The 461373-nt window shown below is 62.1% G+C and carries 393 protein-coding genes and 4 pseudogenes (2 of these 397 only partly in view); 203 read left to right on the forward strand and 194 right to left on the reverse strand.

The window, feature by feature from the left end; all coding sequences use genetic code 11:
• The 5 genes in view from FHX11_RS14290 to hydA are tightly spaced (at most 35 nt apart) and all read left to right on the forward strand, a layout consistent with a single transcriptional unit that may run on beyond the window.
• Positions 1-375, forward strand: the 3' portion of a protein-coding gene (locus FHX11_RS14290) for an NAD(P)/FAD-dependent oxidoreductase (RefSeq protein ID WP_184358307.1). Its footprint begins 1053 nt before the window's first position; 375 of the gene's 1428 nt are visible here — the last part of the coding sequence; the start codon falls outside the window, past its left edge; its stop codon occupies positions 373-375.
• Positions 376-410: 35 nt separating this feature from the next.
• Positions 411-1508 (forward strand): FAD-binding oxidoreductase, encoded by a 1098-nt coding sequence (locus FHX11_RS14295; protein WP_348649708.1) that lies wholly within the window; start codon positions 411-413, stop codon positions 1506-1508.
• On the forward strand, positions 1505-2446 hold the full coding sequence (locus FHX11_RS14300; RefSeq protein WP_184358309.1) for a dihydrodipicolinate synthase family protein: 942 nt from the start codon (positions 1505-1507) through the stop codon (positions 2444-2446). The genes FHX11_RS14295 and FHX11_RS14300 overlap by 4 nt, the downstream gene beginning before the upstream one ends.
• Positions 2443-3132 carry a GntR family transcriptional regulator gene (locus tag FHX11_RS14305; protein ID WP_184358310.1) on the forward strand — a complete coding sequence of 230 codons (690 nt, stop codon included), beginning with the start codon at positions 2443-2445 and terminating at the stop codon, positions 3130-3132. The genes FHX11_RS14300 and FHX11_RS14305 overlap by 4 nt, the downstream gene beginning before the upstream one ends.
• Before the next feature lie 2 nt (positions 3133-3134).
• A complete protein-coding gene (hydA, locus tag FHX11_RS14310) occupies positions 3135-4517 on the forward strand; it encodes a dihydropyrimidinase (RefSeq protein WP_184358311.1) in 1383 nt (460 codons plus the stop codon).
• Positions 4518-4726: 209 nt separating this feature from the next.
• Here the strand turns inward: hydA and FHX11_RS14315 are convergent, their stop codons facing one another.
• The 4 genes from FHX11_RS14315 to FHX11_RS14330 all read right to left on the reverse strand — a co-directional run bounded on the left by FHX11_RS14315 (position 4727) and on the right by FHX11_RS14330 (position 7648).
• The gene (locus tag FHX11_RS14315; protein WP_184358312.1) at positions 4727-5518 is read right to left on the reverse strand and encodes a transporter substrate-binding domain-containing protein; all 792 of its coding nucleotides are present in this window, start codon (positions 5516-5518) and stop codon (positions 4727-4729) included.
• Between the two features lie 92 nt (positions 5519-5610).
• Positions 5611-6270, reverse strand: a complete 660-nt coding sequence (locus tag FHX11_RS14320) for an amino acid ABC transporter permease (protein ID WP_184358313.1) — start codon at positions 6268-6270, stop codon at positions 5611-5613.
• Complete coding sequence (locus FHX11_RS14325) at positions 6267-7076, reverse strand: amino acid ABC transporter ATP-binding protein (RefSeq protein ID WP_184358314.1); 810 nt, start codon at positions 7074-7076, stop codon at positions 6267-6269. Before FHX11_RS14325 ends, FHX11_RS14320 begins: the two co-directional genes overlap by 4 nt.
• Positions 7076-7648 (reverse strand): urea carboxylase-associated family protein, encoded by a 573-nt coding sequence (locus FHX11_RS14330; protein ID WP_246781003.1) that lies wholly within the window; start codon positions 7646-7648, stop codon positions 7076-7078. Before FHX11_RS14330 ends, FHX11_RS14325 begins: the two co-directional genes overlap by 1 nt.
• Before the next feature lie 397 nt (positions 7649-8045).
• Between FHX11_RS14330 and FHX11_RS14335 the strand changes: the two genes are divergently transcribed.
• Positions 8046-9224 carry a M24 family metallopeptidase gene (locus tag FHX11_RS14335; protein WP_184358316.1) on the forward strand — a complete coding sequence of 393 codons (1179 nt, stop codon included), beginning with the start codon at positions 8046-8048 and terminating at the stop codon, positions 9222-9224.
• 132 nt (positions 9225-9356) lie between these two features.
• Here the strand turns inward: FHX11_RS14335 and FHX11_RS14340 are convergent, their stop codons facing one another.
• Genes FHX11_RS14340 through pxpB form a run of 7 tightly spaced genes read right to left on the reverse strand, consistent with a single transcriptional unit; the run spans position 9357 to position 15711 of the window.
• On the reverse strand, positions 9357-10523 hold the full coding sequence (locus FHX11_RS14340) for a Xaa-Pro peptidase family protein (RefSeq protein WP_184358317.1): 1167 nt from the start codon (positions 10521-10523) through the stop codon (positions 9357-9359).
• Positions 10524-10547: 24 nt separating this feature from the next.
• Positions 10548-11186 (reverse strand): GntR family transcriptional regulator, encoded by a 639-nt coding sequence (locus tag FHX11_RS14345; RefSeq protein ID WP_184358318.1) that lies wholly within the window; start codon positions 11184-11186, stop codon positions 10548-10550.
• Entirely contained in the window at positions 11183-12436 is a 1254-nt protein-coding gene (locus FHX11_RS14350) for a Zn-dependent hydrolase (protein ID WP_184358319.1), read from the reverse strand. Before FHX11_RS14350 ends, FHX11_RS14345 begins: the two co-directional genes overlap by 4 nt.
• A complete protein-coding gene (locus tag FHX11_RS14355) occupies positions 12433-13380 on the reverse strand; it encodes an NAD(P)-dependent oxidoreductase (protein ID WP_184358320.1) in 948 nt (315 codons plus the stop codon). The genes FHX11_RS14350 and FHX11_RS14355 overlap by 4 nt, the downstream gene beginning before the upstream one ends.
• Positions 13377-14021 (reverse strand): GntR family transcriptional regulator, encoded by a 645-nt coding sequence (locus FHX11_RS14360; protein WP_184358321.1) that lies wholly within the window; start codon positions 14019-14021, stop codon positions 13377-13379. Before FHX11_RS14360 ends, FHX11_RS14355 begins: the two co-directional genes overlap by 4 nt.
• Positions 14018-14989, reverse strand: coding sequence for a biotin-dependent carboxyltransferase family protein (locus FHX11_RS14365; protein WP_184358322.1), 972 nt, complete (start codon positions 14987-14989; stop codon positions 14018-14020). The genes FHX11_RS14360 and FHX11_RS14365 overlap by 4 nt, the downstream gene beginning before the upstream one ends.
• The gene (gene pxpB, locus FHX11_RS14370) at positions 14986-15711 is read right to left on the reverse strand and encodes a 5-oxoprolinase subunit PxpB (protein WP_184358323.1); all 726 of its coding nucleotides are present in this window, start codon (positions 15709-15711) and stop codon (positions 14986-14988) included. The genes FHX11_RS14365 and pxpB overlap by 4 nt, the downstream gene beginning before the upstream one ends.
• A 219-nt stretch (positions 15712-15930) precedes the next feature.
• Here pxpB and FHX11_RS14375 point away from each other — a divergent pair, with 219 nt between their 5' ends.
• The 5 genes from FHX11_RS14375 to FHX11_RS14395 all read left to right on the forward strand — a co-directional run bounded on the left by FHX11_RS14375 (position 15931) and on the right by FHX11_RS14395 (position 23238).
• Positions 15931-16707, forward strand: coding sequence for a 5-oxoprolinase subunit PxpA (locus tag FHX11_RS14375; RefSeq protein WP_184358324.1), 777 nt, complete (start codon positions 15931-15933; stop codon positions 16705-16707).
• Positions 16708-16712: 5 nt separating this feature from the next.
• A complete protein-coding gene (locus FHX11_RS14380) occupies positions 16713-17573 on the forward strand; it encodes a D-amino-acid transaminase (RefSeq protein ID WP_210292454.1) in 861 nt (286 codons plus the stop codon).
• Positions 17574-17886: 313 nt separating this feature from the next.
• Positions 17887-18813 carry a dihydrodipicolinate synthase family protein gene (locus tag FHX11_RS14385; RefSeq protein WP_184358326.1) on the forward strand — a complete coding sequence of 309 codons (927 nt, stop codon included), beginning with the start codon at positions 17887-17889 and terminating at the stop codon, positions 18811-18813.
• Between the two features lie 364 nt (positions 18814-19177).
• Positions 19178-19684 (forward strand): (2Fe-2S)-binding protein, encoded by a 507-nt coding sequence (locus FHX11_RS14390; RefSeq protein WP_184358327.1) that lies wholly within the window; start codon positions 19178-19180, stop codon positions 19682-19684.
• Positions 19681-23238 (forward strand): molybdopterin cofactor-binding domain-containing protein, encoded by a 3558-nt coding sequence (locus tag FHX11_RS14395; RefSeq protein WP_184358328.1) that lies wholly within the window; start codon positions 19681-19683, stop codon positions 23236-23238. Before FHX11_RS14390 ends, FHX11_RS14395 begins: the two co-directional genes overlap by 4 nt.
• A gap of 43 nt (positions 23239-23281) precedes the next feature.
• Here FHX11_RS14395 and FHX11_RS14400 read toward each other — a convergent pair whose 3' ends face one another.
• The gene (locus FHX11_RS14400; protein ID WP_246781005.1) at positions 23282-24124 is read right to left on the reverse strand and encodes a ferredoxin--NADP reductase; all 843 of its coding nucleotides are present in this window, start codon (positions 24122-24124) and stop codon (positions 23282-23284) included.
• Positions 24125-24270: 146 nt separating this feature from the next.
• Entirely contained in the window at positions 24271-24717 is a 447-nt protein-coding gene (locus FHX11_RS14405) for a MarR family transcriptional regulator (RefSeq protein ID WP_184358329.1), read from the reverse strand.
• 366 nt (positions 24718-25083) lie between these two features.
• Between FHX11_RS14405 and FHX11_RS14410 the strand changes: the two genes are divergently transcribed.
• From FHX11_RS14410 to FHX11_RS14435, 6 genes are read left to right on the forward strand one after another with little or no spacing between them, the layout of a single operon-like run.
• Positions 25084-26577, forward strand: a complete 1494-nt coding sequence (locus FHX11_RS14410; RefSeq protein ID WP_184358330.1) for a 6-hydroxynicotinate reductase — start codon at positions 25084-25086, stop codon at positions 26575-26577.
• A gap of 19 nt (positions 26578-26596) precedes the next feature.
• Complete coding sequence (locus tag FHX11_RS14415) at positions 26597-27538, forward strand: UPF0280 family protein (protein WP_184358331.1); 942 nt, start codon at positions 26597-26599, stop codon at positions 27536-27538.
• The gene (locus FHX11_RS14420; protein WP_184358332.1) at positions 27531-28115 is read left to right on the forward strand and encodes an amino acid synthesis family protein; all 585 of its coding nucleotides are present in this window, start codon (positions 27531-27533) and stop codon (positions 28113-28115) included. Before FHX11_RS14415 ends, FHX11_RS14420 begins: the two co-directional genes overlap by 8 nt.
• Entirely contained in the window at positions 28112-28696 is a 585-nt protein-coding gene (locus FHX11_RS14425) for an amino acid synthesis family protein (RefSeq protein ID WP_184358333.1), read from the forward strand. Before FHX11_RS14420 ends, FHX11_RS14425 begins: the two co-directional genes overlap by 4 nt.
• Before the next feature lie 50 nt (positions 28697-28746).
• Positions 28747-30846, forward strand: coding sequence for a hydantoinase/oxoprolinase family protein (locus FHX11_RS14430; protein ID WP_184358334.1), 2100 nt, complete (start codon positions 28747-28749; stop codon positions 30844-30846).
• Complete coding sequence (locus FHX11_RS14435) at positions 30843-32582, forward strand: hydantoinase B/oxoprolinase family protein (protein WP_184358335.1); 1740 nt, start codon at positions 30843-30845, stop codon at positions 32580-32582. Before FHX11_RS14430 ends, FHX11_RS14435 begins: the two co-directional genes overlap by 4 nt.
• 199 nt (positions 32583-32781) lie before the next feature.
• Here the strand turns inward: FHX11_RS14435 and FHX11_RS14440 are convergent, their stop codons facing one another.
• Positions 32782-33267: a MarR family winged helix-turn-helix transcriptional regulator gene (locus FHX11_RS14440; RefSeq protein WP_184358336.1), complete on the reverse strand. Its 486-nt coding sequence runs from the start codon at positions 33265-33267 to the stop codon at positions 32782-32784.
• A 274-nt stretch (positions 33268-33541) separates the two neighbouring features.
• Between FHX11_RS14440 and FHX11_RS14445 the strand changes: the two genes are divergently transcribed.
• The 4 genes from FHX11_RS14445 (at position 33542) to FHX11_RS14460 (ending at position 38221) form a co-directional block, all read left to right on the forward strand.
• On the forward strand, positions 33542-34708 hold the full coding sequence (locus FHX11_RS14445) for an ABC transporter substrate-binding protein (protein ID WP_246781038.1): 1167 nt from the start codon (positions 33542-33544) through the stop codon (positions 34706-34708).
• Positions 34709-34845: 137 nt separating this feature from the next.
• Positions 34846-36741, forward strand: a complete 1896-nt coding sequence (locus FHX11_RS14450) for an ABC transporter permease (protein WP_210292456.1) — start codon at positions 34846-34848, stop codon at positions 36739-36741.
• A complete protein-coding gene (locus tag FHX11_RS14455; RefSeq protein ID WP_184358339.1) occupies positions 36738-37520 on the forward strand; it encodes an ABC transporter ATP-binding protein in 783 nt (260 codons plus the stop codon). Before FHX11_RS14450 ends, FHX11_RS14455 begins: the two co-directional genes overlap by 4 nt.
• Entirely contained in the window at positions 37520-38221 is a 702-nt protein-coding gene (locus tag FHX11_RS14460; RefSeq protein WP_184358340.1) for an ABC transporter ATP-binding protein, read from the forward strand. Before FHX11_RS14455 ends, FHX11_RS14460 begins: the two co-directional genes overlap by 1 nt.
• 14 nt (positions 38222-38235) lie before the next feature.
• Here the strand turns inward: FHX11_RS14460 and FHX11_RS14465 are convergent, their stop codons facing one another.
• Positions 38236-39138 (reverse strand): LysR substrate-binding domain-containing protein, encoded by a 903-nt coding sequence (locus tag FHX11_RS14465; protein WP_184358341.1) that lies wholly within the window; start codon positions 39136-39138, stop codon positions 38236-38238.
• Positions 39139-39332: 194 nt separating this feature from the next.
• Here FHX11_RS14465 and argH point away from each other — a divergent pair, with 194 nt between their 5' ends.
• From argH to FHX11_RS14500, 7 genes are all read left to right on the forward strand, one after another.
• A complete protein-coding gene (gene argH / locus FHX11_RS14470; RefSeq protein WP_184358342.1) occupies positions 39333-40799 on the forward strand; it encodes an argininosuccinate lyase in 1467 nt (488 codons plus the stop codon).
• On the forward strand, positions 40796-41668 hold the full coding sequence (locus FHX11_RS14475) for an amino acid ABC transporter permease (protein ID WP_184358343.1): 873 nt from the start codon (positions 40796-40798) through the stop codon (positions 41666-41668). The genes argH and FHX11_RS14475 overlap by 4 nt, the downstream gene beginning before the upstream one ends.
• Before the next feature lie 9 nt (positions 41669-41677).
• A complete protein-coding gene (locus FHX11_RS14480) occupies positions 41678-42448 on the forward strand; it encodes an amino acid ABC transporter ATP-binding protein (protein ID WP_184358344.1) in 771 nt (256 codons plus the stop codon).
• Positions 42449-42528: 80 nt separating this feature from the next.
• Positions 42529-43359 carry an ABC transporter substrate-binding protein gene (locus tag FHX11_RS14485; RefSeq protein ID WP_246781006.1) on the forward strand — a complete coding sequence of 277 codons (831 nt, stop codon included), beginning with the start codon at positions 42529-42531 and terminating at the stop codon, positions 43357-43359.
• Between the two features lie 105 nt (positions 43360-43464).
• Positions 43465-44856 (forward strand): MmgE/PrpD family protein, encoded by a 1392-nt coding sequence (locus FHX11_RS14490; RefSeq protein WP_184358346.1) that lies wholly within the window; start codon positions 43465-43467, stop codon positions 44854-44856.
• A 10-nt stretch (positions 44857-44866) separates the two neighbouring features.
• On the forward strand, positions 44867-45751 hold the full coding sequence (locus FHX11_RS14495) for a polysaccharide deacetylase (RefSeq protein ID WP_184358347.1): 885 nt from the start codon (positions 44867-44869) through the stop codon (positions 45749-45751).
• Positions 45752-45919: 168 nt separating this feature from the next.
• A complete protein-coding gene (locus FHX11_RS14500) occupies positions 45920-47392 on the forward strand; it encodes an FAD-binding oxidoreductase (protein WP_184358348.1) in 1473 nt (490 codons plus the stop codon).
• Between the two features lie 254 nt (positions 47393-47646).
• On the opposite strand, the gene FHX11_RS14505 is transcribed toward FHX11_RS14500, so the two are convergent.
• On the reverse strand, positions 47647-48471 hold the full coding sequence (locus FHX11_RS14505; protein ID WP_184358349.1) for a bifunctional allantoicase/(S)-ureidoglycine aminohydrolase: 825 nt from the start codon (positions 48469-48471) through the stop codon (positions 47647-47649).
• A 366-nt stretch (positions 48472-48837) separates the two neighbouring features.
• On the opposite strand from FHX11_RS14505, the gene FHX11_RS14510 reads away from it, so the two are divergent.
• From FHX11_RS14510 to FHX11_RS29840, 8 genes and pseudogenes are all read left to right on the forward strand, one after another.
• Entirely contained in the window at positions 48838-50493 is a 1656-nt protein-coding gene (locus tag FHX11_RS14510) for an ABC transporter substrate-binding protein (protein ID WP_210292457.1), read from the forward strand.
• A 73-nt stretch (positions 50494-50566) separates the two neighbouring features.
• On the forward strand, positions 50567-51520 hold the full coding sequence (locus FHX11_RS14515; protein WP_184358350.1) for an ABC transporter permease: 954 nt from the start codon (positions 50567-50569) through the stop codon (positions 51518-51520).
• A gap of 4 nt (positions 51521-51524) precedes the next feature.
• Positions 51525-52415 carry an ABC transporter permease gene (locus tag FHX11_RS14520; RefSeq protein ID WP_184358351.1) on the forward strand — a complete coding sequence of 297 codons (891 nt, stop codon included), beginning with the start codon at positions 51525-51527 and terminating at the stop codon, positions 52413-52415.
• Positions 52412-53470, forward strand: coding sequence for an oligopeptide/dipeptide ABC transporter ATP-binding protein (locus tag FHX11_RS14525; RefSeq protein WP_184358352.1), 1059 nt, complete (start codon positions 52412-52414; stop codon positions 53468-53470). Before FHX11_RS14520 ends, FHX11_RS14525 begins: the two co-directional genes overlap by 4 nt.
• 19 nt (positions 53471-53489) lie before the next feature.
• Positions 53490-54440: an ABC transporter ATP-binding protein gene (locus tag FHX11_RS14530; RefSeq protein WP_246781007.1), complete on the forward strand. Its 951-nt coding sequence runs from the start codon at positions 53490-53492 to the stop codon at positions 54438-54440.
• 76 nt (positions 54441-54516) lie between these two features.
• Complete coding sequence (locus FHX11_RS14535) at positions 54517-55197, forward strand: aspartate/glutamate racemase family protein (RefSeq protein WP_184358354.1); 681 nt, start codon at positions 54517-54519, stop codon at positions 55195-55197.
• Between the two features lie 98 nt (positions 55198-55295).
• Positions 55296-56135: a MurR/RpiR family transcriptional regulator gene (locus FHX11_RS14540; RefSeq protein ID WP_348649710.1), complete on the forward strand. Its 840-nt coding sequence runs from the start codon at positions 55296-55298 to the stop codon at positions 56133-56135.
• A 43-nt stretch (positions 56136-56178) separates the two neighbouring features.
• A pseudogene (locus FHX11_RS29840) lies at positions 56179-56291 on the forward strand (IS3 family transposase); the annotation flags it as partial.
• A 113-nt stretch (positions 56292-56404) separates the two neighbouring features.
• On the opposite strand, the gene FHX11_RS14545 reads toward FHX11_RS29840, so the two are convergent.
• The 7 genes from FHX11_RS14545 to FHX11_RS14575 all read right to left on the reverse strand — a co-directional run bounded on the left by FHX11_RS14545 (position 56405) and on the right by FHX11_RS14575 (position 63811).
• Positions 56405-56821 carry a DUF3830 family protein gene (locus FHX11_RS14545; RefSeq protein ID WP_184358355.1) on the reverse strand — a complete coding sequence of 139 codons (417 nt, stop codon included), beginning with the start codon at positions 56819-56821 and terminating at the stop codon, positions 56405-56407.
• 74 nt (positions 56822-56895) lie between these two features.
• Entirely contained in the window at positions 56896-57624 is a 729-nt protein-coding gene (locus tag FHX11_RS14550) for an amino acid ABC transporter ATP-binding protein (RefSeq protein WP_184358356.1), read from the reverse strand.
• The gene (locus tag FHX11_RS14555) at positions 57621-60542 is read right to left on the reverse strand and encodes an FAD-dependent oxidoreductase (RefSeq protein WP_184358357.1); all 2922 of its coding nucleotides are present in this window, start codon (positions 60540-60542) and stop codon (positions 57621-57623) included. The genes FHX11_RS14550 and FHX11_RS14555 overlap by 4 nt, the downstream gene beginning before the upstream one ends.
• Positions 60543-60552: 10 nt before the next feature.
• On the reverse strand, positions 60553-61440 hold the full coding sequence (gene dapA / locus FHX11_RS14560) for a 4-hydroxy-tetrahydrodipicolinate synthase (RefSeq protein WP_184358358.1): 888 nt from the start codon (positions 61438-61440) through the stop codon (positions 60553-60555).
• A 16-nt stretch (positions 61441-61456) separates the two neighbouring features.
• Entirely contained in the window at positions 61457-62149 is a 693-nt protein-coding gene (locus FHX11_RS14565) for an amino acid ABC transporter permease (RefSeq protein ID WP_184358359.1), read from the reverse strand.
• Positions 62150-62221: 72 nt separating this feature from the next.
• Entirely contained in the window at positions 62222-63058 is an 837-nt protein-coding gene (locus FHX11_RS14570; RefSeq protein WP_184358360.1) for an ABC transporter substrate-binding protein, read from the reverse strand.
• 105 nt (positions 63059-63163) lie between these two features.
• Positions 63164-63811 carry a GntR family transcriptional regulator gene (locus tag FHX11_RS14575; protein ID WP_184358361.1) on the reverse strand — a complete coding sequence of 216 codons (648 nt, stop codon included), beginning with the start codon at positions 63809-63811 and terminating at the stop codon, positions 63164-63166.
• A gap of 127 nt (positions 63812-63938) precedes the next feature.
• Here FHX11_RS14575 and FHX11_RS14580 point away from each other — a divergent pair, with 127 nt between their 5' ends.
• Positions 63939-64592 (forward strand): GntR family transcriptional regulator, encoded by a 654-nt coding sequence (locus FHX11_RS14580; protein WP_184358752.1) that lies wholly within the window; start codon positions 63939-63941, stop codon positions 64590-64592.
• Between the two features lie 120 nt (positions 64593-64712).
• On the opposite strand, the gene FHX11_RS14585 is transcribed toward FHX11_RS14580, so the two are convergent.
• From FHX11_RS14585 to FHX11_RS14630, 10 genes are all read right to left on the reverse strand, one after another.
• The gene (locus FHX11_RS14585; RefSeq protein ID WP_246781008.1) at positions 64713-66212 is read right to left on the reverse strand and encodes an amidohydrolase family protein; all 1500 of its coding nucleotides are present in this window, start codon (positions 66210-66212) and stop codon (positions 64713-64715) included.
• Between the two features lie 77 nt (positions 66213-66289).
• Positions 66290-67345: a questin oxidase family protein gene (locus FHX11_RS14590; RefSeq protein WP_246781009.1), complete on the reverse strand. Its 1056-nt coding sequence runs from the start codon at positions 67343-67345 to the stop codon at positions 66290-66292.
• Positions 67326-69020 carry a CocE/NonD family hydrolase gene (locus tag FHX11_RS14595; RefSeq protein WP_184358362.1) on the reverse strand — a complete coding sequence of 565 codons (1695 nt, stop codon included), beginning with the start codon at positions 69018-69020 and terminating at the stop codon, positions 67326-67328. Before FHX11_RS14595 ends, FHX11_RS14590 begins: the two co-directional genes overlap by 20 nt.
• Before the next feature lie 8 nt (positions 69021-69028).
• Positions 69029-69841, reverse strand: a complete 813-nt coding sequence (locus FHX11_RS14600) for a creatininase family protein (RefSeq protein ID WP_184358363.1) — start codon at positions 69839-69841, stop codon at positions 69029-69031.
• Positions 69842-69850: 9 nt separating this feature from the next.
• A complete protein-coding gene (locus FHX11_RS14605; protein WP_184358364.1) occupies positions 69851-71350 on the reverse strand; it encodes an NAD(P)/FAD-dependent oxidoreductase in 1500 nt (499 codons plus the stop codon).
• Positions 71347-72144, reverse strand: a complete 798-nt coding sequence (locus FHX11_RS14610) for an ABC transporter permease (RefSeq protein WP_184358365.1) — start codon at positions 72142-72144, stop codon at positions 71347-71349. Before FHX11_RS14610 ends, FHX11_RS14605 begins: the two co-directional genes overlap by 4 nt.
• Positions 72141-73019 (reverse strand): ABC transporter permease, encoded by an 879-nt coding sequence (locus tag FHX11_RS14615; RefSeq protein ID WP_184358366.1) that lies wholly within the window; start codon positions 73017-73019, stop codon positions 72141-72143. The genes FHX11_RS14610 and FHX11_RS14615 overlap by 4 nt, the downstream gene beginning before the upstream one ends.
• The gene (locus FHX11_RS14620; RefSeq protein WP_184358367.1) at positions 73019-74101 is read right to left on the reverse strand and encodes an ABC transporter ATP-binding protein; all 1083 of its coding nucleotides are present in this window, start codon (positions 74099-74101) and stop codon (positions 73019-73021) included. The genes FHX11_RS14615 and FHX11_RS14620 overlap by 1 nt, the downstream gene beginning before the upstream one ends.
• Positions 74102-74112: 11 nt before the next feature.
• Positions 74113-75198, reverse strand: a complete 1086-nt coding sequence (locus tag FHX11_RS14625) for an extracellular solute-binding protein (protein WP_246781010.1) — start codon at positions 75196-75198, stop codon at positions 74113-74115.
• Positions 75199-75334: 136 nt separating this feature from the next.
• On the reverse strand, positions 75335-76327 hold the full coding sequence (locus FHX11_RS14630) for a LysR family transcriptional regulator (protein WP_184358368.1): 993 nt from the start codon (positions 76325-76327) through the stop codon (positions 75335-75337).
• Between the two features lie 443 nt (positions 76328-76770).
• Between FHX11_RS14630 and FHX11_RS14635 the strand changes: the two genes are divergently transcribed.
• Complete coding sequence (locus FHX11_RS14635; protein ID WP_184358369.1) at positions 76771-77358, forward strand: class I SAM-dependent methyltransferase; 588 nt, start codon at positions 76771-76773, stop codon at positions 77356-77358.
• A gap of 369 nt (positions 77359-77727) precedes the next feature.
• Here the strand turns inward: FHX11_RS14635 and FHX11_RS14640 are convergent, their stop codons facing one another.
• From FHX11_RS14640 to FHX11_RS14680, 9 genes are all read right to left on the reverse strand, one after another.
• Positions 77728-78762: an AraC family transcriptional regulator gene (locus tag FHX11_RS14640; protein WP_184358370.1), complete on the reverse strand. Its 1035-nt coding sequence runs from the start codon at positions 78760-78762 to the stop codon at positions 77728-77730.
• A gap of 59 nt (positions 78763-78821) precedes the next feature.
• Complete coding sequence (locus tag FHX11_RS14645; RefSeq protein ID WP_184358371.1) at positions 78822-79652, reverse strand: oxidoreductase; 831 nt, start codon at positions 79650-79652, stop codon at positions 78822-78824.
• An 82-nt stretch (positions 79653-79734) separates the two neighbouring features.
• Positions 79735-80331, reverse strand: coding sequence for a VTT domain-containing protein (locus tag FHX11_RS14650; protein ID WP_184358372.1), 597 nt, complete (start codon positions 80329-80331; stop codon positions 79735-79737).
• Between the two features lie 155 nt (positions 80332-80486).
• Positions 80487-80960, reverse strand: coding sequence for a DUF2147 domain-containing protein (locus FHX11_RS14655; protein ID WP_184358373.1), 474 nt, complete (start codon positions 80958-80960; stop codon positions 80487-80489).
• 649 nt (positions 80961-81609) lie between these two features.
• Positions 81610-82794, reverse strand: coding sequence for a family 16 glycosylhydrolase (locus FHX11_RS14660; protein WP_184358374.1), 1185 nt, complete (start codon positions 82792-82794; stop codon positions 81610-81612).
• Between the two features lie 184 nt (positions 82795-82978).
• On the reverse strand, positions 82979-84268 hold the full coding sequence (locus FHX11_RS14665; RefSeq protein WP_184358375.1) for a calcium-binding protein: 1290 nt from the start codon (positions 84266-84268) through the stop codon (positions 82979-82981).
• A gap of 155 nt (positions 84269-84423) precedes the next feature.
• On the reverse strand, positions 84424-85734 hold the full coding sequence (locus tag FHX11_RS14670; RefSeq protein ID WP_184358376.1) for an HlyD family type I secretion periplasmic adaptor subunit: 1311 nt from the start codon (positions 85732-85734) through the stop codon (positions 84424-84426).
• A complete protein-coding gene (locus tag FHX11_RS14675) occupies positions 85731-87479 on the reverse strand; it encodes a type I secretion system permease/ATPase (protein WP_184358377.1) in 1749 nt (582 codons plus the stop codon). The genes FHX11_RS14670 and FHX11_RS14675 overlap by 4 nt, the downstream gene beginning before the upstream one ends.
• Positions 87480-87935: 456 nt before the next feature.
• On the reverse strand, positions 87936-88658 hold the full coding sequence (locus FHX11_RS14680; RefSeq protein WP_184358378.1) for a GntR family transcriptional regulator: 723 nt from the start codon (positions 88656-88658) through the stop codon (positions 87936-87938).
• A gap of 182 nt (positions 88659-88840) precedes the next feature.
• Here FHX11_RS14680 and FHX11_RS14685 point away from each other — a divergent pair, with 182 nt between their 5' ends.
• The 5 genes from FHX11_RS14685 to FHX11_RS14705 all read left to right on the forward strand — a co-directional run bounded on the left by FHX11_RS14685 (position 88841) and on the right by FHX11_RS14705 (position 93747).
• Positions 88841-89827 carry an ABC transporter substrate-binding protein gene (locus FHX11_RS14685; protein ID WP_184358379.1) on the forward strand — a complete coding sequence of 329 codons (987 nt, stop codon included), beginning with the start codon at positions 88841-88843 and terminating at the stop codon, positions 89825-89827.
• An 86-nt stretch (positions 89828-89913) separates the two neighbouring features.
• Complete coding sequence (locus FHX11_RS14690; protein WP_184358380.1) at positions 89914-90693, forward strand: ABC transporter ATP-binding protein; 780 nt, start codon at positions 89914-89916, stop codon at positions 90691-90693.
• A gap of 4 nt (positions 90694-90697) precedes the next feature.
• Positions 90698-91621 carry an ABC transporter permease gene (locus FHX11_RS14695; RefSeq protein WP_184358381.1) on the forward strand — a complete coding sequence of 308 codons (924 nt, stop codon included), beginning with the start codon at positions 90698-90700 and terminating at the stop codon, positions 91619-91621.
• A gap of 13 nt (positions 91622-91634) precedes the next feature.
• Positions 91635-92882 (forward strand): kynureninase, encoded by a 1248-nt coding sequence (gene kynU / locus FHX11_RS14700; protein WP_184358382.1) that lies wholly within the window; start codon positions 91635-91637, stop codon positions 92880-92882.
• Between the two features lie 34 nt (positions 92883-92916).
• Complete coding sequence (locus FHX11_RS14705; protein WP_184358383.1) at positions 92917-93747, forward strand: alpha/beta hydrolase; 831 nt, start codon at positions 92917-92919, stop codon at positions 93745-93747.
• Positions 93748-93762: 15 nt separating this feature from the next.
• On the opposite strand, the gene FHX11_RS14710 is transcribed toward FHX11_RS14705, so the two are convergent.
• A complete protein-coding gene (locus FHX11_RS14710; RefSeq protein WP_184358384.1) occupies positions 93763-94185 on the reverse strand; it encodes a glyoxalase/bleomycin resistance/extradiol dioxygenase family protein in 423 nt (140 codons plus the stop codon).
• Between the two features lie 157 nt (positions 94186-94342).
• Between FHX11_RS14710 and FHX11_RS14715 the strand changes: the two genes are divergently transcribed.
• The gene (locus FHX11_RS14715) at positions 94343-94720 is read left to right on the forward strand and encodes a hypothetical protein (RefSeq protein ID WP_246781011.1); all 378 of its coding nucleotides are present in this window, start codon (positions 94343-94345) and stop codon (positions 94718-94720) included.
• On the opposite strand, the gene FHX11_RS14720 is transcribed toward FHX11_RS14715, so the two are convergent.
• Positions 94709-96784 (reverse strand): EAL domain-containing protein, encoded by a 2076-nt coding sequence (locus tag FHX11_RS14720; RefSeq protein WP_184358385.1) that lies wholly within the window; start codon positions 96782-96784, stop codon positions 94709-94711. The two genes, FHX11_RS14715 and FHX11_RS14720, sit on opposite strands and share 12 nt — an antisense overlap.
• A gap of 182 nt (positions 96785-96966) precedes the next feature.
• Positions 96967-98157, reverse strand: coding sequence for a mannonate dehydratase (gene uxuA, locus FHX11_RS14725; RefSeq protein WP_184358386.1), 1191 nt, complete (start codon positions 98155-98157; stop codon positions 96967-96969).
• A gap of 127 nt (positions 98158-98284) precedes the next feature.
• Here uxuA and FHX11_RS14730 point away from each other — a divergent pair, with 127 nt between their 5' ends.
• The 3 genes from FHX11_RS14730 (at position 98285) to FHX11_RS14740 (ending at position 104879) form a co-directional block, all read left to right on the forward strand.
• On the forward strand, positions 98285-98998 hold the full coding sequence (locus FHX11_RS14730; RefSeq protein WP_184358387.1) for an FCD domain-containing protein: 714 nt from the start codon (positions 98285-98287) through the stop codon (positions 98996-98998).
• Positions 98999-99029: 31 nt separating this feature from the next.
• Positions 99030-101501, forward strand: coding sequence for a glycoside hydrolase family 2 protein (locus tag FHX11_RS14735; protein WP_184358388.1), 2472 nt, complete (start codon positions 99030-99032; stop codon positions 101499-101501).
• Positions 101502-101618: 117 nt separating this feature from the next.
• Positions 101619-104879 (forward strand): cellobiose phosphorylase, encoded by a 3261-nt coding sequence (locus FHX11_RS14740; RefSeq protein ID WP_184358389.1) that lies wholly within the window; start codon positions 101619-101621, stop codon positions 104877-104879.
• 43 nt (positions 104880-104922) lie between these two features.
• Here the strand turns inward: FHX11_RS14740 and FHX11_RS14745 are convergent, their stop codons facing one another.
• Positions 104923-105753, reverse strand: coding sequence for an aldo/keto reductase (locus tag FHX11_RS14745; RefSeq protein ID WP_184358390.1), 831 nt, complete (start codon positions 105751-105753; stop codon positions 104923-104925).
• A gap of 26 nt (positions 105754-105779) precedes the next feature.
• Complete coding sequence (locus FHX11_RS14750) at positions 105780-106973, reverse strand: MFS transporter (RefSeq protein ID WP_184358391.1); 1194 nt, start codon at positions 106971-106973, stop codon at positions 105780-105782.
• A 145-nt stretch (positions 106974-107118) separates the two neighbouring features.
• Between FHX11_RS14750 and FHX11_RS14755 the strand changes: the two genes are divergently transcribed.
• The 7 genes from FHX11_RS14755 to FHX11_RS14785 all read left to right on the forward strand — a co-directional run bounded on the left by FHX11_RS14755 (position 107119) and on the right by FHX11_RS14785 (position 114771).
• Positions 107119-108015 carry a LysR family transcriptional regulator gene (locus FHX11_RS14755; RefSeq protein WP_184358392.1) on the forward strand — a complete coding sequence of 299 codons (897 nt, stop codon included), beginning with the start codon at positions 107119-107121 and terminating at the stop codon, positions 108013-108015.
• Between the two features lie 34 nt (positions 108016-108049).
• Entirely contained in the window at positions 108050-108706 is a 657-nt protein-coding gene (locus FHX11_RS14760; protein ID WP_184358393.1) for a DUF2161 family putative PD-(D/E)XK-type phosphodiesterase, read from the forward strand.
• A 264-nt stretch (positions 108707-108970) separates the two neighbouring features.
• Positions 108971-110473, forward strand: coding sequence for a DegQ family serine endoprotease (locus FHX11_RS14765; protein ID WP_184358394.1), 1503 nt, complete (start codon positions 108971-108973; stop codon positions 110471-110473).
• A 277-nt stretch (positions 110474-110750) separates the two neighbouring features.
• Positions 110751-111389 carry a DnaJ domain-containing protein gene (locus tag FHX11_RS14770; RefSeq protein ID WP_184358395.1) on the forward strand — a complete coding sequence of 213 codons (639 nt, stop codon included), beginning with the start codon at positions 110751-110753 and terminating at the stop codon, positions 111387-111389.
• 130 nt (positions 111390-111519) lie between these two features.
• Positions 111520-112233, forward strand: coding sequence for a DUF899 family protein (locus tag FHX11_RS14775; protein ID WP_184358396.1), 714 nt, complete (start codon positions 111520-111522; stop codon positions 112231-112233).
• A gap of 300 nt (positions 112234-112533) precedes the next feature.
• On the forward strand, positions 112534-114255 hold the full coding sequence (locus tag FHX11_RS14780; protein WP_184358397.1) for an ABC transporter ATP-binding protein: 1722 nt from the start codon (positions 112534-112536) through the stop codon (positions 114253-114255).
• A 132-nt stretch (positions 114256-114387) separates the two neighbouring features.
• Entirely contained in the window at positions 114388-114771 is a 384-nt protein-coding gene (locus FHX11_RS14785) for a GFA family protein (protein WP_184358398.1), read from the forward strand.
• A 14-nt stretch (positions 114772-114785) separates the two neighbouring features.
• On the opposite strand, the gene FHX11_RS14790 is transcribed toward FHX11_RS14785, so the two are convergent.
• The 11 genes from FHX11_RS14790 to FHX11_RS14840 all read right to left on the reverse strand — a co-directional run bounded on the left by FHX11_RS14790 (position 114786) and on the right by FHX11_RS14840 (position 125909).
• Positions 114786-115523, reverse strand: a complete 738-nt coding sequence (locus FHX11_RS14790; protein WP_184358399.1) for an ABC transporter ATP-binding protein — start codon at positions 115521-115523, stop codon at positions 114786-114788.
• A 4-nt stretch (positions 115524-115527) separates the two neighbouring features.
• Positions 115528-116370 (reverse strand): ABC transporter permease, encoded by an 843-nt coding sequence (locus FHX11_RS14795; protein WP_184358400.1) that lies wholly within the window; start codon positions 116368-116370, stop codon positions 115528-115530.
• Between the two features lie 19 nt (positions 116371-116389).
• Positions 116390-117358: an aliphatic sulfonate ABC transporter substrate-binding protein gene (locus tag FHX11_RS14800; RefSeq protein WP_184358401.1), complete on the reverse strand. Its 969-nt coding sequence runs from the start codon at positions 117356-117358 to the stop codon at positions 116390-116392.
• A 262-nt stretch (positions 117359-117620) separates the two neighbouring features.
• Complete coding sequence (locus FHX11_RS14805) at positions 117621-119147, reverse strand: SulP family inorganic anion transporter (RefSeq protein WP_184358402.1); 1527 nt, start codon at positions 119145-119147, stop codon at positions 117621-117623.
• Positions 119148-119151: 4 nt separating this feature from the next.
• Complete coding sequence (locus FHX11_RS14810) at positions 119152-119856, reverse strand: carbonic anhydrase (RefSeq protein ID WP_184358403.1); 705 nt, start codon at positions 119854-119856, stop codon at positions 119152-119154.
• A gap of 635 nt (positions 119857-120491) precedes the next feature.
• The gene (locus FHX11_RS14815) at positions 120492-121217 is read right to left on the reverse strand and encodes an aspartate/glutamate racemase family protein (RefSeq protein WP_184358404.1); all 726 of its coding nucleotides are present in this window, start codon (positions 121215-121217) and stop codon (positions 120492-120494) included.
• A 107-nt stretch (positions 121218-121324) separates the two neighbouring features.
• A complete protein-coding gene (locus tag FHX11_RS14820) occupies positions 121325-122596 on the reverse strand; it encodes an FAD-binding oxidoreductase (protein WP_184358405.1) in 1272 nt (423 codons plus the stop codon).
• Positions 122597-122796: 200 nt separating this feature from the next.
• Entirely contained in the window at positions 122797-123573 is a 777-nt protein-coding gene (locus tag FHX11_RS14825; protein WP_281411601.1) for an amino acid ABC transporter ATP-binding protein, read from the reverse strand.
• Between the two features lie 15 nt (positions 123574-123588).
• The gene (locus FHX11_RS14830; protein ID WP_184358406.1) at positions 123589-124248 is read right to left on the reverse strand and encodes an amino acid ABC transporter permease; all 660 of its coding nucleotides are present in this window, start codon (positions 124246-124248) and stop codon (positions 123589-123591) included.
• A gap of 17 nt (positions 124249-124265) precedes the next feature.
• Positions 124266-124976 (reverse strand): aspartate/glutamate racemase family protein, encoded by a 711-nt coding sequence (locus FHX11_RS14835; protein WP_184358407.1) that lies wholly within the window; start codon positions 124974-124976, stop codon positions 124266-124268.
• Between the two features lie 84 nt (positions 124977-125060).
• On the reverse strand, positions 125061-125909 hold the full coding sequence (locus tag FHX11_RS14840; protein WP_184358408.1) for a transporter substrate-binding domain-containing protein: 849 nt from the start codon (positions 125907-125909) through the stop codon (positions 125061-125063).
• 268 nt (positions 125910-126177) lie between these two features.
• Here FHX11_RS14840 and FHX11_RS14845 point away from each other — a divergent pair, with 268 nt between their 5' ends.
• Both FHX11_RS14845 and FHX11_RS14850 read left to right on the forward strand, forming a co-directional pair.
• The gene (locus tag FHX11_RS14845) at positions 126178-127089 is read left to right on the forward strand and encodes a LysR substrate-binding domain-containing protein (RefSeq protein ID WP_184358409.1); all 912 of its coding nucleotides are present in this window, start codon (positions 126178-126180) and stop codon (positions 127087-127089) included.
• A 103-nt stretch (positions 127090-127192) separates the two neighbouring features.
• Positions 127193-128017: an inositol monophosphatase family protein gene (locus FHX11_RS14850; protein WP_184358410.1), complete on the forward strand. Its 825-nt coding sequence runs from the start codon at positions 127193-127195 to the stop codon at positions 128015-128017.
• Between the two features lie 46 nt (positions 128018-128063).
• On the opposite strand, the gene FHX11_RS14855 is transcribed toward FHX11_RS14850, so the two are convergent.
• The 6 genes from FHX11_RS14855 to FHX11_RS14880 all read right to left on the reverse strand — a co-directional run bounded on the left by FHX11_RS14855 (position 128064) and on the right by FHX11_RS14880 (position 134047).
• Positions 128064-128912 (reverse strand): glycerophosphodiester phosphodiesterase family protein, encoded by an 849-nt coding sequence (locus FHX11_RS14855; protein WP_184358411.1) that lies wholly within the window; start codon positions 128910-128912, stop codon positions 128064-128066.
• Complete coding sequence (locus FHX11_RS14860; protein WP_184358412.1) at positions 128905-129984, reverse strand: ABC transporter ATP-binding protein; 1080 nt, start codon at positions 129982-129984, stop codon at positions 128905-128907. Before FHX11_RS14860 ends, FHX11_RS14855 begins: the two co-directional genes overlap by 8 nt.
• A gap of 51 nt (positions 129985-130035) precedes the next feature.
• Positions 130036-130878 carry an ABC transporter permease subunit gene (locus FHX11_RS14865; protein ID WP_184358413.1) on the reverse strand — a complete coding sequence of 281 codons (843 nt, stop codon included), beginning with the start codon at positions 130876-130878 and terminating at the stop codon, positions 130036-130038.
• Positions 130875-131768 (reverse strand): ABC transporter permease subunit, encoded by an 894-nt coding sequence (locus FHX11_RS14870; RefSeq protein WP_184358414.1) that lies wholly within the window; start codon positions 131766-131768, stop codon positions 130875-130877. Before FHX11_RS14870 ends, FHX11_RS14865 begins: the two co-directional genes overlap by 4 nt.
• Positions 131768-132913, reverse strand: a complete 1146-nt coding sequence (locus tag FHX11_RS14875; RefSeq protein ID WP_184358415.1) for an extracellular solute-binding protein — start codon at positions 132911-132913, stop codon at positions 131768-131770. Before FHX11_RS14875 ends, FHX11_RS14870 begins: the two co-directional genes overlap by 1 nt.
• 195 nt (positions 132914-133108) lie before the next feature.
• Positions 133109-134047 (reverse strand): hydrogen peroxide-inducible genes activator, encoded by a 939-nt coding sequence (locus FHX11_RS14880; protein ID WP_184358416.1) that lies wholly within the window; start codon positions 134045-134047, stop codon positions 133109-133111.
• A gap of 235 nt (positions 134048-134282) precedes the next feature.
• Between FHX11_RS14880 and katG the strand changes: the two genes are divergently transcribed.
• Complete coding sequence (katG, locus tag FHX11_RS14885; protein WP_184358417.1) at positions 134283-136481, forward strand: catalase/peroxidase HPI; 2199 nt, start codon at positions 134283-134285, stop codon at positions 136479-136481.
• A gap of 136 nt (positions 136482-136617) precedes the next feature.
• On the opposite strand, the gene FHX11_RS14890 is transcribed toward katG, so the two are convergent.
• Both FHX11_RS14890 and FHX11_RS14895 read right to left on the reverse strand, forming a co-directional pair.
• A complete protein-coding gene (locus FHX11_RS14890) occupies positions 136618-139644 on the reverse strand; it encodes a glycoside hydrolase family 38 C-terminal domain-containing protein (protein ID WP_184358418.1) in 3027 nt (1008 codons plus the stop codon).
• A gap of 384 nt (positions 139645-140028) precedes the next feature.
• A complete protein-coding gene (locus tag FHX11_RS14895) occupies positions 140029-141225 on the reverse strand; it encodes an MFS transporter (RefSeq protein ID WP_184358419.1) in 1197 nt (398 codons plus the stop codon).
• A 119-nt stretch (positions 141226-141344) separates the two neighbouring features.
• Here FHX11_RS14895 and FHX11_RS14900 point away from each other — a divergent pair, with 119 nt between their 5' ends.
• The 6 genes from FHX11_RS14900 to FHX11_RS14925 all read left to right on the forward strand — a co-directional run bounded on the left by FHX11_RS14900 (position 141345) and on the right by FHX11_RS14925 (position 146670).
• Positions 141345-142175, forward strand: a complete 831-nt coding sequence (locus tag FHX11_RS14900) for a helix-turn-helix transcriptional regulator (protein ID WP_184358420.1) — start codon at positions 141345-141347, stop codon at positions 142173-142175.
• 107 nt (positions 142176-142282) lie between these two features.
• The gene (gene cobF / locus FHX11_RS14905; protein ID WP_184358421.1) at positions 142283-143053 is read left to right on the forward strand and encodes a precorrin-6A synthase (deacetylating); all 771 of its coding nucleotides are present in this window, start codon (positions 142283-142285) and stop codon (positions 143051-143053) included.
• 74 nt (positions 143054-143127) lie between these two features.
• On the forward strand, positions 143128-144540 hold the full coding sequence (gene cobG, locus FHX11_RS14910; protein ID WP_184358422.1) for a precorrin-3B synthase: 1413 nt from the start codon (positions 143128-143130) through the stop codon (positions 144538-144540).
• 2 nt (positions 144541-144542) lie between these two features.
• Positions 144543-145175, forward strand: a complete 633-nt coding sequence (locus FHX11_RS14915; RefSeq protein WP_184358423.1) for a precorrin-8X methylmutase — start codon at positions 144543-144545, stop codon at positions 145173-145175.
• Positions 145172-145909 carry a precorrin-2 C(20)-methyltransferase gene (locus FHX11_RS14920; protein WP_184358424.1) on the forward strand — a complete coding sequence of 246 codons (738 nt, stop codon included), beginning with the start codon at positions 145172-145174 and terminating at the stop codon, positions 145907-145909. The genes FHX11_RS14915 and FHX11_RS14920 overlap by 4 nt, the downstream gene beginning before the upstream one ends.
• Positions 145906-146670, forward strand: a complete 765-nt coding sequence (locus tag FHX11_RS14925; protein ID WP_184358425.1) for a precorrin-3B C(17)-methyltransferase — start codon at positions 145906-145908, stop codon at positions 146668-146670. Before FHX11_RS14920 ends, FHX11_RS14925 begins: the two co-directional genes overlap by 4 nt.
• On the opposite strand, the gene FHX11_RS14930 is transcribed toward FHX11_RS14925, so the two are convergent.
• A complete protein-coding gene (locus FHX11_RS14930; RefSeq protein ID WP_184358426.1) occupies positions 146634-147404 on the reverse strand; it encodes a cobalt-precorrin-6A reductase in 771 nt (256 codons plus the stop codon). The two genes, FHX11_RS14925 and FHX11_RS14930, sit on opposite strands and share 37 nt — an antisense overlap.
• Here FHX11_RS14930 and cbiE point away from each other — a divergent pair.
• The 3 genes from cbiE (at position 147388) to nikR (ending at position 149934) form a co-directional block, all read left to right on the forward strand.
• The gene (gene cbiE, locus FHX11_RS14935) at positions 147388-148629 is read left to right on the forward strand and encodes a precorrin-6y C5,15-methyltransferase (decarboxylating) subunit CbiE (protein ID WP_184358427.1); all 1242 of its coding nucleotides are present in this window, start codon (positions 147388-147390) and stop codon (positions 148627-148629) included. The genes FHX11_RS14930 and cbiE overlap by 17 nt on opposite strands.
• 40 nt (positions 148630-148669) lie before the next feature.
• A complete protein-coding gene (gene cobM, locus FHX11_RS14940) occupies positions 148670-149428 on the forward strand; it encodes a precorrin-4 C(11)-methyltransferase (RefSeq protein ID WP_184358428.1) in 759 nt (252 codons plus the stop codon).
• Positions 149429-149499: 71 nt separating this feature from the next.
• Entirely contained in the window at positions 149500-149934 is a 435-nt protein-coding gene (gene nikR, locus FHX11_RS14945) for a nickel-responsive transcriptional regulator NikR (protein ID WP_184358429.1), read from the forward strand.
• Between the two features lie 23 nt (positions 149935-149957).
• On the opposite strand, the gene FHX11_RS14950 is transcribed toward nikR, so the two are convergent.
• Together FHX11_RS14950 and FHX11_RS14955 are read right to left on the reverse strand one after the other, a co-directional pair.
• Complete coding sequence (locus FHX11_RS14950; protein WP_184358430.1) at positions 149958-150344, reverse strand: type II toxin-antitoxin system VapC family toxin; 387 nt, start codon at positions 150342-150344, stop codon at positions 149958-149960.
• Positions 150344-150598 carry a type II toxin-antitoxin system VapB family antitoxin gene (locus FHX11_RS14955; RefSeq protein WP_184358431.1) on the reverse strand — a complete coding sequence of 85 codons (255 nt, stop codon included), beginning with the start codon at positions 150596-150598 and terminating at the stop codon, positions 150344-150346. The genes FHX11_RS14950 and FHX11_RS14955 overlap by 1 nt, the downstream gene beginning before the upstream one ends.
• A gap of 229 nt (positions 150599-150827) precedes the next feature.
• On the opposite strand from FHX11_RS14955, the gene FHX11_RS14960 reads away from it, so the two are divergent.
• On the forward strand, positions 150828-151388 hold the full coding sequence (locus FHX11_RS14960; RefSeq protein ID WP_184358432.1) for an NADPH-dependent FMN reductase: 561 nt from the start codon (positions 150828-150830) through the stop codon (positions 151386-151388).
• 131 nt (positions 151389-151519) lie between these two features.
• Positions 151520-152407, forward strand: a complete 888-nt coding sequence (locus FHX11_RS14965; protein ID WP_184358433.1) for a DMT family transporter — start codon at positions 151520-151522, stop codon at positions 152405-152407.
• Positions 152408-152419: 12 nt separating this feature from the next.
• Here FHX11_RS14965 and FHX11_RS14970 read toward each other — a convergent pair whose 3' ends face one another.
• From FHX11_RS14970 to FHX11_RS15010, 9 genes are all read right to left on the reverse strand, one after another.
• Positions 152420-154774 (reverse strand): polysaccharide biosynthesis tyrosine autokinase, encoded by a 2355-nt coding sequence (locus FHX11_RS14970; RefSeq protein ID WP_184358434.1) that lies wholly within the window; start codon positions 154772-154774, stop codon positions 152420-152422.
• A gap of 82 nt (positions 154775-154856) precedes the next feature.
• On the reverse strand, positions 154857-155762 hold the full coding sequence (locus tag FHX11_RS14975; protein ID WP_184358435.1) for a UTP--glucose-1-phosphate uridylyltransferase: 906 nt from the start codon (positions 155760-155762) through the stop codon (positions 154857-154859).
• Between the two features lie 4 nt (positions 155763-155766).
• Positions 155767-156816: a glycosyltransferase family 2 protein gene (locus tag FHX11_RS14980; RefSeq protein WP_184358436.1), complete on the reverse strand. Its 1050-nt coding sequence runs from the start codon at positions 156814-156816 to the stop codon at positions 155767-155769.
• On the reverse strand, positions 156813-157784 hold the full coding sequence (locus FHX11_RS14985; RefSeq protein ID WP_184358437.1) for a glycosyltransferase family 2 protein: 972 nt from the start codon (positions 157782-157784) through the stop codon (positions 156813-156815). The genes FHX11_RS14980 and FHX11_RS14985 overlap by 4 nt, the downstream gene beginning before the upstream one ends.
• Positions 157781-158779: a glycosyltransferase family 2 protein gene (locus FHX11_RS14990; RefSeq protein ID WP_184358438.1), complete on the reverse strand. Its 999-nt coding sequence runs from the start codon at positions 158777-158779 to the stop codon at positions 157781-157783. The genes FHX11_RS14985 and FHX11_RS14990 overlap by 4 nt, the downstream gene beginning before the upstream one ends.
• The gene (locus FHX11_RS14995; protein ID WP_184358439.1) at positions 158776-159984 is read right to left on the reverse strand and encodes a glycosyl transferase family 1; all 1209 of its coding nucleotides are present in this window, start codon (positions 159982-159984) and stop codon (positions 158776-158778) included. Before FHX11_RS14995 ends, FHX11_RS14990 begins: the two co-directional genes overlap by 4 nt.
• Positions 159985-160089: 105 nt before the next feature.
• Positions 160090-160893, reverse strand: coding sequence for a family 16 glycosylhydrolase (locus tag FHX11_RS15000; protein ID WP_184358440.1), 804 nt, complete (start codon positions 160891-160893; stop codon positions 160090-160092).
• Complete coding sequence (locus FHX11_RS15005) at positions 160890-161972, reverse strand: acyltransferase (RefSeq protein ID WP_210292458.1); 1083 nt, start codon at positions 161970-161972, stop codon at positions 160890-160892. The genes FHX11_RS15000 and FHX11_RS15005 overlap by 4 nt, the downstream gene beginning before the upstream one ends.
• A 432-nt stretch (positions 161973-162404) precedes the next feature.
• Positions 162405-163892, reverse strand: coding sequence for a lipopolysaccharide biosynthesis protein (locus tag FHX11_RS15010; protein WP_184358441.1), 1488 nt, complete (start codon positions 163890-163892; stop codon positions 162405-162407).
• Between the two features lie 120 nt (positions 163893-164012).
• Between FHX11_RS15010 and FHX11_RS15015 the strand changes: the two genes are divergently transcribed.
• Both FHX11_RS15015 and FHX11_RS15020 read left to right on the forward strand, forming a co-directional pair.
• The gene (locus tag FHX11_RS15015; protein ID WP_184358442.1) at positions 164013-164972 is read left to right on the forward strand and encodes a glycosyltransferase family 2 protein; all 960 of its coding nucleotides are present in this window, start codon (positions 164013-164015) and stop codon (positions 164970-164972) included.
• Positions 164973-165057: 85 nt separating this feature from the next.
• Entirely contained in the window at positions 165058-165999 is a 942-nt protein-coding gene (locus FHX11_RS15020) for a polysaccharide pyruvyl transferase family protein (RefSeq protein ID WP_184358443.1), read from the forward strand.
• A 23-nt stretch (positions 166000-166022) separates the two neighbouring features.
• On the opposite strand, the gene FHX11_RS15025 is transcribed toward FHX11_RS15020, so the two are convergent.
• Together FHX11_RS15025 and FHX11_RS15030 are read right to left on the reverse strand one after the other, a co-directional pair.
• The gene (locus FHX11_RS15025) at positions 166023-167033 is read right to left on the reverse strand and encodes a glycosyltransferase family 2 protein (RefSeq protein ID WP_184358444.1); all 1011 of its coding nucleotides are present in this window, start codon (positions 167031-167033) and stop codon (positions 166023-166025) included.
• An 89-nt stretch (positions 167034-167122) separates the two neighbouring features.
• Complete coding sequence (locus FHX11_RS15030; RefSeq protein ID WP_184358445.1) at positions 167123-167413, reverse strand: exopolysaccharide production repressor protein; 291 nt, start codon at positions 167411-167413, stop codon at positions 167123-167125.
• A gap of 740 nt (positions 167414-168153) precedes the next feature.
• Between FHX11_RS15030 and FHX11_RS15035 the strand changes: the two genes are divergently transcribed.
• From FHX11_RS15035 to FHX11_RS15050, 4 genes are all read left to right on the forward strand, one after another.
• Positions 168154-168834 (forward strand): sugar transferase, encoded by a 681-nt coding sequence (locus FHX11_RS15035; RefSeq protein ID WP_184358446.1) that lies wholly within the window; start codon positions 168154-168156, stop codon positions 168832-168834.
• Between the two features lie 82 nt (positions 168835-168916).
• Positions 168917-170191, forward strand: a complete 1275-nt coding sequence (locus tag FHX11_RS15040) for a polysaccharide biosynthesis/export family protein (RefSeq protein WP_184358447.1) — start codon at positions 168917-168919, stop codon at positions 170189-170191.
• A gap of 9 nt (positions 170192-170200) precedes the next feature.
• The gene (locus FHX11_RS15045; RefSeq protein WP_184358448.1) at positions 170201-171493 is read left to right on the forward strand and encodes an O-antigen ligase; all 1293 of its coding nucleotides are present in this window, start codon (positions 170201-170203) and stop codon (positions 171491-171493) included.
• Complete coding sequence (locus FHX11_RS15050; RefSeq protein WP_184358449.1) at positions 171490-172491, forward strand: acyltransferase; 1002 nt, start codon at positions 171490-171492, stop codon at positions 172489-172491. Before FHX11_RS15045 ends, FHX11_RS15050 begins: the two co-directional genes overlap by 4 nt.
• A gap of 332 nt (positions 172492-172823) precedes the next feature.
• On the opposite strand, the gene FHX11_RS15055 is transcribed toward FHX11_RS15050, so the two are convergent.
• The 6 genes from FHX11_RS15055 to FHX11_RS15080 form a co-directional block, all read right to left on the reverse strand.
• Positions 172824-173093 (reverse strand): hypothetical protein, encoded by a 270-nt coding sequence (locus tag FHX11_RS15055; protein ID WP_184358450.1) that lies wholly within the window; start codon positions 173091-173093, stop codon positions 172824-172826.
• Positions 173094-173220: 127 nt separating this feature from the next.
• The gene (locus FHX11_RS15060; RefSeq protein ID WP_184358451.1) at positions 173221-174192 is read right to left on the reverse strand and encodes an ABC transporter permease; all 972 of its coding nucleotides are present in this window, start codon (positions 174190-174192) and stop codon (positions 173221-173223) included.
• A gap of 88 nt (positions 174193-174280) precedes the next feature.
• Positions 174281-175831, reverse strand: a complete 1551-nt coding sequence (locus tag FHX11_RS15065) for a sugar ABC transporter ATP-binding protein (RefSeq protein WP_184358452.1) — start codon at positions 175829-175831, stop codon at positions 174281-174283.
• Positions 175832-175934: 103 nt separating this feature from the next.
• The gene (locus FHX11_RS15070) at positions 175935-176924 is read right to left on the reverse strand and encodes an ABC transporter substrate-binding protein (protein ID WP_184358453.1); all 990 of its coding nucleotides are present in this window, start codon (positions 176922-176924) and stop codon (positions 175935-175937) included.
• Positions 176925-177173: 249 nt separating this feature from the next.
• Positions 177174-178193 carry an aldo/keto reductase gene (locus FHX11_RS15075; RefSeq protein ID WP_184358454.1) on the reverse strand — a complete coding sequence of 340 codons (1020 nt, stop codon included), beginning with the start codon at positions 178191-178193 and terminating at the stop codon, positions 177174-177176.
• 83 nt (positions 178194-178276) lie between these two features.
• Positions 178277-179782, reverse strand: a complete 1506-nt coding sequence (locus FHX11_RS15080) for an altronate dehydratase family protein (protein WP_184358455.1) — start codon at positions 179780-179782, stop codon at positions 178277-178279.
• A gap of 229 nt (positions 179783-180011) precedes the next feature.
• Here FHX11_RS15080 and FHX11_RS15085 point away from each other — a divergent pair, with 229 nt between their 5' ends.
• Positions 180012-180923 carry a GntR family transcriptional regulator gene (locus tag FHX11_RS15085; RefSeq protein ID WP_184358456.1) on the forward strand — a complete coding sequence of 304 codons (912 nt, stop codon included), beginning with the start codon at positions 180012-180014 and terminating at the stop codon, positions 180921-180923.
• Between the two features lie 74 nt (positions 180924-180997).
• Here FHX11_RS15085 and FHX11_RS15090 read toward each other — a convergent pair whose 3' ends face one another.
• Both FHX11_RS15090 and FHX11_RS15095 read right to left on the reverse strand, forming a co-directional pair.
• The gene (locus FHX11_RS15090; protein ID WP_184358457.1) at positions 180998-183241 is read right to left on the reverse strand and encodes a glycoside hydrolase family 2 protein; all 2244 of its coding nucleotides are present in this window, start codon (positions 183239-183241) and stop codon (positions 180998-181000) included.
• Positions 183242-183530: 289 nt separating this feature from the next.
• Positions 183531-184433 (reverse strand): AraC family transcriptional regulator, encoded by a 903-nt coding sequence (locus tag FHX11_RS15095; RefSeq protein ID WP_184358458.1) that lies wholly within the window; start codon positions 184431-184433, stop codon positions 183531-183533.
• A gap of 214 nt (positions 184434-184647) precedes the next feature.
• Here FHX11_RS15095 and FHX11_RS15100 point away from each other — a divergent pair, with 214 nt between their 5' ends.
• From FHX11_RS15100 to FHX11_RS15165, 14 genes are all read left to right on the forward strand, one after another.
• Entirely contained in the window at positions 184648-186114 is a 1467-nt protein-coding gene (locus tag FHX11_RS15100) for an alpha-glucosidase/alpha-galactosidase (RefSeq protein WP_184358459.1), read from the forward strand.
• A gap of 139 nt (positions 186115-186253) precedes the next feature.
• A complete protein-coding gene (locus FHX11_RS15105; RefSeq protein WP_184358460.1) occupies positions 186254-188344 on the forward strand; it encodes an ABC transporter substrate-binding protein in 2091 nt (696 codons plus the stop codon).
• Between the two features lie 148 nt (positions 188345-188492).
• A complete protein-coding gene (locus tag FHX11_RS15110) occupies positions 188493-189503 on the forward strand; it encodes an ABC transporter permease (protein ID WP_184358461.1) in 1011 nt (336 codons plus the stop codon).
• On the forward strand, positions 189503-190630 hold the full coding sequence (locus FHX11_RS15115) for an ABC transporter permease (RefSeq protein WP_184358462.1): 1128 nt from the start codon (positions 189503-189505) through the stop codon (positions 190628-190630). Before FHX11_RS15110 ends, FHX11_RS15115 begins: the two co-directional genes overlap by 1 nt.
• A gap of 13 nt (positions 190631-190643) precedes the next feature.
• On the forward strand, positions 190644-192314 hold the full coding sequence (locus FHX11_RS15120; protein ID WP_184358463.1) for an ABC transporter ATP-binding protein: 1671 nt from the start codon (positions 190644-190646) through the stop codon (positions 192312-192314).
• Between the two features lie 19 nt (positions 192315-192333).
• Positions 192334-193704, forward strand: coding sequence for an alpha-glucosidase/alpha-galactosidase (locus FHX11_RS15125; RefSeq protein WP_184358464.1), 1371 nt, complete (start codon positions 192334-192336; stop codon positions 193702-193704).
• Positions 193705-193888: 184 nt separating this feature from the next.
• Complete coding sequence (locus FHX11_RS15130; protein ID WP_184358465.1) at positions 193889-195031, forward strand: fumarylacetoacetate hydrolase family protein; 1143 nt, start codon at positions 193889-193891, stop codon at positions 195029-195031.
• 370 nt (positions 195032-195401) lie between these two features.
• Positions 195402-197399, forward strand: coding sequence for a methyl-accepting chemotaxis protein (locus FHX11_RS15135; protein WP_184358466.1), 1998 nt, complete (start codon positions 195402-195404; stop codon positions 197397-197399).
• A gap of 775 nt (positions 197400-198174) precedes the next feature.
• Positions 198175-199164, forward strand: a complete 990-nt coding sequence (bcsN, locus tag FHX11_RS15140) for a cellulose biosynthesis protein BcsN (protein WP_184358467.1) — start codon at positions 198175-198177, stop codon at positions 199162-199164.
• 57 nt (positions 199165-199221) lie between these two features.
• The gene (bcsA, locus tag FHX11_RS15145) at positions 199222-201414 is read left to right on the forward strand and encodes a UDP-forming cellulose synthase catalytic subunit (protein ID WP_184358759.1); all 2193 of its coding nucleotides are present in this window, start codon (positions 199222-199224) and stop codon (positions 201412-201414) included.
• Entirely contained in the window at positions 201411-203735 is a 2325-nt protein-coding gene (locus FHX11_RS15150) for a cellulose biosynthesis cyclic di-GMP-binding regulatory protein BcsB (RefSeq protein ID WP_184358468.1), read from the forward strand. The genes bcsA and FHX11_RS15150 overlap by 4 nt, the downstream gene beginning before the upstream one ends.
• On the forward strand, positions 203732-204781 hold the full coding sequence (locus tag FHX11_RS15155) for a glycosyl hydrolase family 8 (RefSeq protein ID WP_184358469.1): 1050 nt from the start codon (positions 203732-203734) through the stop codon (positions 204779-204781). Before FHX11_RS15150 ends, FHX11_RS15155 begins: the two co-directional genes overlap by 4 nt.
• Entirely contained in the window at positions 204778-207069 is a 2292-nt protein-coding gene (locus tag FHX11_RS15160) for a cellulose synthase (RefSeq protein WP_184358760.1), read from the forward strand. Before FHX11_RS15155 ends, FHX11_RS15160 begins: the two co-directional genes overlap by 4 nt.
• 103 nt (positions 207070-207172) lie before the next feature.
• Positions 207173-208939, forward strand: a complete 1767-nt coding sequence (locus FHX11_RS15165) for a sensor domain-containing diguanylate cyclase (protein ID WP_184358470.1) — start codon at positions 207173-207175, stop codon at positions 208937-208939.
• A gap of 48 nt (positions 208940-208987) precedes the next feature.
• Here the strand turns inward: FHX11_RS15165 and FHX11_RS15170 are convergent, their stop codons facing one another.
• The 10 genes from FHX11_RS15170 to tssH form a co-directional block, all read right to left on the reverse strand.
• Positions 208988-210241, reverse strand: a complete 1254-nt coding sequence (locus FHX11_RS15170; protein WP_184358471.1) for a sensor domain-containing diguanylate cyclase — start codon at positions 210239-210241, stop codon at positions 208988-208990.
• Positions 210242-210636: 395 nt separating this feature from the next.
• Complete coding sequence (locus FHX11_RS15175; RefSeq protein WP_184358472.1) at positions 210637-211395, reverse strand: GAD-like domain-containing protein; 759 nt, start codon at positions 211393-211395, stop codon at positions 210637-210639.
• Between the two features lie 67 nt (positions 211396-211462).
• On the reverse strand, positions 211463-211762 hold the full coding sequence (locus FHX11_RS15180; RefSeq protein WP_184358473.1) for a PAAR domain-containing protein: 300 nt from the start codon (positions 211760-211762) through the stop codon (positions 211463-211465).
• 41 nt (positions 211763-211803) lie between these two features.
• Positions 211804-212364, reverse strand: coding sequence for a GNAT family N-acetyltransferase (locus tag FHX11_RS15185; RefSeq protein WP_184358474.1), 561 nt, complete (start codon positions 212362-212364; stop codon positions 211804-211806).
• A gap of 45 nt (positions 212365-212409) precedes the next feature.
• Entirely contained in the window at positions 212410-212916 is a 507-nt protein-coding gene (gene comJ / locus FHX11_RS15190) for a competence protein ComJ (protein ID WP_184358475.1), read from the reverse strand.
• A 625-nt stretch (positions 212917-213541) separates the two neighbouring features.
• Positions 213542-214480 (reverse strand): DUF4123 domain-containing protein, encoded by a 939-nt coding sequence (locus FHX11_RS15200; RefSeq protein WP_184358477.1) that lies wholly within the window; start codon positions 214478-214480, stop codon positions 213542-213544.
• 2 nt (positions 214481-214482) lie between these two features.
• Complete coding sequence (tssI, locus tag FHX11_RS15205; RefSeq protein WP_184358478.1) at positions 214483-216885, reverse strand: type VI secretion system tip protein TssI/VgrG; 2403 nt, start codon at positions 216883-216885, stop codon at positions 214483-214485.
• A gap of 6 nt (positions 216886-216891) precedes the next feature.
• Complete coding sequence (locus FHX11_RS15210) at positions 216892-217440, reverse strand: hypothetical protein (RefSeq protein WP_184358479.1); 549 nt, start codon at positions 217438-217440, stop codon at positions 216892-216894.
• Between the two features lie 114 nt (positions 217441-217554).
• On the reverse strand, positions 217555-218031 hold the full coding sequence (locus tag FHX11_RS15215) for a type VI secretion system tube protein Hcp (RefSeq protein WP_168842975.1): 477 nt from the start codon (positions 218029-218031) through the stop codon (positions 217555-217557).
• A 64-nt stretch (positions 218032-218095) separates the two neighbouring features.
• Positions 218096-220843, reverse strand: coding sequence for a type VI secretion system ATPase TssH (tssH, locus tag FHX11_RS15220; RefSeq protein WP_184358480.1), 2748 nt, complete (start codon positions 220841-220843; stop codon positions 218096-218098).
• Between the two features lie 229 nt (positions 220844-221072).
• Between tssH and tssA the strand changes: the two genes are divergently transcribed.
• The 14 genes from tssA (at position 221073) to FHX11_RS15290 (ending at position 239739) form a co-directional block, all read left to right on the forward strand.
• Positions 221073-222134 carry a type VI secretion system protein TssA gene (gene tssA / locus FHX11_RS15225; RefSeq protein WP_184358481.1) on the forward strand — a complete coding sequence of 354 codons (1062 nt, stop codon included), beginning with the start codon at positions 221073-221075 and terminating at the stop codon, positions 222132-222134.
• Positions 222135-222234: 100 nt separating this feature from the next.
• Complete coding sequence (tssB, locus tag FHX11_RS15230; protein WP_184358482.1) at positions 222235-222747, forward strand: type VI secretion system contractile sheath small subunit; 513 nt, start codon at positions 222235-222237, stop codon at positions 222745-222747.
• A 109-nt stretch (positions 222748-222856) separates the two neighbouring features.
• Positions 222857-224335 (forward strand): type VI secretion system contractile sheath large subunit, encoded by a 1479-nt coding sequence (gene tssC, locus FHX11_RS15235; RefSeq protein ID WP_184358483.1) that lies wholly within the window; start codon positions 222857-222859, stop codon positions 224333-224335.
• 66 nt (positions 224336-224401) lie between these two features.
• Positions 224402-225787 (forward strand): type VI secretion system contractile sheath large subunit, encoded by a 1386-nt coding sequence (gene tssC, locus FHX11_RS15240; protein ID WP_184358484.1) that lies wholly within the window; start codon positions 224402-224404, stop codon positions 225785-225787.
• Positions 225784-226614, forward strand: coding sequence for a type VI secretion system accessory protein TagJ (locus tag FHX11_RS15245; protein WP_184358485.1), 831 nt, complete (start codon positions 225784-225786; stop codon positions 226612-226614). The genes tssC (FHX11_RS15240) and FHX11_RS15245 overlap by 4 nt, the downstream gene beginning before the upstream one ends.
• Positions 226607-227116, forward strand: a complete 510-nt coding sequence (tssE, locus tag FHX11_RS15250) for a type VI secretion system baseplate subunit TssE (RefSeq protein ID WP_184358486.1) — start codon at positions 226607-226609, stop codon at positions 227114-227116. Before FHX11_RS15245 ends, tssE begins: the two co-directional genes overlap by 8 nt.
• The gene (tssF, locus tag FHX11_RS15255) at positions 227109-228890 is read left to right on the forward strand and encodes a type VI secretion system baseplate subunit TssF (RefSeq protein ID WP_184358487.1); all 1782 of its coding nucleotides are present in this window, start codon (positions 227109-227111) and stop codon (positions 228888-228890) included. The genes tssE and tssF overlap by 8 nt, the downstream gene beginning before the upstream one ends.
• 17 nt (positions 228891-228907) lie before the next feature.
• On the forward strand, positions 228908-229912 hold the full coding sequence (gene tssG, locus FHX11_RS15260; protein ID WP_184358488.1) for a type VI secretion system baseplate subunit TssG: 1005 nt from the start codon (positions 228908-228910) through the stop codon (positions 229910-229912).
• Positions 229913-229922: 10 nt separating this feature from the next.
• Complete coding sequence (locus tag FHX11_RS15265) at positions 229923-231113, forward strand: FHA domain-containing protein (RefSeq protein ID WP_184358489.1); 1191 nt, start codon at positions 229923-229925, stop codon at positions 231111-231113.
• Complete coding sequence (tssK, locus tag FHX11_RS15270; RefSeq protein ID WP_184358490.1) at positions 231110-232450, forward strand: type VI secretion system baseplate subunit TssK; 1341 nt, start codon at positions 231110-231112, stop codon at positions 232448-232450. The genes FHX11_RS15265 and tssK overlap by 4 nt, the downstream gene beginning before the upstream one ends.
• Complete coding sequence (tssL, locus tag FHX11_RS15275) at positions 232447-233913, forward strand: type VI secretion system protein TssL, long form (RefSeq protein ID WP_184358491.1); 1467 nt, start codon at positions 232447-232449, stop codon at positions 233911-233913. Before tssK ends, tssL begins: the two co-directional genes overlap by 4 nt.
• Entirely contained in the window at positions 233910-237413 is a 3504-nt protein-coding gene (gene tssM / locus FHX11_RS15280) for a type VI secretion system membrane subunit TssM (RefSeq protein WP_184358492.1), read from the forward strand. The genes tssL and tssM overlap by 4 nt, the downstream gene beginning before the upstream one ends.
• Positions 237414-237424: 11 nt before the next feature.
• Entirely contained in the window at positions 237425-238810 is a 1386-nt protein-coding gene (gene tagF, locus FHX11_RS15285) for a type VI secretion system-associated protein TagF (RefSeq protein ID WP_184358493.1), read from the forward strand.
• Entirely contained in the window at positions 238807-239739 is a 933-nt protein-coding gene (locus FHX11_RS15290) for a protein kinase (protein WP_184358494.1), read from the forward strand. Before tagF ends, FHX11_RS15290 begins: the two co-directional genes overlap by 4 nt.
• 18 nt (positions 239740-239757) lie before the next feature.
• Here FHX11_RS15290 and FHX11_RS15295 read toward each other — a convergent pair whose 3' ends face one another.
• Entirely contained in the window at positions 239758-240900 is a 1143-nt protein-coding gene (locus FHX11_RS15295; protein WP_184358495.1) for a polysaccharide biosynthesis/export family protein, read from the reverse strand.
• Positions 240901-241078: 178 nt separating this feature from the next.
• Between FHX11_RS15295 and FHX11_RS15300 the strand changes: the two are divergent.
• A pseudogene (locus FHX11_RS15300) lies at positions 241079-241240 on the forward strand (ion transporter); the annotation flags it as partial.
• A 230-nt stretch (positions 241241-241470) separates the two neighbouring features.
• Here the strand turns inward: FHX11_RS15300 and FHX11_RS15305 are convergent.
• The 5 genes from FHX11_RS15305 to FHX11_RS15325 all read right to left on the reverse strand — a co-directional run bounded on the left by FHX11_RS15305 (position 241471) and on the right by FHX11_RS15325 (position 248546).
• The gene (locus FHX11_RS15305; protein ID WP_184358761.1) at positions 241471-243615 is read right to left on the reverse strand and encodes a methyl-accepting chemotaxis protein; all 2145 of its coding nucleotides are present in this window, start codon (positions 243613-243615) and stop codon (positions 241471-241473) included.
• A 15-nt stretch (positions 243616-243630) separates the two neighbouring features.
• Positions 243631-244560, reverse strand: coding sequence for a substrate-binding domain-containing protein (locus FHX11_RS15310; protein WP_184358496.1), 930 nt, complete (start codon positions 244558-244560; stop codon positions 243631-243633).
• A 296-nt stretch (positions 244561-244856) separates the two neighbouring features.
• Positions 244857-245879: an ABC transporter permease gene (locus FHX11_RS15315; RefSeq protein WP_184358497.1), complete on the reverse strand. Its 1023-nt coding sequence runs from the start codon at positions 245877-245879 to the stop codon at positions 244857-244859.
• Positions 245863-247383, reverse strand: a complete 1521-nt coding sequence (locus tag FHX11_RS15320; protein WP_184358498.1) for a sugar ABC transporter ATP-binding protein — start codon at positions 247381-247383, stop codon at positions 245863-245865. The genes FHX11_RS15315 and FHX11_RS15320 overlap by 17 nt, the downstream gene beginning before the upstream one ends.
• Before the next feature lie 176 nt (positions 247384-247559).
• On the reverse strand, positions 247560-248546 hold the full coding sequence (locus FHX11_RS15325; RefSeq protein WP_184358499.1) for a sugar ABC transporter substrate-binding protein: 987 nt from the start codon (positions 248544-248546) through the stop codon (positions 247560-247562).
• 335 nt (positions 248547-248881) lie between these two features.
• On the opposite strand from FHX11_RS15325, the gene FHX11_RS15330 reads away from it, so the two are divergent.
• Positions 248882-249931, forward strand: coding sequence for a LacI family DNA-binding transcriptional regulator (locus FHX11_RS15330; RefSeq protein ID WP_184358500.1), 1050 nt, complete (start codon positions 248882-248884; stop codon positions 249929-249931).
• 52 nt (positions 249932-249983) lie between these two features.
• Here FHX11_RS15330 and FHX11_RS15335 read toward each other — a convergent pair whose 3' ends face one another.
• Positions 249984-250889, reverse strand: a complete 906-nt coding sequence (locus FHX11_RS15335) for a LysR family transcriptional regulator (protein WP_184358501.1) — start codon at positions 250887-250889, stop codon at positions 249984-249986.
• 114 nt (positions 250890-251003) lie between these two features.
• On the opposite strand from FHX11_RS15335, the gene FHX11_RS15340 reads away from it, so the two are divergent.
• Positions 251004-252215, forward strand: coding sequence for an acyl-CoA dehydrogenase (locus FHX11_RS15340; protein ID WP_184358502.1), 1212 nt, complete (start codon positions 251004-251006; stop codon positions 252213-252215).
• Positions 252216-252248: 33 nt separating this feature from the next.
• Here FHX11_RS15340 and FHX11_RS15345 read toward each other — a convergent pair whose 3' ends face one another.
• Complete coding sequence (locus FHX11_RS15345) at positions 252249-253013, reverse strand: GntR family transcriptional regulator (RefSeq protein ID WP_184358503.1); 765 nt, start codon at positions 253011-253013, stop codon at positions 252249-252251.
• 121 nt (positions 253014-253134) lie between these two features.
• Between FHX11_RS15345 and FHX11_RS15350 the strand changes: the two genes are divergently transcribed.
• The 7 genes from FHX11_RS15350 to FHX11_RS15380 all read left to right on the forward strand — a co-directional run bounded on the left by FHX11_RS15350 (position 253135) and on the right by FHX11_RS15380 (position 261932).
• Positions 253135-254454 (forward strand): M20/M25/M40 family metallo-hydrolase, encoded by a 1320-nt coding sequence (locus FHX11_RS15350; protein ID WP_348649709.1) that lies wholly within the window; start codon positions 253135-253137, stop codon positions 254452-254454.
• A gap of 14 nt (positions 254455-254468) precedes the next feature.
• Positions 254469-256019, forward strand: coding sequence for an ABC transporter substrate-binding protein (locus tag FHX11_RS15355; protein WP_184358504.1), 1551 nt, complete (start codon positions 254469-254471; stop codon positions 256017-256019).
• Positions 256020-256156: 137 nt separating this feature from the next.
• Entirely contained in the window at positions 256157-257104 is a 948-nt protein-coding gene (locus FHX11_RS15360) for an ABC transporter permease (RefSeq protein ID WP_184358505.1), read from the forward strand.
• Positions 257097-257927 carry an ABC transporter permease gene (locus tag FHX11_RS15365; RefSeq protein ID WP_184358506.1) on the forward strand — a complete coding sequence of 277 codons (831 nt, stop codon included), beginning with the start codon at positions 257097-257099 and terminating at the stop codon, positions 257925-257927. The genes FHX11_RS15360 and FHX11_RS15365 overlap by 8 nt, the downstream gene beginning before the upstream one ends.
• Position 257928: 1 nt before the next feature.
• Entirely contained in the window at positions 257929-259560 is a 1632-nt protein-coding gene (locus tag FHX11_RS15370; protein ID WP_184358507.1) for an ABC transporter ATP-binding protein, read from the forward strand.
• Between the two features lie 23 nt (positions 259561-259583).
• Positions 259584-260804, forward strand: coding sequence for a M20/M25/M40 family metallo-hydrolase (locus tag FHX11_RS15375; RefSeq protein WP_184358508.1), 1221 nt, complete (start codon positions 259584-259586; stop codon positions 260802-260804).
• A gap of 6 nt (positions 260805-260810) precedes the next feature.
• Complete coding sequence (locus tag FHX11_RS15380; protein ID WP_184358509.1) at positions 260811-261932, forward strand: Xaa-Pro peptidase family protein; 1122 nt, start codon at positions 260811-260813, stop codon at positions 261930-261932.
• 62 nt (positions 261933-261994) lie between these two features.
• Here the strand turns inward: FHX11_RS15380 and FHX11_RS15385 are convergent, their stop codons facing one another.
• Complete coding sequence (locus FHX11_RS15385; RefSeq protein WP_184358510.1) at positions 261995-262456, reverse strand: Lrp/AsnC family transcriptional regulator; 462 nt, start codon at positions 262454-262456, stop codon at positions 261995-261997.
• A 123-nt stretch (positions 262457-262579) separates the two neighbouring features.
• On the opposite strand from FHX11_RS15385, the gene FHX11_RS15390 reads away from it, so the two are divergent.
• On the forward strand, positions 262580-263371 hold the full coding sequence (locus tag FHX11_RS15390; RefSeq protein ID WP_184358511.1) for a phenylalanine 4-monooxygenase: 792 nt from the start codon (positions 262580-262582) through the stop codon (positions 263369-263371).
• 19 nt (positions 263372-263390) lie between these two features.
• Here the strand turns inward: FHX11_RS15390 and FHX11_RS15395 are convergent, their stop codons facing one another.
• From FHX11_RS15395 to FHX11_RS15445, 11 genes are all read right to left on the reverse strand, one after another.
• The gene (locus tag FHX11_RS15395; protein ID WP_184358512.1) at positions 263391-263867 is read right to left on the reverse strand and encodes a cyclic nucleotide-binding domain-containing protein; all 477 of its coding nucleotides are present in this window, start codon (positions 263865-263867) and stop codon (positions 263391-263393) included.
• Positions 263868-263919: 52 nt separating this feature from the next.
• The gene (locus FHX11_RS15400; RefSeq protein ID WP_184358513.1) at positions 263920-266634 is read right to left on the reverse strand and encodes an ABC transporter ATP-binding protein; all 2715 of its coding nucleotides are present in this window, start codon (positions 266632-266634) and stop codon (positions 263920-263922) included.
• A gap of 221 nt (positions 266635-266855) precedes the next feature.
• On the reverse strand, positions 266856-268013 hold the full coding sequence (locus FHX11_RS15405; protein ID WP_184358514.1) for a glycosyltransferase: 1158 nt from the start codon (positions 268011-268013) through the stop codon (positions 266856-266858).
• On the reverse strand, positions 268010-269275 hold the full coding sequence (locus FHX11_RS15410; RefSeq protein ID WP_184358763.1) for a glycosyltransferase family 4 protein: 1266 nt from the start codon (positions 269273-269275) through the stop codon (positions 268010-268012). The genes FHX11_RS15405 and FHX11_RS15410 overlap by 4 nt, the downstream gene beginning before the upstream one ends.
• Before the next feature lie 11 nt (positions 269276-269286).
• Positions 269287-270501: a glycosyltransferase family protein gene (locus FHX11_RS15415; protein WP_184358515.1), complete on the reverse strand. Its 1215-nt coding sequence runs from the start codon at positions 270499-270501 to the stop codon at positions 269287-269289.
• 102 nt (positions 270502-270603) lie between these two features.
• Positions 270604-271779 (reverse strand): ABC transporter permease, encoded by a 1176-nt coding sequence (locus FHX11_RS15420; RefSeq protein ID WP_184358516.1) that lies wholly within the window; start codon positions 271777-271779, stop codon positions 270604-270606.
• Positions 271776-272774 (reverse strand): ABC transporter permease, encoded by a 999-nt coding sequence (locus tag FHX11_RS15425; RefSeq protein ID WP_184358517.1) that lies wholly within the window; start codon positions 272772-272774, stop codon positions 271776-271778. Before FHX11_RS15425 ends, FHX11_RS15420 begins: the two co-directional genes overlap by 4 nt.
• Positions 272767-274683 carry an ABC transporter substrate-binding protein gene (locus FHX11_RS15430; protein ID WP_184358518.1) on the reverse strand — a complete coding sequence of 639 codons (1917 nt, stop codon included), beginning with the start codon at positions 274681-274683 and terminating at the stop codon, positions 272767-272769. The genes FHX11_RS15425 and FHX11_RS15430 overlap by 8 nt, the downstream gene beginning before the upstream one ends.
• On the reverse strand, positions 274677-276575 hold the full coding sequence (locus FHX11_RS15435) for an ABC transporter ATP-binding protein (RefSeq protein WP_184358519.1): 1899 nt from the start codon (positions 276573-276575) through the stop codon (positions 274677-274679). Before FHX11_RS15435 ends, FHX11_RS15430 begins: the two co-directional genes overlap by 7 nt.
• 162 nt (positions 276576-276737) lie before the next feature.
• On the reverse strand, positions 276738-278078 hold the full coding sequence (locus FHX11_RS15440; protein ID WP_184358520.1) for an adenylate/guanylate cyclase domain-containing protein: 1341 nt from the start codon (positions 278076-278078) through the stop codon (positions 276738-276740).
• A 327-nt stretch (positions 278079-278405) separates the two neighbouring features.
• Positions 278406-279605, reverse strand: a complete 1200-nt coding sequence (locus FHX11_RS15445; protein WP_184358521.1) for a DUF3095 domain-containing protein — start codon at positions 279603-279605, stop codon at positions 278406-278408.
• Between the two features lie 148 nt (positions 279606-279753).
• Between FHX11_RS15445 and FHX11_RS15450 the strand changes: the two genes are divergently transcribed.
• Positions 279754-280233, forward strand: coding sequence for a class I SAM-dependent methyltransferase (locus tag FHX11_RS15450; RefSeq protein WP_184358522.1), 480 nt, complete (start codon positions 279754-279756; stop codon positions 280231-280233).
• Between the two features lie 66 nt (positions 280234-280299).
• Here FHX11_RS15450 and FHX11_RS15455 read toward each other — a convergent pair whose 3' ends face one another.
• Both FHX11_RS15455 and FHX11_RS15460 read right to left on the reverse strand, forming a co-directional pair.
• A complete protein-coding gene (locus FHX11_RS15455) occupies positions 280300-281178 on the reverse strand; it encodes an FkbM family methyltransferase (RefSeq protein WP_184358523.1) in 879 nt (292 codons plus the stop codon).
• Positions 281179-281207: 29 nt separating this feature from the next.
• Positions 281208-282932 (reverse strand): adenylate/guanylate cyclase domain-containing protein, encoded by a 1725-nt coding sequence (locus tag FHX11_RS15460; protein WP_184358764.1) that lies wholly within the window; start codon positions 282930-282932, stop codon positions 281208-281210.
• Between the two features lie 200 nt (positions 282933-283132).
• On the opposite strand from FHX11_RS15460, the gene FHX11_RS15465 reads away from it, so the two are divergent.
• A complete protein-coding gene (locus FHX11_RS15465) occupies positions 283133-284236 on the forward strand; it encodes a glycosyltransferase family 4 protein (RefSeq protein ID WP_184358524.1) in 1104 nt (367 codons plus the stop codon).
• Complete coding sequence (locus FHX11_RS15470; protein WP_184358525.1) at positions 284226-284972, forward strand: polysaccharide deacetylase family protein; 747 nt, start codon at positions 284226-284228, stop codon at positions 284970-284972. Before FHX11_RS15465 ends, FHX11_RS15470 begins: the two co-directional genes overlap by 11 nt.
• Positions 284973-284994: 22 nt before the next feature.
• Here FHX11_RS15470 and FHX11_RS15475 read toward each other — a convergent pair whose 3' ends face one another.
• The 7 genes from FHX11_RS15475 to FHX11_RS15505 form a co-directional block, all read right to left on the reverse strand.
• Positions 284995-285825 (reverse strand): MBL fold metallo-hydrolase, encoded by an 831-nt coding sequence (locus FHX11_RS15475; RefSeq protein WP_184358526.1) that lies wholly within the window; start codon positions 285823-285825, stop codon positions 284995-284997.
• A 296-nt stretch (positions 285826-286121) separates the two neighbouring features.
• A complete protein-coding gene (locus tag FHX11_RS15480) occupies positions 286122-287681 on the reverse strand; it encodes a radical SAM protein (protein ID WP_184358527.1) in 1560 nt (519 codons plus the stop codon).
• 197 nt (positions 287682-287878) lie between these two features.
• Positions 287879-288595, reverse strand: a complete 717-nt coding sequence (locus FHX11_RS15485; protein ID WP_184358528.1) for an ABC transporter ATP-binding protein — start codon at positions 288593-288595, stop codon at positions 287879-287881.
• Entirely contained in the window at positions 288576-289340 is a 765-nt protein-coding gene (locus FHX11_RS15490) for an ABC transporter ATP-binding protein (protein WP_184358529.1), read from the reverse strand. Before FHX11_RS15490 ends, FHX11_RS15485 begins: the two co-directional genes overlap by 20 nt.
• Positions 289337-290341, reverse strand: a complete 1005-nt coding sequence (locus FHX11_RS15495; protein ID WP_184358530.1) for a branched-chain amino acid ABC transporter permease — start codon at positions 290339-290341, stop codon at positions 289337-289339. Before FHX11_RS15495 ends, FHX11_RS15490 begins: the two co-directional genes overlap by 4 nt.
• Before the next feature lies 1 nt (position 290342).
• Positions 290343-291206 carry a branched-chain amino acid ABC transporter permease gene (locus tag FHX11_RS15500; protein ID WP_184358531.1) on the reverse strand — a complete coding sequence of 288 codons (864 nt, stop codon included), beginning with the start codon at positions 291204-291206 and terminating at the stop codon, positions 290343-290345.
• A gap of 104 nt (positions 291207-291310) precedes the next feature.
• Positions 291311-292483 (reverse strand): ABC transporter substrate-binding protein, encoded by a 1173-nt coding sequence (locus FHX11_RS15505; RefSeq protein ID WP_184358532.1) that lies wholly within the window; start codon positions 292481-292483, stop codon positions 291311-291313.
• Between the two features lie 229 nt (positions 292484-292712).
• Between FHX11_RS15505 and FHX11_RS15510 the strand changes: the two genes are divergently transcribed.
• Both FHX11_RS15510 and FHX11_RS15515 read left to right on the forward strand, forming a co-directional pair.
• Entirely contained in the window at positions 292713-293078 is a 366-nt protein-coding gene (locus FHX11_RS15510) for a type II toxin-antitoxin system RelE/ParE family toxin (protein WP_184358533.1), read from the forward strand.
• The gene (locus FHX11_RS15515) at positions 293062-293385 is read left to right on the forward strand and encodes a DNA-binding transcriptional regulator (protein ID WP_184358534.1); all 324 of its coding nucleotides are present in this window, start codon (positions 293062-293064) and stop codon (positions 293383-293385) included. The genes FHX11_RS15510 and FHX11_RS15515 overlap by 17 nt, the downstream gene beginning before the upstream one ends.
• Before the next feature lie 14 nt (positions 293386-293399).
• On the opposite strand, the gene FHX11_RS15520 is transcribed toward FHX11_RS15515, so the two are convergent.
• The 5 genes from FHX11_RS15520 to pcaD are packed head-to-tail and all read right to left on the reverse strand — an operon-like array spanning position 293400 to position 297039.
• On the reverse strand, positions 293400-294449 hold the full coding sequence (locus FHX11_RS15520; protein WP_184358535.1) for a 3-carboxy-cis,cis-muconate cycloisomerase: 1050 nt from the start codon (positions 294447-294449) through the stop codon (positions 293400-293402).
• Positions 294450-294452: 3 nt separating this feature from the next.
• Positions 294453-295064: a protocatechuate 3,4-dioxygenase subunit alpha gene (gene pcaG / locus FHX11_RS15525; protein ID WP_184358765.1), complete on the reverse strand. Its 612-nt coding sequence runs from the start codon at positions 295062-295064 to the stop codon at positions 294453-294455.
• Positions 295065-295066: 2 nt separating this feature from the next.
• Complete coding sequence (pcaH, locus tag FHX11_RS15530; RefSeq protein ID WP_184358536.1) at positions 295067-295816, reverse strand: protocatechuate 3,4-dioxygenase subunit beta; 750 nt, start codon at positions 295814-295816, stop codon at positions 295067-295069.
• A gap of 12 nt (positions 295817-295828) precedes the next feature.
• Positions 295829-296233, reverse strand: a complete 405-nt coding sequence (pcaC, locus tag FHX11_RS15535; RefSeq protein ID WP_184358537.1) for a 4-carboxymuconolactone decarboxylase — start codon at positions 296231-296233, stop codon at positions 295829-295831.
• Positions 296230-297039 carry a 3-oxoadipate enol-lactonase gene (gene pcaD / locus FHX11_RS15540; RefSeq protein ID WP_184358538.1) on the reverse strand — a complete coding sequence of 270 codons (810 nt, stop codon included), beginning with the start codon at positions 297037-297039 and terminating at the stop codon, positions 296230-296232. The genes pcaC and pcaD overlap by 4 nt, the downstream gene beginning before the upstream one ends.
• 93 nt (positions 297040-297132) lie before the next feature.
• On the opposite strand from pcaD, the gene pcaQ reads away from it, so the two are divergent.
• Complete coding sequence (gene pcaQ / locus FHX11_RS15545; RefSeq protein WP_184358539.1) at positions 297133-298059, forward strand: pca operon transcription factor PcaQ; 927 nt, start codon at positions 297133-297135, stop codon at positions 298057-298059.
• Positions 298060-298065: 6 nt separating this feature from the next.
• On the opposite strand, the gene pobA is transcribed toward pcaQ, so the two are convergent.
• Positions 298066-299238, reverse strand: coding sequence for a 4-hydroxybenzoate 3-monooxygenase (gene pobA, locus FHX11_RS15550; protein WP_184358540.1), 1173 nt, complete (start codon positions 299236-299238; stop codon positions 298066-298068).
• Between the two features lie 113 nt (positions 299239-299351).
• Between pobA and FHX11_RS15555 the strand changes: the two genes are divergently transcribed.
• Positions 299352-300239 carry a helix-turn-helix domain-containing protein gene (locus FHX11_RS15555; RefSeq protein WP_184358541.1) on the forward strand — a complete coding sequence of 296 codons (888 nt, stop codon included), beginning with the start codon at positions 299352-299354 and terminating at the stop codon, positions 300237-300239.
• Between the two features lie 191 nt (positions 300240-300430).
• Here the strand turns inward: FHX11_RS15555 and FHX11_RS15560 are convergent, their stop codons facing one another.
• Positions 300431-301186, reverse strand: a complete 756-nt coding sequence (locus FHX11_RS15560; protein ID WP_184358542.1) for an IclR family transcriptional regulator C-terminal domain-containing protein — start codon at positions 301184-301186, stop codon at positions 300431-300433.
• Between the two features lie 147 nt (positions 301187-301333).
• Between FHX11_RS15560 and FHX11_RS15565 the strand changes: the two genes are divergently transcribed.
• The 5 genes from FHX11_RS15565 (at position 301334) to ligD (ending at position 305980) form a co-directional block, all read left to right on the forward strand.
• On the forward strand, positions 301334-302041 hold the full coding sequence (locus tag FHX11_RS15565) for a 3-oxoacid CoA-transferase subunit A (protein WP_184358543.1): 708 nt from the start codon (positions 301334-301336) through the stop codon (positions 302039-302041).
• Positions 302038-302727, forward strand: a complete 690-nt coding sequence (locus FHX11_RS15570) for a CoA transferase subunit B (protein ID WP_184358544.1) — start codon at positions 302038-302040, stop codon at positions 302725-302727. Before FHX11_RS15565 ends, FHX11_RS15570 begins: the two co-directional genes overlap by 4 nt.
• Before the next feature lie 112 nt (positions 302728-302839).
• Positions 302840-304045 (forward strand): 3-oxoadipyl-CoA thiolase, encoded by a 1206-nt coding sequence (gene pcaF, locus FHX11_RS15575; RefSeq protein ID WP_184358545.1) that lies wholly within the window; start codon positions 302840-302842, stop codon positions 304043-304045.
• A gap of 152 nt (positions 304046-304197) precedes the next feature.
• The gene (locus tag FHX11_RS15580) at positions 304198-304992 is read left to right on the forward strand and encodes an SDR family NAD(P)-dependent oxidoreductase (protein ID WP_184358546.1); all 795 of its coding nucleotides are present in this window, start codon (positions 304198-304200) and stop codon (positions 304990-304992) included.
• 100 nt (positions 304993-305092) lie between these two features.
• Positions 305093-305980 (forward strand): non-homologous end-joining DNA ligase, encoded by an 888-nt coding sequence (gene ligD, locus FHX11_RS15585; protein WP_184358547.1) that lies wholly within the window; start codon positions 305093-305095, stop codon positions 305978-305980.
• A gap of 2 nt (positions 305981-305982) precedes the next feature.
• Here ligD and FHX11_RS15590 read toward each other — a convergent pair whose 3' ends face one another.
• The 6 genes and pseudogenes from FHX11_RS15590 to FHX11_RS15615 all read right to left on the reverse strand — a co-directional run bounded on the left by FHX11_RS15590 (position 305983) and on the right by FHX11_RS15615 (position 308535).
• Positions 305983-306549 (reverse strand): isoprenylcysteine carboxylmethyltransferase family protein, encoded by a 567-nt coding sequence (locus FHX11_RS15590; RefSeq protein ID WP_184358548.1) that lies wholly within the window; start codon positions 306547-306549, stop codon positions 305983-305985.
• A 5-nt stretch (positions 306550-306554) separates the two neighbouring features.
• Positions 306555-307292 carry a glutathione S-transferase gene (locus FHX11_RS15595; protein ID WP_184358549.1) on the reverse strand — a complete coding sequence of 246 codons (738 nt, stop codon included), beginning with the start codon at positions 307290-307292 and terminating at the stop codon, positions 306555-306557.
• Between the two features lie 25 nt (positions 307293-307317).
• Positions 307318-307479, reverse strand: a pseudogene (locus tag FHX11_RS15600) (DUF3175 domain-containing protein); the annotation flags it as partial.
• Between the two features lie 103 nt (positions 307480-307582).
• A pseudogene (locus FHX11_RS15605) lies at positions 307583-307789 on the reverse strand (plasmid stabilization protein); the annotation flags it as partial.
• A gap of 60 nt (positions 307790-307849) precedes the next feature.
• Positions 307850-308020 (reverse strand): hypothetical protein, encoded by a 171-nt coding sequence (locus FHX11_RS15610; RefSeq protein ID WP_184358552.1) that lies wholly within the window; start codon positions 308018-308020, stop codon positions 307850-307852.
• A 242-nt stretch (positions 308021-308262) separates the two neighbouring features.
• A complete protein-coding gene (locus FHX11_RS15615) occupies positions 308263-308535 on the reverse strand; it encodes a DUF2934 domain-containing protein (RefSeq protein WP_184358553.1) in 273 nt (90 codons plus the stop codon).
• A gap of 326 nt (positions 308536-308861) precedes the next feature.
• Here FHX11_RS15615 and FHX11_RS15620 point away from each other — a divergent pair, with 326 nt between their 5' ends.
• From FHX11_RS15620 to FHX11_RS15640, 5 genes are all read left to right on the forward strand, one after another.
• Positions 308862-310325 (forward strand): phospholipase D-like domain-containing protein, encoded by a 1464-nt coding sequence (locus tag FHX11_RS15620; RefSeq protein ID WP_184358766.1) that lies wholly within the window; start codon positions 308862-308864, stop codon positions 310323-310325.
• Positions 310326-310448: 123 nt separating this feature from the next.
• Entirely contained in the window at positions 310449-311288 is an 840-nt protein-coding gene (locus FHX11_RS15625) for an endonuclease/exonuclease/phosphatase family protein (protein WP_184358767.1), read from the forward strand.
• A gap of 77 nt (positions 311289-311365) precedes the next feature.
• Entirely contained in the window at positions 311366-312112 is a 747-nt protein-coding gene (locus FHX11_RS15630; protein ID WP_184358554.1) for a phosphoglycerate mutase family protein, read from the forward strand.
• Positions 312109-312705 carry a hypothetical protein gene (locus FHX11_RS15635; RefSeq protein ID WP_184358555.1) on the forward strand — a complete coding sequence of 199 codons (597 nt, stop codon included), beginning with the start codon at positions 312109-312111 and terminating at the stop codon, positions 312703-312705. Before FHX11_RS15630 ends, FHX11_RS15635 begins: the two co-directional genes overlap by 4 nt.
• 132 nt (positions 312706-312837) lie before the next feature.
• A complete protein-coding gene (locus tag FHX11_RS15640; protein WP_184358556.1) occupies positions 312838-313635 on the forward strand; it encodes an NAD(P)-dependent oxidoreductase in 798 nt (265 codons plus the stop codon).
• A gap of 35 nt (positions 313636-313670) precedes the next feature.
• Here FHX11_RS15640 and FHX11_RS15645 read toward each other — a convergent pair whose 3' ends face one another.
• From FHX11_RS15645 to repA, 18 genes are all read right to left on the reverse strand, one after another.
• A complete protein-coding gene (locus tag FHX11_RS15645) occupies positions 313671-314927 on the reverse strand; it encodes a Zn-dependent hydrolase (RefSeq protein ID WP_184358557.1) in 1257 nt (418 codons plus the stop codon).
• Between the two features lie 228 nt (positions 314928-315155).
• A complete protein-coding gene (locus tag FHX11_RS15650) occupies positions 315156-315584 on the reverse strand; it encodes a CopD family protein (RefSeq protein ID WP_184358558.1) in 429 nt (142 codons plus the stop codon).
• Positions 315585-315640: 56 nt separating this feature from the next.
• Positions 315641-316687, reverse strand: a complete 1047-nt coding sequence (locus FHX11_RS15655) for a sulfate/molybdate ABC transporter ATP-binding protein (RefSeq protein ID WP_184358559.1) — start codon at positions 316685-316687, stop codon at positions 315641-315643.
• 11 nt (positions 316688-316698) lie between these two features.
• The gene (cysW, locus tag FHX11_RS15660) at positions 316699-317571 is read right to left on the reverse strand and encodes a sulfate ABC transporter permease subunit CysW (protein ID WP_184358560.1); all 873 of its coding nucleotides are present in this window, start codon (positions 317569-317571) and stop codon (positions 316699-316701) included.
• Entirely contained in the window at positions 317561-318418 is an 858-nt protein-coding gene (gene cysT, locus FHX11_RS15665) for a sulfate ABC transporter permease subunit CysT (protein WP_184358561.1), read from the reverse strand. The genes cysW and cysT overlap by 11 nt, the downstream gene beginning before the upstream one ends.
• 6 nt (positions 318419-318424) lie before the next feature.
• Positions 318425-319456 (reverse strand): sulfate ABC transporter substrate-binding protein, encoded by a 1032-nt coding sequence (locus tag FHX11_RS15670; protein WP_007691787.1) that lies wholly within the window; start codon positions 319454-319456, stop codon positions 318425-318427.
• Between the two features lie 159 nt (positions 319457-319615).
• Positions 319616-320071 carry a PTS sugar transporter subunit IIA gene (locus FHX11_RS15675; protein ID WP_184358562.1) on the reverse strand — a complete coding sequence of 152 codons (456 nt, stop codon included), beginning with the start codon at positions 320069-320071 and terminating at the stop codon, positions 319616-319618.
• 100 nt (positions 320072-320171) lie between these two features.
• Positions 320172-320864, reverse strand: coding sequence for a response regulator transcription factor (locus FHX11_RS15680; protein WP_184358563.1), 693 nt, complete (start codon positions 320862-320864; stop codon positions 320172-320174).
• Positions 320861-323572 (reverse strand): sensor histidine kinase KdpD, encoded by a 2712-nt coding sequence (locus tag FHX11_RS15685; protein ID WP_184358564.1) that lies wholly within the window; start codon positions 323570-323572, stop codon positions 320861-320863. Before FHX11_RS15685 ends, FHX11_RS15680 begins: the two co-directional genes overlap by 4 nt.
• A 61-nt stretch (positions 323573-323633) precedes the next feature.
• On the reverse strand, positions 323634-324206 hold the full coding sequence (gene kdpC, locus FHX11_RS15690) for a potassium-transporting ATPase subunit KdpC (protein WP_184358565.1): 573 nt from the start codon (positions 324204-324206) through the stop codon (positions 323634-323636).
• Positions 324207-324217: 11 nt separating this feature from the next.
• Positions 324218-326308, reverse strand: a complete 2091-nt coding sequence (gene kdpB, locus FHX11_RS15695; protein ID WP_184358566.1) for a potassium-transporting ATPase subunit KdpB — start codon at positions 326306-326308, stop codon at positions 324218-324220.
• 47 nt (positions 326309-326355) lie between these two features.
• Positions 326356-326517, reverse strand: a complete 162-nt coding sequence (locus FHX11_RS15700; protein WP_184358567.1) for a hypothetical protein — start codon at positions 326515-326517, stop codon at positions 326356-326358.
• Positions 326518-326529: 12 nt separating this feature from the next.
• Positions 326530-328233: a potassium-transporting ATPase subunit KdpA gene (gene kdpA, locus FHX11_RS15705; protein WP_184358568.1), complete on the reverse strand. Its 1704-nt coding sequence runs from the start codon at positions 328231-328233 to the stop codon at positions 326530-326532.
• Positions 328234-328263: 30 nt separating this feature from the next.
• Entirely contained in the window at positions 328264-328353 is a 90-nt protein-coding gene (gene kdpF / locus FHX11_RS15710) for a K(+)-transporting ATPase subunit F (protein WP_034509905.1), read from the reverse strand.
• 615 nt (positions 328354-328968) lie between these two features.
• Entirely contained in the window at positions 328969-329598 is a 630-nt protein-coding gene (locus FHX11_RS15715; RefSeq protein WP_184358569.1) for a hypothetical protein, read from the reverse strand.
• Positions 329595-330812, reverse strand: a complete 1218-nt coding sequence (gene repC / locus FHX11_RS15720) for a plasmid replication protein RepC (protein ID WP_184358570.1) — start codon at positions 330810-330812, stop codon at positions 329595-329597. Before repC ends, FHX11_RS15715 begins: the two co-directional genes overlap by 4 nt.
• Positions 330813-330976: 164 nt before the next feature.
• Positions 330977-331999, reverse strand: a complete 1023-nt coding sequence (gene repB / locus FHX11_RS15725) for a plasmid partitioning protein RepB (protein WP_184358571.1) — start codon at positions 331997-331999, stop codon at positions 330977-330979.
• Positions 331996-333171: a plasmid partitioning protein RepA gene (gene repA / locus FHX11_RS15730; RefSeq protein ID WP_184358572.1), complete on the reverse strand. Its 1176-nt coding sequence runs from the start codon at positions 333169-333171 to the stop codon at positions 331996-331998. Before repA ends, repB begins: the two co-directional genes overlap by 4 nt.
• Before the next feature lie 621 nt (positions 333172-333792).
• Between repA and FHX11_RS15735 the strand changes: the two genes are divergently transcribed.
• The 5 genes from FHX11_RS15735 (at position 333793) to FHX11_RS15755 (ending at position 339474) form a co-directional block, all read left to right on the forward strand.
• Positions 333793-334845 (forward strand): alpha/beta hydrolase, encoded by a 1053-nt coding sequence (locus FHX11_RS15735; protein ID WP_184358573.1) that lies wholly within the window; start codon positions 333793-333795, stop codon positions 334843-334845.
• A 229-nt stretch (positions 334846-335074) separates the two neighbouring features.
• Positions 335075-335815 (forward strand): response regulator, encoded by a 741-nt coding sequence (locus FHX11_RS15740; RefSeq protein ID WP_184358574.1) that lies wholly within the window; start codon positions 335075-335077, stop codon positions 335813-335815.
• On the forward strand, positions 335812-337134 hold the full coding sequence (locus tag FHX11_RS15745; protein ID WP_184358575.1) for an ATP-binding protein: 1323 nt from the start codon (positions 335812-335814) through the stop codon (positions 337132-337134). Before FHX11_RS15740 ends, FHX11_RS15745 begins: the two co-directional genes overlap by 4 nt.
• A 244-nt stretch (positions 337135-337378) precedes the next feature.
• Positions 337379-339118: a cytochrome c biogenesis protein DipZ gene (locus FHX11_RS15750; protein ID WP_184358576.1), complete on the forward strand. Its 1740-nt coding sequence runs from the start codon at positions 337379-337381 to the stop codon at positions 339116-339118.
• Positions 339119-339123: 5 nt separating this feature from the next.
• Positions 339124-339474 carry a hypothetical protein gene (locus FHX11_RS15755; protein WP_184358577.1) on the forward strand — a complete coding sequence of 117 codons (351 nt, stop codon included), beginning with the start codon at positions 339124-339126 and terminating at the stop codon, positions 339472-339474.
• A gap of 518 nt (positions 339475-339992) precedes the next feature.
• Here the strand turns inward: FHX11_RS15755 and FHX11_RS15760 are convergent.
• From FHX11_RS15760 to tam, 3 genes are all read right to left on the reverse strand, one after another.
• Positions 339993-341045: a lactonase family protein gene (locus tag FHX11_RS15760; protein WP_184358578.1), complete on the reverse strand. Its 1053-nt coding sequence runs from the start codon at positions 341043-341045 to the stop codon at positions 339993-339995.
• Entirely contained in the window at positions 341042-342358 is a 1317-nt protein-coding gene (dctA, locus tag FHX11_RS15765) for a C4-dicarboxylate transporter DctA (RefSeq protein WP_184358579.1), read from the reverse strand. Before dctA ends, FHX11_RS15760 begins: the two co-directional genes overlap by 4 nt.
• A 267-nt stretch (positions 342359-342625) precedes the next feature.
• A complete protein-coding gene (gene tam / locus FHX11_RS15770; RefSeq protein WP_184358580.1) occupies positions 342626-343399 on the reverse strand; it encodes a trans-aconitate 2-methyltransferase in 774 nt (257 codons plus the stop codon).
• An 88-nt stretch (positions 343400-343487) separates the two neighbouring features.
• Here tam and FHX11_RS15775 point away from each other — a divergent pair, with 88 nt between their 5' ends.
• The gene (locus tag FHX11_RS15775) at positions 343488-344234 is read left to right on the forward strand and encodes a transporter substrate-binding domain-containing protein (protein ID WP_184358581.1); all 747 of its coding nucleotides are present in this window, start codon (positions 343488-343490) and stop codon (positions 344232-344234) included.
• Between the two features lie 105 nt (positions 344235-344339).
• Positions 344340-345263 carry a GntR family transcriptional regulator gene (locus FHX11_RS15780; protein WP_184358582.1) on the forward strand — a complete coding sequence of 308 codons (924 nt, stop codon included), beginning with the start codon at positions 344340-344342 and terminating at the stop codon, positions 345261-345263.
• A 55-nt stretch (positions 345264-345318) separates the two neighbouring features.
• Here FHX11_RS15780 and FHX11_RS15785 read toward each other — a convergent pair whose 3' ends face one another.
• On the reverse strand, positions 345319-345603 hold the full coding sequence (locus tag FHX11_RS15785; RefSeq protein ID WP_184358583.1) for an acylphosphatase: 285 nt from the start codon (positions 345601-345603) through the stop codon (positions 345319-345321).
• 365 nt (positions 345604-345968) lie between these two features.
• On the opposite strand from FHX11_RS15785, the gene FHX11_RS15790 reads away from it, so the two are divergent.
• The 11 genes from FHX11_RS15790 (at position 345969) to FHX11_RS15840 (ending at position 357794) form a co-directional block, all read left to right on the forward strand.
• Positions 345969-347063 carry an isocitrate/isopropylmalate dehydrogenase family protein gene (locus FHX11_RS15790; RefSeq protein ID WP_184358584.1) on the forward strand — a complete coding sequence of 365 codons (1095 nt, stop codon included), beginning with the start codon at positions 345969-345971 and terminating at the stop codon, positions 347061-347063.
• 121 nt (positions 347064-347184) lie between these two features.
• On the forward strand, positions 347185-348285 hold the full coding sequence (locus FHX11_RS15795; RefSeq protein ID WP_184358585.1) for an ABC transporter substrate-binding protein: 1101 nt from the start codon (positions 347185-347187) through the stop codon (positions 348283-348285).
• Between the two features lie 41 nt (positions 348286-348326).
• Positions 348327-350054 carry an iron ABC transporter permease gene (locus FHX11_RS15800; RefSeq protein ID WP_246781016.1) on the forward strand — a complete coding sequence of 576 codons (1728 nt, stop codon included), beginning with the start codon at positions 348327-348329 and terminating at the stop codon, positions 350052-350054.
• Positions 350047-351123 carry an ABC transporter ATP-binding protein gene (locus tag FHX11_RS15805; protein ID WP_184358586.1) on the forward strand — a complete coding sequence of 359 codons (1077 nt, stop codon included), beginning with the start codon at positions 350047-350049 and terminating at the stop codon, positions 351121-351123. The genes FHX11_RS15800 and FHX11_RS15805 overlap by 8 nt, the downstream gene beginning before the upstream one ends.
• 93 nt (positions 351124-351216) lie before the next feature.
• Entirely contained in the window at positions 351217-351876 is a 660-nt protein-coding gene (locus FHX11_RS15810) for an arylsulfatase (RefSeq protein ID WP_184358587.1), read from the forward strand.
• 45 nt (positions 351877-351921) lie between these two features.
• Positions 351922-352854: an amidohydrolase family protein gene (locus FHX11_RS15815; RefSeq protein ID WP_246781017.1), complete on the forward strand. Its 933-nt coding sequence runs from the start codon at positions 351922-351924 to the stop codon at positions 352852-352854.
• A gap of 24 nt (positions 352855-352878) precedes the next feature.
• Positions 352879-354141 carry a 3-oxo-tetronate kinase gene (gene otnK / locus FHX11_RS15820; protein ID WP_184358589.1) on the forward strand — a complete coding sequence of 421 codons (1263 nt, stop codon included), beginning with the start codon at positions 352879-352881 and terminating at the stop codon, positions 354139-354141.
• A complete protein-coding gene (gene otnC, locus FHX11_RS15825) occupies positions 354138-354776 on the forward strand; it encodes a 3-oxo-tetronate 4-phosphate decarboxylase (RefSeq protein WP_184358590.1) in 639 nt (212 codons plus the stop codon). Before otnK ends, otnC begins: the two co-directional genes overlap by 4 nt.
• Before the next feature lie 44 nt (positions 354777-354820).
• Positions 354821-355276 (forward strand): cupin domain-containing protein, encoded by a 456-nt coding sequence (locus FHX11_RS15830; protein WP_184358591.1) that lies wholly within the window; start codon positions 354821-354823, stop codon positions 355274-355276.
• Positions 355277-355815: 539 nt separating this feature from the next.
• Positions 355816-356826 carry an ABC transporter substrate-binding protein gene (locus FHX11_RS15835; protein WP_246781018.1) on the forward strand — a complete coding sequence of 337 codons (1011 nt, stop codon included), beginning with the start codon at positions 355816-355818 and terminating at the stop codon, positions 356824-356826.
• A gap of 83 nt (positions 356827-356909) precedes the next feature.
• Positions 356910-357794, forward strand: coding sequence for a GntR family transcriptional regulator (locus FHX11_RS15840; protein WP_184358593.1), 885 nt, complete (start codon positions 356910-356912; stop codon positions 357792-357794).
• On the opposite strand, the gene FHX11_RS15845 is transcribed toward FHX11_RS15840, so the two are convergent.
• Positions 357785-358924, reverse strand: coding sequence for a lactonase family protein (locus tag FHX11_RS15845; RefSeq protein ID WP_246781019.1), 1140 nt, complete (start codon positions 358922-358924; stop codon positions 357785-357787). The two genes, FHX11_RS15840 and FHX11_RS15845, sit on opposite strands and share 10 nt — an antisense overlap.
• A 79-nt stretch (positions 358925-359003) precedes the next feature.
• Between FHX11_RS15845 and FHX11_RS15850 the strand changes: the two genes are divergently transcribed.
• Positions 359004-360356: an MFS transporter gene (locus FHX11_RS15850; protein ID WP_184358594.1), complete on the forward strand. Its 1353-nt coding sequence runs from the start codon at positions 359004-359006 to the stop codon at positions 360354-360356.
• A 16-nt stretch (positions 360357-360372) separates the two neighbouring features.
• Positions 360373-362982, forward strand: coding sequence for an aconitate hydratase AcnA (acnA, locus tag FHX11_RS15855; RefSeq protein ID WP_184358595.1), 2610 nt, complete (start codon positions 360373-360375; stop codon positions 362980-362982).
• 421 nt (positions 362983-363403) lie between these two features.
• Here acnA and FHX11_RS15860 read toward each other — a convergent pair whose 3' ends face one another.
• From FHX11_RS15860 to FHX11_RS15875, 4 genes are all read right to left on the reverse strand, one after another.
• The gene (locus tag FHX11_RS15860; RefSeq protein WP_246781020.1) at positions 363404-364372 is read right to left on the reverse strand and encodes an alpha/beta hydrolase; all 969 of its coding nucleotides are present in this window, start codon (positions 364370-364372) and stop codon (positions 363404-363406) included.
• Positions 364373-364556: 184 nt separating this feature from the next.
• Complete coding sequence (mhpT, locus tag FHX11_RS15865) at positions 364557-365765, reverse strand: 3-(3-hydroxy-phenyl)propionate transporter MhpT (RefSeq protein ID WP_184358596.1); 1209 nt, start codon at positions 365763-365765, stop codon at positions 364557-364559.
• Positions 365766-365810: 45 nt separating this feature from the next.
• Positions 365811-366293, reverse strand: coding sequence for a MarR family winged helix-turn-helix transcriptional regulator (locus FHX11_RS15870; protein ID WP_184358597.1), 483 nt, complete (start codon positions 366291-366293; stop codon positions 365811-365813).
• 170 nt (positions 366294-366463) lie between these two features.
• Complete coding sequence (locus FHX11_RS15875) at positions 366464-366949, reverse strand: transposase (protein ID WP_246781021.1); 486 nt, start codon at positions 366947-366949, stop codon at positions 366464-366466.
• A gap of 856 nt (positions 366950-367805) precedes the next feature.
• Between FHX11_RS15875 and FHX11_RS15880 the strand changes: the two genes are divergently transcribed.
• Positions 367806-370145: a methyl-accepting chemotaxis protein gene (locus tag FHX11_RS15880; protein ID WP_184358598.1), complete on the forward strand. Its 2340-nt coding sequence runs from the start codon at positions 367806-367808 to the stop codon at positions 370143-370145.
• Between the two features lie 495 nt (positions 370146-370640).
• On the opposite strand, the gene FHX11_RS15885 is transcribed toward FHX11_RS15880, so the two are convergent.
• The gene (locus FHX11_RS15885; protein ID WP_184358599.1) at positions 370641-371129 is read right to left on the reverse strand and encodes a GNAT family N-acetyltransferase; all 489 of its coding nucleotides are present in this window, start codon (positions 371127-371129) and stop codon (positions 370641-370643) included.
• 271 nt (positions 371130-371400) lie between these two features.
• Here FHX11_RS15885 and FHX11_RS15890 point away from each other — a divergent pair, with 271 nt between their 5' ends.
• The gene (locus tag FHX11_RS15890) at positions 371401-372093 is read left to right on the forward strand and encodes a hypothetical protein (RefSeq protein ID WP_184358600.1); all 693 of its coding nucleotides are present in this window, start codon (positions 371401-371403) and stop codon (positions 372091-372093) included.
• A 101-nt stretch (positions 372094-372194) separates the two neighbouring features.
• Here the strand turns inward: FHX11_RS15890 and FHX11_RS15895 are convergent, their stop codons facing one another.
• Positions 372195-373070 (reverse strand): LysR substrate-binding domain-containing protein, encoded by an 876-nt coding sequence (locus FHX11_RS15895; protein WP_246781022.1) that lies wholly within the window; start codon positions 373068-373070, stop codon positions 372195-372197.
• A gap of 307 nt (positions 373071-373377) precedes the next feature.
• Here FHX11_RS15895 and FHX11_RS15900 point away from each other — a divergent pair, with 307 nt between their 5' ends.
• A complete protein-coding gene (locus tag FHX11_RS15900) occupies positions 373378-374697 on the forward strand; it encodes an MFS transporter (protein WP_246781023.1) in 1320 nt (439 codons plus the stop codon).
• Positions 374698-374916: 219 nt separating this feature from the next.
• On the forward strand, positions 374917-376095 hold the full coding sequence (locus tag FHX11_RS15905; protein ID WP_184358601.1) for an MFS transporter: 1179 nt from the start codon (positions 374917-374919) through the stop codon (positions 376093-376095).
• A gap of 31 nt (positions 376096-376126) precedes the next feature.
• On the opposite strand, the gene FHX11_RS15910 is transcribed toward FHX11_RS15905, so the two are convergent.
• From FHX11_RS15910 to FHX11_RS15920, 3 genes are all read right to left on the reverse strand, one after another.
• Complete coding sequence (locus FHX11_RS15910; protein WP_184358602.1) at positions 376127-376921, reverse strand: aldolase; 795 nt, start codon at positions 376919-376921, stop codon at positions 376127-376129.
• A 71-nt stretch (positions 376922-376992) separates the two neighbouring features.
• Positions 376993-378162: a M20 aminoacylase family protein gene (locus FHX11_RS15915; RefSeq protein ID WP_184358603.1), complete on the reverse strand. Its 1170-nt coding sequence runs from the start codon at positions 378160-378162 to the stop codon at positions 376993-376995.
• Complete coding sequence (locus tag FHX11_RS15920) at positions 378159-379370, reverse strand: diaminopropionate ammonia-lyase (protein WP_184358604.1); 1212 nt, start codon at positions 379368-379370, stop codon at positions 378159-378161. The genes FHX11_RS15915 and FHX11_RS15920 overlap by 4 nt, the downstream gene beginning before the upstream one ends.
• A 102-nt stretch (positions 379371-379472) precedes the next feature.
• Here FHX11_RS15920 and FHX11_RS15925 point away from each other — a divergent pair, with 102 nt between their 5' ends.
• Entirely contained in the window at positions 379473-379955 is a 483-nt protein-coding gene (locus FHX11_RS15925) for an Lrp/AsnC family transcriptional regulator (RefSeq protein ID WP_184358605.1), read from the forward strand.
• Between the two features lie 50 nt (positions 379956-380005).
• Here FHX11_RS15925 and FHX11_RS15930 read toward each other — a convergent pair whose 3' ends face one another.
• Entirely contained in the window at positions 380006-380149 is a 144-nt protein-coding gene (locus tag FHX11_RS15930) for a hypothetical protein (protein ID WP_184358606.1), read from the reverse strand.
• Positions 380150-380213: 64 nt separating this feature from the next.
• On the opposite strand from FHX11_RS15930, the gene FHX11_RS15935 reads away from it, so the two are divergent.
• The 18 genes from FHX11_RS15935 to FHX11_RS16020 all read left to right on the forward strand — a co-directional run bounded on the left by FHX11_RS15935 (position 380214) and on the right by FHX11_RS16020 (position 403305).
• Positions 380214-382835, forward strand: coding sequence for a LuxR C-terminal-related transcriptional regulator (locus FHX11_RS15935; RefSeq protein ID WP_246781024.1), 2622 nt, complete (start codon positions 380214-380216; stop codon positions 382833-382835).
• Between the two features lie 123 nt (positions 382836-382958).
• Positions 382959-384653: a hydantoinase B/oxoprolinase family protein gene (locus FHX11_RS15940; protein ID WP_184358772.1), complete on the forward strand. Its 1695-nt coding sequence runs from the start codon at positions 382959-382961 to the stop codon at positions 384651-384653.
• On the forward strand, positions 384650-386713 hold the full coding sequence (locus FHX11_RS15945) for a hydantoinase/oxoprolinase family protein (RefSeq protein WP_184358608.1): 2064 nt from the start codon (positions 384650-384652) through the stop codon (positions 386711-386713). The genes FHX11_RS15940 and FHX11_RS15945 overlap by 4 nt, the downstream gene beginning before the upstream one ends.
• Positions 386713-387798 (forward strand): ABC transporter ATP-binding protein, encoded by a 1086-nt coding sequence (locus tag FHX11_RS30130; RefSeq protein WP_184358609.1) that lies wholly within the window; start codon positions 386713-386715, stop codon positions 387796-387798. Before FHX11_RS15945 ends, FHX11_RS30130 begins: the two co-directional genes overlap by 1 nt.
• A 54-nt stretch (positions 387799-387852) precedes the next feature.
• A complete protein-coding gene (locus FHX11_RS15955) occupies positions 387853-389031 on the forward strand; it encodes a substrate-binding domain-containing protein (protein ID WP_184358610.1) in 1179 nt (392 codons plus the stop codon).
• A gap of 66 nt (positions 389032-389097) precedes the next feature.
• Positions 389098-389967: an ABC transporter permease gene (locus tag FHX11_RS15960; RefSeq protein WP_184358611.1), complete on the forward strand. Its 870-nt coding sequence runs from the start codon at positions 389098-389100 to the stop codon at positions 389965-389967.
• Positions 389964-390782 carry an ABC transporter permease gene (locus FHX11_RS15965; RefSeq protein ID WP_184358612.1) on the forward strand — a complete coding sequence of 273 codons (819 nt, stop codon included), beginning with the start codon at positions 389964-389966 and terminating at the stop codon, positions 390780-390782. Before FHX11_RS15960 ends, FHX11_RS15965 begins: the two co-directional genes overlap by 4 nt.
• A gap of 623 nt (positions 390783-391405) precedes the next feature.
• Positions 391406-392596, forward strand: coding sequence for an MFS transporter (locus tag FHX11_RS15970; RefSeq protein WP_246781025.1), 1191 nt, complete (start codon positions 391406-391408; stop codon positions 392594-392596).
• A 337-nt stretch (positions 392597-392933) separates the two neighbouring features.
• Positions 392934-393650 (forward strand): GntR family transcriptional regulator, encoded by a 717-nt coding sequence (locus tag FHX11_RS15975; protein ID WP_184358613.1) that lies wholly within the window; start codon positions 392934-392936, stop codon positions 393648-393650.
• Positions 393647-394558, forward strand: coding sequence for a dihydrodipicolinate synthase family protein (locus FHX11_RS15980; protein WP_184358614.1), 912 nt, complete (start codon positions 393647-393649; stop codon positions 394556-394558). Before FHX11_RS15975 ends, FHX11_RS15980 begins: the two co-directional genes overlap by 4 nt.
• Complete coding sequence (locus FHX11_RS15985) at positions 394551-396068, forward strand: aldehyde dehydrogenase (protein ID WP_184358615.1); 1518 nt, start codon at positions 394551-394553, stop codon at positions 396066-396068. The genes FHX11_RS15980 and FHX11_RS15985 overlap by 8 nt, the downstream gene beginning before the upstream one ends.
• Entirely contained in the window at positions 396065-397411 is a 1347-nt protein-coding gene (locus FHX11_RS15990; RefSeq protein ID WP_184358616.1) for an FAD-binding oxidoreductase, read from the forward strand. Before FHX11_RS15985 ends, FHX11_RS15990 begins: the two co-directional genes overlap by 4 nt.
• A 79-nt stretch (positions 397412-397490) precedes the next feature.
• Positions 397491-398342 (forward strand): glycine betaine ABC transporter substrate-binding protein, encoded by an 852-nt coding sequence (locus FHX11_RS15995; RefSeq protein WP_184358617.1) that lies wholly within the window; start codon positions 397491-397493, stop codon positions 398340-398342.
• Between the two features lie 87 nt (positions 398343-398429).
• Positions 398430-399521: a glycine betaine/L-proline ABC transporter ATP-binding protein gene (locus FHX11_RS16000; protein WP_184358618.1), complete on the forward strand. Its 1092-nt coding sequence runs from the start codon at positions 398430-398432 to the stop codon at positions 399519-399521.
• A gap of 22 nt (positions 399522-399543) precedes the next feature.
• Positions 399544-400392 (forward strand): ABC transporter permease subunit, encoded by an 849-nt coding sequence (locus FHX11_RS16005; RefSeq protein ID WP_184358619.1) that lies wholly within the window; start codon positions 399544-399546, stop codon positions 400390-400392.
• The gene (locus FHX11_RS16010; RefSeq protein ID WP_184358620.1) at positions 400389-401240 is read left to right on the forward strand and encodes an ABC transporter permease subunit; all 852 of its coding nucleotides are present in this window, start codon (positions 400389-400391) and stop codon (positions 401238-401240) included. Before FHX11_RS16005 ends, FHX11_RS16010 begins: the two co-directional genes overlap by 4 nt.
• 13 nt (positions 401241-401253) lie before the next feature.
• Positions 401254-402252, forward strand: a complete 999-nt coding sequence (locus FHX11_RS16015; protein ID WP_184358621.1) for a 4-hydroxyproline epimerase — start codon at positions 401254-401256, stop codon at positions 402250-402252.
• A gap of 42 nt (positions 402253-402294) precedes the next feature.
• Entirely contained in the window at positions 402295-403305 is a 1011-nt protein-coding gene (locus FHX11_RS16020) for a GlxA family transcriptional regulator (RefSeq protein ID WP_184358622.1), read from the forward strand.
• A gap of 83 nt (positions 403306-403388) precedes the next feature.
• Here the strand turns inward: FHX11_RS16020 and FHX11_RS16025 are convergent, their stop codons facing one another.
• Both FHX11_RS16025 and FHX11_RS16030 read right to left on the reverse strand, forming a co-directional pair.
• Positions 403389-404480 (reverse strand): FAD-binding oxidoreductase, encoded by a 1092-nt coding sequence (locus FHX11_RS16025; protein ID WP_184358623.1) that lies wholly within the window; start codon positions 404478-404480, stop codon positions 403389-403391.
• A complete protein-coding gene (locus FHX11_RS16030; protein ID WP_184358624.1) occupies positions 404470-405723 on the reverse strand; it encodes an aromatic ring-hydroxylating dioxygenase subunit alpha in 1254 nt (417 codons plus the stop codon). Before FHX11_RS16030 ends, FHX11_RS16025 begins: the two co-directional genes overlap by 11 nt.
• A gap of 112 nt (positions 405724-405835) precedes the next feature.
• Here FHX11_RS16030 and FHX11_RS16035 point away from each other — a divergent pair, with 112 nt between their 5' ends.
• From FHX11_RS16035 to ubiA, 8 genes are all read left to right on the forward strand, one after another.
• Positions 405836-406723, forward strand: coding sequence for a LysR substrate-binding domain-containing protein (locus FHX11_RS16035; protein WP_184358625.1), 888 nt, complete (start codon positions 405836-405838; stop codon positions 406721-406723).
• Positions 406724-406833: 110 nt separating this feature from the next.
• Positions 406834-407553 carry a LuxR family transcriptional regulator gene (locus tag FHX11_RS16040; protein WP_184358626.1) on the forward strand — a complete coding sequence of 240 codons (720 nt, stop codon included), beginning with the start codon at positions 406834-406836 and terminating at the stop codon, positions 407551-407553.
• 386 nt (positions 407554-407939) lie between these two features.
• Complete coding sequence (locus tag FHX11_RS16045) at positions 407940-409925, forward strand: methyl-accepting chemotaxis protein (RefSeq protein WP_184358627.1); 1986 nt, start codon at positions 407940-407942, stop codon at positions 409923-409925.
• 171 nt (positions 409926-410096) lie between these two features.
• Positions 410097-410438 (forward strand): metalloregulator ArsR/SmtB family transcription factor, encoded by a 342-nt coding sequence (locus tag FHX11_RS16050; protein ID WP_184358628.1) that lies wholly within the window; start codon positions 410097-410099, stop codon positions 410436-410438.
• Positions 410425-410853: an SRPBCC domain-containing protein gene (locus FHX11_RS16055; protein ID WP_184358629.1), complete on the forward strand. Its 429-nt coding sequence runs from the start codon at positions 410425-410427 to the stop codon at positions 410851-410853. Before FHX11_RS16050 ends, FHX11_RS16055 begins: the two co-directional genes overlap by 14 nt.
• A gap of 116 nt (positions 410854-410969) precedes the next feature.
• Positions 410970-411446 carry a nucleoside deaminase gene (locus FHX11_RS16060; protein WP_184358630.1) on the forward strand — a complete coding sequence of 159 codons (477 nt, stop codon included), beginning with the start codon at positions 410970-410972 and terminating at the stop codon, positions 411444-411446.
• A gap of 192 nt (positions 411447-411638) precedes the next feature.
• Positions 411639-413135, forward strand: coding sequence for an MDR family MFS transporter (locus FHX11_RS16065; protein ID WP_184358631.1), 1497 nt, complete (start codon positions 411639-411641; stop codon positions 413133-413135).
• 165 nt (positions 413136-413300) lie between these two features.
• Entirely contained in the window at positions 413301-414215 is a 915-nt protein-coding gene (gene ubiA / locus FHX11_RS16070) for a 4-hydroxybenzoate octaprenyltransferase (protein ID WP_184358632.1), read from the forward strand.
• Between the two features lie 66 nt (positions 414216-414281).
• Here ubiA and FHX11_RS16075 read toward each other — a convergent pair whose 3' ends face one another.
• Positions 414282-415076, reverse strand: a complete 795-nt coding sequence (locus FHX11_RS16075; protein WP_184358633.1) for a FadR/GntR family transcriptional regulator — start codon at positions 415074-415076, stop codon at positions 414282-414284.
• Between the two features lie 406 nt (positions 415077-415482).
• Here FHX11_RS16075 and FHX11_RS16080 point away from each other — a divergent pair, with 406 nt between their 5' ends.
• Positions 415483-416943, forward strand: coding sequence for an MFS transporter (locus FHX11_RS16080; protein WP_184358634.1), 1461 nt, complete (start codon positions 415483-415485; stop codon positions 416941-416943).
• A 51-nt stretch (positions 416944-416994) separates the two neighbouring features.
• On the opposite strand, the gene FHX11_RS16085 is transcribed toward FHX11_RS16080, so the two are convergent.
• Entirely contained in the window at positions 416995-417132 is a 138-nt protein-coding gene (locus FHX11_RS16085) for a hypothetical protein (RefSeq protein ID WP_184358635.1), read from the reverse strand.
• A gap of 276 nt (positions 417133-417408) precedes the next feature.
• On the opposite strand from FHX11_RS16085, the gene FHX11_RS16090 reads away from it, so the two are divergent.
• Both FHX11_RS16090 and FHX11_RS16095 read left to right on the forward strand, forming a co-directional pair.
• Positions 417409-418455, forward strand: coding sequence for an NAD(P)-dependent alcohol dehydrogenase (locus FHX11_RS16090; RefSeq protein ID WP_184358636.1), 1047 nt, complete (start codon positions 417409-417411; stop codon positions 418453-418455).
• Between the two features lie 143 nt (positions 418456-418598).
• Complete coding sequence (locus tag FHX11_RS16095; RefSeq protein WP_184358637.1) at positions 418599-420344, forward strand: cation:proton antiporter; 1746 nt, start codon at positions 418599-418601, stop codon at positions 420342-420344.
• Positions 420345-420371: 27 nt separating this feature from the next.
• Here the strand turns inward: FHX11_RS16095 and FHX11_RS16100 are convergent, their stop codons facing one another.
• Both FHX11_RS16100 and FHX11_RS16105 read right to left on the reverse strand, forming a co-directional pair.
• A complete protein-coding gene (locus FHX11_RS16100) occupies positions 420372-421283 on the reverse strand; it encodes an acetamidase/formamidase family protein (protein ID WP_184358638.1) in 912 nt (303 codons plus the stop codon).
• 84 nt (positions 421284-421367) lie between these two features.
• Entirely contained in the window at positions 421368-423065 is a 1698-nt protein-coding gene (locus tag FHX11_RS16105) for a phospholipase D-like domain-containing protein (RefSeq protein ID WP_184358639.1), read from the reverse strand.
• 523 nt (positions 423066-423588) lie between these two features.
• On the opposite strand from FHX11_RS16105, the gene FHX11_RS16110 reads away from it, so the two are divergent.
• From FHX11_RS16110 to FHX11_RS16135, 6 genes are read left to right on the forward strand one after another with little or no spacing between them, the layout of a single operon-like run.
• On the forward strand, positions 423589-424392 hold the full coding sequence (locus tag FHX11_RS16110; RefSeq protein ID WP_184358640.1) for a MetQ/NlpA family ABC transporter substrate-binding protein: 804 nt from the start codon (positions 423589-423591) through the stop codon (positions 424390-424392).
• Positions 424380-425522 carry an ATP-binding cassette domain-containing protein gene (locus FHX11_RS16115; RefSeq protein WP_184358641.1) on the forward strand — a complete coding sequence of 381 codons (1143 nt, stop codon included), beginning with the start codon at positions 424380-424382 and terminating at the stop codon, positions 425520-425522. Before FHX11_RS16110 ends, FHX11_RS16115 begins: the two co-directional genes overlap by 13 nt.
• On the forward strand, positions 425503-426156 hold the full coding sequence (locus tag FHX11_RS16120; protein ID WP_184358642.1) for a methionine ABC transporter permease: 654 nt from the start codon (positions 425503-425505) through the stop codon (positions 426154-426156). The genes FHX11_RS16115 and FHX11_RS16120 overlap by 20 nt, the downstream gene beginning before the upstream one ends.
• 21 nt (positions 426157-426177) lie before the next feature.
• Positions 426178-427437 (forward strand): SfnB family sulfur acquisition oxidoreductase, encoded by a 1260-nt coding sequence (locus FHX11_RS16125; RefSeq protein ID WP_184358643.1) that lies wholly within the window; start codon positions 426178-426180, stop codon positions 427435-427437.
• 14 nt (positions 427438-427451) lie between these two features.
• Positions 427452-428690 (forward strand): SfnB family sulfur acquisition oxidoreductase, encoded by a 1239-nt coding sequence (locus FHX11_RS16130; RefSeq protein WP_184358644.1) that lies wholly within the window; start codon positions 427452-427454, stop codon positions 428688-428690.
• Between the two features lie 12 nt (positions 428691-428702).
• Positions 428703-430061 carry an LLM class flavin-dependent oxidoreductase gene (locus tag FHX11_RS16135; protein ID WP_184358645.1) on the forward strand — a complete coding sequence of 453 codons (1359 nt, stop codon included), beginning with the start codon at positions 428703-428705 and terminating at the stop codon, positions 430059-430061.
• A gap of 38 nt (positions 430062-430099) precedes the next feature.
• Here FHX11_RS16135 and FHX11_RS16140 read toward each other — a convergent pair whose 3' ends face one another.
• Both FHX11_RS16140 and alr read right to left on the reverse strand, forming a co-directional pair.
• Positions 430100-431350 carry a D-amino acid dehydrogenase gene (locus FHX11_RS16140; RefSeq protein WP_184358646.1) on the reverse strand — a complete coding sequence of 417 codons (1251 nt, stop codon included), beginning with the start codon at positions 431348-431350 and terminating at the stop codon, positions 430100-430102.
• 33 nt (positions 431351-431383) lie between these two features.
• On the reverse strand, positions 431384-432517 hold the full coding sequence (alr, locus tag FHX11_RS16145; RefSeq protein ID WP_184358647.1) for an alanine racemase: 1134 nt from the start codon (positions 432515-432517) through the stop codon (positions 431384-431386).
• A 126-nt stretch (positions 432518-432643) separates the two neighbouring features.
• On the opposite strand from alr, the gene FHX11_RS16150 reads away from it, so the two are divergent.
• Positions 432644-433108, forward strand: coding sequence for an Lrp/AsnC family transcriptional regulator (locus FHX11_RS16150; protein ID WP_184358648.1), 465 nt, complete (start codon positions 432644-432646; stop codon positions 433106-433108).
• Between the two features lie 25 nt (positions 433109-433133).
• On the opposite strand, the gene FHX11_RS16155 is transcribed toward FHX11_RS16150, so the two are convergent.
• The 9 genes from FHX11_RS16155 to FHX11_RS16195 all read right to left on the reverse strand — a co-directional run bounded on the left by FHX11_RS16155 (position 433134) and on the right by FHX11_RS16195 (position 441273).
• Positions 433134-434165, reverse strand: coding sequence for an NADP-dependent oxidoreductase (locus tag FHX11_RS16155; protein WP_184358649.1), 1032 nt, complete (start codon positions 434163-434165; stop codon positions 433134-433136).
• Between the two features lie 31 nt (positions 434166-434196).
• Positions 434197-434406 (reverse strand): hypothetical protein, encoded by a 210-nt coding sequence (locus FHX11_RS16160; protein WP_184358650.1) that lies wholly within the window; start codon positions 434404-434406, stop codon positions 434197-434199.
• A 135-nt stretch (positions 434407-434541) separates the two neighbouring features.
• Positions 434542-434724, reverse strand: a complete 183-nt coding sequence (locus FHX11_RS16165; RefSeq protein WP_184358651.1) for a hypothetical protein — start codon at positions 434722-434724, stop codon at positions 434542-434544.
• 163 nt (positions 434725-434887) lie between these two features.
• The gene (locus FHX11_RS16170; RefSeq protein ID WP_184358652.1) at positions 434888-435358 is read right to left on the reverse strand and encodes a hypothetical protein; all 471 of its coding nucleotides are present in this window, start codon (positions 435356-435358) and stop codon (positions 434888-434890) included.
• A gap of 567 nt (positions 435359-435925) precedes the next feature.
• Positions 435926-436405, reverse strand: a complete 480-nt coding sequence (locus FHX11_RS16175; protein WP_246781027.1) for a helix-turn-helix transcriptional regulator — start codon at positions 436403-436405, stop codon at positions 435926-435928.
• A 432-nt stretch (positions 436406-436837) separates the two neighbouring features.
• Positions 436838-437254, reverse strand: a complete 417-nt coding sequence (locus FHX11_RS16180; protein ID WP_246781028.1) for a hypothetical protein — start codon at positions 437252-437254, stop codon at positions 436838-436840.
• Positions 437255-437512: 258 nt separating this feature from the next.
• On the reverse strand, positions 437513-438880 hold the full coding sequence (locus FHX11_RS16185) for a polysaccharide biosynthesis/export family protein (protein WP_184358653.1): 1368 nt from the start codon (positions 438878-438880) through the stop codon (positions 437513-437515).
• 12 nt (positions 438881-438892) lie between these two features.
• The gene (locus tag FHX11_RS16190) at positions 438893-440056 is read right to left on the reverse strand and encodes a glycosyltransferase (RefSeq protein WP_184358654.1); all 1164 of its coding nucleotides are present in this window, start codon (positions 440054-440056) and stop codon (positions 438893-438895) included.
• 92 nt (positions 440057-440148) lie between these two features.
• Positions 440149-441273 carry an IS630 family transposase gene (locus FHX11_RS16195; protein WP_184358655.1) on the reverse strand — a complete coding sequence of 375 codons (1125 nt, stop codon included), beginning with the start codon at positions 441271-441273 and terminating at the stop codon, positions 440149-440151.
• Positions 441274-441549: 276 nt separating this feature from the next.
• On the opposite strand from FHX11_RS16195, the gene FHX11_RS16200 reads away from it, so the two are divergent.
• The 6 genes from FHX11_RS16200 to FHX11_RS16225 all read left to right on the forward strand — a co-directional run bounded on the left by FHX11_RS16200 (position 441550) and on the right by FHX11_RS16225 (position 449441).
• On the forward strand, positions 441550-442275 hold the full coding sequence (locus tag FHX11_RS16200; RefSeq protein ID WP_184358656.1) for a sugar transferase: 726 nt from the start codon (positions 441550-441552) through the stop codon (positions 442273-442275).
• A 156-nt stretch (positions 442276-442431) separates the two neighbouring features.
• Positions 442432-443124: a class I SAM-dependent methyltransferase gene (locus tag FHX11_RS16205; RefSeq protein WP_184358657.1), complete on the forward strand. Its 693-nt coding sequence runs from the start codon at positions 442432-442434 to the stop codon at positions 443122-443124.
• Positions 443125-443222: 98 nt separating this feature from the next.
• Positions 443223-444626 carry a hypothetical protein gene (locus tag FHX11_RS16210; protein ID WP_184358658.1) on the forward strand — a complete coding sequence of 468 codons (1404 nt, stop codon included), beginning with the start codon at positions 443223-443225 and terminating at the stop codon, positions 444624-444626.
• Positions 444623-446662, forward strand: a complete 2040-nt coding sequence (locus FHX11_RS16215; protein WP_184358659.1) for a glycosyltransferase — start codon at positions 444623-444625, stop codon at positions 446660-446662. The genes FHX11_RS16210 and FHX11_RS16215 overlap by 4 nt, the downstream gene beginning before the upstream one ends.
• Positions 446659-448386: a Wzz/FepE/Etk N-terminal domain-containing protein gene (locus tag FHX11_RS16220; RefSeq protein WP_184358660.1), complete on the forward strand. Its 1728-nt coding sequence runs from the start codon at positions 446659-446661 to the stop codon at positions 448384-448386. Before FHX11_RS16215 ends, FHX11_RS16220 begins: the two co-directional genes overlap by 4 nt.
• Positions 448387-448436: 50 nt before the next feature.
• Positions 448437-449441, forward strand: a complete 1005-nt coding sequence (locus FHX11_RS16225) for a glycosyltransferase family 2 protein (RefSeq protein ID WP_184358661.1) — start codon at positions 448437-448439, stop codon at positions 449439-449441.
• A gap of 13 nt (positions 449442-449454) precedes the next feature.
• On the opposite strand, the gene FHX11_RS16230 is transcribed toward FHX11_RS16225, so the two are convergent.
• Entirely contained in the window at positions 449455-450897 is a 1443-nt protein-coding gene (locus FHX11_RS16230; RefSeq protein ID WP_184358662.1) for an oligosaccharide flippase family protein, read from the reverse strand.
• 91 nt (positions 450898-450988) lie between these two features.
• Positions 450989-452956 (reverse strand): HAD hydrolase-like protein, encoded by a 1968-nt coding sequence (locus FHX11_RS16235; protein ID WP_184358663.1) that lies wholly within the window; start codon positions 452954-452956, stop codon positions 450989-450991.
• A gap of 305 nt (positions 452957-453261) precedes the next feature.
• Between FHX11_RS16235 and FHX11_RS16240 the strand changes: the two genes are divergently transcribed.
• The 3 genes from FHX11_RS16240 (at position 453262) to FHX11_RS16250 (ending at position 456871) form a co-directional block, all read left to right on the forward strand.
• Positions 453262-454602 (forward strand): NAD(P)-binding protein, encoded by a 1341-nt coding sequence (locus tag FHX11_RS16240; protein WP_184358664.1) that lies wholly within the window; start codon positions 453262-453264, stop codon positions 454600-454602.
• A gap of 198 nt (positions 454603-454800) precedes the next feature.
• Positions 454801-455883 carry a glycosyltransferase family 4 protein gene (locus FHX11_RS16245; protein ID WP_184358665.1) on the forward strand — a complete coding sequence of 361 codons (1083 nt, stop codon included), beginning with the start codon at positions 454801-454803 and terminating at the stop codon, positions 455881-455883.
• 55 nt (positions 455884-455938) lie between these two features.
• On the forward strand, positions 455939-456871 hold the full coding sequence (locus tag FHX11_RS16250; RefSeq protein ID WP_184358666.1) for a 1,3-beta-glucanase: 933 nt from the start codon (positions 455939-455941) through the stop codon (positions 456869-456871).
• A gap of 51 nt (positions 456872-456922) precedes the next feature.
• Here the strand turns inward: FHX11_RS16250 and FHX11_RS16255 are convergent, their stop codons facing one another.
• Positions 456923-458089, reverse strand: a complete 1167-nt coding sequence (locus tag FHX11_RS16255; protein WP_184358667.1) for a glycosyltransferase — start codon at positions 458087-458089, stop codon at positions 456923-456925.
• Positions 458090-458309: 220 nt separating this feature from the next.
• Between FHX11_RS16255 and FHX11_RS16260 the strand changes: the two genes are divergently transcribed.
• A complete protein-coding gene (locus FHX11_RS16260; RefSeq protein WP_184358668.1) occupies positions 458310-458756 on the forward strand; it encodes an SRPBCC family protein in 447 nt (148 codons plus the stop codon).
• A 75-nt stretch (positions 458757-458831) separates the two neighbouring features.
• Positions 458832-459890, forward strand: coding sequence for an adenylate/guanylate cyclase domain-containing protein (locus tag FHX11_RS16265; protein WP_184358669.1), 1059 nt, complete (start codon positions 458832-458834; stop codon positions 459888-459890).
• Between the two features lie 28 nt (positions 459891-459918).
• On the opposite strand, the gene FHX11_RS16270 is transcribed toward FHX11_RS16265, so the two are convergent.
• Positions 459919-461373: the 3' portion of a biotin carboxylase N-terminal domain-containing protein gene (locus FHX11_RS16270; protein ID WP_184358670.1), read on the reverse strand. 279 nt of this gene lie beyond the right edge of the window; the window shows 1455 of its 1734 coding nt (coding positions 280-1734); its start codon lies off the right edge, out of view; the stop codon is at positions 459919-459921.

Consider the following 461373-nt stretch of genomic DNA (forward strand, 5'->3'; position numbering starts at 1 on the left):
GCCAAACAGGCGCTCGCAATCGGCAGCGCCATGGCTGGGCTGATGGCCCTCAGGCCAGGACAAATCCAGAGTATTGCCGAAGATGCCGTCGTCTGCCGCTGCGAGGATGTCACGCGGCGAGACATCGATGCGGCCTTTGCCGACGGCGCACGCAGCGCGAACCAGCTCAAGGCCTGGACGCGCTGCGGCATGGGTCCGTGCCAGGGGCGCATCTGCGGCGACATCGCCAGCGCCCTCCTCGCCCAGGCGACAGGGCAGCATCCAAGATCAGGCATGTTCACCGGCCGGACGCCGTTTCGTCCGCTCCCGCTCGCCCAGCTTCTGGAGCCGGTCGATTATTCCGAGCTGAAGCTCCCACCGCCCGCGCCGCTATGATGTCAAAAAATCCTTCACAAGCATTCGATATCGCCGTGGTCGGCGCAGGCGCGATGGGGGCAACGGCGGCCCTTCACCTCGCACGTTCCGGCATGCGCGTCGCCTTGATCGACCGCGGGGAGATTTGCCGCGAGGCCTCCGGCGTCAATGCCGGCACGCTGACGCTCCATATGACGCGCACCGCCCTGATCCCCTACGCCATGAAGGGACGCGAACTCTGGCTCGACGCGCCGAACTGGCTCGGCATGGATATCGGCGCTCGCTCGGCTCCAGGATTGTCACTCGCCTTCACGGCGGCGGAACGGGAGATGCTGGAGAAAAGAGCACAGGCGCGCGCCGCGATGGGCGCACCAATCCGGCTGATCACGCCCGCCGAGGCTCTCCGGATAGAACCGGGTCTCAATCCTTCCCTCATCGCCGCCGCCTATTGCGAACTCGACGGCCACGTTACGGCTTACATGACGGGCCGCGCCTATCGAAAGGCACTCGTCTCGGCAAACGTCACCATTCTCGAAAACGCCTCCGTCAGCGGAATAGAGCTGGACGGCGGCCGTTACATCATTCTGCACGAGGACGGTGCAAGAACCACGACCAAGCGGCTGGTTCTCGCCGGAGGCGTCTGGCTCGAGACGATGCTCGCCTGGCTCGGATTCCGCGTGCCGATCAAATGCCTGATCAATCAGCTCGTCGTCACCGAGCGCATGCGGCCGGTGATGCGGACCGTGGTCGGGATCGCCAACGGGCTGCTGTCGCTCAAGCAGTTCGAAAACGGCAGCGTGCTGATCGGCGGCGGCTGGCAGGGCATCGGCGATCCGATCCGCGGCGGCGTCGAAACGATTCCGGAAAACCTCATCGGCAACGTCCAGCTCGCCCGTCATGCCATACCGGCCCTCGGCGACACCCGCATCTTGCGCATCTGGCTCGGCCTCGAATCCGAGACCGCCGATGCCATGCCAATCATCGGAGCGCTGCCCGGACTGGACGAGGCCTATGTGATCGGCTGCGCCCATTCCGGCTATACCAGCGCCCCTTATATGGGACGGCTCCTCTCCGACCGGATTCTCGGGCGGGAGCCCGAAATGCCGCTCTTCGACCCCGCCCGACTGATCAAGAACCCGGAGGAAACAGCTTGATACCCGCCATAGACCACCCCTTCCGCGGCATCTACGTGGCTACACTCACCCCATTTCGCGACGATGGCACCATCGACGAGGAGGCACTCGCCGATCACTTCCGCTCCGTGACGGCCGAACCGGGCATCGTCGGCGTTCTTTGCAATGGCCATGCGGGCGAGAACATCCTGCTCACCCGCGAGGAACGCCGCCGGGTGACGGAAATCGCTGTCGAAGCGATCGGCCGCACTCATATCGTCGTCTGCGGGATCCTGTGCGAGGCAACGGCGGAAGCCGTCTGCCATGCCGAAGACGCGGCCAATGCCGGCGCTGATTCCATTCTCGTCTTCCCGCCATTTTCCTGGGCGCTGTCGCAGGACGCCGAGATGGCCGTGACGCACCATCGCGCGATCGCCGAAGCCGTCGATACACCGATGATGCTCTATCAGGCTGGCGTCGCTTCCGCGCTTGCCTACCGGCCGGAGGTGCTCTCCAGGCTGGTCCTGCTGCCGACAGTCGTGGGGATCAAGGAGGGGAGCTGGGAGAGCAACGCCTATGATCGCAATCGCCGCCTCGTCAAAAGCACAGCGCCCCATGTAGAGGTCATGGCATCCGGGGATGAGCATCTGCTCTCTTGTTTTGCGATCGGCAGTGAAGGTAGTCTCGTGAGTCTGGCGGTGATCATGCCGGGAGAGATCGTGGCGCTGGATCGCGCAGTGCAAGGGGGGGATTTGGAACTGGCACGCGCCTTGAGCGAACGCATTCAACCGCTCGCGAACGCGATCTACGGCACACATCCCGTCGGCTGGGCCACGGCACGCCTGAAGGCCTGCATGGTTCTGCTTGGACATTGGCGCAACGGCAGTCCGCGCGCTCCCATAACCGATCTGCCATCCTCCGAAATCCTCCGGCTGCGGCATGCCCTTGCCGGGGCCGGATTGCTAGGCTCTGATGCATGAACGACGATAGCCTTTTGTCCGCCATCAACGGCGAAGCAAGCCTCAGCGAGCGCGCCTATGACGAGCTCAGCCGTCTCATCCTGACCCGCAAGCTGCCGGGCGGCAGCCTTGTGGTGGAGGGACGTCTCGCCCAACAGCTCGATGTTTCCCGCACCCCGATGCGCGAGGCAATCCTGCGGCTTGCGGCAGAGGGACTTCTCATCAAACAGGGCTCGCGCTCCTATGCGGTGCGCCGGGTGCAGCCGGTGGAGTTCTTCCAGGCGCTCAAGGTTCGCGAGCTGCTCGAAGGCGAGGCCGTGGAGCTCGCGATCGGCCGCGTCAAACCGGAAACGATCGAGGCGCTGCGCAGCGATATTCTCAGGCTGGGCGCACTGGAGGCACAGGCCGCCGAGCATTGGGACACGGACGACCGTCTTCACCTCCTTTTCCCGGAAGCACTCGGCAACGGCGTACTGGTGCGAATGGTTCGGCAGTTGCGCGTCATCACGCGCCTGTTCGAACTGACCAGCCCATCGGGTCGCGTGGCGGCGGATGCCGCCGAGCACATCGCGATCTTGGACGCTTTCGCCAAGGGCGACGGCCGGCGGGCGCGCGCGGCGATGGTAACCCATCTACGCAATGTGGCATCTGAGATTTTGGATATTGTAAGCGGCCGGGACACGACACCGGCGCGTCGGAGACCATGAACATGAGTGAATTTGATCTGGTCGTTCGCGGCGGCACTGTTGTCACGGCATCGGACGTCTTCAAAGCCGATATCGGCATCATTGGCGGACGCATTGCGGCGCTCGGACTGGACCTCACGGGTCAAGACGTCATCGAGGCGGAGGGCAAGCTGGTGCTGCCCGGCGGCGTTGACAGCCACTGTCATATCGAGCAACTGGAGGCCGATGGAAGCATCCACGAAGAGACCTTCGAGACTGCCGGCATCTCCGCCATCGCCGGCGGCACGACGACCGTCATTCCCTTCTCGGCGCAGTTCAAAGGCGAGCCGATCTCGGCTCATCTCGACGACTATCGGGCGCGCGCGGGGCGTTCGCCGATCGACTACGCCCTCCACCAGATCATTACGGACCCGACGGATTGCGTACTCGACAAGGAGATCCCGCAGCTGATCGAGGCAGGCATACGCAGTCTCAAGGTGTTCCTGACCTACGATCCGCTACACATCGACGACCGCCAGTTTCTGCGCGTTCTCGAGGCTGCAAAGCAGCTCGGTGCGACGGTATGCGTCCATTGCGAAAACTATGAAGCGATCCGCTGGCGCTCTGAGGCTCTCCTGGCTGAAGGGCGTATCGAACCAGCGTCTCACGCACTCACCCGGCCGAAAGTCGTGGAGCGCGAAGCAACCTACCGGGCGATCGCGCTCGCTGAGCTCGTTGGCCAGCCGATCCACATCTTTCATGTCTCATGCGGCGAAGTGGCGGAGGAAATCGCCCGAGCTCAGCGTCGCGGCGTCAAGGTAACCGCTGAAACCTGCCCGCAATATCTGGTCCTCACCGCCGCGGACATGGATCGTCCCAATGGTGAAGGCGCCAAATTCATGTGCAGTCCAAGCCCGCGCGATGCCGGAGATGCCGAGGGCCTATGGGCAGCGATCCGCGCCGGCACGCTCGATGTGATCTCCTCTGACCATTGCGGCTACAGTTTTGCCGGCACGCGCGGCAAATGGATCAACGGACTGGGAGCCGACTTTACCCGGATCCCAAATGGCATTCCTGGACTGGCTGCCCGAATGGCGATCATCTTCAGCGAAGGCGTCGTCAAGGGCCGGATCGACCTCAACCACTTCGTGCGGCTGACGGCAACAAACCCCGCAAAGCGTTTCGGCCTCTATCCGCGCAAAGGCACAATCGCGCCCGGGACAGATGCCGATCTCGTCATCTGGGATGCCGAGAAGCGGGTAACGCTGACCAACAGCCTGATGCAGCACGCAATAGACTACACACCCTACGAGGGGTTCGATGTTACGGGCTGGCCCGTTGCGACCATCGCCCGCGGTCGCTTGGTGATGACGGAGGGCAAGGTCGTCGCCACGCCGGGATCGGGCAGCTTCCTGAAGGCGTCTTGATCATCCCCCCAACACGATGCCTCGCACTTTGCGACGACGGCGCATGAGACGGACGATCTCCGTCGCCAGCCCGAACAGCGGCCGGAAATGGGGTTCCGATCGACGTCGACCGGAACCCCGTAAATTTGCGATCCCGCAAAGACGAGACCGGATTTGCCGCAACCTTGTCCGCCGTCAAACTCGACGGGCAAGGCATCCCTATGCGGCAGCTATTCGACCGATTTGATCGGATCCTTGGGCGCCGGATCGAAGCCAACCAGATCGGTGGTCAGCTTTGCGTAGGTACCGTCGGCCACCATGTCAGTGAGAGCCTTGTTGATCGCCTTCACCAGCTCCGGCTTGCCTTTCTTGATAGCGAAACCCTTCTGGATATGGCTGACATAATCATCCGTCATCTCCAGCGGCATGTGTGAGTTCTTGATCGCATAGGCTCCAGCGATCGAGTCGGTAATCGTCGCATCGATATTTCCGTTGACGAGATCCTGCATGGCGTCGGCCTCAGCCTTATAGCCCTTGACGACGGCTCCCTTTTCCTCGGCTATCTTGGCAAAGGTGGACGAGACGAGCGCGCCGACCGTCTTGCCTTTCAGATCGGCAGCGCTCTTGATCGGGGATCCTTTCGAAACGATGATGCGGCCACCCGATTCCAGCCAGCCGTTTGCGAAGGTAACCTTCTTCTGACGCTCGGCCGTGATATCCATGGATGCGCTGATGATGTCATACTGATCGGCCTGCAGGCCAACGAGGAGCGAATCCCATTTGATGAGGATAGGCGTGTAGGTAAGCCCCAAACGCTTGGCCACTTCCTTCATCACGCGGATTTCCAAGCCGTCCAGCGAGCCGTCAGGAGCGCGCATGCTAAAAGGCGCAAATGTGCCTTCGGTCGCGACCTGCAGCTTGCCGGGTTCCAGGAGCTCCAGGCCAGTTGCCGACGCCGGCATCTTACCAAAGACGGCGGCCGCAAGCATGGTGGCGGCGAATGCAAACAGTTTGAATTTCATATCCATTGTTCCCTTTTATTGATCTAGTTGAGGTATCGTCTTCGCCTCGCGGCGCATAAATCGTCCCGGTGCGATGGCCCAGACCATTGCCTTTAGGTCTGGGCCGCATAATGCCGCTCCAGCCAACCTGAAAGCTGGGTGAGAATGGTGGTCAGGACGAGATAGATGATCGCAACCGTGATGTAGAATTCGAACGGGCGGAACGTCGCGGCAATCAGCGTCTGTGCATAGAGAGTGAGTTCCACGACCGTAATTGTCGACAGCAGCGACGTATTCTTCAGCGTCGAAATCGCCTCGTTGGTGATGGATGGCAGGATGATGCGAAAGACCTGCGGCAGAATGATGCTGCGCATGGTCTCTACAGGGCTGAAGCCGAGCGCGAGCGCTGACTCTGTCTGGCCGCGCGGAATGGCCGAAAGACCGCCACGAATGATCTCCGCGACATAAGCGCCACTGTTGATCCCCAACGACAGGACGCCGGCGACAAAGGGAGAAAGCTTGATGCCAAATGCCGGCAATCCGAAATAAATGATGAAAACTTGGATCAGGGTCGGCGTTCCGCGGACGAACCAGACATAGAAAGCCGATCCCATGCGCGCGGCGCGCCATTTCGATCCGTTCGCCAAGGCTGCCGCGAGACCGCAGATCCAGCTGAAGACGATCGTTGCCACCGTCAGCCAGAGCACCGTCCAAGCAGCCTCGACAAAGCCCGGCCCATAAAGCTTGATCTCTTCGAAAAATGCTTCGTTCATGAAAGCACCTCCCCGTTGGATGCATCCATGCCAAGCGAACCAAGCTGGTCATGCAGAATGCGATGCAGGAATTGCTGCAACCGCTCGCTTTGCGGATTGCGCAGGATGTCCGGTGCTCCGGATTCGGCAACGATACCCTTGTCGAAGAAGAGAACGCGCGAAGACACGTCTCGGGCAAAGGCGATCTCATGCGTGACGAGAAGCATGGTCATGCCTTCCGCCGCGAGCGAGGCCATCAATACCAGCACCTCGTGAACCAGTTCCGGATCGAGTGCCGATGTCACCTCGTCGAATAGCATCAGTCGGGGTTTCATCGCCAAAGCGCGGACAATGGCGACACGTTGCTGCTGGCCGCCGGACAGTCGGGAGGGATAGCTGTGCCGCTTTTCATGAAGCCCGATGCGCGACAGCAGCGCCTCGGCCTCCTCGACCGCCTGGGAGCGCGGCATCTTCAGGAGCTTCACTGGCGCATGGATGACATTTTCCAGAACGGTCATGTGTGGCCAGAGATTATAGCTCTGAAACACCATGCCGACCCGGCGCCGCAGCGCCTGCAATTGCGCCGGCATTGGGAACTGACGGGACTCCGGCCGGAAATCGAACGAAAGCTCCTCGAAATCCATGAAGCCGGATTGCGGCATTTCCAGAGCATTGATGGAGCGCAGGAAGGTACTTTTGCCCGAACCGCTGGCGCCGATGATCGAGACGACCTCGCCCGCCGTGACGGTCAACGAAATTCCCTTCAAGACCTCATTGTTCCCGAAACTCTTTCGGATATCCCGCAAGGTCAGAATTGGCTCAGGCATCATTCCCCTCCAGACGGCAATTGGTCGAGGATATCAATCGCGACATCCTTCGGCGTGCGAGCAACCCCGTTGATAATGGTGATGTCCTGCGGGCATGCGGACAGAACCAGAAAAAGATCCATCTCGGCGCGCAGCACGACCCAGTCGCCTGGCTGCGATGCGGGAGGCAAGCGCTCGACGGCGCCGTCGCCCCGGATGGGCACATTCATGAAAAGATTGAGCGATGCCGGGGTGAACGACTGGACAATGCCTTTCTCGGCAAGCGCCTCGTGAAAATTGCCCGAACAGCTGCGATGCCCCTCCTCGCAACCGAGCTCGCGATAGAGGGCGGAATTGCAGGGGCAAAGAAGCGTGTCGTGCGCCAGCGCCGCGCTGTCTTCGACCAAGGTCAACATCTTGAGACGACTGGTGCCAACCGCCGACATGCCCTGTCTGAAGAAGATGTTGCTGTTGACCGATCGGGTGTGGTCCATCGACATGACATCGCTCGGATCATCAGCCGATATGGCCCAGGTGTCGACGACCTGGTTGCCATGACTGTTGGTGATGACGGCAAACTCGCCGGCATGCATCGCAAAGGCACGCCCATGGCCGGCCGGCACGATTTCGGAACATTCGGTCATGATGCAAAACTCGCGTTTCGACGGGTACGGGCCTCATTGGATCTCGAGGCATCCGTGGTCCATTCGCCCGACCATTGACTTTCGAATTCAGCCTATTCGGTATACCAATGGAATTCAAGATTGTTTTTCAATGATTTACTGCAAAAATGATTGGCGTTCTGCGCAAAAAATCAGCCCTCCTGCGCAAAAGATAGTCAATAAGGACTGGAAGGAACGACCAGACATATTCGATGGATCACCCTATCCGTTGACCAGCGAATACAGTTGGTGTACCGAAATTTGAAAGGCTTTCCTGCCGTCAACTGACCAGCGTCAAGAGACGCTTGCCCGTCAAAGGAACCATGCCATGGCCAGATATTTTCCGCTCGATGAATATGAGGCGCGCTGGACCCGAGTTTTCGCCGAGATGGAGAAGCGCGGCTTCGAGACGGCCGTGGTCTTCGGACGCGGCGGCGGGACGACGGACAATTGCGGCGACATTCTCTATCTGTCCAATCATTATGCGATCAGCGGCGGCATGGATTCGCTGATCTGGTCGGCACGCTCTTTCTCCGGCATCATCCTCCAACAGGGCAAAGCGCCGGAACTGCACATCGATGAACCGGAAGTGCGCAGCGATCTCGTCTCCATCGCCGATGTGCGCTCTTCGAACCATCCCTTTGCCAGTATTGCCAAGGCGCTGGTCGAACGGGGCATCAAGGGTCGCGTCGCTCTGGTCGGCACGAATTTCATCCCGGTCAAATATTACAGCCAGCTCGTTGACGGCGCTCCGCAGGTGGAATGGATCGAGGCCGATGATCTCGTCCGCAGCGTCAGACGCATCAAAAGCCCGCGCGAGCTCGACTGTTTCCGGATTGCCGGCGAGACCGCGACCATCGGGCTGAACCGGCTCATGGAAGGGCTGACAGGCGGACTATCCGAACGAGACGCTGCCGGGGAAGCGGCCCGCGAGGTGGTACGCCTCGGCGGGCGCCTCCAAATGATCGGCTGCAATCACGGCGATACGCTCGGTTTCGATCAGCGCTTTCCATTGACCGGCTACAGCGCCGATACGCCGCAACCGGGCGACATTGTCACCGGTACGCTCCATGCGGCCTTCTATCAGGGCTATTATCTCGATCCCGGCCGCACGGGCGTTCGCGGCAAACCCAATGACGACCAGCGCCGGCTGATCGAAGCCACCGCGGGCATCGTGCACGCCCTGACCGACATGATGCGACCAGAGGTGAAGCTTCTCGACGTGGCAGCGGAGGGCGATCGCATGACGGCAGCTTTCGGCGGCGCCATCTCACCGATCATGAAGAACTTCCCCTTCTTCGGCCACAGTATCGGGCTCGGCTTCGAACTGCCGCGTATCTCCACCAGCATGTCACTGCCGCAGGACCGCGTCGAGAAAAATATGGTCTTCGGCGTGGAAGCCTTTCTCTCGCTCGAGGGTGTGGGCGCTGCCTTCTTCGAAGATATCGTCATCATTGGCGAAGACGGCAACGAACTCCTCACCAAATCGCCGAGCTTCTGGTGGTAGCGCTTGCGCCTGTAGTTCAGCTGGACCCGGCGGATCCTGTATCCGTCCGGCCTTTCGATAGGAGGGCACGCGGGTAGCGCCCTGCAGCCCTTGCCTTTAAAGTATCGGCAAAGGGATCAGACCCCCGCCTTTCTATCGAACGATGAGGTCGCGCGGCAAGGTCGAGAGCGGCTCGACCCCGGTTTCGGTTACGATCACGGTTTCGGAAGCACCGACGGTCCAGACACCAAAATTTCGCAAGGTGGCGGGCAGATGGAAGACCATGCCCGGCTCGATCAATTGCGATACGCCGCTGAAGAGACTGAGAATTCCGCCCTCGCCCCAGTCGGGCGCGAAGGCGACCCCCATCGAATATCCGATGCGCTTGCGAAAGGCGGCATGATAGCCTTTCGCGTCGATCACCCTCTGTGCCGCCTCATGCGGCACGCTGCAGGGCACGCCGGGTCGGATCGCCTCAAGGGCCGCTTCGAGGGCGGCAAGCGCGCAATCCATCATCCGACGTGCTTCATCGGGCGGACGACCAATCCAGACCGTGCGCATCAAGCCGGCGTGATAACGCGCATGGCTTGCAGCCAGCTCAAGAAAGACAGGATCGCCCGCCATCAACCGTCGCCGGCGCCATGTCATATGCGGCAGCCCGCTGCGCGGTCCTGACGAAACCAGGGGCTCCATCGCCATGGTCTCCGATCCGGCTTCGGTCGTCGCAGCCAGCATGGCAGCGGCAACTGCGTTCTCGTCCACGCCGGCGTCACAGGCACCGATCCCGGCGGCAAGGCCCGCTTGAGCATAGCCTGCCGCAGCCCTGATCGCATCCAGCTCGACTTGCGACTTCACCATTCTGAGCGGGGACAGGATTGCGGAGCCATCCATCAATTCACCGTGCCCGATCTCCTGGGCAATCCTGTCGGCCATTACCGGTGAGACGAACCAGCCTCCCAATTCAATGGCCGGTCGACGGATACCCAGTGTCTTCAGAAGTCCTGCCAACGCCGCGGCCGGATCCTCGCCGTCCTGGTAAATGCGGATATCCCGCAGCCATGTGTTGACGACCGATCCGGCCAATTCCAGTTCTCGCACAAGGAGGCAGGGATTGCCCTCGACAGGCAGGACCAGCGCCTGGAATGCGAAATAACCAGCTGTCTGACGACCGGTCAGCCAGTAGATGTTTTCCGGTCCGGTAACGACAAGTGCCTCGTAACCAGCCGCCCGTATGGCGGCTCGGGCCCGCGACTGCCTTTCGGCGAATTCCGTTTCGGCGAAAGCGGCTTCGCGGCCGCGCAGTTCTGCGAATTCATGCATCTGGTGCGATCACGGTTTTCATCATCAGCGTCGATCGAGCCAGCCCAAAAATCGGCTGCGGACACTGTCGAAATGGGTTTGCATGGCGGCGCAGGCACGCTCGGCATCCTGCGCCTCGATCGCGTCGATAACGGCGAGATGCTCACGGGCCTGCTGGTCGAAGCGATCATGGGTGCGGGTGATCGTGCAGCGCCGGGCAATGCCGCGCATTTCCGTGATCATGGCCGGCAGCAGGCTCAGACCCGCAGCTTCCGCGACGGCCAGATGAAAGACGTCGTCATCGAGCCAGAACTGATCGAAGGCGACGTCACCTCCCTGCGCATAGGCGCGCATCGTCTCGCGGGACCGCTCAAGTGCCGGCGTCATGGGTCGCCCGGCCGCCCTGGCCGCGGCAGCGCCCTCGAGCAGACGCCGTATCTGGACGATTTCAAGCAGTTGCTCCACCGTGACGGGTCGCACCATCAACGCGCCGTTGGTGAGCCGCGAAATGACGCCTTCCTTTTCCAATCGGGAGATGGCCGCGCGCAACGGCGTGCGCGAAATGCCGGATTCCTGGGCAAGGGCTCTTTCAGTCAGGACATCGCCTGCAGGGAGGGTGCCGGAAAGGATACGTTGCTTGACGTCGCGATAGGCCTGCTGGGCCAATGTTTCCTTTTCGCTCATAGGCTCTCCTGGCCGTTCTTCGTCCATGCCGCATGCAGCACCCGAACGGCGATGGCAAGATCGGCGGGATCCATGCCTTCGGCGGGATTATGGCTGCCATTCCAGTTGCGCAGGAAGACCATGACCGACTCCCAGCCCGCCTGGGCGAAGGCAGCGGCGTCATGGCCGCCGCCGGACAGCATCCTGCGCGGCGAAAAGCCAAGCCGGCGCGCGGCTTCGTGGATCTCATCGCCAAGTTGCGCCGAAAGCCGCGTCGGCTGGCTGCGTGATTGGACGCCAAGCTCGAAGGAAACGCTTCGCGCTTGCTCGATCAACGCAATGTCAGCCTTCACCAGCCGATCCATCCGCTCCAGAACGGCTGGGTCGTCGCTGCGCAGGTCGAGGCAGAAATCGAGCCGGCCAGGCACCTTGGCAAAGGCATGTTCGGAACTGGCCGCATCGACACGGCCGACCGTCACGGCAAGATCGTGCTTTTCTTCGAGGATTGCGCCCCATCTTCGATCCATGGCGACCACCAGATCCGCGAGGGCAAAAACGGCGTCGGAACGCGCGGCGCGCGGTGCGCCACCGGAATGAGCCCAAACACCATTGATGCGGGCGTCGCGATAGCGCAATCCGCCACGCACGCCATTGACGATGGCGAAGGCCTCGCCGGCCTCATCGAGAACGGGCCCTTGCTCGATATGCAGCTCCACGAAGCGGGCGGGCGCAAGCCCCGGCCCGGAGACAACAGCCTCCGGATCGCCGCCCTCCTCGCGCATGTGATCGGCCAACGTCCGGCCGGTATCGAACCTGACCGCCTTCATGTCTTCCGCGGAAAGCCGCGCGAGTGCCGCACGCGAGCCGATATAGGAAACCGGGAACCAGACGCTCTCTTCCGCCCGCGTCACGGTCACCACCAGATCGACGGGCGGTGGCGAGCCGCTATCGACGAAGGCAGCGGCTAGAGCCATGGCGCCGGCAACGCCTGCCGGCCCGTCATAGGCGCCGCCCATCGGCACAGTGTCGAGATGCGAGCCGATATAGAGGGGAGCGGCCGTGCGGTCCCTGCCCGGCAGCCGGGCGAACAGATTGCCCGCAGCATCCCGCGTCACCTTCAGGCCGAGAGCTTCCGCCTCCTCGGCGATGACATGATGGGCAGCGGTTTCCAGCGCACTGTAGGATGGTCGCGTATAGCCTGGCCCCGGCGCCGAAATGGCGTTGATGCGATGGAGCAGCCGATCGATGGTATCGTCAATAATGCGGCTCATGCGTGGCTCCATACGGGATCGTTGAGCGCCGTCACCGGCCGTTCACCGGAAAGGGCCATGAGCACATTGCGAGCTGCGCCGATGGCCACGCGACGCAGGGCCTCAAGCGTTGCACCACCGAGATGCGGCGTAAAGATCACCCGGTTCGACTGGCCGAGTGGCCCGGATACCGCTTCGTGGGAATAGACATCAAGTCCAGCACCGGCGACCCGTCCGGAAGCGATGGCCTCGGCAAGGGCGGCTTCATCCACCAGGCCTGCCCGTGCGGTATTGACGAGAATGGCCCCAGGCTTGATATGCGAAAGCGCTCCTGCATCGATCAGCCCGCGCGTCTCCGGCCGTAGTGGCGTGTGCAGAGAGACCAGATCCGCCCGCGCCAGGCCATCCTCGAGGCTTTCCACCCGTTCGAAGCCCTCCACCTTGGCCGCCCGAGGCGAATAGACCAGAACGCGCGCATCAAACGCCGCCTTCAGCATGTGGCCGAGCCCCGCGCCGGTTGCGCCCCAGCCGACGATTAGAGCCGTCTTGCCGGACAATTCCGTGAAGGTCTCCATCTCGCGAAAACCCCTTATGCCGGCCCGTTCACTCCGGTCCGCCGCCGGGATACGCCGCGCGACCGCCAGCGCAAGACCCAGAGCAAGCTCCGACACCGAACGCGCATTGGCACCGGGCGTATTGCAGACAAGTACGCCGCGTTCGCTTGCCGCTTCCTTGTCGACCGCATCGTGACCGGCACCGTGCACGACGATGACGCGCAACGCATCGGCAGCGTCGATCGCGGCTGCGGAAAGGCCGGCATCCCTGGTGATCACCGCTTCGCAGCCGGGGATCATGCGGGCAACCGTTGCCATATCCGCAGAAGGACACATGACCGGTTCGATGCCCGCCTGCCTGAGCAAAACAATGCCGTCGGCATGAACCGGTTGAACAATCAGACATCTCATCGATCGGATCCTTCGTCGGACGATTTCAAACGCGCCAAAATCGCGTCGCGCGCGTTGGCAACATGCATGGCCATCAGCCGGCCTGCCGTTTCACCGTCGCCGGCTTTTAGCGCGGCGATAATCTCGAGGTGTTCGGCGCACCCCTTGAGAAAGCGCTCCGGAACCTGCGTGTGGTCGAACATGCAGGTGCGACGGCGGAGATCGTCGATGGTGGCGACGATCATGCTGCTGCCCGTTGCCGCGGCCAGCATGCGATGAAAGTCGTCGTCGACACGACGCTGTTCATCCTCTTCCCCAGGTCCCTCCAGTTGCAGACGGCGGACACGCGCCTCCATCTCGTCCAGCTGACGGGCCGGAAGCCCCGTTGCGGCACTAGCAGAATGGGCCTCCAGCGTCTGGCGCAGGAAGAATATTTCCTCCACCTCCTCGCCGGAAAGCTGCCGCACCTTAAGGAAGCGTCCCTCCTGAATAGCCAGCCCCTCCGCTTCGATGCGCTTGATCGCCTCGCGAACGGGTGTGCGCGACATATCCAGTGCTGAGCCCAGCTTGGCCTCCTGCAAGGCATCCCCCGGCATGAGCGCCCCCGACAGGATCATCTCGATGATCTTGGTGTAGGCCTGCTTGGCAAGCGGTTGTGTCATTGCGCTACCTCTTCTGCGACGCTTCGCGGCGTGATCTTTTGGGAGAAATCCGCAATCACATCCCGCAGGGCTTGCCGCTCTGCGATCAGCAATGCCTCTGCCGCAGCTTGGGAAATCAAGCGAAAGCGGATCGCCATGCCGCTTGGGGTCTGCGCCAACCGCGGCACATCGACGGAGGCGACAGTTGCTATTTTCGGATAGCCGCCGGTCGTCTGGCGTTCGGCCATCAAAACGATCGGCTTGCCGGAGCCGGGAACCTGGATCGACCCGAGCGTGGTGCCGTCCGAGACGATATCGTTGCCTCTGCAGGCCGCTATCGCTGGCCCATCCAGCATTTGCGCCATGCGATCGCGACTGGCGGACACGACGAATGAACTCCCGAGGAAAATACGCCAGGCGGACGCGTCGAAATAATCATCCTGCGGCCCCGCCACGACATTGATGGGGCGATTGGATCGGCGCCACGGCTTTGTAAGCGCAAGATGCGGCATGGGATCGGGGCGGCCGATCGGCAAGAGATCGCCGGCCCGCAGGCAGCGCCCCTCATGGCCACCGAGGCCCGTGCGCAGATGCGTGGCGCGGGAACCCAAGATCAAGGGCGTGTCGATGCCGCCGGAAAACGCCAGATATCCCCATACCGCCGATCGCAGACCGCCGATGACGAGCGTAGATCCGGGAAAGAGATCGTGGCTCTCCCATGGGCGCACGGCGGAGCCGTCGATCCGGATATCCACATCGCCGCCAGTGACGGCAAAGCGAACCGGCTCGGTAACCTCGAACGTGCCGCCCGCGACGGCAAACTCAAGAGATGCCATATCCTGACGGTTGCCCACCAATGCGTTGGCGATGCGGAAGGATGGCGCATCCATCGGCCCAGAACCGGAGACGCCGGAATGCTGCAGCCCCTTGCGGCCGAGATCCTGAACCGTCACCATGGGTCCCGCTTGACGAATCCGCAAATCCATCATGCTACCTCTGGCTGCAGAACGGTCTGGCCGGCAGCGACCATCGCATCGAGACGTGCAGCCTCCGCCTCGCCGATCGGATGAAAGCGGATGCGATCTCCGGCCTTGAGAAGAAAAGGCGGCGTCCGATGAGGATCAAAAAGCCTGACCGGCGTACGGCCGATAAAACGCCAACCGCTCGGCCCGGGCACCGAATTGATGCTGGCCTGTTTGCCGCCTATGCCAATAGCACTCGCCTCGATCCGTTGGCGCGGCGTGGCCAGACGTGGCGTATGCAACGCATCCGGAAGGCCGCCGAGATAGGCGAAACCAGGCGCAAAACCGATCATATGAACGCGATACTCCGCACTGGCATGCAGATTGACGAGTTCCGTCGTGGTCATGTCTTTCATGCGCGCAAGCTCATCGAGATCAATCCCGACGGCGCCACCATAGACGACGGGTACGCTATAGCGGCACGAGGATGTATCTATCGCGGACAAAGCCCGCAGTCGCTTTTGCAGCACATCGGCAAGCGCTCCACCGCGGATAATAGCGGGATCGTATATGACGCTCAGCGAACGATAGGTCGGGGCCATTTCTTCGATACCCGCAACGGGACTGCGGCTCAGATCGTCGAAGAGCGCGATGATGCGCCTGTTGACCGCATCGTCGATATGATCGGCGAGCTCGACCGATAGCATGCTGTCGCCGCAAGCGCGAATGCGCGGGAACATTTCGGCCATAGCGCCGACACCTCTCCTTCCGTCGATCTGGCAAATCGGAAATAGAGCGCCGCTCGTCAAAACCGGTACGTTTCCATCTTCGCCTCACTTGCTATTTCAGTATACCAACTGTATGTCAACTGCAGCCGGATGATATGAACAAAGTTCGCGCAATGCAACAGAACGGTAAAGAAATATGCTGCCGTATCAGGCCCGAATCGTCGATTGGGAACAAGCTTCATGGCAATGATTGATTTGAACTGCGACATGGGAGAAGGCTTCGGCGCCTATACGATCGGCGACGACAAGGCCATGCTCGAACTGATCACAACAGCCAATATTGCCTGCGGCTTCCATGCCGGCGATCCGGTGGTGATGCGCGACACGATCCTTGCCGCCAAGGCTTCGGGCGTTGCAGTCGGCGCGCATCCCTCGTTCATGGATCTCTACGGCTTCGGCCGACGCCGCATCTCAGGCGAACGTCCCGAGGATATCGAAGCACAGCTGATCTACCAGATCGCGGCGATCCAGGGCATGGCAAGCGCGCTCGGCTGGCCGATCAGCCACATGAAGACACACGGCTCGCTCGGCAACATGGCAGCCGAGGATCCTGTCCTGGCGGACGTCTGCGTCCGCGCCATCAAGGCTGTCGATTCCTCCCTCACCTTTCTCACCCTTCCCTATTCGGAAACCATGAAGGCCGCCGAAAGGGCCGGCCTGAAAATCGCGTGCGAGGTCTATGCCGACCGGACCTATGACGACAACGGCATGCTGACATCCCGGCAGCGGGACGGCGCGGTCATTCATGATCTGCAAAAGAGCCTGGACCAGGTTTTATCCCTGGTTCGCGACGGAGAAATCCCAACCATCGGTGGCCACAAGCTGCCGGTCCAGGCGGCGAGCATCTGCGTCCATGGCGATACTCCCGGCGCCGTGGCAATGGCACGGTCGCTGCGCAACGCACTTGCCGCGGAAGGGGTGGAATTCGCCCCCTTCGCCCGCCCGCTCATTCCATAAAGGTGATGCCCGTGAACCGCACCGTCTATCTGAATGGCAGCTGGCTTCCTGAAGCCGATGCCAAGATCTCCATCTTCGACCGGGGATTTCTCTTCGCCGACGCAATCTACGAAGTCACGGCCGTGGTCGGTGGCAAGCTTGTCGACTATGCTGGCCATGCCGCCAGGCTGCAGCGCTCCCTGAAGGAGCTCGCAATCACCTGTCCCCTTAGTCCTGAAGCTCTTCTGGACGTGCATCGCGAGATCGTGGCCCGCAACGAGGTGACGGAAGGGCTGATCTACCTTCAGGTCTCCCGCGGCGCAGCCGACAGGGACTTTGCTTATCCCGCCCACGCAACCCCGACGCTGGTTCTGTTGACACAAACCAAAGCCGTGCTGGACAATCCGCGCGCAAAAACCGGAATTTCGGTTGCAACGATACCCGATCTGCGCTGGGGCCGGCGGGATATCAAAACCGTGCAACTTCTCTTCCCCTCCATGGCCAAGATGGAGGCGATGCGGCAGGGTGCGGACGACGCCTGGCTGGTCGAAGATGGGTTCATCACGGAGGGAAGTTCGGCCACGGCCCATATCGTCACCAAGGACGGTGTACTCGTCACGCGTGGTCTTTCAAATGCCATCCTTCACGGCATCACGCGCGCCAGCATCATCGATATTGCCCGCTCGGCCGGCATCGCGGTGGAAGAACGCGCGTTTACGCCCGATGAGGCGCTGGCCGCCGCCGAAGCCTTCATCACCTCCGCCACAAGTTTCGTGATGCCGGTCGTTCGCATCGACGGCAAAACGATCGGCACGGGCGTGCCTGGTCCAATTTCGAAGCAATTGCGCGAGCTTTATGTCGAATCCCGGCTTGCAGCCGCCATTTGACGAAGAAACCACCTATTGCTTCGATGGCATTGGGCGCTTGCATGCACCTCAGCTATCGAAGCGATGAGCCTCTTATCGATACCAACCGACCCGTTTCTTCAGTCGGTCTTCAGTTCCAGCCGAATGGTGTCGGCCTGCGGGAAATCGCTCCGGGCAGCACTTGTGCCTTAGAAGCTGGACGTGCCTTCATACCTATGCGCCGCCTGCAGTTTCCGCATGTCCGAGACGAGAACCGCCCGCACCGGGGCCTTGGTGTGTACCATCACCGATCGCACGCGCTCATTCACGTGACTTACCAGAATTGGAGCAGAAGATGCCGCTAATCACATCCGACACGCAAGGCGTTTTCGTCATCGCCGTCACGCCCTTCGAGGAGAATGGTACGATCGACCATGCCAGCATCGATCGCATGATCGACTTCTATTATGACAAGGGCGCCGATGGCCTGACGATTCTCGGCATGATGGGCGAAGCCCCGAAGCTGACGCAGAATGAAGCGATCGATGTCACCCGACGAGCGCTCCGCCGCTCTGAGGGCAAACCCGTCATCGTCGGCGTTTCCGCTCCTGGCCTTGCCGCCATCCGCGAATTGACCGAAGCAGTCATGGATATGGGCGCTGCCGGCGTGATGGTCGCACCGCCCTCATCGCTCAAGACCGACAATCAGATCGTGGCCTATTATCGAAACGTGGTCGAAACCATTGGTACCGATGTACCAATGGTGCTGCAGGATTTCCCGCTTTCGACGGGCGTACAAATGACCGCCGAAACGCTCAGGGCGATTTTCGAAGCACATCCGAGCATCGTCATGCTCAAGCACGAAGACTGGCCCGGCCTGCAGAAGATCACGGATCTGCGCGAAGGCGAAGCCAAGGGCTGCCGCCGTGTCTCGATTCTGTGCGGCAATGGCGGCATGTTCCTGACGGAAGAACTGCGGCGTGGCGCCGACGGTGCGATGACCGGCTTTGGCTACCCGGAAATGATGGTCGATTTTTGCCGTCTCAACGCAGAGGGAAAGCTGGAAGCGGCGCAAGACCTGTTCGATGCCTATTTGCCGCTGATGCGCTACGAACAGCAGCCGGGCCTGGGGCTTGCCGTCCGCAAATATGTGCTCGCCAGACGTGGCGCCATCGCCAGCGCTACCCAGCGCCGTCCCGCCGTCTCACTGAACGCGACGTCCGTTCAAGACGTGGAACGCCTGATTGCGCGCCAGCAACGCAAGCTCGAAGAACTGAACTGACGGATCTGCGGACGTCAGCTAAAAAATCCCGCCCTCCCGTTTGCCGTGCGGGGCCGTTGTCCGGCTTCGTCGGCGAGGTGGCCCGCCCCACACTGGAGTGCGCCCAAAATAACGCGACATCGCGGTCATACAGTTTTCAAGCTCGGCCCATTGACAGATGGCCAACCCGCGGCAATCATTCGTACACAAACGAAGGGCGATTAAGACCCTTGGGAACAGAGCCTATGACGATCTTGACAGAGCGCGGTAGCAACCGCTCGGCTTTTCATGGCGTCTTGTCATCCTTGGTGATTGGCGGGATTGTCGCACCATTCCGGGCGGCGGCGAGCCATTGCATTGCCGTCGTGACGAAAAGGGAGCTGCGGTGAAGACTCGTCCGATAGCTCTCGACGTCAATGGGCATCGCCACACGCTCGATCTGCCTCCCGAAACACCCCTTCTTTACATTTTACGAAACGATCTCGGTCTGAACGGACCGAAATTCGGATGCGGCCTTGGCGAATGCGGTGCCTGCGCGGTGCTGATCGACAAGCGAGCGGTGCGCGCCTGCACGATATCGGCCGCCGCCGCGGAAGGACGCGCCATTGTTACCCTCGAGGGTCTCGGCACCGCGGATCGATTGCACCCCGTGCAACAGGCCTTCATTGAAGAACAGGCCGCACAATGCGGCTATTGCCTGAACGGCATGATCATCGCAACGACAGCCCTGCTTCTGCGCGACACGCGGCCGGACGATGCCGCCGTCCGTGCAGCCCTCAGTCGCCATCTCTGTCGCTGCGGCACGCATGTCGAGATCCTTGCCGCCGTCCGTCGCGCCGGTGAGCTGATGGCCGCCCTTCCCTCCTCGACGATCGCGGAGAAGGCGTCATGACCGCACCGCAAGAAATACCCCGCGCCCGCTATCTCGAAGCGGACGAAATCCTGCTGGTGATCAGGCCTGGCGATGGAGGCGATCCCGAAATCTTCCTCGCCCTTCATCCCGATGGAACCGTCAGCGCCTTCAATGGTCACGTCGACCTTGGCACCGGCATCCGGACCGCCCTGGCGCAGATCGTCGCGGAAGAGCTTGACCTGCCTTTCGAACGGGTCCGGATGGTACTCGGCAGCACGACGGCCGCGCCCGATCAAGGTGCGACGATCGCCAGCGAAACCATTCAGATAACGGCGATCCCACTGCGCCAGGCTGCGGCAACAGCGCGCCGCTGGCTTCTCGAGCAGGTGGCCCTTCGCTACGGCGTCATGCCGCAAACGCTTTCGGTCGAAGAAGGCGTCGTTCATCCGGAGGCACCGGCCAACTGGTCGATCGCCTTCGGCGAATTGATCGCCGGGCGCCACGAGCGGATCGCCATCGACACCTCGGCGCCGACAAAACCGGTGGAAAGCTATCGGATCGTTGGCAAGCCGCAGCCACGCAACGATATCGCCGCCAAGGCGACGGGGCAATGGACCTATGTCCATGATGTTCGTGTGCCGGACATGCTGCATGGCCGTGTGGTCCGACCGCCCTATGTCGGCTTCGACCACGGTCCGCATGTCGGCCACAGCCTGATCTCCGTCAACGAGGCCTCGATCGCCGACATTCCCGGCCTGGTCGGGGTGGTGACAATCGGCGATTTCGTCGGCGTCATCGCCACGCGCGAGGAAAACGCCGCCGAAGCGGCACGCCGGCTCGACGTCGTCTGGCGCGATCCCCCGCTCCTGCCCGATCTCAACAATCCGGAACAGGCGCTACGCGACAATCCGGCCACGAAACGCATTCTTGCCGATCAGGGCGATGTCGAACGTGCGCTCGACGGGGCTTCGCCGCGTTTCGACCGCAGCTACGTCTGGCCTTATCAGATGCATGGCTCCATCGGCCCGTCCTGCGCCGTGGCGGATTGGCGCCCGGAGCGGCTGATCGTCTGGTCAGGCACGCAAAACCCCTATCCGATGCGCCGCGATCTGGCGCTTCTCCTCGACATGCCGGAAGAGACCGTGCTCGTCGAGCGGCTGGAGGCGGCCGGCTGCTACGGGCGCAATTGCGCCGACGACGTGACGGCCGACGCCGCCCTTTTGTCGCGCGCCGTCGGGCGGCCGGTGCGCGTGCAGCTCACCCGCGAACAGGAGCATGGCTGGGAGCCGAAGGGGGCCGCACAGGTGATCGACGTGCGTGGCGGCCTCGACCTCGACGGTGGGCCGGCGGCCTATGATTTCGAGACGCGCTATCCGTCGAACCTGTCGCCGACGCTTGCCCTGATCCTGACCGGCAAGGCCTCGAATGTGGCGACGGTGGCGGAGATGGGCGACCGCACGGCCATCCCGCCCTATGCCTTCAGCAATATGCGCATCGCCGTGCAGGACATGCCGCCCATCGCGCGAGCCTCGTGGTTTCGTGGCGTCTCGGCCATGCCGAACAGCTTCGCGCATGAAAGCTATATCGACGAACTCGCTTTCGCGGCCAAGGTCGATCCGGTCGAATACCGGCTGCGCTACCTGAAGGACCCAAGGGCGGTCGATCTGGTCCATGCCGTCACCGAACGCGCCGGCTGGACGCCGCGCACCGCGCCGGGAACGATGGGCGGCGAAGGCGACCTGCTGTATGGCCGGGGTTTTGCCTACGCGCTCTATGTCCACGGCAAGTTCCCCGGAACGCCGGCCGCCTGGTCGGCTTGGGTTGCCGATGTCGCCGTCAACCGCAAGACTGGCGAGATCGCCGTCACGCGCGTGACGGTCGGCCAGGATTCCGGCATGATGATCAATCCGGATGGCGTGCGCCACCAGATCCACGGCAACGTCATCCAGTCCACCAGCCGCGTGCTGAAGGAGAAGGTGGATTTCTCGAGCACGGCCGTCGAAAGCGCCGAATGGGGCGGCTATCCCATCATCACCTTCCCGGAGGTGCCTGAGATCGATGTGCTGATGCTGTTGCGGCAGGACGAAGAGCCACGCGGCGCCGGCGAATCCGCCTCGGTGCCGTCAGCCGCTGCCATCGTCAATGCCGTCTTCGACGCCACCGGCATCCGGTTCCGCGAGCTGCCGCTGACACCGGAACGCGTGCTCGCCGCCCTTGGCGAGGCGCGTCCGGCGCTCGTTCCTCCGCCGCCGGGCAAGAAACCATGGTGGCGGCGAGGGTCGATGTTTGCAGGAGCGGGCGGTATCGTCGCCGGCGTGCTGGCCGGCGGCATTCTCGCCGCTTCGCCCTGGCGTGGCGCTTACCCCGAAATCACACAGCCGGACCCCGGCACCTACAGCGCCGCCACGATCGAACGCGGACGGCTCGCGGCGGCGATCGGCGCCTGCAATGCCTGTCATACCGGACCGGACGGGACACTCTTTGCCGGTGGCCGCGCCTTCGACACGCCGTTCGGCGTGGTCCATGCCACCAATATCACGCCGGATGCCGAAAACGGCATCGGCGCCTGGTCCTATCCGGCCTTCGAGCGGGCGATGCGCCAGGGCGTGCGCCGGGACGGCGCGCATCTCTACCCCATCCATCCCTACCCCTCCTTTGCCGGCGCCACCGATGCGGATCTGCAGGCGCTCTATGCCTTCCTGATGACACAGACACCTTCCGCCGCAAAGAACGCCGATAACGCCTTACGCTTTCCCTTCAACATCCGGCCATTGCTGGCCGGTTGGAACATGCTCTTTACGGGCGGGTCGAGGGTACCGACGGATGCTGCGAAGAGCGAGACATGGAACCGCGGCGCCTATCTCGTGGAAACGCTCGGCCATTGCGGTGCGTGTCATACGCCGCGCAATGCGCTCGGTGCGGAACGGAAAGGCGAGCTCCATCTTGCGGGCGGCGTGGCGGAGGGTTGGGATGCACCGGCACTGAACGGCACCGGTCTTGCCCCCATCGGCTGGAGCCAGAGCGCTCTCTACGACTATCTGCGCACCGGCACCGCCAAGGGCCACGGCAGTGCCGGCGGCCCGATGGGCGTGGTCGTCAAGGCGCTCGCTCCCCTTCCGGATAGCGATATCCAGGCCATCGCGACCTATCTCGCAAGCTTCTCCGGTCAAACCGAAGAAAATGCGGCCGCGCAGGAAACAACCGCACTCGTCAACACGAAAGCGGCAGAGGCGACGGCGGCACGGATCGCGCCGGTGGGAGCAAGGCTGTTCGAGGGTGCCTGTTCAGCCTGTCATACCGAGACCTCACCCCTCGGATCGCTCACCTTCAACAGCAACCTGCACGCCGACAGGCCCGACAACATCCTGCTGACGATGATGCACGGCACGGAGGCGCCGGCGCTGCTTGCCCAGAAAGCAGGGGCCGAGGCCGCTGAGATCATGTCCATGCCAGCTTATGGCGAAAGCTTGAGCGATCGCCAGCTCATCGAGCTCGCCGCCTATCTGCGCGCCCGGTTTGCGCCCGACAAGCCTGCCTGGCAGGATATTGACAAAGCGGTCGAGCGCGTCCGCACCGCTCAGCCGATGGACTAAGTTCCGCACGAATTTCGAACTGTAATCGAACCGGTCGAGGCGTTTACCCGACGAAGGCGCGCTCGATGACGAAGGTGGCCGGCGCATTGTTGGCGCCTTCGATGAGGCCGAAGGATTCCAGAACGGCCTTGGTATCCTTCAGCATTGCCGCCGAACCGCAAATCATGCCGCGATCCTCGTCCGGATTGATACGCGGCAGACCCGTTTCCTCGAAAAACTTGCCGCTGGTCAAGAGGTCGGTGATCCGGCCCATGCGCGCAAAAGGCTCGCGCGTCGTCGTCGTATGAAGGCGAAGGCGATCGCCGACGAGTTCGCCGATCAGCGGATCGTCCTTCAGCGCTTCGACCATCTCCGTGATATAGGTGAGTTCGTCCACGTCGCGGCAGGTCTGGACAAGGACGATTTCCTCGAATTTTTCGTAGGTTTCCGGATCCCGGATCAGGCTTGCGAAAGGCGCGACGCCGGTGCCGGTCGACAGGAGATAGAGCCGCTTGCCCGGGATCAGTGCATCGAGCACCAGCGTGCCGGTCGGCTTCTTGCGCATCAGCACCGTGTCGCCGGGCACGATCTTCTGCAGGTGCTCCGTCAGTGGACCGCCGGGAACCTTGATGGAGTAGAATTCGATCTCCTCGTCCCAGAAGGGGCTGGCGATCGAATAGGCGCGGAAGACGGGCCGCTCGGCATTCGGCAGGCCGATCATGATGAACTCGCCGGAGCGGAAGCGGAATTCCGCCGGCCGGGTGATGCGGAACTTGAACAGCCGATCGGTGAAGTGCCGTACTTCGGTCACTGTCTCGACAAAGACATTTGCGGGTATCGGAAAGGCCGGCGCGGAGCCTGCCTGCTGCCCATCGATGATAACTGCATCTTCTGTTGACAAGCTCATCTGCCATCCCCTGCCTTGATCGTTCATATTCATTTGTACACGAATGAATTATGCCGTGCAATCCTCCCATTTCATTGGGCCGACAATAGAATGTTTCGTCCTCACCCCAGACAGAAGACATGGAATCGAGCGCTGAAAGCTACGGCTCAGCAGATTTTCTGCAGCAGTTCCAGGAACATCATCCGCTCGCCGGAGGTGAGCGGCGCCAATGTTTCCTCGGTCGCCGAGACCGCCGCGCCGACATTCACGGCAATGACGGCAAGACCATCTTCGGTCAGCGAGAGAACGACCCGGCGTCCATCATTCCGGTCCGGCGCCGTTGCGACGAAGCCGCGCTTGACCAGGCGATCGACCACGCCCTTGATGGTCGCGACATCCATCGCGGTTTCACGCCCGAGCTGGTTCTGCGAGCAGGGCTGGATTTCCTTGAGCTTCGAAAGCGCCGACCATTGCGTTGTCGTCAGCTTGTCGCCGATGGCATTGGCGAAGATCGCCACATGCCGCTGATTGGCCTGCCGGAGAAAGAACCCGACTTGCCGGTCGACATGATATTCGGGCGCGGCGGCTTGTCTGTCTTCACGCGATTTCTGCATTTGTCCCGCCCCGGTTCCGCGCATATGGTTGCGACGTCGATAAGCTGTTCTAGATTCAAAAGATTAGAGCGCCATTGTGTGTCGATGTAAACGCTCAGGGTCCCCAGCGTCTACTTCGAAGGCGGCATTTGTCAACGCTGCAACCTCGCAGGGAACCGGGCCGATCGAACGCAGCGACGGCACACATCCGCCCCGGCGACCGCATTTTTATCCAGGCCCTTCGCCCTCGCTTGACAGGATCGAAAGACCGGCTGATACTCATTCGCATACAAACGAAAAAATGGGAACAATGACGGTCAAATATCCGTCCATGGGCTGATGGCAGCACCACAGGACGGGCGGCCGCGTCAAAATGGAGAGAGCGCCATGGTCAAGCAGCGCGTGGAAAGCGTCGCGAACGGCAAGATACGCTGCGATGCCTGTCCCGTCATGTGCTACATCTCCGATGGCCGCGCCGGCGCCTGCGATCGCTACGCCAATGTCGGCGGCGAGCTGATCCGGGTCGATCCGCTAACGATCATCGAAAACACCATCTCCGAGGGCGGCAATGTCGTGCCGTTCCTCGCGCAGCCGGATGAGGGCGAATGGGACGGAGACATCGTCCACGCCACCCGAAGCTTCGTGACGGCCGTCGGCGCCGGAACGACCTATCCCGATTACAAGCCGGCGCCCTTCATCGTCTCGCAAAAGGAAAACGGCATCGACATGGTGACCGTCGTCACCGAAGGCATCTTCAGCTACTGCGGCGCCAAGGTGAAGATCGACACAGACCGCTTTCTCGGCCCGGAAACGGCCACCGTTCTGGTCGACGGCGAGCCTATCGGCCATGTCACAACCGGTGAATACGGCTCGCAGATGCTGTCGCTCGGCGGCGTGCATCATCTGACCGGCGGTTCGAAGAAAGAAGGCCGCGTCACCTGCGACGCGCTGTTGAAACTCTGTAATGGCGAAGCCGTCGACATGCAGGTCGACGGCGGGGTCAGCCTGACCATAAAGGCAGGCGCTGCACCAGTGATCAACGACGTCGAGGAAAGCCGCATGCGCGTCGGCTGCGGCTCGGCCACCATCGGCATGTTCGCCAAACAGTGGATGGGCCATGTCGATGAGGTTGTCGTCGTCGACGATCATATTACCGGCGTGCTCTCCGAGCACCAGGCCGGACGCCTGCTCGACGTGCCGGCCACCGGCATTCGCATCAAGGGCCGGCGCTCCACGCCGGGCCGCTATTTCCAGGTGGCCGAACCCGGCACCGGCTGGGGTGGCACCAACATTTCCGATCCCCTGACCATCCTCGGCGATTTCGATGCCAAGACCGCATGGCCGGGCATGCGCATGCTGATGGTGTCGACCACCGGCGAGCAATATGGCTACTATATTCTCGGCGACGATCTGCGGCCGGAACTGCAGACCATCCTTCCCGCAGCCTTGCAGGAATCGGTCGAGATCATCGCGGAAAATTGCGAGCCGGCCCTCACCTCGGTCCTGTTCATCGGCGGCGCCGGCGGCAGCCTGCGTGCCGGCGTCACCACGAACCCCGTCCGCCTGACGCGTTCCGTCAAGGAAGCGCTGACCCATGTTTCCTGCGGCGGCGTGCCAGCCTATGTCTGGCCCGGCGGCGGCATCACCGTCATGGCCGACGTGACGCAGATGCCGAGCAAGGCCTTCGGCTACGTGCCGACACCGGCACTCGTCGCGCCGATCGAATTCACCATGCGGCTCGATGACTACCGCGCGCTCGGCGGCCACATGGAGACCGTCATGCCGATCGAGCAGGCGCTGGAAGTGGCAGAGCGCAAGGTCACACCGATCGGCCGTGGCCCCTGGCCGACGGAAAGCCGGAATTTCCGGTGGGGCGCCTGACGACAGGAGGAGCAATAGCATGTCGCGGCCCGTTGCCCGATATCTCGATGGCGATCCGAACGGCCGGCTGCACCTGCAGCACGGGCCGATCGATCTCGTCATCGGTGTCGATGACGGCCCCACGGCCCGCAGGGGCGAAACCAAACGTCGCGCCGGTGCCTTTTCAGCTGCTATTGCGCGTTTTCAGACTATCCTCGACGAGCTGGTGAGCGAACTGCCGCTGCTCCGCACTCCCGCCGGAATTGGCGGTCCAGTGCCTGCGGGCGTGGTCGCCCGACGCATGCTCGCCGCGGTCCGGCCCTTTGCCACTGACCATTTCATCACGCCGATGGCAGCCGTTGCCGGTGCCGTCGCCGACGAAATCCTGGCGGCGATGCTGGCGGTATTCGACGAGGGCGATTGCCCACATCGGGCCTATGTCAACAATGGCGGCGACATTGCCGTCCATCTAGATGGCGACGCGGAGTTTCATGTCCGCATGGCGCGCGAGGACGGCGTCTCGCTTGGCGATTTCGCGCTCCGCGCTTCCGGCCCCACGCGCGGCATCGCCACCAGTGGACGTGGCGGGCGCAGCCTGTCGATGGGGATCGCCGATTCCGTGACCGTATTGGCGGCAAATGCGGCTGCCGCCGACGCGGCGGTCACGCTTGTTGCCAATGCCGTCGACCTCCCCGGTCATGCCGCCATCCACCGGGCGCGCGCCATCGACGTCGTCGACGACAGCGATCTCGGCGAGCGCCTTGTGGTCACCGGCTGCGGCCCCCTGACGGATGCGGAGATCGACATGGCCCTTTCCCGTGGCCTTGCCAGAGCGGAACATTTCATCGCGATCGGCCTTATCGATCGCGCTGGTCTCTTTCTCAAGAACCGGGGCCTGCTCGCCATGCCGGCCGCAGCCCAACCACGTGCAGCCTCACCTCTTTCAATCGATCAATCCACGGAGCGGTTTTCCAATGCCTGACGTCAAGATCCGCAAGTTCCTCACTATCATCGAGGAAATTTACCACGAAGGCGGCAAGCCGGTCGCAACGCCGCTGAAGCGGGGAGCGATCGTTGCCGTCATCGAAAATCCGTTTGCGGGCAGCTATCACGAGGAAATCACCGGCTTCATGAAGGATCTGGAGCCGCTCGGCCTCGATATGGCAAACCGTCTGGTCGCAGCACTCGGCGGCGACGCCTCCGTCGTTGAGGGATACGGCAAGGGCATCATCGTCGGTCAGGCCGGCGAGTTGGAACATGGCGCGCTTTGGCATGCGCCGGGCGGCTACGCCATGCGCGAAGTGCTGGGCGGCGCCAAGGCGATCGTACCCTCCTCGAAGAAGGTCGGCGGACCCGGCACGCGGCTGGACGTGCCGGTCACCCATATCAACGCCTCCTATGTGCGCAGCCATTTCGACGCGATGGAAGTCGGCGTACCGGACGGTCCGCGCGCCAACGAGATGGCGGTCGTGCTTGTCATGACAACCGGCCCGCGCGTCCATGCCCGCAGCGGCGGCCTGAAGGCCGAGGACATCAAGGGCGAGGACGGCCTGCGTTGATCGCCGAGATCCGCAAGATCACCGTCTTCGTCGAGGAGACACTCAGCGAGATGGGTCAGGCCATCTCGCCGCCGACGCGCAAGGCTGCGGCCGTCGCCGTCATCGCCAATCCTTTCGCCGGCCGTTATGTCGAGGATCTGACACCGCTGATCGACATCGGCGCCGAACTCGGCGGCCTGCTTGGCCGCAAATGCGTCGAAGCGCTCGGGATTTCGCCGGCGCAGGCCGAAAGCTATGGCAAGGCGGCGCTGGTCGGCGAGGACGGCGAGCTGGAACATGCGGCCGCCCTGCTGCATCCCTCGCTCGGAAAGCCGCTGCGCGAGGCCGTGGAAAAAGGAGCGGCACTGGTACCGTCCTCGAAAAAGCGCGGCGGCCCCGGCCGGCCCCTCGATATCCCGCTCGGGCACAAGGATGCCGCCTATGTGCGATCACATTTCGACGGGATGGAGGTGAGCCTTGCCGATGCGCCGCGTCCGGCGGAAATCATGGTGGCCGTCGCCGTGACCGATAGCGGCAGGCCGCTTGCCCGCGTCGGCGGGCTGAAGGCATCCGACGTCGAAGGCAAGGACGGCCTGCGCTAGGGCATGCTCCAGGATCGTGGCGCCGTTTATTCATTTGCATGCAAACAATAATGGGAACAGTCGTGACTCAGTCTCCTTCGAATGAACCATCGGCCCCGACGCCTGAACAATCGCAGGTCGCGGGTATCGATGTCGGCGGCACATTTACCGATCTCGTGCTCTTCGACACGATCTCCGGCAAGGTCCGTCTCGCCAAGACGCCGACGACGCTCGACAATCAGGCTTTCGGCGTCCTCAATGCGCTCGATGCGGCAGAAGCCGATGTCGCAGCGCTCGACCTCATCGTTCACGGCACCACCACCACCACCAATGCCGTTCTCGAGCGCAATCTCTGCCGCACGGGCCTGATCACCACACGCGGTTTTCGCGACGTGCTGGAGCTCGGCCGGCGCACGCGCCCGAACCCCTATGGCATGAAGGGCGAATTCCGTCCGATCATTCCGCGCGATCTTCGGCTGCAAGTTCCCGAGCGCATGGATGCCGCCGGCAACGTGCTGATCACGCTCGATGAGGAGGCGCTCCGCACTGCGCTCAAAGCCCTGGTGGACGCAGGTTGCGAGTCGCTGGTCATCCATTTCCTGCATGCCTACGCCAATCCGGCACATGAGCTGCGCGCCGGCGAGATCGCCGCCGAGATCTGGCCGAACGGCAATATCACGCTCGGCCATGCGCTTCTGTCTGAAAGCCGTGAGTTCGAGCGCGGCGTCACGGCCGCCGTCAATGCGTCGGTGCAGCCGCTGCTCGCGCGCTATATCGAGCGCCTCGCCGAACAGCTCGCGACCAAGGGCTACAGACACGATGTTCTCGTCATGAACGGCAATGGCGGCATGGTCTCCGCACATCACGTCGCCAAGGAAGCCGCAAAGACGGTGATGTCCGGCCCCGCCTCCGGCGTCATGGCGGCCGCCTATACCGGCCGCCGCGCCGGCATTCCGAACCTCATCACCTACGACATGGGCGGCACGTCGACCGACGTTGCGCTGATCCGCAACGCTGAACCGGCGGTCTCCAACGAGATCGAGATCGAATATGCGATGCCGATCCATGTGCCGATGGTCGATGTCCGCACCGTTGGCGCCGGCGGCGGTTCGATCGCCAAGGTTACGGCCGCCGGCCTGCTGCAGGTCGGCCCGGAAAGCGCCGGCGCCATGCCGGGGCCGATCTGCTATGGCCGTGGCGGCACGACACCGACCATCTCCGACGCCAACCTGCTGCTCGGTCGCCTCAATCCCTCCAAGCTCAACTCGGTTCCTGGCGGTATTTCCATCGACGGCATTCGCGACCTGTTCGAGGAAAAGCTCGGCCGGCCGCTCGGACTTGACGCCACGGCGGCGGCGGCCGCCGTCATCCGCATCGCCAACGCCCGCATGGCCGATGCGGTGCGCATGGTCTCGGTCAGTCTCGGCGAGGATCCGCGCGATTTCGCGCTGTTTTCCTTCGGCGGCGCCGGCCCGCTGCATGCGACCGCGATCGCGCGGGAACTCGGCATTCCAAGGGTACTGACGCCGTCTCGTCCGGGGATCACCAATGCGCTCGGCTGCGTCGTTGCCGATCTCCGGCATGATTTCGTCAACACGGTCAACCGTCCGCTCGATGTCGCCGATATGGACCTCGTGCATACGCTCTTCGAAAAGCAGTCGGCCGAAGGACGCCGCCTGATCGGCAAGGAGGCGGTCGCCATTCGCGAGATCCGCGAGATTTGCTCCGTCGATATGCAGTTCATCGGCCAGACGCATCTGCTGCGCGTGCCGCTACCGAGCGCAATGCCGACCAGGGCCGAATTGCAGGCACGCTTCGAGGAGGCCTATTTCAACCGCTTCCATGTCGAGCTTCCGGAAATCCGCGCCAGTCTCGTCAACGTCAACACCTCGGTCATCGGCCGGCGCACGGAGATCGATCTGTCCATGCTGATCGATGCGGCGGGTCGCAAGGCAACGCTTACCGAAGCGCAGACCGGCACACGCCCGGTCTGGTTCGATGGCTGGCGGGAAACGCCAATCTACTGGCGCGATCACCTGCCGCTTGAGGCAACCATATCGGGGCCGGCGATCATCGAGCAGATGGATACGACCATCATCCTCGAGCCCGGCGACGTCGCCACCCAGGACGACGACGGCAATATCATCATCTCGATCGGAGCCGGCCAATGAGCATCGACCCCATTACGCTGAGCGTCATCCAGTCCGGCCTGCAACAGGTCTGCGATGAAATGGACCTGACCTTTTCCCGCGCGGCTTTCTCGCCGGTCATCGCCGAAGCCAACGACCGCTCGGACGGCATCTATTCGGCCGAGGACGGCTCGCTGATCGCGCAAGGCGCCGGCGGCCTGCCGGTCTTCGTCGGCACCATGCAATATTCGACGCGCACGCTGATCGAGATGATCGCCTCCGGCAGGGCCGCCGCGCCGAAGCCGGGCGACATCTATATCGTCAACGACCCTTATCTCGGCGGCACGCATCTGATGGACGTGCGCTTTGCCATGCCGGTCTATCGCAACGGCGAGATCTTTTGCTGGCTATCGAACACCGGTCATTGGCCGGACACGGGCGGTGCCGTCCCCGGCGGCTTCTCGGCCTCGGCCACCTCAGTCGAACAGGAGGGCCTGCGCCTGCCGCCAGTGCGGCTCTTCAAGGAAGGCAAGCTCGACACAGAGATCTACGCGATCATCTGCTCGAACATCCGCGTCTCCGAGCAACGCATCGGCGATGTGAAGGCACAGGCAGCCGCCCTTCTGGTCGGCCAGGAAAGGCTGGTGCGCATTCTCGAACGATATGGCGACGATACGGTCGCCCAAGCGATCGGCGAATTGCGCCGCCGCGCCGCCGAACAGATGCGCGCCAATATCCGGCTGATCCCGAAAGGCACCTATCGTTCCGTCGCCTATATCGACAGCGATGGTGTGGTCGACGAGCCGCTCGAAATCCGCCTTTCGATCACCGCGACGGGCGATGAACTCTCCTTTGATTTCGAGGGATCGTCGAAGCCCTGCGCCGGGCCGATGAATTCGGTTCTGGCAACGACACTATCCTCCGTCTACCTCGCCATGCGCCATATCTTCCCGGATGTTCCGATCAGCGCCGGCGCCTTCGAACCGTTGAAGGTGAAAACGCCGGAAGGAACCTTCCTCGACGCCCATTATCCGCGCCCCGTCTCGGGCTGCGCCGCGGAAGTCAGCCAGCGTATCGCCGAGGCGGTGTTCGCAGCTCTGGTCGAGGCACTGCCGGACCGGGTGACGGCCTCACCGGCCGGAAGTTCGGGCAATTTCGCGCTCGGCGGCCACGATCCGGAACGCGGACGCGGCTACGTCATGTACCAGATTTCCGGTGGCGGCTACGGCGGCAACAGCGATCATGACGGGCTTGCCAATGGCTGCTCGACCATCGGCATTTCCAAGGCGCCGCCGGTCGAGATCATGGAGCAGCAATTCCCCGTGCTTTATCATCGCTATGCCCTCCGCGAAGGGTCCGGTGGTGCCGGCAAGCATCGTGGCGGTTTCGGTCTCGACTACGAGATCGAGCTCCGGCGCGGTGCCGCGACAGCGAGCTTCGTCATGGATCACGGTCGTTTCGGACCGCAGGGCGCGCTTGGCGGCAGCGACGGACAGACCAACAGCGTCACGGTCTGGCGCAGCGGTGAAGCGATGACGCCGGAGCATCTCTCGAAAGCGCAGGATATCGCACTGAAACCCGGCGACCGCGTCCGCGTCGGCACCCCGGGCGGCGGCGGCTACGGCGACCCGCTGACACGCGATCCACGGGCCGTCGTGGAAGACGTGCGGCTCGGTCGTTATACATCGGCCGAGGCGCTCGATCTGTTCGGTGTCGTCGTAACAGTGGATTGCCATGCGGATATGAACGCCACCGAACGAGCCCGTGCCAGCCGCTAGGCATAGATTGGCCGTCATTGCGAAAAGAAAGAATTCAGAGACGAGACGACGAACGCGTGGCGCAAGCCTCGGCTAAGTCGCCTGTGGCCTGATCGCCCGCAAGGTCCAGCGCTTCGACAATGGTGAGCGATGCCTTTCGGACGGAGACCGGATGGCTCGAAAAGGGAGCTGCTGTCGAAGGCTAGCAGCTCTCGCCAGTCTATTTCTCCGGCGCGCTCGATGATCTCTCATCATGATAGTTCAGAATACGGCGCAGCAGATAAAGCAGGGCCACGCGTTCGGCAGGATTGAGGTCCCCCATCGTCAGCTCACTGATGAGACGCGCCGCCGGTATCATCTCCTCCAGCAAGTGCTCCGCAGCCGGCGTCAGGGACATGATGATCTTGCGGCCGTCCTGCTCATCCCCGGAGGTGGTGATCAGGCCGCGTGCGGAAAGACGTTCGATGATGCCGCGGATCGTACCCTGATCGACAGCCGTGGCCTTGACCAACTCGGTCTGGGAACTCGGCCCATGATCGCGAAGCGCGCAAAGGGTGACGAACTGGACGGAGGTCAGATTGGGATCGGAGGCGTTTTCCTGGAAGATCGACAGATGCCGTTGATACACCCTGCGCAGCAGATGGCCCACTTGCTGCGTGACATCATAGTCGTCCGTATCCGGCCTATCGTGCTTCACATCAGCCATCCATCGCCAAGATTAGTGTGTACACGCGAACTTCCATCTTCTCCTTGCGGTTGGCAAGCGGGAAATGCTGGATTTCTGGGTGGTTTCGCTTAAAATTTATGCACAGAAAGACCTTGCATTTATAGTGAACACACCAGATCATACCCTCAGGCGACAAGCTATGGATCGCGATTGCACGCGCTCGAAATTCGATGCCGCCGATGACGTGCCGCAAGAACAAGAATCAAAACAGATCAATCCAGAGAGGACGAAAATGAGAGGACTTTTTGCGATTATGGGTACGGCCCTTTGTCTGGCGGCCGGAACACAAGCGATGGCCGGCGAGATCAAGGTGGGCGAGATCAACAGCTACTCCGCGCTACCCGCCTTCACCGATCCCTATAAGAAGGGCTGGCAGCTGGCGCTTGACGAAGTCAATGCGGCCGGCGGCATCAACGGCGATACCCTGGTGATCATTTCCAAGGATGATGGCGGCAAGCCCGGCGACGCGCTGACGGCGGCAAACGAGCTGGTCGCAAAGGAAGGGGTGGTGATGATCTCCGGCTCCTTCTTCTCGAATGTCGGCATGGCTGTTGCCGATTTCGCCAAGCAGAAGAAGGTCTTTTATCTGGCGGGAGAACCCCTGACCGACGCGATGATCTGGTCGAAGGGGAACGACTATACCTTCCGCCTGCGCCCGCCGAACTACGTACAGGCCGCCATGCTGGCGCAGGAAGCCGCCAAGCTGCCGGCGAAGCGCTGGGCAACCATCGCACCGAACTACGAATACGGACAAAGCGCCGTTGCGGTGTTCAAGGAACTGCTGCAGAAGGCCCGGCCCGACGTGGAATTCGTCGCCGAGCAATGGCCGCCGCAGGGCAAGATCGACGCCGGCTCCGTGGCGCAGGCTATCGAGGCGGCCAAACCGGATGCGATCCTCAACGTCGAGTTCGGCGCCGACCTGGTGAAGCTGGTGCGCGAAGGCACGACACGCGACCTCTTCAAGGGCCGCTCGGTGGTTTCCTTCCTGACCGGAGAGCCTGAATATCTCGATCCGCTGAAGACCGACACGCCGGAAGGATGGATCGTCACCGGCTACCCCTGGTATTCCGTCGACACGCCGGCACACAAGGCCTTTGTCGATGCCTACCAGAAGCGCTACAACGACTATCCCCGCCTCGGCTCGGTGGTCGGTTATGCGCTGGTCAAGTCGATGGCCGCCATCCTGACCAAGGCCAAGTCGACCGATACGGACGCGCTGATTGCCGCCGCCAAGGGTGTCTCTGTCGACACCCCCTTCGGCCCGATCACCTATCGCGCTGCGGATCATCAATCGACGCTCGGCGCCTTCATCGGCAAGACTGCCCTCAAGGATGGAAAGGGCGTGATGGTCGATTTCCAGTACCATAGCGGCAGCGAATTCCTGCCGAGCGAGGCCGACGCCGCCAAGCTGCGTCCCTGACGGAACCATCGACAGCCGGCGGTCGCACCTTGGGTTCCTCCGCCGGCAAGACCGGCATGCATTCCATCATAACGCACTGCGCCGGTATTCGCATCCCAGGCGAATGCCACCCTTGTTAAATGGGCAGGGAGCCTCCGTTGGACCTTTATATTCTGCAGTTCCTGACCGGGCTCTCGAATGCCGCCTCGCTGTTCCTGGTCGCGTCCGGACTATCGTTGATCTTCGGCGTGACGCGCATCGTCAATTTCGCCCATGGCGCCTTCTACATGTTGGGCGCCTATCTGGCCTATAGCCTGACGACCCGCTGGGAGAGCGCCTTCGGCTTCTGGGTTGCCCTGCTTGTCTCCGCCGCCGTCGTCGCGGTCTGCGGCAGCCTGCTGGAAATCCTGCTGCTGCGCCGCATCTACCGCGCTCCCGAGCTCCTGCAGCTTCTGGCCACCTTCGGCGTCACGCTCGTGGTCGAGGACGGCGTGCGGCTGATCTGGGGACCGGAAGATCTGGTCGGGCCACGAGCGCCGGGCCTCTCCGGCGCCGTCGAAATCCTCGGCCGGCCCTTTCCCGCCTATGATCTCGTGCTCATCGCTCTCGGACCCGCCGTCCTCGGCTTGCTCTGGCTGCTGCTGCATCGCTCGCGCTGGGGCATTCTCGTGCGCGCGGCGACCCAGGACCGCGACATGGTCAGCGCGCTTGGCGTGAACCAGAAATGGCTTTTCACCGGTGTCTTCGCGCTCGGCGTCTTCCTCGCCGCCTTTGGCGGCGGCCTGCAAATCCCGCGCGATGCCGTAACCCATTTCATGGATCTGTCGATCATCACCGAGGTTTTCGTGGTGGTGGTGATCGGCGGGCTCGGCAGCATCGGCGGCGCCTTTCTGGCCGCCATCGTCGTCTCCGAGCTGAACGCCTTCGGCATCCTGGTGTTTCCGGGCATCTCCCTCGTGCTGATGTTCGTGGTCATGGCGGTCGTCCTTGTCCTGCGCCCCTGGGGCTTCTTCGGCAAGCCGCTGCCGGCGTCGCGCGCCGGCTATGCGGCAAGGACGACATGGCGGCCGCTCGATCCGCGCAGCCGTGTCGCCACCGGCATGCTGATCCTCGCTGCTGTCCTGCTGCCGATGGTGCTCGGCAATTACGGCCTCGGCGTCGCGAGCGAAGTCCTGATCGCCGTGATCTTCGCCACCAGTCTTCAATTCATGATGTCGGTCGGCGGGCTGGATTCCTTCGGCCACGCGGCAAGCCTCGGCCTCGGCGCCTATGGGGCAGCCCTGTCGATCCAGTGGCTCGGCGTGCCGATGGAACTTGCCCTCGTCATCGGGCCTGTCGTTGCAGCTGCCATATCCCTCGTCTCGGGATGGTTCTGCGTCCGGCTGTCCAACATCTATTTCGCCATGCTCACTCTGGCCTTCGCGCAGATCTTCTGGTCGATCGCTTACCAGTGGGTCGACGTCACCGGCGGCGACAACGGCATCGTCGGCGTCTGGCCGTCCGACTGGGCGAGCGGGGCTAGGGCCTTCTATTGGCTCACGCTTGCGGCGGCCGTCCTCTCGGTTGGCTGCATCCGCTATCTGACCTTTGCGCCATTCGGCCATGCCCTGAGAGCACTCAGGGATTCGCCGCAGCGCGCGGCGGCAACCGGCATCCCGCGCCGTGCGGTCCAGCATACGGCCTTTGTCGTATCCGCCTTCTTTGCCGGCCTTGCCGGCTCGCTTCTGGCATTTCAGAAAGGAAGCATCTTTCCCGAAGTACTCGGCATTCCGATGTCGATCGACGGCCTCGTCATGGTTCTGCTTGGCGGTTTCGGCACGGTATCGGGCGGCATTGTCGGCGCGATCATCTACAAGACCGCCTCCATCTGGCTGATGAGCAACACCGATCTCTCCCGCATGATCCTTGGCGGCCTCATCATCCTGCTGGTCGTGGCCTTTCCGGAAGGAATTGTCGGAACGCTGGGCCGCATATTAGGCGCTCGCAAACAGCAACAGGCAATCCTTCCGCAAACGCTTTCGCAGCCGCTCGCCAAGATGGGGGATGCGCCATGAACCAGCCGCTTCTGTCGGTATCGCATCTGAGCAAGAGCTATCAGGGCGTCAAGGCGGTCACCGACGTCTCCTTTTCGCTTGTCCGTGGCGAGTTGCTGGCGCTCATCGGCCCGAACGGCGCCGGAAAAAGCACCTGCTTCAACATGCTGAACGGACAGATCACGCCCGATGCAGGGGCCGTGGTCCTCGACGGGGTCAGCACATCGGGCCTTTCACCCGCCCGGATCTTCCGCCTCGGCGTCGGCCGGACGTTCCAGATTGCGGAAGTCTATCTGTCGATGACGGTTCGGGAGAATGTGCAGGTGGCGATCCTGTCCCATGCCGAAGATCTCTCGGGATGGACCGGCTTCTTCGGGCGGCTGGATCGAAAATTCCGCCATAGGGCCGAAGAACTGATCGGACTGATCGGTCTCGGCGACCAGGCCGATCGTCCCTGTCGCGAACTTCCCTATGGCGATGTCAAGCGGCTCGAGCTTGCCATCGCGCTGGCGGGCGATCCGAAACTCCTGCTGATGGACGAACCCGCCGCCGGCATGGCCCCGCGGGAACGCATCGAACTGATGAGGCTGACCGCCCGGATTGTCGAGGAAAGACAGATCGGCGTTCTCTTCACCGAGCATGACATGGACATCGTCTTCGAACATGCGTCGCGGATCCTCGTGCTCAATCGCGGCACGATCATCGCCGAAGGATCTCCCGAAACAATCCGGACCAATCCCGACGTCCAGGCCGTCTATCTCGGCTCCGGCCTGCTTTATGCCAACAGATCGGAGGGCTGATGCTGGAAGTATCCCGTCTCAATAGCTGGTACGGACCCGCTCATATCCTGTTCGACGTGGAATTGCAGGTCGCCGAGGGCGAGGTGGTCGCTTTGCTGGGCCGCAACGGCGCCGGCAAATCCACGACCTTCAAGTCGATCATGAGCCTGCTCACCTCGAAACAGGGGGAGATCCGGTTTCGCGGCGAGGATGTTTCCAGGTTTGCGCCGTTCGACATCGCCCGCAGGGGGCTCGGCTACGTGCCGGAAGACCGGCGCATCTTCACCGCACTCACCGTGGAGGAAAATCTCGAAGTCGGACGGCAGGCGGGGCGCGATCAACGTGCACTATGGACGCCGCAGCGTATCTACGAGATCTTCCCGAACCTCGGCGGCATGCGCAAAAGACCGGCCGGCAACATGAGCGGCGGCGAGCAGCAGATGCTGACCATAGGCCGCACGCTCATGGGCAATCCCCATCTGATCCTGCTCGACGAACCATCCGAGGGGCTGGCGCCCAAGATCGTCGAGCAGATGGTGGACGCGATCGTCACCATGAAGCGCGAGGGGCTGTCGATCCTTTTGTCGGAACAAAACCTGCATTTCGCGCGGCTGATATCCGATCGTGCCTATATTCTCGAAAAGGGCGCAATCCAATATTCCGGCACCATTGCCGAACTTGAAAGCCGCGAGGATATTCGCCAAGCCTATCTCACCATGTGATGAGTGATTTGGGATCAATCCCGCATTTCCTGCGCCTGCGCCATTAGCCATGTCCTGAAGGATTCCATGGACGAGTTCGGCTTCACCCCATGCGGCATCGCGAACCAATAGCCATAGCTGCTGCGGTACCCGAAGCCACGAGGATTGACCAGCTTTCCGGCCGCGAGCTCGTCCAGCATCAGGCCGCGCGGGATCAGCGCCATGCCCTGCCCCGCAAGTGCCGCGCGGATCACCATGGTATAATATCCGAAGCGCGTGATATGCCGTACTTCGAGATCGGCCTTGCCATTGCTCTCGGCGAAGTATCGCCAGTGCAGCGGGGTCTGCGGATGCTCCAGCATCTCTCCCCTGGCCAGATCCGCAATCGTTTCCGGCAGGCCGTTCTTTTCCCAATAGGATGGCGCGCTCACCAGAAGCACCTCGTGGCCGAAAAGATAATGCATGTCCTTCTCTTGTCGGGGTTCCGGGAGAAAATGGAATATCCCGTCCGGCGCTTCGGATTGGGTCGGCGACACGAAGGTCGTGAACTGCACCTCGATCTCCGGATGCGTCTCCGCAAATTGCGCAAAGCGTGGCAGCAGCCAACGATCGCCGAAGATCGGCAGCACCTGCAGCCGCAGGACGCGCGGGCCCGGCTTCAGCCGGGCGACGCGCAGTGCCGCGTCCTCCATCGCCTTCACCACCACCCGCGCATGCTCGATGTAGATGGCGCCGACCTCTGTGGGGACCATGCCGCGCGGCGTGCGGATGAAAGCGGGACTGCCAATCAGATTTTCCAATGCCAGCAATTGCTTGCTGACGGCGCTCTGCGATAGCGACGTGCTCTCGGCCGCAGCGCTGGTCGATCCTCTTTCGGCCACCGCCAGCAGCACCTGCAGCGCGGTTGTGGAAGGCAGACGCTGTCGACCGGATGCCATGCGAACCCCGCTCCATTGCCAATCGGCCATATCGCGCCTCAGCGGCATGGCCGAAATTTTCGCACCAATATCGGTAAACCCAATGCGATATCCGAGCTAGTCGTTTTTGTCATAGCGGGGTGAAATAACTTCGCTTGCCCATGAAACGAGCACGTGGGAGCCTTGCCGAAAGTTTAAACAGCAGGGGAATGCCAATGCCTGAACCCACTCAGCTTTGGGGTGGACGCTTCAAGTCCGGACCGTCCGAAGCTCTGGCCAATCTCTCGCGCGCGCCGAAATCCTACTTCCGCCTGTATCGCGAGGATATCGCCGGCTCCCGCGCCCATGCCTCCGAATTGACGCGCGCCGGGGTGCTGGTCGAAAGCGAGTTCCTGGCCATTCGCGCAACGCTCGATGCCATCGAGACGGACGTCGGTTCCGGCATCGAGGCGCCGATCCCCGGAGACGAGGATGTTCACACTTTCCTCGAACGGCTGCTGATGGCGCGGCTCGGCACGCTCGGCGGGAAACTGCGCGCCGGACGGTCCCGCAACGACCAGACGGCCAACAATACCCGTCTTTATCTGCGCCGCATGGCGCGCGAACTTTCGCGGGAGATCATCGCGGTCCAGGAAGCGCTGATGGATCAGGCGTCGCGGCACACCGAGACGGTCATGCCCGGTTTTACCCATCTCCAGCCCGCCCAGCCGATCGTTCTCGGTCATCACCTGATGGCGCACGCGCAGTCACTGTTGCGCGACCTGCAGCGCTTCGAGGACTGGGATCGCCGCTTCGACCGCTCGCCGCTTGGCGCCGCCGCTCTCGCGGGATCGGGTATTGCCTGCCGGCCCGACCAGTCGGCCATCGAGCTCGGCTACTCCGCCGCCTGCGAAAACTCGATCGACGCGGTTGCGGCCCGCGACCATGTCGCCGAGTTCCTCTTCATATGCTCGCTGGTCGCCGTCGATCTGTCGCGGCTTTCCGAGGAGATCTGCATCTGGAGCTCCAAGCAGTTCAGCTGGGTCAGGCTGCACGATTCCTATTCCACCGGCTCCTCCATCATGCCGCAGAAGAAGAACCCGGATATTGCCGAGCTGACGCGCGGCATGTCGGGAACGCTGATTGGCAACGTCACGGGCTTCCTGGCGACGATGAAGGCCATGCCGCTCGCCTATAATCGCGACCTGGCGGAAGACAAGCGCAGCCTGTTCGAAACCATCGACATTCTCGAACTCGTCCTGCCCGCCTTTGCCGGCATGGTCGCGACGCTGGAATTCGACGTCGCGAAACTGCGGGAAGAAGCGCCCAAGGGCTTCACGCTGGCAACCGAGGTCGCAGACTGGCTGGTCGGCCAGAACGTGCCCTTCGCGGAGGCGCACGAGATCACCGGCGCGGTCGTTCGTTACTGCGAGGAACGCGGCCATGATCTTGCCGGACTGACCGCGGACGATCTGCCGAAGATCGACCCGCGGCTGAACAAGGGCGTGCTGGCCGCCATCACGTTGGACAATGCACTCGCGAGCCGCACCGGTTACGGCGCCACGGCCCCGGCTCGTGTCCGCGAGCAGATTGCCCGCTTCGAAACGGCGATCGATGCCTGCCGCGCTTTTGCCGATGCGCCGGGAACGGCGACCAAGGCCATACGTGGAGACAACGCCTCCCAGGAGCCCCGAAGCCGATGACCGCCGCAAGCACCACCCCGTCCCCCACCGATGACAAATACGAGATCGCCCATCTGCGCCTGGTGCCGAAGCCGCATATCGGCCGCATGGTCGCCGCCGCCATCGTCCTCGTCCTGCTCGCGGGGCTGGTGCGTGCTTTCAGCGTCGGGCAGATAGAGTGGAGCTACGTTCGCGACTTCCTTTTCGCGCCCGCCATACTCGACGGCCTGACGAACACGCTGCTGATGACCGTGGCCGCCATGGCGCTCGGCATCGTGCTCGGCGTCCTTATCGCCATCATGCGCATTTCCGGCAATCCGGTGCTGTCCTCCATCGCCATCGGCTATGTCTGGATCTTTCGCGGTGCCCCGGCACTGCTGCAGCTGATGCTATGGTTCAACCTGGCACTGATCTTTCCGACCTTGGGCATCCACGGCCTGATCGAATTCCGCACCGTCGACGTGATGACGCCCTTCGTCGCCGCCATGCTCGGCCTCGGCATTTCCCAGGGCGCCTATACGTCCGAGGTCGTCAGGAGCGGCCTGCTCTCGGTCGATAGCGGCCAGTACGAGGCAGCCAAGACCATCGGCATGACGCAGATGAAGATGCTGCGCCGCATCGTGCTGCCGCAGGCCATGCGCGTCATGGTCCCGCCGATCGGCAACGAAGTGATCGGCATGGTGAAACTCACATCGCTGGCAAGCGTCATCCAGTATTCCGAGATCCTGCACAATGCGCAGATCATCTACTTCGCCAACACCCGCGTTCTCGAGCTGCTGATCGTCGCAAGCTTTTGGTATCTCGCCGTCGTCTCCGTCCTGTCGGTCGGGCAGCATTATATCGAGCGTTATTTCGCACGCGGCTCGAAATCGATCAAAGCGTCCATGTGAGGGTCGGCCATGAAACAGGATATTCTCGTCAAGGCCGTCGATGTCACCAAGAACTACGGCGACTTCCGCGCGCTCGACAAGGTCAGCTTGGAGGTCATGCGCGGCGAGGTCAACTGCATCATCGGCCCTTCCGGCTCCGGCAAGAGCACGTTTCTGAGATGCATCAACCTCCTGGAGCGGATGGACGGCGGCGCCATCTGGGTCAATGACGAGCTGGTCGGCTACCGCCGCGAGGGCAACAACCTGCATCAGATCAGCGATGCCGACATCTCCCGTCAGCGGCGGCGCATCGGCATGGTCTTCCAGCGCTTCAACCTGTTTCCGCACAAGACCGCCCTGGAGAACATCATCGAGGGGCCGGTGCATGTACTTGGACAATCCGTTGAGCAGGCCCGCGAACGAGCCTCCCTCCTTCTCGAGCGCGTCGGTCTCGCTGCGAAGGCGAACCATTATCCGGCAGAGCTTTCGGGCGGCCAGCAGCAGCGCGTCGCCATTGCCCGTGCCATGGGCATGCAGCCGGATCTCATTCTCTTCGACGAACCCACATCCGCGCTCGATCCGGAACTCGTCTCGGAAGTGCTCGACGTCATGAAGGACCTCGCGGCATCCGGAATGACCATGATCGTCGTCACCCACGAACTCGGCTTCGCCCGCAACGTGGCCAACACAGTCACCTTCATGGAGGCTGGGAAAGTCGTCGAAACAGGCTTGGCATCGGAGGTCCTCAGTGCCCCGAAAAGCGCCAGGACGGCGGAATTCATCAAGGCCGTCCACAGCTGAGAAAAAGATTGGCGAACCACCAGGCCCGCCAGTGCCATCAAGATCAAAAAGTGCCATCAGCATCAAAAATGGGGAACACTATGAAAAAACATTTCGCAATGCTCGCCGTCGCCTGCATCGCGGCCACATCGGTCAGCGCCGCAGGCTTGCCGGAACGCATCAAATCGGCCGGCAAGGTGGTCGTCGCCAACCAGCCGAACTATCCGCCGATGGAATACAAGGACCCGGCGACCAACACGCTGATGGGCGTCGACATCGACCTCGGCCTGGCGCTGGCCAAGCAGCTCGGCACCACGGTGGAATGGGCCGACATCGGTTTCGAACAGATGATCTCGTCGCTGACGACCGGCCGTGTCGATCTGATCCACAGCGGCATGAGCGATCTGCCGAAGCGTCGCGACACACTCGACTTTGTCGACTACATGAAGTCCGGCGCGCAGTTCTACACCACCGCGGCCCGCAAGGACGAATTCAAGAAGCCGACAGATTTCTGCGGCAAGACCATCGGCATGAGCCGCCGCACCTCCTTCCCGGATGAGACCGCGAAGTGGAGCGCCACCAATTGCGAAGCCGCTGGACTGCCGGCCGTCAAGGTCGTCGGCACGGAAGGCTCTGCGGATGCTCGCGCCCAGCTGAAGCAGGGTCGCGTCGACGGCGCGGTGCAGGGGTCCGAGACGCTTCCCTATCTGCTGACCCTCGAGAAAGACACCTATACCGTCGTCGGCGAGCCCTTCACCGCCGTCTATCAGGGCATCGGTTTCGCCAAGAAGGATACCGAACTGCGCGATGCCTATGCTGCCGCGCTGAAGGCACTGATGGCCAGTGGCGAGTACAAGAAGATCTTCGCGGAGCACGGCCTCGAAGGCACGATGCTGGATGGCATCTACATCAATGGCGAAGCCGCCAAGTAAGGCTTGCGACCGGCAGCCGGGCAAATGCCCGGCTGCCGGTCGACCATGAAATTCCGTCATGCCGCCAGAGGTCTGACGAACCGAGACATGAAAGAGAAAAACCGAATGTCCCGTCCACTTGACGACGCTCCGGTCGACAGGCTTGCGTCCTTCGTTGCAAACCTTCGGTTTGAGACGCTTCCGGCCGACGTGATCGACAAGGCGAAGATACACATCGCCGACACGCTCGGCGCAGCGCTCGCCGGTGCCCGCTCCAACGAATTCCGGATCACGCGCCGTGTTGTCGGATCGAGCGGAGCGGCGCGCATCTGGGGTACGGGGGATCATACCGGCGCGCGCGACGCAGCGCTGATCAACGGCGTTTCCGCCCATGCCTTCGAGCTGGACGATGCCGGCGGCTGCGACCATTCGGGTGCCGTGGTCATGCCGGCCCTGCTGGCTGCGATGGCGGAGATACCACGCGCCGTCTCCGGCAGGGAGCTGATCGCGGCAGTCGTTGCCGGATATGATGTCGGCCGGCGGATCTTGGAAGCGACGGGCGGCTACGACAGCCACAATAGCCTCGGCTGGCACTCGACAGGCACCTGCGGCACGCTTGCCGCCGCCGCCGCCGTTGCCAATATCCGTGGCCTCGATGCCCCCGCCACCCGCGATGCCATCACCCTTGCGACCAGCTTTTCCTCCGGCCTCTGGGCCTTCATTCATGATGGGTCGCAGGCCAAGAAGATCCATGCCGGACGCGCAGCCGAAGGCGGCCTGCTCGCGGCGCAACTCGCTGCCGAGGGATTTGCCGGACCGTCGAAGGTTTTCGATGACGTATGGGGCGGCTTCTTCCGCTCCTTCAACAAATCCGCCTGTGATGCGGACAAGCTGAGCGAGGGGCTGGGAGAGGTCTGGAAGGTGAAGCGGGCGGTGCTGAAGCCCTACGCGTCCTGCCGTGGCGCGCATTCGGCGGTCGACGCCCTGGACGACCTGTTGAAACAAACGATGCGGACGGCCTCGGAGATCGAGACGATCGAAGTGCGGCTAAGCCCGATGCTGATGGGCATGTGCGGCGCCAGGGCAAGCGGCGCGATGGCGCCGACCCAGATGAGCCTGCCCTATGCGATAGCGGCGCGCTGTGTCTTCGGAACCGCCGGCCTCCAGGCTTACGCGGCTGAGCGCCGCACGGATGCACGGGTCCACGCCATCATGGAGCGTATGCAACTAACCGTCGATGATCGCATGCAGCCGCTCGACGAACCATTCCTCACCCTGACATTCAAGGATGGTCTGCGCGCGACCCATATGGTGCCCCGCGCCACAGGCTCCGCCGAACGGCCGATGCCTCTTGCGGACGTCGCCGGCAAGTTCAAGGAACTCGCCCTGATGAGTTTGAGCACCGAGCAGGCGGACCACCTGTGGAGCACGCTGACCAGGCTTGAGGAACTGGATGATTGCCGCAAGATCGAGAATCTGCTGGTCGGGGATGCAGACAATCGACCCGTCTTTTGCTGAGGATATTCGCATGAGTTTCGACCTGACACCGCGCCCTCTCAACCCGGCGCCGAACACCCCGAACATGATCTGGCCGAACGGCGCCAAGAGCGCCCTGTTCATCGGCTTCGACGTCGATGCCGAGACCGCCTGGATCGGCAACAATCCGTCGAATGTCGATCGCATGGTCACCACCTCGCATGGCGGTTACGACCGGCGCGTCGGGATAGCAAAGATCCTCGAACTGATGGACGAGCTCACCCTGAAGGGCACGTTCTTCACGCCGGGATGGACGGCGCTCGCGCATCGCGAGATCTGCGAGGCGATCCTGAAAGCCGGCCATGAGATCGGGCATCACGGCTATCTGCACAAGATGCCCGAGCGCGAAAAACTGGACGAGGCATTCGAGGAAATCGATCGCGGTTTCGAGGCGCTGCAGCAGGCGCTCGGCGTCCGGCCGGTCGGCTATCGGGCACCTTCGGGAGAGAACTTCCCTGAACTTCTGGCCTATCTTGCCAAATCCGGCATCCGCTATTCCAGCTCTTTCCGCGACGACATTCTGCCATACCGCCACGCCGCGGCCGATGGCATGGACGGCCCCGTAGAAATCCCCGTCAACTTCGCATTCGACGACTGGAATTTCGGCATGTCGAGCCGGACGAGCCCCCGCGCCCTTTTCGGCCGCGACGCCGTCCTGCCGCTCTGGATCGAGGAATTCGAGGCAACCCATGCCTGGGGCGGTGTCACCACTCTGGTTCTGCACCCGCAGGTCTCCGGCCGGCCGATGCGCTGGTTCATCCTGCGCGATTTCCTGCGTCACGTGCAGTCGAAGGGCGATGTCTGGATCGCAACCGGCGCGCAGATAACGGATCATTTCGAGGCGCTCGAGGCAGAGCGCAATACTCTGCCGGCATGAGATTGGATGCGAATGATGGCAATGGACGGAGACAGACTGTGGCAGCTGCGCGAAAAATTCGAAGAGGGCCACGGCGGCAGCATCCATGATCCAGAGCTTCATCCGCGTCAGCCCGTCACTGACGCCATGATGCATGTCCAATCGGCTTGAACTGGAAGGAGTTGCCCGATGGCGGTGAACGGAAAGGGGCACAAGCCTCCGGAACCTGCACAGCTGGCTGAAGCAATCGAGGTGCTGAAGCGAACCGTAGGTTCATATGGCTGGAGCATGCATCCCGGCCTCATCGAGCCGCATGCGGTCGATTGGACGGGATCCATCCGCGGTGACTCCCCTCTGTTGCTGAAGCCGGCAACCACGCAAGAGGTCGTCAAGATCGTCGGTATCTGCAGGCAATACGGCCTGAAGATTGTCCCGCAAGGTGGAAACACCTCACTGGCGGGCGGCTCCGTGCCCTCCGGCGATCATGTCGAAATCATCGTCAATCTCGCGCGGATGAACAAGGTTAGGGCCATCGATACGATCAACGATACCATCACCGTCGACGCGGGATGCCTGCTTGCCTCGATACAGGCCGAAGCCGCAAACGCAGGGCGTTTCTTCCCATTGCGCCTCGCTTCCGAGGGCAGCTGCCAGATCGGCGGCAATCTTGCCACCAATGCCGGCGGCAGCAACGTCATCCGCTACGGCAATACCCGCGATCTGGTTCTCGGCCTCGAAGTCGTGCTTTCGGACGGACGGATATGGAACGGGTTGCGCGCGCTGCGCAAGGACAATATGGGCTACGATATGAAGCAGCTCTTCATTGGCAGCGAAGGCACGCTCGGTATCATCACCGGTGCCGTGCTGAAGCTTTTTCCAAGACCCGCTTCGATCGCCACCGCCGTCTGCGCCGTGCCGTCACTCCAGGCGGCGCTGGAGCTGCTGGCCCTGTCGAAGCAGCGGACCGGCGGGCAGGTGACGGCTTTCGAACTCATGCCGCGCAACGGCCTGGAGCTTGTCTTCAAGCATTTCCCGGCCTGCCGCATGCCGTTGGACAAGCTGTACGACTGGCAAGTGCTCATCGAATTCTCCTCGATCGACGAAGCGGTCTCCCAGCACGAGCGGATCGAAGCCACGCTCTCCGAGGCCTATGCATCCGGCCTGATCGTCGATGCCGCGATCGCCGCCTCCATCGAACAGGGCAGGAGCTTCTGGGCCATTCGCGAAGCATTGGCGGAGGCCGATATGAAGGAGGGGGCAACGATCCAGGGGGATATTTCCGTTCCGATCTCGGCGATACCCGACTTTCTGGACAGTTGCTCAAGCGCGATCGCAAATGCGGTCGACGGAGCCCGGATCATCGCCTTCGGCCATCTTGGCGACGGCAATATCCATTTCGGGGTCATTGAACCGGAAGCAGCTTCGACAGAGGACTTTCTGGCGAGATCCAACGAAATTGAGGAGATCATCTGCGATCATGCCCACCGATTTGGCGGTTCGGTCGCCGCTGAACACGGCCTTGGAGCCATGAAGACCAATGCGGTCCTCAAATATCGTGGTGATGTCGAGCATGATCTCATGCTTGCGATCAAACACAGCCTCGATCCTCAAGACATGATGAACCCTGGTAAGCTTCTGCAGGCGAGCCGCCCGCTGCTTTAGCCCCTTACATCTGCTCTCCGGGACCCTGACGGGGCGGATGCCTCCTTCAAATGGTGATCCACGTCTCCATTCCGGCACATCGATGCCGTTGGGCGCGTGCATCCCATTGGGGCCCCGGGAGGTAGCTTGCCGATCTTCCCGCAAGAGTAGCCAGTAACGCAACCTCATAGTCGCCAGATAGTCGCGCAGTGCCCAACTGCCCCAGTGGGGTCACGCGGGCACTGCGAAAAATGGCAGCCGCTACGAGTTGAAAGCTACCATAGCTTCATATGGCGGTTCACATCCTTGTAAAGCAGGTAACGAAACCGGCCGGGACCACCAGCGTAACATGCCTGCGGGCAGAACGACCGCAGCCACATGAAATCGCCGGCCTCCACTTCGACCCAATCCTGATTGAGGCGGTAAACGGCCTTGCCTTCAAGAACATACAGACCGTGTTCCATGACATGCGTTTCCATAAAGGGGATCGTGCCGCCCGGCTCGAAGGTGACGATGTTCAAATGCATGTCATAGCGGACATCCTCCGGATCGATGAACCGCGTCGTGCCCCAGCGTTCATCGGTATCGGGCATCCAGGAGATGGAGTGCTCGTCCTCATGCGTGAAGATCGCCGGTGGAGGCGCAAGTCCGTCAACCTCCTCAAACGCCTTGCGGACCCAGTGGAATTTTACGGACGTCGTTCCCTCGTTGTGAATACGCCAAGGCGCGCCTGCCGGAATGTATGCGAAGGAGCCCGGCCGCAATTTATTGGCCACTCCGTCGAACTCGATCGTCATTTCACCATCGACGACGAACAAGGCGGCTTCGGCGCGTTTGTCCGGCTCCGGCCGTTCGCTTCCACCGCCGGGCGCCACCTCCATTAGATACTGCGAAAACGTCTCGGAGAAGCCGGAAAGCGGACGGGAAAGAACCCATGCCCGCGCTCCCGTCCAGTGTGGAAGAACGCTCGTGACAATATCGGTCATTACGCTTCGCGGGATAACTGCATAGGCTGTCGTGAAAACCGCCTTGCTGGAAAGCAGCTCGGTCTGTGACGGCAATCCACCCAGTTTGGAGTGATAGTTCGCAATACTACTCATCGACTAATGCTTTCTGTCCTGATTTGCGTTCGATACGCACATTCGCCACCTCATGCCGCATTGTTGCTGGTCAACGTCTCAGATCGCTGGATTTGCGACCACTTCACCGGCAAGTGGGAACTTGGTTCGGAACGAGCTTCTTTATGCAATATCTCGCGGCGTGAGATTGTGCATCTGCTTTAAACGCAGCACACGCTTTAAGCAACAGAACAGTCGCGGCTTCATAGTGGAAGTCCGGCAAGGAACTAAATAACTATTTGTTTATATACATGAAATTCTAGTTTCATACTATTTGGCATGAAACGTGCCTCTCATTTCCTGACTGGGCACATGCTCGGCGCAGCTCGAAACAAAAGAGGGGATAGCATGAGGCGGACATTCAGACATGCCTTGCATAAGACGTCGATCCTGAGCGGCTTTCGCAAATCCGTTCTGGTCGGAGCAGCAGCTCTAGCGCTTGCCGCCTCAAGCACTGGCGCCGTACTTGCAGCGGGAACGTTGCGTATCGGCATGACGGCCTCGGATATTCCATTGACCACCGGCCAGACGGACCAAGGTGGCGAGGGCCAACGGTTCATGGGCTACACGGTCTACGATTCCCTGATCGAATGGGATCTGTCGCGTTCGGACAAACCCTCGTCTCTCGTGCCCGGCCTTGCCCTTTCCTGGACAGTCGACAACGCTGACAAGACCAAATGGACGTTCAAACTGCGCGATGGCGTGAAGTTTCACGACGGCAGCGCCTTCAACGCCGATGCCGTCGTCTGGAACCTCGACAAGCTCCTCAAACAGGATGCTCCGCAATTCGACAAGCGTCAGGCCGCCCAGGGCAAGTCCCGCATGCCCGCGGTTGCCAGCTATAAGGCCATCGATCCGCTGACGCTCGAAGTGACCACGAAGACCCCTGACGCTACCCTGCCCTATCAGATGAGCTGGATACTCATGTCTTCGCCGGCAAACTGGGAAGCACAGGGCAAGAGCTGGGACGCCGTCGCCCAGAAGCCTTCCGGCACCGGGCCATGGAAGATCGAAAACGGATTTACGCCGCGCGAGCGCGTCGAGCTGACACCGAACAAGGATTATTGGAATGGCAAGCGCGTGCCGAAGCTCGACAAGCTCGTGCTGATCCCCCTGCCGGAACCGAACACCCGCGTCGCCGCTCTGCGGTCAGGTCAAGTCGACTGGATCGAGGCGCCCGCGCCTGATTCCGTCGCGTCGCTGAAGGATGCCGGTTTCACCATCGTCACCAATTCCTATCCGCATAACTGGACATGGCATTTCTCGCGCGTCGAGGGGTCGCCGTGGAACGATATCCGGGTTCGCAAGGCTGCCAACCTTGCCGTGGACCGCGATGGCCTGAACGAGCTGCTCGGCGGGCTGTCGATCCCGGCCCAGGGCTTCATGCCGCCCGGACACCAGTGGTTCGGCAACCCGACCTTCAAGCTGAGCTACAATATCGAGGAGGCCAAGAAGCTGATGGCGGAAGCCGGGTACGGTCCGGACAAACGCATCAAGACGAAGGTGATCATCTCATCGTCTGGCTCCGGGCAGATGCTGCCATTGGCAATGAACGAATATATCCAGCAGACGCTTGCCGAAATCGGCATCGATATCGAATACGAGGTCGCGGACTGGAACACCGTCATCAATATCTGGCGCGCCGGGGCAAAAGATCCGAGTGCGAAGGGCGCGACCGCCATCAACTATTCCTACTTCATCCAGGACCCGTTTACCGGCCTGATCCGCCATCTGCAGTGCAATCTGGCGCCGCCGGCCGGCACCAATTGGGGCTATTATTGCGACCCTGAGATGGACGCCCTGTTCGACAAGGTGCGCAACACCTTCGACCCCGCCGAACAGGACAAGGTCCTGCAGCAGATCCACGAAAAATATGTCAACGAAGCCCTGTTCCTGATGGTGACGCATGACGTCAATCCGCGCGCCATGAGCAGCAAGGTCAAGGGCTTCGTGCAGGCGCAGAACTGGTTCCAGGACTTCTCGGCCATCAGCATGGACCCATAATCCGGCTGCGGGGGCGCGCCGGAAACAGCGCGCCCGTCTTGACGCCGGTCTGCTTTGCGAAAGAGGACGCCTGATGCTGACCTATGGCTTGAAACGGCTCATGCATGTCATTCCGGTTGCCATCGGCGTGAGCATCGTCTGCTTCCTTCTCATTCACATCGCCCCGGGAGATCCTCTGGCCGCCATTCTTCCGACCGACGCGTCACCGGAGATGCAGGCGCAGATGCGCAGCCTCTACGGCCTCGATCAACCGCTGCCAATTCAGTACGCAATGTGGGCCTGGCGGGCGCTGCATGGCGATCTCGGTGTCTCCATCGCATCGGGGCGTCCCGTACTGGGGGAGATCGCCGCTGCCGCCGTCAACTCGATCATTCTTGCCGTCGCGGCGACGCTGATCGGCTTCACGCTCGGGGCTGGCCTCGGCTTTCTTGCGGGTGTCTTCCGCCGCAGCTGGATCGACCGTGCTGCGTCGGCGATAGCAATGCTTGGCGTGAGCGTGCCGCATTATTGGCTCGGAATGGTGCTCGTGATCGCCTTCTCGGTAAAGCTCGGCTGGCTACCTGCGATGGGAGGCGGCCCCGGCGGTTCGGAGGGCAAGACCGCCGGCTGGGAGTATGTGCGATATCTGATCCTGCCCGCGGTGACGATGTCGGTCATTCCGATGGGCATCATTGCCCGGACGATCCGTTCACTGGTCGCGGATATTCTGGCCCAGGACTTCATCCAGGCACTCTCCGCAAAGGGCCTGATGACGCGGCAGATCCTCCGGCACGTCGTTCGCAACGCGGCGCCGACGGCGATCTCCGTCATGGGCCTTCAGCTCGGATATCTGCTCGGCGGCTCCATCCTGATCGAGACGGTATTCTCGTGGCCGGGCACGGGCTTTCTCCTGAACGGAGCAATCTTCACCCGGGATCTGCCCGTCCTTCAGGGCACGATCCTCATGCTCGCCATGTTCTTCGTTCTCGTCAACCTCGTGGTCGACGTGCTTCAGAGTGCAATCGATCCACGCATTCAGAGGAGCTGAGCCCATGGCTGTCACCACCGCCGACGCCGTCGCACCGGCACCCGCCATCAGTCGCTCCCCCGGCTTCTGGCACGGTGTTGCCCGCCGTCTTGGCCGGGATCCCGTCGCGCTTGCCGCGCTCGCCGTCATCGCGGCGCTTGTCCTGCTGGCAATCCTCGCTCCATATATCGCGCCCTACGATCCGGCGAAAACAAGCGTTATCCGCCGACTGAAGCCGATCGGCACGCCCGGCTATATTCTCGGAACCGACGAACTCGGTCGCGACATGCTGTCCCGCCTTGTCTATGGCGCGCGGCTGTCCCTGCTGATGGGCGTCATCCCGGTTCCCATCGCCTTCGTGATCGGCTCGGCCATCGGCATCGTCGCGGGATATGCCGGCGGCATCACGAACACGTTGATGATGCGCACCATCGATGTTTTCTATGCGTTTCCGTCCGTGCTGCTCGCGGTCGCGCTGTCCGGCGCCCTCGGGTCCGGCCTGACGAACGCCCTCGTGTCGCTGACGGTCGTGTTCATTCCGCAGATCGCCCGCGTCGCCGAGAGCGTCACGACGCAGATCCGGCAGCTCGACTACGTCGATGCGGCGCGCGCCTCCGGGGCGCGAGCCTCGACGATCATTAGCGTCCATATTCTGGGCAATGTGCTCGGACCGATCTTCGTATTCGCAACCAGTCTCGTTTCCGTTTCGATGATCCTGGCGTCCGGCCTGTCGTTTCTCGGCCTCGGGGTCCGCCCGCCGGAGGCCGAGTGGGGCTTGATGCTCAACACGCTTCGCACCGCGATCTACGTCAACCCTTACGTCGCGGCTCTTCCAGGCGTGATGATCTTCATCACCTCGATCTGCTTCAACCTTTTCTCGGACGGCCTGCGCGCGGCCATGGACGTGAAATCATGACGGACACCCTACCCAGTTCCAGCGGCGATCTCGATCCGCGCGACCGCGGCGGGCCGGCGCAGCCGCTCATATCCGCCAGGGGCCTTCTGAAGCATTTTCCTGTCCGGAACGGCAGCCTGTTCCAACCCCGGAAGGTCGTTCGCGCCGTCGACGGCGTCGACTTCGACATTCTCAAGGGCGAAACGCTCGGCGTGGTCGGCGAAAGCGGCTGCGGCAAGTCCACCACGGCAAGGCTCCTGATGCAGCTCATCAGGCCGGACCGGGGAGAATTGCTCTTCGATGGCGAGACCGTCGGAGACACGCTCCCGCTGACGGATTATCGCCGCCAGGTGCAGATGGTGTTCCAGGATAGCTACGCGTCGCTGAACCCGCGCCTGACGATCGAGGAGTCGATCTCGTTCGGTCCACGCGTTCACGGCGTTCCGGCACAAAAAGCGATCGCCCGCGGCCACGACCTTCTTTGGCGGGTGGGTCTGGAGCCCGGCCGATTTGCCGGACGCTATCCGCACGAGCTTTCCGGCGGACAACGGCAGCGCGTCAACATCGCCCGCGCCCTGGCTCTGGAACCGCGCCTCGTCATCCTCGACGAAGCCGTTTCGGCGCTCGACAAATCCGTCGAGGCGCAGGTCCTCAATCTTCTCCTCGATCTCAAGCGTGATTTCGGGCTGACCTATCTCTTCATCTCGCACGACCTCAATGTCGTGCGCTTCATGTGCGACCGCGTCATCGTCATGTATCTCGGAAAAGTAGCGGAAATCGGCAGTTGCGACGCGATTTTCACCAATGCCAGGCATCCCTATTCAGCCGCGCTGCTTGCCTCGATGCCGAAAATGGATCCGAATGCGCGAACGTCGCAGCCGCCCCTTGCGGGCGATCCTCCGAACCCGATCGATCCGCCTCCAGGCTGTCGTTTTCACCCGCGCTGCGACTTTGCCGAGGGCGTCTGCGGCCAAAGGATGCCGCCGCTCTCGACTGTTTCCCTGGGGCAGGAGACGGCTTGCCTGATGTCGCTGGCCGGATCAGGCCATAGTCGCGCCGCTCCGATGGAAGGCTGAGAAGATGGACACCACCCCGATGATCGATATCAAAGACCTGTCGGTGACCTTCAACCGCGGGCGCAAGCCCGTCAAGGCGGTCAATGGCGTCAGCCTGCGGGTCCGTCCGGGTGAGGTCGTCGCACTGCTCGGGGAGTCCGGCTCCGGAAAGAGCGTGACCATGCGCTCGCTCCTTCGCCTGCACCCGGCGGGAACGACCGTCGATGGTTCGATGACGGTCGACGGACGCGACGTGATGAAGCTGTCGAAGAAGGAACTGGGCAATCTGCGCGGGCCGATCGTCTCGATGATCTTCCAGGAGCCCCGTCTGGCGCTTGATCCCGTCTACACGCTCGGACGTCAGATCGAGGAAGCGATCATGCGGCACGCAAAGGTATCGCGCGCCGAGGCCGCCGCTCGGGCCTTCGCCCTCTTCGAAAAAGTCCGCATCCCGTCTCCCGAGCGCCGTCTCAGGAACTATCCGCATGAAATGTCGGGAGGAATGCTCCAGCGTTCGATGATCGCGATGGCACTCGCCTGCAATCCGAAAGTTCTCCTCGCCGACGAACCGACAACAGCTCTCGACGCAACGGTGCAGATACAAATCCTCCTTCTGATCCGCGAGCTGCAGAAGGAATATGGCCTCTCCGTCATCTTCGTCACGCACGATATCGGCGTCGCCGCCGAGGTCGCCGACCGCATCGCCATCATGTATGCCGGCCGGATCGTCGAGGAAGGCATGGTTTCGGACATCATAGAAAGACCGAAACATCCCTATACGAAGGGGCTTCTCGGCGCGCGCGTCGAGCTGGCCCATGGTCGGGATCGGCTGATTACCATTCCAGGTGCTCCACCGGATCTTGCAGACATGCCACCGGGGTGCGCCTTTGCGCCACGATGCCCGCAGGCTTCGGACCCTTGCCGCTCCCGCGTGCCCGACCTCGTCCGTCAGGCCGGAGACGGACAGGTGGCCTGTCTTCAATATTCCTGAGTTTCGCGCTAACGTCGCTGAAAACAACAATGATCTAGGGAGACGGGCCCTCGGCTGCCGGGGTGCCCGATACCGAATGAAGCGTATCGCTCTTATCAACCCCAACACGTCCAGGGTAACGACGTCCATGATGACCGACATCGCGCAGCACGCCCTTCCGGCCGATGTCGCGATAGAGGGCATCACCGCGGCGCGCGGTGTCCCGATGATCCTTGATGATGGACAACTGGCCGCGTCGGCAGCGGAGGTTGTCGAGATGGGAATGGCGGCGTCCCATCTGTTCGACGGGATCGTGATCGGCGCCTTTGGCGATCCGGGCATCGAACAGCTCAGAAAGGTGACCGATGTGCCGGTCATCGGCATCTGCGAGGCAAGCATGATCGAAGCCTCGGCCGGCGGGCGCCGGTTCGGCATTGCGACCGTGACGCCGAAGCTGATCGTGAGCTTTGCCAGCAAGGCGGAAGCGCTGGGGCTCAACCATCTCTTCACTGGAACGCGCTTGACGAAAGGCGATCCGGAGATGCTGGCAAGCGATCCTGTGTCGCTTGCAAATGAATTGGCCATCGCAGTCGAAGCATCATTCACGCTTGACGGTGCCGAAGCGGTCATCATCGGCGGCGGACCGCTAGGACGAGCGGCGGCGGAACTTGGACAGCGCTTTTCCGCTCCGATCGTGGCGCCGCTCACTGCAGCCATTCGTCTCCTTCTTCTCCGAATGGAAAACCGTTTGGCTCCCGGCGGCGGTGCACATCTTTGACAGACATGTCGGAACAATGGAGGCAGAAAGCCTTTTCGATTGCAAATTCAGTGCCCGCGACCGAGAATCTGCCCGTGGACAATCAGGTGGAGCCCAGCGTGCCCAGAGAGAAATCGTTTCTGTTTCGCGTACGGCAAGCCCTTCCCGATCTTCACCCTGCCGAAAAACGGCTGGGCGAGTTCGTCTGCGATTTTCCTGGTGAACTTGCGAGTTATTCTGCCCAGGAACTGGCGGCACTGGCCCATGTTTCCAAGGCAACGGTGTCGCGCTTCATCCAGCGGCTAGGCTACGAGAACTACGAGGAGGCTCGCAGGCATGCCCGTGCCGAGAGGGAGACAGGGTCGCGGCTGTTTCTCTCCACCTCTACCGATGCGTCTGCGACGCAGTCGGTCAAGGCGCATATCGCGCAAGGGGTCGCCAATATCGAGGCGACTTTCCTCGCAATCACCGACACGCAGATCGATGCTGTCGCCGACGCAATGTTGAAAGCGCGGAAAGTATGGGTGATCGGCTTCAGAAGCAGCCACCCTTTTGCCTCCTATCTACAATGGCAACTGACCCAGGTCATCGAGAATATCGTCGCCATTCCCGGATCGGGAGAGACGCTCGGAGAACATCTGACAAGCCTTCACGAGGAAGACGTCGTTGTGATGTTCGGACTCCGCAGGCGCATCGCCCGAATGGATCTTTTGCTCGAGCAGATCGAAAAATCGCATGCAAAACTGCTCTACATTACCGATGAAGGTGCCCCTTTTCTGACAAGTGCGGCCTGGCATTGCCATTGCCAGACGCTTGCGCCTGGACCGCTGTTCAACCACACATCGGTAATGGCGCTCTGCCACCTGCTGATAACTCGCTGCCTTGAAAAGGCTGGTGTGGCGGGCCGGATACGACTTCGCAACATCGAGGCGTTGAACGACAGTTTGGAGGAACTCTAAGCTGAATGTGATTAAGGCCCTATTTGGAGGATATGAACCCGCCGAACTGGACCGTCTTTGGTGAGAGTTTTCCGGTGGATTTTCCTGACCGGGAAAGGAACGGAAGACGCCTTCATCGAGGCGTTCAACGGCCGGTTTCGGGCAGAATGCCTGAACCGGCCATTGCGTCGGCGGCGGCGTGATTTTCGAAACTCTCGGATCGCACTCCGCCCCTCCGCCCAAACGGCAATGTGCTCCGCCAGAGCATTTCTGCTTTTCCCGGAATTGCTCTAAGCGGAAACCAGTTCAAATTTGATGTTCTGCGCGCCTTCCCAAAGGGTCAGCCGGCCAAGCTCGGCCAGCTTGTCGAGATTGGAGATCACGGTGATGAAGTGATTGCCGGCGAGCTGGCCCATTTTCGAGGAGAAATCGACGCCGCCATAGGCCAGCAGGATTTCCGTCTCGCTGATCCCGCCGGGATAAAGAATGATATGGCCCGGCGCGGGATGGCTCGTATGGTTCTCGTAGCCGACGCCGAAGTCGCGGTCCCCCAGCGGAATCCAGACGCCCTCGCCCGACCAGCGCACATGCACGATCTGACCTTCGAAGGGCATCTGCTTCAGGAAGGCCTCGCAGGTCTTCGGCGCCTTGGCGGTTTCGAGAACGGCATCGAACTCGAAAGGACCGGCGGTGATCTTCAATTTCATCGAATTTCTTTCCTTGTGTTGGATATTGGGTTGGTCGATCCCGTCGCGGGGCGATGGCTGCCCCAGAGATTTCGTCAATGCTGCAGGATCTTTCCGAGAAAGGCTTCCGTCCTCGCACTGTGCCTGCCGGCGAAAAACTCCTCGCTCGGACGATCCTCGACGATCTCGCCCTGATCGATGAAGATCACGCGGGTCGCCACGCGACGGGCAAAGCCCATTTCATGGGTCACGACCATCATCGTCATGCCGTCCTTCGCAAGGCTGGTCATGACATCGAGCACCTCCGAAATCATTTCCGGATCGAGCGCGGAGGTCGGTTCGTCGAACAGCATGGCGAGCGGATCCATGGCGAGAGCTCGCGCGATGGCGACACGCTGCTGCTGTCCGCCGGAGAGCTGGCTCGGAAACTTCCTGGCGTGGTCGGCCAGGCCGACGCGATCGAGAAGCTGCATCGCCTTGGTCTTCGCCATCGCCTCGCTGCGTCCCAGCACGATCTTCTGCGCCAGCATGATATTGTCGAGGATGGACAGATGCGCGAACAGCTCGAAATTCTGGAAGACCATGCCGACGCGGGTACGCAGATTCGGGAGATCCGTCTTCGGATCGCCCACTTCGATCCCATGGACGCGGATCGATCCCTTCTGGAAGGGTTCCAGCCCGTTCACGCATTTGATCAGCGTCGATTTGCCGGAGCCCGACGGCCCGCATACGACGACGACCTCACCGCGCTCGACCTTGGCCGTGCAGCCTTTCAGGACTTCGAACTTGCCGTAATATTTGCTGACGCCACTGATCTCGATCATGAGCGGCCCTTCCCGAAACGAGTGATGGAAAATGGTTGCAGCGCTCTGCCGGTTTCCCGGCCAAGAATGAGTTGCGCCGTGAGCTGGCCGACGATCGGCCCGAGCGTATAGCCGTTGGATGTCACCGCGCTGAAATAACCGGGCTGCGACGGATGCTCGCCGAGGATGGGGGCGCCGTCGATGTTGATGTTCATCGCTGCCCAGCTGCGGATGACATGAAGCTTGCGCAATGCCGGAACCACATGCTGCGCAACCCAGAGATTGCCCTCCAGGCTCGACAGCAACGGCCTGGGATGCTGATGCACGGGATCGAGACCGGCGGTCCAGCCGCCGCCGATGATGAAATTGCCGTTGGCTGCCTGTTTCAGCGTCAGGTGACGATCGGCATGGGCGACCAGGCGGGAAATCAGTGGAGCGGCGGCCTCGGTCACGACCATCTGCAAAGGGGCGCCGAAAACGGGTATGTCGAGCCCGAGCATGGCACCGATGCGCGACGAGAAGGCGCCGGCGGCATTGACCAGCCGCTTTGCCCTGATAGTGCCCCGCGATGTCGCAACCTCGAAGCCGGCCGGACCGGATGCGATGCCGACCACCTCGCATGTCTCGAATATCCGCACGCCCTTTGCCCGCGCCGCCTCGAGAATATGCTGGGTGGCGACCAGCGGGTTGATCTTTCCTTCCTGCGAACAATAGGCCGCGCCCACGAAGAGGGGGGACAAAGCCGGCTCCAGTGCCCGCAGTTCCTCTTGGCCGATCAGCCGGCAATCGATGCCGGCGCGTTGCTCGACGCCGACCTTTTCGGCGAGGAAACGCATGTGAGCCTCGGTCTCGGCAACCATCAGGCCGCCCGTCACCTTCATTTCGAAATCGCGATCCAGTTCGTCCTGCAACGCGCCCCACAGAGCGATGGAATCACGCTGCAACGGCAATGTTTGTGCGGCCGGTCCACCGCCGCCTTCAGCGCGGGCGCCATGGTCGAAGGAAAGAAGCTGCGCGTGCAGGCTGCCGGCATTGCCGCCGGAGGCCAGCGAATTCGGAAAGGCACGCTCCAATACGGTGACCTCCTCGCCTTCACGGGCGAGAAAGAGAGCCGTCGAAAGTCCGGCGATCCCTGCGCCGATGACGAGCGTCGATGTCTGCGACAAAGGCAATGGTTCGCGATTGTCCAAAACTGGCTTTTTCGGCAGCAGCGCCCGCTTGTGCCCGCCCCATTCCGGCTTCTCGACTGCCAGTGCGGCGAGCGGCACCGGCCGCAGCGGCATTTGCGGCGCCAGGAATCCGCTTGTCTCCCCCGATGCGCGGGTTCCGCCGGCGACGCTTGCGATTGCGTGACCGCAATAGCGGCTCTGGCAACGTCCCATTCCGGCGCGGGACAGGCGCTTCAGCGTTGCAATGTCTTTGGCGCTGTGCTCGCCAAGCGCCTTCAGCGTACCGTAGGTGACACCTTCGCAGCGGCAGATGACCGTATCATCCGAGGGTGAACCGTCGATAGCCGGCCGATCCGGCTTGAAGACGGCCCAAAGCGCGGCCTGAAAGCGCCCATGCCGCGCGAGCCTGCGTTCGGCTTCGGGATCGGACACTGCCTTAAAACCCAATTTGCGTGCCACGGCGATGCCGGCAAGCCGGCCCTGCGCCATGGCAATATGCGCACCGCCGAAGCGGGCGGCTTCGCCGATGACATGAATGCGCGGAATCGTCGTCTCGCCATCATCCCCGCGGATAACGGCAAGACCTTCGCCGACGACCTCATGGCCACAACCGAGCAGTCGCGAAAGTTCGTTGGCGGAGGCAAAATCGCCACCCATGAGCACGGTATCGGCTTCGATCCTCCTCTCGCCATCCCGTCCCGCGACGATGATCGCCTCGACGCCGGCCGCCCCTTCTATGGAGGTCACGCGGCTCCCCCACTGGATCGGGATGCCGGCTGCGCGCAGGGCCGCGACCTGCCTGGCGCCATGCAAGGCAAGCGCCCTGTCCGCCGTCAGAAGCCGGAGCGCCGCCTGCGGCTGGCTCCAGGGAGCCGGAGCAGCCTCCACCAGTGCCGTCACCCGGCCGCCGGCCTTGCGGATCTCGTTCGCGACCTGAATGTCGAGAGGACCGTTGCCGGCGATGACAATCCGGCCGCTGGGCACCGTGGCGTAACTTCTGAGGAGCGTCTGCGCCGCGCCCGTGGTCATCACGCCCGGTTTCGTCCAACCGGGAATGGCGGGTGGCCGTTCGTAGGCTCCGGTCGCGATCACCAGCATCCGTGGCTTGCAGTAGAAGGCGCCCGTTGCGCCGTAACAGGCGATGACGATCCCGTTCTCGGTATTCTCGGCGCCCCAGACCAGCGTCCCGCCGATCGCCGAGACACCAGCATCCTGCGCGCGGCGGATCAGATCGGCGCCGGCCAGCGCCTGTTCGTCGCCGGCAAGACGCATCGCCGCCTGCGATGTCGAAGGCTGCTTGAAATATTGGCCGCCGGCCGCGCCGCGCTCATCGATCAGGGTCACGCTCGCGCCGGCATTGGCGGCCGCCTCGGCGGCCGCCAGACCGCCCGGTCCCGCCCCGATAACCAGCACGTCCATATCGATGCTGGGAATGGATCCGGGAACCGCGCAAAGATCGGCAAGGTCGTCCGCCGCAACCGCTGGCCTCGAATATGGCCGGCTGACCCGCATGCCCTCTTCGACGGTGGTCATGCATGCGCGCTGACTGATCTTTCCGTCAACCGTGACAAGACAATCGTGGCAGGCACCCATACCGCAAAAAAGGCCGCGTGCTTCGCCCTTCAGACCCCGTGAGACATCGTGCCGCCCGCTCGCCGCCATCGCCGCGGCGATCGTCATCCCACGCTCGGCCCGCAGCACGGCGCCGTCGACGAAGAACGCGACACGCGTTTCCGATCGGGAATGCGGATTGGCCGGGGAAGCGGGCATCGGTCTATCCTCAGCCGAATGTCAGACCGAAGTCCAGCACCAGCTTTTTCATGGCGGCATCCTGCGCCGCCGGCAGCGGCAGGCGCGGCGGCCGCGGAACGCCGGCGCCGAAGCCCATATGCGTCAGCAGCGACTTCGAACCGGCCACATAGGCCTGTCCGCCGACCGCCTGGATGACCGGCAGCCACTTCAGATAGAGCGCGCGGGCCTCGTCGATCTTCTTTTCATTCGCGACAAGCTCGAAAATGCGGGCCATGGGTCCAGGTGCGACGTTCGAAGCGACGGCGACCCAGCCTTCTGCTCCCATCACGAAGGATTCAAAGCCGAGAATGCCGCCGAAGACGGTCATATTCTCTCCCGCCAGACGGACGATGTCACGCACGCGCGTTACTTCGAGAGTCGATTCCTTGATGTAGTCGCAGCCTTCGATCTCGGCGATGCGCTGCACCAGTTCCGGCTTCAGATCCACATTGGCCGTTGCCGGATTGTTGTAGACCATGATCGGAATGGAAATTGCGGCGGCGACGGTACGATAATGCTGCACGAGCTCGTCATCCGTCGGTGTGGAATAGAAGGGCGGAATGATCATCACGCCATCGGCACCCATGGCCTCGGCCTTGCGGCTGAGGCGGACGCATTCGCGCGTATCTTCGGCGCCGGTGCCGATCAGGACGGGAACGCGGCCGGCGACGGTTTCGAGCACGGTCCGTGCGACACCGTCGCGCTCCTCCTCGCTGAGCGACAGGAATTCTCCCGTCGACCCCAGGGGAATGAGGCCGTGAATGCCTTCGCGCACCTGCCAGTCGGTGAAGGCGGCCAGCGCCTTCAGATCGACGGCGCCCTCCGCATCCAACGGCGTGATCATCACGGTATAGACACCGCGGAATTTCCTGGTCATGTCGATTGTCCTGGTTCTAGCGCCTGTCCGTCACCGACAGGCGGGAGTCCGCCTGACCGAAGCGCTTCTCGATATGGCTCTGGAACAGATCCCAGAGCGTGGTCAAAAGGAGGTAGTAGATGGCCGCGACGGCAAAGAGCTCCAGCACCATGAAGCGTTCCTGGATCAGGACTTGGGTGCGCCTCAACAGCTCCTCCATCGAAATGACCGAGGTCACGGACGTCGTCTTCAACAGGCCGTTGACGGAGTTTCCGAGCGGCGGAATGATCACCTTGAAAGCCTGCGGCATCACGATATGGCGCATGATCTGCCGTTCCGTCATGCCGAGTGCCCGCGCCGCCCGCGCCTGACCCGCCGGAACGGCTTCGATGCCGGCGCGAATGATTTCCGCAAGATAGGCAGCCTCGTTGAGCGCGAGGCCCAGCAAGGCCGCTTCTATCACGGAGAAACGGATGCCGAATTGCGGCAACGCCGTGTAGATGGCGATGAGCTGCACCAGAAGCGGTGTTCCGCGAAACAGCCAGATATAGGCCTTGGCGACGATTTGAACCGAGCGGAAGGACGAGCGCCGCATCAAAGCCAGGGCAAACCCCAGGATCAGGCCCGCAATCAGCGAGACGACGGTCAACCAGATGGTGGTAAAGACCCCACCGAGGATGAAGGGATTGAACAGGTATCCGAAGAAACCCGACCAGCTCCAAAGCGACATGGACGTAACCTTCTGCTCAGGGCGGGCGCGGAAAATCCGCGCCTCGCCATTCGGATGGACCGATCGATCCGATCAGCGGCCGGGGCCCTTCACGGAATAATCGCCGGCTACCATAGGCAATCCATATTTATCGAACAGCGCCTTCAGCGATCCATCCGCCTTCATCTCCTTCAGGGTCGCCGAGACAGCGTCGGCAAGCGCCGGGCTCTTGAAGGCAACGGAAACCGGCGCGGGATATAGCCCGTTCAATGCCCGCTTGAAGTCGCCGCGCGCATCATATTCCTTGGCGACGGCATCGATCGAGACGACGCCGTCGACCTGACCGGCACGCAGTGCCTGATAGGCAAGCGCGAAATTGTCGAAGGTCCGGATGGTGAGACCCTGCTTGCCGGCGTCACGCAGCTCCTTGTCGAGCAGACGGGTTTTCGTTTCCTCGAAGCCGCCGATCTCGACCCCGATGGTCATGCCGGCGAGATCGTCCTTGCCGGCGATCTTCTTGTCGGAACCGGGCGCCACCGATACGCTGATCGCCTGATCCTCATAGGGGATCATCTGCATGATCTTGGCGCGCTCCTCGGTGAAGAAGATGCCGGTATTGATCATGTCCCAGCGGCCGGACTGCAAGCCTGGCACCATCGCGGAAAACTCGATGCGGACATATTCGGGCTCAAGGCAAAGACGCTTGGCGATCTCCTTGCCGAGATCGATGCGCATGCCCTTCAGCTCGCCGCTGGAATCGATGAACTGCAGGGGCGGCAGCGTCGGATTGGTCGACATGACGAGCTTGCCGGGCGTGATCAGATCGCCCGCGGCCACCTTCGGCGTACAGGACTGCGCCAAAGCGAGGGATGTCGAGAGGGAGAGCAGTGATGCGGCGATCAGGCCGCGGGACAATGAAAATCGGAACATGATGACCTCTGGAGCTATTTTTATTGGCATCCCGTTTTTGCATTCATATGGGATCCCACTTTTATACAAAACTTTTCCGCCATTGCAAGCATCATGCGATGGCGGTCAGTAATTTGCCAAAACGCCCTGTCGAACCGCGTCGAGATGGCGGACCATCGCCTGACGCGCCGCCTCGGGATTGCGCGCCGACAATGCCGCCAGGATCGCACGATGCTCGGCCACGCCCGGCTTTGCCCGGACCACGGCCATCTGCCTCTCGAAGATCGTGGTATAGCGGCGCATTTCGCCGATCGTGGCCGCCATGAAGGAATTGCCGCTGCCGTTGGCGAGCGACATATGCAGCGCATCGTCGAACTGCCATACGATTTCGGGATCCGGATCCGGATCGGCCTCGATACCGTCGAGAGCAGCCGAAAGCACGCTCACCTTTTCAGCCGGGATATTGAGAACCGCCGCCGCCGCCGCACTTGGCTCCAACAGCATTCTCATCGACAGGCTGTCGAGATAGTCCTTCAACGTGATGATCCGGACGCACAGAACCCCCTTGTCGTTGCGCACGAGCAGCCCCTCGCCTTCCAGCCGGCTCAGCGCGTGGCGCATCGGCGAGCGGGAGACGGCATGCTGGCTCGCAAGCCGCCGCTGCTGCACCACCGATCCGCCGGCAAGCCGGGCCGAAAGAATATCGGCCAGCAGCAACCGATAGGTCTCGGCCGCAAGACTTTCGTCCTCCGCCTCATTCATGCGATCGTCCATGTTCCCTCTTTTTCGTTCTTTGCGAGATCGGCTAACATATGTAACACCTGCTTGCACGAGGGAAGTGCGCGGCCGCCAAATGCGTCGGCGACAGGAAGATGAGGTCGAGGTGACAGATATTTCAATCATGCCGGATGCGCAGCCGTCCGCGGGCGGACAGCACAATCTCGCCTCACTGACCTACAAGGCCGTTTCCGACATGATTCGCCACCGCCGCCTGAAAGGCGGCCAGGTCATCGTCGAGGCCAGGCTTGCCGAAGCGCTCGGCATTTCCCGCACGCCGCTGCGCGAAGCCCTGCAGCGGCTGGAGGGTGAAGGCCTAGTGCGCAAGGGCGGCGGTCGCAATTACATCGTGCGCCAGGTGGATATCGGCGAATATCTGCAGAGTCTGCGGCTGCGGCTGCTGATCGAGCCGGAGGCGGCCGTGCTGGCGATCCCCAACATTCCGCGCCGGCAATTGATCGCCGTCCGGCGCGAAATTCACGAGCTTCTCGACGCAACCGCCTATCATACCGACGCCCATTGGGTCTCCGATGACAATTTGCACAATCTGATCATCGACCATTGCGCCAACGCAGTCATGGCCAAGGTGCTTCGAGAACTGCGCGCCACCACCCGCCTGTTCGAAATCGATCGGCTGAAGGATCGCCTAAGGCCTGACTCAAGCGAGCACCTCGTCATCATCGAGGCTCTGGAGCATGGCGATGCACAACAAACGCGGTTCGCCGTTGCGGCGCACGTCGAGAGCTTGATTGCCTTCGCGAGAGAGCAATTGGAGTGATACTCCGGCAGGCCTTGAATTCTCCTGAACGGAACATCCGGCAATATCATTGCCGGATGGCAGCATTTGTCAGTAGTTTCGCGGCTGTTTTGCTTAACTGGCTGGGGTCGTTGCACCAGCTTATTCCCCGTCCTGATTGTCCGCCATCGAATTATACCGATACGCACGCTGCGCGGCCGTCGAGGTGAATTTTCGGTGATACGCCTCCAAATGCGGAAGAAGGGTGCCGATGGCATTCCATGCCTGCGTTTCGGCCTGCGTTTCCGGAACTTTCAATATATCTGCAATTTCGAGCAGCACGGCTTCGCGATCGATCGTGGTCACTCTGCCGTTGTCGACGACCAGGCATCCGCCGATAAACACCTGATGGACGGCATGCCGACCCCCGCGATGCAGAACGGCATCCACCGCAGGTGTCCTCATATTGAGATGCGGGCGGCCAATCTTTCGCTGATCCATCAACACGATATCAGCTTGCAGACCGGGCTCCAGCCGGCCGGTGAAGCCTGCGAAGCCAACGGATTTGGCGCCATGTTCCGTGGCCATCTGCAGCACGGCACCGGCATCGGGCCGGTCATTCCACAGTCCGGTTTCGCGATGCAGCGACCAGACAAGCTTCATTTCAAGCGTCATATCGCGATCATCGGCGATGTTCGACTGGTCAATGCCGAGCGCCACCGGAATGCCGCGACGCCGCATCTCGTTGACAGGGGCGATGCCGCTACCAAGTCGGAGTCCCGAAGAGGCATTGTGGCATACGGTGCAGCCGCAGTCGGCGATGATGTCGAGATCGGCGCGGCTCATCCAATTGCCATGGCCAAGCGTCACATTCGAACCGAGGCACTCGAGTGCCTTTAGATGCTGCACGGCGCTGTGGCCGAACTTATTATGGGCAAAGCTTGATTGCCGCTCGGTTTCCAGAAGGTGCATATGCACCTGTGCACCGGAGGTACGTGCCGTCTCGAAGATGGTCTGGAGGCATTCATCGGTGCACCAGTGAAGGTTCGCAGGCGCGAGATTGATGCGGACATGATCGGGCTGCGCCGCCGACCAACGCTCGCTAAGCGTTCGATAAAACGCCATCAGTTCTGCGACGGGCACCGCGGCGGCGTTGAGTTTTGGGGCAATCCATGCGCGCACGGGCTCGGGAAGAGTGGCAAGAACGTTTGCGTCGTCATCATATGTGAGGATATTGCGGTCGCGGATCATAAAAGAAAAGCCCGCCCGCATGCCGATCTCGGCATAGGCTTTGAGCGTCGCATCGGCCGTGGCCATCCAGCCATCCGGTGCGCCGGCAAATCCGCTGTTGATATGCTGTACCATCGTGGTGCCACTTTCCAGCATCTCGATCGCCGAATAGAGCGTGTCGAGCCGGACATCGATGTGGCGCATCGCCCGGAATTGCGGCAGCCATAATTCCAGCGGCGCGAAAGGCACGCCCTGCATCAGGGGCGTTATCCCGAAATGGTGGTGGCTGTTGACCAGTCCCGGCATGGCAATCATGTCGCGGGAGCCAAACCGGGGAAGATGGTCGTTGCCATAGGCAACCGCCGGCATCGGGCCGATCTGAGCGATCATGCCCCCGTCGACACGGATGCCGACATCATGGCGCATCGCCATGGTGCCGTCGGGCGCAAGGCCGCAAAGCACCGTACCGGCTTCGATAATGCAATCGGCGATTCTCGATGTCGCTGCCATCATTTCATGTAGTCTCCGATGAGACCGAGACGGCGAGCAACCACAACGTGATAGAGCGGGTCGCCATAGACCTTCATTTCCTCGCTTGCGGAAAAGGCAAGGCTGATGTCGTGCTCATCGTAACTCCGCGCGGCGATCGCATGTATCTCGGGCCAATCAGGAGTCCGGATGTTACGCCAGCGTTCAACCGCGACCTTGTCCGGCATCTCGGGAAAGCCAAGCTCGCCCATCAGTGCGGCAATGCCCTGCCAGAACACGCGCAACATCCGATAGAGCGTTTCCTCGTCGCAATGAGGTGCAAGCAGACGGATCCAGTGCAGTCCGGTGATGACATGCAAGGCTGCAAAATGCTGGGTTGCGGCAAACAACGAAAGGGCAGCGGATGCCATCTGCTCCATGGTCTCCGGCCCAATTTCGAGCCAATCGACGACGGGAGCGAACGCCGGCACATTGCCGGCGTCTCGCATATTCTGCCACAGCAGGTCGTGCAGCTTCATGCCATGCAGTGGCGCGATCCTCGCCGTCATCGCAAGCACTTCGGCCGGATCGCGCGTAATCGGCGGCTCCCCCTTAGCGGATGGCAGCGGCAGATAGGTGGCAGCCCAATAGGCAAGCGCAATGGCGACATCGGCCTCACTGCCGCGAAGAACGCCATAGGCCGTTCGCATCAGTGCATGAAAAGCGCTGGCTGCAACGCCGGCCGCAAGATCGGGGAGGTAGAGCTGCAACGCATCATGGATTCCCAGCCTCGTCAGCTCGCCGGTGAAGAATATGCGCAGGTCAGGTTCGCGGTCGCGCTGTCCGATTGCCGCCTTCCAGCCATTGCCATCAAGTGGCGCGATCGGTTGAGCGAAGGGTATGAGCTGCTTTGCATCCCTGTAGTAATCAAAGAAGCGCCGAAGTTGAGAGGGCGTGCCACCGATACGGTCGAGCGCCACGAGAACCATTGGGGCATGGTTGGCGAATGTACGTGAAAATTCCGAGCCCCATCCCGGCATGTCGGTCAGAATTGCTTCGAGGCCTTCGGCGGTTTCTTCATTGGAGATCGCTGGCATATTGAGCCTTTCTAAGAGTGGCGGCGCCGCCTTCGGCCTCGTTCTCCGCCAGGATCCGCAAGCGGATGGCGGAGGGGTGGGCGTCACCGGATCGAAGCACCAGCGTCGTGACGAGCCCGTCGATAAAAGTTGCGTCCTGGGGGCGGGCGCCGGTGCCCGGATTGACCGGGAAAGCTGGAAACGATGCCGCCTGGATGGAAAGACGCAGACAATGACCCGCCGGCACCGTCATGCACATCGGACGCATCCTGACGATAATCACCGATGCATTGTCATGCGTCATTACGGTTTTATGACCTGCGGTGACCGTGACGGCCGCCCCATTCGGGTTGAGTACACTTAAGATGCAATCAAGATCGAAGCTCGGCCGGTCGCAGGCCAAGAAGAGCTCGACGTCCGGTGCTCCAACCAGAAAGAGCGGGCTGTCGAGAGGTCTCGACGTATAGACGGCCACGTCGGCCCGGTCGTCGATCGCTGCCCTGTCGGCAAAATCCGCAGGCGTCCCCAGATGCAGACCGACGCTTGGAGCTGGCCGCCATGGATCGTGCACCAGATAATCGGCGCTCCAGGAGCCTGCCTTGTCGTCAAGCTTGCCATCGACACTCGTCGGCGCCGCCCGACCGCCCGACTTGAGATGGAGCGGCAACTCGTCGGTCTGCGGCAGATTTTCGAAACCGACCCAGGCCTTCCTGCTCACATCGAACAACCGAATTCTCGGATAGCGGTTTTCGCGGCCTTTCAGGACCTCATCGAAGAACGCTATTATCTCCGGGTCGATCCCGCCTGCAGCTTTAGGCCCGACATCCAGCACACCGGCCCGTCGGCCCCAAGGAAGGTGCGACCAGGGGCCGACGGATAGCCGCTGCAGGCAGGGACCGGACGAAAAAGCGTCAAAGGCCGCGAAAGTGCCCTCGAGCATGATATCATTCCATCCGCCGACATGTAGGACCGGAACGTCCAGCGTTACGCCCTCAAGCACCGTCTTTGGCGACCTTGCCCGCCAATAGGCCGGGTCGTCAGCGAGCCAGTCATGATAATGCGTGTATCGCGCCGCATGCTCCAACGCTTCCGGCCTTGCCGAAATCATGCCGGAATGCAGCGATGGCAAGGCGGCGCGCAATGCGTCGACAGCGGCGATGTCGCCGGCCAGCCGGGCATTTTCAACCGCCATTTGGCAGGCCCAAACCTGGTTTGACTGCAAACGGAACCCGTCGCCTTCGAAGGCCCAATGATTGCGCACGTCGAAGGCCGCCATTGCGATTGCCATGGCATCGGGTACTTTCCCGCCCGATCGTTTCGCGCCGGCAAGCGCCATGTACTGGTTCATGCCATGGTAGCTGAACCCATAGCTCGCCACCGCACCATTGCCGCCGGCAAGATCGGCTGCCAACGAAAGTGTGAGTGCGCCATCGGCGATATCATCCTCGAGAATCCTGAATACGCCCTGCGATCCACCCCTGCCTCGAACGTCCTGCACCAGCACAATATAGCCTTGGGCTGCGTACCAGGCCGGATGCGCGAGAACGACCGTCGAGGCCACCTTCCGTCCGTAGGGCAGCCGCATCACCAGAACCGGATATGTTTCCGATCCGACGGGGCGATAGACATCGGCGGCCAAAAGCACTCCATCCGCCATGCGCATATGAAGAGTTTCGACGTCGCGGATCGCCAGCATGACCTATCTCATTGCCGAAAGCGGGTTTCGGAGGTGAGCTGGCCCATATCAAAGCCACGAACGGCTTCGATGAGACGGACCAATGCAGCCGCGGCACGGTTAAGGACGACCGCACCCTTGTCGGCATCGGCATTGGCGGCATTGCCGCAAACTCCGGCCGGATGAAGGTCCTGCGCCTGCCAGCCGAAGCCCACCGCGCCCTCTGCCGTTAAAAGGCTGCCGGACTGTTCGATGCCGACCGTCAGCGACACAAAGTCTTCGGCCTTGTCCATGACGACCAACTCTGGCGCAATGGCAAGCATCATGCTGGTTTCGATATCGCCGCCGTGAATGCCGTGAAGAATTTCCGTCGAAGAAAACAGATCGTCGACGGGCGCAATCCGGAACCATGAGCAGGCGACCGCGAGCATATCGAGCTCCACGCGGATATCACGGCAGGCCATGTCCATGAGCGAAATCTGCCCGCCATGCGAATTGAAAAGAATGAGCTTTCGGACACCGGCGCGCTTGACGCTTCTGGCGATGTCGAGCCAGACCAGACGCAGTGTTTGCCCGGAGATGGTGAGCGTGCCCGGATAGGCCAGATGCTCATCCGACTTGCCAATGCTGAGCGCGGGCAGGATCAGGACGTCGGCGCCGGCGTCGAGCAAGAGCGTCATCCGATCAAGGATGCCGGCATTGATCGCCGCGTCCACCTTCACGGGAAGATGGGGACCATGCTGCTCGATGGCCGCGATTGGCAATATGACGACCGTCTCGCTCAAATCACGGGAAGCGAAATCGGCGGTCGAATAATCCGTCCAATAAAAAGAGGTCGTCATGACATGTCCTCAAACGCGATCGTCGAATTGGTCAGGGCCGGTCGGACGCGGATTTTCCGCAGCCACACGATCCTCAAAATCGTCGGAAACCGGCAGATCGGGCGAGGCATAGGCCGCCAATGCCGGCAGGATCGTTTCTTCCTGATCGAGAAGAAGCCGGCGCAAAACACCGCGCACGAGGCGAGGAACACCATGCTTATGTCCGCTGATCGAGGTCGAGTGCGGGCCGTGGCTGATGAAACTGCTGCTGTTGAAGGCAAATACACGGCTGAGCCATGTGTCGGCAGCGTCTTTGGCAACGAAGCCGTAGAATGCATCGAGATACGGAAGCTGGGCGAGACGAGCGTCCTTGTCAGGGGCCCGCGGCGTGTAGCGCTCTCCCCAGAGCGCAACCTTGTCATGAATGCTTGTAAGTTCCGGTCGGGCAGCGAGGTCGATCTGCATGCCAGTCGCGAGCAGGAGATGGTCGAACTCCAAAATACCATCTGGCGTATCGACACGAATTGCGTCCGCTTGCTCGGAAACCGCAAGCCACGGTGTGGCCGGCCGCAGTCGAAACCCCGCAAGGCCCATGGCGGTTTCAAAACTCCGCACCGGCGGCGGCTGATCGGCGCTGCGGAAGAAACGCGAAATATTCCAGCGCGTACTGTCGGAGAGATCCGGATAATGCGTCATCATCCCAGGTGTCTCAATCGCACGATGCGGGTTTGTGCGCGGCAGCTTCGCACGGCGAAAACAGAGATCGACGGAGACAGCACCTGCTTCGAGAGCCTTGATCGCGTTGTCGAACGCGGACGCGCCATGCCCGAGCATGCCGATGCGCAAACCTTTCAAAGCCTCAAAATCAATGGGACCATTTGTGTGGTTGAACCTGTTTGGCGGCAGTCCTTCGGAGACGAAATCTGGAACCCGCCATGCACCCGCACCATCATATCCAGTGGCCAGGACCACGGTGCGCGCCAGAGATTTTCCCACCACGCCGCGGACATTGGTGGTGACGGCTATGACGTCGCCTGCAGGGGCCACGTCGATAACCTCGCAGTGATTTGTAATCGCGATTTCGAAGACGTCGGCATACCAATCGAGATAGGCCTTCCAGTCCCTTCTTGGAATACGGGGCAGCTCCTCCCAAGCGTGACGCCCGTAAACTGTCTCGAACCAGCGTCGTACGGACAGATTGACGACATTGAATTCGTTGCCGACCTGCGTTTTCGGGGTGCGCAATTCCTCCATGCGTGCAAAGGTCAGCCATGGTCCCTCGGCCCCTGGCGCGGCGCTGTCGAGAACGCGCACGTTCCTCACCCCGTCCCACTTTAGGGCTGCCGCGATCGTGATGCCGGACTGTCCAGCCCCAACGATAATGACATCGGCGATCTCTATCGCATCTGACCGTTGCAGATCGGCGATCCAGGATGGGTTCGGATAGCCAAGGGCGGCGAGGTCGGCGCGGGCGGCTTGTTTCAAGTCGTCAACCGTCATCCGCGGCACGTCAGCGGGGGAGAATGTCATGTTTGATCTCGCAAATGAGCCGTGCGTCCGCGTAGACGGCGTCGGCGATTGATCTCTGTCAGCGCCACGATCAGGGCCGTTAACAAGAGGACGACCATCTGCATCGCATTCAGGTCGGGCTTGAGTTCGCGCCGAAACTCCGATGCGACGATGAGGGAAAGCGGCTGTGTGCGGCCGGCCAAAAACATGGAGATCGTCAAATCCGCCAACGACAGAATGACCCCGATGGAATAGGCAGCGCTGAGCGCGACATTGAGCTGTGGAAGCAGAACGCGCCGGAAACTCTGCCACGGTGTCGCACCTAGATCCCGAGCCGCCTCCTCCAGCCGCGGATCGAGCCGAATTAACACGGCAGCGATGATTGTTGTGGTGAAGGGGATGGCAACAATCGTTTGCGCGAGAATGAGAGCGGTTGCTCCGCGTCCCAGTCCCACCCAGCTCATCAGCATTGCCTGCGCGATGGAAAGGACGGTCTTTGGGACGAGAAAGGGTACGAGGATCAAGACGGCGAATGCGCCCCGGAACGGCATTCGCGGCGACGTCAGGGCCAAGGCGGCGATAAGGCCGATGAACGCAGCCAAAAGTCCGACAGGTTGGGCAATCAGAAAGCTGGTTACGAAGCCACCCTGAAACGCCGCGTTGCCAACAAGATCGGCGTACCAGGCCAAGGTGAAGCCGCTTAGGGGAAAAGCCATCGTACTTGACGCGTTGAAGGAAAAAATCCCGAGGACGACTATCGGCAGGTAGAAAAAGCAAACCGCAAAACCAAGTGTGACGATCACAAATCGGGTCATTTCAACCCCCGCCGGAATACTGCCCTTGCGCCATCGAGCCGCAGAAGGACGGTGGCAAACCCGCTGGCAAATGCGAACAGGACGACAAGAAGGCTAAGGGCCAAGGCGGAGGCCAGCGGCCAATCGAAGGCGGTGCCGAACAGATTGTCGATCATCGCCATCGGCGTCGCGCCCGACGTTCCGCCCAGTAGGCTGGGAGTCATCATATCGCCGGCAGCCAGAGCGAAGACCGTAAAGACGCCGACGGCCAGCCCGGGGGTGGTCAAAGGCAGGACAACCTTCAAGAACGCATCCAATGGCCGGGCACCGAGATCCCGGGCGGCCTCGATCAGCCTTTTGTCAATCAACTCGGCCGAAATCCATATCGCCAGAACCATGAACGGCAGATTGTTATAGAGCAGCACGAGATGCGTGGTGAACGGCGAAAATAACAGGAATTTCAAGGGCTCGTCGACAAGGTGGAGCCATTGCAGGACGGCGTTGATCAACCCTTCGGAGCCAAGAACGACACGCCAGGCATAAATTCGCACGATCTCGCCGGTATAGAGCGGCGTCAGCAGGACGATACTTGCGACCCCTTTCCAAAGAGCAGGCAGGCGCGTCATCGAAATCGCAATCGGATACCCGACGAGAGTCGCCAGCGCCGCTGTCCCCGCACCGGAGACAACGGCCTTGCCGATCAGAAAGGCGAAGACCGGATTGGTAAAAATCTGCGACCAGCTCTGTCCCGAAAATGCCGGAACCATCGTGAAGGCGTCGAGATCCACCTCAAAGAAGCTGAACACCAGGAGCAACGCGAGCGGCAGAACGCAACCCACCGATAAAAGACAGGCGACGGGCAAGGCAAAATACGCGCGATGGAATGCCAGGGCCATCACTCGACCCTCGTGATGAAGGCACGATCGGGATCCAATGCCAGGCCGACATCCGTTCCTGGGGCAAGCGGATGATCCGCCATGAACCGCAAGGTGATGCCCCTCACCCCGGCCTCGATGAGATATCTGTCGCCCTTGAACACGACATGCTGGATCGTCGCGTTTATCACGCCCGCGCCGGTGGCAACGCGAAGATTTTCCGGTCGAATGGCGAGCACCGCCTTGTCCCCACGCGACAATCCCTCCACAGCCGGGCACTGGACGATGCCGATTGCCGTCTCGATCGCCGCCGATCCGGGGACCGCGCCGCTGCCGGCAATCTCGCCGGGAATGAGGGTCGCCGCGCCGATGAAATCAGCAACGAAGGCATTGGCGGGACGCGCATAGATCGTCAAAGGGTCGCCCTTTTGCACGATACGCCCCTTGTTCATGACGACGACGATGTCGGAGAGCGCGAAGGCTTCGTCCTGATCGTGGGTCACGTAGACGAAGGCGATACCGAGACGCCGCTGCAAATCCTTCAATTCGATCTGCAGGTGCCCGCGCATCTTTTTGTCCAATGCGGACAGGGGTTCGTCGAGCAGGAGAAGATGTGGCTCCGCGATGATCGCGCGCGCCACCGCGACCCGTTGCTGCTGGCCACCCGAGAGCTGGTGCGGATATCGTTCGCCGAATTCCGCCATATGCACGGCATCCAGCGCCCTTTTGACGCGTGCCGCCACATCGACATTGCTGTGGCGCCGCAATGTCAACGAGAACGCGACATTTCCGAACACGGTGAGGTGCGGAAACAACGCGTAGCTCTGGAACACGGTGTTGACCGGACGGCGCTCCGGCGGAACGCCGGAAAGCGAGCGCCCGTCAAGCACGATCGATCCGGCGTCCGGCGTCTCGAAGCCGGCAATCATGCGCAGTATCGTGGTCTTGCCGCAGCCGGAGGGCCCGAGAAAAGTGGTGAAAGCCCTTTCGGGAATGTCGAGATCGACGCCGTCGACCGCGCGGTCCTTGCCATAATTCTTGGTCAGGCCACGGGCCGACAGCAAAAGCCCGGACCTTGACGGATCGGACACCATGTCAGGCATGTCGACCTTCATCAGCTTGCCTTGACTTCATTCCAAACCTTCAGCCACTCCGAGTAATTCTCCGGGGCGACCGGCCACATGAAGGATTTCATCACATCCATGTCGTCGACGAAGATTGTTTCCTGCTCCTCCTTCGACAGCTTGTCGCGAATGATGGACGAGGTGGTCGCGTAGTTGCCGATCTTGGCAATCTGGGTCGCGAAGTCCGCGCCGAGCAGATAATCGACGAATTTATAACCGATTTCAGTCTTTTCCGGAGACAACGTTGCCGGCATGGCAAAGCAGTCGCACCAGCCCATGATCCCGGCTTTCGGCTTCGCCATTCCCATGTTCAGCTTGTCTTTGAGCGCGTCGTAGGGAACCCGCCACGAAAACGCGCACGAGACCTCGCCCGTGGCAAACAGGTTTGTGAGATCGCCGATCGTCTGCCAATAGGTACGCAACAACGGCTTTTGCGCGACCAGCAGCTTTTTGGCTTCCGCCAGCTCCTTGGTCTCCATGAGGAAAACCTTGTCGCGCGATATACCGGCGACCAGACCGGCTATGGCGATAGACTCCAGCGCATAGTCGCGCATGGCGAGCTGGCCCTTGTATTTCTCGTTGAACAGCGTCGTGTAGTCAGGTTCGCTTTCGAACCTGTCCTTGCGATAGACGATCGGGTTCAGCCCCCAGAGATAGGGGACCGCAAAATGCTTGCCCGAGGCATCCAGAACCTTGGGCGTCGTCTTGAAGACATCGTACATTTTCGCGGCATTTGGGATTTTACCCATGTCGATTTCTTGAAGCAGCCCTGCCTTGATATAACGCCAGCTTCCGTTGAGGGACGGGTTGATCATATCCCAGTCAGAGGCCGTCCCGGTTTTCAGAGCTGCGAACTGTGCGTCCTCGCTGGAGAGATAGGACAGCTTGACCTTGACGCCGGTCTGCGCCTCGAAGGCGGCAATATATTCAGGATGGCCATTGGAATCCCAGGTCGCCCAGACCATTTCGGAAACGGCTGCTCTGGCGCTGTTCAATGAGCCGAACATCCCTGCCGCCGTACCGGCGGCAATCCCTGCAAGCACTTCACGTCGGGTAATTCCTGAACCGGCCATCATGCCCTCATCTGGTTGGTATTGGACTGCAACCAGTGTGGGCCGTTTAAAAAGAAACGGCCATAACCGAACATAAATAGACTATATTGCACTGCGAAGAAGATCGGCAGTCGGCATGCTGACAGCAAGCCAACTCGGCTCAACCGAATGCGGCCGCTTTGGTCCGCACAGCCTTGAGCGGCTCCGACGCCGTCGCATCGCTGGCGCGAACGTCGGCCGCCACTGATTTTATCATTTGTCGCAACCAGACATGGTCAGGCGACTGATGCTTGCACTCGTGCCAGAGCATATAGAACTGCATCTGCCCAAGTTCGCGAGGCGCCTCCAGAACGACAAAGGGAAACGCCTGGGCGATCTGCTCGGCGAAAATTCGCCCGGTCGTGAAAACGAGGTCCGATTGGGCGAGGACATAGGGCGCGATCGCGTATTCCGGGACCGATGTGGCTATATTGCGTTTAAGGCCGAGCTCGATCAGCCGCCCATCGATCGGGCTCAGGTGAGCGCGTTTATCCGACGTCGGAGAAAGGTGCTTTTCTGTGAGGAACTCTTCCATCCGAATGGGTTCGCTACGGCTCGCCAATCTGTGGCTCGGGCGGACGACGCAGACAATATCGGTGGTCAATAAAGGGGATATCCTCAGATATTCCGGCGGATGCGGCCAGTTCCCAATCACCGCATCAATGGACCCGTCCGCCAGCTGGCTGAGGAGATCATCGTAGCTCGGCATGTGGGATGCATCAACGCCGACATTCGGCGCCTTCTGCGCAATCTTCCCGACAAGCTGCGGCAGAAACACTGCGCCGAGGCAATTGTCGGCAATGATGCGGAAGGTTCGCCTGGCATTCTTGGGGTCAAAGGTAGGATCGGGAGCAAGGTGCGTGTTGATCTGGCCGAGTATATCGCGCAACGTCTCCTTCAATGCCAGTCCGCGTTCCGTTGGCACCAGCACGCCGCCAGACCGCACCAACAACGGATCGTCCAGCATTTCGCGCAGCCTTTTTAGCGTGAGACTGACTGTCGGCTGGGCCTGACCCAAGAGGTCGGCGGTTCGCGAAACACTGCATTCTGTCAGTAAGGTCAGCAACGTGCGCATCAACCGCACATCCAACGTGCCATTTGCCTGCCTTGTCATCGTCCGCCGTCTCCATCATCGTGGGTCGCGATCGCCGACGGAACACGCATTTTTCGTGCCAATCTGGAATTGGAAGCGTCTTTCCCTTTCCATAATCCGTCATCCCGGCTTGGCGGCGGTCGAGGCAAGGCGTACGGGATATATCCACGGTTTGACGTCGATCAACCCGCCTGGACGCCAGCGTGAAATTACAACGGTGGTGAACATGATAGCCACGACAAATCATAGCCATTGATAGCTTGGGTACTTCCCTCAATTTGCGGGGAGTTCGCTATCCACTATTGCAGACATGCCGGTGCCTGCCGGAGACAACCAATGCCCGGAGTCATGCTCAACGACTTTGGCGCAACCGACCATCATCTTGGCAGCTGAGGCCACTGCCGGGAGGCCAACGTTGTGCAATTGCCATCATATTCCCGGCGACCTGCAGCATCGGGTAGTTGATGGCCGATAAGAAATGGAATGAGGTTATCGCATACACGATGCTCGATCTTCCTTCGCTCATTCCGATGATCATGGCGGTATCGCTGTGTCTTTCGATCCTCCTGTTTCACGGTCTCACTGGTGTTCCGCCAGTACCGTCCAGCTCGGCTGAAATTGCCGATGTTGTCGAATTGCTGCGGAATGCGGATTTGCCGAAGCGCGCGATCATTTACGAGCTCGGAAGCGGCTGGGGTTCCATGGCCATCGCACTTGCTCGCGCGTTTCCGGATGCGGAAATCCGCGGGATCGAAATCTCCCCCGCACCCTACTTGCTCTCAAAGTTGAGGGTGCGTCGCTTCGAAAACGTGACCATCCGCTGGGGGAATTTCTTCGACCATGATGTAAGTGATGCCGACGCCGTGACGTGCTATCTCATGATCAAGCCAATGCCAAAGGTCAGCAGCTTCCTCGACCATATGCTCAAGGACGGAACGCCGGTGGTGTCGCTGACATTCTGGTTTCGCGACCGCCGGGTCGATGCGTCGCGGGAAGGACCGGGACTGCGGGGTGGTGCCGCACTTTATTACTGGCCTGCGCGCAAAGTTTAGGGATGCCCCGGCGGCGACCTGTTTCAAGCCACCGCGAGGATCGCGCGTGAGACGCGAACAAAGAAGGGATCCGAGACCCATGGGGGCATTCATGGAGCGGCGATTTCCACGTCTTCGGCTCGCCCTGAGCCGCGTTCGACATACTTTCCCATGCTTCGCAGCTTGCCGACCGTGCCGCATTGGCCGAGCGCGCAATCGGAAGCCCCTCGGTGCCGAGAAACAATCACAACGGCGGAGCGTCCATACCGACACAATGGCAGGCAATGCCAATCGCGTTGCGGCGGGCACCAAAAGAGTCCGTCTTCGATAGCTGGAAAATAGTCCCCGCAGCTCACTGCCATGGTTGGAGCGGGCGGGATCCGATCTGCGTCAGTGCAGAAAATGCAATTGCGACGCGCCTCGCCCGTTCAGTTCGCGCCACTGCAGTGGCGTCAGCCCTTCCCAGTCGCGAAACGCACGGTAGAAGGAGCTGCGATCCTGATACCCCAGAAGACACGCGACCTCATCGATATCGGTGGACGGATTGGACAGGAGTTGCCGTCCGAGTTCCTGACGCGCTTCCGACAGAAGCTCGCGGAAGGTCTTGCCCTCATCGGTGATGCGCCGTTGGAGCGTTCGCTCGCTCATATTGAGATCCTGTGCTATCTGCGACAGCTCCGGGCGACCGCTTGCAAGCGATCGTTTCAGGACGACTTTCACCTGGTCGCCAATGGAACTGCGTGCCTGCAGCTCACCCATGGCGGCGGCAAGCGCAGGTGTAAGGATTTCCAGGAGCTCGGGATTGTGCCCCGGAAACGGGCGATCAAGATCGGTGGATTTCAGGACAAGCTTGTTTCGCTGAGCACCGTACTTGATAGGGCACCCGAAAAAGAGCTGGTACAGATCGCTCTTTGGATCGGCGCGCATGAACTCGACCCGCACCGGTGTCAGGGATTGGCCGGTTCCACGGCGACCCAGCTCGACCAGGAAGGCGAAGGCGACGTCGGTGGCGATGCCGGGTTCAAGCTCGGTCGCGTAAATCCAGTTGCTCGTGATCGAGACTTCGCCTTTCTCCTCATGCAAATTCAACTGCTCGGGCGTGCAGAGCCGCTTGAAACGCGCAACCCGGTGCAGTGCGTCGCGATAGTCCCTGGCGTGAAAGGCGGCCAAGGTCGATGGTGGATGGACCGCCGTATCCGCCTCACGAACGAGCCGAAGTCCGAGTGCAGGCTCCGGCACCAATTCCTCAAGCGCCCTGAAGATCGCGAAATACTGCGACGTCGTCACCATCCCATCCTCGCCGAGGTGCAGCGTGGCAGGCAGACGGGCCTGACGCAGAACCGCAGACGGTGGCAGGCCGATCCGCTCAACCGCACGCCAGAAGGCCTGCGGCACCTTGCATTTGTCTGCTGGCATGACACTCATCTCAGTCGACCCTTCAAGCCCGGTCTCGCAGAAGCATGTTTCGCCTGTCTCCGGGAATGTTAGCGCATCTGGCTCATGATGATACGATCGAACATCCGATCGCCGAACCATTTGCGGATTGCAATCATCGGCTTGGCATATTTGCCGGCAACGTAGCGCGTACGCGGCCTTCTCGCATGCGCAGCGGCCGAGACGACATCCGCGATCACTTTTGGATCCGTACCGCGCCCGTGGCCATAGGTCGCCCTCGTGATCTTGGCGACGGCCTGCGAGACCTTGGCATAGGGACCTGCTCCGGCGCGCTTCACGAGACCGTCGGCGACCACGTCACCAAATCCCGTCTCGATCAAGCCTGGTTCGACGACAACGACATTGATGCCAAACGGGGCCAGCTCCAGCCGCAAGCTGTCCGACCAGCCCTCGAGCGCATGCTTGGTGGCGTGGTACCAGGCGCCGAGCAATGTATAGATCTTGCCGCCCATGGACGTGATATTGACGATGGTTCCGGACCCCCGCTGGCGCATCGCCGGCAACAAAAGCTGGGTCAGGCGAGCCGGGCCGAAGACATTGACTTCGAACTGATATCTCGCCTCGTCCATCGCGATATCTTCGACAGGCCCATAAAGTCCGAAGCCTGCATTGTTGACAAGGACGTCGACGCCACCGGCCTCCGCGAGGATGATCCCTACGGCCGCCTTGATCTCGTCGTCGTCGGAAACGTCCATCTGCAAGGCGCGTGCACCAAGGCGCTCGAGATCAAGCATCTTATCGACGCCACGCGCCGCCACATAAACCCTGAAGCCATCGCTGATGAGACGCTTGGCGATTTCCTTGCCCATGCCGGAGGATGCGCCGGTCACGAGCGCTGTTTTCTTGCGTGTATTGCTCATATCTGCCTCTCTGTTCGCAAGATCACAAATATAAGCTCGCCAGCGACTGATCATTGACGGAAGATGCCATCGCTGTTGCAGATTACGCCAATCGCCGAAGATGCCTAAAAAGAAGAACCAGCAGCAATTCCAGGCCCATCATTGACAGACCGACGACAATGCCCGCCATGCCGGGGTCCCAGCCGCTTCCCCGCAACAGGTAGCCGATCGTGACCAGAGGAGCATTCCAGGCGAATGTGCCAATCGCCGTCGCCAGCAGAAAGGGACCGAGGGGCAGTCCGAGAATACCCGCCGGCAGAGCAAGATAAATGCGAACCGTCGGGACCGCTTGACCGATCGCGGTCACCAAAAACTGATTGCGCCGGTAAGCCGCCGTCAGTCGCCGATAAAGCGCGGGTTTGAGAAAGACAAACCTGCCGAAACGATCGACCAGCCGCTGACATCTCGTGTCGCCCAGGAGATGCCCGATAGCATACCAGGCAAGCGCGCCTGCGATCGAACCGGAACAGGTCGCCAGCACGGTCCAGGTCAGATCGTCCATGTTTTGGACTGTCATCACGCCGACAAGAACAAACAGGAAATAGGAAGGCAGAACGGGAAGGAATTTCTCGAGCAAGCTCATTGCGGCGACGCCAGCCAGTCCGAAATCAAGCAACCAGGCTAGGGGCAGGCTGTTCATGGCCGACGGTCTCCAAGGTCGCTGCAAGGCGAAAATCGGGCGAGCACAGCCTCATGCTGCACTCGCCCGACGCCAAACCACCTGGCCGAGACCGATGTGGGGGCATCTCGGTTGGCGAAAAACGGTGGCTTGTCCGAGTAATCGATGATTGTGGGCTATGCGCCGACGCGATGGAAAGTTCTGGTCTGGCCGAGTGCGGAAATGCCGATATAGCCTCTCAGGTTCATTTTACCGCCCTGCATCGTGATCTGGCAATTATAGGTGCGGCCCGACGAGCCGTCGTAAAGTGAGCCACCTGTCCAGCTACCATCGCTCCAACGCAGACCAGTGATGAATACGACGTTTTTCATCGACCGGGAACGTAGGGCAGGATCGGGATTTTTCGCATCCTTTTTGAAGGTGACATTGTCGGCCTCCACCAGCTGATTGCCATAGAGCAGTCGCGCACGAAACTCCGTTCCGGCCTTGAACATATCGAGTTTTACACTGCCGTCGTCCGCCTGCCACACGCCGACAATGGCGTCAGCTGGTGAAGCCTGCTGAGCTTGCGCTGCAGGCGTGATTGCCAGTCCGATTGTTGCCAATGCAAGGAACATGGCCGATCGCCTTGAGATTTTTGACGTGCTCATGGATTAAACCTCTTCATCAATTCGATATTGCGCAGCCTGAAATGGCGCGGGTCCACGCACCGGTCGCGAGTTAGCGTCTGTGGCAGACCACAGGAACTTAGATATCGACGTCGGAACAGGCATTGACAGAACACGTCAATTGAGTTGCCTGACCCGCCAATCGGCCTCAATCCCCTCAAGGAAACTGACGGCAAATGACGGACCGCATGGCTCTGGCCGTGAAAGGATGCTCCCGGCCTCGTCGCGCACATGCCGACCGCAGAAGTCGGTGAGCCGGAAGCGGGCGGCCTTTCGGGATGGATGTCACTTTCAACGCGCTATTTTGAATCCGGCTTTGAACGATGTCGGACCCAAAAGGAGACTGCGCCAAAACCAGCCGCCGTGTCTTTGGCGCTCGCAATTTCCAAGCGGATAAAGCAACGGTTCCGCAATCGACGTTGGTCCTGGTCTGCCGTTGATCCGGCAAGACACCGCAAGGGAGGCAGGAAGGCGTTAGCAGCTTCCCACAAAGCGACAGATGCTGGATCGGCGGGACGAAATTAGCTCTGCCGAGAGAATGGATATCTCAGTTCGGAAGATGTGTGAAATATCCGAGACCGCCAATGAAATGAATGGCCTGAGCGCAACAACGGTGATCGTTCCGGACCTCTCAGATATCAAAGATATGAAAGTGGAATGCGCTGACGCCCATCAAGGCATGCTGCGCGCCGGACACATCCGCGCCATCATAGGTAGCGCCATCCAAATACAGATTTCGGTCGGTCGTGGGCGTCCCGGCCCAGGCGTCATTCAGGAATGTCACGCTGACATCATGGCTACCTTTGTCCCAATCGCCCAGCACCAATAGATGGTCCGATTGACCGGAACCGTGATGAGTGTGCGCCGTCTGAGTTCCGCCGATTTGTTTTCCATCGACCGTGACCCTGTACATGGCGTCGCCGAGATAGGCGTCTTCGCTGATCAGCAAAACGAGTTTGTCCGCTCCAGCCCCGATAGTTGCGGTGGTTGTGGATGCACCGCCGGCTGGCGTCGTCACGGTGGCGGGAGGGGTCGTGGTGGTGGTGGCAGGAAGGTGAGAATAGACCCGGATATAATCGATCTGCTCCGAAATCGGCGCTTTGGTAATGTCCGCATTGTTGTGGGGGTCGTTCTGCGTGGCCAGATTGGCCAAGAGATACATTGGCCCATGCATGTCGCTGGGCGTGGGCTTCGTTCCCATAAGCTGACCGTCGACGTAGAAGCCTATGGTATCCGCGTTCCAATCCAGTCCATAGGTGTGAAAACCGCTTGGGTTGGCAAGTTCACTATAGACCTGCAAATTTTGCTGCCAGTTGAGGTTCGGCGCCGCATCGGTCGTGTGAATGCCGCTATATATGCCCTTCTCGAAACTCCCATAGTTTTCGACGACATCGAGTTCCTGCCAGTGCCCGGCCTTGTTCGGATCGGCGATCACATGGTCCGGTAGAAGCCAGAACGCGCCCCATGCTCCCGCAAGGTTCGAGAAGTCGGCCCGCATCTCGAAGTAGCCGTATGTTTGCGAAAAATGGCCTTGCGTGGTGATCAGGCCGGATTCCCAGCTGCCGGGTATCCCCGAAGCCGTGCGGTCGGGCACGGCCGTAATCGTCAGCACGCCATTGCTCACCTTGAAGGGATCATAGCCCGACGAAGGATCGACGAACGAGGAATGACCAAAGCCGATATCGGAATTGGCGTCATAACGCCATTGCGGGCGGATATCGGCCCAGGTCGTGCCGTTGCCCGTCTGAGAAATGCTGCGCGTGTTGAACTCGTCGTCGAACGTCAGACGGTACTTGGTAAGATCAATCGTAGACATTTCCACCTCCACGACAAATTCATCCGCTCTGGCTTCCACAATGACATGGACCGCGAACATCTAACGCCAACAAAATGCAAACACACGACGGCGCATGGGATAGGATATCCCCGCCACCTGACGGCATCTTCATCAAATTGAAGCTGCCTCGCGGTCAATCAGCGCAGGGAGCCAACTCCACTGCTTACGCGAACAAAAAGTCTTGCGCCCCCAGCGAATGCTGACTGTGCACGACCACGTCACCCGTATCGAATGAAATCGTACTGTCGTGGGTGGTTGGATCGAAGGCTGAAATAGTCAGCTCGCTGAAGTCGCTGATCCCCAGTGCGGAAACGTCGATATAATCGGTTCCCCAATTCGACCCCATGCCACAAGCGCCCTGACCAAAATCTTCGATTCTGTCATGGCCGTTATTGAATTTGAACAGGAACGTATCGTTTCCGCCTTTGGCATGGTCGACCATGACCTGTGCGTCACCCCACATGTCGTCGTTGCCGTTGCCGCTGATCAGCGTGTCGTTGCCACCACGAGAATGACCCGACATCCTTTGAGCGTCACCAATAAGGGTAATGGACCCTTCCGTATGGCGAACGGCATCGACACCAAGCACGTCGTCGCCGCCACGCGCATGGCCCGACATGGTTTGCGCATCGCCCACAATCATATCATTCGCGGATTGCTGCGCCCTGACGAGAAGGCTGTCGTTACCACCATGGGCGTGACCCGACATGCTTTTGGCATCGCCATAGGCCAGAACCGCCCCGACAGACGCGACGTTCATCGTATCGTCGCCGCCAATGGCATGATCGCCGAGATTGCCACCGGCATCGCCATAGAAAGTTACGCTGTCTTCAAGACCCGTATTGAGAACGTCATGACCGCCACGCGCATGACCGGATATATTTGCGCCCGCATCGCCGTAGAATGTCACAAACCCTTCAGAGCTGCTGTCCGTGGCTGTGTCGTTGCCACCAACGGCATGATCCTTCATGTCGCCGCCAGCGTCGCCGTAGATTGTGAACGTGTTCTGAAAGGCGGAAAGGTTGAAGGCATCATCGCCTCCCGCGGCGTGCCCCGATATATCCTTTCCGGCATCGCCATACATGGCGACTGTGATGTGGGTCGGACTCGGAGCCACGCTGAGAACATCATTGCCGCCCTTCGCACCGTCGGAGATGCTTCCTCCCACATCCCCATACAAATTGATTGGGGAAGCGACAGGCCCGGTGATCTGCGCGAACAGGATATCATCGCCGCCGGCCGCGTGGTCGGCAATGTTTTTGACGGCATCGCCATAGAAGCTGCCCGAGCCGTGTATGGTCAGATTATCGTTGCCGCCGGTGGCGTGATCCAGCAGGCTTTTTCCGGCATCTCCGTAAAGAATGCTGGTCGAATCTGGCGCAATCAGGACATCGTCCGTGCCGATTTGATGATCGATTAAATTCGCTGCCGTTATGGGAACTCGCTTAACCATTTCGGACCCCTCCGAGCTAAACGATGTCTTAGCTTGCAATTGAACCCCCCTAAAATCAAGGGTCAAATTGGGCGCGCGCTCTATCCCATTGATCCGACAGACTAGCTTTTTCCCGCGGCAGCCAATTGGCGGAAGCGATTTGCGGGGATGATGCGCTATTCTTCACGAAAGGCCCGGGCCATCTGATCCGCCATCGGCTTCGTCAGATAGGCAAGGACCGTTCTGTCACCGGTCTGCAAGAAGGCCTCGACCGGCATGCCGGAGACGGCGGTCAGCTGCCCGAGCCGGCCCCACTCCTCTTTCGATACGCGAGCGCGCAGGACATAGTAGCTTGCGCCGGAATGCTGGTCGGTGGTCAGTTCGGCCGAGATCTTGGTGATTTTCGCGTTGAGTTGAGGCGTGTCCCGCTGGTTGAACGCTGAAAACCTCAGCATGACAGGCTGCCCGACAGTCACCTGGTCGATGTCCTGCGGCGACAGTTTAAGTTCGGCGACGAGCGCATCCTTATCCGGGACGATCTGCATGATGGTTTCGCCGGGCGATATCACGGCGCCCGCGGCATGCACACTCAAATGGTCGATGATGCCGGCCTGCGGCGCTCTTATATCGATCCGCTTCAGATCGTCCTGCGCGGCGATCAATCGCTCCATAAATTGCCCGGTGTCGCTCTGCGCCTGACGCAGTTGGTCCGACACCTCGGCGCTGTGATCGTCATCGACCTGCGTGATCTGCAGTTCCGTCTCCGTCATCTTGCCTTTGGCCTGCGCGATGCTCGAAACGAGATTGCCGAGCTCTCCCGTCAGGCTGGCGCTCTCACGCCGCAGCGCGTAAACCTTCGCCGCCGGGACGATGCCCTTGTCGAACAACCGCTGAAGGCTGGAAAGCTCTTTGGCGATCAGATCGATCTCGGTGCGCTTGCCGTTCTCCTGGGCAACCAGACCCTCCACTTCCTGCCGCAACTGCTGGATACGTTCGACGAGCTGCGATTTGCGGCTTTGCCTGGATGCCAATCGATCGTCGAACAGCCGTCTCTCGCCGGCGATCGTCCGCGCGATTTCATCTTCCCCGGCCCGCGAAAGCAGATCCGCCGGAAAAGCGATCGCTGACGCACCGTCGCGTTCCGAAACAAGCCGCGCGGTCCTCGCGGAGAGTTCGTCCAAACGTTTGCGGATGATCGCGAGATTGGCGCTCGTTTGCGTGTCATCGAGACGGATCAGAAGCTGGCCGGCATCGACGCGGTCACCGTTCTTGATCTGAATGTCGCGGACAATCCCCCCTTTGAGATGCTGGACCGGCTTGACATAGCTGTCGACCGCAAGCGCTCCGGGGGCGATGACCGCGCCCGAAATCCGCGTCGTCGCGGCGAGGCCGCCCATCACGCCGACGAGCAAGATGATCGTCCCGAGCATCACGACGGAAAGCCGGCGTATCGACCCCTCGCTGGTTGAAAGCCTGTCTCCGCTCATGATCCGGTATCCTCGCCGGCGACCATCAGCCGGACCGCGCCCTGCTTGATCGGTTGCCTTGCCGGCTTCCCGAGAACCGTGTCCTTGGGTCCAAAAGCCTGCAGCCGTCCGCCGGCGATGACCATCAACATGTCAGCCGCCACCAAAGCGCTCGGCCGGTGGGCGATGACCATTGCAATGCCGCCGCGCGCACCGACGTCGAGCAGAGCCTGGGTCAGCGCGGCCTCGCCTTCCGCGTCCAAATTGGAATTGGGTTCGTCCAGCACCACCAAAAACGGCTCCCCGTAAAGCGCTCGCGCCAGCGCGATGCGCTGTCGCTGCCCCGCGGAAAGCCGCGAACCGCCCTCCCCGATCATGGTATCGAAGCCCTGCGGAAGCTGTACGATCATGTCATAGACGCCGGCAGACTTTGCCGCGGCAACGACCAATTTCGATGAGGGCTGCTTTTCAAAGCGGGCAATATTATCGGCGATCGAACCATCGAAGAGGCTGACATCCTGGGGAAGATATCCGATGTGGCGCCCAAGATCCGAGGGGTCCCATTGCGAGAGAGCGGCGTGATCGAGGCGTATCGAACCAACGGTGGCTGGCCAGAGGCCGGTAACCGCACGCGCGAGCGACGATTTTCCCGAGGCGCTGGGACCAATCACTCCCAAAATGGTCCCGGCCGATATGTCAAAGGAGATGTTGCGAAGGATGAGCTCACGGCTGCCCGGAGGCGCGAGGCTCAGATTGTCCACCGTCAATCTTGATCGCGGTGTCGGCAAGCTGACGCTCCAGTCTCCGGCGGGCAGGATCTCCAGCAGCCGGACAAGGCGCGACCAGCTTTGCCGGGCGGCAACGAAAGTCTTCCATTGGCCGATGGCAAGTTCCACCGGCGCGAGCGCCCGGCTGACCAGGATCGAGCTGGCGATCATGATGCCCCCGGTCGCTTCCTGTCGGATGACGAGAACCGCGCCGACCGCGAGCACGGCGGACTGAAGCATCATGCGAAGGATGCGGGACGTGGTCGTCAGGATGCCGGTCACGTTGGCAGCCGCCAGTTGATTTTCCAGATAGGCGCCGTTGAGATCGGTCCATCGCTCCGCTATCCGGCCGACGAACCCCATTGCGACAACCGCTTCCCAGTTTCGCCGCGCACCTTCCGCAAAGGCAAGGCGCGCTGCAGAATGCTTAGCCGCCTCAGCCGCCGGGCGTTGCGACAGGATTTCGGCAAGGACCGCCAGCACGATGAGGACGATGGCGCCGCAAGTGGCCGTCAGCCCGATCCAGAAATGGAAAAGAAAACACAGTCCAAGATACAGCGGTATCCATGGCAGGTCGAACAGGGCGATCGGACCGGTACTGGAGAGAAAAGACCGCACTTTGTCCAGATCGCGAACCGACTGCATTCCATCGCCTGGCACCTGCATTACTTGGGGCTGAAGGACCAGCGACGTAAAGACCTTAGCGTTCATCCGCTCGTCAAGCGCCACGCCAACACGGGCCAGCAGCATCGAACGCAACAGTTCAAGAACGCCCTGAAATACGAAAAGGGTCGCGGCGATGATCGCAATGCCGACAAGCGTTGGTAGACTGTGGCCGGGAATGACCCGGTCATAGACCTGAAGCATGAAAAACGAACCGGTCAGCGCCAGCACGCTGACCACTGCGCTGGCGATCGCGATGCTGAGGAAGGCCTGCCGCAGGGACGACAGCACCGCCATCAGGAATGTTCGAGGCAGCTTTTTTGACGGAAGAGCCACGCAGCTTCAATCCTTCACTTGTCGGCGCCGTCAGGCAGATCCCGGTAGTGACGATTATTATTACGAATCCGCAGGTATATCTATTAAAAATTACATTATCACAGGGACTTATTCTTTATATATACATCCGCATCTCGAAGTTCTCCCTGGACATGACGCGACTCGATCCCCTACCCCCCGTTGCCATTGCAGGGAGCCATCCGGAATTTTCCGGTGGGCTCGTCGCTTGGTCAGAGTTCGCCTGCTACGCGCGGATTGCGTCGCCCAGCGCACCCGTTGGCAAGCGTTCAGACCTGTATATTGATTGGTTTACGGGAGAACTTGTTGCAGGGGCACAGCAATTCCCCATGCCTGCAATCGCCGTAGCTCCGCGATGGGGGCGCTACCGCCCAGGAATAGACGCCGTCACAGAGATGAGCGACAGCTCTATTTCGGCCGATCCAAGCCTCGGATTGCTCATTCGTCCTCGGAGCGGATATAGACCTGCAGCGTGTAGCCGATATGCTCCGTCATCAGCACCCTCGCGCGCTCGATATCGCGATCGAGGGCCGCCTCCATCAGCGCCGTATGATGCTCGATCGCCATTGCGTCGCGCAGTGCCGCCACCGCCGTCTCGTAGCCGATCGTCAGGCCCGCGGCGGCGCGCTGCGTCGGCGCCAGGCCCAGGAAGCGATGATGACGGCGAAGCTGGTCGGTGATGGTGGCCTGAAACCGCAGGAGCCAGTTCGACGACGACGCACTGATCAGCGCGGCGTGAAAGGCCGCATGCTTTTCGTCCCATTCGTCGGCCATTTCCTCGGAGGCCGCATCGGGCACGATCTTGCAGCGCGACAGGCGATAATGCGCCGTCACGACGGCGGATTCCCAGTCAGGCCCGCCCTTTTCGATCGATTCCAGCAGCAACGGCAGCTCGACGACCATCCGCGCCCGCATCAGGTCTTCCAGCTCGGCGCGCGACACCGGCGCGACGGCAAAGCCGCGATTGGTGACGGCCGTCACCAGCTTTTCGGCTTCCAGCCGCGACAGGGCCTCGCGCAGCGGCGTCCAGCCGAGACCGTAGGCGTCGCGCAGCGCACTGAGCTTCAGTGATGCGCCGGGCCTGAGCCTGGTGCTGAGAATATCGCGCCGCAGCAGCCAATAGGCCGCCTCCGTCTTGGTCGAGGTGTCCTTGTCCTGCATGGTATTCATCCCGGTCATCGCAGCTGACGGATTATATATAAAATGGTCGTAGAGCAAAAATATATATCAAATGCGCTGATGGCGCATATCATATATCGCAAATTGACAGAAACACGCCAGCCGCTATGATCCGTCTCCACAAGGCCGGAGAACCCGGCCCATAACGAATACGGGAGGAAATCATGCTGAAATCCACATCCAAATGGCTGTCGGGCCTGGTTGTCGCCGGCGCTTTCATGGCGAGTGTCGCCACGGCGTCCGCCGAGCCGATCAAGATCGCCATCGCCAATTTCGGCGAGCATCCGCAGCTCAACGCCTCGATCGCCGGGTTCAAGAAGGCGCTAGCCGACAACGGCTTCGTCGAAGGCAAGGATGTCGTCTACAGCGAGAGCAACACCAGCTTCGACGCGTCGCTGGTGCCGCAGATGATCGCCAAGCTGCAGTCGGAACATCCGAAGCTGATGTATACGGTGACCACGCCGGTCTCGCAGATCGCCAAGAAGGCGCTCGCCGGCTCCGGTATCCCGATCGTCTTTTCGGCCGTCACCGATCCGGTCGCCGCCAAGCTCACGCCCTCCTGGGACGCTGGCGACGAAGGCATTACCGGCGCGTCCGACCTGCAGGACATCGCCGCCATTATGACCTTCGCCAAGAAGCTGCTGCCGAATGCCAAGCGCTTCGGCGTGCCCTACAATCCGGGCGAGGCCAATGACGTCGCCCTGTTCGAGAAGGTCAAGGAAGCAGCGCCCGCCGCCGGTTTTGAAGTCGTGGGCGTCGGCGTCGACAGCGTCAACGACATCCAGCAGCGCATCGCCTCCTTCGCCGGCAAGGTCGACGTGATCTACACGCCCGCCTCCAACCTGTTGCAGCCGGCTATCCCCGCGGTTGCCGCCGCCGCCCGCCAGGCGCAGATCCCGATCGTCAACTCCGACGATGCCGCCGTGCGCAATGGCGTCGTGCCGGCAAGCTTTGCCGTCAACTACGAACAGGTCGGCGAAAATGCCGGCAAGATCGCCGCGCAGATCCTGAAGGGTGCCGATCCCAAGACGATCAAGCCGTCGCGCCCAGCCTATGAAGATCATGCGCCGCTGATCAACAGGACGGTTCTGAAAGCCTTTGGCGCCGAAGTGCCGGCATCGCTTGCCGATTGCAATTGCTTCGTGAACTGACAAGCGGCATCTTCAATACACAATTCGGATACATGGCGGCGTCGCCAACGCCGCCATTTTGCAAGTTATTCCGCAGGGAGGCACGGATGCTGGACATCAAATCCGCGCGCAAGGTTTTCTACAAGGGACAGCCGGACGAGAAGGTGGCGCTTGATGGCCTCACCCTCTCGCTCAAATCAGGCGAATTCGGCGTGGTCATCGGCTCGAACGGCGCCGGCAAGAGCAGCATGCTCAACGCCATTTCCGGCGCGCTCAGCCTCGATTCCGGCCAGATCGTCATCAATGGCGACGATGTTACCGGCATGCCGGTGCACAAGCGCGCCGCCCGCCTCGCCCGTGTCTTCCAGGACCCGATGAAGGGCACCGCCGCTAGCATGACGGTCGCCGAAAACATGCTGCTGGCCGAGCTGCGGGGCAAGAAGCGCGGCCTGCGCCAGGGCCTGAACGCGACGCGGCTCGCCGGCTACAGGGAGCGGCTTGCCGTCCTCGGCCTCGGCCTGGAAAACCGGCTGGACACCAAGGTCGAGCTCTTGTCCGGCGGCCAGCGGCAATCGCTGTCGCTGATCATGGCCGTCGGCGGTTCGCCTGATGTCCTCCTGCTCGACGAACACACGGCCGCACTCGACCCGCGCACCGCCGATATCGTCATGCAGGCGACGGTGCGCACCGTCGAGGCGCTGAAGCTGACGACCCTCATGGTGACGCATAACATGCAGCACGCCGTCGATTTCGGCGACAGCATCATCATGCTCGATGCCGGCCGCGTGCATCTCGAAATCACCGGCGAAGGCAAGCAGCGCATCACCGTGCCCGAACTGATCGGTCATTTCGCCGTCAAGACCGACCGCATGCTGCTGGTGAGCTGATATCATGGATTTCCTTCAGACAACCATTTCGAGCTTCGTCTCGCTGATCCCGGTCACGCTGGCCCAGAGCTTCATCCTGAGCTTCGTCGTGCTCGGCATCATGATCCCGTTCCGCATGCTGAGCTTTCCGGACCTGACGAGCGAGGGCGCCTTCCCGCTCGGCGGCTGCGTCTGCGGCATCCTGCTTGCGGCCGGTGTCACGCCGCCGCTGGCGATCGTAGCCGCCTTCGCCGTCGGCCTTGCGGCCGGCTGCTGCACGGCCTTCATCCACCTGCGCTTCCGCATTCATACGCTGCTCGCCGGCATCCTGATGTCGACCATGCTCTACAGCATCAATCTCGGCATCATGGGCAAATCGAACCTCTCCGTCTTCGGCTCGCCGACCGTGTTCGACTGGGTGCCGTTCGCCCAAGCCGGCTTCCCGGTGAGCAAGATCGTCGTTGCCGGCCTGCTCGCACTCATCGTCCTGATCGGGCTGAACCTCTATTTCAAGACCGAGAAGGGCACCGCCATGCGCGCCGTCGGCGCCAATCCGGACATGGCCGAGGCGCAGGGCATCAATGTCTGGGCCGCCACCATCGGCGGCGTCGGCATCGCCAGTGCCTTTTCGGCCGGCAGCGGCGCGCTGATGGTGCAGTCGCAGGGCTTTGCCGACGTCAACATGGGCATCGGCATCCTGATCAACGGCCTGGCGGCGCTGATGATCGGCGAGGCCTTCACCGGCAAGCAGACTGTGCTGCGGCAGCTGCTCGCACCCTTCATCGGCTCGATCATCTATTACCAGCTCGTATCGCTGTGCCTTGCCGCCGGCATGCCGCCGCCGAACCTCAAGCTCGCAACCGGCCTGTTCGTGCTCGCCATGCTGGCGCTGCCGAGCATCCGCCGCAGCCGCGGCGGCGCACCCGCCAGAGAAGCCATGCGCGAATAAAAGGGCCAATCTTATGGACAGCCTTCCCGATCTTGCCGCCATCGAGGCCATGGACGAGGCCGATCCGCTGCGCGTCTTCCGCAGCCGCTTCGCCCTGCCGCATGGCGCCATCTATCTCGACGGCAACTCCCTCGGCGCCGCATCGCACGATGTCTTCGCCGAGCTCAAGCAGGCGATGATGGAGGAGTGGGGCAACGGCCTGATCCGCAGCTGGAACAGCGCCGGGTGGTTCAACCTGCCGGTCGAACTCGGCGACCGCATCGGCCGGCTGATCGGCGCGGCATCGGGTCAGACGGTGGTCGCCGACTCCACGTCGATCAATATCTACAAGGCCTTGCATGCGGCGCTCGCCATGCGCCCCGACCGCACCATCATCGTCGCCGAGGGCGACAGTTTTCCAACCGACCTCTATATGGCCGAAGGCGTGGCCTCGACACGGCCGGGCACCGAGCTTCGGCTTGAGGGCCGGGATGGCGACGACATCGAAAGCCTGATCGACGGCCAGACCGCCGTCGTGCTCGTCAATCACGTCAACTACAAGACCGGCGCGCTGCGGGACATGGCCGGGCTGACGCGAAAGATCCAGGCGGCCGGGGCTCTGGTCATCTGGGATCTCTGCCATAGCGCCGGCGCCCTGCCGGTCGATCTCGATGGATCAGGGGCAGATTTCGCCGTCGGCTGCACCTATAAATATCTGAACGGCGGCCCCGGCGCGCCGGCCTTCATCTATGCCGCGCGCCGTCATCATGGCTCGATCGTCCAGCCGCTCAGCGGCTGGTGGAGCCATGCCCGGCCCTTCGCCTTCGAGCAGGGCTTCGCCCAGGGCGAAGGCATCAAGCGCTTCCTGTGCGGCACGCCGCCGGTCCTGTCGCTCAGAGCCCTGAAGGGCGCGCTGGGTGTCTGGGACGAGGTCGATCTTGCTACCTTGCGCCGCAAAAGCATCGCGCTCGGCGATCTCTTCATCCGGCTGGTCGAGGCCAAGTGCGGTCCTTATGGCGTCGTGCTGGACACGACCCGCGACAGCGAAAAACGCGGCAGCCAGGTCTCCTTCACGCATGAGAACGGCTATGAAATCATGCAGGCCCTGATCGAGCGCGGCGTCATCGGCGATTTCCGCGCACCGTTTACCCTGCGCTTCGGCTTCACGCCGCTCTATGTCAGCTATCGCGATGTCTGGCAGGCGGCCGGCGTGCTGGAGGATATTCTGAGCAGCGGCTCATGGAAGGATGCACGCTTTGCCGTGCGCTCCGCCGTGACCTGAGACCGCGACGATCGGGCAAGAGGCAATAGAGATCATGGGCTATTTCAGGATTACCGACTGGGACAGCGCCTACACGAATGGCGCCTATATCGTCGATGGCGATCGATGGCCGGCTGCCTGGGTGGAGCCGGCGCGGCATTTCCGCGACGCCATGGCGACGGACGGTCGGGCCAGGCTGGATCTCGCCTATGGCCCGCGCCCGCGCAACCGTTTCGATCTCTTCCTGCCGTCCGGACTGCCGAAAGGATTGGTCGTCTTCATCCATGGCGGCTACTGGCTGCAGCTGGACAAGAGCTATTGGTCGCATCTGGCCGCCGGCGCCGTTTCCGGCGGTTACGCCGTTGCCATCCCCTCCTATACGCTCTGCCCGGATATCCGCATCGGCGGCATCGGGCAGGAGATCGCGGCGGCGATCGAGGCTGCCGCCGGCATGATCGATGGGCCGCTGATCCTCACCGGACATTCGGCCGGCGGCCAGCTCGCCGCCCGCATGGTGACGACTACCTCGCCGCTTGCGGCTTCCGTCCGGGAGCGCATCCGGCATGTGCTGCCCATTTCCGGCCTGCATGACCTGCGCCCGATCATGAAGAGAAGCATGAATGCGCAATTGCGCATCGACGTGGCCGAAGCCTTGGCGGAAAGCCCGGCGCTGCTGGAGCCGATGAGCGATACTCGCCTCACCTGCTGGGTCGGCGGTGCGGAACGGTCGGAATTCATCCGCCAGAACGCGCTTCTCGCCAATATCTGGACCGGCCTCGGCGCGGCGACCGCAACGGTCGTCGAGCCGGACCGGAACCATTACACCATATTGGACGGTCTTGCCGATCCCGAGCATCCACTGACGCGGAGCCTGCTCGGCGACTGATCGCAGACGGCAGCCTCAGGCCTTGACCGGCGCATTGATCGCCCAGGTGATACCGAAGGGATCGCGCAGCTGCCCCCAGCGGTCACCCCAGAACATCACCTGCGGCGCCATCAGAACCTCGGCTCCGGCGTCGACGGCGCGCTTCCACCAGGGATCGAGATCGTCGACAAGCAGTTGCAGCGAGAAGGCCTGCGGCTTTTCCACGCCGTAGCCATGTTCGGGATAGAAATCGCCGAGCATCAGCGAGCTACCGTTGACATAGAGGTGGACATGCATCGTTCGGCCCTGTTCGTCGGCCGGATACATGAAGGCGAGTTCGGCGCCGAAGGCACGCTTGTAGAATTCGGCCGCCTTCACGGCGCCCTCCACCATCACATAGGCCACCAGCCCACCCTTGGCCGGGATTTTCGGCTGGGATGATTGTTCTGCATCGGTCATGATCGTTTCCTCGAAACAGGTTTGAAGGTTGCGCCCGTCGGCGGGCTGCTCCAAGGACGATGGCCGGTCACGTTTCCCGACAGGCAAGGCTAAAGATTTTTGCCTATGATCATTTCATGGCAAAACATCTTGCATCCGAACGAAAGGCGAGAGGCATATGGATCGACGACCGATACTGCTGCTCTGCCTCGGTGTGCTCGCCACGACGGCCCATCATTGTTCGGCATCCGAAGCCGCCTATCGTAGCATAGAGGACGACAGGACGAATGGCGTGAAGCACGGCCTCTTCGAGATCCGGGAAGAGGCGAGACGGTTCATCGCCAGGGAAAATCTGTCCCGCGGCACCGATTGGAAAGTGCTTGACCCGAACCTGAAGATTCAGGTGCCGCGATGTGCCGTTCCGCTGACGGTCAAGTGGGTTCCCAAAACCTATGGCCTATCCGCGCCGAATGTCGCCGTCACCTGCGCCGGGACCGTTGGCGGCAGCTGGGAAAGGCACTGGAACGTCTTCGTTCCCGTCACCTCAGAACGATGAGACCCGCTTCATCGGGCGCCTTTCCCTGGAGATCAGCGCCTCGGCTTCCTGTCGCGGCATGGGTCGTCCGAGCAGAAAGCCCTGAACCTCGCCATAGCCCTCCGCCCGCAGCTTATCCAGCTGCGCCTCGGTCTCGATGCCTTCCGCCAGCGTCACGGCATTGAAGCCCGAAGCGATACCGACGACGGCGCGGACGATGGCGAGATTGCCGGGATCGGTCTCGATGCCGGCGACGAAACTGCGATCGAGCTTGATCTTGTCGAAGGCGAAGGAGCGCAGATAGCTCAGCGACGAATAGCCGGTGCCGAAATCGTCGATGGCGATGCGGATGCCGAGTTCCTTCAGAGCGCGCAGCAATTGCAGGCTCTGCTCGACCTCGGAGAGCAGCACGGATTCGGTGATTTCGACTTCCAGCCGTTCGGGGCGCAGCCCGGTCTCATCCAGCACCGAGACGACGGTAGCCAGCAGGCTTGCATGCCGGAATTGATAAACGGACAGATTGACGGCGATCTTCAGATGGCTCGGCCATCGCGCCGCGGTACGGCAGGCTTCGCGCAGCACCCATTCCCCGATCGGCACGATCATGCCGGTTTCCTCGGCAACGGCGATGAATTCCGCCGGAGCGATCAACCCGCGCACCGGATGGCGCCAGCGGATGAGCGCTTCGAAGCCCGACAAACCGTCATTGTCCAGCCGAATGATCGGCTGATAGTGAAGCTCGAACTCGCTGTTTTGCAGTGCCTCGCGAAGCTCGACGGTGAGCTGGTGACGCCGCTCCGCCTCAAGCCGCATGTCCGTCTGGTAGAAGCGATAGGTGGAGCGCCCGCTGCCCTTGGCCGCATAGAGCGCGAGGTCCGCGTCGCGCATCAACACATCGGCATCATTCCCATGGTCCGGCGCAAGCGCTATGCCGATGCTGCAGGTCACATGTTCGCGAACGCCGTCGAGATCGAAGGGGGCTGCGAGCGACATCAGCAGCAGATCGGCGAAACGTTGCGCCCTGCCGGCATCCGTCATGTTGAGCACCAGCGCGAACTCATCGCCGCCAAGGCGGGCGACGAGATCGTTCTTCTCGGCAAGCCGCAAAAGCCGCTGCGCGACCTGGCACAGCAGCATGTCGCCGGCGGCGTGGCCCTTGCTGTCATTGATATGCTTGAAATGATCGACATCGATGTAGAGCAGCGCCATCGGCCGGTCTGTCGTTGCGGCCGCCACCTTCCGGACGATGATGTCGGAAAAATAGGCGCGGTTCGGAAGGCCGGTCAGGGAATCGTGCATGGCAAGATGCGCAAGCTTTGCCTCGACGCCACGCTCCTCCGTGACATCCTGGGAAATGCCGAGCAGATAACGCGGTGCCTCGCCCTTTGGCGCGGGCAGCGCTCGCTTGGCCGTTCTCAGGATGCGCGTGAGGCCATCCATGCCCCGGATCGTTTCCTCGAAATGGACGGTCGACGTCGTCGCGAAGGCCCGCTCGTCCTGCTGACGAAAGGCCGCCGTCTGTTCTTCCTCGAAAACTCCCTCGTCGTTCTGGCCGATAACGGACTTCGCCGGGCGGCCCGTGGCGGCAGCGCAGGCCTCGTTGAACAGGATATAGCGGCCATCCTGCGCCATGTCCTTGACGAAGACGCCGACGGGCAGGTTGTCGACGATGCTGTCGAGCAGCGAGCGGGTATCGCTGACCTGACGGCGGGCGGCATTGACCTCGGTGCGATCCTGAACGATCGCCAGAATAGCCTCCCTGCCGTCGAAACGGATCTCCCGGCCATAGGTCAGCACCTCGAATGTCTCGCCATCGGCCTTCAAATGCGTCCAGCGCTCCGCCCTCTCCACATCCGTCCGGCGCTGGATGGCATTGCGCATCCGCTCGCGCTCTTTCTGCGGGCGAATGTCGAGAACGGTCATGCCGGCATACTCCTCATGGCTATAGCCATAGAGCTGGCGCGCGGCATCGTTGACGATCAAGAATTTCAGCGTGCTGGGATCATAGACCCACATCGGCGAGGGATGCGTCTCGAACAGCGATCGAAAGTCATCGTTCGGAGCGTCGGGCCAAACGGAATTCATATGCGGATCGACCTAGCCAATTTGCGTTGAAACGATACGGAACACGATAGTCATAATAAAAAAAGTTAAACAAAATCAAAATAATAGACTAGCACAAGCTTTAGGCAAAAGCTCACCAAATATGCAACCGGACACCTTGTTCGACCAACGACCGACCAATCTCCCGATATCCCGAAGCCTCTCTACCGTCGCAAAACCTCATCCATTTTGCCGATAGCATGGATCACGCCATGCAGCTCGGCCAGCCCTTTCAGCCGTCCGATCAACGAATAGCCAGGATTGGTCGGCTTATCGACATCGTCGCCGATCAGGTGCCCGTGGTCGGGACGCATCGGGATCAGGTGATCCGGCCGTCCCTCCGCGCGGCGCCGCGCTTCCTCCGCCAGCAGCGTGCGCAAAATGGCGTACATATCGCTGCGCCCTTCCAGATGCGATGCCTCCACGAAGGAACCATCCACTTCGATCGCCACGTCGCGCAGATGGGCGAAGTTGATGCGCGGCGCAAGCTCACGGGCGATGGCAAGCACATCATTGTCGGCGCGCGAGCCGAGGGAGCCGACGCAAAGCGTCAACCCGTTGGCCGGATCATCGACGCTGGCAACGATGCGGCGCAGATCCTCGGTGGTAGACACCACGCGCGGCAGGCCGAACAGCGAAATCGGCGGGTCGTCGGGATGGATGGCAAGCCTTGCGCCAACCTCGGCGGCAACCGGCACGACCTCACACAGGAAACTGTCAAGGTTCGCCCGCAGATCCTCGGCCGTCACTCCGTCGAAAGCGGCAATCTCGGCGCGAACGGCCTCCCGGCCATAGCTGTCCTCGCCGCCAGGCAAGCCGGCGATGATATTGCTTTCCAACCGTTGAATCGCGTCTTCGGAGAGCCCCTTCAGCCGCGTCTCAGCCCGCTGCACAAGCTCCGGCGCGTAACTCGTTTCAGCACCTTTCCGCCGCAGCACGAAGACATCGTAGGCGACGAATTCCACCATGTCGAAACGCAGGGCCAGCGCCGTCGTCGGCATCTCGAAACGCAGGTCCGTGCGCGTCCAGTCGACCACCGGCATGAAATTGTAGCAGATCGTCCTGATATCGGAGCGGGCGAGATTGACCAGCGTGTCCTTCCAGACGCCGATCGCCTTCGCAGCGGCAGCGCCGCCGAGCTTGATGGCGCTCGGGATCGGGATGGACTCGCAGACGCTCCAGCGCATGCCGGCCGCCTCCACCAGCGCCTTGCGCGCCTCGATCTCCTCCGGCGTCCAGACGCGGGAATAGGAGATCTCGTGCAATGCGGTAACGATGCCCGTCGCGCCGCCCTGACGCGCGTGAGCGAGCGGAACGAGATCGCGAGGCCCGAACCAACGCCAGCAACTCTCCATGCCATGCCTCCCTTAATTTGTTGGTCAACATACCGTCGAATCTGCGAATGTCCATGCCTTACGCCCCCACATACATGCTTGACATCTCTTATTGACCAACAATAAGATTCCAGAAAATGGAGGACGCATGACGACGGAAACCGCTGGGATCGAAGACAGGGGATCGGCGGTGGACCAAGTGGTCGATGCGATCCGGCGGCTGATCCGCGAGCGTAATCTCGGGATCGGCGATGCCCTGCCCTCGGAAATCGAGCTGGCGGCGATGTTCGACACCAGCCGCAACACCGTGCGCGAAGCGATCCGCATGCTGAAGGCCTACGGCATCATCGAAAGCCGGCAGAAGGTCGGCGCCGTCATCACCGATCGGCGGCAGCAGGCGCTGATGGAGCTTTTCTCCTTCGCCATCGACATCTCCGCCGAAAACTTTCTCGACATCCAGGGATTTCGCCGGCTGGTCGAGGTCAACCTCTCCGATCTGCTGTTCCAGGCCATCGACGCGGCAGCCCTTGCGCGGCTGGAAGCGATCAACGAGGCCATGCGGCTGGCGCCAGACCTGCCGGAGGCGGCACGGCTCGACTTCGAGTTCCACGCAGCCCTGGTCGGATCGGCCGGCAATCAGACGCTGTCACAAGTCTATGGCATTCTGCGGCCATTGTTGCAGCGGCTGATGGAGGCCGGCAAGGCATCGCGCATCGCCATCGACAGCGCCTATGACGACCATGGCGACATCATCGCCGCGCTGCGGCAGCGCGACCGCATCGCCTATGCCTATCACATGAACCGTCATCTCCACGCCGGGCTGCAGTTCATCCAGACGCCCAAAGAACCGGGGCAGATTTGACACGAACCATTTCCATGACGGACCCATAAGCATGAAGACGCTGCCCCTCGACACCGGCTGGACCCTCTCCCGCCTTCACGCGCCCTCCACCGCCCCCTCCCTGCCCGCGGCGATCCCGGCCGTGGTGCCGGGAAACGTGCATGTCGATCTCCTGTCGGCCCGGCTGATCACCGATCCCTATCTCGACGTCAACGAGATCTCCCAGGACTGGATCGGCCGCTCGGTCTGGCGCTACCGGCTGGCCTTCGACTGGGACGGCGATGGCGCGGACCGCGTCGATCTTTCCTGCCTTGGCCTCGACACCGCCGCACGCCTGGAGCTGAACGGCATGCTCGTCGGCGAAACGCGCAACATGCACCGCAGCTACCGTTTCGATATTCGCGAAAAGCTCAAGGCCGGCCGCAACGAGCTGATCGTCGATTTCGACAGCGCCTATGCCCATGGCGAGGCGGTGCGCACCGCCCTCGGCAGCGCTGCCGACATTCCCGCCAACTATCCCGGCCCCGGCAACCTCATCCGCAAGATGGCCTGCAATTTCGGCTGGGATTGGGGTCCGACCGTCGTCACGGCGGGCATCTGGAAACCGATCCTCATCGAAAGCTGGTCGAAGGCGAGGCTCGGCACAGTCCGCCCGGAGATCACCCTGCAGGGCGGCGTCGGCGTCGCGCGCATCAGGGCTGAGATCGACTGGGCCGGCGCAGGCACCGACAGCGCCGCCCTCATGCTCTCGCTCGGCGGCAAGCGCGCGGAGGTGCGGATCGCCGAGGGCGAAACCCATACGCAGATTGAATGCCGGATCGACAATCCGCAGGTCTGGTGGCCGCATGGGCTCGGCGACCAGCCGCTCTACGATCTCGATCTGAAGCTCGTGGCCTCCGACGGCACGGAGCTGGACCGCTGGCAGCGGCGCGTCGGTTTCCGTTCCGTCCGCCTCGACACCGCGCCGGACGAGATCGGCTCCGCCTTCACGCTCGTCATCAACGACGTGCCGGTCTTTGCCCGCGGCGCCAACTGGATTCCGGACGATTGCTTCCTGCCGCGCGTGACGCGGGAGCGCTATCGCGAGCGCATCGCCCAGGCCCGCGACGCCAACATGAATATCCTGCGCGTCTGGGGCGGCGGCATTTACGAGACCGATGCCTTCTACGAGGAATGCGACGCCGCCGGCATCATGGTCTGGCAGGATTTCCTCTTCGCCTGCGCCGCCTATCCGGAAGAGGAGCCGGTCTATGGCGAGGTCGAGGCGGAAGCGCGCGAGGCCATCACCCGGCTGATGCCCTATGCCTCGCTGGTGCCCTGGAACGGCAACAACGAGAATATCTGGGGCTATTTCGACTGGGGCTGGCAGGATGTTCTCGCCAACCGGCCCTGGGGCGCCGGCTATTATCTCGACCTCCTGCCGAAACTCGTCGCCGAGATCGATCCGACACGGCCCTATTGGCCCGGCAGTCCCTATTCCGGCTCCATGGATATCCCGCCGAACGCCGACGAGCATGGCTGCAAGCACATATGGGATGTCTGGAACGAGGTGGGTTACGAAACCTACCGCAACTATATCCCGCGCTTCTGCTCCGAATTCGGCTGGCAGGCGCCGCCGACCTACGGCACGCTTGCCGAATCCGTACGCGAGAAGGATCGTGCCCCCGCCTCGCCCGGCGTGCTGCATCACCAAAAGGCGACGCTGGGCAACGACAAGCTCATCAAGGGGCTGGAGGGCTGGTTTCCGCCGCCGCAGAGCTTCGACGACTGGCTGTTCGTCACCCAACTCAACCAGGCGCGCGCCATCGGCTTCGGCATCGATCACATGCGCTCGCATCGCCCTACCTGCATGGGCGCGATCGTCTGGCAGCTTAACGATTGCTGGCCGGTCACCTCCTGGGCGGCAGTCGACGGCGGCGGGCGGAAGAAGCCGCTCTGGTATGCGCTGCGCAACAGCTACGCCCCGCATCTCCTCACCATCCAGCCGCGCGGCGCCGGCCTTGCCGCCATCGCCGTCAACGACGCGACCCTGTTCTGGCGGGTGCCCTTCACCGTCGAGCGCTTCGATGTCAACGGCACGCTGCTTGCCCGCCATTCCGTCTGGCGCATCCTCTGCGACCGTTTCGAGAATGCGGAGATCGCCATTCCCCAAGATGTGGCCACGCCCGGCGATCCGCAGCGGGAATTTTTGCGCGCCCGGCTTGGCGATTCAGAGGCCTGGTGGTTCTTCGAAAAGGACATGAAGCTGCACTATCCGCAGCCGCGCTTCGACGTCGAGAGTGCCCAGACCGCCGAGGGCGTCGCCGTCACCATCACGGCGCAGAGCTTCCTGCGCGACCTCTGCCTGTTTGCCGACCGGATCGGCCCGAATGCCGAGGTCGACGACATGCTGGTCAATCTGATGCCGGGCGAGAGCAAGATTTTCCATATCAAGGGCCTGTCGAAAGAGGCCTGGGACGATGCCGATCTCTCCCCGGTCATCCGCACCGCCAATGAGGTCGCGGGCGCCGGCCGGCATCCGTAAGACACAAGCCTCGTCACGAAAGATTGCGGTCGCGGAGGGCAAATTGCCTCCTATGATCGCGCGGTCGCTTGTGATCTAGTGCGGCTGACCCGACCCATGATTCAGCGAGACCCGACCATGCCTTCGGAATACAATCGCAGCTTTCAAACGCCCCGGCGCGAAGAACTCGGTCTTTCCACGCTTACCAACAATGCCGGCCTTTCGGCGTCCGTCCTGCCGAACGGCACGCTGTTTTCCATCGATTTTTCCGATCAGCAGGGCGGCGTGATGATCAATCAGGTGCTGGGATCGCCGGCTTACGGCGGCATCGGCCGGATTTACCTGCGCATCGGCGGCGCACAGCCCGCCGTCGCCGAAATCGTCGGCCCAAAGGCGGCCGTATCCTTCGGCCATGACGAAACGGCTTTCGCATGGAGCGGCGAAACCGCCGGCATAAGCCATACGGCGCGGCTGCAGTTTCACCCCAGCGACAGCGTCTGGTTCTGGCAGGTCTCATTAGAAAATAAGGGACAGGAAACCGTCCCGCTTGATCTCGTGCTGATCCAGGATATCGGCCTCGGCGACCGGGGCTTCCTGATGAACAGCGAGGCCTATGCCTCGCAATATATCGACCATCACATCGCCAAGCATCCGACCTTCGGGCCTGTCGTGATGAACCGGCAAAATCTGAAGCAGGGCGGCGGACGCAATCCCTGGTTGGCGCAGGGTTGCCTTGACGGCGCGGCCGGCTATGCCACGGATGCGATCCAGTTGCTGGTGCCGGCGCATGTCGACGACACCCCCATCGTGCCGGGTTTCGGCGAAAACCTGCCGAGCATACGCCGGCAACATGAGGTCGCCTGCCCGGCGATCCAGTCGAAGCCGTTGACTCTCGCTGCAAAGGCCGTCCAGGCTACGACCTTCTTCGGCCTGTTCGTGGCCGACCACCCCGCCGCCTCCGGCGATGCCGACCTCGCGCGTCTCGATGCCCTTCCCAAGGCGCTCGGCCAATTGGTCGAGACGGAGATTGCCGGCGCCGCACCGCTGCGCAGTCTGGTGCAGGATGCCCCACTGCTTCCGACCGAGCCGCTGGACCCGGCGGCGATCGACCGGCTCTATCCCGAGCGCCTGCTGGAAGAGCGCGTGGGCGGCGAGCTCTATTCCTTCTTCGTACCGGACGGTACGCTCAACCGTCACATCGTGCTCCCGGAAAAGGAACGCGCGGTGGCACGGCGTCATGGCGCCATCGTCCGCAGCGGCCAGAACATGCTGCTCGACGACCGGACGCTGGCGGCGACCTGCTGGATGCAGGGCATTTTTGCGGCACAGCTCACCATCGGCAACACCTCCTTCCACAAGCTGTTCTCGGTCTCGCGCGATCCCTACAATCTGACGCGGGCGAGCGGGTTGCGCATGCTCGTGGATGTCGGCGACGGCTGGCGCCTGCTCGGCGTGCCCTCGGTATTCGACATGGGCTTGAGCGATGTCAGGTGGATCTACAGGCTCCCCGGCCGCACCATCACGGTGACGGCGGCCGCCTCCGGTGACGATCCCGCCATGCAATGGGATGTCACCGTCGAGGGCGAGGCCTGCCGCTTCCTGGTCTTCGGCCATATCGTACTCGGCGAGCGCGATTATGAAGCGGTGACGAACATCACCATCGACACGGTGGCCAAGCGGATATCCTTCCGGCCGCAGCCCTCCTGGCTGTGGGACCGCTACCCGCAGGCCGCCTATCATCTCGTCACTTCGACGCCCGACGCATTCGAAGCGATCGGCGGCGACGAACTGCTCTATGATGACGGCATCGCGCGCAACGGCCCCTTCATCGCGTTGCGGTCTCGCCCGACCCAGGGCTTCCGCTTCGCCGTTACCGGCTCGATGGCCGATGCGGCAGCGGGCGAAACGCTTGCGGCACGCTATCAGACAGGCGTCGACAGCCAAGAGATGCTCGCACCCGCGCAGCACTTCTGGAACCATGTGACGCGCGGGCTGCGCATCGAGGGCGATGGTCCCGATGTCGCCGCGCAAGCCGTCATGCTGCCTTGGCTGGCGCATGACGCCATCGTGCATCTGAGCGTACCGCACGGGCTGGAGCAATATACGGGTGCGGCCTGGGGAACGCGCGATGTCTGCCAGGGACCGGTGGAATTCCTGCTGGCCTATGAGCATGACACCGAGGTGAAAGAGGTCCTACTCTCGGTCTTTTCCGAGCAATATCGTGACCGGGGCGACTGGCCGCAATGGTTCATGCTCGATCCCTATGCCAATATCCGCGCCGGCGAGAGCCATGGCGATATCGTCGTCTGGCCGCTGAAGGCGCTCTGCGATTATATCGAGGCGACCGGCGATATCGCTTTCCTCGCCGAAACCGTGCCCTGGCGAGCCGACGACACCGTGGAGCGGACCGCCGAGAAGGCGACGATTTCCGAGCATGTCGAAAAGCTGCTCGCCACCGTCCGCAGCCGCTTCGTGCCCGGCACCAGCCTCATCCGCTACGGCGAAGGCGACTGGAACGACAGCCTGCAGCCGGCCGATCCGCATCTGCGCGACTGGATGGTCAGCAGCTGGACCGTGTCACTGCTCTACGAGCAATTGCTGCGCTACGCCGCGATCCTAACGCTCGCGAGCCGGGACGAGGAGGCGCAGTCGCTGAAGCAGACCGCCGCCGCCATGCGCGACGATTTCAATCGCCTCCTGATGCGCGACGGCGTCGTCGCCGGCTATGGCGTCTTCGATCCGAGCCATGACGGCGTGGAGCTGCTGCTGCACCCGAGCGATACCCGCACCGGCCTGCATTATTCGCTGATCGCGATGACGCAGCCGATGCTAGGCGGCCTGTTCACGCCGGAACAGCGGCACGATCACATGAGACTGATCAAGGAAAACCTGCTCTTCCCGGACGGTGTACGGCTGATGGAAAAGCCGGCGACCTATGCGGGCGGGCCGGAAACGCTGTTCCGCCGCGCCGAATCCTCCTCCTTCTTCGGCCGTGAGATCGGGCTGATGTATGTGCACGCGCATCTGCGCTACTGTGAGGCGCTGGCTCTGGAGGACGACGCGGAGGGCGTGTGGGCGGCACTGGCGCTCGCCAACCCGATCGCCGTCAGCGACAGGCTCGACCACGCGTCGCCACGCCAGCGCAACACTTATTTCAGCAGTAGCGACGCGGCCTTCGACGACCGCTATCACGCATCGTCCGACTGGGATCGCGTCAAGGCCGGCGATATCGCCGTCGACGGTGGCTGGCGCATCTATTCGAGTGGTCCGGGCCTCTTTACCAAGAGCCTCGTCGGCAATGTCCTTGGCTTCAAGCGCCATTTCGGCCAGCGCATCCGCAAACCGCTCTTGCCGGCATCGGTTACCGTTTCCAAGGTCGACCTGGATTTCGAAGCATGATTGCAAAGGGGAGCCGTTTCAGCGGCTCCCCTCGCATGCTCAACTAGGCGGCCGCGTCCCAGACCGGCGCGAGGCCATCGGGGCTGACGATCCGCCCGCTGGGCTCAGCCAGCCAATGGATCGCCGCCATTTCTTCCGCCGTCAGCTCGAAGTCGAAGATCGCCGCATTTTCCTGGGCGCGGGTCTCGGAGACCGTCTTCGACAGCACGGCCAGCCCCTGCTGCACGATCCAGCGCAGGACGATCTGCGCGACTGATTTGCCATGCTGGCCGGCGATCGCCTTCAACACCGGATCATTCAGCACCTTGCCATCCGCCATGGCATAATAGGCGGTGACGGACATGCCGAGGTCCCTGGCCATCTCGATCACCGGCGACTGATCGAGATAGGGGTGATACTCGACCTGATTGGTGACGAGCGGCAGCTCGCTGAGTTCCGCCGCCTCCGTCATCAAAGCCCGATTGAAGTTGGAAACGCCGATATGGCGGACCTTGCCGGCCTTCGCGACCTCGTTCAGAGCGCCGATCTGTTCGGCGAGCGGCACGGCATCGTTCGGCCAATGGAGAAGGAGCAGGTCGACATAGTCGGTCTTCAGCTTCTTCAGGCTGTCCTCGACCGAAGCGATGAAAGCATCGTGCCGATAGTGCTCGACCCAGACCTTGGTGGTGAGAAACAGATCGGCGCGGGCAAGGCCGGAGCGCCGGATGCCGTCGCCGACCTCGGCCTCGTTGCCGTAGATCTGGGCGGTGTCGATATGGCGATAGCCGTTATCGAGCACATACGAGACCATGCGTTCGGTATCGGGACCCGGCATGCGGAAGGTGCCGAAACCGAGGGTGGGAATGGAGGCGCCGTTGGCGCTGACGAATTGCATGGGATTTCCTTTCGGTAGCAAGATGATCAGGCGGCGCAGGAAGCGGCCTGGCCCGCCGGAGCCGAGCGTCGGTCGAGCGCGCCGCTCCAGAGGGTGAGGACGAGCGCGGCGGCAACCAGGATCGCACCGACCCAGGGTGTGGCGCCGAGACCGAGCGAGGATTCGACCACCAGCCCGCCGATCCAGGCGCCAGCGGCGATACCGAGATTGAAGGCGGCGATGTTGAGTGCCGAAGCGACGTCGACGGCGGCGGGGCGAACCTGGCGCGCGAGCTGGACGACATAGAGCTGCAGGCCCGGCACGTTGGCGAAGGACAGGAAGCCGAGGGCGGCCAGCGTCGGAATGGCGAGCCAGGGCGAGACGGCCGTGAAACTGAACAGCACGAGCACGATCGCCTGGGCGACGAAGAGCCCCGTCAATGCCTTCACAGGATTGGCATTGGCAAGCCGCCCACCGACGACATTGCCGATGGCGATGGCAACGCCGTAAAGCACCAGGATCAGGCTGACGGCGGAGGCGGCGAAGCCGGTGACTTCCTGCAGGATGGAGGCGAGGAAGGTGAAGGCGACGAAGGTGCCCCCGTAGCCGAGCGCCGTCATGGCGAAGACGATCAGCAGACGGCCGCTGCCGAGGACGCGAACCTGCTCGCCAATGCCGGCCGGCGGTGCCTTTTTCAGGCTGGACGGCAGCAAGAGGGCGATACCGGCAAAGGCGATGACACCGAGCACGGCGACGGCGGCGAAGGTGGCGCGCCAGCCGAAGGTCTGGCCGATGAAAGTGCCGAGCGGCACGCCGGTGACGATCGCGACCGTCAGGCCCATGAACATCATGGCGATCGCCGAGGCGCGGCGGTTTTCCGGCACGAGATCGGCCGCAATCGTCGATCCGACGGAGAAGAAGACGCCATGAGCGAAGGCCGAAAGCACCCGGGCGACGAGCAGCGGTGCGTAGCCGGGGCTCAAGGCCGCCATGCCGTTGCCGACGACGAAGAGCGCCATCAGACCGAGCAGCAACGGTTTGCGCTCGATGCGGCCGGTCAGCGCGGTGAGGATCGGCGCGCCGAAGGTGACGCCGAGGGCATAGACGCTGACGATGAGGCCGGCGAGCGGCAGGGTGATGTGAAGATCGCTCGCCACCGTCGGCAACAGGCCGACAATGACGAATTCGGTGGTGCCGATCGCATAGGCCGCGATCGTCAGGGCAAAAAGAGCGAGTGGCATGGGATGACCCGTTCGAAAAAGGCAGCCGGACTACGGGCTGCGCTGGTTCTTGTTCGGGCAGAATATGGGGCCAAGACATTCATTCGATAATCGTCTATATAAACTCAACACTTGTGAATTGAATTCAAAGCAGTGAGGCGAGCGGATGGACAATCGCGCCGGTGAGATGGATGTCTTCGTCCGGGTGGCGGAGCTTCGCAGCTTTTCGGCTGCCGGACGGAAATTGCGCCTGTCGCCCTCCGCCGTCAGCAAGCTCGTCACCCGGCTGGAGGACCGGCTCGGCACGCGCCTCCTCGTTCGCACCACGCGCTCGCTGCAATTGACGCCGGAAGGCGAAGTCTATCTCGAACGGGCGCAGGCGATCCTCGCCGATATCCAGGAGACCGAGCGCATGGTTGCCGCCGGCGGAGCGGCGGTGCCCCGCGGCCGGCTGCGCGTCAGCGCCTCCGTCGCCTTCGGCGTCCGTTGCCTCGTCCCGCTCATTCCCGATTTCCTGATGCGCTATCCCGAGATCGAACTCGATATCTCGCTGACCGACAGCGTCATCGATATCGTCGGCGAACGCGCCGATGTCGCCATTCGGGTCGGCGCGCTGCGCGACAGTTCGCTCAAGGCCCGCAAGCTGCTGGACAGCCGCCGCGTCATCGTCGCCTCGCCGGCCTATATCGAAAGGATGGGTCTGCCGGCAACGCCGGAAGAACTCGACCGTCACAATTGCCTGACCTTCAATTTCCGGCCGACCGCCGAGGGTTGGCCGTTTCGCGATCCGCGCACCGGCTCCCAATTCGTGAAACCTGTCTACGGCAACCTGCAGGCCAATAACGGGCCGACGGTGCGCAGTCTCTGCCTTGAAGGCATGGGTCTTACCCGTGTCGGCCGGTTTCATGTGCAGCCCGATATCGATGCCGGGCTACTGGTGCCGGTGCTCGAAGATTTCAATCCGGACGATATCGAGCATATTCACGCCGTTTATGCCGGCCACGACCATCTCGCCACCCGCATCCGCGCCTTTATCGACTTCCTGGTGGCGCGAATCGGATAGAACCTCCCTGAAACCGCCAGCCCGAGAACAAGATTTGGAAACCGCGCTTTACTTGCCCATCAAGACCTTCCTGGAGACGGCCGGCTATGCCGTGAAGGGCGAGATCGGCGGCTGCGATCTCGTCGGGCTCAGCGATGGCGAGCCGCCGGTCGTCGTCATTTGCGAGCTCAAGCTGAGCTTCAATCTCGAACTTATCCTGCAGGCCGTCGACCGGGCCCAGGCGAGCGACGAAGTCTGGATCGCCGCCCGCGTCTCTGCAAAAGGCAAGGGACGGGAAGGCGACCGGCGTTTCCGCGATCTCTGCCGCAGGCTCGGCTTCGGCATGCTGTCGGTTTCCGACAGCGGCGCGGTCGATGTCATCGTCAGCCCGGTGGCGCCGATGCCGCGCAAGAACCTTCGCAAGCGCGTCCGTCTTGTCGACGAACACCGGCGGCGCAAGGGCGACCCGGCGCTCGGCGGCAGCACGCGCGCGCCGATCATGACCGCCTATCGCCAGCAGGCACTCGCCTGCGCCGCCGCCATCGTGGCCGGCCAGCAGCGCCCCAAGGATATGCGCGCCCAGGCGCCCAAAGCGCCGCAAATTCTGCGGGACAATGTCTACGGATGGTTCGAACGCCTCGATCGCGGCATTTACGGCCTGACCGAACTCGGCGCGGAAGCATTGAAAAGATGGCCGGCGCCTGAACAATAAATATGGAAAAATTCCGGCGAATTACCATTAAATTTCGGTAATATTCTTAAATTTACGCAATAAAAACATGATCAATATTTAATTTGTAAAAATCGATCGGCGTATCATATTAACAACCAGCGCCAATCGATCTTTATACTTTGCATTCATCGTCAAGAGACTGAAGCAGAGCTCCCGCAAAGAGTTGGCGCCCATTCATTCGACGCCTGTCCCGGACATGGACAAGACGCCATATCGCCAACGATCTCGCAAGGGACTTTTGCCATGTCATCTCTTCTTCGCAAACATCGAACCGCAGCCATCGTCGGAGCGGCCATTGTCGTCGGCGCCGGCGCGCTGCCCTTCGCCTTCAACACGCCCGCGGCCGTCGCCTCGGCCGCCGAACCGGCCGGCATCGTCGCGCCGGGCGGCTCCTTCGCCCCCATCGTCGACGCCGACAAGCCGGCGGTCGTGACCGTCACCACCACCATGAAGGCCACCGACACCAGCGCGGACGCCGGCGACTCGCCGATGGACGAGCAGTTCCGCCAATTCTTCGAAAACCAGGGAATTCCCTTCCCGCACCAAGCGCCGCAGCATCGCGACAGCCAGCGCGCCATGGCGCTCGGTTCCGGCTTCATCATCAGCCCGGACGGCGTCATTGTCACCAACAATCACGTCATCCAGAATGCCACGGACATCAAGGTCACGCTCGATGACGGCACCGAACTGCCGGCCAAGCTTCTCGGCGCCGATGCCAAATCCGACCTCGCCGTCCTGAAGATCAAGGCGCCGAAGCCGCTGGCGACCATTGCCTGGGGCGATTCCGACAAGCTGAAGCTCGGCGACCAGATTCTCGCGATCGGCAATCCCTTCGGCATCGGCACGACCGTCACCGCCGGCATCGTCTCGGCCCGCGGCCGCGACCTGCACAGCGGACCCTATGACGACTTCATCCAGATCGACGCGCCGATCAACCACGGCAATTCCGGCGGCCCGCTGGTCGACCGCGAGGGCAATGTGGTCGGCATCAACACCGCCATCTATTCGCCGAACGGCGGCAGCGTCGGCGTCGGTTTCGCCATCCCCTCGGATCAGGCCAAGGAGATCGTCGCCAAGCTCGAAAAGAACGGCTCGATCGACCACGGCTATCTCGGCGTCGCCATCCAGCCCGTCACCGCCGATGTCGCCAATGCTATGGGCCTCGCGCAGCCGCAGGGCGCGCTCGTCGCCAATGTCAACGACGACACGCCGGCCGCCCGCGCCGGCATCAAGACCGGCGACGTCGTCACCGCCGTCGGCAACGAGACCGTCAAGACGCCGAAGGACCTGTCGCGCCTGGTCGCCGATCTCTCGCCGGGCGACAAGCGCTCGCTCACCCTCTGGCGCGACGGCAAGAGCATGGATGTCAACGTCACCATCGGCGGCAATGACGACGGCAAGCAGGCCGCCAACGACAGCGGCGACGGCAAGGTCCAGCCCTCCAGCCAGCCGAGCCTCGGTGTCGGCCTCGCCAACCTGACGCCGGATCTACGCCAGCAGTTGAACCTGCCGCGCGGCGCCGAGGGCGCTGTCGTCGCCAGTGTCAACCCGGACAAGCCGGCCGCCGCCGCCGGCATCCAGACCGGCGACATCATCGTCTCGGTCAACGACCAGCCGGTCCATAGCGCCCACGATGTCCAGACCGCGGTCGCGCAGGCCGGCAAGGCGGGCCGCAAGTCCGTGCTGCTGCTGATCGAACGCGGCGGCGACAAGACCTTCGTCGCCGTGCCTTTCTCGGCCGCGTGACATCGAGCAGATTACTGACAACCCCGCTTCCGGCGACGGAAGCGGGGTCAACTATTTTCCAACACCTCCCTGCCCCGCTTCAAAACTTACCATTTCCACAGAAGACACGTTTCCGCCTCGGTAATGATCTTTTTGTCCAAACTCTGCCGCGGTGATGATAAAGAAGAAGGGCGGCGGCGGATGCGAACTGTCCGCCCGGCGGGCCGAACGCCCGCCGATCATGGTAACGACAGGGCTTCAGGACTTTGGACGGGGCTGAGCGGCGGCAGGAGTTGGAGTGACCGATCCATACGACATTCTCGGCATCGGGCGCGATGCGAGCGACGAACAGATCAAGGCGGCCTATCGCAAGCGGGCGAAGGCGGCACATCCCGATTCCGGCGGCGATACCGAAGCCTTCGGGCGGCTGCAGAAAGCCTATGAACTGCTGCTCGACCCCGTGCGCCGCAAGCTCTTCGACGATACCGGCTATGATGTCGAGCTGACCGACGCCGTCGACCTGCAGGCGCTGGTCGCCATCGAGAAGCTGATCACCGACATGGTTCTGGACGAGCGCGAGCCCGGAACCTTCGATCCGGTCGCCCATATGCGTGCCAGCCTGGCCGAGGAAATCCGCAAGGCGAATTTCAGCAAGAGCGAGCTGGAGCGTCATTCCGACCGCATCCGCCTGCACCTGGACCGGCTGGGAGAGCGTCCGAGCAAGGATGTCGTCGGCCATATGCTGCGCGCCCGCATCAAGGCGATCGCCACCGCGATCAGTGAAACGGAAGCCAAGATCGACGCCACGGAACGCGCCTGCGACATGCTCAACGGCTATCTCTATGTTGTTGATGTGCACGAGGACTCCGACGAGGAAGACGACGCGCTGGAGCTGGAGTGGGACGAGGCAGCCGGGGCGCGCGCCGCCGCCCAGTAAATCCCGCCAGACAGCGTGATCCGACGCCGGAACTTTCCATCGGCAACCGGGTTGTCCTTCCGCCACGATGTCGAAATCCGAGGCCGTCGTTCGACCAGTACCGGCCCACGGAACGATCAGGGAGGATATCATGATCAACGAGGATGGTTATGTGCCGGCCGCCGAGCTGGCGCAACGCAACGGCGCACGTTTTCCCAACGAGAGCGTCGAATACAGGCAGGCGCGGGACGCCCTGCTGGCCGAGGAGATCGAACTTCGCCGCCATATCGAGCGCGTCGCCGTCATGCGGCGCGCGCTGCCGTCGGGCGGCAAGATCAAGAAGAACTATCAGTTCATCAGCCCGGACGGCCCGGTCGAATTCGCCGATCTGTTCGACGACAAGGAAAGCCTGCTGATCTACAGCTACATGTTCGGCCCGGAACGACCACGCCCCTGCCCGATGTGCACATGCCTGCTGTCGGCGCTCGACGGAGAAGTGCTCGATATCGAACAGCGCATGGCGATCGCCGTCGTGGCACGCTCGCCGATCGAACGGCTGATGGATTTCCAGCGCGAGCGCAGCTGGCGCAGCCTGCCGCTCTACTCCGATCCGACCGGCGACTACAGTCGTGACTATCGCGCCCTGGGGCCGGGCGGCAGCGACGATGCGGCCATCAATGTCTTCACCCGCAGGGATGGCACCATTCGGCATTTCTGGAGCGAGGAGATGGGGCCCGTGACCGCCGATCCCGGACAGGACCCACGCGGAGCACCCGACCTCATGCCGCTCTGGACCATCCTTGACATGACGCCGGAAGGACGGGCGAGGGATTGGTATCCGAAGCTTTCCTACGGGCGGAACTGACCGAGCGGGCAGAGGAAAAGACCGATCACGACACTCCTGCGGCAGGCACGACGAGACCGCCAGGATAGCCGGCTGCCTGTCAATCCGCTCCAGCCGCGGCCCGCTTGTCTCGCCCTTTCGCAGCACCCGCGGGGATGACAGCAACCTGCTCGTCAGCTATAAGGACCATGCGACTCGTGAGGGAGGTTCGTCAGATGAGAGATTTCGGCATCCATCAACGCTGAGCAGCGCTGCCGATGCGGGCTGCTTTGGCCCATCCTTGTCTGATCATGACTTCTTCCATGCCCACGGAGGGCATCCATGTTACGTCGCTTCTTCTCCTATTACGCGCGTTATAAGACGCTGTTTTTCCTCGACTTCGGCTGCGCGGTCTTCGCCGGCCTGCTGGAGCTGGGCTTTCCGCTGGCGGTCAAGCTCTTCGTCGATCAATTGCTGCCGAGCCGCGACTGGGGGCTGATCGCCGCCACCGCCGCGCTGTTGCTTGCGGTCTACGCGCTGACGACCGGCCTGACGGCGATCGTCAACTATTGGGGTCATGCGCTCGGCATCTCCATCGAAACCGACATGCGGCGCCAGGCTTTCGAGCACATTCAGAAACTCTCCTTCCGCTATTTCGACAATAACAGGACGGGGCATCTGATCACCCATGTCACCAAGGACCTCGAGGAGGTGGGCGAGATCGCCCATCACGGCCCCGAGGACCTGTTCATCGCCATCATGACCTTCATCGGCGCCTTCCTGCTGATGTTTTCGGTGCATTGGAAACTGGCGCTGCTGACGACGACCATCGTGCCCTTCATGACCTGGCTGGTCAGCCGCTATGGCGCGAGAATGACCCTGAATTCGCGCAGCCTGTTTCGTAAGGTCGGCGATTTCAACACGCGCATGCAGGAAACCGTCGGCGGTATCCGCGTGGTCAAGGCTTTCGCCAACGAAGGATACGAAAGCCAGCTCTTCGCCAACCACAACGAGGACTACAAGGCCACCAAGCTCGACGGTTACGCCTACATGACCGCGAGCATAGCCTTGAGCTATTTCAGCACGCGCCTGGTGCAGCTCCTCGTCATGATGGCTGGAACCTGGTTCGTCATATCGGGCGAATTGAGCTATGGCGGCTTCGTCAGCTTCCTGCTGCTGATCAATGTCTTCTTCCGTCCGATCGACAAGATCACGTCGGTGATCGAGACCTACCCGAAGGGCATTGCCGGCTTCAAGCGCTTCCTGTCGCTGATCGATACGGAACCCGACCTTGCCGACCGCCCGCACGCGATCGCCGTCGATCGTCTCAAGGGCGATATCGTCTATGACGACGTCAGCTTCGGCTATTCCGATCAGGACAGGATCTTCGAAGACCTGAACCTGACGATATCCGCCGGTGAAACGGTGGCCTTTGTCGGCGCGTCGGGAACGGGCAAGACGACGATCTGCTCGTTGCTCCCGCGTTTCTACGACGTGACCGCCGGCAGCATCAGCATCGACGGCATCGACGTTCGCGACATGACACAGGCTTCGTTGCGCAGCCAGATCGGCATCGTGCAGCAGGACGTCTTCCTGTTCGGATCGACCATTCGCGAGAACATCGCCTATGGCCGCCTCGGGGCATCCGATCAGGAGATCATGGAAGCGTTGCGGCGCGCCTCGCTCGACGAATTCGTCTCGTCCCTGCCCGATGGCCTCGATACGCCCACGGGCGAACGCGGCGTCAAACTATCCGGCGGGCAGAAGCAGCGCCTCGCCATCGCCCGCATCTTCCTCAAGAACCCGCCGATCCTCATCCTCGACGAAGCGACATCGGCGCTGGACACGGCGACGGAATACGCCATCCAGCAAGCGTTGGCCGATCTGTCGAAGGGGCGCACGACCCTGGTGGTGGCGCACCGGCTGACCACCATCCGCAACGCCGACCGCATCATCGTCATGGGCACGAACGGCATTGTCGAGCAAGGCACCCATGCCGAACTGCTGGCGCGCGGCGGCGCCTATGCCCGGCTTCACAATGCCCAGTTCAGCGCCTTCGCATGAAGCGGTGACGAGGAAGACGCTGGGGGAATGACGGATACCCGGATGTCTGCCGGCGCGGTTGCCGGAAGCGCATCTGGTGCCGATTTCCCGTGGCATCTCAAGCATCGTCGTTACGGCAAGGGGAGAAGGGGAATGAAGAGAGTTGCATCCTGTTCCTGCGGCGCGCTGTCGATCACCGCGCAGGGAGAGCCCGTGAAAATCGCCGTATGCCATTGCCTGTCGTGTCAGCGCAGGACCGGCTCCAGCTTTGGCGTCGCGGTGTTCTATCCCATCGACAGGGTCGAGCATTCCGGCAGATCGAGCCTCTACGAGCGGCTTGGCGACAGCGGCAAGCCGCTGACCTTCCATTTCTGCCCGAACTGCGGCTCCACCGTTTTCTGGTTCCCTGCCTTCCGTCCCGGCCTTGTCGCGATCGCACTCGGAACCTTCGAGGACAAGCAGGGGCTGGCGCCCTCCCTCAGCGTCTACGAGGATCACCGCAGCCCCTGGGTCGCCGTCGAGATCGAGCGGGATTGAGCCCGGCCGCCAGATCAGGACGGCTGCAATGATCGATTGAGCGACGCTAGCAATTGCCGTTTGGCGGCCTCGAAGGACGCGGCCGCCCGGTCGCGCTTCCTCGGCAGGTCGATCCTGATCTCATCGAGGATGCGGCCCGGCCATGGCCGCATGACGATGATCCGGTCCGCAAGCACGAGCGCCTCGTCGATATCATGCGTCACCAGCACCAGCGTCGGGCGGGTCTCCGACCAGATGTCGAGCAGGTGATCCTGCAGATCGGCGCGCGTGAAGGCATCCAGCGCCGAAAAAGGTTCGTCGAGAAGCAGCACCTCCGGCCGGGTGACCAGCGCGCGGGCAATCGCCACCCGCTGGGCCTGACCGCCCGACAGCTCCTTCGGCCAGCGTCCGCCGAATTGTTCAAGACCGACCTTTTGCAGCGCGGCCTCCACCCGCCGCCGGCGGTCGTCACCGTCGAGTTCGGCAAGGCCGAAACCGACATTGTTGGCAACGCTCAACCAGGGAAGCAGGCGCGGCTCCTGAAAGATCAGATTGATCAACGGATGCGGCTTGGTGACCCGTTCTCCGTCGAGTTCGACCGTTCCGTGGCTGGGACTTTCCAAACCGCTGATCAGCCGCAGCAGCGTGCTCTTGCCGCAGCCGGAGCCGCCGATCACGGCGACGATCTCGCCCGGAGCGAGGCTAAGTGAAAAGCCCTCCAGCGCGCGTACGCCGTTCGCATAGGTCTTTGCCAGGTTTCGCAGCGTCAGCATCGGCTCATCCCTCGCGCCTGTAACTGTCCTGCCAGGTCAGAAACGGTGTCGTTGCCGCCAGCAGCAGGCTGTCCGTCAACTTGCCGATGACGGCGAAGGTGATGATGGCGGCCATGATCTGGTCCGGCTTGCCCAATTGCTGGCCGTCGACGAGAAGATAGCCGAGCCCCTCCGAAGCGCCCATGAACTCCGCCGCCACGACGAACATCCAGCCGAGGCCGAGACCGGACCGCAACGCCGTCACATAGGCCGGAAAGACCGCGGGCAGCATGACCCGCCGCACCAGCGCGAAGCCGGACAGGCGAAAGATGCGCCCGACCTCGACGATCTTGCGATCGACCGACAGGATGGCGCCCGACACGCCGAGATAGACCGGAAAGAAGACGCCGACCGCGATCAATGCCACTTTCGACGCCTCGAAAATCCCGAACCAGAGAATGAACAGCGGCACCCAGGCGATCGATGGGATAGAGCGCAGCGCCTGCAGCGACGGATCGATCAGGCGGCGTGCCAGCCCGAAATAGCCGGTCACGGCCCCGGCAATGGTCGCGGTTGCGGCGCCGATGACGAAACCGAGGAAGACCCGGATGCTAGTGATCACGATATGATTGGGCAATTCGCCGGATTTCCAGAGCGCCCACAGGGTCGCGGCGACCCTGGATGGCGGCGGCATGAGGCGGCCGGAAAACCAGCCGGCCGCAACGGCGATCTCCCAAAATACAAGGCCCAACGCCGGCAGCAGGATAGCCACCGCCATCCTGGCGCCCAACCCATAAAAGGTCGACGCCGCGACCGGGCGCGGCGTTTCCGTTTCCGTCTTGATGCCAGTCTCGGCCAAGTCCGTCATGGCGATGACAAGCGCTCTCTTACTGCGTTTTGCCGACCGCGAAACGATCGTCGATCAGCTCGTTGGTGACCTTCTGGATATCGACGTCGGCGGGCAGGACACCGGCGCTCTGCAGCGCGAGGCCTGCTTTCGAAATCGTGTCGCGCTGCTGGTCGCCGATGGTGGATTGCGAGATATCGGTGCGCTCGAGCTGCTTGGCGATGACCGCGCCCGGCAGCTTCGCCGCTTCCACCAGCGCCGCCTTTAGTGCCTCGGGATTGGCGATCGCATCGGCACGTGCCTGCTCGTAGGCGGCGATGACCCGCTTGACGATATCGGGATGCTGGGCGGCAAATGTCTCGGTGGTGTTGAGCACGCCCCATGTGTTGTTCTCCGGCTTGCGATAGAAGAGCTTCGCCTTGTCTTCCACCTCGGCCGCCGCCATCAGCGGATCGAGACCGGCCCAGGCGTCGACATCGCCGCGCAGAAGCGCCAGCTTGCCGTCGGCATGCTGCAGGAGAACCAGTTTCACATCCGACTGTTTCAGCCCGGCATCGGCCAGGGCGCGGACGAGGAAGATATGCGGATCGGTGCCGCGGGTGACCGCGATCGTCTTGCCCTTCAGGTCCTGGACGGTGGAAATTGGGCTGTCGGCGCGGGTGACGAGCGCCGTCCATTCCGGGCGCGAGTAAACATAGATCGACTTGACCGGATTGCCGTTGACCCGCGCGATCAGCGCCGCCGCGCCCGCCGTCGAGCCGAAATCGATCGAGCCGGCGCTCAGGAATTCCAGCGCCTTGTTCGAGCCGGCGGACTGCACCCAGCGGATGCTGATCTTGTCCTTGGCGAATTCCTTTTCCAGCAGGCCTTCCTTCTTCAGAAGAAGGCCGACCGGATTATAAGTCGCCCAATCGATCCGGATCTCCGAAAGATCGGCGGCGTGAGCCGATGCAAGTCCCAACCCCAAGACAACGGCGACACCCACCATCGCCGAACGAAACAAACCCATATCGATCCCCAATTCTTTGGCATTGCCAATTGACATTGGAGGCAGCCTACGGACCGGGTGGCGGCACGTGAAAGCTATAATGTCTATTTCTATGGAATTTGTAGAAATATTTTTCTCAATACCAGCGGTGACGATGCCGCCGGCGACAACCGAAATCCGACGCTCAACATGGATTGCCTGCGATCTCAGCCGGGAAATGCCGGGAAACGCTCCCGTCATTTCCCGGCAAGCTACATCGGCTCGGAGAGTTACCTGACCGAGATCACGCGACTTCCGCGGACAGGCGCTCGAAAATCGGCCTCAGCCGCGGATGGCGGCCGCTGGGTGGATGCTGGATCTCGACGGTACGGCCGATCTTCTTCTGCCGCTTCAGCCATTCGCGCAGCGTTTCCGCGCAGGTATGATCGAGATAATGCAGATTCTCGCCGGCGATACGCACCTTGTGGCTGGCGGGAAGCGTCTCGAGCATGTTGAGGAGCACCGGCACATCCTTGCAGGTCGCGACCCCACCGAGCGTCAGATGCACCGTTTCGGCATCTTCCAATCGGTCGATGGCGAGCTTGCGCCGCAGATAGGGCAGGATCTCCAGGATCGACAAGGCCAGGCCGAGCGCCACGCCGACGAGCAGATCCTGTAGCACCACCATGGCAACGGTGGCCGCCCAGATCCCGACCGGAACCCAGCCGTGATGATCGAAGAGATGGCGGACGTGATGAAGGCTGATCAGCCGCCATCCGGTCACGAGAAGGACCGCTGCGAGCGCCGTCAGCGGCACCAGGCTCAGCAATTGCGGCAGGAGCGCCACCAGCCCCAGGATCCAGACACCGTGCAGAACGGCCGATGCCCGCGTGCGCGCCCCCGCCTGGATATTGGCCGAGGAGCGCACGATGACGCCGGTGATCGGCAGGCCACCAAGGAAGCCGCACAGGGCATTGCCGATCCCTTGCGCGAACAGTTCCTTGTTGAAGCGCGTCCTGACGCCGTCATGCATGCGATCCACCGCAGCCGACGACAGCAGCGTCTCGGCACTGGCGATGACGGCAATGACCAGGGTGGTGATGATGATGCCGGGCTGCAGCATCTGCCCGAAGCTTGCCAGCGTCGGCGACGAAATGCTGTCGATCAGCGAGGCGGGAACCTCGACCCTTGCGATCGGCAGCTGCATGGCGGCGGTCAATACCGTTCCCGTGGCAACGCCGATGAGCGCGCCGGGCACCAGCGCCAACGATTGCGGCCGGAATTTTTCCCAGCCGATCATCGCCAGCAGGGAGATCAGGCCCACCAGCAGGGCGACCGCCTCCTTGGTCAGGCCGCTCCCCCAGATGCGCCCGAGCGTCCTCTCCATGGCGGTGACATTCTCGATGCCGCCGGCCGCCGGCTGGGCGCCCATCAGCACATGCACCTGCCCGAGAATGATGAGGATGCCGATGCCGGCGAGCATGCCGTGAACGACGGCGGGCGAGATCGCCCGGAACCACGAGCCGATCCTCAGGAAACCCGCGAGGATCTGCAGCAGCCCGGCGACGACCAGGACCGGGCCGAGCATGACAACGCCATACTGCGCGACAAAACCGAAGACGATCACGGCAAGACCGGCGGCGGGGCCGGACACCTGCAGGGGCGAGCCGGCGAGCAGGCCGACGACGATCCCGCCGACGATGCCGGAGATCAGCCCCATGGCGACGGGCACCCCGGACGCGACGGCGATGCCGAGGCAAAGAGGGATGGCGACAAGAAAGACGACCAGCGACGAAGCGACGTCACGCGATAGCGTGGAATTGTTGTTCATGGCGCTACTCCCCCGCGATGGCGGCGGCCGCCTGCGGCACGACCTGCCGATGACCGCGACCGGTCACCGCAACCGGCAAGGGCCTGTCCTCGTCTATCTGGGTAAAACTCGCGGCAACGCCGTCATAGACCTGCACCTCCCCGGTTTCGATATCGAAGAACCAGCCGTGCAAGGTCACATCGTTGGTCGCAAGCTTGGCCGCGACGGACGGATGGGTGCGTAGATGGTCGAGCTGGACGACGACGTTTTCCATGGCCACGGCCCGTATCTTCTGGCGCTCGGGCAAATCGCCCGGATAGGCCTCGCAGACGATCGAATGGGCGGCATAGCTGTGCTTCAGCCAGGCGGCGACGTTCGGCATCGGCTTCAGCAATTCCGGGCAGCAAAGCCCCTTCATGGCGCCGCAATCGGAATGGCCGCAGACGATGATGTCGCGAACCCCGAGTGCCACGACGGCATATTCGATAGCCGAGGAGACGCCGCCATTGGCGGTGGAAAAGGGCGGGACGATGTTGCCGGCGTTGCGGCATACGAACAATTCGCCCGGTCCGGACTGGGTGATCGTCTCCGGCATGACCCGGCTGTCGGCGCAGGAAATCATCAACGCCTGCGGCTGCTGCCCCTCCTGTGCCAGCCGGCGATAGAGAGCGGAATGGTTCGGAAAGACAGCGCCACGAAAACTCGAAATACGCTTCAGCAAATCATTCATTGTCTGGTCCTTGTGTTGGGAGCCGGACAAAAGGCTGGGGGTGCACCCTAGCCCGGCAAATTAGCACATGCATATTTGTGCAAGTGCGAGATAGGAAAGCTTGCCGGGAAGAAAATGACTGGACCGTTCATTAGACGGCGCTAAGGAGTCAAAAGAATGTGAGCATATTGTGAGATAATTTCGCTTGATCCGCAGAACCCCGTTCTACGGCGCGGCAAATGGCGGTTGGCTGCCGGAGCAAGGGCGGTGCGATGCGGATTCTTGCCGCGATCCTGAAATTTTTCAATGATTGCAATGCGTTGATTCAATAACAACTATACAGAGTATCAAGCAACACTTCACGCAATGGACGAATGAGCCGATCATTCCGTATCCACCTGCCCCAGGCATGGCGACGAGAAAAGCTATCCTGGCCATGTCCGTCGATCATCGCCGGGACATCGGCTTCGGGCCCGGATGCCGATGCTGCAATTGCGTTTAGGAAACTCGCCACCGAGGCTGCAACGGCTCGATCGACGTCCTTATTGGTAAGATATACCTTACTTAACGAGACAGCAGGCCGGTGGCATCGATGGTAGATGCCAATCGGCCTCGGCATATCGCCGAGGCCGCTCGAAACACATTTTGCAAGTGTCTCAAAGATACCGCCGGGGATTGGCGGCGCGGTAGAAGGTGTTGATGAGGGTATTGATGTCGAAGACCGGCAGGCCGGATTCTTCCGCCACGAAGGAGGTGAACGGGCACATATTCGTGCATTCGAACAGGATGGCTCCGGGATTGGGACATGTCTCCATGAACTCCCGCGTCATGGCAAGCATCTCGTCCTTCAATATGTCCGTGTCCAATTCCGTTCGTCCGCCGATATAGGTGGCCGGGAACTGCGCGTCCGGCTTCATGCCCTGGATCTGCGTCGGAATGGTTTCCATCGACCAGCCCACGCCCTGGAAATGCCTGTCATTCATGTGATGGGCGCGCTCGGTGAAGACGCCGATGATCTTGCCTGGCGGCAGCATTGCGTGGATGAGCGGAGCTTGCAGCAGGGCGGAAGTGAAGACCGGGATATCGACCGCCGCCGCGATCTGCTTCTGGAACGGCGCCAGAAAGCCGCAGCTCGTGGTGATCGCCTTCACGCCCTCGGCCTCGAGTTCCCGCGCCGCCTCGATGAAGGGAGCGATCAGCGCCGCGTCGGGGTGGTCGCCCATGATCCTCTTTGCAAACGCGCCCTTGACGGTCTTGTATCTCACCGGAAAATCATAGGAACAGGCATTGCCGATATCGCCGGGCGGACGGGGAAAGACCGTATCGAGCATGAGAATGCCGATGTCCTGACCGTAATTGGTGAATCCGCCTTTCATAAGCATGGTCGTCTCCATTGTCCGTTGTGGTCGTTTCGCCGAGGCGGACATTCACTCGACGAAACCGAGCAGCTGCCCCCTCCGCGCATTTGCCCGATGCCGCTCAAACCGCCCTATCGGAAGCGGGCGGCGGCGAAGGGCGTGGGATCGAAAGGCGGCGCCTTGCCGGTGATGAGACTGGTGACCAGCTCCGCCGTGATAGGCCCGGCGGAGAGGCCGATATGACCGTGTCCGAAGGCATGGACGACATCGTCGCTCGCGGAGGAACGCGAAATGACGGGCAGGCCGTCCGGCGTCGACGGGCGATGACCGTACCAGCGCGAAATCCTGACATCCGCCTTTCCTCCGGCAAGACCAGGATAGGTGCGCAGCAGGTGCTCGCACAGAATGTCGGCCCGCCTCCAGTCTGGGCCGGCGTCGGTGCTTGCCAGTTCGACCTGGCCGGACGCGCGCAAGCCGCCGGTCGTCATGACATTTGCCATCCTGCCGTCGGAAGGCATCACCGGACGGCGCAGCACGATGGCCGGGCTTGAAAGTTCGACGTGATAGCCGCGCTCGCTTTCCAGCGGCACCCGGTCGCCGGCACGTTTCGCCAGCACCCGCGAATGAATGCCGGCGGCGATAACGGCTGCGTCGCAGGCAATCGTTCCGGTATCGGTCAGGACGGCCTTCAGCCGGCGATCGGCAAATGCGAAATCCCTTGCCTCGGCCCTCATGACGGCAACACCCTCGCGCTTCGCCTGCGTGACGATCTCCGCGACATAAGCGCCGGGATCGGTGCAATGGCCCCCAGCCTCGACGAAGGCCGCGAAGGCATAGGAAGCGTCCAGCGCCGGCTCCATCTCATGCAGTTCGCTTGCGCAAAGCTCGCGCCAGGAAACCCCGTTTTCACGCCGCAGCCGCCATGCCAGGCCGTCCGCCTCGAAGGCGGCGCGATCGGGATAGGCGTAGATCAGCCCGTCACGCCGGATTCGTTCCGGATGTCCGCAGCTGGCCGCAAGCGCGGCGTGGCGAAGCGGGGAATCGCCGACGAGCTCGCGGAGCACGGAGGCGGTGCGCCTTACTTTTCCGAGCGAATGGCCAGACTGGATAAAGCGCAGGAGCCACGGCGTCAGCCGCGCGAGATGGCGCCAGCGGATCGTCAGCGGACCGTTGGGATCGAGAAGATAGCCCGGCACCTTCCTCCAAAGACCCGGCATGGACATGGGGATGATCGAGGCCGGGCTCAGGAAGGCGCCATTACCATAGCTCGCCGCCTGCATGCCGCCCGGCTCGCCCGGTTCCAGCAGGGTGACGCGCTGCCCGGCCCTTGCCAGAGCGAGCGCGCTGCAAGCGCCGACGATCCCCCCTCCGATGACGGCGATATGCTTCGGTTCCGACGTCATCGGGTACCGTCCTTCGCTTTCATCCTGCCTATTTCCATTCGCATTTTTCATTCCACCTCCGGCAAAGCCGAAACTCGAAAACCGGGCTCTTCATGATCATTCTTCATGGGACATCCATGCTTTTCGCAGGGCGCAACGCGACCCGTTCCGCGCCGCGAATTGCGGGCAGGTCATCGTTTTCGGCTGAACTGCATTCGTTTTTAGGGGAGGCCAAGCCCCCCGTGAAAATGACTGAGGAAGCTCTGCGTCGCCGGATGCGAAGGATTTTCGATCACCTGCCGCGCCGGGCCTTCTTCCACCACGCAACCGTCGCGCATGAAGATCACGCGGTCGGCGACGTCGCGCGCAAATGCCATCTCATGGGTGACGAGCAGCATGGTCATGCCCTCGGCCGCTAGAGAGCGCACCACCGCCAGGACTTCACCCACCAGCTCCGGGTCCAGGGCCGAGGTGGCCTCGTCGAAAAGCATCACTTCCGGCTTCATCGCCAGCGCCCGCGCAATCGCGACGCGCTGCTTCTGCCCACCGGACAGGCTGTCGGGCCTTGCCTGCGCCTTGTCGGCGAGCCCCACCTTGGCCAGCAGCTCGCGCGCCTGGATGCGCGCTTCCGCCTTGGCAACCCCCAGAACCGTCACGGGGCCTTCCATCACATTCTCCTCCACGCTCATATGCGGAAAGAGATTGAAACTCTGGAAGACCATGCCGGTGCGCGCGCGAAAAGCCGCCAGCTCGCGGTCGCGCGGAACGGAATAGGGCTTGGAAAAATCCTTGGCGTGATCGCCGACCCGGATGAAGCCCTCATCCGGCACGGTCAGCAGATTGATGCTGCGCAACAGCGTCGATTTTCCCGATCCGCTCGGCCCGATCAGCGCAACGACGCTGCCCTTGTCGACGCTCAGCGTGATGTCTTTCAGAACTTCGAGGTGGCCGAAGGACTTCTTCACGCCGACAAGCTCGATCATCTTGGTCTCTGACATGCGATCCTTCCTAGCCTATCCGGCCACCCTGGCCTCGAGAAGACGGGCCAGTCGCGTGAGCGGAAAGAGAATGACGAAATAGATGACCGCGATCATCGTATAGGTTTCCAGAGGCCGGTAGCTCGCCGAGGTGATGAGCTGGCCCTGATAGAGAAGATCGGGAACGGCGAGGACCGAAAGCAGCGAGGTATTCTTGAGCTGCAATACGGTCTGATTGACCAATGGCGGCACCATGCGCTTCAGCGCCTGCGGCATGATGATCCGCTTCATGAGCTGGTGGCGGCGCATTCCCAGCGCCCGCCCCGCATCCCACTGGCCGAGATCGACGGAGATGATGCCGCCGCGAATGATCTCGCCATAGAAGGATGCCCCGTAGAGCGTAAGCGTGATGAAGGCGGCAACGGCGGGGGACAGCTCGATACCGGTCAGCATCGGAAGCGCGTAGTAGCACCAGACGAGCTGGACGAGCACCGGCGTGCAGCGGAATATCTCGATGAAGCCGGTTATGATCGCGTTTATGATCCGCGCCCGCGACAGGTTGGCGAGTGCGACCACGCAACCCACGGCGAGACCCGAAACGGCGGTGCAGATCGTGAAGCCGATCGTGTAGAGCGCGCCGACCCAGATCAGCCCTTTATACTGCAGCAGGAAGCCGAAATCCCAATCGTAATGCATCTATGCGCCAACCCCTTTTATCTTTCTTGTGCCGCCGGTGATCCGAACGGGCAAACACTCGCATATAGCCATCTTCCAAGCGTCAGGATGTCGAATACGGGCCGGCCGAAGCGCTGGGAGATGCTGTGCGAGAACGGCGGCAGATTGGTGCATTCCAGCACGATCGCGCCGATATCCAGTTCACGCAGGATCAGCGTCTCCACGATCTCCAGCAGCTCCGTCTCGAGCTCACCCCTCTCATAGGGCCTGCCGCCCTCGATGACGCTGTGAAACGCCCCGCCCTTCGGCAGGCCGGCGACCGGAACGGGCTCGGTCACGCCCGCCTGCTCGAAATGCTTCGCCGTCAGCGCATCGCGATCATAGGTTATGACGCCGACCCGCTGCTTTCCCGGCAGCAGGCGCTGCACGCTCGGGATCTGCATCAGGCTCGAGGTTGCCAGAGGCAGGGACAGGCGGGCGGCCAGGCGGGATTGCCGCAGGACGAGAAAACCGCATGATGTCGTCAGCGCCACGGCACCCTGCCGTTTCAGTTCCTCGCCGGCCTCCACGAACGCATCGAGAAGCGCCTCTTCCCGGCCCTCGACCACCGCACGCGCCATCGCGCCTCTGACCGTCCGGTAGAGCACGGGGAACGGCCAGCTCGCGGCATTGCCGACATCTCCGGGCGGACGCTCGAAACTGGTATCGAGCATGATGATCCCCAGAGGGGGCATACCGCTGACCTGCATGTTCGTCCATCCGGAATTCGGCCGATCGGCCCACAATGCCTCGGGAAGAGATGCCCGCCAATTCCGGCGGGCGACGGTCCCGGCTTAGAACGTCAGGCTGGAGGGGATATCCTCCGGTTTGATGTTCGCAAGATCGAGGCTCGACAAGATCCAGCCCTTCAGCGCGCCGAGAGCGCGGTTATATTCGAGCCAGTTGTCGACGAAGCGCAGGAAGCGCCCGTCCGGATCGGGACGCACGCCGGCACAGGTCGGCTGTGCGCTGATCGGCGAGGGAACGATGATCGAACCGATCTTCGGGTTCTTCTTGACGGTCGCAAGCGAGTTCATCGCCACCTGGACGGAAACGTCCGCGCGTCCCGACACGAGCGCCATCGTCACCTCGTCGAAGGTCTTCAGCGCGACCAGCGTCGCCTTGGGCAGCGCGCGCCGGGCAAAGAGATCCTGCGACGAGCCGATATCGACGGCGACGCGAACCTCCGGCTTGTCGAAATCTTCCCAGGTCTTTCCCTCGACACCCGGACGGGCAACCAGGGTGAAGGTATTGTTCATGATCGGGCGGGTGAATTCCACGACCAGGGCGCGGCTCGGCGTCGGGCTGAGACCGAACATGATGTCGATCTTGTTGGCCTGCAGGTCCAGCACGGCATTGCCCCAGGTCGTCTCGCTGATCTCGACCTCGGCCTCCAGGACCTTGGCCAGATCCTGGGCCATGCTGATGCAGAAACCCGACCACTGACCGGTGGCCAGGTCCTTGTGATAATAGGGTTCGGTACCGGGAATGCCGGCAACGCGAAGTTTCTTCGTGCGGCGAACCTTGTCGAAGGTGGATTCATAGGCGGCAGTCTGCGCGGCCGCCGGCGTGGCCAGCGCGACCGCGGCCGCCCCGGTTGCCGCAAGGCCCATCAGACCGGCAAAATCTCGTCTGTTCATCATTCTTGTTCCCCTTATTATGCTCGACATCACGCATGTTGCTTCAACGCAGGCGCCAAAGCCTTCGAGCCGCCGTTCCGTTGACTCCCAGATCGTCAAGACGGAGCGGACACCAGCCCGTTGGGCATTCGCATGGACCGTTTCATGCTTTGACTATTTTATGTGCACGCGCGGCGAAGGCACAATTTGTGGATCGAAACGCGGCAAAAGGCAAAACTTGAAAAGTCAGTTCGTCATGAGTAATCGTTATGACGAATATCGGAAAACCTTGATGCGGCGCTTTCTTCCCTCCTTGTCTGCACTCCAGGCTTTCGAAGCCGCCGCCCGCCACCGCAGCTTCACGAAAGCAGGCGAAGAGCTCGCCATGACCCAGAGCGGCATCAGCCGGCAGGTCCAGAATCTCGAGACGCTGCTCGGCATACGGCTGTTCGAACGCGTGGGCTCGCGCCTGACACTGACCAGCATCGGCAGCAAATATTTCCTGGAAATCACCCAGAGCCTCGATCGGTTGGAGGAAGTCTCGATCGATGCCGTGCGCGGCCGCAAGGTCGATACATCGCTCATGGTGGGAGCGCCGCCGACCTTGGAAACCCGATGGCTCATCCCGCGATTGGGCCGGTTCCTGACGGATCACCCCGAGATTCCGATCGAGGTCACGACCATCGGCGGCGAAGTCGATTTCGAGACCGACCGCATCGACATCGCGATCATGCGCGGTTTCGGCACATGGCCTGACGCGCGCGCCAACCTCCTCTTCGACGAAGAACTCGTCGTCGTCGCCTCGCCAAGCGTCGTCGCCCCCGAAGCCAACCATGACCCGCTGGATTTTGCCCGATATCCGATATTGCAGAATGCCAGCCGGCCCAGTCTCTGGCTTCTCTGGCTGCGTGCCTCCAAGCTCAGCTACAGCGGACAGATTCAGGGCGCGAGGTTCAATTCGAGCGAACTGCTGATCCAGGCGGCCGTCAACGGCATCGGCCTGGCGGTCGTGCCGCCGCAATTTGTCAAACGCGAAATCGAGCGCGGAGAGCTGCACACCCCTTTCGGTCCACCGGTGCGCTCCGGCGAAGCCTATTGGATCGTGCAGTCCGAACGCGAGACGCAGAGCGAGAACGCCGCCGCCTTTCGCAACTGGTTCCTGCGCGAGACCGCCAGGGAGCGCGCAAATAACCTCGCCGGCTGACCGCCCATCCCGGTGAGGCGGAGATCCACGGCGGTGTCATATGAACATCATGGGAAGCTGCCTATTGTCCCGCGTTTCTCATTCCTCGCTTTCACAGGCCCACATGTCCGATATCTCCGCCACCGCTTATCTCTCCCCCTCCGCCTCCTCCCGCCTGCGCCTCCTTGCCGAAGCAGCACTTGAAGGCGGCCGTCTGGCGCGTGACGGCATCCGCCGCCGCAAGGATGACGATCTCGTTGCAAAGGCTCCACGCGACTACCAGACCGAAATGGATGTCGCGGTCGAGCGTGCGATCGTCTCCAGACTGGCAAGGGCCTTCCCCGATTATGCCATCCAGGGCGAGGAGCAGGTGGGGGACCGCAAGGCTGCCGGCGAGGCCCCCATCATCGTCATCGATCCGATCGATGGGACGACCAACTATGCCTGGGGCATACCGCATTTCGGCCTGACCATTTCGATCGTCGAGCTGGGCAAGGTGGTCGTCGGCGTCGTCTACGATGCCATGCTGGATGAACTTTTCAGCGCCGAGGCCGGCCTTGGTGCCTATCTGAACGGCGAGCAAATCCGCTGCGTCGACAATGGCGATGTTCCAAACACGCTGATCGGCGCGGGCCTGCCCATTCCGGGCCAGGTCAAATCCGTGGATGAGGAGACCTATTTCGCCGCATTGCGGCGACTGATGGCCAACACGGCCGGCGTGCGCCGCCTGGGATCGGCGGCGCTGTCCATCGCCTATGTCGCCTGCGGCCGCCTCGACGGTTTCTTCGAGGACGGGCTCTCGCTGCATGACTACGGCGCTTCGGTGCTGCTGGTCGAGGAAGCCGGCGGGATCACGACCTCCTTTGCAGGCGGGCCGGTTCGCAGCAATGGCGACATATTGACAGCCAACAAGGCCATTCATCCCTGGCTGCTTGCCGGCCTGCGATGAGACCAGGAAAAGGGGCATGACAGCCCCTTTTTCACCTTCGCGACGATTATTCGCCCGCCAGCACCAGGGCTTCCAGCCCGACCGGATCGTCCGTGGTGATCTGATCCACCTTGAGCGCGAGCAACCGCATCACCTTCGGCAATATGGTGCTCGTCGCCTCGCGGATCGTGTAGGCATCGACCTGCCGGTCATGGGCGTGGAATGCACCGATCAGGTCATATCCTTCCGCATCGGCGAACAGCACCAGATCGTGCTCCAGATAGATCATCCGCGCCCGCGGCGAGGCCGCGACGGCACCGGCGACGAAACCGGCAAAATCCCGGCTTGCATGCAGCCGCCCGATCGCGCCATCATGGCAGGGATCATAGCCGATCGGCATGTCGGGAACGGCGCGCGACAACCGCTCGACGGCCTCGGCATCTCCCGCCGACAGGATCACCGACGATGCGACCGGCGCGATCGCCCTGGCGAAAGCGGCAATATCGCTGTCGCGGATGCCGGACGACGGCACCTTCATGTCCAGTTGCAGCACGGCCTCCGGCAAGGTCTCGCCGTCGCGGATCAGCGCCGCAAGATCCTCGATCGAAAGTACGGGATGCACCGTCTCGCTTCCGTCCCTGTCGCGTAGATGCAGACGGCCGAGTTCTGCGCACGTGGCGGCGATGACCGGTCCGTTGCCGGTGGTCGCCGGATAGAGATCCTCGTCATGCAGCACCACGAAACCGTCGTCGCCATAGCGCTGCAGATCGATTTCCGCGCTGGCACCGATCGCCATCGCTTCGGCGATCCGCTGCCGGGTGAAGGCGATATCGCCGGCGAAGCGGCGTCCGCGATGCCATTTCAGCAGGCATCGATGCCCATCCAGTTCAAGAAAGAGACCGCGGCGGTCAGACATTATGGAGCCGTCTTTCGTCATTCTGTTCCAACTCTGCGCTTGTTCGAAACACAAGCCTGTTATCACGGAACAGGAAGTGAGCGGCAACTTTTGCGTCCACCCGCATGCCCCTGGTCCAGCTCTGATCCGGCGGGGTCATCGCCTTCAGCCGCGATCCATCGGAGAAATCGACATCGACGATCTGATGCGTGCCGAAATCGATGCTGCGATGGACGATGGGCGCACCCACGCGCTCCGAGCGGCAAAGAGACAGGGCCTCCGGCCGGAAGGCAAGGACGGCTTCACCATCGTCAGCCGCAAGATCGAGCGGAAAATCCGCATGCTGGAAACGTCCGCCGACGACGGCGCCACGGACGAAATTCATCGAGCCGATGAAACCCGCGACGAATTCCGTCTGCGGCACGCGGTAGATTTCGGCCGGCGGGGCGACCTGCTCGGTCTTGCCGTCGCGCATGACGACGATGCGATCGGCCAGCGCCAAGGCCTCATCCTGCCCGTGGGTCACGAAAAGCGTGGTGATGCCGAGCCGCTGCTGGATTTCCTTCACCTCCTCGCGCAGGCGTTCGCGCAGATGCTGGTCGAGGCTGGCGAAGGGCTCGTCGAGCAGCAGGATCTTCGGCTCGAGGACCAGCGAGCGGGCAAGCGCGACGCGCTGCTGCTGCCCGCCGGAAAGCTGCGTCGTGTGACGCGTGCCGTAGCCAGACAGGCCGATCATCGCGAGGGCATCTTCGACCTTCTCGCGAATCTCGGCCTTCGGCAGATGCCGCAGCTTCAACCCGAATGCGATATTGTCGAACACAGTCATATGCGTCCAGAGGGCATGGCTCTGGAACACCATGCCGGTCGGACGCTTCTCCGGCGGCAGCGAGGTGACATCCCTGGCATCGATCAGGATCGAGCCGCCGCTCGGGCGCTCGAAACCGCCGATCATACGCAACAGCGTGGATTTTCCCGAGCCGGAAGGACCGAGCAGGCAGACCAGCTCCCCGTCCTCCACATCGAGCGAGAAATCGTGGACCGCGAAGGAAGCGCCGAAGCTCTTCGAGACACCCTTGATGGTCAGACGCGACATGTCATTCCCTTCCCGGACCCTGGAGGCCCGTATTCGAGTGCCACCGAGGTCTCATGCGCCGAATCCCCTTGCAAAGGCACCGGTTCCGATCACGCGGCGGGCAAACATCAGGGCGATGAAGGACGGCACCCACAGCATCACCGACAGGACGGCGCCATATTGCACGACGATCTGGCTGTTGATGAAATTGATCATCAGCACGGGCATGGTCTTGATTTGCGGCGCGCCGATCAGCCATGCGCCTTCGGTTTCGTAGAAGGTGCTGACGAAGGTCAGCAGCAATGCGGCGGCGATCGTTGGGGCCGCCTGCGGCAGGGTGATCGACCAGAAGACACGCACAGGCCCGGCCCCGGCATCGCGCGCCGCCTCTTCCATATGCTTGTCGACATTCTGGAAGGCGGCGACCGGAATCCAGATCATCAGCATCAGCGTGCCGACGAGCTGGATCAGCACGACGCCCCAGAAGGTGCTGATCAACCCAAGCTTCAGGAAGATACCGGCGATGGCGACCAGCAGGCCGAATTTCGGGAAGGCATGCGAGGCGAGAAAAGACAGGAAAAGGACATCGCGCCCCGGAAATCGCATGCGGGCAAAGGCATAGGCGGCCGGTAGGCAGATGACCGCGGATAGAAAGGTGACGGTGGCCGTCAGCCTGAGGCTGAGAAAAAGGGCATCCCAGACGTCGGTGCGCGAAAGGGTCTGGTGCCAGAAACGAAGGCCGAATTGCTGCGGGACAAGCGCGGGGTAGCGCCAGACCTCGCTGAATGCCCAGACGCCGACGACGAGAAGCGGCAGGACGATGATCACGGTCAGGACGACCGCGAAGACAATGCCGGGCCAATCCATGCGGGATGCAAACGGCCGGCGGAGGGGCAGCAGTCCGGATGCGCTCATCGGCTCCCTCCCCGGTTCCTGGCGATCGAACGCACGTAGAAAATCCCGAAGGCCAAGCAGAAGCCGAAGGTCACGACGGCCTGGGTCAGCGCATTCAGCGGATCGTTGTTGTCGCCGAAGGTGCGCTGCATGAAGGGACCCATCATTTCCGGCGAAGCCCGCCCGAGCATGTAGGGCAGGGTAAACGCCGAGAAAATGCCGAGGACGGCGAAGGAACCCGTCACCAGCAGCGAATTGCCCATGCGCGGCAGGATGATCGAGACGAAGACGCGCAAGGGCGAGGCACCGACATCGCGCGCCGCCTCCACCGAACTGTTGGAGATGGTGCCGAGCCCCGCCGTCAGCATCAGCACCGTCAGCGGCAGATTATCCCATACGAGACCGATCACCGGTCCCCAGGGTGTCAGATAGGGTGTGGGAAGCTTCGGCAGGCCGACGGCGTTGAGAATCAGATCGACGGCGCCATTCGGGCCGATGGTGCGGATCAGCGCATAGGACAGGATGATCGACGGCACGAACATCGGAAAAATCGCCAGGGCCTGCACATAGGCGGCCAGCCGCCCGCGCGAAAAGCGCAGGTAAAGCGCAATCGGCAGGCCGATCGCGATCAGCAGCGCGCCGCAAACCGCCGTGGTCCATAAAGTCAGCAACAGATTGGCAAGACTGTAACCATCGGTGAAGAAGAAGCGGTAGGAGGCGACGGAAAGAGTGAGGTCGCCGTCCGCTCCGCGCACGAGAAGCGTCGTCAGCACGGCCGCGACGATCGGATAGATGATCAGCCAGACCACCAGCAGGACCGGCACGGCGACCAGCGCCAGCCCCACGAGCTTTCCGCTCCATTCCGACGCATGTACACGCGCCGGCGCTGCCCTTGCCGCGACGTCGGACATCAGGTGCGGCTGATGTTCGGCGCGACGTTGCGATACCAGCCGTCATTGACGGCCTTTTCCCAATCTCCGCTCGGGAAAGTGGGGATGCTGGCGGGAATGACGTCGGCATATTTCTGGCGCAGCTCATCGGAAAGATGATCCCAGGAAATGCCAGGGAAACCACCGATCTCGGTGATGATGGCTTCCTGCATCTCCTTGGTGAGCATGAAGGCCGCGAGCTTCAGCGCCGCATCCCTGTGGGCACCGTTCGAGAAGACCGTCATGCGGGAAAAATCGCCGCACAGCGCCAGATCGGTGAGCTGCACGAGACCTGTCGTCTCCGGCAAGACGCCCTGCGAAATCGCCTGCAACACCTGATCCGACCAGACCGGCGTCATCGTGACCACGCCCTGGGCAAGCAACTGGATCGACTGGGTGTTGCCGGCCGTATAGGCGCCGTGGTCGTAGAGCGAGGGAGCAAGGTCGGCGAGAAGTTTCCATGCCGGCGTCAGCATCGCCTCGCCGGCCGCGGCCGAATAATTGTCGACGGTGAATTTCTTCAGGTCGCGGCCATTGACCTCATGGATGGCGCGGCGGACGAAATTGCCGCCCGAACCGCCCTTGTCGGGGCGGTTATAGATGAATTGACCCGGATTGGCCTTGATCCAGGCGACGAGCGCCTCCCAGCTCTTCGGCGCCTGCGCCGGATCGAGCCTGGTCTTGTCATAGGCGAGCAGGACCTGCGATCCGCGATAGGGCAGAGAAAACTCGCTGTCTTTGGCCAGCGGATTGACAGTATCGAAGCCGGGAATGTTTGCCGCCGACAGCTTTACCCAAAGCCCGGCATCGGCGCCGCCCGTCGGCAGACGCGGATTGAAATGCTCGAACATGTCGGCCTGCGGATCGGTCTTGGTCTGGAGAGCCGCGAGAGCCCGGTCGGCGATGGCGCGAAGGCCGTTATTGTCGCCGGCATCGGTGACCTTGACGCCGAGATCCGGATAGGCCTTCGCAAAGGCCGGCAGCACGATGTTGCTCCAGAAGTCGATGATGTTCTGATCCGAGCCGCTGTAGAGGTTGATGACCTCGCCGGTGGCAAAAGCCAGGCGCGGCACCGCCAGGGCACCTGCGGCCGCGGAAAACGTGATGAGAAATTCGCGCCTGTTCATGGGCCTTCTCCATCTCTTGACTTGCGCGCGACTGCGCTGGATGGGCCCTGCTAACGCCGGCGCATGACAGCCCTGTGACAGAGCGGGCAGGATCGGCACCTTGCCCCGGCGGACGGCGTAATATGGCTAATTCGACCACTCTTCGACCAAAAATGGATAGTCGCGGCGCCGCAAACCCGATCGCGGCGACGGCGATCAGCCTTGGACGGAATCGCCGGTCAGGATGATGGAATCATGCGCCTCACGCATCGCATTGGCCGAGTTGCGCACCACTTCGGCGATCTCGAGAAACTGCTTGGCCAGCGGGCTTGTCTTGCGCCAGATCATGCCGATCGTGCGCGAGGGCTGCAGGTTCTGAAAGCGGGCGACGGACACCGAGGCCGAGCGTGTCTCCACCGCCACCGCCATTTCCGGAATGAGGGTGACGCCGATCCCGGCGCTGACCATCTGTACCAGCGTCGACAGCGAACTGCCGTCCATCAATTCGCGCGGTGCCGACGGCACGTTGCAGAAGGACAGCGCCTGCTCGCGGAAACAATGGCCCTCCTCCAGCAAAAGCAGCCGCATTTCGCGCAGCGCCTCGCGATTGGGCACCGGCTTGCCCTCGTCCTCGCTCGGCCGGACCAGCACGAAATTCTCCGAAAACAGCGCGACCTCGGTGAGGGCCGGCTCGGAGACCGGCAGCGCGACGATAGCCGCGTCGAGCCGGCCCTCCGCCAGTTCCTGCACGAGCTTCGAGGTCAAGGTCTCGCGGACATGGATGTCGAGCCCGTCATGCATGCGGGTGAGGTTGCCGATGATGGCGGGCAGCAGATAGGGAGCGATCGTCGGGATGACGCCGATCCGCAGCCTCCCCACCAGCCTGTCCTGCGAGGCGCGCGCCAGGTCCTCCAGCTCGTCGACGGAGCGCAGGATGCCGCGAACACGCAGCGCGAAGGCCTCTCCGAAACTGGTGAGCCGGACCTGGCGCGCGCCTCTTTCGAAGAGCTCCGTGCCCAGCGATTCCTCCAGTTCCTTGATCTGCATCGACAAAGCAGGCTGCGAGATCGCGCAGACATCCGCCGCGCGTCCGAAGTGACCGTGCCGTGCCAAAGCCTCGAAATAGCGAAGCTGCTTGAGTGTAAGGTTCATCATAACCTTATCTTATCGCGGCAATCAGTAAATCCAACTTAAATTAATGGAAAGGCTTGGCTATGGTGTTCGAAGCAGAGATGAGAAGCGTCACTGTCATATCCGGTCGCTACCATGGCCGATGACGGTGCGCGAACTATCTATGTCCAGACCATCCCGAACGCCGAAGCCCAAGTTCGTTCGTTTCGGGACGGTCACTCCAGGCCAGTTCAATCAAAGAATCCCAAGGGAGAGAACTATGAATTCGAAAGTCGAGACAACGGGCAAGTGTCCAGTGGCACATACGCACACGGCCCATGGCGGCCGGTCGAACCGGGACTGGTGGCCGAACCAGCTCAACCTGAAGATTCTCCACCAGCATTCCTCGCTGTCGACGCCGCTGGGTGCGGCCTTCAATTATGCCGAAGAATTCAAGAAGCTCGACCTGCAGGCACTGAAGCAGGACCTGCATGCCCTGATGACGGATTCGCAGGACTGGTGGCCGGCCGATTTCGGCCATTACGGTCCGCTCTTCATCCGCATGGCCTGGCACAGCGCCGGCACCTACCGCACCGGCGACGGCCGTGGCGGCGCCGGTGCCGGACAGCAGCGTTTCGCGCCGCTGAACAGCTGGCCGGATAACGTCAACCTCGACAAGGCCCGCCGCCTGCTCTGGCCGATCAAGCAGAAATACGGCAACCGCATCTCCTGGGCCGATCTGATGATCCTCACCGGCAACGTCGCCCTCGAATCGATGGGCTTCAAGACCTTCGGCTTCGCCGGCGGCCGTCCCGACGTCTGGGAGCCGGAAGAGGACGTCTACTGGGGTGCGGAAGACACCTGGCTCGCCGACAAGCGCTATTCGGGCGAACGCGACCTCGAAAAGCCGCTGGCTGCCGTGCAGATGGGCCTGATCTACGTCAATCCGGAAGGCCCGAACGGTAATCCCGATCCGCTCGCCGCCGCTCGCGACATCCGCGAGACCTTCGCGCGCATGGCCATGAACGACGAGGAGACCGTCGCTCTGATCGCCGGCGGCCACACCTTCGGCAAGACGCATGGCGCCGGCGACGCCGCCCATGTCGGCGTCGAGCCGGAAGGCGCCGGCATCGAGGAACAGGGTCTCGGCTGGACCAGTACCTTCAAAACCGGCAAGGGCGGCGACGCCATCGGCAGCGGCCTGGAAGTCATCTGGACGACGACGCCGACCAAATGGAGCAACAACTTCTTCTGGAACCTGTTCGGCTACGAATGGGAACTGACGAAGAGCCCGGCCGGCGCGCATCAGTGGACCCCGAAGCATGGCGCCGGCGCCGGCACGGTGCCGGACGCGCACGACACCTCCAAGCGTCATGCGCCCGCCATGCTGACCACCGACCTCGCGCTGCGCTTCGATCCGGCCTATGAGAAGATCGCCCGCCGCTTCTTCGAAAATCCGGATCAGTTCGCCGACGCCTTCGCACGCGCCTGGTTCAAGCTCACCCACCGCGACATGGGGCCGCGCGTTCGCTACCTTGGCCCGGAAGTGCCGGCGGAAGAGCTGATCTGGCAGGATCCGATCCCGGCGGTCGACCATCCGCTGATCGACGCGAAGGACATCGCCGAACTCAAGGGCAAGATCCTCGCATCGGGCCTCAGCATCCCGCAGCTGGTCTCGACCGCCTGGGCCTCGGCCTCGACCTTCCGCGGCTCCGACAAGCGCGGCGGCGCCAATGGCGCACGCATTCGCCTCGCGCCGCAGAAGGACTGGGAGGTCAACCAGCCGGCCCAGCTCGCCACCGTACTGGAGACGCTGGAAGGCATCCAGAAGGCCTTCAACGATGCGCAGTCCGGCGGCAAGAAAGTGTCGCTCGCCGACCTGATCGTGCTGGGCGGCGCTGCCGCGATCGAAAAGGCCGCCAAGAATGCCGGTCACGAGATCGAGGTTCCCTTCACGCCGGGCCGCACCGACGCGACGCAGGAACAGACGGATGTGGACTCCTTCGCCGTTCTCGAGCCGATCGCCGACGGCTTCCGCAACTACCAGAAGGGTGAATATGCGATCTCGCCCGAGGAACTGCTGATCGACAAGGCGCAGCTGCTGACGCTGACCGCGCCGGAATTGACCGTGCTGGTCGGCGGCCTGCGCGTGCTGAACGCCAATGCCGGCCAGTCCCAGCACGGCGTCTTCACGACGCGCCCGGAAACGCTGACCAACGACTTCTTCGTCAACCTGCTCGACATGGGCACGGCGTGGAAGGCGTCGGCGGACTCGAAGTACGTCTTCGAGGGACGCGACCGCAATACGGGCGACATCAAGTGGACCGGCACCCGCGCCGACCTCGTCTTTGGCTCGAACTCGCAACTGCGCGCTCTTGCCGAAGTCTATGGCCAGAGCGACACCCAGGAAAAGTTCGTGCGCGACTTCGTGGCGGCCTGGACCAAGGTGACGAACGCCGATCGTTTCGATCTCGTCTGATCCCGATCAAGACCGTTGGGGGCGCGGCTGGAAATCAGCCGCGCCCCCAAATGATTCCACGGGAACAGTTCAGCATTTCACGGAACGCTTGAACCCGTCATGTCCGAGCAGCTCCGGACCGAAAGCCTCTCATCCGTCAGGCCCGCTTCAGCCTCCAGCTTCTGACCTCGAAGGGCAGGATATCCGGCCCGGCCGCGCGCTCGGCCGTCTCTTCCATCAGGTTGACGGTTTCGGCAATCCGCCAGCCGCTTGCGGGTGCGATCTCCAGCCCGCCGCGCCGGCCGGCCGGTTCGTAGACGCGCAGGACCAGCCCATCGCCATCCTCCGCCGGCTTGATGGCCGACAGCGCGACCGGCGTGCCGGTCACGGCGAGCGGCGCAAAGCTGGCGGACGCGAGACCAGCAGCGGTTGCGACGGCGAGCGGCTGGTTCAGGTCGTCCGCCTCCTCGCGCACGCCGCCGGAATGCCATTCGCCGGCATGCGGCAACAGCGCATAAGTGAAACGCTGTTCGCCCTCATCGGCCAGAGGATCGGGATAAACAGGCCCGCGCACCAGGCTGATGCCGAGCACGTTCTCACGGACGCTGTGGCCATATTTGGCATCATTCAGCAGGGCGACGCCGAAATCCGGTTCGCTCAGATCGATGAAGCGATGGGCGGCGGCCTCGAACATCGCCGCGTCCCAGCTCGTATTGGTGTGGGTGGGGCGGCTGACGATGCCATAGGCGCATTCGAATGTCGCCGTGCGCGAGCGCACCGCGACCGGGCTCAGCGACCGCAATAGGGTACGGCGGTCGTGCCAGTCGATATGGGTCTCGATATCGAGACGCCGGGCATTGGCGGTCAGCACATAAAGCTGCGTGACAGTGGAATCGCGATAGCGATGGACCACCTTGATCGCGGCGCGGTGCGGTCCGTTCTCGACCAACGCGATGCTCTCGGGCCGGTCGAGCCGGACGCCTTTCTCCGCATAGTCGGCATCGATATCCCATGCATCCCAGTTGCGCGGCTTGTCGACGGGATAGACCCAGAGCTGGTTGGCGGGTCCAGCGAGCGCCTCGCGGCCGGTGGCCTTGTGCACGAGGCTCCGGACCGCGCCATCGGCGCCGATGATCGCCAGCAGATGCTCATTTTCCAGCCTGTCGGCCCCCGCCCGCAATCCTTCGGATGGTTTCAATGCAGTGCGGTCCAGCACCTGAACGGACAACGGCGCGATGATGTCGCCGGTCGAAAGAACCGTGCCGTCGGCCAGGGTGGCGCGAAGCGGCCGGGCATCCAGCGACGGATTGGCAACGACCAGCGCATCGGCGATATCGCCCTTGGCAAGCGTCGCCACGATCATGCTCATCGCGCTTTTCTGCGCGGCGCCGGCATGCGCGATCACCTCGGAAAGCTCGCGCTCGGCATCCTGATAGACCTCGCGGATGCTCGATCCCGGCAGGATGTCGTGGAATTCGTTCTTCAGCGTCACGCGCCAGTCCGCTTCCAGGCTTTGCGGCGCGGCGGCACCCGCGACATGGGCGATGGAGGCCAGGGTTTCCGCTGTTATCAGAGCCCGCTCGGCCCGGCGATGCAGCCGCTTGACGCCGCTCTGGCTGGTGAGCGTCGCCCGGTGCAGTTCGAGATAGATCTCGCCCGACCAGATCGGCAGGTGTTTTTCCCCGGCCGTCCGATGGGCGCCCTCGAAGAAATCGGCGACCTTGCCCCAGCGCGTCTTCGGAATGGCCGGGAAGTCGCGCAGCTGCGCCTCGCGCTCCACCATTTCCGGCGTCACGCCGCCGCCGCCGTCGCCATAACCGACGGCCAGAAGCGATGTGTCGTGCAGCGTCTTTGCGCGGAAATTCTTCCAGGTCGGCAGGAAGCAGTCCGGGCGGACGAAGCCGTTATAGCCCTCCATCGGATTGTTGAAGACATGCGCCAGCACGCGGCTGCCGTCGAGCCCTTCCCACCAGAAGAGATCGTAGGGGAAGCGGTTGGTCTCGCTCCAATTGACCTTGATCGTAAAGAAGCTCTCGATCCCGCCCTGGCGCAGCAATTGCGGCAGCGCGCCGGAAAAACCGAAGCAATCCGGCAGCCAGCAGACCTTGTGCCGCGCGCCGAAAGTCTTCTCGAAATAGCGCTGGCCATAGAGGATCTGCCGCACCAGGCTTTCGCCGGTCGGCATGTTCGTATCCGGCTCCACCCACATGCCGCCGATCACCTCCCAGCTGCCGTCGACGACCTTCTGCTTGATGCGGGCAAGCAGCGCCGGATCATCCGCCTCCATCTGCGCGTAATAATGCGCCGTCGACTGGTTGAAGCGGAAATCGGGCGAGCGCTCCATCAGCGACAGTGCCGTATGGAAGGTACGGCGCATCTTGCGGCGCGTTTCGTCATAGGGCCACAGCCAGGCGAGATCGATATGGGCATGGCCGGTGAGCAGCAGCTCGCCATTCTGAGGATAGCGCTGTTGCAGCGTTCTCAGACGGGCAAGAAGTTCGTCATGGGCGCCGACCACCGTCGCCCGGTCGCCCTCGGACAGGGGCGCGGGGTTTTCGATCAGCTCCGGCAATTGCCAGATCTTCTGCTGCAGTTCGGCATTGGCCGTGCGGGCGACGTAAGGGAGCGTCGCGGACGGCCAGTCGAGGCCGAGCAGCGCCGCCTCGGCGGCATCCATCATATGCGGCACGGCCTCATGATCGCCGAGCGCCTCGATGGCTTCCACGATCTGGCGCAGCAGCAGGTGCAGCCGATGCACGGGAAGATCCAGCCAGGCAAGCCGCGCCCGGTTGAGCTTCGGCTGCCGGTTCGGTTCGCCGAAGGGGAAGCGGGCGACGCTGTCGGTCGCGACCGAGAAGCTGCGGCTCTTGAGCGGGAATTCCTGGTGATAGGGATCAAGGCCGAAGCTCTCGCTTTCCCCTTCGGCGAAAGTCAGCGTGATCAGGCTCTCACCACCGAGATCGAGCTGCAGCCGCGTCTCCTCCAGCGGCCAATCGGCCGGCACCGCCGCCTTCGCGGCAAAATGCACCACGCCCTTGCGATACGGCCAGGCCTGGCCGATGCCGATGGCCTCTCCGTCGAATGTCCAGCCGTCGACCGGTGTGACGGCACGCTCGCGCCAATGGCTGAGTTCTGCGGTACGTACCTTGAGACGGTCCAGTCGCTGGGCAATGGTAAGCTGCATGACATGTCCTACAGGGTTGATGTCGAGCCAGGCGATCGGCCGCCATGGCATCGAGAATGAGACAGACAAGACAAGGAGTTGGGACGCTGGCCTCGAGAAGGGCTCAGGCGATTACGGCCGGCGCAGCTGGCAGGAACAGGCTATCGCAACTGCGTCCCATGGCCGGAATCTCGATGGTGGCGCTCATTCGACAGTCTCCTCCTCTGCGTGACGCAGATAGAGAGTATGGTGAAGAGCGGCCGGATGACCAGTCAAAATGGAAACAAAATTTCAGGCTTGGCGCCGCACCCCCCGCCCGGCGGCGGGCTGCGTCGAAGCGACGCATGACCTTCGTTACGCGCGGGAATGCGGGGCGGGGCAGGCAAGATGCCCCGCCTTGGTTACTCAATGCCGCGGTATGCGCGGCAGGAAGATCGTGAACAGGCCGAGCAGCGGCAGGTAGGAGCAGACCGTATAGACGAAGGCAATGCCGTGCGTGTCGGCGAAATCGCCGAGGGCCGCGGCGCCGAGGCCACCGGCTCCGAAGGCGAAGCCGAAGAAGATGCCGCCGATCAGGCCGACGCGGCCAGGGATCAGTTCCTGCGCGAAGACCACGATCGCCGGGAAGGCGGAGGCAAAAACCAGCCCGATGACGACGGTCAGGACGCAGGTCCAGAAGAGATCCGCATAGGGCATCATCAGCGCGAAGGGGATGACGCCGAGGATCGAGAACCAGATGACGAAGCGCGCGCCCAGCCGGTCTCCGACCGGGCCGCCGAGGATCGTGCCCGCCGCAACCGAGCCGAGGAACAGGAACAGCATCAGCTGCGCGTCGCGCACGCCGAGATGGAACTTGTCGATGACGTAGAAGGTGAAATAGCTGGATATGCTGGCCATGTAGACGTTCTTCGTCGCCGTCAGCAGGATCAGGATCGCCAATGCCCAGATGGCCTTGTTGCGCGCGATCGGCAGGGCGCGGCTGGGGGCCGGACGCGCCGCCTGCTGGCGGCGATGGTTGACGTACCAGGTGCCGACCCAGCTCAGGACGATGAAACCGATAACCGCCAGGACGGAGAGCCAGGCGACGCTCGACTGCCCATGCTGGAGCACGAAGAAGGCGGCGATCAGCGGCCCGATGGCGGAGCCGGCATTGCCGCCGAGCTGGAAGAGCGACTGCGCCAGGCCATGGCGTCCGCCGGAGGCGAGCCGCGCCACGCGTGACGCCTCCGGATGGAACACCGCCGAGCCGAAGCCGATGAGGCTCGCGGCAACCAGCAGCATGCCGAAACTGCCGGCGTGACCGAGCATGATCAGCCCCAGGAAGGTGCTGATCATGCCCACGGGCAACGAATAGGGCATCGGCCATTTGTCGGTGACGATGCCGACCACCGGCTGCAGCAGCGACGCCGTGATCTGGAACATCATCGTCAAGAGCCCGATCTGGACGAAATCGAGCGCATAATTTTCCCGGAACATCGGATAGAGCGAGGTCAGCAGCGACTGCATGATGTCGTTCAACAGATGACAGCCGCTGACCGCCACCACGATCGATATTGTCGTCTTCTCAAATCGGGCCTGCGTGCCCGAAAATGCCGCAACCATTGGGGATTCCTTCCTGAGCCGGCCGATTTTTTCAGCCGTGCCGTTTGACTAGCCTTTTACACGGCTTGCGGGTGACCTTCTTTCGTGTTTTGGTCCTATTCTTTCGCGATCGGGCCAAAATGGAAAAATTCTCCCGACAGTTGCTGGCAACCCTCGATAAGGACCATGTGCAGAATATGCGCTGGATGGAGGGATCGAATGCCGACGTGCTCGTTAACAGCTCCGAGCCGCCGCAAGGCTATACCGTGCCGTGGCATCATCACCGCCGCGCGCAGCTGCTCTGCGTCTTCGCCGGCGTCGTCCTGATCCTGACGACCCGCGGCCGGTGGATGGTACCGCCCGGCCATGCGCTCTTCATTCCCGTGGGCCTGGAACATTCGGTGGAGATGCTGAGCGACGTCAGCATGAAATCGGTCTATGTCGCGCCCCGTGAACCGTCCCCGCCGGACGAAGCGCCGCGTGTCGTCGAGGTGACAGATCTTGCCCGCAGCCTGCTGCTGGAGGCCATCCGGCTGCGGGAGGCGCCGATCGGCAACCGCAAGGCCGAACTCGTGCTGTCCCTTCTGATCGAGGAGATTGCCACGCTTGAGGAGCGCCCGCTCGGCCTGCCCTTCCCCGCCGACCGGCGGCTGGCGGCGCTCTGCCGCGACTATCTGGCCAATCCGACGCCGAACGCGCGGCTGGACGACTGGGCCGAGAGACTGGCGATGAGCCGGCGCACCTTCACCCGGCAGTTCCGCAAGGAGACGGGCATCAGCTTCACCACATGGCGGCAGCAGGCCAGCGTCTTCGCATGCCTGCCGCAGCTCGCCGAGGGACAGCCGGTGACCAATGTCGCGCTGGAAGCCGGATACGAGAGCGTCGCCGCCTTCACCACCATGTTCCGCCGCATGCTCGGAACCTCGCCGCGCAGCTATATGGTGAGCCGCTGGTCCTTCGACCGGCCTTGAGGATCGTCAATTCGCCCACATCCATGTCGCGGAAGGCACGGCCTCCGCCCTGCACTTGAATTAGCCTCCCGCTTCCGGCAAACAGCCTGTGCAACGAGGGCATGCGCATGAGGAACATCTATATTGTCGGCATCGGCACGGGAAATCCCGAGCATTTGACCGTGCAGGCGATCAACCGGCTGAACAAGGTCGATGTCATCTTCATTCCGAGCAAAGGCACGGCCAAGGCCGAGCTTGCCGAGGTGCGCAGGGATATCTGCCAGCGCTATGTCACGACCGAAGGCGTCCGCTTCATCGATTACGCCGTGCCGGTGCGCCAGACGGCGGATCGCAGCTATGTGCAGAGCGTCGACGACTGGCATGCGGAGCTCTCGGCGACCTATGAGCAGCTGTTCGAGGATCATATCGCCGAAGGCGGCAGCGCCGCCTTCCTCGTCTGGGGCGATCCCAGCCTCTATGACAGCACGATCCGCATCATCGAGCGTGTCGTGGCGCGGCGACGTGTCGTCCTCGATTATAGCGTCATTCCCGGCATCACCAGCATCCAGGCGCTGACCGCGAGCCATCGCATCCCTCTCAATCTCGTCGGCAAGCCGGTGCAGGTCACCACCGGCCGGCGGCTGATGGAGAGCTTTCCGGGCCTCGTCGAGACCGCCGTCGTCATGCTCGACGGCGAACAGGCCTTCAGCAAGATCGACGATCCCGATGCCTATATCTATTGGGGCGCCTATCTCGGCACCGACGACGAGATCACCATCGCCGGCCGGCTAGCCGACGTATCGGACCGCATCCTGGCGACGCGGGCCGAAGCGCGGGCGCGGCATGGGTGGATCATGGATATCTACCTGCTGCGCAAGGGCCGGGATTTCGACGACTGAACAGGGTGCGGCGCCAAATTATTTGCCCGGCGAATAGGATTATGTCAGGACAAGTCCTTCGGAAGGAAGGTCTCATGGCGGCAGCCGACAGGCAGATGACGGAAGAGCGCAATGTCCCCGCGCAAGCGGCGATCAGCGCCGTCGGCTGCGCCGCGCAAACGTCAGCAATGGCGCGCGGCGCCTGCCCGTCGCTCAGCGCCCCCATGGCGACCGGCGACGGCCTGCTGGTGCGCCTACGGCCGACGACGCCGGGCCTGACCATTCCCCAGTTCCGGGCGCTTGCCGACGCCGCCGGCCGACACGGCAACGGCCTGATCGAGATCACCGCGCGCGGCAACCTGCAACTGCGCGGCCTCACGGCAGACAGCGTGCCCGGCCTCGCCGCCGATATCGACTGCGCCGGCATCGTCCCGGAAACCGGCGTCACCATCGAGGTTCCGCCGCTAAGCGGGTTGGACCTGCTTGAACTTGCCAATGCGCGCGACGTAGCCGCGCGGCTGCGCCGGCAGATCGCCGAACTCGACCCGCAGCCGATCCTGGCGCCCAAGATGACGATCATCATCGATGGCGGCGGACGGCTGACGCTGGATGCGCTCAGCGCCGATATCCGGCTGAGGGCCGCAAGAGCCGGCGACGGCTCCATCCTCTGGACCCTCGCGACCGGCGGTACGGCGAGGACCGCCAAACGTGTCGCATCCCTGCCGGCCGAGCGCGCCGTATCGGCCATCATCGACCTCCTCGGGATGCTCGCGCAACGCGGCCCGCGCGCCCGCGGCCGCGATCTCGATGCGGCGGAGCTGCGTCAGCGATTTCACATTAGCCGCAGCGACGGCGGCGATACCGATGAACAGGCCCTGTCGCCGGTCGGCATTCACCGCCTGCCAGACACAGGCCTGATCCTTGGCCTGCGCCCGCGCTTCGGGCAGATCCATGCAAACGATATGCTGCGCTTCCTGGATATCGCGGAGCATCGCGGCGCAAATGAGATCCGCACTGCGCCGGATCATGCGCTGTTGCTGCTCGGCCTCGACGAGGTATCCGTCGGGATGCTTCAGTCGACCGCAGCCGATCTTGGCTTCCAGACGCGTGCCGACGATCCGGCGAACCATCTGCAGCTCTGCTCCGGCGCGGGAGCCTGTGCTTCCGCCTTTTATGCGACGAGGGCCGTGGCGTCACAGGCAATCGATCTCGCACCGGAGCTGCTCGACGGCTCGCTTGCCATGCATCTGTCCGGCTGCCGCAAGGGCTGCGCCCATCCGGGCAAGGCCGGGCTGGTTCTTGTCGGTGCGCCTATGGGCTATGGGATTGTCGTAAATGGGTCCGCATCCGACGAACCGCTGGCCTACATCGGAAAAGACGAACTGAAATCGGCATTGGCGCGCATGGGCGGGCTGGTGCGCAACAACAAAGCCGCTGGCGAATCGGCTGAAGAGTGTCTTACACGGCTCGGCACAGACGCGATCGTGACAGCGCTACGACAGGGGTAGGAATGCCTGACTATGACTATATCCGCGACGGGAATGCGATCTATGAGCGTTCCTTCGCGATCATCCGCGGCGAGGCAGACCTGTCGCGTTTTTCGGAAGCGGAGGCCGACGTCGCCGTCCGCATGATCCATGCCTGCGGCCTGGTCGAAGCATCCGGGCATTTCGTCTTCTCCGCCGATTTCGTCGCCGAAGCGCGCAAGGCGCTCGTAAACGGCGCGCCGATCTTCTGCGACGCCGAGATGGTCGCCCACGGCGTCACCCGCGCGCGCCTGCCGGCCGCCAACGAGGTCATCTGCACGCTGCATGATCCGCGCACGCCGGAGCTCGCCAAGGCAAGCGGCAATACCCGCTCGGCGGCGGCGATGCATCTCTGGCAAGAGCGCCTTGCCGGCGCCGTCGTCGCCATCGGCAACGCGCCGACGGCTCTGTTCCATCTCCTGGAAATGCTGCGCGACGGCGCGCCCAAGCCGGCCGCCATCATCGGCATGCCGGTCGGCTTCGTGGGGGCGGCCGAATCCAAGGATGCGCTGGCGGAAAATTCCTACGGCGTGCCCTATGCCATCGTGCGCGGGCGGCTCGGCGGCAGCGCCATCACCGCGGCGGCGATCAACGCATTGGCGAGGCCGGGACTATGAGCACGCAATCCAACGGCCGGCTGATCGGCGTCGGGACCGGCCCCGGCGATCCCGAACTCCTGACGGTCAAGGCCGTCAAGGCGCTGGAGAAGGCTGAGGTCGTCGCCTATTTCGCCAAGCAGGGCAAAGGCGGCAATGGCCGCGCCATTGTCGAGGAACTGCTCAGAGGCGACACGATCCTCCTGCCGCTCTACTATCCGGTGACGACGGAAATCGACAAGGATGCACCGGAATACGCCCGCCGGATCACCGCCTTCTACGATGCCTCGGCGGAAATGGTCGCCGCGCATCTGAAGGAAGGCAAGACCGTCGCCGTGCTCAGCGAAGGCGATCCGCTGTTTTATGGCTCCTACATGCATCTGCATGTACGCCTTGCCGACCGTTTCCCGACGGAAGTCATCCCGGGTGTGACGGCCATGTCCGGCTGCTGGTCGCTCGCCGGCCTGCCGATGGTGCAGGGCGACGACGTTCTCTCCGTCCTGCCGGGAACCATGGCGGAAGGCGAACTCGCGCGCCGCCTCGGCGACACGCAGGCCGCCGTGATCATGAAGGTCGGCCGAAACTTACCGAAGATCCGCCGCGCCCTCGAGACGGCGGGGCGCCTCGGCGAGGCGATTTATGTCGAGCGCGGCACCATGACCAATGGCGCAATGACGCCGCTCGCGAGCCGGGAGAATATCGAGGCGCCCTATTTCTCGCTGATCCTCGTCCCCGGTTGGGAAGGCAAGCCATGAGCGGACGTCTTTCCATCATCGGCACTGGCCCCGGAAATCCCGCGCAGATGACGCCGGAGGCGCTCGCCGCCGTGGCCGAAGCCGGCGAATTCTTCGGCTATGGTCCCTATCTCGACCGCTTGTCGCTACGCCCCGATCAGATCCGCCATGCCTCCGACAATCGCGAGGAGCTGGACCGGGCCAAGGCCGCGCTGGAGCGGGCTGTTGCCGGCGCCCATGTCTGTGTCGTCTCCGGCGGCGATCCCGGCGTCTTCGCCATGGCGGCGGCCGTCTGCGAGGCGATCGACAACGGCCCGCAGGCCTGGCGCGATGTCGATCTCGTCGTCGTGCCGGGGATTACCGCCATGCTCGCGGTTGCCGCGCGTATCGGCGCGCCGCTCGGGCACGATTTCTGCGCCATCTCGCTGTCCGACAATCTGAAGCCCTGGCCGATCATCGAAAACCGGCTTCGCGCGGTCGCGCGCGCCGGGCTGGTGATTGCCCTTTACAATCCGATCAGCAAGGCGCGTCCCTGGCAGCTCGGCAAGGCCTTCGAGATATTGCGCGAGGAATTGCCCGACCAGACGCCGGTCGTTTTCGGCCGCGCCGCCGGCCGGCCCGACGAGCGCATCGCGATCGCGCGGCTCAGCCAGGCCGAGGCATCGCAAGCCGACATGGCGACCTGCGTCATCATCGGCTCGGCCGAGACGCGCGTCATCGCGCGCGACGGCAAGACCGATCTCGTCTACACGCCACGCTTCATCAGAGACGAGGCAAGATGATCGATACGATGCAGCGCAGCCTCGACCGTTTCGACGACCGCCAGCCCGGCGGCTTGGGCGCGCTCGATCATGATCACCTCTATGCCGAGCTGCCGCGCCGCCTCGATCTTGGCATAGGTGGCGCTGCCGCCGCTGTTCTTGGCGACGATGACCTCGATCGCAGATTGCCGCAGCATCTCCAGTTCGTCCTCCACGCGGAACGGGCCTTTGGCGTGGATATAGGCGACATCGGGCACCGTCAGCGCCGGCTCGACCGGGTCGACGCTGCGCACCCAATAATGGTGGAACGGCGCCGCATTGGCATAATGCGCCTCCTGCCGTCCGATGGCCAGGAAGACCCGGCGCGGGGACGGGCCGAGCGCTGCGATCGCCTCCGGCACATTGCGCACGGCATGCCATCGATCTCCCGGCACGGGCTGCCAGGCGGGACGGCGCAACGCGAAGGCGGCAACACCGCAGCGGCTGACGGCATCCGCGGCATTGGCGGAGATGCGCGCCGCGAAGGGATGGGTCGCGTCGACAAGCAGATCGAAGGCCTCGTCGGTCAGATATCGCGCCAGACCCTCGCCGCCGCCGAAACCGCCGCTGCGAACCGGAACCGCCTGCGGAGCCGGATCACTGGTCCGGCCCGCCAGCGACAGGACGATATCGAGATCGGCGCGGCCGGCCAGCGCCTCCGCCAGACGGCGGGCCTCCGTCGTTCCCCCCAGAATCAGAATGCGGGCCTTGCCCATGTCTGACACACCTTTCATGCAACGCTGGCTCACTCTTATCGGCATTGGCGAGGACGGTCCAGCCGGGCTCGGCGACGAGGCCAAGCGGCTTATCGCCTCCGCCCCCGTCGTCTTCGGCGGCGCACGCCATATCGAACTCATGCAGCCATTGATCGAGGGGCAGCAGCAACTCTGGTCGAGCCCGTTTGAAAAATCCATCGCGGCGGTGCTGGCGCGGCGCGGCATGCCGACCGTTGTCCTCGCCTCAGGCGATCCGTTTTTCTACGGTGTCGGCGCGACGCTGTCGCGGCATGTGCCCATATCGGAAATGGCCGTCATTCCCGCCCCCTCCTCTTTCAGCCTTGCCGCTTCACGGCTCGGCTGGCCGCTGCAGGAGGTCACAGTGCTCTCCCTGCATGGACGACCGCTCGACCTGATCCGTCCGCATCTGCATCCCGGCCGCAAAATCCTCGCCCTGACATCGGACGGCCAGGGACCGACCGAGCTTGCCCAGCTGCTGCGGGACGCCGGATTTGGTCAGTCAACACTTACCATACTGGAGGCTCTCGGCGGAGCGAAAGAGCGCGTCTCCACCCAGCAGGCCGTCGACCTCGCGCCGACCGGCATCAACGACCTCAATCTCTGCGGCATCGAGGTCGTGGCCGCGCAGGATGCCCGCATCCTGCCGCTGAGCGCCGGCCTGGACGACAGCCTGTTCGAGCATGACGGCCAGATCACCAAGCGGGAGATCCGGGCGCTGACCCTCTCGGCACTGGCACTGCGCCGGGGCGAACTGCTCTGGGATATCGGCGCCGGCTCCGGCTCGATCGGCATTGAATGGATGCTCGCCGATCCCTCGATGCGCGCCATTGCCATCGAAGCCTCGGGGGAGCGCGCCGCTCGCATCCGCCGCAATGCCGCAAGCTTCGGCGTGCCCGGACTTACGATCATCGAGGGAACCGCTCCGCAGGCGCTGGACGGCCTGCCGACCCCCGACGCCATCTTCATCGGCGGCGGCGGCAGCGATGCGGGCGTGCTGGAGGCTGCGATCGACCGCTTAAAGCAGGGAGGCCGGCTCGTCGCCAATGCGGTGACGACGGAGATGGAGGCGCTGCTGCTCGCCGAACATGCCCGCCGCGGCGGATCGCTGATTCGCATCGACATCGCCCGCGCCGCGCCCATCGGCGGCATGACCGGCTGGCGGCCGGCCATGCCGGTGACGCAATGGTCGTGGGTCAAACCGTGAGCCTGAACCGGACCAAAAGAATGAGAAACGAGGAAACGGAATGACGGTGCATTTCATCGGAGCGGGGCCGGGAGCGGCTGACCTGATCACCGTGCGCGGCAGGGACCTGATCGGCAAATGCTCCGTCTGCCTCTATGCCGGGTCGATCGTTTCTCCGGACCTGCTGCAATATTGCCCGCCCGGCGCCCGCATCGTCGATACCGCGCCGATGTCGCTGGATGAGATCGAGGCCGAATATGTCAAGGCCGCTGCCGCCGGCGAGGATGTCGCGCGCCTGCATTCCGGCGATCTCTCCGTCTGGAGCGCGGTTGCCGAACAGATCCGCCGCCTGGACAGACATGGCATCGCCTACACGCTGACCCCGGGTGTCCCCGCCTTCGCGGCCGCCGCTTCGGCCCTCGGACGCGAACTGACCATACCGGCCGTCGCGCAGAGCCTCGTCCTCACGCGCGTTTCCGGCCGCGCGTCGCCGATGCCCAACAATGAAACGCTGGAGAAATTCGGCGCCACCGGCGCGACGCTTGCCATTCATCTGGCGATCCACGCGCTCGAACAGGTGGTGGAGGAACTGACGCCACTTTATGGCGCGGACTGCCCGGTCGCCATCGTCGTCAAGGCCTCCTGGCCGGATGAGCGTATCCTACGCGGCACGCTCGGCACGATCGAGGCCAAGGTCGCCGCAGAGCCGATCGAGCGCACCGCGCTGATCTTCGTCGGCCCATCGCTTGCCGCGAGCGACTTCCGCGAAAGCTCGCTCTACGATCCCGCCTACCAGCGCCGTTTTCGCGGCCGGGAATGATCGGTCGCGCACGGGATTGTCATTCCCGTGGAAATTTCCTCTAATCAGTGCCTTCGCGTGAGGGGAGAGACATGCAGCGCATCACGATTACGATCGATGACGATCTACTGGAGACGATCGACAAGATCAGCGAGCAGCGCGGCTATGCCAGCCGCTCCGAGACGCTGCGCGATCTGGTGCGCGACGCCGTTACCCGCGAACAGGCCGCAGTTGGCGGCGATACGCAATGTTACGCAGCACTTACTTATGTCTACGAGCACGAAACCCGCGACCTTTCCCGCCGCCTGACGACGACACAGCATCATCACCACGATCTCTCAATCTCGACGCTGCATGTCCATGTCGACGGGCACGATTGCCTGGAGGTGGCCGTGCTGAAAGGCACGGTCGAGGAAGTCAAATCCTTCGCCGACAGCGTCACAACCCAACGCGGCGTCCGCTTCGGCAATCTGCATATCATCCCGTCGGAACATGGCGGCGATGAGAGCGTGCATAAGCATTCCTGACGCCACTCGACCTGCGGTACTGTCTATACCGTCGGAACGCCTGTCTGAGAGAAATCATTGCCCTTGAATAGCAGGGGTTCACGACGCGTGATGGCGAGTGCATAGGAAAAGCAGTCACCGAAATTCAATGCCGCCGGATGGCGACCTTTGCCATAACGACGCCATGCGCTTCTCGCGACATCGGCAAGCTCCGCATCAACCGGCACGATATCCGCATCAATCTGTGAGAGAAACACATCCAGTTCTTTGCCGGCTTCAGCACCGTGACGAGCTTCGATAACCATGGAAGCCTCGAATACATTGGCTGCAGAAACCAGTCTTACGGGATCGTCAGCAATCCGATCGATAAATTGATCGGCCTCTACTTCCCCCAACAAAATAGCGAGAATCGCAGAGGTATCGATCACCATCAATGCGGCAGTCCGCTGTCGTCATAACCGATGATTTCATCGGCGCTGCGACCATCCAGCACCGGAAGCGCCTGAACGCGGGCCTGGATATCCTGGATATTCCGCAACAGATCCTCTTTCCGTTTGCGGTTGGCGATGCGCAACAGCCGCTCCTCCAGCGCATGCCGCATCGCCGTCGTAACATTCTCGCCGGTTTTCTCGGCGAGTTCATGGGCGAGTTTTTCGGTGATGGGGTCTTTGATGCTGAGAGCCATTGCATATTCCTACGCATCCGATCATCAACTTCTAGCGAAATTGACACTTTCTTTCAATTCGCAAACGTGCCTTCGCAGAACCGAACGCCTGTCCAGAACTTTAGTGTTCCATCGGCGTTTTGTCAGCGATTGGCTACCGCCGCGCAATCTGCCCGCGCGGCCCTTGACGAGCGGCATCGAACGGTAAATCTCTCCGTCTCAACTCCGTTCGGATAAACAGGAGAACACGATGAAAATTCTTGGCATATCGGGCAGCCTCCGCAAGGGCTCCTTCAACACGGCCCTTCTGCGCGCCGCGGCCGAGCTTGCGCCTGAAGGTGTCGAGTTCACGGCCGCGACCATCCATGGGGTGCCGCTCTATGACGCCGATGTCGAAGCCGACGAGGGCATTCCGGCGAAGGTGAGAGAACTGAAGGATCTGACGGCGGCCGCCGATGGCCTGATCCTCTTCACGCCGGAATACAACAACTCCCTGCCGGGCGTCTTCAAGAATGCCATCGACTGGATGAGCCGGCCGTCGGACGATATTGCCCGCGTCTTCGGCGGCAAACCGGTCGCCATTCTCGGCGCGTCGCCGGGCAATTTCGGCACGATCCTCAGCCAGAATGCCTGGCTGCCCGTGCTGCGCACGCTGGGCACCAACCCCTGGTTCGGCGGCCGGCTGATGGTCTCACGCGCCGGCGGCGTCTTCGATGCCGACGGCCGGATCGTGGATGAGAAGGTGAAGCACAATCTCACCGCCTTCCTCCAGGGCTTTGCCGCTTTCGCCGATGGCACGCGCGGGGGCTGACCGACGCGTTTTGCGCGTCCGGATCTCGTTCAAAGCCTATGATTGAAAGATCGAATGACCTATGCTGACGGATAGCGCCCGAGTCGATGGGCGCGTCCGGGGCCCCGCATACGATCTTCCTTCGAGACGCAATGAAATCCAATACCGCCGGTTATGTCTTCACGCTTTTGGCGATCAGCATTTTCGCCCTGCAGGACGGCATTTCGAAACATCTTGTCAGCGCCTATCCGCCGCTCCTGGTGGCGATGATCCGCTATTGGGGCTTCATGCTGTTTGCCATTGCGCTCGCATCGCGCGCGCCCGGCGGATTGCAGGTGGCCGTCCGGACCAGCCGGCCCGGCCTGCAGGTCGCTCGCGGACTGCTGCTGGCCGTGCAGATCGTCATTGCCATTTCGTCCTTCGTCATGGTCGGGCTTGCGCATTCGCAGGCGATTTTCTCTTCCGGTCCGCTGATCGTGGCGATGCTGTCCGTGCCGATCCTCGGGGAAAAGGTCGGCTGGCGGCGCTGGCTGGCGATTTGCGTTGGTTTTGTCGGCGTGCTGCTGATCCTGAAGCCGGACAGCGGCGTCTTCGACATCCGCTTTCTGGTTCCGCTCGCCGGCGCCTTCATCTTTTCGCTTTATGTCGTCATCACCCGCTATGTCAGCCGCGAGGATTCGGCGATGACGAGCTTTCTCTATACGGGCGTTGTCGGCGCCATCGCGATGAGCGCCGTCGGGCCTTTCTTCTGGATGCCGCTTCTGCCGCAGGACTGGATCTTCATGGGCCTGCTCTGCGTGACCAGCGTGACGAGCCATTATTGCCTCATCCGCGCCTATGATCTTCTCGACGCGGTGGTGATCCAGCCGCTCACCTACCTGCAGCTCGTCTTCTCCGCGATCATCGGCGTTGCGATCTTTGGCGAAACGCTCGGCCTCAACATGATTGCCGGTGCCGTCATCGTCGTGGGCGCGGGCATCTTCACGATCTGGCGTGAACATGCCCTGGCCCGCGCCCGGTCGAAAGCCGCCGGGCGGTGACGGTGGAGGCTGTTACGCCTCCACCTCGGTGCGGGGGTGATCTTCGGTGTAGTAGCTGACATATTTCTGCCGGTAGCGTTCGGTGCCGCCGAAATCGCTATAGCGCGACAGCTCGGACATATCCGTCTTGTTGAGGATGACGCCGAGAACACGCGAATTGATCTGCGGCTCCTGCTCCAGCAGATCCCGCACCAGATTGGTCGGGGTCGCACCCCATTCGGCAACCAGCAGGAAGGCATCGACCTGCGGCGCGAAGGCCTTGGCATCGATGACCGGCCCGAGCGGTGCCAGGTCGACCACGATATAGTCGAACATCTTCCGGGCATTCTCCATCAGGGTCATCATGCCCTGCGAGGAGAGAAGCTCGCTGGTATGCAGCAGGTGGTCACGCAGCACCACCGGCAGGATGGCAAGCTTGGTGCGCGGGTCGACCTTGACGGCACTGGCCCAGGGCACTTCACCGAGCGCGGCCTCGATGAGACCGACCTGCGGCGGCGTTCTCAGCGTCCGGCTGAGACCGGGATTGCGCAAGTCGGCGTCGATCAGCAGCGTGCGCTTGCCGCTGCTGGCAAGCAGGGCGGCGAAATTGGCGGCGGTTGTCGACTTGCCCTCGCCGGGCAGCGCCGAGACGACGCCGATCACCCGGTCGGCACGCCCTTGCAGCATGACGTCGCTGGCAAGCTTGGCGTTGCGCAGGGTCTCGGCGAAGATCGACCGGGGCGCCTCGACGGAAACGCGCATGATACGCTCGAAAGCAACACCGTTCTCGCCCTCCTCCGCAGCTGCCGTCGCCGTCGCGGGTTCCGGCCCGAGCTTGCGCTTGCGGCCTTTCTTCTTGGCAAAGCCCTGTTGGCCGAGCAATGGCAGATAGCCCAGGAATTTGAGCCCGAGCGCCGCGCGCACATCGCCCTCGACGCGGAAGTAGCGGTCGCGGAACTCCTGGAACGCGGCAAAGGCACCGCCGGCCATCAGACCGAGAATGATCGAAAGCGCCAGTACCAGCGTCTTCTTCGGGCTCGACGGCGCCGTCGGAACGCCAGCCGCCGAGATGACGCGCGCCTTGGCGATCGGGAAGGAGCGCTGCTGCGCCGCCTGCTCGTAACGACCCAGATAGGCTTCATAGAGCGTCTTCAGCGCCGTTGCCCTCTGGTTGAGTTCGTTCAGGTGAACGAGGGATTTGTTGGCCTCGGAATTCTTGCCGACGACGCCCTCGATGCTTTCGCGCAGCGACACGGCACGCGATTGCGCCACGTCATATTCATTCTTGTAGCTCGCGGTGAGCTGCTGGAGCTCCTCGTAGATCTGACGCGTGATGTCCTGGCGCTCGGCCTTCAGCGCTATCGCCTGGGGATGGTCGGCGCCGAAGTTCTGCGTTACGTCCTGCTCGCGCTTCTGGACGGCGAGATAGCGCGTCTTCAGATCCTGCAAGACCGAATTGTCAGTCTGGCTGGAGGAGATCGTCGCGTTCTTCACCGCATTGTCCGGTCCCTGGTCGATGATCGACTTGTACTGGTTGTAGCGGGCCGAAGCGCTGGCCGTATCGGCCTGGGCAATGATCAGCTGCTTGTTGAGATCGGAAATCTGCTGTTCCGACATCAGTTCGCCGCCGGTCGAGGTCAGGCCGTTGTCAGCCTTGTATTTCTCGACTTCCAGCGATGCTTCCTGCGCACGCTGGCGCAGGTCGTTCAGCCGCTCCTGCAGCCAGACGGAGGCCCGCTCCGTGGCATCGAAATTGGCATTGAGCTGGTCGGTCAGATAGGCGTCGGCATAGGCGCGGGTCACCTTTGCGGCGAGCTGCGGATCGGTCGAGCTGAACGAGACGGACACGACCGACGAGCGCGTGACGCGCTCCACCTTGAGAGCATCCTGCAACATGGCCGCCACCATCTGCCGCTGCGCCTCCCGCGCTTCCTCGGGCGACAGGGGCGGACGGGCCGGCTTGAAGGCGCTGACCACCAGCTTGATGCCGGATTTGATCAGGGCCACCGGCGATTGCGGCGGATTGAGAATGGTGTCGTTGTCGACGAGACCGGCCGAATCGACGACGCGCAGCGCCATCTCGTTGGACTTCAAAATCTCGACGGCGCTGGCGATATCCATGTCGGCCTGCTGGCTGCTGGCCGGCGGCGGCTGGTCCTCCGCATATTTGGTCATGTTTTCGTCGAGCAATATCTGCGTCATCGACGTATAGCTCGAGGTCGCGGTCAAGAGATAGGCGACCGCCAAAGCGACGAGAATGATCACGCCCGTCATGATGGTACGGATGCGACGGATCACGACCGCCATCAGGCGATCGAGGTCGATAAAGCCATCCTGCTCCTCCGGCTTGGGGACGGCGCTGTGGAACGTAAAGTTTTTCTGGTGCATGGCGACCACCTTGTCGGAGAAGCCTAATTGAATAACGGCTCTGGCCTGCGGCCGCCAGGGCCGCAGGCGGAAGTGTGTTGGTTTAAGCTGCGGTCATCTGCGCTTCGTGCGAGAGAACCAGGCTTCGGATCGAGTCATAGACGAGACCGCCGATGTCGGCACGCGCGAGCGCAAAGGCGACGTTCGCCTCGATGAAGCCCTGCTTCGATCCGCAATCGTAAGTCCGTCCATTATAGGCCTGAGCATGGAAACCCTGTGTTTCGGACAGGCGACGCATGCCGTCGGTGAGCTGGATCTCATTACCGGCGCCGCGTTCCTGCCGCGCCAGAATATCGAAGATTTCGGGCTGCAGAATATAACGACCATTAAGGTAAAAGTTGGAAGGCGCCTCCGAAGGATGCGGCTTTTCAACCATTTTGGTCACGCCGAAGCCATGGCGAACCGGCGCTCCCCTGCCGATAATACCATAGCTCGACGTTTCTTCCGGCGCGCATTCCTCGACGCCGACGACATTGCCGCCGACTTCGTTGTAGAGATCCATCAGCCCGGCCGTGCAGCCGCGCAGGCCGTGGCAGACCATGTCGGGCAGCAGCAGCGCGAAGGGTTCGTTGCCGATCAGGTCGCGGGCGCACCAGACGGCGTGGCCGAGGCCGAGCGGCGCCTGCTGGCGGGTGAAGCTGACGGAGCCGGCGCGCGGCAGAAGGCGCTCCAGTTCGGAAACCTGCTTGGTCTTGCCCGCCCGGTTCAGCGAGGAAATCAGCTCCGGCGTGTCGTCGAAATGATCCTCGATCGACGTCTTGTTGCGGCTGGTGACGAAGACGATGTGCTCGATGCCGGCCTCGATGGCTTCATCGACGGCATATTGCACCACCGGACGATCGACGATCGTCAGCATTTCCTTCGGCATTGCCTTTGTGGCAGGCAGGAAACGGGTTCCGTTGCCGGCAACCGGAATGACTGCTTTTCTCACAGGAAGCTTACGGTCCATGGCTCTATCCTTTGTTAGAGTGAGGGCCTGCGCCCAGACTGGGGAGGGAGGAGGAGATTTGCGAGGCCGCAGCCACTTCGCCGCCCGCAAGGACGGGTGTTCCGCCGCCACCGCGAAGGGAGGCGGCAAGACGACGAAGGCGAGCTGCAATCGGCATGCGCAGGTGGCGAACCGCGCGTGGATTGCGGCATGCAATCTTCAGCGCGGCCGGTAGGGCGCCATCCTTGAGGCTGTCGATCAGCATCAGGAAGGACAGTACGTCCTTCAGGTTCCGCGTCCGTCGTCGCTGTGCGGCAAGGGCGGCGGCACCGAAAGGATGTTCGGCAAAAAACTTGGCATCGGCGGCGATCATCGCTTCGACGTGATGCTGCTTCAGCACCCGCGAGATCGAGCCGTCGCGGATATAATAGAGATAGCCTGCCATCGGCTCGACCGCGCAGACGCCGCCTCTGGCCAGCGCGGATGCGAGAAAGATGTAGTCCTCGCCGATCCTGAGGGCTTCGTCGAAGCGCAGGCGGTGCTTTTCGAGAAAGGCCCGTTCGAAGACCGGCTTGGTGTAGCCGAGATTGTGCTCGGACTGGAAAATCATGTTCGACGAGATGAATTTCGCGAGCGTCAGGATCGGCATGCGCGCCAGCATGGCATCCGGGAACATGGTGCCGGCCGCCTCGCTCTCGCCGCGGATGACGTCGAGATTGTCGATGACGATCTGTGCCTCGGCCTTCTCGGCCCGCGCCAGCAGCCGCGCCATGCGGTCGGGCCGCAACGCGTCGTCGGAATCGAGCACCGAGACCCAGCGGCCCCGCGCCGCGTCCAGCCCGGCATTGCGCGCCGCACCCGGCCCGCCATTGCGTGGCATGGCCACCAGCCGCACGCGCGGATCGGGATGATTGCCGACGATGTCGCGGGTGCCATCGCTGGAGCAATCGTCGACGACGATCACCTCCATGCTGACCGCGCCCTGCGCCAGCGCGCTGTCGATGGCGCGCTCCAGCGTCTCCTCGGCATTGTAGGCGGCGATGACGAAGCTGACATCAGGCACGAATTCCGTCATTGCGGCGCTTTCTCCAGATTTCCGTATTGTTCGATTTCGCGGACGCCGAACAGGCCGCTGACCACGCCGGCATGCATGATGCCGCGCAGGCCGTAGCGATGACGCTGCACCGGCAGGGGAGAGAGAAGCACGGCGGCACCAAAGCAATAGGCCGACTTGGCGCCGGCAACCGCGACCGCCTTCAGGCGTCCAAGGCCGGCCGCTCCCTCCAGCAGCATCCGTCCATGCGTCTGCCCCATGCGGTAGCGCCGCTTGGAAAGCCAGGCGAGCTTGGCGCGCCCGCTCGGCACCGGCTCGTAGACGAGAGCGTCCTCGGCAAAGGCGATGCGACCGCCCGCCTGGTGCATGTGGGTGAAGAATTCCGTGTCCTCGCCGCCGCTGCGGCCGAGCGCGAGGTTGAAGCGCCGCCCAGCCAGCGACGGCGCCTTGCGCCGGAGCAGCACGTTGCAGGTATAGCCCGTGCGGATGTCACCGGCGACCCAGACCGGCAGGGTCGAATGGAAATCGCCGCGCCGCATCCATCCGGGGGCCACGTTCGGATAGACGGCGCGCACCGGTCCCAGAACCGCGTCGGCGCCGGTCGTATCCGCCGTCACCAGCAATTCCGCAAGCCAATCCTCCGAAGCGGTCTCGTCGTCATCGATGAAAGCGACGAAATCGCCGGTAGCGTGCTCGAGGCAGGCATTGCGGGCAATGGAGATATTCGAGGCCGGGCAATGCACATAGGCGATCTCGAAGGGCACCGCCGACCGCATCGCCTCGACGCGGCCGCGCGCGCTCGGCGTCACGTCATTGTCGGCAACGATGATGCGGACAGCCGCGCCGGCCGGCACCGTCAGAACCGCCAGCGACAGCAGGGTCTGATCCAGTTCGGCGCGTCGATAGGTGCAGATGGCGATGTCGATCTTCACGCCCCGGCTTTCATGCGCCCGGCTTTCATGCGCCCGGCTTTCATGCGTCTGTGTCATGACACCACCTTGCGGCTGCGGAACTTCAGCACTTCCAGCCAGAAGCCCATCGACCAGGCGAAGTGCATGACCATCGCCGAAATCGCGGCAAGCGGCCCATAGGGGTTGCGCTGGCCGAGCGCGATCCAGAATCCATAGGCGATGCAGGCAAAGGCCCAGAGGCTGACGGGGATGACGGCAATCCAGTTGAGGATGGCGAGGAAGGCGCCGATGAAGATCGGCACGACGGCCAGCGGCAGCATCTGGCGCAGGCTCGGCATGCTGCGGTGCTTCAGGATATTGCGCGCCCGGCCACGGCCATAGCCGAGATACTGCCGGAACAGCGTCGGGATGCTGGAGCGCGGATAATAGGTCATCGTCGTCTTGTCGGTCAGCCAGATGCGATAGCCCGCCTGGCGCAGCCGGTAGTCCAGCTCGGCATCCTCGTTGTGGCTGAAGGTCTCGTCATAACCGCCGACCGATCGGAAGGCCGCAACACGCATGAGGGCATGATGGCCATGATCGGCCCAATGGCCCTTGGCACCCTCGCGATGCTTGGAGCCGCCATTGCCGAGCTTGGAATTCTGCGCCACCGCCGTCGCCTTCTGGAAGGCGCTGAAGCCCATGGTTCGCATGGCGACGACAACGGAATCCGCGCCCGTGGCATCGGCTTCCTCCACCAGTCTCTGGCAGTAATCGGCGGGGTAATCGCCATGGGCATCGATGCGGATCATATAATCGTAATCGTCGCCGAAGGTTTCGATGGTCAGGTTGATCGCGGCGCTCTGCAGCCGCTTGGGATTGTCGAGCAGCAGCACGCGCGGGTCGGCCTCGGCGATCTGCCTGACGATATCCCGTGTCCTGTCCGTGCTGCCGCCATCGGCCACCACGATCCTGGCGTCGAGCTCGTCCAAGGCGCTGCCCAGCTTGGCGATCAGCGGCTCGATGTGCTTTTCCTCGTTGAGGCAGGGGATCACGATCAGGCAACGCATATGCTTGGAAACTCCAGTCTTCATTGCAATCCACCTCTATTGCGATGCAATTGTGGGAGGGTTTGTAACTCGGCGGTCTGACCGTTGGCGCGGGTGAGCGACGCCAGCCGCTGCACGAGGCCCTGACAGTCGGCGCGATCGGTCATCCATTGCCGGCGATCCTGCAACGCCACGGCGTCGAAAGCGGCGAGATAGCGCTCCTCGCTCATGTCGCCGAGACGCGAAACGAGATCGGCCACATCGGCCTTTTCGAGCGTCAGGCCGATCTTCCGGCTGGACAGGAACCGCCCGGTTTCGGTACCGTCCATGGCGATCGGCACGGCGCCGTGGAGACCGCCTTCGTAAAGCCGGTTCGGCAGCAGCCAGCTCGAATTCAGCCCTTCCTCGAAGAAATCGATCGCCCAGGAAAATTGCACCTCGCCGTAGATCGCGGACAGATCCTCCGGGTTCTTGTAGGGACCGGCAAAGCGCAGATGCGGCGCGGCGCGCACGCTGCCGTCGAAATCGCCAAATTCCGAATAGGCAGGCCGGCCGCGCAGGATGATTTCGAAGCGTCCGTCCATGCGGCGCGCGAAATCAGACAGCAGCTGCAGGGACTTGCGGCAGCGAAGCGCACCGAACCAGCCGATCCTCCAGGGCTCGCCCTTGGCCGGCGGCCGTGGCGCGAGCACCGGCTGTTCGACCGTGCCGTCGAGCGCCAGAACCTTGTTTTCCAACAGGACGATCGGCAGATCGAGGCCGGAGCGCGGCCGGAAATAGCGCTCGACGAAGGCGGGAGAACTGGTCAGAAGCAGGGCGGCATCCGCGCCGAAATGACGCTCGATCCCGCGAAGCGCGCCGCCAAACATATCCGGGCGCAGCAGCAGGCGATGAATATCCAGACATTCGTAAACGACCGGCATGTCGCCGCCGAAAATCGCGCGCGCCCGGTTGGCGACGGCGAGCATCTCGAGATTGCGGCCGATGATCACGTCGGGCCTGTCGACGCCGCGCAATGAACCGCGCAGCTTCAGCGCCGACTTGGCAACGGCGGCGATACGTTGCGCGAACTGCGCGTCGCGCGTGCGTCCGAGTTCGATCGGTTCGATGCCGTGAACGGCCGCGAGCGCATTGTCGTCACGCCGGAAGCCCGCCAGCGTCACCCGTGCTCCGCCCGCCTGCAGCATGAGCACCCGCCTGCGGACGGCAGGGTCGGCAAGATCATGGACGAAGTAGAGAATATGCAGCATAAAACTTCCGTTTTCGTGTCTGGCCGCGGCCAGGCGTTTCGTTTCTTTTGTGTTGCATCACGGCAGAGCGTCCGGCCGGAAAACCCGTTTCCCGGCCGGCATGGATCAGTTCAGTTTGCAGGCGATCGACTCCGGGAACTGGCACTTGTCACCCTCGGCGGTGAAGGCGACGCGCTGGATCTGCATGACCGCCGGGCTGCCGCCATAGGCAAAGTTGCCCATCCAGCCCTTGAGCGTGTCGGTGCCCCAGAGGCTGAAGAAGATCTTCTGGGCGTGCGAGGGGATCTTCGAGGGATCGGTGACCTCCTGGACCAGCTGGCCGTTCACATAATAGCGAAGCCGGTCCTTCTGCCAGACGAAGGCATAGTCGTTGAAGCCCTGGTCGGCGCCGCCGGGGACGGCGACCAGTTTCTCGTTGCCGCCCTTGGCGGAGATGTATTGATTGACCTGCACCTGCCCGGCATTCTTGCCGAGGACTTCGAAATCGATCTCGTCATGCGGCTTCTTGTCGGTCGGGCCGATATAGGTGAAGAACGCCGAATTGAGACCGGAGCCGGTCGCTGTGCGATAGCGCGCTTCGTAGGTGCCGAAGCCATAGCGCTTGGTCGTCTGGATCTCGCCGCAGGCATAATCGCGCGCGCCGGTCTTGCCCTGCGTGAAGCGCAGCTGCAGCGCGCCATCCTCGATGCCGACCTGCTTCTTCGACCAGGTGCAATTCTGATGCGGACCATTGTTCCAGCCGTCGGAAATGTACCAGCGGCTGTTGTCGATCTTCTGGAACGTATCGACGAAGGATGTTCCGTTCGGCTGGTCCTCCTGCGCGGCGACGGCGCCGGGAAGCAGACCGGCGCTGACGATGGCCAGGGAGACAAGGCTTAATCTGCGCGCGTGGGCGATCGGTTTCGTCATGAATTCACCTTTTGCTTGGAAGCCGACTGCGGGCATTCGGCGACGACCTTGGTCTCGATGCGCGCGCGTGTCCGGCTGCCGGTCAGCAGGTTGTAGAAGGACGGCAGGGCGGAACGCGCCATGCCATTGGTCAGCGGCAGCACCATCAGGGTGATGGCGGCGGCGAACAGATAGAAGATCGGATAGGTGTCGCTGCCGCCGCGGTTCCACAGGACCCAGAGGCAGAAGAGCAGCGGATAATGGGCGCAGAAGACCCAGAAGCTCAGGCCGCCGGTTCCCGCCAGGCCCCGGCCGAGCCGGCTCCTGATGAAGATCGCCGACAAAGCCCAGAAGCCGGGAATACCGACAAGCACCATCGTGTTGCGGGTGATCTCGAGCCAGAGCGGCAGCTCGGGCCCGGTGAGATAGGCACCCGTCGCCATCAGCGCGGCAAGCGCGAGGAAGGCCGGGCCGATCAGCTCCGCATAACGATCGATGATCGTCAGGTCGACGCGGTAAAGGCTCAGATAGATGCCGAAGCTGAAGCTGAAGAGGATCGAATTCCTGAGCACGAGACCGAGCGAGACCGGCACGGCGGCGAGCAGCAGCAGCACCGTCAGTGTCGACAGCGGGAAGCGGCTGATCAGGAAGGCCAGCACCGGCGACAAAAGGATGCAGACGAAGAGATCGCGCAGGAAATAGAGCGGCAGATTGATCGGCGCGCCGTCGATCGCAAACAGCATCGTCGTCAGCGTGCGCGGGCTGGCGTTCGAAAGGTCGGGCAGGTAGCCGTCGCCGATACCACGGCTCTGCAGCACCAGCACAAACAGGAAGAAGGCGCCGTTCCACAACAGGAAAGGCAGAAGAACGGTCTTCGCCTTGCGGCGAACGGTCTTGCCGTAATCGAGCTTTGTCGTGCCGTGACGGAAGAGCAGATAGCCGGAAATGGCGCTGAGGCACGGGACACCGACGCGAAACAGGCTGTCGCGCAGGAAGACCCGTAGCCAGTCGAACAGGCCATAGGTGCCGATGAACGGGCTGGAATCCGTATCGAACGGGATATGTACAAATACGATGCCCGAGATGAGCACGATGCGCATGAGATTTATCCGCGAGGACACGTTGGCAGTCACATTCACGATGTCTGTCACCCCTTTTCCAGGCCGCTCCCCCGTGCGGCCGTTTCAACCAGAGCAGACGAGAGCCCGCGGAGCTAACCTAGGGCGATCTAGGGAAAGGAAATATGGCAGTGCAGCAAAAAACAAGAGCGCACTGCCGGTGATTTCAATCGATTCAAGGGGAAAAAGGGCCATAAATCAGAGATACAAAACCGCCCGAACCCTATGAAACTCCGTGTTATTAAAAGGATTTAAGTGCCGCGTAATATTTTGTGAACGAAAAAGGCAGCTTCCGACCACCCTACGAAATTTTCCGATTCGGTGAACATTTTTTTGCACCGCCACAAAAATTGTGATCGAAAGAGGATCAAAATGCTGCAGCGATGCAAGCTGGCTGCGAAAGTTACGGCGGCGTCATTCTGCCGCCGGTTGCGGCTCCGCCTTCGGCGCCCGGCGCGACCGCACGAGTTCGACGAGTTTGCGCACCAGTGCCTTCTCCGTCAGAAGCACGAAGACGAGGTAGATCGCGCCGCCCACGACCGAACCGACGATGACCTGCAGGATGGCGCTCGGCATTGCCAGCTTCAGATGATCGAGCATGAAACGGACGATGAGCGCCATGACGAGGGCGGTGATCATCGGCCGGTTGCTGACGTAGAATCCCTGCAGGAACGGCGTGCCGTCGGCGCGGAAGACCGCCCAGGAATAGAAGACCAGCGTGACGACGCTGACGATGCAGAGCCAGACCATGGCATTGATCAGGTCGCCCGTGATCGCGCCATAGGCAACCGCGGCCGTGGTGATGATGGCGCGGATGACCGCCGACCAGAACAGGACATTGCCGCGGCCGACGCCCTTGAGATAGGGGATGAAGGTGCTGCACGGCGTCAGGATGGCCTTGGACAGCGCCAAAAGCCCGAGCACCGGCCAGGCATAGGCCCATTTCTGCCCGAAGAGGACCAGCATGGCCGGCTCGGCGATCGCCCACAGCCCGAACATCATCGGCGCCAGCAGCACGGTCGTGACCTGCGTGCTCAGCATCAGCGCATCCGAGCGGCGCTTGCGGTCGTGCATCATGTGGCTGAAGGCCGGAAACAGCACGCCCATGACGGCGGAAAGCACGACCTGGTTGGGAATGCTGGCAAAGCGGTTGCCGGCGGAATAGGCGCCGGCATCGGCAAGACCCAGATAGCGGGCGATGATCACCATCGGTGACTGGAAGGTGACGAAATTGGCGATTTCCGAGCCCATCATCCCGAAGGAGAATTTCGTCAATCCGCGGACGCGGCTGAAGGAAAAGACCGGCCGGGGGAAATAGCGGGCGACGGTGTAGAGCCCGACGAGGCGCACGGTGGCCGAGACGAAAAGCTGTGCCACCAGCGACCAGACGCCATAACCGAACCAGGCGAGCGCGACCGCGATCAGCGCCCCAGACGTCTCGGAAATCATGCTCCAGACCGCATCCTTGCTGAAATTCATCCGCCGCGCCAGGATGGAATAGGCCACATCGGCGGCGAGCTGGATGGGAATCATGAAGGCCATGATACGCAAAAGATAGGCTGCCTCACTTGCGCCCAGCAATGTTGCGAAGAAGTCGGCGAAGACGTAAAGACCCGTCGCCATCAACAGCGACACCGCCAGATTGACCCAGAAGACGGAGTGAATGGTGAGCATGTCCTCCTTTTCCTGGATGACGAGAGACGAGGTGAGCCCCGCGCCGCCGATCATTGCGAGGAACTGCACCACCGTCAGCGCCACGGCGACGACGCCGAATTCCTCCGGGGTCAGAATGCGCGCCAGGATCGGCACGGTGACAAATTTCAATCCGAACGTACTTGTCTTCGATAAAACGCTCCATCCGACATTGTTCGTTATCGAACGGACGCTAACTGTTGAGGTCATGACGACATCCTATCTCTTGGGGGGCGGCTGGAGATCAGCGATGAAGATTGTCGAAAAATGCATGTCCGCGACCCTGGGAGGGGGGCGCAAACTCTTTGTTGAAAAACGTAAGGCGAAAAAATGGCGTCAATTACGATTGTTATCCCCTTCTACCAGAAACAGACAGGCATTCTGCAGCGCGCATTGAGGTCGATATCTAGGCAAGAGTTTCAGGATTTCGATATCCTCATCATCGATGATGAATCGCCGCTCCCCGCCGAAAGCGAACTTCAATCTCTCTCGGACGAGGAACGTCGGCGCATCACGGTCATCCGTCAACCCAATGCCGGCCCCGGCGGCGCGCGCAATGCCGGCCTCGACAATGTGCCGGCGACAAGCCGCTTCGTCGCCTTCCTCGATTCCGACGACGAATGGACGCCACAGCATCTCGGCAATGCCTTCGCGGCGCTGACGCGCCACGATGCCGACTGCTATTGGGACTCGATCGAGGGCGGCGAGGAGTTTTCCTATCACTTCGGCATGGACGAGCTGGCAAAGGCCCCCGATGCCGTGCGCCTTTCCGACAGGCCGTCGCTGATCGAAATTCCCGACATCGCCAGCGTGATGCTGAAGGACTGGGGCTTTCTGCACCTCTCCTGCATGGTCATCGGCCGGCCGCTGTTCGAGAAGATCCGCTTTGAAGCGGCGCTGCGGCTGGCGGCCGAGGACGTGCTGTTCTTCTGCGATTGCATCCTGGCGGCCAAGCGCGTGCTGCTCTGCGAAGATGCCGGCGCCCTGCGCGGCGAAGGCATGAACATCTTCCACAGCATCGACAATGATTCCCCACAATTCCTGCGCCAGCAGTTCAACACCTGGACGGCGCTCGACACGCTGGAACAGCGTTTTTCGCGCCGGCCACAGGATATCGCCACCATTCGCGACTGCAAGAACCGCGCCCGCAAGCAGGCTCTCTGGAGCCAGATGCGGCAGCTCCGGCGGCTGCGCGTGCCGCAGGTCGGGCTGCTGGCAAAATGGGCCTGGCGCGACCCCGGCATATTGCAGAGCGCGATGCAGCTTGCCGCCGGCAAGTTGGCGCCCTAGTTTGTGCACCGCAGCAAAGCTGTTCATGCCCCATGCTAGAGCCAATGCATGTTCAGCTCGTCTCTAGATTAGCAAGGAGTCCTGTATGAAGCCGTTCCACTGGGAATCCACCCATGGCAATTTCGGTGACGATCTCAATCTCTGGCTCTGGGATTTTCTCCTCCCCGGCCTGCGCAACGTTCATGAAGAAACATTGCTGGTCGGTGTCGGCACCGTCCTCAACACCCTGATCCTGCCGCTCGAGGGCCGCAAGCTGGTGATCGGCAGCGGCTTCGGCTATGGCTCGCTTCCCGACATGAGCGACCGGAACCTATGGGATATCCGCAGCGTGCGCGGCCCGCTGACGGCCGAAAAGGTCGGCCTGCCCCAGGACATGGGCATCATCGACCCGGCCGTCATGGTGACCGAGATGCCGGAATTCAAAAACCTGCCGAAGAGCGGCCGCCGCACCTTCGTGCCGCATTGGGAATCCGCCGCTGCGGGCCTCTGGCCGGAGATCTGCAAGACCGTCGGCCTCTCCTATCTCGACCCGCGCGGCGAGGCGAAGGCCGTGATCCGCGAGATCGCCACCTCCGAGCTGATCGTCGCCGAATCCATGCACGGCGCCATCCTCGCCGACGCCTTCCGCGTGCCGTGGATCGCCGTCAGCACCTCGCGGTCGATCAACAGCTTCAAATGGAACGACTGGGCCCGCTCGCTCGGCGTCACCTATGCGCCGAAACATGTTCCCGTCTCCACGCGCGCCGAAGCGATCGCCAAGGGCGCCCGTTTCTGGGGCGTCGGCTTCGAACGCAACGAACAGGCGGCCGAGGAATTGGAGAAGCGGCGCGAGGGCGAAACCGTGGTTGCCGATCCGGAACAGACGACGCTTCGCGTCATGGCCAAGCAGGCGCTCGCCGTGCCGTCGGCCCTGGCGCTGTGGCAGGCCAGCAAGGGCAAGCCGCAATTGAGCAGCGATGCCGCCCTTGCCGCGCGCAAGGAGCGTTTCATGGCGGTGATCGACGGCGTCCGCCGCGATTACTTCTGACCCGAAAGCCAGTTCGATAACCCTTATTCGGGGACGGCCTGCAGCAGATAGCGCAGGCCGTTCGTTCCCGAATGGGCGATCGGCGCGCCGCCACCCTTGCGGAAACGCTCGGTCTTGTCGGCGAGAATGCCGCCGGCGATGGCCGGGATAGCTGCCGGCTTGCCCAAGGCATAGGAGGCTGCGGCCGCAAGGCCGGACTGCGACTTCACATCGAGAAAATGCCGCAGTTCGTAGCGGCCGCGAATATGCTCCTCATGGCGGCGTATGGCGGCCGCGTCGCTGTGCGACAACCCGCCGGCGGCAAGGATCGCCCGGTCCGCCTCGTAGAGACGGCGCAGATCCTCGGTGCGATGCCGGCCGCTGAGCGAATTGCTGCGCACGACGGCGCCGTAGCCGCAGCTATGGATGATCTTGTAGCGCGCACCCTTGGCGAGCGCCCGCACATAGAGATCGTAATCCTCGCCGAGCCGCAGCGCCTCGTCGTAGCGCAAGCCGTGCCTGTCGAGGAACGAGCGCCGCATCAGCGGCTTCAGAAAGCCGATCTCGCCGCGCCGCACGCCGCGCTTGGAGATATTGCCTTCGACAAAGGCCACCAGATCGAGAAAACGCGGTTTGGGATCAAAACGGTCGAGCATCGTATAGGCGTTCGGAACCGTATCGGCATCGACGAAGGCGATATTGTCGGCGGCGAAATCCCAGTCGTTGTCGGCAAGCAACGGCCTGAAGCGGCCCGGAAAGAAGAAATCGTCAGCATCGAGGATGCCGATAAGCGGTGCCCGCGATATCTCGATGGCGCGATTGCGCGCGGCCGATGGACCGCGATTCCTCTCGAATTCCTCGATGATCAACCGTCCGGTGCCATCATCCGCCTGTCTTGCCGCCGCCGCCGTGCCATCAGTCGAACCATCGTCGATGACGACGACCTCGGCCACTTCCGGCTCGCGCAACGCCGAAGCGACGGCCAGCCCAATGGTGTCGCTGGCATTCTTCGCGGCAATGATTACGCAGACATTGTTTTCGGCACTGTCGGTCAAGTCAGCCTCCATCGTTCTGTCGGAGACTTAGGACGACAACAGCAATCCGGCAACCGTATGGTCACCAAAAGATACGCCAGAGACCGGCGTCAGGGATTGAAGGGTTCGGAACGATTGAGGTTGGCCGCGGGCAGGCCGCCGACCTTGTCACCGTCGCGCGCCGGCGTTCCGGCCATGCCTTCGTTCAGCAAGGCATGGCGCGCATTGCGTTCCTTCCAGACCAGGAAAACAACACCCGCGAAATAACCGATCTGCAGCAGGATGGCGCAAATCAACGTTTCGATCAGCGTAACCGAAAGCGAATGCGTCAGGAAATAAGTCGCGACGGCGAAAACGGCTAGCGTGCCCGCCATGCTGATGAAGACACGTGGCGCGTACATAAGATTTACCTCGCGCGCACGAATATCTGAAGAAAAGTAATCAAGGTCTTTCCTCCCTCAGTAGACCCAGAACTTAAATATATTTTATGATTCATTGAGATTCAACCAATCCAGAGCAATCCGTTACAAATTGATACGACCCTAGCGCCGACCTCGTTAAAACTACTCCTCTGGAATAAGTACAATTGCATTTATTGTGTTTTTTCCTCTGACGGCACTCCATCAAAGGTTGTTCGCAAAATTTTCACATACAATTTTCATGCTGCTAATCGATTAGTGCCGCGATCGGGAATTCAAACAATTCAATCAACTTTTATTACAAAGTCCCGCGACAGGGGCCGTCAATATGTGCACTGCAATATGTTATTGCATCGCAATATTTTTCACCCAATATCAAGTCCAGTCATGAACGATCACAAGCCGTCAAAGCCTATCCCCGCTAAAACCCATGAAAAAATCCGGCGACATGATCTTTAAATCCCTCCTAGACTATTGCCACCCACGTAAGAAATACATCTGTTCGGCATTCTTACAACGTACATACTGCAAGAACTATTACTCGATAAGCAAATGAACTTGGCTCTTCCAGCGCGCTGGCGGTAAAAGCGTACCACGAATTCGCGTCGCCATAAAAATTTGGCTTAAAAAAACCAAATCCCGACCTACACTCCTCGCTGCATAGCACTAACTACGCGACCGACATTCCCGACCAATTCGCCAACATGAATGGAGTGATCTCTATGAAGTCTGCGACGAGATCGGCCACATCGGCTTTTTTCAGCGCTGCGGAAAACGACGTTTTTCCGCCAACAGGTGGAGTACTAAAGAGGGCGTTCGACGTGAGCGCCGCCCTGGCGGCGCTGATCCTGATCAGCCCTCTCTTCCTTATGCTTATGCTCCTGGTGAAGTTTTCGGACCGGGGGCCTATCTTCTACGGTCATCGCCGCATCGGTCACAATGGCAAGACCTTCCGTTGCATGAAGTTTCGCACCATGGTCGTCGACGGCGACAGGGTTCTGCAGGCCTATCTGCAAAACAATCCGCGGGCCATGGAAGAATGGCGTGAAACGCGCAAGCTGCAGAATGACCCCCGCGTCACTCTTGTCGGCGCCGTTCTCCGCAAGTTGAGCCTCGACGAACTGCCGCAGCTCATCAATATCATTCGCGGCGAAATGAGCGTCGTCGGCCCCCGTCCGGTCGTCGAGGACGAACTCGAGCGTTACGACGCCTCCGCCATCTACTATCTCCAGTCGCGCCCCGGCCTGACGGGCCTGTGGCAGGTCAGCGGCCGCAACGACGTCTCCTACGAGAGCCGCGTCGCCTTCGATACGCATTACGTCAAGAACTGGTCGCTTGGCAGCGACATGATGATCATTGCCAAAACCATTCCTGCGGTCTGCCTTTCGCGCGGCAGCTACTGACGACGAACGCAGCGACCGCAGGAGGCTCCTGCGGTTTTCCCCGTGCTTGCGGGGCTGCAATCCAATAACAGGGAAGTCCTGCATGATTGAAATTCAGCCTTCTGGTAGGCTCGTTGGCGCAACCACATCTTTTCGTTGCGCAGCTCTCCTTTTCCTCAGCCTGTGCACGGTAACAGGCAGCGCCCGCGCCGACAGCCTTCCAGGCTATCACCTGGGCGTCATGGACAAGCTCCGCATTCGTGTTGCAGAATGGCAGACGGCAGAGGGCACGATCCGCGACTGGTCGGTGATTTCGGGCGACTACACGGTCGGTCCCTCCGGTGCTGTTTCCATTCCCTTCATCGGCGACATGCCGGCCAGCGGCAAAACGACGGATGAGATCGCCGAGGCGATCGGCCTCGGGCTGCAGAAGCAATTCGGCCTGCGCGACCGGCCGTCAGCCTCCGTCGAGCTGTCGCAGTTCCGGCCGATCTATCTGTCCGGCGAAGTCCAGAATCCCGGCGAATATCCCTTTGCACCGAACCTTTCCGTCCTGAAGGCGATCAGCCTGGGCGGCGGCATGCGCCGCGCCGATGCGGGCCAGCGCTTTGCCCGCGACTTCATCAACGCCAAGGGTGATGCCGTCGTCCTCATGGCCGAACGCGGACGTCTCCTGATGCGCAAGGCCCGCCTGCTGGCGGAGCTTGCCGGCAAGGAACAGATCGACGTTCCCTCGGATCTGCAGAAATTGCCGCAATCCGCCGATTTGCTCGCCAGCGAAGAAGCGCTGATGAAGACGCGCAGCCAGCGCATGAAAACGCAATTGCAGGCGCTGGCGGACCTGAAGGTGCTGCTGCAAGGCGAGGTCGAGGCGCTGGCCAAGAAGACCGACACGCTGAACCGCCAGCTGGATCTCGCCAAGGCAGACCGCGACAAGGTCGAGAGCCTGGCCGAAAGAGGCCTGGAACTTGCCTCGCGCAGGATCTCGGCCGAGCAGCGCGCCTCCGACGTGGAAACCAACCTGCTGGATACCGACACGGCATCGCTGAACGCCAAGCAGAGCATCAGCAAGGCCAATCAAGACGAGAATACCGTGCGCAACGACTGGCAGAACTCGCTTGCGCAGGATCTGCAGGACACCGATACCCAGCTGGAAACCCTGCAGCTCAAGCTTTCGACCAGCCAGTCGCTGATGCAGGAGGCGGTCGCGCAATCGGCCGACGCCGGCAATATCGACCCCGGCGGACAGGGCGTGCAGGTGGTCTACACGATCGTTCGGGAGGAAAATGGCCAGGCGAAGGAGATTCCCGCTCAGGAGAATACCCAGGTCCTGCCAGGCGACCTCATCAAGGTGAGCGCCGGTCTCGCCATGCGCTAAGGAGAGTCGATGCGGATTCCCAAATCGACCTTTATCCGTCCCGGCCGCAACGCCACCTACGGCATGGTGGCGATTGCGCTTTCCTTTTTCGTCTTCGCCTATTCCTCGCGGTTCGGGCAAGCCTCCATCCTTGCCTATTATGCGCTGTGGTTTCCGCTGGTCTTGCTCGATTACCGCAGCGTGCTCGGCAACTACCGCAAGCATCTCTGGATCTTCGCCTTCGGCGTTTTCACCTGCCTGTCGATCTTCTGGTCGGTGGTGCCGTCGATTTCGGCCCGCGCCGGTATCCAGTACATGACGCATATCGTCTGCGCGCTGATCGCCATGCGCACGCTCGATATCCGCACGCTCACACGTGGCGCGATCGCCGGCGCCGGCATGGTGCTGATCTATTCGATCCTGTTCGGCTACTATGCCTTCGATCCCTTTGACGGCACCTACAGCTTTGTCGGTGCCTTCGATTCCAAGAACCAGCTCGGCTTCTATGCCTCGCTCGGCATTTATTTCGCCTTTGCCGCGGTCTTCATCCTCGGCGAACGCCGCATCTGGATGCTCGGTGCCGGCATTCTCGGCCTGCTGTCGGCCTACTGTCTGCACGCCTCGGCGTCGGCGACCTCAATGCTGACCACCGGCCTGGTCGTATGCCTCTGCATCGGCTTGCGCGTTATCCTGTTTCTATCGCCGAGACAGCGCCAGAGGCTGTTCGTCGCCGCCGCCATATCCGGTGTCGTGCTCGCCGTTGCCGGCGTCTATCTCGGCGCCGTCGATCTCGTGCTCGGCGCCTTCGGCAAGGATTCGACCCTGACCGGCCGCACCTATCTTTGGCAACAGGGCATAGCGGCCGCGCAGCTCAATCCTTTCTTCGGCGTCGGATATCAGGCCTATTGGGTACAGGGTTTTTCGGAGCCAGAACGCCTTTGGGACGAGTTCTACATCGGCTCCCGCGCCGGCTTCCACTTCCACAATACCTATATCGAAACCACGGTGGAAACCGGTCTGATCGGTGTCTTCCTGCTTGCCTCAATCCTGCTTTCCACCATCATCGGTCACCTCAAGCGGTTTCTCGGCGATATCCGAAACGACGAATCCTATGTTCTGTTCGGCCTCACCACGCTGCTTCTGATCCGTTCCTTCGTTGAGATCGATATTCTCAATCCCTACCAGGTCGGTTCCTTCCTGTTCTATTTCGCGGCAGGAAAGCTGGCGATGAGAACCCGCACGTCGCCGATCGCTCCGCTTGCCGGCGATGACCGGATGGAGCTTGCGCCACCGGCAAACTGGGAGCCGCGGATCAGCAGATGAAGACCCTCTACGGCATCCAGTATCTTCGCGCCCTGGCCGCCCTCGCCGTCGTGGTTTTCCATGCGGCGGAACGCTCCGACAGCCATTTCGTCATCGGCGCCGCCGGCGTCGATGTCTTCTTCGTCATCAGCGGCTTCATCATGTGGACGATGAGCGAGCGCCGGCCGGTGACGCCGTTGCGCTTCCTTGCCGATCGGCTGCAGCGCATCGCGCCGTCCTACTGGATCGTCACCGCCATCATGATAGCCGGCGCCGTCGCCGGCCTGTTTCCGAACATGAGGCTGACGGCCGACCATATTCTCGGCTCGCTGTTCTTCATCCCGGTGCGCTCTCCGAGCAACGGCGAGATCTGGCCGATCCTGGTGCAGGGCTGGACGCTGAATTTCGAGATGTTCTTCTACGTCATCTTCGCCGCGACGCTGCTTCTGCCGCGCCGCATCCAGCTTGCCGGCATGGCCGCCGTCTTCTTCGCCTTCGTCATTGCCGGCGCCATCATCCATCCGCAAACGCCGCTGCTCGTGACCTATACGCGGCCGATCATCCTGGAATTCGTCGCCGGCGCCATCCTGGGGCAGCTCTGGCTGTCCGGACGGGTTCCGGGCGCCGGCCTCGGCCTTTCGCTGATCCTGGTTGCATTGGCGGGCTTTACCGCCATCCAGCTTCTCCGACTGGATTTCAACGAATTGACCTGCGGACCGCTCGCCGTAGCGCTGGTGCTCGGCACGGTGTCGGTCGAACGCAGCGGCAGGCTGCCTGCCATTCCCCTGCTTGCCTATCTCGGCAACGGCTCCTATTCGATCTACCTTTGGCACACATTGGCAATCTCGGTGGTCGTCAAGCTGATGGCATCGATGCAAATGCCCTCCGATGTCATAACCTTCATCGGTGTCATCTCCGGCACGCTTCTCGGCGTCTGCGCCTATGAGATCGTCGAAAAGCCGCTGCGCAATCTGTTGAAGGGCCTGAGCTGGCAAAGGTCGCGTCCTTCGCCGGTCTGAGCGGCAACCAAACATCGTCGCTGATAGCACATCAACCGGCGGGGGACACGGCCGGCATCAATTGCGTGCAGGCGGTGCGGCCATCGGCGATGTCATAAGCCGGCTCCTTGCGACAACCGCAATCCTGGAACGGCGATGTCAACGGCCATGCAGATAGCCGAGCCGAGCTCTCATATTTTTTTAAAAACCAGTAAAATTCATGGGTTGATATTATATTAGATATATCTAATTAACGAGTGCTTCCGCAATGGAAGCACATTGATCCAACGTCTTTTTCAACTCGATATGGAGGAAATACCATGCCCCGTTATTTTGCCTTTGCACAAGACTCGTCACCAGGTCTGGAATTCATCATCGAGTTGACGGATGAAAATCGGATCAATGAGGCATTGGATATCATTTCCGGCAAGGAGAAGAGCCGGATTCATGTCCATGGCAGGATCATCAAGAGAACTCAGCCATACAATCCGAGATTCAGCTTCTATCTGGATCCGCAAACAATCAACTTCTTCGACATGGCCATCGAGGTCTGCGACGCAGACATGCTCTATGTCGAAGAGCATCTCGACGAAGCCGGCGGCGCCTTCCTGCCCGGCGGCCATTGGTGCCCCTGGAACTCCAAAGTCGTCCGCGAGGTAACCCTTCGATAAGACGGAATGGGCGGCAATTCAGGTGAGACGATCCCGCCCGATTGCCGCCCTTCTCAATGACACCGGGTGTCGAATATTTCTAACCGCGCCGGCGGCGCAACTGGTCGAAATAGACGATCACGATGATCAGCAGGCCGGTGATGATGCGCTGCCAGAAGGAATTGAGGTTCAGCAGATTGGCGCCGTTGTTGATGGTGGCGAGGATGAAGGCGCCGATCAGCGGGCCATAGACCGAACCGACCGCGCCGAACAGGCTGGTGCCGCCGATGACCGAGGAGGCGATCGCCTGCAATTCCCAGCCATCCGCCTGCGTCGCATTGCCGATGGCGATGCGTGAGGCCAGCAGGACGCCGACGAAGGCGGCGCAGGTGCCGGACAGAATATAGGCGAGATAGATCATCCAGGTCACGTTGACGCCGGACAGGCGCGCGGCTTCGCGGTTCGAACCGACGGCGAAGAGATAGCGGCCCCAGCGGCTCAGATGCAGGAAGATGAAGGCCGGCACCGCCACCACGATCACCATCCAGAACAGACTCGGAATCCCGAGGAAGTCGGAGACGGCGAAGTTGGTGAAATCGTCATTGACGATATTGATGGTCGAGCCGTTGGTGATCAGCAGGCCGATGCCGCGCAATGACGTCAGCGTCGCCAACGTGATGATGAAGGGCGGCAGGCCCATGCGGACGATGCCGAAGCCGTGGAAGGCGCCGATCAGCACGCCGAAGGCAAGCGTGATCAGGACCGCCGCCCAGACCGGGAAGCCCGCCTGCAACAGCCAGGCGATGATCACCGTGCAGAAGCCGACGATGGCGCCGACCGACAGGTCGATACCGGCGGTGATGATGACGAAGGTCTGCCCGAGGGCCAGGATTGCCGTCATCGACCCCTGTCGCATCAGGTTGGTGATGTTGAGCGGCGTCCAGAATTTATCCGTCCAGAAACCCAAAAGCACCCAGAGAGCGAGCAGCAGCAAGATCAGCGTCAGGCTGAAGAAGATGTTCATCTTGCGCCGCGGCGCTATGGCGGGGCCGTCTGTGGTATTCGTGGCCATTCCTGTCCCTCTCTATTCTCGTTTTTATCTGTTGTTCGGAACGATCTCGCCTTTCCATGAAACGCGGAACCGTTCCTGCTCTTTGCATTTACGTGCCGATCGCTTCGCCGAGGACTTCCTCATGCGTGGCGGCGTGAAAATCATGACTGGCGACGAGTTGGCCGCGGCGGAAGACATGCAGGCGGTCGGCGAGCTCATAGACTTCCGGCAGATAGGAGGAGATGACGATGATCCCCGCCCCTTCCTTCAGCAGCATCGCGAACAGCCGGTAGATTTCCGCCTTGGTGCCAACATCGACACCGACGGTCGGCTCGTCGAAGATGAAGAGCTTGGCGCCATGGCTCAGCCATTTGCCGATGACGACCTTCTGCTGGTTGCCGCCCGACATGGCGGAAACCAGAACACGCCGGCTCGGCGTCTTGATGCTCAAGTCGCGGATCTGCCTATCGGCATTGGCCGCCTCGCCATGCGCGCTGATGACCGGGCCGCGGCTCAGCCGCTTGAAGACCGGCAGGTTGATATTGAGCCCGATCGGCAGGTTGAGGCAAAGCCCCTGGTCGCGACGGCTTTCCGGCGCAAGCGCAATGCCGAGATCCATGGCATCACGCTCGCTGCGGATATCGACCTTGCGGCCCTGCCAGTAGATCTCGCCCGCAGACAAAGGCTGGCGGCCGTAGAGACCGAGCGCGAATTCGCTGCGACCAGCGCCGATCAGTCCGTAGAGACCGACGATCTCTCCGGCCCTGACACTCAGCGAGATATCCTCGAAACCGGGGCCGGACAGGCCGCGCGTTTCCAGAATGGTCTCGCCGATCGGGATCTCTTCCTTGTGATAGATCTGCTCGATCGAGCGGTTGATCATCAGCTTGATCAGCTCGTCCTCGTTGGTTTCGCCGATCGAGCGGGTGCCGACATGGGTGCCGTCGCGCAGCACCGAGACGCGGTCGGCGAGTTCGAAGACCTCTTCCATGCGGTGGCTGATATAGACGATGGTGACGCCTTCGCCCTGCAGGCGGCGGATCAGCTTGAACAGCTGCGCCGATTCCTTGCGGGTGAGATAGGCGGTCGGTTCGTCGAAGATCAAAAATTGCGTGCCGCGCATAGCCGCGCGGGCGGTCGCGACAAGCTGCTGCTGGCCGATGGTGAGCGAGCTCAGCGGCACGCCGGCCGGCAGGCCGAAACCGAGATCGTCCAGCACGGCCTGCGCCATCTTCTCCATCTGCTTCTTGCGCATCAGCCCGAAGCGGTTGACCTCGTCGCCGAGAAAGAGATTGGCGGCAACCGTCAGATGCGGGCAGAGCACGACCTCCTGATGCACCGCGTTGATGCCGCGGGCGATCGCCTCGTTCGGATTGGCGAGGGCGACCGGATGGCCGCACCAGAGGATTTCACCCGCCGTGCGGGTGATGACGCCGGTGAGCAGCTTGATGAGGGTCGATTTGCCGGCACCGTTTTCGCCGACGATGGCATGAACCTCGCCCGCCAGAAAGGTGACGGTCGCCGGCTTCAATGCCTCGACATAGCCATAGCGCTTATGCAGCCCCTTGAGCTCGAGAATGGGCGAGCCGGTCGGAACGCGATTGGCTTCCGTCCGCACGCTGTCATCGTGGCGATGACTGATCTCTTCGAGGCTCGTCATGGGCTCTCCTCCCTTTGGCCGGTCATGATCCCCGTTCGCCTCCACGCGAACCGGGCCGAAATGGCAGGGGCCGCGCCAGGTCTCCCGGCGCGGCCCGCAAGCGTTACTTGACCTTCGGGTTCAGCAGAGCGTCGATCTTCGGATCGCTCATGTTCGCCTTGGTCACGAGGTTGGCGCCGGTATCGACATTGGCCGCAACCTTTTCCTTCTTCGAGGCGGCTAGCGCCGTCTTGATGCCGTCATAGCCCATGCGATAGGGGTCCTGAACGACGAGGCCGGCGAGAACGCCCGACTTCAGGAAGCCGACGGTCTTGTCGTCATTGTCGAAGCCGATGACCTTGATCTTGTCGCCGAGCTTGTTTTCGGCGATCGCCTGGCCAACGCCCTGCGCCATGATCAGGTTGGAGGCGAAGACGCCGACGAGCTTCGGATTGGCGGTGATCAGGTCGGTCATGATGTTGAGGCCGGTGGTCGCCTGGCCGTCGGCATATTTGTCGGCCACGACCTTCAGGCCCGGATACTTGGCCTTGATCTCTTCCAGGAAGCCCTGGCGGCGCTGATCGAGCGAGCCGACGCCGGGCAGGCTGGTGATGATGGCGATTTCGCCCTCTTCCTTGCCGGTCATGCCCTTGATCGCAGCGGCAAGACCGTCGGCGGCAATGCGGCCGCCCTGGGTATTGTCGGTGGTCAGGAACGAGATGAAGGACTTGGAATCGGCGCCGGAATCGATGCCCACCACCGGCACGGACTTGGCTGCTTCATCGACCGGCTTGCCGAGTGCCTTGAACTCGGTCGGCGAGATGACGACGGCAGCCGGCTTGCCGGCCACGGCATTTTCAAGAATGCTGATCTGGCCGTTGACGTCGGATTCCGACTGGGCGCCGAGCTCCGGCACGTTGACGCCGAGATCCTTGCCGGCCTTGCGGGCGCCGGCGAGAACGATCTGCCAATAGAAGGATGTCGTGTCCTTGACGATAATCGGGATCGTCACTTCGGCCGCAAAGGATTGCGCCGGCATGGCGACGGCAATCATGGCCGCACCGGCGAGACCGGCAAAGGCGCGGCGGGACAGAAGGGATTTGGCGATGGTCATTGATTTCTCCTCTCAACGCGCTCTTATCCTGCACACCGGCCGTTGAACGCTTGCGGCTCGGTATCGTGAACTCGATATGAGCTCACGCATTGCGGAGCGGCAGATAACCGACCCCGCCAAAACAGGCTTTCCTCCTCGTCGCACCGTCTCCTCGACGGTGCGATAGCTCTTTAATTTGCGTTGCATGATCTTATCCGAAAACCGCTTCACGCTTTTCGCTTCGCGGTCCTGCGGTTCGAGATCATGCTGTCAGACCCGGACGGCCTCGTCTCCCAAGGGTGGCGCGACCAGGGTCAATCCTTCGAATTCCGCATAAAGGCTCGCCGGAAGCTTCGGCTCGACGAGCTGCATGTTGCGGATCAAACTTGCCGCCTTCGCCGTGCCGATCAGCACAGAGGCGACCGACGGATTGGCGAGCGGAAACTGCAGCGCCGGCGCCGCAAGCGGGAGGCCATGGCGGCGGGCGACTTCCTCCATCGCGCCGACCTTGGCCAGGATGTCCGGCGTGGCCGGAAGATAATCGAAATGCGCGCCCGGCACCGGCCCGGTCGCGAGAATGCCGGAGTTGAAGACACCGCCGACCACGAGCGAGGTCCCCTTCTTCTCGCAGAGCGGCAGCAGGTCGGCGACGGCCGAACGGTCGAGCAGCGTGTAGCGGCCGGCAAGCAGGATGCAGTCGATATCGGCCTCGCGCATGACGTCGAGGCAGACCGGCACCTCGTTGACGCCGAGGCCATAGGCCTTGATCGCGCCCGAGGACTTCAGCTCCTCCAGCGCCTTCAGGCCGGAGCCGAGAAGCTGGCCGAGATAGTGGTCGTTCAGCGCCTTGCCGTGGGTATAGCCGCCGATATCGTGGACATAGAGGATATCGATGCGGTTGAGACCGAGGCGGGCATAGCTGAATTCCACCGACCGCATGATACCGTCATAGGAATAGTCGTAATCCGCATCGAAGGGCAGAGGATCGACATAGCCGTAATTCGGCACCTTGTCGCTGGCAACCGGGCGCATCAGCCGTCCGACCTTGGTGGAAAGCACATAGCTGTCTTCCGGCTGGTCGCGCAGGAAATCGCCGACGCGGCGTTCGCCGAGACCGAAACCATACCAGGGCGCCACGTCGAAATAGCGGATGCCGCTATCCCATGCCGCCTGCAGGGTTTCGATGGCCTGATCGCGGGGGCAGGCGCGGTAAAGACCGCCAAGAGCCGCGGCACCGAAGCTGATCTCGGTGACCTCCAGATCCGTCCTGCCGATTCTTCTCGTTTTCATCACCTCTCCCTTGTGATGACTGCTCGATCGGTTTCCCCATGCCCGGCGTTCAGAGCCGGCCGCGGGGACATGCATATGCTGCCCTAGAGCGTCGCTCCGAGATGCCAGGGCACGAACTCGTTGTCGCCGTAGCCAAAGGCTTCGCTCTTCGTCTTCTTGCCCGATGCGATCTCGATGATCAGCTCAAATATCTCGCGGCCCTTGCCCGATATCGTCGCTTCGCCGGTGGCGATCGTGCCGCAGTCGATATCCATATCCTCCTCCATCGCGTGATAGAGCGCCGAATTGCTCGACAGCTTGAAGGACGGCGCCGGCCGCGAGCCGAAACAGCTGCCTCGGCCGGTGGTGAAGGCGATCATGTTCGCGCCGCCCGCGACCTGGCCAGTTGCCGAAACCGGATCATAGCCCGGCGTATCCATGAAGACGAGCCCATGCTCCGTGACCCGCTCGGCATAGCCATAGACGGCGGTCAGCGGCGAGCGGCCGCCCTTGGCGACGGCGCCGAGCGATTTTTCCAGAATGGTGGTCAGGCCGCCGCGCTTGTTGCCGGGCGAAGGGTTGTTGTCGAGCGAAGCGCCATGCATGGCGACATATTTTTCCCACCAGTCGATCTTCGCGTCGAGCTTGGCGGCGACCGCCTCGCTGACGGCGCGGCTGCGCAGCAGATGCTCGGCACCGTAGATTTCCGAGGTTTCCGACAGGATCGCCGTGCCGCCGGCTGCGGCGAGCAAATCGGCGGCCGCACCCAGCGCCGGATTGGCGGTGATGCCGGAAAAGCCGTCGGAACCACCACATTGCAGGCCGACGATGATCTCGCTGATCGGGATCGGCTCGCGGCGGGCGCGGCCGACCTCTTCGGCGATCTCCTTCAACACGCCCATGGCGAGCGCCACGGCGCGGCGCGAGCCGCCGGCATCCTGAATGTTGAAATGGCGCTTGCTGGCGCCGGCGCCGCTCTGGCCGTAGAGCATCAGCTGGTTGACCTCGCAGCCGAGGCCGATCATCAGCACGCCGCCGAAATTCACATGGCGCGTATAGCCGGCGAGCGTCCGGTGCAGCGTCTGCATGCCGTCGCCGGTCGAACTCATGCCGCAGCCCTGGTCGTGCACGATCGGCACGAAACCGTCGATGCCCTCATAGTGCGGAAGGAGCGTCCGGTTTGCCTCTTCCGCGATGGCGCGGCAAACCGTGGTGGAACAGTTCACGCTGGCGATGATGCCGATATAATTGCGGGTCGCGGCCCGGCCGTCGGCGCGGCGATAGCCCAGGAAGCTGCGGGCCTTGTCGGCCTCTGTCGCTGCCTCCGGCTCCGCATTGGCGGTGGCTGCCAGACGGTCGTTCTCGAAATGCAGATTATGGCTATGGACATGCTCGCCGGCCTTGACCTCGGCCGTCGTGCGGCCGATCGCCTGGCCGTATTTGACGACCGGCGTGCCGAGCGCGATGTCACGGATCGCGAATTTGTGGCCGGGATCGATCCTATCGCGCGTCACCACGCCGCCCACGACAGAAATACCGGGCTCGATCGCCGCCGTCGCCACGGCGACATTGTCGCCCTCCGACAAAAGGACCCAAGGCTGCTTGCTCACTATCCTCTCCCAGAACAATCTTGTTCTTCGGCAGGCCCCTCCTCGGGCTGTTGCCGATTGATTTTGTTTTTTATCTACAATAAACATTTTGGTGTCAACGAGGAAATCGTCTGCCGGCCTCAACCGACGTCGGACGCATGCAGCGACGCTCCTCGCACTTGACCGCCATTCCGGAATGGCAAAGACATCACCGCCGGCAAAGAGCGGTGAATGATAAGCGAGGGAGGAAATGGCGAGACAAAAGACGCTCTTCAAGGATGCGTATAATCGCTACGCGGCCGGACTGAAGCCGGATACGGCATTGCCGACCGAGCCCGAGATCGCCGCCGAACTCGGCGTGAGCCGCAGCACGGCGCGCGCCATCCTGATGCGTCTTAGTGACGCTGGCATCATCCTGTGGAACAAGCGCCAGAAGATCGTGCTGCGCCAGCCGACGGCTGCGGATTTCTTTCCGCAGGAGGAAACCAATTCGCTGCACGACATCATCGAACGCAGCTTCATGCTGCGCATCCTTTCCGACGAGGCTCAGCCCGGCATGCAGATCAACGAGCTGGAACTGGCGCGCGAGATCGGTACGGGAACCTCGGTGGTGCGCGAGTTCCTCATCCGTTTCAGCCGATTCGGGCTGATCGAGAAACGACCGAACAGCCATTGGATCCTGAAGGGCTTCACCAGCGAATTCGCGCTGGAACTTGCCGACGTGCGCGAAATGTTCGAGCTGCATTCGGCGGCCGAGTTCGGGCGCATGCCGGTGGATCATCCGGCCTGGACCGATCTGGCGGTCATCAAGCGGGAGCACTATGATCTCCTGGAGAATTTCGACGAGCGCTACCGCGATTTCTCGCAGCTCGACGAGAAATTCCATCTTCTCATTCACCGTGCCTCGAAGAACCGTTTCATCGCCGATTTCTACGACGCGATCGCCATCGTCTTTCACTACCACTATCAGTGGAACAAGGCCTTTGCCCGCGAGCGCAATTCACGCGCCATCGTCGAGCACCTCGACTATATAGAAGCCTTGGAGGCACGCGATCCGCAATGGATCGACCGAGCCTGCCGCACCCACCTCGCCTCGGCGCGGCAGACCCTGCTGCAATCGATCCCGCAGAATACGAACGAGGCCATCGAACCGGCGGGCTGAAAGGGACGACAAGCCTGGAAAGGCTGGCAACGCGCGAACAACGCCCGCAATCGCCAGCCGCCCTTTTCGATCTGTCACTCCGCCTTGAGCGTCACCGTCCGGCTGGCAAAACGGGACGAGGAGACCTCGACCGTGATCGCGCCGGCCACGCCGGTCGCCTGCAGCCAGAAACCGGTCGTACCACCCTGGAAAGCCACCACATCCGGCCCGATCAGCTTGGCCGGACCGCTGACCTTGATCCTTACGACATCGTTGAGGAATGCCAGGCGTCCGCCCACCTGATCGAGCGCGCGGACGATGACGCGTGTGGTGTCGCGCTCGGCGGCGCGCAGCGTCTGGCTGTCGGGCTGCACATCCAGCGTCGTCGGCAGCGGATTGGCGACCATATCCAGGGTTGCGACCGCCTTGCCGCCGATGAAGCCGGTGAAATGCACGTCTTGCCATTCCATGCCCCAGACGCCGAGCTCGTCCGGGGTGAAATTGCGATGGTCGAAGACGACGGGCGCATGCGGCAGATGCGGGAAAGTCTCGCAGTCGGGACCGAGACGCTTGGTCAGCGAACCGTAACGCAGCTCCACCTCGTCGCAATTGGTCAGCACGATCAGCGGCAGCGCGCCGCCGATATTGCGCTCGCCGCGTGCCCAGATCGTCACCGGCTTCATGATGACCTCGTCGGAGGGCGCGCATTGGCTGGCATAGACGTAAGCGGCGAATTTCGGCTCGCGGAACATGTCCATGACGCCGTGGTAGCAGATACGGTCGCCGGAGCCGAAGTCGCTATGGGTATTGTAGTCGAACATGCACCAGCCGATGGCGCCGGAGATCGAGGGATCGCCATAGGCCGCGTTCAGCACCTCCAGATGCCGGCGCACATGCTCGGCCTGGCGCTGCTCCTGATCGTAGATCTTCGTCGGATACATATGCCCGCCGAATTCGGTGATCATGTAGGGCACGGTCTTCGACAGGCCGGTATTTTCCTGCTGCGGCCTCAGCGGCGTGCGCGGCCGGTTGACGCCCGGCAATTCCTCGTTGCCGAGGATGAAATCGTTCATCGTGTAGACGTCTTCGAGCAACTCGCTATCGGTGATATAGCGCACGCCGCCGGTCTGGCGGGTCGGATCGAGTTCGCGGGCCAGCCGATTGGTCTCGGCGTAGAAATCATGCGAATCCTGCGATTCATTGATGCGCACGCCCCAGATGATGATGGACGGATGGTTCCAGTCGCGCTCGATCATGCGGCGGACGTTGCGGATCGATTCCTGCTGCCATTCCTTGCCGCCGATATGTTGCCAGCCAGGAATTTCCTCGAAGACCAGGAGACCGATGCGGTCGCAATGATCGAGGAACCATTTCGACTGCGGATAATGCGAGGTGCGCACGATGTTGCACTTCAACGTGTGCTTCATGATCTCGGCGTCGCGCTCCTGCGCCGACCGACCCATGGCATAGCCGACATAGGGAAAGGCCTGGTGGCGGTTGAGACCGCGCAGCTTCAGCGTCTTGCCGTTCAACAGGAAGCCTTCGGTGGTGAATTCGGCGGTGCGGAAGCCGAATGTCGTTGAATATCGATCCGTCCCGCGATCGGTCTTCAGTTCGGCTTCCAGCGTGTAAAGCACGGGATTGTCGAGATCCCAGAGCGCGATGCCGGACAGGTCCTCGAAAGCGAAGTCAACACTGCCGCCGGAGGTTTCGGCAACGGCCGTGGCCAGCACCTTGCCGTCGGGCGCACGCAGGCTTGCGGTGACCGAGCCATGGAAGGCGAGGCCCTGCGGATTGGCGATGTCGCAGCGAACCCTGGCGGATTTGCGATCCTCCAGCACCTTGCCGGTCTCGACCTTGATATTGGCAATGGAGACGGTCGCGGCAAGCTTCAGCCAGACGTCGCGGTAGATGCCGGCATAGGTCAGATAGTCGATGCGGCCGCCGAAAGGCGGGATTTCCGGGTTCTCGCTGCCGTCGATCTTGACGGTGATCAGGTTGTCGCCTTGCTTCAGACGGCCCGTCAGCCGCGCCTCGAAGGGCGTGTAGCCATCCTGATGCGCGACAATTTCCTCGCCGTTCAAATAAACCACGGCATCGGCCATGGCGGCATCGAACACCAGCGATACCTCGCGCCCGGCAAAATCGTCGCTCCAGGGCAGGATCTTCTGGTAGATGAAGGCGCGCTGATAGGATTTCTCGTCGAAATAGTTGAAAGGAAGTTCGACCGCCGTATGCGGCAATGCGATCGGCTGCCCTTCCTGAGGCCGGCCGGCATCGGCGGCCGAAAAGCCCTCGCGAAAAGTCCAGGATTCGTTGAAAGCGACAACTGAACGCATAGTCAATCCTATCAAAAGAGCCCGTCCCACCCCGGACGAACAGACGTTGCTTAGACAAAGAGGCGCGGCAACAAGGCGACCATGGCCACGGCGGGCGATATCTATACAGGCCTCCGGCCATGGCGCAACGCAATCGGAGGCAGGATCGGCAATTCCGCCGAAAACGTTTTCGTCCGGCCTTGCCCGAGCTTACTTCTGCGGCCGTTATGTCAGAAAAGTTAGGCTTTTAGCGCCGATCGGCGGACGAGCTGCGTCGGCATGCCGCAGGGTTCCGCGGCAGGTGATTCGGCTATTTGCCGCGCGCGGCCCTGCCGTCGTCCCCTGGACTGCGAACCGCCGCATACATGCCGGTGGTGCGGAACTCGGTGGGATTGATGCCGTAGATGCGGCGAAAGGCCTTCGAGAAATAATTGGCGTCGTCGAAGCCCGACATGATCGCCACCTCCTTGACCGGAATGAAGGCGGCCTTGGTCAGAAGCTTGGCGGCGCGCTGCATGCGTTGCTGCAGCACGAATTCGGCCGGCGGCAGCCCCTCGCTGTCGGCGAAGACGCGGGAGAAATGCGCCCGGCTGAGCCCGCTGACCCTGGCGAGCTCGCCGACCGGCAGCGGCTTGTCGAGATTGGCGTTGATATGGTCGATGACCACCTGCATGGCGGACCGATCGGCGGCGACACCATGCGAACCGAAGACGTCGTCGTAAAGCGCCATGGCCGCTTCATAGGCGACGGCGGAAGCCGAGGCGGGCGTCGTCGCGCCCCTGACCAGCCGCAGGCTGCAATCGGCCAGATGATCGATGGTGGCCGGCTGCAGCCTGAGCAAGGGGCCTGCGGCGGTCAGGATGAGGCGATGGATGCGCAGTGCCTCTTCACCGTTCATCGATATCCAGAAATATTCCCAGCGTTCGTTCTTCTCCAGCCAGTAGCGATGATTGTGCGGCACCAGCACCAGCAAGGTATCGCCGGCGCCCAGGCGATAATTGCGGTTTTCGTAGCGCAGCCGGCCGCTGCCGCTGATCGTATGCTGCAGCACGGTGAACGGCGTCTGGCCGCGCCGGCGGCCATCCCAATCATAGTGCTCGTTGTCCCGGATTTCATAGCCGGCGCTGGTCGGCATGGCATGCAGCCGATGCCGGCCGCGCGGCAGTGAAACGGTTCGCATCGTCTGGCCGTTGGCGATCAAATCCTGCAGCACAAAATTACCCTTGATAGCATAATAGTTCTCTGGTCGGCCCGGTGATTATAGGCATAATCCGCCCGGAAAACAGCATGCAACTGCCGATGAGGACCGGCAGGAGGAGGAGAAATGCTGATTTCGCAGCCTTGTGCCGCGCTGGGCGCGACCATGGGACGAAAACACCGCTCTCTTCTCCGTTGCTGATTGTTCGATCGACTTCAAGGTGAGGATCATGAGTTTCAAAATCGCCATTATCGGCGCCGGCAGCGTCGGCTTCACGAAAAAACTGTTCACCGACATTCTCTGCGTGCCGGAGTTCCGGGACGTCGAATTCGCGCTGACCGATCTCAGCGAGCACAATCTTACGATGATCAAGGCGATCCTCGACCGGATCGTCGAGGCGAACAAGCTGCCGACGCGCGTCACCGCCACGACCGAACGCCGCAAGGCGCTGGAGGGCGCCCGCTACGTCATCAGCTGCGTGCGTGTCGGCGGGCTGGAAGCCTATGCCGAGGATATCCGCATTCCCTTGAAATACGGCATCGACCAATGCGTCGGCGACACGATCTGCGCCGGCGGCATTCTCTACGGCCAGCGCAACATCCCCGTCATTCTCGATTTCTGCAAGGACATCCGCGAGGTCGCGGAACCTGGCGCGAAATTCCTCAACTATGCCAACCCGATGGCCATGAATACCTGGGCGGCGATCGAATACGGCAAGGTCGACACGATCGGCCTCTGCCACGGCGTCCAGCATGGCGCCGAACAGATCGCCGAGGTGCTGGGCGCCAAGGACAAGCGCGAGCTCGACTATATCTGCTCCGGCATCAACCATCAGACCTGGTTCGTGGACCTGCGCCTCAACGGCCGCAAGATCGGCAAGGACGAGCTGGTCGCCGCTTTCGAGGCGCATCCGGTCTTCTCGCAGCAGGAGAAGCTGCGCATCGACGTACTGAAGCGCTTCGGGGTCTATTCCACCGAAAGCAACGGGCACCTGTCGGAATATCTGCCCTGGTATCGCAAGCGGCCGGACGAGATCAGCAAATGGATCGACATGTCCGACTGGATTCACGGCGAGACCGGCGGCTATCTGCGCCACTCCACCGAGACCCGCAACTGGTTCGAGACGGAGTTCCAGCAGATCCTCGACAGCGCCTCGCAGCCGATCGACCCTGCCCGCCGCTCCAACGAGCATGCCAGCCATATTCTCGAGGCATTGGAGACCAACCGCGTCTATCGCGGCCACTTCAACGTCAAGAACAACGGCGTCATCACCAATCTGCCTGCGGATGCCATCATTGAATCGCCCGGCTTCGTCGATCGCTTCGGCATCAACATGGTCGCCGGCGTCACCCTGCCGGAAGCCTGCGCCGCCACCTGCATTTCGTCGATCAACGTCCAGCGCATGTCGGTGCATGCCGCCATCAGCGGCGATATCGACCTGCTGAAACTCGCCGTCCTGCACGATCCGCTGGTCGGCGCCGTCGCGACACCGGAGGAGGTCTGGCAGATGGTCGACGAGATGGTGGTCGCCGAAGCCCGCTGGCTGCCGCAATATGCGCATGCCGTCGAAGGCGCCAAGGAGCGCCTGTCGCGGGCCAAGGTGAAGACCCGTGAGTGGAAGGGGGCCGCCAGCCGCAACGTCCGCTCGATCGAAGAGCTGAGGGCGGAGAAAGCTGCCCTGAAACAGGCCGGCTGATGCGGGATCAATCCGGAGAATACCGGTTGCGGCGGAGCTTTCAGGAGGGGTTCCGCCGTCTCCAGCCGGATATTTTCCGTTCAGGAGAGGAGTGCGACGCGCCCTTGGGGACGCGCGCGACAATGGGAGAGAGAAAGAGATGAGACATATTCGACAAATCGGCATTCTTGCGGCTTTGACGATTGCCACATCGGCGATCGCCATGAGCGCCGCCCGCGCATCCGAACCGACCGTGCCACCGGTGCCGCCGGTCTTTCCGGCGGAAGGCAAGATCAAATATGTGGCGCGCGATTCCATTCTGGAATTCAAGGCGCTGCCCGACTATCACGAGCCGGACTGGGTCACCGAGAAATTCGTCAAGACCGGCAAGCTGCCGCCGGTGAAGGACCGCCTGCCGAAGGAGCCGTTGGTCTACAAGACCGGCAACATGCCCGACGGCATCGGCGTCTATGGCGACACGCTGCGCCATGTCATCGGCGGCCGGCCCGAAGGCTGGAATTACGGCGCCGGCCAGACCCAGGGCTGGGGCGGCATCGATATCGGCCTGTCCGAATGCCTGACCCGCACCGCACCGCTGTTCCAGGTCGAAGCGAAGGATACCGAGCCGCTGCCGAACCTCGCCAAGGGCTGGGAATGGTCGCCGGACGGCCACAAGCTCACCATGCATCTCATCGAAGGCGCGAAATGGTCGGACGGCGCTCCCTTCAACGCCGACGACATCATGTTCTACTGGGAGGACGAGGTCATCGATCCCAACGTCTCGCCGCTCGGCGGCGGCGCGTCGCCGGAAGCTTTCGGCGAGGGGACCACGCTCAAGAAGATCGACGACTATACGATCGAATGGACCTTCAAGGATGCCTTCCCCAAGCAATATCTCTACACGATGGCCTATCCGAATTTCTGCCCGGGCCCGTCGCATATCCTGAAGCCGCAGCATCCGAAATATTCGAAGAACACCTACGACCAGTTCAAGAACGCCTTCCCGCCGGAATTCATGAACATGCCGGTCATGGGCGGCTGGGTGCCGGTCGAATACCGCTCCGACGATATCATCGTCATGCGCCGCAATCCCTATTACTGGAAGGTCGACGAGAAGGGCAATCAGCTGCCTTACCTCAACGAGCTGCATTACAAGCTTTCGACCTGGGCGGACCGCGACGTGCAGGCGGTGGCCGGCTCGGGCGACCTTTCCAATCTCGAGCAGCCGGAAAACTTCGTCGCCTCGCTGAAGCGCGCCGCCCAGCCGGAAGCTCCGTCGCGTCTCGCCTTCGGCCCGCGCCTTATCGGCTATAACCTGCAGATGAACTTTTCCGCCAATGGCTGGGGTGCCCCCGACGCGCGCGGGCAGGCCGTTCGCGAGTTGAACCGCAATGAGGATTTCCGCAAGGCCGTCACCATGGCGCTCGACCGCAAGGCGATCGGCGATTCCCTGGTCAAGGGGCCGTTCACGGCGATCTATCCGGGCGGCCTGTCGTCCGGCACCAGCTTCTATGACCGCGCATCCACCGTCTATTATCCGTTCGACCTCGCCGGCGCGAAGGCGGAGCTGGCGAAGGCCGGTCTGAAGGACACCGACGGCGACGGCATCGTCAATTTCCCGGCCGGCGTCGCCGGCGGCAAGAATGTCGAGATCACCCTGCTGGTCAACAACGACTACACCACCGACAAGAGCCTTGCCGAAGGCGTCGTCAGCCAGATGGAAAAGCTTGGCCTGCGCGTCATCATCAATGCGCTCGACGGTCCGAAGCGCGACGATGCCAACTATAGCGGCCGCTTCGACTGGATGGTCCGCCGCAACACCACGGAACTCGCCTCGGTCGTGCAGAACACCGAACAGCTTGCGCCGGTCGGCCCGCGTACGAGCTGGAACCACCGTGCGCCGGAAAGCGGGCAACTGGATCTGATGCCCTTCGAGAAAGAGATGGTCGACGTCGTCAACAAGTTCACCACCTCGAAGGACAACGACGAACGCGTGGCCTTGATGAAACAGTACCAGAAGCTCTCGACCGGACATCTCTACAATATCGGCCTGACGGAATATCCGGGCGCGCTGATCATCAACAAGCGCTTCTCGAACGTTCCGCCGGGCACGCCGATCTTCATGTTCAACTGGGCCGAGGACTCGATCATCCGCGAGCGGCTGTGGGTGGCGGCCAACAAGCAGGGCAAATACGAGCTGTTCCCGCAGCAGTTGCCTGGCGCCCCCGGCAGCGCCGGCCCGATCAACTGATCACGGTCGCCGGCGCGAATGCCGGCACCGGGCCAATGTCAAAAAGTCCGGCTGCATCGCGGTGCAGCCGGGTAAAGTCGAACACAGCCGGCCCGTGCACTCCCGAGAGAGGCAGACCGCCGGCGGCAAAAGAGAAGCGAACCGTTCCATGTTACGATTCCTGCTCATGCGCATAGCCTCCGCCATCCCCGTGCTCCTGATCCTGAGCGTGGTGACCTTCGCCATCATCCAGGCGCCGCCGGGGGACTATGCCGACTATATCCGCTCGCAGCTGATGAACCAGGGCGGCGCGTCCTTTGCCCAGGCCGATGAGCAGGCGCAAATCTACCGCCGCGAACACGGGCTCGATAAGCCGATCGTCGTGCAATATTTCAACTGGATCGGCGGCATCGTCACCAGAGGCGATTTCGGCTACAGCATGTTCTACAACAAGCCTGTCGCCGACGTCGTCGGCGAGCGCCTGCCGCGCACCCTGGCGCTCGCCCTCGTCTGCCATCTCTTCGCCTCCGTCCTCGGCATCGGCTTCGGCATCTGGGCGGCGACACGGCAATATAGCTGGATCGACAGTCTGCTCTCCGGCATCTCCTTCCTCGGCATGACCGTGCCGCGCTTCCTGATGGCGCTGATCATCGTCTATATCCTCGTCTTCCAGCTCAACGTCTCGGAAATCGGCAGCTTCTATTCGCCGCAATATGGCGGCGCGCCGTGGTCGTGGGACAAGTTCGTCGATCTCGTCAAACATGTCTGGCCGGTCGTGGCGATCGCCACCTTCGGCGGCCTCGCCTATAATATGCGCGTCATGCGCGGCAACCTGCTCGACACGCTGAATGCGCAATATGTCGAAACCGCCCGTGCCAAGGGCCTGTCCGGCGGCGCCGTCGTCATGCGCCATGCCGTGCCGAATGCGCTGCATCCGCTCGTCATGTATCAGGGCGTGGTGCTGCCCTATATGCTGACCGGCGAGATCGAGACCGCCATCATCTTCGCGCTGCCGACCGTCGGGCCGGCGATCGTCGGCTCGATGGCCGTCGGCGACGTCTATGTCACCGCCACCTTCATGATGGTGCTGTCGGCGACGCTGATCGTCGGCAACATCATCGCCGACATGCTGCTCGCCCTGCTCGATCCCCGCGTCCGTCAACAGGGAGGGATACACTGATGCTCGCCTTCAGCACGTCTCCGCCGCCCCTTGAGGAAAAGGTGAAGCCGAAAAGCGGCAATGAGAGTTATATCGCGCTGGTCTGGCGCCGGCTGAGGCGGTCCTGGACCGGCATGGGCGGCCTGATCCTCGTCCTCCTTCTGCTGATGATGGCGCTCTTCGCCGAATTCATCGCCCCCGACGACCCGAAGGCGACCGATACCGGCTTTGCGCCGCCGCAGATGATCAGCTTCCACGACAAGGACGGCAATTTCGTCCTCCAGCCGCGCGTCTACGCCTTGGCGGAAAGCAGCGAGCTCGATCCCGTCACCTTCCAGCCGATCGTCGGACCGGATTACGACAATCCGCGCCTGCTCGGCCTCTTCGTCAAGGGCGCGCCCTACAGGCTGTTCGGCCTGATCCCCGGCGACAGGCATCTCTTCGGTTCTGTCGACGGCCAGCCCGTGCATTTCCTCGGCACCGACAAGTTCGGCCGCGACGTGCTCGCGCGCGCCATTTACGGCTCACGCATCTCGCTGATGATCGCACTGACGGTCGTCTTCATCGTCACCGTCGTCGGCACGACGATCGGCATGGTGTCGGGCTATTTCGGCGGCACGGTCGATACCTGGGTGCAGCGCTTCGTCGAACTCGTACTCGCCTTTCCGCAATTGCCGCTCTATCTGGCGCTGACCTCGCTGATCCCGGTGACGGCGCCGACCAATGTCTTCCTCGCCTTCGTCATCGTCGTCATGTCGGCGCTCGGCTGGGCGCAGATGTCGCGCGAGGTGCGCGGCAAGACGCTGGCACTGGCGCGGATCGACTATGTGCGCGCCGCCATGGCGGTCGGGGCGACGGACCGGCGCATCATCCTGCAGCACATCTTCCCCAACGTCATGAGCCATGTCATCGTCGCCGTGACGCTGGCGATCCCGAGCGTCGTGCTGCTCGAATCCTTCCTCGGCTTCCTCGGTTTCGCCGTCAAGCCGCCGCTGATTTCCTGGGGGCTGATGCTGCAGGATACCTCCACCTATTCGGTGATCGGCTCCTATCCCTGGATTCTCTCGCCCGTTGCCTTCGTGCTCGTCACCGTCTTCGCCTTCAATGCACTCGGCGACGGTCTGCGCGATGCGATCGACCCCTATTGAGCGGAGACGGACCATGGCTCTCGCACTCGTCAACCCCTTCGCTCCCGACGTCAGGCTCGATGCCGCCGGCAAGACCGCCGCGCCGATCATCGATGCCCGCAATGTCGCGGTCAAATTCAAGGTCGAGGATGGCATCGTCGATGCCGTCAAGGACATCTCCTTCCAGCTCTATCGCGGCGAGACCATCGCCATCGTCGGCGAATCCGGCTCGGGAAAATCGGTGACGGCCCGCACCGTCATGGGCCTGCTCACCAAGCGCGCCATGGTCTCGGGAAAATCGAGCGTCAGCTACGACGGCAAGAACGTGCTGAAATTTTCCGAACGCGCGCGCCGGCAGCTGCGCGGCGACCGGATCTCGATGATCTTCCAGGAGCCGATGAGCTCGCTCAATCCGATCTATACGATCGGCGGCCAGATCGTCGAAGCGATCCGCGTTCACCGCAAGCTAAGCCGGCGCGAAGCCGAAAAGCGGGCGCTGGAGCTGCTCAAGCAAGTGCAGATCCCCGATCCCGAGGCGCGGCTGAAACAATATCCGCACCAGCTTTCCGGCGGCCAGCGCCAGCGCGTGATGATCGCCATGGCGCTCGCCAACGATCCCGACGTGCTGATCGCCGATGAACCGACGACCGCGCTCGACGTCACCGTGCAGGCGCAGATCCTCAATCTGATCCGCAACCTGCAAAAGCAGCTCGGCATGGCGGTGATCCTCATCACCCACGACCTGACCGTGGTCCGGCAGTTCTCCGACTATGTCTATGTCATGCAGCATGGCGAGATGCGCGAGCACAATACGACGGAGGAGCTCTTCGCCCATCCACAGCATCCCTATACGCAACACCTGCTCGCCTCGGAGCCACGGGGGCGGGCCAAGCCGCTGCCGCCGGATTGCGACACGATCCTCGAGGGCAAGTCCGTCAAGGTCGCATTCATGCTGCGTCATGGCGGGTTCTTCAAACCCGACCTGCGCGAACTGATCGCCGTCGACGGCCTCGATCTGAAGCTTCGCCGGCATGAGACGCTCGGCCTCGTCGGCGAATCCGGCTCCGGCAAGACCACCTTCGGCCAGGCCCTGCTGCGGCTGATCGATGCCGATGGCGGCGAGATCCGTTTCGACGGCCAGGCGATCCATGGCCGTTCGCGCGACGAAATGCGGCCGCTGCGCTCGCGCATGCAGGTGGTCTTCCAGGACCCCTTCTCTTCGCTCAACCCGCGCATGACCATCGGCCAGATCATTTCCGAGGGGCTGGTGGTCAACAATATCGGCGCCAACAAGGCGGAGCGACTGGAGCGGGTGAAGGAGGCGCTGGTCAGCGCCGGCATGCCCGGCAATATCCTGTCGCGCTTCCCGCATGAATTTTCCGGCGGTCAGCGTCAGCGCATCGCGATCGCCCGCGCCATCGCGCTCGAACCGGAATTCATCCTGCTCGACGAGCCGACTTCGGCGCTCGATCTCTCCGTCCAGGCCCAGATCATCGACCTCCTGCGCAAGCTGCAGGACGAACGGGGTCTGAGCTATCTGTTCATCTCCCACGACCTCAAGGTCGTCCGCGCCCTTTGCCATCGCGTCATCGTCATGCAGCATGGCAAGATCATGGAAGAAGGGCCGGTCGACGACGTTCTTTCCCATCCCAAGACCGCTTACACCGAACGCCTTGTCAGAGCGGCGTTCGAGGTAGCATCCTAAGCATTCAGGAGATTTTTATATGTCAGGCAATCCCAAGATCACCTTCATCGGCGCCGGCTCGACCGTCTTCATGAAGAATATCATCGGCGACGTCCTGCAGCGGCCGGCCCTTTCCGGCGCCCGGATCGCGCTGATGGACATCAATCCGCAGCGGCTGGAGGAAAGCGCCATCGTCGCCCGCAAGCTCGCCTCGACACTCGGCGCCGCCGCCACGGTCGAGACCTTCACCGACCAGCGCAAGGCGCTCGACGGCGCTCATTTCGTCGTCGTCGCCTTCCAGATCGGTGGCTATGAGCCCTGCACGGTCACCGATTTCGAAGTGCCGAAGAAATTTGGCCTGCGCCAGACCATCGCCGACACGCTCGGCGTCGGCGGCATCATGCGCGGGCTCAGAACCGTGCCGCATCTGTGGAAGATCTGCGAGGACATGCTCGCCGTCTGCCCGAACGCGATCATGCTGCAATATGTCAACCCGATGGCCATCAACACCTGGGCGATCGCCGAGAAATATCCCACCATCAAGCAGGTCGGCCTTTGCCATTCGGTACAGGGTACGGCAATGGAGCTGGCGCACGATCTCGACATTCCCTACGAGGAAATCCGCTACCGTTCGGCCGGCATCAACCACATGGCCTTCTATCTGGAATTCGAACATCGCCAGCCGGATGGCTCCTATCGCAACCTCTATCCCGATCTCGTCCGCGGCTATCGCGAGGGACGCGCGCCCAAGCCGGGCTGGAACCCACGCTGCCCGAACAAGGTGCGCTATGAAATGCTGACGCGGCTGGGCTATTTTGTCACCGAAAGCTCCGAGCATTTCGCCGAATACACGCCCTACTTCATCAAGGAAGGCCGCGAGGATCTGATCGAGAAATTCGGCATTCCGCTCGACGAATATCCGAAGCGCTGCATCGAGCAGGTGGCGCGCTGGCAGAACCAGGCCGAGGAATACCGCACGGCAGAGAAGATCGAGGTCAAGCAATCGAAGGAATATGCCTCCTCGATCATCAATTCGGTCTGGACCGGCGAGCCCTCGGTCATCTACGGCAATGTGCGCAACAATGGCTGCATCACCTCGCTGCCCTATAATTGCGCTGCCGAGGTTCCCTGCCTGGTCGATGCGTCGGGCATCCAGCCGACCTTCATCGGCGATCTGCCGCCGCAACTGACCGCGCTGATCCGCACCAACATCAATGTGCAGGAATTAACGGTGCAGGCCTTGATGACCGAGAACCGTGAGCACATTTACCACGCGGCAATGATGGACCCGCATACGGCCGCCGAGCTCGATCTCGACCAGATCTGGGCGCTCACCGACGAACTTCTCGCCGCCCATGGCGACTGGTTGCCGGAATGGGCGCGCGGCGCCCGCAAGGTTCAGGCCGCCTGAAACCACTCTCTCCCGGTTTTTCGCGGCCGGAAGGGCCCCGCAGCAATGCTGCGGGGCCTTACTTCTTTTATCTTCGGGAAAAGGTGAAACTCCAAAACCCTCTATTTTTCAAACCCGATATCGGGTGACAAAGCCGATGCGAACACGCTAGAAACGGCGGCGGAATGTGGGAGAGAGCATAGACATGGCCAATTCAGGGATTTTCAGCACGGGAACCTTTGTCGGACGCGTATGGCGCCCGGATGTCAAGGGACCGGCCCTCGTCGTCGTGCGTGACGGTACGCTTTACGACATCACGTCCAGGGACGCGCCGACCATGCGCGACCTCCTGGAAAAGGACGACCCGGTCGCCTTCGCGCGGGCGCAGAAGGGTGAAGCCATCGCCAGCCTCGACGATCTGCTTGCGGCGAAGGCCGATCTCTCTGCCGTCCATCTCCTTGCCCCCGTCGATCTGCAGGCGATCAAGGCCTGCGGCGTCACCTTTGCCCGTTCGATGCTCGAGCGCGTCATCGAGGAGCGCGCCGCCGGCAATCCGGATCTGGCGGACTCGATCCGCGGCAAGGTCACGGCGCTCATCGGCGACAGCCTGCGCAACCTGAAGGCCGGCTCGCCGGAGGCCGCGAAGGTGAAGGCGGCGCTGATCGAGGAAGGCGTCTGGTCGCAATATCTCGAAGTCGGTATCGGCCCGGATGCCGAGGTCTTCTCCAAGTCGCAGGTCATGTCCTCGGTCGGCCCCGGCGCCGATGTCGGCCTGCACCCGATCTCGAAGTGGAACAACCCCGAGCCGGAAATCGCACTGGCCGTCGATAGCAAGGGTCGCATCCGGGGTGCGACGCTCGGCAACGACGTCAATCTGCGCGACGTCGAGGGACGTTCGGCGCTGCTGCTCGGCAAGGCCAAGGACAACAACGCCTCCTGCTCGATCGGCCCCTTCATCCGCCTGTTCGACGACACCTATACGCTGGACGATGTGCGTGCCGCCGATCTCGCCCTGAAGGTCGAGGGCGAGGACGGCTATGTGCTCAACGGCCGCTCCTCGATGAAGGAAATCAGCCGCGATCCGCTCGACCTCGTCTCCCAGACCATCGGTCGCCATCACCAATATCCGGACGGCCTGGTCCTGTTCATGGGCACGCTCTTCGCCCCGGTCGAGGACCGCGACACGCCGGGCCAGGGCTTCACGCACAAGGTCGGCGATGTCGTCACCATCTCCAACGACAGGCTCGGCTCGCTGAAGAACCGGGTCCTCCTGTCGACGGAATGCCCGCCCTGGACCTTCGGGGTATCGCATCTCATGCGCAATCTGGCGGCCCGCGGATTGCTCTGACAGAGCGATCCCGCCAAGCAATAATCCTGACGCGTCAGGCGCGTCGGGGCCGGCGGAGTTCATGGTCGCAGCCATCACCATGCGACGCGCCTATCCGATTTGCGCATTTTAAAATATGCATAATGAGATGCAGCAAATTTTATTAAGTTTTATAGCCGCTTAGCGGTGTTGCCCAAGCGCCATATGTCTCGCCCGACAAGGTATGAATATCGCGCGGCAGTCTCGGCATCGTCGTCGAGACTAACCACTTCACCCAAATGACTTGGGCAACCATCAACAAAAACAAATTTGAGCGGAAGCGCCAAACCCTCTGCCTCTTTCAACGGAGGCTGAGGCAGCGCATCCGCTTACAATCAATAAGGTATCCTTCATGTTTTCCATAAACGCTATGAAAGTTGGCCCAAAGCTCCTGCTGCTGGTTATGATGACGGTCACAATCGGCTCCGGCGTCGGCATCTATGAATCCACGAAATTACGGGACATAGACTCCACCTATACCGGCGTCTTAAATCAAGACGTTGTCGCAACGCTCAAACTGAGTGAGATCGCCGGTAATTCCGACTCGATCGGACGCCTCGTCTATCGCATGGTCGCCGAGCAGGACGCGGCCAGCATAAGAAAATCCCAGGAGGAATTGGCCGAGGTCGTCGACGAAACGACAAGTGCCATGCGCGAGGCAAGCGGCTACTATCCGGAGCGCAAAGCAGACTTCGACGCGATGAAGATCAAATTGGATGCCCTGCTGGCAGCTGCGGAGCCGGTCATTCAGGCCACGCTCGCCAACGACAAATCGACCGCGATGAACCTCGCGACAACCAGCTTTCGTCCGATCCGCGTCAAATTCGACAATGATGCAAACAATCTCTACAACTGGGCCAAGGACGAGCTTCGTCGCAAAAACACCGACGCGAGCGAGACGACCGACGCGACGATCGGAACAAGCTACATCGTTTTGGCCATCGGCGCTCTCACCGCCATCATCCTAGGGCTTGCGATGAGTACGACGCAGGTCGTACGCCCAATCCGGCGGCTGACGGAAACCATGGCTGAGCTTGCGGATAACAAGCTCGACATCGGCATTCCATTCACAGGCCTGCCAAACGAAATCGGCGAAATGGCGCGCGCCGTGGAAGTGTTCAAGCAAAACGGCGTGCGCGTGCGTGACCTGGACGCCGCCGGTGCGGACAAGCGTCAGAAAGTCGCCGACATGCAAAAGAGCATGGATGAAGTGATCACGGCGGCGGCGGCGGGCGATTTTTCATGCCGGGCGCCCGGAGACTTCGGCTATCCCGACCTGAACAGCATCGTCGGCGGTCTCAATCGTCTCCTCGGCTCCGTCGAAAGCGGCGTTACCGAGACCCGGCGCGTCGTATCGGCTCTGGCGAACGGAAACCTGACAGAGGCCATGGAGGGCGAATTCCACGGCGCCTTCGGCGAGCTGCAGCAGAACGTCAATACGACGATGGCCAATTTGCGTTCCGTGCTCGGCGAAGTCCGCTCTGCAATCGACACGATCAATGGCGGCGCCGGCGAGATGCGCTTGGCTTCAGGCAACCTGTCGCAGCGCACGGAACAACAGGCGGCCTCGTTGGAGGAAACCTCCTCGGCGCTGGAGGAAATCACCTCTGCCGTGAGGAGCTCCACGGAACGGGCTCTGGAGGCCAGCCACATGGCCGACGAGGCGCGCCGGAGCACCCAGCAGTCCAGCGCCGTCGTCAAGGACGCAATCCTGGCCATGAGCCGCATCGAGCAGGCCTCGGGCGAGATCGGCCAGATCATCAACGTTATCGACGAGATCGCCTTCCAAACAAACCTTCTGGCGCTCAATGCGGGCGTCGAGGCCGCGCGTGCCGGCGACGCCGGCAAGGGCTTTGCGGTCGTCGCCCAGGAGGTGCGCGAACTCGCGCAGCGCTCGGCCAATGCGGCAAAGGACATCAAGTCATTGATCTCTCGTTCCGGCACCGAAGTCGAATCCGGCGTCAAGCTGGTGACGGCGACCGGTGAAGCCCTTGGGTCGATCCAAAGCCATGTCATCAAGGTGAACGAGCATGTGCACTCGATCGCCACGGCCGCCAAGGAACAATCGACCGGTCTTCAGGAGGTCAACACGGCCGTCAATCAGATGGATCAAGTAACGCAGCAGAACGCGGCAATGGTCGAGGAATCCACCGCGGCGACCAACAGATTGGCAGACGAGGCAGCCAACCTCGCTCACCTGATCGCGCGCTTCAAACTGGAGGCGAACACCTCTGCTCCGCACGCCGCCGATCACCGCAGCAAGCCGGTCGCTTCGCCCGCGCATACGCTCGGCCGCAGACTCAGCAATGCCTTTGGCGGCCGAACGGCAGCCGCCTGGAAGGAGTTTTGATGAATATCCGGGCGATCAGCCATTCTGCGTCGGGACGGCATCGATCCGGGAAATCAGGGGGCTGACGGCGGCAAGGCTGGGCGTCGATTGCGTAATGCGGCCCCGATGGCATCTCGCGCCATCGGGGCAAAGCCAAAGGCCCGAAGGCGGAAAAGAGGCCTGGGAACAGCGACCAGGATGTCTCGACGAACATCTTCCGGCGTCGCCTTCACGATTGCAATCTCCCTTCGCAAGTCGAGCACCACGACCTGCCTGATAGCGTGAGAAGTTGGACCGTGAGGCGGCGCCCAACATATCGAGGAGACATATGCAGGCTCCGGCAGACCTCATGCGCCGAACCTGTCCGAAACGCGCGCGACTATCCTCCGAACGCAAGGATCGATTTTCGCGCATCAAACTTCCGGGGGACAGTTCGGGGCCGCGCTTGATCGGATCCCTCGATCCTGCCTCTCTATCTTCTGCCTGACATGATGACGGGCGACGCCATGGCTCCGCGTATGCTCCAACTCTTGACACGGTCGGCCATGGCGTTTCGCTTTGCCTGAGCTCGGCGGCAGCGTCGAGGCGCGATCCGGAATGCGCATCCGACCGCGCCCTTTGCCGTATCTGTGACACGAAGATCACAACACCCCCTGGATGTCTCCGATTTTCGCCTAGTTAACCATTGGTTAACCATAATCGGGCTTATCTGAAACTTGATCCAGGGCCTAGTTTTTCAGTTCCGTTGCGTAATTTGCCCGTGAAATGACCATAGACCGCCACGCCGATTTTAAAGATGCATCCATTCAAGATAATAGCGCTGCTGACGTTGGCCGGTCTGGCGACCGGTTGCACGACGACGGGCGGCGTTCGGCAATCGGCAGGCCCCGAAACCGTTGCCAACGAAAAGGCATTGGCATTTCCACCGCCCGGCGGTCCAGCGGTCATCAGCGTCGTTGAACGCAGGCACAAGGACGACGTGGAGCAGACGGTATCGCTTGCGACATCCTCGTCGGTGGCCGGCCAGAATTTCCTGAAGATACAGTTTCGCAACGTGACGGGAGCCAATCCCGGATTGGGCAGCACGCCCTACAAGGCGATCGGCAATGGTGCGGTCGCCAGCGAAATGGCCGCGGCCGTACCCGGCGTGAGACTGGCCCGCTCCGCGACCTTCGTTCAGAATGGCTATGGTCCGTTCGGCTACGCTTCCGGGCAGAGCCGGGGCGGCGATACCTGCCTTTATGCCTGGCAGCAAATTCGCGCCGGCCAGTCCGCGCTGGCTGAAATGCAGAATTTCAGCATGGTGCAGGTTCGAATCCGGCTCTGCGATGCGCGCGCAAGCGAACGGCAGCTTCTGAGCACGGTCTACGGCTATACGATTGCCGGAGGATTTGTGAACGAAGCGCTCAATCCATATGGAACGGTGCGCGGAGCCGACACGGTGCTCGGCAAGCCCGGCGATCCGGTCTATCCTGATCCGGGCAACTATCGCAGCGGCGGGACGCCCATCGGATATGAGCCGGTACCGGCGTCCCCTCGCACCGCCATCATACGTCGTCCGCCGGCCCGTCCACCGCAGACAGCAGCGGTCGAAGCGCTCCCTCCGGCCATCGGGCCGCGCGTCCCACTGCCGGGCGAGCAATATGCCCCTGCCGCTTCGGCGGCGGGGAGCGCGCCGGCAAGCATGACGGGCCAGGCTCAACCGGGCGCAGCAGGAAATTCCGGCACGATCGTGCCATCACCAGATTGTATCGGCGCAGCGGCCAACACCGCCTGCCCAAAATAGATTTAATCATTTGGGGCGCCAGGATGGCGCCCGGCCAGTACCTTTGAAGGAACAATGATGCATACAGCACGAAGCATCTTGATATGGGCCGCCGTTTCCATATGCGGGATCGTGCTGATCACCTTGCCGGTCAACCTGCAGACCCAGCTCATCGCCAGCACCGTCGTCGTCACCTTCATGGCGGCCATCAAGCTTCTCAAGGCACAGGGCACATGGCGGCTGATCGCGCTTGCCTTGGGCACCTCGATCGTCATGCGCTATGTCTATTGGCGCACCACCAATACGCTGCCGCCCGTCAATCAGCCGGAAAACTTCATCCCCGGCCTGCTGCTCTATCTCGCCGAAATGTACAACGTCGCGATGCTGATGCTCAGCCTGTTCATCGTCGCGACGCCCCTGCCCCCACGACCCGCCCGTGCCGCGAAGGTGCAGAATTTTCCCACCGTCGATGTCTTCGTCCCCTCCTACAACGAGGACATCAATCTGCTGGCCAATACGCTGGCCTCCGCCAAGGCGATGGACTATCCGGCCGACAAACTGCAGGTCTGGCTGCTCGACGATGGCGGCACCGTGCAGAAGCGCAATTCCACCAAGGTTCTGGAAGCGCAAGCGGCAATCTCGCGTCATGCCGAGCTTCAACGGCTCTGCAAGGAGCTCGATGTCAACTATCTGACACGCGAGCGCAACGAGCACGCCAAGGCCGGGAACCTCAACAATGGCCTCGAGCATTCCAAGGGCGATCTGATCGCCGTCTTCGATGCCGATCACGCGCCGGCGCGCGACTTCCTGCTCGAAACCGTCGGCTACTTCGAGGACGATCCGAAGCTCTTTCTCGTCCAGACGCCGCATTTCTTCATCAATCCGGACCCGCTCGAGCGCAATCTGCGCACCTTCGATAATATGCCGAGCGAGAACGAGATGTTCTACGGCATCATCCAGCGCGGGCTGGACAAATGGAACGCCGCCTTCTTTTGCGGTTCGGCGGCGGTCTTGAGCCGCAAGGCGCTGGAATCGCAAAGCGGCTTCAGCGGCATCAGCATCACCGAGGACTGCGAGACGGCGCTGGCCCTGCATGGGGCGGGCTGGAACAGCATCTATGTCGACAAGCCGCTGATCGCCGGTCTGCAGCCGGCGACCTTCGCGAGCTTCATTGGCCAGCGCAGCCGCTGGGCCCAGGGCATGATGCAGATCCTGCGCTTCCGTTTCCCGCTCCTGAAGCGCGGGCTGACGCTGCCGCAGCGCCTCTGCTACATGTCCTCGACGCTTTTCTGGCTGTTTCCCTTCCCGCGCGCCGTCTTTCTGTTTGCGCCGCTCTGCTACCTGTTCTTCGATCTGGAGATCTTCACGGCCTCCGGCAGCGAATTCCTCGCCTATACGCTCGCCTATATGCTCGTGAACCTGATGATGCAGAACTATCTCTACGGCTCCTTCCGCTGGCCGTGGATTTCAGAGCTCTATGAATATGTCCAGATGGTGCATTTGCTGCCCGCCGTCGTCTCGGTGATCTTCAATCCGCGCAAGCCGACCTTCAAGGTCACGGCCAAGGATGAATCGATCGCCGTCAGCCGCCTTTCCGAGATCAGCCGTCCCTTCTTCGTCATTTTCGCGGTGCAGATCATCGCGGTCGCGGTCACGGTCTATCGCATCTATGCCGAGCCCTATAAGGCGGATGTGACGCTTGTCGTCGGCGCCTGGAACCTCATCAACCTGGTGCTCGCCGGTTGCGCATTGGGCGTCGTGTCGGAGCGCGGCGAGCGCTCGTCCTCGCGCCGTGTCCGCGTCGATCGCCGCAGCGAGTTCGGGATCGACGAAAAATGGCATTCCGCTTCGATCGAGAACGTCTCCGTTCACGGCGCGCGGCTGAATGTGTTCAATAGAGAGCTCGATCCGATCGTCGTCGGCGCGGAAGCGACATTGCGTTTCCAGCCCTATGGCGGTGGCGAGACGCAGACCCTGCCGGTCGTCGTGCGCAACATCCAGCAATCCGGCGAGATCACCACCATCGGCTGCCAATATGTGCCCAAGGGAGCCGCCGATCACCGCCTGATCGCGGATCTGGTCTTTGCCAATTCCGATCAATGGACGCAATTCCAGAAAAGCCGCCGACGCAATCCCGGCATCATCCGCGGGACGATCTGGTTCCTGGGATTGTCGCTGTATCAGACCAGCCGCGGCCTGATTTATTTCTTCCGGAGCATGCGCTCCGAACGCGAGGCGCAGCAGCAGGCCATAAAGGCGAACAGCCGATGAGGATGGTTTTCTCCGCTGCCATCCTGATGGTTTGCGCGGCGACATGCGCCTCGGCGCAGACGCTGCCTTTCGATATGTCGCACGAGCGCCCGCAGGCGCCACGCCCGGTCGTGCCGCCGGTGATTGTCCCGGCAGTCACCTCCGCACCGAAGGCTACGGCACCGGCGACCCCCAAAAGCAACTTTCAGCGCTATATCGTGCCCTTCAAGGATTTCCGGCTGGAAGGCGAGTATGATCGACGGTCGTGGTCGATCTACCTGACGCCGGAACAGGCGGCAGCACCGGCCAAATTCAATTTTTCCTATCAGAATGCGGTGGTGGTCGCCCCCGAAGCATCGCAACTGACCATCCTCCTCAACAACCGCGCGATCGGCCAGCAGCAGATCGGCTCGCCCGACAGCCCGTCGACCATCAGTTTCGACGTGCCGCGCGGCTTGCTGCAGCCGGGAGCCAATGTCGTGACCTTCGAGGCGACGCAGCGCCATCGCACCGATTGCGACATCCAGTCGACCTACGAATTGTGGTCCGACATCGATCCCGCCGGAACCTATCTGAGCTTTGCCGAGGAGGATGCGCAAAAGCTGTCGAGCACGGACGCCATCCGCGCCATCGGCGTCGATGGCACCGGCAAGACGGAATTCAATCTGGTGGTGCCGGCGCTTGCCCAGCCCGGAACCACGAAGCCGCTCCTGAGGCTGGCGCAAGGCCTCTCGATCCTGAGCGGAATGCCGAACGAGACCTTCTCTTTCGGCACCGAGTCGCTACCGCCTCCCGCCCCAGGCAAAATGACCGTGCTTGTCGGCACGCCCGCCGAATTGCAGCCGCTGTTTCCGGTCCCGGCCGCGGCGCAAAGTGCAGCTCTTGCCGCCTTCGTTCAGGACCCGCGTACCGGCTCCACGGTTCTCCTCATCAGCGGCCCGTCGTGGCAATCGGTCGCCGCCGCCATCGACACGGTCGTCTCGCCGACCGACAGGGACCCGACCGTCCGGCGCGACACGCTGGTGACCCAGCGATGGAGCACCCCGGATGCACCATTGATCTCTTCCGACACCAGCCTTTCCTTTTCGCAGCTGGGCATCGAGACGACAGAATTCTCGGGCCGTCACTTCCATACGAGTTTCAATGTGGCGATCCCGGCGGACTTCTATGCCAACGCCTATGGCGAGGCGACCATCTATCTCGATGCGGCCTATGCCAAGAACGTGAAACCCGGCAGTCATATCGACGTCTATGTCAACGGCAGCATCGCCACGACCAAACCGATCACCGCGCCCGGCGGCGGCATTTTCCGGAAGCTGCCCATTCGCGTGACGATGCGTCACTTCAAGCCGGGCTTGAACACCATCCGGCTGGAAGCGATGCTGCTGACCGCCGAAGACCAGGCCTGCGCACCCGGCACGACGGCCGACAAGACAGCGCGTTTCGCGCTGTTCGATACCAGCACCCTGCATATTCCCGATTTCGCCAGGGTCGCCCAGCGTCCGAATCTCGCCGCCCTGGCCGGAACGGGCTATCCCTACAGCCGCAATAGCGAACCGACGGCGCTCTTCATCGACCGCACCGATCCCGACACGCTCTCCGCCACGGCGACGCTGCTCGGCCAGATGGCGATCGTGGCGGGACATCCGATCGCGGTCGACCTGATCGCGGCACCGGGCGGAGCGGGGGAACGTGACGCGATATTCGTCGGCCCGATTTCGCAGATGCCGGCAACGACCTTGTCGCAAATGAATATCGCCGCCGCGAGCCAGGTCTCCTGGCGTCCCGCCGTCGCCGGTCAGGTCGGACCGCCGGAAGCGGTGGCCTCGGTCGATGAATGGCGCTCGCGCATCGGCGGCGGTCTCCTGCAGCATCAGATCCAGCTGTTTCAGGACTGGATGCACCGCAATTTCGACATTTCCTGGAGTTCGCTGCAGTTCATCCCGCGAGCCGAGCAGGTCTTTACACCCTCCAATGTCAACAGCTTCATGATTGCGCAAGGAGAGGGCACGACGGCAAATTCCACCTGGACGATCGTCACCGCGCCCTCCGCCAAGGATCTGCGGGCAGGGGCGGAAGCCATGACCTCGATGGGCGAATGGCCGCAAATCGACGGGCATGTCACGGTCTACTCGGCCAAGACCGGCAAGATCGGCACCGTGCCGGTCAGCCGCTTCGATTTCGTCACGACGCAGCCCTGGTCGTTCACCAATTACCGGCTGATTGCCGCAAACTGGCTATCCAGCAATATCCTGTCCTATGCATTCCTGCTGATCGCCTCCTCCCTGCTGATCGGCATCACCACGGCTGGCATTCTCGCCAGGATCGGCAGGCGCGAATGAGGCGCTGGCGCACCATAGCCCTTGCGGGCAGCCTGATCTTCATGACCATGAGCCAGCCGCTCATGGCGCAACGCGCCTCGATCGATCCGCAGGCATGGGCCGCCTACAAGGCGAAGTTCCTCGACGCCGACGGCCGCATCGTCGACAACGGCAACGACAATATCAGCCACAGCGAGGGGCAGGGCTACGGCCTGCTGCTCGCCTATCTTTCAAACAGCCCCGCCGATTTCGAGCAGATCTGGTACTTCACGCGGACGGAGCTGCTTCTGCGCGACGATGGTCTCGCCGCCTGGAAATGGGATCCGGCCACGACACCGCATGTGGCGGATACCAACAATGCCTCGGACGGCGACATGCTGATCGCCTATGCATTGGCACTGGCGGGATCGGCCTGGAACAAGCAGGACTATCTGAGCCAAGCCTCGCAGATGGCGAAGGCGCTTCTGGCGCATGCCGTCGTCCATGCCGGCGGAAAAACCGTCATACTTCCCGGCGTCGGCGGCTTTGCAGCCTCCGATCGTGACGACGGTCCCGTCGTCAATCCTTCCTATTGGGTCTACGAGGCAATCCCGGTCATGGCGCTGCTCGCGCCCTCCCCGGAATGGCAGAAACTAAGGGATGACGGCCTGTCGCTGCTGCGCCTGGCGCAGTTCGGACCACGAAAATTGCCGGCGGACTGGGTAAGCATCCGGGCCAAACCGAGCCCGGCCGTCGGCTTCGATGCGGAGTTCGGCTACAATGCCATCCGCATCCCGCTTTATCTCGCTCGGGCGGGCATAGCGGACAAGGAGCTGCTGACGCGGTTGCGGGCGGGCATGGTCGCGGCCGACGATGCGCCAGCGATCATCGATCTGGAAACCGGCAAGCCGAAACAATCCCTGACGGACCCGGGTTATCGAATTGTTAACGATGTTGTGGCGTGTGTGACAGGCGGAACGAAATTGCCCGCGGCGGTTCGACAGTTCGCACCATCATTTTACTATCCGTCGACCCTCCAATTGCTGGGCTTGGCTTTCGTCGAGGAGAGGCATCCAGAGTGTTTATGAAATCCTCCTTCCTGATGGTTTCCATGATAGCCGCGGCAGCCGGGGTTGCCGTGACGATGGGCGACCGCGAGGCGATCGAGGATAAGTTCAAATCCGCCCAGAACCACTCGCAGGCCCGTGCCGAGCCGACCGCACGCCTCAAACAGAGCGAACTCGCCTTCGATCAGCCGGCGGTCGACATGCAGACGGTTGCCGATCGCATCCAGGCGAACGCGCCGGCCTCGGTGCTTCCCGATGCGCCATCCGCCATCCGAACCGAGGGCGACACGCCCGCCGCCGTCGCGCAGGCCGCACCCCAGCCAAGCACTCCGCCGGCAGCCGCGCCGCCGAAAGTCGATGAAAGCGCGCTGCGCTATTTTGCCAGCCGCGGCGACAAGGCCCGGCTACAGGCGGAAATCTCCCGGCTACAGGCGCTGTACCCCAACTGGGTACCGCCGGCCGACCCGCTGGCCATCCCGCAAAACAGCGACAAGCAGCTCGAGGCCATGTGGCAGCTTTATTCCGAAGGCCGCTATGCCGAGCTGCACAAGGCGATAGCGGACCGTCAGACGGCCGAGGCCGGATGGCAGCCTCCCAGCGACCTGCTGGACCGCCTCGCCATTGCCGAAGCCCGCGCGCGCCTCGTCAACGCTTCCGATCTCAAGCAATATGCCACGGTCGTCGACATCGGCGCCGAAACGCCGAGCCTGCTCACCTGCAGCGATATCGACGTTCTATGGCGGATCGCCGAAGCCTTCATCCGCACCGACCGCGCCGCTCGCGGCCAGGATGCCTATGTCTATATCCTGAAAAACTGCACCAACCCGCCGGAAAGGCTTGCGACGGTACAGAAGGCGGCCGCCCTGCTGCCCTACCAGCCCATGCAAGACATACTGGCGCTCGAAAAAACTGACGGTGGCGGCGGCCGGGAATTCGACGGCATTCGCACCGATCTCGCGCGCCGCTTCGTCGCCATGGGCAACGACGATCCGAAACTGACGGTGGCGCCGAACTACCTCACCGATGTCGAAACCGTGGCTCAAAGCCAGGGGCTTCCCTCCGACGCCCTTCTTCTCGGCTGGTACTATCTGCGCCGCCAGGATTATGGCGATGCGGAAAAATGGTTCCGGATCGCCCATGACAAGGGAGACTCCGCCTCCGCCTCGCAAGGCTTCGCGCTGGTCCTGATCGCCGAAGGCAAGCCGCAGGAGGCCGAGACCATCATGTACAAATGGCGCGCCGTCTCCAAGGACGCGACGGCGACCTATCTCGCGGCGACGGCCAATCTGATGGCGCTGCAGCCACTCCCAACACTCGGCGAAGATGTGCTCGGCCGCATCGCCACCGAGGTCATGGCACAGAAATATACGCCGACGGCGCAGCAGTTCGGCTGGTATGCGCGCTCGCTGAACCAGCCGCAAACGGCCGCACGCTGGTTTGAAACCGCGCTGCGCTGGAAACCCGACGACGAACCATCGGCCTATGGGCTTGCCATTACACGCGACCAGCTGAACGACAAGCAAGGCGTGGCGGAAATTCAAAGACTGTGGGCGGGACGGTCCGAGCGCATCGCCAGGCTGGGCGAAGTGAAACCGCGCGCGCCGGCGGCCCTGCCCTCGCCGGAGCAGACATCTCCGCAGACGGCGGCGCCGCCTTCGAAATCCCTTGCCGTGCCGCCGGCTAGAGCCGATCTCGGCGTGACGAGCGGTGAGAGCTCGCCCGCGCCGACTGGGTACAGCTCCCCCAAGAAACAGGCTTCCACAGGCCAGCGCGGTGCGCGCCGGCCGCGCGATTGCTCCACAACGATCAGCGCCGAGCGGCTTGCACCGGCGGAAGCGCTGTCGCGCGGCTGGTGCCTGATGGATCTCAATCGCCCCATGGAAGCCATCGCGGCCTTCGAGATCGCGCTGAACACCCCGGCCGGCAAGGCGCGGGAGGACGCGGCCTATGGGCAAAGCCTTGCCTATCTGCGCGCCGGACTGACGAACAACGCCGCCGTCGCGGCCACCCAGGCACCCCTCAGCCGACCGCGCGCGGCCGAGCTGCAGGTCGCGATCCTGGCCAATCGTGCGCTTTCCGCCTTTGCCGCCAAGCGCTACCAGGAGACGCTGGTCTATCTCGATCAACGCGCCCAGCTTCAGCAGGAGCGGGTGGATCTGATGGTGCTGCGCGGCTATTGCTATCTCAATCTCAAAATGTACGACGATGCCGAGCGCATCTTCACCGCCGTGGCGGCAACCGGCAACAAGGACGGAAATCGCGGCCTGACGGATTTGCGGCTGACCCTTCATCCGGATCATAGCCAATGAGCAAGACCGGCTGCCTCGGCATCGCCTGGTAGTGCTTCATCAACAAGATTTCGATATGCTTGCCGCAACGATCGCGATGACGTGCTTTACGATAGGCCTCCGAGTGACCAACGCCTCCACCCAGACCACAGAGACCGATCAAGAGGCCATGCGGCTGCGGGCGGAACTCGAGCATCGCACCAAGGTCACCCCGGCCATGCTCCACTCCATCAACACCGAGGGCCAGCTGATCTCGGTCAGCGATGCCTGGCTTGCCAAACTCGGCTATACGCGTGACGAGGTGATCGGCAGGCCATCCTCGGATTTCCTCACACCGGAATCCCGCGCCTATGCGATCGAGGAGGTTCTGCCGGTCTTCTTCCGGACGGGCCGCATCGACGACGCCGAATACCAGATGATTTGCAAGGATGGACGCGTCATCGACATCCTGCTGTCCGCGGTGCTGGACGATGGCTCCTCCGAGATCGGCACCATCTCCCTGGCCGTCATCACGGATGTGACCGCGCTCAAGACGGCCAAACGGCTGCTGTCGGCGAGCGAGGCACGCTACCGCGGCCTGGTGGAAGACCAATCCGAACTGATCTCGCTTGCCAGCCCGGACGGCGTGCTGCACTTCGTCAATCATGCCTATGCGCGCCATTACGGGCTGCCGCCGGAGGAGATGATCGGCAGGAATCTGTTCGATTTCATTCCCGAAGACGGTCGCGCCGCCGTGGCCGCGCATTTCAAATACGTCTGCAGCGTCAACCACAGTGTGGAAGATGAAAACCAGGTCACGCTGCCCGATGGCCGGCGCCGCTGGATGGCCTGGCGAAACAGGGCGCTCACCGATGCCGATGGGCAGGTGATCGCCATCCATTCCGTCGCGCGCGATATCGACGACCGCGTCGCCGCCGAGCGGCGTCTCAAGGAGAGCGAGGCACGCTACCGTCTGCTGGCCGATCACGGCACGGATATGGTGGTGCAATTCGACCGGGAGCTGGTTCGCCGCTATGTCTCGCCGGCCTGTCGTGACATTCTCGGCTACGAACCGGAAGAATTGATCGGCGGCCAGCCGACCGATCTGGTCCATCCCGACGACGGTGCCAGCGTTGCCATGACTTTCCGGTCGTTGCTCGACGGCAGTGAAGAACGAAGGACGATCATCAACCGGTTTCGCCACCGCGACGGACGCTGGATCTGGCTGGAAGCGCAGCTCAAGGCACTCAAGAACCCCGAGCGCGGAGCCCTGTCGGGCGTCATCGGCACGCTACGGGATGTCTCGGCTCGAAAGGCCATCGAAGAGGAACTGCAGGAGGTCAACCGGCGTCTGCAGGCGCTTGCCGAGCAGGACGGCTTGACCGGCTTGGCCAACCGGCGGCTCTTCGACGATGCGCTCGCGCGCGAAACGCACCGGGCGATGCGGGAAAAGAGCAGCCTTGCCTTGCTGATGATCGATGTCGATTGGTTCAAGACCTTCAATGACTTCTATGGCCATCCGGCCGGCGACGAATGCCTGAAGCGGATCGGCGCGGCCATCAGGCGCATCGTCAGCCGCCCCGGCGAGATCGCCGCCCGCTATGGCGGCGAGGAGTTCGCGGCCCTTTTGCCCGATACCGACGAGCAGGCCGCGGCGGCAACCGCCGAAGAGATCCGGCAGGCCGTGTTCGAGCTTGCGATCGAGCACAGGATCAGCCCGAACGGCGTCGCAACCATCAGCATCGGCGCCGCGGCAACGACGGCCGGAGCCGCCTTCGAGCCCGAGCAACTCCTGAACAATGCCGACCGGGCGCTTTACCGCGCCAAGGAAAGCGGCCGGAACAGGGTGGCCCATAATTCGAAGCCGTCTTCGCAGACGGAGAGGCCAGAAAGCGCTTCCACGAAACGTTGACGCCCCACCCGCGCGGGGCCGGCGGCGATGGGCGTGAACGGGCCTGCATCATTGCGGTCTGAACGACACTTCCAGATGCTGCCGGTCATGCGCGATAATCTGGCAATTCGTTTCAAAGCCTTCGCTGCGGATAGACAATACGAATTCGGGCGGAATGCCCATCGCATTGGAAACGCAAAGGCCGGCGCCATCCGCGCCAAGGGACTGGACCGTGCAATCGATCGTCGAGCGGCGGTCGTTGAATATGATCGAACCGGCCTTCAGCACCCGCCGGCGGGAACTTGCGCTATCCGCCTGAAGGGAGCTCCATGAAACGCAGCGGTTCCGGCCATTGTGCTTGGCATGGTACATCGCGGCATCCGCCTGCGCCAGCAATGTCTCGATATCCTTGCCGACCAGGGAGAGCGCCGAAACGCCGAGGCTCGCGGTCACCCGCAACGCGCCATGATCGCCACCGATTTCCTTCGACAGGATCGCCGTCCTGACCTTTTCCGCAACCGCAAGCGCGCCGTCCCGGTCGACATAAGGAAGAAGGATGGCGAACTCCTCGCCGCCGAGACGACCGAAGAGATCGCCGGCCCTGAGGGTGGCTTTGCAGGTCGCCGCCACCGCTTTCAGCACCTCGTCTCCAACAGCATGCCCATAGGTGTCATTGACCTGCTTGAAATGATCGACATCCAGGACGATGCAGGACACATGATGCTGATGCCGCAGGGCAAGCGCGATGAGCTGATCGGCCTCCTGCTTGAAGGCCCGCCGCGTCAGAGCCTCGGTCAGGCCGTCGGTCGCGGCCGACTGCAATAGCTCGATCCGGTCCATCGCCACGCCGGCAAGCTCCTGAAGGACGGCACGGTCTTCGCTCGCGAACGATCTCGGCTTGCGGTCGATCGCGCAGACCGTGCCGATCACATGGCCCTCTTTCGTTTTCAGCGGCATGCCGGCGTAAAAGCGGATATGGGTCTCGCCGGTCACCGCCGGATGGTCCGAAAACCGAGGGTCCCGCGTCGCATCCTCGACCACCATAGCCTGTTCGCTGTCGACCACGTAGCGGCAGAACGTATCCTCGCGCGGAACCTCACCGGCGGCCAGCCCCGAGCAGGCCTTGTACCACTGGCGATGGGCATCGATCAAAGAGACGAGACCGATATCGACTGCAAAGACCTGCTTTATCAACCGCACGATCCGCTCGAAACCCTCGTCGCGCGGCGAATCCAGCAAATCCAGGGGCTCAAGTGCTTCCAGACGCGCGGCCTCCCGCCGATCATCCACGGACAACTTCCCAAACACGCCCGCAGCCGCCATCCCGCACTCCTCAAAAGACCGATGCCGTGATCCGTTTGGAAACTAGGCAAAGAATGCGGTGATGAAAAGCCGGTAATTGGGAGGTGGTGGTTTCTCGCTGAGCGTGCAGGCTAAAGATAATCTGGCTCCAGTCCGGTCAGGAACTCCGAAAAGCTACCGGCGACCACTCCGACCTGATCCCAGCCATATCCCGGCTCGCCAAAGGTTTTCGCCTTCACTGCAAGATAATGGACACAGCCGTGTGTCTCGTATCGCAAATCGAGAAGGCAATGATCGTAGCCTTCATCGAAAGTGAAGGGATACAGGCTGTCCGGCAGTCGTGCTATGGAATTGCTGGAAATTGACCTAGCAACGCGCCTTAGAACGCCCCTCATGATTTGATCGTGAATCTACGCTTATTGACCTGCTTTAGCGATGATCGGAACAGTTTCAGTAACAATATCCTGACGCCCATCGATCTCGACAGCAAATGAATAATGCAGCGAGCGTGGCAGTCGGCTAAGTGATTCCGCCAGCTTCACTCTTCGATAGGACGTTGCCATATTGGCAAGCTCGAGGTCCTCGCGAAGATAGATTTCCCCTTCCGACAGCGGGCCATGCGCTTTGCGCAGCTGCGGCAAGAGTTGACGCCCATTTTCATCCTCGATGAACTTATAGGTGTCGGGTAAAGTCGCGCTCATCAGAATATTCCATATATCCTCGGGAGCGTTCCGGGATTCGCGGAAAAGTTCGACAGCATTCTCCGGCATTTCAACACCCGCCAGATCGTATAACTCCTGCAGATCATGCGGGGGAGGGTCGGTTTCTCTGCGGCTTGTCAGATCCATGAGTAGAGCAACATCAAGCGAAAAAGTAAAATGGCGCCCCTCCCTGTGCCAAAGGTCGATCGCTCCCAAGCTCGAATATCCGAAAGCTGCAAAATCCCCACTATGCAGATTCGGCGCTTTCGCCAATATGCCCGCGAGGAAATCGTCAAACATGAATGGCGTGCACAAATAGTAGTTCCGATCAGCATAGTATCCGAGGCCATGCTGCACCCAAAATCGCGTTAGATCATCGGGCAACCTGCCAACAGCTGCTGTCGCTTCGGCTTCCGCAACCCGTTTAGCCTGACGAGGTTCGCCTCGCGCTTCAAGAAATTCGGTGTTTGACACATGGCCTCGTCAAACTGTTCTTAACAACGTCTGCGTACGAGAAGGCACCCACCCCGTCGATAAGAACCTATTCGAATGTAATCCAGGACACACCTTGGACGAGCCTGCCACCGTGACCACAGCTATCGCCGAAACGAGCAATTTTCTGCCCATTGATATTGGCGACTGAAGAACCACTGACGATACCGTCGTCAGTCGGAACGCCCGTGCAAAGACATTTGTCGCCAACCGTGGCAACGGGAACACCTTCGACGGTAACAAAGCTCTGTTGAGTTGACTGGACAGGGCCACCCACATGCGGTTTCGGTCCCGGATCGCACGCAGGGCAGGTATGCATTTGACCTTTAAGTGTAACAGGACTTCCCATAGTTATATCTTCCTATGTAAAATAAATCTGTTCGCTCATGGTTAGACCATCCCAACGTTGCTTTGCTGCCGAAGTAACACACAATCTCGCCTCTCGGATGAAATTTGCGGGTGAACACGATATGCTGGGAGTAACTTTTCCTGTCTAATATTCACTTTAGCGAGCGTATGGATGAGAGCATGATGCTCTGCGTCAATGATGGTCCAAGCCTTGCGAAGCTCTAAGGTGGAGATGACTGCCTGCAATGCTTCCACCGCAAGTCCGTTTCCACTTCTAGCTGGAGCCAAAAGCCCGCCCAATTCATTGTCCGGTCCAACTTGGATAAAGCCGATAGGATTGCGCGGATCTAAGCGGTCAGCACCCACGTAAGTACGCAATCCTTGCTCCCGTGCTTCTCGCCATTCTACAATTACAAAAAAGGTATCTGCGATGTCAGTAACGGGAGGATACGGGCTAAATCGGCAAACATCCGGGTCGGACAGAAGTACATGCAACCCTGGCCCGTCCGAATGAACTGGCGTCCGTAAAATCAGACGCGGTGTCTCTATTCGACGAATATCCAAAGGGCTAGAAGATGTTGAAATTTGTGTTTCGTATGACATTACCGTTCCAAACAGTTTATTTAGCTGGCCACCATACAAAAAGCACTACGCAAGTTTGCTTAAACGACTAAGAACCTTGTCCGTGTGAATTGCCCCACCTGGTTTTATAATTTCAAAACGATCATCTTCTCCGGGAATTAACCAAAGCTTTATTACATAGCTATTCTCTCCGTGTTCTTTCTCTCCGGCATTCTCGATTTCCCAAGTGCCTGTTCCAGGCAATACCTCATAAATTAAACTATAGGGTCCATTATCAATCTTTGCTGATTCATAATAAAACACAGAACCAATATAGACCGGGGTCTCGTGAATATTAAATGGAACGCGCAAGCAGGAAATCGTATCTGGAGAGACAGCAAACGTACTTGCCATCTCAACATCAACACGGCATATGAATGCATGCTCTGGAACACCGAGACTGATAATTCCAGGAGACCAAGCAAAGCCTTGGTCAAGTTCATCGTTACCCCAAATATGGCCGGGGCGATTGACGGAAGGCAAGTAAACAATCAGTTGCCCGTAGTTAATCATGACGCTAAATGTTGCAAGCATTGCTATGGTCCCGTTATAAGTGTAATTCTACAGCCTGCTGGTAACCCCTTCACGTTCGCCCCTATTATGCCGCCTGAGACCCTGTTATCGCGCCAATCGATGTTTCTAACGCTGGCATGTCCACCATTCTCCATAAATGCTGCTGGAGGATATTCGTCCGGTTCCATGCCGCTGTATCGAGGAACGCCGCTGGTTGAAGTTGCACGCCGTGCCCTTGCGGCGATTGGGTTTGCATCATAGGTCAAAACACTAGGAAAGCCCATTCGTTGCGCATCATCGATATGCTTAGCGGATTCAGGAGCACTAGAATACGGAATTACAATGGTTTTTTGGCAGCAGTTCCCAGTTGCGCACGATTCTGCAGCTGTTGCGGACAGCTGCTTTGCCAATGCTTGAGCTTTTTTTAGTCGCTCTTGCAACTCTCCGGATGTAAGAGCTGAAACGGCTGCTCCCGTGGCAGTCGAATTAACTGGTGTATCTCCACTCAAAAGAAGGCCAGTTCCTACGACAGCTGCGCCACCTACAAGAACACTGGTGGAGATACCCGTGCCTGCTGCGGCCCCGCCTCCAAGAGCAATGGCGCCGCCTCCCGCACCCGCTAATAAGGGGGCTCCAAGTATAGGCATCAGCCCACCTCTTCCATTGAATCCACTAGGCGACTCATCTGGTGAAGAAGTATCTCCACATTCTCGTCGGGTGTGCCTGGACCTGATTGTATAAACTGCTGGATTTCCGGCTGGCTTTCAAATCGGTCGCCACTGGAAAGCATCAAAAACCCCCAAATGCTTAGAGACCGTTCTTGAGTAAGCCCCAGCTGATTGCCAGACGCCTCATACCGCAAGATGCGCTCGTTCAGTACTTCCTGAGTCATGCCCGCTGTTTGCTCGGGGGCCATGGTTTTAAGAATTGACGACATTCGGTCGCAGTACGCTGTACGACGATCGGCGTGAAGCGCGCTGAGCTGATCTGCGCCAAGCACCAGCATTCCTCTAGGTGTTTTAGGCAAGTCCTTTGGCCTTAGCGCGCGCTTAGGCCCACTAGGGCTGTTTATAAGAACGGCAGTAGCGGGACCGAAAACACGCACAAGCTGTTCTGTCGTAAGTAAGGGTATGAAGGTGCTTAGCACACTTGGGTCCCAATGGCGAAACAGAACACGCTCGTACTTGATCGCCAAATCAGATGATTCATCATCCGCAAGAAAACGTTCGTCAGGGATGCGAATTTCATTAATCGTTCGCAGGTGCCGCCACAGCGCTTGCTCGCCCTCTGGGCACAACCAGAACACTGCGCAGGGTTTACCGAGCACCAGCTCCTCAATCTGCTCCCTAGCCCGGCGGTTGTTCAAGGGAACAAGCCACGGCCCGTCACGACGCATGTTCTCGTCGCCACCCTTTAGAAATAATGAACGACCGCTAATATCGGCATCGGCAAGCTCGTCTTCGAGGTCATCAAAGTACCCGCCATCAAGCACAGCAAACAAAGGCCCGTGCATGTGGTCAAGAGCAGCTCGAAACCTTCGAGCGCGAGCTACATCATCTATCTCGTCTGAAAGTGGTGTTTCCATTGTTAATATGCTCGCACGAACGGCGTCCCAGATTGCGACATCTTCTTGAGACAGGACGCGCCCTTGCCAGGGCCGCCTTTCTTGAAATTGATGCGGTTGCCCTCAATGTCTATCTTGAGAGCATAAAACGTAATGCCCTTTTTATTGATGGTAATGTACCCGCCGGGCGCAGAAAGGCGGATTTCATCATCGGCGTAGATTTCCCAAACTTTGGCCTCGCCATGATATTTCTCGCCGGAGACAATATTGTACAGCTGCCCCACCTCGATTGCGATTTTGTCGCCGACAGTCACCTGCTGTTCTTTGCCAACATTGAGAACATGTGTCTGACCGATATTTGTTACCTTGCTAACTCCGATTTGCTCGGCTTTGGCAATGCCGACGGAAGTCGATTGAAACATGCCGATGATCGTATTCATGATCCCCGGTAACGGAAACAAACCAGAGGCATCTTCGCCAACGCCGGTGCCTGAGCCGCCAAGCGCCGTGCCAGCATCGGAGCGCGGATTACGACCCGAGATCACGCCTTCGCGTGAGGCAAGACCGCTGGCTCCAAGGAAGCCAAGCGCCGAGGAGGCGAGTGTGGTTGCGAAGGCTGCTATACCTGGGCCGCCGCCCGCCAATTGTGCCGCCTGGGTAAGCAGCCCCGCCGTCTGTCCCGCAAGCCCCTGCACGCCCGCCATCGCCAAGGCTGCCATCGGCCCCGTGCCGCCGACCACCGTGTTCACCGATCCGCCGATCTCGTGCTTCTGGTTGCCGCTCACCTCGACGGCGCGGTTGCCGCCGATGGAGGCGACCTCGTGGCGGTCGACGCGTTTGGTGCGGTCGTTGCGGATGCGCGTCGTCTGGTCCTTCTGGGCGTGGAAGAACATGTTCTCGCGGCCAGCATCGTCCTCGAAGGTCATCTCGTTGAAGCCGGTACCCTTGTGGGTGTTGGAACGCATGACCATGCGGGTCTTGTTGCCGGGCAGGTCGTAAGGCACGGCATTGCTGGGGTTCGGCACCACGCCGGTCACCAGCGGCCGGTCGGGATCGCCGTCGATGAAGGCGACCATGACCTCCATGCCGATGCGCGGGATGATCTGGCCGCCCCAGTTGCCGCCGGCCCAGTTCTGGGCGACGCGGACCCAGCAGGTGTCCGAACCGTCCTTCTTGGCGCGGCGGTCCCAGGGATACCAGAGCTTGATGCGGCCATACTGGTCCGGATGGATCTCCTCGCCGGCAGGGCCGGCGACGATGGCGACCTGGGTGCCGCGGATGCGCGGCCGCTCCGTCTGCCGGTGCGGCGTCATCGGCACATGCGACGGCACGGCCTCGAATTCGTTGGTGTATTCCGGCTGATCCGCATTGGTTTCATAGGACGGATCGACGGCAGCATGGATCGCCCGGACGATCACATGCTCCTCATAGGCGCGTTCCGGATGCGCCACTTCATAGGGCGTGAAGCGGCGGCCCGCCTCCAGGATACGCGATGTCGACTGGCCGATGACGCGGTTGTGGTCGGCCTCGCTCGCCTGCATCCGCAGCTTCTGCGCCCGCTCGGCCTCGGCGACGGAGCTGATGCGGGCCGGATATTCGTAAAGCTCCCGCTTCATCGCGCCCGGCATCTGCACCAGCGACGGTGTCGCCGTGGCCGGCACGATCTTCGGCGTCTCGAAATTCCAATCGGCGCCCGCCCGCTGGCCGGGAACATAGGCGTAGTGGCGCATCCAGTCGGTGATGTGGTTGCGGTCGGAAGAGCCCTGCGCCAGGCGCACCCGTGTTTCCCCCTGAGCGGACGGCGAAGGCCCGGCCCATGAACCGGCGCTGTCGGCGACATGCAGCCGGTGGCTGCCGTCCTCATGGCTGAACCAGTAGAACAGCCCGTCCTCCTCGAAACGGCGGGTCAGGAAATCCAGATCCGTCTCGTTCCACTGCACCGAATAGTGCTGCGGCGGCGGTGGCGTCACGATGCCCGATACGTCGGGCGCCGGAATGCCGTGCTCGGAAAACAGCGTCTCGACAATGTCGACGCTAGTCTTGTCCATCCAGATCCGGCAATCGGACCGCTGCGACAGGAGCCACATCTGCGGCTTCAGCACCAGCGAATAGGAGCGCAGCCCGCGGGTGATCGGCGGGCCTTCCTGCAGCGCGGTCACCAGCCCGTTGAACGGGCGGCGCACGCCGTCGCCGCCATCCTCACCCTGCTGCACCTCGATGGAGACATCCACCAGACGGCCGATCAGCTCTTCCGGCTTCACCACCTCACGCTTGGCGCGCACGAAGAGGCGGATATCGAACAGCGACGATATCCCCTCGTCGATCGTCACGCGCTCGGGCAGAAGCTGATCCGTCCCAAGCGGCGACAGGACCCGGAGATTGCGGGTTGCCTGGATGAAATCATTGGCCGAAGGCTGATCGTTCATCTGCGTTTATCCTACTCGTGACGTCGCCGCACCCGGTTTGTCGGCGCTGCCCAGCGCCTGCTTGCGTCCACCGACGAGATAAACCGTCTGGAACAGCGTGCCGTTCGGCGGGATCGCATCGATGCGCGGACCGTAGAGAAAATCCGGTGTGAGGATCTTGCCGACGTCGGCCCGCGAGGCGACCGTGCCCAGCAGGTAGGCGCCACGGGCCATCAGCACCCTGGTCTCGCCGTCGCTGACGGAATAATTGAACTGCGCCACGAATGTGGAATGGTGGTTGATATCCAACTCGCGAACAATGTGGGCTTCATTGTTGCGCAGCCATCTTTGCAGCCAATGCGTCAACGACATCTCGTTGGTCTTTTCCGCAAACATCCGGAAAAGCGATGCCGCGGCACCCATGGCCTGGCCTCGGGCCGCGAATTCGCGCGGGCCGCTCTGATAAGAGAAATAGTCATAGGAAGGACCGCGGCCTGCGCGCTTGACTGGCGGCAAGTCGGTCTGTCGCACCGGCTCCATTTGCAGCGCCGGCGACGAAACGGAAAAATCTACCATGGCGGCCTCGATGAATGAACGCTCTTGAAACGGTGGAAATCGCGGCCGCGGCCGCGATTTCCCAGCAAGCACCGCTCCGGCGCGTGTCGAACGCGCCGGAAGACAGCGCTAATCTCAGGCGGCCTTGGTCGTGGCCAGGTCGTAGGACGCGATCATCGGCGACTGCGGGGTCTGCGAGTCGTCGTATGGCGTGTACTTCACTTCCATCTTGGTGAAGTTGAGCTTGATCGTTTCGACCGGGCGGTCACCGCTGGAATCCACCGAATAGCTGGCGATCAGCGTGTTGGTCAGCGTGTATTCGATATAGGTGTCGCCAGGATTGCCCGTCGTCACCAGATGGATGACGGCCTGCTTGCCGGTGCGGCCCGAGCATGCTTCCTGGAAGAGCTTCGTCGAGGAGGAATCGCTGACCTTGGTCAGGATGACTTCCGAAACGGTCGGCTCGGAAGCTTCGCGGTTCGCTGCCGAACCGGCCGAGGTCTTCATGTTGCGCGACACGTTCCAGTGAATGACTTCGATGTCCATCCACTTCTTGTGCTGCTCGTGAGTGGCATCGCCCTGGATACCGTCGATCTGCAGATAAATCGGCATGCTATCAGCTCTCCTGTTGGGATTGACTTCGCCTTGTTGCGTCAAGGCGTGGTTACCTTTCCGTCTAATGTCGCATCCGGACAGCTTGCCCGTCCGAGGCTGCTTCATTCGCCGCACCGCCCTGCGGATCGGCGAATTCGGTGTCGTCCGCCGCGCGTCCTTCGATGACGAAGCGGTGGTCGTGAAAACTGATGTCGATGCTGGCGATCTTGCGCCGTTCGCCGAGCGCATCGAGGAAGAAGGTCGAAAGTTCGGGCAGAAGATCGCGGGCGATCATGATCTCGATCGTGCGGGCGCCCATTTCGCTGGCCTTGGCGCGCGCCACCAGCGCCGCGCGGGCCGCGTCCGACAGTGAAACCGTCGTGCCGTAGGCCGCCGCGACGCGATCGCGAATGCGCCCGATCTGAATGTCGACGATCCCGCTCAATGTCTCGCCGCTGAGCGGCATGAAAGGCAGGACGACCGTTCGCCCGACAAAGGCCGGCTTGAACTGCTTCTGCAGTTCCGGAAGCAGGAGCGCCTCCAGCGCTTCGCCCTCCGGCATCGTATCGGGATCGGCGGCAAGGGCGGCCAGCAATTCGGAGCCCGTATTCGCCGTCATGACGATCGTCGTGTTCTTGAAGTCGATATCGCGGCCTTCGCCGTCGCGCAGCGTGCCCTTGTCGAACACCTGGTAGAAGACTTCCTGCACGCCCGGATGCGCCTTGTCGATCTCGTCGAGCAGCAGCACGCCATAGGGCCGACGGCGCACGGCCTCGGTCAGCACCCCACCCTCGCCATAGCCGACATAGCCGGGCGGCGAGCCGAGAAGCATGGAAACCTTATGCTCTTCCTTGAATTCCGACATGTTGATCGTCGTCAGATATTGGCTGCCGCCATAAAGCAGATCGGCGAGAGACAGCGCCGTTTCGGTCTTTCCGGTTCCAGACATGCCGACGAGCAGGAAGACGGCCGGCGGCCGGCGCGGATCGGAAAGCCCGGCTCTCGCGGCCCGCATCGCCGCCGCAATCCGGGCGATGGCGGCATCCTGGCCGATGACGCGCTCTTTCAGCCGCGCATCCAGCGTCTTGACGGTTTCGACCTGATCCGACAGCAACTTGCCGACCGGAATGCCCGTCCAACGCGCCACGACGCCGGCAATCACGTCCCTGTCGACGACGCGGGGAACGAGCGGCGTTTCGCCGGCGACCTTGGCGAGGTTGCGCTCCGCCAGGACCAGGGCCGCGCGAGCCCCCTCGGCGGCGCCATGCGGCGAGAAGGGGGCGACATTATCGGCATGACCGGGATCGGTTTTTTGCACCGGATCACCTGCGGCGTCGCCATCGACGAACGAGGCTTCGAGGCGATCGGCCTCGCGTGACAGCCGCATTTCTTCGTCGAACTTCGCCTGCAGTTTTTCGATTTCGGCGGAGACATCCGACTGCTCGGCATCGATGATCGCCAGGCGCGCGACGATCTCCGCGGTTTGCGGTTCGGCTTGCAGCGATGCGGCTTCGAGCGCCAGCATGGCGCGCTCGTTTCTCAAGCCCTTCAAGGCTTCGGGGATCGTCTGCCGGGCAAGCGAGACGGCGGCGGCGGCCGTGTCGATCAGGCTGATCGCCTTGTCCGGCAGCTGCCGGTCGGGGATATAGCGCGCCGAGAGGCGAACCGCGGCGGCCAGCGCCTCGTCGCGGATGCGAACCTTGTGATGCGCCTTGAGGCTGCCGGCGATGCCGCGCAGCATGCGGATCGCCGTCTCTTCGTCCGGCTCCTGGATCTGCACGACCTGAAACCGGCGGGTCAGCGCCGCGTCTTTCTCGATGTAGCGCTTGTATTCGCTCCATGTCGTCGCAGCGATCGTGCGCAGTTCGCCGCGTGCCAGCGCCGGCTTGAGGATGTTCGCGGCGTCCCCTTGCCCAGCCTGTCCGCCGGCACCGATCAGGCCATGTGCTTCGTCGATGAAGAGAATGATCGGGTCGGCGGCGGCCTTGACCGCATCGACCACGCCATGCAGGCGACGCTCGAATTCGCCTTTGACCCCCGCGCCGGCCTGCAGCAGGCTGAGATCCAGAAGCAGGAGGCGGACCGGCTTCAGCATGTCCGACACATTGCCGGCAGCGATCTCCAACGCCAGCGCTTCCGCCACCGCCGTTTTACCGACGCCGGCTTCCCCAACGAGGATGGGATTGTTCTGTCGGCGACGCATCAGGATATCGATGACCTGGCGCAGTTCGCGATCGCGGCCGATCACCGGATCGATGCGGCCCGAGCGGGCATCGGCGGTCATGTCGCGGGTGTAAAGCCGCAAAAATTCGTTGTCGCCCGCTGTGGAAACTCCACCCGAAAGGGGGGCGATCGGTGCCGCGGCATCGGAAATCGGCGCGGCGCTCAGACGCTTTTCCAGCGCATTCCGATCGAGATTGCGCAGCGAAGGGGCGATGCCACGCAGGACGATTCGCAGCGACTGATCGGTTGTCAGGGCAGTGAGAAGGTCGGCCAGGACGACGCTATTGCGTCCGCATTGCAGGGAGGCGACGAGCCATGCCTCGCGCAAAAGAGCCAGCAGATTGGGCGAGAGCACGAGCGAATTTCCGCCATCGCGAGGAAGGTCGGCGATGGCGCTGTCAAGCTCGGTCCTGAGCAGCTCGGCAGACACGCTAAGTTCTTCAAAAATTAAGCTAACTTCGGTTCCGTCGAGAAGCACTCTTATCCAGTGTGCGACATCCACCATAGCGTGCCGATTGCGCGCGGCAAGCGAAGCCGCCGCCTCCAATCCGACACGCAGATCAGGCTCAAGCGTTCTGATGAGACGATTGAGATCGATGTTCGACAACCGGAAAGCCTCCCTTCAAAGTTTTAATCTGCACGTCCTCCACGGTCGCGAAAACAACTAGGGCGCACATACAACCTTGTCTAGGCTCAAAGATCATTTTTTCTTTTCGGGGATGAATTACCATCTGTCACAAATCCGTCGCAGAATATACACGGTTGACAAGGCAATATCTCCGCATCAGTATCTCGCGCTCCAATGATGTAGTCGGAATTGCGGAGTTAATGTCCTGTTGAACATTCGCGACATTACAAATCCACTTGATGAAATTGCGCCATGCGGAGAAAACATGCGCGGCAATACTTCATTACGTGAAATATACTATAGAATAAAAGACGCAAGAAACCAGGCTCGGACTGCTGAGCGAGGTATTTCACCTGGTGAGAATATTAGTCTTTCACCAGCTTGGACAGAAGTTAGCAATCTTGGATTGCAGATCGTTTCTTCAAAAAGTAAGGATCTCGAAGTATTGTCGTGGCTCGCCGAAGCAGAGTTGCGGTTGCATGGCTTCGAAGGACTGCGTAATATCTATCGCGCTATAACGTCGCTTTTGGACAAGTATTGGGAGCAACTTCATTCGGTCGGCGATGATGATCCGGAAGAGCGATTTGCACCTTTAGCGGGTCTCAACGGCATTGGCGGCGAGGGCACGATCATCCAGGCCATCCGGCTGACCCCGCTCGTTCCCGGCGCGAAATTTGCCCAGTATTCGCTCTGGGATTTCCAGCTTTCGCAGCGACCGAACGAGACGAAGCGGCGCGATGAACTCAACCAGGCCGTCACGGAAGCCGGCGTCGCGGCGATGCGGGCGCATCTCGATGCGCTGAACGATTGCATCGCCGCCTTCGACGGCCTTGTGGCGCTGCTCGGCGAGCGGTGCGGGAGCGAGGCGCCGCCAAGCTCCAACACGCACAACGTACTCGCGGAAGCGGCATCGGCGATCCGGGCGCTCGCCGGCATAGACCCGGAAGCGGACGCGGTGGCAGCCAGCGAAGCCAGGCTTCAGGCCGCCAATGCGAATGCGGCAACGGACAAGCCCGCGATGGAACGCAAGCCGCCGAATGCCGATGCCATCGGATCGCGGGAAGAGGCCTTCGAGCTTCTGAGCGCCGTCGCCCGCTATTTCCGCCGAACCGAGCCGCACTCGCCGATCTCGCTGGCGATCGAGACCCTGGTCCGGCGCGGACGCATGGATTTTTCCGAACTTCTGGCCGAGCTCCTGCCCGAACAGCAGGTCCGAAACGCCGTTCTGACCGCCGCCGGCATCCAACCGAAATCGAACAAGGGCGGATAAAACACACGCATAGCAGAATTTTTTGCAACCTGGTCTTGTCGAATCCGGAGTTGCGACAATCTTTACGGAATTTGCCTCTGGCATTAAAGGGAGAAGTTGTATGGCAAGTGTTCATGAGAAGCTGGAGCGGGTGCGCAAGCCACGCGTCCACATCAAGTACGAGGTCGAGACCGAAGGCGCGATGGTCGTCAAGGAACTGCCCTTCGTCGTCGGCGTTCTCGGCGACTTCTCCGGCGACCCGACCCAGCCACTCAAGCCTTTCGGCGAACGCAAGTTCGTGCAGATCGACCGCGACAACTTCGACGATGTCATGCGCCGCATGACACCGGGCCTCAACCTCACGGTCGAAAACACGATAGAGGGCAACGGCTCACAGATCCCGGTCTCGCTGAAGTTCGAAAGCATGAAGGATTTCGAGCCGGGGTCGATCGTCAACCAGGTGCCGGCACTGAAGGCCCTCCTCGACGCCCGCAACGAGTTGCGCGACCTGATGAGCAAGGCCGACCGCTCGGAGGAGCTTGAACGCCTGCTCGAGGACATCCTGCAGAACAAGGGCGACCTGTCCAAGCTGGCCTCCGAACTGAGCGCCCTGCAGAAACCGTCCACGAACTGATGGCCGCCGGCGATCCCTCAAGCGAGACCGCCCCACACCTGTTTCAAGCAGCGGAGCCGGCCGGATCGATATCCCTTCCGATACGCTGCCTTCTTGTAAGGATTGAACGATGAGCGCCGAAACTCAATTGAAGGCCCCCGAGGCCGAATTCGCGCCTGCAGAAAACCTCCTCTCCCAGGTCGTGGCCGCAACGCGCCAGACCGAGCCGGACCGTGCCCAGGATCTGCTGAGGACGCTGACCGACCAGGCCCTCAAGGGCACCGTCACCTATGACCGCAACCTGACGGTGACGCTGAACAACGCCATTGCCGAGCTCGACAAGACGATCTCCCGTCAGCTCGCCGCCATCATGCAATCGCCCGAATTCACCAAGCTCGAAGGCACCTGGCGCGGGCTGAACTATCTCGTCAAGAACAGCGAGACCAGCGTCAACCTGAAGATCCGCGTGCTGAACGCCTCCAAGCGCGACGTCTCGAAGGACCTGGCGAAAGCGGTGGAATTCGACCAGTCGCGCCTGTTCAAATCCATCTACGAAGACGAATTCGGCACGCCCGGCGGCGAGCCGATGGGCGCCCTGATCGGCGACTACGAATTCGACAATTCCTTCGAGGACGTCCAGACGCTGCAGGGCATCTCCTCCATCGCGGCGGCCGCCTTCGCGCCCTTCATCTCCGCCGCGAGCCCGCGCATGTTCGGCTTCGACGATTATCGCGAGCTGGCCCGCCCGCGCGATCTCGAGAAGATCTTCGAAACGGTCGAATACGCCAAGTGGCGCTCCCTGCGCGACAGCGACGACTCTCGTTTCGTCACGCTTGCCCTGCCGCGCGTGCTGGCGCGCATGCCCTATGGTCCGAAGACGAACACGATCGATGAATTCGGCTTCGACGAGACGCTGGGATCGAAGACCGGCGAACTCGATCACGACGCCTATTGCTGGATGAACGCCTCCTACGTGATGGGTACACGCCTGACCGAGGCCTTTGCCCGCAGCGGCTGGTGCACCGCCATCCGCGGCGCCGAAAACGGCGGCAAGGTCGAGAACCTGCCGATGCATATCTTCTCCAGCGACGACGGCGACCTCGATCTGAAATGCCCGACGGAAGTCGGCATTACCGACCGGCGCGACGCCGAACTGGGCAAGCTCGGCTTCCTGCCGCTCTGCCACTACAAGAACACCGACTATGCCGTGTTCTTCGGCGCGCAGACGGCGCATAAGCCGAAGGTCTACGACAAGCCGGAAGCGACGGCCAATGCCGCCGTCTCCGCGCGCCTGCCCTACATGATGGCGACCTCGCGCTTCGCCCATTACCTGAAGGTCATGGGCCGCGACAAGATCGGTTCCTTCATGGAGGCGGAAGACTGCGAAAACTGGCTGAACCGCTGGATTTCCAACTATGTCAACGCCAATGACGACGCCGGCGAGGAATCGCGCGCCAAGTATCCGCTGCGCGATGCCAAGGTCACGGTGCAGGAAGTTCCGGGCAAGCCCGGCTCCTACAATGCCGTCGCCTGGATGCGCCCCTGGCTTCAGATGGAAGAACTGACCACCTCGCTGCGCATGGTCGCCCGCATTCCGTCCAAGAACTAAGCGGCTGTCCGCGCGGTGCCTGCCGCCGCGCGGCTTCCTCTTGCAGGCAACAGGATCGGAACGGCGATGGAAGCCAGCACCGCGTGGCCACGTCATATGGATCGTTTGATCGCAATGATCGACGATGCGCTCAACCGGCAGGTCAACGCCATCCTCCACCATCCCGAATTCCAGGCGATGGAGGCGAGATGGCGGGGGCTGGCGCTGCTGGTCAATCAGGCCGAACGCGCCGACGACGTGAAGATCAAGATATTGAGCATCGGCTGGAAACAGCTGTCGCGCAATTTCGAGCGCACGACCGATTTCGACCAGAGCCACTTGTTCGAGCTCGTCTACAGCCGCGAATTCGGCATGCCGGGCGGCGAGCCCTTCGGCCTTCTGATCGGCGACTATGAATTCTCGCCCGAGGACCCCGCGGATGGCGATGCGATCGGCGCGCTGACGCAGATCGGCATGGCCGCCGCCGCCGCCTTCTGCCCCTTCGTCGCCGGGGCCTCGCCGCAGGCGATCGGACTTCAGCATTTCAACGAGCTGAACCGCGTCCATGATTTTTCCTGGCTCGCCAACGATCCCCGGCGCATCCGCTGGAACGGATTGCGCGCCCGCGACGATTCCCGCTTCCTCGGGCTGGTCGCGCCGCGCATCCTGATGCGATCGCCTTACGAGCCATTCGCCCGCCGCCGCGACGATCATTTCCCCTTCCGGGAGAGCATCGCAGCCGATGGCAGCACGCTGCTCTGGGGCAACGGCGCCTTCGCCTTCGCCCTGATCGTCATCCGCAATTTCATCGAATCCGGCTGGTTTGCCGATATTCGCGGCGTCAGCCAGGACGCGGTGGATGGCGGCCTGCTGAGCACCGACGAGCTCGCGCCCTATGAGCTGGGGATCGAGAGCCATGGTCTTTCCGCGCAGGCGCCGGTGGAAATCCGCCTCACCAATACCCAGGAGCAGCAATTCTGCGAACTCGGCCTGGTGCCGATCGCCACCACCTATCTTTCTTCCTCGGTGATCTTCAATTCCAATCAGTCGCTGCATGCGCCGCCGCATTATTCCAGCGAGCAGGCGCGGCAGAACGCCCGCATCGCCGCCATGCTGCAATATGTGCTGTGCGCTTCACGCTTCTCGCACTATCTGAAGGTCATCATGCGCGACGAGATCGGCCGCCTGTCGGACGCCGACGCGATCGAGCGCAAGCTCAACGATTGGCTCACCCGCTATACGCTCGGCAATGACGATGCCGACCTCGCGCTGCGCACCCGCTTTCCGCTGCGCTCCGCCGGCATCACGGTCAGCGAAATCCCCGGCAAGCCCGGAATATTCTCCTGTACCGTCCGGCTGCAGCCGCATTTCCAGCTCGACGACGTCTCGACGAGCTTTCACCTCATCGCCGAGACCGCGACCGTGGCGAATGCGCCCTCGCGCACGGCCCTGCCGCAAAGGATGTCCGCATGACCCTGTCCGCCCGGATTGCCGAAGCCCTCGGCCAAAACGCGATCGAAGATGCGATCGAGCTGGTAAAATCGCATCTGAAGACCGCACCGTCGGACAGGCAGGCCCGCAATCTCTATATCGACCTGCTGGTGCTGGTCGGCGATTACGAGCGCGCCGATGCGCAATGCAATCTCGCCAGCACCTTCGCACCCGACGACGTGATGGGTTTTGCCATGCTGCGCAACCAGCTGAGAGCGATGGCGGCCCGCGCGGCATGGTTTACCGACGCGGCGACGCCCGATTTTCCGCAAGGGCCGAGCGATCTCGACAAGGCGGCGTTGAAACTCGGCATCGCCCATCGGCAGGGATCGGCGCAGGACACAAAGGCCGCGCTCGAAGCGCTTGAGGAAGTGCGCGGCGAGCGGCCGATGATCTGGAACGGCAAGCCGGTTTCCGACTTCCGGGATCTGGACGACCGTATTCCGCATGCGCTGGAAGTCATCATGAGCGGCGGCGGTTATCTCTGGGTGGATTTCGCCAAGATCGCCTCCGTAGACATCGAACCGATCGCGCGGCCGCGCGACCTGGCATTCCGGCGAGCCGAGTTGCAGCTGGTCGACGGCGCCAGCGCGCCGGTCCTGCTTCCGGCGATCTATCACGGAACGCCGGCGGAGGGAAAACTCCTGCTTGGCCGAGAGACGGACTGGGTCGACGAAGCCTCCGGCATCACCATCGGCCGCGGCCAGAAATGCTTCCTTGCCGGCGACGAGCTGGTGTCGTTCCACGATGCCGTCAAGCTCGAAGCGAACGGACGGACGGAGGAGACGAGGCGCTCTGCTCATGGCTGATCCACTGGAACGCTACCGGCCGCGGGAACGGGTCCTTGCCCGATCGATCCTCGATCGGCTGCTGGATACCAATCCGGACCTGCCGCAGGACCCACCGGCATCGACGGCCGAGCAGATCCGCGAATTGCGGGAGGGAATCCGCCGCGATCTCGAAGCGCTCCTGAACACCCGCCGCCGCCCGACCGCGCCGCCCGCCCTCTATGAAGAACTCGGCGACGCACTCGTCTCCTATGGCGTTGACGGCATGGTCTCGGCGAACCTGGTCACGGATGAAGCCAAGCTGCGCCTCGCCCGCATCATCGAACGCCGCATCTCGCTGTTCGAGACGCGTCTCTCCGAGGTACGCGTGACGATCCTGAAAAGCCGCACCAATGGCGAGCGGGCGCTGCGCATGCGCATCCAGGCCGCCTTCCGGGTGCATGAAGGCATGCCGCCGATCAGCTTCGAATCCACCATCGATCCATCGACCCAGCGCTTCCTGGTGGAGGCGGCCAATGGCTGACGGCTTCCTGCAGCGCTACAACGACGAGCTTTCCGCCATAAGGCGGCGGGCGGCGCGGTTTGCCGACGCCTTCCCGAAGATCGCCGGGCGTCTGCGCATGACGGGAGAGATCGCCGACGACCCGCATGTGGAGCGGCTGATCCAGAGCTTCGCCTATTCCGCCGCCCGCGTGCGGCAGAAACTGGACGACGAGTTCCCCGAGCTGACGGACGGGTTGCTGGAGACGCTCTATCCGCATTATCTGGCGCCCCTGCCCTCCATGAGCATCGTCCGCTTCGCGCCGAGCACTACGCTTGCCTCCGTTCAGACCGTGCCGCGCCATACGGAAATTTTCGCCGAGCCGATCGGCGGCGAGGCCTGCCGTTTCCGCACCACGCAGGATACCGACATCCTGCCGGTCGAGATCGTTTCGGCCTCGCTCTTCGGCCACCCGATCAGCGCGCCGCCGTCCCGCCATACCGGCGCCGCCGGCTGCCTGCGCCTGACACTGCGCTCGCGCGACCCCAACAAATCGCTTGCCGATGTCGGGCTGAAGCGGCTCCGGCTGCATATCCCCTCGGCCTGGCAGCGGGCCGTCGCCATCCACGAGCTGCTTGCCAATCACACGCTCGGGATCGCGCTGGCGCATCATGCCGACGACCGTAACCCGATCGCCCTGCCGGCCCGGAATCTTCGGCCGGTCGGCCTGGAGCCGGAGCAGTCGATGCTGCCCTATCCCTCCTCGAGCTTCATCGGCTACCGGCTGCTCACCGAATTCTTCGCGCTGCCGCAGAAATTTCTGTTCATCGACATCGATGGGCTCGATGTCTGGCGCGACGAAAAGCTGGAGATCTTCATCTATCTCAGCGAGACGGACGCCAAGCTCGAACGGAGCGTGACGGCGCGCGATTTCGTGCTCAACGCCACACCGATCATCAATCTCTTCCGCCAGACCTGCGAACCCCTGGCGCTCGACGGCACGCGCACCGAATACCGGCTGCTGCCCGACGCCCGGCGCCAGAAGACCCGCGAAATCTATGCCATAGAACGCGTCTCGGTCACCGGCCGTGGCGGCGAGGAGGAGCTTTGCCCGCCCTTCTTCGGCCGCAGCCAGAAAGGTGGAGCGGCATCGCTCTTCTGGCAGTGCAGCCGCCGCTTCGATGCCGACGACCGCACCTCGGACATGGACATCGCCTTCGTCGACCGGGGACGGCAGGCGGCCGGGCCGCTCGACAGGATCGCCAGCATCGACACGCTCTGCCTCAACCGCGACCTGCCGGAGCAGCTGCCCTTCGGCGGCGGCCATCCCCACCTGCAGCTTGCCTCCGGCAACGAGGCGGTCGGGGCCGTCGAGGCGCTCATTCCGCCGACGCCCTCGGTGCGCATGAACGAGCAGCAGGAGCGCAACTGGCGCCTGATGTCCCATCTGCTGCTCAATCATCTCTCGCTCTTCGACAATGGCGGCGCGGCTCTCAAGGACATCCTCTCGCTCTATGCCTTCCGCGACAGCCGCGAGACCAAACAACTGGTCGACGCGCTGATCCGCGTCGAGGCCCACAGCTCGACGGCCCGGCTCGGCAGCGGCGGCATGGTGCCGGGCACCGATATTCTGCTGGAATTCGATCCGGCCGCAATCGACAGGGCATCAGCCTATCTGTTCGGCAGCGTGCTCGACCGGTTCTTCGGCCTTTACACCTCCATCAACAGCTTCACCCGCCTCTCCATCTCGATGAAGGGGCAATCGAAACCGATCGCGGTCTGGCCGGCGCGCGCCGCCGAGCGCCAGCTTCTGTAGGAGGGTAGGACGAACCGATGAGCCTGCCCGCCGAAAACACGAGCGAAACTCTCGTTACCCTGCTCGAACGCGACCCCGGCCGCTTCGAGCCGGCGACGGCGTTCCGCGTGGCCCAGTCGGCGTCGGACGATGCCCTTTCCGTGGAAACCCCGGTGGGCGTTTCCCCCGCCCCGCTGGCGGTGAGCGGCCTTCGGCGCAAGGGCGCATCGGTTGCGGTGCGCAGCGCCATGGCGGCGCTGCTCGGCCCCCTCGGCTCGATGCCGCCAAGCTACAACGAACTGGTCATGCGCGAAGAACGCAACCGCGCGCGCGGGCTCGCGAAATTCTTCGAGCTCTTCAGCGCGCGGATGACCGAGCTTTTCGTCGACGCCTGCGAAAAATACCGCATTGCCCGGCGGCTGCGCTGGAACCGCGAACGCGACGGCAACAGTTTCGTCACCGCGCTGTTTGCAATCGCCGGCTTCGGCACCGCCAGGTTGAAGGAACAGGTTGGCGTCGACGACGAGCTGATCCTGCGCTTTTCCGGCTTCTTCGCCAGCCGGACCCGCAATACCGTCAACCTGCGCGCCATGCTGCGCGAATTCACCGGCCTGCCGGTGGAGATCGAGCTTTTCCGCGGCCGGTGGCTGAGCATTCCGCTTGGCGAGCGCAGCCAGCTGGGTCAGCCGCAGGGCGTACAGCTCGGCGTCAATGCCGCCGCGGGTGCGGCCATCCACGATTTCAACGGCAGCTTCCGCATCGTCATCGGCCCGCTCGACTATCAGGACTACCTGTCGCTTTCCCCCGGCGGCGAGAAGATCGGCGAGATATTCTCCCTTGCCAGGCTCTATGTCGGCCCAGCCCTCGATTTCGACATCCAGGTCGTTCTGAGGAAGGACCACATTCCCTTCTGCAGGCTCGGCGCCGCCGGCGACCCGCCAAGGCTCGGCTGGAACAGCTGGGCGCGCGTCGCCGTGGCCGAGAGCGACAGCGGCGACGCCATCATCGCCGAACCGCGTCCGTCCATGCGGGCCACGGGTTGAGGAGGCGGCGATGCGGCTCGAGCTGAGACAGATCGCAGGGATGGAAGGCGGCGCGAAGTGGTTCTTCGAGCGCGGCCGGCGCACGCTCGGGCGCTCGCCGGATTGCGATTGGCAGCTTTCCGATCCCAACCGTCTCATCTCGAAGATCCATTGCGCCATCGAGCGCGACCGCCAGGGCTTCCTTCTGCGCGACCAGAGCGCCAACGGCACGCGGGTGGACGGCGCCATGGTGCTGGAAGGCGAAACGAAACGCCTGGCCGACCAATCCCGCATCGAGATCGGCGGCCTTGTCTTGGCCGTGGTCGTCACCGGCGAGGCGGACAGCGAGATCGGCGATCCCGAAACCGGGCTGAGCCTGAGCGACGAAACGCTGACGATCTCCTCGATCCTCGCCGATGTCGCGCCAGGAGGACGAACTGCAAACGGCATATTGGGCAGCCGCATCGGCGATGATCTGGCGCCGGGACCCTCGGATTGGGGACGGACGGATGCCGCCGCGAAATCGATCCGCGACGTCGAGATCGGCTGGAGCGGACCGCCCGAGACCTCCGGCATCAGCCCAGTGCTTCCCAACGACTGGAACGCCGATTTCGACTATGGCAGCCAGCTGGAACATGGGGCAGCAACGCGCGTCTCCGTGCCGGTCAGCCGCAGCCGCAACACGGTCGAGGTGGACGGCGGCGCAAAGACCATCGTTGCGGCCAACGACATCGACTTTGCCGACGAGCCACCGGCGGATCATCCGACGCCCAAGGCCAGCCATCAACTTGCCGGCAGGCTGGAAGCGCTCATCGACGGGCTGGAGCAGACCCTGGTCGATAGCCTTTCGATCTTCGATGTCGAAATACCCGACGACGACACGGCCCGCCTGTCCGGCGGCGGCGAGGAGCAGCTCGTTGCGCGCTTGAACCTCCTTCTGTCGCGGCAGATGAGCTTCAACGGCGCGCTCGCGGCACTTCTCAATCAGGCAAGCCAGACGCTGGAACCGCGCATGATCGAAGCGCGCGTCGATGCCGCGTCCCGCAAGCTGCCATGGCCGGGCAATCGCGGATACTGGCAGGCCTATCGGGCCCAATTCGAAAAAGACGGCAGGAGCCTCTCCATCCGGGACGTGTTCGGCGAGGCGATGCGCGCCTCGCTCGCCCCCCGGCGGGAGGAGGAGACCGCCGACATGGAAAAGAGGACGAGCAACAACCGATGAAGAACGAAAATCGAGTGGCTTGGAGCGAGGGCATGTTCCTTCGCGTACAGCATTTCCAGCAGGCCGATCGATGGACGGAGCGGCTCGTGCGCACGACCGCGCGCGGGCTTGCGCCCTATCCCTGGGGCGTGGCCGAAATCGGCATCGACCGCAGCGCGCTGGCGATCGGCCAGTTCGCGCTGTCGAACCTGCGCGGCATCCTGCCGGACGGCACGCCTTTCGAGGCCCCGGTCGACGCCGACCTGCCGCCGCCGCTCGATCTCGACGAGACGATCAAGAACGCGGTCGTCTACCTCGCGCTGCCAGCGCGCCAGCCCGGCAAGGCCGATGTCGCCCAGAATGGCGGCGCGGCGCGCCATAGCGTCCGTCTGGTCGCCACGCCCTATGAAGCGCCGGACTCCAATGTCGAGACGGATTTCATGGCGCCGATCGATGTCGGCCGCCTGAGCCTCAAATATCTGAAGACCGGCGACGAGCTGGCCGGCTACGAGCTGATCGGGCTTGCCCGCATCATCGAGGTGCGCTCCGACCGGGCCGTGATCCTCGATCCGGACTATATCGCGCCCTCCCTCAATTGCGCCGCCGAAGCGCGGCTGTACGAGCTGGTCACCGAGTTGCTCGGCATCGTTCGGCATCGAGCCGAGGCGATCGCCGAGCGGATCGGTGACCCCACCATTCGCGGCACGGCAGAAGTCGGCGACTATTTCCTGCTGCATATCCTCAACCGCGCCGATCCGATGCTGCGGCATATCCAGGCGAATGCGACGCGGCTGCATCCGATCGAATTCTACGAGCAATGCATCCAGCTTGCCGGCGAACTTGCCACCTTCACCATGGACAGCAAGCGGGCGAGCGATTTTCCGCCCTATCGTCACGACGATCTGAAGGCGACCTTCGCCGCCGTCTTCGACGATCTCAGGACATCGCTCTCGGCGGTTCTCGAACAGGCCGCCGTCTCGATCGAGCTCGCGGAGCGCCGCCATGGCGTCCGCGTCGGCCTGATCAACGACCGCTCGCTGCTGAAGGATGCCGGCTTCGTGCTGGCGGTGCGCGCGGAGATGTCGGCGGAGGACGTGCGGCGCAAGCTGCCGGCGCAGATCAAGGTCGGGCCGGTCGAAAAGATCGCCGATCTCGTCAACGTCGCCCTGCCCGGCATTCCCGTCCGGCCGCTGCCGGTACTGCCGCGGCAGCTGCCCTATCGCTCGGGCACGATCTATTTCGAGCTCGACACCAAGAATCCGCTTTGGAAACAGCTTGATACGTCCGGCGCGATCGCCTTGCACCTTGCGGGCGACTTCCCCGGTCTGGAGATGGAACTGTGGGCTCTCAGAGAATGAAAACGCCGCAATCGACATCCTGGCAGGATCTACCGACCATCATCGAGCTGACCGAGGACGGCGCGCGCAAGAACGAATCCGCGCGCAAGATGGCCGAGCTGCTTGACGAGGCCATCGTACCGGCGGAGGGCACGACCAGCGGCTGGTCGGTCGGCGCGCTGGTGCGCGATTTCCGCTTCGGCGGCGAGGAGGTGCCGACGATCGTACGCTCGGCGGCCCCGCTCCTCAATCTCGCACACAGCCTGCGCAACACCGAGGCACAGCCCGATATCGAGGAATTACGTCGGGTGGCGATCGATGCCGTCGGCCGCTACGAGCGCGATCTCGCCAGCGCCCGCATCAGCGCCGAGCGTGCCCGCGCCGCGCACTATATCGTCTGCGCGACGATCGACGACGTCGTTCTGAGCAAGCCATGGGGCGTGCGCGCCGGATGGGCGCGCTCGGGGTTGGTCTCGACCTTCCACATGGACGTGACCGGCGGCGACCGGGTCTTCGACCTGCTCGACCATTTCCATCAGAGTCCGGGGACGAACAAGGACCTGCTACTTCTCATCTATCTGTGCCTGTCGCTGGCTTTCGAGGGCCGCACCCGCGTCTCGGCGCGCGGCGCACTGGAACTCGGCCGCATCCGCGACAGCCTCTACAAGACCCTGCTCGGCCAATATGGCGTCTTCGAACGCGAGCTCTCGCCGCATTGGCGCGGTGTTTCCGCGCGGCACAAGCCATTGCGCACCGCCGTCGCGCTCTGGACCGCGCTGTCGGCGCTCGTGCTGCTGTTTGCGCTCGGCTATCTGTTCTTCACACTGTCTCTCAACCAGGCGTCCGACGGCACCTTCCAGCGGCTGGCGAACCTGCCGCCGCATGAGACGCCGAGCGTGCTCATCGACACGCCGAAGCCGCCGGTCGTCATTGCCGAGCCGGAGCCGCCGAAACCGCAGCCTCCGGTGCAGACGCCGGCACCGCCGAGCAAGCTCGATACGCTGCTTGCCTTCCTGCAGCCGGAGGTCGACCGCAAGCTGGTCACGCTTTCCAATGCAAACGGCCGGCTGCTGGTGCGCATCAACAATTCCGGCCTCTTCGCCACCGGAAGCGCCGAAGTCAGCAGCGAATTCCGCGATCTCATCCAGAGGATCGGCGGCGCGCTCGCCTCGGAGAAATTCCGCGCCGTGGTGGTCGGCTATACCGACAATGTCCCGATCCGGACCTTGCAGTTCCCATCGAACTGGCACCTTTCCGAAGCCCGCGCCCGCGCCGTCGGCGATATCCTCGCCGCCTATACCGGCAAGGATGCCATCCTGACGGAAGGACGCGCCGACAGCGAACCGCTGGCCAGCAACGCCACGCCGGAAGGGCGCGAGACGAACCGCCGCACGGAAATCCTGGTTCTGACCGATCCCAACGAAACGCTGCGCGACGCCGATTTCAGCACGCGGCCGACGCCCGCACCGGAGGCCACGCCATGAATCCGCTTGGCGCCTTTTATACGCTTCGCTCCTATGTGACCGCCTATGCCGGCCTTCTCGGCCATCGCTTCATATCGCTGATCTGGATCGCCGCGATCTGCGTCGTCATCTGGTTCTACGGCTATATGCTCGGCTATGGCAGCTTCAAGCCGCTCGCCGGCGTCAACGCCCGCATCATCGCCATTGCCGCCGTCATCGTGGTGTGGCTGATCTACCTCGCCGTCAGAGCCTATCGCTCCCGCATGCGCGACAAGGCTCTGGTCGAGGGCATCGAGAAGGATGCAGCCTCGGATGCCGCGAGCCAGCAGGCCGAAGTCGGCGAGATCCATAGCCGGCTCAAGGAAGCACTCTCCCTTCTGCGCCGCGTCACCAAGAAGCGCTTCGGCTATGTCTACGAACTGCCCTGGTATGTGATCTTCGGCGCGCCCGGCTCCGGCAAGACCACGGCGCTCACCAATTCCGGCCTGAAATTTCCGCTCGGCGATGCGCTGGGCAGCAATTCCGTCCAGGGCGCCGGCGGCACCCGCAACTGCAATTGGTGGTTCGCGGACGAGGCGATCCTCATCGACACGGCCGGCCGCTACACCACGCAGGACGATCTGAACGGCGCGTCCAAGGCGGGATGGGAAGGCTTCCTCGGCCTGCTGCGGAAATATCGCCGCTCGCAGCCGATCAACGGCGCGCTGGTGACGCTATCGATCGGCGATCTGCTGGCGCGCGGCCACGAGGCACAGCTCGAAGAGGTGCGCGCCATCCGCAAGCGCCTGTCCGAACTGGACGAATTCCTGCAGGCGCGCATCCCCGTCTATGTCGTCCTGACCAAGGCCGACCTTCTGACCGGCTTCGTCGAATTCTTCGACGGTCTCAACAAGAGCGACCGCGAACAGGTCTGGGGCACGACCTTCGGACTCGACGAAAGCTACGACGGCCGGAACCTGCCGGATCGCTTCATCGAGGAATTCGCGCTTCTGCAGGAACGGGTCGGCAGCATGCTCATCGAGCGGCTGCAGCAGGAGCCGAACATCGAGGTGCGCGGCAGGATATTCCGTTTTCCGGCCGAGCTTGCCTCGCTCAAGGAGAAGCTGCACGAGGTTCTGACCGAGCTCTGCTCGGCCTCGGCCCTTATCGAAGCGCCGCTGATCCGCGGCGTCTATTTCGCCTCCGGCACGCAGCCGAACGAAGCCGCCTCGGCCGTAGCCGCATCGCCGCGCCTGCGGCGCAGCTACTTCCTCTCCCGGCTGTTCAAGGACGTGATCTTCGACGAGGCCTCTCTCGTGGCGCGCGACCGGCGGCTGTCGCGCCGGCAGACGTTCATCAAGCGGGCGGCCTATGGCGTCGCGGCGATCGCATTCGCCGTGGTCTTTTCGAGCTGGATCGCCACCTATTTCCAGAATTCCAGGGCGATCGCGGCCGCCGACAAGCGCATCGACGCTTACGAGAAGCTCGCAAGCGGCATCCAGATCCGTGACGTGACCGACGCGGATTTCCTGCGCGTCCTGCCGGCGCTCGACAATCTGCGCGCCGTCACCAGCGGCTTTGTGGAGGCGCGGGTCTGGCCGACCAGCTTCGGTCTCGATCAGGAAGACAAGATCGCCAGCCGGCAGCGCGGCGCCTATCAGCGTGCACTCAGCTCCCTGCTCCTGCCGCGCATGCTGGTCCAGTTGCAGAAGACCATCGCCGACAGCGCCGACACGCAAAAGACCTTCGACGCGCTGAAGCTCTACGGCATGCTCGGCGGCCTCGGGCCGATGGACAAGGATTTCGTGTCGCAGCAGGCCGAGGACATGTTCGCCTCGCTCTATCCCGGCGAAGGGCGGATTGCAGCCCGGCAGGCGCTGACCGCGCATGCGGAGACGATGGCCGAAGGGCCGCTGCCGGCGATCGCGCTCGACAACCAGCTTGTCGCCAAGGCGCGCGACGCCATCCGCGCGCAGAGCATCGCGGCGCGCGCCTACGACATCCTCACCCATTCCCGCCACGCGCGGGCGCTCGAAGCCTGGATTCCCGCCGATGCGCTCGGCCCGCTCGGCGAACAGGCCTTTCAACGCAAATCCAAGGCGACGCTGCGCGACGGCATTCCCGGTCTTTTCACGGGCAAGGGTTATCGCACGGTCGTGCTGCCTGACGTCACCGACGCCGCGCGTGAAGCGCTCAAGGAACAATGGGTGCGGGGCGAGGACAGCAATCCCGCCGGTATGACGACGGACGTCGTCGCCCAGGCCGCCTTGCAGCTCTATTTCGACGCCTTCGAGAAACAATGGTCGACGCTGCTGGCCGATCTGCGCGTGCGCCCGTCGCAGACCCTTGCCGACGCAACCGAGACGACACGCATCCTCGCGGCCAATCCGAGCCCTCTCGAAGCTTTCCTGAAATCGATCGCGGCGACAACCGATCTGCGGCCTGGTAACGGCGCCGAGATCGCCTCGCTCGATGATGTGCCGGATGCAGCCGTCACCTCCGCGCTCGCCGGTGCTGCCAATGCTCCCGATCCCTATGGCCCGCTGCGCGCAGCGCTCGAGGTGCCGCGCAACCCCAAGCCGGATGACGGCACACAGGCCGAAGGCGGCAAGGATGCGCCGCGCTCGCAGATCCAGACCCTCCTGCCGATCCTGCAGAATGTCTACAACCAGCTGTCGCGTGCCTCGACCTCGACGGCGGACGTCGCCCGCGTCTTCGACGCCGGCGGGCAGCTGACCACGGCCAACCAGGACCTTCTGCAGCAGGCGCGCGGACTTCCCGCACCCGCCGATGCGCTGGTCGCCGGCATTACCGCCGATATCGGCGCGCTTGCCGTCAAGACGGCACGCGGCAGGATCACCGATCTCTGGGCCGCCGAAGGCGCCAATCTCTGCTCAGGGATCGTCACCGGGCGTTATCCCTTCGACCGCACATCCGATCAGGACGTGGCGATGGCGGATTTCGTGCGCCTGTTCGGGCCGGAGGGGCTTTTCAAGACCTTCTTCAAGACCAGGCTGGAGGCCTTCGTCGACACCAGCGCCCAGCCCTGGGGCTGGCGCGGCACCTTCGGCGGCGACAGCATTCCGAGCCAGGCGATCGCCCAGTTCGAAAACGCCGACAAGATCGAACGCGCCTTCTTCCCGGCTGGCAGCGAGAAGCCGGCGGTCTCCATCAACATCAAGCCGGTGTCGCTGACGGATTCGGCCAATACCGTGATCATGGACATCGAGGGCGAGCGCGTCGTCTATTTCCATGGCCTGCCGCAGGCGAAATCCATCGCGTGGCCGTCGGCCGGAGCCGAGAACCAGTCTCGCATCACCTTTCTGCCTGGCGGTTGGCCGCAGGCGACGACCAAGAGCGGCGACTGGTCGCCTTTCCGGCTGTTCGATTCCGCCAAGATCACCATGCAGGGCGCCGATCTCTTCCGGGCACGGTTCGACAAAAACGACCAGTCCGCCGAGTTCGACGTCCAGTTCGGCTCCGTGCTCAATCCATTCCGATTGCAGGCCCTGTCCGACTTCGCCTGCCCGAGCCAGTTCTGAGGGTGGCGCCGATGAACGAGCGCCTTGCCCGCACCGCCTCGCCGCAGGAGCCCGACGGGATCGGTTTCTTCGGCAAGCTGCCGACGCATGGCGATTTCGTCTCCACGGCACTGGGGCGCCGTCTGCAATCGGAGCTGGATCAATGGATTCAGAGCGGCCTCGGCGCGATGGAACCGACGCTCGGGCAGGATTGGCGGCGTCTCTTCCATGCCTCCCCGCCCTGGCGCTTCGCCATCGCCGGTGGCGTCTGGTCGCCCGCCGCCGTGGTCGGTGTGCTGCTACCGAGCAGGGATCGCGTCGGGCGCAGCTTTCCGCTGGTCATTGCGGCGCAGCTGCACAAGTTCACTGGCCGCCTGCGCGATATCTGCGAGGATGACGTCTGGTTCACCGCCGCCGAAGCCCTGGCCGAGACCTCGACCAAGACGGATTTCGACATGACGCGCTTCATGGAGGGCATCAAGCGCCTGCGGCTGCCATTCGCCAGGGAACGCGTCGGTGAGGATCTTCCCGCTCCCGATGCGCAAGCGCCGGCATCGCTGTGGTGGCGCATGACCCTCGGCACCCGGCATGGAAAAGGCTTCAAGACCAACGGCCCGCCGGCCACGCAGGATTTCCTGAAGCTTGTCACGGTGGAAAGAGCCGAAGCGCCGCCGGCCGAACCGATAGCGGCACCGGCGCAGCCACCCGCAGCCCGTCCCCCGGAATTGCGCGAAAACCCGGCGCCTGCAAAGATAAGACGCGCCATCGAAAGCAGCTATGCCAGCCATGCCGGAACGCGGCTGACGCTCAATGCCGATGCGCTCCTCGTCTCCGAGAAACCGCGCCTGTTCGCGCTCGCCGACGGTGCCGGCGATGGCATGAGCGCCATCGAAGCCGCAAGGACCGCGACCAGCGTACTCTCCGGCGTGGCCGATCACGACAGCCTGCAGATGCTCGTGCAGGACATCAAGGGCAAGCTCGGCCATGCCAACAGCATCCTGCAGACGAAAGCGGCATCCGGCGAGCGCCAACCGCCCTTCGCCAGCATCATCATCGCCGCTCTTCACGGCGCGGAGCTGGCACTTGTCTGGGCCGGAGATGCCCGCTGCTACATATTGCGCGACGGAATGATGCGTTGCCTCACCCGCGATCACGTCGATGTCGGCCTCAAGCGGTCGCTCGCAAGGGGGCTCGGCCTCAAGCCGCAATTCCTGCCCGACACCGTCCTCGACACGCTTCGTCCCGGCGATCGCCTGCTCCTGTGTGGCGCCTCGCTGCCTCGCACCCTTGCCGATCGCGTCATCGCCGAAATCCTGATCGAAACGCCGACCGAACGCGCCGCCGAGACCCTCGTCCAGGAAGGGTTGATCGCCAATTGCCGCGAGAATCTGAGCGCCATCGTCATCGGTATGCCATGAGTGACGATCTGCCCACGGAGGACTTGCAGGAGATCGCATCCCGGTTTTCCAGCCTGCTGCGCATCCTAACCCATGGCAACGGCGGCGAACGCCCGCGTAAGACGCGCGACATGCTGATCGACCGGCTGCGCGACGCGCTGGACCGCCGCCTTCCGCAGCTTCCCTCCGAAAACCCCGCCTTCATCGCCCGCAGCTTCCTGCTGGAAGAGACGGTCGACCGACGTGCCCGTACCGAAATCGGCAGGTTGCGGCACCGCGACCTCGGAACGCTTCACGCGCTCAAGACGGTCCCGGCCGACCGCGTCGCCGATGCCGTCGACCGCGATCTTCTGCTGCGCGAGGCCCGGATCGGGATGGCGCTGCGCCATCCCTGTCTCGTTCAAACCCAGATGGTGTTGCGGCTGGCGGACGGACGTCCGGCAATTGTCATGGAATGGGCAGGCCAGCCACTGTCCGAACGGCTTTCCAGCAGCCTCGTATCCATAAGCGCCATCATTGCGGGGATGCGCCGGCTGCTCCGGGGGCTGCGGGCGATCCATGACACCGGCTATGTTCATTGCGACATTTCACCGGGAAACCTGCTTTTGCCGGACGACGATTTCAGCGGATTGAAGATCGCCGATTTCGGCGTGGCCTTGGAGCGGGGCAAACGCCACCGCGATCTCGACATCAGGATCACCGGCACGCCCTCGTTCATGGCCCCGGAACAGGCGGACGACGCGGCGGCCGATCCGCGCAACGACCTCTATTGCGCCGGCCGCGTGCTGAGCCTGCTGCTCGAAAGATGCCAGGAAACGGGCAACGATGCCGAGGGGCTTAAAGCCCTCGCCGGACATCTCTCAGCGTCGGACGCCAGCATGCGCCCCGCAAGCGCCGGCACGGCGCTCGGACTTCTCGACGAAGCCGAGAGAAATATCGCGCGGTCGTAAAACCGCGCGACGACTGTTTTAGTTGGCGGCGCTCGAGGCGCTGGGAACCGGGGCCGCGGCCGTCGGCACGCTCTTCTGGTAGACGGTCAGAAGCTTTGCGGCATCGACCATGCCGGCATTGCTGGCAAAGAGAGTATCGCCGTCCTGAATCTGGAAGCGCTGCATCAGCACGAAGTTCGAGACGTCCTTCAGATTGACGCGGTAGATCACCGGCTTGACGGAAACGACGGTCGGCGCGGCACCGGGCTTTGCCGATGCGGCAGCCTGCGAATAGACATTCTGGTTGCGGAACAGATAGAAATTGCGGGAATCCGCGCGGTCGTCGAGCAGTCCGCCGGCCCGGGCCAGAGCTTTCGCCAAGGTCATCTTTCCGGGTTCGAACGGGAACTCGCCGACGCTCTTGAACGCTCCAAGCGCGGTGAAGCTCGGCGTATTGTCGTTAACGAAAAGCTGGTCGTCGGGCAGCAGGTACACATTCTGGCGGTTATCCTGAAGCACCCGATCGAGCGGCGCGGTTGCCCGCTGCGAGCCACGGGTGAGCGTGACGGTCGCCGAACCCGGAGCCGAAGAGGCGCCGCCGGCAAGCGCGATGGCATCCAGCACACGCTCCTTGCGCGCCGACAGCGGGAAGCGCCCGGCGGAACGGACCTTGCCATCGACGGTCACTGCGCTCGACGGCTTGTCGACCACCGTCACCACGGCTTGCGGATTGACGGCCGAACCCTTGAGCCCGTTGACGATCTGCGTTTGCAGGCCCTCGGGCGTCGAATCGAGTGCCCTCTGCTTGCCCACGTAGGGCATGGTGACAAAGCCTTTGGGATCGACGGTGAAGCGGCCGAGATTGAGCGACTTGCTCTGCGTCGACGACAACAGCCCGTCCTCACCGGTGTCCAGCACGGTGACGTCGATCACGTCGCCCCGCCGCAAACGGGTGTCGGAAAAACCTGCGGAGCTGAAACGGGCGAGTCCCTGATCCGTGGGCGCATAAGCGGGTGCGGCCACCGCACTACCCATGGGCGCATCCGCCAGGGCGACGACCGGAATCTTCTCGCCTGAATGCGGCAACGTCGCGTTGTAGATATTCCCGGCGCTCGGCCCGTCTGATGGTCTTGCACATGCACTCAAGACAACCATGAGTGCAATCGGCGCCAGTCTCCGCATTCCCGAATCTCCTCTGGACACTTAAGGCAAGGGAGAAATAACAACCACAAGGCGGGAGGCAATATAAGAAGCGTGCAAAAAACAAATTATGACAGTTTCGAGGCACAAGCTGTGACCTATTGGCCACCGATGGGTGTTTGAAACCAGTGGAAACAGGTGGGTAGAGACACTGGAAACGATCGTCGGCATCTCCCTGTTCGTCCGGCTCGCCCCGGCCATCGTGCGGCCATACAAGATCAACATCGCCTGCCGGCAATGCGGCCTTCAGGGACACGATACGGATGGCGCGCACTGCAAGGCCTGCGGCCATCTGCTCAATATTCCCGATTTCGACGATTGAGCTACGGCCTAAAGCGCATCGCGATCTTTCAGATTCGTGTCTTGCGCTTTAGGTCCTTGATTTTGCGCATGTCGTTGTCGCAAAACCGCGGCACACTTTTGCGCGACATGCTTGAGAGGCGGATCGGCCGGCTTCAGTGTCTACTCGAAGACCCACCCGAACAGGAAAAGGGCGGGGTTGACCATGGATCAACCCCGCCCTTCCTTCAGCCTGTCGATTGCAGTGTCGCGTCAGGATGCCATGGCATAGAGGCGATGCTCGGACACCGCGGCGCTGCGTGTCCTGAACCGCCGCACAAGCTCGGCCAGGTTTTCGGTTTCCTGGGTCAGGCTCTGGGCGGCGGCCGTGGTCTCTTCCACCATGGCCGCGTTCTGCTGGGTCACCTTGTCCATCTGGTCGCCGGCCGCCGAGACTTCCCTAAGGCTTGCGGCCTGCTCGCGCGCGGCAACCGCGATTTCCGCGACCGTCGAGCTCATCGCGGTCACCTGCTCGACGATCTGGGCGAGCGACGTGCCGGATTCACCCACGAGTTCGACGCCGGTCCGGACCTGCGCGGAAGAGGTGGAGATCAGTTCCTTGATCTCCCGGGCAGCACTCGCCGATCGCTGGGCAAGTTCGCGCACTTCCTGAGCGACGACGGCAAAGCCCTTGCCAGCCTCGCCGGCGCGAGCCGCCTCCACGCCCGCATTGAGGGCAAGGAGATTGGTCTGGAAGGCAATGTCGTCGATGACGCCGATGATGTTGCCGATCTTGGAGGAAGAATTCTGGATCTCCGTCATCGCCGCGATCGCACGGGCCACGATCGCGCCGCCATTTTCGGCATTGGCACGCGCGGTGGCGACCGTGGTCTGGGCGTGGCTTGCCCCCTCCGCCGTGCCGTTGACGCCTCGCGTCACATCGCCAAGGGCTGCCACCGTCTCCTCGAGCGAAGCGGCTTGCTGCTCCGTGCGGCGGGCGAGATCGTTGGAGGCCGTCGAGATTTCCGCGAGGCCGGATTTGATCGTGCCGACCGCCCGGATGACGGAGTCGACAGCCTCTTCCAGGCTGGAAACGGAATTGTTGAAATGATCCCGGATACGGACATAACGACCGTCGACCTCGCCGACACGGGCGGTGAGATCGCCTTTCGACAGCGCGTCCAGACCGAGCGAGATCTGCTGGAAGGCATGTTCCATCACCTGGGCGTCGGCAAGACGCTCTGCCTCCTGGCGCAGACGATCCTCTTCGGCGGCCAGGCGCGCACGCTCAGCATTGGCTTCCGCGACGACCTTGGCACGGCCGGTCTCCTGGAACACCCTGAGGGATCGTGCCATGGCACCGAGCTCGTGGCGCAGCTCGGTTCCTTCCACCACCATCGTATCATTGCCATGGGCCAGCAATTCCATCGTCCGCGCCATCTTGCGGACCGCCGAGGAAATCAGCTGGCCGACGAAGTAAGCGAGCACGAGACCGATGACGATCAAGAGGCCGCTGATCATGAAGGTCGTGCGGGTCGTGGAGGCGACCGTCGTCTCGACGGAGCCGTCCAGCGTCTTCTGCGCATTCATCACGGTGGCCTGCAGATCCCTGAAGCCCGTCGCGATCTTCGGCGCCAAGACGTTAAGCTCGCTCTCTCGGATCTTGTTGGTCGCCAGCAGAACGTCGCGCACATCGCCGAGACGGCCGGTATAGTTCTGCATCAGCTGGCCGGCGCCCAGAACGCGTTTGCGCTGCAGGTCACCTTTGGCGGCCTTGGCGGCGGCATCGTTCAAGCCCATTGCCTCGTTCAATGCCGACTGCGCGATGTCATAGGAAGCCAGATCGCCCGAGTGGATAAAGCGTTCCGAGAAATACAGGCTGCGGTTCAGGGCCTCGAGCGTGGCCGCCGTCATATGCAGCAGCGTGACGTCGTTCTGACGCCAGGCACTGCGCATCACGTCGTTCAGCGCGATGCTGGTCCAAGGCCCGAATTCGGTGACCTTGGCGATCAGGGCGTCGCGCCGGGCGTGAAGGGATACTATCTGTTCGAAGGCGTTGCTGTAGGCGGCGACATTCTGGCGAATACTCGCCATCCCGGCCTGCAGGGCGCCGTCTCCGGCAAAGCGCGGATCGTCAGCGGCAAAGGCCTTGACCCCCGCATGGAAGCGGTCGACGACATCCTGCGTCGGGCTCGACCGGAAGGCTTCCACCGACATCTGGATTTCATGCAATTGCGTGCTGTAGTCGGAAATTGCGAGACTCTGGCCGGCGGTGGTGCGGTAGGACGAGAAGATGGACGAAAGTCCCTCCATGCCGGAAATCGCATTGACCGACAGCAGGCTCATGAGCAGGATCAGCGGCACGAAGCCGGCAGTGATCTGGGCGCGGATGCCGAGTTTATTCCAAAAGCGCAACATCATGATCCCCTCTGCTCACTGGCTCTTCGGCAGGTATTGAGCGATATTCTGCGGCGTGACGAGCTCGAAGGGGACGTTGTTTTCCCTCGGCACCTTCTGTCCGCCGATCAGCTTCAGCGCGGCATCGACAGCCGTGGCGCCCTGTCCGACCGCACTTTGAAGAATGGTGACGTCCAGGTCGCCGGCTTCCATCGCCGCCAGCGCATCATCCGTCGCATCGACGCCGGCAACGACGACATCCTTCATCGACATGCCATTGCGCTTCATGGCGCGGATCGCGCCGAGCGCCATCTCGTCATTATTGGCGATGACGGCATCGAACTTGACCCCTGCCGACAGCCATTCCTGCATCTGCTGGTCGGCATAGTCGCGCGACCAATAGGCAGCCTGCCGCTCCACAATCTCGATACCCTTGCAGTCCGGCGTGGCCAGGACATTGTCGACATCCTGGGTTCGGGCTCTGGCGGCCGCATGGAAGGGTTCTCCCATCAGCACCACGACGCGGCCCTTGCCCTTCATCAGCGAGCAGACTTCCTTCGTCTCCAGGGTGCCCGATTCCTTCTCGTCAGATGCGACCACCACCTGGTTTTCCGGCAGGTCGGACAGGTTCGAGGGAATGTTGTTGATATAGATGAGCGGGATGTGGGCATCGGCGGCAAGCTTGGTCATCTGCGGTCCAAGATCGCCGTCCGAAACGGCAACGATGATGGCATCGACCTTATCCGCGATCAGCTGCTGGATCTGCTTCTTCTGAAGCTCGTTGTCGCCCTTGGCGCTCTGCGTGACGAGCTTCAGACCGGAAATCGTCTTTCCATGCGACAGAACGCCATTGAGCAATGCGGTTCTGAACTTGTCCAGATCGGACATCGAGACGCCGATCGTCTGTGCACTTGCAGTGGAGACGGACAGGGCCATCACAAAAGCAGCTAATATGGTTTTCTTCATATCCCCCTCCGTAAGACATTTACCGAGCTGAATATTTATAGTGATAGTTTGGTTAAAATTTAATTTTCATTCGCAGAATTATTTTAGAAATTCGTTAAATGTAATTTAGTGCGGCCCATAGTCAGTATATTATGCCAAGTTAATATTATTAATACATGGAATAATGGACCATTTAGGAAGTATTACTTGGTGCTTCTTTCAGCCTTGGGGCGGATCCCGAAAGCCATCACCCGCCCGGCGCGCTTGCTCGGTAAAGCAAAGCGGCCGGACGCCATTCCATCGCGTTTCAGTGCGTTTCAGCGCGTCTCGAGTATCCGCAACAGCCGACCCCTATAGGTATCGAGAATGACGGCAAGGACGATGACCGCGCCGATGACGATCGGCTTGATATTGTCGTCGGCTCCGAGAAGCTGCAGTCCGGTGGACAGGACCTGCAGGATGCAGGCGCCGACCAGCGTTCCGATGATCGAGCCCTTGCCGCCCGAGAGGCTGGTGCCGCCGATGATGACGGCGGCGATGGCATTCAGCTCATAGCCGATACCTGCGACGGGACTGCCGACATTCAGACGCAGCAGGTAGACCATCGCGGCAATGCCCGCCGTCAGCCCGGAAATCGTGAACACGGCGATCTTGTATCGTTTCGGCGTATGTCCCGAAAGCCGCACGGCCTCCTCATTGGTGCCGATCGCAAAGACGAAACGGCCGAAAACCGTATAGCGCAGGATGAACCAGCCGACGAGGACGACGAGGATGGCGATCAGGAAGATCGACGGGAAAATGCCCCAGAAGATCAGATTGCCAAAATCGACGAAGGGCTGCGGCAGGCCGGTGATGGTGGAGTTATCGCTGACGACCCGCGCCAGGCCGCTTGCGACGTTCAGCATGCCGAGCGTGACGATGAAGGAAGGAAGCTTCCACTTCTCGCACACCCAGCCGTTGACCGCGCCGAGGATGGCTCCGGTTCCCATCGAGGCGAGCGACGCCAGAACGATCGCCTGCCACGGTGAAAACCGCGGATCGATCATGATCGTCGCGCCGATGACCGTGCAAAGCGCAAGCAGCGAACCGACGGACAAATCAATGCCGCCGACCAGAATGACGAAGGTCATGCCGGCCGCGAGCACGGTATTGATGGAGATCTGGACGAAGATCTTGAGGAAGTTTTCCGGCGTCGCGAAATAGGGCGCCGTCGCCGAGAAGAACGCCAGGATCAGAATAAGGGCGATCGCGACGCCGGCTTCCTTCATCGAGATGCGAATGAGGCTGTCCCAGAAACGGCTCTCCTTCGCATCGGTCTTGTTTTCAACGTTCCCGGACACGACTGTACTCCTTGTAAGCGAGTGAGAGAATCCTGCTCTCTTCAAACTCTTCCCGCGCTATTTCTCCGGCTATCTTGCCGCCGGACAGGACGATGATGCGGTGGCATATGCCCATGAGTTCCGGCAGGTCGGATGAGACCACCAGAATGCCCTTGCCTTCGGCGGCGAGCTTCCACAGAAGCTCGTAGATCTCAACCTTCGCACCCACGTCGATCCCGCGGGTCGGCTCGTCGAAGATCAGCACGTTGGGGCCGCGAAACAGCCATTTGGCGATGACCACCTTCTGCTGATTGCCGCCGGAAAAGGTCCTGACCGCCTGGCGGATCGAAGGCGTCTTGATACGGAGCTCGCGCACGAGACGCTGCGCATGCCCATCCTCCACCTTTCGCAGGATCAGCCCCTTACGGGAAATCTTTGCGGGGTCGGTGATCGTGGTATTCTGCGCGCAGCTCATGTCGAGCATCAGGCCCTGCATCTTGCGATCTTCGGTCGCCAGGCACAGGCCGGCGGCGACGGCATCCCTGGGCGAATTGATCTCGACCACCTTGCCGTTGATGCGGATCTCGCCGGCCGCCTTGACGTCGGCGCCGAAGATCGCACGAACCGCTTCCGTCCGGCCGCTGCCGACAAGGCCGGCGACGCCGACGATCTCTCCCTTACCGACGGAAAAGGACAGCTCCGGGCTGCTGCGCGTGACCTTCAGGCCGGAAACGCCGAGCGCCTCGCCCGATACCGCGCTGTCCTCGCGGAACACGCCATGGTCGGCGATCGCCCGCCCAACCATGAGTTCGACGATATCCGGAATCCCCAGCCCCGCGAGCGGACGCGTGATCACATGCTGGCCGTCGCGCAGCACCGTCACGTCGTCGCCGACCTCGAAGATCTCCTCCAGCCTGTGGGAAATATAGAGCGTGGTGACACCGCGGCTCCTCAGCCGCTTGAGGATCGCAAACAGGCGATCGACCTCCTTGGAGGTCAGGGTTGCCGTCGGTTCGTCGAGAACCAGCAGCTTGCTTTCGTAGCAAAGCGCCTTGGCGATCTCGAGAAGCTGGAGCTGCGCGACGCTCAAGCGGCTCGCCAGGGTGGTTGGAGCCACGTCGAGACCGACATCCGCCAGAAGCTCGGCGGCCCTGCGGTTCATTTCCGTGTAGTTCACGAGGCCATATCGGCGCGGAAGATGCTCGAAGAGCAGATTTTCGGCGACCGTGAGATTGGAAAGCGGATGCAATTCCTGATGGATGACACGGATACCCGCCCTGAAGGCCTCCAGCGGGGACGCCGGATCATAGCGTTTGCCGTCAAACAGGATCTGACCGTCATCCGGCTTGAACACACCGCCGAGCAGGTTGATCAGCGTGGATTTCCCGGCACCGTTCTCGCCGAGAAGAACATGGCCCTTGCCGCGGCCGATCTCGATCGAGACGTCCTTGAGCGCCACGACGCCGGGGAAGCGCTTGCCGATCCCCTGCAGCTTCAGGATGAAGTCATCTGGTGCGTCTGACACGTCCACCTCATGCGCCTGTTATTTCGAATTGGAGATGGCGATTCCGGCGCCCGGCACATTGCGGCCGAGCGCCGATGTGCGCCGCCCGGAGCCATCGGCATGGAGATCGGCCGGTCACTGGATCGCGCCGGCCAACAGCCGGCGCGTCCTTCAGCCTTGCAAGCCGACGATCTCGACTACTTGAGGTCCTGGGCGGTGACGAGCTTGATGTCCGTCTTGACCCAACCGGTGAACTTTTCACCGGCAAGCTCGCGAAGACCGTATTTGATGCCCATGACCGCCATCTCGGCGCCATATTGCTCGACGGTGGCGAGCATCTTGCCGTCCTTGATCAGCGGCTTGACCGGCGGGATATTGTCGAAGCCGACGACCTTGATCTTGCCGCTCTGGCCGGTTGCGTCGAGTGCCTTGACGACGCCGAGCGCCATGGAGTCGTTGGCGGCCATCACGCCCTGAATATCCTTATACTTCGTCAGGAAATTCGTCATGACGGTGTTGGCTTCCTCGGTCTCCCAATGGGCGGTCTTGCTGTCCAGGAGCTGGAGCTTGCCGCTGTTGATGGAATCCATGAAGCCTTCCTTGCGCTCCTTGGCGTTGTCGGCCTCGGGATTGCCTTCCAGGATCACCACCTTGGCGCCGGGACCGAGATCCTTGGCGAGCGCATCGCCGGCAAGCTTCGCACCTTCCTTGTTGTCGGGGCCGAAGAAGGCGAGATCGATGCCGGCCGCCTTCTTCGCGTCAGCATCGAGCGGCACGTCGATATTGATGACCTTGACGCCGGCCTTCACCGCCTTGGCAAGCGGGGTGGCCATCGCCTTGGAGTCGGCCGGCGCGACGACGATGATGTCGTATTTCTGCGTCACGAAGTTTTCGACGGCGTCGACCTGCGCGGCGAAATCTCGCTCGTCTTTCATGCCAACGGCCTTGAAGTCGAACTTGTCCTTGTTCTCGGCGGCATATTTGTCGGCGCCCGCCTTCATCTGCTTGAAGAACTCGTTCGACAGGGACTTCATGATCAGGCCGACCTTGGGCTTGCCGGCTGCGAATGCGGGCGATACGCCGCATGACAGCGCCAGCATCAAGGAGCCTGCGAGACCGAGCTTCAGCATCGTGCGGCGCGGCGCATTGCTCAAGACATGATTGTGCTTCTTGGAATTCGACATTTCTTCCTCCCGATAACGATCCAGCACCCAGCTCCATCCGGGTTGTCGATAGAATGAACCGTTTCCACGATCTTTGGGTATCAACGCCTCGATAAATTGTCAAGGCACCGGATTTGGCGGAAAATAATCCACATCACGGATATTTCATCCCATCATTATGACTTGCAATGAACCGTTTCCATTGTGGATGGCGATGGCTCTGTGTTATGGCTCGGTAGCGGCTGAACCTGGCGCACAGCCCCTTCATGAGGGCCATGAAGGCCGTCGACCAGGGCCTGGATCAGCCGGCTCTGATTGTCGTTGATGCCGAAGATGAAGGAACTTATGTTCTCGCCATGTCAAAGGTCGGAATTCGAGAAGTTGCCAAGCTTGCAGGTGTCTCCACCGGGACCGTCTCAAGGGTTTTGAACGATCACCCATCGGTCACGGAGGAGCTGAGAGGGCGGGTCAGACGCATCATAGGAGAGCTCGGCTATACGCCCGATCCTTCCGCCAGGAGCATGCGCGGCAAGGTCAGCCGCCTCATCGGCATCGTCATTCCCGACCTGACCAATCCCTTCTTCGCCGAACTCGTCCAATCCGCCGAACAGGCGGCGGCCAGTCATGGCTACAACATCATCGTCATGACCTCCTTCGATCATGCGGCGAAGGAAGCCGATCGCATCGCACAGCTGACCAGCCGAAAGGTCGATGGCATCATCGTCGTTCCCAGCAATGATTTCCATGCGATAAAGCCCCCGAAAGGTCTGCCGATCGTCGTCGTCGACCGGCTCTTGCCAGGCTATTCCGGCATTGCCGCCGACCATCGGGACGGCGCCAGGCTCGGTGTCGATTATCTTCTGAAGCTCGGCCATCGCCGCATCGGCTTCATTTCCGGTCCGAAGGATTCCGTCCCCGCCAATGATCGCCTCAAGGGCTATCTCGATGCCATCGGCCAGGGAGCGGATGATCCGCAATCGCGGGGATCGTCTCTGATTGCCGAAGCCACCTTCGATTACGAAAGCGGCCGGGCCGCCGGGCACTATCTTCTCGCCCGGGCGCGCCACGAGCGCCCCACTGCCATCTTCACCAGCTCGGATCAGCAGGCGATCGGCTGCATGCGGGCCGCGCACGATCTGGGTATTCCGATCCCCGCGGCACTTTCCATCGTCAGCTTCGACGGCATCCCGCTCTCGCGAATGACGACCCCGCGCCTGACGACGGTGAAGCAGCCGATTCAAAAGATCGCCGCTGCGACCGTGGCGGTTCTGCTGAACAAGCAACCGATGCCCGCCGTCGGCAGCCCGCTTTTATTTGCCTGCGAACTGTCGGAGGGCGAGACGACATCTCCGCCTCAACCCGACTATGACAATGCCATCTTCTCGCGGCTGTCCAGCAATCATTAGGAACGGATGAGACATCGGACCAATGGTCCGATCGAACGGATCGCTGGCCGCGTCACCGCTCGTCGTCGTGTGCGGCGAGGACATCAACGGCAAGCCAGGTCCGGAACGCTTCCAGCGGCGGATAATTGGCGCGCGCATTCGGCCAGACGAGCCAATAGGTGCCCGGACCAGGCACCGATCCCCCGAACAGCGGCAGGAGACGCTTCTCCCTCAGTTCGACCTCGGCGAGGTAATCCGGCAGGAGAGCCACTCCGAGGCCGGCGATCGCCGCCTGCGTCATGGTCGCGAACTGGTCGAACAGCATCCCCGTGACATGCGGCACCTCCAATCCCTGGGCGGCAAACCAGGTTCGCCACGCATCGAGCCTCGTTTCCAACTGCAGCAGCGGCAGTCCGGCCACATCCTCGGCCCGGACGATCGGATGCTGGGCCAGCAGCGCCGGCGAGATGCATGCCGTCAGCCGCTCCTCGAACAGTTTCATATGGCCGGCATCGCGCCAGTCGTCCGTGCCGAAGTGAATGGCCGCGTCGAAGCCCTCGGCGGCAAAATTGAACCGCTTCAGGCGCGTGGCGAGATTGATGGTGATGCCGGGATGCCTGGCGAGGAAATCGCCGAGCCGCGGCGCCAGCCATCGGGTACCGAATGCCGGCAGGATCGCCAGCGACAGCGAACCACCTCCGGGATTGGCGGCAAATTCCATGCTGCCACGCTGGATGAGATCGAGCGCGCGGCTGATATCGCGGCCATAGGCCTGCGCGGCCTCGGTCGGGATCAGCTTCTGCTTATGGCGGGAAAACAGCGGCCGGCCGAGCTGCTGCTCGAGGGTCTGGATCAGGCGGCTCACCGTGCCCTGCGTCAGATCGAGCTCGCGCGCCGCAGCCGCGGTCGAGCCGGTCCGCAACACGGCCTCAAAGGCGGACAGGAGACTGATGGACGGGAGAAAACGGCGCGGGCGCATGTGAGCCTATGCATTTTATGCATGAAGTTACGCCTAAATAGGGTTATTCAAATGAAATCGCAATCGTTAAGCACATAGGCTCAGCGATCCCAGCACGCATCTCGAGGAACAGCCGTGTCCAGCAATCCCTCCCAGTCTCACCACAAGACAAGCGCATTCGTCTGGAACGATCCCTTCCTGCTCGAGGATCAGCTTTCCGACGAGGAGCGGATGATCCGCGACTCCGCTGCGGCCTTTGCCGAGGCGGAACTGTTGCCGCGCGTTCAGGAGGCCTATCTCAACGAGCATACCGATCCGGACCTCTTCCGCCTGATGGGCAAGGCCGGCCTGCTCGGCGTGACCCTGCCGGAAAAATACGGCGCGGCCGGCGCCAACTACGTCGCCTATGGCCTCGTCGCCCGCGAGGTCGAGCGCATCGATTCCGGCTATCGCTCGATGATGAGCGTGCAGTCGTCGCTGGTCATGTATCCGATCTACGCCTATGGCTCGGAAGAACAGCGCGACAAATATCTGCCGGGCCTCGTCTCCGGCGAGCTGATCGGCTGCTTCGGCCTGACCGAGCCGGATGCCGGCTCCGATCCCGGCGGCATGAAGACGCGCGCCGAGAAGATCGATGGCGGCTATCGCCTGCGCGGCTCCAAAATGTGGATCTCCAATGCGCCGATCGCCGATGTCTTCGTCGTCTGGGCGAAGTCGGAAGCACATGACGGCAAGATCCGCGGCTTCATTCTCGAAAAGGGCATGAAGGGCCTGTCGGCGCCGAAGATCGGCGGCAAGCTGTCGCTGCGTGCCTCGATCACCGGCGAAATCGTCCTCGATGGCGTCGAAGTCGGCGAAGACGCGCTGCTGCCGGGCGTATCGGGCCTCGCCGGCCCGTTCGGCTGCCTCAATCGCGCCCGCTACGGCATTTCCTGGGGCGTGCTCGGCGCCGCCGAGGATTGCTGGTTCCGCGCCCGCCAATACGGCCTTGACCGCCTGCAGTTCGGCAAGCCGCTGGCCGGCACGCAGCTTTTCCAGAAGAAGCTCGCCGACATGCAGACGGATATCGCGCTCGGCCTGCAGGGCTCGCTGCGCGTCGGGCGCCTGATGGACGAACACAAGTTCGCGCCCGAAATGATCTCGATCGTCAAGCGCAACAATTGCGGCAAGGCGCTCGACATCGCCCGCGCCGCCCGCGACATGCATGGGGGCAACGGCATCCAGATCGAATATCACGTCATGCGCCACGCGCAGAATCTGGAAACGGTCAATACCTACGAAGGCACGCATGACGTCCATGCGCTGATCCTCGGCCGCGCGCAGACGGGTATCCAGGCATTCTTCTGATACGGGACCGGCGGGCCGCCCTCTCGTGGCAGATCACTGAACCTCGTGCACGTAGCGATGGCTTCGCGTGGTCGCCCGGTGGCTTGCGACGAGAACCGGAACGGCGGACTGATCGTAGGCCACCTCGTCGATCGTCAGCACGGCGTTCGGCAGATCCAGATGCAGCAAGCGGGCATCGTCCTCGGTCGCCAGCGTAGCGGCGATCTGTTCGCGAATGGCCGAGATGCGGATACCGTAACGATCGAGAAGATAGAGATACAGCAGCGCCGGTATGTCCTCTTTCCGCTCGGGAAATCCTGGCAGCAAATGGGCCGGCAGCACCAAGACCTCGTGCATGACCGGCCGCCCGTCCACGCTTCGCAGGCGGTGAAAGCTGATCACCTCGGTCGGCACCTTCAGTTGCAGCTTCGCGCCCTCCTCCGCGGTCGCCTCGCGCTTTTCCAGCGACAATATTTCCGAGGTGGAGTTCTGCAGCGAGCCGTCCAGGCCGTGCAGGCGGAAATACTGGAAAAAGAACCGCAGGCTGTGTTGCGGCGTGCGTCCGGTCACCACCGTCCCGGTCTTGCGGCGGCGGCTGAGCAGGCCCTCGTTCGTCAGGTCCGACAATGCCCGCCGGATCGTGCCGACCGCGACCCCGAACATCTGCGATAGCGCGATCTCGCTCGGCAGCACCGTCCCGGCCGGCCATTTGCCCATCATGATCGCTTCAGTGATCTGCCGCTTCACCACCTCGTAGAGCGGCAACGACAAATCCGACGCCCGCGACGTGTCCGCTGAAAAATTGGGCAGTTTTTGCAATTAATTGCCTCTTATTTGGAGTTGACTCACGAATGAGCAGGAAGCATCATTACTATATAGTTTATATAAATACGAGGGCGGAATCTTTTCCAAGCCTGCGCCCCCAATTTTGGAATTCGACGTGCACGATCAAGCCTTATCACCTCGCACAGCAGCTTTTGCAAACGCCATCGCGGCGATCGAGCGCGATGTCGATACGGCCGTCGACGATCTCGGCCGAATGATCTCCATCGATACGACTTTTCCTCCGGGCGAGGGCTATGGTTCTTTCGCAGACCTGATGGAAGAGCTGCTGCATCCGCTCGGTTTTCAGACCGAGCGCGTGACAGTGCCGGAAGAGCTGTGGCGCGTCGCCAACGGTCCGGCGTCGGGCCCCCGCATCAACCTAGTGGCGGAACGCCCCGCTGCCAGGCCGGTCTGCGGTCTCTATTACCATGTCGATACCGTTCCGGCGGCGCCGGGCTGGCAGCGCGACCCGCTGCGCCTGACGCGCGAGGGAAGCCGGCTCTACGGGCTCGGAGCCGCCGACATGAAGGGTACGATTGCCGCGACCTTGCTCGCTTTGCGAGCCGCCCGCGCCCATGGCGTCGAGCTTGCCTATGATCCGATGCTGCTGCTGTGCACCGACGAAGAGGGCGGGCTCTATCCCGGCATCCGCTACCTTGCCGAACAGGGCAGGCTGAAGGGGCACATCCTCAACTTCAACGGCTCGGCGGCGCCGCGTATCTGGGCCGGCTGCTTCGGCGTCTTCCATCTCCAGATCACGATCAGGGGGCATGCCGTCCATGCCGGCGAAGGCAATCGCACCGGTTCCGGCGTCAATGCGATCGAAGGCGCGATCCCCCTGCTGCAGGCACTTCATGCCCTGAAGCCAAAGATCGCGACGTTTGAATCCGCGCTGCCGCCACCGCCGCACGCAAGCGGCCCGCTGCGGCCGCAATTGTCGATTTCGGCCATCCATGGCGGTACATCAGGCGGTCAGGTCGCCGCCGAGATCAAAATCCTCGTCAGCCGACGCTATGCGCCCGAGGAACATTACGAGGCCGCGCGCGCCGAGATCGAGGATCTGGTGCGCAGCGCGCTGACGCAGGCCCCCGGCCTCGGCTTCGATATCGATCTCGTCGGTCATCTCATCCCGACCTCCGATCCGGATGGCCCCCATTGGCCGCGCTGGCAGCAGGCGCTCAGCCTGGGCTTCGGCTACGAGGCGGACGACTTCAGCAAATGGGGTGCGGCGAGCTGCTCGGATTTCGGCTACGTGCAGCGGGCGGGCATCATGCAGGAAGTGCTGCTCGGCGGGCTGGGACGGCCGGAAAGCTGCATCCACAGCCCCGAAGAACATACGACGACCACCGATATCGTCGCACTGGCAAAGAGCATTCTCGCCTATCTCGCGCATGACTTCCGCGCCGATCTCATTCCTGAGCACACATCATCATAATAAGGGAACATGACATGCTGACATTGAACCGACGTCATTTTCTGGCCGGAACGGCCGCGCTGCTGACCGCGCCCTCGCTCGGCTACGCCGGGACCGCGACACCGGCCAAGGGCGGGACGCTACGCATTTCCGTCGATCAGGCGGCCAGCGTCATCCATCCGCTCCTGACGCGCGTCAATCCCGAATACATGGTCACGGAGCTGCTTTACAGCAATCTGACGCGGCTGAAGGTCGACATGTCGGTCGAGCCGGACCTGGCCGAATCCTGGAGCGCCAATGATGCGCTCACCGAATGGACCTTCAAGCTGCGCGGCGGCGTCAAATTCCATGACGGATCGCCGCTCACCGCCACCGACGTGGTGGAGACGTTCAAGGCCATCCTCAATCCCAACAACGCCTCTCCGGCGCGCAACAATGTCGGTCCGATCGCCGATATCGTTGCGGCCGATCCGCTGACGGCGGTCTTCAAGCTTTCCGGCCCCTATGCCGACTTCCCCGTGGCCATGGCCTATACCGTGGCCCGCATCATTCCGGCTTCGATCGCCACCGGCGATTTCAAGAAGCTGTCGACTTCGGCCAACGGCACCGGCCCATTCAAGCTCGTCTCCTACGAACCCGACCGCCTGATCGTCGTCGAGCGCAATCCGGACTATTACGATCCGAGCCGGCCGCATCTCGACCGCATCGAAATCCAGGTGTTTCCGGATATTTCGGCACAGACCTCGGCGCTGCTCGCCGGCAATATCGATGTCGTCTCCACCGTCCAGCCGACCGAATATCTGCGGATGAAGGACGCCGATGGGGTCAATGCCCTGCGCATCCCGTCCGGCCAGTTCTGCAACATCAACTTCGGCTGCGATACCAAGCCTTTCAACGATGCACGCGTGCGTCGCGCGCTGGCGCTGACCGTCGACCGGCAGGCAATGGTCGATTTCGTGACCGAAGGCTTCGGCACTCCCGGCAACGACACGCCGCTGAACGCCTCCTACCGCTTCTACAAGGATCTGCCGCTGCGCCAGGCCAATATCGAGGAAGCCAAGAAACTTCTGAACGAAGCGGGCTATCCGGACGGCTTCGAAGCCACCCTGATCGCCTCGGACAAGCCGAGCCAGCGCACCCAGCTCGCCGTGGCGCTACGGGAAATGGCCAAGGAAGCGGGTATCCGGATCAACGTCCAGACCATGCCGCATGCCACCTATCTGGACCAGGTCTGGAAGAAGGGCAATTTCTATGTCGGCTTCTACAACATGCAGCCGACGGCGGACGCCATCTTCAAGCTGCTCTATACGTCGGATGCCGCCTGGAACGAGACGCGCTGGAACAATGCCGCCTTCGACAAGGTCGTCAACGAGGCGCGCGGCACGAAGGATGAGGCCAAGCGCGCGGCGCTCTACGCCGAGGCGCAGCAATTGATGAGCGACGAGGTTCCGTCGATCATCCCGGTCTTCTTCGACGTGCTGGCGGCCAAACGCGACTGGGTGTCCGGTTTCGAAGTCCATCCGCGCGCCTCCGTCTTCCGCCTCGACTACGTCTCCCTGAGCGACAAGGCGCCGAAGCGCGGCTGAAGGAGCCCACCGATCCGGATCATCGGCCGCATTGCCGATGATCCGAGCGTTGCACCGGCCTTTCGACCGGCAACGCAGCCCAAGGATCGACCACGCGATCTCGTCGCGGTCGATCATGAGAAAGCCAGGAAACGAACGTGTCACCGCACTATCTTCTCAAGCGGCTGCTGATGATCGTCTACACGCTCTTCATCGTGTCGCTCATCGTCTTCGCAATCACCCAGATCCTGCCGGCCGACGCGGCGGTGATGATGCTGGGCGAAAACGCCACCGCCCAGGCGCTGGATGCCCTGCGCCAGCAGATGGGGCTGAACGATCCGGTATGGCTGCAATATCTGCACTGGCTGACCGGCATCCTTCATGGCGATTTCGGCCAGTCCCTGCGCACGGGGCAGCCGGTCGCCCCGGTCATGCTCGAAGCGCTCGGGCGCTCTCTGCTACTGGCCTGCCTGTCGATCGCCCTGATGCTCGTGCTGGCCATCCCGCTCGGCGTCATCGCCGCGATGCGGCGCGGGCGGATCGCCGACATGATGGTGAGCCTGGTCTCCTATGCCGGCGTTTCGCTGCCCGAATTCGTGACGGCAACCGTCGCCGTTCTGGTCGTCTCCGACTGGCTGAAATGGCTGCCGCCGACCGGCTACGTCCCCCTGACCGAAAATTTCACCGACGGCATCGCGCATCTGGCACTACCCGTCTGCGTGATCTCCATCATCCTGATCGCCCATGTCTCGCGCATGGTGCGCTCCGAACTCGTCGACGTGCTGCATACCGATTATGTCCGCGCCGCGCGGCTGAAGGGGCTTTCCGGCCCGCGAGTTCTCTTCGGCCATGCGCTGCGCAACGCATTGCTGCCAACGATCACGGTCGTCGCCCTCGACGTCGGCTATTTGCTCGGTGGCATCATCGTCGTCGAGGAGATCTTCGCCATACCCGGCATCGGGCGGCAACTGATCGTCGCCATCCAGACGCGCGACCTGCCCGCCATCCAGGCCGGCGTCCTGCTGATGGCCGCCACCTATTCCATCGTCAATTTCGCGGCCGACATTCTCTATGCCTGGCTCGACAAGAGGATCCAATATGGTTGAGCTTTTCAAGCGGCTGATGCGCACGCCGCAGGGCGCCACCGGCCTGATCCTGATCGTTCTGGTCTTCATCATCGTCGTCTTCGGCCCATGGCTCGCGCCGCACGATCCGGAAGCCATGTCGATCCTGTCGCGCTACAAGGGGCCAAGTGCGGCCTTCCCGCTGGGGACCGACCAATATGGTCGCGACATCTTGAGCCGCCTGCTCATCGGGGCACGCGCCACCGTGACGACGGCCGTTCTGGCGACCCTTGCCGGAACGCTGGCGGGCGCCCTGATCGGCACGATCTCGGCCTATCTCGGCGGCCGGGCGGACGAGATCATCATGCGCACCATCGACGCCATCATGGCGATCCCGAACCTGCTGTTCGCGCTCCTGATCGTCAATCTGCTCGGCTCCGGCAGCGTCAATGCGCTGGTGGCCGTCGCCATCGCCTTCGCGCCCGGCATGGCGCGCATCACCCGCAGCGTCGCGCTCTCGATCCGCAAGCAGGACTATGTGAGCGCGGCGATCGCCCGCGGCGAAAGCTCGTCCTTCATCATCCTCAGGGAAATGCTGCCGAACGTCATCGCGCCGATCATCGTCGAGACGACCATCCGCGTCTCCTTCGCGGTCATGCTGTTCGCGACGCTCAGTTTCCTCGGGCTGGGCGCCCAGCCGCCGGCGACGGAATGGGGACTGATGATCTCCGAGGCACGCCAATACATGCACATCAGCGCCGGAATCCTGATCTGGCCGAGCCTCGCGATCGCGGTCGTCGCCGTCGGTTTCAATCTGCTCGGCGACGGTCTTCGCGATGCGCTGAACCCCCGCACGGGAGGATGACATGAGCCAACCACAACAGAGCAGCGTTCTCCAGATCCGCGACTATTGCCTCGACTATCTGACGGCGAACGGCACGTTCCATGCGCTGAAGACCATCAATCTGGAGATCCGCGCCGGGGAAATCCTCGGTCTCGTCGGCGAATCCGGCTCGGGCAAGACCTCGCTTGCCTGGTCGATCATGCGCTACCTGCCGGGCAATGCCCGGGAGGTGGGCGGTTCCATCCGGCTGTTGGGCGAGGATCTGGCGGCCAAGACCGCCGCCGAGATCGGTCGCATGCGCGGCAGGCAGATCAGCATGGTCTTCCAGGACCCCGGCACGTCGCTCAATCCCACCCTGTCGCTCGGCACGCAGCTTACCGAGGCGCTGACGCGCCATCGCGGCCTGACGAAAAGACAGGCATGGAGCGAGGGAGAGGCGATGCTTGCCCGCGTCGGACTGAAAAACCCGGCCCAGATGATGAGGCGCATGCCGCATGAAGCGTCGGGCGGCGAGAAGCAGCGCGTCGTCATCGCCACGGCCTTCGCCTGCAATCCCGCCTGCATCATCTTCGACGAACCGACCACGGCCCTCGACGTGATCACCTCGCGGCAGATCCTCGACCTCTTCCTCGATCTTCAGGCCGAGACGGGCGTCGCCTCGCTCTACATCTCGCATGATCTGGCATTGCTGTCGCGCACGGCAAAGCGCGTCGCCGTCATCCGCAAGGGCGAGATCGTCGAGCAGGGTTCGGTTGCCGAGATTTTCGGCGCGCCGCGCCAGGATTATACGAAGGAACTTCTCGCCGCCGTGCCGCGTCCGGACAAGAGGCTGGTCGAAACCCGCCCGTCTTACGAGACGGCACCGCTCATGGAGGTCGAGAACGTCAGCGTCCATTATGGCCGCAAGCCGTTTCTCTCGGCGCTGACGGGCCGTTCCTTCGAACGCTTCGCCGGCAATCGCGCCATCAGCCTCAGCATCCAGCCGGGCGAGATCCTCGGCATTGTCGGGGAATCCGGCTCGGGCAAATCGACCCTCGCCAAAGCGATGACCGGGCTCAATCCCTTCGAGGGCCGGATGAGTTTCGGCGGTCGGGCGATCACCGGTCTCGCCGACATGGACAAGGCATACCGCAAGGATGTCCAGCTCATCTTCCAGCATCCCGACGCCTCGCTCAATCCGCGGCAGAGGATCGATGAGATCCTGGGACGCCCGCTGAGGCTCTATGGCGACACCGGCTCCCGCCCGCAGCAGATCGGCGAGCTGCTGGAGCAGGTCCGCCTGCCGCGCAGCTATGCGAACCGCTATCCGCATCAGCTCTCGGGCGGCGAAAAGCAGCGCGTCGCCATCGCCCGCGCCTTCGCCTCGCGGCCGAGGCTCGTCATTTGCGACGAAATCACCTCGGCGCTCGACGTTTCCGTGCAGGCCTCGATCGTGCAGTTGCTGCTCGAGCTGCACAGACGGCACGGCACGGCCTTCCTCTTCATCACCCACGATCTCAACCTCGTCCGCCAGATCGCCCATCGCATCGCGGTGATGTATCGCGGCGACCTGATCGAGCTCGTGCCAACCGACCAGATCGCCAGCCCCGACCGCGCCGCCTATACCCGCCAGCTTATCGAGGCGGTTCCGGCACCGGCGGGAACATCGTTCTGACATTGCCTATCAAGGAGCACACAATGGACCCGAAAGCACTCGTCGGCACAATCGACGAGAAGAAGTGCCTCGACTTCCTGTCGACCATGGTTCGTCATAAGAGCCATTCGGAGACCGAAGGCGAGCGTGACCTCGCCCGTTTCATGACGCGCGAGATGGAAGCGATCGGGCTGCAATCCGAGCTGCAGCCCTTCGACAACGGCCAACGCTTCAATGCCATCGGCCGGCTCAAAGGCGCCGGCGGCGGCAAGAGCCTGCTGTTCAACGGCCATCTCGACACCAATCCGGTCACCGAAGGCTGGACCGTCGATCCCTGGGGCGGCCTCGTCGACGACCGCTTCATCTACGGCATCGGCGTCTCCAACATGAAGGCGGGCGACGCAGCCTATTTCTGCGCCGTCAAGACGCTGCTGGAGGCCGGCGTGAAGCTCAAGGGCGATGTCATCCTGACCTATGTCGTCGGCGAGCTGCAGGGCGGCGTCGGCACGCTCGCGGCCATCCGCGGCGGCGTGAAGGCCGATTATTTCATCAATAGCGAACCGAGCGACCTGACCGCCGTGACCATGCATGCAGCGGCATTGAGCTTCGTCATCGAGCTGACGGGCGATACCCGTCATCTTTCCAAGCGCGAGGATTCCGTCGATGCGATCGCGGCCGCCTGCGATATCATCCCGCGCATCAACGCCATGACCTTCAGCGGCGCGAAAAGCGAGGTTCATCGCTCGATCAACCGCGGCCATGTCGGCGTCGTGCGCGGCGCGCTCGGACGCGACCTCGAGGAATGGCGGCCGCCGCAGGTCGCCGATTTCGTGCGCATCAGGGGGTCCGCCCGCTATGCCCCCGGCCAGACGCAGGACGGCGTGCTTGCCGATCTTGCCGCCGAACTCGTCGAACTCGAAAAGCGCTTCCCGGGCCTCAAGGCCAAGCTGGTGCCGGAGATGATCGAGGGGCGTCCCCTCATGCCACCCTTCGAAGTATCGCCGACCTCGCGCATCGTCACATCCATCAACGCGGCCTATGAGGCCGTGCGCGGCGAGAAGCAGCCCACTGGCGCCATCACGCCGACCCGCTTTTATGGAACCGATGCCGGCCATCTCTATCACGAGCTCGGCATGGAAGGCATCGTCTGCGGCCCCGGCGGCCGCTACAACACCATGCCCGACGAACGCGTCGATATCGCCGACTATCTCGACATGATCCGCATCTACATGCTGACCATTCTCGATATTTGCGAGGTCGCGTGAGGCTGCATGTTCCCGCGTGACGAATTCGACTGGCGCATTGCCAAGGCGCATGCCGCGATGGACGCGGCCGGCGTCGATCTCCTCCTCATCGACAGCGGCGAGCTGCTGGCATGGCTGACGGGCTACACCGTCTCCGAGACCATGTATCGTGCCGCCCTGCTGCCGCGGCAGGGCTCGCCATGGTTCGTCCTGCGCGAGCTCGACGAGACGCCGTGCCGGCACAGGACATGGATCGAGGATGTCATCGGCTTTGCCGATACCGACGATCCTTGCCAGGCAGTGGCGGACAGTATCCGGGCGCGAGGCTTCGCCGCCGCCCGCATCGGGGCCGACGTCGACGGCTATGGCTTCAGCGCCGGCACCGCCGCGCGGCTGGCATCGCAGCTGCCGACGGCGCGTTTCATCCCCCTTTCCGGCATCAGCGACAGCCTCCGCTGGATCAAGTCACCCCGGGAAATCGCCGTCCTCGCCGATGCAGCCGCCATTGCCGACGAGGCCATGCTGGCGATTGCGCAGACGATCCGGGCCGGCATGTCGACGCGTGATGCCGCCGCCCTGGCGGCCGCCACCTTCCTGCAAGCGGGTGCCGACACCGGCGAAACCGGCCCGATCGTCAGGGCGAGCGGCAGCCACGAATTTCTTCATGGCGCCTTCCGAAACGAATTGCTGGCAGCCGGCGATATCCTGCATACGGAATTGATCCCGCGCATCGGCGGCTACGGCGCGCGCCTCATGCGGCCGCTCCATATCGGAAAGCCGGATGCCGCGCTGACCGACACCGCTGCCCGCATCATCGCCTTGCAGGACGAGCAGATCGGGGCGATGAAGCCAGGCGCCATCGCCCGGGATGTCGACGCCATCGTCCGCAGCGGCCTTCTCAAATCCGGCCTGCGGCCCCGCTACGACAACGTCACCGCCTACACGCTCGGCCTCTATACCCGAACGCCGCGGACGAGCGATTTTTCCCGCGTGTTTCTCCCGATGGAGGAATGGCCGCTCGAAGAAGGGATGGTCTTTCATGTCTATGCGACCGCCAACCGCCTCGGCTTCAGCGAAACGGTGGTGGTGACGCCCCAGGGCGGCAAAAGGCTGACATCGACCGAAAGACGGCTTTTCGTCGCCGGCTAGCTCGTCAGGAGATCGTCGGGAGGCGGTCTCGAGCGGAAAGCGGCCGAATATTTCAATCGGCTCTAGATCGGCAATTCGGTCGAGGATTTCAGCTCGCGCAGCACGAAGCTCGATACGACCGTGCGCACATGCGGGTTGCGCATGAGGTAGCGGGTCATGAAAGCCTCATAGCTTTCGACGTCCTTCGACCTGATCTTCAGCATGTAGTCGAAGGCGCCGGACAGGGCATAGCACTCCATGATCTCCGGCCGTTCCAGCACCACCGAGGCGAAGGAGGCGACCGCCTCCTCATGGTGATCTTCCAGCGTGACATGGGCGATCACGCAAAGCTTCAGATCGAGCTTTCCCGGATCGAGCAGCGTCACGCGCTTGCGGATAACGCCATCCGCCTCCAGCTCCTGGATCTTTCGCCAGGCCGAGCTTTGGGACATGCCGGCTTTTTCCGCCAGATCCGCCAACGAAAGGCTGCCATCGGCCTGAATCAGTTGCAAAAGCTTGCGCTGGAAATTCCCAGGTTCTTTCATTTTCGACGCCAGATCCGAGAATATTTGCCACCAGTATGGCGATATCCAGCAGGAAAGAAAAGAAAATCCGTCAAAGCCGGAGCATAATTGCATGGATATCGCGGCATCTGGGAGGATCGGCACATGACGAAGGAAAGCAGCTACACCGCCAAATTGCCCGGCCCGGACGGCCTATATCCCTACACTGCCGAAGAAGATGCGATATGGGCCGAACTCTACGGACGCCAGATGAAGCTATTGGCCGATCTGGCCTGCCGCGAATATCTGGACGGCGTCAAAATCCTGGGGCTGAAGCCCGACAAGGTGCCGCAGCTTCTCGACGTCAACCGGCGTTTGAACGAGACCACCGGTTTCGGCGTGGAGGGCGTGCCGGCGCTCATTCCGCCCTCGCGCTTCTATGAACTGCTGTCGCAGGGCAAGTTTCCGCTGGCGACCTTCCTGCGCCGGCGCGAGCATATCGACTATATCGAGGAGCCGGACCTGTTCCACGAGGTGTTCGGCCATTGCCCGCTGCTCACCAACCAGAGCTATGCCAATTTCGTGCGGCATTTCGGCGAGACCGCCGTCCGCCTCGGCAAGGGCTATTCCTGGCATCTCTTCCGCATCTTCTGGTTCAGCGTCGAATTCGGCCTGATCAACACGCCCGAAGGCCGGCGCTGCTTCGGCGCCGGCATCGTCTCATCGCCAAGCGAAGCAAAGGCTGCGATGGAGGGGAAGGCATGCGAGTTCCGGCCCTTCGATCTCCTCGACGTCCTCAGGACGCCCTACCGGATCGATATCGTCCAGCCGATCTACTATGTCATCGACAGCTTCGCCGACCTTGAAGCCATCGTCGAGCAGGATATCGGCGCCATGATCCTCAAGGCGAAATCGCTGGGTGATTTCCCGCCGGCTTTCGAAGCCAAGGCCTCGTGAAGCGCCGCGTCTGTCGGCTTCAATGCGTCGACAGAGGCTGCGGCTGGCTCTGGCGGCTACGGGCCACGGTGAGCTCGGAGGTGGTGTGATTGAGGCGGTCCGCAAGGACGCGCATGATCTCGACGGCCATTTCGGGGAAATCGCTGAGCAGCTTCAGGAAGTGCTCCTTGCTGATCTTCAGGGCTTCCAATCGCGACGTCGCCTTGACGGTCGCGGTGCGGGAGACGTCGCAGAGAATGGCGATCTCGCCGACGATGGAATTGATGTCGACTTCTGCGACCTTGATCTCGCCTGCGGGACTGTCGACAAGAATATCAGCAGTTCCTGAAAGAACAACATAGGCCGCATCACCCTGATCGCCTTGATGAAACAGTGCCTGGCCGGCATTGTAGCTGACGCGATCCGAGGTAAATGCCAAAAGCTTCAATTTTGCTGGCGCGATGCGCGAAAAAATCGGCACCCGTTTCAGCATTTCAACTTCGTCTTTCAGAAGCATGAGCTTCAAATCCCCAGTTTCAGGCCCCAGATACCCCTGCCCCATTAGGATATTACGATAACAGTTCTTTGAACATACCGTTTTTTTCTAAAAGATCGCTCGTCGTGCCGCTTTCGACAAGACTGCCATGGTTGAACACCAGAACGCGGTCGAATAGCTCGGCGAAGCCAGGATTCGTCAGAACCCAGATGACCGCGGGCGCATAATCCCCCCGGTCGAGTCCGGTCAGGATGGCGCGCGCAATCTGTTCCTGGACGCGGTGGTCCAATGCCGACAGCGGGCGGTTGCAGATGATGTAGTCGGCGCGCTTCAGCAAGGCGCGGCTGAGATTGAGCTTCTGACGCTGCACGTTGGTCAGCCGCTTGCCGCCGGAGCCGACGTTGAAATCCAGCCCGATCGACAGCACGCTATCCTGCAAGCCCAGCCGTTCGAAGACGTCGTACATGATGGAATGGATGCGCTCCGGCGCATTGGCCTGCTGATGCGCGATCCTGCCGAACAGCACATTGTCCATCAAGGTCGCCGAGGCGGTGAAACGCTCGGGATCGTAGCGCTCGATCACCCGCGCGAGATCGGCGGGAATGTGCTCGTAGAACTTGATGCGCGTGGCAACGATCTTCTCCATCAGCGTCTGCGTCAGCAGACCGAAGCGGTGGCGGGGTTCGATATAGGAGAAGCTCAGGCGGATGATGGCCGCCCGTTCGTCCGGTGTGGCCGCCGCGTAACCCTTGCCGTTCAGTTTCTGCAGCATCGCCTCATAGGTCGGAATATCTTCCGGCGTCATGAAGGTGAGCTGCTGGAAGAAGGGATGGTCCGGCGGCAGGTCGGTGAAGAGCTCGACCGCGTTCTCGGCGATCTCCAGACCCATGTCGTAGAGATCGTTGTTGAGGCCGGTCTCCGTGAACAATTGCCGGAAATAGGGATGGGCGGCAAGCTGGCGATTGGTCATCAGATGCCGGTTCAGCGTGCCGAACAGCAGGTTTTCGCCGACGGTGGCCTGCGAATTATAGGCATCGAATTCGAAGGGAACGACGAGATCCTCGAGATGTTCCTCCTTCAGCCTGAGCCGCAGCGCCTGGCGCAGCTCGACGATGCGCGAGGTGAGGTCCTCATGGGTGGCCACATCGACGGTCGAGCGCAACGCCATGTCGAGAATGTCCTGCGACATGGCAACGGCATCGAGCACCGGCCGGATGGCCGCATAGATATCGTTCGGTCCGGTGGCGCCGGCGGAGGCATAATCGACCCAATCGCTGTTGAGATCGAGTTCCGGATTGCCGGCACGGCGGGCTTCGGCCATCTGCCATTTCATCGCGCTGGCTTCGGCATCGTCATAGACGGCGGCGGCCAGGGGCGCATGTTTCAGGCCGTAAAGAAGGTTGCTGCGCAACGTGCCATCGAAGAAGAACGTTTCCGACGAGGCATAGGCGATGCGCCGCCCGGTGAGCGATTCCGGCAGTTCCAGCAGATCGTGGCCGTCGATGGTGATGCGGCCGCTATCCGGCCAGATCAACCGTCCGAAGGCTTCGGCGAGGTATTCGCCACCGGCACCGCTCTCGCCGACGATCGCCACCTTCTCGCTCGGATTAATCTCCACCGACACATGGTCCAGGACACGCGCGCCGCTGTCGTCGACAATGGTGAGGTTCGTCGCGACCAGCGGATGGGTCAGGCGGCCGGCGGGTGCCGGGGAGACAAGCTGGATCCTCGGCGCGATCAGGTCGTCGACGCTGAACTGCTCGACCACCTGATTGTACTTGACCTGCACGTCCTGGCGCGACTGATCCCAGTCGATCAGCTCCTTCAGCGGCCCCGGCAGATCCTTGTAGGCATTGATGACGGCCACGAGCTGACCGATATCCAGCCGGCCCTGCAGCGCGAAGAAACCGCCGATCGAATAGAAGAGGAACGGCGTCACCTGGGCGAGGAAGTTGTTGATGAATTTCACCAGGAACTTCCACTGATAGAGATCGTAGCGGATCTTGAAGATCAGCCCGAGGCGGTGGGCGATGTCGGCGCGCTCGAGATTGGTGGTGTCGTTGGCATGGATCATGCTGATGCCCTCGACGATCTCGCCGACGCGGCCCGACAGTTCGCGTGCCGTCAACTGCCGCTGGCGGCCGAGGTCGAGCAGTCGCTTGCGCATGCGCGGGATGACGATCGCCTGCACGGCAACGATTGCCGCGGCGATCATACCCAGCCAGAAATTCTGCATGATGATGAAGACGAGCGCGGTGATCGCCTGGCCGCCGAGAAGCGCCGGCTGCACGAAGGCATCGCCGGTGAAGCCGCCCATCGGCTCCACCTCGTCCTTGATCATGGTGGCGATCTCGGCCGGCTTGACCCGCTTGAACTGCGACGGCGGGAAGCGCAGCACGCGGTCGATCAGCTCGAAGCGGATGCGGCGCAGCATGCGCTCGCCGAGCCGACCCTTATAGGTATTGATATAGAGCTTGAAGAGGCCGTTGAGGACGACGAGCGCCAGGAACACCAGGCTGAGTGCGATCAGCATCCAGAACCGGGTGAGCTGCAGACCCTGAAACACCTCGACATGCCCGAGCAGCGGCAGATCGAAAGCGATATGCATGAAGGTCTGGGTATCGCCGGGATGCTCGAACCCCTTGCCCTGGATCGGTCCGTTGACGATCTGCTTCGGCAGGTCGAAGGACAGAAAGTAAGGGATCATCGAGGCCGCGACGATCGTCAGGATCCAGATCTGCTCCAGCCGGGTGTTCGACCAGATGTAACGCGCTAGGCTTTTTTCCATCGCTTATTGCATGCTTCCAAGTTCAACGAACTTCGCCGCGAGTATCGGCGCCGATGTTACAGAGGTGCGGGAGGAATTCATCGTGGATGTGCGGCCCTAGTTTGAAACGGGACGCCGCCCGGTCTTTTGCCCAGCTATCCTCCCGATTCATGATTTCGTATTTTATATCACAAGATTGCGGAAAACGAGGGGGGCAAAACGACGAGGCGGGTGACAGACCGTCACCCCGATATTGACCGTAAATCACGCATGATCGCCGCTGTCCGCTCCGCACCGGAAAGGTCGATATCGGCGGTCGATGGCTTTGGCCGCGACAGCGCCTTGTCGATGGCGCCGACCAGCAGATCCGTCGTCAACCCCGCCTCCGGCAGGGCGAGCGCCAAGCCGAGTTTCTCGAGACGCTCGGCACGCACGGACTGTTCGGTTTCGCCACCGGCCGTAAATGGAACCAGAATGGAACGACAGCCGGTGACGAGGAGATCCCCGACCGTGTTATAACCCGCCTGCGAGATCGACAATTCCGCGCCGCGCAACAGCGACGGGAAATCCTTGCGGAACCGGACCACCGTCACATTGCCGGGCGCATCCGTCGCCAGGCCGGCAAAATCCTGTTCCGGCAGGTTCGGCCCGGTCACCAGCAGCCAGCGCCGATCGGTCGCGATGCGGCTTGCCGCCTCCAGCGAGGCGCGGATCAGGTCGCGCCCGACCGCGCCGCCGCCGGCCGACACCACGATGTCGAAGACTTCGACCGGTTCCGGCGGCAAGGGCGGCGCCACGATGCCGGTATAGGTGATCTTGTCGGAAATCGCCGCCGTCAGCGGAAAGGTTTCCTCCAGCCGGACGAAGCCCGGATCGCCATGGACGAGAACACCGTCGAAATGCTCGCGGAGCAATTTCACCGTCTCCTCGTCGCGCCCCGGCTTCTTCTGCTGCTGCAGGATGTCGCGCACCGAGGTAAAGAGCTTCGGCCTGGGATCGGCCTTGGCGATGGCATCGAGCAGCGGCAGCAGTTCGAAGCGCATCTGGCGGCGACCGAAGGGGAAGGCTTCGATGATGACCACGTCGGGCTCGGCCGCGCGAAAAGCCTCCAGCAGCAGGTCGCGCCGCGCCGAGAGAAATTCCTCGCCGGCAGCCTCGCCCGCCTGATCGGCCAGGCCGGAAAAGCCGGCACTGCTGGCAACGACCGGCGGCAGGGTGACGGATGTGACATCGGGTCCGGGAAAACCACTGACCGGCAAGCCGCCGGTGACCACCGTCACCTGGCAGCCGTCCCTAGCCATGGCACTGGCGATGCGGCTGGCGCGGGCGAGATGGCCGATGCCGAGCAGATGCTGGACGTAGAAGAATACCCGCGGAGACGATGTCTGGAGGGCCGTCATGCTGATTTCCGCCACTGCTCTTCCTTTTGCCACTGCTCCTCGAACAGCCGCGTCAATTGCCGGATGCTGGAATGATGGTCGAAATGCTCGCGCACCCGCCGTTCGGCGGCGTCACCCAGCCGATGGCGCAGCGCCGGGTCGCGGATCGCCCGTTCCAGTGCCACTGCCAGCGCTTGCGGGTCCTCCGGCGGCACCACGAAACCATTCTCACCATCGGTCAGAAGTTCCGGCACGCCGGAAATATGGGTCGACAGGCAGGGGAGACGCTGGCTCGAGGCTTCCACAAGCACGTTCGGCAAACCGTCGCGATCGCCATCGGCCGCGACCCGGCAGGCCAGCGCGAAAAGGTCCGCCTGGCGATAATGGGATAGCACCTCTTCCTGCGCCAGCGCCCCTTTCCAGGTGATGCGGTCGGCGATGCCGAGCGTGTCGGCCAGTCCCTTCAGCTTGGCCAGCCCGTCGCCGCCGCCGATGTGGGTGAAGCGCCAATGGAGGTCGGCAGGCAGCAGCGCCAGTGCCTTCAAGAGCACGTCATAACCCTTCTTCTCCACGGCGCGGCCGACGCTGAGAAGGAAGACGGGATCGGAGGCCTGCGAACCGTCGCGGTCGGAATGCGCGCCGGCAAAGGGGCCGAAGCGGGCGAGATCGAGGCCGTGATAGCTCAGATGCACATGGTCGGGCACCGAGGCCAGATCGCGCATGTGCTCGTAGCCGCTGCGAGTGCAGGTCACCGCCCAGCGGGCGCGGTCGAGCTTTTCGGAAAGCTCCCAGTCCGGCGAGGTCCAGATATCCTTGGCATGCGCCGAGCAGGTCCAGGGAATACCGGTCATGATGCTCGCATAGGCCGTCACCGAGGCCGGCGTGTGGATGAAATGCGCATGCAGCCATTCGCCATTGTCCGGCCACTCATGCGCCAGCACCAGCGCCTGTCCGAAGCGGCGCACGCGGTTCGGGGTGATATCGCGCTTCAGGTCGGCCCAGAACTGCTTCAGCAGCGGCTTGAAGCCCGGCTTGCGAATACCGGCGAAGAAGGCGCGCAGGACGCGCAGCGGCTCGTCATGGAGATATTCCGGCAGATAGACCACCCGCGCCTTGATCTCGTCATGGACGGGATGGCGCTTCTTGTCGGTCGGCCTGCGCATCGAGATCAGCGTCAGGTCGAAGCCGGCCTTTTCCAGGCCGAGCAACTCCTGCGCGATGAATGTCTCGGACAGGCGGGGATAGCCCTTGAGGACCACCAGGATCTTTTTGCGCATCGACAGGTTCCGATGCTCTATTCGGCGACGATCGACAGCGGCGGATATTGCTCGCGGTCGTCGAACCATTCGCCGACGATGCGGGAAATATGCACCAGTCCTTCCAGCCGCATATTCTCGCCGCTCGCCGAGGGCGGCGCGCGCTCCGGCAGGCGCTTCAGCGCCGCGGCAAGCTGCTTCGGATCGGCCGATTCTTCCGGCAGGAGCATATCGACGAGGCCAAGCTCGCTTGCCCGCTGGGCCCGGATCAGCTGCTCCTCGCGCGGCCGCGTGCGCGGGATGATCAGCGCCGGCTTGTCGAAGGACAGGATCTCGCAATAGGTGTTGTAGCCGCCCATGGCGACCACGCCCTTGGCGCCGGCGATCAGTTCCTCCATCTTGTTGTCGAATTCGATCACCTGAAGACAGGCAATCTTGCTGGCACGCTCCAGAAGCTGGATACGCTCCTTGGCGGGCATATAGGGGCCGAGCACGATCAAGGTCTTGTGCTGCAGGGTGTCGTCCTGCTCATAGGCGCTGACGACATCCTTGACGAGATCGGCGCCATCGCCGCCGCCGCCGGTGGTGACCAGCAGGTAGTCTTCATCCGGCACATGTTCGGACTTGGTGCCCTGCGAGGAGACGCTGCGCTGCAGGAAGCCGACGAACTCCATCTTCCGGCGCACGCCGGCGGGCACATCGAGACCGGCGAGCGGATCGTAGAAATCCGGCGGACCGTAGACCCAGACGCGGTCGTAGAACTGGTCGATCTTCTGCAGCGCGTTGTTCTTCTTCCATTCGGCGTCGAGCAGATAGGGAGCGTCCATGACGTCGCGCATGCCGAGCACCAGCGTCGTGCCGCGCGCCTTCAGATATTGCAGGGTCTCCTCGACCTCGCCCTTGAGGCCCATCGGCTCCTTGTCGACGATGAAGATGTCGGGCTGGAAGGTCTCGGCCGTGTGGCGGATGATCGACTGGCGCATCTTCAGCGTTTCCTGAAGATCGACATGGCTCGCCATCGACGTATATTCGCCGTCGCGCAGCTTGATGACGCTCGGCACCTTCACGAAATCGACCCGCGCCCGATAATCGAAAGCGCCGGCGATGGTCGCGCCGGAAATGATCAGAACCTTCAGCCCGCGATAGTTCTCGACAAGCGCATGCGCGATCGTCCGGCATCGCCTCAGATGACCCAGCCCGAACGTGTCGTGACTGTACATGAGGATTCGAGCATCTTCTAAGCGCCGCTTCATGGGCAAAAACCTCGGGGGTGGAAGTCATTTTCGCGGGGTGCTGGCACGCGCCGCCCGCAGCCGCTCTTCAAATTGCAATCCATGTCCTGGCCACGTTTTCCGCTATTTGTAGGGATCGGCCGCGTCGCGCAAGCCATCTCCTAAAAAGTTGAACGCCAGAATGACCAAAATGACCGGCACCATCGGGAAAAGGAGCCAGGGATAAAATGCAATGACGCTGACGCTCCTCGCCTCGGTCAAAAGGATGCCCCAGCTCGTGATCGGCGGGCGAAGGCCGAGGCCCAGGAAGCTCAGCGCGGTTTCGCCGAGGATCATGCTGGGAATCGAAATCGTCGCCGTCGCGATCAGGTGCGACATGAACCCCGGCACCAGATGACGGCCGATGACCCGCGGCGTGCTCGCACCCATGAGCTGCGCAGCAAGAACATAGTCTTCCTCGCGCAAAGACAAGAGCTTGGAACGTACGGCGCGCGCAAGGCCGGTCCAGTCGAGGATGCCGAGGATGATGGTGATGCCGAAATAGATGAGGATCGGGCTCCAGCTCACCGGCATGATGGCGGCGAGCGCCATCCACAAGGGTAGGCTCGGCAGCGATTGCAGCACTTCGATGACACGCTGCACCAGCAGATCGAAAAGCCCGCCATGGTAGCCCGCAAGACCGCCGATGACGATGCCCAGCACGAAACTGATGGCAATGCCGATCAGCCCGATCGTCAGCGAGATGCGCGCACCGTAGATGATGCGCGACAGGACGTCGCGCCCCAGGCGGTCGGTGCCGAGCAGATACATCTGGCCGCCGACGGCCGGACAGACCAGATGGACGTTCGAATCCACCAGGCCCCAGAAGCGATAGGCGTCGCCGCGGCAGAAGAAGCGGATCGGCTGAACATCCGCGGTATTGTCGGTATAGACCCGCCGCAGCGTATCGAGGTCGAGCGTCATCTTGCGGCCGTAGACGAAAGGCCCGACGAACCGGCCCTTGTCGAAGAAATGGACGGCCTGCGGCGGCGAATGGATATACTCGACATTGCGCGTATGCAGACCATAGGGCGCCAGGAACTCGACGATCAGGGTCATGCCGTAAAGCAGCAACAGGAAGATGCCGGAGGCAAGCGCGAGCTTGTGCCGCTTGAACTTCCACCACATGAGCTGCTTCTGCGAGGCCATGTAATAACGCGCCTGACCGGCGGACATGGCTTCGAACTGCTCCGGATCGAAAGCGGCTGTCGAAACGTAGTGTTCGAGAGGGGCGCCGGGGCGCGGCAGGGGTGCGGTCACTTCGTGCTCCTGCCTTGCAAGCGGATACGGGGATCGAGGAAGCCGAGCGCGATATCCGAGATCAGCACGCCGACGACGTTCAGGAAGGCGAGGAACATCAGGAAGGAGCCGGCCAGATACATGTCCTGGCTCTGCAGCGACTTGATCAGCATCGGCCCTGTGGTCTCCAGCGACAATACGATGGCGGTGATTTCCGCTCCCGAGATGATCGACGGCAGGATCGAGCCAATGTCGGCGACGAAGAAGTTCAGCGCCATGCGCAACGGATATTTCACCAGCGCCTTCAGGGGATGCAGCCCCTTGGCGCGAGCGGTGATGACATATTGCTTCTGCATCTCGTCGAGCAGGTTGGCGCGCAGGCGGCGGATCATGCCGGCGGTCCCCGCCGTGCCGACGATGATGACCGGTATCCACAGATGCGACAGGATCGAACGCGCCTTTTCCCAGCTCATCGGCTGCGACAGGTATTTCTGATCCATCAGATGGCCGATGGAGACGCCGAACCAGACATTGGCGAAATACATCAGGATCAGCGCCAGCATGAAATTCGGGATGGCGATGCCGAGCAGGCCGAGGAAGGTCAAGCCGTAGTCGCCCCAGCTATATTGATGGGTGGCGGAATAGATGCCGATGGGAAACGCGATCAGCCAGGTCAGCAGGATCGTCGTCATCGACACCAGGATCGTCAGCCACAGCCTGTCGCCGACGACCTCGGAGACCGGAAGCTGATATTCGAAGGAATAGCCGAAATCGCCGTGCAGCATGCCGGCGGCCCAATAGACATATTGCAGGGCGATCGGCTTATCGAGCCCGTATTCGTGGCGAAGGGTCTCGATCTCCTGCAGGTTGGCGGTCTCGCCCTGCGCGCGCAGCTCGGCGAGCTGGCTTTCGAAGAAGTCGCCGGGCGGCAGCTGGATGATGGTGAAGACCAGTATCGAGATGACGATCAGCGTCGGGACCATCACCGCAAGGCGCCAGAGGATGTATTTAAGCATGGGGCTTATCCTCCTTCAGCCAGAAAGTATCGGGCATATAGACGCCGAGATAGCAGGTCGGATCGAAACCGAAGAGCGCTTTCTCCGGCACGTTTTGCAGGCTGGTGGCATGAAGGATCGGCTGCATCGTGCCGTTGATCAGGCCGATGGAGAAGACCTGGTCGGTATAGATCGCCAGCATCTGATGCCATATCTGGGCACGCTCGAAGGAGGACGCCGCCTTTCCCCATTCGCCGAGAAGCCTGACCAGCTCCACCGCCTCCGGCACGTCCGGCGCGACGCCCTGAGTCTGGCGGGAAAGATAATACATGCCCCAGAGCGGCCATTGCATCTGGTCGTCCATTGTCGGCGCGAGCTGACCGGGATTCATGTCGGCGGTCGCCACACCATTGTCGAGGCCGTACCAGATCGACATCATGATGCGGCCGCCCATGGCGCGGCTGCGGAAAATATCGCGCTGCGAGACGCGCGTGAACAGCGCGATGCCGATCTTGCGCCAATGATCGGTGATCAGTTCCAGGACATCCGTGTCGAGCGTGCTTTCGCCGGGGGTCTCGACCGTGATCTCCGCCGGCCGGCCGTCCGGCAGCAGGCGGATGCCGTCCTCGTCGCGCTTGTCGAGGCCTGCGGCATCGAGCAGCGCATTGGCCTGATCGGGATCATGCGAAATCCACGCCGCGGCATATTCCGGCCTGTAGAGCGGACTGTCGGGCAGGACGGTGTCGGCGCTCTCCGTGCCGAGACCATAGAAGACGGCCATGTTGATCTCGTGGCGGTCGATCGCCAGCGACAAGGCCCGGCGAACGCGTACGTCGCGCAGCACTGCCCGCCAGACCTCATCGGCGCTGTTGAGGTTCGGCAGCAGAGCGACGCGTGAACCGCGCGTCGATTTCCAGAGATTGACCTTCACCGGATAGTGCTTCTCCGCCTCCTTGAGGAGGGTATAGTCGTTGAAGTCCATGCCGGTCGCCTGCAGGTCGCTTTCGCCGGCATTGGCCTTGGCCGTTATGATCGACGGCGAGCTGATGCTCAGCACGAAACGATCGACATAGGGCAGCTGCCGGCCATTCTCGTCGACGCGGTGGAAATAGGGATTGCGCTCGAAAACGAATTGCTCGGCCGGCGGCGCCGTCGTATTGCGCCAGGGATCGAGCACGGGCAGCTTGGGGTTTTCCGGCCTGTAGGCGCGGCCCTTCTTGATGTGCATGTCCTGCCACTTGCGCACGCGCGCTTCCTGCATCAGCGAGGCGAGCCGGATACTGTCCTGATATTTCTTGTGGAACTGCTTCAGGTAGTGCGCCGGGCCGGAGATCACCAGCGGCTGCGGCGCGGCCAGGCTCGGCAGGAAATCCGGATTGGGCTCGTCCCACGTATAGCGCACCGTCAGATCGTCGAGCACCTCGAAGCGCGGCAGGCTGCCATGCGGGCGCAGCTCCAGCGCGCCGCCGCCCGGCGTCAGCTCCTTGTTGAGGATGACGTCTTCCCACCAGTAGCGGAAATCCTCCGAGGTAAAGGGCTTACCATCCGACCACTTGTGGCCCGCACGCAGTTTGAAGGTGAAGACGCAATCGTTGAGGGCGGAATAGGATTCGAGAATATCCGGCTGCAGCGTCAATGTCTGGTCGTAACCGACAAGACGGGCATAGCCATAGATGGTCATGAAACGGATATCGTTCTGGCTGCCGATGATGGTGCGCACCGTGCCGCCATAATGACCGGGCACGCGCCCGAGCGCCTTGACGTTGACGACGCGCGGAAATTTCGGGATGCGCTTGACCAGCGGCGGCATCTGGCCGGCACGCAGCCAATCGGCCAGAAACTCCGGTTCGTTGTCCACTTCCGCCGCTCTCAGCTGAAACGGCAGTAGGCTGGAGGCCATGAGGCCAAGGAAGGTTCGACGGCTTACCACGTGCGCAGTTCCTGAACATCGGCGCCGCGGCGAGCGCGCACGAAATGACCGCCGCCAAGATCGGCATAGGCAAGATCCCCATCCTCGCTTTCCGCGAATTGCGGCCCCCAGCTCTGCTTGGCGGCCGGACCTTCGCTGTTCAAGGCGGAGAAATCAAGCGGCCGGTCGAGATCGGGGAATGGCACCGCGGCGAGCAGCGAGCGGGTATAGGGATGAACGGGATCGCGCAGGATGATCTCGCGCGGGGCAATCTCGACGATGCGGCCGCGCGCCATGACGGCGATGCGGTCGGCCATATAGTCGACGACGGCGAGATTGTGCGAAATGAACAGATAGGTCAGACCAAGCTGCTTCTGCAAATCCTTGAGAAGATTGAGGATCTGCGCCTGGACGGAGACGTCGAGCGCCGAGACGGGCTCGTCGAGGATCAGCAGCTTCGGCCCCAGCGCCAGGGCGCGGGCGATGCCGATGCGCTGGCGCTGGCCGCCGGAAAAGCTGTGGGGATAGCGGCTCAGATAGTGCTGATCGAGCCCGATCGCCTGCATCAGCCCCTTGACCTTCTCCTGGCGCTCGGCGCTGTCGCCGTGCCCGTGGATCTCCAGCGGCTCGCTCAGGATATTGCGGATCGTCATGCGCGGCGACAGGGAGGAGACCGGGTCCTGGAACACCATCTGGATCTTCGTGCGCAGATCCATCAGCGCGTCGCCCTTGGCGGCAAGCACGTCGATCTTGCCGTCGCCGTCGTCGAAGGACACCGAGCCGCCATCGGCGGTGACAGCACGCATCAGGATCTTGCTGACCGTCGTCTTGCCGCAGCCGCTTTCGCCGACGAGGCCAAGACACTCGCCGCGGCGGATATCGAAGCTCACGTCGTCGACGGCGCGAAACGTCGTGCCCTCGCGCCGGCCGAACAGCCCGCTTCCCTTCGACGTATAGGTCTTGGAAAGATTGCGCACGCTCAGCAGCACCTCGGGCGCTGCCGCAACATCGGCCTTGGCCTTCTTCTTGCCGGAGAAGGTGCCGAGATTGACCGGCACGTCGCGCAGCGATTTCAGCCGCTCGCCCGGCTTCATGTCGAAATGCGGCACAGCCGACATCAGCGCCTTGAGATAGCGGTGCTTGGGTTGGCGGAAGATCGTCTCGACCGGCCCGGCCTCCATGATCTCACCGTGATAGATGACCACGACCTCGTCGGCCATGTTGGCGACGACGCCGAGATCATGGGTGATCAGCAGGATCGCCATGTTGAACTTTTGCTGCAGATTGCGCAGCAGACCGAGGATCTGCGCCTGGATGGTGACGTCGAGCGCCGTCGTCGGCTCGTCGGCGATCAGAAGCGCGGGATTGCAGATCAGCGCCATGGCGATCATCGCGCGCTGGCGCATGCCGCCCGACAGTTCGAAAGGATACATGTCGAAGGTGCGCTGCGGATTCTGGAAGCCGACGAGGCTCAGCATCTCCTCGGTCTTTTCGCGCTGCTCCGCCTTGCTGCTGGCGGGATCGTGGATGCGGAGCGCCTCGCTGATCTGATTGCCGACGGTGTGCAGCGGCGACAGCGACGTCATCGGTTCCTGGAAGATGTTGGCCATGCGCGCACCGCGCAACTGACGTATCTCAACGCCGTCGCGCGGCAATTGCAGAATGTCGGTGGTGCGGCCGTCGAGCGGGTCGGTGAACAGGATGCGGCCGCTCGCCTGCGCCGGCGTCGGCAGAATGCCCATGATCGACTGACTGATGATCGACTTGCCGGAGCCGGACTCGCCGACCAATGCCGTCACCTTTCCGGGCAGGACCCGCAGGTTGGCATTCTTGACCACGCGAAGCTTGTCCCCATAGATGGAGAAGGCGACGTCGAGGTTCTCGATACGCAATAAATCAGTCCCTGACGCCATGCCTGAGTAGTCCCGCTTCCACGACCATTATGGTCCTGCGCGGCACACTAACGTAGGCCATAACAGGTGTCCAGTTGGGTCAAAGAAGGACCTGAAACTGTTAAGAAACTGTCGTTTTTCCAGCGCGCCAGCGAAAGATGCTTCACTAAGTCTGCCTTAATATCATTGAATAAACTTTTCGACTTGCGGACGCTTCTCGAATTTCTTTGCATCGCGATGGAGAAGAATGACCTGCTCGGCCTCCGACAGACCGTCGATCGCGGTATCGTGAAAAACATCCGCCATCCTGCCAGTCGCGGCATTGGCCTTGGGATGCACGACGGTGAAGCGCTGGCGCACGCCGCGCAGCTTCTCCTCGCCGAGCGTGACCCATTCGCAGTCGGTATAGCCGGAGAAAGCCTGGCTCGCGACCACTTCCGTCACATATTTCTTCGTCAGGCCCTGCAATCGCTGCACCTCATTGACGGCGGCGCCGAAGGCGGAGAAGGTCAAGCGATCCTTCAGCCCGACATTGCCGAACATCACATTGCCGACATGCAGGCCTATGCCGTAGCGGACTTCGCCGAGGCCTCTTGCCTGGCGATCCTTGTTGAGCGCGGTCACCCGGCTCTGTGCCTGGAAGACGGCCGACAGCGCCGCCTCGCAAGCGACCTTCGAGGGGTCCTTGTGCCGGCCGCAGGGATAGACGGCGAGGAAGCCATCGCCGAGGAAACTCAGGATCTCGCCGCCATTGCGGTTGAACGGCGCGGCGATGGCGTCGAAAAACTCGTTCAACGTATCGATATAGGCCTGGCGGCCTTCCTTTTCGGCATAGACGGTGGATTGCCGCATGTCGCCCATGACCAGAGCGGCCCGGATCGTCTCGCCGTCGCCACGGCGGATCTGGCCGTTCAGCACGCGCTTGCCGGCATCGCCACCGAGATAGGTGGTGAGCATGTTGTTGGCGAGCTTGCCGAGAACCGCCATCTTGGCGGCCATGGCGAGATGGTTCTGCAGGCGCATCAGCGCGCCGATCATTTCCTCGCTGAAACCGCTCATGCTGTCGGTCGACCAGGAGCCCATCATCCCCTGCGCCGAACCCGCGTCGAAGGTCTGGACGAAGGCGATATAGTCGGTGATCTTTTCCTGGCGCAGATCCTCGAAGACGGGGAATTCCAGCGGTCCGTCGGCATCGATCCGGCGGCGCAGATGCAGAAGATTGTTGGCGAGCAGGTAATAATAAGGGCTTCGTACGAAGCGCTCCGGCTTGTCGTCCGCATGCCGATAGCCCTCGATCGTCAACCCGCCGGCACGCCGCCAGGTAAAGCCGAGCGCATCATAGAGCGGATGCAGCATCGAAAAGGTCAGGTGCACGCGGGCGATCGGCAGGCCGGCGGCGGCAATGCGTTCGCAGAAGCCACGAACGATCGTCTCCAGATTCTCGCCCGTCAGCGCCGCTTGGGTCAGCCATTCGGCGACCTTGTCCAGAAAAATATCCGAAACACTCGAATGGACTGTCATCATCCCCGCAGCCTATCCTTGTCATCAAGATTAACCGACCCGTCACCGATGCCGGAGGATGGAACGCGGCCGCGTCCATGTCCAAGCCTATCGGCACTGATCGGAGAGCAAATATGCGACAAGCGACGGCCGTTGTCTCCCTCGCGGGTTCGCATGCATGTCGTCGCCTTAAAAGATTTCACCATGTCCTCGCGCCGTCCGGTTTGGATACCACACGGCGGAAAGACTCGCCGGAACGGCGAATCTCGTTTTGTTCTTCTTACATAGGCGCAGCATCTCGCTGAAACAATGGCTGAAAACAGTAGGAGGCAGAAATTTCGATCGCTATCGTCACGATATGCCGGCCGCCGGCCGCGAAGCGGAAAGGCCTTCGCCATCGCGCAGCTTGTCACGCAGCGCCATGGCGGCCATGGCGTAGCCGCCATCGGCGCCGTCGATGAAATGCATGTGATCGCGCATCAGCGGCGTCGGCACGAAGCAGGTCATCAGGGCGCTGTCCTGCCGGTGCAGGCCGTAGCGGCAGACGCCTTCCGCCTCCGCCTCGCGCAAGCGCGCCTCGATGCGCGCGAGGTGGGATGCATCGACATCGATGGTCATCTTCAGCCCGTCGTCGAACTTGCGGAAATCCGAATTCGCGGCGAGATCGCGCCGATAGATCTTGGCGTCGAAGGTCGCGGCGCGGATGCCGAACTTGTCGAGAATGTAAACGAGCACGATCTGGGCCGCGATCGAAAGCTTGCGCCACCAGCGATGGGCGACCGGCATCGTGGCGCGGGCCTCGATCTCGGCTCCCTCGAAAGCGAGCACCGGCGTCGGTCCTTCGACAGGCACGGGATGGGCGTCGCGGTTCTGCTCCGCGGAAATGGTTATGATATCGGCGACGAGGCGGCGGAATTCGGGACCGCTGCCGGCCGCATCCGGCACGGCGATGATCGAAACGATCTCGCCATTATGCGCCGCGATCGGGTTCCATCGGCAGGAAAGGCCGGTCAGATCGGGCCGTATCTCCGGCGGCGCGGCTTCGACGGCGAAACGGCCGGCCTTCATCTGCTTTTCCGCCCAGCTCGCGCCGCCGCCGACGAACATGGCGTAGGAGACGAATTCGCTGGGGCTGAAGCGGGCGACCCGCACGTCCAGCCCCTCGGCCCGGATATCGGCCATGGACACCAGCGCGGCGCGCAGGCTGAGCCGCAGCTCTTCCGCAACCCATGTCCGCACCGCCGCCAGCGCTGCGCGCGTGCGGCTTTCGCCGGAGGGCGGAATGGCGACCAGGGCACCGTCGCCGCCGAAGACAAAGGGATAGTCGCCATGATCTAGCGCGTTGAGCACGGCCGAAATCACGCTGGCGCCGGCCATGTTGACGGACTTGTATTGACCGGAGGCAATCGCCTGCGTCGAACTGACGATATCGGCCACCGCCAGGAACCAGTCATCCGGAAGCGGGTGGTAGTTGCCGCCATCGGTCACGCCCTCGAACCGGGTGAAGCCCGGCAAGGTCCGGAAGAAATCGTCCTTCGATGGATCGGTCATGATCATCCCCCTTCACCGACGAGCGCCGCGACAACTTATCCCTATAGCAACCGCATCGAAAAGCCAGCGGGCGGTCGACGCGGCGATACCACCCATGATACTCCGGCTGCGGGAGAGAGACCACGATGCCAAAGACGAGACAGATACGATGAGCCGCCTGGACAGTTTCATCCGCCGCCTGACCGCGCAGCGCGACATTCTCAACGCCATTGCCGGCGAGGTCGAAGCGCTTGACGGTCCCATACTGGAGCTCGGGCTCGGCAATGGCCGCACCTTCGATCACCTGCGTGAACTGTTTCCCGATCGCCGCATCGTCGCCTTCGATCGCGCCGCCAACGCCTATGGCCCTTCCATGCCGGAGGCAGGCAATCTGGTGCTTGGCGAGATCAAGGATACGGCGGCGGACTTTGTCGGCATCGGCGCGGCGCTTGCCCATGCCGATATCGGCACCGGCTACGAGGACAAGGATGCCATCACCCTGACCTGGCTGCCGCGGATCATGGCCGGCGTGCTTGCGTCCGGCGGCATCGCCGTCAGCGGCCTGCCGATCGATCATCCGCAACTCGATGCGCTGCCGCTGCCGCCGAGCGTGAAGCCAGGCCGCTATTTCATCTATCGGCGCAAATAGAGCATTTGTTTCCACGCAATTGCGGACGGAAAGCCGCTGCGCACTTTTCCCGGAATTGCTCCGGCATCAGCCGAAAAACAGCACGTCGAACTGCTCGCCCTCGATCGGTAGGTCGACGACCTTCATCGCCGCGCTGCGATCCCCGAAAAAGGCAAGGCATTCGTCATAGTGACCGGCGAGGTCGGCGATGAAGGCCCTGGCCTGTTCCGGGCCGTAGAAGGCTGGCGTGAATTCCATGTAGAGCGGTGTCTTGCGGGCCATCAGGGCCTGCATCGACCTTGCGGCAACGGGCTCGTAGCCTTCGATATCCATCCAGACCAGCCCGACATCGGCGGCTTCGACGCCGGCTTTCGCGAGAATATCGCCGACCGGCTGGACCGGCACGGAGATCCTATCGTCGCTGGCGCTTTGGCGAAGCGCGCTGCTTTTGCCGTGGTTCTTGCGGTTCAGATAGAAATCGAGCTGCCCGCTCCGGTCGCCGGCGGCGCAGTTGACCGCAGTCACCAGATCCTGCAGCCCGTTATCGGCGATATTGATCGACAGCAGCCGGAAATTGCGGGGATCGGGCTCGACGCTGACGATCCGCCGATAGGCGCCGCTGAGCGCGAAATAGCAGGTCTGCGTGCCGATATTGCCGCCGAGTTCGAGCAGCACCGTGCCCCTGCGCTGCAGGCCGCGCTCGCGCAGCACCGCCAGCAGCCGATCGACGTGATCGCGCTCGAAATGTCCTTTGCGGAACACCTTGCGGCCGATGTAGTCGGCCGGCGAGAAGCTCATGACATGATCGCCGCAATCCACCGTCATCGTCTGCACGCGCGGCCCGATGGCACTGATGAGGATGTCACGGCCGAGGCGGGTATCGAACAGGCGCGTGGCGACGCGATCCCTCATCTTTCGAAGGGCGCGTTTCCAATATTTTGTTGTCAGTCTCTTGGCGTTCGGCATAGGGCGCCATCCCTACACCGCTTGCATGCTCATGCAAAGCGGCGGCTTTCCTCCTTCGACACGATATAGACGCGCAGCGGCTCGCCGCGGCCGCGAACGGCGATCTCACGGCTTTCGATCCCGGCTATGTCGACGCCGGAAAGCTGCGCCACCGGTTCGGAGAAGACGAGGGTGCGATTGAATTCCTTGGCGACGCTTTCGAGCCGGCTCGCCACATTCACGGTATCGCCGATCGCAGTCACGTTCTTGACGCTGCCGTAACCCATCGAACCGACCACCGCCAGGCCGGTATGCAGTCCGATGGCGATCTCGAGCGGCGCCGCCAGATCATCGGCCAGTTCGGTGCTCAGCCTGTCGATTTCCCGGACGATCTCGGCGGTCGCCTTCAGGGCCTGCCGGTTGGCCTCCTCCGGCGTGGTGCGCAGGCCGAACAGGGCCATGGCGCCATCGCCGATGAACTTGTCCATCCTGCCGCCATTCTCCTCGACGATACGGCCGACGATGGCGAAATAGCGATTGAGCAGGAAGACGATGTCGAAGGGCAGGCGCGATTCCGTCAGCGAGGTGAAGTGGCGCAGGTCGCAGAAGAAGACGACGATCTCGCGCTCACGGCCGGGGCTTGCAGCCTGGCTGTAGACGGGAATCGTCGATTCCGCCATCGGCGTCAGAAGCGGCAGGACGCTGACATCCGATGTCGGCCGCAGCTGGCAGGCGAGACGGACGTCCGGCGTCGCACCGATCCGGTCCAGTGTCTTCCGTTCCAGCGCATCGGGCGGCGGCAGCTTGTCCAGTCCCTCGATGATCTGCACGCGGCAGGTGGAACATTGTCCCTTGCCGCCGCAAACCGAATAATGCGGAATGCCGCCGAGGCGGCTCGCTTCCAGCACGGTGAAGCCGCGCGGAGCATGCACGACCTCGCCACCGCCATAGCGGATCGCCACCTGATGCTGCCGCTCGCGCAGCCTGCGATGGGCGCGGAAGGCAAAGAGCCCGATGATCGATGCGCTGAAGGCGCCGTAGAAGCCGACGCGATAAGGCCATAGAGCGCTGGATGCCTTGACGCCCGGTGTCGAGCCGCTTTCGCGGAAGCTGCGCACATCGCTGTAATAGCCGCCGCGATAGCCGCGCTCGTCTTCCTGCGCGACCTCATGCGCCACCGTCTTTCCCATCGCGGCGAACCCCAAGAGCGCAAGCACCGGCAGGGTAATAGCGAAAGACAGCATGACCGGCGCGATGGCCATGTACCAGGAGCGATAGCGCAGCCAGAAATGAATGCCGATGCAACCATGAACCCAGACGAGCAGCAGCACAATCGACTGGCGCAGGCCGTTGAGCGGCGACGTCACCCAGAGGCTGCGGACGATGGTGCGGTAGTTGTCCTGAGCGCCGTAGATCTCATGAACGATGCGCGTGGCGATGATGTGGTCGATCAGCAGCAGAGGCACCAGCAGGCCGGTGACGATCTGGAACGCCTCGCCCGCCGGCATGACCAGGGTGCGCCGCCGGTAAAGCATGCGCAGCACGAGGAGAATATGGACGATCAGCGCACCGTAAAGCAGGACCGTGCCGATCGGATTGCGCCAGACGACCAGGAACAGGCGCTGCGCATGATCGGCGACGCTGAGAGAAATCAGTCCGAGGGAATGATTGGCCAGATGCATGATCACGAAAATGAAGATGATCAAACCGGAGCCGAGCCGGAATTTTCGCACAAGACGATCGGAAATAAAGGGTTTTCTCGCCTCGGTCGTCATCAAGCCCATTTTACATTGTCCGTTCACAAGGGAACGGAAAAGGGTTATCGCCTAATCCTCTAGCCGCAATGCCGCATCCTGTCGAGGATGCGGCCACCGTGGCCAGGGCCTTATTTGTCAAGCAAACTGTCGGAATTCGGGCGTTTTTCTCACATTTCCTGGCTGAACCATCACTTAATCGTCAACGATCGGCTCGCGCCATGAAGATCGCCTTCTACGCTCCGTTGAAATCGCCCGGACACCCGGTACCCTCGGGAGACCGCTTGATGGCGCGCCTGATCATCGCAGCCCTCGAAATGGCCGGGCATCGGGTCGAACTCGCCTCCGAACTGCGTAGCTTCACCCCGACGCCGGCGGCGGAGCCACGCGCCGAAATCGCCGCAAAAGCCCAAGAGGAAATCGACCGGCTGCTCAGCAAATGGCGGGACGAACCGCCGCCGGATCTCTGGTTCACCTATCATCCCTATTACAAGACGCCCGACATGATCGGGCCGCGCGTCGCCGCCCGCCTCGGCATCGCCTATGTCACCGCCGAAGCCTCCTACGGCCGACGGCATGACGAGAGCGGCTGGGGCGACAATCAGCGGCTGGTGGCCGACGCCGTACGGCAGGCCGCCGTCAACCTGTGCTTCACCGAGCGCGACCGGGCCGGTCTCGCCGATGCCATTCCCGAGGGCCGGTACGAGCGCTTCCTGCCCTTCATCGACACCGCGCCCTTCGGTCCTGTCATCGAAGCGCATGCGCCACATCGGCTGATCACCGTCGCGATGCTGCGCCGTGGCGACAAGTTCGACAGCTATGTGATGCTGGCACGGGCGCTGGAGCTGATCCGCGATCGCGACTGGACCCTGACCGTCATCGGCGACGGGCCGATGCGCGCGGAGGTGCGCGCGCTGTTTTCGACCTTTGGCGACGCGCGCATTTCCTGGCTCGGGGAACGAACCACCCCACAGATCGCGGAGGCGCTGCGGGCCGGCGGCATCTATGTCTGGCCCGGCTGCGGCGAAGCCTATGGCCTTGCCTATCTGGAGGCGCAGGCGGCAGGCCTGCCCGTGGTGGCGCAGGCGACCGCCGGCGTGCCGGAAGTGGTGATGGACGAGGTCACCGGCCTGTTGACGCCGGACGGCGATCTGAGAGCCTATGCCGATGCCATCGCGCGGCTCCTGGACGACGACCGCGAACGGCAGGCCATGGCGAAGGCCGCCCATCGCTTCGTCCATGAGGAGCGGTCGCTGACGGCGGCCTCGGCGCGACTTGAGACCATCCTGCGCAAACATCTGGGAGAAACCTATTATGAGCGATAGAGCCGAATGGCAGCCCCTGCGCGACGAATTGCGGCGCTGGGCCGATGCGGGCCGCAAGGCGCAACTATGGTTCCGCGACGACGACGCCATCGAGCCGACCGACGCGCTCGATCGGCTGCTGGCACTTTCCAAGGATTTCGACCTGCCCATGACACTGGCGGTCATTCCGGCCCCGACGGGCCAGCCGCTCGTCGAGCGCCTCCTCCCAGAGAAGCGCGTGACGGTAACCGTACACGGCTGGACGCACCGCAATTACGCGCCGGACGAGGCCAAGAAGCAGGAACTCGGCCTGCATCGCCCGCAGGCCGTCGTGCTCGACGAACTGCGGGAGGGGTTCGACAAGCTGAAAGGCCTCTATCCCGGCCAGTTCGCACCGATGCTGGTGCCGCCGTGGAACCGGATCGACAAGGCGCTGCTGCCGGAGCTTGCCGCCTTCGGCTATCGCGCCGTTTCCGTCTACGGACTGGCGAAGCCGAGGCCGATCCCGCTGGTCAACACCCATGTCGACATCATGGACTGGCACGGCACGCGCGGCGGCCGGCCGCATGCGGAGCTGGTGGAGCTATTGGTCGGCGAGCTCCGGAACCGCTTCGAGGGCAATGAGGAGCCGATCGGCATCCTCACCCATCATCTCGTCCATGATACCCTGGCCTGGAGCTTCATCGAAACGCTGTTCGACGAAACGGCTGCGCACGCAGCCGTCGATTGGCGTCCGGTCGGCGATTTCATGAATTGAACACCCAGCCCGAAGCCGGGTCTCAGAGCACCAGAACCTGGCGGTCGAAAGCGGCAAAGGCGCCGGGGAAGCTTGCCTGCGCCTCGCGCTGCATCTCGTCCAGATCCTTGTCCGTGCGCCACTGCGCGTGATGGAAGAGCGCGATGCGCTTGGCGCCCGCCTTCTTTGCCAGCTTGATGCCCTCCTGCCAGGTGGAGTGACCGAAGCCCAGATGCTTCGGCATCTCCGCTTCGGTATAGGTCGTGTCGTAGACGACGAGATCGGCGCCGGCCATCAGCGACAGGGCGTTTTCGTCCAGCTGGCCTTCCACATGCTCGGTATCATAGACCAGCGCGATGACGCGGCCGGCCCATTCGACGCGATAGCCGATGCAGCCACCCGGATGATTGAGCCTGGCGGTGTGGATCACGATGTCAGGATGCGGCTTCAGCGTCTCGCCGGCCGAGAAGTCGCGAAAACCCATTGTCGCGCGACAGATATCGGGCTCGACCGGAAACCACGGCGGACGCATGAACTGGCTGATGAGCTCGCGCGTCGTAGTCTTGTCGGTGAGATGGCCCGACCAGAGATCGACGCTGACATTGGGATCGTAGATCGCCTTGAAGAAGGGCAGGCCGATAATGTGGTCGTAATGCGAGTGGGTGAAGAAGATATCGACATTGCGCACGCCATCCTTGGCCAGCGCCGTCGCCGCTTCCCGTAAGCCGGTCCCGGCATCGAAAATGATATGCCTGTCGCCATGCCGTAATTCGATGCAGGACGTATTCCCGCCATAACGCTCGAAGTCCGGTCCTGATACGGGGATACTTCCCCGCACACCCCAGAATTTGAGCTCGAAACTATCGTTTTTCATAGAAGTTTTGACACCGTACCCCTTTCCATCAAGGTAAGCACACTTTTCCTATCGTGCGAAGCCAGCAATTTTCACAAAGATCACACTGTTGTGAAAACAAATCCTTTCGGCTCACCAACGCGGATACGCGATTGATGTTCGGCCGCGGTTCGCATGCACCTAATATAGGTATGCGGTGGCAAACAAACGAATCCACTGGTTTTTCGGGTAAAACGGCCGAAATCCGGCACCGGATCGGTCGCCCGCAACGGCTTCACCAGCCCGCTGCTGCGCCGGTGGATCGATATCTGTCAAAATCAAAAGGAGTTGATGATCCGGCCGCCGTCCTTCATCTGCCGCATCATCAAATGGGCATGATAATGCATGGCGCATTTGATGGCATAGATCTGGAGCATGAGCGGCGAGCCGCGGCGGCCAAGGAGTTTCCAGACGCGCCGGCGGTAGAGGCGCCGAAGATCGGCATCCTCGACGGTTCGCATCAGCCGGACGAATATCCCCATGGCTTCCACGGCCCAGCCTACATTCAGGGCGAGCAAGCGAAAGGGGTGGCGGCGAAGATGGGTCAGCCGCGTCCGTTCCGGCTGAATGCGGGCATCGAGATAAAGCGCGTCCAGCCTGTCGAAATAAGCCGTCGCCGCGTTCAAATCATCCAAGACGTCGAGATATCCGTCCCGCAGGCTTTCGCGGCTGAGATTGAGGGGAATGACGTTGGTGCCGAATGCGGGGGGATCGGCATGATCGAGCCGGCCTTCCTTGTCCAACCGCGTGTATAGCGGCGTCTTGGGTATCGCTGCCAGCATGCCGATCATGGCATTGACGATCCTGGACTCCCGGATGAAGGCCCGTTGAGCGTCGAAAATGGATGCGTCATCGCTGTCGAAGCCGAGGATCATGCCGCACCAGATCTCGATGCCAGCCTCCTGGATGCGATGGATCTTCTCCAGCATGGTGGCGCCCTTGCGTACATTCTGCAGCTTCTTCGTCTCCTTCAGCGCCGCCTCGTTCGGCGTTTCGACACCGATGAAGACGACCCGCACATTGGCATCCACCATCAGCTGCGTAAGCTCGGGATCGTCGGCAAGGTCGATGGAGGCCTCCGTCAGGAAGGTCATCGGGTAATGATGGCGCTCCTGCCAGGCGATGACCTCATGGAGAACCTCCTTGATCGCCTTCTTGTTGCCGATCAGATTGTCGTCGACGATGAAGGCCGTATCCATGCCGGCCGATAGCAGCGCCTCGATCTCGGCGATGATCTGCGCGCTCGTCTTGATCCTCGGCCGCCGGCCGAAGACGACGATGATGTCGCAGAACTCGCACGTGAACGGACAACCGCGCGAAAACTGGATGCTGCCGACCGCGTAATCGTCCATCTTCAATAGATCGAAGCGCGGTATCGGCACCGTGCTCATATCGGTCCTGTCCGCCTGCTCGTATCGGCCGACATGGCGCCCTTGTTTCCATTCCCGCAGGAATCGCGGCCAGGTCTCCTCGGCCTCGCCGATGAAGGTCACATCCGCAAGCCCTTCGAAATAGGCCTCGTTGACGGTGATCCAGGGACCGCCGACCACGGTGAAGCAGCCGCGCCGCTTCAGCTCCTCCAAAACTTCCCGCATGCGGAAGCGCTGGACGATCATGCCGGTCAGGCCGACGATGTCGGCGCTCACACAAAGTTCGTAGTCGATCGGCTCGACATTTTCATCGATCAGCGTGACGACATGTTCGTCGGGGGTCAGCGCCGCCAGCAGCGGAAGACAGGCCACCGGAAGATTGGCCTTGGCGCCGAAGATCGGCAGCACATGCTCGAGGCCCCAATACGACGTCTCGAAGCGCGGGTTGATGATAACGATATGCGCCATGCTGAACCGCCCCTTCGCCTGAAGAAACTTCGTTTGGCTCTCCGGGGTGGCTCCGTGCGGAAGCCGGCCCCGTATTCGTTTCAAAGCGGCGGTGTAACATCCTAAAATGAGCCTGAAATGAGTTCGGGCGCAGCGACAGCAACGGTTTCGTATTGGCTTCCATCTTGCGGCGGAGCGATATGCGGCTGTCTATCCGCCTAATGCAACCCGCCGACGCCGAGCAGGCGCTCGACCGTGGCATGATCCTCGGAGAGGGCGCCTGGCGTCCCCTGCCAGGCAAGCCGCCCGCGCTCGAGGATGATCACCCGGTCGGCGAAATCGAGCGCGCTCTGGATGCGCTGCTCCACCAGGAGGATGGTCATGTCGCCGGTTTTGGCAAGATTGGCGAAGGCCGCCATCAATTCCTCGCAAATGACCGGCGCCAGGCCCTCCAGCGGTTCGTCGAGCAGCAGCACGGAGGGGCGGCCGAGAATGGTGCGGGCGGTCGACAGCATCTGCTGCTCACCGCCCGAAAGCTGGTTGCCGAGGTTGCGGCGCCGCTCCTTCAGGCGCGGAAACATGTCATAGGCTTCCTGCAGCGCCGCCTTCGGCCGGCCCTTCAGCCCGACGGAGAGATTTTCCTCCACCGTCAGCGTCGGGAAGACGTCGCGGGTCTGCGGCACATAGCCGAGGCCATGATGTGCCCGCCTTGCGCTCGGCAGCGCCGTGACATCGGCGGCCCCCAGGCGGATGCGGCCGTCATAGCGGCGCGTCTGGCCGGCAAGCGTTGCAAGCAGCGTCGTCTTGCCCATGCCGTTGCGGCCGAGCACCGCAAGCCGCGCGCCGGCCGGCACGGAGAAGGACACGCCTTCGAGCACCCGGGTCGGCCCGTAACCGGCCGACAGGTTTTCCACGTCAAGCGGCGCGGCCGGCATCGGCATAGCTCCCCAGATAGGCTTCGCGCACCCGCGCATCCTTGGTGACATCGGCGGGCGAACCGTCGAAGATGATGGTTCCGGCGGCCAGCACGACGACGCGCCTGGCGAAGCGGAAGACCAGATCCATGTCGTGCTCGATCATCAGCACGGCGAGATCGGCCGGCAGATCGGCCAGCGCCTGCTCGATGCGGCCGGTATCGCTCTGCGGCACGCCGGCGGCGGGCTCGTCGAGCAGCAATACTTTCGGCTTCAACGCCATGGCAACGGCGATCTCCAGCAGCCGCTGCTGGCCATAGGCGATTTCGCTCACCTTGCGGTGCATGAGGTCACCGAGGCCGAGCGTGTCGAGCAGATCGGCGGCTTCGGCCATGACGTCGCGCATGGCGAGGAAATTGCCGAACATGCGGCCACTGCGACCACTGCGCTGCAGAATGGCGAGGCCGACATGCTCGGCCGGCGTCATGTCCTGGAAAAGCCGGGTCACTTGGAAGGAACGCACCAGTCCGCGCCGCACGCGGCCGATCGCATCCAGCCCGGTGACCACCTCGCCCGCAAGGCGGACCTCGCCCGAATCGGCGCGCAGGTTGCCGGTGACCAGATTGACGAAGCTGGTCTTGCCCGCGCCATTCGGCCCGATCAGCGCGACGCGATCGCCCGGCGCCATCGACAGGCTGACATCGTTGGTGACCGTCAAGCCGCCGAAGGATTTTCTCAGACGGCTGACCTCGAAGATCGCGCTCATGGGCGGGCCTCCCGGCGACGGGCGAAATAGGCCGCCGCCGTTCCATAGATCCCCTTTGGCGCGAACAGCACCACGAGGATCAGCAGCAGGCCGACGATGGTCAGCCAGTGAAAGGGATTGGCGGCCGAGACATAATCCTCGAACAGCATGAAGATCAAGGTGCCGGCGAGCGCCCCGAACAGCGAGCCGGTGCCACCGAGCACGAGCATGACGAGGGCTTCGGCCGATTGCGTGAAGGAGAGACTGTCGAGACCGACCACCTGGGTCGAGATCGCGTTCAACGCGCCGCCGGTACCGGCGACGGCACCCGAAATCACATACATCTTGATCAGCGCCGCCTTGGGCGAGGCCCCCATGGCGCGGATACGCAGCGGGTCCTGCCGGATGCCGCGGCAGAGCATGCCGAACGGCGAACGCACGAGGATGCGCAGCAGGACGAGCACCACCAGCAGCAGCGCCACGCCATAGAAATAGGCCGTATGCCCATAGAGGTCGAATTCGAACAGGCCGAACAGCGGATCGGTGGAAATGCCGGACAGTCCGTCACTGCCGCCCGTCCAGCTCGATGCCTTGTTGGCGAATTCGTGGAAGAGATAGATCAGCGCGATCGACAGCACGAGCTGCGGCAGGCCATGGGCTCTGAGAATGACGATGCCGCAGACCAGCCCCGCGACCGCGCCGGCGACGATGCCGACCAGCGTCATGACGAGAGGATCGCTGATGCCGTAATGCGCCGAGGCGATGCCGGCCGCATAGGCGCCGGCGCCGAACAGGGCTGCGTGACCGAGCGTCGCCACGCCGCAATAACCGGTAACAAGGTCGAGCGACAGGACGAGCAGGGCGATGGCGATCAGCCGGGTCAGCAGGGCGAGGTTGTCGGGAAACAGCAGGTAACCGGCAGCGGCCAGAACGATGATGACCGCGACGGCGGTCGCATCGCGTCCGAAGGCACGGCGATTGCTCGCCGCCGCCACAGCATCTCTCTCCAGGGTCAGCGCCATATCACTTCATCCTTCCGGCAAGACCGCGCGGGAAGACGCAGATGATGGCAATGACGGCGAGATAGAAAAAGAACTCGCCATATTCCGGCATCAGATAACGGCCGGTCGTATCGATGCAGCCGAGGACGAGGCAGGCCAGCAGCGCGCCTGAGATCGAACCGGCGCCGCCAACCGAGACCACAACGAGAAAGGTCACCATGTAGCGCAGCGCATAATAGGGCTCGACCGGCAGGAGTTCGGCACCGATGACCCCGCCGAAGGCCGCAAGCCCGACGGCCGCGGCGAAACTGACGGCATAGACGATCTCTGTGCGTACCCCGAGAGCCGCCGCCATCGCCGCATTGTCGACGGAGGCGCGAAGCTTCACCCCGAACGAGGTTCTCTCGATCGTGTACCAGAGCGCCAGGGCGACGATGAGGCCGCAGGCGATGGCGAAGATGCGATGCGTGCCGATGGTGCGAAAGCCGAGATCGACCGATCCTTGCAGGTCGGCCGGCAGCGGGATGGTCTTCAGCGTCGGGCCGAAGACATAATTGGCGATACCGATGATGCAGAAGGTGATGCCGATCGTCATCAGGACCTGCGTCAGCTCCGGCGCGCCGTAGATGCGGCGATAAAGCAAGCGCTCGATCGGAATCGAGATCATGACCGTGCCGACGACGGCGAGAAGAACAGCCGCCGCATATCCGAGACCGAGATCGCGCGCCGCGTAGGAGGCGATATAGCCGCCGATCATGGCGAAAGCGCCATGCGCCAGGTTGACGACGCGCATGAGGCCCATGGTGACCGAAAGACCGATCGAAATCACAAACAACACCATGCCATAGGCAAGGGCGTCGACTGCTATGCTGAGCACGGTTTGCATGAAATGACCGGTCCGTTTGATCCTGGCTCTGCGTTAATCCTCTCGGCGGGAACGGACGCAAATCGCCCGTTCGCCAAGGCGCGACAGGATTGACGCTAGGGCGCTTACTTTACCGCCGCCAGACCCGGATCGCCCTGCTTTTCGAATGTCTGGATTTCCTTGTTGTAGTAGCTGCCGTCCGCGGCCTTGGTGACCTCGCGCAGATAGATGTTCTGCGTGATATGCCGGCTTTCCGGATCGATGATCACCGGGCCGCGCGGGCTTGCCCAGGAGAGGCCTTTGACCGCATCGACGGCCTTTTGCGCATCCTGCTTGCCACCGGTCGCCTCGATCATCTTGTAGATGACATGCATGCCGTCGAAGGCGCCGACCGCCGGGAAGGTCAACTCCGCCGGATTGCCGATCGCCTTGCCGGCCGCGGCGACGAAGGTCTTGTTTTCCGCAGAATCATGCGAGATGGCGTAGTGGAAGCTGGTCTGCATGCCGAGCGCGGCATCGCCCAGCGCCGGCAGGTCGGATTCCTGCGTCAGGTCGCCGGGCGCAAACAGCTTGATGCCGGCAGCCTTCAGGCCGTTTTCATTATAGGCCTTGACGAAGCCGAGCGTGGTCGGGCCGGACGGCAGGAAGGCGAAGACGCCCTGCGCGCCGGAATCCTTGATACGCTGCATGATCGGGCTGAAATCATTGGTCGACAGCGGCATGCGCACGGCCTCGACCACCTGGCCGCCCGCCTTTTCGAAACCCGTCTTGAAGGCATTTTCGGCGTCGACGCCGGGACCATAGTCGCTGACGACGGAGATGACTTTCTTCACGCCCGCATCATAGGCGACCTTGGCGATCGGCGTCGATGTCTGCCAGGTGGTAAACGAAGTCCGCACCACGAGCGGGCTCTTCGTCACGATCGCCGACGTCGCGGCGTTGAAAACCACCATCGGTACATTGGCCTGCTTGAGGATCGGCGTCACGGCCATCGCGTCGGGGGTGAAGTAGAAGCCCGCCAGATATTGCACATGCTCCTTGACCACCAGCTCCTGCGCCGAGGATTTCGACTGTGCCGGATCGGCCTGCGGCACATCGCGGTAGATCACCTCGACCTCATGACCGCCGACGCTCTTGCCGTTCAGCGCCATATAGGCATCGATGCCGGCCTTGAAATTCTTGCCCTGCAGGGCGAAAGGCCCCGAAAACGGCCCGATGACGCCGACCTTGATCGTGTCGGCATAGGCGGCGCTGCTGATGGCGATAGCCGCGATCGCGGCCAGAATAACCCGTTTCATGATGTTTCCTCCCCCTGCCGGCCTGCTCCCCGGGCCGGCTTGCTTTGCGCATTTTCAGCCAATGCCAATCTGGCATACGGAATGGTGATGTAAAATGAAATAAGGGCTCGCATTTATAATTGTTCAGTTATGAATTATGGCAACAAAAGCTTAGGACGATCCCTCAGTTTTTGGAATTGCCTCTCGATCAGAGTGTTGAACAAAATAGCACCAGGTGCTACATGCGATCATGGTCGCACGGGTATTCAAAACAAGCTGGTTCAGCAAGGCCGCCCGCAAAGCGCATATTTCGGATAAGCATCTCGCGAACGCGATCAGACAAGTCGCGGAAGGCAAAGCCGATGATCTTGGAGGTGGCGTTTTCAAGAAGCGGTTAAATGACAATAGGCATCGATCGATCATATTGGCAAATGCCGGACGCTTCTGGGTTTACGAGTATCTGTTCGCCAAGCAGGGCCGGGCGAACATCGAAAACGACGAATTGCTCAATTTCAGGAAGCTCGTCAAATCCTACGCCAGCCTTTCGGATGAGCAGCTTCGAAAGTTGATTGAAATCGGGCATTTCGTGGAGATCAGCGATGACAAAGATGCGTAAATACAAAAGCGATGCTTTTGAGGCGATCCACAGCTCTGCCGAAGCCCTTTACACGGTGGGAGCAATCGACAAACAGACCTTGCGTTCCTTCGACAAGGATTGCCTGGTTATGCCCACGGAATTCGAGCCGGCGGAGATCAAGGCGCTTCGCGAGCAAAATCATGTGAGCCAGCCGATTTTTGCGCGCTATCTCAACACCAGCGAGTCGACCGTGCAGAAGTGGGAAAGCGGTGCCAAGCGACCAAGCGGCATGGCGTTGAAGCTGCTGTCGATCGTCAAGAAGCATGGCCTGGAAGTGCTGAACTGAGCAAAAGCAGGCGGTTAGATAGCTGTCCCCAGCCGCCTCACCTTCCCAATCAACTCCCGCGCCGTTCGCAGCGACGCCGCCGTTGCCATCGCCATCGAAGGCAAGAGCAGCCATTCGAGCGTCCAGGCAGCACCCGAGCGCTCCTGCTCGTGCACCATGGACTGATGCATGCCGGAAAGCTGGACGGCATTGAAGCGGGCGAGCACCACCAGCGTTTCGGCGGCAACCGGGTTCTGCTTGTGCGGCATGGCCGAGGAACCGCCGCCGCCGGCAAGCTCGATTTCCTCGCCGGTCTGGGCCAGAAGCGCGACATCCTGGCCGATCTTGCCGAGGCTGCCCGAAATCAAGGAGAGCAGGCCGGCGAACTCGGCGATCCCTCCCCGCTGGCTCTGCCATTGCGGTGCGTCGGTCAGGTCGAGTTCCTGCGCCAGCGATGCGCGGACGGCCGCGGCGTTCGATCCCAGTTTTTCCAGCGTGCCGACCGCGCCGCCGAACTGCAGGGGGAAGGTCTGTTGCGTCAACCGGTCGCGATAGGTCTCCAGAGGATCGCGCCAGGAGCGCAGCCGGTCGGACACGGTCATCGGAATGGCCGCCTGCATGCGGGTACGGCCCATAAGCCTGTTCGCACCCCATTGCTTGTCGAGCGTAGCGAGTGCCGCCGTCACCTGGGACAGACGGCCGGCGAACAGGAAGGCGACCGCCTTCAGGCGGATCATCAGGCTGGTGTCGATGACGTCCTGACTGGTGGCACCGACATGCACATGCTGCGCGGCCTCGCCGCCGACCGCCTTGCGCAACTGCCTGACAAGGTCGGGAATGACGACGCCGTCCGTGGCCGTCGCCGATTTCAGGCTGGCGATGTCGGGCTGGAACGCCGCGCAGACATCGGCGATCTGCTCCGCTGACACCGCCGGAATGAGGCCATGCCGCGCCTCGGCCTTGGCGAGTGCCGCCTCGAAGGCAAGCATGGCGCGGATATCGGCTTGCGCCGAAAAATAGGCGGAAACCTCCTCGTCGCCGAGGAGGCCGGAGAGAAACGGATGGTCGAAGGCGAAAATGCTCATGGCCTATATATCGAGGAAAACCGTTTCCTTGTCGCCCTGCAAATGCACGTCGAACGTATAGGTCGATCCCTCCTGGCTGGCGATCAGGGTGGCGACACGCTCGCGATGCTCGATGCGGGCAAGCAGCGGATCTTCCGCATTGGCCGCGGCCTCGTCCGGAAAATACATGCGCGTATGCAGGCCGATATTGATGCCGCGCGCCACGATCCAGAGAGTGATATGCGGCGCCATTTTGCGCCCGTCCTTGAAGGGGACGCGGCCGGGCTTCACCGTCTCGAAAGAAAAGACGCCATCGGTGGCGCTGGTCGGGCAGCGGCCCCAGCCGGTGAAATTGGGATCGGCCGTTCCCCGCATTTCCGAAGGGCTGTTGTAGAGCCCGGTGCTGTCGGCCTGCCATATCTCGATGACGGCATCCTTCACCGGCGCGCCGGCACCATCGATGATGCGGCCCTTGACCGTGATGCGTTCTCCCAGCGTCTTGTCGTTGACCATGGCCGTACCGAGGTCGACATCGTAGACGCCGCCGATCTCGCTGTAGTTCGGCGTGAGGCCGATATGGACATAGGGACCGGCCGTCTGCGACGGCGTTTCCTTGAGGTAGCCGAGTTCCTGCACCATCAGTTCCCCTCCAGCCGGTTTTCGAACAGGGTCGAGCGCCGCCCGCGCAGCACGATATCGAATTTATAGGCGCGCGCATCCATCGGGATCGTATTGCCCCAGTCGAGCGGCGCAATCAGCTGCTCGATCGCCGCCTTGTCCGGGATCGTGCCGACGATCGGACATTTCCAGATCATCGGGTCGCCCTCGAAATACATCTGCGTGATCAGCCGCTGAGCGAAGCCGTGGCCGAAGATCGAGAAATGGATATGCGCCGGCCGCCAGTCGTTGACGCCGTTCGGCCAGGGATAGGCGCCCGGCCGGATGGTGCGGAAGGCGTAGCGACCCTCGTCATCGGTGATGGCGCGGCCGCAACCGCCGAAATTCGGGTCGATGGCGGCGAGATAGGTTTCCTTCTTGTGGCGATACCGCCCGCCGGCATTGGCCTGCCAGAACTCCAGAAGCGCTCCCGGCACCGGCCGGTTGCGCTCGTCGAGCACGCGGCCATGCACGATGATACGCTCGCCGATGGCGCTTTCGCCGGGTCTCGCGAAATTGTGGATCAGGTCATTGTCCAGTTCGCCGATGATCGAATGGCCGAAGACCGGGCCGGTGATTTCGGAGATCGTGCCGTCGAGAGATAGAAGCGCGCGCTGCGGCGAACGCAGCACCGAAGTCTTGTAGCCCGGCGTGAAGGCCGGCGCGTGCCAGGCGCGGTCGCGAGCGAAAAAGGCGCCCGTTTCGGGCCTGCTGTTGCTTTTGTCAGACATACTTGCCTCGCTTCAAGCCGCCTTCTCGGCGTCCATCTGTTCGAAAACCTGCTTTGCGATCTTGATCGCGTGATTGGCCGCCGGCACGCCGGCATAGATCGCCACATGCAGGAGCGCCTCGCAGATATCCTCACGCGTCGCGCCGGTATTGCTGGTGGCGCGGACATGCATGGCCACCTCCTCATCCTGGCCGAGTGCTGCCAGAAGCGCGATCGTGACGATCGAGCGCTCGCGCTTGCTGAGCGTCGGCCGCGACCAGACATGGCCCCAGGCGGCTTCGGTGATCAGCTCCTGGAACGGCCGGTCGAACTCCGTCGATCCCGCCTGCGCGCGGTCGACATGACTGTCGCCGAGAACGGCGCGGCGTGTCGCCATGCCCTGGCGATAGCGCTCGGACGGAACGAGGGGTTCACTCATGGGCTCTTGTCTCCCTGCAGGGCAAAATCGACGAAGGCGCGAATGACGGCCGTCAGCGCCTCGGGCTGTTCGACGCAGGGAATGTGCCCCGCATCCTTGATCACTTCATAGCGCGCATTCGGAATGAGTTTTGCGGTCGACAATACCACCTCCGGCGGCGTCGAACCGTCCTGATCGCCGACGATGCAGATGGTCGGCACGGCGATCTTCTTGGCCGCCTCGGTGAGATCGGCGTCGCGCAGTGCCGCGCAGGTTGCCGCATAGCCCGCCGCCGGCTGCCGGATCAGCATGTTGCAATAGCCGGCGAAGGCCATGTTCTCAGGACGACGGAAGGCAGGCGTGAACCAGCGCTCCATCACCGCATCGACGATCGATTCGATGCCATGCGCCTCCACCTGCGCGATGCGGGCATTCCAGCTCTCGATCGTGCCGATCTTGTGCGCGGTGTCGCAGAGGATCAGCGCCCGCACCAGATCCGGGCGTCGCTGGTAGAGCGACTGGGCGATCAGTCCGCCGACCGACAGGCCGCAGATGACCGCATTCTTCACCGAGAGAAAATCGAGAAGCCCGGCAAGATCGTTGGCATGATCCTCGATCGCATAGGGCACCTGGCCGATATCGGAGAGGCCATGGCCGCGCTTGTCGTAGAGCACGATGGCGAAATCGCCAGCAAGGCGGACAATCACGTCGCGCCAGATGCGGAAATCCGTACCGAGCGAATTGGCAAAGACCAGCACCGGCTTGTCACCGGCAGCGCCGATGATCTGATAGTGAATCGTGACGTCGTTGATACGGGCGAACTGCACTGAAAATCTCCTCGACAGCGAGATTGAATGTTTAATCTGGTTAGGTAAAATGATATTTTATGGACTTCCGATAACCATAAGGTTATGAAAATCATGATCGACACGCGCGTGAAGTTCCGTCATCTCCAGACTTTTGTCGAGGTCGCGCGCCAGAAAAGCGTGGTGAAGGCAGCCGAACTCCTGCATGTCAGCCAGCCGGCGGTGACCAAGACTATCCGCGAGCTGGAGGAGGCGCTGGGGGTCGCGGTGTTCGAGCGCGAAGGGCGCGGCATCCGGATCACGCGCTACGGCGAAGTCTTCCTGCGCTATGCGGGCGCGGCGCTGACGGCGATGCGCCAAGGCTTCGATTCCGTGTCCCAGGAGCGGTCCGGCGAGGCGCCGCCGATCCGGATCGGCGCGCTTCCGACGGTCTCGACGCGGATCATGCCGCGCGCCATGGAGCTGTTCCTGAAGGAAGACACCTGGAGCCGCATCAAGATCGTCACTGGCGAAAATGCCGTGCTTCTCGAGCAATTGCGGGTTGGCGACCTCGATCTCGTCGTCGGACGGCTGGCAAGCCCCGACAAGATGGCGGGCTTTTCCTTCGAACATCTCTACTCCGAGCAGGTCGTCTTCGCCGTCCGGGCCGGACATCCGCTGCTGAAGGCCGGAAAATCCCTGTTTGCCGAGCTCGACAAATATACGATCCTGATGCCGACGCGCGGCTCGATCATCCGGCCGTTCGTCGAGAGTTTTCTCATCGTCAACGGCGTCGCCGGCCTGCCGAACCAGATCGAGACGGTCTCGGATTCCTTCGGCCGCGCCTTCGTGCGCGCCAGCGACGCCATCTGGATCATCTCGACCGGCGTCGTCGCCGGCGATGTCAAGGACGGCTTGTTGAGCCTGCTGCCGATCGACACCAGCGAAACCAGAGGTCCCGTCGGACTCACCATGCGCACCGACGCCATTCCCACGATGCCGCTGTCGATCCTGATGCAGACGATCCGCGAGGCGGCCGGCGAGGTGGCGAAAAAGCCTTAGGCCGGTTCAGAACGGAAGGCCGACATAATTCTCCGCAAGCGCGGTGGAAGCGGCGCGGGAATGGGTGAGATAATCGAGTTCGGCCTCCTGGATCTTCTGATCGAAATCGCTGGTATCGGGAAAGCGATGCAGCATCGTCGTCATCCACCAGGAGAAGCGAACGGCTTTCCAGACGCGCGCGAGCGCTCGGGGGGAATAGGCGTCCAGCCCGGCATTGGAGCGATCCTGATAGTGCTCCGCCAGGCCTGAGAAGAGATAATGCACATCGCTTGCCGCGAGATTGAGCCCCTTGGCGCCGGTGGGCGGCACGATATGGGCGGCGTCGCCGACGAGAAACAGGCGGCCGAAGCGCATGGGCTCGGCGACGAAGGAGCGCAGCGGCGCGATCGATTTCTCGAAGGAGGGCGCGGTGAGCAGCGCCTCGGCATGATGCTCCGGCAGGCGGCGGCGCAGCTCCTCCCAGAAGCGGTCGTCGCTCCAGTTCTCGACCTTCTCGTCCAGCGGGCACTGGATGTAATAGCGGCTGCGCGTCATCGACCGCATCGAGCAGAGTGCGAAGCCGCGCGGATGGTTGGCATAGATCAATTCGTGATTGACCGGCGTGACATCGGCGAGCAGCCCGAGCCAGCCGAAGGGATAGACCTTCTCGAAGCAGCGGATTGCCTTTTCCGGGACCGACTTGCGGCTGACGCCATGAAAGCCGTCGCATCCAGCGATGAAATCGCAATCGATGCGATGCGCAACACCATCCTTTTCGTAGGTGAGATAGGGAGCGGTGCCGTCGAAATCGTGCGGGCTGACATTGGCGGCGTCATAGATCGTCACGCCGCCAGTTTGCTCGCGACGGGCCATCAGGTCGCGAGTCAATTCGGTCTGGCCATAGATCATCACGCGCTTGCCGCCGGTAAGATCATGCAGGTCGATGCGATGATCGCGGCCATCGAAGGCGAGCGAGAAGCCGTCGTGGGGAAGGCCCTCGGCATGCAGGCGCGTCGCAGACTTCGCCTTGTCCATTAGCCGAACCGTGCCTTCCTCCAGCACGCCGGCGCGCACGCGGCCGAGAATATAGTCCTTGCCGACGCGGTCGAGGATGATGTTGTCGATGCCGGCCTCGGTCAGCAGCTGGCCGAGCAGCAGGCCGGACGGGCCGGAACCGATGATGGCAACCTTCGTACGCATGATGTCCTCCCGCGCTTCGTCTTTTGTCGAATTCTGCGCGGTCGGCAGGGTCGTCACAATGGACATTTCATCCAAGAAATTGCACAAACCGAACATGGCGAAGGAGGAAAGCCATGTCGAACGCAGTGCCGACCTATGAGCTCTACGGCGAGAATACCGGCCGAAACCCGGATTTCTGGCTGCATTGCGAGACAATTCCCTCGCGCAGCAGCCTGCATCACTGGGAAATCCGGCCGCACCGGCATGAGAGTTTCTTTCAGATCTTGTACATAGACGCCGGCTCCGGCGATGCGATCTTCGACGGCGTCCGCCATGCCATTGCGCCGCCCGCCATCATCACCGTGCCACCGCGCCTCAATCACGGCTTTCGCTTTTCGCGCGATATAGACGGTTTCGTCGTCACCGTGCTGATCTCGCATCTGAAGGCCGCGCCCGGCGATCGCAGCCGGCTGGGCGAATGGCTGGCCGAGCCGCATCTGACCTTGCTGGATACCAACAACGATGACGCCACTTATGTGGCACAGACATTGCGGCGCCTAGGCGAGGAATTCACCAATCGCCGCAGCGGCCGCAACGACCTGCTCGAAGCCTATTTGACCTCAGCGCTGCTTCTGACCGCCCGGCTTTCGCAGCGGGAAGCGGAAGGGCCAGGTGCTTCCGACGAAAGCGAGCGGCGCATGGAGCGGCTGCACGGCCTCATCCAGCATCATTTCCGCGCACACAGGCCCGCCGCCTTCTATGCCGAAGCGCTCGGCATCTCGCCGACCCATCTCAACCGCATCGTGCGCGGCAGGACCGGGCTGGCGACGCACGAGCTGATCGCCCGCAAGCTCACCGACGAAGCCAAGCGCGACCTGGTCTTCACCTTTGGTTCGGTGCAGGAAATCGGCTATCGACTTGGCTTTGCCGATCCCGCCTATTTCTCGCGGTTTTTCCTGAAGCAGACCGGCCAGACGCCGCGCGCCTGGCGCATGGCCGAGCGGGAGAGGCTTGGGATGTGAGCAGGGCAGAGTCCGATCACCCGCCCTCGTGCTTCGAGACGGCCCTGCGGGCCTCCGCAGCATGAGGGCTAGTCACCAGCGCCTAGCCCTCCGTCGGATAGCACTCTGCCTTGATCACGGAGGCCACTCCACCCTCACCCTGAGCCTGTCGAAGGGCGAGAGTGGCCCCGGAAAGCTAGAAAGCCTGAAGCTTACGGCAAAACCAGCCGCAACGCCTTTTGGGTCTCCCGCAGCAGCGGCAGGAACCGCTCCGCCATCTCGGCGGCGGCGACGTAGGCGGCAGGCGCCCCTATGTTGATGGCCGCGACTGTCTGGCCGCGATCGTTCTCGACCGGCACGGCAATCGAGCAGAGGCCGATTTCCAGTTCCTGGTCGATGACGGCATAGCCCTGCGACCGCACCCGGCGGAACTCGGCCAGCAGCTCTTCCGGATCGGTCCTGGTGTTCGGCGTATTGGCCTTGAGGTCCGTGCGCTGAAGGATCGAGCGCGCCTCGCTTTCCGGCAGGGCGGCGAGCAGGACACGGCCCATCGAGGCGCAGAAGGCCGGCAGGCGGCTGCCGGGCGTCAGGTTGATCGACATCACCCGGCGCTGCGAGGCGCGGGCGATATAGACGACCTCGGTGCCATCCAGCACGGACGCCGAGGCATTCTGGCCAGCACGCTCGGCAAGCTGGTCGAGGTGCGGCTGGATGATCGTCGGCAGCGGCGTCGCCGCAAGATAGGCATGGCCGAGCCGCAGGATCTTCGGCGTCAGCGTGAAGAACTTGCCGTCATAGACGGCGTAGCCGAGTTCGGCCAAGGTCAGCAGCGAACGACGCACGGTGGCGCGGTCGAGCCCCGTCAGTTTCGACGCCTCGGCGATCGTCAGGCGCTGCTGCGTCTCACCAAAGGCCTCGATGACCTTCAGTCCCTTGGCAAAGCCACTGACGAAATCACCTTCCCGCATGATGCCCTCCAGATTCCCGCCTTCGTTTTGTGCGATATATGAACAAATATCAAATAACGCACAAATCAATTGCCGTCCAGCCCAGGCTGATTTATTCGAGAGGCAGAGGACGGGTCGTCTTAATCCGCCCGCAACGGGAGATTTCGCATGGACAAGACAATTGCGAGCACGGCGGCGGCCGTCTCGGACATCGGCGATGGCGCGACCGTCATGATCGGCGGCTTCGGCGGCTCCGGCGCACCGATCGAACTCATTCATGCCCTGATCGACAAAGGCCCAAAGAACCTGACCGTCATCAACAACAATGCCGGCAACGGCCGCATCGGCATCGCGGCGATGATCGATGCCGGCATGGTCCGGAAGATGATCTGTTCCTTCCCGCGCTCCTCCGATCCGCGTGCTTTCACGGATCGCTATCTGGCCGGCGAAATCGAGCTGGAACTGGTGCCGCAGGGGACACTCGCCGAACGCATCCGCGCCGGCGGCGCCGGCATCCCGGCCTTCTATACGCCCACCGCCTATGGGACCGAGCTCGCACAGGGCAAGGTCATCGCCGAATTCGACGGCCGCCACTATGTTCAGGAGCGCTGGCTGAAGGCGGATTTCGCCATCGTCAAGGCCCAGGTCGGCGACGTGCACGGCAACCTCCTCTACAACAAGGCCGGCCGCAACTTTAATCCGCTGATGTGCATGGCCGCGGCCAAGACGATCGCGCAGGTCTCGAAGATCGTCGCCGCCGGCGAGCTCGATCCCGAGCACATCGTCACCCCCGGCATCTTCGTCAACGGCGTCGTCGAAGTCGCCGATCCGCAGCAGGAAGAAGCGCTCATTCGGGCCGGAGTGGTATACGCATGACCATCGACACACGCGACGACATCAAGCTCTCCAACGCCCAGATCGCCTGGCGCGCCGCACAGGATATCCAGGATGGCGCCTATGTTAACCTCGGCATCGGCTTCCCGGAAATGGTCGCCCGCTACCAGCCTCCCGGCCGTCAGGCAATCTTCCACACGGAAAACGGCATCCTGAATTTCGGCGAGCCGCCGGCGGAAGGTGAAGAGGACTGGGACCTGATCAATGCCGGCAAGAAGGCCGTGACGCTGAAGCCGGGCGCATCTTTCTTCCATCATGCCGATAGCTTCGCCATGGTGCGCGGCGGTCATCTCGACGTGGCGATCCTCGGTGCCTATCAGGTGGCACAGAATGGCGACCTAGCCAACTGGCGCGTCGGCTCCAAGGGCGTGCCCGCCGTCGGCGGCGCCATGGATCTGGTGCATGGCGCCAAGCAGGTTTTTGTCATCACCGAACATGTGACGAAGGACGGCAAGCCGAAACTGGTGGAGGCCTGCACCTTCCCGCTGACCGGCGTCGGCTGCATCACCCGCGTCTACACCAGCCATGCCGTCATCGATATCGCCAATGGCGGCTTCGTCGTACGGGAGAAGCTGGCGGCCATGACGATGGACGAGCTGCAGGCAATGACCGGCGCTCCGCTCCATGTCGACGGCCCCGTCGCCGACCTCGTCGTCCCGGCGCTCTAGAGCATTTCCGCTTTTCTTCGAACCGCGAAAACGCTCTATCCCTTTGTTTTTAAGCAATTCCGGACGGAAAACCGCTACGCACTTTTCCTGGAATTGCTCTAAGGAGAAGACCATGACCGAAGCCTTCATCTGTGACTATATCCGCACGCCTATCGGCCGCTTCGGCGGCTCGCTCTCCTCTGTCCGCGCCGACGATCTCGGCGCCGTGCCGCTGAAGGCGCTGATCGAGCGCAATGGCTCCATCGATTGGGAAGCGATCGATGACGTGGTTTTCGGCTGCGCCAACCAGGCCGGCGAGGACAACCGCAACGTCGCGCGCATGTCCTCTCTGCTGGCCGGCCTGCCGATCTCCGTTTCCGGCACGACGATCAACCGCCTCTGTGGCTCCGGCATGGATGCGGTCATCACCGCCGCCCGCGCCATCCGCTCCGGCGAGGCGGAATTGCTGATCGCCGGCGGCGTCGAGAGCATGTCGCGCGCGCCCTTCGTCATTCCCAAGGCCGACAGCGCCTTTTCGCGTAATGCCGAGATTTACGACACCACCATCGGCTGGCGCTTCATCAACCCGCTGATGAAGAAGCAATATGGCGTCGATTCCATGCCGGAAACCGGCGAGAACGTCGCCGAGGACTGGAAGGTCAGCCGCGAAGACCAGGACGCCTTCGCCGTTCGCTCGCAGGCCAAGGCGGCTGCCGCACAGGAGAACGGCCGTCTCGCCAAGGAGATCACCCCGGTCACAATCCCGCAGCGCAAGGGTGACGCCATCGTCGTCGGCAAGGACGAACATCCGCGCGCCACGACGATCGAAACCCTGGCCAAGCTCGGCACGCCCTTCAAGAAGGAGGGCGGCACGGTAACCGCCGGCAACGCCTCCGGCGTCAATGACGGCGCGGCGGCACTGATCATCGCTTCGGAAGCGGCGGTGAAGAAATACGGCCTGACGCCGATTGCCCGCATTCTCGGCGGAGCTGCCGCCGGTGTGCCGCCGCGCGTCATGGGTATCGGCCCGGTGCCTGCCTCGCGCAAGCTGATGGCACGCCTCGGCATGCGCCAGGAGCAGTTCGATGTCATCGAACTCAACGAGGCCTTCGCCTCGCAGGGTCTCGCCGTCCTGCGCGAACTCGGCATTGCCGACGCCGATGCCCGTGTCAACCGCAATGGCGGCGCCATCGCGCTCGGCCATCCCCTTGGCATGTCTGGTGCGCGTATCACCGGCACGGCCGCACTGGAACTGAAGGAAACCGGCGGCCGCTATTCGCTGTCGACCATGTGCATCGGCGTCGGCCAGGGCATCGCCGTGGCACTCGAACGGGTCTGATCTCCTCACGATGAATTGACGGCGGGCCGCCCGGAACGTCCGGGCGGCCCGCTTTTGTTTGCCGCGCGCGCATTGCCGCGCCGCGCTTCCGCCTGATATTACAGTCGCGATTTCGTCGTATGATTTATTGTCGACTTTCAGGAGGAGCCGTCATGACAGAACTCGCGCAATCCCTCGCATCCATCCGCATTCCCGATCTCGCCGGCAAGCGCGTGCTGATCACCGGCGCCTCGACCGGCATTGGTGCGGCGCTGGCCCGTGCCTTCGCCCAGCAGGGCATGAAGGTCGGCATCCACTTCAACGCCAGCCGCGAGCCGGCCGAAAGGCTTGCCGCCGAGATCACCGCCGCCGGCGGGCAAGTGCATCTGGTTCAGGGTGACGTCTCGCAGGATGGCGAGACCGAGCGGGTCGTCGAGGAGACGGCGGAAGCCTTCGGCGGGCTCGACGGGCTCGTCAACAATGCCGGCGGCATGCTCGGCCGCGTGCCGACTTCGGCGATGACCGACGAGCACTATGAGCGGGTGATGAACCTCAATGCCCGCTCGGTGCTGGCCGCGACCCGCGCCGCCCATCCACATCTGAAAAAGCAGGGCGGCTTCATCATCAACACCACCTCGATCGCCGCCCGCAACGGCGGCGGCAACGGCGCGATCCTCTATGCAGCCTCCAAGGGTTTCGTCTCCACGATCACCCATGGCCATGCCAAGGAATTCGTCGCCGACAAGATCCGTGTCAACGCGGTCGCGCCCGGCGTCATCGCCACACCGTTCCATGAGCGCTATACCAATGACGAGCAGATGGAATTGCAGCGCAGGACCATTCCCATGGGCTTCGTCGGCACCTCGGAAGACTGCGTCGGCGCCTATCTGTTCCTCGCTTCTCCCACCCTGTCCGGCTATATTACCGGCCAGGTCATCGAGGTGAACGGCGGCCAGCTGATGCCCTGAGTGCGGGCAGCGCCATCGACTTTTCCGCCGGGCCATGCAACTCCATGTCCGGCGCAATCGTTTCAAGGTCGGACCAGCTTGGCGATGGAGCATACACGGCATGGTAAAGACGCCTACCCCGGATCATGCGAAGACCTCCGTGCAACTGACGCATCCGGAGCGGATCTACTGGCCGGACGACGGCGTCAGCAAGCAGGATCTTGTCGACTACTACGCCCTCGCCTTCGAGCGCATGGCCCCCTTCGTCGTCGACCGGCCGCTGGCGCTGCTGCGGTGCCCCGACGGGATCAAGGGGCCGCGCTTCTTCCAGAAACATGCCTGGAAAGGTATCAATCCGCATATCGAGGAGATCGCCGATCCGCAGGACAAGGACGGTGAAAAACTGCTGCGGATCAGGGATCTCGACGGACTGGCCGCGCTCGTCCAATCCGCCGCCCTTGAAATCCATCCCTGGGGTACGACCACGGCGCATTGGGAAAAGCCCGACATGATCATCATGGATCTCGATCCCGGCGAAGATGTCGCCTGGAGCGCGGTCATCGCCGGCGCGCAGGACATAAGGGATCGATTTTCGGCCATGGGCCTTGCCTCCTATGTCAAGACCTCGGGAGGCAAGGGACTGCATGTCGTCGCTCCCCTGACGCCGAAGGCCGAGTGGCCGGATGTCAAGAAGGCGGCGGAAGCCATTGCCGGCGGCATGAGCGCCGACAGCCCGGAAAAATATCTCTCGGTCGCCACGAAAGCGAAGCGGACGGGCCACATCTTCGTCGACTATCTGCGCAACGGGCGCGGCAATACCGCTGTCGCCCCCTATTCGACCCGCGCAAGGCCGGGTGCCGCGATTTCGATGCCGCTAGCCTGGGAGGAGTTGACCGAAGAGACCGGCCCGGCATCCTTCACCGTCAAGAACGCGGCATCGCGGCTGCAGCAGGGCGCCGCCAACCCCTGGGCCGATTTCTTCGAGGCGGCGCGACCCTTGAAGAGCTAAGTTCAGGCTACGAAGGGGATCAATGCCCGCGTGTGGGCCTTGTAGTCGGCATAGGCCTGGCCGAAGGTTTCGCTCATCCAGCTTTCCTCGATGCGCACCCGGCGCAGGACGGCGTAGAGCATGAACGCGATCGCCAGCAGGGCGGCGAGATCGCCACGTGCGAGCGCCGAGCCGATGATGGCAAGCATCAGGCCGGAATAGATCGGATGGCGGACAATGGCATAGGGGCCGGTGCGAACCAGAGCATGGTCTTGCTTGACGGTGATGACACCGCTCCAGTTGCGGCCGATGTGATAACGCGCCCAGATGGCGAAGCCCAGACCGGCGACCGTCATCGCCGCGCCAATACAATAGGTCGCCAGATCATGCGGGATCAGCCGGACCTGCAAAGGCCCCAGCCAGGCCGGCGGCGCCGAGAGCAGAAAGCCGCCTATCCAGAGCGGCGCGGTATTTTCGAGCCGCGACAGCGGCTCCTCCTGGCGGGCGGTCTTCTTGACGCCGAAGGCGGCGAGGAGCCAGATCGAGCCCCAGATGATCCAGCAGGCGGGGATGAACAGATCCAGCAACATTTCGCTCAATCCATCTCTTTGTCCAATTCCGGATAATGCCGGAAGATACCGTTCTCATTGAAGGGGATTCGGCGGTCGGATGCAAGATAGCGAGCAATATTGGGCAAGGTCATGACAGCGCCGCGCAGCGCGGCCAGATGCGGATAGCGCTCGTCCAGATGCGCGGTGGCGCGCGGAAAGGCATAGCGCAAGCCTTCATGGATCTGGAACAGCGAGAGATCGACGTAAGTAAGCCGATCGCCGAAAATATGCGCCGGTCCATGCGGGTTCTGCCTGAGGACGCGCTCGAAATAGCCGAGGAATTTCGGCATGCGATTGTCGAGGAATTCCGCTGTCCGCGCCTTGGCCTCCTGTCTCTGCTCCTCGTAATATTTCGACACCGCGATCGGATGATGCGTATCGTGCACCTCGGCGACGAGATCGGTGATCGTCAGCTGCAGGCCGTTCAGGATATGGCGCTCCGCCTGATCTTCCGGCGCAAGACCGAGTTTCGGGCCGAGATACATCAGGATATTGGCGACATGCGAGATGATGAGATCGCCATCCCTGAGGAAGGGCGGGGCGAGCGGGATATCGGGGAGCGACTTGCTTTCCATCACCGCGAACATCGCTCCTACGCCCTGGCCCTTGCTCTCCGGACCACGGCTGACGTCGATATAATCAGCGCCTGCCTGTTCCAATGCGAGGCGCACGAATTCGCCGCGACCCTGGATGCTGTCCCAATAGTAAAGCTCATAGGTCATCAAATCCTCCCGTCCCTCGGTCAAGCTATTTCGGTTCGCGGCCAAAATCCTTGCGCAGCTCGTTCTTGGCGGCTTCGAGCGTCCGTCTGCGCCGGCAGCCAAGATGATCGCCGGCACGACTGATGCAGAAGCTTAGCATCGACATGGCGGAACGGAAGGGGTCGAACTTGCGGCGATCGCTGGTCTCGGTCAACTCGCGCGACCATTTTTTGGATCGAGCCGCGACCGGCTCCTTTCCATATGGACAGGGCTAATGATGAGCCTGTTGCTCATGCCGCTTGCGGGTTGCCGCCGCCTTTTTCGGACGATGCATGGTTCTCGGGATGGCCTCGACCGGAGCCGGATTTCTTGCCGCCGCCGCTCTCCTTGTTCTCGGTCGCCCAGGCGCGGCGTTCAGCCTCATCCTCGGAAACGCCACGGCTTTCATAGCTCTTCTCAATATGCTCGGCCTTGCGCTTCTGCTTGTCGGTGTAAGCGGATTTGTCTCCTCTTGGCATGGTCTTTCTCCTCGTTGCGGATGAGGAGACCAACCCGTCGGCATAGAAAAAGTTCCGGCTTCAACGGGAGGCTGGTGACTGTTTCGCGATATCGGAATGCGGCGGCCGGGCTGTGGCGCCCGCTTCCTTGCCCGAGACGGGAAAAAGGATGCCCACGGAACGGTCGATGACGAGGATCAGCGCCAGGGCTGCCAGGAGATAGAGGCTCGCGAGGATGAGGAGCGCGGTCATGACATCACATCGGCACGGTCACGAACCGGCACAACCGGCCGAACCAAGACGTTTACGCAATCCATACAACGACCATTCATGGTGAAGTCCCCTCTTCACCACTAGCATCGATGTGTGACATCTGTTTGCGTGCGCCGGAATTCCGCTAATTTTTTGCGGTAAACGGGCCCAAAGACAACGGCCCGGCGCCGGGCACCGGGCCGCTCCTATCACCAACTGCGTCATCAGACGCAGCGCCCGGCTCAGGCCTTGGCGCTGGCCACCTTCTTCGACACCCGCTTGGCCGCGACCTTTGGCGCCACATCGCCAGCCACTTTGGCGGCGGCAACCGGTGCCTTGCGCTTTGCCTTCGGCTTCACATCGACCTTGGGGCTCTTGCCATTGCTTTTTTCGAGCGCAACAAACTCGCTGCTTGCCAGCTCCCAGTGAACCGTATCGCGACCGGAAGGATAGCCTTCCGCTTCCCATATGGCGTAAGCCCGTTTCTGGACCCATTCATCCCGCGATTCCAACATTGCCGATCTCCGTTCGCATCATTGATCATGGTTGATGAAAAATACCCGTTCTTGAAACGCGGGTTTTCACGCCTCCCCCGAGCAACCGGGACGCCAGCCCTGAAATTCCGAAAGTCCCGACCCTCGAACCACTACAGGCACTTCGCACGCCAAACATGACGTCCCGCAACGGACATCGGCGAAGCGGCCGAACCACCACTATGACGACAGCACGACCTTCGTTCAATTGAAAATATCCGATACACAACCTATCCACACCGCGGCGAACGATGCGAGCAGCGCGTGTGCTCGATTGCAGCTTTCGCCGGCAAAGTTATACTCCGCGCATGTTCGACCTGCTGATTGCCCATTGGGGCCAAATCCTCGCCGTCCTGTCCATCGCCATGGGAACGGCGGCCGCCATTCATGCGGCCATGACGAAAGAGGAGGTTCGCGCCGCGATCGGCTGGGTCGGCGTCATCATCCTGTCGCCGATCGTCGGGGCGCTGCTCTATGCCGTCGCCGGCATCAACCGTATCCGCCGGGCATCGCTCAGCCTGCAGCGTGACGTGCTGTTCCAGAAGGACGCGACCGGCGCGCTCGCCAGTTTCGATGCCCAGGACGATATGGTCCGCCGCAACTTCGGGGCGCGCTTCCGCTCGATGAAGACGCTCGGCGACCGGGTGGCGCGCTATCCGATGAGCACCGGCAACACCATCGAGATGCTGGAAAGCGGCGACGCCGCCTATGCCGCCATCAAGGCCGCCATCGACGGCGCCGAGCGCAGCATCCTGCTGGAAACCTACATCTTCGACCGCGACCCCATCGGCTTGCGGATCGCCGACAGCCTGATCGCCGCCGTCAAGCGCGATGTCGACGTGCGCGTGCTGGTCGATGCCGTCGGCGCCCGCTACTCGGTGCCCAGCATCATGGGCTATCTCCGCGATGGCGGCGTCGAGGTGGATGTCTTCAACGGCAATGTCATCATGGGCCTTCGCCTGCCCTATGCCAACCTGCGCACCCACCGCAAGATCGTGATCGTCGACGGCCGCATCGCCTTTACCGGCGGCATGAACATCCGCCAGGGGTTCACCCGGGAATTCGCCGCCGATCAATGCGCGCGCGACACGCATTTCTGCGTCACCGGTCCCGCCGTCGCCGATCTTTTCAACACCGCCGCCGAGGACTGGCGCTTTGCGACCGGCGAGATATTGGAGGGCGATCCCTGGCGGATCGCCACACCCGCAAACGAGCCGGGGGCGCCGGTCTTCATGCGCGTCATCGTCTCCGGGCCGGACCGCAGCCTCGAGACGAACCACAAGATGCTCATCGGCGCGCTGTCGATCGCCCGCACCTCCATCCGCATCATGTCGCCCTATTTCCTGCCGGATCGCGAGCTGATCAGCGCGCTGGTGACAGCGGCAAGGCGCGGCGTCGAGGTGGATATCGTCGTGCCGGCCGCCAACAATCTCGTGCTCGTCGACCGCGCCATGACGGCGCAGTTCGACCAGATGCTGAAGAATTATTGCCGCATCTGGCGGGCCGAGGGAGCCTTCGACCATTCGAAGCTGATGGCGATCGACGGCACCTGGGCCTATGTCGGCTCCTCCAATCTCGATCCGCGCTCGCTGCGGCTGAATTTCGAAGTGGATCTCGAGGTCATGGACCGTGGTTTCGCCCATACCATCGAGACCCGCATCGGACACGTCCTCGACACGGCCACCCCCGTCGATCTCGCCAAGCTCAGGGCCCGTCCCTTCATCATCCGGCTGATCGAAAAGATCCTCTGGCTCGGATCGCCCTATCTCTGAGCCGAATGCCGCGACTTGTGATTTCCGGTGCGCGCCTTTTCACATGACAAGGCCGGTCATCGCTTCCTATACTCGCGACGACCTGGCTCGCCGGACCCGGCAATGGAAACGGTCGACGGACATATGCGGAAGAAGAACGAAACACTCCGTGCAAGCATTTTCGAATCCCTGAAGAACCGCAGAAAGTCGCGGGCGGCGCAGACGCGCGAGCACACGCGTCCCGCAGGCACGCTGATCGCCTCCTATAATGTCCACAAATGCGTCGGCGCCGACCGCCGCTTCGACCCGGAACGGATCAGCCGGGTCATCCACGAGATCGATGCCGATGTCATCGGCCTGCAGGAGGCCGATACCCGCTTCGGCGAACGCACCGGCCTGCTCGACCTGCGGCGGCTGGAACTCGAAACCGGCCTCATCCCCGTGCCGGTGAGCGGCGTTGCCAAGGCGCATGGCTGGCACGGCAATGTCGTGCTGTTCAAGCAAGGAACGGTGCGCGACGTGCACCAGATCAGCCTGCCGGGGCTGGAGCCGCGCGGCGCGCTGCTGGCCGAGATCGAGCTTGCCCGCGGCGGCACGCTTCGCATCATCGCCGCCCATCTCGGTCTGCTGCATCGCTCACGCGCGCAGCAGGCGCGCCTGATCGTCGAGCTGATGCGCCGCGACAACGACACGCCGACCATCCTGCTCGGCGACCTCAACGAATGGCGGCTCGGCGACCGCTCCTCGCTCAACACCTTCCAGGCCGCCTTCGGTCCCCTGCCCCCGGCGGTCCCCAGCTTTCCATCCACCCTGCCGCTTCTGGCGCTCGACCGCATCATGGCCAACCGCAGTGGTCTGATCTCGACCGTCGAGGTCCATGATTCCCCGCTGGCGCGCGTCGCCTCGGACCATCTGCCGATCAAGGCGGTGATCAGCCTGGAAACATTGAGGGCGGAAACGGAGGCGCGGGCCGAATCCGCGTGACATGGGAAGTACGTTGCGCGCAATGCGCATCCCATCCATGATGGCCTCGAATCTTCATTCGACAACGCGGACTGCTGATGCGCATCTTTCTCGTTCGACACGGCGAATCCCTCGGTAACATCAGCGATCAGGCCTATCGGCAGTTCGGCGATCACAACGTTCCCCTGACGCAGTGGGGCTACCGGCAGGCGCTTGAGGCCGGCCGCGTGATCGCCTCCTATCTGGAGGGATTGCCGGATGCCGACGCGCTGAAACTGAGCGTCTGGTATTCGCCCTATCTCAGAACGCGGCAGAGCAAGGAAGCCCTGCTCGAAGCGCTGCCGAGCGCGGCGGTCGCAGATATCCGCGAGGATTACCTGCTGCGGGAGCAGGATTTCGGCCTGTTCACCGAAATCTACGACCACGCCGAACAGAAGCGCAAGTTTCCGGAAGAGTTCGAAAAATGGGCGCGGCTGCGCAACAGCAACGGGAAATTCTATGCACGGCCGCCGGATGGCGAAAGCAGGGCGGATGTGTCGCAGCGGGTTCGACTTTTCCTGCAGACGGTCATGCATGACGCCAAGGGCGGCCGCAACACTGTCATCATCGTCGGCCACGGCGTCACCAACAGGGCCTTCGAGATGAACTTCCTGCACCATTCGGTCGACTGGTTCGAGCGCTCGGACAATCCGGGGAATGCCGATGTCACCCTGATCGAAGGCAGCGCCAGGGAAGGCTATGCGTCAACCCTGCTGCACAAGGCCGCCGACCGGTTGCCGGGGCAGGACGAATTGCGCGATGCCTACGGGTCCGAGCTGGTGGTGGCGCCGAAGATCGGGCCATGAACAAAGCGTCAAGGCAAATGCCCGACAAAGTTACTCATACCTATGATCCGCATGGCCCCTTTCTGGCGAACATTTGTGATCTGAGCCATGAAGAAGCCGAGAAGGTGCTTCAGCGTATACGGGATACAGGTCACCGAGCAATTAAGACCAACTATCTGCGCAGGCGCCATGAAACAGAAAATTGGCTGATCAGGGAGCGCCATCGTCTGTTAGGCCACACGCAGCGGATGAGGCCAATCTATTTTTTCCTTGGAAACTTTGCAGACGGTAAAGATCACTCGCGGCCCAATTCCCTCGTCATGCCGCTGACAGCCTTTCCCAAGGGCACTATCACTTTCACCTTCCCGGACAGTATGGCGAGCCTACCTATCGCAACGCATAAGAAGTATGAGTTTGAGCGACAACCTTACCATGGACAGGTGTTCTCCTTGGAGGAAATCCGACACGTCATCGCCAAGTTCGGGATGCCGAACGAAAGTTGGGCGGTTGATCCTCGCCGGCGCTTTGATCGCTTCGTAGAAGTCCAAGTTTGGGATGACAGGCCTATTGTCGAATACTTACGCGGATTGGAAGCTATTGCCCACAATGGATGACCTGGAGCAGTGACGCTTAGCCGCGGTATCTCGCATTCCCAGATTTTCAGGCGCGAGCGATGCGGATAGTTGATGACGAGCGAAAATCCATCTTATAGGTTCCGCTTCGATGAGACCCATAGGGAGGAAACCATGCTCAAGACTCTGTTGCTGACCGGCGCGGCCGGCGGCGTCGGCCAGGCGCTGAGACCGCTGCTTTCGCAGGTCGCGGAAAGGGTCGTGCTCTCCGACATCGCCCCGGTCGACAACCTGCGCCCGAGCGAACGGTTCGTCGGCTGCGACCTTGCCGACCGTGATGGGGTCGCCGAGCTGGTCAAGGGCGTCGATGGCATCATCCATCTCGGCGGCATCTCAACCGAGAAACCTTTCGACCTGATCCTGCAGGGCAATATCGTCGGCCTCTACAATCTCTATGAAGCGGCCCGCCGTGCCGGCCAGCCGCGCATCATCTTTGCCAGCTCCAACCACACGATCGGCTATTACCGCCGCGACGAGCGCATCGACAGCAGCGTGCCGACGCGGCCGGACTCGTTCTACGGCGTCTCCAAGGTTTTCGGCGAGGCCGTGGCCAGCCTCTATTTCGACAAGTTCGGACAGGAGACCCTGTCTGTGCGCATCGGCTCCTGCTTTCCCGAGCCGCGCAACACGCGCATGCTGGCGACCTGGCTCAGCGTCCGCGATTTCCTCTCCCTTTGCGCGCGCGCCTTCGAGGCGCCGCGGCTTGGCCATACCGTCGTCTACGGCGCCTCCAACAATGACGAGCAATGGTGGGACAACCGCAATGCCGCATTCCTCGGCTGGAAACCGCAGGACAGCTCCGCCGCCTGGCGCGAGCAGATCCTGTCGAGTGCCGAACCGGACGATCCGAACGACCCGGCCGTCATCTTCCAAGGCGGCGGCTTCGCCGCGTCCGGGCATCCGGAGGACTGAAGCCGACGCATCACGGAAGCGCCGTCAGTTCCCTCTCATGCAGGACCGGATGGCGCATCTTCGAGCGCGAGACGGCGAACGACGTCGAGGAGAATATCGGCTCCGGCGACCAGCTCCCTGTCGGTGGTAAACTCCCTGGGATTGTGACTGATACCGCCGCTGCTCGGAACGAAGATCATGGCGGCCGGCGCGATGCGGGCGATCATCTGCGCGTCATGTCCCGCGCCTGAGGTCATCCGCCGGCAGGCAAGGCCGCGCTCCCGCGCCGCCTGCTCCACCAGTTCCACGATCGCGCGGTCGAACGTCACCGGTTCGAACCGGGCCAGCCGCTCGACGGACACGCCGACCTGCTCTTCGGCGCTCACGGCTTCCAGAAATGCGGCAAGCGCCGCTTCCTCTTCCCGCAGCCGGTCCTCGTGCGGATCGCGCAGATCGACGGTAAAGCTGGCGCGCGAGGGAATGACATTGATGGCATTGGGCTCGAAGGCGATGCAGCCGACGGTGGCGACCGTCGGTGTGTTCGAGGCCTTCGCCCGATCACGCAGGAAGATGATGACGCGCGCGGCGGCATGGCCGGCATCGCGGCGCATCGAGATCGGCGTCGTGCCGGCATGATTGGCATCGCCGACAATGGTCACCCTCTGCCAGGAAATGCCTTGCAGGTTCTCGACGGCACCGACCGGAATGCCCTCGCGTTCCAGAACCGGACCCTGCTCGACATGCAGCTCGATATAGGCATGCGGCGTCATGAAGCCCGGCGCATCTGTACCCGCATAACCGATACGCTCCAGCTCCTCGCCGAGGACCGTGCCGTCGATACCGATAGTGGCGAGCGCCAGATCCACGTCAAAACCGCCGGCATAGACGAGCGACCCCATCATGTCGGGCGCATAGCGGACACCCTCCTCGTTGGTGAAGGCCGCCACGACGAGGGGGCGCGATGGGAGGAGGCCCTCTTCCTTCAGCGTCTGGATCACCTCGAGCCCGGACAGCACACCATAACACCCGTCATAGATGCCGGCATCGATCACGGTATCGATGTGCGAGCCAAGCATCAGCGGTGGCCTGCCGTCCGTCCCGTCAGGACTCCAGATGCCGAATATGTTGCCGATGCGATCGACGGCGGTCCGAAGCCCCGCTTCCTCGAGCCAGGTGACGAGACAGTCGCGGCCGAGCTTTTCCGTATCGGAGGCGGCAAGGCGTATCAGCCTGCCCTCCCCATCGCGGCCAATCGCTCCCAGGGTTCGGATGCGACCGAGGAGACGCCCGGCATCGATCGAGGAATTGCTCATGTTTCGGCTCCGTTTTGCTCTTTGCGGAGGTGGCGTCCGACATCCTTTGCCCCACGGCATCGCGCGGTTTCGACGGTCCTCATCGATGTCGATGCGGAGGACGACCACTCCTTCTTTTGCCGCTGGAAGATAGTGCAACGCCGCCGAAATGAGCGCTGATATTCAGCCGCCATTTTGCAAGTTTGTTTCGTTGAAATATGGAAAGGACTGGCGAGTCCTGTCGCATCCCTAGAAAGGTTTTACGACCGCCAGCAAGGCAATCAGAACGAAACAGGCGAAAATGATCGGTGCGGACTGTCGCAACATGCCTGGCAATTCGCCGCCCGGCTCTTGCGCCAGTCGTCTAAGCATGCCCGCTTCCATGCCATGCAGGGCGCTCAGCACCAGAACGGGCACGAGCTTGATCCATAACCATGGCGCCCAGTACCATTGCCCGATGATCGCCATTGAAATGCCCGCCGCCCAGACGAGGCCGAGCGCCGGCACCGTGACCATGCGGTCCCAATGCTGAATGCGGGCGACGAACCGCGCTTCCCCTTCGCTCAACGCGTCACGCCTGCCGGCAACGAGCGTCAGCGCGAAGGCAAGCACCAGCATGCCGCCGATCAGGGCGATCACCGCCATGACATGAATGGCTTTCAGATAGATATAGGTCATGCCCCTCTCCCGAATGGCGCGCTCATCATTGGCAAACCATCCGGAAAAGCAAGGTCTCAATCGCCGTTGCGGAAGAGCTTCCAGCGGGTCGGGCGGAAAGCGATGCGGTTGCGGTCGAGCGCGCCGGCCTTGTCCGGCGGCAGCTCGATTTCGATGGTCTCGTGCCCCTCGCCGATATTGATTTCGATATGGCGGGTGCCGGCCACGCGGCGGCTGGAGGTCAAGAGGCCGGCGATACAACCGCCGTCGCCGTCATGCAGTTCGATATCGTGCGGACGGAAATAGAGATAGGCCTCGCCTTCCGGTTCCTGCGGCGTGCTCAGGCCGAGCGGCCGGTCCTCGAACCAGATCTCGCCGTTCAGAACGCGCACCTTGACGCGGTTCGACTGGCCGATGAACCCGTAGACGAAGGGCGAATTCGGCGTGTCGTAGATCTCGTCGGGCGTGCCCACCTGCTCGATCGCACCCTTGTTGAGCACGACGACGCGGTCGGCCAGTTCCAGCGCCTCTTCCTGGTCGTGCGTGACGAAAACGGTGGTATGGCCGGTGCGGTCGTGAATCTCGCGCAGCCACTTGCGCAGATCCTTGCGCACCTGCGCATCGAGCGCACCGAAGGGCTCGTCGAGAAGCAGCACGTTCGGCTCGACCGCCATGGCGCGAGCGAGCGCCACGCGCTGCCGCTGGCCGCCGGATAGCTGCGCGGGATAGCGCTTTTCAAGGCCGTTGAGCTGCACCAGTTCCAGCAATTCCAGCGCACGGCGATGGATCTCGGCGCGCGGCGGGCGACGCGAGGCCGAGCGGACCTTCAGGCCGAAGGCGATATTGTCCAGCACCGTCATATGGCGAAACAGCGCATAATGCTGAAACACGAAGCCGATATTGCGCTGCTGCACCGTCTTCTTCGACGCATCCTCGTCGCCGAAGAAAATCTTACCCTCGGTTGGCGATTCAAGCCCGGCGATGAGGCGCAGCAACGTCGTCTTGCCCGAACCGGAAGGGCCGAGAAGCGCGATCAGTTCGCTGGAACGGATATCCAGGGAGACGTCATGCAACGCGGGAAAGCGACCGAATTCCTTGCGCAGGTTTTGAACGCGAACTTCCATTAACAATTCCTTCAGTGACGCCGGCTGGCTGCGATCTCTTCGCTATAGCGCATTTCCAGCAGCGTCTTCAGTATAAGTGTGACAAGGGCGAGCAGGGCGAGAAGCGTGGCAACCGCGAAGGCCCCCGAGAAATTATATTCATTATAGAGAATTTCGACCTGCAGCGGCATGGTGTTGGTCTCGCCGCGAATATGACCGGAGACGACCGACACGGCGCCGAACTCGCCCATGGCGCGGGCATTGCAGAGCAGCACGCCGTAAAGCAGGCCCCATTTGATGTTCGGCAGCGTCACATACCAGAAGGTCTGCCAGCCATTGGCGCCGAGGGAGAGCGCCGCCTCTTCGTCCGCGGTTCCCTGCTCCTGCATCAGCGGGACGAGCTCGCGCGCCACGAAGGGGAAGGTGACGAACATCGTCGCCAGAACCAGGCCGGGCACCGCGAAGAGAACCTGAACGCCGTGGCTCTGCAGCCAGGGGCCAAGGACGCTGTTCGAACTGAACAGCAGCACGAAGACCAGACCCGAGATGACCGGCGACACGGAGAACGGCAGGTCGATAAGCGTCGTCAGGAACGCCTTGCCCTTGAACTCGAACTTGGCGATCGCCCAGGCGGCTGCGACACCGCAGACGAGATTGAGCGGCACGCTGATGCCGGCGACGATCAGCGTCAGCCGGATCGCGGCGAAGGTTTCCGCGTCCAGCAGCGAGCTGAAGAAAGCTTCGATCCCCTTGCGGAAGGCCTCGACAAAGACGGCAGCGAGCGGAAGCAGCACCATCAAGGTCAGAAAGACGAGCGAGATCGCCACGAAAACCCACCGCGCGAGCCTGCTCTCGGTGATGACGGAATGAACGGCGTCCGAGGAAGAGACGGCATCATGCGCCATAGCCGTATCTCCGTCTGCTCCAGGATTGAATGAGATTGATGACCAGCAGCATGATGAAGGAAATGACCAGCATCATCGTCGCAATCGCCGTCGCCGCCGCGTAATTATATTCCTCGAGCTTGATGACGATGAGCAATGGCGCGATTTCCGAGACATAGGGCCGGTTGCCGGCGATGAAGATCACCGAACCGTATTCGCCGGCCGCACGCGCGAAGGCGAGCGCAAAACCGGTGAGCGCCGCCGGCGCCAGGCCCGGCAGCAGCACGCGGGTGATCGTCTGGAAACGGCTGGCTCCGAGCGTGGCCGCGGCCTCCTCGACCTCGCGGTCGATCTCCTCCATGACCGGCTGCGCCGTGCGCACCACGAAGGGCAGGCCGACGAAGATCAACGCGATGACGATGCCGACCGGGGTGAAGGCGATCTTGATGCCGAGCGGCGTCAGGAACTGCCCGATCCAGCCATTCGGCGCATAGAGCGTCGTCAGCGCGATGCCGGCGACCGCGGTCGGCAGCGCAAAGGGCAGGTCGACCATGGCGTCGATGATGCGCTTGCCCGGAAAGCGGTAGCGCACCAGCACCCAGGCCATGATCAGTCCGAAGACGGCATTGACGACCGCGGCGATGAAGGCGCCGCCAAAGCTCATGCGCAAGGCATTGAGCGTGCGTAGATCAAGCGCGATGGCCCAGAATTGGGACCAGCCGAGAGAACTGCTCTTCCACAGCAATCCCGTGAGCGGGATGAGAACGATCAGGATGAGCCAAGTCAAGGTAACGCCGAGCGCCAATCCGAAGCCCGGAATGACACTCGGCTGCCGAAACCGCCACCGTTTGCGGGTTATTGCATGCATTCAGAATTATTGTCCCGGCTTGTAGATCTGGTCGAAGACGCCGCCATCGGCGAAGAACTTCGGCTGAGCTTGAGACCATCCGCCGAAATCGTCAATGGTTGCGAGCTTCAGGGCCGGGAACCGGGCAATATCCTTCGGGTCGGCCGCTTCCGGCTTGATCGGCCGGTAATAGTGCTTGGCGGCGATCTTCTGACCCTCGTCGGAATAGAGGTAGTTCAGATAGGCTTCGGCCTCCTTGCGGGTGCCCTTGGTGTCGACATTGCCATCGACGACGGCGACCGGCGGGTCGGCGCGGATCGAAACGGTCGGCGTCACGATTTCGAACTTGTCGGGGCCGAGTTCTTCAAGCGAGAGGTAGGCTTCGTTTTCCCAGGCAAGCAGAACGTCGCCGAGACCGCGCTGGACGAAGGTGGTGGTCGCGCCGCGCGCACCGGTATCGAGCACCGGCACATGCTTCAGAAGCTGGGCGACATAGTCCTGCGCCTTGGCGTCATCGCCGCCGTTCGCCTGCTTGGCCCAAGCCCAGGCCGCCAGGATGTTCCAGCGCGCGCCGCCGGAAGTCTTCGGGTTCGGCGTGATGACTTCGACGCCGTCCTTGACGAGATCCGACCAATCCTTGATGCCCTTCGGATTGCCCTTGCGCACCAGGAAGACGATGGTCGAGGTATAGGGAACGGAATTGTTCGGGAACTTGGTCTTCCAGTCGGCCGGGATCTTCTTCGTCGCCTTGGCGATGGCGTCGATATCGCCTTCCAGCGCCAGCGTCACGACATCGGCGTCGAGACCGTCGATGACCGAGCGGGCCTGGGCGCCGGAGCCGCCATGCGAAGCCTTGATATTGATGGTCTCACCCGTGTCCTTCTTCCACTTGGCGGCGAAGGCTGCGTTGAAATCCTTGTACAGCTCACGCGTCGGGTCGTAGGAAACATTGAGAAGCGTCTTGTCGGCCGCCCATGTCGGCGCCACGGCACCAGCCAGAGAGAAACTGCCAATCAGGACCGCGGTGGCGAGAAGCCGGGAAAGCTTTATCGTCTGCATGGGTGGACCTCCTTCGTTGTTACTAAACCCTATCAACTTGGTCGTATAAAGTAACGAAGATTGTTCCCGCTTGGCGCCGTTACATAGAACAGCATCCCATAGAATCAAGGAAAGTGAAATTGCATTCTCGCAGATCGCTCACAACTGCCCCGTGCCCCCTCAAAGGGTCGAGCTGGACATGAAAATCGAATAGAGTTCATCGGCACCTTTCGCCTGCCGCATGGCCGTCAGCACGCCGTCGGCCCGCAGGCGCCGGGCGGTGGCGGCCAGGACGTTCAAATACTCGCTGCGGCCGTTTTCGCCGAACAGCAGAACGAAGACCAGATCGATCGGAATGTCGTCGATCGCCTCGAAATCGACGGGATGGGCGAAACGGACCATCAGCCCGCGCGGGCGTGTCATGCCTGAGATCGCCGCATGCGGAACGGCGATGCCATTGCCGATGCCGGTGGTTCCCAGTTTTTCGCGACCCTCCAGTGCCCGCAGGACGGATGCCTCATCAAGCCCGAGACACTGCGCCGCCTTGAGGGACAGGATCTGCAAGGCCCGCCATTTGGTCGGCGCCGAGAGGCCGACAAAGACGTGCTCAGGCAGGATGATGGTCGAAAGGTCCATGGTCACTCTCATGCTTGCAGGTCGATGATGTCGGCACGGTTTGGCGGCGTCTGCCCGGTCGATTCGAAGCCGGCGCATCGAAAGGATCGAAAGCGCGATATCATTCCGGCTCACGCAGACGGTAGCCGACACCGGTCTCGGTCGTGATGTAGTGCGGCTGGTCGGGGATCTGCTCGACCTTCTGGCGGAGCTGGCGGACATAGACGCGCAGATATTGCACATCCGCCGCCGGTCCCCAGACCTGCTTCAACAGGAACTGATGCGTCAGCACCTTGCCGGCATGCTGCGCCAGGACCCGGAGGATGTCGTATTCCTTCGGCGAGAGCTTGATCTCCCTACCGTCGACCTTGACGATGCGCTTGACGAGGTCGATGGTGAGGCCGCCGGTCTGGAAGATCGCCTTCTCGCCCTGCTGCTGCAGGCGATGGCGCAGCGCGACGCGAATGCGCGCGCCGAGTTCGTTCACGCCGAAGGGCTTGGTGACATAGTCGTCGGCACCGCTTTCCAAGGCCTTGACGATACCCGCCTCGTCGGTGCGGCTCGACAGGATGACCACCGGGACCGAGATCCCGTCCTCACGCCATTCCTGCAGCAGATCCTGGCCGGATGTGTCCGGCAGCCCCAGATCCAGCACGATCAGATCGGGAAGATCCTCCTCGACGGACTGGCGCGCGGCGGCGGCGTTCGGGGCCTCGTTGACCACATAACCCTGGGCGCTCAGGCCGACGCGCAGCAATTTGCGGATCGGCGGCTCGTCGTCGACAACGAGTATCTTGACGGCGGTCGTGTTCATTTCAGCTCATCCAGCTTGGGGATATCCGTTGGTCTCGGCAGGCGAATGGTGAAGACCGCCCCCTGACGGTCGGTCCTGTTGCCGGCGATAATGGTGCCGCCCATGGCCTCGATGAAGCCGCGGCAGATGGAAAGCCCGAGACCCGTGCCGGCCCGCACCTGATCGCCCTTGCGCACGCGATAAAAGGTGTCGAAGACGCGCTCGAGGTCGGCGGGCGGAATGCCAGGACCCTCGTCCATGACGCGGAAGACGATATTGTCGATATCGGCCCAGGCCTCCAGGCGGATGCTGGACCCTTCCGGCGCATATTTGGCGGCATTGTCGAGCAGATTGAACAGCACCTGCTCGAACAGCACGGGATCGACCTTCACCATCGGCAGGTCGGCGGGTATCTCGATCTCGACCCGATGATGGGCGAGGATCTTTTCGCCGCGCCGCAGCGCGCTGCCGACGACATCGCCGGCATAATGCAGCGCATGGTTCGGCTCCATGGCGCCGGATTCGATCTTGGTCATGTCGAGCAGATTGGCGATGAAGCGATTGAGCCGCTCGGACTCATCCACCACGGTCGTCAGAAGATCGGCGCGATCCTCCTGCGACATGGTTTCCAGATAGTCGCGCAAGGTGCCGGCCGCGCCGAGAATCGCGGCAAGCGGCGTCTTCAGATCATGCGAGATAGAGGTCAGCAGTGCCGAGCGCAGCCGGTCCGCCTCGACGGCCAGCTTGGCGCGGTCGACATCGGCGACGAGTTGCACCCGCTCGATGGCAAGAGCCGCCTGGTCGGCGAGCGCATCGAGAAGCCGCTGCTGCTCCGGCGTCAGCAACGGACCGTCACGGCGGTCGCTGTCGAGGCCGATGACGCCGACCGCAGTGCGCCCGGTGCGCAGCGGTACATAAAGACGCTTGGCGCCCGGCAGCGTATCGGCCCCTCGCCCGGCCGCATGATTGTGCTCCCAGGCCCAGCGCGCGGCGGCGATATCGGCATCGTCGAGCGTATCGTCCGGCGGATAGCCGGCCTTGACCGCAATGGTGCCGTCCTCGGGCAGCAGCAGCACCACCCGCACCTTCAGCATCGAGGCGAGCTGGAAGGCCGTCGCCCACAGCACATCGTCGAGCGTGCCGGTGCCGGCGAGCTTTTTCGAGAAAAGATAGAGGTCTTCGGTCGTTCTCGCCCTTTGTCGCGCCGAAGCCGCCTGCCGCTGCACGGTCGCCGTCAGATTGCTGGCGATGATGGCGACGCCGAGGAAGAAGAAGAAGGCGAGCACGCTTTCCGGGTCGCTGATCGTCAGCGTATAGCGCGGCGGCAGGAAGAAGAAATTGAAGGCGAGCGCCCCGAGCAGGCAGGAATAGAGGGCCGGCCGCAAGCCTTGCGTGACCGCCGTCGCCAACACCGCCATCAGGAAGACCAGCGCCAGGTTGCGCACATCCAGCACCTGGTCGAGGATGACGCAGAAGCCGAGGGCGACGGCGACATAGAGCGTCGCCAGCAGATAGCCGCGAAGCTGGAATGGCGACGGCGCAGGGGCAGCCTTGACGCCGCGGCTTGCCGCCTGACCGTCGGCCTCGCTGCCGGAAATGACGTGCACGCTGATGTCGCCGGCCTTGCGGATCAGCTCGTAGGAGACCGAACGTTTCGACCAATCTCGCCAGGTGCCGATCTTCGGCGAGCCGATGACGATATGGGTGACATTGTTGCTGGCCGAATGGCGCAACAGCTCCTCGGCGACCTCGCGTCCGGGGATGGTGATCGCCTCGCCGCCGAGCTGTTCGGCGAGCCTGAGCGTTGCGGCGATGGTGTCGCGCTGCGCCTCCGTCAGGCTGATCGAGCGGTTGGTCTCGACATAGACGGCGGCCCATGGCGCGCGCAGGCGCGAGGCCATGCGCGCGGCATAGCGCACCAGCGACGCCGAGCGGGGATGATGGTCGATCGAGACCAGCACGCGTTCGCCAGCCGCCCAGGGACCGGAGATCGCGTGCGCCTGCATATGCGTCAGGAGCTGATCGTCGACCCGCTGCGCCGTGCGCCTCAGCGCCAGCTCGCGCAGCGCCGTCAGATTGCCGGGTGTGAAATAATTGGTCAGCGCCCGCTCGGCGGTCCTCGACACATAGACCTTGCCGTCGTGCAGGCGCTTGATCAGGTCGTCGGGTGTCAGATCGATGATCTCGACATCGTCGGCCATGTCGATGATCGAGTCCGGCACGGTTTCACGGACGCGAACACGGGTGATCTGCGACACCACGTCGTTCAGGCTTTCGACATGCTGGATGTTGAGCGTCGTATAGACGTCGATGCCGCGCTCCAGCAGCTCCTTGACGTCGAGGTAGCGTTTCGGGTGGCGGCTACCATGCGCATTGGTATGGGCGAGTTCGTCGACAAGCACGAGGCCGGGCCGGCGCTTCAAGATGGCGTCGAGATCCATCTCGTCGAGCGCGCGGCCCTTATAGTCGACGTTGACGCGGGGGATGATCTCGAAGCCGTCGAGCAAGGCCTGCGTCTCGCGGCGGCCATGGGTCTCGACCACGCCGACGACGACATCGACGCCATCGGCGATCTTGGCCTTGCCGGAAATCAGCATCTCATAGGTCTTGCCGACGCCGGGCGCCGCGCCCAGAAAGATCTTCAGACGGCCGCGCGCCTCGGCCCGAGCCTTCTCCAGAAGCGCGTCGGGCGAAGGCCTGTTCAGCATGTCGCGGTTATCGTCTGGCATCGATCGGTCTTTCGTGGCAGGCGGAGATTGCGGCGGTCATCGCCGCCGTAACCCCTTGACCTCACTGAGTCATAGAAGCATCCAACGCCTGGTTCAATGCCAGGACGTTGACGACGGGTTCGCCGAGGATGCCAAGTTCGCGCGGCTCGACGGCGGCCTCGACGATGGCGCGCAGCTTCGCCTCGTCCATGCCCCGCGCCTTGGCGACGCGCGGGATCTGGAAATAGGCATCGTCCGGCGAGATATCCGGATCGAGACCGCTGCCTGATGTCGTGACGAGATCGATCGGCACCGGCGCATTCGGGTTCTGCGCCTGCAACGTCGCGGCATCGCCCTTGATGCGGTCGAGCATCTTCTGGCTGGTCGGACCGAGGTTGGAACCGCCGGAAGACGAGGCATCGTAGCCATTGGTGCCGGCGGCCGAGGGGCGGCCGTGGAAATAGCGGTCGCTGGCGAAGGCCTGGCCGATGAGGCTGGAGCCGATCACCTTGCCGTCCTTCTCCACGAGACTGCCGTTTGCCTGATGCGGGAACAGCGCCTGGGCGACGCCGGTCATGGCGAGCGGATAGGCAAGGCCAGTGACGGCGGTGGTGACGACGATCATGACGATGGCCGGTCTGATTTGTTTCAGCATGGGAAGTCTCCTTAGACCAGACCGATGGCGGTGATCGCCATGTCGATGGCCTTGATGCCGACGAAAGGTACGACGATGCCGCCGAGGCCGTAGATCAGCAGATTGCGGCTGAGCAGGGCGCCGGCGCCGATCGGCCGATACCGTACGCCCTTCAGCGACAGCGGGATCAGGGCGATGATGATCAGCGCGTTGAAGATGATCGCCGACAGGATGGCGCTTTGCGGCGTCGCCAGTCCCATGACGTTCAGCATCTTCAATTGCGGATAAAAGGCGATGAACATCGCCGGGATGATCGCGAAGTATTTGGCGATGTCGTTGGCGATCGAGAAGGTGGTGAGCGCGCCGCGCGTCATCAAAAGCTGCTTGCCGATCTCGACGATCTCGATGAGTTTCGTCGGGTCGCTGTCGAGGTCGACCATGTTGCCGGCCTCGCGGGCGGCCACCGTGCCGGTGTTCATGGCGACACCGACATCGGCCTGGGCCAGCGCCGGGGCGTCGTTGGTGCCGTCGCCGCACATGGCGACCAGCTTGCCCTGTGCCTGCTCCTCGCGCATCAGCGCCAGTTTCATTTCCGGCGTCGCCTGGGCAAGGAAATCGTCGACGCCGGCTTCCGCGGCGATGGCGGCGGCGGTCAGGGGATTGTCGCCGGTGATCATCACCGTGCGGATGCCCATGCGGCGCAGCTCGGCGAAACGCTCGCGGATACCGCCCTTGACGATATCCTTGAGCTGGATGACGCCGAGCAGACGACCGTCGCGGGCGACCGCAAGCGGCGTGCCGCCGGCCTTGGAGATTTCGTCCGACAGCGCCTGCAGGTCGCGGATCGTTTCGCTGCTGGTGCGCGCGATCACCGCCGCACCGGAGCCGGAGGGCGCAACGGTGCTGCCATTGACATAGGCGAGCACGGCATCCACCGCGCCCTTGCGGATCGAGGAGCCGTCGAGATCGACACCGCTCATGCGCGTCTGGGCGGTGAAGGGCACGAAAGTGGCCTTCAGGCTCGACATGTCGCGGCCGCGGATCTGATATTTTTCCTTGGCGAGCACGACGATCGAACGGCCCTCGGGCGTTTCGTCAGCGAGCGAGGCGAGCTGCGCGGCATCGGCCAGTTCCTGCTCCGTCACGCCCTTGACCGGGCGGAAGGACGTAGCCTGGCGATTGCCGAGCGTGATCGTGCCGGTCTTGTCGAGCAGCAGCGTATCGACGTCGCCGGCGGCCTCGACGGCGCGGCCGGACATGGCCAGCACGTTGAAGCGCACCAGGCGGTCCATGCCGGCGATGCCGATGGCCGACAGCAGCGCGCCGATGGTGGTCGGGATCAGCGTTACGAACAGGGCGACCAAGACCACGGTCGGGATCGAGCCGCCGGCGTAAGCCGCAAAGCTCGGGATCGTCACCGTCGCCAGCACGAAGATCAGCGTCATGCCGGCGAGCAGGATGTTGAGCGCAATCTCGTTCGGGGTCTTCTGCCGTTCCGCACCCTCGACGAGCGCGATCATGCGGTCGATGAAGGTCGAACCGGCAGCGGCCGTGATGCGAACGCGGATCTCGTCGGAGAGCACCTGCGTACCGCCAGTGACGGCCGAGCGGTCGCCGCCGGATTCGCGGATGACGGGCGCCGATTCACCGGTGATCGCCGCCTCGTTGACAGAGGCCACGCCTTCGATGACTTCGCCGTCGGACGGAATGATGTCGCCGGCTTCGACCAGCACGATATCGCCGACCTTGAGGCTGGTGCCTGGCACCATCTTGTAGTCGGTGCGGCTGTTGCCGGAGAGGAGCTTGGCCTGGGTCTCGGTGCGCGACTTGCGCAGCGATTCAGCCTGCGCCTTGCCCCGGCCTTCGGCGACTGCCTCGGCGAAATTGGCAAACAGCACGGTGAACCAGAGCCAGATATTGATCTGGAGGGAAAAACCGAGATTGCCGCCGCCGGTCAGGAGATCGCGCAGGAAAAGCACCGTGGTCAACGCCGAGACGACGGCGACCACGAACATGACAGGGTTCTTGGCAAGGGTGCGCGGGTTCAGCTTCTTGAAGGCGGCACCCACGGCCGGAAGGAGGATGCGAGAATCCAGAATACTCGCTGATTTTAACTGGCTCATAAGAGACTCCAGCGTGAAGAGGGAAACGGCGGATCGGGATCGCCCGGTCAGCCCAATAAAAATCCGAAGACGACGAGACCGAGGAACAGCGCGACCATCGCCACCAGAATGGCGTCGGAAGCGCAGGCCGCCCTGGCCGGGCCACGCCCCCTGTCCAAGGGGCGCGGGTCGATCAGTTTCCGAAGCCTGAGCATGAGTGGCTGCGTCATTGCGATTGTTCCTCAGAAGGCCTGGCCGGCAATCATCGCCAGATGTTCGACGATCGGACCGAGGGCAAGCGCCGGGAAGAAGGTCAGCCCGCCGACGATCAGGATCGTGCCGACCAGCAGGCCGACGAACAGCGGTCCGTCCGTCGGGAAGGTGCCGGCCGAAGCGGGAACCGTCTTCTTTGCGATCAGCGAGCCGGCTATGGCGAGCGCCGGTACGATGACCAGGAAACGGCCGATCAGCATGACGATGCCGAGGGTGATGTTGTACCAGGACGTATTGCCGGAGAGGCCGCCGAAGGCCGAGCCGTTATTGGCCGCCGCCGACGAGTAGGCATAGAGGATTTCCGAGAAGCCGTGGGGACCGGGATTGCCGATCGAGGCCACGGCCGACGGCAGCACCGAGGCGATGGCGGTGAAGATCAGCATGCCGGCCGGCAGGCACAGCACGGCGAGCATCGCCATCTTCACTTCCTTGGCCTCGATCTTCTTGCCGAGATATTCCGGCGTGCGCCCGACCATCAGGCCGGCAACGAAAATGGCGATGATCACGAACATGACGATACCGTAGAAACCGGCACCGACACCGCCGACGATGACTTCGCCGAGCTGCAGGTTGATGAGCGGGATCATGCCGCCAAGCGCAGTGAAGCTGCCATGCATGGCATTGACCGCGCCGCAGGAGGCCGCCGTCGTGATGACCGCGAAGAGCGAGGACAGGGTGATGCCGAAGCGGACTTCCTTGCCCTCCATGTTGCCGCCCTGGACACCGAGCGCATGGACCAGCGGGTTGCCCGCGGCCTCGGCCCAATAGGTGATGGCGACACCGGCAATGAAGAGGATGCCCATGGCGGCAAGGATCGCCCAGCCCTGGCGCTGATTACCGACCATGCGCCCGAAGACGTTGGTGAGAGCGGCGCCGATCGCGAAGATCGCCAGCATCTGGATGAGATTGGAGATTGCGTCCGGGTTTTCGAAGGGATGGGCGGAATTGGCGTTGAAGAAGCCGCCGCCATTGGTGCCGAGCATTTTGATGGCGAGCTGCGAGGCGACAGGACCGACGGCGATCGTCTGCTGCGCCCCTTCGAGCGTCGTGGCGCTGACATAAGGGCCGAGCGTCTGCGGCACGCCAAGATAGACGAAGACCAGCGTCAGGACGATGCAGGCGGGAAGCAGGACATAGAGCGTCGCCCTGGTCAGATCGACCCAGAAATTGCCGATCGCCTTGCCGGAGGCGCGTGAAAAGGCACGGATAAGCGCGATGGCGATGGCGATGCCGGTGGCGGCGGATGCGAAATTCTGAACGGCGAAGCCGGCCATCTGCACGAGATAGGACATCGTGCTTTCGCCGCCGTAGTTCTGCCAGTTCGTATTGGTCACGAAGCTGGTGGCATTGTTGAAGGAGAGTTCCGGCCCGATCGAAGCCATGCCGGCCGGGTTATAGGGCAGGCTCGCCTGGAACCGCTGCAGGACATAGAGCAGGAAGAAGCCGGCGAGGCTGAACAGCAGCATGGAGATCGAATAGGTCGTCCAGTGCTGTTCCTCGCGCTCGTCGGTGCCGGCGATGCGATAGAGCCCTCGCTCCAGTGGACCGAGGACATAGGAGAGGAGAGTGCGCTCGCCGGTGAAGACACGCGTCATGTAACCGCCGAGCGGTTTGACGAGCACGAGGAGTATCCCGACATAGATCAGGATCTGAAGCCATCCGTTGAAGGTCATGGGGGTTACTTTCCCTGCCCGGCGCTGAAACTAGAAGCGCTCGGGGCGAATGAGGGCGTAGATGAGATAGGCGGTGAGAAACAGGGTCACGCCGCCGCCGAGAATGTAATCCAGGAGCATCGTTGTTCTCCGGCTAGAGGCTGTCGCAGGCTTTGGTGTAAGCGATGCAAAGAGCGAAAAATAAAACGCCGATCCCGATAAGAAGAAGGTCCATCATCGATCGTTGATCCCTATAGGTTCTTGTTGAACGCCGAAACGGATCGAAGGCACCTCCGAGGGGCGCCCTTGTTTCTTCCCGGCATGGAGATCATCTTTTAGATATCTCTAATGTCAATATGCGGCCAAACCGCATTAAGGTTCGAGAGGGCGGGCGGGAGAAAGATATAAAAATCTTATAAATGCCGGCGGGATTAAGCCCTGGCGACGGGAACGATGAAGCAAGTATCCGGGTGATTGGGGACTCGTGCGAATCGGAAGACTATGGCATGATGACCTTGCCGGGTCAGAGTCTTGATCTTAAAGCGATTTTACCCGGATATGGCTACCAGCCGCACTGTTGATGGTGAAAATTCGATTCTGGTAACCAATTGGAATTAAATCATAAAATTTCGATGCGGAAGTGAAGTCGCTTTTGGCTTCCACCATGCCGATTCAGGGTTGATGTTAGACCTCATTCATCTGCTCTGAGCGGAGCACGTCTGGCCCTCCCTCGCCTTCCCATCACCGTTGCCGACCTCATTGCTTGCTGGAGAGCTGGCCGGGCAAATTGGCGATGAAACGGTCGAATAGCTCAACGTCATAGCGCCTTTCAAATGGTCCTGCGCCCGGCTCGAAGGCTGGAAGCGGCGTCGGCAGGCTCGATTGAACCCGCTCCGGAAGGAGCGTCGCAAGCGTCTCGTACCAGGCATGCAACGAAGGCTGCAATCGGACGTGCAGGTCGAAATTCATCCGGCTTTTGGCCTGATCCTGTTCCCTCTGAAGCCGGGCACTGTGCGGATCGATTTTCTTCACGAGATAGAGGTCCGCGAAGCCCAAAGCCTGTTTGCCGAAGGCCGCACGGGTGACCTCCATCTGATGCCGCCAGTGGTTCTCCGGCGCTTCACCGATCCGCCATAGCGACCAGATATAGTGTAGTTTCAACGGGTCGGTATCGCAGATGGCCACTCCTTTGCTCTCTTCTTGCGCCAGGGCTTCAGACCAGCGCCCGATATTCCAATCGGTCCAGAGCTGGGCAGCTTTCCTGGCATCGCGGTTTCTGTCGGGCCGGATTTGCGGATAGGTTTCAGGCACGAGAAGGTCGAGGGCATGCTCTCGGTACCAGCTTGTTTTTCCGGCAGCGCTGATCCCTTCGACGATGACGATCATGATGTTTCCCTCGCCTCAGCGCTATTGGCCCGCATCTGCGCCATGAGCATCGGTCCAAGCGAGAAGGTCCCTCGCCTCGCCCTCACCGTCAGATTGCGCAGATAGCCGCCAGGGGAGTTGATGCGCCCTGCCCTCTCGAGCAGGCAAGCTATGACTGTTGCGGTATTTTGCATTCCGAGCGTATCGCAGGCGTCCCGATAGGCGCTGGGAGTAACCCCAAGCATTGTTCGCACGACAACAGCCGCCGCCATCAGGTCTCGCCAGCTGGTGATCGTACCGGCTGGACCGTAGTTGGCGATTTCCGGGCATGCCTGGAGAACTGCGGCTAGGGGATAGGTTTTCAATGCTTGCGGCTGATGATCCGGCTTGGCGATATCGAGGCTGTGATCCTCAGGCGGCGCGGCTGGATCGTCGTGTTCATATTCTTTTTGGGATTCGGTATTTGAATTCTGTATATGCCGTTCATTTTGAACATCATTGCCGACTGATTTTTCGGAAATCAGCTGTTTTTCCAGCAAGTTGACGATATCCTGACGCAGCAGTTCCATCTTCTCTGTAATCGAGGCGATATCGTGCATGCTCGGGCTTCGAGGCAGAGCGGCGACCAGCGTGTGATAATGGGCATCGAGTGTCTGCCAATCACCGGAAGCGCCTTCCTCGATGGCAGCGGTAATGAGCTTGCGGACGTCGCGGCGGCAGATCGAGAGCCGCTCTTTCAGCAGGCGGAGATGTTTTCGGTCAGCGACGATCTGTTGGGCCAGCCCTGCCAGTTCGTCGGCACGGGCCAGCAACGGCGCGAGATTGAAGCCATAGGCGTCCTCGATCGCGCCGGCATCGTCCTTGCGGGCAAACCGCTTGCCGTTGGGGCTGTCCTTGCGCAGGATCAGGCCGGCCTCGACCAGCGCCGCCAGATGCCGCCGCAAGGTCGTTCCGGTGATACCATGGGCACGGACACTCAGCTGAGTGTTGGATGGGAAGACCACAAGGCTGGCATCCTCGTTGAGCTCCTTGTCCGGATAGAAGGACAGAAGCGCATTGAGAACCGCAAGCGCGCGATCCGAGATGTTCAGCAGGGTCCGCGCTTCGCAGACATCGCGAAACACCTTCCATTTATCGATGCTCTTGCCCTTGATGGCGCTTGCCTTGATCTGATTTCTCATCAAGGCAAACGACATCGACCGCCGCCCGAAGGGCGTCGTGACATGCGTCTCCATTTTCTTTCACCTTTCTTCAGGCAAAAGAAAGCCGCTCACCAAAAACGGTGCCAAAGACTCTTGACTATGATTCGCGGAAGTGAGATTCTCTGTCTGCTAAAACGTGAGAAGGGCTTCTGCGATGGTTTCCGTCCAGGGGCCTTTTTCTTTTGCTGCTCAGTCTCCTACTTGGTTTTGATCGTCTGTACCGCCTCTTGAGATTCGCCGAGGTAGTCCTCGTGCAATCTCTCCATGCGGCGCAGCAGGTAATTCACGAAGTCGTCCGGGACGGCTTTCGTGAAGGTAAGCTTGGTTCCCGCCTTGGCGTAGTTCACGACGGCCAGGGTCATTCCCTTGGACACGACCTCCTGAGCACGCTCCACAGGCTTGGGGGAAATGATTTCCGTCTTCGAAACAGCGCTCAGAACGGCGGCGAACCGCTCGTCGCTGGAGGCGGATAGCGGGGTTGTTTCTTCAAGCACCTGCTCGGCCGTCTTCTGGGCATTGCCATTGGCACTCCAGCGCTCGGCCAGCTGCGCCCAACGGCGGCGGCCGGTCTCGGGAGCGGCGCCAATGCCCTCCAGAATGGCCTTGGGGAAAACCTTGGCGATCTGCAGCATCTCGGAAACATGCGATTTGCCGGTCGCCAGAGACGCGCAGATCACATCACGCTTGAAGCCCGCCTCTTCTTGGCTGAGTGCGAAGACGCATTTCTCGATGAAGGACAGGTCGTCGCGATTGGCGTTTTCCTCGCCCTGGATGACGATGGCCTGTTCGTCGGTGAGATCGCGGACGATGGCACGGAACTTGACGCCGAGCAGCTTTGCGGCGGCTAGGCGGCGACGCCCGAAGACAATTTGAAACTTGCCGGCCGCGCCTGCCATGGGGCGGACAAGACCCGGTGTCGTCTGTCCATGCTCGCGCATGGACTGGACGAGATCCTGCAGCCTGTCGGTATCATAGGCACTATCGAAACGGTCGCGGATATGCGACGGCAGGACGGCGTCGACGTCGAGCTCGATAATATGATCGGCACCCTGAAGCAGCTTGTCGGCAAGCTCACCGCGCTCCTGCAGCTGCCGAACGCCGGCAGCGACCTTAAGAAGATGCGGCGAGGGCGAGGCCGGCGGCGTAGCGACCGGTGCTGCCTCCTGGCCGAGGCCGACCAGGACGTTGGCGAACATGCCTTTGGAATCTTTCCTGCTCATTCGCGTCCCCATGCTCTCCAGAGAAGTTCTTCGATTTCGGCATTCGCCGCGTTGATCGATTCAATTGCCCGGTCATAGGTCTTCGGGGCGGAGAATCTCGACCGCTGCACCTCGTAAAGGCTCTGTTTCCACGTCAAGGCATCGGCAACCGCGGTCGATTTGATGACGGAATTCAACAGCAGGTCCTCACCGAAGACCTGGCGCATCAACGCCGTCATATTGGCCTGCGGATGATCGTTCGGTTCGAACTTGGTGATCAGGAACTTGGCGAAGTCCCACTGCGCCGAGGTGCCGACCTGTTCGAGGATCTGCATGTAGGAGCCGGCCAGTTCCAGGAATTTCGCCGTCGAATCGACGTCGAGCATATGGGCCGGAACCGGAATCAGGACGCCGGTGGCGGCCGTCAGCGACGACAGTGTCAGGAAGTTCAGCGACGGGGCCGAATCCATCAGAATGACGTCATAGCGATCCGCGACCTGCTCCAACGCCTGCGATACGCGCAGCAGGAAGCCGGTCCCGCCGGACTTGCGCATTTCAAGCGCAACCGCCGTCTCGAACTCGGTCAGCTCCAATCCGGCGCAGATGACATCGAAGCCGGCAATATGGGTCTGATGAATGATCTGTTCGGTCGGGATCGGGTCTTCGAAACGAATGGCGGAGAAAAGCGTATCGCCGTTGCGATAGTCGAAATCGGGTAGGCTACCGTGAAGGCTGGTCAAGGACGCCTGCGGGTCGAGATCGACGGCCAGCACGCGATAGCCTCTGAGCGCCAGGTAATGGCCGAGATGGATCGTGGTGGAGGTCTTGCTGGACCCGCCCTTGAAATTGGTGACGGCGATGATCTGGCATTCTTCATTGCCGATCCTGCGCGGGCTCATCCACTTCTTGCGGCCGTTCTGCGCGAGGTGGATGCGCAGCTCGTGGATCTGTTCCAGCGTATAGAGGCGCCGGCCATTGGCGACCTCTGGAGCCGGCCCCTGCTCTTTCAGCGAAACCTGGCGAATATAGGCCTCGGTCACGTTGAGGAGCGCGGCGACCTCGGAAGAGGTGAACTTGCGCATAGTGCGGCGCGCGCTCGGTGGAAATTGTGCAAGGCTGAGATTGCCCAGGGCCATATCCAGCTTGGCGGAAAATGTCTGCATGAAGGCGAGACTGCTCAGATGTCGCGTCACGGTTTGCTCCCAATTTTGGTCACGGTACTAAGCGCCTCTACTGTAAACGTATCATGATGGGTCTCGTATTTACGCATATAGACGGTATTACCGACATTTAGCGTAGATAACAGGTACTCCGATTCTCCGATTCGGTGCAACAGGGGTCTGTTAGCCGGGTTCCCCGCGGGGAACTGTCGATTTCCGGCGTTGATTTCGTCTCGAAGAGAATGGTTCCCCGCGGGGAACTCGGTGCGAAAAAAAGGCCATGTCGAGATCGGTGCGACTCACGTCGCTATCGGTTTCGATCTTCCGATTGACGCGCGGGTGATGCAAGGGCGTTAAACCGGAAGAGTTCTGTCGATCGCAGTCTCTCCCGTTTCGCATGATGTACTTTATTCATCTTACGCTGATCGTGTTGCACGGTTTCCGGTTGGCTCCGACAAGTGCCCCGCTCATCCCGGTCGGCTTTCACCGGCAGCGACCCCGTCAATGCCTCTGGCATCCATGCTGCCGGTTTGTAGCGTAATGTATCCGCACGGCCGAATGTTACATCTCCATTCAAGCCGATACGCATGAGGACACACGCCGGATACAAGGCGGGGTTCTTATCAGGGTAACGTCGCGCTCTTGGAGAGATCAATGTCTGAGGAAGTCAATCATCATCGTCGCCGGTTTTTCGGTCTTGCAGCCGCCGCCGTCGCTGCCGCTCAATTGGGCCTGCCGAGTTCCGTCATGGCACAGTCGAGCGCCGGGGCCTCGGTCGGCCAGCCGGCGGGCGGGCCGAAGGCCGATGCGTCCTTCGCCGCGCTGAAGCAGATCGACGCCGGCTTGCTGAATGTTGGATATGCCGAGGCCGGCCCCGCCGATGGCGCTCCGGTCATCCTCCTGCATGGCTGGCCCTATGACATTCACAGCTTCGTCGATGTCGCGCCTCTGCTGGCGTCGCAAGGTTACCGCGTGATCGTACCTTATCTGCGCGGCTATGGCACGACCCGTTTTCTGTCCCAGGAAACCGTTCGTAATGGCCAGCAGGCGGTGGTGGCGGTCGACATCCTCGCGCTGATGGACGCGCTGAAGATCGAGAAGGCGATCATCGGCGGTTTCGATTGGGGCGCGCGCACCGCCAATATTCTTGCCGCTCTTTGGCCGGCGCGATGCAAGGCGCTTGTCTCCGTCAGCGGTTATCTCATCGGCAGTCAGGAGGGCAATAGAATGCTGCTGCCGCCGAAGGCCGAGCTGCAATGGTGGTATCAGTATTACTTCGCCACCGAGCGCGGTCAGGCAGGCTACGACAAATACCGGCGCGACTTCGCCCGATTGATCTGGCAGCTTGCCTCGCCGAAATGGAATTTCGACGACGCGGTCTTCGACCGCAGCGCGGCATCCTTCGATAATCCCGATCATGTCGGCATCGTCATCGACAATTATCGCTGGCGTCTGGGGCTTTCAAAGGGCGAGCGGCAATATGACGAGCTGGAGGCTCGGCTGGCGAAGGCACCGGTGATAGCCGTGCCGACGATCACCCTGGAAGGTGACGCCAATGGCGCGCCGCATCTCGATCCCGCAGCCTATCGCAATAAATTCTCCGGCAAGTATGCGCATCGCACCGTCGACGGCGGCATCGGTCACAATCTGCCGCAGGAAGCGCCGGAAGCATTCGCGCAGGCGATTGTCGATGCGGATCGCCTTTGATCCATCTAACAAGGTGAAGAGGGGCTGCGTTGGTAGCTTTTGCGTCAACGGCGTCCGGTTCAGGTTCATCCGGCTCCGCTGGCGCTCGAGATGGTTTGTATCGTAATTATTATTGCGATACTAAAAACGAGATTGGTCGCTGACAAGCGTACCGGCAAGATTCCGCTTGCCGTGGATGCTAATATCATCTTGAAATGATAATATAATTTCAATCCTGGGGGAGGCGACGATGGATCATATCGACCATATTCTCATTGTAGATGACGATCGGGAAATCCGCGAGCTTCTGTCAAACTATCTCACGAAAAACGGCTTGCGTGTCAGCATCGCGGCGGATGGCCGGCATATGCGTGCGTTTCTGGAAGCCAATGCCGTCGATCTCATCGTCCTCGATGTGATGATGCCCGGAGACGACGGTCTCGTGCTTTGCCGCGAGCTGCGTGCCGGCAAGCACAAGGCAACACCCATCCTCATGCTGACGGCGCGCAGCGACGAGACGGACCGCATCGTCGGCCTGGAAATGGGAGCCGACGACTATCTCGCCAAACCCTTCGCCGCGCGCGAGCTGCTGGCGCGCATCAAGGCGGTTCTGCGCCGCACCCGCATGCTCCCGCCGAACCTTCAAGTCACCGAGGTCGGTCAGCTCCTGTCTTTCGGCGACTGGCAACTCGATACGATCGGCCGGAACCTGCTGGACCGGGAGGGAACGGCGATCGCGCTTAGCGGTGCGGAATACCGTCTTCTGCGCGTCTTCATCGATCACCCGCAGCGCGTCCTCAATCGTGATCAGCTTTTGAACCTCACCCAGGGGCGAGACGCCGAGCTTTTCGACCGTTCCATCGATCTGCTGGTCAGCAGGCTTCGACAGCGCCTGCGCGACGATGCCCGCGAACCCGCCTATATCAAGACGGTGCGCAGCGAGGGCTATGTCTTTGCCGTACCGGTCGAAATTTCCGAGTTGCGCCGATGAGCGATGCCGCGCCATCCAGGCGATTTCCGGTTTGGCCGCGTACCTTGGGATCGAGGCTGTTCGTGATCCTGCTCGCCGGCCTCATGCTGGCGCAGGGGCTTACCTTCGCCGCTCAGTTTCTGGAGCGCTACATCGCGGCGAGGAGCGTCATGCTCAACACGCTCGAAAACGATGTGGCGACCTCGATCGCCGTTCTCGACCGGTTGCCGGCGGCAGAGCGCGGCGCCTGGCTGGATCGGCTGGACCGCGGAACCTATCGCTTCGTGCTCGGCCCCGGTCTTCCGGGCACGGATGCGATGAGCGCGCGGGCCACGGAGATCGCCGCGAAGATACGAGCGGCCGTCGGCGAGCGTTTTCCCCTGAAATTTCAATCCATTCCGGGTGATGGCAAACGTCTCCAGGCGCATCTGACCCTGAGCGACGGCAATGCGCTGACCATCGATGTCAATCCCGCGCCGATCATGCCGCTCGCGACATGGCTGCCCTTCGTTCTTGTGGCGCAGCTGGGCTTGCTCGTCCTTTGCACCTGGTTCGTCGTTCGCCAGGCGATCCGCCCGCTCGTGCATCTCGCAAATGCCGCCGATGCGCTCGATCCGAACCGGAAGAGCCCGCGTCTGACCGAGGAGGGACCGAGCGAGGTTGCCCACGCCGCCCGTGCCTTCAACGCGATGCGGGACCGGATCGCGCATTATCTCGAGGAACGGGTGCAGATCCTGGCGGCGATCTCCCATGATCTTCAGACGCCGATCACCCGCATGAAGCTTCGCGCCGAAATGGCCGACGATACGCCCGAAAAGGAAAAGCTGGTTCAGGATCTCGGTGAAATCGAGCGGCTGGTGCATGAGGGCGTGGCCTATGCCCGCAGCGCTCACGGAAATACGGAAAAGCCCTCCCGCATCGATATCGCCTCCTTCGTCGAAAGCCTCGTCTATGACTATCAGGATACGGGCAAGGCGGTGATGATGGCCGGCACGATCGAAGGCGCCATCGTAACCCGACCGCATGCGCTGCGCCGGGTTCTGACGAACCTCATCGACAATGCGCTGAAATTCGCCGGCACGGCGGAAATAATCCTGCACAAGGAGGATGACGGCGCCATCCTTATCAAGGTGCAGGATCGCGGCCCGGGAATTCCCGAAGACCAGCTGGAGGCGGTGATGCAGCCCTTTTTCCGGCTGGAACAATCGCGTGGCCGCGGGACGGGCGGCACGGGGCTCGGATTGGCGATTGCAGCTCAGCTGGTCCTTGCGATCGGTGGCTCGCTTCGCTTGCGCAACCGCGCTGGCGGCGGATTGTCGGCGGAAATCTCCATCCACTGATAGGCGAAAATATCTCTATCGCATTGTTTTTACACAATTTTATGCGAAGGCTGGCTGCGACCTTCCTGGAATTTCTTTGGCATCCGTAACCGGATGTAGCGCTCTCGCTGCTTGCTGACACTTCGTTACATTTCCGTCCGATCGGGACACATGCGGGATACGTCGGCCCTTTCTGATGCAGCCAATGGCCATTTGCCGGCGATTGCGCTTTCGCAGCCGGTTAAGGATCTGAAAGGAAAAGAAAATGACCGCTCTCATCGTGGCCTATCTCGGCGGAGTGCTGACAATTCTCAGCCCATGTATTCTTCCGGTCCTTCCCTTTGTCTTGGCCCGCGCAGGCCAGCCTTTCGTAAGAAGCACCCTGCCGATGCTGGCCGGTCTGGCGCTCACCTTCGCGGCCGTCGGCTCGTTGGCGGCGATCGGCGGCGGTTGGGCCGTCCATGCCAACCAATATGGCCGATATCTGGCCCTTGGGCTTCTAGCCTTTTGGGGCGTGACGCTCCTCTGGCCGGGTCTTGCCGTCATTCTAAGCCAACCAATCGTCGCATTGGGTGCCAGGCTGGCGAAGTCGGCCGGCAGCGCTCTTGCTCTCGGCATCGCCATCGGATTGCTCTGGACGCCGTGTGCCGGACCGATCCTCGGTCTCATCCTGACGGCCGCCGCGCTGGAGGGGGCGACCGCCCATACGGCGCTATTGCTTCTGGCCTATGCGGCGGGCGCGGCGACGTCGCTGGCCGCTGCTCTTCTCGCCGGCGGCCGTCTTGTCGCGATCATGCGTGGAACGTTCCTTTCCGGAGAGCGCATTCGCCAAGCATTTGGCATCGCTGTGCTTTCCGGCGTTTCCGCCGTCGCGCTTGGCGTGGATACGGGCCTGTTGGCGCGATTGTCCTATGCCGGCACGACAAGGCTCGAAGAGGCCGTTCTCAAGGATTTCGCCCCCGATCGCGGCCGGCAGACGACAATGGTGGCCAGCAATACCTCGATATCCGTGGCGCAAAAGCCTGATTTCAAGAGCAGTCTTCCGGTCGAAGGCCGGCTGCCCTCCCTCGACGGCGCGGTCGAGTGGCTGAATTCGCCGCCGCTCACCGGCGAGCAACTCCGCGGTAAGGTCGTTCTCGTCGACTTCTGGACCTATTCCTGCATCAATTGCATCCGCACGCTTCCCTATATCCGCGCCTGGGCCGAGAAATACCGCGATCAGGGTCTTGTCGTCATCGGCGTGCACGCGCCCGAATTCGCCTTCGAAAAGAAGATCGACAACGTCAAGGGCGCGCTGCGGGACTTCCGCATCGGCTATCCGGTTGCCATCGACAATGATTACCGGATCTGGCGGGCGTTTCGGAACAGCTATTGGCCAGCACTCTATTTCATCGACACCCAGGGGCAGATCAGGCATCATGTCTTCGGGGAAGGGGAGTACGACAGATCGGAACAGGTCATTCAGGACTTGCTGGCCGAGGCGAGCGGCAAGGAAAGCGGCCACGCTCTGGTGACCCCCGCGGCAAGCGGCGCCGAAGCGGCACCGGATCTCGGCAATATCAGATCCGGCGAGACCTATCTCGGCTATGGCCAGGCAGCCAATTTCGTCTCGCCCGAGGGTTTGAGGGGCGATGTTGCCCAGGATTATACGCCCGGCCAGCCGGGGCTCAATGCATGGGGCCTTTCGGGCAACTGGACGATCGCTTCCGAGCAAGCCAGCCTCAACAAGGCCGGCGGCGGCATCACCTACCGATTCCAGGCCCGCGACCTGCACCTTGTTCTCGGCCCCGGCAGTGACGGCAAACCGGTGCGCTTCCAGGTTACGGTCGATGGCAAGGCTCCTGGCCCAAGTCACGGCAGCGATACGGATGCCGATGGCTACGGAACGATCACCGAAACCCGCCTGTACCAGCTTGTCCGTCAGGCAGGCCCGGTGATGAAACGCACGTTCGAGATCCGCTTCCTCGATCCAGGCGTTCAGGCCTTTGCTTTCACCTTTGGATAGGATGCATGAATAACGGAAGTAAAAGCCCGATATGTTTCCGTTTGCATGCGATAGATGAGGAAGCAGAAGGGGTCGCGATTTCGCCATTCACGGTAAATGGGAGCACATTCGACATGAACCCAGCACAGCGCGTGATTCCCGACGTGGAACTGGCCGGCGTCGTTGGACACGATCACCGTGCTGCCCATCAGGCCGTGATGACGGATAGAACCCCAAGTGTTCCAATCTGTGTCATCGCAAAGGAACGCCTCTCCGGAGCAGCAGGTGATGGTGTTGAGGAGGCGCTTAAGATCGGCTCAAAACGCGCTGTCCTCCGTCGAAGTCTATATCAGGTCCTAGAGCGCGCTCACGGCTAACTCCAGGCGGGCGATCGATAGCGCCTCATGGAGCCTCCTCAGCGTCCCACCGGAAACGCTCGAATCTCATGTTTTCGAGGGTGGATACAAGGAAGCGTCTCCGAACTTCACGTTATGGAGCGGGCCATCGCAGCGCATTTGGGAAAAGAAGCGCGTGAATTCTTTGGCGTGGATGCCCGTTCACTAACCGCAACTTGTTGGCCCATTTGTGATATCGCGGACCTTGCCGGCATCACCGTTGTCTTGAGCGCACTAGGCACCTTACGCCGCAGTTCCATAACCGAGAGCGCGGTTCGGGCTAAGGTTTTCAATAGCTTATTTCTCTGACGACCGGAGACGCGCCGCTTCATATCTCTTCAAGAGCTGCGGTAGTTCAAATTATCCTCACAGGGACGGACTGTGGATTTGACCTTTTGTCGATCCATTCAAACAAAACGGGGCAACCGCTACCCCGGTGCAAATCTGTATCTACCTCATAGACATTGATGGTGGCCTCTCAAAGTCGCGTTCAATAGAAATTAAACCTGCCTGAAAGCAATCGACGTCGGACTCCCGACCGGGATCACTTCGCCTGTCGCAATCAATTGCCCATCCCCGCAGCGGAATTGAACGATGCAATCACTGTCTTCGTTTGCCACATACAAATACCGTTCGTCCGGATCGAGCGCAAAGAAGCGCGGTGTACGGCCTTGCGACGGCTCCCATCCCTTGGGCGCGAGAACGCCGTCTTCGTCGATATCGAAGATGGTGATGGAATCGTGCCCGCGGTTGGAGGTGTAGAGAAAACGCCCGTCCCTGCTGATCTCGATCTCGGAGGCGCGGCTGTTGCCGACATAGCTCCGTGGCAGGGCGGATAGGATATCGCGGGGCGTCATACTGCCGGTCGCATCATCGAAGTCATAGGTCGTCACTGTCGAGTCGAGCTCGTTCAGCACATAGGCCAACGGTAGCTTGGGATGAAAGACGACATGGCGCGGGCCGGCATTTTCGCGGCAGGGGGTCCGATGCACCACCTCGAGCCTGCCCGTCTCGCCATCGAGCCGCACGACCGAAATCTGGTCGTTTCCCTTCTCCGGCACGACGATCCATCGGCCCGACGGGGAGAACGGCGCATGATGCGGCCGGCCGTAATCCTGTTCGATCCTGTGCGGACCAAGCGTTCCCGGCAGCGCGCAGAGATCGGCCAGCGGCAGCAGTTCGCCGTCCGGTGAGATCGGCAGGTTGGCAAGGCTGTCGGTCTTGTAGTTCGGGACGACGAGCCAGCGCTGGGCTGGGTCGATCGCGAGGTGAACGGGATTGCGCCCACGGGTCGATTGCTTGCCGAATGGCGCGATCTGGCCGCTTTCGCGCAGAATCCGATAGGCGGTGACGAGGTCGAAATCGCCATGCACGGAATAGAGCACGTCGAGGCTCGGGTGAAGCGCGAGGAAGGAAGGATTTTCTTCCGTCGCCAGCAGTTGGACCCTGGTCCAGGCCCCCGTCGCATCATCCACCGCATAAACGCTGATGCCTTCCCCACGCGCATTCCGCGCACGGGTCGTCCGGCAGCCGAGATAGGCAAAGAGTGTCATATGGTCCTCGATGAGAGTGTTTCATTGCTTTCGGCGGCCGCCAAGCCAGTGCCGGCGTTCTTGCCGGCAAGCACCAAGCGCGCCTGCGCTCGGTCAAGCTTGCCTTCCCACTGGGCGACGAAGATAGTGGCGACGGCATTGCCGATGAAGGATGTGACCGCACGCGCCTCGCCCATGAAGCGGTCGACGCCGATCAAAAGGCCGATGGCGGGGAGCGGGATTGTTCCGACACTGGCGAGCGTTGCGGCAAGCGCGACGAAACCGCCTCCGGGGACGCCACTCATGCCCTTCGAGGTGAACGAACCGATGAGCAGGATGACGATCTGCTGCGTAAGGGACAGCTCGATGTTCAGGGCCTGCGATAGAAACACGACGGCCATCGTCAGATAGATGCAGACGCCATCGATATTGAAGGCATATCCCGTCGGCGCCACAAGCCCGACGATGGTCTTGTCGCAGCCCAGGCGCTCGAGTTTCTGCAGGAGGCGCGGAAGAGCGGGCTCGGCGCTGCCGGCGCCAAGGACGATGACGATCTCGTCCTTGAGATAGATGACAAGACGCCAGATGCTCACGCCGGCATAGCGGCTGATCGCCCCCAGCAGGACGAAGATGAAGATCGCGCATGTGAGATAGAATGCGATCATCAGCTTCAGATAGGGAATGAGGCTGGCCGCGCCGAACTTGCCGATGGTGAAGGCCATCGCCCCGAAAGCGCCGAGCGGCGCGAGATACATCAGAAAGCCGACCATCCTGAAGAACAGGTCGGAGACCTGCTCGATGATGGCGGTGAGCTGTTCGCTCGCGCGGCCGGCGCGGGCAAGGGCGCATCCCGTCAGCACGGCGATGAAGACCACCGGAAGGATTTCGCCGTTCACGAAGGCCGCAACGAAAGTATCCGGAATGATCTTCAGGAAGAAATCGACCAGATGTTGGGATTCCGCGGTTTTCGCAAAGCCGGCTACGGCATCCGCCTTCAGCGACGCCGGATCGATGTTCATTCCGGCACCCGGCTCGATGATATGCGCAACGACAAGCCCGATGAACAAGGCGGCCGTCGTCACGATCTCGAAATAGAGGACCGTCGTCAGCCCGACCCGTCCGAGCGCTTTCATATCAGACATCCTGGCGATGCCGATGACGATGATCGTAAAGATCACCGGCGCGACGACCATTTTCAGGAGCTTGATGAAGCCATCCCCGAGCGGCTTCATATCGACGCCGAGGTCGGGGAAGAAATGTCCGACAAGAATGCCGAGCACCGCGCCGATGATGACCTGAACGTATAATGGTTTGAGATGTCTGCCGATGGCCATTCCTGCCTCCTCCTTTGGCTCTCCTTGCTAAAATTGGCTTTTATAGCAATTAAAAGCAATATGGAAGCATCCATAAGTCGCGGAATGCATCAGATTTGGTTTTTACGATTTCAATAACCTATTAAAGAAGCATACATGCGGGCACGCGCCATGCTTCGACGCATGCGCGGAAATGACCGCGGCATCAATAGATGCGGTCTCTTATGAAGGGGAGGATGTGATGCCGCTGATCTCCTGCGAGGCATCGAGGTCATTTTGCCGCGCGACCTAGCGGGAGGCCACGATGAACAGGCGCGGAAACGGCAGAAGCACCGTGCCGTCGGGCATCACCGGATAGCTGTCGGCAAGAATGCCCCTGTAGACCTTGAGATATTCGGCCTGCTCTTCGGGGGACAGGCGGCTCAGATAGGGCAGAAGCCCCGACCCCTTGAACCAGTCGACGATCCCGTCCAGTCCGGCCAGGGGATGATTGTAGGTCGTCCGCCAGATATCGATCCTTGCCGCATGCGGCTTCAGGATCGACCAATAGTCGGATGCCGACAGGATCGTCGTGCGCTCGCCGTCGGCGGCGCGAAGACGGTCGGCCCAGCGGCCGTCAGCGGCAGCGGTCCTCATGCCGACATGGGTCGGTTCGTCCAGATTATCCGGCATCTGGATGGCCAGAGTGCCGCCGTCCTTCAGGAAGGACATCAGCTTCGGCAGCAGCGTTTCGTGATCGGGCAGCCATTGCAGGACGGCATTCGCAAACAAGAGGTCCTGCGGTGCATCCGGCTTCCAATCCGTAATGTCGGCAAGCTCGAAACGGCAGGAGGCAAGACGCGTCCTCGCCGCTTCGATCATCTTCGGCGACGAATCCATTCCGAGCACATCGGCTGCGGGAAAGCGCTCGATCAGCAACTCGGTCGAGTTGCCGGGACCGCAGCCGATATCGGTGATTTCGGTCGCATCCGGTGCCGCCACACGCGCCAGCAGATCCATGGCCGGACGGGTGCGATGATCTTCGAACTTGAGATATTGAGACGGCGACCAGGGTGCGGACACGGCGATGCTCCTTTGCTTCGGTCAATGCATTTGCATTTCTATATTTATAAATGCAATAATGCATCATCGAAATGCAGCAGGACATCCCATGCAAGCCAATCCCTTCGAACTCTCCGAACAAGAACGCAACGAACTCGCCCCACAAGGCACGCTGCTGGCCGGCATCGCCGTCGGCCCGGCCGCCTCGGCAGTCTGGTGCGTGCGCGATTCTACGAGCGGCGAACCGCGCGGCGTGACCGTGACGCTGGCGCGTGAGATTGCCCGGCGCTGCTCTCTTCCGCTGCAACTGGTGGAATTCGCCAGTTCGGGCGATATCGTCGCCAATGCCGACAATGGCTCCTGGACGCTTTCCTTCGTGCCGATCGACGACGAACGGCGCAAGCTGGTTGCGGTTGGCCCGAACTATTATCTGGGCGTAAGCACCTATCTCACCCGCGCCGATGAGTTTCGCAGCGTGGCGGATGTCGACGCGAACAATGTCCGGGTCGCCGGAATTGCCGGAACCGCAACGTTCCGCAGTGCGGAGAAGTCACTTCACCGCACCGCCATCGAACCGATCGCATCGCTCGACGACGCGGTTGCCAGGTTCCGAAACCGCGACATCGATGCGCTCGCGCTTGGAAAAGAATCGATCCTGAGCCTGCTTGCTGATTTCAAGGACTGCCACGCGGTGGAAGGCCATTTCCACGAGGCCGGAACGGCAGTCGTGGTGCCGAAGCCGCATGCCCGCGCGCTGGCGGCAGCGACGCGAATGATCGACGCGATGAAAGCCGACGGCACGATCAGGCGCGTGTTCGATGAGAACCGGATGCCGCATGCGGCCGTTGCACCATAACGGTTTTCTTATCTGGCAAATCCATTGAGGCCAGACTTTGCGCTACTCAGATATCGGATAAGGCCTTATCCTGACGGTGATTCAGGGATAACGAGTGCACTATAGATGCGAAGCAGCCAGCTCACGACGAATATTGCGAAGGAGATCGCTCAGCTGATCCGGTCCGGCGACCTCAAACCGGAAGAGCATCTGAGCACTCAGGGGTTGGCGGACAAGTTCGGCGTATCCCGCTCGCCGGTGCGGGAGGCGATGCAGGTGCTGTTCGAACAGGGCCTGCTGGAGCAGAAACCGAATCGCGGCTTCTTCGTCTCGGCGACGGTGACGATCGAAGAGAATGGCGCGCCCGATGACCAGCTGCCGGAAACGATGAGCGACTATCATCGGCTGGCCGAGGACTGGTTGACCGATCGGATTCCGGCCGACGTGACCGAGCAGATGCTTCGCGAACGCTACGATCTGACCAAGGCACAGCTCAACGACATTCTGGTGCGCGCCACCAGAGAGGGCTGGGCCGAACGCAAACAGGGCTACGGCTGGCGACTGCTGCCGGTCGCCAAGACGGCGGAAGCCTTCGAGCAGATTTATCGCTTCCGCATGCTGATCGAGCCGGCGGCCATGCTGGAGCCCACCTTCGCGCTCGATCGCAAGATCATCGAGGAACAGCGGCGCATCCAGGAGCGCATGCTGGCGACCGACATCCGGAACCTGCCCGCCGAGCGGCTCCTCTACAACGGCTCGCTCTTTCATGAAGAGCTGATCAAGATGTCCGGCAATCCGTTCTTTCACATTTCACTGGTCCGGGTAAACCGGATGCGCCGTCTGCTCGAATATCGGTCCAATGTCGACCGCGACCGACTGCACGTCCAGTGTCAGGAGCATCTCGCAATCCTGTCCCTGCTGGAGAAAGGCGAAATCGTCGAGGCGTCCTATGCTATGCGCCGCCATCTCGGCGGCGCGCTGTCGCGCAAGTCTCCGCTGCAATGGTCGCAGGAAGCCGCGGAAAGCCGTCGCGCGGAACTCGTCAAATAGCCGGCTATTCCGAGTTGGCGCTTCAGCCTTTCCATTGACGCGCCGCGTCACCACCCTAGCCGGTGATGTGGAACTCCGACGGCATCTCCGCCAGCGAAACCGGTTGTCTTTCGACACGGGAAACCGATGCGCCCGGCGGGCCATGCCAAAGACGTTGCAGCATGGCCGAGACCGCCGCATCCGGGCCGACGATCAAAGCGGCGACAGATCCGTCCGCATTGTTGCGGACCCATCCAGCCAGGCCAAGCCGCAAGGCCTCGCTGCGCGTCCAGACACGAAAACCAACCCCCTGCACCTTCCCCTCGATCCGCACCATGGCGGCAATACGATCATCGGCCATAGCCGCCTCCTGTTGCAGCAGGATTGAAGATGTGAGGCCGGAGAACCGAAGCAAGGGCATTCAATTGCTTGTGGCCGTGAACATCGCTGGATTGGTTGCCATTATTGTATTTACAAAATTACAAAGCCAATTTTTGAGCAGAAAATCTCTTCTTTCGCCATGGCTTGATTGGATTTTTCAGAATCAGAATCCAACTTTCGTTGGAGCAAGGGAATGGAAATCTCATTGCGGCCGACAACAGAACGAAAATTAGAAAAAGCTGCCGCATCACAATAACAATTTGCATTTTCAAATCTAAAAAGCCAATATGATCCCGTAATGATGTGCGGCGGACAGGGCTGTCGCCTTCCAGGGAGATTGATCACATGAAAATTATGGTTACGCCGTGCGACGGCATCGGGCCGGAAATCACCGCGGCAACGATGGAGGTCCTGCAGGCGACCGACAAAGCCTATGGGCTCGGCCTGACATACGACTACGAAGATACCGGTTTCACCAGCCTCGAGAAGTGCGGAACGACCTTGCGGGACGAGGTCCTGGAGCGTGCCCGTGGTTACGACGGCATCATTCTCGGCCCGCAGTCGCACATGGACTATCCGGCGCGTGACAAGGGCGGCGTCAATGTTTCCGCCGGTTTCCGCGTCAAGCTGGACCTTTATGCCAATGTTCGTCCGGCTCGCTCGCGCGACTTTCTCAACAACGCCAAGAAAATGGATCTCGTGATCATGCGCGAGGCGACCGAAGGATTCTATCCGGACCGCAACATGGTTGCCGGCACGGGCGAATTCATGCCGACGCCGGATGTCGCGCTTTCGGTGCGCAAGATCACGGCGCAAGCCTGCGAACGCATCGCTCGTCAGGCCTTCATCCTGGCGATGAAGCGAGACAAGCGCGTCACCGCGGTCCACAAGGCCAATAACTTCATCCTGACGGACGGCCTGTTCATGAAGCAGGTCCGCAAGGTCGCGGAGGAGTTTCCCGAGGTCAAGCTCAACGATTTCATCATCGACGCGATGGCCGCGCATCTGGTGCGCGATCCCTCCCGCTTCGACGTGATCGTGACCACGAATTTTTATGCCGATATTCTTTCCGATCTCGCCAGCGAACTGTCGGGCAGCCTCGGTCTTGCCGGTTCGATCAACGCAAATGCCGAGCTCGGCCTCGTCTGCGCGCAGGCGCAGCATGGATCGGCGCCGGACATCCAGAACAAGAACATCGCCAACCCGACCTCGCTGATCCTGTCCGTTGGCATGATGCTGAGCTGGCTTGGCGAACAGCGCAAGCTTGCCAATTTCGAGGCTGCCGGCGCCGAGATCGAACGGGCTGTCGATGAAGTCCTGGCAAATCCGGCCAGCCGCACGCGCGATCTCGGCGGCAATGTCAATACCGATGCTTTCGGCACGCTGGTCGCTCAGGCGATCCGCAACGACGGCGGCGCGAAAAAAGCCGCGAACGCATAGCGCGGATTGGATTTTTGGCTTCCGGAAGCCAGTCAAGCCTTTGCGAGGGCACGCGGTGTGCCCTCCAAACCGTCGCCCGGGGGAGACAGGTGTTCGGGCGCATTCTTGGGAGAAGACAATCATGAAGAACTATATGTCCCCAAAGGGGATCGCGATTACGGCTGCATTCATCTCGCTCCTGACATCGGTAGCGATGGCGCAGGACGTTCCCGCCGGTTATCCGGCGGATTACGCCTCCGTCATCGCGGCGGCGAAGAAGGAAGGAACCGTTTCGGTCTATACATCGACCGACGCCGCGCAGTCGCAAAAGCTGCAGGACGCCTTCAGCAAGAAATACGGCATCAAGATCGCCTACAACGACCTCGGCACCAACGGCGCCTACAATCAGGTCATCTCCGAGGCCGCCGCTGGACAGACCACCGCCGACGTCGTCTGGAGTTCGGCAATGGACCTGCAGATGACCCTGGTGCAGGACGGATATGCGGGCGACTATGCCTCGCCGGAAGCCGGCAAGCTTCCCGCCTGGGCCGACTATAAGAATATCCTCTACGCCACGACGGTCGAGCCGATCGGCGTGATCTACAACACCAAGGCGCTGACGGAAGACAAGCTTCCGAAGACTTATGGTGGCATGATCACCTTCCTGAAGGACAACAAATCCACGCTTCAGGGCAAGGTCGCCACCTTCGATCCGGAAAAGAGCGGCTCCGGCTTCCTTCACCATTCGAACGATGCCAGGAACCGCAAGGACTTCTGGGATCTCGCCAAGGCGATGGGCGACGACGGCGCGAAGATCTATTCCAGCTCCGGCGGCATGAAGGAAACCGTCGTTTCCGGCGAAAACGTCATCGCGATCAACATCATCGGCTCCTATGCGCTCGACTGGGTCAAGGAAAGCCCAAACCTCGGCGTGCATTTCGCCACCGACTATACGCCGGCCTTCTCGCGTCTCGTCCTGAAGACCAAGGATGCGCCGCATCCGAACGCCGCCAAGCTCTTCATCGATTTCATGCTGTCGGCTGAAGGCCAGTCGCTGCTGTCGGTAAGTGGTCTTCCGTCGGTGCGCGACGACGTCACCAGCGGACTGAACGTCAAGACGCTGAACGAGCGTGTCGGCGGCGGGCTTAAGCCGATCGCCGTGGACGAGGGCGTCTTGGAATACATGGACCAGACGAAACGTGTCCAGTTCCTCAACGATTGGAAAGCTGCGCTCGGCCGCTGAAGATCAATGGCCGCGGCGCATGCAGCGCCGCGGCCTTTCAGATGAACTTGCGAGGCAATGATGTCCACACACGCACAGGCTTCGAGTGCTGCTGCCGTCACGGCAAGGAAAGCGCCGGCCGAAACAAACTATCCGCCGAAAATGCCACGGGTGGGCAATGCGAACGCCTACCGTGTCATCGTGATCACGCTGCTCGCGATCGCCGTTCTCGCGCCCGCTTCGGCCTGGATGCCTATCGCTACGTCTTCAGCGACAAGAACTTCTATCGCGCCCTCGGGACGACCGCGGTCTTCTCGCTCGGCATGGTCGCCATCGCGGTTCCGCTCGGCGGCATCCTGGCATTCCTGATCACGAGAACCGATATCCGCTTCAAGCGGCTGCTCGAAATCCTCGTGCTCGTGCCGATGTTCATTTCGTCGATCGTGCTGGCCTTCGGCTACACGGTCTCCGTCGGGCCGACTGGCTTCCTGTCGCTGTTCGTCCGCGATCTCATCGGCTTTGTTCCGTGGAACATCTACAGTCTGTGGGGAATGATTCTGATCGCCGGCCTCAGCCATGTGCCGAATGTCTATCTCTACGTCTCGGCGGCAATGCGCAATCTTCCCTCCGACCTGGAGGAAGCCGCCCGGACGACCGGAGCCTCGGTCTGGCGCGTATCGCGCGACGTCACGCTTCCCATGGTCCTGCCGTCGCTGATCTTCGCAGCCGCGCTCAACATCCTGCTTGGCTTCGAAACCTTCGGCATTCCGCTCGTCCTCGGCGATCCGAACGGCATCATGGTGCTGACGACCTATATCTACAAGCTGACAACACTGTTCGGCACGCCGACCTATCAACTGATGGCCGTGGTTGCGGTGGTACTGGTGCTCATCACCCTGCCGCTGGTCTGGATTCAGCGCCGGCTGCTGCGCAATGCCCGCCGTTATGCCGCGCTCGGCGGTAAGGGTGCACGCGTCGCCACGCTGAAGCTCGGCGCCGGCGGCCAGACGATCGCGCTGTCGATCATCGGCTTCTGGCTCTTCGTGTCCGTCGCGCTTCCGATCGGCGGCATCCTGGTGCGCGCCTTCGTCGACGCATGGGGCGAAGGCGTCAATCTCCTTGACCATCTGACGACGGCGAATTTTGCTCATCTTCTCGACGTTCCGGCCCTTCAGAACGGCATCATCAATACGATCCTGCTCTCGGTCATCGGCGGCGCGGTCGCGGTCGGCATCTATCTGCTCGTCGGCCTTGCCGGTCACCGCAACTGGGGGATGTCGAACACCGTGCTCGACTATATCGTCCTGCTTCCAAGAGCGCTGCCCGGTCTGGTCGTCGGTCTTGCCTTCTTCTGGGTGTTCTTGTTCGTGCCGTTCCTGACGCCGCTTCGCCCGACGCTGGTCAGCTTGTTCGTCGCCTATGTCGTGGTCGGCCTCTCCTATGGCCTGCGTCTGCTGCAAGGCACGCTGCTGCAGGTGGCGCCGGAGCTCGAGGAGTCGGCCCGGACCACGGGTGCGACGATCGGGCGGACCTGGAGAGATGTGGTCATTCCGATTGTCCGACCGGGGCTTGCCGGCGCATGGGCGCTGATCATGATCATCTTCCTGCGCGAATATGCGACAGGCGTCTATCTCATGGGTGCAGGCACCGAAGTCATCGGCTCGCTGATGGTCTCGCTGCTGCAAACCGGCGCGATGAACACCATCGCCGCGCTCTCCCTCATCAGTATCGTTCTTACGGGTGCGGGCCTCGCGCTTGCCCTTAGACTTGGAGCCAAAATCCATGACTGAACTCGTCGTCAACAATGTCCAGAAATGGCTGGGTGGCCTGCAGATCCTCAAAGGCGCGTCCTTCTCCGCCGAGCGCGGCAGCATCGTGGCTCTGCTCGGCGCGTCCGGCAGCGGAAAGACCACCCTCCTGCGCTGCGTCGCCGGCCTCGAACAGCCGGAAATCGGCACCATCGTCATCGGCGGCAAGACCGTTCTCGACGGCGACAAGAAGCTTGCCTTGCCGCCCGAGCAGCGCAATATCGGCCTGGTCTTCCAGTCCTACGCGCTCTGGCCGCACCGCACTGTCAAGGAGAATGTCGGCTACGGCCTCAAGCTTCGCGGCGTCAATGCGACGGATATCGGCAATCGCGTGCAGGCGATCCTCGAGCGCATGGGGCTCGGCCACCTTGCCGAGCGCTATCCCTCACAGCTTTCCGGCGGCCAACAGCAGCGCGTCGCCATCTGCCGCGCCCTGATCTACGAGCCGCGCGTCCTGCTTCTGGATGAACCGCTTTCGAACCTCGACGCCAAGCTCAGGGAAGAGGCACGCTACTGGATACGCAAACTGATCCTCGATCTGGAGATCTGCGCGATCCTCGTCACCCACGACCAGAGCGAAGCCCTTGCGGCTGCCGACAACATTCTTCTGCTGCAGGACGGCCGCATCGTCCAGCAGGGCGGGCCGCAGGAGATCTATTCCAACCCGAACAGCTTCTATTCGGCCGATTTCCTTGGCGCGAACAACATCGTCAAGGGCAAGGTCCAGACTGTCGACGGCAAGGCGGCGATCATCGGCGGCAGCGGCTGGTCGCTGAGCGGTACCGTCCGCGAGGCCGCCGGCCTCGGTCCGGCGCAGGAGGCGCGGGCAGTCATCCGCGTCGAGCAGATCAAGGTCACGGACGCTCCCGCGAATGACGGGATCGAAATGGACCTCGATGACAGCATCTATCTGGGCGACCGCTGGGAATACCGCCTGCGTCGCGGGGATTTTGTGGCTAAGGCGCACGGAACGAAACAGATGCCGACGGGCAAGGTGTGGGCACAGATCCCGTCCGAAAGCGTCTGGGTTTTCGCCGGCGCGCAGAAATAGGCCACATCAAAGGCGGCCGCCCCTCCTCCCGGGGCGGCCGCCGATCCGCCAGAAAAGCCCAGAGATCACAAGCCCAAGAAATCAGAGGTCATCATGCCAGCCGCTCCCCGCATCGCGCTCATTCACGCGACCCCCATTGCCATGGAGCCGATCCACGCTTGTTTCGTGTCGGCATGGCCCGAAGCGGAGACGGTCAACATATTGGAGGACAGCCTTTCGCCCGACCGGGCAAAGGTTCCGGAACTGACCGAAGCCCTGACGAACCGGATCGCGGCGCTCGCCGCCTATGCCGTCCAGAGCGGTAGCGATGCGGTGCTGTTTACCTGTTCCGCCTTCGGAGAAGCAATCGAGAAAGCGGCTGCCGAACTTCCCGTTCCCGTCCTGAAGCCGAATGAAGCAATGTTCGAAGCCGCGATCGCCCAGGGCGGGCGCACCGCAATGCTCTATACATTTCCGCCTGCGCGGGGCGGCATGGAGGCGGAATTCCATGAGGAGGCTGCGCGGCTGCAGCCCTCAGCCACGATCAAGAGCTTTCTGGTCGATGGCGCCATCGAGGCGGTCCGCAGCGGGGATGTGGAAACCCACAACCGGCTGGTCGCCAATGCCGCCTCCCGGCTGCGCGGTTTCGACGCGATCATGCTCGCCCATTTCTCGACAGCGCGCGCGTTGGAGTCGGTGCGGGCCGTAACCCAAATTCCCGTGTTCAGCAGCCCGGATGCCGCCGTCGCGAAGTTGCGGAAGATTCTGGCGTAGCGCGAAACGCGGCACCGCATATCGAAGGAGGAGAGGATGTCCAAGATGATCGGAAGACGTAAGTTCGTTGCTGGAGCACTGGGAGGGGTCGCGGTCCTGTACTCGGGGCTTGATGCCCGCAGCGAGGAGGCTGTGCCGTTTTCGGCTGGTGGCGAGCGGCCGAAGTTCAAGGCGCCGCCCAACACCTGCGACGCTCATTTTCACATCTATGATAGCCGCTTTCCGGCCGCACCGAATGCCAGCCTCATCCCGCCCGACGCATCGCTGGAGGCCTATTCGAAGCTCCGCGACCGGCTGGGGTTCGAACGCAGCGTCATCGTGTTACCCTCGACCTACGGCACCGACAATTCAAGCATGCTGTCCGCCCTCGGCACGCTCGGCGCGAGAGCGAGGGGGATTGCCGTGGTCGATACCTCGGTGACCGATGAGACGCTGAAGCAATTGGACAAGGCGGGCGTTCGCGGCATCCGCTTCAATCTCGGTCGCGCAGGTGCAACGACCGTCGACATGATCGAACCCTTGTCCCGACGTGTCGCCGGGCTCGGATGGCATATTCAGCTCCACATGCAGGGAGATGATATCGCCGCCAATGCCGACCTTCTCAAGCGATTGCCGGTGACCATAGTCTTCGATCATCTGGGGCGCATTCCCCAGCCCGCCGGTACCGGGCATCCCGCATTCGCGCTCATCGTCGCCATGCTGGAGAAGGGAAAAGCCTATGTGAAGCTCTCGAGCATCTACCAGGACACAAAGGTGGGGCCGCCATCCTACGAGGATATGGGAGTGCTGGCTCGCGCATATCTCAAGACGGCACCAGACAGAGTGTTCTGGGCTTCAGATTGGCCGCACCCGTCACCCGGAAAATTCGGCAAGCCCGACGATGCCCTTCTGATGGATCTCTGCGCCCAGTGGGCATCTGACGATGCCATGCGGCAGAAGATTTTCGTCGATAACGCGGCCAAGCTCTACGGCTTCTGACCCGGCCGGAAGAAAGGAACTTCAATGCTATTAGGTGTGATTGCCGACGACTTCACGGGTGCAAGCGACATTGCAAATACCATCGCCAAGGGTTTGCAACCTCATGGCGGCTTGAGGACGGCGCAATTTCTCGGCATCCCGACGCAGCCGTCGCCACGGGATGTCGAAGCGGGTGTGGTTGCGCTGAAAAGCCGGTCGGTTCCAGTCGAAGAGGCCGTCGCTCAATCCCTTGCAGCCCTCGACTGGCTGCTTGCTCAAGGTTGCCAGCAGATTGTCTTCAAATATTGCTCGACGTTCGATTCAACCAGGGAGGGAAATATCGGGCCGGTCGCAGAAGCGCTTGCCGCGGCTCTTGGAGTGCGTGGCGTCGTCGCATGCCCGGCATTTCCGGGGGCAGGCCGAACCGTTTATATGGGACATTTGTTCGTTCAGGATCGCCTTCTGAATGAGTCTGGCCTGCAAAACCATCCGTTGACGCCAATGACCGACCCTGACATCCGCCGTTGGCTGGGCTATCAAGCCAAATCGCCGGTCGGATTGGTCCCGCACGGTGTCGTCAGGCAGGGAGATTTGGCGATCAGGGCGGCCCTCGCAGCCACCGAGAATAGCATGGTCATCGTCGATGCCATCTCGGATGAGGATCTCGTCAACATCGGTTCGGCTGTGCTTGGCCATCGGCTCGTCACCGGAGGATCGGGAATTGCGCTGGGACTGCCGGCAAACTTCATCAAACGTGGCCTGGCCAAGGGAAATCTCGGTACGACAAATGGCGTCGAAGGTCCCGAGGCGGTCTTGGCGGGCAGTTGTTCCGGAGCGACGAGAGGTCAGATCGATCTGCACAAGGCAGATCATCCGGCATTTGCCATCGATGTCGACAGGGTCATGAGCGGAGAAACCACGTCGGAAGATATCGTCGCCTTCATCCGGTCACATCGAGGTAGAGCGCCGCTGGCCTATTCCTCGGCGACACCTGAGGACGTGCGCGACATGCAAGCCAAATATGGTCGAGACGTCGTTGCGGAAAAGCTCGACGGGTTATTTGCCGAAACCGCCCGAAAACTTGTCACCTCCGGCGTCACTCGTTTGGTGGTAGCAGGTGGCGAAACATCGGGCGCCGTGGTATCGGCGTTGGATCTCGGCGCTTTGACCATCGGGCAGGAAATCGATCCCGGAGTGCCTGTTCTGCTTTCTCACGGTGAAAAGCCCATCGCACTTGCGCTGAAGTCGGGAAATTTCGGCTCACCTGACTTCTTCGTCAAAGCATTGAAGAGGTTGTCTGGTCGATGAGTTCCGAAAGCAAAATCCGCGAGGATATCGTGCGTCTGTCCCGTTCGCTTTACGAACGAGGTTTTTCCGTAGGATCGGCGGGAAACATCAGCGCGGCCGTGGACGACGGCATATTGATGACACCGACGAATTCCTGTCTCGGCTTTTTGGATCCGGCGCAGATAAGCAAGGTCAGCCGCGACGGACGACATATATCCGGCGACAAGCCATCGAAGGAGATCTTTCTCCATAATGCTTTCTATGAAACGCGACCCGCGACCGGTGCGGTCGTACATTTGCATTCGACATTCGCGACGGCATTGTCCTGCCTAGAGGACACAAACCCGGACGACTGCATTCCGCCTTTGACGCCCTATGTCGTGATGCGTGTCGGGCAGGTGAAGCTGATCCCCTACATTCGACCGGGAGATGAGAAAGCCGGTCAATTGATTCGCGAACTCGGCGGGCGCTATGCGGCAGTCTTGCTCGAAAATCATGGCCCCGTCGTCACCGGGAAGGACATCTGTTCGGCCGTTTACGCCGCGGAAGAACTCGAAGAGACAGCCAAACTGCTTGTGCTGTTGCGTGGCACGCCGGCCAAGCTTCTCAGCGACGCGAATGTGGCGGAGCTGAAGGCTGCTTTCGCCGCCTATTAATTCGCCGGGACACAGGGCCGGCAGTCTTTTAGATGGAGGATTGGATGGATCGTGACGTTCCCATTCAGGCAGCGATATTCCGGCCGAAGGACATGAAGGCCAATGACCGCGGCGGAGGCGCCCGCACCATCCCGCTTGTCACACGAAAGTGCGGGTCGGCGGAGATGATCAACGGCATTACGGAGTTTGATCCCGGCGCCTCAATTCCTCTTCACAAGCACAATTGTGAGGAGAGTGTCATGGTGCTGAATGGCGAAGCGATCGTCGAAATCGACGGTCAGCAGCATCGTCTCGGCACCAATGACACGACCTGGATACCAGCGCATGTGCCTCACCGCTTCATAAATGCATCCGACAGCCAAGCCATGCGGATATTCTGGACATATGCGTCGATAGACGCGACGCGAACGATGATCGCCACCGGTGAGGAACGTGCCATCGCTGCTGAGCATGAGGCTGCTCGGATATTTCCTCGCGGGGCTGGGTCACGACCTCGATGAAAAGACCTTCCTTGCCACCGAAATGTTGATAAACATTGCGTCGTGAACTACCGACCTGGGCGATGAGCCGTATCTAAAGATACGGATTCACATCCCTGATCCAGGCACATGTCGCGATATCCAGCCGAGCTTGCGCGACGACCCACAGTTTCTGACGGGCGGCTTTTAAGGCAGACGTCCACCAACCAAGGTGGTCAAATAGTTCGTTGCGTGCCTTAACCAGCAAATAGCAGCTGTCCGGAGTTCTCTCGTCATTGCGAACGGAGCTCCCGATCGATGGCGGTCATTGAAGTCATCCGCCGAAAATGGCCGGAAACTTTTCGGAACGGGATTGATCGCTTCCGTCTATCTTGTGTCGTTTCGCATGATATTATTATAAAATGCAATTGTGCCTTCTTGAAAATGAAGCTAAACCTACGTGCGGCTTAAGGCCGGGGGCTGGGTTTGATCGTGAGGGGAGGGGATCGTTCTCACCAATCAGGCTCACCATCAGCCAGCCTTTGAGAAGCGATGTTTTCACGCCAAGGAGGAGGATCTTTATGCGTGCGACAAATACATATTTTTCGACGATAGCTTTGTGCCTGGTCGCCGCGTCGGCAGCTATCGGCACCCCCGCCAAAGCAGCCGACAAGATATCCATCATGGTCGGGGGATATGAAAAGCAGATCTATCTGCCGGCAAAACTCACCGAATCCCTCGGCTACTTCAAGGATGAAGGTCTTGATGTCGAGTTGCTGAACGAGTCAGCTGGCGTGGATGCCGAAAACCAGCTGCTTGCGGGTGCCGTTCAAGGCGTCGTTGGCTCCTACGACCATTGCGTGGATCTGCAATCGAAGGGCAAGTTCGTCGAGTCCGTCGTGCAGCTGCAACAGGTCCCCGGCGAGGTGGAGCTGGTTTCGACGAAACATCCGGAAATCAAGTCGCCGGCCGATTTCAAGGGCAAGGCGCTCGGTGTAACCGGGCTTGGCTCTTCCACCAATTTTCTGACACTCTATATGGCATCGAAGGCCGGGTTGAAGGCAGGCGAAGTGACGACGGTTCCTGTTGGCGCAGGCTCGACCTTTATCGCCGCGATTCAGCAGGACCAGATTCAGGCTGGAATGACGACCGAGCCAACCGTATCGCGGTTGTTGAAGACAAACGAAGCCACGGTGCTCGTCGATCTTCGTACGGTTGACTCGACGCGGGCGGCACTTGGCGGGGTCTATCCATTTGCGTCGCTCTATATGCAAACGTCCTGGGTCGACGCGCACAAGGATGAAGTCCAGAAACTGGTCAATGCCTTTGTGAAAACGATGCGATTCATTGACACCCATTCAGCCGCAGAAATCGCCGAGAAGATGCCGAAGGATTTCTATGTGGGCGACAAGGACGGGTATGTGAAGGCACTTGCGGCAAGCAAGGGCATGTTCACTCCGGATGGCATGATGCCGGAAGGCGGTCCCGAGATCGTGCTGAAGGTACTCTCGGAGTTTTCCAAGAATGTGAAGGGCAAGCAGATTGACCTCTCCAGGACCTATACGACGGCTTTCGTAAAGGCTGCGAAATAAATCCGGTGGGTGTCGGCAACGACAAGCTGTCCTGAGATTGCGGGCAATGATAGAAGAGGGGCAAAAGCGATCAATCGGAATCCATGGCGAGAAGCAGCCTCATACCGCAAATCAGCGGGAACATCATTGAGTTCGTGAAAACGAACGGCATGCGCCAGGGCCAGCATCTGCCTCTTCAGATGCTGGCCGATACTTTCCGTGTCTCGCGGGCACCGATCATGAGCGCGCTCCGGAGTCTGGAAGGCCGTGGCATCGTGCGCGCCGAACCGAACCGCGGTTATTTTCTGGCAGTTGACAGTGAAAATCTCGACGCGCTCAGATCGGACAACGCGAAAGATAGCGATGGCGACGAAGCCATCTATTTCCGGATCGCTGAAGATCGCTTTTCAGGCAAGCTCGACGAACGCGTCAGCGAAAACGAGATGATGCGCCTGTATGATCTGCCGCGAAGCCGGTTGTTGAAAATTTTACACCGAATTGCCGACGAAGGTTGGATCGAGCGGCTGCCCGGCAACGGCTGGTCCTTCCGCCAGACATTGACCTCGAGGCAGAGCTACGAGGACGGCTATGCTTTCCGCGCCGTCATCGAGCAACAGGCCATGTTGTTGCCAAGCTTCGAGCCCGATCCCGAAGGGTTCAGGCGTGCCCGCCAGGTCCAGTCGGAACTTGGTCAGGGTGGATATCAGACGTGGTCCCGTGCTGATATTTTCAAGGCGAACAACGAGTTTCACGAAATGCTTGTGGCTTGCTCGCGCAACGAATTCTTCCTTGATGCGATCAAACGCATAAATCGGCTTCGCCGGCTGATCGAATATCACATAACAATCGACAGAAGCCGGCTTCCGCGGCAGACGGCCGAGCATTTGCATATTCTCGATCTGGTCGAAGACGGGCGCCGCAACGAGGCGGCGGCCTTTCTCTACACCCACATCATGGGCGCAAGCCGCATCAAAACGCGTCAGGTGTGATCCATATCCTTGAAAAGGATGCAGACAGGGCTGCCAACGGCAAGCGTGCTCGATGCAGGCGAGAGATGTCCGGTTGCCTTGTCGATGCTGCAGGCAGTGATCGTATCGGTGTCCTCATTCGCGACCAGCAATGTCCGGCCCTCTGGGAGCACGGCAAAGAAGCGCGGCGTCCTTCCTGTCGTGGACCACGAGCCCAGGGGAGTCATGCGCCCGTCTTCGCCGATGGAGAAGGCTGCGATCGTGTCGCTGCCGCGATTGGAGGCATAGACGAAGCGGCCGTCGTGAGACACCGTGATCTCCGCGCCGCGACTATTGCCCGTGAAGCTGTCGGCGAGCGATGAGAGGATCTGGAAAGGCTTGATGCTGCCCGTTGCGGGGTCGAAGTGATAGGCGGCCACGGTCGAATCCAGTTCGTTGATGACATAGGCCAGCCGTCCCTCTGGATGAAACGCAACGTGCCGTGGGCCGGCGCCTTCACGGGTTGGGCAAGATACTACCTCAACCAGCGCGCCGCGGACGTGGTCCAGGCGGTAGACTAGAATTTTATCCAATCCCTTGTCTGGCACCACGATCCAATTTCCCGACGGATCGAATTCCGCCTGATGCGGCTTGGCGAAAGGCTGTTCGATGCGATGCGGGCCGATCTCTCCTTCGATGGTGGTCAGGCTCTCGACCTCACCAAGCCGCCCATCTTCCTGGCGACGAAGAACGGCGAGCGTTGAGGTGACGTGGTTTGCGACGATCAGGAAGCGGTTCGATGGATCGAACGAGAGATGCACAGGGTTGCGCCCCTTGGTCGACTGCTCATTCAGGAAGGTCAGGTGCCCTGATGCCGGGTCGATTGAGAAGGCGCTGACGCGATCAGAATCGCCGTGAACCGTGTAGAGGAAATGACCTGTTCGATCGAAGGCGAGAAAAGAAGGGTTTTCCATCTCCAGGAGCTGACGATGCTCCCAGCTCAGATCCCGCGTCAGCCGATAGACGTTCAGCCCGTTGCCGCGCGCATTGCGAGCCCTGGTCGTGCGGGCGCCGACATAGGCGATCCTCGTCCTTTCTCCAGTCATGCGGACACTCTCCCTGAAAGATATGTCCAAAATCATAGCGCGGCATGCATATCGGCGCAATTGCATTTTATAATCATATTGTGTAAATACGTCGCATAGGCCTCGGATATCCGCGGGCCGCCATCAATGCTTCTGGGAGGTAGCAATGACCGATGCCGCGACAAGTGCGCTGGAGAAGACCACGATGCGAAAGGTCTTCTGGAGGATCGTCCCCTATACGTTTCTGCTCTACATTATCTCGTATCTGGATCGCGCGAACCTCGGTTACGCGGCATTGCAGATGAACAAGGATCTGGCGCTGTCGGCCGAGGCCTTCGGCTTTGCCGGCGGCATCTTCTTCATCGGCTATTTCCTCTTCGAGGTGCCGAGCAATGTCGCCTTGCAGAAATACGGATCGCGCATCTGGATTTCGCGCATCCTGCTGACCTGGGGTGCGGTGGCCATGATGACCGGTTTCGCCCAGAACGCCATGCAGCTTTATGTCCTGCGTTTCCTTCTCGGCGTCGCCGAAGCCGGCTTCTTCCCCGGCATCATCATCTATCTGACCTATTGGTTCCGCTCGAAAGAGCAGGCGACGACGGTGGCGTTCTTCACGGCCGCCATTCCCGTTTCCTATCTGATGGGCGCGCCGCTCAGCACCTGGATCATGGACAACGTCAGCGGATTCGGCCTGCCCGGATGGCGGTGGATGCTGATCCTCGAGGGCCTGCCCGCGGTCGCTGCCGGCATCTTCAACTATTTCTACATGACGGATCGTCCCGAAAAGGCGAAATGGCTGACCGAGGAGGAGCGCGCCTGGTTGACGAAAGAGCTCGCTGCCGATCACGCCACCCGCAAGAATGTCAAGCATCTCGGGCTCTGGCAGGCGATCTCGAATCCGAAAGTGCTCTTCCTTTCGGCCATCTATTTCATCTATCAGGTCGGCAATCTCGGTATCGGGCTCTGGATGCCGCAGATCATCCAGAGCTTCGGCGCTGATCTCAGCCATTTCCAGATCGGCCTCGTGGCCATGGTGCCCTATGCGGTGGCCACCGTTGCCATGGTCTTGTGGTCGCGCAGTTCGGACCGCACCGGCGAACGTCAGAAACACACCGCCGCACCGCTGCTGATCGCCGGTATCGCCTTGGCGGCCACGGGTCTGACGCGCGATCCCTACATCGCAATCGGCCTTATTTCCGTGGCGCTGGCCGGGATCTATGCCTTCAAGTCGCCCTTCTGGTCGCTGCCCGGTCTCTTCCTCAGCCGCTCGACCGCGGCGGTCTCGATCGCGGCCATCAATTCCATCGGCAATCTCGGCGGTTTCGTCGGCCCCTACGCCATGGGGGCTGCCAAGACCTGGACCGGTAGCGCGCTCGGCGGCCTGATGTTCCTGGCGGCACTTCTCTTCCTGTCCTTCCTGATGACCTGGTTCATGCGGGTCACGAATGCGGAGCCGGCGGAGGAGGGCGATCCCTCGGGACAGTTCCATATCGGCCGCGCCAGGCAGCCCAAAGCATAAGGCAGAGTTTCAGAGCATGACGACGATCGGCACATTCGACGTAAACGGCACCCAGTACGATATCATCGACCTGCCGAAGGTAGCAGGCAGCCTCCTTGACCGGATGCCCTATATCCATCGCATCCTGCTGGAGAATGTGCTCCGCACGGGAGGAGACGACGCCGAACGCGCGAAATCGGCGATCATCGCCTGGCTCGATGACGGCAGGAGCGAGGTGGAAATCCCCTTCCTGCCGAACCGGGTGCTGATGCACGATACCACCTGCGGGCCGGCGCTGGTCGACATCGCCGGCATGCGGTCGGCTTTGGCCGAGGTCGGCGGCGATCCGGCCTTGCTCAATCCGGTGGTGCCGGTGGATGTCTCGACGGACCACTCCGTCGCCGTCGATGCATTCGGCAGCTCGGCCTCGCTTGAGCGAAACATGGTCCGGGAATATGAGCGCAACGCCGAGCGCTACGGCTTCATGAAATGGGCCACCAACACGCTCTCCGGATTCCGGGTCCACCCTCCCGGCACGGGCATCATGCATACCCTCAATCTGGAGCGGCTGGCCACGGTCGCGACCGACCAGCAGAAGGACGGCAGGCGCTGGGCCGTTCCCGATACGCTGATCGGCACGGATAGCCACACGCCGATGATCAACGGCATCGGCGTGCTCGCCTGGGGGGTCGGCGGTCTGGAGGCGGAAAGCGTCTTCTTCGGCATGCCGGTGACGCTGCGCGTGCCGGATGTCGTCGGCGTGCGGCTGACCGGCGGCCTACGCGAGGGCGTACTTGCGACCGATCTCGCGCTGGTGGTCACGCATCTGCTGCGCCAGATCGATCTTCAAGACAAGTTCGTCGAGTTCTATGGGCCGGGTGTTTCGACGCTGACGGCCGGCGATCGCGCCGTCGTCGCCAACATGACACCCGAATTCGGCGGTAACAGCGGCTATTTCCCGATAGACGGCCATACGGTGCAATACTTGAGAGCGACGGGGCGAAGCGACGATCACGTCGATTTCGTTGAGCGCTACGCCAGGCGCGTGGGCATCTGGTTCGATCCGTCCTGTGAGCCGCGATATACTTCGACCTTGGAAATCGATCTCGCGACTATCGAGCCGAGCCTCGCCGGTCCCCGGCGTCCGCAGGACCGCATAGCCGTCAGCGAGACGGCACAAGCCATTGCCGGCATGAAGAAGGCATCGACCTCGGTCGATGGGCAGCCGAACAACGGCGCTGTCGCGATCGCCGCGATCACGAGCTGCACCAATACCTCCGATCCCCGACTGCTCGTCGCTGCCGGACTGCTTGCGCGCAAGGCGCGCGCCTATGGGCTATGTCCGCCGCATTGGGTGAAGACATCGCTGGCGCCGGGCTCGCCGACCGCCGGGCGCTATCTCGAGCGCGCCGGTCTGCTGGAGGATCTTGAAGCGGTGGGGTTCGGCATTGTCGGCTATGGCTGTACGACCTGTATCGGCAATTCCGGTCCTCTCACGGAACCCGTCGCCACGGCCATGGCCGAGCGCGGCATCCTGCCCGTGGCGGTGCTGTCGGGAAACCGGAATTTCCCCGGGCGTGTGCATCCGCAGCTGGAGGCGGGCTTTCTGGCTTCTCCGCCGATGGTCGTCGCCTTCGCTCTGGCCGGCACCGTTGAGCTGGACATACTCTCAGACCCCATAGGTCATTCGCAGGAAGGAATGCCGGTCACGCTTTCGATGCTCTGGCCGAAGGCGTCGGAGATCGACGAGGCCCTGGCGCGGGCCGCGAATGTCGGGGACTTCGCACCTGCCTATGAGAAAGCCGAGGCCAGTCGGGCGTGGCGCGAGCTCGATGCGCCGACCACGACCATTTTCCCATGGGACGAGACATCGACCTATATTCGCCGGCCGCCCTTTGCGAGCTTCGGCAAGGGCACGTTGCTCGGCAATTATCAGGCTCATCCCATCTTGGTCGTCGGCGACGATATTACCACGGATCACATTTCGCCGGCCGGTGCTGTTTCCGCCAAGAGCGATGCCGGAGCCTATCTCATCGAGAGGGGAGAGAACCCGACCGACCTCAACGTCTTCGCCTCCCGCCGAGGAAATTGGGAGGCCATGGTTCGCGGCCTGTTTACCAACAAGACCGTCCGCAACCTGATCGGCACAGATATCCCGCCGGGCTCGACCGTCCATGCTCCCTCGGGCGGGATCATGTCCCTATGGGAAGCCGCGCAACGTTATTCCCAGGAGGATCGATCCGTCATCATCGTCGCCGGCGAGCGATACGGCATGGGATCGTCGCGCGACTGGGCTGCGAAGGGAGTCGCCTTGCTCGGGGTGAGGGCGGTTCTCGCCTTGAGCTTCGAGCGGATACATAGGTGGAATCTGATCGGCATGGGCATCCTGCCGCTGCGGCTGCCAGATGGTTTTGGTCCGGATGAGCTCGCGCTTGGGCTGGGTGACGTCATCGAGATCGCCGCAGATCCGGCTCACATCGATCCGCGTTGCGAGATTGGGGTTGTCGTGAAGCGTAAAGATGGGCAACAGACGAACCTTGTCGCAACGGCGGCGATCGAGACCAACGCCGAGGTCGAGATTCTTCGGGCTGGTGGCATTCTGCCGCTGATCTTGAATGAGGTCGTTCGAAAAGCTTCTACGGAATAAGCGGAGAGCGCACCGATCCCGGTGCGACTTCCCGCCGCGACGGCAGATGTACCTATGGTTTCGTCGACGGATGATACCCCAACTTCAACGCTATTGGATTGCAGGTTCAATCATCAGCAGGAACGCGGGTTGCGCCACGCCCCAACCAAGAAAGCTTCGAGGATTGCGATCTGATTGCCATCCATGAGCGCGAACAGCCCTTCAGCAGTCTAATCACCGTAGAACAGAAGCACCTCGGCGTGTTTTCGGTCCTTTGGCTCTGTCGGTTCGACGTCGTGGTTACAGAGTTTTGCAGATCCGATGATGAAGTTGGCGATCCCAGCATCGCTAAGGGACCTTGGCATCTCGAAAACCGGTCAAGTTTCACCGAGAACATGCTGAATATACGCTTTCGGCAAGGTCGAAACGGTCCGCCTTTCCCTTATGGCGCGCTCTTGCCAGATTGCCTGAGTGTGTTCTTAAACCAGTCGACGACTATATTTATGACCTTGGGCTGGAACCAGCTGGAATCGCCGTGACGCGCCCCATCGATCAGAACATAGTCGGCCTTGTTTCCCTTTCCGATAAGGGCTTCGTAGAATTGCCGGCTCTGCGCGGGTGAGACCAGTGTGTCGGCGCTCCCGTGCATGATCAGAAACGGCGGCTTTTGTCCCTCGACATGTCCCATCGGGCTTGCGGCAAGAGCCTTGGCCGGATCATCCATGATCGAGGCGCCCTTCGACTTGTCGAAGGCCGGACCGTTGACCAGCAGCGCTTCCGTTATCGCCGGGGATTCGTGGACCTTTCGCACCTCGTCGGGAAAGCCCTCGGAAATATTGAGCAGATTGGAAATTCCGTAGAGCGTCACGGCGGCCTGCACATCGGACGATTCACTCAGGAAATCACCCCTGTCGAATTTTTTCTCGCCGTTCGTAACGCCCAGCATCTCAGCGAGATAACCGCCGGCAGAGTCGCCAAGCACCCCGATCCGGTTGGGATCGATGCCATAGTCGGCCGCATGCGCGCGCAAATAGCGAACGGCCGTTTTCCCGTCTTCCAGCAGTGCCGGGAACATGTCAGGCACGGTACGATATTCCGCGGCGGCGACCACGAAGCCCGCTTGTGCCAGCGCTAACCGCATTTCGATGAATTTCTCGTAGTCAGCCGATGTGAAGCCTCCACCCGGAAAATAGACGATCGCCGGCTTGAGATCGCTCGTTCGCGGCACGAGAAGCGTCATCTTCAGAGCACGAACGGCGCGGGTCTTGATGATCTGAGAATAGACGACACCGCTCAGGACGTCGATTTGCGCCCGACGTTCCTCCACCTGCATCACCTTCGCCCCAGCCGTGAAGCCGGGAAGCGATGCTTCCGCCGCCGGCGCCAACTGGGGCAAGCAGGTCATGGACATCACGCTCGCCAAGAGAAACATTCCGACCTTCATTTTAATTCCTTTCCTGGATTGGGATTATCCTTGAGCCCAAGGGTTGGCTGCGACGTGATGGCCGGTAGAGCCGTGTGGCCATCTCATCAGCAGCCCTTGGGAGAGAAGACTGATCGCTGGCGTTTTAGATTGGGGTCGACATCCCGTTCCGTCAGGCGGCCTGTGGCGAGCGCCCGCGGCGCGCCAGCAACAGAATAGTCGCAAAGCCGGCCAGCAGGATGATCGGGACCAGTGCGAACATCACGCCCGACGGCGTGCTGCCGCCGGCGACGAGGAAGCCCGCGAACAGCGGCCCGGCAATCGAGCCGAGACGACCGACTGCGACGGCCACGCCGACGCCGGTGCCGCGGATCTCGAAAGGATAGCATTGCGGGGCCACGCCATAGAGGATCGCCTGCACGCAGAGAATGGCACCTCCGACCAGCGCGCCAACCAGCAGCGTCAGCCCCAGGTTGGCCGGCAGCATGCCGAGCATGAACAGTGCGGCGGCAGCCGCGGCAAAACCAAGCGCGACGGGGACAAGCGGATTCTTGCCGTCGAGCATTCGTCCGCCTATCAGGCTGCCGGCAACGCCACCGAGATTGAACAGGATCTGAACCAGCGAGGCATCGTTGCGCGCCAACCCGCGCGAGACCAGAAGCTGCGGCATCCAGTTCAGAAGCAGGTAGACGACCAGGAGGCCGAGAAAGAATGATATCCAGAGCGTTGTGGTCGTCAGCAGCGTCTGCGGCGCGAAAATGCCTGAAACGGCCTCGGTAACGCTTTTCGCTTCGTTCTTCACCACGCGCAAGGGTGGCAGTCTGGCATGAATGACGGGGGCGAGAAGCAAGGGCAGGATGCCACCGACGACGAAGATCGAATGCCAGTCGTCCCCATGCAGGCCGATCATGGCGACACCGCTTGCCGCAGCGCCGCCGAGCGGCACGCCGGCATACATGATCGCAACGGCGCGCCCCCTTCGGCTAGGATCGGCCGACTCCGCGGCGATGTTGACGAGGTTCGGGAGCGCTCCGCCAAGTCCGACGCCGGTCAGGAAACGCATGATGACGAGTTGGTCGAAACTGGCGACGAAGGCCGTGGCGATCGAAAATACGCCGAAGACCAGAAGCGACAGCACCAGCCCCGTTCGCCGTCCGCGGGCGTCGGCGATGCGTCCGCCGGCAAGCGCCCCGAAGATCAGGCCGAAGGTGGCCGATGAAAAGAACAGCCCGATCTGCTGCGGCGTCAGCCCGAAGACCGGCACAAGCCTGGGCGCGGCGACGCCGGCGGCCTGAAGGTCGAAGCCTTCGATGACGGCCGCCAGAAAGGCAAGCGCAAGCGCTCGCCGCCCGCCGGAGCGGTGGTCGATGATAGTCCGCATCTATTCCTCCCAAAAAACGGGGTCCTACCTCCCCGCGGTGCGGGCCTAGCTTTGCTGTGGCCCATCCTCCTGCCAGATCTTTGCCAGCAGCCGGCGAAGCTCCATCTGTTCGTCAAGGCTGAGACGGCAAAGCATATTACGCTCGTGTTTCGTGATCAGTCCCAGCCAGCGAGCCGCCTCCTCCTGACCCCGACGACTCGGAAAGAGCCGTTGGATTCGCTGGTCGGCGGCGTCCGTCTCCCGTAGGAAAAATCCCCGCTCCTCCAGCTCCGCCAAAATTGATACTATATTGGCCCGCTGCATGCCCAGCGCGCGGCAAATCTCCGCCGAGCTGATTCCCGGTGCCTCGACAATGCTGAGAAGCACGCTCATAGGCACGGTTCTGGTATTGGCAGGCTCCAGCGCTGCCGCCGCTCCCTGAAGATCGAAGACCGACGCGCGGCGCAGATGATATCCAATCAGGTCCTCCAGGCGGCTGATCGTCATTTCAGCTGCAGCAGTCTGGTGCTGTGGCCTTTCCGAAGACATATCGACTTCCTCACCCAATGCTCCTGCACCATTCATAATGCTATGCAACATAGCAGTCAATCGCTATATTATATAGCGGCCTGTAGACCGATACCGGTGTCGGTCTGCTCTGGGAGGATGTTGATTTCCACCAAGAAATGGTTCTGACGCAGATCTGCTGAAGCGGAAGGCTATGTTACGGCGAGTAATCGCGCCTGGAGAAGATCGAGTTTTGCGCGTCCGTACATCTGGCGTTTGATGAGCTTTAACCGTGTGATCTGACCTTCCGTTTGCCCATTCGACCGCGGTGAGATGAGTGCGCATCTGACAGCATCGAGGTCTTTTTCGACGCCGCCGGCGAACGATCCAACTAGGCTGTCCCTAGCAGCTTCAAGCCACTCGTTGAGGTTTCTTGCGGTCTTCGAGCGGATCATGGATTGGAAGTCGCCAGTGGCCGTGCGCGCGACAACCAGTTCTGGGACATTTATTTCGATTGCCGCCATCAGGATCGCTTTGGATTTTGCGAGGTCATCGCGTGCAGTAGTCAGCAGCCGAGCGATCGCCCGTGCCGATGGCGTTCTGGCGAGGCCACTCTGGTTGGCCTGTTCCGAGAGACGCCGGCGTTGAGCCCATTGTGAGATGATACGGCTTTGCCCCGCAAAGCCTTTTTCTTTCATTTCTCGCCAGAGCGCCAGGGCATTCCGTGCTCCGTCATCCCAGCGACTATTCAGCCAAGGTAGTCAAGTCTTCTCGAATTTGGCAAAGGGGCGCCTTCCGGCCGACCCAATTCCGACAGGGCGATATTATCTGTGCCGCCCTGCCAGATCGTTTCATCTATATGCCGTCATTTAGATAATCGAGGAGATGGCTCGTTGGTTCAGATCAGTTGAAGAGATTATACCGGAATACAGGCTATAATCCGTTTACGATTTGACCGCTCTTACTTGGTGTTCCTTCCCGCAACAGCTTTGGCAGAACCGGTCGAGTGATATCGCTCGCAGAAATTGCCTCTTTCCCGTTTGTGAACGATGATCAGCTCATCTCGAAAATGACAGGGGCGCATATATCGCCCGTCGCTCATCCTGCAATAGTTGAGCAGCTGCCTCGGAAAGCGATGGGCGAGCGGATTGGATTGCTAGAAAAGAACGGGGGTCTCGGCAGGCGATACTGGGTTAGAGCAGAATGTTTTTCATTACATCGTATCGTTATCACATGTTGGCAGGCCACATATAGAACATTGCATTATTTTTGGGCGCTCGGATAAGTATCGCCAGATATTCGTCGATAAATCGACTAAACGAGGCTGATCGAAATATTCCCATGGTTTTTTAGGGGAAATCATTAATTCTGTTTCAACAAAGTTGAGCTAATTTTTCCCCTGACTGGACAGGCCATGAGGTGCCTGTGTTCGGGCGGTGTCTTGATAGCTCACGGACTGCTTTTCTTTTAGAAATTTCACCACAAGAGCTCCAGAAGTTTGAGTTTTGGCGAGGCGGGTCAGCGCTGCTGCACCCGGAACGTAGGTGAGCAATCATGATTTTTTCTCTTCGTAATATGCTTGTTGGAATTTTCTTTTTTCTCAGCGTCGCGCTATGCGTGCTAACAGGATCTTTCATGGTGGACGCCTATCGCGGCGAAAGCACCTATGCCGACGTCTCGAAGTCCACCATGCTCGACCGTGCGCTCTTTCAGACACTCGCCAACTTCCGCAACGAGCGAGGTGACGGCTCGTCGCTCGCCAAACTTGAGCTTGGAGCGCAAGACGCAACGCTTGCCCTATTGAAAACGGACCGAGGGGTCGTCGACAAATATATGGCGGAGGCAAAATCGGTCTCTGCAGACATTAACGATCAAACGCTTAAAGCGCCGATTGCTGACGTCATGAGCGCATACGATCGGGTCGTGGCTTTCCGCTCAAAGCTCGATAGTGAAGTCGCCAAGAAGCTTGCCGACCGCGACCCGACACTACAGGCGACGACATTGGACATTGGTCAGCAGTTCCTGACAGCCCTCGAAACAGGTTCGACAGCCATTGAAAGCCAGATCCGCGCGAATGATCCTTCAATGGTGGCGCTGATTCAGATCCGAGCACTGACATGGTACACTCGCGCGACAGCGGGTGCCGCAAACCTGTCGTTCGTCAACACCCTCGCCTCGGGAGAGGCGATGAAGCCTGAAGACGTCAGCAAGATCCAGCAATTCGATTACACTGCGAATTTCACCTGGGGACAGATCGGCACCCTGGTCAATCATCCATCGACACCGCAGGTCGTCAAGGACGCCTATAAGGTCAGCAGCACGACCTATTTTAGTGGCGACTTTGCGGCAAAACGCAGCGCACTATTTGCCAAGTTCGCAGCCGGTGAGAAGAGGGCCATGTCCCTCGACGACTGGCGCCCGCTTGGCAACGCCGCTCTTCTGACCATCACGAACACAGCTGCGGCAGCCGCAGATGGCATGGTTGCAAAGGTAGCCGCCAGCCAGAATGATGCGTTTTTGAGCCTGATCGCCTACGGGCTCATCTTTCTCGTCGCGGCGATTCTGAGCGTCACGGGCATCTGTGTCATCATCTTCCGCGTCACCAAGCCCGTAGGAGCGCTAACTCATTCCATGACCGAGCTTGCCCAAGGCAACCTCTCAGTCTCGATCGGTGGCGTCGAACGGCGCGATGAGATCGGTGCCATGGCGCGTTCCGTTGAGGTGTTCCAGCAGGCAGCCCTGCGCAACCAGGCGCTCGAGGCCGAAGCCGCCGAGGCACGAGTTACATCGGAAAATGAACGCGCCGAAGTCCAGCGCCGCGCCGAAGCTGAGGCCGAACAGAGGCTGCTGCAAGCAACGGGTTCGCTTGCGACGGGTCTGCGTCATCTCGCGTCCGGCGACCTGCTCCATGAGATCGAAACGCCGCTGGCTGTGCAGTTCGAAGCTCTGCGTCACGACTTCAATTCATCGGTCAGCCAACTGCGCGCTGCCATGTCCCAGGTCGGCCAGGCCGCGTCACTCGTAAACAGCGGCAGCTACGAGATTTCGCAGGCTTCCGATAATCTCTCCAAGCGCACCGAGCAGCAGGCCGCGTCGCTGGAAGAGACGGCAGCCGCACTTGAAGAGGTTACGGCCAACGTCCAATCGACCTCCAAGCGAACTGGCGATGCACGTGATCTCGTCCGCGGCGCCCGGTTGCGGGCAGAAAGCTCCAGCCAAGTCGTCAGCAATGCCGTCAATGCCATGGGCAGGATCGAGCATTCGTCGAAACAAATCAGTCAGATCATCAGCGTGATCGACGAGATCGCCTTCCAGACCAATCTGCTCGCGCTCAACGCCGGCGTCGAGGCAGCGCGTGCGGGTGAGGCCGGCAAGGGCTTCGCCGTCGTCGCCCAGGAGGTGCGCGAGCTTGCACAGCGTTCGGCCAATGCTGCCAAAGAGATCAAGGTTCTGATCGGCAATTCCGAAGTCGCCGTCGGCGAGGGTGTGAAACTCGTCAACGACACCGGCGAGGGCCTTGCGGCTATCGCTGACCTGGTCCTGCAGATCAATCAGCACATGGATGCGATCGCCACTGCCGCTCAGGAACAGTCCATGGGACTTTCGGAGATCAACAGCGCTGTTAATCACATGGACCAGGCGACACAGCAAAATGCCGCCATGGTCGAAGAGATGAACGCGGCCGGCGCTGGTTTGGCTGAAGAGAGCAAACGTCTCGGAGAACTCCTGAGCGCATTCCGTACAGGCGAAGTTGAGCGCATGGCGGCACAGGCGAGGCCTGCGGCCCGGCCTACCTCTGCCCTAACAACGAGCCGGCTTGCTGCACGCCCTGCTCCCGTCACGCAGGGCAATGCCGCGCTTAAACATCTCCAGCAGGAGTGGTCGGAGTTCTGATTGGCCGGACATGATGGAGCGGTTCAAGAAGAGAAGATGGCCCCGGACGTTTTGTCCGGGGCATTTTTGTTTATCCATTGCAGCTCCCCGCGCAGGCAGGCTTCATTCTTGATGCTTATCGCAGCAAGCTTCCATAATCTGATCATGGCACGCGAGCGGGCCGTCATGCGAGGGAATCGGGGGAACGACGACGGAGAGGCGTTCAAACAATTCGGGAGGTCCGAGGGCGACTTCGCCCATTGCCGTGCCCGCAACGACGCCTAGCCCCTGAAGTTCCCGCACGTTCGTCAGTGAATGGTAAGTCTCATGGGCGACGAGCGAAGCCAGCGCCCGGCTGACCGGGTGACTGCTGCCGGCGCCCAGGGATGCTGCTGACCTTGCCCCACTTGCGCGGGTGGGTTATGTGGGCCGGTCGCCGAGACAATGGGAACGAGAAGTCAGGCCCTTTAAGGACCCAGGCCGTCAGCGAACGACTGACGCCATCGGCAAGTTTAATCAGCGGGCGCCCACCGCAAAACGCTTTTTGATTCTGTCGACGGGGGTTCCATCCGAAAGCGGGACCCCGACCAGCCTGTCATAGGTTTCAAAGCCCATTTTTCCGTAATAGGCGAGGCCGCTGACATTGTCGGCGCGAATGGTCGCATTGATGAATTCGAACCCCAGATCTTGCGCGGCCATCCGGGTCTCTTGAAAAAGAGCGCTGCCGACACCGGCAATCTTCGGGGTCATGCGCGCAAACGTGGCGATGTCCGCATATCCCTTCGGCGGGTCGCCATAGAGGCTCAGCGACTGAAAGCCGACGAGCATCCGGTCATGTTCCGCGACATGGCAGGCAAGGGCAAATTCGCCGTCGATGAACCAATCCGCGAACTCCGTGGCCGAGAGCGGTGTCTCGAGCGCTGTCGTTCCGCCGGCGCGGATGATCTCGTTGAGGAGGCCACTGAGTTCTTCCGCATCGGCAGATACGGCCCTTCGAATATGCATCTTTTTCATCATCTCGTTTCAGACCGGCAACCTAGCGTCGGGCTCAAGGGAGTACAAGCAACTGTTTCATGGGACGTCGCTTTCTCCAGCTTCCCGGTCACAGCAAAAAGATGATTGCCGGCGAGCCGACATGCTCGACTGTCATCTGAAAATAATGCACGTATAGGAGGATCAGAATCGGGCGATACAAGTTCATCTGAAAACGGGTTGACGGGATAGCGGCGGCCATGGTGGCCGCCGGTCGACGCATGCCAAGGAAAATGGGGGCGGAATGAAAAAGCTTGTGATTTTGGCGGCCATCGTGATGGCGGCTCTTTCTGTGCCGGCACATGCCGCATCGGTCACGACGAAGGGCGGGTATGATTATGACAAGAATCGGCTGAGCGATCCCTCGACGCTCAACTGGAATGTCGAGCAATGCAGCCACGGCGCGATCACACCGCAAGCGCAGGAGCAGCTAGCGAAGCTGATGAATGTTCCGGGACCCAAGGTCCGTCTAGAGTTTTGCCGCCGGGTCCTCACCGCCTACGCGAAGGGGACCATACCCTACGACGATTATGTTCAGTTTGCCCAGAATCACGTCATGGCGCCGAGCATCGCGCGGGCCTTGAGGATCTCGGGCTCGGGCCCGCGGGCGCTGCAGGGCAGCGGACAGAGTGAGGTCGTTCTTCCGGCTTCGGCGAAAATGGACTCCGGCGAGACGTTCAAGGGCTCCACCATAGCGTCGCGCGGTCGCGGCCGCTTTTCGGTCCAGTCGTCGCGGCGTTCGGTGAAATGTTCCGGTACCTACGATCTGAAGGACCGGCGCCCGACCGTCACGCTTGCGGTCAAATGCTCGGACGGCCGCACGGGGCAAGCCGAGGTGACCAGAGCGCCGGACTTCATGTCTGCCTGGGGGAAGGTGAAGCTGTCCGATGGCAGCACCGGCCGGCTGGTCGTCGGCGATGCTCGCAAACAGCTCTAAGACATTCGCAAAGCTGGTGGGCCTTCGGTCGAAGGCTGCGGCGATCGGATGAAAATCAAGGCGGCCGATCGCCGCTGAACCGAGGCTGATGGCGATACCGGCTATGGCTGCTCTATCTGCTCCAGGCTGGCGGGGATCTGTTCGATCAGCCAGCGCTTGAGCGCCAGCGTGTCCGGGCGGGACGCGGCATGCGGGGCAACCCAGAGCACCAGCCGCCGCGGCCCCCGCACGAAACCGAAGGGGGCGACCAGCCTGCCGGAGGCGAGATCGTTCAGCACCAGCATCTTCGGCACGACCGCGAAGCCGAGGCCGCAGGCGGCCGCCTCGATCAGCAGATAGAAGTGATCGAAATTGTTGCGAATCTGCGGCATGGCGAAGTCATGGCCGGAAGCCGCTATCCAGTCCTGCCAGGCATCCAGCCGCGTGTTGGTGGAAAGCAGCGCCGCATCGGCAAGATCGGCGGGCCGCGCGAGCGAGAAGCCCTCAAGATAGTCGGGAGAGCAGACCGGGCCGATCCATTCGGCCGCAAGCTCGTGGATCATCGCGTCCGGCGGCGGTTCGATCGTGCTGCTGCGGATCGCCAGGCTGACCTTGTCGCGCATGAAGTCGATGCGGTCATAGTTCATGTTGAACTGGAGCTCGATCTGCGGGTGACGCTGATGGAAGATGGAAATATGCGGAATGATCCATCGCATCATGATCGAGGATGAGCAGGAAAGTGTGAGGGGACCCGGCTTGACGCTCTCGACGCTGGACTGGATCAGGCGGAAAGCGGCGCCGAGGCCCTCGGCCAGTTGCGCGCCCTCGGGCGTGGGGTCGGTCGATTTGATGCCGCGATTGAGAAGGACCACGCCGAGCAATTCCTCCAGGCTCTTGATATGCCTGCTGATCGCGCCATGCGTGACAAAAAGTTCGTCGGCGGCATGCGTCATGCTGCGGTGACGCACCGTCGCTTCGAACGCTCTCAAAGCCGTCAATGATGGTCTCGGCTGGCCCAAACCAATGCTCCTGTCGTCGTGTTCCATTGTGAGTTTCTCTCACACAGGGTCGATATTAAATCGATTGCGCCATCTGTCCAGCCACTCTTAAAGTCGGCGCCTTCACGAGATCGGGCGGGGGAGGATGCTGTTTGCCCCGATCTTTCGAAAGCAACATGGGGTGAGCTTTTCGCAGAATCCGGCGTGATGCCGCACGATATCCGACGCAATCAGCGGCCTTTCGCCGGCATGCCGGCGCGGCCTCGGTCGGAGCGAAGATGCTTGTTCATCGCCCAGGGAGGGGAACTTGGATACAGTCAGGACAGCCGACGCTTCGTCGACAACAATAGAGCAATCCGCCATCAGAAAAATCTCATGGCGGCTGGTGCCGTTCATCGGACTGATGTTCTTTATCAATTTTCTCGATCGTACGGCGATTTCTTTCGCCGGCCCCAACGGCATGACGAGCGATCTGGGGCTCACGGCCGCCCAGTTCGGATTTGCCGCCGGCATCTTCTTCTTCGGCTATATCGTGCTCGAAATCCCCAGCAATCTGGCGCTTCACAAATACGGCGCCCGACGCTGGCTGGCGCGCATCATGGTGACCTGGGGCATCGTCGCCCTGCTCTTCACCTGGGTCAGCAGCGTCAACGGGCTCTATATCCTTCGTTTTCTGCTGGGCGTCGCCGAGGCGGGCTTCTTCCCCGGTGCCATTCTCTTCCTCAGCATGTGGGTGCCGGCGCGCCATCGCGCCAAGATCCTGGCGCTGTTCTATCTGGCACAGCCGCTGACCATCGTCGTCGGCGCGCCGCTCGCATCGCTGCTGATCCAGGCGCATGGCGCCTTCGGTCTCGAAGGCTGGCGCATCATGTTCTTCGGCGTCGCCGTGCCGGCGATCCTCGTCGGCATCGTCACCTGGTTCTATCTGCCCGATACGCCGAATGACGCGACCTGGCTCGACCGGAGCGAAAAGAACTGGCTGAACGGCGAACTGGCCAAGGAAGAAAAGGCAAAGGCCGGCGGTCATGGACGGATGACCGGCAAGGCGCTGATGGACGGCCGCGTATGGCTTCTGTCGCTGATCTATTTCGGGCTGATCTACGGTCTTTACGCGCTTGCCTTCTTCCTGCCGACCATCATCGCCGGCTTCGAGACGAAATTCGGCACGAAGTTCGACGTGTTCGACAAGGGACTGATCACCGCGATCCCCTATCTGCCCGCGGCGATCGCCCTGTTCTTCTGGAGCCGCGATGCGTCGAAGCGCGGCGTGCGTGCCTGGCACATCGGCATCCCGGCGCTGCTCGGTGCCGTCAGCATTCCGCTTGCCCTGTTCATGTCCTCGCCGGAGGCGACCGTTGCCGTCATCACGGTGACCGCCTGCGCGATCTTCTCGGCGCTGCCGAATTTCTGGGCCATTCCCGCACGCTTCCTGTCGGGGGCGGGGGCTGCGGCCGGCATCGCGCTGATCAACACGATCGGCAACATTGCAGGCTTTGCCGCACCCTATGTCACCGGTCTCGTCAAGGATGCGACCGGGCTTTACGAACTGCCGATGTTCATCGTCGGGGCCTTGATGCTCGTCTCGTCGATCCTCGTCTTCTCCATCGGCTCGCTGATGAAGGAATGAGGCCGCTCCGCGAACGTCTTCGGTGAAGAGACTTGAGGCCGGCGTCATGCGCTACGCAAATGACGCCGGCCGTTCCATGATTTCGCATCCAGCGCCGGCCCGTTGCTTTCACGCGATCGCGTGCGGAAAACCGCGGGGCATCTCACACGCCTGCGATGTTGCTGTCAAAGCTGCGGCCGGTGTTACATGCATGACATGTGGCATGAATAGTGTGGCGGGATGACACGCAACCTCTCCGTATTCCTGATCCTGGCCTTCACCCAAATCTCAGGCTGGGGCATGGTCGGAATCCTTCCGGTTCTGGCCCCCTCCATCGCCGTCGATCTTCAAACCACATTGCCCACGGCTTTTCTGGGCACAGCCGTCATGTTCGCCATGACTGGCCTGGTTGCCCCTGTCGTCGGCAAGGCATTTGGCCGTTTCGGCGCGAAGAAGGTCATGGCGGTCGGTGCGGCATTGATCGGAACGGGACTGGCGACGCTGAGCCTGACCAGCTCCGTCCCGGTCTATCTGGCCGCTTGGGGTGCCATGGGCATTGCCGGCGCCATGTTCCTCACGACCGCCGCCTATGTCTATCTCGCCGATTTCGCCGAAGAACGGGCACGCGGGCTGATCGGTTCGCTGATGCTGGTCACGGGTCTTGCGGGAAGCGTCTTCTGGCCTCTGACCGCGTATCTGGAGCATCTTGTCGGCTGGCGGGCCACGACCCAGGTCTATGCCGGAGCCATGGTCCTGATCATCATGCCCCTGGTGCTGCTGGGTCTTCCCGAGGCCAGACGCGCCCATAAGGAGCAGGACGTCGCAAGCGCGGGTGCTCGCAGAGGCGGCACCTTCTGGTTCCTCGTCACCGCCATTGCGCTGAACAGCTTCGTCACATTCGGCATGGATGCTATCGGCATCGCGTTGTTCCGCGTGTTGGGCGCCGATCCGGCCTGGGCCGTCGGCATGGCGTCGTTTCTGGGGGTGCTCAAGGTTTGCGGACGCCTGATCGATCTTGTCGGCGGGAAGCGGTGGGATGCGCTTTCGACCGGGATCGTGGCGGGAGCGATGATCCCGGCGGGGCTTCTGGTCCTGCTGGCCTTCGGTGCGACCGCGGGGCCGGTGCTGGCATGCCTTCTTCTCTTCGGCATCGGCAGTGGGGCATTCGCGGTGGCGCGCGCCACCATGCCCTTGATCTTTTACAAGAAGGCGGAATATGCGGCCGCTATGTCGGTGATAGCGCTTCCGATGAATCTCACGAATGCGATGGCCGCACCGATCCTCTCCGGGTTGCTGGCGACGTCAGGGGCACCCGCAACCCTCACAGTGCTTGTCGCTTGCAGCGCCGCTGCATTTTTGCTGTTGCTGAAGCTCGCCACCATGAGGAAGCAGGAAATCAGGCCGACGGCGGCAATCTGACTTCCGACTGCCTGTGATGCCATCCGCTGAATCAGCTGAGGAAGTCGGATTCGGTTTTCTCGAGGGTGCGCTTGATTGACTGCAGGTGCAGCCGGGCAGATTCCGGATCGCCTTCGCGCATCTGGCGATAGGCGGCCTCCGCGATCGCCGGCTCCACCGGCAGGACCTGCCGCCCGGTCGAAAGCGCCAGCGTCTGCACTTCGCAGGCCCGTTCGAGATAATAGAGATCGTCCCAGGCCTCGGCAATGGTCGGGCCGATGACCATGACGCCGTGATGCTTCATGAAGACGATATCGGCATCGCCGATGGCGGCGGCGATGCGGTCGCCCTCGCGCTCGTCCAGCGCCAGCCCGTTATAGTTCCGGTCGATGGCGGTGCGGCCGTAGAATTTCAGTGCCGTCTGGCCGGCAAAGATCAGCGGATCGCCCTCGGTCATGGAGAGGGCGGTGGCATAGGGCATATGGGTGTGGAAGGCAGCCTTGGCCCTGGGGATGTTCTTGTGGATGCGGGCATGGATGTAGAAGGCGGTCGCTTCCGGCTGGCCGTCGCCGGAGACGACGTTGCCATGGAAATCGCAGATCAGCAGCATCGAGGCCGTGAGCTCGCTGAAGGCATAGCCATAGGGGTTGACGATGAAGAGGTCGTCATAGCCCGGCACGACGGCGGAGAAATGATTGCAGATGCCTTCCTCCAGGCCATGGCGCGCCGCCATGCGAAAGCAGGCGGCAAGGTCGACGCGCGCCTGCCAGATCTCTTCCGTATCGAGATCGGGCTGGTTGGGTCCACGGACATTCGTCGTCGAGACATTGGTAAGCGAATGCGCCATGGTCATCTCCCCTGCGTCATTGTCGGTAAATCCTTTCCTTTATTCTCGGACCGCCCTGAAAATTCAAGCTCTCACGGCTGGCCCATGGCGGGCAATCGCCGGCGCACGATCGAGGCGTGGAAATTGGCGCCATGCAGCAATCCCTCGTCGTTGAAATCGTAGGCCGGATTGTGCAGGGGCGCCGAATGCCGGCCATTGCCGAGAAAGACGAAGCAGCCGGGAACATGGTCGAGAAAGCGGGCGAAGTCTTCCGAACCGGTCATGGGCTCGGCAGCGACCGCGATATTCTCCGGCTCAAGAAAGCTCCGCGCTGCCGCGAAGGCTTCCTCGGTGAGCGCGGCGTCGTTTACGAGCGGCACGAATTCCCGCGTATAGCTGACCTCGGCGGTGACGTTATGGGCAAGCGCGGTGCCTTCGGCAATGACGCGCATCTGTTTCTCGATCGAAGCGCTGACCTCCGGCCGGAAGCTGCGGGCATCGCCGAGGATGCGCGCGAGGCCGGGCAGGGCATTGCGGGTGCCGTCGGTGATGAGTTCGGTGACGGAGACGACGCCGATATCGGCCGGACTCAGTCGCCGCGATACGATGGTCTGCAGGTTGGTCACCAGCGCGCAGGCGGCGACGAGAACCTCGTTGCCCCAATGCGGTCGCGCGGCGTGCCCGCCGACCCCTTTCAGCACGATTTCGAAATTGTCCTCCGCCGACATGATCGGGCCGGCGCGGGTTTCGAAATGGCCGACCGGCAGGCTGGGCATATTGTGCAGGCCATAGATCTCCTCGAAGGGGAAGCGGTCCATCAGCTCGTCGTCGAGCATGGCCAGCGCGCCCTTGCCCCATTCCTCGGCCGGCTGGAAGATGAAGCGCACCGTGCCGTCGAAATCGCCGTCCTCGGCCAGCATCCTGGCAGCACCCAAGAGCATCGCCGTGTGACCGTCATGGCCGCAGGCATGCATGGTGCCGGGATTTTGAGAGCGATAGGCATGCTCGCCCTGTTCGGTGATCCGCAGCGCATCCATGTCGGCGCGCAGGCCGATGGCGCGATTGCTGGTGCCGCGTTTCAGGGTGCCGACCACGCCGGTTCCGCCGACCCCTTCCACCACGTCATCGAGCCCGAATTCGCGGAGTCTCGCGGCGACGAAGGCCGATGTCCGCTTTTCCTCGAAACCGAATTCCGGATGGGCATGCAGATCGCGCCGCCAGGCGATCATCTCCCGCTGCAGTGCTGTCGTGTCGATGGTCATGCCGGCACCGCCTTTCCGGCATTCACCAAAACTTGGGCAGGCGTCATCCCGACGATTTCCGTATATTTTTTCGGATCGGTCGCGCCCTCGGTGTTGATGAGGAAGACGCGGGATCGGCTGTCGAGACCGAGCGCCACCCTGGCCGTGGGGTCGGCGGCAGCCCTGATCAATCCGGCAAGGCCGACGCCGCCGCTTTCGCCGGCGACGATCGCCGGGTCGTCGCCGATCGGGCGGGCCAGGCGGTTCATCACCGAGACGGCATCCTCTTCGTCGACGGTCATGAAAGCATCGGCGGTGCGCGACAGGATGCGCCAGGCGACGAGCGACGGTTCGTAGCATTCCAGCATGGCCATGACGGTCGGTTCGCCATGGGCGATGCGAACAGGGTGCCCGGCCCGCGCGGTCTCGAAGAGGCAGGCGGCGCGCGCGGGATCGACGACCACGAAGGTCGGCCGCTGATCCCCGAGCGCAAGGGCGAGATGGCCGGATACGGCGGCGGCGATGCCGCCAACGCCCGATTGTATAAAGACATGGGTGGGCGGCTCCGGCATTTTGCGGAGCGCTTCGCGGACGATTGCCGTATATCCCTGCATGACGAGGCCGGGGATGCGTTCATAGCCCGGCCAAGACGTATCCGAAACGATGGTCCAGCCCTTCGCTTCGGCCACGCGGGCCGCCTCCCGCACCGAATCGTCATAAGTGCCCGCGACCCGGATCATGTCCGCGCCGTAGTGGGCGATCGCCGCGACGCGCTCGTCGCTGACGCCCGCATGCACGAAAATCGCCGCCCTGGCGCCGACCAGCTGCGCGCCTTGCGCGACCGAGCGGCCATGATTGCCGTCGGTCGCGCAGGCGACCGTCATGGTCCGCGCCACGGCCTGGATATCCCCCGAGCGAAGTTCCGATATATCGACAGTCCGCCCAAGCGCGCCGCTCGCCTTTTCCAATAGCAGCCGGATCACGGCATAGGAGCCGCCAAGCGCCTTGAAGCTGCCGAGGCCGAGACGATGCCCTTCATCCTTGATGTCGATGGAGGCGACGCCGAGGCTGGCCGCCAGTCCAGGCAGGGAGACGAGGGGGGTCTCGGCATGATTGGCCCGATGCTCCAGAAAGCGCTCGACCTCGTTTGCCGCCGCAATGCCAAGCATTTCGGCATCCGCCTCCGGCAGCGGCTGCCTGTAATCCGATGTCGTGTTGCGCAGGACCATGTTCGCCTCTCCGATTGATGGCAGAACGATATTGCAAAGCAGGTGAAATTTGCGCTGAATATGGGCTGGTAGTTTGCAAGTTTGTTTCATCGGAGGCCGGTCTTGAGCCCATCCCCATCGCCTGCCACTCTGGATGCCTTCGACAGAAAAATCCTCGCCATCCTGCAAAAGGACAATACCACGCCGCAGCGCGAGATCGGCGAGGCGGTCAATCTGTCGGCTCCGGCAGTGCAGCGGCGGATCAAGCGCATGACGGAAAACGGCGTTATCCGGGCGAATGTCGCCGTCGTCGACCCCGTCGCTGTCGGCCAGCCGATCACCATTTTCGTGGAGGTCGAGGTCATCAGCGAGACGGCCGAGCAGATCGAGAGCGCCAAGAGAGAGTTCGCGGCGGCACCCGAAATCCAGCAATGCTACTATGTGACCGGCGAGGCGGATTTCATCCTGGTCATCGTCGTGCCGACCATGGGCGATTATGAGGCGTTGACCCGGCGCCTGTTCTTCGGCAACAACAATGTCAAGCGGTTCCGGACCTTCGTCGCCATGGACCGCGTCAAGGTCGGTATCGATGTCCCGATCTCATAATGTCCGGCGGTTTGTGCCGCGAAAATCCTTCGGTATTCCGCCGGGGGCCATCAGTCGCCGGCGGCCGTGTTTTCAGAGGCCTGCCGCAGGAAGCGCGAGGGGACGATTTCGGGACAACGTAGCTCAATCCATTCATTTTTCATTTCCCCAACTTGCAAACTGGCTTTGTCGCCGCAATCATGAGGAATGATCATCAGTCAATCTCGCTTCCAACCACCAAGTAGCGGCAATGAGCATGTCAGGCGCCGCGGCCTGCTGATGCAATTGCAGCGTGCGGGACTCCGACGGCTGACCACGATCGTTGCGCCGGCGGGGTACGGCAAGACATCGCTTGCCGCCCAATGGTACGACGTGCTGAAAACCCAGCAGCGTCAGGCGGTTTGGGTTCCCTTGGAGGCGGAGGATTCGGACCAGAGCCGCTTTCTTCTGGCCTTGCTGGAAGCCGTTCAGAAGCTGTTTCCGGACGAGAGAAAGGGGCTGGATGCCAACAGCATGCCGGTAGCGTCAATGCTCTCGGTGCTGGTGACGCGGCTCGGCCGCATAGCGACGCCGGTGGTCCTCTTCCTCGACGATTATCACTTCGCCCAGAATGACGCCACCGAATCACTGATGGCCAAATTGCTGGCGGCGAACGATCTCGCGCATGTGAAGTTCGTGCTGATTTCGCGCAGCCCGCCCCGGTTCCCGACATCCGCCCTGCGGCTGAGCAACGAGCTGAAGCAGATCGGCGTTGCCGATCTCAGTTTCTCCGATACCGAGGCCCAGGAATTTTTCGGGCGCCGGGCAAAGAAGCTGACGAGCGAGCAGATCAACGAATTGAACCAGCGCACGGAAGGATGGGCGGTGGCTCTCCAGATGGTTCGGGTTCTGGTCAACGACAATATCGACAGCAACGCCCTCCTGTCGTCCTTCGATGGAAGCAATGCCGAGATGGGCCGCTATCTCTCGGAACAGGTCTTTTCCAGCCTGCCGGAGGATATCCGTCATTTTCTCACCGAAAGTGCCGCATTGCCCGCCGTCAGCCGCGCCCTGATCGTTGCCGTCTCGGGCCATGGCAATGCGGCGCAACTGTTCAACCGGCTCGGCGACTACGCGCTGCCGATCGCGGTTCTCGACGGGCAGGGAACCTGGATTCGCTGCCATCCGGTGTTCAACAGCTTCCTGAAGGAGGAGGCGGAGCGCCAGGGCATCGATACCAGGGAGATATTGCGAAAGGCGGCATGCTGGTTCGAGGCGGGTGGCGATGTCGACGCGGCGGTGCGCCATGCGCTTCTCGCCGCCGATCCCGCCCTTGCCGCCGGCATCATCGAAAGGGCCGGCGGGTGGCGGCGCGTCTATGCCACAACGCGTGGGGGCACCACACTTTTCCAGACGATGATCGCCAAGGCGGCCGATATCAATCTTGCCAACTTTCCGCTGACGACCTTGGGCCTGTCGGTGATCAGCGCCAAGGCGGGCCATCTCGACGCCGCCAATCATTATCTCACGCTCGCCGAGCGCGCCGCCGCCACGATGGGCGAAAAACTGGCGCAGGACCTGCGTGTCGTGCGGGTGCTCATGTCGCTCTATACCGACCGATGGGCGACGGCCGCCGACCTTTCGGCGCTCGAGGCGGATCTTTCCCAGGACAGCGGCATGGAGATGATCCACCGCGGACTGGCGCTCAACATGCTGTCCTATAATTTCCTGATCCGCACGGATCTCGAGCGCGCCTTGCATTACGGCCAGCTTGCCCTGCGCACCTTCCGTGACGCGGGCGCGGATTTCGGCGCCATGCATCTTTATACCCATATCGGCCAGGCGGCTTTCTTCAGCGGCGATAGCGCCGCCGCCGCCGATGCCTATGGCCATCTCCTGACCGAGGCGCAGACCAATATCGGCAAGGGATGCGATCTCGATGCCATCAGCCAGGTGCTGCAGAGCGAGCTTTTTTCGATGACCGGCGAACGCGAGGTCGCCGCGGCCGCGCTCGAGTGGGCGCTGCCACACCTGGAGCGGCATGACACCTGGTTCGATCTTCTCGCCGCCGGCTTCATGGCGCAGCAGCGCATCCTGCGGCTGAACGGCGATATCCTGGCGGCGCATGCGGCGATCGACGGCGTGCGGGCGACGGCCAGGCGGCGTGGCTTCGATCGTCTGATCCGGTTGATCGATGGCGAACGCGCGGCGCTTCTTCTTGCGTCCGGGGACATCGACGAGGCGGTGCGCTACGCGGAAGTGAGTGGCTTCGGCGCCCAAAACATCAATTCCGAGAGCGCCAACGATTTTGCCATCCATCTGCGTGGCAACGTGCCAGCCCTGTTGTGGACGCGAATTCATCTGGCACGCGGCGACGCTGCCGCCGCGCGCGCCGTCTTCGATCATCTGCTCACCAGCCAGTCGCAGAAGCTGCATGTGCCCCGGCGCATCGAGCTGGGTTTTCTCGATATACGCCTGCTGCTCGCCGAAGGCGACGAGGTTACGGCCGCTGCCAAGCTTTCCGACATCCTGCTGTCGCTGCCGGTTGCGGACTATCGGGCCATTCTTCAGATCGAGGGGCAGGAATTCGCCGGTCGCTTGCGGCAGCTTGCGGCGGCTCAGGCCGTGCCCGACGTGGTGGCGCAGCGGTTGGAACGCCTGCAGGATGTCGCGGCGCCGACAAAAGCCCAGAATGGTGATTCGCCGTCCGCCCAGCCCGCTGCAACGGGTGGGCTGACCGACCGCGAGCGCAGCGTTATCCGCTTGCTCAGCGCCGGCCTGAGCAACAAGGAAATCGGTCGCAAGCTCGATCTCAGCGACAACACCGTCAAGTTCCATCTGCGCAACATTTATGCCAAGCTCAACGTCACGACGCGAACGGCGGCCGTCACCATGGCCCGCGACAGCGGCGTTCTGCTCTGACCCCGGCATATCCTACCCGAATGGGTAGGATGGGCAATTGCCGCCCACCCTTCTGGCGGGCTACCTGCACGCGAGGATCGCGCCTAGTCTTCCCTCATGAGCGAGTAACGAGGGTGACTGATGATGACGGCTGACGCAATTCCGGTCGATCCTGTGACGCAGGAGATCATCGAGGGCAAGCTGACGGCGATCGTCGACGAGATGGGCATCGTCATGGCGCGCACCAGCATGAGCCCGGTGATCTATGAAGTTCTCGATTTCGCCTGCGGGCTGCTGACCTCCGAGGGTGAGCTCGTGGCGCAGATGAACGGCATCACGCTGTTCACCGGCACGTTTGGCGTGCAGGTGAAGGCACTGATCGAGAAGTCGGCCGGCAATCTCGCCGATGGCGACGTCCTGCTGTCCAACGACCCCTATGCCGGCGGCACGCATGCCTGCGACTTCGCCATCGTCAAACCGCTCTTCGTCGACGGCGAGATCCTCGCCTATGCCATCAATGTCGCCCATTATCTCGATGTCGGCGGTTCGGTGCCGGGAAGCCTGGCGCCGAATGCCACCTCGGTCTTCCAGGAGGGCATTCGCCTGCCGGGAGTCAAGATCGCGCGCTCCGACGTCTTCTCCAACGAGATACTGAATATCATCAGCGAGAATGTGCGCCTGCCGGAAATCGCGCTCGGCGATCTCAATGCCCAGGTGGCGACGGTTCGCGTCGCGGCGCGACGCATCGAGGAGCTTGCGGCAAAATACACTTCCGAGGTCGTCAGGGCGGCGTTCACCAACCTGCTGACGGCCAGCGAGATGCGCAGCCGCGCGGCGATATCAGCCCTTCCGGATGGCCGTTATGAAGCGAGCGACATCATCGACGGTGACGGCATCACCGATGCGCCGATCCCGGTGCAGGTCGCCGTGACCATCGACGGCGACCAGATCACCGCGGATTTCACCGGCTGCCCCCCCGCCGTGGCCGGACCCATCAATTGCGCGCGCGGTGCGCTGCAGTCCGCGGTCAGGACCATCGTCAAGGCCCTGGTCGGACCGCAGGAGCCGTCCAATGAGGGCTGGTTCCGCCCGTTGACGGTGATTGCGCCGCCCGGCACCATCTTTACGGCGGAAAAACCCTCGCCGACCGGCTGGTATTATGAAGGATCGGTGCACGCCTCCGAACTCGTCTGGAAAGCGCTGGCGCCGCTGGTGCCGTCGCGCTTTTCCGCCGGTTCCTATTCCAGCCTCTGTGTCGTCTATATTTCCGGCAAGGACTGCAATGGCCAGCCCTTCATTCACATCGAGCCGCAGCACGGTGGCTGGGGGGCCAGCGAGGAGGCCGACGGTGCCGGCGCGCTGATCGCGCTGACCGATGGGGACACCTACAATTATTCTGTCGAAGCCATCGAGGCGCGCTTCCCCCTGCGGGTCAAGCGCTACGGCTACAATGTCGAGGCCGGTACGGGCGCCGGCCGCCGGCGCGGCGGCTTCGGCATCGTCCGCGAATACGAGATCCTCAGCGACGGTGCCTCCGCCTATGGCAGTTTCGGCCGCACGCGCACCCGGCCCTGGGGCATGGACGGCGGCGGTCCGGGAACGGTGAACGCGCTGCAGATCGTGCCCGCCCATAGCGGCGAGGTGCAGACCTACGGCCGTATCTCGCATATCGATCTCAGCGCCGGCGATATCCTGCGCGTCGTCACCGGCGGCGGCGGCGGCTGGGGCGATGCGCGCCAGCGCGAACCGCATCTGATCGAGCAGGACCTGCGCAACGGTTTCCTGACCGAAGCGCAGGCGCGGCGCCTCTACGGCTACCGCGAGAGGATCGCCGTATGATCAGACTGGCAACCGATGTCGGCGGCACCTTCACCGACCTCGTTGGATATGATGAGCGCAGCGGCGAACTGTTCACCGCCAAGAGCCTGACGACGACACAGGACCAGTCCGTCGGCGTGCTCGACACGATCTCCCTGGCGGAAGCCAAGGATGGGCTTCGCACCCGCGACGTGACCTTCTTTGCCCATGGCGGGACCACGGTGATCAATGCGATCACCGAGCGTAAGGGCGTGCGCACCGCGCTGGTGACGACGGCGGGGTTTCGCGATGTGCTGGAGATCGGCCGCGGCAATCGCCCCGATCTCTACAATCTGCGTTTCCGCAGTCCGGCGCCCTTCGTTCCCCGGCATCTGCGCTTCGAGGTACGCGAACGCCTCGACGCCTCGGGCAAGGTCATCACGCCCCTGGAGTTGAGCGATCTCCGGCCGATCATCGCCCAGTGCAAGATCGAGAAGATCGAAGCCGTCGCGATCCTGTTCCTGCACAGCTATACCAATCCCCAGCATGAGATCCTCTGCGCCAATGCGCTGGCCGCGGCGCTGCCGGATGTGACCATCTGCGCCAGCTACGAGGTCTCGCGTCAATGGCGTGAATATGAGCGTTCGAACACCGTCGTGCTCAACGCCTATGTCCAGCCGATCATCCGCCGCTATTTCGAGCGGCTGGAAGCGTCGCTGACGCAGCGCGACCTGACATGCCCCTATTACGCCATGCAGTCGAATGGCGGCATCGCCACCTTCGAACAGGCGATCGGCAGTCCGCTCACTCTCGTCGAATCCGGGCCAGCGGGCGGCGTGGCCGGTGCGGCGCGCATCGGCAATGCCCTCGGCGAAAGCGAGGTCCTGTCGCTCGATGTCGGCGGCACCACCGCCAAGTGCTCCCTGATCCATGGCGGGCGCCCGACGCTGAATGTCGAATACAAGCTCGAGCATACCCGCATCGAGCCCGGCCATCCGGTTCAGGTGCCGGTGGTCGATATCGTCGAAATCGGCTCCGGTGGCGGCTCGATTGCCTGGCTCGATGAGCGCGGCGCCCTGCATGTCGGTCCGGAAAGCGCCGGTTCGGCACCTGGTCCGGCCTGCTATGGCCGGGGCGGCACGAAGCCGACGCTGACGGATGCCATTCTCACGATCGGCGTCTTCGATCCCGCCAACTTCGCCGACGGCAGCATGCATCTCGACAAGCAGAAGGCCGCCGATGCGATCGCCATCGTTGCCGAGCCGCTTGGCCTCAGCATCGAGGATGCCGCGATCGCCATTATCGATATCGCCCATGCAAGCACGATCAACGCGCTGAAACTGGTAACGGTGCAGCGCGGGCATGATCCGCGCGATGTGGCCTTCGTCGTCAGCGGCGGGGCAGGTCCCGCGCTCGCCACCCGGCTCGGCCGGGATCTGAACGTCAAGGCGACGGTCATTCCGCTGCATCCCGGCATCTTCTCCGCCTGGGGGATGCTTGCCGCCGAACCGCGCGCGGATTTTCGCGGCACCTGGTTCTCGGCGCTGACGGCGGACGCGGTCAAGGCGCTGCGGGCTCGCTTCAACAAGCTCGAGGAAGAGGCGATCGCTTATTTCGGCAAGGGCCGGGACGCCGATATCCGCTTCACCTATCAGGTCGAGGCGCGCTATCGCGGGCAGGAACATGGGGTATTCGCCCAGTTCCACCGCGGCGACGATCGCCAGGTATTCGCCGAGCGTTTTCATGCCGCGCATGAGCGGGCCTATTCGTTCCGCCTGCCGCATGCCGCCATCGAAATCACCACTTTGCATCTCGAAGCGGTTCTGAACGGTACGGTGATCGCGCTGCCCTTCCTGCCTAAAAACGGAGGTGGCCTCGATGCCGCGTTGACAGGTCGGCGTAATGTCTATTTTGGTGCTGCCTTGGGCTGGGTTTCCTGCCCGGTCTACCAGCGTGCTCTGCTGGCGCCCGGTCAGTCGATCCCTGGCCCGATGATCATCGAGGAGGCAACGGCGACAACGCTCGTTCAGGAGAACCAGCAATTGACTGTCACCGACAATGGCCTTCTGATCATTCGCGAGGGCGGTGTCGGGGCAGGCTAGTGGCGATATCCATTCAGATCGACGGGGTCAGCAGGGAATACGGGCCGGTCAAGGCCCTTGACGACGTAACGCTCGATATCGCCGCCGGCGAATTCTTTACCCTGCTGGGCTCGTCGGGCTGCGGGAAGAGTTCGCTGCTGAAGCTGATCGGCGGCTTCGACCGGCAGACCGCCGGCCGTATTTCTTTCGACGGCAAGGATGTGACGGATCTGCCGGCCAACAAACGCCCGGTCAATACCGTGTTTCAGAGTCTCGCGCTTTTTCCGCATATGACGGTCGAGCAGAATGTCGGCTATGGCCTGAGATTGCGCGGGCTGTCGGGACGCCAGCTTGCCGCCAAGGTCAACGATGCTCTCGATCTCGTCGAGCTTTCCGGCTTCGGTCCGCGTGACGTCAATCTCTTGTCCGGCGGCCAGCGTCAGCGCGTCGCGCTTGCGCGGGCACTGGTCATGGAGCCCGGCATCCTGCTTCTCGACGAGCCGTTGACCGGCCTCGACGAGCGCCTGCGGCAGCAGATGCGCGACGAGTTCGGACGGCTGCACAAGCGGACCGGCGCGACCTTCGTCCTCGTCACGCACAATCAGGACGAGGCGCTCAGCCTTTCGGATCGCATGGCGGTGATGCACAAGGGCCGCATCGAGCAGGTGGATGCGCCCGGCCGTTTCTTCGAGACGCCGGCAAATGCCTTCGTTGCGCGCTTCATCGGCATCGATACACTGGTGCGGCCGGAAAAGATCGCGACTTCGGACGGGCAGACCTATGCGGTCGTTGCCGGACAGAGCGTGCCGGTGCGCGTTGCCGGCCCGACAGATCCGTCGCAGTCCGTCGTCGCCATCCGGCCCGACAGGCTGTTTGTCGCGGCTCCGGATACGCCGGGGGCGCTGATACTGACCGTGGTTGAAACCACCTTCCGCGGCCTTTACCATGATCTCAAACTCGCCTTCTGGGACGGCCAGACCCTGACGATGGCAATCGAGGAGGATGCGGGCCTTGGCCCGCTCGAGCCGGGGAAATCCGTTCGGGTCGGATTGAAACAGGACGCCGCCGTTCTGATTTCGAGCACGGGGCTATTGCCTGCAAGCTAAATGACTGCTTTGTGGAATGAGAATGATTCAACCCAACCACGAAGAGGAGTGACAATGACAAAGCATGGTGGAATGTTTTCGTCGGCGCGGAACAGCAATATGCAGCGACGCGATTTTCTCAGGCTGATGGGGGTAGGGGGCGCCGCCCTGTCCGCCGGCAGCCTTGGCTGGGCTCCTCATCTTGCCGCGCAGGACGCTGCGACGGTCGCCTTCTGGGCGACGGCGACCCTGGATATCGGCGACAAATGGAAGACCTTTGCCGCCGAGAACGGTATTGCGCCGGAATTTACCGACAACGGCAACGACATCGGCCCCGTGATCGCCCGTCTGGCGGCCGGCAACGCCAATGACCTCTTCGATGTCGGCGGTTTCCAGGGCGGCGCCGAGAAGGAGCTGGCGCGCCAGGGCGTCATCATTCCCTGGGATGTGTCGAAGATCCCGAATTACGAAAGCGTCTGGCAATGGGCGAAGGATATTCCCTACCTCAAGCATGACGGCAAGCAATACAGCATCCCGACTGTCGTCAATGCCGACTCGATCATCTACCGGCCGGACAAGCTCGGCAAGGTCGACAGCTACGGCGTGATCTTCGATCCCAAGCTCAAGGGCCGGGTCGCCATGGAAGATGCCTGGATCAACAGTGCCATCTTCACCGCCATCTACCTCAAGGAATCCGAAAACAAGCCGATCAAGGAGCCGGGCAACCTCACCGAATCCGAACTCGGCCTGGTGATGGAATTCCTGATCAAGCACAAGAAGGACGGCCAGTTCCGCACCTTCTGGAACGGCTGGGAGCAGGGTGTCCAGCTGGTGGCGGATCAGGAAGTCGACGCCATGACCGGCTGGGAGCCGATCGTCTATGAAGGCCGCAAGCGTGGCCTGCAGGTCGAATATGCCGCCCCCGTCGAAGGCTACGAGGGCTGGGGCAACAATACGGTGCTGCTGAAGGGCGCCGGCGACCGCGGCGTCACCGATGCCGCGCACAAGTTCGTCAACGGCCTGCTCGGCGGTTTCTATGGTTGCGAGCTTGGCCAGTCCCGCGGCTATCTGGTGCCGACCGACAACAACGTCGCCTATGCCAAGGCTCATCCGGGTGAATACAAGCCCGAAGAGGTCGAGAAGCTGGCGGAGCACGTCAAGGCGAAGTTCAGCGGCAAGGTCTATTGGCAGAACACCCGCCCGGATAATTTCCAGCTCTATGAAGAGTGGTGGCAGAAGCTGCGCAACGCCTGAGTTCCAAGAGCACGGGCAGCGGCGATTTTCCCGGTCGCCGCTGCCGTCCATTTCCGAAAGGCCCGTATGACCAGAGCCCGTTTGCCGATCTCGTCGATGCTGATGGCGCCGCCGCTTCTGGCGATCCTGGCGTTCGGGCTGATGCCTTTGATCGTGGTCATCGTCTGGAGCTTCTGGAGCTGGGACCCGGTGACCTACTGGATCAAGCCGGATCTGAGCCTTGCCGGCTATGCCGGCATCCTCGAGGCTGGACGCTGGACCGTCATCGTCTTTACCTTGATCAAGGCATTCGGCACGGCGCTCCTGTGTCTGCTGATCGCCTATCCCACGAGCTACGCCATTCATTTCCTGGCCGGACGGCGGCTGAACGTCATCCTGCTGGCGCTGATCACCATTCCGTTCTTCACCTCCTATCTGATCCGGTCCTTTTCCTGGCGGCTGGTACTGGGGCGAACCGGCATCATCAACGAATGGCTGCAGGCCGTCGGCATCACCGACGCGCCACTCGACTGGCTGCTGTTCAGCAATTTCGCCGTCATCGTCGGGCTCGTCGCTTCCTATCTGCCGTTTGCGATTTTTCCGCTGCTGCTGTCGATGCGGCGGGTCGATCCGACCTACCTCGCCGCCGCGCAGGATCTCGGCGCCGGCTTCTGGAAGGGTCTGATGACCGTTCTCCTACCGCTGACGAAATCGGGCATCTTTGCCGGCTTCCTCTTCGTCTTCGTCATGGTGGTGGGCTCGTCCACCGAGGTCCAGATGTTGGGTGGGGCGGGAGCTTCGATCGTCTCCGTTATGATCAACGACGTCATGCGCGTCGCCAATTATCCGATGGCCTTCGCCATCTCGACGATCGTGCTGGTCGTGATCTTCGGCCTGGTGCTGATCGGCAACCGCGTCTTCGGCCTCGCCTCGTTGTTCGAGGATCAGTCGCCATGATGCTGCGCGAGGGGCTTGCCAACCGCATTCTGCTCTGGACGGTGACGATTGCCGGGCTGGTGGTGATCTATGCGCCGCCGCTCTATCTGCTGGCGATCTCGTTCAATCCGGCACTGCAGCCCGGCCTGCCGAGCCTCTCCGAGCTCAGCCTCAAATGGTATGCATCCTTGCCCCAGGAGAATGCCCTGATCGGCGCCCTGGAGCAGTCGCTGGTCATCGCCATGGTCACGGCCGTCGTGGCGACCCTGATGTCGCTGCTGGCGGCGCTCGCCTATTTCGAATTGCGCACGCGCCGGACCGTATGGTTCCTGGCGGTAATCCTGCCGATGTTCGTGCCGGGGGTCATCCAGGGCCTGGCGCTGTCGGCCGTCTTCGCGCGCGGCGGCATCAAGGCCTCGATGCTGACCGTTATCGCCGGCCACCTGCTATGGGCCATGCCGTTTGCCTTCATCGTCATCCTGACGAGTTTTGCGGCGGTGCGGCGCTCCTATCTCGTTGCCGCCGCCGACCTCGGCGCCAACTGGTGGCGCCGCTTCGTCGACATCATCCTGCCGCTGATCCGGCCTGGCCTGGTCAGCGCCTTCATCTTTTCGTTTCTGCTGTCGCTCAATGAATTCACGCGGGCCTTCTATCTGGCGGGGCGGCAGAATACCTTGCCGGTAGTATTGTTCGGAAAGATGAACTCCGGCGCATCGCCGGTGATCTACGCCATGTCCGGCGCCATCTTCCTGATCTCGGTCCTGTGTGTCGCCCTGATCGCGATCCGTTTCCTGTGGCAGGGCCGGGTCGAAGCTTCGGCTCGCGCCAACGGCTGAGCAGTCGCCGGCCAGTGGCCAATGCTGACGACAATTCACTCGATCAGGTCGAAACTCCGATAAAATACGGGGAAGAAGTGAAAACTTCCGGCGCTCAGCGCGGGCGGAACCCGTCCTTGAAGGAAGGGTGCCAGGCGCCTGTTGGGGGTGACGCCTGGCGCAGTTTGGTCCACTGGGTAATGAACGCTTTATCGATACAACCGCCATCGCAGCGTGTATAGACGCCCAAATGGGTAGGTGCCGGGCCCACCCTTTCGCAACTCCATCGCCATCGATGCCGAGCAACCCGCAATCAAATCAGGCCGAGCCTCGGTTCGCGCGCCTACCGGTCAGCCGTGCGGGATCCAAGGCCCGGCATCTCTCGTCATGGCTATTGACCTCAACCTTGGTTGAGGAATTATCACGCTATGGAACACGATCGAAGGAGGTTCCATGCGCGACGAGATGCTTTCCGTGCGAGTTCCATTTGGCGGGGCCTGGACGGCCTGTTCGGGTCATATATGGCGGTGGCCCATGGCCTGGATGGCGACTGCAAACGCCTTGGAGGTAACGATCGGCCGACCTGGCCGATGGGTATTTGGGCAGAAGCAGGCGCGGCCGGCGGCTTCCAGCGGGAAGGTCGCATGATGCGAGACCGGACCCTGGCGATCAAGATCACCCTGTTGTTTACCGCGACGCTGACGATCATGGCCGGTACGACGGTCGCGCCGTCGCTTCCCGCGATCCGGCAGATCTTTGCTGCCACGCCGAATGTCGAGATCATGAGCCGGATGGTGCTGACGTTGCCGTCGCTTTTTGTGGCGTTGTTCGCACCGGTGGCTGGCATGCTGGCGGATCGGTTTGGCCGCAAGACGCTCCTGATCGCTTCTATCTTCCTTTACAGCGTTTCGGGCATGTCCGGCCTTTTCGTGGATAGCCTCGCTGGCTTGCTGATCGGCCGGGCGGCTTTGGGTCTGGCAATCGGCGGTATCATGACAATCGGCACGACGCTGGTGGGCGATTACTTTGACGGCGCGCAACGCGAGCAATATCTGGGCATGCAGCAGGCTTTCACCCAGTTCGGCGGCGTCGCCTTTGTGGTGGCGGGCGGGCTGCTGGCGGATATTCATTGGCGCGCGCCCTTCGCCGTCTATCTCGTTGCCTTGCTGATCCTGCCGGCCGCCGCCGCGTTTCTGATCGAGCCGGTCAGGGGCAGATCCCGGATGGCGAATGCGGGCCAGGCCGAGCCTGCGGTAAAATGGGGCCTGGTGGCCCTGCTCGCGCTGACGGCTTTTCTCGTCAATGCCCTGTTCTATACTGTGCCGTCGCAATTGCCGTTCTTCCTGCGCGAGCTTGGGATAGCCGCCGCCAGCAGTGCGGGCTATGCGATCGGCATCTTTAATTTCGCCGGAGCGCTGGCGGCGCTGAACTTCGGCCGGTTGCGGTCCGCATGCGGCGTTTCCGGCATCCTGGCGGCGGGGCTGGCCCTGATGACGATCGGCTTTTGGCTTCTGGCGCCATCCGACGAAATGACATCCATTCTGTTCGCGCTCGCCGTCATGGGCTGCGGCCTCGGTTTCGTGATACCGAGCGTCATGTCGACGACGATCATGATCGCTCCGCCTCAGTCACGCGGCCGCATCGCCGGTATCGTGACGGCATCGATGTTCCTCGGACATTTCACATCGCCGCTGGCGAGCCAGCCCTGGATCACATGGCTTGGCTTCGCGGCGACCTATCGCGGCATCGGATTTCTATTTGCCGGCATGGCAGGTATGGCGATGGTGGCTGTCTGGATTGAACGACGGACAACCGCTACTCCGCGCTGGCTATAGCGTGAAGCCGGAGCCGGCATAGAGCGCGATGCGGGCGCCGGCGATCGTCGGTGCCTGCATCCTTGTCCATGCAACGGCGGCAATGGCGATGGCTTTTGCTGCGCCTGTCCCGCCGGTCAGGGATGCCGGCCGATCCCAGCACTCGATATTCTCCCATCATCCACTTCCGCGAAGGACGCCCCGCGCATGTCGGGATTCCGTCGTCGCGTCCCTCATCTTCGTTTATTGTATTTTAGCTAAACACTCATTGTGTACACAAAGTACACAATTTATTGACAGCCGCCGAGAGGCATGAGATAGTCCGGGCCATAAGCAGCGAGCGGCCCGGAGTTACCCCATGGCGAAGACCGTTAAGAGCAACCTCTACGAAGACCTGAAGCGTCAAATCCTGACGATGGAGCTGGACCCCGATGCCGATCTAGACGAGGCGAGCCTCAGCGAGCGTTATGGCCTCTCGAGGACGCCGGTTCGGGACATCTTTCGGCGCCTGGCGGGCGAGGGCTACATCGACATCCGCGAAAATCGCGGCGCGCGCGTCATTCCGATGAACCATTCGACGCTGCGGCACTTCTTTCTGGTAGCGCCGATGATCTATGCGGCCATCGGCCGTCTGGCGGTGCAGAATTTCCGCCCCGCGCAGCTTGTAGATCTCCGCCAGACCCAGGAACGCTTCCGCCGCGCCAGCGAAGACTCGGATGTCTTGGCGATGGTGCTGGAAAACAACCGTTTTCACGAAATTTTCGGCGAGATGTCGGCGAACGTCTATCTGCAGCCCAGCCTCGGGCGCCTGCTCATCGATCACGCCCGCATCGGACACACGTTCTTCCGGCCGAGAAACGAGGACATGAGGCGTCGACTGCAGCTGGCCGCCGATCATCACGACAGCTTCATCGAGGCGCTCGCCGCTCATGACGAAGACGCCGTTGTCGATCTTGTTTTCGAACATTGGGAATTGTCCCGGGAGAACATGGAGATGTTCATCGCGCCGCAAGGTCTCAAGGCGGACGCCCAGATCGGTGCTCCGACCCTGCAATCATTGGAGAAATCATCGTGAAGTTTGAAGGCATTTATACGCCTGCGGTGACGCCGCTGAGCCCGGATGGGCAGATCGACAGAAAAGGCTTCGCGGATGTGCTGGAGTCGCTGATCGAGGCCGGCGTGCATGGCATCATCGTCGGCGGGTCGACGGGGGAATATTACGCCCAGAGCAGCCAGGAACGTTTCGAGCTTGCGGCCTATGCCAAGGAGGTGATCGGCACCCGGCTGCCGCTGATCATCGGCACCGGCGCGACGCGGACCGAAGACTCGGTCGAATATGCCAAGGCCGCCAAGGACATTGGCGCGGATGCGATCCTGGTGTCGTCGCCGCCATACGCGCTGCCGACCGAGCGCGAGAATGCGGTGCACGCGCTGACCGTCGATCGGGCCGCCAACCTGCCGATCATGCTCTACAACTATCCGGCCCGCATGGGCGTGGTGATGGGCGAGGAGTATTTTTCCCGCGTCGGCAAGTCGAAGAACGTCCTCGCCATCAAGGAAAGCTCCGGCGACATGGGCAATCTTCACCTGCTGGCCCGCAAGTTTCCGCACATCTCGCTCTCCTGCGGCTGGGACGACCAGGCGCTCGAATTTTTCGCCTGGGGCGCCAGGAGCTGGGTCTGCGCCGGCTCCAACTTCCTGCCGCGCGAACATGTCGCTCTCTATGAGGCCTGCGTTCTCGAAAAGAATTTCGACAAGGGCCGCGCGATCATGACCGCGATGCTGCCGCTCATGGATTTTCTGGAATGCGGAAAGTTCGTTCAGTCGATCAAGCACGGCTGCGAGATCATCGGGCTGAAAACCGGGTCGGTCCGCGCGCCGCTGCGCGGCCTGACCTCGGACGAAAAAAGAACACTTGAGACCGTGGTCGCCACGTTGAAGCGCACGGTCGGCCAGATCACGTCGGGAGCCAATCATGCATGAACCCTTGACCGCCGCCGAGTACAAGGCGATTGCCGCTGATCTCCAGCTGCCCACGAATGCCTTCGTTGATGGTGCTTTCCGGCCGGCCAACTCAGGCAAGACGTTCAAGACGACCAATCCGGCCACGGGCGAGACGCTGGCCGAGATCGCCGCCTGCGATGCGAGCGACGTGGACTTTGCGGTCGCCAAGGCTAGAGAAGCGTTCGACGATGGCCGTTGGAGCCGGCAGACGCCCGGCGATCGCAAGGCGGCGCTGCTGAAATTTGCGAAGCTCCTGGAGCGTAACCGCCACGAACTCGCTGTCCTGGAGAGCATCGACAGCGGCAAGCCGGTCCGCGAATGCCAGACGGTCGATGTTCCCGACACCATCCACACGATCCGCTGGCATGCGGAACTGATCGACAAGCTCTATGACAACACCAATTCGGTCGGTCCCAATGCGCTGGCCATGGTGGTTCGCGAGCCGATCGGCGTGGTCGCCTGCGTCCTGCCGTGGAATTTCCCGCTGCTGATGCTGGCATGGAAGATCGCGCCGGCGCTTGCCGCGGGCTGCTCGGTGATCGTCAAGCCCGCGCAGGAAACCACGCTCAGCACCTTGCGCGCGGCCGAACTCGCCCACGAGGCAGGCATCCCCGCCGGCGTCTTCAACGTCGTCACGGGTAGCGGCAGGGATGTCGGCGAACCGCTCGGTCTGCATATGGATGTCGACATGGTCGCATTCACGGGGTCGACCCCGACCGGGCGCCGGTTCCTGCGCTATGCCGCCGACTCCAACCTCAAGAAGGTCGTGCTCGAATGCGGCGGCAAGAATCCGGCGGTGGTGCTCGACGACGCAGAAGACCTCGATCTGGTTGCCGAGCAGGTGGTCAACGGTGCCTTCTGGAACATGGGGGAGAACTGCTCGGCCAGTTCCCGCCTGATCGTTCACGCCAGCGTCAAGGATGAGCTGCTCAAGCGTATCGGCGCCTATATGCGCGAATGGAAAACGGGCAATCCCCTCGATCCCGAGAACCGCATCGGCGCGCTCGTCAGCAAGAGCCACTTCGAGAAGGTGAAATCCTTCCTCGACGATGTGAAGACCGAGAAGCTGACGGTTGCCCACGGCGGGCAGACCTATGATGGCGCTTTCATCGAGCCCACGGTGGTCGATGGCGTCACGCCGGCAAGCCGCCTCTTCAAGGAGGAGATTTTCGGGCCGATCCTGTCGGTGACGACCTTCGAGACGCTGTCAGAGGCTCTCGCTCTCGCCAACGACACCAATTATGGCCTGACGGCATCCGTCTATACCGGCAGCCTGCGCAAGGCGATCAAGCTCTCGCGCGAAATCCGCGCGGGTCTCGTCACCGTCAACTGCTTCGGCGAAGGCGACGCCTCCACGCCGTTCGGCGGCTACAAGGAGTCCGGTTTCGGGGGACGCGACAAGTCGGTCTTCGCCCATGACAATTATTGCGAACTCAAGACGATCTGGATCGACGTCTCGGAACGCTCGGTGGACGAGACCATCCGATGAGCCGGCATGTGATCAAGCGCCTGCCGATCGATACCGGCGTTTCGGGATGGGAGGCGATCAGCGAGCGCGCCTTTCCCGCCACGGCGCTTGATCACGATATCACGGCCGACTGGCTGGTTATTGGCGCCGGTTTTGCCGGCCTGTCGGCGGCGCGGCGCCTCTCGCAACTGCGGCCAAAGGATAAGATCGTCGTCCTGGAGGCGCGCGAACTCGCCAAGGGGCCGGCCGGGAGGAATTCCGGCTTCATGATCGATGTGCCGCACAATTTGTCGGCGGGCGAATACTCGGTCGCCGACGAGCAGGCGACGAAGGATGAGATCCGGCAGAACCGTCTGGCGATCACCTTTGCGGCGGATGTCGCTGCCGAATACGGACTGTCGAGGGAGACATTCGATCCGTCGGGCAAGGTGAATGCCGCAGCCTCCGAGCGGGGGCTCGGTCTCAACGACAATTACCGCAAATCGCTCGAGAAGATCGGCGAAGAGCACCGCGTCCTCGATGCCGATCAGATGCGGGAGATGACGGGTTCGCATTATTATCGTGGCGGGCTTTATACGCCGGGCGCGGTGATGATCCAGCCGGCCGATTATATTCGCGGCCTTGCGCGCGGGCTCCGCTCGAAGGTCGCCATCTACGAACATTCGCCGGTGCTCGAGCTTTCGCGCGAAGGCAATGTTTGGAAGGCGAGATCGAACCGCGGTTCCGTTTGCGCGCCCAAGGTCATTCTCGGCGTGAACGGTCATATCGAGAGCTTCGGCCATTTCAGCGGACGGCTGATGCATATCTTCACCTATGCGTCGATGACCGCCGCCTTCTCCCAGAACGAATTCGGCGGCGATGTCACCGGCGCCGACCGGTGGGCGCTGTTGCCGGCGGACCCGATGGGGGCGACCGTGCGCAAGATCACCGCCAATGGCCGTTCGAGGATCGTCATCAGGACGCGGTTTACATACGACCCGGCTCTGAAGGTGTCGGAAAGGCGCGTCGCCGGCGTCGCCGCCGAGCAGCGCCGCTCGTTCAACGCCCGCTTCCCCGGACTGGAGAGCCTGCCTATGGACTATAGCTGGGCCGGCGCGCTGTGCCTCAGCAGGAACCATGTGCCGGCCTTCGGCGAAGTGGAGGAAGGGCTTTTTTCCGCCTGCTGCGAGAACGGTCTCGGCACGGTCAAGAGCACGCTTGCGGGCATGATGGCGGCCGATCTGGCGGCGGGAGCCCATAGCCGCGAGCTCGATCAATACAGGAATCAACCGGAACCGACCAGACTGCCTCCCGAGCCCGTTGCGTGGCTGGGCATCAATTCGGTCATCCGCTTTCAGGAATTGCGTGCAGGCCGCGAGGGATAATCCCCCGCCGCGCAATACGAGGCCTGCGCCGTCCGCAGGACTTCAACGAGAATGGGAACGAAAACTAGGAGTAACAACAATGAAGGTTCTGTGGAAGGCGCTTTGCGCCGCTGCGATGATCGGGATCAGCATGCTGCCCGCTCGCGCCGAAGAAAAGACGATCAACATGGGCACCTTGTCGTGGGAGGACCTGACGCCCATCACCGGAATTACCAAGAAGGTCCTTGAGGATGCCGGTTATACCGTCAAGGTGACCGAATTCTCCGAATGGGGCATCGCCTATGCCGCTCTCGCCAAGGGTGACATTCAGGTTCTCGCCTCTCAGACGGATTATGTCGCCCAGGACTATTGGGACAAGAACAAGAACCGCCTCGAGAAGATTTCGCCCGTTTCGCACGGCCTCTACCAGGGTGTCGCCGTTCCGAAATACGTCCCGATCGACTCGCTCGAACAGCTCAACGAAAATGCCGACAAGTTCGGCGGCAAGATCATCGGCATCGAGCCGGGCTCCGGCCTGATGCGCGACGCCTCGAATGCGGTGAAGGACTACGGTCTCAAGCTCCAGCTCGTCGAGGGCAGCACGGCCGCCATGACCGCGGCGCTGAAGTCGGCCTATGATCGTAAGGAATGGATCGCGGTAACCATCTGGGAGCCGTCGTGGATGGTCCAGAAATACGAGGTGAAGTACCTCAAGGATCCCAAGGGCGTCTTCCCGCCACCGCAGGGTTACTACTGGGTCGGCCACAAGGGCTTCTCGCAGGAGAACCCGCATGCCCGCGAAGTGATGGCCAGCGTCTACGTGCCGGTCGCCGATATCACCGCCATCAATGGTGAGGTCAAGGACGGCAAGACCATGGATCAGGCGGTCCAGGATTGGACCGGCGCGCATGCCGACCTGATCAAGCGCTGGGAAAACATCAAGAAGAACTAATCGTGCCGTGGCCGTCCGAAACTCTCGGGCGGCCACCCTCAAGCCCAATGAGAGAAGCCAGTTCCAATTGGCTCAAAGGGGATCGCTATGAAAACCGAAAATATCGATACCAATGAAGTCCTGATTGACTGCCAGTCCCTCTGGAAGGTTTTCGGAGACAAGTCTGCCGCGGCGATGAAGTCGATCAGGGAGCGTGGACTGGGCAAGAAGGAGGTCCTGAAGGAATTCAACTGTGTCGTCGGCGTCTCCGAGGCGAGCCTGCAGGTTCGCCGGGGCGAGATCTTCTGTATCATGGGCCTGTCGGGGAGCGGAAAGTCGACGCTCATCCGCCTGCTGAACAAGCTGATCACGCCCACCTCCGGAAAGGTCCTCGTCAAGGGACGCGACATGGCCGCCCTGTTGCCCGTCGAGCTCAGGCAGATGCGCGCGCGCAACATCGGAATGGTCTTTCAGAGCGTCGCCCTGCTGCCGCACAGGACAGTATTGGAAAATGCGGCCTTCGGTCTCGAAGTGCAGGGGATTTCAAAACCGGAGCGGAACAGGACCGCGAGCGCGGCGCTCGAGAAAGTCGGTCTCGCCGATTGGGCGAACCGCTATCCCACCGAGCTTTCCGGCGGCATGCAGCAGCGCGTCGGCCTTGCCCGCGCGCTCGCCGCCGATCCTGAAATCATCCTCATGGACGAGCCGTTCAGCGCTCTCGACCCCCTGATCCGCCGTCAGCTGCAGGATGAGTTCAGGCAGCTCACCAAGTCTCTCGGCAAGTCCGCGGTGTTCATCACCCACGATCTCGACGAGGCGATCCGGATCGGCGACCGCATCGCCATCATGAAGGACGGCGTGATCATCCAGACCGGCACCGCCGAGGAGATCATTCTCAACCCCGCCGACGCCTATGTGGCCGAATTCGTCGCCGGCATATCCCGGCTCCATCTGATCAAGGCGCATTCGGTGATGCGCAGCGTTACCGAATTCCAGCAGAGCGAGCCCAATTCGGATATTTCCTCGCTGGTATGCACCACGCCGGATGCCGACATCGACGAACTCATCACCCTGACGATGCAGTCGGAGCGCGACGCCATCGCCGTCGTCGACGATGATCAGGTCGTCGGCGTCGTGACGCCGCGCAGCCTTCTCATGGGCGTCAAGGGAACCTCCGCAGCCGATCCCGCGGCGGCGTAACCCCTAGATTGGAGCTTACGACATGGACAGTTCAGGCTTCACCGATATTTTTGACGAATGGACGGACACCGCGCTTGGTTGGGTGAGCGATAATGGCGAAGCCCTTTTCGACCATGTGCGATCGGTTCTCGAGGGGCTCTACGGCGCGATCCTGTGGCTTCTGGAGTTTTCGCCCTTCTACGTGGTCGCGCTCATTGTGGCGTTTGTCGGCTGGCGGCTGGTCAATGGCTGGTTCGCCCTGTTGAGCGGTGCTGCTCTTGCGCTCTGTTTTTCCATGGGCCTCTGGCCGGAGACCATGAGCACCCTGGCGCTGGTGCTGACGGCGACCGCGCTCGCGCTGGTGATCGGCATCCCGATCGGAATTGCTGCCGGTTTCTCGCGCTCGCTCGACCGATTCATGGAGCCCGGCCTGGATCTGGTCCAGACGCTGCCGCCCTATATCTACCTTCTGCCGGCGATCGCGCTGCTCGGCTATGGACCCGCCACCGCGCTGATCGCGACCGTGATCGTTGCCGTGCCGCCGGCGATCCGCCTGACATCCCTCGGTATCCGGATGACGCCCAAGGAGTTCATCGAGCTGGGCGAGGCAAGTGGCATCACCTCGGCCCAGATGTTCTTCAAGATCCGGCTTCCATTTGCGCTTCCCAGCATCATGGCGGGCATCAACCAGAGCCTGATGATGGCATTCGGCATGGTCGTCATCGCCGGCATCGTCGGATCTGGCGGGCTGGGGCAAACCATCTACGGCGCGATCCGCACGCTCGACATCGCGACCTCGATCAACGGGGCGATCGCCATCGTGGTGCTCACCATGGTGCTTGACCGGATAACCCAGAGCGCTGCCCGCTTCGGCACGGGGAGGAAGTCATGAATACGTCGATCCTGCAGTTTTCGCCGGGCGCCTTTCTCGCCCCGGCGGTCGATTGGCTCAACACCAACCTGCATCCGCTGTTCGCCGCGATCAGCTATGTCGTCGAGGCGATCCTTTCGGGGATAGAGGCGGCGCTTCTGTCGGTGCCGGCCTATGCGCTGATCGCCATCGTGGTCGTGCTGGCCTATCTGGTGGTGAGCCTGCGCGCCGCCATCCTTGCCGGGTTTTGTCTCGGCTTCTGCCTGCTTGTCGGGCTATGGACCGCGTCGATGCAGACCGTCGCGCTGGTGACGGTCGCCGTCCTGATTTCCGTTGCCATCGCCTTTCCGGTCGGCGTTCTGTGTTCGCGCTACAAGACCCTGGAGGCGGTGGTTCGTCCGCTTCTCGATATCATGCAGACCGTGCCGCCATGGGTCTATCTCATTCCGGCGGTGATGATCTTCAGCCTGGGACGGGTGCCGGCGATCATCGCGACCATCGTCTACGGCGTGCCGCCGATGCTGCGTTTGACGACGCTGGCGTTCAACCAGGTGCCGCGGGAATTTACGGAACTGGGAAGCGCCATCGGCGCCCATCCCCGCTCCGTGCTCTGGAAGATCGAGATACCCCTTGCGAAGAAGACGCTTCTCGTCGGGCTCAACCAGTGCATCCTCCTCTCCCTGGCGATGGTGGTCCTGGCCGGTCTCGTTGGGGCGGGCGGCCTCGGGGCGGAGGTGACCCGCGGCCTGACACGTATGGAGATGGGGCTCGGCCTGCGGGCGGGCCTGGCGATCGTCGCCGTCGCGCTTCTGCTCGACCGATTGTCGCGCGGCGTCTTCGACCGCAACACCCTTACAAAGGCGGGATGACGGAGACGATCGGATGAGAAACAGCTTCTTCTGCATCGATGCGCATACCTGCGGAAACCCCGTGCGCCTCGTCGCCGGCGGCGGTCCGCTTCTGCCGCACCTGCCGATAGGCGAGCGCCGCGAGCTATTCGTCCGCGACCACGACTGGGTGCGCAAGGCGCTGATGTTCGAGCCGAGGGGCCACGATATCATGTCGGGGGCGCTGATTTACCCGGCCTATCGGGACGATTGCGACTTTGCGGTTCTCTTCATCGAGGTGAGCGGCTGCCTGCCGATGTGCGGCGCCGGCACCATCGGTGTCGTGACCGCCGCGATCGAGGAGGGACTGGTGACACCGCGCCAGCCGGGCAGGGTGTCGATCGAGACGCCCGCGGGCCGGGTCGACGTAACCTATGAGGAAAAGGCGGGCCATGTCGAAACGGTCCGGCTCTACAATGTGCCGAGCTATCTGCACGAAGCGGATGTCGAGGTCGACGTGCCGGGCATGGGACGCTTGCGCGTCGATATCTCCTATGGCGGCAACTATTACGCCGTCATCGAGCCGCAGGACAATTGGAGCGGCCTCGACGGCATGTCGGCGGCCGACATCGTCGGTCACAGCCGGAGGCTCAGAACCGCGCTTGCGGAACTTTGCGATCCCGTTCACCCCGAGGATCCGCGTATTCGCGGCGTTCACCATGCGATCTGGTGCGACCACCCGGCCAATGATGTGTCGGACGGCCGATGCGCGGTCTTTTATGGCGACAAGGCCATCGACCGCTCTCCGGGCGGTACCGGGACATCCGCGCGCATGGCGCAGCTCCACGGGAAAGGCAGGCTTGCCGTCGGGTCGAAATACCGTCATGAAAGTCTGATCGGAACGATCTTCGAAGGCCGTGTTGAAGCCGAAGCCGGCGTCGGGCCCTATCGAGGTATCCTTCCGAGCGTCGGCGGCTGGGCGCGTGTGATCGGACACAATACGATTTTTGTTGATGATCGTGACCCGCTCGCGCATGGATTTCAGATCAAATGAACATCTGTCTCCCGTGACCGGGCGGACGAAGGAGGCAATGTGATGCGATCGCAGCAGTATCGGCAGAAGGATGAAGCGGCGTCGCCCAAACGTCTGAAGGTCGGTTTCGTGCTTGCCCGGTCCTTCACGCTGTCGGCTTTCGCGATGTTCGTGGATACATTGCGGCTGGCAAGCGACGAACATGACCGTTCGGGCCGCGTGCTGGCCGACTGGCAGGTTCTTGGCAGTACCCGGCATCTGATCACATCGAGCTGTGGCGTTCAGGTCGCCCCTACCTCGGACTTCGTGGACCCGACACGGTTCGACTACATCGTCGTCGTGGGCGGACTGCTTACCATAGAGCGGCCGGTCGACCAGCAGACGATCGATTTCCTGAAGCTGGCCGGAACGAAGCGGGTGCCGTTGATCGGCCTTTGCACCGGCTCGTTCATTCTCGCCGAGGCCGGACTGATGACGCGTCACGAGACCTGCGTCAGCTGGCTGCATGCGCGCGCGTTTCAGGAGCGCTTTCCCGGACTGGCGGTTCGCTATGACCGCATCTTCAACCTGGATCGGCAGCGCGGCTCCTGTGCCGGCGGCAGCAGCGCCGCCGACATGGCCGCGGCCCTGGTGCGGCGCTGCATCAGCCCCGAGGCGGAACGCAACGCGCTGGAAGTGCTGCAGATCGAGAAGGCCCGCTCTCCGGCCCATATTCAGCCGCGGCGCCCGCTCTATGAAGAATATGAGGATTCGCGAGTCAGGGCCGTGATGATCATGATGGAGCAGCATATCGACGGCGGCATGTCGATACCGAAGCTGGCGGCTTCGGTCGGTTTGTCGCGGCGCCAGCTCGAGAGGCTTTTTCTGAGAGAGACGGGCACCTCTCCCGCCAAGGTCTATGCCAAGGTGCGCCTGGAGCGCGCCAGCGTTCTTCTGGCGCAATCGCGATCGCCGCTCATCGAGATTGCCCTGGACGTCGGGTTCCACAGTGCCTCGCAGTTTACCCGATCCTTCAAGCGGCTATACGGCCGCACGCCGTCCAGCGTCCGCTCCAACCGCGCGGAAATAAGGTAAGCGCGAGGTAGGGGTCGGACGAGAAGGGTGGGGAAGGCCGCCCCGTCATGCGACGGATCTTGGCTCCCCCTTTCCGATGATGATCACCGCTCGATGACGAGATCGCTGAGCGGTTTCGAACAGCATGGAAGAAAGAAGCCGGCATCGATCTCCCTCTGGCGAATGCCGCCATTGTGGTTCATGTCCACCGCTCCGGAGACGAGTTTCGATTTGCAGGTTCCGCAAACGCCATTGGCGCAGGATGACGGAAGCCGCACCCCCGCCTTCTTGGCGCATGAAAGCACGGTCTGTTCGCCGGAAACCTCGATCTTGCGGGATTGTTTCGAAAACTCGACCTGAAATAGCTTCGCGGCGGCTTCTTCGACGATCGGGAGGTCCGGCTCGTCGATGACCGCGGCATCGAAACTTTCCTCCCTATAGTTCGCCTCGGACACGCCGAGCTCGGCGACTATCTTCCGCGCCGCGGCCATGAAGCGGGCGGGGCCGCAGCACATCACGATCCGCTCGGCGATATCGGGAACGGCAAGCCGCATATACTCGGCCGAGATGCGCCCGGTGAGACCGGGCCAGGATGGTTCTCCCGCAACGCTTTCGGGCAGGAAGTGGAGCCGCAGACCCTTCAGCTTCTCGGCGATTAAGGTCAGCTCATCGCGAAAGATCAGATCCCGTGGCGTCCGGGCCGCATGCATGAAAACGACATCAGCGGGTTCGCAGCTGTCGGCGATCTCACGCACCATCGACATGACCGGCGTGATGCCGGAGCCGCCGGACAGCAGCAGAAATTTGCGTCCCGGCCCCGTCGGCCGGACGAAATGGCCAAGCGGGCCGTTCGCCCGGATCGCCGCTCCCGCAACCAGGGTGTCGTGCAGCCAGTTGGAGATCTTGCCGCCGGGGACGCGTTTCACCGTCACCGAGAACGCATTCGTCCGATGCGGAGACGACGAGATGCTGTAGCAGCGGCTTTCAGGCTCGCCATTCTGTTCGAGGTCGAACAGAAAATACTGTCCTGCCTTGAAGGCGAACCGTTTGCCGTCGCGGGATGCGAAGGTGAAGGTCTTGACGTCATGGGTTTCCTGGTGGACGTCCAGGCATAGAAGCGCGTCGTCCTCTTCCGGATTCCAGATATCGTCGGGGCCGGCATACCCGGCTGCCGCCTGCGGGTTTCTAATATCCATGAACGCGCATCCGATCGATGTACCAGTTGGCGAACTTGTCCAGATTGGTTTCCGAGAACCGGGAGTAAGGACCGGGCAGATAGGCCGGATCGAGAGCGCCGGCATGGGACCGCGCGACAAGGTCGGCGTCCTGGTCGGTCGTGGCGATCCAGACATCGGTGAGCTTGTCGAGATCGTAGTCCTTGCCTTCGACGGCATCCTTGTGGACGAGCCATTTGGTCCTGACCAGCGTCTTGCCCGCCGACAGCGGGATGACGGTGGCCACGACGGCGTGATCGCCCATGAAATGGTTCCAGCTGTTATGACCCCACAGATGCGTGTCGCCGAGGTCCTTGCGGGTCATGTGTCCCAGCAGCTTGGCGGATGCGGCGGTGGCGTCATGCGTCTGGGATTCGCCGGCTCCGGCGATGATCAGGCGCTGTGTGCGGAAATTCGTGGCGCAGTCGGCGAGCTGTTCGACGGCAGCCGAGGGATAGCCGTCGGCCTCCCAGGCCTTGGTGCGTTCCTCATAGAGCCTGAAATGTTCCTCGGCCTGCTCGCGGTCCTCGGGGCTCAGGGTTTCCGGATCGAAGCCGAAGTCGAGATCGACGAAGGAGACGCAGAGTTCCGGATGGTTCGCCGAGCAATGGTAGCACTCGCGATTGTTCTCCATCGTCAGCTTCCAGTTGCCGTCCTCGATGACATCGGTCTGGTAGGCGACCTTGGCATTGCGGATGTCGTAGGGGGCGAGGCGTTCGGTCATGGTCTGCTCGAGCAGGGCGATGTCTTCGGGTGGATTGTCCGAAAGACAGATGTAGATGAGCCCGCCGATCGACTTGAAGGTGACGGGTTTCAGGCCGCGACAGTCCTTGTCGAAATCCTTGCCCATGTGCGGCGCGTAGCTGAGCTCGCCCGTCAGTTCGTAGGTCCAAGTGTGATAGGGACAGACCAGTTTCGATACGATCGTCTTGCCTGGGTCCAGCAGACGGGAACCGCGATGGCGGCAGACATTGTGCAGGACCCGGATTTCGCCGTCGTCGTCGCGCAGAAGGATCAGGCTCGCCTTGCCGATCTCGATGACCGTGGCGTCGCCCGGCTCGGGGACATCGCAATCCAGGCCGACGCAGATCCAATGCTTGTGGAAGAATACCTCCAGATCCGCTTCGAAAACGTCTTCGCGCGTGTAGAGGCCAGCCGGGAGCGAATGCCCGTCGACGCGGGTATCCAGCAGCACCGAAATGGGGGAAGGAAGCCTGTTTAGCATGAGAACTCCTTATGCATGACTTACGCTGATTTTGCGCTTGCCTGGACGTCGCTTCAACGGCATTTAATATTCGCGCTGACATAATCTGATGTAATGAGAAACGAGGTGGGTAATGTATCTCAGACGGCGGCTCCCATCCCTGACTGCCCTGTTGACGCTGGAGGCGGCGCTCCGACGAAAAAGCTTCACGGCGGCGGCCAGTGAGCTTGGCGTCACCCAGGCGGCGGTGAGCCGGCAGATCGCCGCGCTGGAAGCCGAATTCGGTCAGCCGCTGTTCATCAGGAAACATCGCGCGATCGAGCCGACAGCGGCCTGCGTCGCGCTTGGCGCCTCGCTGGCCCGAAGTTTCACCGACATGGCCGACAGCGTGGAAGCCCTTCGATCGGCGCCGCAAAATGTCGTCACCATCGGGGCGACGGTGGCTTTTTCCTCGTTCTGGCTGCTGCCGCGACTGCCGGAATTTCGAAGGGGCAATCCAGGCATCCAGGTGCGGGTCGTGTCGCAGGACAGCAATATCGATCTCTCCACTGGCGATGTCGACGTGGCGATCCGCTACGGCCTGCCGCCTTTCGCCGACGCAACGGTCATCGCGTCCAGGGGAGATGTCATCTCGCCGGTCTGCTCGCCGGACTATCTCCAGCGGCGGGCGACGGGGCCTTTGACGAAAGCGGACGAATTCATCGAGACCGACGTCATCGAGAGATCCTGGCATTCATGGTCGTACTGGTTCAGCCATACCGGTGCGGATCTGCAGGTGAAGCCATCGCTCCGGTTCAACTACTATACGGAGACCGTCGCCGCCGCGCGGGCGGGTCAGGGCGTCGCTTTGGGCTGGGGACTTCTTGTGCGCACATTTCTGGAAGATGGAACCCTGGTGCGGATCGATGACACGGAACTCCAGGCGGATGGGCGCTACAATGTGCTCCTCCCACTGAAGGCGAAGAAAAGTGCGGCGACCGATCTTGCTGCGGCATGGCTGACGGCCGCATTGCACCAATAGGCCGTATGGCTCGCAAATCCTTGCCATAAGCGCGAAACGTTTCGTTAATCTTGAATTAATCACTCTGATTAATGTTCCGAAACTTGAACATCATGTTGCGGGGATTCGCTATGGGATGCGTGGCAATTGGTCAGCTCCAGTCATATGCCGATCTTTCGTCGGTGCCGGCGCATCGTCAATTGCGAGACAACGAACTGGTCGCGCAGATGCGAAAGTCCATCGGCTTTCGCCACCTCATCGTTGGTGGATTGGACATCGAAGGCTATCATTACGGCACGGGGCGTTCTGTCGACACCGACATGCCGCCGGCCTATATCGATGCCTATTTCGGAGAAAGATTGGGCTTCGCCGATCCCGTCGTGACATTGTCGAAAACGCGTGGCGTTGCCGTCTCTCAGGAGGACGCCTTTGACGATATCGCGCCGCCGCCACGTCTCCAGAGCCTGCTGCGCGCCTATGAGGTGCGGCACCGATTCCTGATCCCGATCGTAAGAGACGGTATCGTCTATGGCGGCGTCTGCTTCACGAACGACCGCTGCTTCACAGAGGGCGAACGGCAGCTCCTCGCCTTTCTCGCGCCGCCGCTGCATAAGGCCGTCACCAAGCCGTTGATGGAGCGCTTCGCCGCTGCCGCCCTGCGTCTGTCCGAAGGCGAAGTCCGGTGCCTGGAACTGGCGGGCAGGGGACGTACCAGCGAGGAAATCGCAGCGCTGACGGCGTATCAGAAGGAAACGGTCGATACCTATCTGAAGCGCGCAACCCGAAAGCTCGGCGCGGAAAATCGCGCCCATGCCATAGCCGAGGCGATCCGCCGGGATATCATCACCTGAACCGCCCAGGCTGCCCGGTCGGCGAGGCTGTTTGCGAAGCCGGGGAAAATAATTTCAAAGCGATGCCGGTTCTTCACCCTTTGGAAACCATCCTGTCCCATTTTTAGGACAGCGGAGCGACACTCATCGTCCTCAGAACCGCCATGATGGCGGTAACGTTCGCGAGGCGAACGACGTCGGCAGATTGCCGTATCTTCAGCACAGCTCGGTGCCTTCACCCTCTCGGGCCAGCGTCGCCCGAAATGCACCGGGCTCATGAAGGGGCATATGCGGGCCGGCCATGTCCCTAAGGCCGCAAGAGGCGGATGTGCGAACGAGCTCCGAACCCGGACCATACCGGGCTTCAGGACTTCATAGAGCCGTTGCGCTCGACAAGGGGACTATCGATGACAGGCATCAGGAATTTCGGGATAACGGTGCGCTTGGCCATTGGCTTTGGCTTCCTGCTGACCTTGATGGTCGCCCTGACCGTGTATTCGACCGGCCAGGTCGACAAGATCGACAGCAATCTCGGCACGATCAACGACGTGAACAGCGTGAAGCAGCGATACGCGATCAACTATCGCGGAAGCGTCCACGATCGAGCGATCGCCATACGGGATGTCGCTCTCGTCACATCCGACGACGAACGCAAGGACGCCGTTGCCCGGATCGAGAAGCTGGCCGCGACCTATGCCGAAAACGAAAAGCGCATGGCGGATATGATCGCCTCTCCCGCGGGCGCATCCGCCGAGGAGAAGGCCATTCTGGCGGAGATCGCCGGCATCCAGGCGAAAACCAATCCGCTGGTCGCCGAAATCATCGAGCAGTATGGCAATGGAAAGGCGGAGGCGGGCCGCAAGATACTGCTGGAGGAGGCTCGTCCGCTCTTCGTTGCCTGGCTCGGCGCGATCAACAAGTTCATCGACTACCAGGAGACCCTGAACAAATCCATCGGTGCGGATGTCCGCGGCACGGCGAGCGGCTTCAAATCCCTGTCCTTCACGGCTCTGGGGATCGCAGCGCTCCTGTCGATCATTGCCGCTGCCTTTACGGCCCGTACCATTGTCGGCCCGTTGGCGAAGCTTCAGCAATCGCTGAAGGCCATGGCGGAGGGGCATCTGGAGGGTGATCATCGCCTCGAGGCGCGCGGCGACGAGATCGGCATGCTCGCGCGCGCCGTCGCCGCACTCCGGGACGCCATTTCGGCGAAGGCGGAGCAGGAAGCGGATACGGAAGCCAAGCGCGCCCTTTCGGAGCGCCGCAAGCTCGAGGGCGAGGCAAAGGAACGCAGCGCGCTTGCCGAGCAGACGGACCAGGCCGTCAATCAGCTTGCCGACGCCTTGCAGGCCCTGGCCGACGGCGACCTGACCCGGCAGATCACCCATCCCTTCATTCCCTCGCTCGATAAATTGCGGGGCGACTTCAACAGCGCCGTAACGACGCTGCGCGGCGCAATGCAGAAGGTCGCCGAAAATGCCAGCGCGATCGCTGCCGGGGCACAGGAGATCCGCTCGGCTTCGGACGATCTTTCCAAGCGTACGGAGCAGCAGGCCGCATCCGTCGAGGAAACGGCGGCCGCGCTGGAAGAGATCACCACAACCGTAACCGATTCCAGCAACCGTGCGCAGGATGCCGGGCAGCTTGTCCGCAAGACCAAGGACAATGCCGAGCGCTCCGGCTCCGTGGTTCGTGACGCCATAGAGGCAATGGGCAAGATCGAGGCTTCGGCGGACGAGATCGGCAGCATCATCGGTGTCATCGACGAGATCGCCTTCCAGACGAACCTTCTGGCCCTGAATGCCGGCGTCGAAGCCGCGCGCGCCGGCGATGCAGGCAAGGGATTTGCTGTCGTCGCCCAGGAGGTGCGCGAACTCGCGCAACGCTCCGCCAAGGCGGCAAAGGAAATCAAGGACCTGATCCATGCGTCCAACAGCCACGTCACCAGCGGCGTCACCCTGGTTGGAGAAACCGGCAAGGCCTTGCAGGAGATCGTCGGACAGGTGCAGCAGGTCGACGGCAATGTCGGCGCGATCGCCGTGGCCGCGAGGGAGCAGGCAACGGGGCTGAAGGAAATCAATACGGCCGTGAATGCGATGGATCAGGGGACGCAGAAGAATGCGGCCATGGTCGAGGAGACGACGGCGGCGGCGCATAAGCTTGCCAAGGAGGCGGATGCCCTGTTCCAGCTTCTCGGCCAGTTCAATATCGGTGTGGCTGGGTCGACGCAGCGCATAGCCCCGGCCTCGATCCCCACATCCGCTTCGGCTCCGGCCCCGGCATCGTCTTCGAGCCGCCCTGCCACATCCCCGGCACGGCAATTGTCGGCAAAACTCGCACGATCCTTCAACGGAAGCGCCGCTATGGCAAATCAGGACTGGGAAGAGTTCTGATCCTGTAATGCGCAAGCCGCGGCAGCGATGATCTGGCGAAGCCTATGCCCCGTCCGTCGTTCTCGACGGGCGGGGCTTTGCTGTTCTTTTCCCGATGCCATGGATAAAATATTCACCCATATGGTTGACTATTGGTCGCGATATTATATATTCAACCATATGGGTGAATAAATGGATGACGATGCTCTGTCACGAATTCTGAAGGCCGCCGGCGATACCACCCGGCGACAAATCTTGACGCTGCTTGTTCAGGAGGGAGCGTTGAGAGTGACGGCGCTTGCCGCCCATTTCGAGATGTCGCTGAATGCGGTCTCCAAGCACATCAAGGTGCTGGAGGAAGCCGGTCTCGTCACCCGCAGGACCTTGGGCCGCGAGCATTTCATTGCCGCGGAGCTCGAACCGCTGAGGCTGACTGAGAGCTGGTTCGCGCAACTCAAGTCGATCTGGGACCTGCGCCTGGCGGCGCTGGAGAACCTACTCGTTTCGAAGGATGAAAGAGATGACCGAGCTTGAACTGACAGTGAGCCGCAAGATCGCGGCATCGCGGGAGAAAGTCTTCAATGCCTGGCTTTCCCCCGAAATATTGGCGCAATTCATGCGCACGCCGACCGGCGGCGCGGCGCCATCCAAGGTCAAGACCGATCCGGTCAAGGGCGGCCGGTTTTCGATCGTGATGGTGACGGCCGAGCGTGAGATCCCGCATGCCGGCACCTATCTGGAGATCGATCCCTATTCGCGCCTCTCCTTCACCTGGGAGTCGCCCTATTCGCTCGACGACAGCGTGGTGACCATCGACCTTGCCGAGCTCGGCCCCGATACGACCGAGATCACCTTGAAGCAGGTGAAGTTCCGCAGCGAGGAGGCGCGGCAGGGTCATACCAAGGGCTGGAACTCGATCCTCGACAATCTGGAAGAGAGCCTCGCCTGATATTGCCGGCGCGGCGGAGACCATGTTGCCGGGTCTTCCGCCGCCAAATTGCGGCTTGCCAGCCGCACGGGCATCACGCAATCTGCGTCATCGTGTTCCAGTGATGGCAGGGGCCCATGACCGCAGCTCTCGACGACGAAGCCTTCCTGCGCCGTTCCTTTGAGGTGGCGGCGCGGGCGCGCGTGAACGGCAATCATCCTTTCGGGGCCATTCTGGTCGGACCGGATGGCAGCGTTCTGCTGGAGCAGGAAAACGCCTATAATCCGACGCAGGACATGACCGGCCATGCCGAGCGCGTGCTGATGACGAGGGCCTCGCAGCAATATTCGCCGGGCTTTCTCGTGCAATGCACGATGTATACCTCCGCCGAGCCCTGCGCCATGTGCGCCGGCGCCGCCTACTGGGCCGGCGTCGGGCGCGTCGTCTATGGCCTCAGCGAAAGCCAGTTGAAGGCGATCACCGGCAACCATCCGGAAAATCCCACCCTCGATCTGCCATGCCGGGTGGTCTTTGAGGCGGGACAGCGCAAGGTCGAGGTGGTGGGGCCGATGCTGTGCGAGGAGGCGACGGCGCTGCATGACGGCGTATGGTGATCCGCCGCCTTGTTAAAGGATTGACATCCCCCCGTGTCAGTATGCAATGCTTATTATAACGAACCAGCAGGCCAACGCCCCTGTAGTGACTTAGCCCTCCGACGTTGATCTCAGCAGTTTATCGTTCGCCCGTGGCCGTGTTGACGGCCTATACGCGTTTGCGGTCGGGTGGAACTGTCAGAAAGGAATGTCATGTCCACCACGGTCGATCGTTCCAGGCGCCCGCTGGTCATCGTCTCGATCATGCTCGCGACCTTCATGGTCGCGATCGAGGCGACGATCGTCGCCACCGCCATGCCGCGCATCGTCGGCCAGCTCGGGGGCTTTACCTATTACAGCTGGGTCTTTTCCGCATTTCTTCTGGCGCAGTCCACCACGACGGTGATCTATGGCAAGCTGTCCGATATTTTCGGCCGCAAGCCGGTGCTGATCGGCGGAATCCTCATCTTTCTGGCCGGCTCGACGCTGGCGGGCTTTGCCTGGTCGATGGCCTCCCTGATCGTCTTCCGGCTGCTGCAGGGCCTCGGCGCCGGGGCGATCCAGCCGGTGACGATGACCGTGGTCGGCGATCTCTACAAGCTGGAGGAGCGCGCCAAGGTGCAGGGCGCGCTTGCCAGCGTCTGGGCGGTCTCGGCCGTCATCGGGCCGCTGGCCGGCGGCGTCATCGTCGATCATCTCTCCTGGGCCTGGATCTTCTGGCTCAACCTGCCGCTCGGCGTGCTGACGATCATCGGCCTCACTTTGTTCCTGCACGAGCGGGTCACGCCGGGCAAGGTCCGCATCGACTATCTCGGCACGATCCTGTTTTCGATATCGATCGTCTCGCTGCTGGTCATCCTGACCGAAGCCAATGCGGGCCTCGCTACGCTGGCGCCATTGGCGGTGCTCTTCCTGGTGAGCGGCGTGCTGTTCATCTGGCAGGAGCGGCGGGCGGCCGAGCCGATCATCTCGATCGCGCTCTGGAGCCGCAGGCTGATCGCCACCAGCAATGTCGCCACGCTTCTGGCCGGCATGGCGCTGATCGGGCTGACGACCATCCTGCCGATCTATGTGCAGGGCGTGCTTGGACGCACGCCGCTGGTGGCGGGGTTCACGCTGACCATGCTGATCGTCGGCTGGCCGCTGGCGGTGATGCTGGCGAGCCGGCTCTTCCGCGCTTTCGGTATTCGCATGACGCTGCGGGCCGGCAGCGTCATGCTGCCTTTCGGCTCTCTCTTTCTCCTGCTGCTGACACCGGAGAGCAGTCCGGTGCTGGCGGGCGCCGGTTCATTCCTGATGGGTTTCGGCATGGGCCTCATCAGCCTGAGCAGCACAGTGCTGGTGCAGGAAAGCGTCGAATGGTCGATGCGCGGCAGCGCAACCGCGTCGATCATCTTTTCGCGCAGCCTCGGCAGCACGCTCGGTGCGACCGTGCTCGGAGCCATCCTCAATATCGGCATCGTGCATTTCGGCAGCGGCGATCTCGCCGCCAAGCTGCATGAGGTGCTGAACCAGCCGAGCGGTCTCTCCGATCTCGCCGCCGATCCGGCGATCCGCAACATCTTCGACGCGGCCCTGCATTGGACCTTCTGGGGCGTCGCCACCGTCGCGATCCTGACCTTCGCGACCATCTGGCTCATCCCGGTGACTCACGATGCCGGCCGCCGGCAGGTATCGAAGACGGATGCACAGGAAGCGATGACGCATTGAAGGCCGCGCGCGGTCCCGATGCCGTGACGTCTCGCAGCCTTAGCCAGGCTCGGGATTGATTATGGGACCTTGTGCCGCCTTCGGCCTTCTATAAGGTGGCGATTTGAAGAAGGGGCTGTTGCGCCCTGCGTCCATGCCGCCCACCCCCAAATTTGGATGATACGAATGACTGCGCTACCCCGCCCGGACCTAAGTGATATTCATCCGGGAGACTGGGTGGATCGTAGGCTGCCGCCCGCATGGAGGCCCTACACGCGGCTGGCGCGGCTGGATCGCCCGGTGGGCATATGGCTGACGCTTTTCCCTTGCTGGGCTGCCCTCATTCAAGCATCACATGGCGTGCCGGACCTTCGGCAGCTAACGATCTTCTCCCTCGGCGCATTGCTGATGAGAAGCGCCGGTTCCACCATCAACGACATTGCAGACCGGAAATTCGACGGCCATGTCGAGCGCACGCGCTTTCGCCCCTTGGCCAGCGGTCAGATCGGCACGCCATACGCCTTTGCGTTTCTGGCCGTTGAGCTTGCGCTGGCGGGCTGCCTGTTGTTTTTCCTCACCCCCTACACGCGCCTGATTGCCGTCTGCCTTCTGCCGCTGGTCTTCGTCTATCCGCTTTGCAAGCGTTTTACCCATTGGCCGCAGGCCATTCTGGGTGCGGCTTTCAATTGGGGGATGCTGATGGCGTGGGCCGAGATAGCAGGGCATATCCCGGTCGGGGCTGTGCTTATGTGGGCCGGAGCCATCGCATGGCAGATCGGCTACGATACCGTCTATGCCTATGTCGACGTCAAGGATGACAAACGGCTCGGCCTGAAATCGACGGCAATTCTGTTTGGCCGGAATGGCAAGACCTTTATCGGCCTCTTCTACGCTTTGACGGCCGGCGCCTGGTCGCTCGGAGGCTGGCTGTCAGGCATGTCTCTACCCTATGCCTTTGGAATGCTGGTCATCGCCGCGCATCTCGCATGGCAGACCTGGCGGCTGGATCTGCATCGGCCCGAGGTCAATTTCCGCCTGTTTCTGGCCAATATCCTGACCGGGGTTCTTTTGGCTTGCGCCGCCTTCATCGGGACATGGTGAGCATATCTTTCGAGCCCGCTTCCTCGCGTCGCCTGCAACTCGACGCGCCGCATCGCCAAGGCCGGCTCAGAAATCGTAGTGGCTGACCCGCCAGGAATCCAGCAGCCGATGCGAGGCCTTCAGCGCCGCGTCGGGGTCGCGGGCGACGATCGCGTCGAGGATGGCCTTGTGATAGGGCAGGGCACGCTTTTGTCCCTCGGCCACCTCGTCATGGCTCGACAGCGTGCGATTGGCATAGATGGCGACGGCGATCAAATCGATGAGCTGCGCGTAGATCATGTTGTGCGTGGCTGCGAAGATCGCGGTGTGGAACCGTAGATCGGCATCGGCATTGACGTTGATGTCGCCGATGGTCGTCGTGAGATCCTCGTAGGCGGCGGCGATGGTGGCGATGTCCTCGTCGGTGCCGCGCGTGGCGGCGCGTGCGGTCGCCTCCGGTTCCAGCACCCGGCGCAGATCCTTGATCGAGCGCATGATTTCCACCGACGGCCCGGTCTCGTAATACCAGACCATGACGTCGGTATCGAGGTGATGCCAGTTGGAGCGCTCCTTGACGCGGGTGCCGACACGGGTCTTGATCTCCACCAGTCCCTTGCCCGCCAGGCATTTCATCGCCTCGCGGATCACGGTGCGGCTGATGCCGAACTGTTCCACCAGCTCGGGTTCGTTCGGCAGCGTCGTGCCGACCGGATAGGTGCCGCCGACGATGCGGCGGCCGAGTTCATGGACGAAATAGCCGAAGACGCCGCGGCGCGGGATCGTGCCATATTTGCGGACATAGGCATCGAAGGGTGACTGCGTGACGATCAGTTTCGATATCGGGGTCGCCGGAGCAGTCGTTGCATCAATGCCATGTTTCATCAATCGGGGCTCTCATGTCTGTTTGTGGCGGCGATACGAGCGAAATTGTCAGCTTGTAGACGCTCTGGCTGGCTTCACGCTGATGTCTTGGCTCGTTCGCCGCGGGTTTCCTAGTGGGTCGATGTCGGTCCGGCCGTTCTCATTGCGCCATGCAACGGCGGAAAATCCTAACATGACAAGCATAGGCGTGCCTACTGCAGTCAATTTAACGCTTTGGTTGCAAATGCCGGCGGACGCGCAGGCGCGGATGCCCCTTGCCGGCGTAGCGGGCCAGATCGACAAGTCGCCTGTGGCGCGTCACGCCAAACGTGATCGCACCGGTGAATGGTAGGACGATTTTCGCTATCGAAAACGGCTCCGGCGCGCTAAATGCTGTAGCCGTGAGGTGGATTCGGAGCGGTTGGAAATGAATGATATGTCGGCACCGGGGGACGGGGTAAAGCGGACATCCGGCGCCCGGCCGTTGCTGATCGCGCTGCTCGTCGCCGGCGCCTTCTTCATGGAAAATCTCGACGGCACCGTCATTGCCACCGCCCTGCCGCAGATGGCCGCGTCCTTCGGCGCCCGGCCGGTCGATCTCAATATCGGCATGAGCGCCTATCTCCTGACGCTCGGCATCTTCATCCCGATCAGCGGCTGGATCAGCGATCGCTTCGGCGCACGTCTGGTCTTCACCTCGGCTGTCGTCATCTTCACGCTGGCCTCCGTTCTTTGCGGCTTTGCCGACAGCGTCGGCTCCTTCGTCGCCATGCGCATCCTGCAGGGCATCGGCGGCGCGATGATGGTGCCGGTCGGCCGTCTCGTCGTTCTCAACAACACGCCGAAGGACCAGCTGATCTCGGCCATCGCGACGATTACCTGGCCGGCGCTGGTGGCGCCCATCCTCGGACCGCCGCTGGGCGGCTTCATCACCGATCACGCGAGCTGGCGCTGGATCTTCTTTCTCAACCTGCCGCTCGGCATGGTCGCCTTCGTCTATGCCCTCATATTGATCCCCGAGACGAAGAGCGCCGCGCGTCCGCCCTTCGACTGGACGGGCTTCGTCGTCAGCGGTTTCGGCCTGGCAAGCCTGATGTACGGCCTGGAGCTGATCGGCCGGCCCGAGCCGGTCTGGCTGGAGGCCTGGGCCTATGTCGCGGCCGGTTTTGTGCTGCTCGCCGGCGCGCTGTTTCATTTCCGGCGCAGCCCGCATCCCCTGATCGATCTTTCCGGGCTGAAGCAGCCGACCTTCGCGGTGACCATTGCCGGTGGTTCCCTGTTTCGCATCGCCATCGGCGCGGTGCCCTTCCTGCTGCCGCTGATGTTCCAGGTCGGCTTCGGACTGACCGCCTTTCACGCCGGCATGCTGACCCTGGCGGTCTTTGCCGGCAATCTCGCCATGAAGCCGGCGACGACGCCGATCCTCCGGCGCTTCGGCTTCAAGCCGGTTCTGGTGGTCAACGGTATTCTCAATGCGATCTTCATCGCCGCCTGCGGGCTGTTTTCCCCCGACACGCCGCTCTGGTTCATCCTGCCGGTGCTGTTCATCGGCGGCATGCTCCGCTCGATGCATTTCACCGCCTTGAACACGATTGCCTTCGCCGACATCGCGCCGCGGGAAATGACCGGCGCCAACACGCTGTTCAGCACCGCCTTTCAGTTGACCATGGGAATGGGGATTGCCGTCGGCGCCATCGGTATCCGCATCAGCCAGGCCGTCACGTCGCAGCTCGGCGCGACCGGCATTCCCGCCATCGACTTCCGACTGGCTTTCGTCATGCTGGGGATCATCGCTCTATTGGCTGTTCTCGATTGCCTGTCGCTCGATGCGAAGGCGGGCGACAATGTCTCGCGCCGGCCGAAGGCAAGTGCGAAGAAAACGGCCTGACCGATCTCCTGAAACAGGGATGGCCAGGCGCAAGCATCTCCGCGCGGCGGATCAATAATGATATTGAATGAGGTCGTAATGCAGCAGTACTGCTGGGATTGCGATGAACAGCATGAGCACCAGTGCGATGCTCGCCGTGCGCAGCATTCTTATCCGGCGGGTTCGCTGGCCGGTCCAGTCATATACCATCTTGAGCGTCTCCTGTTCCGTGCCCGCTAAAGAGGCCAAGAAATGGGTCGCTAGTCAATATTACCAATATGATTTGTCGTAGAATAGCATTAGTAAAGTACATGCTAATATTAATATATTTGTGGATGCGTGTCCGGTCTCGCAAGGCGCCGAGGCAATTTGCCTCCGCCTCGCGCCGAAAGAACGTTTTACGATGCCGGCCATGTCTATATAACGAAAGAAGGATCTCGCGTGATTGGCGGGAAAGGGTATTGCTTCGGAAAGAGGACAGAAGTGATGAGCAAGGTGCGTGCTCTGGTGCTGGAGCGTCAGCATGAATTGGCAATCCGCGATATCGATCTTCGGCAGGAGGCCGGGCCGGGCGAGGTGAAGATCAAAATCCATACGGTCGGCGTTTGCGGATCGGATGTTCATTATTACACCCACGGCCGCATCGGCCCCTTCGTTGTCGAGGCGCCGATGGTGCTTGGCCATGAGGCGGCCGGCACGGTGGTCGAGGTCGGCGCCGGCGTTTCGCATCTTAAAGTCGGCGACCGTGTCTGCATGGAGCCCGGTATTCCCGATCCCAATTCCAAGGCGAGCCGTCTCGGCATGTACAATGTCGATCCCGCCGTCACCTTCTGGGCGACGCCGCCGATCCATGGCGTGCTGACGCCCTTCGTGGTCCATCCGGCCAATTATACGTTCAAGCTGCCCGATAATGTCAGCTTTGCCGAGGGCGCGATGGTCGAGCCCTTCGCGGTCGGCATGCAGGCGGCCAGCAAGGCGAAGATCGCGCCGGGTGACACGGCCGTCGTGCTCGGCGCCGGCCCGATCGGCACTATGGTCGCCATCGCCGCCCTTGCCGGCGGTTGCGCCCGCGCCATCGTCGCCGATCTCGCCCAGCCGAAGCTCGACATCGCCGCCCAATACCAGGGGGTGATCCCGGTCAATATCCGCGAAAGCAACCTGGTCGAGGAGGTCAAGCGGCTCACCGACGGCTGGGGCGCGGATGTCGTGTTCGAATGCTCGGGGTCGCCGAAGGCCTGGGAAACCGTGATGGAGCTGCCGCGTCCGGGCGGCGTCATCGTTGCCGTCGGTCTTCCGGTCGCTCCCGTCGGTTTCGACGTCTCGACGGCGTCAACGAAGGAAATCCGCATCGAGACGGTTTTCCGCTATGCGCATCAATATGAACGTTCGATCGCGCTGATTGCGTCCGGCCGTGTCGATCTGAAGCCGCTTATCTCCGAGACCTTTGCCTTCGAGCAGTCCGTCGAGGCTTTCGACCGTGCCGTCGAAGCCCGGCCCACGGACGTCAAGCTGCAGATCGTTCTGGATCAGTAGGCTTCCACACAGGCGTCGCCTTGCTCCGGCGGGGCGACGTTTTCCAGTTTTTCAGGCGTCCGTAGACGACCCGGCAAAAGCGATGCTAGGTAGCCTGAAGGACACAAAGAGGTGGAAACGCCGCAAAACGGGAAGGGCTGGGGGTGCCGCACGACGTCGCTTTGATTGCATTGATTGCCGCCGGCTTCGGATTCGCGGCGATTTTCGGATATCTCGCCGATCGGCTGCATCTGCCGCCGCTGGTCGGTTATCTTGTCGCCGGCGTGATGATCGGCTCGGCGACGCCGGGCTTCGTCGCCGATGTTTCCCTTGCCTCGCAACTGGCCGAGATCGGCGTCATTCTCCTGATGTTCGGCGTCGGCCTGCATTTCTCGGCCGCCGACCTGCTTGCCGTGCGCGGCGTCGCCATTCCCGGCGCGATCGGGCAGATCGCCATCGCCACGCTTCTCGGCATCGGTCTGGCCTCGCTCTGGGGCTGGGGGATCGGTGCCGGCCTGGTCTTCGGTCTCAGCCTGGCCGTCGCCAGTACCGTCGTGCTGCTGAAAGCACTGGAGGAGCGCAATCTGGTCAGCTCCACCAATGGCCGCGTCGCCGTCGGCTGGCTGATCGTCGAGGATCTGGCCATGGTGCTGGCGCTGGTGCTGCTGCCGGCCTTTGCCGGCGTTCTCGGCGGCCATGCCGATGCCGGCGACCATGCGAGCACCGGGCCGATCTGGCTGACGATTGCCGTCACGCTGCTCAAGGTGGCGGCCTTTGCCGGCGTTGCGATTTTCATCGGCCCAAGGATCGTGCCCTGGCTGCTCACCTCCGTTGCGCGCACCGGCTCGCGCGAACTCTTCACCCTGTCCGTTCTTGCCATCGCGCTCGGCATCGCCTTCGGGGCGGCGGAGATATTTGGTGTTTCCTTCGCGCTCGGCGCCTTTTTCGCCGGCCTCGTCATGAGCGAGTCCCATCTCAGTCACCGCGCGGCGGCCGATTCGCTGCCGTTGCAGAATGCCTTTTCGGTGCTGTTCTTCGTGTCCGTCGGCATGCTGTTCGATCCGTCGGTGCTGGTACGCGAGCCGCTGATGGTCCTGGGGGCGCTGTCGCTCATCATCCTGGGAAAGGCGCTGATCGCCTTCTGCGTGGTGGTGCTGTTGCGCTATCCGCCGAGCATGGGCTTTGCCGTGGCCGCCGGCCTTGCCCAGATCGGCGAATTTTCCTTCATTCTCGCGGGTCTCGGTGTTTCGCTGGGACTTCTGCCGCGCGAAGGGCAGGATCTGATCCTTGCCGGCGCGATCCTGTCGATCACGCTCAATCCGCTGGTGTTCATCGGCGTCGAGCGGCTGGAGAGCTGGGTCTTCGGCCGCTGGCCGGGCTTCGCCGCCGGTTACGGCCGCGCCAGGAGCGACCGCCTGCGCGACCAGCTGGATATCATCAACATGCAGCGTGAGGAGCGCGACCGCCAGCATCACCTCGAAATCGAGCAGCTGATCGAGACATTCCCGATGTTCGCCGCCCTCGACGAGGGCTCGCAGGAAGAACTGCTGCTGCTGTTCCGGCCGAGGTCGGCCCTTCCGGGCGATCGCGTCATCCGCACGGGCGACCGTGGCGACAGCATGTTCTTCATCGCCTCGGGCGCGGTCGAGGTGCAGCTCGAGGATGACGAGATCCCGCTCGGTGCCGGCGCCTTCTTCGGCGAAATGGCGCTGCTGACGGGCGCGCGCCGCACCGCGGATGTGGTTGCCGTCGATTTCTGTCAGCTGTTCGTGCTGGAACGGCGCGATTTCAACCTCTTCATGTCCCGTCATCCGCAATTGCGCGCCGCTGTCAGCAGCATGGCGCAGGAGCGTCAGGAGATGAACGTGTCGCGCAACCAGCGCCGGGATCAATCGCTGGACGCGGGCTGACGCCCGCTCCAGCCGATCTGAACCGCGCTATCGCCGCTTCAGCCAGCTCTTCGACACGCGGCAGGCCATCGTATAGGCCGGATCGAAGACATTGCCGACATCGTATCGTACGACCTGGCCGAGCAGGTGGCTGGCGGCGGTCTTGTCGAGGCCGTAGTCGGAGCCCAGCCAGCGCAGCATTTCGCTGGTCGCATGCTGCAGCGCCTGATCGAGCGGCCGGGCATTGCCGATGGTGAAGATGTCGTCGGCGGTCTCGCCGCGCGGCCAGACGATCATCCTGTTCTTCTCGACGCTGAGCCGAACCGTCACTTCGAAGGTGGTCTCGATGCCGGTGCCGACGATCTCGCCGTCTCCCTGCACGGCATGGCAGTCGCCGAGGAAGAAAAGCGCCCCGTGCGCGGAAACCGGAAACCAGATCGTCGTGCCGGGGCCGAGCAGGCGATAGTCCATATTGCCGCCGAACTCGCCGCTGGTTGCGGTCGATATGGCCTGGCCGAGAGATGGCGCGACCCCGAAACAGCCGATCATCGGCGACAGCGGCAGCGTTAGGTCCTCCAGTCCGGCAACCGGCTCCAGGAGGCGCGCCGTCAAGGCCTCGCGGTCGATCCGCCAGATCGCATTGGCGCGCTCGGGCAGGCCGCGCACGTCGCGCGGGTCGACGACGTTGCTGGCAAGAACGCTGCCGGTGAAGCCTGTGTCGCGCGTCGGAACCATGCCGAGGATTTCGACCTTGAGCGAATCGCCTGGCTCCGCGCCCTCGACGAAAATCGGGCCGTTCATCGGGTTGCCCCTCGGGGCTCGCTGGATATTGTCCTTGTCATGGCCGGCCGCATCGAGCGTCTCGGTGACGACGATATCGCCATCCGCGACATGCAGGGCCGGGGACAGGGAGCCGATGACGTTATGATAGCCGGTCGGAGCGAAGCGATGCGTTGCCATGGAGGATCTGCCTTGTCTTGACTTCGGTGGACCCAATCTATGTCGCTATCGCTTGCCGCGAAAGGCACGCAATGGCCGCAGGCCCTACGAGCCGACGAAATATCGCCGCCGCTTGGCCTTGTAGCTCTTTTCGTCGAACTGGCTGCGGAGCCAGTCGTCCGGATTTGCCTTGAGGTAGCCGGCATCCGGGTCCTGACGGTTCGCCTCGGTGAGTTTCTTGACCACATAGCGGGCGTAGTGATGGTCGAAGATGCGCATGAACTCGCCGAAATAGATATCGGCGACGCGGGTGTCGCCCCGCACCACGATCATGTTCTCGTCGTTGATGCGCTGGGAGGGCTGGCTGAAATTCGCCGAGCCGCTGACGACGAGCGGATCGTCGCCCAAGGGGTCGACCAGCATGAATTTGTCATGGATGTAGTCGTTGCTGTTGAGCGGATTGTCGCGTTCGGCCAGAAAATTCGCCAGCGCACCCGCTTCCAGCCGGCCGCCGGCGGCGAAAAGGACGTCGCGGTCGCGGCCGATGATCTCGCCGTCGCCGAGGTCGTCGTCCTTGACGATATAGCGCAGCACATCGTTGTCCTGGGCGATGACCTTGCTGAAGACCTTGTCGAGATTGAAGGCGAGCGTGATGCAGGAAATCTCATGCGCCTCGCCCATGCGGTCGGCGTACCATTGCAGGGATTCGCTGCTGTCCTTCTCGTCGCGGGCGCTGAAGACCGGCGTGATGCTGTTCGGCTTGGGCCGGCCTGCCGGCAGCGGCGTCAGCGCCCGGTTTTTCGGGCGCAGCTTGGTCGGTGTCAGGTTCTGCGATAGCAGCGTCCAGTATTCGAGATAGGTCTCGGCGATCGCCGGGCTCCAGACGATGTGGCCGACATTCGAATGGCCGAAGATGCCGCCATCGGAAATATTCGTCGATCCGGTCCAGACCGCGATCGGCTTTTCATCCTTAAGCAGGATGATGAACTTGTTGTGGCGGATGCCCTCGGTCACCGTGCGCGGGATGACCACCTTCATTTCATCGAGCCGCGCATTGTGGATGACGGCTTCATTCGCCGCCTTGTAGGTCTTCTCGTCGTCGAAGACGATCTTCACGTCGGCGCCGGCTTCCACGGCCTTGGCGAAGGCATTGGCGACCGGCTGGTAGTGGAACTCATAGAGTGCGGCGCGAAGTCCGAAGCGGTGATCTTCGGCAAGGCCGATGAACTTGATCAGCGCCTCGAAGAGCCCGCGCGACAGCCACACCATTTCCTCGGCCGTCGGGTTGTCGGCATCCGGCATCCGATTGCCGAAACGGCGGGCATAGGCCTGCGAGCCGATGACACCGCGATTGAAGTAGACGTCGTGACGCGCCTCGTCGTTCTGCTTGTCCGGGTTCAGCAGATATTCGAGTTCGGTGGCGATCTCGACGGTGACGGCCGAGGCGGTGTCGAGCTGCAGCATCTTCACCGCGCCGTAGACCGGAACGATCTGGTAGCGATAGGTGTGATCCGTCTCGGCCGTATAATCGGCCCATTGGAAACTCTGCACCGGATGATCGGCGGTACTGACCGGCGTGCCAGGCGGCAGGCCGCGATCCTTGTCCTTGAAGCGCTTGATGCCGGTCATCCAATAGCGCTCGACGACCGCGCCGTCTTTCAGCTCCTCGCGCTGGATGGCAAAACCCATCAGCCCGGTCTTCTTGGCGTCCTGCCCGGGCAGGAAATCCCACGCCAGGATGACCACGTAAGTCCCCGCAATCGCGCGGGCGCGCAGAACGCCGCTTTGTGCCGTTGCTCGCATGTCCCATTCTCCTCCAGTAATCGACGTGCATCCCCACCGGCACGTCTTCGGCGCAAGTGATCGATATGCCTGTTCGAGGCTGGTTTCGGTCGTCGGATGGTCGATGGCGATCCGCTTCGCGGCAGATCGGCTATCCCCAACGGATGCCGAGGCCGCGCGCTGCGCAAGCCAGGTTCGGACGGCTTATCAACTCTCATGCGAACGACGAAAGTACAGCATCACCTTTTGAGCGAGAATAGCGTCTTATCGTAACAACCGGAAGAAGGTTTCACGCACGGACCAAAGATCCCGCATCGGATCTGTCGCCGACAGGTATTTTTCAGCCGGTGCTGGAGAAGGACGCGAAGTGGGGAGTATCTGGAAGCATCGGCGCAAAACTTTCCGCTGAAGTCATATATTTCGGAATAAATTTGCCCGGCATTTCCGGATTCTGGCACAGCGCGTTTTGTGCATAAAAACTATCGTCTTTATGATCCTTTCATCGACTGGGCGGTGCTCGCTCATTTCCATCGAGGGGACATAGATGAAACATTCCATCGCAAATCTATTTGCGGCCGCCGTTCTGCTGCTTGCCGGCCAGAGCTTCGCCGACACGCTGAAGGTCGGCGTCGTGCCCGGCGTCTACGCCGATTCCATCGAGGCGCTCGTTCCGGAGGCCAAGGCCAAGGGGCTGGACATCCAGATCGTCGAGTTCAGCGACTGGACGACGCCGAATGTCGCGCTGCAGTCAGGCGATATCGACGTCAATTATTTCCAGCACAAGCCTTTCCTCGACAATGCGATCAAGGAGCGCGGCTATGACTTTACCAGCGTCGGCCAGGGCGTGCTTGCCAATATCGGCCTCTATTCGCTGAAGCATAAGGATTTCGCCAGCATTCCCGAAGGCGGCACGGTCGCCATCGCCAACGATCCGGTCAATCAGGGCCGTGGTCTTCTGCTGTTGCAGAAGGCCGGCCTGATCAAGCTTCGCGACGGCGTCGGCTTCAAGGGCACGCTGGATGACATCACCGACAACCCGAAGAAGCTGAGCTTCAAGGAAATCGAAGGCCCGCAGCTTGCGCGCGTGACCGGCGACGTCGATCTTGCCCAGGGCTATCCGCATTTCATCGTCGCCGCGAAGACCTTCGACCCGTCCTCCGGCCTGCTCTATTCCGGCGTCGACGACAAGCAGTTCGCGATCGTCTTTGCCGTGCGCAAGGACAAGGCCGACAATCCCGCGCTGAAGGAGCTGGTCGCCCTCTATCAGAATTCCACGGCCGTTCGCGACGCGATCCACAAGGCCTTCGGCTCCGACAACAAGCTCTATACGCTGCCATGGCTGCCGTAATCGACAACGATATCGCCCGGCCCGCGCCGCGCACGGAGCGCGGACCGGCGGTCCCGCAGGAGCAGGGCGCCGAGCCCGGGCATCGCCCGGGTTCCCTAGCGTTCCAGGCGGTCGGCAAGACCTATACGTCGGCTGCCGGATCGCTGCAGGCGCTGCAGGGCATCAACCTCGACATACCGGCCGGCGCGATCTACGGCATTATCGGGCGCAGCGGCGCCGGCAAGTCGAGCCTGATCAGGACGATCAACCGGCTGGAGAAGCCCACCGACGGCCGCGTCCTGATCGACGGTCAGGATATCGGCGGCTATGACGAGGATGCGCTGGTGGCGCTTCGCCGGCGGATCGGCATGATCTTCCAGCATTTCAATCTTCTGTCCGCCAAGACGGTCTGGGGCAATGTCGCGCTGCCGCTGATCGTAGCGGGCCTGCCACGCCGCCAGATCGAGGAGCGCGTCGCCGAGGTTCTGGCGCTCGTCGGGCTGGAAGACAAGCGCAATGTCTATCCCTCGCGCCTGTCCGGCGGCCAGAAGCAGCGGGTCGGCATCGCCCGCGCGCTGGTCCACCATCCGGAAATCCTGCTGTGCGACGAAGCGACCTCGGCGCTCGATCCCGAGACGACATTGTCCATCCTGCAATTGCTCAAGGACATCAACCGACGCCTCAATCTCACCATCGTGCTGATCACCCACGAGATGAGCGTCATCCGCGAGATCTGCGATCACGTCGTCGTCCTGGAACAGGGACGCATGGTCGAATCCGGTCCGGTCTGGCGTGTTTTCGGCAATCCGCAGCATGCCGCGACCCGCGCGCTGCTGCAGCCGCTGCATCGCGATCTTCCCGAGGATATTGCGCATCGGTTGCGGCCGCAGTCCGATCCGGCCCGGAAGGAAGATGCGATCATCGCGCTGTCCTACACCGGCGAGGACGGGCTGGAGCCGGATATCGCCGCCATTGCCGCCGCCATCGGCGCGCCGATGCGGCTGTTGCAAAGCGCGCTCGACCGGATCGATGGCCATGTTCACGGACAGCTGCTGATCGCGGCGCGTCGGTTCGAAATCCACCAACCGTCTCAACTCGACGGTCTTGCGCATGACACAAGGATATTGGGCTATGTCGACAGCGATGTTTGAACGCCTCTGGCAGGCCTTGCTCGACACCATCGTCATGGTCGGCGTCTCAGCCGTGGCCGCACTTCTGGTCGGCATTCCGCTGGCGGTGTTTCTGGTGCTGTCCGGGCCGGGCGGCCTCATCCATGCTCCGCGCCTGAATCGGGTGCTGGCGGCCTTCATCAACGGCTTTCGCGCCACGCCCTTCATCGTGCTTCTGGTGGCGCTGCTGCCGCTGACAAAGCTCATCACCGGCACGACGATCGGCGTCTGGGCAGCGATCGTGCCCCTGTCGATCAGCGCCACGCCCTTCTTTGCCCGCATCGCCGAAGTGAGCCTGCGCGAGGTCGATGGTGGGCTGATCGAGGCGGCCCAGGCGATCGGCTGCCGCCGCTGGCATATCGTGCGTCATGTGCTCTTGCCGGAGGCGCTGCCGGGCATCGTCGGCGGCTTCACCATCACCATCGTCAGCATGATCGGCGCTTCCGCCATGGCGGGCGCCATCGGTGCCGGCGGTCTCGGCGACATGGCGATCCGCTACGGCTACCAACGTTACGATACCACCGTCATGGCCATGGTCATCGTCGTCCTCATCGCGCTCGTCTGCCTCGTGCAGTTTGCCGGCGATCATGTCGTCCGCCGCCTGCGGGCGCGCTGACATCCCCTCAGGAGTTGTTCCATGACTGATGCCTTCCCCACGGGCTCGACCACCACTGCCGCCGACGATGCGCAGCCACGCCGACCCTCCCCACCCTGGCCGCCGCGTCTCATCGAAACCGACGAGCAGGCGATCAAGGCGGCGGAGGCGCTTGCCGAAACCTTCCGGACCGGTGCTTCGGATCGCGACCGCGACCGGCGCCTGCCCTGGGAGGAAATCGAGCTCTACACGCAAAGCGGCCTCGGCGGCATCACCATACCGAACGCCTATGGCGGCGCCGAGGTCTCCTATGTCACGCTTGCCAAGGTCTTCGAAATCCTCTGTGCCGCCGATCCGGCGCTGGGTCAGATCCCGCAGAACCAGTTCGGCGTGCTGGCGCTATTGCGCGAGATCGGCACGGAAGAGCAGAAACGCCGCTTCTACGGCGATGTTCTCCGAGGCTACCGCATCGGCAATGCCGGGCCGGAGCGCGGCCGCAATGCCGTCAATGCCAGCACGACGCGCCTGCGCCGGACGCCGGACGGATTGCGGCTGACGGGCCGGCGCTTCTATTCGACGGGAGCGATCTTCGCGCATTGGATTCCGACCCGTGCCGTCGATGATGAAGGACGCGCCGTTCAGGTCTGGGCGCCCTATGACGGCGCCGGCGTCAACGTCATCGATGACTGGTCCTCCTTCGGGCAGCGCACGACTGCGAGCGGCTCGGTGGAATTCACCGATGTCGCCATCGGCGGCGAGCAGGTCTTCCCGGTCTGGCAGCTCGCCGACCGGCCTGGCATTTCCGGTCCCGTCTCCCAGCTCATCCAGGTGGCGATCGATGCCGGCATCGCCAGAGGCGCGCTCGAGGACACCGTCGCCTTCGTGCGCGATCATGCCCGTCCCTGGATGGATTCCGGGCTGCAATCGGCCAGCGACGATCCGACCATCATCCATGAGATCGGCCACCTCTATACGGAACTTCATGCCGCGCAGGAGGTGCTCTATGCCGCAGGCAGGGTTCTCGACGAGGTGGCGCGCGAGCCGGTGACGGAAGCTTCCAGTGCACGAGCCTCGGCGGCGGTCGCCGAAGCCAAGATCCTGACGACCGAGATCGCGCTCGAGGTGAGCGAAAAGCTGTTCGACCTCGCCGGCTCGGCCGCGACCCGCGCGGCGCACAATCTCGACCGCCACTGGCGCAATGCGCGGGTGCATACGCTGCACGATCCGGTGCGCTGGAAATATCATCTGCTCGGCAACTACCAGCTCAACGGTGCCTTTCCGGCCCGTCACCAGTGGAACTAGGAGGGCGCGCACCCATGACCGACATCCATGCATCCGGGCCGGTTCTGCCCGCTCCGCCGCCGTCCCGTTCCGCTGATATCATCGCAGACGACGCACAGGCCCTCGCGGTCGCGCAGCAACTCGCCGACGATTTCGCGGCGACCGCCTCATTGCGCGACAGCGGGCGGCTTCTGCCCTGGACGGAACTCGATCAATACAGCACCAGCGGCCTCTGGGGCATCAGCATTCCGCGCCATTATGGCGGCGCCGGCGTGTCGGCGAAGACGCTCGCAAAGACCATCGTCACCATCGGTGCCGCGGACGGGTCGCTGTCACAGATCCCGCAGAACCATTATTACGCGCTGGAAGTGCTGCGTGTCGGCGGATCGGAGGAGCAGAAGGCGTTCTTCTACGGGCGGGTGCTGGCCGGCGAGCGGCTCGGCAATGCGCTCGCCGAGATCGGCCAGCGCGATTTCAAGCGCCGAACACGGCTGGTGCGCGATCCCGGCGGTTGGTACGTCGATGGCAAGAAGTTCTATTGCACGGGCGCGATCTATGCCCATTGGATTCCGACCCTCGTCGTGGCGGAAGAGGAGGCCGGACCCGTCACCTATCTCGCCTTCGTCCCGAGGAGCGCGCCCGGCGTTACCATTCAGGACGATTGGGACGGTTTCGGGCAGCGCGTCACCGGCAGCGGCACCGTCCTGTTCGAGCGGGTGAAGGTGGAGCCGGAATGGGTCGTGCCGTTCCAGACCTCCTTCGAGCGGCCGACGACCATCGGGCCGTTTGCGCAGATCATGCATGCGGCCATCGATCTCGGCATCGGGTTCGGTGCCTATCGCGAGATGCTGCGCTTCGTCCGCGAGCGCGCCCGTCCCTGGCTTGACGCCAAGGTCGATAACGCCGCCGACGATCCGCTGACGCTGCATCAGGTCGGCAATGTCTGGCTGCGGCTGCGCGCCGCCGAGGCGCTGCTCGACCGCGCTGCGGCCGAGGTCGATGCCGCCCAGGCCGACATGACCGAGGAGAGTGTCGCGCGCGCCTCCGTCGCCGTGGCCGAGGCGAAGATCCTGGCGACGAAGGCCGGGCTTCTGGCGGCCAACAAGCTGTTCGAGCTGTCCGGCACCTCCTCGACGCTGGCCGACGACAATTTCGATCGCTACTGGCGCAATGTGCGTACCCACACGCTGCACGATCCGGTGCGCTGGAAATATCAGGCGGTCGGCAATTACTATCTGAACGGCAAGCTGCCGCCGCGTCACGGCGCGATCTAGGTGATTGAGGTCATGAAGAAGCAGATCCTCCTCAACGCCTTCAACATGAACTCCGTCGGCCATATCAATCACGGCCTCTGGACGCACCCGCGCGACCGGTCCGCAGAATACAAGACGCTGGACTATTGGACATCGCTCGCCAAAACGCTGGAGCGCGGCCTGTTCGACGGGATATTCATCGCCGATATCGTCGGCGTCTATGATATCTATCAGAACTCCGTCGACCTGACGCTGCGCGAATCCATTCAGCTTCCGGTCAACGATCCGCTGCTGCTGGTCTCCGGCATGGCGGCGGTGACGCGCCATCTTGGCTTCGGCATTACCGTCAACCTCAATTCCGAAGCGCCCTACCTCTTCGCCCGCCGCATGTCGACGCTCGATCATCTGACCGGCGGCCGCATCGGCTGGAATATCGTCACCGGTTATCTCGACAGCGCCGCACGCGCGCTCGGCGAGAACGGGCAGGCGGCTCATGACAGCCGTTATGACCGGGCCGACGACTATCTGGAGGTGCTCTACAAGCTCTGGGAGGCAAGCTGGGACGACGATGCCGTGCGTGCCGACAAGCGGGCGCGGATGTTCGCCGATCCCGCCAAGGTCCGGCCGATCCACCATCGCGGCCCCTTCTATCAGGTCGACGGCTATCATCTTGCCGAGCCTTCGATCCAGCGCACGCCGGTGCTTTATCAGGCGGGCACCTCCGGCCGCGGCCGGCAGTTCGCGGCCCGCCATGCCGAATGCGTCTTCATCACCGCCACGGACAAGAATGCCGCGCGGACGACATCGCGCATTCTGCGACAAGCGGTGGTGGATGCGGGGCGGCGGCCCGACGACATCAAGATCTTCGTCGGCATCACGGTCATCCCGGATCGCTCGCGGCAGGCGGCGCGGGAGAAGTATGACGATTATCTCCGCCATGCGAGCCCGGAAGCGGGACTGGCGCATTTCGCAGCCAGCACCGGCATCGATTTCTCCCGCTACGGCCTGGACGATCCGATTTCCTACGGCACCTCCAACGCCATCCAGTCGGCAACGCAGCTTGCCGAGCAGCGCGGCTGGACGAAGCGGCAATTGCTGAAGGAACTCGCCGTCGGCGGCCGCTATCCCGTCATCGTCGGCGATGCCGGCGACGTGGCCGACGAGCTGGAAAGCTGGATCACCGAAGGTGAGATCGACGGGTTCAACCTGACCCGCACCGTGGTGCCGGAAAGCTACGAGGATTTCATCGATATCGTCGTGCCCGCCCTGCAGGATCGCGGCATCTACAAGACCGCCTATGGCGAGGGGTCGCTGCGCAACCGGATTTTCGGCGAAGGCGATCGCCTGCCGGCTCGCCACGCTGCGGCGGCATTTCGCGGCGGTTCGCGCTGAAGCGCCATGCCCGGACGCAACAGGCCGCCGCCGCAATATTACGCGTAGCGCCCGATAGCGAGATCGGTGGCGTCTATGTCCGGCTTGCGGCCGCTGACGAGATCGCTGATGACGCGCGCCGAGCCGCAGCTCATCGTCCAGCCGAGCGTTCCGTGGCCGGTGTTGAGGAAAAGGCCGCCGATCTTGGTCGGGCCGATCACCGGCGTACCATCCGGCGTCATCGGGCGCAGGCCGGACCAGAAGGATGCCTGGGCGACGTCGCCGCCGGGAAAGAGATCGGTGACGGAGTGTTCGAGCGTGCGCCTCCGGGCGAGGCCGAGGTCGTTGGTATAGCCGGAAATTTCCGCCATGCCGCCGACGCGAATGCGATCGCCGAGGCGGGTGATGGCGATCTTGTAGGTCTCGTCCATGACGGTCGATTCCGGCGCGCGAGCGGCGTCGGTGATCGGGATGGTCAGCGAATAGCCCTTGACCGGATAGACCGGCAGGTTCATGCCGAACGGCTTGAGCAGGAGCGGCGAATAGCTGCCGAGCGCGACGACGACGGCATCGGCGCCGATATGATCGTGATCGGTGAAGATGCCGCGCACTTTGCCGCCTTCGACATCAAGCCCCTTGATATGGGTGCCGTAGGCGAAGCGGACGCCGAGTTCCTGCGCCTTGGCCGCCAGCGCATTGGTGAACTTGAAGCAATCGCCGGTCTCGTCCTTCGGGGTCAGCAGCCCGCCGACGATCTTGTCGCGGACGTGGCGCAGCGCCGGCTCGACGCGGATGCAGCCCTCGCGGTCCAGTACCTCATAGGGAATGCCATCGGCGGCGAGCGCCTTGACGTCCTTGGCGGAGGCGTCGAGCTGCGCCTGGGTGCGGAAGAGCTGCAGCGTGCCCTGCATCCGTTCGTCATAGGCGATGCCGGTCTCCTGCCGGACGTCCGCCAGCGAGATGCGGCTGTAATCGGCAAGGCGCAGCATCCGGCTCTTGTTGATCGCATAGCGCTCCGAGGTGCAGTTCGACAGCATCCTGACGAGCCAGGACAGCATGGCGCGATCGATCTTCGGACGCAGGATCAGGGGCGCATGTTGCATGAACAGCCATTTCAGCGCCTTCATCGGGATACCGGGGGCGGCCCAGGGAGAGCAGTAACCGAAGGAGACCTCGCCGGCATTGGCAAAGCTCGTCTCCAGCGCCGGCCCCTGCTGACGGTCGATGACGGTGACCTCATGCCCCGCCTTGGCGAGCTGATAGGCGGAGGTGACGCCGATAATGCCGGCGCCGAGAACGATGACTTTCATGTTTCCCTCTATATTTATCTTATCAGAGCGCTGTCAGCGATATCGCCTGGCATAACGATGCCCGAGACGGGTGAGAATTTCATAGGAAATCGTGCCGGCGGCCTCGGCAATATCTTCCAGCGTCTGGTGCGGCCCCAGCACCTCGACCAGACTGCCGAGCGTCAGCGTGCCCTCCGGCAGCGCCGTCACGTCGATGGTGATGCTGTCCATCGAAACGCGCCCGACGATCGGCAGGCGCACGCCGTCATGATAGACGGCGCCGCGATCGCTCAGGCTGCGGGGAAGGCCGTCGGCATAGCCCGCCGCGATCGTCGCGAGGCGCATCTCGCCGGCCGCGACATGGGTGCCGCCATAGCCGATGCGCGCGCCGGCGGGAACCGTTCTCGTCTGCACGACGGCAACATGCAGGCTGACGACCGGCCGCAACGGGTTTAACGCCTGGCCCGAGGGGATGCCGCCATAAAGCGCGATGCCGGGACGCGCCAGAACACCGTGATAGTCGCCGCCGAGAAAGATGCCGCCCGAATTGGAAAAGGAGATGTCGAAGCCGGCGAATTCCTCGGTGATCCGGGCCATCTCCGCGAGCTGGTCGGCGTTCTGGCCATTGTCGATCTCGTCGGCACTGGCGAGATGGCTCATGATGAAGAGAATCTCGACATTCGTGAATGCCTTGAGATCGGTGGCAAGGGCTACTCTGTCCTGCGGCGGCACGCCGAGCCGCGACATGCCGGTGTCGAATTGCAGGACGGCGGGCAGGGAGCGCTTGAGGCTGCTTGCGGCCACATGCCATTGCCGTAATTGGGTCCGCGAATTGAGAACAGGAATGATGCCGGTCTTGGCGCAGGCGGTTTCGGTGCCGGGCTGCAGCCCGTTCAGCACGAAGATTTGCGCATCCTGCGGCAGGATCGGGCGAAGCGCCTGCGCCTCCATGAACTGGGCGACGAAGAAATGGCGGCAGCCCTGATCGTAGAGTGCCTGCGATACGTCTTCGGCGCCAAGACCATAGGCGTCGGCCTTGACCACCGCGGCGGCGCGCGCGGGGGCAAGCATCGATGAGAGCGCCTCGTAATTTTTGCGGATCGCAGCAAGGTCGATGGTGAGGTAGCCGGAGGCGCCCTCATTGTTCACAGCATCAAACGCCTGAAATTCCAATGCGCCGCTATCCATGCCCGACCTCATTTTTCCAGGGTGAAGCCTAGTGCATTAACTGCGAAATTGCCTGTCAATTTGCGAGTGCTTATTCTAAGAATAGGTGATTTTTAGAGGTATCTGCGAAATTTTGGAATAATCTGCATGTCCGCCCTCGACGCGATCGATCGCAATATCCTCCGCCTCCTGCGCGTCGATGCGCGCATGAGCAATGCCAAGCTCGCCGCCGAGGTTGGCCTGTCGCCATCCGCCTGCCTGCGCCGCATCAAATTGCTGGAACAGACGGGCGTCATCAAAGGCTATACGGCCCTCGTGGATGCCTCGAACAGCGAGAACACGATCGCGGTCATCATCAATATCACGCTGGAGCGGCAGACCGAGGATCATCTCGATCGTTTCGAGGCGGCGGTGCGGAAATATCCGGAAATCCGCGAGTGTTTTCTGATGACGGGCGGATCGGACTATCTCCTGCGTGTCGAAGTCGCCAATGCCGGCGATTTCGAGCGTATCCACAAGGAGATTTTGTCGAAGCTGCCGGGCGTGCTGCGAATCCATTCCAGCTTTTCCATCCGCAATGTGCTGGCCACGCGGACAAAAGGGCGGCGCTGAGGCGCCGCCGTCGCGATTGCGCGGATCAGGTGTTCGAAACCCGGATCACCAGTTTTCCGAAATTCTTGCCGTCCAGCAGGCCGATGAAGGCGGCCGGCGCGTTTTCCAGCCCGTCGACGATGTCTTCCCGGTATTTCAACCGGCCGCTGGCGATCCAGGCGCTCGCCTCGCGCTCGAAATCGGGCCGTTGATCCGCGAATTCCCGCTGGATGAAGCCGCGCAGCAACAGGCTTTTCTTCAGGATATCGCGCATCGTTGCCGGAAGCCGGTCCGGCCCCTGCAGGTCCGCCGCCGTCGCATTGTAATGCGCGATCAGGCCGCAGACGGGCACGCGGGCGAAGTCGTTGAGCAGCGGGGCGACCGCCGACCAGACATGGCCGCCGACATTCTCGAAATAGACATCGATCCCCCGTGGGCAGGCGGCCGCGAGTTCCTCGGCGAAATTCGTCGAGCGGTGGTCGATCACGGCATCGAAACCAAGCTCGTCGCGAACGAAGTCGCATTTCTCCCGGCCGCCGGCAATGCCGACCGCCCGCGCCCCCATGATCCGCGCGATCTGGCCGACGGCGGAGCCGACAGGCCCGCTTGCCGCCGCGACGACGACTGTTTCGCCGGGCTTCGGCTTGCCGATGTTGCGCAGGCCGGCATAGGCGGTGAAGCCCGGCATGCCGAGAACGCCGAGCGCCGTCGACACCGGATAGGCCTTGGCGTCGAGCTTGCGTATTTCGCTTGCCTTGGCGATCGCCCGGCTCTGCCATCCCGAATGGGAAAGGACGATGTCGCCAGGCTTGAAGGCGGGATCGGCACTTTCCACGACGCGGGCCACCGTGCCGCCCTCCATCACGGCGCCGATCGCGACCGGCTTGGCATAGGATTTTGCGTCATCCATGCGCCCGCGCATATAGGGATCGAGCGACAGATAGAGGATGTCGAGCAGAACCTCGCCTTTGGAAGGTTCGGGCAAGCGGACCGTCTCCAGCCTGAAATTGTCAGGCTTCGGCCGTCCCTCGGGCCGGGAAGCAAGGACGATGCGTGTGGTGATCTGTTTGTCTGACATCGGAAATTCTCCCATGCGATCCGCGATCGCATTATCCCTCGGTGACAAGCCCGTCGTAGACTTCGAGCAGCGCCGTCGTGATCGCCGAGCCCAGCTCGTTGCCGCCGGTCCGGATATCCTCCTCATTGCCATCCCGAACGGCCAGCGCCAAGGCCGTTCCCTGCTGGCTGACAATCTCCTTCGCTCTCTCGATCGCCCAAAGGGTGAAATCATTGCGGTTGTCGATTGCGACGGTTTCCATTGCTGTTTCCTCTCATGATGCCAAGTCGCCGATGGCTTCGGCATGCCGCGTTCGTCCGCATTGGGCACGATATTGTTTTTCACGCGCTTTTCGACGGGAGGATAGCCGAAAGCGATGCCGGCCGTCCTTATTCATTTATCCAGCACTGGCAGCCGTTATGCCGGTCGGAAATAGTCCGGCCCAACCCAGAACCGCCACGGCGGCGATGACGAGGCAGAACCACATGACGACATAATCATTGGCCAGCCTCCTGTTCAGCGCCGCCAGAACGAGCGCGACACTGAAGGCGAGCCAAAGAAGATTGCAGATATGATCCATTTTGTCCGTTCCCTTTATTCTTTGCCCTCCCGTTATCGGAGGTTAGCCGGATGGAAGGGCAAGAGATAGAGTGGGAGCGGGATTGAGGGTTGCGTAAAGTGGATATCGCCGTTTTGCCCGCGATATCCCGTCACCGGATCGATGCCGGAAAGTCCCGGCGGTGTCAGCGGCCGCTGGTTCGCGCCGCCACCAGCGGGATCGAGCGCCTGTCGGGAAGGGCGGAGGCCGGTTTTCTGAGAGGAGAGACCGGCACGAGCGGCTTGCCGCTCTTGACGGTCTTTTCGAGCCGCTTGCTCGGCGCGCGGCGGGGAAGGGCATTGGTTGCGACCGGCGCCATCTTGTTCGCCCTGTTCGCGCCCAACCAGCGGGCGATGGCGTCGAAACCCGGCTGAACCGCGCGCTTCACCTCGGTAGTGAGTTCGGCTTCCATATCGCAGGCAAGGGCGATTGCCTGCCAATCGATCTTGCCGGCTCGTGCCGGCGGATGCGACCGGAACTGCACAAGACCGATCATATAGGCCCGAACATTTTCGAAGGTCCGCTGCTGCAGCAAGGACTCGAGCCTCACCGTGCAGAAATCCGAGATCTTGCGTTGGAATATCTCGGGGGAAGAAAATTGATTGTTGGGAGCCATTCATAAATTCCTTGCGGGCATTGCGGCGCGAGCGCCGGGGTGTGGCCTGCTAAGGCAGCCAGGTTAAGAAAACGCAAATGCGGAACCCGCCGTTGCCGGCTTCGCATCGCTTTCGTCCGGCGCCAAAATTAGGCCGATTTTTGGGATTGCCGGGGGCGAGCCCCGTCTTTGAAGATTGGTTTGCGAGTGAAAGAGGCGCCGATATAGTCGCTGCGCACCGGCTTTGTCCAGTGCGTCAATTCAATTCACAAGCCCCAGCCGTCATCGTCTTCTTCGGGCAGGTGCGGTCCGACGATGAGGTTGAGAGCGTAGACAATGGCGGCAAGCAGGATCAGGCAGCTTAGGAGAGCCATTTTGAGCCTGCGAATTGCGGCAAGTGGGCCAAGTGACGAATCCCCGTGATCGGCGCGGCGAGATGCAGGCCGATGCTTCCATCGGCTACAATCCGACACCGGCGGCAATGGGGCTCGGATATTTCCAAACATTATGAATTGTGGAATTTTGTGCACGCGCTTGCATGGCCAATCGGCCGGGAGACCGGTTGCTTGTCCTCATGGGAGGGATCGTTCAAAGGCCGGGCGTCTGCCTGGTTTCCGGCGTCGTCTCTTTCGGCTGCACCACGGCTTCCAGAAGCCCTATGATCGCTTTGCGCACATGTGGCATGGACGCCAGGAAGGCTTTTGCCAGGCGCCGGCCCTCGGCGGTGCCGAGGATCACGGTGAGGATTTCCTTTTCCGTATCGGTCGGCTCTCTTTCGTCCACGTCGACCAGGCCTTCAAAAAAATAGGAAACGGGCCGGTGCAGCGCCCTGGCAATTTCGAACAGTCTGGAGGCGCTGACCCGGTTGGTGCCGAATTCGTATTTCTGGATCTGTTGAAAGGTCAGGCCGAGACATTTCGCCAGCGATTCCTGAGACATTCCTCGCCTCTTGCGCGCAAAGCGAATTTGGCGCCCGACATAAATATCCACGGGATGGCGGCCCAGCTCGCTGGTTGTCGCATTGCCCGGATTTCTTGCAGTTACCATACCATTCATGACAGCATCCAATCTGCTCCATCCTCCCCCGCTTGCGCGAGGAGCGGTAGCATCTTCATAGTTACGGTCAAAAATCACTGCCTCGAAAATGCAGAATACCCGGTGCGAATATTGAGATACTCGCATGACGATAAGAAGTTATATTGGTTTATACCATAAATACCAATATAATATCAAGGATTTCATTTTGATATGGCTCGAATTTTCTATCCTCTATTTCCCGGTTTCGTGCCGAGATGACAAGATCAGCGATGCGATAACTTCACATTCGCTCCGACGCCGGGCGGATCGGTATGCAACAATATTTGGTGAAGGGAGAGACGAGCCGCAAGGGCTCGAAAGGCGGTGTCTTGCTGGGAAAGGTTCAATCACCGCAAGCAATTTGGTGCCGCGTTTGACCAAGCGATGCCGGCATCGGCAATGTCTGTGAGCGGGATAGCGGTTTCAATCCTGGATGCGCGGCTGAGCTTTTTCCGCCTTGCGGCTTTCCGGTTCGGCCTGGGGCGCCCTGTCCCCGAGACCATGGAATGGACCATAGGCGAACAATCCCGATTTCGTCTGCGCAGGCGCCCTGCTGCGATCGCGTCCGAGCAACTTTACATAGACGAGATAGAACAGCAGATGCGGGAAAAGGTAACCGGCTTCAAGAACGACGGCCAAAATCGCGGACCAGATGGCAAGCTCCGCCGCCGAATGTCCCGAACCGATATTCGTCACCACATAGCCCGCGATGATCAGCACGACGATAATGGTGAAATGCAGGATAGGCACTCTGAGGGCGCATAAAACACCGACCGCAAATGAAAGAAAGAGGCCCCATGCCATCAAACGTTCAGCTCCGAGCATCCGATCCGGAATCAAGACTGATACTGAAAAGTATTATCAGTGATCTCAGCCCGCAGAACAAGCTTGAAATGGTGCCGAGCACTGTAATTCGCAGTTGTCGCCGGGTTTATCCCGTCATGGTAATTGGATGGGGTCGAGGCTTTACCACCCTGAGGAGAAGTCCGTGTGAACTCAGCTCGCGCGACCTGTCGCCGGGGCCCGCCGACGGGCGATCCGAGCTCTCCGAAGGGTTGAGCGACGGGGTCGGTCAGGCGGGTTGATTGTCGCCGTCATTCAGGGTGAGAGGCTCGGTTTGATACCGCTATCCGTTGTCCGGATGGGCGTTGCCGCCTTCTGGTCTTCCACGCGGATGACGTCGCCGGGAGCGACGAGATCATTGTCGCTGACGGTGATCGTGCGCAAGTTGCCGTCGACGATGCGATCGATCGTCGTCCGGAGAATGCGCTGACCGTCCGCGGATGCCAGGCTCGCCGCCGCCGCCGGCGCGCGGGCCTCGATATTTTCAAGCAGAGCCCGCGTCGTCGCGGTCTTTTCGCGATTGGAGGCAAGGCGTTCGCGCACTTCCGCCGCCTCGGTCAATGCCTGCACGCGATAGCGGTTGCGAACGTCGGCGATGTCGCCTTCCGCCTTGGCGATATCCTGTCTCGCCTTGAGGTTGGCGAGCGCGACGTCCAGATTCTGGCTTTCGAGCTGCGCCAGGTTCTGGTTGGCGCCGAGCTCGCGGGAGGACACGGTCAGCCCTTGCGCGATCAGCTTGTTGACCGTGCCCACATCCTTGTTGGCGAGTTCGATCTGCTTGGCCAGCGAAACGGCTTTGGAATTCAGCGCCTCTATCTGGTTCGTAGCAAGAAGCTTGGTCTGGTTGAGGGCATCGATTTCGGTGTTCATGGATCGCTGCCGCGTGTCGAACAGGTCCTGTTCCTCGCGCATCATGCGCCCGATGATCTCGTCGTCGGCGCCGAGAGCCAGGTCCGACGGAAAGGTGATTGCGGGCTGGCCCTCCGTGATGGCGTCGAGACGCGCCTGCCGGGCAAGAAGCCCGAGGCGCTCGACCTCGAGCATCCGAAGGTCGCCGCGGGCAACCAGGGCGTCCCGCTGCAAGTTGACGAGGCTCGGGTCTATGAGCCCGAAGATGCCGCCGGCCATGCTGAGCGCTTGAACCACCGTGAGGCCGGGGCTGTAGCTATATTTTCCCGGCCTGGTCACCAGCCCGGTCAGGAAGAACGGCCGGTATTCCGAGACTTCCACCGAGGCGTTCGGGCGCTTCTGCATGCCGACCTGCGTCTTCAGGCGTTCGCCGATGGAATCGGATACCTGCTCGAGGGTCAGTCCCGCGGCCGGCACGGTTCCGATGATGGGAAGGGACAGGTTGCCCGCCGTCGAGATCACGAACTCCCCGGTCAGCGGCGCCCACTCGACCGTCGTGCCGGCCATGGGCCGCCATTCGAATACCCTGATCCTGAGCTTGTCCTGGGGGCCGAGAATATAGTCATCCGCAAGCGCATGCGATCCGCCCAGTATTTCCAGAAATGCTGCAGCTGCGAGAAACGCCAGCCCGAAGCCGGAAAGACGGCGGCGCCGGACGTTGACGATCGCCGCGCCGCAATCCGCTTGCCCATACGATAAAGCCTGTGGTCGCATGATCTAGTACTCCTACCGATCCAATCGGCGGCGATCCCCCACAAGGTTCACGTCGCGAAGAGGGGGCCGCGCGTGACCGATGCTGGCGCGTTCGATCAGGGATTTGTTGACGAAGGATTTGAATTTCTCGATGAAGACGTCCGTCCTGAATTCCGCCGCGCGCGCCACGGCATCGGCCGGATTGAAATCGATGCGGTCGAAGTACTCGATCGCGTCGATCATCGCCTCCACCGTCTGCGTGGAGAAGAAGACGCCGGTCTTGTCGGACACGACCGTTTCGGTCGCGCCGCCGCGGCCGAATGCGATGACCGGACGCCCGCTCGCCATGGCTTCGACCGGTACGATCCCGAAATCCTCCTCGCCGGGAAAGACAAGCGCCTTGCAGCGCGCATATTCCCGCTTCAGGACGTCGAAGGGCTGCGGTCCCATGATCGTCACCGTCGGGCCGGCTATCCGCTGCAGGCGGTCGAGCATCTCGCCGCCGCCGATGACGATGAGCTTCGTCTTCATCCGGTTGAAGGCTTCCACGGCAAGATCGGGCCGCTTGTAGCTGACCAGTTCCCCCACCATCAGATAGTGGTCGCCGATCTCCGACGGCGGAACGGGATGAAAGGCGGTGGTATCCACCGGAGGGTGAATGATTTCCGCATCCCGACGGTAGTAGCTCTTGATGCGCTGCGCCACGGTTGCGGAGTTTGCGGCGAAATCGTCGACGCGGTTGGCGGTTGCGACGTCCCAGGTTCTCAAATAATGCGCGAGCGGCGGCATCATCAACCGGGTCATCAGGCCGGAACTGTCATAGTATTTGTTATACATGTTCCAGATGTATCGCATCGGCGAATGACAGTAACAAACATGTAAAGCGGTAGAATTCGGTATTATACCCTTCGAAGGGCCGGATTCGCTGCTGATGACGAGGTCGTATTCATGAAGATCCATCTGCTCCAGCGCCATGGGCATCAGGGGCAGATATTTTTTGTAGAGTTTCCGGGCATAGGGAAGCTGATCGATGAAAGTCGTATGAATCCGGTGCCTTTTGATGACGTCGGAAATGGCCGAGGGGTCATAGACATGCGTGAAAATATCCGCGCACGGATACATTCTGCAAAGGGCTTCCAAAACCTTCTCTCCTCCGCGCATGCCAACCAGCCAATAATGTATGATTGCAACGCGCATGGAGTACTCCAGAAACAAAAATGAGATCGTTACAGTCTATCCGAACGTATAGTTCGACAATATTGCTGTAATTCTCTCGTATTCGCGTGGTGCTAAAGATCGGGATACGATATATGCTTTACGTCTTGCCGAAATCGTTTGGCGGGAGAGCGAGCTTCTCCGGCCTCCTTGACCCACCTGAAGGCTTTGAGATGTTTGTTGTGGCGCTCGATGAAGGCCTGGATATCGGCTTCGATCTGGCCGGCTGACGTGCCGAGGTCGTGCTGCGGCAGCCTGCGGGTCAATTCGGCAAGCCAGGTCTCGACCTGGTGGAACCAGGAGGCCGACGTGGGCGTGAAGTGAAGGTGGTAGCGCGGCCGGCGCGCCAGCCAGGATCGGATCGCCGCGACCTTATGGGTCGCGTAGTTATCCATGATGATATGGACATCGAGGCCGGGGGCGAGGGTGGCGTCGATCTGCTTCAGGAATTCGAGAAATTCCTTGGTTCCCTGCTTCCTGTAGGATTTCCCGGCGACGAAGCCGGCGACAAGGTCGAGGCTTGCCAACAATGACGCCGTGCTCTGCCGCGCCTGCATTCGCCGCACCGGCGCTTCCGGCAGCGCCGCGGGCAGCGGCCGCTCGCGGTCGAGAACCGCGCGTGTCCGGCTCTCATCGACGCTGAGCGCCAGCGCACGGTTGGGCGGTGAAAGATAGAGGCCGACGATATCGCAGACCCTGTCGGAAAACTGCGGATCGCTTGATAGTTCAAACGCTTGCGAACGATGCGGCTGCAGTCCGAACGCCGCCCATATGCGCCGGATCGTCGTATGCGAAAAGCCCGTGGTCGCGGCCATCGAGCGGATCGACCAATGCAGCCCGTCCTCGGGTGTCGACTGTAGCGTGCGTTCGATGACGGCGACGATCTGGGCATCGTCGATCGTGCGCGGTCGGCCCGGGCGATCTTCGTCGAAGAGACCTTCGACACGGTGCTTGAGGAAGCGCCGCCGCCACTTGCCGACCGTGTTTTCGTGAACATTCATTTCCGCAGCCACCGCCTTGTTGGCGACGCCGTCGGCGCAGCGGAGGATGATCCCGCATCGCTCGCGCATGGATCGCGATGCCTGCTGGTCTTGCCCAATCTGCTGCTCCAGATAGTCCCGTTCTTCCTGGCTCAAAACCAAGGGGGCCGTAGGCCGCCCAGCTACGCTCGCCATTGTTACGCTCCCCGCAAGTCCCATTATAAAAGTACAGATCAATGATACGAAATTAAGTTCCAGCCGAATATTACTATTTTAAAATATATAAATGATAAAGTGCCAAATGTAAGCTTAATAATTCAAATTTAAAATGCGGTATATCCCCGGTTGTTCGCAATTCATACATGTATACTGCGACGCAATAAAGACATTGTCAAATTATTTATTGTTTGTTAACGTAACTCTACATTCAGATGCGGCGATGTCTGAACATATCAGGCGATATTTCTTTATTTCTTTCCAGTATGGAGCAAGCAGATGAGAGAGATTGATCTGAGACGTGAATTCGGGGCATTGGACAACCTGCGGACGCGACGACGGCCTGGCATATCTACCGATCTGACAGCTTCAAGAGCGACCGCCTCTCATGCCTCCTCCGATTCCATCAAGCGTTGTGTCGACATCATTCTGGCGGGGGGCGCCCTCATCATTCTGTCGCCGATGATCCTGATGGTGATGGCAATTCTCTTATTGACGCAGGGTCGGCCGATCTTTGTTGCGCATCGGCGCATCGGCAAGCATGGGGTTTTGTTTCCCTGCCTGAAATTCAGGACCATGGTCACCAATGGTGAAGAGGTGCTTGCACGGCATCTCAAGGCCAATCCGGAGCTGAGGGCCGAGTGGAACGCCACGAGAAAGCTCAAGGACGATCCGCGCATCACGCCGTTCGGAAGGCTTCTGCGCAAGAACAGCGTCGACGAGATCCCCCAGCTCCTGAATGTGCTGCGGGGCGAAATGAGCCTTGTCGGTCCGCGCCCGATCGTCTCGAGCGAAGCGGAGCTCTATGGCGTCTATTTCGCGGATTACATGAAAGTGCGTCCCGGCCTGACCGGCCTTTGGCAAGTCAGCGGGCGCAGCGATACCAGCTATGGCACGCGTGTCGAGCTCGACGCGCGCTACGTGGCCGAGCGCAGTTTCTGGGGCGATGTGATGATCATGGTCAGGACCATTCCAGCGGTTCTGTCCTCGCGGGGCAGCTATTGAACTGTCAGCCATTCTTCGCCCCGAAACGGGCATAGCCGGGTCGTTATTGAACGCGGATGCGATTTTTGACGAGCGAGAGAGCCTGACGGCCGCTCGCGATGACGCATGCCTTCGGGTGGCCCATTACAACTGAACTCTTGGCAAGGAACGGTCAGCTTGCAGGATATTTACGTTTCCGATCATTATGCCGAACTGAACCCGACCTGGCACGAGGAGGATTCTCCCTGGAAGGCGCGTCAGATCGAGGAGATCATCCGAAAGAACGGGCTGCGGTTCGACAGCCTGTGCGAGGTCGGCTGCGGTACGGGTGAGATCCTTCTCAATCTGTCGCGTGCCTTTCCGAAGGTACGGTTCTCCGGATATGAGATTTCGCCGCATGCCTATCAGCGGGCCAAGATGAAGGAGAAGAGCAATGTCTCCTTCCATCTGAGCAACGTCCTTGAAGAAGAGGACGCAAAGCATGACGTCGTCGTGATTGCCGACGTCATAGAGCATGTGGAAGACTATATTTCCTTCATCAAGGGGCTGCGCGCCTGCGGCCGCTACAAGATCTTCCACATCCCGCTCGATCTCTCCGTGCAGTCGCTGCTGCGCGCCTGGCCGATCATGAACCTGCGGGCGAATGTCGGTCACCTGCATTATTTCTTCAAGGATAGCGCGCTTTCGACCCTGAAGGACTGCGGCTATTCCATCATCGACTACAAATACACGGCAAGCCGCCTGGAGCTTCCCAACCAGGCATTGTCCAGCACGCTGATGCGGCTGCCGCGCAAGCTCTTCTTTTCCTTGAATCCGGACCTCGCCGTGCGGGTACTGGGCGGCTACTCCCTTCTCGTTCTGGCAGAGTAGACCTCCATGCCGCGGCTCCGGAAGAATGCTGCAGCCCCATGCGCCGTCGGCTCCAGCCGTGGAGCCGACGCGCCGTCGCATACCGATGAGGCCCTGCCATGAGCATAGAGCCGATCGGTATCGCCGCCATCGTCATCGGGCTGTTCTGCCTGTTGCTCGGCAATGGGGCGACGGTCGTCGCCCTTGCCGTCATGGCGGTGCTGGGGTCGGCGGCGGCGCTGTTCCTCGGTTCGGCGAATATTCAGCCGGGCCATGTTCTTCTGGCATTCCTGGTGCTTGGGGTCATCACGCGGGAGCGAACCGCGCGCGATTTCGTACAGGCCTTGCGCCTCGGCGAACCCGGATTCTGGTTTGCGCTGCTGGTTGCCTACGGTGTGATGAGCGCCTATTTCTCGCCCCGCCTTCTGTCGGGCGAGACGCAGATCGTGCCGCTCGGCACAACCGCTTTTGGCGACACCCGCTCCACTGTGCCGCTGGTGCCCGTATCGAGCAACCTGACGCAGAGCGTCTATATGATCGGCAATCTCATCTGCTTCACGATGACGGTCGCGGTTGCATCCAGCTTCCGTGGTTTTCAGGCGGTGCTGGCGGGACTGCTCGCCTATAGCGTCGCCAATACCGTTTTCGCGATGCTCGATATCACAACCTTTGCGACCGGTTCGCAGGGCCTTCTCGCCTTCATGCGCAATGCGCAATACACGCTGCATACCGATGATCAAATCGCCGGCGTCAAGCGCATCGTCGGTTCCTTCACCGAGGCCTCCTCCTTCGCCCGGTCGACGCTGGGCGTGCTGGGGCTGACCGGAACGCTGTGGATCTGCGGTTACCGTCCGCTGCTGACCGGCTCGATTGCCGCCACCTCGCTGGTGCTGGTGGTGATGTCGACGTCGTCGACGGGCCTGGTCGGCGCGCCGGTCATCACGCTGATCCTCTACGCGACCGCCCTGCAGGTCAGCGCGCGCAAGGGCGCCCGCAGCTTCGCCAGTCTGGCGATCGTCTTCGTGCCGCTGCTGTCGCTTGCCGTCGGCCTTCTGGTGGCGATCGATCCGGACCTGTCGAAATTGGTCTATAACTACGTGGATATTATTGCGCTCGGCAAATCCACCTCCAATTCCGGCATCGAGCGTCATTCCTGGAATGTCGCCGCCTTCCAGAACATCTTCGACAGTTCGGGCGTGGGCGTCGGCCTCGGCACGGCGCGTACCTCCAGCTTCCTGCTCGCCCTCCTCGCCAATGTCGGCATTCCCGGAACCATTTGCTACCTGGCCTTCGCATTCTCGGCTTTCGTCAGGAAGCGCGGCATACCGGGCAGCGTCACGGCCGATGCCCGTCTTGCGGCGCGCAACGGTTGCCTCGGGCTTTTGATCGGCGACATGCTGGTCAGCCCGGTCATCGATCAGGGCCTATTCTTTTGCATGCTGGCAGCCCTTGCCTCGGCGAGACCGGAGCGCCGCGAGCAGGTCGTAAGGACCGGCCATCCCATAGGAGTGATGACCATATGAGTAATTCCGCTCTCTTCGCGGTCAACGGCCGCTTCCTGACACAGAGCCCGACGGGGGTGCAACGCTATGCGTCGAACGTCGTGCGTGCCCTCGACCGCGCGCTCGCCGCGGATAAACGGGCCGTGATCATCGCGCCTTCGGCTGCGCCGGATCCGGGATTGGGCCAGATCCCCCTGATGCGGACGGGCGGTTTGCGCGGGCATGCCTGGGAGCAGATCGCCCTGCCGCTTCAATGGCAGGGGCGGATTCTCAATCTCTGCAATACCGCACCGGCTTGCAGGAGCGATCAAATCGTCTGTATCCACGACGCCAACATCTTTACGGCCCCCGACAGCTACAGCGGCGCCTTTCGCATGGCCTACAGGACATTGCAGCCGCTCCTTGCGCGCCGTTCCGCGCGCATCGCCACGGTTTCGCATGCGGCCGCCCGCCAGATCGCGCGATATCTGCCGGTCCGTCTCGAGGAGATCGCCGTGCTTCCGAACGGCCATGAGCATGCGCTGAGTTGGGACCCGACGCTCGCCCGGGCCGCCAAGCGCTTCGTTGCCGATAGTTTCGCTGGCAACGATCGCCGTTTCATTCTGGCGCTGGGTTCCAAGGCGCGCCACAAGAACCTGACGCTGCTTGTCGACGCGGCGTCGGCGCTCGATGAACTGGGCGTGGACATCGTGATCGCCGGCGGCAGCGCCGAGATTTTCGCTCCCGGCACTCTCGAGAAGAGACCGAACATCCATGTGATCGGGCGCGTGTCGGACCATGATCTTGCCTATTTGCTGGAAAAGGCGCTTTGCCTCGTCTTTCCCTCGCTCATGGAAGGCTTCGGTCTGCCGATCGTCGAAGCCATGGCGCGGGGTTGCCCGGTCGTGGCCTCGCATTGCGCCAGCATGCCGGAAGTCTGCGGCGATGCCGCTCTGCTGGCATCCCCCTCCGATCCCGCGGCCTGGGTCCGGCACATCCGCGCCCTCAAGGAAACGCCGGCGCTTCGTGATGATCTGATCGGAAGAGGCCGCGATCAGGTCCGCCAATTCACCTGGTCGCAGACGGCAGCGGGCTACATGGAGCTGCTGGAGCGGCCGGCGGCACGGCATGCGGTCCATAGCAAGCCGATTGCGCCAGCCGCTTCGCGCGTGGCGGTCGTCGTCGCCACGCGCGGCCGTCCGGATATCGTCAGCGCGACGGTGCGCCATCTGCTTGCCACGCAGACGCTGCAACCGATATCGGTTATCGTGTCCTGCATCGATGTTGCGGATGCCGGCGATCTGGTCGAACATCCGCGGGTGACGGTGGTGACCGGTCCGTCCGGCCTTACCAGGCAGCGCAACACGGCTTTTTCGATGCTGCCCGAAGCGACCGAGGTCGTTGCCTTCTTCGATGACGATTTCATCGCCGACAAGGATTGGCTCGCCGTCGCCGCCAGAACCTTCCGCGACGACAGCCGCATCGTCGGCTTCACCGGCCGTGTTCTGGCCGACGGCGTCAACGGGCCTGGCATCAGCTTCGCGGAAGCCCTGCGCATGATGGCCAAAGTCGGGCCGAGCGACTGGGATTGGGTGGAGCCGTATAGCCCCTATGGCTGCAATATGGCGTTCCGGGCCGGGTCCATCGGACAGACACGATTTGACGAGCGGCTGGTTCTCTATGGCTGGCTGGAGGATCGCGACTTCGCGGCGGCTCTTGCCAAGAGCGGCGGGCGCTTCGTCAAATATGCCGAAGCCTATGGTGTGCACATGGGCGTCAAGAACGGCCGCGTCAGCGGCGACCGTTTCGGCTATTCGCAGGTCATAAACCCGATCTACATGCTGCGCAAAGGCACGATGCCGGGCACGAAGGTCGCCAGTCACATCTTCTGCAACATGGCAATGAACTTTTCGCGAGCCCTCTGGCCAGAGCCCTTCGTCGACAGGCGGGGGCGAGCCAGGGGCAATCTGCTCGCCATCGCCGATCTCTTGCGCGGCCGCCTTGAACCCGAGCGGGCGGCGCAACTCGGGTCGCGCAGCAACACGGGACGGATCAAGCCGGAGGTGACGACGCGATGACACAAAACAGCCCGTCGCTCCTGGAGCGCTCGTCCCGGCTCTGGCGGCTCGACGAACCGCCGCCCCCGGACAATTCCAGCGAAGGACCGGTCGCCCTCTTGCGATCCATGAGCATGCTTGCCCTGCAGCATCGCGTGAAGCTCATCCTGTGCATGGCGATAGGCATCGGCCTGGCGGCTTTCTATGCCCATTCCCTGCCGCGCATCTATACGGCCACGGCCAGCCTGCTGCTCGAACCGCGCCGTTCGGGACTGGCGTCGGGTCAGGATGGGCAAAGCCTCGATCTCAACCGGGCCGACAGCGAGCTGCAGATCATCCGGTCCGAGCGCCTGCTAACGGCGGTTTTCGACAGCCTGGATCTGGAGCACAGCCCGGAGCTCGGGCCGCAGCCGCCCCGCATGCTGGATCTCGCCGTGGGGGATGTGAAGCAGATCCTGAATGGAGGAGCGGGAGACCGGAATGGGCTGGAGACCGGCAAGACCGCCCGCTCCAGCGTGCAAGGTGCTACGGGGGATACCGCAGCGCCCGCCGCCGACGCGCGGCAGGCCGCCTTCCAGAATTTCGCGAGACGCATCGATGCGCGTCGTGTCGGTCAGTCCTATGTGATCGAGATCAGCTACGAATCCACCGATCCCGCGCTTGCCGCACGGGTCGCGAACGCGGCCGTTTCCGGCTATATTCTGCAGGCGGTCGGGTTCAAGTCGGAGATGGCGCAGGCCGGGACCGAGGTGCTGCAATGGCGTCTCGATGCTTTGGCCGCCCAGGTCGACGCCGCGACCGAGGCCATGAAGAACGGCAAGCTTCCGGCCATCCCGACGCCGGACGCCGATGCCCGGATCATCGGTGCGGCGCTGCCGCCGCTTGGTCCCTCCGCGCCGCGGCCAACCCTGATCACGGCTCTCGGCGGCGTGCTCGGCCTGCTTGCCGGCTGCTCCGCCATTGCGCTCAATCTCGCGCTGAACCGCAGGGTACATGGCGCCAAGGAACTGGCGCGCGATACCGGAATAGCATGCCTCGGCGTCCTGCCGGACCTCGACAGCCGCTCCGGCTTTGCAAGGCGGGGCTCTTTCAGCCGCAGCGCCACCATCGTCGTCAATCAGCCCGGCAATCTCTACGCCGTGGCCGTGCGCGATCTGAGAACCTCGATCGAAATCGCCTGCGCGTCGATCCGCAACGAACGCGGCATGGTGGTCGCCGTCGCCGGCTGGGAGGCTGATAACGGGGTCTCGACGCTGTGCCTGAGCCTGGCGCAATTTGCCAGCCGCAGCGGCCGGCATGTGACGCTTTTCAATGCCGAACCGAGCGATGCCGATCGCGGTGAGAAAGGCCCCGATATCTTGGCGACGCCGTCGCTTGCCGATGCGCTGGTCGCCGATATGCGACCGGAACAGGTGGTCTTCGGCAATGGGCGCGGCGATGGCGACGGCATTGCCATGCTGCCGATCCATTCCGCCAATGCCTTGACCAATCTCTATGTCGATTTCCGCGACCGGCGGGCGGCGCGGATCGTCGAGGCGGCACGCGCCAGGGGCGATGTGCTTCTCGGCCTGCCGGCGGTCAGCGGCTCGACGGATGCCTTGGCGCTGGCGAGCCATGCCGACGCGGTGGTGATCGTCGCGAGCGCCGGCCAGACGACGATCGAGCAGGTGAACGATACGCTGCAGCAATTGCGGCGCTCCGGCGCCAATGTGATCGGCACGGTGATCAACCGGGCAAGGGTATGACAAGCATCAACGAAAACCCTGATGGCAATGCCGAAAGGTCAATTGAAAGAATGAAAACGCCCAAACTCGCCATCGTCATCACCTGCTGGAACTATGAGGCCTATGTGACCCGGGCAATCCGCAGCGTCGTTTCGCAGGGCTGCGACGATTGCGAGCTGGTCGTCATCGACGACGGTTCGACGGACGCGTCCTGGGAGCTCATCCAGGGCGAGGGCGTTACCGCCTATCGCATCGAAAACGGCGGGCAGCGGGCGGCGGGCCTCTACGGCCTGGAGCAGACCCGGGCGCCGTTCATCCTGTTTCTCGATGCGGACGACGAATTGGCCCCCGGCTCGCTTGCAACGATCCTGAGAGAGCTGGACGAGGATGTCGCCAAGCTGCAATTTTCGCTGACGCGCATCGATCAGCACGGGCGCGTCACGGGTACGGCGATCGCGCTGGAAAAGTTTCGCGACCGACAAATGCTCGCCGACCGCGTCTTGCGCACGGGCGTCTATACCAGCCCGCCGACTTCGGGAAATGTCTTCAGGCGCGATCTCTGCGAATATCTCCGTGACATGGCGTATGACCGCGCCGTCGATGGGGTGATCCTGTTTGCCGCGCCGTTCCTCGGCGACGTCGTCAGCCTGTCGGAGGAACTCGGGCGCTATCGGGTCCATGGCCGCAATATTTCCGGGCTCGGACGCCCCGTCGATCCGGCATCGCTGCGCCAGGAACTGAACCGCTTCATCCTCCGCATGGACCATTTGCGAGACATTCTGCGGCACTACGATCGGGCCGAGGAACTGGTGCGGCCCGAAGAGACATATTTCTATCTGGAGCGCAGCTTCTATCTGGCAATCGCCGAGGGGCGGCGTCCGTCGCTCCGGCATTTTTTGCTTCTGCTCCGGCGGCTCTGGCGCGAAAACTACCCCGCGAAGGCCAAGCTGACCATCACGGCCTTTTCCCTGCTGACCATGGTGCTGCCCAATCGGCAGGCGCGCCGCGGACTTGCCTATCGGCTGAACACCGGCAAGCGCTCGTCGACCCTGGGATTGCTGCAGGCGCTTCTTTGACGGTCAAGAGCGGTTAACGGCGGCGATCGGCCAGTTCGAGCCGCCCACCGCCGGCGATCAACCGCATGCCCAGGATCAGCAATGTTCCGACATAGGCCGCCGCTCCCGTCGAGACCACGACGGCGAGCTCCAGGACGTGGTTCCAGGCCCGGCCGGCCAACGCGTCCCGCAGCAGCAGCACCCACACAACCATCACGGCGGCGGCAAGGACGATCTTCCATATGTTTGCGAGCTGCGCGGCAAATCCAAGCCCCAGCATGTGGCGGACGGCGCCGAGATAGAAAGCGAACATGATGATCGAGAGGATAATTCTTCCGAACCCCGCCCCTTCGGTCGAAAAGGCATAGAAACCGATCGAGATCAGGGCGACCCGGAAGCACAGATCGGTGGCGTTGAGCCTGAAGATCATATGCGGACGGTCCAGCGCCATGCTGGCGGAATAAAGCGTCTGGAAATAGGGCACGGGAATGACCGCCAGTGACAGCAGGCTCAGCAAGGGTGCGGCATCCTTCCATTTTTCGCCCAGCAGCAGGCCGGTCACCAGATCCGATGTCAGCGATATGCCAACGCAGGCCGGCACGGCGATCAGCATGGCGAAACGCGCCGCCTTAAGAAAGGCTTGCCGCATCCGCTCCGGGTCCGAGTTGATCAGCGAGAAGGCGGCCATGACCGGCTGCAGCGCCGGTCCGATCAGGCTCTGCGTGGGCACGGCGGCCATGTCGCTTGCGACGGCATAGCGGCCGAGCGTCGTGCTGTCGGTGGCGGCGCCGATGAGAAAGCGATCGAATTGCCAGTTCAGCGCCGATATGAGCTGGGCGGAACTGAACCAGCCGATGAAACCGGCGAAATCGGACAGGCGTTTCAAGGAGAACGCCGGCCGATAGGGCGCCAGCACATAGGAGGTCGCAACCGCCGCGATCGAGTTGGTGACGAAATTGGCGACGATGGCCCAGTAGGCGCCCCCCGAAAACACCGTGATGATGGCGACGACGAAGGCGCAGAGCTTTCCGCAGAATTCCATGAGGAAGGTCTGCTGAAAGCCGAGATTGCGCGCGAAATGTACCATTGCCGGACTGTAGAACCCCTTGACGACCGGGCCGATCGCCAGGGCGCCGATCAGCGGGATCAGCTGCGGATTGTGATTGAACATCGAAAAGGGCCAGGCGGCGATCAGCACGATGATCGCGATCAATCCGCTCCTTGCGACGCTGAGCGTAAAGCCGGTGTCGAGATGGCTCTTGTCGATCACGTTCAACCGCACCAGCGCCTGTGTGACGGGCACTTCAAGCACGGTATCGACCACGACGACGAGCGACATGGCGAGCGCCGCCAGGCCGAAATCGGCGGGCGTCAGAATGCGTGCGAGAAACAGGAGTGTGCAGAAGTCGATGATACGGCCGACACAGCGGGACACGACGAGCCAGCCGGCTCCCTTAAAGGCTTTGAACGCAAGCATTCCGAACTCGAGACCTCGCCTATCGCCATATCAATCAAACAGTGTCTAGTCATGCTTCCGGGATGCCGGCGCGGCCGTGGCGCCCTTCATGTCAACGATGCAATCCGGCCGAGACCCGCCGCAGGATGTGCGCCATTTCCAGCGCGGCGAGCAATGGTGGCTTGAACCGGGGAAAGTCGCGCGCGATCGCGCCTTCTCGCCAAAGCTGCGATTTCATCGACATCAGCTTTTCGGTCAGATGCATATCCTGCGGATGATGCAGCACATGCACCATCTCGGTCCGGCCGAAATCGACCGAGCGGGCGCCGACGCCGAGCGCTGCTACATCGCTCTGGCTCGGATTGGTGATGGCGCGCTTGAGACGAAACCAGGCATGATCGACGTCTCGCAACACTTCGGCGCCGCTCGCGATCCTGCCGATATATTGCAGGGCGCCGCCCAGTAACGGATTTCCCGCGGATGGGTCGAGCCTGCCGTAGCCGATCTCACCGGAATTGGCGATGACGGCGCCGTCCGGCGTCTCGCTGAACTGGCGCACCGACGGCAATGCCGGCTCGAATAGGCTTTCGATGACCTGCCAATAGCGCAGGATCACGGTTTCGACCTTGAAGGGGCTGTAGAGATTCTGCTCGACGACAAGACCGGCGACCTTGGGGAAATGATCCTCGCTCAGGCCCTTGTAGTTGCAGCGCGCGAATTGAATGGTTTCGAACCGGCGATCCGGAAAGCCGGCGGCGAGCAGCCGCTGGGTACTGCCGTAAAGGCCGGTATCGCAAAGAACGATGCGGCTTGCCCCACCGGAAATCTGGTCGAGGTGGCGCGTGAAGAGATCGTTCTGCCGACGAATATCATCGAGCACGTCGCTGCCGGCGTTCGTGTCGAGCAGCGGGAAAAACAGCGCGGGATCGAAAGGCTGCCGCCATGAGGCGGGCAGCTCGTAGCTCCGCCCGCCCAGAGCGGAAGCGACATCGGCGAAGCTGCGGCCGCGGAATTCGCGGCCGAGTTCATCCAGCACCGCCGGGCTCCTGGTCATGATCGCCGACCGGGCGGCGACCAGCCGTGAGATCAGGAGATTGTCGCGCTTGAGGTCGAACGGCAGATCGAGCGTCTGCAGGACACGTTCGAATGCTTCCCTGATGCCGATCCCGCCTCTGGCGCAGAACAGTAGTGCCGTGTCTTTGCCAAGCTTGGCCTGTTCGGCGTAGAGCCAGATGAACAGGCAGAACTCCGCGACGATCGGGCCGAAAACTTCCCGGCCGAAGGAGATCCTGTCGTTGAGCGCGGGAACATGGCGGTTGCGGCGCGCCAGACGCTGGCGGATCTGCCGCAGTCCCTCGGTCCTGGCGCCATCGGCGCGCAAGAGGAAACGGTCGAGGCGGCCTTTCGGCAGATGGATCGTCCGAATTCCCATCGCGTCCGGCACTTTCAGATCGGCTCTCTCGTCGTCGCCGATATGCAGAACCTGCCGTGGGGAAACGGCCTCGCTTTCAAGCACGCGGGAAAACAAGTGTCCATGGCGCTTGCTCGCCTGCGCATCCGCGCTCGAATAGATCTTGTCGATGAGCCCCGGACCATGGAAATGGTCGATCAATTCGGCGAGCTGGTCAGCCGAAAGCCCGGTGTCGCTCACCGCGACGATCCTGATGCCGGCCTGCTTGTGCCGCCTCAGCAGCGCGGCAAGCGCCACATTGGCGCACAGCGCCTTTTTTTCGATGGCAAGCTCGATGGCGAGACGATCATCTATCAGCTCCGCGGGCAGGCCGAGCATGCCCAGTTGGCGGCCAATGATATCCCTCAGGCGCACCTCGCCACCGCCATCTGCCGCATTGAGCGCACGATAGCCGAAGCTCTGGGCAAGCAGGCGTGCTTTCACGAGCTCGCTCTGACCGATCGTCAGCCCCCGCTCTCGCAGCAGACGCGCAAATTGCGCCTCGGCCGCCACGATCCGGGATCGCTGCGACTTGCCGCGGCGCAACAACAATGTGTCGAACACGTCGGTGGAAATCAGTTCTATATCGTCGATATGCTGGTCGAAATCGTCAAAACTGCGCCGAGGCACTGAACACCCCCTCGGGATTCACTGTTTCAGTCTAGATTTTCACACGAGATTATTTTCCAGTATCTAACCGAGCATCGCGGGATGGCGCGCTCAATCTGGAGCTTAGACTAACAACATCGCCAAGAATATATCAAGTCACATTTGTGATTAAAAACATATAACTTTAATTTATGTTCCATTTTATTCTTATTTTGACGCGTTTTGCTCGAAATTTGAAAATATTAGGTTGTATATGGCTGGATTTATCTTTTAAATGGCGAAGGTATAAATTTCGTTCTTGGTAGCGTTGAGGTCGGGATGACATCATGAATGACGCAGGCCATCAGATCGTCAGCGAAGCCGTCACCGAGGCCGAATGGTTCGACGCCATCGTCCTTGGAGCTGGTATTTCCGGCTTGGTTTCCGCGTCGCTGCTTGTTCGACAGGGCTGCCGGCGGGTTCTGATTGTCGACGACTATGATCACATCGGCGGCAATCATATCGACTGGACCTCAGGCGGATATACATTCGACATCGGCAGCCTGATCTTTCAGGACGATTCCCCGCTGCTCGACCATTTTCCCGAATTGCTGCCGCTTTATGTGCCGATCGATCCGCAATGGGCGCGACTGAACCCGCAAGGCATGATCACCACTTACCCGATATCGGTCCGCGACGACATTTTCGGCACAGGCTTGGTGGAGATCGTCCGCATCTTCGCATCCGTCCTTTATGCCCGTCTGTTCCAGCGGGACATGCGCAATGCGCGGGATTTCGCGCGCTATTGGATCGGCGCCTACCTGCTCCACCGCTCCGGCCTCCAGTCCTATATGAAGCGTTTCTATGGGATCGCGACGGACGGAATAGACATCGATCTCGCCCGCAAGCGGATGCTCTGGATCAGCGAGCATGCGTCGTTGCGAAATTTGCTTTCGCGCGTGCTGAAGCCGACGCAGCAAGGTCGGCGCAATCGGCAAATGGCCCGTCCGCGGGAGGGATTTCGATTTCTCTATCGGGCGGCGGCCGAGCGGCTGGAAAAGGCTGGCGCCGAATTTCACCTCGCCGCGGAAATGCGGACGATCCACAAGGTCCAGGACCAGTTTCATCTGCAGCTCAAGGAAAGGATCGTTGCGTCCGGCCGCATTATTTCGACCATTCCCATTCATCGGGCCGAGCAATTATGCGGCATCGAATCCGGACAGAAACTCGATACGATCACGCTCATCGGCCTTTACTTCAGCTTTGCCGGCGATCGCGGCTTTCGCCAATCGATCATCTATAATTTTTCCCATGAGGGCGCCTGGAAACGGCTGACCATGTATTCGGATTTCTATGGCCAGGCGGATGGCCGCGAATATTTCACGGCGGAAGTCATCGGCAATCACATCGGCGGCTCGATCCCGCGCGCCGAACGCGATTTCAGGGATCACGTCCATGCCAACGGATTGTTTCGGGGCGATCTCCGGCTGGAGGGAAGCTGCATTCTCGAGAATGCCTATCCGATCTACAGCCAAGGCGCGGCCCAGCGCGCGGCGGAAGCGATCGGCAGGCTTCGAGCCTTCGGACTTGAATCCCTCGGGCGTCAGGGCGGCTTCAATTATCAACCGACGGCGCGCGCTTCCACGGTCGAGGCCGAGGCGGCGCTGCGCGAGACGCAGGCAAGCTAAAGCATGTCGTGCAGGAGTGTATGCGGTTTTGCGACCACGACATGCACAAAATCAAAGACTTAAGCGCGAGGCGCGAATCTGGAGATCGCGATGCGCTTTAGGTAATGCCCCGTTAAACCGGGGGAGTTGGAGATGATGTGCCTGTCCGCCCCTCCCTGGCGGACTTCCATGTGTTGACAGCGGTATTGGATTTGTTTCATGCGAATTCTGCATATTCTCAATCATACGAATAGGCTGAACGGCCATGTCCATGCGGCGGTCGATCTGGCCTGTGCCCAGGCCCGGCTTGGACATGATGTCTGTGTGGCAAGCGGCGGCGGCGACTTCGATCAGTTGCTGCACAGGAACAATGTCGCGACCGTGGTGATCGATCACCAGAGAAAGCCGCTCATCCTGCTCAAATCCAGCCTGGCGCTGCGCAAGCATATTCGCGCCCGCCAGGTGGACATCGTCCATGCCCATATGATGACGAGCGCGGTTCTGGCCTGGCCGATCTGCAAGACCGCCGGCATCCCTCTCGTCACCACGGTGCACAATGAGTTCGAGAGGAGCGCCATCCTGATGGGGCTGGGAACCAAGGTGATTGCCGTCAGCGAGGCGGTCAGCGCCTCGATGCGCAAGCGCGGCGTGCCGGCCGCGAAGCTTCGTGTCGTCCTGAACGGCACGATCGGCTCGACCCGCTTCGAAAACCGCAGCCGGTTGCCGGTTGCCCTGGGATCGCCGAGCATCCTCTTCGTCGGGGGTCTGCACCCCCGCAAGGGCCTGCCCGATCTCTTCGAGGCCTTTCGGCTTGTGCATGGCAAACATCCCGCCGTCCGGCTTCATATCGTCGGTGAAGGACCGTTCCATGCGGCCTACCGGGAGATGGTCGGCCAGCTGGATTGCGCCGAAGCCGTTACATTCCACGGCGCAAAGGACGACCCGTATCCATGGATGGCGGGCGCCGACATTTTCGTTCTTCCCTCTCATGCCGATCCGGCACCTCTGGTGCTTTCGGAAGCGCGCGAGGCGCGTTGTGCCGTCGTCGGAACCGAGGTCGACGGGATTCCGCAGCTCCTGGAATATGGCGCGGCCGGCATTCTGGTGCCGCCGCGCGACCCCCAGCCATTGGCCGCCGCTCTCTGCGGCCTGCTGGCCGATCCCGCTCGCATGGAGGAGTGGAAGGATCGAAGCCAGGTGCGGATCGAACGGCTGACGATCGATCGGGTCGCGCGCGAGACCATGGATGTCTACGACAGCGCCCTTGCGCCGACGTCGCGGGCCGCACCCGCCGCCGCATAACGCGACACCCCGAAAGATGATGTTCAAGCGAGCGACCGGCAACGGAGAACTGGCAATGAGAACCGTGACATCCCGCCGCAACCTGCTGATCGGAGCCGCGTCGCTGACCGCGGCCGGCGGTTTGTTGTTGACGAATGGCCGGCCCGCCGCCGAAGAACCGCGCGACCCGACCGAAGGTCGTAAACTCGTCTTCGACGAAGCTTTTGCAAGGCTCGACCCGGCGATCTGGCATGCGGGCGCCAAGGCGACGACGTTCGACAGCGGTTTTTACGGACGGTCCGCCTTCAGCCGGATCGACGGCGAAGAAGGGTTCAATCCCTATGCGATCGTGGACGACGCGTCGACGGACAATGGAAAGGCGCTGCAAATCTCGGCACAATATATCGGCCGTCCGATGCATGTGCCGAATTACTATGGCAACGACCTGCCGGAATACCAATGGATCTCCGGCAATATCCAGACGGCCAGGTCGGACGGTACGATCCTCAAGGGCTGGAGGCAGGGGTATTTCGAGGCACGGATGCAGTTTCCGGCCCATCCCCTGAGCTTCCCCGCTTTCTGGCTGATGAATGGTCGCAGCATCCTGTTTCCCAAGACGAGCATCGAACTCGACGTCGTCGAGCAGAAGGGTTGGGAACACGATCTCTACGGCGCCTATCTGCACGAATGGGGCAAGCCGGGCGAGCATCACGAGGGGGTCGGCGTCCCCACCGGCGTCGACATCACCAAGGGCTATTACCGTTATGGCCTGCTGGTCGAGGGCGCCCGTTGCCGGTTCTATTTCGAACGCAAGCAGATCCTCGATCCGAAACGCCAACAGCCTGTCGATTGGACCCTCGGACGCGCGGCGGAAATGGATGCGGGCGGCGATGTCTTCTGGCCGCTCCTGACCCTGGCCCTGCGCTCGGACGTTCCCTTTCCCAACCCGCTCAAGCCGCAGGATCGCCTGACCCATATGCGCGTCGACTATATGCGGGTTTATGCGTGATATCTTCGCGCAATTCCGGATGGCGCCAGGCCCTTTTCGCCCCGGCATGGCTCATGCGGTCAAGGATGCCGGCCTTCCTGCCGCGGCTCGCAGCGCGGCGGCATGCACGTCCACCACCCGCTCCGTGTCATAGGTATCGATGAAATTCTGCCGGAATTCGGCGTGCGACTGCTCGCTTTGCAGATTGTCGCAATAATAGACCATGGCTTTGACCAATGCATCGCCGCCGCTGACAGGAACGAGCAGGCCGAGCCGCTTGTCGACGAGAATATCGCTCGGGCCGAATTCGCAATCGGTCGATATGACCGGCAGGCCGAACCTCAAGGCTTCGCATATGGCCAGCGACCATCCCTCCCAGCGGGAGGTGGACACGTAGACGTCGCTGGTCGACAGCGCCGGCTGCGGATTGTCCGGGTGGTGCTCGATGCTGACCACCGCCTCGAGCCCGAGCTGCCGGATCTGGTCGCGCAGCTCCTTTTCGCCGGCGCCGTAACCGACGATCTTCAGCCGGGCGTTCTTGCGGACCATGTAGAGGTCGCGGAAGGCTTGCAGAAGAATATCCTGTCCCTTCTGGAATGAGAACCGGCCGACATTGACGAATGTGACGGTGTTCTCCTGCCCGGAAGCTCCCGCCTTCGACCCATCGAACCGTCTGACGGGATTGGGCAGCCAGTATTGCGGGGTCTTGCTCTTGAAGATCGCCTTGAAGGCTTCGAGCTGCCTGGGCGATGTGCCGAAGACGTAGGAGAGGCGCTTGATGAAATAGATCCTCATCAGGAAGAACAGGATTTTTGCCTTCAGATGGCTCGATTCCAGACGGGGATTGCCATGCAGGTGCATGGCGAAATTTCGCCGCAGCCCGAGGCTCGCCACCATGCAGATGACCGTCGGCTCAATCTGTGGAACCACGACCAGACTATAGTCTTTGCTGCCGATCACGCTCCGCAATGCAAGCATCAGCTGTCGTCTGTTTCCGGCAATTCTGTCGATCGTGTTGTAACTTTGCTGTCCGGTTGGGCGGTTCTTATGCAAAGACGTGTATAGAACATCGATGTCGAAATCGGCCGCATATTTGTCGGACAGGGCCGAACATATGGTGTCGACCACCCGTTCTATCCCGGCAAAAGAGCTGGTTCCCGGTTGAATATAAAGGATTTTCATGCGCGCGGCCGGCGGCGCCTGCTCTGTCGTGGTCGGCAATTCGGCATTCGTCTGCATCCGTGCGCCCCCATGAAGATCTATCGGTATTCATAGTATAGTGAAGTGTACAGCATGAATATTAAAGCTGGCGAGAGGGTCCGCATTATTTTCCTGGCGAAGGCGATTTGGCACTATGCGTGGTTGCGGGGTGTCGCATGGCGCGGTTTGGCGGTATGATGGGCTCGCATCCATCTACCGTGCTCTGCCCCACAGCTCTGGCGATCATTGGAGAGACCCCATGCAAGATTCCCTCGTCGTCCGCCGTGAAACGCATATCGCGGCGCCGCCCGCTGCGGTCTTTGCTCTTCTGACCGATCCCGAGAAGATCCTTCGCTGGATGGGGACGGAGGCGGATATCGATCCTCAGCCCGGAGGGCTTTATCTCGTCAACGTCACCGGGGCGCGTTTTGCGCGCGGTTCGTTCCGCGAGGTCGTGCCGGTGCATCGCCTTGCCTATAGTTTCGGCTGGGACGGCAGCGAGGTGGTGCCGCCGGGATCGAGCCTGGTGGAGATCGATCTCATCGAGCAGCCGGATGGGACATTACTGCGGCTCACCCATTCCGGTCTTCCCACCGTGGAGCAATGCGCTGGTCATGCGGAGGGTTGGGCCCATTATCTCGGCCGTCTGGCCGTTGTCGCCGCCGGCGGCACGCTCAGTCCCGATCCGTGGGAGGGCCGGACCTGAGGGCCCCTTGCTTCCCACGGCGTCCCGCGGCCGTGGCCCGGATGACAGCGTGTGATCGCCATGGCATGATTGGGCATGGATCTGCCCGCTTCCCTTGCATGGCTGGTTGACGAGGCCGGCGCCTCGCCGCATCCCGAATGGTTCCTGTCCGAGCTCGGCGGCCGGCTGTTGGCCGATGGCGTGCCGCTCACCGGCGGCGCGTTGACGCTCGCCGTGCCGCATCCGATCATTGCCAGACGCACCTGGCTGTGGCGGGCGGAGAGCGGCGCCGTCATCGAGGCGCTGGGCTTTGCCGGTGCTCCGCTTGGTGATGCCGGGCGCGATTGGCTGGCAAAGCTCGGCCCGGTGTCGGAGGATATGGGCGGCTCCGGCCGGGACGCGCCGTTGCTGGGATGGGCCGGGTCGCGGCCATTTGCCCCCGCCGAGGTCGAACGGTTGCGCGAGGTGGCGCGTTTCGCGGCCGCTCCCTTGGCCGCCCTTGCCGCACGCGGCGCACAGGCAGCGCTGCTTGAAGCCTATCTCGGCAGACGCAGTGCCGCGCGGGTGCAGGCCGGCGCGCTCGGGCGAGAGTCCGGAGAGATGATCCGGGCCGTCCTCCTATGCGCCGATCTGCGTGATTTCACTGCCCTGTCGGAAGTGACCGAGCCCAGGATCATGATCGCGGCCCTCGATGACTGGTTCGACCGCGTCACCGGCGCCGTGCACGCCTTCGGCGGCGAGGTGCTGAAATATATCGGCGACGGCGTATTGGTGATTTTTCCGGTCACATCCACGCCTGGCGAGGCCTGCGAAGCGGCGCTGCGCGCAATCGCCGCCATCCGCGCCGGCATGGCGCATCTCGATGCGTCACGACAGGCGCAGGGTCTGCCGCCGTTGCCCTTCGGCGCGGCGTTGCATTTCGGCGAGATCCTGTGGGGCAATATCGGGGCCGCCGACCGGCTGGATTTCACCGCCATCGGCCCGGCGGTCAATCTGGTCAGCCGGCTTGAGGGACTTTGCAAGCCGCTTGGCCGCAATGTGCTGATCTCGGGGGCTGTCGCCGCCGAGGCGACGACCGTCTTGATGCCGCTGGGTGAACACCAGCTGCGCGGCATTGCCGATCCCTGCGCGGTCTTCACTTTGCCGGAAGATTGAGGCCAGGGGGCGGAATGATGTTCCGCCTCTATTCTTCGAAACGCCCAAGCGCCGCGCCGGCCTGAAGGTAGCTGCCCTGCTCGGCGGCGATGCGGAAGACGCCGGCGCGCGGAGCGCTCACCTGGGTTTCCATCTTCATGGCCTCCATGACGGCTATGAGGTCTCCGGCTTCCACCTTGTCGCCATCGGCGATCTTCCACGCCTGCAACGTCCCGGCAATCGGTGCAGCCACGACGGCGGGATCGGCCTCGATTTTCCCGGAAGATGCCGTCGTGATCGGGCTATCGAGCGAGGAGCCGAGGCCGGCGAGCAGCGCGGCCGGCAGGGCAAGCTCGTGCCTTTTGCCGTCGATCTCGACATGGATGCGCAGAAGCGATGTATCGGCCGCCGGTTCGGGGCGGGCGGCGGCTTCCGGCATGGCGGCGAAATCGGTCTCGATCCAGCGGGTGTGAACCTTGAAGCCGTCCTCGCCGATGAAGTCGGCGGTCTCGATGGCGGCGCGGTGGAAGGGCAGAACGGTCGCAATGCCGTCGATGCGGAATTCCTTCAGCGCGCGGCGGGCACGTCTCAGCGCTTCCTCCCGGTTAGCGCCGGTGACGATCAGCTTCGCCATCAGCGAGTCGAAAGTGCCGGGAACCGTCGAGCCGGCAACGACGCCGCTGTCGAGGCGGATGCCGGGGCCTGACGGCGCGTCGAAGGCGGTGATCGTACCCGGTGTCGGCAGGAAGCCCCGGCCGGGGTCCTCGGCATTGATGCGGAACTCGATCGAATGGCCACGCGGCGCCGGCGTCTCGGTGATGGCCAGCGGCAGGCCTTCGGCGACGCGGAACTGCTCGATCACCAGATCGATGCCGGTGGTCTCCTCGGTGACGGGATGTTCGACCTGCAGCCGGGTATTGACCTCTAAGAAGGAGATGGTGCCGTCGACGCCGAGCAGAAATTCGACCGTGCCGGCGCCGCTATAGCCGGCAGCCGCACAGATCTTCCTGGCCGCATCATGGATCGACTGGCGCTGCGCCTCGCTGAGGAACGGCGCCGGCGCCTCCTCGATGAGCTTCTGGTTGCGGCGTTGCAGCGAGCAGTCGCGGGTGCCGAGCACCAGCACATTGCCGTGCTTGTCGGCGAGCACCTGCGCCTCGATATGGCGCGGCCGGTCGAGGAAACGCTCGAGGAAACATTCGCCGCGCCCGAAGGCGGCTTTCGCCTCGCGCACGGCCGATTCATAGAGCTCGGCAATCTCACCGATCTTCCAGGCGACCTTCAGGCCGCGCCCACCGCCGCCATGGGCGGCCTTGATGGCAACCGGCAGGCCATGTTTCTCGGCAAAGGCCACGACCTCCGCCGCCGTCTCCACCGGGCCGTCGCTGCCGGCGACCAGCGGCGCGCCGACGCTCTGCGCGATCCGCCGCGCCGAGACCTTGTCGCCCAGCGTTTCGATTACATCCGGATCGGGGCCGATCCAGATGAGGCCGGCATTGATGAC

It is taken from the genome of Rhizobium sp. BK602 (genome assembly GCF_014195095.1).
GTDB lineage: Bacteria > Pseudomonadota > Alphaproteobacteria > Rhizobiales > Rhizobiaceae > Rhizobium.

Coding starts and splice junctions, on each gene's coding strand:
- FHX11_RS14305 (WP_184358310.1), top strand. CDS start 2,443: ATGAACGACGATAGCCTTTTGTCCGCCATCAACGGCGAAGCAAGCCTC.
- hydA (WP_184358311.1), top strand. CDS start 3,135: ATGAGTGAATTTGATCTGGTCGTTCGCGGCGGCACTGTTGTCACGGCA.
- FHX11_RS14315 (WP_184358312.1), bottom strand. CDS start 5,518: ATGAAATTCAAACTGTTTGCATTCGCCGCCACCATGCTTGCGGCCGCC.
- FHX11_RS14320 (WP_184358313.1), bottom strand. CDS start 6,270: ATGAACGAAGCATTTTTCGAAGAGATCAAGCTTTATGGGCCGGGCTTT.
- FHX11_RS14325 (WP_184358314.1), bottom strand. CDS start 7,076: ATGCCTGAGCCAATTCTGACCTTGCGGGATATCCGAAAGAGTTTCGGG.
- FHX11_RS14330 (WP_246781003.1), bottom strand. CDS start 7,648: ATGCATGCCGGCGAGTTTGCCGTCATCACCAACAGTCATGGCAACCAG.
- FHX11_RS14335 (WP_184358316.1), top strand. CDS start 8,046: ATGGCCAGATATTTTCCGCTCGATGAATATGAGGCGCGCTGGACCCGA.
- FHX11_RS14340 (WP_184358317.1), bottom strand. CDS start 10,523: ATGCATGAATTCGCAGAACTGCGCGGCCGCGAAGCCGCTTTCGCCGAA.
- FHX11_RS14345 (WP_184358318.1), bottom strand. CDS start 11,186: ATGAGCGAAAAGGAAACATTGGCCCAGCAGGCCTATCGCGACGTCAAG.
- FHX11_RS14350 (WP_184358319.1), bottom strand. CDS start 12,436: ATGAGCCGCATTATTGACGATACCATCGATCGGCTGCTCCATCGCATC.
- FHX11_RS14355 (WP_184358320.1), bottom strand. CDS start 13,380: ATGAGATGTCTGATTGTTCAACCGGTTCATGCCGACGGCATTGTTTTG.
- FHX11_RS14360 (WP_184358321.1), bottom strand. CDS start 14,021: ATGACACAACCGCTTGCCAAGCAGGCCTACACCAAGATCATCGAGATG.
- FHX11_RS14365 (WP_184358322.1), bottom strand. CDS start 14,989: ATGATGGATTTGCGGATTCGTCAAGCGGGACCCATGGTGACGGTTCAG.
- pxpB (WP_184358323.1), bottom strand. CDS start 15,711: ATGGCCGAAATGTTCCCGCGCATTCGCGCTTGCGGCGACAGCATGCTA.
- FHX11_RS14375 (WP_184358324.1), top strand. CDS start 15,931: ATGGCAATGATTGATTTGAACTGCGACATGGGAGAAGGCTTCGGCGCC.
- FHX11_RS14380 (WP_210292454.1), top strand. CDS start 16,713: ATGCCCGTGAACCGCACCGTCTATCTGAATGGCAGCTGGCTTCCTGAA.
- FHX11_RS14385 (WP_184358326.1), top strand. CDS start 17,887: ATGCCGCTAATCACATCCGACACGCAAGGCGTTTTCGTCATCGCCGTC.
- FHX11_RS14395 (WP_184358328.1), top strand. CDS start 19,681: ATGACCGCACCGCAAGAAATACCCCGCGCCCGCTATCTCGAAGCGGAC.
- FHX11_RS14400 (WP_246781005.1), bottom strand. CDS start 24,124: ATGAGCTTGTCAACAGAAGATGCAGTTATCATCGATGGGCAGCAGGCA.
- FHX11_RS14405 (WP_184358329.1), bottom strand. CDS start 24,717: ATGCAGAAATCGCGTGAAGACAGACAAGCCGCCGCGCCCGAATATCAT.
- FHX11_RS14410 (WP_184358330.1), top strand. CDS start 25,084: ATGGTCAAGCAGCGCGTGGAAAGCGTCGCGAACGGCAAGATACGCTGC.
- FHX11_RS14415 (WP_184358331.1), top strand. CDS start 26,597: ATGTCGCGGCCCGTTGCCCGATATCTCGATGGCGATCCGAACGGCCGG.
- FHX11_RS14420 (WP_184358332.1), top strand. CDS start 27,531: ATGCCTGACGTCAAGATCCGCAAGTTCCTCACTATCATCGAGGAAATT.
- FHX11_RS14430 (WP_184358334.1), top strand. CDS start 28,747: ATGGGAACAGTCGTGACTCAGTCTCCTTCGAATGAACCATCGGCCCCG.
- FHX11_RS14435 (WP_184358335.1), top strand. CDS start 30,843: ATGAGCATCGACCCCATTACGCTGAGCGTCATCCAGTCCGGCCTGCAA.
- FHX11_RS14440 (WP_184358336.1), bottom strand. CDS start 33,267: ATGGCTGATGTGAAGCACGATAGGCCGGATACGGACGACTATGATGTC.
- FHX11_RS14445 (WP_246781038.1), top strand. CDS start 33,542: ATGGGTACGGCCCTTTGTCTGGCGGCCGGAACACAAGCGATGGCCGGC.
- FHX11_RS14455 (WP_184358339.1), top strand. CDS start 36,738: ATGAACCAGCCGCTTCTGTCGGTATCGCATCTGAGCAAGAGCTATCAG.
- FHX11_RS14460 (WP_184358340.1), top strand. CDS start 37,520: ATGCTGGAAGTATCCCGTCTCAATAGCTGGTACGGACCCGCTCATATC.
- FHX11_RS14465 (WP_184358341.1), bottom strand. CDS start 39,138: ATGGCATCCGGTCGACAGCGTCTGCCTTCCACAACCGCGCTGCAGGTG.
- argH (WP_184358342.1), top strand. CDS start 39,333: ATGCCTGAACCCACTCAGCTTTGGGGTGGACGCTTCAAGTCCGGACCG.
- FHX11_RS14475 (WP_184358343.1), top strand. CDS start 40,796: ATGACCGCCGCAAGCACCACCCCGTCCCCCACCGATGACAAATACGAG.
- FHX11_RS14480 (WP_184358344.1), top strand. CDS start 41,678: ATGAAACAGGATATTCTCGTCAAGGCCGTCGATGTCACCAAGAACTAC.
- FHX11_RS14485 (WP_246781006.1), top strand. CDS start 42,529: ATGAAAAAACATTTCGCAATGCTCGCCGTCGCCTGCATCGCGGCCACA.
- FHX11_RS14490 (WP_184358346.1), top strand. CDS start 43,465: ATGTCCCGTCCACTTGACGACGCTCCGGTCGACAGGCTTGCGTCCTTC.
- FHX11_RS14495 (WP_184358347.1), top strand. CDS start 44,867: ATGAGTTTCGACCTGACACCGCGCCCTCTCAACCCGGCGCCGAACACC.
- FHX11_RS14500 (WP_184358348.1), top strand. CDS start 45,920: ATGGCGGTGAACGGAAAGGGGCACAAGCCTCCGGAACCTGCACAGCTG.
- FHX11_RS14505 (WP_184358349.1), bottom strand. CDS start 48,471: ATGAGTAGTATTGCGAACTATCACTCCAAACTGGGTGGATTGCCGTCA.
- FHX11_RS14510 (WP_210292457.1), top strand. CDS start 48,838: ATGAGGCGGACATTCAGACATGCCTTGCATAAGACGTCGATCCTGAGC.
- FHX11_RS14515 (WP_184358350.1), top strand. CDS start 50,567: ATGCTGACCTATGGCTTGAAACGGCTCATGCATGTCATTCCGGTTGCC.
- FHX11_RS14520 (WP_184358351.1), top strand. CDS start 51,525: ATGGCTGTCACCACCGCCGACGCCGTCGCACCGGCACCCGCCATCAGT.
- FHX11_RS14525 (WP_184358352.1), top strand. CDS start 52,412: ATGACGGACACCCTACCCAGTTCCAGCGGCGATCTCGATCCGCGCGAC.
- FHX11_RS14530 (WP_246781007.1), top strand. CDS start 53,490: ATGATCGATATCAAAGACCTGTCGGTGACCTTCAACCGCGGGCGCAAG.
- FHX11_RS14535 (WP_184358354.1), top strand. CDS start 54,517: ATGAAGCGTATCGCTCTTATCAACCCCAACACGTCCAGGGTAACGACG.
- FHX11_RS14545 (WP_184358355.1), bottom strand. CDS start 56,821: ATGAAATTGAAGATCACCGCCGGTCCTTTCGAGTTCGATGCCGTTCTC.
- FHX11_RS14550 (WP_184358356.1), bottom strand. CDS start 57,624: ATGATCGAGATCAGTGGCGTCAGCAAATATTACGGCAAGTTCGAAGTC.
- FHX11_RS14555 (WP_184358357.1), bottom strand. CDS start 60,542: ATGCCCGCTTCCCCGGCCAATCCGCATTCCCGATCGGAAACGCGTGTC.
- dapA (WP_184358358.1), bottom strand. CDS start 61,440: ATGACCAGGAAATTCCGCGGTGTCTATACCGTGATGATCACGCCGTTG.
- FHX11_RS14565 (WP_184358359.1), bottom strand. CDS start 62,149: ATGTCGCTTTGGAGCTGGTCGGGTTTCTTCGGATACCTGTTCAATCCC.
- FHX11_RS14570 (WP_184358360.1), bottom strand. CDS start 63,058: ATGTTCCGATTTTCATTGTCCCGCGGCCTGATCGCCGCATCACTGCTC.
- FHX11_RS14575 (WP_184358361.1), bottom strand. CDS start 63,811: ATGGACGATCGCATGAATGAGGCGGAGGACGAAAGTCTTGCGGCCGAG.
- FHX11_RS14580 (WP_184358752.1), top strand. CDS start 63,939: ATGCCGGATGCGCAGCCGTCCGCGGGCGGACAGCACAATCTCGCCTCA.
- FHX11_RS14585 (WP_246781008.1), bottom strand. CDS start 66,212: ATGGCGATGCGCCATGATGTCGGCATCCGTGTCGACGGGGGCATGATC.
- FHX11_RS14590 (WP_246781009.1), bottom strand. CDS start 67,345: ATGCCAGCGATCTCCAATGAAGAAACCGCCGAAGGCCTCGAAGCAATT.
- FHX11_RS14595 (WP_184358362.1), bottom strand. CDS start 69,020: ATGCTGGCGATCCGCGACGTCGAAACTCTTCATATGCGCATGGCGGAT.
- FHX11_RS14600 (WP_184358363.1), bottom strand. CDS start 69,841: ATGACGACCTCTTTTTATTGGACGGATTATTCGACCGCCGATTTCGCT.
- FHX11_RS14605 (WP_184358364.1), bottom strand. CDS start 71,350: ATGACATTCTCCCCCGCTGACGTGCCGCGGATGACGGTTGACGACTTG.
- FHX11_RS14610 (WP_184358365.1), bottom strand. CDS start 72,144: ATGACCCGATTTGTGATCGTCACACTTGGTTTTGCGGTTTGCTTTTTC.
- FHX11_RS14615 (WP_184358366.1), bottom strand. CDS start 73,019: ATGGCCCTGGCATTCCATCGCGCGTATTTTGCCTTGCCCGTCGCCTGT.
- FHX11_RS14620 (WP_184358367.1), bottom strand. CDS start 74,101: ATGCCTGACATGGTGTCCGATCCGTCAAGGTCCGGGCTTTTGCTGTCG.
- FHX11_RS14625 (WP_246781010.1), bottom strand. CDS start 75,198: ATGATGGCCGGTTCAGGAATTACCCGACGTGAAGTGCTTGCAGGGATT.
- FHX11_RS14630 (WP_184358368.1), bottom strand. CDS start 76,327: ATGACAAGGCAGGCAAATGGCACGTTGGATGTGCGGTTGATGCGCACG.
- FHX11_RS14635 (WP_184358369.1), top strand. CDS start 76,771: ATGGCCGATAAGAAATGGAATGAGGTTATCGCATACACGATGCTCGAT.
- FHX11_RS14640 (WP_184358370.1), bottom strand. CDS start 78,762: ATGAGTGTCATGCCAGCAGACAAATGCAAGGTGCCGCAGGCCTTCTGG.
- FHX11_RS14645 (WP_184358371.1), bottom strand. CDS start 79,652: ATGAGCAATACACGCAAGAAAACAGCGCTCGTGACCGGCGCATCCTCC.
- FHX11_RS14650 (WP_184358372.1), bottom strand. CDS start 80,331: ATGAACAGCCTGCCCCTAGCCTGGTTGCTTGATTTCGGACTGGCTGGC.
- FHX11_RS14655 (WP_184358373.1), bottom strand. CDS start 80,960: ATGAGCACGTCAAAAATCTCAAGGCGATCGGCCATGTTCCTTGCATTG.
- FHX11_RS14660 (WP_184358374.1), bottom strand. CDS start 82,794: ATGTCTACGATTGATCTTACCAAGTACCGTCTGACGTTCGACGACGAG.
- FHX11_RS14665 (WP_184358375.1), bottom strand. CDS start 84,268: ATGGTTAAGCGAGTTCCCATAACGGCAGCGAATTTAATCGATCATCAA.
- FHX11_RS14670 (WP_184358376.1), bottom strand. CDS start 85,734: ATGAGCGGAGACAGGCTTTCAACCAGCGAGGGGTCGATACGCCGGCTT.
- FHX11_RS14680 (WP_184358378.1), bottom strand. CDS start 88,658: ATGCAGGACAAGGACACCTCGACCAAGACGGAGGCGGCCTATTGGCTG.
- FHX11_RS14685 (WP_184358379.1), top strand. CDS start 88,841: ATGCTGAAATCCACATCCAAATGGCTGTCGGGCCTGGTTGTCGCCGGC.
- FHX11_RS14690 (WP_184358380.1), top strand. CDS start 89,914: ATGCTGGACATCAAATCCGCGCGCAAGGTTTTCTACAAGGGACAGCCG.
- FHX11_RS14695 (WP_184358381.1), top strand. CDS start 90,698: ATGGATTTCCTTCAGACAACCATTTCGAGCTTCGTCTCGCTGATCCCG.
- kynU (WP_184358382.1), top strand. CDS start 91,635: ATGGACAGCCTTCCCGATCTTGCCGCCATCGAGGCCATGGACGAGGCC.
- FHX11_RS14705 (WP_184358383.1), top strand. CDS start 92,917: ATGGGCTATTTCAGGATTACCGACTGGGACAGCGCCTACACGAATGGC.
- FHX11_RS14710 (WP_184358384.1), bottom strand. CDS start 94,185: ATGACCGATGCAGAACAATCATCCCAGCCGAAAATCCCGGCCAAGGGT.
- FHX11_RS14715 (WP_246781011.1), top strand. CDS start 94,343: ATGGATCGACGACCGATACTGCTGCTCTGCCTCGGTGTGCTCGCCACG.
- FHX11_RS14720 (WP_184358385.1), bottom strand. CDS start 96,784: ATGAATTCCGTTTGGCCCGACGCTCCGAACGATGACTTTCGATCGCTG.
- uxuA (WP_184358386.1), bottom strand. CDS start 98,157: ATGGAGAGTTGCTGGCGTTGGTTCGGGCCTCGCGATCTCGTTCCGCTC.
- FHX11_RS14730 (WP_184358387.1), top strand. CDS start 98,285: ATGACGACGGAAACCGCTGGGATCGAAGACAGGGGATCGGCGGTGGAC.
- FHX11_RS14735 (WP_184358388.1), top strand. CDS start 99,030: ATGAAGACGCTGCCCCTCGACACCGGCTGGACCCTCTCCCGCCTTCAC.
- FHX11_RS14740 (WP_184358389.1), top strand. CDS start 101,619: ATGCCTTCGGAATACAATCGCAGCTTTCAAACGCCCCGGCGCGAAGAA.
- FHX11_RS14745 (WP_184358390.1), bottom strand. CDS start 105,753: ATGCAATTCGTCAGCGCCAACGGCGCCTCCATTCCCACCCTCGGTTTC.
- FHX11_RS14750 (WP_184358391.1), bottom strand. CDS start 106,973: ATGCCACTCGCTCTTTTTGCCCTGACGATCGCGGCCTATGCGATCGGC.
- FHX11_RS14755 (WP_184358392.1), top strand. CDS start 107,119: ATGGACAATCGCGCCGGTGAGATGGATGTCTTCGTCCGGGTGGCGGAG.
- FHX11_RS14765 (WP_184358394.1), top strand. CDS start 108,971: ATGTCATCTCTTCTTCGCAAACATCGAACCGCAGCCATCGTCGGAGCG.
- FHX11_RS14775 (WP_184358396.1), top strand. CDS start 111,520: ATGATCAACGAGGATGGTTATGTGCCGGCCGCCGAGCTGGCGCAACGC.
- FHX11_RS14780 (WP_184358397.1), top strand. CDS start 112,534: ATGTTACGTCGCTTCTTCTCCTATTACGCGCGTTATAAGACGCTGTTT.
- FHX11_RS14785 (WP_184358398.1), top strand. CDS start 114,388: ATGAAGAGAGTTGCATCCTGTTCCTGCGGCGCGCTGTCGATCACCGCG.
- FHX11_RS14790 (WP_184358399.1), bottom strand. CDS start 115,523: ATGCTGACGCTGCGAAACCTGGCAAAGACCTATGCGAACGGCGTACGC.
- FHX11_RS14795 (WP_184358400.1), bottom strand. CDS start 116,370: ATGACGGACTTGGCCGAGACTGGCATCAAGACGGAAACGGAAACGCCG.
- FHX11_RS14800 (WP_184358401.1), bottom strand. CDS start 117,358: ATGGGTTTGTTTCGTTCGGCGATGGTGGGTGTCGCCGTTGTCTTGGGG.
- FHX11_RS14805 (WP_184358402.1), bottom strand. CDS start 119,147: ATGAACAACAATTCCACGCTATCGCGTGACGTCGCTTCGTCGCTGGTC.
- FHX11_RS14810 (WP_184358403.1), bottom strand. CDS start 119,856: ATGAATGATTTGCTGAAGCGTATTTCGAGTTTTCGTGGCGCTGTCTTT.
- FHX11_RS14815 (WP_184358404.1), bottom strand. CDS start 121,217: ATGCTTATGAAAGGCGGATTCACCAATTACGGTCAGGACATCGGCATT.
- FHX11_RS14820 (WP_184358405.1), bottom strand. CDS start 122,596: ATGACGTCGGAACCGAAGCATATCGCCGTCATCGGAGGGGGGATCGTC.
- FHX11_RS14825 (WP_281411601.1), bottom strand. CDS start 123,573: ATGTCAGAGACCAAGATGATCGAGCTTGTCGGCGTGAAGAAGTCCTTC.
- FHX11_RS14830 (WP_184358406.1), bottom strand. CDS start 124,248: ATGCATTACGATTGGGATTTCGGCTTCCTGCTGCAGTATAAAGGGCTG.
- FHX11_RS14835 (WP_184358407.1), bottom strand. CDS start 124,976: ATGCAGGTCAGCGGTATGCCCCCTCTGGGGATCATCATGCTCGATACC.
- FHX11_RS14840 (WP_184358408.1), bottom strand. CDS start 125,909: ATGATGAACAGACGAGATTTTGCCGGTCTGATGGGCCTTGCGGCAACC.
- FHX11_RS14845 (WP_184358409.1), top strand. CDS start 126,178: ATGCGGCGCTTTCTTCCCTCCTTGTCTGCACTCCAGGCTTTCGAAGCC.
- FHX11_RS14850 (WP_184358410.1), top strand. CDS start 127,193: ATGTCCGATATCTCCGCCACCGCTTATCTCTCCCCCTCCGCCTCCTCC.
- FHX11_RS14855 (WP_184358411.1), bottom strand. CDS start 128,912: ATGTCTGACCGCCGCGGTCTCTTTCTTGAACTGGATGGGCATCGATGC.
- FHX11_RS14860 (WP_184358412.1), bottom strand. CDS start 129,984: ATGTCGCGTCTGACCATCAAGGGTGTCTCGAAGAGCTTCGGCGCTTCC.
- FHX11_RS14865 (WP_184358413.1), bottom strand. CDS start 130,878: ATGAGCGCATCCGGACTGCTGCCCCTCCGCCGGCCGTTTGCATCCCGC.
- FHX11_RS14870 (WP_184358414.1), bottom strand. CDS start 131,768: ATGTCCGACGTCGCGGCAAGGGCAGCGCCGGCGCGTGTACATGCGTCG.
- FHX11_RS14875 (WP_184358415.1), bottom strand. CDS start 132,913: ATGAACAGGCGCGAATTTCTCATCACGTTTTCCGCGGCCGCAGGTGCC.
- FHX11_RS14880 (WP_184358416.1), bottom strand. CDS start 134,047: ATGATGAACCTTACACTCAAGCAGCTTCGCTATTTCGAGGCTTTGGCA.
- katG (WP_184358417.1), top strand. CDS start 134,283: ATGAATTCGAAAGTCGAGACAACGGGCAAGTGTCCAGTGGCACATACG.
- FHX11_RS14890 (WP_184358418.1), bottom strand. CDS start 139,644: ATGCAGCTTACCATTGCCCAGCGACTGGACCGTCTCAAGGTACGTACC.
- FHX11_RS14895 (WP_184358419.1), bottom strand. CDS start 141,225: ATGGTTGCGGCATTTTCGGGCACGCAGGCCCGATTTGAGAAGACGACA.
- FHX11_RS14900 (WP_184358420.1), top strand. CDS start 141,345: ATGGAAAAATTCTCCCGACAGTTGCTGGCAACCCTCGATAAGGACCAT.
- cobF (WP_184358421.1), top strand. CDS start 142,283: ATGAGGAACATCTATATTGTCGGCATCGGCACGGGAAATCCCGAGCAT.
- cobG (WP_184358422.1), top strand. CDS start 143,128: ATGGCGGCAGCCGACAGGCAGATGACGGAAGAGCGCAATGTCCCCGCG.
- FHX11_RS14915 (WP_184358423.1), top strand. CDS start 144,543: ATGCCTGACTATGACTATATCCGCGACGGGAATGCGATCTATGAGCGT.
- FHX11_RS14920 (WP_184358424.1), top strand. CDS start 145,172: ATGAGCACGCAATCCAACGGCCGGCTGATCGGCGTCGGGACCGGCCCC.
- FHX11_RS14925 (WP_184358425.1), top strand. CDS start 145,906: ATGAGCGGACGTCTTTCCATCATCGGCACTGGCCCCGGAAATCCCGCG.
- cbiE (WP_184358427.1), top strand. CDS start 147,388: ATGCGGGCCTTGCCCATGTCTGACACACCTTTCATGCAACGCTGGCTC.
- FHX11_RS14930 (WP_184358426.1), bottom strand. CDS start 147,404: ATGGGCAAGGCCCGCATTCTGATTCTGGGGGGAACGACGGAGGCCCGC.
- cobM (WP_184358428.1), top strand. CDS start 148,670: ATGACGGTGCATTTCATCGGAGCGGGGCCGGGAGCGGCTGACCTGATC.
- nikR (WP_184358429.1), top strand. CDS start 149,500: ATGCAGCGCATCACGATTACGATCGATGACGATCTACTGGAGACGATC.
- FHX11_RS14950 (WP_184358430.1), bottom strand. CDS start 150,344: ATGGTGATCGATACCTCTGCGATTCTCGCTATTTTGTTGGGGGAAGTA.
- FHX11_RS14955 (WP_184358431.1), bottom strand. CDS start 150,598: ATGGCTCTCAGCATCAAAGACCCCATCACCGAAAAACTCGCCCATGAA.
- FHX11_RS14960 (WP_184358432.1), top strand. CDS start 150,828: ATGAAAATTCTTGGCATATCGGGCAGCCTCCGCAAGGGCTCCTTCAAC.
- FHX11_RS14965 (WP_184358433.1), top strand. CDS start 151,520: ATGAAATCCAATACCGCCGGTTATGTCTTCACGCTTTTGGCGATCAGC.
- FHX11_RS14970 (WP_184358434.1), bottom strand. CDS start 154,774: ATGCACCAGAAAAACTTTACGTTCCACAGCGCCGTCCCCAAGCCGGAG.
- FHX11_RS14975 (WP_184358435.1), bottom strand. CDS start 155,762: ATGGACCGTAAGCTTCCTGTGAGAAAAGCAGTCATTCCGGTTGCCGGC.
- FHX11_RS14980 (WP_184358436.1), bottom strand. CDS start 156,816: ATGACGGAATTCGTGCCTGATGTCAGCTTCGTCATCGCCGCCTACAAT.
- FHX11_RS14985 (WP_184358437.1), bottom strand. CDS start 157,784: ATGACACAGACGCATGAAAGCCGGGCGCATGAAAGCCGGGCGCATGAA.
- FHX11_RS14990 (WP_184358438.1), bottom strand. CDS start 158,779: ATGAAGACTGGAGTTTCCAAGCATATGCGTTGCCTGATCGTGATCCCC.
- FHX11_RS14995 (WP_184358439.1), bottom strand. CDS start 159,984: ATGCTGCATATTCTCTACTTCGTCCATGATCTTGCCGACCCTGCCGTC.
- FHX11_RS15000 (WP_184358440.1), bottom strand. CDS start 160,893: ATGACGAAACCGATCGCCCACGCGCGCAGATTAAGCCTTGTCTCCCTG.
- FHX11_RS15005 (WP_210292458.1), bottom strand. CDS start 161,972: ATGCGCATCGTGCTCATCTCGGGCATCGTATTTGTACATATCCCGTTC.
- FHX11_RS15010 (WP_184358441.1), bottom strand. CDS start 163,892: ATGACCTCAACAGTTAGCGTCCGTTCGATAACGAACAATGTCGGATGG.
- FHX11_RS15015 (WP_184358442.1), top strand. CDS start 164,013: ATGGCGTCAATTACGATTGTTATCCCCTTCTACCAGAAACAGACAGGC.
- FHX11_RS15020 (WP_184358443.1), top strand. CDS start 165,058: ATGAAGCCGTTCCACTGGGAATCCACCCATGGCAATTTCGGTGACGAT.
- FHX11_RS15030 (WP_184358445.1), bottom strand. CDS start 167,413: ATGTACGCGCCACGTGTCTTCATCAGCATGGCGGGCACGCTAGCCGTT.
- FHX11_RS15035 (WP_184358446.1), top strand. CDS start 168,154: ATGAAGTCTGCGACGAGATCGGCCACATCGGCTTTTTTCAGCGCTGCG.
- FHX11_RS15040 (WP_184358447.1), top strand. CDS start 168,917: ATGATTGAAATTCAGCCTTCTGGTAGGCTCGTTGGCGCAACCACATCT.
- FHX11_RS15045 (WP_184358448.1), top strand. CDS start 170,201: ATGCGGATTCCCAAATCGACCTTTATCCGTCCCGGCCGCAACGCCACC.
- FHX11_RS15050 (WP_184358449.1), top strand. CDS start 171,490: ATGAAGACCCTCTACGGCATCCAGTATCTTCGCGCCCTGGCCGCCCTC.
- FHX11_RS15055 (WP_184358450.1), bottom strand. CDS start 173,093: ATGGCCGCCGGGCAGGAAGGCGCCGCCGGCTTCGTCGAGATGCTCTTC.
- FHX11_RS15060 (WP_184358451.1), bottom strand. CDS start 174,192: ATGGCCACGAATACCACAGACGGCCCCGCCATAGCGCCGCGGCGCAAG.
- FHX11_RS15065 (WP_184358452.1), bottom strand. CDS start 175,831: ATGACGAGCCTCGAAGAGATCAGTCATCGCCACGATGACAGCGTGCGG.
- FHX11_RS15070 (WP_184358453.1), bottom strand. CDS start 176,924: ATGACCATCGCCAAATCCCTTCTGTCCCGCCGCGCCTTTGCCGGTCTC.
- FHX11_RS15075 (WP_184358454.1), bottom strand. CDS start 178,193: ATGAAAACGAGAAGAATCGGCAGGACGGATCTGGAGGTCACCGAGATC.
- FHX11_RS15085 (WP_184358456.1), top strand. CDS start 180,012: ATGGCGAGACAAAAGACGCTCTTCAAGGATGCGTATAATCGCTACGCG.
- FHX11_RS15090 (WP_184358457.1), bottom strand. CDS start 183,241: ATGCGTTCAGTTGTCGCTTTCAACGAATCCTGGACTTTTCGCGAGGGC.
- FHX11_RS15100 (WP_184358459.1), top strand. CDS start 184,648: ATGAGTTTCAAAATCGCCATTATCGGCGCCGGCAGCGTCGGCTTCACG.
- FHX11_RS15105 (WP_184358460.1), top strand. CDS start 186,254: ATGAGACATATTCGACAAATCGGCATTCTTGCGGCTTTGACGATTGCC.
- FHX11_RS15110 (WP_184358461.1), top strand. CDS start 188,493: ATGTTACGATTCCTGCTCATGCGCATAGCCTCCGCCATCCCCGTGCTC.
- FHX11_RS15115 (WP_184358462.1), top strand. CDS start 189,503: ATGCTCGCCTTCAGCACGTCTCCGCCGCCCCTTGAGGAAAAGGTGAAG.
- FHX11_RS15120 (WP_184358463.1), top strand. CDS start 190,644: ATGGCTCTCGCACTCGTCAACCCCTTCGCTCCCGACGTCAGGCTCGAT.
- FHX11_RS15125 (WP_184358464.1), top strand. CDS start 192,334: ATGTCAGGCAATCCCAAGATCACCTTCATCGGCGCCGGCTCGACCGTC.
- FHX11_RS15130 (WP_184358465.1), top strand. CDS start 193,889: ATGGCCAATTCAGGGATTTTCAGCACGGGAACCTTTGTCGGACGCGTA.
- FHX11_RS15135 (WP_184358466.1), top strand. CDS start 195,402: ATGTTTTCCATAAACGCTATGAAAGTTGGCCCAAAGCTCCTGCTGCTG.
- bcsN (WP_184358467.1), top strand. CDS start 198,175: ATGCATCCATTCAAGATAATAGCGCTGCTGACGTTGGCCGGTCTGGCG.
- bcsA (WP_184358759.1), top strand. CDS start 199,222: ATGCATACAGCACGAAGCATCTTGATATGGGCCGCCGTTTCCATATGC.
- FHX11_RS15150 (WP_184358468.1), top strand. CDS start 201,411: ATGAGGATGGTTTTCTCCGCTGCCATCCTGATGGTTTGCGCGGCGACA.
- FHX11_RS15155 (WP_184358469.1), top strand. CDS start 203,732: ATGAGGCGCTGGCGCACCATAGCCCTTGCGGGCAGCCTGATCTTCATG.
- FHX11_RS15160 (WP_184358760.1), top strand. CDS start 204,778: ATGAAATCCTCCTTCCTGATGGTTTCCATGATAGCCGCGGCAGCCGGG.
- FHX11_RS15170 (WP_184358471.1), bottom strand. CDS start 210,241: ATGGCGGCTGCGGGCGTGTTTGGGAAGTTGTCCGTGGATGATCGGCGG.
- FHX11_RS15180 (WP_184358473.1), bottom strand. CDS start 211,762: ATGGGAAGTCCTGTTACACTTAAAGGTCAAATGCATACCTGCCCTGCG.
- FHX11_RS15185 (WP_184358474.1), bottom strand. CDS start 212,364: ATGTCATACGAAACACAAATTTCAACATCTTCTAGCCCTTTGGATATT.
- comJ (WP_184358475.1), bottom strand. CDS start 212,916: ATGCTTGCAACATTTAGCGTCATGATTAACTACGGGCAACTGATTGTT.
- FHX11_RS15200 (WP_184358477.1), bottom strand. CDS start 214,480: ATGGAAACACCACTTTCAGACGAGATAGATGATGTAGCTCGCGCTCGA.
- tssI (WP_184358478.1), bottom strand. CDS start 216,885: ATGAACGATCAGCCTTCGGCCAATGATTTCATCCAGGCAACCCGCAAT.
- FHX11_RS15210 (WP_184358479.1), bottom strand. CDS start 217,440: ATGGTAGATTTTTCCGTTTCGTCGCCGGCGCTGCAAATGGAGCCGGTG.
- FHX11_RS15215 (WP_168842975.1), bottom strand. CDS start 218,031: ATGCCGATTTATCTGCAGATCGACGGTATCCAGGGCGATGCCACTCAC.
- tssB (WP_184358482.1), top strand. CDS start 222,235: ATGGCAAGTGTTCATGAGAAGCTGGAGCGGGTGCGCAAGCCACGCGTC.
- tssC (WP_184358483.1), top strand. CDS start 222,857: ATGAGCGCCGAAACTCAATTGAAGGCCCCCGAGGCCGAATTCGCGCCT.
- tssC (WP_184358484.1), top strand. CDS start 224,402: ATGGAAGCCAGCACCGCGTGGCCACGTCATATGGATCGTTTGATCGCA.
- FHX11_RS15245 (WP_184358485.1), top strand. CDS start 225,784: ATGACCCTGTCCGCCCGGATTGCCGAAGCCCTCGGCCAAAACGCGATC.
- tssE (WP_184358486.1), top strand. CDS start 226,607: ATGGCTGATCCACTGGAACGCTACCGGCCGCGGGAACGGGTCCTTGCC.
- tssF (WP_184358487.1), top strand. CDS start 227,109: ATGGCTGACGGCTTCCTGCAGCGCTACAACGACGAGCTTTCCGCCATA.
- tssG (WP_184358488.1), top strand. CDS start 228,908: ATGAGCCTGCCCGCCGAAAACACGAGCGAAACTCTCGTTACCCTGCTC.
- FHX11_RS15265 (WP_184358489.1), top strand. CDS start 229,923: ATGCGGCTCGAGCTGAGACAGATCGCAGGGATGGAAGGCGGCGCGAAG.
- tssK (WP_184358490.1), top strand. CDS start 231,110: ATGAAGAACGAAAATCGAGTGGCTTGGAGCGAGGGCATGTTCCTTCGC.
- tssL (WP_184358491.1), top strand. CDS start 232,447: ATGAAAACGCCGCAATCGACATCCTGGCAGGATCTACCGACCATCATC.
- tssM (WP_184358492.1), top strand. CDS start 233,910: ATGAATCCGCTTGGCGCCTTTTATACGCTTCGCTCCTATGTGACCGCC.
- tagF (WP_184358493.1), top strand. CDS start 237,425: ATGAACGAGCGCCTTGCCCGCACCGCCTCGCCGCAGGAGCCCGACGGG.
- FHX11_RS15290 (WP_184358494.1), top strand. CDS start 238,807: ATGAGTGACGATCTGCCCACGGAGGACTTGCAGGAGATCGCATCCCGG.
- FHX11_RS15295 (WP_184358495.1), bottom strand. CDS start 240,900: ATGCGGAGACTGGCGCCGATTGCACTCATGGTTGTCTTGAGTGCATGT.
- FHX11_RS15305 (WP_184358761.1), bottom strand. CDS start 243,615: ATGTTGCGCTTTTGGAATAAACTCGGCATCCGCGCCCAGATCACTGCC.
- FHX11_RS15310 (WP_184358496.1), bottom strand. CDS start 244,560: ATGAAGAAAACCATATTAGCTGCTTTTGTGATGGCCCTGTCCGTCTCC.
- FHX11_RS15325 (WP_184358499.1), bottom strand. CDS start 248,546: ATGTCGAATTCCAAGAAGCACAATCATGTCTTGAGCAATGCGCCGCGC.
- FHX11_RS15330 (WP_184358500.1), top strand. CDS start 248,882: ATGTCAAAGGTCGGAATTCGAGAAGTTGCCAAGCTTGCAGGTGTCTCC.
- FHX11_RS15335 (WP_184358501.1), bottom strand. CDS start 250,889: ATGCGCCCGCGCCGTTTTCTCCCGTCCATCAGTCTCCTGTCCGCCTTT.
- FHX11_RS15355 (WP_184358504.1), top strand. CDS start 254,469: ATGCTGACATTGAACCGACGTCATTTTCTGGCCGGAACGGCCGCGCTG.
- FHX11_RS15365 (WP_184358506.1), top strand. CDS start 257,097: ATGGTTGAGCTTTTCAAGCGGCTGATGCGCACGCCGCAGGGCGCCACC.
- FHX11_RS15370 (WP_184358507.1), top strand. CDS start 257,929: ATGAGCCAACCACAACAGAGCAGCGTTCTCCAGATCCGCGACTATTGC.
- FHX11_RS15375 (WP_184358508.1), top strand. CDS start 259,584: ATGGACCCGAAAGCACTCGTCGGCACAATCGACGAGAAGAAGTGCCTC.
- FHX11_RS15380 (WP_184358509.1), top strand. CDS start 260,811: ATGTTCCCGCGTGACGAATTCGACTGGCGCATTGCCAAGGCGCATGCC.
- FHX11_RS15385 (WP_184358510.1), bottom strand. CDS start 262,456: ATGAAAGAACCTGGGAATTTCCAGCGCAAGCTTTTGCAACTGATTCAG.
- FHX11_RS15390 (WP_184358511.1), top strand. CDS start 262,580: ATGACGAAGGAAAGCAGCTACACCGCCAAATTGCCCGGCCCGGACGGC.
- FHX11_RS15395 (WP_184358512.1), bottom strand. CDS start 263,867: ATGCTTCTGAAAGACGAAGTTGAAATGCTGAAACGGGTGCCGATTTTT.
- FHX11_RS15400 (WP_184358513.1), bottom strand. CDS start 266,634: ATGGAAAAAAGCCTAGCGCGTTACATCTGGTCGAACACCCGGCTGGAG.
- FHX11_RS15405 (WP_184358514.1), bottom strand. CDS start 268,013: ATGACGGCCCTCCAGACATCGTCTCCGCGGGTATTCTTCTACGTCCAG.
- FHX11_RS15415 (WP_184358515.1), bottom strand. CDS start 270,501: ATGAAGCGGCGCTTAGAAGATGCTCGAATCCTCATGTACAGTCACGAC.
- FHX11_RS15425 (WP_184358517.1), bottom strand. CDS start 272,774: ATGCTTAAATACATCCTCTGGCGCCTTGCGGTGATGGTCCCGACGCTG.
- FHX11_RS15435 (WP_184358519.1), bottom strand. CDS start 276,575: ATGGCGTCAGGGACTGATTTATTGCGTATCGAGAACCTCGACGTCGCC.
- FHX11_RS15440 (WP_184358520.1), bottom strand. CDS start 278,078: ATGATGACAGTCCATTCGAGTGTTTCGGATATTTTTCTGGACAAGGTC.
- FHX11_RS15445 (WP_184358521.1), bottom strand. CDS start 279,605: ATGACCGATCCATCGAAGGACGATTTCTTCCGGACCTTGCCGGGCTTC.
- FHX11_RS15450 (WP_184358522.1), top strand. CDS start 279,754: ATGAGCCGCCTGGACAGTTTCATCCGCCGCCTGACCGCGCAGCGCGAC.
- FHX11_RS15455 (WP_184358523.1), bottom strand. CDS start 281,178: ATGCCGAACGCCAAGAGACTGACAACAAAATATTGGAAACGCGCCCTT.
- FHX11_RS15460 (WP_184358764.1), bottom strand. CDS start 282,932: ATGACGACCGAGGCGAGAAAACCCTTTATTTCCGATCGTCTTGTGCGA.
- FHX11_RS15465 (WP_184358524.1), top strand. CDS start 283,133: ATGAAGATCGCCTTCTACGCTCCGTTGAAATCGCCCGGACACCCGGTA.
- FHX11_RS15470 (WP_184358525.1), top strand. CDS start 284,226: ATGAGCGATAGAGCCGAATGGCAGCCCCTGCGCGACGAATTGCGGCGC.
- FHX11_RS15475 (WP_184358526.1), bottom strand. CDS start 285,825: ATGAAAAACGATAGTTTCGAGCTCAAATTCTGGGGTGTGCGGGGAAGT.
- FHX11_RS15480 (WP_184358527.1), bottom strand. CDS start 287,681: ATGGCGCATATCGTTATCATCAACCCGCGCTTCGAGACGTCGTATTGG.
- FHX11_RS15485 (WP_184358528.1), bottom strand. CDS start 288,595: ATGCCGGCCGCGCCGCTTGACGTGGAAAACCTGTCGGCCGGTTACGGG.
- FHX11_RS15490 (WP_184358529.1), bottom strand. CDS start 289,340: ATGAGCGCGATCTTCGAGGTCAGCCGTCTGAGAAAATCCTTCGGCGGC.
- FHX11_RS15495 (WP_184358530.1), bottom strand. CDS start 290,341: ATGGCGCTGACCCTGGAGAGAGATGCTGTGGCGGCGGCGAGCAATCGC.
- FHX11_RS15500 (WP_184358531.1), bottom strand. CDS start 291,206: ATGCAAACCGTGCTCAGCATAGCAGTCGACGCCCTTGCCTATGGCATG.
- FHX11_RS15505 (WP_184358532.1), bottom strand. CDS start 292,483: ATGAAACGGGTTATTCTGGCCGCGATCGCGGCTATCGCCATCAGCAGC.
- FHX11_RS15510 (WP_184358533.1), top strand. CDS start 292,713: ATGGTCGCACGGGTATTCAAAACAAGCTGGTTCAGCAAGGCCGCCCGC.
- FHX11_RS15515 (WP_184358534.1), top strand. CDS start 293,062: ATGACAAAGATGCGTAAATACAAAAGCGATGCTTTTGAGGCGATCCAC.
- FHX11_RS15520 (WP_184358535.1), bottom strand. CDS start 294,449: ATGAGCATTTTCGCCTTCGACCATCCGTTTCTCTCCGGCCTCCTCGGC.
- pcaH (WP_184358536.1), bottom strand. CDS start 295,816: ATGTCTGACAAAAGCAACAGCAGGCCCGAAACGGGCGCCTTTTTCGCT.
- pcaC (WP_184358537.1), bottom strand. CDS start 296,233: ATGAGTGAACCCCTCGTTCCGTCCGAGCGCTATCGCCAGGGCATGGCG.
- pcaQ (WP_184358539.1), top strand. CDS start 297,133: ATGATCGACACGCGCGTGAAGTTCCGTCATCTCCAGACTTTTGTCGAG.
- pobA (WP_184358540.1), bottom strand. CDS start 299,238: ATGCGTACGAAGGTTGCCATCATCGGTTCCGGCCCGTCCGGCCTGCTG.
- FHX11_RS15555 (WP_184358541.1), top strand. CDS start 299,352: ATGTCGAACGCAGTGCCGACCTATGAGCTCTACGGCGAGAATACCGGC.
- FHX11_RS15560 (WP_184358542.1), bottom strand. CDS start 301,186: ATGCGGGAAGGTGATTTCGTCAGTGGCTTTGCCAAGGGACTGAAGGTC.
- FHX11_RS15565 (WP_184358543.1), top strand. CDS start 301,334: ATGGACAAGACAATTGCGAGCACGGCGGCGGCCGTCTCGGACATCGGC.
- FHX11_RS15570 (WP_184358544.1), top strand. CDS start 302,038: ATGACCATCGACACACGCGACGACATCAAGCTCTCCAACGCCCAGATC.
- pcaF (WP_184358545.1), top strand. CDS start 302,840: ATGACCGAAGCCTTCATCTGTGACTATATCCGCACGCCTATCGGCCGC.
- FHX11_RS15580 (WP_184358546.1), top strand. CDS start 304,198: ATGACAGAACTCGCGCAATCCCTCGCATCCATCCGCATTCCCGATCTC.
- ligD (WP_184358547.1), top strand. CDS start 305,093: ATGGTAAAGACGCCTACCCCGGATCATGCGAAGACCTCCGTGCAACTG.
- FHX11_RS15590 (WP_184358548.1), bottom strand. CDS start 306,549: ATGTTGCTGGATCTGTTCATCCCCGCCTGCTGGATCATCTGGGGCTCG.
- FHX11_RS15595 (WP_184358549.1), bottom strand. CDS start 307,292: ATGACCTATGAGCTTTACTATTGGGACAGCATCCAGGGTCGCGGCGAA.
- FHX11_RS15610 (WP_184358552.1), bottom strand. CDS start 308,020: ATGACCGCGCTCCTCATCCTCGCGAGCCTCTATCTCCTGGCAGCCCTG.
- FHX11_RS15615 (WP_184358553.1), bottom strand. CDS start 308,535: ATGTTGGAATCGCGGGATGAATGGGTCCAGAAACGGGCTTACGCCATA.
- FHX11_RS15620 (WP_184358766.1), top strand. CDS start 308,862: ATGTTCGACCTGCTGATTGCCCATTGGGGCCAAATCCTCGCCGTCCTG.
- FHX11_RS15625 (WP_184358767.1), top strand. CDS start 310,449: ATGCGGAAGAAGAACGAAACACTCCGTGCAAGCATTTTCGAATCCCTG.
- FHX11_RS15630 (WP_184358554.1), top strand. CDS start 311,366: ATGCGCATCTTTCTCGTTCGACACGGCGAATCCCTCGGTAACATCAGC.
- FHX11_RS15635 (WP_184358555.1), top strand. CDS start 312,109: ATGAACAAAGCGTCAAGGCAAATGCCCGACAAAGTTACTCATACCTAT.
- FHX11_RS15640 (WP_184358556.1), top strand. CDS start 312,838: ATGCTCAAGACTCTGTTGCTGACCGGCGCGGCCGGCGGCGTCGGCCAG.
- FHX11_RS15645 (WP_184358557.1), bottom strand. CDS start 314,927: ATGAGCAATTCCTCGATCGATGCCGGGCGTCTCCTCGGTCGCATCCGA.
- FHX11_RS15650 (WP_184358558.1), bottom strand. CDS start 315,584: ATGACCTATATCTATCTGAAAGCCATTCATGTCATGGCGGTGATCGCC.
- FHX11_RS15655 (WP_184358559.1), bottom strand. CDS start 316,687: ATGGAAGTTCGCGTTCAAAACCTGCGCAAGGAATTCGGTCGCTTTCCC.
- cysW (WP_184358560.1), bottom strand. CDS start 317,571: ATGGCGCATGATGCCGTCTCTTCCTCGGACGCCGTTCATTCCGTCATC.
- cysT (WP_184358561.1), bottom strand. CDS start 318,418: ATGCATGCAATAACCCGCAAACGGTGGCGGTTTCGGCAGCCGAGTGTC.
- FHX11_RS15670 (WP_007691787.1), bottom strand. CDS start 319,456: ATGCAGACGATAAAGCTTTCCCGGCTTCTCGCCACCGCGGTCCTGATT.
- FHX11_RS15675 (WP_184358562.1), bottom strand. CDS start 320,071: ATGGACCTTTCGACCATCATCCTGCCTGAGCACGTCTTTGTCGGCCTC.
- FHX11_RS15680 (WP_184358563.1), bottom strand. CDS start 320,864: ATGAACACGACCGCCGTCAAGATACTCGTTGTCGACGACGAGCCGCCG.
- FHX11_RS15685 (WP_184358564.1), bottom strand. CDS start 323,572: ATGCCAGACGATAACCGCGACATGCTGAACAGGCCTTCGCCCGACGCG.
- kdpC (WP_184358565.1), bottom strand. CDS start 324,206: ATGCTGAAACAAATCAGACCGGCCATCGTCATGATCGTCGTCACCACC.
- kdpB (WP_184358566.1), bottom strand. CDS start 326,308: ATGAGCCAGTTAAAATCAGCGAGTATTCTGGATTCTCGCATCCTCCTT.
- FHX11_RS15700 (WP_184358567.1), bottom strand. CDS start 326,517: ATGACGCAGCCACTCATGCTCAGGCTTCGGAAACTGATCGACCCGCGC.
- kdpA (WP_184358568.1), bottom strand. CDS start 328,233: ATGACCTTCAACGGATGGCTTCAGATCCTGATCTATGTCGGGATACTC.
- kdpF (WP_034509905.1), bottom strand. CDS start 328,353: ATGCTCCTGGATTACATTCTCGGCGGCGGCGTGACCCTGTTTCTCACC.
- FHX11_RS15715 (WP_184358569.1), bottom strand. CDS start 329,598: ATGATCGTCATCGTCGAAGGGATCAGCGCTGCCGGAAAAACAAGCTGG.
- repC (WP_184358570.1), bottom strand. CDS start 330,812: ATGGAGACGCATGTCACGACGCCCTTCGGGCGGCGGTCGATGTCGTTT.
- repB (WP_184358571.1), bottom strand. CDS start 331,999: ATGAGCAGGAAAGATTCCAAAGGCATGTTCGCCAACGTCCTGGTCGGC.
- FHX11_RS15735 (WP_184358573.1), top strand. CDS start 333,793: ATGTCTGAGGAAGTCAATCATCATCGTCGCCGGTTTTTCGGTCTTGCA.
- FHX11_RS15740 (WP_184358574.1), top strand. CDS start 335,075: ATGGATCATATCGACCATATTCTCATTGTAGATGACGATCGGGAAATC.
- FHX11_RS15745 (WP_184358575.1), top strand. CDS start 335,812: ATGAGCGATGCCGCGCCATCCAGGCGATTTCCGGTTTGGCCGCGTACC.
- FHX11_RS15750 (WP_184358576.1), top strand. CDS start 337,379: ATGACCGCTCTCATCGTGGCCTATCTCGGCGGAGTGCTGACAATTCTC.
- FHX11_RS15755 (WP_184358577.1), top strand. CDS start 339,124: ATGAATAACGGAAGTAAAAGCCCGATATGTTTCCGTTTGCATGCGATA.
- FHX11_RS15760 (WP_184358578.1), bottom strand. CDS start 341,045: ATGACACTCTTTGCCTATCTCGGCTGCCGGACGACCCGTGCGCGGAAT.
- dctA (WP_184358579.1), bottom strand. CDS start 342,358: ATGGCCATCGGCAGACATCTCAAACCATTATACGTTCAGGTCATCATC.
- FHX11_RS15775 (WP_184358581.1), top strand. CDS start 343,488: ATGCAAGCCAATCCCTTCGAACTCTCCGAACAAGAACGCAACGAACTC.
- FHX11_RS15780 (WP_184358582.1), top strand. CDS start 344,340: ATGCGAAGCAGCCAGCTCACGACGAATATTGCGAAGGAGATCGCTCAG.
- FHX11_RS15785 (WP_184358583.1), bottom strand. CDS start 345,603: ATGGCCGATGATCGTATTGCCGCCATGGTGCGGATCGAGGGGAAGGTG.
- FHX11_RS15790 (WP_184358584.1), top strand. CDS start 345,969: ATGAAAATTATGGTTACGCCGTGCGACGGCATCGGGCCGGAAATCACC.
- FHX11_RS15795 (WP_184358585.1), top strand. CDS start 347,185: ATGAAGAACTATATGTCCCCAAAGGGGATCGCGATTACGGCTGCATTC.
- FHX11_RS15800 (WP_246781016.1), top strand. CDS start 348,327: ATGAACTTGCGAGGCAATGATGTCCACACACGCACAGGCTTCGAGTGC.
- FHX11_RS15805 (WP_184358586.1), top strand. CDS start 350,047: ATGACTGAACTCGTCGTCAACAATGTCCAGAAATGGCTGGGTGGCCTG.
- FHX11_RS15810 (WP_184358587.1), top strand. CDS start 351,217: ATGCCAGCCGCTCCCCGCATCGCGCTCATTCACGCGACCCCCATTGCC.
- FHX11_RS15815 (WP_246781017.1), top strand. CDS start 351,922: ATGATCGGAAGACGTAAGTTCGTTGCTGGAGCACTGGGAGGGGTCGCG.
- otnK (WP_184358589.1), top strand. CDS start 352,879: ATGCTATTAGGTGTGATTGCCGACGACTTCACGGGTGCAAGCGACATT.
- otnC (WP_184358590.1), top strand. CDS start 354,138: ATGAGTTCCGAAAGCAAAATCCGCGAGGATATCGTGCGTCTGTCCCGT.
- FHX11_RS15830 (WP_184358591.1), top strand. CDS start 354,821: ATGGATCGTGACGTTCCCATTCAGGCAGCGATATTCCGGCCGAAGGAC.
- FHX11_RS15835 (WP_246781018.1), top strand. CDS start 355,816: ATGCGTGCGACAAATACATATTTTTCGACGATAGCTTTGTGCCTGGTC.
- FHX11_RS15840 (WP_184358593.1), top strand. CDS start 356,910: ATGGCGAGAAGCAGCCTCATACCGCAAATCAGCGGGAACATCATTGAG.
- FHX11_RS15845 (WP_246781019.1), bottom strand. CDS start 358,924: ATGCAATTGCGCCGATATGCATGCCGCGCTATGATTTTGGACATATCT.
- FHX11_RS15850 (WP_184358594.1), top strand. CDS start 359,004: ATGACCGATGCCGCGACAAGTGCGCTGGAGAAGACCACGATGCGAAAG.
- acnA (WP_184358595.1), top strand. CDS start 360,373: ATGACGACGATCGGCACATTCGACGTAAACGGCACCCAGTACGATATC.
- FHX11_RS15860 (WP_246781020.1), bottom strand. CDS start 364,372: ATGTCCATGACCTGCTTGCCCCAGTTGGCGCCGGCGGCGGAAGCATCG.
- mhpT (WP_184358596.1), bottom strand. CDS start 365,765: ATGCGGACTATCATCGACCACCGCTCCGGCGGGCGGCGAGCGCTTGCG.
- FHX11_RS15870 (WP_184358597.1), bottom strand. CDS start 366,293: ATGTCTTCGGAAAGGCCACAGCACCAGACTGCTGCAGCTGAAATGACG.
- FHX11_RS15875 (WP_246781021.1), bottom strand. CDS start 366,949: ATGAAAGAAAAAGGCTTTGCGGGGCAAAGCCGTATCATCTCACAATGG.
- FHX11_RS15880 (WP_184358598.1), top strand. CDS start 367,806: ATGATTTTTTCTCTTCGTAATATGCTTGTTGGAATTTTCTTTTTTCTC.
- FHX11_RS15885 (WP_184358599.1), bottom strand. CDS start 371,129: ATGCATATTCGAAGGGCCGTATCTGCCGATGCGGAAGAACTCAGTGGC.
- FHX11_RS15890 (WP_184358600.1), top strand. CDS start 371,401: ATGAAAAAGCTTGTGATTTTGGCGGCCATCGTGATGGCGGCTCTTTCT.
- FHX11_RS15905 (WP_184358601.1), top strand. CDS start 374,917: ATGACACGCAACCTCTCCGTATTCCTGATCCTGGCCTTCACCCAAATC.
- FHX11_RS15910 (WP_184358602.1), bottom strand. CDS start 376,921: ATGGCGCATTCGCTTACCAATGTCTCGACGACGAATGTCCGTGGACCC.
- FHX11_RS15915 (WP_184358603.1), bottom strand. CDS start 378,162: ATGACCATCGACACGACAGCACTGCAGCGGGAGATGATCGCCTGGCGG.
- FHX11_RS15920 (WP_184358604.1), bottom strand. CDS start 379,370: ATGGTCCTGCGCAACACGACATCGGATTACAGGCAGCCGCTGCCGGAG.
- FHX11_RS15930 (WP_184358606.1), bottom strand. CDS start 380,149: ATGATCATTCCTCATGATTGCGGCGACAAAGCCAGTTTGCAAGTTGGG.
- FHX11_RS15935 (WP_246781024.1), top strand. CDS start 380,214: ATGCAATTGCAGCGTGCGGGACTCCGACGGCTGACCACGATCGTTGCG.
- FHX11_RS15940 (WP_184358772.1), top strand. CDS start 382,959: ATGACGGCTGACGCAATTCCGGTCGATCCTGTGACGCAGGAGATCATC.
- FHX11_RS15945 (WP_184358608.1), top strand. CDS start 384,650: ATGATCAGACTGGCAACCGATGTCGGCGGCACCTTCACCGACCTCGTT.
- FHX11_RS15955 (WP_184358610.1), top strand. CDS start 387,853: ATGACAAAGCATGGTGGAATGTTTTCGTCGGCGCGGAACAGCAATATG.
- FHX11_RS15960 (WP_184358611.1), top strand. CDS start 389,098: ATGACCAGAGCCCGTTTGCCGATCTCGTCGATGCTGATGGCGCCGCCG.
- FHX11_RS15965 (WP_184358612.1), top strand. CDS start 389,964: ATGATGCTGCGCGAGGGGCTTGCCAACCGCATTCTGCTCTGGACGGTG.
- FHX11_RS15970 (WP_246781025.1), top strand. CDS start 391,406: ATGATGCGAGACCGGACCCTGGCGATCAAGATCACCCTGTTGTTTACC.
- FHX11_RS15975 (WP_184358613.1), top strand. CDS start 392,934: ATGGCGAAGACCGTTAAGAGCAACCTCTACGAAGACCTGAAGCGTCAA.
- FHX11_RS15985 (WP_184358615.1), top strand. CDS start 394,551: ATGCATGAACCCTTGACCGCCGCCGAGTACAAGGCGATTGCCGCTGAT.
- FHX11_RS15990 (WP_184358616.1), top strand. CDS start 396,065: ATGAGCCGGCATGTGATCAAGCGCCTGCCGATCGATACCGGCGTTTCG.
- FHX11_RS15995 (WP_184358617.1), top strand. CDS start 397,491: ATGAAGGTTCTGTGGAAGGCGCTTTGCGCCGCTGCGATGATCGGGATC.
- FHX11_RS16000 (WP_184358618.1), top strand. CDS start 398,430: ATGAAAACCGAAAATATCGATACCAATGAAGTCCTGATTGACTGCCAG.
- FHX11_RS16005 (WP_184358619.1), top strand. CDS start 399,544: ATGGACAGTTCAGGCTTCACCGATATTTTTGACGAATGGACGGACACC.
- FHX11_RS16010 (WP_184358620.1), top strand. CDS start 400,389: ATGAATACGTCGATCCTGCAGTTTTCGCCGGGCGCCTTTCTCGCCCCG.
- FHX11_RS16015 (WP_184358621.1), top strand. CDS start 401,254: ATGAGAAACAGCTTCTTCTGCATCGATGCGCATACCTGCGGAAACCCC.
- FHX11_RS16020 (WP_184358622.1), top strand. CDS start 402,295: ATGCGATCGCAGCAGTATCGGCAGAAGGATGAAGCGGCGTCGCCCAAA.
- FHX11_RS16025 (WP_184358623.1), bottom strand. CDS start 404,480: ATGGATATTAGAAACCCGCAGGCGGCAGCCGGGTATGCCGGCCCCGAC.
- FHX11_RS16030 (WP_184358624.1), bottom strand. CDS start 405,723: ATGCTAAACAGGCTTCCTTCCCCCATTTCGGTGCTGCTGGATACCCGC.
- FHX11_RS16035 (WP_184358625.1), top strand. CDS start 405,836: ATGTATCTCAGACGGCGGCTCCCATCCCTGACTGCCCTGTTGACGCTG.
- FHX11_RS16040 (WP_184358626.1), top strand. CDS start 406,834: ATGGGATGCGTGGCAATTGGTCAGCTCCAGTCATATGCCGATCTTTCG.
- FHX11_RS16045 (WP_184358627.1), top strand. CDS start 407,940: ATGACAGGCATCAGGAATTTCGGGATAACGGTGCGCTTGGCCATTGGC.
- FHX11_RS16050 (WP_184358628.1), top strand. CDS start 410,097: ATGGATGACGATGCTCTGTCACGAATTCTGAAGGCCGCCGGCGATACC.
- FHX11_RS16055 (WP_184358629.1), top strand. CDS start 410,425: ATGACCGAGCTTGAACTGACAGTGAGCCGCAAGATCGCGGCATCGCGG.
- FHX11_RS16060 (WP_184358630.1), top strand. CDS start 410,970: ATGACCGCAGCTCTCGACGACGAAGCCTTCCTGCGCCGTTCCTTTGAG.
- FHX11_RS16065 (WP_184358631.1), top strand. CDS start 411,639: ATGTCCACCACGGTCGATCGTTCCAGGCGCCCGCTGGTCATCGTCTCG.
- ubiA (WP_184358632.1), top strand. CDS start 413,301: ATGACTGCGCTACCCCGCCCGGACCTAAGTGATATTCATCCGGGAGAC.
- FHX11_RS16075 (WP_184358633.1), bottom strand. CDS start 415,076: ATGAAACATGGCATTGATGCAACGACTGCTCCGGCGACCCCGATATCG.
- FHX11_RS16080 (WP_184358634.1), top strand. CDS start 415,483: ATGAATGATATGTCGGCACCGGGGGACGGGGTAAAGCGGACATCCGGC.
- FHX11_RS16085 (WP_184358635.1), bottom strand. CDS start 417,132: ATGGTATATGACTGGACCGGCCAGCGAACCCGCCGGATAAGAATGCTG.
- FHX11_RS16090 (WP_184358636.1), top strand. CDS start 417,409: ATGAGCAAGGTGCGTGCTCTGGTGCTGGAGCGTCAGCATGAATTGGCA.
- FHX11_RS16100 (WP_184358638.1), bottom strand. CDS start 421,283: ATGGCAACGCATCGCTTCGCTCCGACCGGCTATCATAACGTCATCGGC.
- FHX11_RS16105 (WP_184358639.1), bottom strand. CDS start 423,065: ATGCGAGCAACGGCACAAAGCGGCGTTCTGCGCGCCCGCGCGATTGCG.
- FHX11_RS16110 (WP_184358640.1), top strand. CDS start 423,589: ATGAAACATTCCATCGCAAATCTATTTGCGGCCGCCGTTCTGCTGCTT.
- FHX11_RS16115 (WP_184358641.1), top strand. CDS start 424,380: ATGGCTGCCGTAATCGACAACGATATCGCCCGGCCCGCGCCGCGCACG.
- FHX11_RS16120 (WP_184358642.1), top strand. CDS start 425,503: ATGTCGACAGCGATGTTTGAACGCCTCTGGCAGGCCTTGCTCGACACC.
- FHX11_RS16125 (WP_184358643.1), top strand. CDS start 426,178: ATGACTGATGCCTTCCCCACGGGCTCGACCACCACTGCCGCCGACGAT.
- FHX11_RS16130 (WP_184358644.1), top strand. CDS start 427,452: ATGACCGACATCCATGCATCCGGGCCGGTTCTGCCCGCTCCGCCGCCG.
- FHX11_RS16135 (WP_184358645.1), top strand. CDS start 428,703: ATGAAGAAGCAGATCCTCCTCAACGCCTTCAACATGAACTCCGTCGGC.
- FHX11_RS16140 (WP_184358646.1), bottom strand. CDS start 431,350: ATGAAAGTCATCGTTCTCGGCGCCGGCATTATCGGCGTCACCTCCGCC.
- alr (WP_184358647.1), bottom strand. CDS start 432,517: ATGGATAGCGGCGCATTGGAATTTCAGGCGTTTGATGCTGTGAACAAT.
- FHX11_RS16150 (WP_184358648.1), top strand. CDS start 432,644: ATGTCCGCCCTCGACGCGATCGATCGCAATATCCTCCGCCTCCTGCGC.
- FHX11_RS16155 (WP_184358649.1), bottom strand. CDS start 434,165: ATGTCAGACAAACAGATCACCACACGCATCGTCCTTGCTTCCCGGCCC.
- FHX11_RS16160 (WP_184358650.1), bottom strand. CDS start 434,406: ATGGAAACCGTCGCAATCGACAACCGCAATGATTTCACCCTTTGGGCG.
- FHX11_RS16165 (WP_184358651.1), bottom strand. CDS start 434,724: ATGGATCATATCTGCAATCTTCTTTGGCTCGCCTTCAGTGTCGCGCTC.
- FHX11_RS16170 (WP_184358652.1), bottom strand. CDS start 435,358: ATGGCTCCCAACAATCAATTTTCTTCCCCCGAGATATTCCAACGCAAG.
- FHX11_RS16185 (WP_184358653.1), bottom strand. CDS start 438,880: ATGCGACCACAGGCTTTATCGTATGGGCAAGCGGATTGCGGCGCGGCG.
- FHX11_RS16190 (WP_184358654.1), bottom strand. CDS start 440,056: ATGCGCGTTGCAATCATACATTATTGGCTGGTTGGCATGCGCGGAGGA.
- FHX11_RS16195 (WP_184358655.1), bottom strand. CDS start 441,273: ATGGGACTTGCGGGGAGCGTAACAATGGCGAGCGTAGCTGGGCGGCCT.
- FHX11_RS16200 (WP_184358656.1), top strand. CDS start 441,550: ATGAGAGAGATTGATCTGAGACGTGAATTCGGGGCATTGGACAACCTG.
- FHX11_RS16210 (WP_184358658.1), top strand. CDS start 443,223: ATGAGCATAGAGCCGATCGGTATCGCCGCCATCGTCATCGGGCTGTTC.
- FHX11_RS16215 (WP_184358659.1), top strand. CDS start 444,623: ATGAGTAATTCCGCTCTCTTCGCGGTCAACGGCCGCTTCCTGACACAG.
- FHX11_RS16220 (WP_184358660.1), top strand. CDS start 446,659: ATGACACAAAACAGCCCGTCGCTCCTGGAGCGCTCGTCCCGGCTCTGG.
- FHX11_RS16225 (WP_184358661.1), top strand. CDS start 448,437: ATGAAAACGCCCAAACTCGCCATCGTCATCACCTGCTGGAACTATGAG.
- FHX11_RS16230 (WP_184358662.1), bottom strand. CDS start 450,897: ATGCTTGCGTTCAAAGCCTTTAAGGGAGCCGGCTGGCTCGTCGTGTCC.
- FHX11_RS16240 (WP_184358664.1), top strand. CDS start 453,262: ATGAATGACGCAGGCCATCAGATCGTCAGCGAAGCCGTCACCGAGGCC.
- FHX11_RS16245 (WP_184358665.1), top strand. CDS start 454,801: ATGCGAATTCTGCATATTCTCAATCATACGAATAGGCTGAACGGCCAT.
- FHX11_RS16250 (WP_184358666.1), top strand. CDS start 455,939: ATGAGAACCGTGACATCCCGCCGCAACCTGCTGATCGGAGCCGCGTCG.
- FHX11_RS16255 (WP_184358667.1), bottom strand. CDS start 458,089: ATGCAGACGAATGCCGAATTGCCGACCACGACAGAGCAGGCGCCGCCG.
- FHX11_RS16260 (WP_184358668.1), top strand. CDS start 458,310: ATGCAAGATTCCCTCGTCGTCCGCCGTGAAACGCATATCGCGGCGCCG.
- FHX11_RS16265 (WP_184358669.1), top strand. CDS start 458,832: ATGGATCTGCCCGCTTCCCTTGCATGGCTGGTTGACGAGGCCGGCGCC.